General features: G+C 71.0%; 390 protein-coding genes, 1 tRNA gene and 23 pseudogenes (2 of these 414 running past the window's edge). 218 read left to right on the top strand and 196 right to left on the bottom strand.

Annotation, left to right across the window (positions count from 1 at the left end):
• Positions 1–141 carry the 5' portion of an ATP-dependent Clp protease ATP-binding subunit gene (locus AB5L52_RS09520; RefSeq protein ID WP_351570840.1) on the bottom strand. 2,445 nt of this gene lie to the left of the window's left edge, so 141 of the gene's 2,586 nt are visible here — the first part of the coding sequence; its start codon is at positions 139–141; its stop codon lies off the left edge, out of view.
• Between the two features lie 192 nt (positions 142–333).
• Positions 334–1,104: a type I methionyl aminopeptidase gene (map, locus tag AB5L52_RS09515; protein ID WP_351026266.1), complete on the bottom strand. Its 771-nt coding sequence runs from the start codon at positions 1,102–1,104 to the stop codon at positions 334–336.
• Positions 1,105–1,167: 63 nt separating this feature from the next.
• On the opposite strand from map, the gene AB5L52_RS09510 reads away from it, so the two are divergent.
• The 9 genes from AB5L52_RS09510 (at position 1,168) to AB5L52_RS09470 (ending at position 12,858) form a co-directional block, all read left to right on the top strand.
• A complete protein-coding gene (locus AB5L52_RS09510; protein ID WP_369363350.1) occupies positions 1,168–1,419 on the top strand; it encodes a helix-turn-helix domain-containing protein in 252 nt (83 codons plus the stop codon).
• A 138-nt stretch (positions 1,420–1,557) separates the two neighbouring features.
• Complete coding sequence (locus AB5L52_RS09505; protein ID WP_369363348.1) at positions 1,558–3,834, top strand: hypothetical protein; 2,277 nt, start codon at positions 1,558–1,560, stop codon at positions 3,832–3,834.
• Positions 3,835–4,039: 205 nt separating this feature from the next.
• Positions 4,040–4,882, top strand: coding sequence for a nitrilase-related carbon-nitrogen hydrolase (locus AB5L52_RS09500; RefSeq protein WP_351026270.1), 843 nt, complete (start codon positions 4,040–4,042; stop codon positions 4,880–4,882).
• Entirely contained in the window at positions 4,879–6,162 is a 1,284-nt protein-coding gene (locus AB5L52_RS09495; RefSeq protein ID WP_351026272.1) for an aspartate aminotransferase family protein, read from the top strand. The genes AB5L52_RS09500 and AB5L52_RS09495 overlap by 4 nt, the downstream gene beginning before the upstream one ends.
• Positions 6,163–6,180: 18 nt before the next feature.
• Positions 6,181–7,743, top strand: coding sequence for a PucR family transcriptional regulator ligand-binding domain-containing protein (locus AB5L52_RS09490; protein WP_351026273.1), 1,563 nt, complete (start codon positions 6,181–6,183; stop codon positions 7,741–7,743).
• A gap of 155 nt (positions 7,744–7,898) precedes the next feature.
• Entirely contained in the window at positions 7,899–8,741 is an 843-nt protein-coding gene (locus AB5L52_RS09485; protein ID WP_351026275.1) for a nitrilase-related carbon-nitrogen hydrolase, read from the top strand.
• A gap of 28 nt (positions 8,742–8,769) precedes the next feature.
• Positions 8,770–10,173, top strand: a complete 1,404-nt coding sequence (gene hydA / locus AB5L52_RS09480) for a dihydropyrimidinase (RefSeq protein ID WP_351026276.1) — start codon at positions 8,770–8,772, stop codon at positions 10,171–10,173.
• Between the two features lie 19 nt (positions 10,174–10,192).
• On the top strand, positions 10,193–11,212 hold the full coding sequence (locus AB5L52_RS09475; protein WP_351026494.1) for a TIGR03842 family LLM class F420-dependent oxidoreductase: 1,020 nt from the start codon (positions 10,193–10,195) through the stop codon (positions 11,210–11,212).
• A 119-nt stretch (positions 11,213–11,331) separates the two neighbouring features.
• Positions 11,332–12,858 carry an NCS1 family nucleobase:cation symporter-1 gene (locus AB5L52_RS09470; protein ID WP_351026278.1) on the top strand — a complete coding sequence of 509 codons (1,527 nt, stop codon included), beginning with the start codon at positions 11,332–11,334 and terminating at the stop codon, positions 12,856–12,858.
• An 18-nt stretch (positions 12,859–12,876) separates the two neighbouring features.
• Here AB5L52_RS09470 and AB5L52_RS09465 read toward each other — a convergent pair whose 3' ends face one another.
• The 5 genes from AB5L52_RS09465 to AB5L52_RS09445 form a co-directional block, all read right to left on the bottom strand.
• A complete protein-coding gene (locus tag AB5L52_RS09465) occupies positions 12,877–13,572 on the bottom strand; it encodes a hypothetical protein (RefSeq protein WP_369363344.1) in 696 nt (231 codons plus the stop codon).
• Between the two features lie 201 nt (positions 13,573–13,773).
• Entirely contained in the window at positions 13,774–14,838 is a 1,065-nt protein-coding gene (locus AB5L52_RS09460; protein WP_369363342.1) for a biotin/lipoate A/B protein ligase family protein, read from the bottom strand.
• A gap of 198 nt (positions 14,839–15,036) precedes the next feature.
• The gene (locus AB5L52_RS09455) at positions 15,037–18,672 is read right to left on the bottom strand and encodes a CHAT domain-containing protein (protein ID WP_369363340.1); all 3,636 of its coding nucleotides are present in this window, start codon (positions 18,670–18,672) and stop codon (positions 15,037–15,039) included.
• Positions 18,673–18,741: 69 nt separating this feature from the next.
• Positions 18,742–19,620: a hypothetical protein gene (locus AB5L52_RS09450; protein ID WP_369363338.1), complete on the bottom strand. Its 879-nt coding sequence runs from the start codon at positions 19,618–19,620 to the stop codon at positions 18,742–18,744.
• 10 nt (positions 19,621–19,630) lie between these two features.
• Positions 19,631–20,020 carry a hypothetical protein gene (locus AB5L52_RS09445; RefSeq protein ID WP_369363336.1) on the bottom strand — a complete coding sequence of 130 codons (390 nt, stop codon included), beginning with the start codon at positions 20,018–20,020 and terminating at the stop codon, positions 19,631–19,633.
• A gap of 248 nt (positions 20,021–20,268) precedes the next feature.
• On the opposite strand from AB5L52_RS09445, the gene AB5L52_RS09440 reads away from it, so the two are divergent.
• The 4 genes from AB5L52_RS09440 (at position 20,269) to AB5L52_RS09425 (ending at position 25,231) form a co-directional block, all read left to right on the top strand.
• Complete coding sequence (locus AB5L52_RS09440) at positions 20,269–22,086, top strand: gamma-glutamyltransferase family protein (RefSeq protein ID WP_369363334.1); 1,818 nt, start codon at positions 20,269–20,271, stop codon at positions 22,084–22,086.
• A gap of 206 nt (positions 22,087–22,292) precedes the next feature.
• On the top strand, positions 22,293–23,138 hold the full coding sequence (locus AB5L52_RS09435; protein WP_351026289.1) for an inositol monophosphatase family protein: 846 nt from the start codon (positions 22,293–22,295) through the stop codon (positions 23,136–23,138).
• A gap of 168 nt (positions 23,139–23,306) precedes the next feature.
• Positions 23,307–24,725, top strand: a complete 1,419-nt coding sequence (locus AB5L52_RS09430) for an NAD(P)/FAD-dependent oxidoreductase (RefSeq protein WP_351026290.1) — start codon at positions 23,307–23,309, stop codon at positions 24,723–24,725.
• On the top strand, positions 24,722–25,231 hold the full coding sequence (locus tag AB5L52_RS09425) for an O-acetyl-ADP-ribose deacetylase (protein ID WP_351026292.1): 510 nt from the start codon (positions 24,722–24,724) through the stop codon (positions 25,229–25,231). Before AB5L52_RS09430 ends, AB5L52_RS09425 begins: the two co-directional genes overlap by 4 nt.
• A gap of 2 nt (positions 25,232–25,233) precedes the next feature.
• Here the strand turns inward: AB5L52_RS09425 and AB5L52_RS09420 are convergent, their stop codons facing one another.
• The 5 genes and pseudogenes from AB5L52_RS09420 to AB5L52_RS09400 all read right to left on the bottom strand — a co-directional run.
• Positions 25,234–26,727, bottom strand: a complete 1,494-nt coding sequence (locus AB5L52_RS09420) for an alpha/beta fold hydrolase (RefSeq protein ID WP_369368841.1) — start codon at positions 26,725–26,727, stop codon at positions 25,234–25,236.
• A 128-nt stretch (positions 26,728–26,855) separates the two neighbouring features.
• Entirely contained in the window at positions 26,856–27,908 is a 1,053-nt protein-coding gene (locus AB5L52_RS09415) for a serine hydrolase domain-containing protein (protein WP_369363332.1), read from the bottom strand.
• Positions 27,909–28,311: 403 nt separating this feature from the next.
• Positions 28,312–30,189 carry a PLP-dependent aminotransferase family protein gene (locus AB5L52_RS09410; protein WP_369368840.1) on the bottom strand — a complete coding sequence of 626 codons (1,878 nt, stop codon included), beginning with the start codon at positions 30,187–30,189 and terminating at the stop codon, positions 28,312–28,314.
• 119 nt (positions 30,190–30,308) lie between these two features.
• Entirely contained in the window at positions 30,309–31,010 is a 702-nt protein-coding gene (locus AB5L52_RS09405; protein WP_369363330.1) for a B3/4 domain-containing protein, read from the bottom strand.
• A 539-nt stretch (positions 31,011–31,549) separates the two neighbouring features.
• Positions 31,550–31,729, bottom strand: a pseudogene (locus AB5L52_RS09400) (hypothetical protein); the annotation flags it as partial.
• Positions 31,730–31,972: 243 nt separating this feature from the next.
• Between AB5L52_RS09400 and AB5L52_RS09395 the strand changes: the two are divergent.
• From AB5L52_RS09395 to AB5L52_RS09385, 3 genes are all read left to right on the top strand, one after another.
• The gene (locus AB5L52_RS09395; protein WP_369363329.1) at positions 31,973–32,863 is read left to right on the top strand and encodes a methylenetetrahydrofolate reductase; all 891 of its coding nucleotides are present in this window, start codon (positions 31,973–31,975) and stop codon (positions 32,861–32,863) included.
• Between the two features lie 536 nt (positions 32,864–33,399).
• Positions 33,400–34,881: a DNA-3-methyladenine glycosylase 2 family protein gene (locus AB5L52_RS09390; protein WP_369363327.1), complete on the top strand. Its 1,482-nt coding sequence runs from the start codon at positions 33,400–33,402 to the stop codon at positions 34,879–34,881.
• A gap of 13 nt (positions 34,882–34,894) precedes the next feature.
• Positions 34,895–35,428, top strand: coding sequence for a methylated-DNA--[protein]-cysteine S-methyltransferase (locus AB5L52_RS09385; RefSeq protein WP_369363325.1), 534 nt, complete (start codon positions 34,895–34,897; stop codon positions 35,426–35,428).
• Here AB5L52_RS09385 and AB5L52_RS09380 read toward each other — a convergent pair.
• Positions 35,420–36,559, bottom strand: coding sequence for a molybdopterin-dependent oxidoreductase (locus AB5L52_RS09380; RefSeq protein ID WP_369363323.1), 1,140 nt, complete (start codon positions 36,557–36,559; stop codon positions 35,420–35,422). The genes AB5L52_RS09385 and AB5L52_RS09380 overlap by 9 nt on opposite strands.
• A gap of 191 nt (positions 36,560–36,750) precedes the next feature.
• Between AB5L52_RS09380 and AB5L52_RS09375 the strand changes: the two genes are divergently transcribed.
• The gene (locus AB5L52_RS09375) at positions 36,751–37,602 is read left to right on the top strand and encodes a LysR family transcriptional regulator (protein ID WP_369363321.1); all 852 of its coding nucleotides are present in this window, start codon (positions 36,751–36,753) and stop codon (positions 37,600–37,602) included.
• An 18-nt stretch (positions 37,603–37,620) separates the two neighbouring features.
• On the opposite strand, the gene AB5L52_RS09370 is transcribed toward AB5L52_RS09375, so the two are convergent.
• The 3 genes from AB5L52_RS09370 to AB5L52_RS09360 form a co-directional block, all read right to left on the bottom strand.
• On the bottom strand, positions 37,621–38,355 hold the full coding sequence (locus AB5L52_RS09370) for an NAD-dependent deacetylase (RefSeq protein ID WP_369363319.1): 735 nt from the start codon (positions 38,353–38,355) through the stop codon (positions 37,621–37,623).
• Positions 38,356–38,445: 90 nt separating this feature from the next.
• Positions 38,446–38,940, bottom strand: a complete 495-nt coding sequence (locus AB5L52_RS09365) for an NUDIX hydrolase (RefSeq protein ID WP_351026305.1) — start codon at positions 38,938–38,940, stop codon at positions 38,446–38,448.
• A 28-nt stretch (positions 38,941–38,968) separates the two neighbouring features.
• A complete protein-coding gene (locus AB5L52_RS09360) occupies positions 38,969–40,045 on the bottom strand; it encodes an ADP-ribosylglycohydrolase family protein (protein WP_369363317.1) in 1,077 nt (358 codons plus the stop codon).
• A gap of 183 nt (positions 40,046–40,228) precedes the next feature.
• Between AB5L52_RS09360 and AB5L52_RS09355 the strand changes: the two genes are divergently transcribed.
• The gene (locus AB5L52_RS09355) at positions 40,229–41,347 is read left to right on the top strand and encodes a glycerate kinase (protein WP_369368839.1); all 1,119 of its coding nucleotides are present in this window, start codon (positions 40,229–40,231) and stop codon (positions 41,345–41,347) included.
• A gap of 61 nt (positions 41,348–41,408) precedes the next feature.
• On the opposite strand, the gene AB5L52_RS09350 is transcribed toward AB5L52_RS09355, so the two are convergent.
• The 10 genes from AB5L52_RS09350 to AB5L52_RS09305 all read right to left on the bottom strand — a co-directional run bounded on the left by AB5L52_RS09350 (position 41,409) and on the right by AB5L52_RS09305 (position 53,850).
• Positions 41,409–42,650, bottom strand: coding sequence for an alpha/beta fold hydrolase (locus tag AB5L52_RS09350; protein ID WP_351570743.1), 1,242 nt, complete (start codon positions 42,648–42,650; stop codon positions 41,409–41,411).
• Between the two features lie 227 nt (positions 42,651–42,877).
• On the bottom strand, positions 42,878–43,699 hold the full coding sequence (gene pssA, locus AB5L52_RS09345) for a CDP-diacylglycerol--serine O-phosphatidyltransferase (protein ID WP_351026501.1): 822 nt from the start codon (positions 43,697–43,699) through the stop codon (positions 42,878–42,880).
• A 22-nt stretch (positions 43,700–43,721) separates the two neighbouring features.
• Positions 43,722–44,378 carry a phosphatidylserine decarboxylase gene (locus AB5L52_RS09340; RefSeq protein WP_351570740.1) on the bottom strand — a complete coding sequence of 219 codons (657 nt, stop codon included), beginning with the start codon at positions 44,376–44,378 and terminating at the stop codon, positions 43,722–43,724.
• Between the two features lie 170 nt (positions 44,379–44,548).
• The gene (locus tag AB5L52_RS09335; protein ID WP_351026312.1) at positions 44,549–45,754 is read right to left on the bottom strand and encodes an acyl-CoA dehydrogenase family protein; all 1,206 of its coding nucleotides are present in this window, start codon (positions 45,752–45,754) and stop codon (positions 44,549–44,551) included.
• Between the two features lie 2 nt (positions 45,755–45,756).
• Positions 45,757–46,269 (bottom strand): MaoC family dehydratase, encoded by a 513-nt coding sequence (locus AB5L52_RS09330; protein WP_019757884.1) that lies wholly within the window; start codon positions 46,267–46,269, stop codon positions 45,757–45,759.
• 15 nt (positions 46,270–46,284) lie between these two features.
• Positions 46,285–47,250 (bottom strand): CoA ester lyase, encoded by a 966-nt coding sequence (locus AB5L52_RS09325; protein WP_351570736.1) that lies wholly within the window; start codon positions 47,248–47,250, stop codon positions 46,285–46,287.
• Positions 47,247–49,274: a protein meaA gene (locus AB5L52_RS09320; RefSeq protein ID WP_369363314.1), complete on the bottom strand. Its 2,028-nt coding sequence runs from the start codon at positions 49,272–49,274 to the stop codon at positions 47,247–47,249. Before AB5L52_RS09320 ends, AB5L52_RS09325 begins: the two co-directional genes overlap by 4 nt.
• 9 nt (positions 49,275–49,283) lie before the next feature.
• Positions 49,284–50,627: a crotonyl-CoA carboxylase/reductase gene (gene ccrA, locus AB5L52_RS09315; protein WP_351026318.1), complete on the bottom strand. Its 1,344-nt coding sequence runs from the start codon at positions 50,625–50,627 to the stop codon at positions 49,284–49,286.
• Between the two features lie 426 nt (positions 50,628–51,053).
• Positions 51,054–51,875, bottom strand: a complete 822-nt coding sequence (locus AB5L52_RS09310; RefSeq protein WP_351570733.1) for a TetR family transcriptional regulator — start codon at positions 51,873–51,875, stop codon at positions 51,054–51,056.
• A 160-nt stretch (positions 51,876–52,035) separates the two neighbouring features.
• Positions 52,036–53,850: a 3-hydroxyacyl-CoA dehydrogenase family protein gene (locus AB5L52_RS09305; RefSeq protein ID WP_369363312.1), complete on the bottom strand. Its 1,815-nt coding sequence runs from the start codon at positions 53,848–53,850 to the stop codon at positions 52,036–52,038.
• 428 nt (positions 53,851–54,278) lie between these two features.
• Here AB5L52_RS09305 and AB5L52_RS09300 point away from each other — a divergent pair, with 428 nt between their 5' ends.
• Both AB5L52_RS09300 and AB5L52_RS09295 read left to right on the top strand, forming a co-directional pair.
• On the top strand, positions 54,279–54,863 hold the full coding sequence (locus tag AB5L52_RS09300; RefSeq protein ID WP_351026323.1) for an adenylosuccinate lyase: 585 nt from the start codon (positions 54,279–54,281) through the stop codon (positions 54,861–54,863).
• A 168-nt stretch (positions 54,864–55,031) separates the two neighbouring features.
• Positions 55,032–55,748 carry a hypothetical protein gene (locus AB5L52_RS09295; RefSeq protein WP_369363310.1) on the top strand — a complete coding sequence of 239 codons (717 nt, stop codon included), beginning with the start codon at positions 55,032–55,034 and terminating at the stop codon, positions 55,746–55,748.
• 58 nt (positions 55,749–55,806) lie between these two features.
• On the opposite strand, the gene AB5L52_RS09290 is transcribed toward AB5L52_RS09295, so the two are convergent.
• From AB5L52_RS09290 to AB5L52_RS09280, 3 genes are all read right to left on the bottom strand, one after another.
• Positions 55,807–56,214: a RidA family protein gene (locus AB5L52_RS09290; RefSeq protein WP_369363308.1), complete on the bottom strand. Its 408-nt coding sequence runs from the start codon at positions 56,212–56,214 to the stop codon at positions 55,807–55,809.
• 84 nt (positions 56,215–56,298) lie between these two features.
• Positions 56,299–57,861 (bottom strand): alpha/beta hydrolase, encoded by a 1,563-nt coding sequence (locus AB5L52_RS09285; protein ID WP_351570721.1) that lies wholly within the window; start codon positions 57,859–57,861, stop codon positions 56,299–56,301.
• A gap of 176 nt (positions 57,862–58,037) precedes the next feature.
• Positions 58,038–59,120, bottom strand: coding sequence for an Rv2578c family radical SAM protein (locus AB5L52_RS09280; RefSeq protein WP_351026329.1), 1,083 nt, complete (start codon positions 59,118–59,120; stop codon positions 58,038–58,040).
• 150 nt (positions 59,121–59,270) lie between these two features.
• Between AB5L52_RS09280 and AB5L52_RS09275 the strand changes: the two genes are divergently transcribed.
• The 7 genes and pseudogenes from AB5L52_RS09275 (at position 59,271) to AB5L52_RS09245 (ending at position 69,959) form a co-directional block, all read left to right on the top strand.
• Positions 59,271–59,714: an SRPBCC family protein gene (locus AB5L52_RS09275; protein WP_351026330.1), complete on the top strand. Its 444-nt coding sequence runs from the start codon at positions 59,271–59,273 to the stop codon at positions 59,712–59,714.
• Positions 59,715–59,866: 152 nt separating this feature from the next.
• A complete protein-coding gene (locus AB5L52_RS09270; protein WP_369363305.1) occupies positions 59,867–62,305 on the top strand; it encodes an MFS transporter in 2,439 nt (812 codons plus the stop codon).
• A 154-nt stretch (positions 62,306–62,459) separates the two neighbouring features.
• Positions 62,460–64,916 carry a SpoIIE family protein phosphatase gene (locus tag AB5L52_RS09265; protein WP_369363303.1) on the top strand — a complete coding sequence of 819 codons (2,457 nt, stop codon included), beginning with the start codon at positions 62,460–62,462 and terminating at the stop codon, positions 64,914–64,916.
• 142 nt (positions 64,917–65,058) lie between these two features.
• Positions 65,059–65,778, top strand: a complete 720-nt coding sequence (locus AB5L52_RS09260) for a class I SAM-dependent methyltransferase (protein ID WP_369363301.1) — start codon at positions 65,059–65,061, stop codon at positions 65,776–65,778.
• Between the two features lie 401 nt (positions 65,779–66,179).
• Positions 66,180–69,062, top strand: a complete 2,883-nt coding sequence (locus AB5L52_RS09255; protein WP_369363299.1) for a helix-turn-helix domain-containing protein — start codon at positions 66,180–66,182, stop codon at positions 69,060–69,062.
• 3 nt (positions 69,063–69,065) lie between these two features.
• Positions 69,066–69,161, top strand: a pseudogene (locus AB5L52_RS09250) (WD40 repeat domain-containing protein); the annotation flags it as partial.
• A gap of 207 nt (positions 69,162–69,368) precedes the next feature.
• Entirely contained in the window at positions 69,369–69,959 is a 591-nt protein-coding gene (locus AB5L52_RS09245) for a WD40 repeat domain-containing protein (protein ID WP_369368838.1), read from the top strand.
• Between the two features lie 92 nt (positions 69,960–70,051).
• Here the strand turns inward: AB5L52_RS09245 and AB5L52_RS09240 are convergent, their stop codons facing one another.
• From AB5L52_RS09240 to AB5L52_RS09230, 3 genes are all read right to left on the bottom strand, one after another.
• The gene (locus AB5L52_RS09240; protein ID WP_369363297.1) at positions 70,052–70,789 is read right to left on the bottom strand and encodes a polyprenol monophosphomannose synthase; all 738 of its coding nucleotides are present in this window, start codon (positions 70,787–70,789) and stop codon (positions 70,052–70,054) included.
• Positions 70,790–70,862: 73 nt separating this feature from the next.
• Positions 70,863–71,627, bottom strand: a complete 765-nt coding sequence (locus tag AB5L52_RS09235; RefSeq protein ID WP_351570697.1) for a hypothetical protein — start codon at positions 71,625–71,627, stop codon at positions 70,863–70,865.
• Positions 71,624–71,935 carry a helix-turn-helix transcriptional regulator gene (locus AB5L52_RS09230; RefSeq protein ID WP_351026343.1) on the bottom strand — a complete coding sequence of 104 codons (312 nt, stop codon included), beginning with the start codon at positions 71,933–71,935 and terminating at the stop codon, positions 71,624–71,626. The genes AB5L52_RS09235 and AB5L52_RS09230 overlap by 4 nt, the downstream gene beginning before the upstream one ends.
• 82 nt (positions 71,936–72,017) lie before the next feature.
• On the opposite strand from AB5L52_RS09230, the gene AB5L52_RS09225 reads away from it, so the two are divergent.
• Complete coding sequence (locus tag AB5L52_RS09225; protein ID WP_369363295.1) at positions 72,018–73,043, top strand: hypothetical protein; 1,026 nt, start codon at positions 72,018–72,020, stop codon at positions 73,041–73,043.
• Here AB5L52_RS09225 and AB5L52_RS09220 read toward each other — a convergent pair.
• Positions 72,952–73,341 (bottom strand): hypothetical protein, encoded by a 390-nt coding sequence (locus AB5L52_RS09220; protein WP_369363293.1) that lies wholly within the window; start codon positions 73,339–73,341, stop codon positions 72,952–72,954. The two genes, AB5L52_RS09225 and AB5L52_RS09220, sit on opposite strands and share 92 nt — an antisense overlap.
• Positions 73,342–73,452: 111 nt before the next feature.
• On the opposite strand from AB5L52_RS09220, the pseudogene AB5L52_RS09215 reads away from it, so the two are divergent.
• Positions 73,453–73,605: pseudogene (locus AB5L52_RS09215) on the top strand (4-hydroxy-2-oxovalerate aldolase); the annotation flags it as partial.
• 2 nt (positions 73,606–73,607) lie between these two features.
• Here AB5L52_RS09215 and AB5L52_RS09210 read toward each other — a convergent pair.
• From AB5L52_RS09210 to AB5L52_RS09185, 6 genes are all read right to left on the bottom strand, one after another.
• On the bottom strand, positions 73,608–74,312 hold the full coding sequence (locus tag AB5L52_RS09210) for a hypothetical protein (RefSeq protein WP_351026346.1): 705 nt from the start codon (positions 74,310–74,312) through the stop codon (positions 73,608–73,610).
• A gap of 72 nt (positions 74,313–74,384) precedes the next feature.
• Positions 74,385–74,732: a DoxX family protein gene (locus tag AB5L52_RS09205; RefSeq protein ID WP_369363291.1), complete on the bottom strand. Its 348-nt coding sequence runs from the start codon at positions 74,730–74,732 to the stop codon at positions 74,385–74,387.
• The gene (locus tag AB5L52_RS09200) at positions 74,729–76,762 is read right to left on the bottom strand and encodes an acetoacetate--CoA ligase (RefSeq protein ID WP_369363290.1); all 2,034 of its coding nucleotides are present in this window, start codon (positions 76,760–76,762) and stop codon (positions 74,729–74,731) included. Before AB5L52_RS09200 ends, AB5L52_RS09205 begins: the two co-directional genes overlap by 4 nt.
• A 16-nt stretch (positions 76,763–76,778) precedes the next feature.
• Positions 76,779–78,383 (bottom strand): bifunctional 3-(3-hydroxy-phenyl)propionate/3-hydroxycinnamic acid hydroxylase, encoded by a 1,605-nt coding sequence (locus tag AB5L52_RS09195; RefSeq protein ID WP_369363288.1) that lies wholly within the window; start codon positions 78,381–78,383, stop codon positions 76,779–76,781.
• Positions 78,380–79,318 carry a fumarylacetoacetate hydrolase family protein gene (locus AB5L52_RS09190; RefSeq protein WP_369363286.1) on the bottom strand — a complete coding sequence of 313 codons (939 nt, stop codon included), beginning with the start codon at positions 79,316–79,318 and terminating at the stop codon, positions 78,380–78,382. Before AB5L52_RS09190 ends, AB5L52_RS09195 begins: the two co-directional genes overlap by 4 nt.
• Positions 79,315–80,460 (bottom strand): VOC family protein, encoded by a 1,146-nt coding sequence (locus AB5L52_RS09185; protein ID WP_369363284.1) that lies wholly within the window; start codon positions 80,458–80,460, stop codon positions 79,315–79,317. The genes AB5L52_RS09190 and AB5L52_RS09185 overlap by 4 nt, the downstream gene beginning before the upstream one ends.
• Before the next feature lie 138 nt (positions 80,461–80,598).
• Between AB5L52_RS09185 and AB5L52_RS09180 the strand changes: the two genes are divergently transcribed.
• Positions 80,599–81,237: a TetR/AcrR family transcriptional regulator gene (locus tag AB5L52_RS09180; RefSeq protein WP_351766318.1), complete on the top strand. Its 639-nt coding sequence runs from the start codon at positions 80,599–80,601 to the stop codon at positions 81,235–81,237.
• On the opposite strand, the gene AB5L52_RS09175 is transcribed toward AB5L52_RS09180, so the two are convergent.
• The 3 genes from AB5L52_RS09175 to AB5L52_RS09165 form a co-directional block, all read right to left on the bottom strand.
• A complete protein-coding gene (locus AB5L52_RS09175) occupies positions 81,203–81,853 on the bottom strand; it encodes a TetR/AcrR family transcriptional regulator (RefSeq protein WP_369363282.1) in 651 nt (216 codons plus the stop codon). The two genes, AB5L52_RS09180 and AB5L52_RS09175, sit on opposite strands and share 35 nt — an antisense overlap.
• A gap of 108 nt (positions 81,854–81,961) precedes the next feature.
• Positions 81,962–83,008, bottom strand: coding sequence for a zinc-binding dehydrogenase (locus AB5L52_RS09170; protein ID WP_369363280.1), 1,047 nt, complete (start codon positions 83,006–83,008; stop codon positions 81,962–81,964).
• 161 nt (positions 83,009–83,169) lie between these two features.
• Positions 83,170–86,391, bottom strand: coding sequence for a bifunctional cytochrome P450/NADPH--P450 reductase (locus AB5L52_RS09165; RefSeq protein WP_369363278.1), 3,222 nt, complete (start codon positions 86,389–86,391; stop codon positions 83,170–83,172).
• 251 nt (positions 86,392–86,642) lie between these two features.
• Here AB5L52_RS09165 and AB5L52_RS09160 point away from each other — a divergent pair, with 251 nt between their 5' ends.
• The 3 genes from AB5L52_RS09160 to AB5L52_RS09150 all read left to right on the top strand — a co-directional run bounded on the left by AB5L52_RS09160 (position 86,643) and on the right by AB5L52_RS09150 (position 89,218).
• Positions 86,643–87,296: a TetR/AcrR family transcriptional regulator gene (locus AB5L52_RS09160; protein WP_369363277.1), complete on the top strand. Its 654-nt coding sequence runs from the start codon at positions 86,643–86,645 to the stop codon at positions 87,294–87,296.
• A 157-nt stretch (positions 87,297–87,453) separates the two neighbouring features.
• Complete coding sequence (locus AB5L52_RS09155; protein ID WP_351570661.1) at positions 87,454–87,630, top strand: hypothetical protein; 177 nt, start codon at positions 87,454–87,456, stop codon at positions 87,628–87,630.
• A 424-nt stretch (positions 87,631–88,054) separates the two neighbouring features.
• A complete protein-coding gene (locus AB5L52_RS09150) occupies positions 88,055–89,218 on the top strand; it encodes a PP2C family protein-serine/threonine phosphatase (RefSeq protein WP_369363275.1) in 1,164 nt (387 codons plus the stop codon).
• A gap of 55 nt (positions 89,219–89,273) precedes the next feature.
• Here the strand turns inward: AB5L52_RS09150 and AB5L52_RS09145 are convergent, their stop codons facing one another.
• The 3 genes from AB5L52_RS09145 to AB5L52_RS09135 all read right to left on the bottom strand — a co-directional run bounded on the left by AB5L52_RS09145 (position 89,274) and on the right by AB5L52_RS09135 (position 90,840).
• Positions 89,274–89,603: an NIPSNAP family protein gene (locus AB5L52_RS09145; protein WP_351570655.1), complete on the bottom strand. Its 330-nt coding sequence runs from the start codon at positions 89,601–89,603 to the stop codon at positions 89,274–89,276.
• Between the two features lie 42 nt (positions 89,604–89,645).
• Positions 89,646–90,047: an SsgA family sporulation/cell division regulator gene (locus tag AB5L52_RS09140; RefSeq protein WP_351766328.1), complete on the bottom strand. Its 402-nt coding sequence runs from the start codon at positions 90,045–90,047 to the stop codon at positions 89,646–89,648.
• A gap of 352 nt (positions 90,048–90,399) precedes the next feature.
• On the bottom strand, positions 90,400–90,840 hold the full coding sequence (locus AB5L52_RS09135) for a hypothetical protein (RefSeq protein ID WP_369363274.1): 441 nt from the start codon (positions 90,838–90,840) through the stop codon (positions 90,400–90,402).
• 384 nt (positions 90,841–91,224) lie between these two features.
• Here AB5L52_RS09135 and AB5L52_RS09130 point away from each other — a divergent pair, with 384 nt between their 5' ends.
• Genes AB5L52_RS09130 through AB5L52_RS09120 form a run of 3 tightly spaced genes read left to right on the top strand, consistent with a single transcriptional unit; the run spans position 91,225 to position 93,994 of the window.
• Positions 91,225–91,434 (top strand): ferredoxin, encoded by a 210-nt coding sequence (locus tag AB5L52_RS09130; RefSeq protein ID WP_030176846.1) that lies wholly within the window; start codon positions 91,225–91,227, stop codon positions 91,432–91,434.
• A complete protein-coding gene (locus AB5L52_RS09125; RefSeq protein ID WP_369363273.1) occupies positions 91,424–92,779 on the top strand; it encodes an NAD(P)/FAD-dependent oxidoreductase in 1,356 nt (451 codons plus the stop codon). Before AB5L52_RS09130 ends, AB5L52_RS09125 begins: the two co-directional genes overlap by 11 nt.
• A 30-nt stretch (positions 92,780–92,809) precedes the next feature.
• Positions 92,810–93,994, top strand: coding sequence for a cytochrome P450 (locus tag AB5L52_RS09120; protein ID WP_351570643.1), 1,185 nt, complete (start codon positions 92,810–92,812; stop codon positions 93,992–93,994).
• Positions 93,995–94,229: 235 nt separating this feature from the next.
• Here AB5L52_RS09120 and AB5L52_RS09115 read toward each other — a convergent pair whose 3' ends face one another.
• On the bottom strand, positions 94,230–95,471 hold the full coding sequence (locus tag AB5L52_RS09115; RefSeq protein WP_369363271.1) for an MFS transporter: 1,242 nt from the start codon (positions 95,469–95,471) through the stop codon (positions 94,230–94,232).
• Between the two features lie 139 nt (positions 95,472–95,610).
• On the opposite strand from AB5L52_RS09115, the gene AB5L52_RS09110 reads away from it, so the two are divergent.
• From AB5L52_RS09110 to AB5L52_RS09065, 10 genes are all read left to right on the top strand, one after another.
• A complete protein-coding gene (locus AB5L52_RS09110) occupies positions 95,611–96,570 on the top strand; it encodes a LysR family transcriptional regulator (RefSeq protein WP_369363269.1) in 960 nt (319 codons plus the stop codon).
• 192 nt (positions 96,571–96,762) lie between these two features.
• Positions 96,763–97,506: a polysaccharide deacetylase family protein gene (locus AB5L52_RS09105; RefSeq protein WP_351026374.1), complete on the top strand. Its 744-nt coding sequence runs from the start codon at positions 96,763–96,765 to the stop codon at positions 97,504–97,506.
• An 88-nt stretch (positions 97,507–97,594) separates the two neighbouring features.
• The gene (locus tag AB5L52_RS09100) at positions 97,595–98,428 is read left to right on the top strand and encodes a M55 family metallopeptidase (RefSeq protein WP_351570631.1); all 834 of its coding nucleotides are present in this window, start codon (positions 97,595–97,597) and stop codon (positions 98,426–98,428) included.
• The gene (locus AB5L52_RS09095; protein ID WP_369363266.1) at positions 98,421–99,737 is read left to right on the top strand and encodes a M20/M25/M40 family metallo-hydrolase; all 1,317 of its coding nucleotides are present in this window, start codon (positions 98,421–98,423) and stop codon (positions 99,735–99,737) included. The genes AB5L52_RS09100 and AB5L52_RS09095 overlap by 8 nt, the downstream gene beginning before the upstream one ends.
• A gap of 3 nt (positions 99,738–99,740) precedes the next feature.
• Positions 99,741–101,705, top strand: a complete 1,965-nt coding sequence (locus AB5L52_RS09090) for a prolyl oligopeptidase family serine peptidase (RefSeq protein WP_369363265.1) — start codon at positions 99,741–99,743, stop codon at positions 101,703–101,705.
• Positions 101,702–102,625 (top strand): LD-carboxypeptidase, encoded by a 924-nt coding sequence (locus AB5L52_RS09085; protein ID WP_369363263.1) that lies wholly within the window; start codon positions 101,702–101,704, stop codon positions 102,623–102,625. Before AB5L52_RS09090 ends, AB5L52_RS09085 begins: the two co-directional genes overlap by 4 nt.
• Positions 102,626–102,927: 302 nt before the next feature.
• The gene (locus AB5L52_RS09080; RefSeq protein ID WP_369363261.1) at positions 102,928–104,700 is read left to right on the top strand and encodes a CocE/NonD family hydrolase; all 1,773 of its coding nucleotides are present in this window, start codon (positions 102,928–102,930) and stop codon (positions 104,698–104,700) included.
• A gap of 121 nt (positions 104,701–104,821) precedes the next feature.
• Positions 104,822–105,373 carry a GNAT family N-acetyltransferase gene (locus AB5L52_RS09075; RefSeq protein WP_369363259.1) on the top strand — a complete coding sequence of 184 codons (552 nt, stop codon included), beginning with the start codon at positions 104,822–104,824 and terminating at the stop codon, positions 105,371–105,373.
• Between the two features lie 52 nt (positions 105,374–105,425).
• Complete coding sequence (locus tag AB5L52_RS09070) at positions 105,426–106,325, top strand: arginase family protein (RefSeq protein ID WP_369363258.1); 900 nt, start codon at positions 105,426–105,428, stop codon at positions 106,323–106,325.
• Positions 106,326–106,365: 40 nt separating this feature from the next.
• Positions 106,366–108,327 carry a DUF5107 domain-containing protein gene (locus AB5L52_RS09065; protein WP_369363256.1) on the top strand — a complete coding sequence of 654 codons (1,962 nt, stop codon included), beginning with the start codon at positions 106,366–106,368 and terminating at the stop codon, positions 108,325–108,327.
• A gap of 8 nt (positions 108,328–108,335) precedes the next feature.
• Here the strand turns inward: AB5L52_RS09065 and AB5L52_RS09060 are convergent, their stop codons facing one another.
• The gene (locus AB5L52_RS09060; protein ID WP_351026387.1) at positions 108,336–108,686 is read right to left on the bottom strand and encodes a VOC family protein; all 351 of its coding nucleotides are present in this window, start codon (positions 108,684–108,686) and stop codon (positions 108,336–108,338) included.
• Between the two features lie 245 nt (positions 108,687–108,931).
• Between AB5L52_RS09060 and AB5L52_RS09055 the strand changes: the two genes are divergently transcribed.
• From AB5L52_RS09055 to AB5L52_RS09045, 3 genes are all read left to right on the top strand, one after another.
• A complete protein-coding gene (locus AB5L52_RS09055; protein ID WP_369363254.1) occupies positions 108,932–110,251 on the top strand; it encodes an NAD(P)/FAD-dependent oxidoreductase in 1,320 nt (439 codons plus the stop codon).
• Between the two features lie 64 nt (positions 110,252–110,315).
• Positions 110,316–112,163 carry a transketolase gene (locus AB5L52_RS09050; protein WP_369363252.1) on the top strand — a complete coding sequence of 616 codons (1,848 nt, stop codon included), beginning with the start codon at positions 110,316–110,318 and terminating at the stop codon, positions 112,161–112,163.
• 147 nt (positions 112,164–112,310) lie between these two features.
• Complete coding sequence (locus AB5L52_RS09045) at positions 112,311–112,991, top strand: GvpL/GvpF family gas vesicle protein (RefSeq protein ID WP_351026391.1); 681 nt, start codon at positions 112,311–112,313, stop codon at positions 112,989–112,991.
• 49 nt (positions 112,992–113,040) lie between these two features.
• Here the strand turns inward: AB5L52_RS09045 and AB5L52_RS09040 are convergent, their stop codons facing one another.
• Positions 113,041–113,862: a class I SAM-dependent methyltransferase gene (locus AB5L52_RS09040; RefSeq protein ID WP_369363250.1), complete on the bottom strand. Its 822-nt coding sequence runs from the start codon at positions 113,860–113,862 to the stop codon at positions 113,041–113,043.
• A gap of 182 nt (positions 113,863–114,044) precedes the next feature.
• On the opposite strand from AB5L52_RS09040, the gene AB5L52_RS09035 reads away from it, so the two are divergent.
• The 3 genes from AB5L52_RS09035 to AB5L52_RS09025 all read left to right on the top strand — a co-directional run bounded on the left by AB5L52_RS09035 (position 114,045) and on the right by AB5L52_RS09025 (position 116,826).
• The gene (locus AB5L52_RS09035) at positions 114,045–114,701 is read left to right on the top strand and encodes a histidine phosphatase family protein (RefSeq protein WP_351026393.1); all 657 of its coding nucleotides are present in this window, start codon (positions 114,045–114,047) and stop codon (positions 114,699–114,701) included.
• A 72-nt stretch (positions 114,702–114,773) separates the two neighbouring features.
• Positions 114,774–116,393 carry an ABC-F family ATP-binding cassette domain-containing protein gene (locus AB5L52_RS09030; protein WP_369363248.1) on the top strand — a complete coding sequence of 540 codons (1,620 nt, stop codon included), beginning with the start codon at positions 114,774–114,776 and terminating at the stop codon, positions 116,391–116,393.
• Positions 116,394–116,568: 175 nt separating this feature from the next.
• Positions 116,569–116,826, top strand: a complete 258-nt coding sequence (locus AB5L52_RS09025) for a DUF6158 family protein (RefSeq protein ID WP_023545566.1) — start codon at positions 116,569–116,571, stop codon at positions 116,824–116,826.
• Positions 116,827–117,002: 176 nt separating this feature from the next.
• On the opposite strand, the gene AB5L52_RS09020 is transcribed toward AB5L52_RS09025, so the two are convergent.
• Positions 117,003–117,380: a DUF2795 domain-containing protein gene (locus AB5L52_RS09020; RefSeq protein ID WP_351026397.1), complete on the bottom strand. Its 378-nt coding sequence runs from the start codon at positions 117,378–117,380 to the stop codon at positions 117,003–117,005.
• 1,678 nt (positions 117,381–119,058) lie between these two features.
• On the opposite strand from AB5L52_RS09020, the gene AB5L52_RS09015 reads away from it, so the two are divergent.
• Positions 119,059–120,315 (top strand): aminotransferase class I/II-fold pyridoxal phosphate-dependent enzyme, encoded by a 1,257-nt coding sequence (locus tag AB5L52_RS09015; RefSeq protein ID WP_351570596.1) that lies wholly within the window; start codon positions 119,059–119,061, stop codon positions 120,313–120,315.
• Positions 120,312–121,547, top strand: coding sequence for an MBL fold metallo-hydrolase (locus tag AB5L52_RS09010; RefSeq protein WP_369363245.1), 1,236 nt, complete (start codon positions 120,312–120,314; stop codon positions 121,545–121,547). The genes AB5L52_RS09015 and AB5L52_RS09010 overlap by 4 nt, the downstream gene beginning before the upstream one ends.
• On the opposite strand, the gene AB5L52_RS09005 is transcribed toward AB5L52_RS09010, so the two are convergent.
• Positions 121,516–122,127: a DedA family protein gene (locus tag AB5L52_RS09005; RefSeq protein ID WP_369363243.1), complete on the bottom strand. Its 612-nt coding sequence runs from the start codon at positions 122,125–122,127 to the stop codon at positions 121,516–121,518. The genes AB5L52_RS09010 and AB5L52_RS09005 overlap by 32 nt on opposite strands.
• A 14-nt stretch (positions 122,128–122,141) precedes the next feature.
• Positions 122,142–122,915: an MBL fold metallo-hydrolase gene (locus AB5L52_RS09000; protein ID WP_369368837.1), complete on the bottom strand. Its 774-nt coding sequence runs from the start codon at positions 122,913–122,915 to the stop codon at positions 122,142–122,144.
• Between the two features lie 84 nt (positions 122,916–122,999).
• On the opposite strand from AB5L52_RS09000, the gene AB5L52_RS08995 reads away from it, so the two are divergent.
• From AB5L52_RS08995 to dnaK, 6 genes are all read left to right on the top strand, one after another.
• Entirely contained in the window at positions 123,000–123,446 is a 447-nt protein-coding gene (locus AB5L52_RS08995) for a hypothetical protein (protein ID WP_351026406.1), read from the top strand.
• 128 nt (positions 123,447–123,574) lie between these two features.
• The gene (locus AB5L52_RS08990; RefSeq protein ID WP_369363241.1) at positions 123,575–125,764 is read left to right on the top strand and encodes a phage holin family protein; all 2,190 of its coding nucleotides are present in this window, start codon (positions 123,575–123,577) and stop codon (positions 125,762–125,764) included.
• A gap of 113 nt (positions 125,765–125,877) precedes the next feature.
• Positions 125,878–126,939, top strand: coding sequence for a MoxR family ATPase (locus tag AB5L52_RS08985; protein WP_351026409.1), 1,062 nt, complete (start codon positions 125,878–125,880; stop codon positions 126,937–126,939).
• Positions 126,936–128,744: a hypothetical protein gene (locus AB5L52_RS08980; protein WP_369363239.1), complete on the top strand. Its 1,809-nt coding sequence runs from the start codon at positions 126,936–126,938 to the stop codon at positions 128,742–128,744. The genes AB5L52_RS08985 and AB5L52_RS08980 overlap by 4 nt, the downstream gene beginning before the upstream one ends.
• A 66-nt stretch (positions 128,745–128,810) precedes the next feature.
• Positions 128,811–129,236 (top strand): OsmC family peroxiredoxin, encoded by a 426-nt coding sequence (locus tag AB5L52_RS08975; protein ID WP_351026411.1) that lies wholly within the window; start codon positions 128,811–128,813, stop codon positions 129,234–129,236.
• A gap of 128 nt (positions 129,237–129,364) precedes the next feature.
• Positions 129,365–131,233: a molecular chaperone DnaK gene (gene dnaK, locus AB5L52_RS08970; RefSeq protein ID WP_351026413.1), complete on the top strand. Its 1,869-nt coding sequence runs from the start codon at positions 129,365–129,367 to the stop codon at positions 131,231–131,233.
• Positions 131,234–131,269: 36 nt separating this feature from the next.
• On the opposite strand, the gene narJ is transcribed toward dnaK, so the two are convergent.
• The 4 genes and pseudogenes from narJ to AB5L52_RS08950 form a co-directional block, all read right to left on the bottom strand.
• Complete coding sequence (gene narJ, locus AB5L52_RS08965) at positions 131,270–131,764, bottom strand: nitrate reductase molybdenum cofactor assembly chaperone (protein WP_369363236.1); 495 nt, start codon at positions 131,762–131,764, stop codon at positions 131,270–131,272.
• Between the two features lie 131 nt (positions 131,765–131,895).
• Positions 131,896–132,384, bottom strand: a pseudogene (locus AB5L52_RS08960) (SAM-dependent methyltransferase); the annotation flags it as partial.
• A 30-nt stretch (positions 132,385–132,414) separates the two neighbouring features.
• Entirely contained in the window at positions 132,415–133,278 is an 864-nt protein-coding gene (locus tag AB5L52_RS08955; RefSeq protein ID WP_351026417.1) for a helix-turn-helix transcriptional regulator, read from the bottom strand.
• Between the two features lie 97 nt (positions 133,279–133,375).
• On the bottom strand, positions 133,376–134,212 hold the full coding sequence (locus tag AB5L52_RS08950) for a helix-turn-helix domain-containing protein (protein WP_369363233.1): 837 nt from the start codon (positions 134,210–134,212) through the stop codon (positions 133,376–133,378).
• 36 nt (positions 134,213–134,248) lie between these two features.
• On the opposite strand from AB5L52_RS08950, the gene AB5L52_RS08945 reads away from it, so the two are divergent.
• From AB5L52_RS08945 to AB5L52_RS08915, 7 genes and pseudogenes are all read left to right on the top strand, one after another.
• The gene (locus tag AB5L52_RS08945; RefSeq protein WP_369363231.1) at positions 134,249–135,394 is read left to right on the top strand and encodes an ADP-ribosylglycohydrolase family protein; all 1,146 of its coding nucleotides are present in this window, start codon (positions 134,249–134,251) and stop codon (positions 135,392–135,394) included.
• 160 nt (positions 135,395–135,554) lie between these two features.
• A complete protein-coding gene (locus AB5L52_RS08940) occupies positions 135,555–135,860 on the top strand; it encodes a 4a-hydroxytetrahydrobiopterin dehydratase (RefSeq protein WP_369363229.1) in 306 nt (101 codons plus the stop codon).
• A gap of 5 nt (positions 135,861–135,865) precedes the next feature.
• Positions 135,866–136,636 (top strand): class I SAM-dependent methyltransferase, encoded by a 771-nt coding sequence (locus AB5L52_RS08935; RefSeq protein WP_351570568.1) that lies wholly within the window; start codon positions 135,866–135,868, stop codon positions 136,634–136,636.
• A gap of 142 nt (positions 136,637–136,778) precedes the next feature.
• A complete protein-coding gene (locus AB5L52_RS08930) occupies positions 136,779–138,368 on the top strand; it encodes a glycoside hydrolase family 6 protein (RefSeq protein ID WP_369363226.1) in 1,590 nt (529 codons plus the stop codon).
• 99 nt (positions 138,369–138,467) lie between these two features.
• Positions 138,468–140,210: pseudogene (locus tag AB5L52_RS08925) on the top strand (IS1182 family transposase).
• Between the two features lie 141 nt (positions 140,211–140,351).
• The gene (locus tag AB5L52_RS08920) at positions 140,352–141,293 is read left to right on the top strand and encodes a trans-aconitate 2-methyltransferase (RefSeq protein WP_369363225.1); all 942 of its coding nucleotides are present in this window, start codon (positions 140,352–140,354) and stop codon (positions 141,291–141,293) included.
• A 123-nt stretch (positions 141,294–141,416) separates the two neighbouring features.
• The gene (locus AB5L52_RS08915; protein ID WP_369363224.1) at positions 141,417–142,118 is read left to right on the top strand and encodes an SDR family oxidoreductase; all 702 of its coding nucleotides are present in this window, start codon (positions 141,417–141,419) and stop codon (positions 142,116–142,118) included.
• 13 nt (positions 142,119–142,131) lie between these two features.
• Here the strand turns inward: AB5L52_RS08915 and AB5L52_RS08910 are convergent, their stop codons facing one another.
• On the bottom strand, positions 142,132–142,839 hold the full coding sequence (locus tag AB5L52_RS08910) for a glycoside hydrolase family 75 protein (protein ID WP_351575296.1): 708 nt from the start codon (positions 142,837–142,839) through the stop codon (positions 142,132–142,134).
• Between the two features lie 210 nt (positions 142,840–143,049).
• Here AB5L52_RS08910 and AB5L52_RS08905 point away from each other — a divergent pair, with 210 nt between their 5' ends.
• Positions 143,050–143,661: a hypothetical protein gene (locus AB5L52_RS08905; RefSeq protein WP_369363223.1), complete on the top strand. Its 612-nt coding sequence runs from the start codon at positions 143,050–143,052 to the stop codon at positions 143,659–143,661.
• Positions 143,662–143,791: 130 nt separating this feature from the next.
• On the opposite strand, the gene AB5L52_RS08900 is transcribed toward AB5L52_RS08905, so the two are convergent.
• On the bottom strand, positions 143,792–144,628 hold the full coding sequence (locus AB5L52_RS08900) for an aldo/keto reductase (protein ID WP_369363222.1): 837 nt from the start codon (positions 144,626–144,628) through the stop codon (positions 143,792–143,794).
• A 328-nt stretch (positions 144,629–144,956) separates the two neighbouring features.
• Between AB5L52_RS08900 and pqqA the strand changes: the two genes are divergently transcribed.
• From pqqA to AB5L52_RS08860, 8 genes and pseudogenes are all read left to right on the top strand, one after another.
• Positions 144,957–145,124: a pyrroloquinoline quinone precursor peptide PqqA gene (gene pqqA, locus AB5L52_RS08895; protein WP_351026435.1), complete on the top strand. Its 168-nt coding sequence runs from the start codon at positions 144,957–144,959 to the stop codon at positions 145,122–145,124.
• Positions 145,121–145,838 (top strand): annotated as a pseudogene (gene pqqC, locus AB5L52_RS08890) (pyrroloquinoline-quinone synthase PqqC). Before pqqA ends, pqqC begins: the two are co-directional and overlap by 4 nt.
• The gene (gene pqqD / locus AB5L52_RS08885) at positions 145,835–146,116 is read left to right on the top strand and encodes a pyrroloquinoline quinone biosynthesis peptide chaperone PqqD (protein ID WP_351575310.1); all 282 of its coding nucleotides are present in this window, start codon (positions 145,835–145,837) and stop codon (positions 146,114–146,116) included. The pseudogene pqqC and the gene pqqD overlap by 4 nt, the downstream one beginning before the upstream one ends.
• A 52-nt stretch (positions 146,117–146,168) precedes the next feature.
• Positions 146,169–147,248, top strand: a pseudogene (gene pqqE, locus AB5L52_RS08880) (pyrroloquinoline quinone biosynthesis protein PqqE); the annotation flags it as partial.
• Entirely contained in the window at positions 147,245–148,534 is a 1,290-nt protein-coding gene (locus tag AB5L52_RS08875) for a glycoside hydrolase family 105 protein (RefSeq protein ID WP_369363221.1), read from the top strand. The pseudogene pqqE and the gene AB5L52_RS08875, both read left to right, overlap by 4 nt.
• Entirely contained in the window at positions 148,531–149,370 is an 840-nt protein-coding gene (locus AB5L52_RS08870; protein ID WP_369363220.1) for a heparin lyase I family protein, read from the top strand. Before AB5L52_RS08875 ends, AB5L52_RS08870 begins: the two co-directional genes overlap by 4 nt.
• Before the next feature lie 12 nt (positions 149,371–149,382).
• On the top strand, positions 149,383–152,673 hold the full coding sequence (locus tag AB5L52_RS08865; RefSeq protein WP_369363219.1) for a glycosyl hydrolase family 28 protein: 3,291 nt from the start codon (positions 149,383–149,385) through the stop codon (positions 152,671–152,673).
• Positions 152,674–152,687: 14 nt separating this feature from the next.
• On the top strand, positions 152,688–154,718 hold the full coding sequence (locus tag AB5L52_RS08860; protein ID WP_369363218.1) for a PQQ-dependent sugar dehydrogenase: 2,031 nt from the start codon (positions 152,688–152,690) through the stop codon (positions 154,716–154,718).
• Positions 154,719–154,743: 25 nt separating this feature from the next.
• On the opposite strand, the gene AB5L52_RS08855 is transcribed toward AB5L52_RS08860, so the two are convergent.
• Both AB5L52_RS08855 and AB5L52_RS08850 read right to left on the bottom strand, forming a co-directional pair.
• The gene (locus AB5L52_RS08855) at positions 154,744–156,570 is read right to left on the bottom strand and encodes a long-chain fatty acid--CoA ligase (RefSeq protein WP_351026449.1); all 1,827 of its coding nucleotides are present in this window, start codon (positions 156,568–156,570) and stop codon (positions 154,744–154,746) included.
• Between the two features lie 336 nt (positions 156,571–156,906).
• Complete coding sequence (locus AB5L52_RS08850; protein WP_369363217.1) at positions 156,907–158,394, bottom strand: MFS transporter; 1,488 nt, start codon at positions 158,392–158,394, stop codon at positions 156,907–156,909.
• 116 nt (positions 158,395–158,510) lie between these two features.
• Between AB5L52_RS08850 and AB5L52_RS08845 the strand changes: the two genes are divergently transcribed.
• Positions 158,511–159,491 (top strand): Lrp/AsnC family transcriptional regulator, encoded by a 981-nt coding sequence (locus tag AB5L52_RS08845; protein ID WP_369363216.1) that lies wholly within the window; start codon positions 158,511–158,513, stop codon positions 159,489–159,491.
• 20 nt (positions 159,492–159,511) lie between these two features.
• Here AB5L52_RS08845 and AB5L52_RS08840 read toward each other — a convergent pair whose 3' ends face one another.
• Positions 159,512–160,381: a LysR substrate-binding domain-containing protein gene (locus AB5L52_RS08840; RefSeq protein WP_369363215.1), complete on the bottom strand. Its 870-nt coding sequence runs from the start codon at positions 160,379–160,381 to the stop codon at positions 159,512–159,514.
• A 163-nt stretch (positions 160,382–160,544) separates the two neighbouring features.
• Here AB5L52_RS08840 and AB5L52_RS08835 point away from each other — a divergent pair, with 163 nt between their 5' ends.
• Complete coding sequence (locus AB5L52_RS08835) at positions 160,545–161,588, top strand: bile acid:sodium symporter family protein (protein WP_369363214.1); 1,044 nt, start codon at positions 160,545–160,547, stop codon at positions 161,586–161,588.
• On the opposite strand, the gene AB5L52_RS08830 is transcribed toward AB5L52_RS08835, so the two are convergent.
• Positions 161,538–163,415, bottom strand: coding sequence for an exo-alpha-sialidase (locus AB5L52_RS08830; protein ID WP_369363213.1), 1,878 nt, complete (start codon positions 163,413–163,415; stop codon positions 161,538–161,540). The two genes, AB5L52_RS08835 and AB5L52_RS08830, sit on opposite strands and share 51 nt — an antisense overlap.
• Before the next feature lie 132 nt (positions 163,416–163,547).
• Positions 163,548–164,465: a zinc-binding alcohol dehydrogenase family protein gene (locus AB5L52_RS08825; RefSeq protein ID WP_369363212.1), complete on the bottom strand. Its 918-nt coding sequence runs from the start codon at positions 164,463–164,465 to the stop codon at positions 163,548–163,550.
• A 127-nt stretch (positions 164,466–164,592) separates the two neighbouring features.
• On the opposite strand from AB5L52_RS08825, the gene AB5L52_RS08820 reads away from it, so the two are divergent.
• Complete coding sequence (locus AB5L52_RS08820) at positions 164,593–165,030, top strand: MarR family transcriptional regulator (protein ID WP_351026462.1); 438 nt, start codon at positions 164,593–164,595, stop codon at positions 165,028–165,030.
• Between the two features lie 19 nt (positions 165,031–165,049).
• On the top strand, positions 165,050–165,577 hold the full coding sequence (locus AB5L52_RS08815) for an isochorismatase family protein (RefSeq protein ID WP_369363211.1): 528 nt from the start codon (positions 165,050–165,052) through the stop codon (positions 165,575–165,577).
• 562 nt (positions 165,578–166,139) lie between these two features.
• Here AB5L52_RS08815 and fdhD read toward each other — a convergent pair.
• The gene (gene fdhD / locus AB5L52_RS08810; RefSeq protein WP_351026465.1) at positions 166,140–166,988 is read right to left on the bottom strand and encodes a formate dehydrogenase accessory sulfurtransferase FdhD; all 849 of its coding nucleotides are present in this window, start codon (positions 166,986–166,988) and stop codon (positions 166,140–166,142) included.
• A 7-nt stretch (positions 166,989–166,995) separates the two neighbouring features.
• Positions 166,996–167,253 (bottom strand): annotated as a pseudogene (locus AB5L52_RS08805) (Fe-S-binding domain-containing protein); the annotation flags it as partial.
• Between the two features lie 133 nt (positions 167,254–167,386).
• Here AB5L52_RS08805 and AB5L52_RS08800 point away from each other — a divergent pair.
• The 4 genes from AB5L52_RS08800 to AB5L52_RS08785 all read left to right on the top strand — a co-directional run bounded on the left by AB5L52_RS08800 (position 167,387) and on the right by AB5L52_RS08785 (position 170,820).
• Positions 167,387–168,715: an OFA family MFS transporter gene (locus AB5L52_RS08800; protein WP_369363210.1), complete on the top strand. Its 1,329-nt coding sequence runs from the start codon at positions 167,387–167,389 to the stop codon at positions 168,713–168,715.
• Positions 168,690–168,824, top strand: coding sequence for a hypothetical protein (locus tag AB5L52_RS08795; RefSeq protein ID WP_351026469.1), 135 nt, complete (start codon positions 168,690–168,692; stop codon positions 168,822–168,824). Before AB5L52_RS08800 ends, AB5L52_RS08795 begins: the two co-directional genes overlap by 26 nt.
• Before the next feature lie 223 nt (positions 168,825–169,047).
• Positions 169,048–169,995: a beta-ketoacyl-ACP synthase III gene (locus AB5L52_RS08790; protein WP_351026471.1), complete on the top strand. Its 948-nt coding sequence runs from the start codon at positions 169,048–169,050 to the stop codon at positions 169,993–169,995.
• Positions 169,996–170,142: 147 nt separating this feature from the next.
• The gene (locus tag AB5L52_RS08785) at positions 170,143–170,820 is read left to right on the top strand and encodes a GntR family transcriptional regulator (RefSeq protein ID WP_351026473.1); all 678 of its coding nucleotides are present in this window, start codon (positions 170,143–170,145) and stop codon (positions 170,818–170,820) included.
• 184 nt (positions 170,821–171,004) lie between these two features.
• Here the strand turns inward: AB5L52_RS08785 and AB5L52_RS08780 are convergent, their stop codons facing one another.
• The 5 genes from AB5L52_RS08780 to AB5L52_RS08760 all read right to left on the bottom strand — a co-directional run bounded on the left by AB5L52_RS08780 (position 171,005) and on the right by AB5L52_RS08760 (position 178,392).
• Positions 171,005–172,414, bottom strand: coding sequence for an OFA family MFS transporter (locus AB5L52_RS08780; RefSeq protein ID WP_369363209.1), 1,410 nt, complete (start codon positions 172,412–172,414; stop codon positions 171,005–171,007).
• Between the two features lies 1 nt (position 172,415).
• Positions 172,416–173,084 carry an MFS transporter gene (locus AB5L52_RS08775; protein WP_369363208.1) on the bottom strand — a complete coding sequence of 223 codons (669 nt, stop codon included), beginning with the start codon at positions 173,082–173,084 and terminating at the stop codon, positions 172,416–172,418.
• 243 nt (positions 173,085–173,327) lie between these two features.
• Positions 173,328–175,460 carry an acetate--CoA ligase family protein gene (locus AB5L52_RS08770; RefSeq protein ID WP_369363207.1) on the bottom strand — a complete coding sequence of 711 codons (2,133 nt, stop codon included), beginning with the start codon at positions 175,458–175,460 and terminating at the stop codon, positions 173,328–173,330.
• Between the two features lie 4 nt (positions 175,461–175,464).
• Positions 175,465–176,697, bottom strand: coding sequence for a formyl-CoA transferase (gene frc, locus AB5L52_RS08765; RefSeq protein ID WP_369363206.1), 1,233 nt, complete (start codon positions 176,695–176,697; stop codon positions 175,465–175,467).
• A 12-nt stretch (positions 176,698–176,709) separates the two neighbouring features.
• On the bottom strand, positions 176,710–178,392 hold the full coding sequence (locus AB5L52_RS08760; RefSeq protein ID WP_369363205.1) for a thiamine pyrophosphate-binding protein: 1,683 nt from the start codon (positions 178,390–178,392) through the stop codon (positions 176,710–176,712).
• A 229-nt stretch (positions 178,393–178,621) separates the two neighbouring features.
• Here AB5L52_RS08760 and AB5L52_RS08755 point away from each other — a divergent pair.
• The 5 genes and pseudogenes from AB5L52_RS08755 to AB5L52_RS08735 all read left to right on the top strand — a co-directional run.
• Positions 178,622–178,840, top strand: a pseudogene (locus tag AB5L52_RS08755) (ATP-grasp domain-containing protein); the annotation flags it as partial.
• Between the two features lie 58 nt (positions 178,841–178,898).
• A pseudogene (locus AB5L52_RS08750) lies at positions 178,899–179,021 on the top strand (ATP-grasp domain-containing protein); the annotation flags it as partial.
• A gap of 59 nt (positions 179,022–179,080) precedes the next feature.
• Positions 179,081–179,320, top strand: coding sequence for a hypothetical protein (locus tag AB5L52_RS08745; RefSeq protein ID WP_369369088.1), 240 nt, complete (start codon positions 179,081–179,083; stop codon positions 179,318–179,320).
• Positions 179,230–179,691: pseudogene (locus tag AB5L52_RS08740) on the top strand (aldehyde dehydrogenase family protein); the annotation flags it as partial. The gene AB5L52_RS08745 and the pseudogene AB5L52_RS08740, both read left to right, overlap by 91 nt.
• Before the next feature lie 176 nt (positions 179,692–179,867).
• Positions 179,868–179,952: transfer RNA gene (locus AB5L52_RS08735), tRNA-Leu, on the top strand.
• A 507-nt stretch (positions 179,953–180,459) separates the two neighbouring features.
• Here AB5L52_RS08735 and AB5L52_RS08730 read toward each other — a convergent pair.
• Together AB5L52_RS08730 and AB5L52_RS08725 are read right to left on the bottom strand one after the other, a co-directional pair.
• A complete protein-coding gene (locus AB5L52_RS08730) occupies positions 180,460–181,224 on the bottom strand; it encodes a hypothetical protein (protein ID WP_369363204.1) in 765 nt (254 codons plus the stop codon).
• A gap of 65 nt (positions 181,225–181,289) precedes the next feature.
• Complete coding sequence (locus tag AB5L52_RS08725) at positions 181,290–182,183, bottom strand: nuclease (protein WP_351575409.1); 894 nt, start codon at positions 182,181–182,183, stop codon at positions 181,290–181,292.
• A 90-nt stretch (positions 182,184–182,273) separates the two neighbouring features.
• Between AB5L52_RS08725 and AB5L52_RS08720 the strand changes: the two genes are divergently transcribed.
• Positions 182,274–183,617: an endonuclease domain-containing protein gene (locus tag AB5L52_RS08720; RefSeq protein WP_369363203.1), complete on the top strand. Its 1,344-nt coding sequence runs from the start codon at positions 182,274–182,276 to the stop codon at positions 183,615–183,617.
• A 160-nt stretch (positions 183,618–183,777) separates the two neighbouring features.
• Here AB5L52_RS08720 and AB5L52_RS08715 read toward each other — a convergent pair.
• Both AB5L52_RS08715 and AB5L52_RS08710 read right to left on the bottom strand, forming a co-directional pair.
• A pseudogene (locus AB5L52_RS08715) lies at positions 183,778–184,669 on the bottom strand (integrase); the annotation flags it as partial.
• 342 nt (positions 184,670–185,011) lie between these two features.
• The gene (locus tag AB5L52_RS08710; protein ID WP_351575415.1) at positions 185,012–186,142 is read right to left on the bottom strand and encodes a hypothetical protein; all 1,131 of its coding nucleotides are present in this window, start codon (positions 186,140–186,142) and stop codon (positions 185,012–185,014) included.
• Between the two features lie 185 nt (positions 186,143–186,327).
• Here AB5L52_RS08710 and AB5L52_RS08705 point away from each other — a divergent pair, with 185 nt between their 5' ends.
• On the top strand, positions 186,328–187,584 hold the full coding sequence (locus AB5L52_RS08705) for a helicase-associated domain-containing protein (protein ID WP_369363202.1): 1,257 nt from the start codon (positions 186,328–186,330) through the stop codon (positions 187,582–187,584).
• A 9-nt stretch (positions 187,585–187,593) separates the two neighbouring features.
• Here the strand turns inward: AB5L52_RS08705 and AB5L52_RS08700 are convergent, their stop codons facing one another.
• From AB5L52_RS08700 to AB5L52_RS08685, 4 genes are all read right to left on the bottom strand, one after another.
• Complete coding sequence (locus AB5L52_RS08700; protein ID WP_351575421.1) at positions 187,594–187,803, bottom strand: hypothetical protein; 210 nt, start codon at positions 187,801–187,803, stop codon at positions 187,594–187,596.
• Between the two features lie 228 nt (positions 187,804–188,031).
• Positions 188,032–188,856: a hypothetical protein gene (locus tag AB5L52_RS08695; protein WP_369363201.1), complete on the bottom strand. Its 825-nt coding sequence runs from the start codon at positions 188,854–188,856 to the stop codon at positions 188,032–188,034.
• Entirely contained in the window at positions 188,853–189,437 is a 585-nt protein-coding gene (locus tag AB5L52_RS08690; protein WP_369363200.1) for a hypothetical protein, read from the bottom strand. Before AB5L52_RS08690 ends, AB5L52_RS08695 begins: the two co-directional genes overlap by 4 nt.
• A gap of 365 nt (positions 189,438–189,802) precedes the next feature.
• Complete coding sequence (locus AB5L52_RS08685; protein ID WP_369363199.1) at positions 189,803–190,021, bottom strand: hypothetical protein; 219 nt, start codon at positions 190,019–190,021, stop codon at positions 189,803–189,805.
• A gap of 99 nt (positions 190,022–190,120) precedes the next feature.
• On the opposite strand from AB5L52_RS08685, the gene AB5L52_RS08680 reads away from it, so the two are divergent.
• Positions 190,121–190,825 carry a hypothetical protein gene (locus AB5L52_RS08680; protein WP_369363198.1) on the top strand — a complete coding sequence of 235 codons (705 nt, stop codon included), beginning with the start codon at positions 190,121–190,123 and terminating at the stop codon, positions 190,823–190,825.
• A gap of 11 nt (positions 190,826–190,836) precedes the next feature.
• Here the strand turns inward: AB5L52_RS08680 and AB5L52_RS08675 are convergent, their stop codons facing one another.
• Positions 190,837–191,151, bottom strand: a complete 315-nt coding sequence (locus tag AB5L52_RS08675) for a hypothetical protein (protein ID WP_369363197.1) — start codon at positions 191,149–191,151, stop codon at positions 190,837–190,839.
• A 258-nt stretch (positions 191,152–191,409) separates the two neighbouring features.
• On the opposite strand from AB5L52_RS08675, the gene AB5L52_RS08670 reads away from it, so the two are divergent.
• Positions 191,410–191,685, top strand: coding sequence for a hypothetical protein (locus AB5L52_RS08670; RefSeq protein WP_351575436.1), 276 nt, complete (start codon positions 191,410–191,412; stop codon positions 191,683–191,685).
• Between the two features lie 509 nt (positions 191,686–192,194).
• Here the strand turns inward: AB5L52_RS08670 and AB5L52_RS08665 are convergent.
• Positions 192,195–192,428, bottom strand: coding sequence for a hypothetical protein (locus AB5L52_RS08665; RefSeq protein WP_351575439.1), 234 nt, complete (start codon positions 192,426–192,428; stop codon positions 192,195–192,197).
• A 36-nt stretch (positions 192,429–192,464) separates the two neighbouring features.
• Positions 192,465–192,899 carry a phage tail protein gene (locus AB5L52_RS08660; protein ID WP_351575442.1) on the bottom strand — a complete coding sequence of 145 codons (435 nt, stop codon included), beginning with the start codon at positions 192,897–192,899 and terminating at the stop codon, positions 192,465–192,467.
• Positions 192,900–193,196: 297 nt separating this feature from the next.
• Between AB5L52_RS08660 and AB5L52_RS08655 the strand changes: the two genes are divergently transcribed.
• Entirely contained in the window at positions 193,197–194,339 is a 1,143-nt protein-coding gene (locus AB5L52_RS08655; protein ID WP_369363196.1) for an IS630 family transposase, read from the top strand.
• A gap of 21 nt (positions 194,340–194,360) precedes the next feature.
• Here AB5L52_RS08655 and AB5L52_RS08650 read toward each other — a convergent pair whose 3' ends face one another.
• From AB5L52_RS08650 to AB5L52_RS08610, 9 genes and pseudogenes are all read right to left on the bottom strand, one after another.
• The gene (locus AB5L52_RS08650) at positions 194,361–194,693 is read right to left on the bottom strand and encodes a hypothetical protein (protein ID WP_351575444.1); all 333 of its coding nucleotides are present in this window, start codon (positions 194,691–194,693) and stop codon (positions 194,361–194,363) included.
• Positions 194,683–196,554, bottom strand: a complete 1,872-nt coding sequence (locus AB5L52_RS08645; RefSeq protein WP_369363195.1) for a polymorphic toxin-type HINT domain-containing protein — start codon at positions 196,552–196,554, stop codon at positions 194,683–194,685. Before AB5L52_RS08645 ends, AB5L52_RS08650 begins: the two co-directional genes overlap by 11 nt.
• Positions 196,555–196,860: 306 nt before the next feature.
• Positions 196,861–198,960, bottom strand: a complete 2,100-nt coding sequence (locus tag AB5L52_RS08640; RefSeq protein WP_369363194.1) for a serine protease — start codon at positions 198,958–198,960, stop codon at positions 196,861–196,863.
• Positions 198,961–199,380: 420 nt separating this feature from the next.
• Positions 199,381–199,860, bottom strand: a complete 480-nt coding sequence (locus AB5L52_RS08635) for a hypothetical protein (RefSeq protein WP_369368836.1) — start codon at positions 199,858–199,860, stop codon at positions 199,381–199,383.
• A gap of 75 nt (positions 199,861–199,935) precedes the next feature.
• Positions 199,936–200,120, bottom strand: a pseudogene (locus AB5L52_RS08630) (magnesium transporter); the annotation flags it as partial.
• A gap of 42 nt (positions 200,121–200,162) precedes the next feature.
• Positions 200,163–200,807, bottom strand: a complete 645-nt coding sequence (locus tag AB5L52_RS08625) for a LysE family translocator (RefSeq protein ID WP_369363193.1) — start codon at positions 200,805–200,807, stop codon at positions 200,163–200,165.
• Between the two features lie 604 nt (positions 200,808–201,411).
• Complete coding sequence (locus AB5L52_RS08620) at positions 201,412–202,242, bottom strand: polyphosphate polymerase domain-containing protein (protein WP_369363192.1); 831 nt, start codon at positions 202,240–202,242, stop codon at positions 201,412–201,414.
• The gene (locus AB5L52_RS08615; RefSeq protein WP_369363191.1) at positions 202,239–202,874 is read right to left on the bottom strand and encodes a DUF4956 domain-containing protein; all 636 of its coding nucleotides are present in this window, start codon (positions 202,872–202,874) and stop codon (positions 202,239–202,241) included. The genes AB5L52_RS08620 and AB5L52_RS08615 overlap by 4 nt, the downstream gene beginning before the upstream one ends.
• 262 nt (positions 202,875–203,136) lie before the next feature.
• Positions 203,137–203,430, bottom strand: coding sequence for a hypothetical protein (locus AB5L52_RS08610; protein WP_369363190.1), 294 nt, complete (start codon positions 203,428–203,430; stop codon positions 203,137–203,139).
• Between the two features lie 656 nt (positions 203,431–204,086).
• On the opposite strand from AB5L52_RS08610, the gene AB5L52_RS08605 reads away from it, so the two are divergent.
• On the top strand, positions 204,087–205,781 hold the full coding sequence (locus tag AB5L52_RS08605) for an ATP-binding cassette domain-containing protein (RefSeq protein ID WP_351563311.1): 1,695 nt from the start codon (positions 204,087–204,089) through the stop codon (positions 205,779–205,781).
• 351 nt (positions 205,782–206,132) lie between these two features.
• Here AB5L52_RS08605 and AB5L52_RS08600 read toward each other — a convergent pair whose 3' ends face one another.
• From AB5L52_RS08600 to AB5L52_RS08590, 3 genes and pseudogenes are all read right to left on the bottom strand, one after another.
• Positions 206,133–207,107 carry a magnesium transporter CorA family protein gene (locus AB5L52_RS08600; RefSeq protein WP_369363189.1) on the bottom strand — a complete coding sequence of 325 codons (975 nt, stop codon included), beginning with the start codon at positions 207,105–207,107 and terminating at the stop codon, positions 206,133–206,135.
• Between the two features lie 263 nt (positions 207,108–207,370).
• Positions 207,371–207,490 (bottom strand): annotated as a pseudogene (locus AB5L52_RS08595) (integrase); the annotation flags it as partial.
• 123 nt (positions 207,491–207,613) lie between these two features.
• Complete coding sequence (locus AB5L52_RS08590; RefSeq protein WP_369368835.1) at positions 207,614–208,279, bottom strand: TetR/AcrR family transcriptional regulator; 666 nt, start codon at positions 208,277–208,279, stop codon at positions 207,614–207,616.
• Positions 208,280–209,041: 762 nt separating this feature from the next.
• Between AB5L52_RS08590 and AB5L52_RS08585 the strand changes: the two genes are divergently transcribed.
• Together AB5L52_RS08585 and AB5L52_RS08580 are read left to right on the top strand one after the other, a co-directional pair.
• Positions 209,042–210,250 (top strand): ricin-type beta-trefoil lectin domain protein, encoded by a 1,209-nt coding sequence (locus AB5L52_RS08585; RefSeq protein ID WP_369363188.1) that lies wholly within the window; start codon positions 209,042–209,044, stop codon positions 210,248–210,250.
• Positions 210,251–211,471: 1,221 nt separating this feature from the next.
• On the top strand, positions 211,472–212,305 hold the full coding sequence (locus AB5L52_RS08580; RefSeq protein WP_351024752.1) for a PIG-L family deacetylase: 834 nt from the start codon (positions 211,472–211,474) through the stop codon (positions 212,303–212,305).
• 207 nt (positions 212,306–212,512) lie between these two features.
• On the opposite strand, the gene AB5L52_RS08575 is transcribed toward AB5L52_RS08580, so the two are convergent.
• Positions 212,513–213,688, bottom strand: coding sequence for a copper resistance D family protein (locus tag AB5L52_RS08575; RefSeq protein WP_369363187.1), 1,176 nt, complete (start codon positions 213,686–213,688; stop codon positions 212,513–212,515).
• Between the two features lie 238 nt (positions 213,689–213,926).
• Here AB5L52_RS08575 and AB5L52_RS08570 point away from each other — a divergent pair, with 238 nt between their 5' ends.
• Entirely contained in the window at positions 213,927–214,709 is a 783-nt protein-coding gene (locus AB5L52_RS08570) for an Fpg/Nei family DNA glycosylase (protein WP_369363186.1), read from the top strand.
• Between the two features lie 106 nt (positions 214,710–214,815).
• Here the strand turns inward: AB5L52_RS08570 and AB5L52_RS08565 are convergent, their stop codons facing one another.
• Complete coding sequence (locus AB5L52_RS08565; protein ID WP_351563322.1) at positions 214,816–215,646, bottom strand: hypothetical protein; 831 nt, start codon at positions 215,644–215,646, stop codon at positions 214,816–214,818.
• 239 nt (positions 215,647–215,885) lie between these two features.
• On the opposite strand from AB5L52_RS08565, the gene AB5L52_RS08560 reads away from it, so the two are divergent.
• From AB5L52_RS08560 to AB5L52_RS08550, 3 genes are all read left to right on the top strand, one after another.
• Positions 215,886–216,197: a hypothetical protein gene (locus AB5L52_RS08560; RefSeq protein ID WP_369363185.1), complete on the top strand. Its 312-nt coding sequence runs from the start codon at positions 215,886–215,888 to the stop codon at positions 216,195–216,197.
• Positions 216,198–216,339: 142 nt separating this feature from the next.
• Positions 216,340–216,555 carry a hypothetical protein gene (locus AB5L52_RS08555; RefSeq protein WP_351563326.1) on the top strand — a complete coding sequence of 72 codons (216 nt, stop codon included), beginning with the start codon at positions 216,340–216,342 and terminating at the stop codon, positions 216,553–216,555.
• A gap of 271 nt (positions 216,556–216,826) precedes the next feature.
• Positions 216,827–217,138, top strand: coding sequence for a CBS domain-containing protein (locus AB5L52_RS08550; protein ID WP_351563328.1), 312 nt, complete (start codon positions 216,827–216,829; stop codon positions 217,136–217,138).
• A 208-nt stretch (positions 217,139–217,346) separates the two neighbouring features.
• On the opposite strand, the gene AB5L52_RS08545 is transcribed toward AB5L52_RS08550, so the two are convergent.
• The 4 genes from AB5L52_RS08545 to AB5L52_RS08530 all read right to left on the bottom strand — a co-directional run bounded on the left by AB5L52_RS08545 (position 217,347) and on the right by AB5L52_RS08530 (position 227,317).
• The gene (locus AB5L52_RS08545) at positions 217,347–221,867 is read right to left on the bottom strand and encodes a cation-translocating P-type ATPase (RefSeq protein ID WP_369363184.1); all 4,521 of its coding nucleotides are present in this window, start codon (positions 221,865–221,867) and stop codon (positions 217,347–217,349) included.
• 47 nt (positions 221,868–221,914) lie between these two features.
• The gene (locus AB5L52_RS08540) at positions 221,915–222,334 is read right to left on the bottom strand and encodes a hypothetical protein (protein WP_369363183.1); all 420 of its coding nucleotides are present in this window, start codon (positions 222,332–222,334) and stop codon (positions 221,915–221,917) included.
• A 172-nt stretch (positions 222,335–222,506) separates the two neighbouring features.
• Positions 222,507–222,908, bottom strand: a complete 402-nt coding sequence (locus AB5L52_RS08535; protein ID WP_369363182.1) for a hypothetical protein — start codon at positions 222,906–222,908, stop codon at positions 222,507–222,509.
• A 236-nt stretch (positions 222,909–223,144) separates the two neighbouring features.
• On the bottom strand, positions 223,145–227,317 hold the full coding sequence (locus AB5L52_RS08530; RefSeq protein WP_369363181.1) for a beta-galactosidase: 4,173 nt from the start codon (positions 227,315–227,317) through the stop codon (positions 223,145–223,147).
• A gap of 394 nt (positions 227,318–227,711) precedes the next feature.
• Here AB5L52_RS08530 and AB5L52_RS08525 point away from each other — a divergent pair, with 394 nt between their 5' ends.
• Genes AB5L52_RS08525 through AB5L52_RS08515 form a run of 3 tightly spaced genes read left to right on the top strand, consistent with a single transcriptional unit; the run spans position 227,712 to position 231,194 of the window.
• Positions 227,712–229,274, top strand: coding sequence for a Re/Si-specific NAD(P)(+) transhydrogenase subunit alpha (locus AB5L52_RS08525; RefSeq protein WP_351024777.1), 1,563 nt, complete (start codon positions 227,712–227,714; stop codon positions 229,272–229,274).
• 6 nt (positions 229,275–229,280) lie between these two features.
• Entirely contained in the window at positions 229,281–230,747 is a 1,467-nt protein-coding gene (gene pntB / locus AB5L52_RS08520) for a Re/Si-specific NAD(P)(+) transhydrogenase subunit beta (protein WP_351024780.1), read from the top strand.
• A 9-nt stretch (positions 230,748–230,756) separates the two neighbouring features.
• The gene (locus AB5L52_RS08515) at positions 230,757–231,194 is read left to right on the top strand and encodes a hypothetical protein (protein WP_351024782.1); all 438 of its coding nucleotides are present in this window, start codon (positions 230,757–230,759) and stop codon (positions 231,192–231,194) included.
• A 137-nt stretch (positions 231,195–231,331) separates the two neighbouring features.
• On the opposite strand, the gene AB5L52_RS08510 is transcribed toward AB5L52_RS08515, so the two are convergent.
• Positions 231,332–231,829, bottom strand: a complete 498-nt coding sequence (locus AB5L52_RS08510) for a hypothetical protein (RefSeq protein ID WP_351024785.1) — start codon at positions 231,827–231,829, stop codon at positions 231,332–231,334.
• Between the two features lie 923 nt (positions 231,830–232,752).
• On the opposite strand from AB5L52_RS08510, the gene AB5L52_RS08505 reads away from it, so the two are divergent.
• From AB5L52_RS08505 to AB5L52_RS08490, 4 genes are all read left to right on the top strand, one after another.
• A complete protein-coding gene (locus tag AB5L52_RS08505) occupies positions 232,753–233,544 on the top strand; it encodes a hypothetical protein (protein ID WP_351024787.1) in 792 nt (263 codons plus the stop codon).
• A 39-nt stretch (positions 233,545–233,583) separates the two neighbouring features.
• On the top strand, positions 233,584–234,351 hold the full coding sequence (locus tag AB5L52_RS08500) for a PIG-L deacetylase family protein (protein ID WP_369363180.1): 768 nt from the start codon (positions 233,584–233,586) through the stop codon (positions 234,349–234,351).
• A gap of 83 nt (positions 234,352–234,434) precedes the next feature.
• Positions 234,435–235,298, top strand: a complete 864-nt coding sequence (locus AB5L52_RS08495) for a hypothetical protein (RefSeq protein WP_369363179.1) — start codon at positions 234,435–234,437, stop codon at positions 235,296–235,298.
• 514 nt (positions 235,299–235,812) lie between these two features.
• Positions 235,813–237,258: a helix-turn-helix domain-containing protein gene (locus tag AB5L52_RS08490; RefSeq protein WP_369363178.1), complete on the top strand. Its 1,446-nt coding sequence runs from the start codon at positions 235,813–235,815 to the stop codon at positions 237,256–237,258.
• A 154-nt stretch (positions 237,259–237,412) separates the two neighbouring features.
• Here the strand turns inward: AB5L52_RS08490 and AB5L52_RS08485 are convergent, their stop codons facing one another.
• On the bottom strand, positions 237,413–238,237 hold the full coding sequence (locus tag AB5L52_RS08485) for an SDR family NAD(P)-dependent oxidoreductase (RefSeq protein WP_369363177.1): 825 nt from the start codon (positions 238,235–238,237) through the stop codon (positions 237,413–237,415).
• Positions 238,238–238,462: 225 nt separating this feature from the next.
• Between AB5L52_RS08485 and AB5L52_RS08480 the strand changes: the two genes are divergently transcribed.
• From AB5L52_RS08480 to AB5L52_RS08410, 15 genes are all read left to right on the top strand, one after another.
• Positions 238,463–239,878 (top strand): NAD(P)/FAD-dependent oxidoreductase, encoded by a 1,416-nt coding sequence (locus tag AB5L52_RS08480; RefSeq protein WP_369363176.1) that lies wholly within the window; start codon positions 238,463–238,465, stop codon positions 239,876–239,878.
• Between the two features lie 88 nt (positions 239,879–239,966).
• On the top strand, positions 239,967–240,752 hold the full coding sequence (locus tag AB5L52_RS08475) for a thioesterase II family protein (RefSeq protein ID WP_369363175.1): 786 nt from the start codon (positions 239,967–239,969) through the stop codon (positions 240,750–240,752).
• 15 nt (positions 240,753–240,767) lie between these two features.
• Positions 240,768–241,634 carry a diiron oxygenase gene (locus AB5L52_RS08470; protein WP_351563358.1) on the top strand — a complete coding sequence of 289 codons (867 nt, stop codon included), beginning with the start codon at positions 240,768–240,770 and terminating at the stop codon, positions 241,632–241,634.
• The gene (locus AB5L52_RS08465; protein WP_369363174.1) at positions 241,634–242,497 is read left to right on the top strand and encodes a hypothetical protein; all 864 of its coding nucleotides are present in this window, start codon (positions 241,634–241,636) and stop codon (positions 242,495–242,497) included. Before AB5L52_RS08470 ends, AB5L52_RS08465 begins: the two co-directional genes overlap by 1 nt.
• Before the next feature lies 1 nt (position 242,498).
• Positions 242,499–242,942 (top strand): holo-ACP synthase, encoded by a 444-nt coding sequence (locus AB5L52_RS08460; RefSeq protein ID WP_369363173.1) that lies wholly within the window; start codon positions 242,499–242,501, stop codon positions 242,940–242,942.
• A 9-nt stretch (positions 242,943–242,951) separates the two neighbouring features.
• Positions 242,952–243,191: a phosphopantetheine-binding protein gene (locus tag AB5L52_RS08455; RefSeq protein ID WP_351024810.1), complete on the top strand. Its 240-nt coding sequence runs from the start codon at positions 242,952–242,954 to the stop codon at positions 243,189–243,191.
• A gap of 53 nt (positions 243,192–243,244) precedes the next feature.
• The gene (locus AB5L52_RS08450) at positions 243,245–244,075 is read left to right on the top strand and encodes a class I SAM-dependent methyltransferase (protein WP_369363172.1); all 831 of its coding nucleotides are present in this window, start codon (positions 243,245–243,247) and stop codon (positions 244,073–244,075) included.
• Positions 244,076–244,088: 13 nt separating this feature from the next.
• A complete protein-coding gene (locus tag AB5L52_RS08445; RefSeq protein ID WP_369363171.1) occupies positions 244,089–245,039 on the top strand; it encodes a 3-oxoacyl-[acyl-carrier-protein] synthase III C-terminal domain-containing protein in 951 nt (316 codons plus the stop codon).
• Between the two features lie 2 nt (positions 245,040–245,041).
• Entirely contained in the window at positions 245,042–246,412 is a 1,371-nt protein-coding gene (locus tag AB5L52_RS08440) for an ATP-grasp domain-containing protein (RefSeq protein ID WP_369363170.1), read from the top strand.
• 5 nt (positions 246,413–246,417) lie between these two features.
• On the top strand, positions 246,418–247,680 hold the full coding sequence (locus AB5L52_RS08435; RefSeq protein WP_369363169.1) for a diaminopimelate decarboxylase: 1,263 nt from the start codon (positions 246,418–246,420) through the stop codon (positions 247,678–247,680).
• 37 nt (positions 247,681–247,717) lie between these two features.
• Positions 247,718–247,978 carry a phosphopantetheine-binding protein gene (locus tag AB5L52_RS08430; protein ID WP_351024822.1) on the top strand — a complete coding sequence of 87 codons (261 nt, stop codon included), beginning with the start codon at positions 247,718–247,720 and terminating at the stop codon, positions 247,976–247,978.
• 4 nt (positions 247,979–247,982) lie between these two features.
• On the top strand, positions 247,983–248,813 hold the full coding sequence (locus AB5L52_RS08425) for a hypothetical protein (protein ID WP_369363168.1): 831 nt from the start codon (positions 247,983–247,985) through the stop codon (positions 248,811–248,813).
• Positions 248,810–249,397: a hypothetical protein gene (locus tag AB5L52_RS08420; protein WP_369363167.1), complete on the top strand. Its 588-nt coding sequence runs from the start codon at positions 248,810–248,812 to the stop codon at positions 249,395–249,397. Before AB5L52_RS08425 ends, AB5L52_RS08420 begins: the two co-directional genes overlap by 4 nt.
• A complete protein-coding gene (locus AB5L52_RS08415) occupies positions 249,390–250,571 on the top strand; it encodes an acyl-CoA dehydrogenase family protein (protein WP_369363166.1) in 1,182 nt (393 codons plus the stop codon). Before AB5L52_RS08420 ends, AB5L52_RS08415 begins: the two co-directional genes overlap by 8 nt.
• 15 nt (positions 250,572–250,586) lie before the next feature.
• Entirely contained in the window at positions 250,587–250,961 is a 375-nt protein-coding gene (locus tag AB5L52_RS08410; RefSeq protein ID WP_369363165.1) for a holo-ACP synthase, read from the top strand.
• 167 nt (positions 250,962–251,128) lie between these two features.
• Here AB5L52_RS08410 and AB5L52_RS08405 read toward each other — a convergent pair whose 3' ends face one another.
• Positions 251,129–252,349 (bottom strand): MFS transporter, encoded by a 1,221-nt coding sequence (locus tag AB5L52_RS08405; protein WP_351024835.1) that lies wholly within the window; start codon positions 252,347–252,349, stop codon positions 251,129–251,131.
• 305 nt (positions 252,350–252,654) lie between these two features.
• Here AB5L52_RS08405 and AB5L52_RS08400 point away from each other — a divergent pair, with 305 nt between their 5' ends.
• Positions 252,655–254,241 (top strand): Na+/H+ antiporter, encoded by a 1,587-nt coding sequence (locus tag AB5L52_RS08400; protein WP_351563373.1) that lies wholly within the window; start codon positions 252,655–252,657, stop codon positions 254,239–254,241.
• A 76-nt stretch (positions 254,242–254,317) separates the two neighbouring features.
• Here AB5L52_RS08400 and AB5L52_RS08395 read toward each other — a convergent pair whose 3' ends face one another.
• The 13 genes from AB5L52_RS08395 to AB5L52_RS08335 form a co-directional block, all read right to left on the bottom strand.
• On the bottom strand, positions 254,318–255,067 hold the full coding sequence (locus AB5L52_RS08395) for a hypothetical protein (protein WP_369363164.1): 750 nt from the start codon (positions 255,065–255,067) through the stop codon (positions 254,318–254,320).
• A gap of 34 nt (positions 255,068–255,101) precedes the next feature.
• On the bottom strand, positions 255,102–255,614 hold the full coding sequence (locus tag AB5L52_RS08390) for a hypothetical protein (RefSeq protein WP_351024842.1): 513 nt from the start codon (positions 255,612–255,614) through the stop codon (positions 255,102–255,104).
• Positions 255,587–256,861: an MCE family protein gene (locus tag AB5L52_RS08385; protein ID WP_369363163.1), complete on the bottom strand. Its 1,275-nt coding sequence runs from the start codon at positions 256,859–256,861 to the stop codon at positions 255,587–255,589. Before AB5L52_RS08385 ends, AB5L52_RS08390 begins: the two co-directional genes overlap by 28 nt.
• The gene (locus AB5L52_RS08380; protein ID WP_369363162.1) at positions 256,858–258,159 is read right to left on the bottom strand and encodes an MCE family protein; all 1,302 of its coding nucleotides are present in this window, start codon (positions 258,157–258,159) and stop codon (positions 256,858–256,860) included. Before AB5L52_RS08380 ends, AB5L52_RS08385 begins: the two co-directional genes overlap by 4 nt.
• On the bottom strand, positions 258,156–259,265 hold the full coding sequence (locus tag AB5L52_RS08375; RefSeq protein ID WP_369363161.1) for an MCE family protein: 1,110 nt from the start codon (positions 259,263–259,265) through the stop codon (positions 258,156–258,158). The genes AB5L52_RS08380 and AB5L52_RS08375 overlap by 4 nt, the downstream gene beginning before the upstream one ends.
• Complete coding sequence (locus tag AB5L52_RS08370) at positions 259,262–260,425, bottom strand: MCE family protein (RefSeq protein WP_351024851.1); 1,164 nt, start codon at positions 260,423–260,425, stop codon at positions 259,262–259,264. Before AB5L52_RS08370 ends, AB5L52_RS08375 begins: the two co-directional genes overlap by 4 nt.
• Positions 260,422–261,462 carry an MCE family protein gene (locus AB5L52_RS08365; RefSeq protein ID WP_369363160.1) on the bottom strand — a complete coding sequence of 347 codons (1,041 nt, stop codon included), beginning with the start codon at positions 261,460–261,462 and terminating at the stop codon, positions 260,422–260,424. Before AB5L52_RS08365 ends, AB5L52_RS08370 begins: the two co-directional genes overlap by 4 nt.
• Entirely contained in the window at positions 261,459–262,706 is a 1,248-nt protein-coding gene (locus AB5L52_RS08360) for an MCE family protein (protein WP_369363159.1), read from the bottom strand. The genes AB5L52_RS08365 and AB5L52_RS08360 overlap by 4 nt, the downstream gene beginning before the upstream one ends.
• Before the next feature lie 11 nt (positions 262,707–262,717).
• Complete coding sequence (locus AB5L52_RS08355; protein ID WP_351024860.1) at positions 262,718–263,542, bottom strand: ABC transporter permease; 825 nt, start codon at positions 263,540–263,542, stop codon at positions 262,718–262,720.
• Between the two features lie 3 nt (positions 263,543–263,545).
• Positions 263,546–264,316: an ABC transporter permease gene (locus AB5L52_RS08350; protein ID WP_351024863.1), complete on the bottom strand. Its 771-nt coding sequence runs from the start codon at positions 264,314–264,316 to the stop codon at positions 263,546–263,548.
• A complete protein-coding gene (locus tag AB5L52_RS08345) occupies positions 264,313–265,242 on the bottom strand; it encodes an ABC transporter ATP-binding protein (RefSeq protein WP_351024866.1) in 930 nt (309 codons plus the stop codon). Before AB5L52_RS08345 ends, AB5L52_RS08350 begins: the two co-directional genes overlap by 4 nt.
• Positions 265,243–265,350: 108 nt before the next feature.
• The gene (locus tag AB5L52_RS08340) at positions 265,351–266,424 is read right to left on the bottom strand and encodes a sigma-70 family RNA polymerase sigma factor (RefSeq protein ID WP_369363158.1); all 1,074 of its coding nucleotides are present in this window, start codon (positions 266,422–266,424) and stop codon (positions 265,351–265,353) included.
• A gap of 118 nt (positions 266,425–266,542) precedes the next feature.
• On the bottom strand, positions 266,543–267,565 hold the full coding sequence (locus AB5L52_RS08335; protein WP_369363157.1) for a lytic transglycosylase domain-containing protein: 1,023 nt from the start codon (positions 267,563–267,565) through the stop codon (positions 266,543–266,545).
• 181 nt (positions 267,566–267,746) lie between these two features.
• Here AB5L52_RS08335 and AB5L52_RS08330 point away from each other — a divergent pair, with 181 nt between their 5' ends.
• On the top strand, positions 267,747–268,376 hold the full coding sequence (locus AB5L52_RS08330) for a hypothetical protein (protein ID WP_369363156.1): 630 nt from the start codon (positions 267,747–267,749) through the stop codon (positions 268,374–268,376).
• A gap of 41 nt (positions 268,377–268,417) precedes the next feature.
• Here the strand turns inward: AB5L52_RS08330 and cynR are convergent, their stop codons facing one another.
• A complete protein-coding gene (gene cynR / locus AB5L52_RS08325; protein WP_369363155.1) occupies positions 268,418–269,326 on the bottom strand; it encodes a transcriptional regulator CynR in 909 nt (302 codons plus the stop codon).
• Positions 269,327–269,450: 124 nt separating this feature from the next.
• On the opposite strand from cynR, the gene AB5L52_RS08320 reads away from it, so the two are divergent.
• A complete protein-coding gene (locus AB5L52_RS08320; RefSeq protein WP_369363154.1) occupies positions 269,451–270,059 on the top strand; it encodes a carbonic anhydrase in 609 nt (202 codons plus the stop codon).
• Positions 270,060–270,085: 26 nt separating this feature from the next.
• The gene (cynS, locus tag AB5L52_RS08315) at positions 270,086–270,556 is read left to right on the top strand and encodes a cyanase (RefSeq protein WP_369363153.1); all 471 of its coding nucleotides are present in this window, start codon (positions 270,086–270,088) and stop codon (positions 270,554–270,556) included.
• Between the two features lie 134 nt (positions 270,557–270,690).
• Here cynS and AB5L52_RS08310 read toward each other — a convergent pair whose 3' ends face one another.
• The 3 genes from AB5L52_RS08310 to AB5L52_RS08300 all read right to left on the bottom strand — a co-directional run bounded on the left by AB5L52_RS08310 (position 270,691) and on the right by AB5L52_RS08300 (position 272,298).
• Positions 270,691–271,302 (bottom strand): TetR/AcrR family transcriptional regulator, encoded by a 612-nt coding sequence (locus tag AB5L52_RS08310; protein ID WP_369363152.1) that lies wholly within the window; start codon positions 271,300–271,302, stop codon positions 270,691–270,693.
• Between the two features lie 112 nt (positions 271,303–271,414).
• Complete coding sequence (locus AB5L52_RS08305) at positions 271,415–271,768, bottom strand: ATP-binding protein (RefSeq protein ID WP_369363151.1); 354 nt, start codon at positions 271,766–271,768, stop codon at positions 271,415–271,417.
• A 56-nt stretch (positions 271,769–271,824) separates the two neighbouring features.
• On the bottom strand, positions 271,825–272,298 hold the full coding sequence (locus AB5L52_RS08300; protein WP_369363150.1) for a DUF1348 family protein: 474 nt from the start codon (positions 272,296–272,298) through the stop codon (positions 271,825–271,827).
• Between the two features lie 135 nt (positions 272,299–272,433).
• Here AB5L52_RS08300 and AB5L52_RS08295 point away from each other — a divergent pair, with 135 nt between their 5' ends.
• Positions 272,434–272,934, top strand: coding sequence for a heme-binding protein (locus tag AB5L52_RS08295; RefSeq protein ID WP_369363149.1), 501 nt, complete (start codon positions 272,434–272,436; stop codon positions 272,932–272,934).
• An 85-nt stretch (positions 272,935–273,019) separates the two neighbouring features.
• Here the strand turns inward: AB5L52_RS08295 and AB5L52_RS08290 are convergent, their stop codons facing one another.
• The gene (locus tag AB5L52_RS08290; RefSeq protein ID WP_369363148.1) at positions 273,020–273,496 is read right to left on the bottom strand and encodes a MarR family winged helix-turn-helix transcriptional regulator; all 477 of its coding nucleotides are present in this window, start codon (positions 273,494–273,496) and stop codon (positions 273,020–273,022) included.
• 166 nt (positions 273,497–273,662) lie between these two features.
• On the opposite strand from AB5L52_RS08290, the pseudogene AB5L52_RS08285 reads away from it, so the two are divergent.
• A pseudogene (locus tag AB5L52_RS08285) lies at positions 273,663–274,334 on the top strand (LysR family transcriptional regulator); the annotation flags it as partial.
• 81 nt (positions 274,335–274,415) lie between these two features.
• Here AB5L52_RS08285 and AB5L52_RS08280 read toward each other — a convergent pair.
• The 6 genes and pseudogenes from AB5L52_RS08280 to AB5L52_RS08255 all read right to left on the bottom strand — a co-directional run bounded on the left by AB5L52_RS08280 (position 274,416) and on the right by AB5L52_RS08255 (position 281,434).
• Complete coding sequence (locus tag AB5L52_RS08280) at positions 274,416–274,967, bottom strand: GMC family oxidoreductase N-terminal domain-containing protein (protein ID WP_351024899.1); 552 nt, start codon at positions 274,965–274,967, stop codon at positions 274,416–274,418.
• A 45-nt stretch (positions 274,968–275,012) separates the two neighbouring features.
• Positions 275,013–276,520, bottom strand: a pseudogene (locus AB5L52_RS08275) (aldehyde dehydrogenase family protein).
• A 503-nt stretch (positions 276,521–277,023) separates the two neighbouring features.
• Entirely contained in the window at positions 277,024–277,644 is a 621-nt protein-coding gene (locus tag AB5L52_RS08270; protein ID WP_369363147.1) for a hypothetical protein, read from the bottom strand.
• A 367-nt stretch (positions 277,645–278,011) separates the two neighbouring features.
• On the bottom strand, positions 278,012–279,646 hold the full coding sequence (locus AB5L52_RS08265) for an IclR family transcriptional regulator C-terminal domain-containing protein (protein ID WP_369363146.1): 1,635 nt from the start codon (positions 279,644–279,646) through the stop codon (positions 278,012–278,014).
• A gap of 179 nt (positions 279,647–279,825) precedes the next feature.
• Positions 279,826–280,668: a LysR family transcriptional regulator gene (locus AB5L52_RS08260; protein WP_369363145.1), complete on the bottom strand. Its 843-nt coding sequence runs from the start codon at positions 280,666–280,668 to the stop codon at positions 279,826–279,828.
• 472 nt (positions 280,669–281,140) lie between these two features.
• Positions 281,141–281,434 carry a hypothetical protein gene (locus tag AB5L52_RS08255; protein ID WP_369363144.1) on the bottom strand — a complete coding sequence of 98 codons (294 nt, stop codon included), beginning with the start codon at positions 281,432–281,434 and terminating at the stop codon, positions 281,141–281,143.
• A gap of 551 nt (positions 281,435–281,985) precedes the next feature.
• On the opposite strand from AB5L52_RS08255, the gene AB5L52_RS08250 reads away from it, so the two are divergent.
• The 3 genes from AB5L52_RS08250 to AB5L52_RS08240 all read left to right on the top strand — a co-directional run bounded on the left by AB5L52_RS08250 (position 281,986) and on the right by AB5L52_RS08240 (position 283,920).
• Positions 281,986–282,474: a hypothetical protein gene (locus tag AB5L52_RS08250; RefSeq protein WP_369363143.1), complete on the top strand. Its 489-nt coding sequence runs from the start codon at positions 281,986–281,988 to the stop codon at positions 282,472–282,474.
• 242 nt (positions 282,475–282,716) lie between these two features.
• The gene (locus tag AB5L52_RS08245; protein WP_369363142.1) at positions 282,717–283,331 is read left to right on the top strand and encodes a LuxR C-terminal-related transcriptional regulator; all 615 of its coding nucleotides are present in this window, start codon (positions 282,717–282,719) and stop codon (positions 283,329–283,331) included.
• Between the two features lie 154 nt (positions 283,332–283,485).
• Positions 283,486–283,920 (top strand): hypothetical protein, encoded by a 435-nt coding sequence (locus AB5L52_RS08240; protein WP_369363141.1) that lies wholly within the window; start codon positions 283,486–283,488, stop codon positions 283,918–283,920.
• A 472-nt stretch (positions 283,921–284,392) separates the two neighbouring features.
• Here AB5L52_RS08240 and AB5L52_RS08235 read toward each other — a convergent pair whose 3' ends face one another.
• The gene (locus tag AB5L52_RS08235; protein ID WP_369363140.1) at positions 284,393–284,896 is read right to left on the bottom strand and encodes a hypothetical protein; all 504 of its coding nucleotides are present in this window, start codon (positions 284,894–284,896) and stop codon (positions 284,393–284,395) included.
• Between the two features lie 127 nt (positions 284,897–285,023).
• Here AB5L52_RS08235 and AB5L52_RS08230 point away from each other — a divergent pair.
• A pseudogene (locus AB5L52_RS08230) lies at positions 285,024–285,152 on the top strand (TetR family transcriptional regulator); the annotation flags it as partial.
• A 366-nt stretch (positions 285,153–285,518) separates the two neighbouring features.
• Here AB5L52_RS08230 and AB5L52_RS08225 read toward each other — a convergent pair.
• Positions 285,519–286,559, bottom strand: a complete 1,041-nt coding sequence (locus AB5L52_RS08225) for a pyroglutamyl peptidase (RefSeq protein ID WP_369363139.1) — start codon at positions 286,557–286,559, stop codon at positions 285,519–285,521.
• A gap of 505 nt (positions 286,560–287,064) precedes the next feature.
• On the opposite strand from AB5L52_RS08225, the gene AB5L52_RS08220 reads away from it, so the two are divergent.
• Positions 287,065–287,187, top strand: a complete 123-nt coding sequence (locus AB5L52_RS08220) for a hypothetical protein (protein ID WP_351024922.1) — start codon at positions 287,065–287,067, stop codon at positions 287,185–287,187.
• 46 nt (positions 287,188–287,233) lie between these two features.
• On the opposite strand, the gene AB5L52_RS08215 is transcribed toward AB5L52_RS08220, so the two are convergent.
• The gene (locus AB5L52_RS08215) at positions 287,234–288,913 is read right to left on the bottom strand and encodes an IclR family transcriptional regulator C-terminal domain-containing protein (protein WP_369363138.1); all 1,680 of its coding nucleotides are present in this window, start codon (positions 288,911–288,913) and stop codon (positions 287,234–287,236) included.
• Between the two features lie 188 nt (positions 288,914–289,101).
• Between AB5L52_RS08215 and AB5L52_RS08210 the strand changes: the two genes are divergently transcribed.
• The 4 genes from AB5L52_RS08210 (at position 289,102) to AB5L52_RS08195 (ending at position 294,313) form a co-directional block, all read left to right on the top strand.
• Positions 289,102–289,842 (top strand): aquaporin, encoded by a 741-nt coding sequence (locus AB5L52_RS08210; protein ID WP_351024928.1) that lies wholly within the window; start codon positions 289,102–289,104, stop codon positions 289,840–289,842.
• A gap of 491 nt (positions 289,843–290,333) precedes the next feature.
• Positions 290,334–291,803, top strand: a complete 1,470-nt coding sequence (locus AB5L52_RS08205; RefSeq protein WP_369363137.1) for an aldehyde dehydrogenase family protein — start codon at positions 290,334–290,336, stop codon at positions 291,801–291,803.
• 237 nt (positions 291,804–292,040) lie between these two features.
• The gene (locus tag AB5L52_RS08200; protein ID WP_369363136.1) at positions 292,041–293,519 is read left to right on the top strand and encodes a protein kinase; all 1,479 of its coding nucleotides are present in this window, start codon (positions 292,041–292,043) and stop codon (positions 293,517–293,519) included.
• A gap of 527 nt (positions 293,520–294,046) precedes the next feature.
• Positions 294,047–294,313 carry a hypothetical protein gene (locus tag AB5L52_RS08195; RefSeq protein WP_369368834.1) on the top strand — a complete coding sequence of 89 codons (267 nt, stop codon included), beginning with the start codon at positions 294,047–294,049 and terminating at the stop codon, positions 294,311–294,313.
• Between the two features lie 105 nt (positions 294,314–294,418).
• Here the strand turns inward: AB5L52_RS08195 and AB5L52_RS08190 are convergent, their stop codons facing one another.
• Positions 294,419–294,838: a ribonuclease domain-containing protein gene (locus AB5L52_RS08190; protein ID WP_351563431.1), complete on the bottom strand. Its 420-nt coding sequence runs from the start codon at positions 294,836–294,838 to the stop codon at positions 294,419–294,421.
• Positions 294,839–295,156: 318 nt separating this feature from the next.
• On the opposite strand from AB5L52_RS08190, the gene AB5L52_RS08185 reads away from it, so the two are divergent.
• Positions 295,157–297,541, top strand: a complete 2,385-nt coding sequence (locus tag AB5L52_RS08185; RefSeq protein ID WP_351024938.1) for a phosphoketolase family protein — start codon at positions 295,157–295,159, stop codon at positions 297,539–297,541.
• Between the two features lie 132 nt (positions 297,542–297,673).
• Here AB5L52_RS08185 and leuD read toward each other — a convergent pair whose 3' ends face one another.
• From leuD to AB5L52_RS08165, 4 genes are read right to left on the bottom strand one after another with little or no spacing between them, the layout of a single operon-like run.
• Complete coding sequence (gene leuD, locus AB5L52_RS08180) at positions 297,674–298,270, bottom strand: 3-isopropylmalate dehydratase small subunit (protein WP_369363135.1); 597 nt, start codon at positions 298,268–298,270, stop codon at positions 297,674–297,676.
• Between the two features lie 12 nt (positions 298,271–298,282).
• Complete coding sequence (gene leuC, locus AB5L52_RS08175; RefSeq protein ID WP_369363134.1) at positions 298,283–299,674, bottom strand: 3-isopropylmalate dehydratase large subunit; 1,392 nt, start codon at positions 299,672–299,674, stop codon at positions 298,283–298,285.
• Between the two features lie 41 nt (positions 299,675–299,715).
• Positions 299,716–301,254, bottom strand: coding sequence for a class I adenylate-forming enzyme family protein (locus tag AB5L52_RS08170; protein WP_369363133.1), 1,539 nt, complete (start codon positions 301,252–301,254; stop codon positions 299,716–299,718).
• Positions 301,251–301,940, bottom strand: coding sequence for a class I SAM-dependent methyltransferase (locus AB5L52_RS08165; RefSeq protein WP_351024947.1), 690 nt, complete (start codon positions 301,938–301,940; stop codon positions 301,251–301,253). The genes AB5L52_RS08170 and AB5L52_RS08165 overlap by 4 nt, the downstream gene beginning before the upstream one ends.
• A 197-nt stretch (positions 301,941–302,137) precedes the next feature.
• Here AB5L52_RS08165 and leuA point away from each other — a divergent pair, with 197 nt between their 5' ends.
• From leuA to AB5L52_RS08135, 6 genes are all read left to right on the top strand, one after another.
• Entirely contained in the window at positions 302,138–303,835 is a 1,698-nt protein-coding gene (gene leuA / locus AB5L52_RS08160; protein WP_369363132.1) for a 2-isopropylmalate synthase, read from the top strand.
• A 147-nt stretch (positions 303,836–303,982) separates the two neighbouring features.
• Entirely contained in the window at positions 303,983–305,035 is a 1,053-nt protein-coding gene (locus tag AB5L52_RS08155; RefSeq protein WP_351024953.1) for an iron-containing redox enzyme family protein, read from the top strand.
• Positions 305,036–305,072: 37 nt separating this feature from the next.
• Positions 305,073–305,762: a 2OG-Fe dioxygenase family protein gene (locus tag AB5L52_RS08150; protein ID WP_351024955.1), complete on the top strand. Its 690-nt coding sequence runs from the start codon at positions 305,073–305,075 to the stop codon at positions 305,760–305,762.
• Positions 305,759–306,637, top strand: a complete 879-nt coding sequence (dapF, locus tag AB5L52_RS08145) for a diaminopimelate epimerase (RefSeq protein WP_369363131.1) — start codon at positions 305,759–305,761, stop codon at positions 306,635–306,637. The genes AB5L52_RS08150 and dapF overlap by 4 nt, the downstream gene beginning before the upstream one ends.
• Complete coding sequence (locus AB5L52_RS08140; RefSeq protein ID WP_369363130.1) at positions 306,634–308,760, top strand: molybdopterin-dependent oxidoreductase; 2,127 nt, start codon at positions 306,634–306,636, stop codon at positions 308,758–308,760. Before dapF ends, AB5L52_RS08140 begins: the two co-directional genes overlap by 4 nt.
• Positions 308,761–308,763: 3 nt before the next feature.
• The gene (locus tag AB5L52_RS08135) at positions 308,764–309,459 is read left to right on the top strand and encodes a M24 family metallopeptidase (protein ID WP_369363129.1); all 696 of its coding nucleotides are present in this window, start codon (positions 308,764–308,766) and stop codon (positions 309,457–309,459) included.
• A gap of 93 nt (positions 309,460–309,552) precedes the next feature.
• Here AB5L52_RS08135 and AB5L52_RS08130 read toward each other — a convergent pair whose 3' ends face one another.
• The 3 genes from AB5L52_RS08130 to AB5L52_RS08120 form a co-directional block, all read right to left on the bottom strand.
• A complete protein-coding gene (locus AB5L52_RS08130) occupies positions 309,553–310,488 on the bottom strand; it encodes a LysR family transcriptional regulator (RefSeq protein ID WP_351766439.1) in 936 nt (311 codons plus the stop codon).
• Positions 310,489–310,606: 118 nt separating this feature from the next.
• Positions 310,607–310,990, bottom strand: a complete 384-nt coding sequence (locus AB5L52_RS08125; protein ID WP_351024968.1) for a helix-turn-helix domain-containing protein — start codon at positions 310,988–310,990, stop codon at positions 310,607–310,609.
• Positions 310,991–311,201: 211 nt separating this feature from the next.
• The gene (locus tag AB5L52_RS08120) at positions 311,202–312,083 is read right to left on the bottom strand and encodes a helix-turn-helix transcriptional regulator (protein ID WP_351024971.1); all 882 of its coding nucleotides are present in this window, start codon (positions 312,081–312,083) and stop codon (positions 311,202–311,204) included.
• 628 nt (positions 312,084–312,711) lie between these two features.
• Between AB5L52_RS08120 and AB5L52_RS08115 the strand changes: the two genes are divergently transcribed.
• Complete coding sequence (locus AB5L52_RS08115; protein WP_369363128.1) at positions 312,712–313,521, top strand: alpha/beta fold hydrolase; 810 nt, start codon at positions 312,712–312,714, stop codon at positions 313,519–313,521.
• Positions 313,518–314,939 (top strand): DHA2 family efflux MFS transporter permease subunit, encoded by a 1,422-nt coding sequence (locus AB5L52_RS08110; RefSeq protein WP_351024975.1) that lies wholly within the window; start codon positions 313,518–313,520, stop codon positions 314,937–314,939. The genes AB5L52_RS08115 and AB5L52_RS08110 overlap by 4 nt, the downstream gene beginning before the upstream one ends.
• Positions 314,940–314,981: 42 nt before the next feature.
• Here the strand turns inward: AB5L52_RS08110 and AB5L52_RS08105 are convergent, their stop codons facing one another.
• On the bottom strand, positions 314,982–316,244 hold the full coding sequence (locus tag AB5L52_RS08105) for an ATP-grasp domain-containing protein (RefSeq protein WP_351024978.1): 1,263 nt from the start codon (positions 316,242–316,244) through the stop codon (positions 314,982–314,984).
• A gap of 211 nt (positions 316,245–316,455) precedes the next feature.
• Between AB5L52_RS08105 and AB5L52_RS08100 the strand changes: the two genes are divergently transcribed.
• The gene (locus AB5L52_RS08100) at positions 316,456–317,625 is read left to right on the top strand and encodes an AMP-binding protein (RefSeq protein WP_351024980.1); all 1,170 of its coding nucleotides are present in this window, start codon (positions 316,456–316,458) and stop codon (positions 317,623–317,625) included.
• A gap of 303 nt (positions 317,626–317,928) precedes the next feature.
• Here the strand turns inward: AB5L52_RS08100 and AB5L52_RS08095 are convergent, their stop codons facing one another.
• The 3 genes from AB5L52_RS08095 to AB5L52_RS08085 all read right to left on the bottom strand — a co-directional run bounded on the left by AB5L52_RS08095 (position 317,929) and on the right by AB5L52_RS08085 (position 319,969).
• On the bottom strand, positions 317,929–319,137 hold the full coding sequence (locus tag AB5L52_RS08095) for an Ig-like domain-containing protein (protein WP_369363127.1): 1,209 nt from the start codon (positions 319,135–319,137) through the stop codon (positions 317,929–317,931).
• A 320-nt stretch (positions 319,138–319,457) separates the two neighbouring features.
• On the bottom strand, positions 319,458–319,673 hold the full coding sequence (locus tag AB5L52_RS08090) for a hypothetical protein (protein ID WP_351024985.1): 216 nt from the start codon (positions 319,671–319,673) through the stop codon (positions 319,458–319,460).
• Entirely contained in the window at positions 319,643–319,969 is a 327-nt protein-coding gene (locus AB5L52_RS08085; protein ID WP_369363126.1) for a hypothetical protein, read from the bottom strand. The genes AB5L52_RS08090 and AB5L52_RS08085 overlap by 31 nt, the downstream gene beginning before the upstream one ends.
• On the opposite strand from AB5L52_RS08085, the gene AB5L52_RS08080 reads away from it, so the two are divergent.
• From AB5L52_RS08080 to AB5L52_RS08030, 11 genes are all read left to right on the top strand, one after another.
• A complete protein-coding gene (locus tag AB5L52_RS08080; RefSeq protein WP_369363125.1) occupies positions 319,968–320,186 on the top strand; it encodes a hypothetical protein in 219 nt (72 codons plus the stop codon). The genes AB5L52_RS08085 and AB5L52_RS08080 overlap by 2 nt on opposite strands.
• Positions 320,187–320,281: 95 nt before the next feature.
• The gene (locus AB5L52_RS08075; RefSeq protein ID WP_369363124.1) at positions 320,282–320,767 is read left to right on the top strand and encodes an EF-hand domain-containing protein; all 486 of its coding nucleotides are present in this window, start codon (positions 320,282–320,284) and stop codon (positions 320,765–320,767) included.
• A gap of 182 nt (positions 320,768–320,949) precedes the next feature.
• The gene (locus AB5L52_RS08070; protein ID WP_369363123.1) at positions 320,950–321,168 is read left to right on the top strand and encodes a hypothetical protein; all 219 of its coding nucleotides are present in this window, start codon (positions 320,950–320,952) and stop codon (positions 321,166–321,168) included.
• 156 nt (positions 321,169–321,324) lie between these two features.
• A complete protein-coding gene (locus AB5L52_RS08065; RefSeq protein WP_351024996.1) occupies positions 321,325–321,666 on the top strand; it encodes a metalloregulator ArsR/SmtB family transcription factor in 342 nt (113 codons plus the stop codon).
• On the top strand, positions 321,663–323,399 hold the full coding sequence (locus AB5L52_RS08060) for a SulP family inorganic anion transporter (RefSeq protein WP_369363122.1): 1,737 nt from the start codon (positions 321,663–321,665) through the stop codon (positions 323,397–323,399). The genes AB5L52_RS08065 and AB5L52_RS08060 overlap by 4 nt, the downstream gene beginning before the upstream one ends.
• Entirely contained in the window at positions 323,396–323,809 is a 414-nt protein-coding gene (locus AB5L52_RS08055) for a pyridoxamine 5'-phosphate oxidase family protein (RefSeq protein WP_351563476.1), read from the top strand. The genes AB5L52_RS08060 and AB5L52_RS08055 overlap by 4 nt, the downstream gene beginning before the upstream one ends.
• The gene (locus AB5L52_RS08050; protein WP_369363121.1) at positions 323,806–324,231 is read left to right on the top strand and encodes an ATP-binding protein; all 426 of its coding nucleotides are present in this window, start codon (positions 323,806–323,808) and stop codon (positions 324,229–324,231) included. Before AB5L52_RS08055 ends, AB5L52_RS08050 begins: the two co-directional genes overlap by 4 nt.
• Positions 324,232–324,278: 47 nt before the next feature.
• Positions 324,279–324,674 carry an anti-sigma factor antagonist gene (locus tag AB5L52_RS08045; protein WP_369363120.1) on the top strand — a complete coding sequence of 132 codons (396 nt, stop codon included), beginning with the start codon at positions 324,279–324,281 and terminating at the stop codon, positions 324,672–324,674.
• 77 nt (positions 324,675–324,751) lie between these two features.
• A complete protein-coding gene (locus AB5L52_RS08040; RefSeq protein WP_351025009.1) occupies positions 324,752–325,102 on the top strand; it encodes a zinc ribbon domain-containing protein YjdM in 351 nt (116 codons plus the stop codon).
• Between the two features lie 164 nt (positions 325,103–325,266).
• Positions 325,267–325,617: an ArsR/SmtB family transcription factor gene (locus AB5L52_RS08035; protein ID WP_369363119.1), complete on the top strand. Its 351-nt coding sequence runs from the start codon at positions 325,267–325,269 to the stop codon at positions 325,615–325,617.
• Positions 325,618–325,866: 249 nt separating this feature from the next.
• Entirely contained in the window at positions 325,867–329,502 is a 3,636-nt protein-coding gene (locus tag AB5L52_RS08030) for a hydantoinase B/oxoprolinase family protein (protein WP_369363118.1), read from the top strand.
• A gap of 41 nt (positions 329,503–329,543) precedes the next feature.
• Here AB5L52_RS08030 and AB5L52_RS08025 read toward each other — a convergent pair whose 3' ends face one another.
• Both AB5L52_RS08025 and AB5L52_RS08020 read right to left on the bottom strand, forming a co-directional pair.
• A complete protein-coding gene (locus tag AB5L52_RS08025; RefSeq protein WP_369363117.1) occupies positions 329,544–329,930 on the bottom strand; it encodes a MarR family winged helix-turn-helix transcriptional regulator in 387 nt (128 codons plus the stop codon).
• Complete coding sequence (locus AB5L52_RS08020) at positions 329,924–330,643, bottom strand: rhomboid-like protein (protein WP_369363116.1); 720 nt, start codon at positions 330,641–330,643, stop codon at positions 329,924–329,926. Before AB5L52_RS08020 ends, AB5L52_RS08025 begins: the two co-directional genes overlap by 7 nt.
• A gap of 274 nt (positions 330,644–330,917) precedes the next feature.
• Between AB5L52_RS08020 and AB5L52_RS08015 the strand changes: the two genes are divergently transcribed.
• The gene (locus tag AB5L52_RS08015; protein ID WP_369363115.1) at positions 330,918–331,583 is read left to right on the top strand and encodes a hypothetical protein; all 666 of its coding nucleotides are present in this window, start codon (positions 330,918–330,920) and stop codon (positions 331,581–331,583) included.
• Between the two features lie 80 nt (positions 331,584–331,663).
• Here the strand turns inward: AB5L52_RS08015 and AB5L52_RS08010 are convergent, their stop codons facing one another.
• From AB5L52_RS08010 to AB5L52_RS07995, 4 genes are all read right to left on the bottom strand, one after another.
• The gene (locus AB5L52_RS08010; RefSeq protein WP_351025022.1) at positions 331,664–332,707 is read right to left on the bottom strand and encodes a PP2C family protein-serine/threonine phosphatase; all 1,044 of its coding nucleotides are present in this window, start codon (positions 332,705–332,707) and stop codon (positions 331,664–331,666) included.
• Positions 332,708–332,912: 205 nt separating this feature from the next.
• Positions 332,913–335,852 (bottom strand): SpoIIE family protein phosphatase, encoded by a 2,940-nt coding sequence (locus tag AB5L52_RS08005; protein WP_369363114.1) that lies wholly within the window; start codon positions 335,850–335,852, stop codon positions 332,913–332,915.
• A 508-nt stretch (positions 335,853–336,360) separates the two neighbouring features.
• Complete coding sequence (locus AB5L52_RS08000; protein ID WP_351025027.1) at positions 336,361–337,800, bottom strand: M14 family zinc carboxypeptidase; 1,440 nt, start codon at positions 337,798–337,800, stop codon at positions 336,361–336,363.
• Between the two features lie 811 nt (positions 337,801–338,611).
• Positions 338,612–339,010, bottom strand: coding sequence for a hypothetical protein (locus AB5L52_RS07995; RefSeq protein ID WP_351025029.1), 399 nt, complete (start codon positions 339,008–339,010; stop codon positions 338,612–338,614).
• A 110-nt stretch (positions 339,011–339,120) separates the two neighbouring features.
• Here AB5L52_RS07995 and AB5L52_RS07990 point away from each other — a divergent pair, with 110 nt between their 5' ends.
• The 8 genes from AB5L52_RS07990 to AB5L52_RS07955 all read left to right on the top strand — a co-directional run bounded on the left by AB5L52_RS07990 (position 339,121) and on the right by AB5L52_RS07955 (position 345,598).
• A complete protein-coding gene (locus tag AB5L52_RS07990; protein ID WP_351025033.1) occupies positions 339,121–339,624 on the top strand; it encodes an LURP-one-related family protein in 504 nt (167 codons plus the stop codon).
• A gap of 180 nt (positions 339,625–339,804) precedes the next feature.
• Positions 339,805–340,503: a metal-dependent hydrolase gene (locus tag AB5L52_RS07985; protein ID WP_351025036.1), complete on the top strand. Its 699-nt coding sequence runs from the start codon at positions 339,805–339,807 to the stop codon at positions 340,501–340,503.
• Between the two features lie 196 nt (positions 340,504–340,699).
• The gene (locus AB5L52_RS07980; RefSeq protein WP_369363113.1) at positions 340,700–341,641 is read left to right on the top strand and encodes a heavy metal-binding domain-containing protein; all 942 of its coding nucleotides are present in this window, start codon (positions 340,700–340,702) and stop codon (positions 341,639–341,641) included.
• A 13-nt stretch (positions 341,642–341,654) separates the two neighbouring features.
• Positions 341,655–342,515: a heavy metal-binding domain-containing protein gene (locus tag AB5L52_RS07975; protein WP_351025041.1), complete on the top strand. Its 861-nt coding sequence runs from the start codon at positions 341,655–341,657 to the stop codon at positions 342,513–342,515.
• 51 nt (positions 342,516–342,566) lie between these two features.
• Entirely contained in the window at positions 342,567–343,004 is a 438-nt protein-coding gene (locus AB5L52_RS07970) for a hypothetical protein (RefSeq protein ID WP_369363112.1), read from the top strand.
• Positions 343,005–343,338: 334 nt separating this feature from the next.
• The gene (locus AB5L52_RS07965; protein ID WP_351025047.1) at positions 343,339–343,815 is read left to right on the top strand and encodes a hypothetical protein; all 477 of its coding nucleotides are present in this window, start codon (positions 343,339–343,341) and stop codon (positions 343,813–343,815) included.
• 11 nt (positions 343,816–343,826) lie between these two features.
• The gene (locus AB5L52_RS07960) at positions 343,827–345,113 is read left to right on the top strand and encodes an MAB_1171c family putative transporter (RefSeq protein ID WP_369363111.1); all 1,287 of its coding nucleotides are present in this window, start codon (positions 343,827–343,829) and stop codon (positions 345,111–345,113) included.
• Between the two features lie 32 nt (positions 345,114–345,145).
• Positions 345,146–345,598: an NUDIX hydrolase gene (locus AB5L52_RS07955; RefSeq protein ID WP_351025052.1), complete on the top strand. Its 453-nt coding sequence runs from the start codon at positions 345,146–345,148 to the stop codon at positions 345,596–345,598.
• Positions 345,599–345,625: 27 nt separating this feature from the next.
• On the opposite strand, the gene AB5L52_RS07950 is transcribed toward AB5L52_RS07955, so the two are convergent.
• From AB5L52_RS07950 to AB5L52_RS07935, 4 genes are all read right to left on the bottom strand, one after another.
• Entirely contained in the window at positions 345,626–346,483 is an 858-nt protein-coding gene (locus AB5L52_RS07950; protein ID WP_351025055.1) for a helix-turn-helix transcriptional regulator, read from the bottom strand.
• A gap of 189 nt (positions 346,484–346,672) precedes the next feature.
• Positions 346,673–347,770 (bottom strand): alpha/beta hydrolase family protein, encoded by a 1,098-nt coding sequence (locus AB5L52_RS07945; protein ID WP_369363110.1) that lies wholly within the window; start codon positions 347,768–347,770, stop codon positions 346,673–346,675.
• Between the two features lie 54 nt (positions 347,771–347,824).
• On the bottom strand, positions 347,825–348,928 hold the full coding sequence (locus AB5L52_RS07940; RefSeq protein WP_369363109.1) for a DUF1648 domain-containing protein: 1,104 nt from the start codon (positions 348,926–348,928) through the stop codon (positions 347,825–347,827).
• The gene (locus AB5L52_RS07935) at positions 348,925–349,365 is read right to left on the bottom strand and encodes a GntR family transcriptional regulator (protein ID WP_351025063.1); all 441 of its coding nucleotides are present in this window, start codon (positions 349,363–349,365) and stop codon (positions 348,925–348,927) included. The genes AB5L52_RS07940 and AB5L52_RS07935 overlap by 4 nt, the downstream gene beginning before the upstream one ends.
• A gap of 219 nt (positions 349,366–349,584) precedes the next feature.
• On the opposite strand from AB5L52_RS07935, the gene AB5L52_RS07930 reads away from it, so the two are divergent.
• Positions 349,585–350,541, top strand: a complete 957-nt coding sequence (locus AB5L52_RS07930; protein WP_351025066.1) for a GNAT family N-acetyltransferase — start codon at positions 349,585–349,587, stop codon at positions 350,539–350,541.
• 169 nt (positions 350,542–350,710) lie between these two features.
• Here AB5L52_RS07930 and AB5L52_RS07925 read toward each other — a convergent pair whose 3' ends face one another.
• The 3 genes from AB5L52_RS07925 to AB5L52_RS07915 all read right to left on the bottom strand — a co-directional run bounded on the left by AB5L52_RS07925 (position 350,711) and on the right by AB5L52_RS07915 (position 354,536).
• Positions 350,711–351,829 (bottom strand): hypothetical protein, encoded by a 1,119-nt coding sequence (locus AB5L52_RS07925; protein WP_369363108.1) that lies wholly within the window; start codon positions 351,827–351,829, stop codon positions 350,711–350,713.
• Positions 351,830–351,967: 138 nt separating this feature from the next.
• A complete protein-coding gene (locus tag AB5L52_RS07920) occupies positions 351,968–353,044 on the bottom strand; it encodes a hypothetical protein (RefSeq protein ID WP_369363107.1) in 1,077 nt (358 codons plus the stop codon).
• Between the two features lie 853 nt (positions 353,045–353,897).
• Complete coding sequence (locus AB5L52_RS07915; protein WP_351025074.1) at positions 353,898–354,536, bottom strand: transglycosylase family protein; 639 nt, start codon at positions 354,534–354,536, stop codon at positions 353,898–353,900.
• Between the two features lie 593 nt (positions 354,537–355,129).
• Here AB5L52_RS07915 and AB5L52_RS07910 point away from each other — a divergent pair.
• Together AB5L52_RS07910 and AB5L52_RS07905 are read left to right on the top strand one after the other, a co-directional pair.
• On the top strand, positions 355,130–355,252 hold the full coding sequence (locus tag AB5L52_RS07910; RefSeq protein ID WP_351025077.1) for a hypothetical protein: 123 nt from the start codon (positions 355,130–355,132) through the stop codon (positions 355,250–355,252).
• A 118-nt stretch (positions 355,253–355,370) separates the two neighbouring features.
• Positions 355,371–357,251, top strand: a complete 1,881-nt coding sequence (locus AB5L52_RS07905; protein WP_369363106.1) for an ABC transporter ATP-binding protein — start codon at positions 355,371–355,373, stop codon at positions 357,249–357,251.
• A 146-nt stretch (positions 357,252–357,397) separates the two neighbouring features.
• Here the strand turns inward: AB5L52_RS07905 and AB5L52_RS07900 are convergent, their stop codons facing one another.
• Complete coding sequence (locus AB5L52_RS07900; RefSeq protein WP_369363105.1) at positions 357,398–358,360, bottom strand: hypothetical protein; 963 nt, start codon at positions 358,358–358,360, stop codon at positions 357,398–357,400.
• Positions 358,361–358,364: 4 nt separating this feature from the next.
• Positions 358,365–359,027, bottom strand: a complete 663-nt coding sequence (locus AB5L52_RS07895; RefSeq protein WP_369363104.1) for a papain-like cysteine protease family protein — start codon at positions 359,025–359,027, stop codon at positions 358,365–358,367.
• 253 nt (positions 359,028–359,280) lie between these two features.
• Between AB5L52_RS07895 and AB5L52_RS07890 the strand changes: the two genes are divergently transcribed.
• A complete protein-coding gene (locus AB5L52_RS07890) occupies positions 359,281–360,264 on the top strand; it encodes a hypothetical protein (RefSeq protein ID WP_351563523.1) in 984 nt (327 codons plus the stop codon).
• Positions 360,265–360,425: 161 nt separating this feature from the next.
• On the opposite strand, the gene AB5L52_RS07885 is transcribed toward AB5L52_RS07890, so the two are convergent.
• Positions 360,426–361,631 (bottom strand): FAD-dependent oxidoreductase, encoded by a 1,206-nt coding sequence (locus AB5L52_RS07885; protein ID WP_369363103.1) that lies wholly within the window; start codon positions 361,629–361,631, stop codon positions 360,426–360,428.
• A gap of 78 nt (positions 361,632–361,709) precedes the next feature.
• Between AB5L52_RS07885 and AB5L52_RS07880 the strand changes: the two genes are divergently transcribed.
• The 15 genes from AB5L52_RS07880 to AB5L52_RS07810 all read left to right on the top strand — a co-directional run bounded on the left by AB5L52_RS07880 (position 361,710) and on the right by AB5L52_RS07810 (position 378,868).
• Positions 361,710–362,549, top strand: coding sequence for a GntR family transcriptional regulator (locus AB5L52_RS07880; RefSeq protein ID WP_369363102.1), 840 nt, complete (start codon positions 361,710–361,712; stop codon positions 362,547–362,549).
• Positions 362,550–362,657: 108 nt separating this feature from the next.
• Positions 362,658–364,019, top strand: coding sequence for a rhodanese-like domain-containing protein (locus AB5L52_RS07875; RefSeq protein ID WP_369363101.1), 1,362 nt, complete (start codon positions 362,658–362,660; stop codon positions 364,017–364,019).
• Positions 364,020–364,069: 50 nt separating this feature from the next.
• Positions 364,070–364,459 carry a rhodanese-like domain-containing protein gene (locus tag AB5L52_RS07870; RefSeq protein WP_369363100.1) on the top strand — a complete coding sequence of 130 codons (390 nt, stop codon included), beginning with the start codon at positions 364,070–364,072 and terminating at the stop codon, positions 364,457–364,459.
• The gene (locus AB5L52_RS07865; RefSeq protein ID WP_351025099.1) at positions 364,456–365,202 is read left to right on the top strand and encodes a sulfite exporter TauE/SafE family protein; all 747 of its coding nucleotides are present in this window, start codon (positions 364,456–364,458) and stop codon (positions 365,200–365,202) included. Before AB5L52_RS07870 ends, AB5L52_RS07865 begins: the two co-directional genes overlap by 4 nt.
• A 290-nt stretch (positions 365,203–365,492) precedes the next feature.
• On the top strand, positions 365,493–367,550 hold the full coding sequence (gene fusA, locus AB5L52_RS07860) for an elongation factor G (RefSeq protein ID WP_369363099.1): 2,058 nt from the start codon (positions 365,493–365,495) through the stop codon (positions 367,548–367,550).
• Between the two features lie 162 nt (positions 367,551–367,712).
• Positions 367,713–369,029 carry an ABC transporter substrate-binding protein gene (locus AB5L52_RS07855; protein ID WP_369363098.1) on the top strand — a complete coding sequence of 439 codons (1,317 nt, stop codon included), beginning with the start codon at positions 367,713–367,715 and terminating at the stop codon, positions 369,027–369,029.
• Between the two features lie 8 nt (positions 369,030–369,037).
• Positions 369,038–370,027: a carbohydrate ABC transporter permease gene (locus AB5L52_RS07850; RefSeq protein ID WP_369363097.1), complete on the top strand. Its 990-nt coding sequence runs from the start codon at positions 369,038–369,040 to the stop codon at positions 370,025–370,027.
• On the top strand, positions 370,020–370,889 hold the full coding sequence (locus AB5L52_RS07845; protein ID WP_369363096.1) for a carbohydrate ABC transporter permease: 870 nt from the start codon (positions 370,020–370,022) through the stop codon (positions 370,887–370,889). Before AB5L52_RS07850 ends, AB5L52_RS07845 begins: the two co-directional genes overlap by 8 nt.
• A 38-nt stretch (positions 370,890–370,927) precedes the next feature.
• The gene (locus tag AB5L52_RS07840) at positions 370,928–372,292 is read left to right on the top strand and encodes a GH1 family beta-glucosidase (protein ID WP_369363095.1); all 1,365 of its coding nucleotides are present in this window, start codon (positions 370,928–370,930) and stop codon (positions 372,290–372,292) included.
• 80 nt (positions 372,293–372,372) lie between these two features.
• Positions 372,373–372,906, top strand: coding sequence for a GNAT family N-acetyltransferase (locus AB5L52_RS07835; protein ID WP_369363094.1), 534 nt, complete (start codon positions 372,373–372,375; stop codon positions 372,904–372,906).
• A gap of 3 nt (positions 372,907–372,909) precedes the next feature.
• Complete coding sequence (locus AB5L52_RS07830; protein WP_369363093.1) at positions 372,910–374,418, top strand: ABC transporter substrate-binding protein; 1,509 nt, start codon at positions 372,910–372,912, stop codon at positions 374,416–374,418.
• 3 nt (positions 374,419–374,421) lie between these two features.
• A complete protein-coding gene (locus AB5L52_RS07825) occupies positions 374,422–376,131 on the top strand; it encodes an ABC transporter permease subunit (protein WP_369363092.1) in 1,710 nt (569 codons plus the stop codon).
• 131 nt (positions 376,132–376,262) lie between these two features.
• Positions 376,263–377,414, top strand: a complete 1,152-nt coding sequence (gene pstS, locus AB5L52_RS07820) for a phosphate ABC transporter substrate-binding protein PstS (RefSeq protein ID WP_351025125.1) — start codon at positions 376,263–376,265, stop codon at positions 377,412–377,414.
• Between the two features lie 91 nt (positions 377,415–377,505).
• Positions 377,506–378,111 (top strand): hypothetical protein, encoded by a 606-nt coding sequence (locus AB5L52_RS07815; RefSeq protein ID WP_351025128.1) that lies wholly within the window; start codon positions 377,506–377,508, stop codon positions 378,109–378,111.
• A 40-nt stretch (positions 378,112–378,151) separates the two neighbouring features.
• Positions 378,152–378,868, top strand: coding sequence for a YcnI family protein (locus AB5L52_RS07810; RefSeq protein WP_369363091.1), 717 nt, complete (start codon positions 378,152–378,154; stop codon positions 378,866–378,868).
• A gap of 83 nt (positions 378,869–378,951) precedes the next feature.
• On the opposite strand, the gene AB5L52_RS07805 is transcribed toward AB5L52_RS07810, so the two are convergent.
• The gene (locus tag AB5L52_RS07805) at positions 378,952–379,713 is read right to left on the bottom strand and encodes a CDP-alcohol phosphatidyltransferase family protein (protein WP_369363090.1); all 762 of its coding nucleotides are present in this window, start codon (positions 379,711–379,713) and stop codon (positions 378,952–378,954) included.
• A gap of 106 nt (positions 379,714–379,819) precedes the next feature.
• Here AB5L52_RS07805 and AB5L52_RS07800 point away from each other — a divergent pair, with 106 nt between their 5' ends.
• The 5 genes and pseudogenes from AB5L52_RS07800 to AB5L52_RS07780 form a co-directional block, all read left to right on the top strand.
• Entirely contained in the window at positions 379,820–380,809 is a 990-nt protein-coding gene (locus AB5L52_RS07800) for a zinc-binding alcohol dehydrogenase (protein ID WP_369363089.1), read from the top strand.
• A 112-nt stretch (positions 380,810–380,921) separates the two neighbouring features.
• Entirely contained in the window at positions 380,922–381,320 is a 399-nt protein-coding gene (locus tag AB5L52_RS07795) for a 6-carboxytetrahydropterin synthase (protein ID WP_351025139.1), read from the top strand.
• Complete coding sequence (locus AB5L52_RS07790) at positions 381,317–382,534, top strand: glycosyltransferase family 4 protein (protein ID WP_369363088.1); 1,218 nt, start codon at positions 381,317–381,319, stop codon at positions 382,532–382,534. The genes AB5L52_RS07795 and AB5L52_RS07790 overlap by 4 nt, the downstream gene beginning before the upstream one ends.
• Complete coding sequence (locus AB5L52_RS07785; protein WP_369363087.1) at positions 382,531–383,685, top strand: class I SAM-dependent methyltransferase; 1,155 nt, start codon at positions 382,531–382,533, stop codon at positions 383,683–383,685. Before AB5L52_RS07790 ends, AB5L52_RS07785 begins: the two co-directional genes overlap by 4 nt.
• Positions 383,682–384,734, top strand: a pseudogene (locus tag AB5L52_RS07780) (lysylphosphatidylglycerol synthase transmembrane domain-containing protein); the annotation flags it as partial. The gene AB5L52_RS07785 and the pseudogene AB5L52_RS07780, both read left to right, overlap by 4 nt.
• 158 nt (positions 384,735–384,892) lie before the next feature.
• Here AB5L52_RS07780 and AB5L52_RS07775 read toward each other — a convergent pair.
• Positions 384,893–385,669 carry a creatininase family protein gene (locus AB5L52_RS07775; RefSeq protein WP_351563559.1) on the bottom strand — a complete coding sequence of 259 codons (777 nt, stop codon included), beginning with the start codon at positions 385,667–385,669 and terminating at the stop codon, positions 384,893–384,895.
• A 38-nt stretch (positions 385,670–385,707) separates the two neighbouring features.
• On the opposite strand from AB5L52_RS07775, the gene ribA reads away from it, so the two are divergent.
• Positions 385,708–386,379 (top strand): GTP cyclohydrolase II, encoded by a 672-nt coding sequence (gene ribA, locus AB5L52_RS07770; RefSeq protein ID WP_351025148.1) that lies wholly within the window; start codon positions 385,708–385,710, stop codon positions 386,377–386,379.
• Between the two features lie 61 nt (positions 386,380–386,440).
• Here ribA and AB5L52_RS07765 read toward each other — a convergent pair whose 3' ends face one another.
• The 3 genes from AB5L52_RS07765 to AB5L52_RS07755 form a co-directional block, all read right to left on the bottom strand.
• Positions 386,441–387,664: a serine hydrolase domain-containing protein gene (locus AB5L52_RS07765; RefSeq protein WP_369363086.1), complete on the bottom strand. Its 1,224-nt coding sequence runs from the start codon at positions 387,662–387,664 to the stop codon at positions 386,441–386,443.
• Positions 387,665–387,905: 241 nt separating this feature from the next.
• On the bottom strand, positions 387,906–389,300 hold the full coding sequence (locus tag AB5L52_RS07760) for an MFS transporter (protein WP_369363085.1): 1,395 nt from the start codon (positions 389,298–389,300) through the stop codon (positions 387,906–387,908).
• Positions 389,297–389,878 (bottom strand): TetR/AcrR family transcriptional regulator, encoded by a 582-nt coding sequence (locus tag AB5L52_RS07755; protein ID WP_351025157.1) that lies wholly within the window; start codon positions 389,876–389,878, stop codon positions 389,297–389,299. Before AB5L52_RS07755 ends, AB5L52_RS07760 begins: the two co-directional genes overlap by 4 nt.
• A 111-nt stretch (positions 389,879–389,989) precedes the next feature.
• On the opposite strand from AB5L52_RS07755, the gene AB5L52_RS07750 reads away from it, so the two are divergent.
• Complete coding sequence (locus tag AB5L52_RS07750) at positions 389,990–390,427, top strand: PPOX class F420-dependent oxidoreductase (RefSeq protein ID WP_351563567.1); 438 nt, start codon at positions 389,990–389,992, stop codon at positions 390,425–390,427.
• 33 nt (positions 390,428–390,460) lie between these two features.
• Here AB5L52_RS07750 and AB5L52_RS07745 read toward each other — a convergent pair.
• Positions 390,461–391,393: pseudogene (locus AB5L52_RS07745) on the bottom strand (NAD(P)-dependent oxidoreductase); the annotation flags it as partial.
• Positions 391,394–391,494: 101 nt separating this feature from the next.
• On the opposite strand from AB5L52_RS07745, the gene AB5L52_RS07740 reads away from it, so the two are divergent.
• Positions 391,495–392,091, top strand: a complete 597-nt coding sequence (locus AB5L52_RS07740; protein WP_369363084.1) for a TetR/AcrR family transcriptional regulator — start codon at positions 391,495–391,497, stop codon at positions 392,089–392,091.
• 105 nt (positions 392,092–392,196) lie between these two features.
• Here AB5L52_RS07740 and AB5L52_RS07735 read toward each other — a convergent pair whose 3' ends face one another.
• Positions 392,197–392,787, bottom strand: coding sequence for a snapalysin family zinc-dependent metalloprotease (locus AB5L52_RS07735; protein ID WP_369363083.1), 591 nt, complete (start codon positions 392,785–392,787; stop codon positions 392,197–392,199).
• A gap of 353 nt (positions 392,788–393,140) precedes the next feature.
• Here AB5L52_RS07735 and AB5L52_RS07730 point away from each other — a divergent pair, with 353 nt between their 5' ends.
• Positions 393,141–393,482: a VOC family protein gene (locus AB5L52_RS07730; protein ID WP_351025166.1), complete on the top strand. Its 342-nt coding sequence runs from the start codon at positions 393,141–393,143 to the stop codon at positions 393,480–393,482.
• A gap of 116 nt (positions 393,483–393,598) precedes the next feature.
• Here the strand turns inward: AB5L52_RS07730 and AB5L52_RS07725 are convergent, their stop codons facing one another.
• Together AB5L52_RS07725 and AB5L52_RS07720 are read right to left on the bottom strand one after the other, a co-directional pair.
• Positions 393,599–394,957: an MFS transporter gene (locus tag AB5L52_RS07725; RefSeq protein ID WP_351563571.1), complete on the bottom strand. Its 1,359-nt coding sequence runs from the start codon at positions 394,955–394,957 to the stop codon at positions 393,599–393,601.
• Between the two features lie 207 nt (positions 394,958–395,164).
• Positions 395,165–395,830, bottom strand: coding sequence for a TetR/AcrR family transcriptional regulator (locus tag AB5L52_RS07720; RefSeq protein WP_351563573.1), 666 nt, complete (start codon positions 395,828–395,830; stop codon positions 395,165–395,167).
• Between the two features lie 154 nt (positions 395,831–395,984).
• On the opposite strand from AB5L52_RS07720, the gene AB5L52_RS07715 reads away from it, so the two are divergent.
• The 3 genes from AB5L52_RS07715 (at position 395,985) to AB5L52_RS07705 (ending at position 400,974) form a co-directional block, all read left to right on the top strand.
• A complete protein-coding gene (locus AB5L52_RS07715; protein WP_369363082.1) occupies positions 395,985–396,878 on the top strand; it encodes a shikimate dehydrogenase in 894 nt (297 codons plus the stop codon).
• A 127-nt stretch (positions 396,879–397,005) separates the two neighbouring features.
• On the top strand, positions 397,006–398,934 hold the full coding sequence (locus tag AB5L52_RS07710) for a TIM barrel protein (protein WP_369363081.1): 1,929 nt from the start codon (positions 397,006–397,008) through the stop codon (positions 398,932–398,934).
• Between the two features lie 165 nt (positions 398,935–399,099).
• The gene (locus tag AB5L52_RS07705; protein ID WP_369363080.1) at positions 399,100–400,974 is read left to right on the top strand and encodes an ArnT family glycosyltransferase; all 1,875 of its coding nucleotides are present in this window, start codon (positions 399,100–399,102) and stop codon (positions 400,972–400,974) included.
• 22 nt (positions 400,975–400,996) lie between these two features.
• On the opposite strand, the gene AB5L52_RS07700 is transcribed toward AB5L52_RS07705, so the two are convergent.
• Genes AB5L52_RS07700 through tkt form a run of 7 tightly spaced genes read right to left on the bottom strand, consistent with a single transcriptional unit; the run spans position 400,997 to position 409,926 of the window.
• The gene (locus AB5L52_RS07700; protein ID WP_351025182.1) at positions 400,997–401,584 is read right to left on the bottom strand and encodes a histidine phosphatase family protein; all 588 of its coding nucleotides are present in this window, start codon (positions 401,582–401,584) and stop codon (positions 400,997–400,999) included.
• A 6-nt stretch (positions 401,585–401,590) separates the two neighbouring features.
• The gene (gnd, locus tag AB5L52_RS07695) at positions 401,591–402,469 is read right to left on the bottom strand and encodes a phosphogluconate dehydrogenase (NAD(+)-dependent, decarboxylating) (protein ID WP_351025185.1); all 879 of its coding nucleotides are present in this window, start codon (positions 402,467–402,469) and stop codon (positions 401,591–401,593) included.
• A gap of 2 nt (positions 402,470–402,471) precedes the next feature.
• Positions 402,472–404,139, bottom strand: a complete 1,668-nt coding sequence (gene pgi, locus AB5L52_RS07690; protein WP_369363079.1) for a glucose-6-phosphate isomerase — start codon at positions 404,137–404,139, stop codon at positions 402,472–402,474.
• Between the two features lies 1 nt (position 404,140).
• Positions 404,141–405,067, bottom strand: coding sequence for a glucose-6-phosphate dehydrogenase assembly protein OpcA (opcA, locus tag AB5L52_RS07685; protein WP_351025190.1), 927 nt, complete (start codon positions 405,065–405,067; stop codon positions 404,141–404,143).
• Positions 405,064–406,677 carry a glucose-6-phosphate dehydrogenase gene (gene zwf / locus AB5L52_RS07680; RefSeq protein WP_351025193.1) on the bottom strand — a complete coding sequence of 538 codons (1,614 nt, stop codon included), beginning with the start codon at positions 406,675–406,677 and terminating at the stop codon, positions 405,064–405,066. The genes opcA and zwf overlap by 4 nt, the downstream gene beginning before the upstream one ends.
• On the bottom strand, positions 406,674–407,819 hold the full coding sequence (gene tal / locus AB5L52_RS07675; RefSeq protein WP_351025195.1) for a transaldolase: 1,146 nt from the start codon (positions 407,817–407,819) through the stop codon (positions 406,674–406,676). The genes zwf and tal overlap by 4 nt, the downstream gene beginning before the upstream one ends.
• Before the next feature lie 31 nt (positions 407,820–407,850).
• On the bottom strand, positions 407,851–409,926 hold the full coding sequence (tkt, locus tag AB5L52_RS07670) for a transketolase (RefSeq protein ID WP_369363078.1): 2,076 nt from the start codon (positions 409,924–409,926) through the stop codon (positions 407,851–407,853).
• A 145-nt stretch (positions 409,927–410,071) separates the two neighbouring features.
• Here tkt and AB5L52_RS07665 point away from each other — a divergent pair, with 145 nt between their 5' ends.
• Complete coding sequence (locus AB5L52_RS07665; RefSeq protein WP_351025199.1) at positions 410,072–410,977, top strand: AraC family transcriptional regulator; 906 nt, start codon at positions 410,072–410,074, stop codon at positions 410,975–410,977.
• A gap of 88 nt (positions 410,978–411,065) precedes the next feature.
• Here the strand turns inward: AB5L52_RS07665 and AB5L52_RS07660 are convergent, their stop codons facing one another.
• The 3 genes and pseudogenes from AB5L52_RS07660 to AB5L52_RS07650 form a co-directional block, all read right to left on the bottom strand.
• Positions 411,066–412,478 carry a glycoside hydrolase family 16 protein gene (locus AB5L52_RS07660; protein WP_369363077.1) on the bottom strand — a complete coding sequence of 471 codons (1,413 nt, stop codon included), beginning with the start codon at positions 412,476–412,478 and terminating at the stop codon, positions 411,066–411,068.
• Positions 412,479–412,768: 290 nt separating this feature from the next.
• Positions 412,769–414,613, bottom strand: a complete 1,845-nt coding sequence (locus tag AB5L52_RS07655) for a LamG-like jellyroll fold domain-containing protein (RefSeq protein ID WP_369363076.1) — start codon at positions 414,611–414,613, stop codon at positions 412,769–412,771.
• Between the two features lie 312 nt (positions 414,614–414,925).
• A pseudogene (locus AB5L52_RS07650) lies at positions 414,926–415,402 on the bottom strand (DUF4981 domain-containing protein); the annotation flags it as partial.
• Positions 415,403–415,521: 119 nt separating this feature from the next.
• On the opposite strand from AB5L52_RS07650, the gene AB5L52_RS07645 reads away from it, so the two are divergent.
• The gene (locus AB5L52_RS07645) at positions 415,522–416,859 is read left to right on the top strand and encodes a 6-phospho-beta-glucosidase (protein ID WP_369363075.1); all 1,338 of its coding nucleotides are present in this window, start codon (positions 415,522–415,524) and stop codon (positions 416,857–416,859) included.
• 58 nt (positions 416,860–416,917) lie between these two features.
• Positions 416,918–419,962, top strand: coding sequence for an alpha-mannosidase (locus AB5L52_RS07640; protein ID WP_369363074.1), 3,045 nt, complete (start codon positions 416,918–416,920; stop codon positions 419,960–419,962).
• Positions 419,963–420,240: 278 nt separating this feature from the next.
• Here AB5L52_RS07640 and AB5L52_RS07635 read toward each other — a convergent pair whose 3' ends face one another.
• Positions 420,241–421,350: an ATP-grasp domain-containing protein gene (locus AB5L52_RS07635; RefSeq protein ID WP_351025210.1), complete on the bottom strand. Its 1,110-nt coding sequence runs from the start codon at positions 421,348–421,350 to the stop codon at positions 420,241–420,243.
• Positions 421,351–421,669: 319 nt separating this feature from the next.
• Here AB5L52_RS07635 and AB5L52_RS07630 point away from each other — a divergent pair, with 319 nt between their 5' ends.
• Together AB5L52_RS07630 and AB5L52_RS07625 are read left to right on the top strand one after the other, a co-directional pair.
• Positions 421,670–422,575, top strand: coding sequence for a metallophosphoesterase (locus AB5L52_RS07630; protein ID WP_351025213.1), 906 nt, complete (start codon positions 421,670–421,672; stop codon positions 422,573–422,575).
• Complete coding sequence (locus AB5L52_RS07625) at positions 422,523–423,203, top strand: 4'-phosphopantetheinyl transferase superfamily protein (RefSeq protein WP_351025215.1); 681 nt, start codon at positions 422,523–422,525, stop codon at positions 423,201–423,203. Before AB5L52_RS07630 ends, AB5L52_RS07625 begins: the two co-directional genes overlap by 53 nt.
• A 93-nt stretch (positions 423,204–423,296) precedes the next feature.
• Here the strand turns inward: AB5L52_RS07625 and AB5L52_RS07620 are convergent, their stop codons facing one another.
• The 3 genes from AB5L52_RS07620 to AB5L52_RS07610 form a co-directional block, all read right to left on the bottom strand.
• Positions 423,297–423,524 (bottom strand): hypothetical protein, encoded by a 228-nt coding sequence (locus AB5L52_RS07620; protein WP_351025218.1) that lies wholly within the window; start codon positions 423,522–423,524, stop codon positions 423,297–423,299.
• Between the two features lie 278 nt (positions 423,525–423,802).
• A complete protein-coding gene (locus tag AB5L52_RS07615; protein ID WP_351025259.1) occupies positions 423,803–424,342 on the bottom strand; it encodes a toxin-antitoxin system, toxin component in 540 nt (179 codons plus the stop codon).
• A 32-nt stretch (positions 424,343–424,374) separates the two neighbouring features.
• On the bottom strand, positions 424,375–425,031 hold the full coding sequence (locus tag AB5L52_RS07610) for a helix-turn-helix transcriptional regulator (RefSeq protein ID WP_351025221.1): 657 nt from the start codon (positions 425,029–425,031) through the stop codon (positions 424,375–424,377).
• Positions 425,032–425,277: 246 nt separating this feature from the next.
• On the opposite strand from AB5L52_RS07610, the gene AB5L52_RS07605 reads away from it, so the two are divergent.
• From AB5L52_RS07605 to AB5L52_RS07575, 7 genes are all read left to right on the top strand, one after another.
• The gene (locus AB5L52_RS07605; RefSeq protein ID WP_351025223.1) at positions 425,278–425,958 is read left to right on the top strand and encodes a hypothetical protein; all 681 of its coding nucleotides are present in this window, start codon (positions 425,278–425,280) and stop codon (positions 425,956–425,958) included.
• A gap of 131 nt (positions 425,959–426,089) precedes the next feature.
• Complete coding sequence (locus AB5L52_RS07600; protein ID WP_369363073.1) at positions 426,090–427,097, top strand: LacI family DNA-binding transcriptional regulator; 1,008 nt, start codon at positions 426,090–426,092, stop codon at positions 427,095–427,097.
• Positions 427,098–427,241: 144 nt separating this feature from the next.
• On the top strand, positions 427,242–428,594 hold the full coding sequence (locus AB5L52_RS07595) for an ABC transporter substrate-binding protein (RefSeq protein WP_369363072.1): 1,353 nt from the start codon (positions 427,242–427,244) through the stop codon (positions 428,592–428,594).
• Between the two features lie 5 nt (positions 428,595–428,599).
• Positions 428,600–429,556: a carbohydrate ABC transporter permease gene (locus tag AB5L52_RS07590; protein ID WP_369363071.1), complete on the top strand. Its 957-nt coding sequence runs from the start codon at positions 428,600–428,602 to the stop codon at positions 429,554–429,556.
• Entirely contained in the window at positions 429,553–430,428 is an 876-nt protein-coding gene (locus AB5L52_RS07585; RefSeq protein WP_369363070.1) for a carbohydrate ABC transporter permease, read from the top strand. The genes AB5L52_RS07590 and AB5L52_RS07585 overlap by 4 nt, the downstream gene beginning before the upstream one ends.
• Positions 430,429–430,461: 33 nt before the next feature.
• Positions 430,462–432,069 (top strand): glycoside hydrolase family 13 protein, encoded by a 1,608-nt coding sequence (locus AB5L52_RS07580; RefSeq protein WP_369363069.1) that lies wholly within the window; start codon positions 430,462–430,464, stop codon positions 432,067–432,069.
• A 112-nt stretch (positions 432,070–432,181) separates the two neighbouring features.
• Positions 432,182–434,317 (top strand): glycosyl hydrolase family 28-related protein, encoded by a 2,136-nt coding sequence (locus AB5L52_RS07575; protein WP_369363068.1) that lies wholly within the window; start codon positions 432,182–432,184, stop codon positions 434,315–434,317.
• 16 nt (positions 434,318–434,333) lie between these two features.
• Here AB5L52_RS07575 and AB5L52_RS07570 read toward each other — a convergent pair.
• A pseudogene (locus AB5L52_RS07570) lies at positions 434,334–434,438 on the bottom strand (oxidoreductase); the annotation flags it as partial.
• A gap of 387 nt (positions 434,439–434,825) precedes the next feature.
• Between AB5L52_RS07570 and AB5L52_RS07565 the strand changes: the two are divergent.
• Both AB5L52_RS07565 and AB5L52_RS07560 read left to right on the top strand, forming a co-directional pair.
• Complete coding sequence (locus tag AB5L52_RS07565; RefSeq protein ID WP_369363067.1) at positions 434,826–436,874, top strand: phosphocholine-specific phospholipase C; 2,049 nt, start codon at positions 434,826–434,828, stop codon at positions 436,872–436,874.
• A 66-nt stretch (positions 436,875–436,940) separates the two neighbouring features.
• On the top strand, positions 436,941–437,807 hold the full coding sequence (locus AB5L52_RS07560) for a phospholipid scramblase-related protein (RefSeq protein ID WP_369363066.1): 867 nt from the start codon (positions 436,941–436,943) through the stop codon (positions 437,805–437,807).
• A 96-nt stretch (positions 437,808–437,903) separates the two neighbouring features.
• Here the strand turns inward: AB5L52_RS07560 and AB5L52_RS07555 are convergent, their stop codons facing one another.
• Together AB5L52_RS07555 and AB5L52_RS07550 are read right to left on the bottom strand one after the other, a co-directional pair.
• On the bottom strand, positions 437,904–438,917 hold the full coding sequence (locus AB5L52_RS07555; RefSeq protein ID WP_369363065.1) for a hypothetical protein: 1,014 nt from the start codon (positions 438,915–438,917) through the stop codon (positions 437,904–437,906).
• Entirely contained in the window at positions 438,914–439,717 is an 804-nt protein-coding gene (locus tag AB5L52_RS07550; protein WP_369363064.1) for a phosphatase PAP2 family protein, read from the bottom strand. The genes AB5L52_RS07555 and AB5L52_RS07550 overlap by 4 nt, the downstream gene beginning before the upstream one ends.
• A 242-nt stretch (positions 439,718–439,959) precedes the next feature.
• Between AB5L52_RS07550 and AB5L52_RS07545 the strand changes: the two genes are divergently transcribed.
• Entirely contained in the window at positions 439,960–440,574 is a 615-nt protein-coding gene (locus tag AB5L52_RS07545; RefSeq protein WP_351029881.1) for a TetR/AcrR family transcriptional regulator C-terminal ligand-binding domain-containing protein, read from the top strand.
• 239 nt (positions 440,575–440,813) lie between these two features.
• On the opposite strand, the gene AB5L52_RS07540 is transcribed toward AB5L52_RS07545, so the two are convergent.
• Positions 440,814–441,911, bottom strand: a complete 1,098-nt coding sequence (locus AB5L52_RS07540) for a DUF2510 domain-containing protein (protein ID WP_369363063.1) — start codon at positions 441,909–441,911, stop codon at positions 440,814–440,816.
• 104 nt (positions 441,912–442,015) lie between these two features.
• Here AB5L52_RS07540 and AB5L52_RS07535 point away from each other — a divergent pair, with 104 nt between their 5' ends.
• A complete protein-coding gene (locus AB5L52_RS07535) occupies positions 442,016–442,162 on the top strand; it encodes a hypothetical protein (protein ID WP_369369087.1) in 147 nt (48 codons plus the stop codon).
• 70 nt (positions 442,163–442,232) lie between these two features.
• Here the strand turns inward: AB5L52_RS07535 and AB5L52_RS07530 are convergent.
• Positions 442,233–442,562 (bottom strand): annotated as a pseudogene (locus AB5L52_RS07530) (anhydro-N-acetylmuramic acid kinase); the annotation flags it as partial.
• A 67-nt stretch (positions 442,563–442,629) separates the two neighbouring features.
• A pseudogene (locus AB5L52_RS07525) lies at positions 442,630–443,093 on the bottom strand (MFS transporter); the annotation flags it as partial.
• A 246-nt stretch (positions 443,094–443,339) separates the two neighbouring features.
• Between AB5L52_RS07525 and AB5L52_RS07520 the strand changes: the two are divergent.
• A complete protein-coding gene (locus AB5L52_RS07520) occupies positions 443,340–446,024 on the top strand; it encodes an AAA family ATPase (RefSeq protein WP_369363062.1) in 2,685 nt (894 codons plus the stop codon).
• A gap of 7 nt (positions 446,025–446,031) precedes the next feature.
• On the opposite strand, the gene AB5L52_RS07515 is transcribed toward AB5L52_RS07520, so the two are convergent.
• The 8 genes from AB5L52_RS07515 to AB5L52_RS07480 all read right to left on the bottom strand — a co-directional run bounded on the left by AB5L52_RS07515 (position 446,032) and on the right by AB5L52_RS07480 (position 453,495).
• Positions 446,032–446,823 carry an SDR family NAD(P)-dependent oxidoreductase gene (locus tag AB5L52_RS07515; RefSeq protein WP_369363061.1) on the bottom strand — a complete coding sequence of 264 codons (792 nt, stop codon included), beginning with the start codon at positions 446,821–446,823 and terminating at the stop codon, positions 446,032–446,034.
• A 64-nt stretch (positions 446,824–446,887) separates the two neighbouring features.
• The gene (gene pcaD, locus AB5L52_RS07510; RefSeq protein ID WP_369363060.1) at positions 446,888–448,033 is read right to left on the bottom strand and encodes a 3-oxoadipate enol-lactonase; all 1,146 of its coding nucleotides are present in this window, start codon (positions 448,031–448,033) and stop codon (positions 446,888–446,890) included.
• A complete protein-coding gene (gene pcaB / locus AB5L52_RS07505; RefSeq protein ID WP_369363059.1) occupies positions 448,030–449,385 on the bottom strand; it encodes a 3-carboxy-cis,cis-muconate cycloisomerase in 1,356 nt (451 codons plus the stop codon). Before pcaB ends, pcaD begins: the two co-directional genes overlap by 4 nt.
• Positions 449,386–449,393: 8 nt before the next feature.
• Positions 449,394–449,996: a protocatechuate 3,4-dioxygenase subunit alpha gene (gene pcaG, locus AB5L52_RS07500; RefSeq protein WP_369363058.1), complete on the bottom strand. Its 603-nt coding sequence runs from the start codon at positions 449,994–449,996 to the stop codon at positions 449,394–449,396.
• Positions 449,997–450,001: 5 nt separating this feature from the next.
• Entirely contained in the window at positions 450,002–450,775 is a 774-nt protein-coding gene (gene pcaH / locus AB5L52_RS07495; RefSeq protein WP_369363057.1) for a protocatechuate 3,4-dioxygenase subunit beta, read from the bottom strand.
• Positions 450,776–450,887: 112 nt separating this feature from the next.
• Entirely contained in the window at positions 450,888–452,099 is a 1,212-nt protein-coding gene (locus AB5L52_RS07490; RefSeq protein ID WP_369363056.1) for an acetyl-CoA C-acyltransferase, read from the bottom strand.
• Positions 452,096–452,740 carry a CoA transferase subunit B gene (locus AB5L52_RS07485; protein WP_351563647.1) on the bottom strand — a complete coding sequence of 215 codons (645 nt, stop codon included), beginning with the start codon at positions 452,738–452,740 and terminating at the stop codon, positions 452,096–452,098. The genes AB5L52_RS07490 and AB5L52_RS07485 overlap by 4 nt, the downstream gene beginning before the upstream one ends.
• The gene (locus tag AB5L52_RS07480; protein WP_369368833.1) at positions 452,740–453,495 is read right to left on the bottom strand and encodes a CoA transferase subunit A; all 756 of its coding nucleotides are present in this window, start codon (positions 453,493–453,495) and stop codon (positions 452,740–452,742) included. Before AB5L52_RS07480 ends, AB5L52_RS07485 begins: the two co-directional genes overlap by 1 nt.
• Before the next feature lie 183 nt (positions 453,496–453,678).
• Here AB5L52_RS07480 and AB5L52_RS07475 point away from each other — a divergent pair, with 183 nt between their 5' ends.
• A complete protein-coding gene (locus AB5L52_RS07475) occupies positions 453,679–454,143 on the top strand; it encodes a MarR family winged helix-turn-helix transcriptional regulator (RefSeq protein ID WP_369363055.1) in 465 nt (154 codons plus the stop codon).
• A 9-nt stretch (positions 454,144–454,152) separates the two neighbouring features.
• Here AB5L52_RS07475 and AB5L52_RS07470 read toward each other — a convergent pair whose 3' ends face one another.
• Together AB5L52_RS07470 and AB5L52_RS07465 are read right to left on the bottom strand one after the other, a co-directional pair.
• A complete protein-coding gene (locus tag AB5L52_RS07470) occupies positions 454,153–455,127 on the bottom strand; it encodes a DUF3048 domain-containing protein (RefSeq protein WP_369363054.1) in 975 nt (324 codons plus the stop codon).
• A gap of 368 nt (positions 455,128–455,495) precedes the next feature.
• Positions 455,496–456,572: an ATP-dependent DNA ligase gene (locus tag AB5L52_RS07465; protein ID WP_369363053.1), complete on the bottom strand. Its 1,077-nt coding sequence runs from the start codon at positions 456,570–456,572 to the stop codon at positions 455,496–455,498.
• Between the two features lie 73 nt (positions 456,573–456,645).
• On the opposite strand from AB5L52_RS07465, the gene ligD reads away from it, so the two are divergent.
• The gene (gene ligD / locus AB5L52_RS07460) at positions 456,646–457,665 is read left to right on the top strand and encodes a non-homologous end-joining DNA ligase (RefSeq protein WP_351029858.1); all 1,020 of its coding nucleotides are present in this window, start codon (positions 456,646–456,648) and stop codon (positions 457,663–457,665) included.
• Between the two features lie 85 nt (positions 457,666–457,750).
• On the opposite strand, the gene AB5L52_RS07455 is transcribed toward ligD, so the two are convergent.
• On the bottom strand, positions 457,751–459,823 hold the 3' portion of the coding sequence (locus AB5L52_RS07455; protein WP_369363052.1) for a HEAT repeat domain-containing protein. Its footprint extends 42 nt past the window's final position; the window shows 2,073 of its 2,115 coding nt (coding positions 43–2,115); its start codon lies off the right edge, out of view; the stop codon is at positions 457,751–457,753.

Here is a 459,823-nt window from a genome sequence, read left to right as displayed (position 1 = left end):
CAGCTCCCGGGCCGGCTGGCTGAGCAGTCGGCCGATGTCGATGTGGCGGGGCGCGGGGGCTCCGCCGGTTCCGCCGGCAGCTCCGCTGAAGAAGCGGGCCAGGAATTCACCGAAGGCGTCGGGAGGGTAGCCGTTGGTCATGGCGTTCCGTCCCTTCGTTGGCTTTCATGCCCACGATGACACGATCCGTTGGGGTGGGCATGTTCGCCCACGGGGGAGGGGCCCGCTGCCCGTCCGCGGCGGCCGGGCAGGCCGCCGGGCATCCGTGGTTGCTCGCGCCCACGCGGCGGAGCCGCATGTCGATACAGCCCGGCGCCCCTGGGCCGGCTGCCTCTAACGCCGCTCGGTCAGCACCCTTGGACCGGTCTCGGTGATCGCCACTGTGTGTTCCGCGTGGGCCGCGCGGGAGCCGTCCGTCGTGCGGAGGGTCCAGCCGTCGGACGCCGTGCAGTAGATGTCCTTGCCACTCGCGATCACCATGGGCTCGATGGCGAGGACCATGCCGGGACGGAGGGGAAGCCCCCGGCCGGGGCGGCCCTCGTTGGGAACCTCGGGGTCCTCGTGCATACGGCGGCCGATGCCGTGGCCGCCGAAGCCGTGGGGGATGCCGTAGCCGGCCGTACGGCAGACCCGGCCGACGGCGTGGGCGATGTCGCCGATGCGGTTGCCTACGACGGCCGCCTCGATGCCGGCCGCCAGGGCCCGCTCGGCCGTCTCGATCAGGCGCTGGTCGGCCGGGCGCGGGCGGCCCACCGTGAAGCTGAGCGCCGAGTCGCCGACCCAGCCGTCCAGCTCGGCACCGCAGTCGACGGAGAGCAGGTCGCCGTCGCGGAGCCGGTACCGGGTGGGGATGCCGTGCACGATCGCGTCGTTCACGGAGGCGCAGATCACCGCGGGGAAGGGGGTTGGCGCGAAGGAGGGGCGGTAGCCGAGGAAGGGGGAGGTCGCCCCGGCCTCGCGCAGCACCTCCCGGGCCACCTCGTCCAGCTCCAGCAGCGAGACGCCGACGTCCGCGGCCTGTCGTGCGGCCGTCAGAGCCCGCGCGACGACCTGGCCCGCCGCGTGCATAGCGTCGATCGATGTGTCCGTCTTCAGTTCCACCATGCCAATTACTATACCGGTATTTAAATGGGGTGCGCGACGGGGGCCGGTATTAGAATGGGTGGCATGGTACGCACCCCCCTCACCCCTGAAGAGCGTGAACGCGGCGAGCGGCTCGGGCAGTTGCTGCGCGAGGCGCGCGGTGGCCGGAGCATGGCCGAGGTCGCCGCGCAGGCGGGCGTGTCCGCCGAGACGCTCCGCAAGATCGAGACGGGCCGGGCGCCGACCCCCGCGTTCTTCACCGTGGCCGCGCTGGCCAGGGTCCTCGGGCTGTCGATGGACGAGTTGATCACCCGGTGTGCGCTCGTGCCCGTGTGAGACGCCGGGTCCGCGCAGCGGCCGTGACCCCGGACTGAGCTGTCCGCGCCCCGCCGGAAAACTCTGTGTAGCAAGGCCGTAACACGACTGGTGTTGCGTGGCCGGTGAAAGTGCCGGCGGCCGGGCGGGAGCTGAGCGATGGCGGTGGACCAACTCCCTCGTGGGGTGCGGGAGTTCGTGGGCTATCTGGAGGGGCTGCTGGCGCGCCTGGATCAGGGCGGCGGCTGGAGCGGGGTCTTCTGGCAGCGCGACCCCGACGGTATGCGGGCCTGCCTGGACGGGCGCGAGGTGCCGCCGTGGGATGTGATGGAGGCACTGCTGGAGGATTTCGCGGGAGTGTACGGCCCGGCGGCCGCCACGGCCGAGCGGGAACGGGCCCGCGCCCTGCACCAGGCCGCCCTCACCGCGTACGACGCCCGCCCCGGCGCGCGGGACACCCTGGCCGACCGCCTCGACGTGATGCTGCGCGAACAGCGCTACGCCGCCGAACGCCAGGCCGAACTCACCCGCCGACTCTCCACACCGGCCTCCCCTGAAGACACCGAGTCCCTCCGCCTCGACCTGGCCTGGGCCCGGGACGACCACACCCGCGCCACCGCGAGGTGCGCGGAACTCCGCGCTCGCTTGACGGAACTGGACCGACGGGAAGTGGGCAACGTGCTCGGCGTGCGGCGCGCGGGCGGGTCGGGGTCGGTGTGGGGCGAGGACGGGGAAGCGGGGGCGGCGGGACGGGGGGTGACTGCCGGGGCGCCGGCGCGCTTCGAGGGTGCCGATGGCGGTGCCGGCGGCGCGGGGGAATGGGGGGCGTCCGGAGGGGTGCGTGCGCGTTTCGGTGGCGCCAGTGGTGAGGGCGGCGTGGGGGGATCGGAGGCGTCCGGCGGGGCGCGTTCGCGTTTCGGGGGTGCCGATGGCGATGGCCGTGAGGCGGAATGGGGAACATCCGCCGGGGTGTCGTCGCGCTTCCAGGGCGCCGACCACGATCGCGCCCAACGGCCGGGCTCGCCCGCCTCCGGCCACGCCTCCCCGAGCGCCGAGTCCGCCGCCCGCCCGGGGGCTGGTCCGGAATCGTGGCCTGCTGGAGGTGTCTCCTCCCACACGCCCCATGCCCCTGCTTCCGATGCCAGGTCGGTCCCGCACGTAGAGTCCGCCGTCCGCCCGGGGGCTGGTCCGGAATCGTGGCCCGCTGGAGGTGTCTCCTCCCGTACGCTGCACGCCCCCGCCTCCGATGCCGTGTCGGCCCCGCGCGCCGAGTCCGCCGTCCCCCCGGAAGCTGGTCCGCAATCGTGGCCCGCCGCAGGCGTCCCCGCCGGCCCGCTCCCCGCCCCCGGCGCCAGGTCGGCCCCGCAGGCCGCCCCGTCCCCTCACCGTCCCGTCCCTGCCGTCGCAACCCATGCCCAGTCGTCCGTTCCAGCGGTCGCCCCCCACGCCGAGCCGTCCGTCCCGGCGGCAGCTCCCCACGCCGAGCCGTCCACCCCGGCGGCGGCTCCCCACGCGGACCCGTCCACCCGGGCGGCCGCCCCCCACGTCGAGTCATCCGTCCCGGCAGTCGCCTCCCAAGCCGCGTCGCCCTCCCCACGCGCCGCTTCCCAGGCAGTCGCTTCGCCCTCCGCGCACGCCGCTTCCCAGGCACCCGCGTCGCCCTCCCCGGCGCCCGGAGTCGGTGATGCCGAGGCGGTGGCGGTGTCCTCCGCCGGCGCCAAGCCCCGTAAGCGGCGGCGGGGTAGTGCACGGTTCGCAGGGATGGCGGAGGACACGGAGGGTGCCGGCGTTGCGCCGGCTCAGGGGCCTGCGCCGGTCGTGGCCGAGGTGACGCCGCGTGGGGCCCGGTTCGCCGGGGGAGCGCAGTCGGCTGAGCCCGTGGCGGTGCCGGTCGAGGTCGTCGACGTCGAGGCGGGGGCCGCGGTGGCCGGCGTCGTGGAGCGGCTGGCGTGGTTGCGGAGGGAGGGGCGCAGCGGCGAGGCGCATGTGCTGTTGGTCGAGGTCGCGCAGTGGGCGCCCGGCCGGTTCCCGTTGCTCGCGGACGCGCTGCACCGCGCCGGGCTCGGAGCCGACTGGGCGACGTTGTTGTGGGAGGCCGCCTCGCTGTCCGCCGAGCGGCTGGTCGGTGTGGCCGACGCGCTCGCCGCCGCCGGCCGGGACACCGATGGGGCGCAGTTGCTGCGTCAGGGCGTGGCCCGCCCGGCCGAGCAGATCGGCGCGGCCGTGCTGCGGCTGGAGGAGGAGGGACGGGGGCGGGAGGCCGGGGCGCTGCTGGATGCCTGTGTCCGGGTGCGTACGGCGGAAGAGGCCGCCCGGAGCGTCGTAGCCGATCCGCGTCGGCTCGTGCCGCCGCTGCTCCGGGCCGCCCAGGCCGTCTCCGACGAGCGGTACTGGGATCTCGTGCACGCGCTGCGGGTGGCCGGACACGCGACGTGAGCGGAGGCCGTGACATCGTCCCGGTATGCTCCGGTTCACCCCTTCGAGCGGTCCCTTCGCTCGCCCACGGAGGTGCGCCACGTGATCGACTCCGCGGGTTGACGACGATGGTCTTGGCAAGGGCCTCCCGGAGGCTTACGTTCGTCCCTCTACCGCCTGCTCTACGGGCGTAGAGGCTTTGACGGTCCCGTCGAAGGAGCAGCTCATGGCCAACGTCGTACGAGCCGCACTGGTCCAGGCCACCTGGACCGGCGACACCGAGTCCATGGTGGCGAAGCACGAGGAGCACGCCCGTGCGGCGGCCCGGCAGGGTGCGCAGGTCATCGGATTCCAGGAAGTCTTCAACTCGCCCTACTTCTGCCAGGTCCAGGAGCCCGAGCACTACCGCTGGGCCGAGCCCGTGCCCGACGGGCCGACGGTGCGGCGGATGCGGGACCTCGCCCGTGAGACCGGCATGGTCGTCGTCGTGCCCGTCTTCGAGGTCGAGCAGTCCGGCTTCTACTACAACACCGCCGCCGTGATCGACGCCGACGGGACCTACCTCGGCAAGTACCGCAAGCACCACATCCCGCAGGTCAAGGGCTTCTGGGAGAAGTACTACTTCAAGCCCGGAAATCTGGGCTGGCCCGTCTTCGACACGGCGGTGGGCAAGGTCGGCGTCTACATCTGCTACGACCGGCACTTCCCCGAGGGCTGGCGGCAACTCGGGCTCAACGGCGCCCAGTTGGTCTACAACCCGTCGGCCACGCACCGCGGGCTGTCCGCCCATCTGTGGCAGCTGGAACAGCCCGCTGCCGCCGTCGCCAACGAGTACTTCATCGCCGCCATCAACCGGGTGGGGCAGGAGGAGTACGGCGACAACGACTTCTACGGGACCAGTTACTTCGTCGATCCGCGTGGGCAGTTCGTCGGCGAGGTCGCGAGCGACAAGTCCGAGGAGCTCCTCGTCCGTGACCTCGATCTCGACCTGATCGAGCAGGTGCGGCAGCAGTGGGCCTTCTACCGCGACCGCCGCCCCGACGCCTACGAAGGGCTGGTGCAGCCGTGAACGACCTCTACTCCCGCCACCGCCAGGTGCTGCCCGACTGGCTCGCCCTCTACTACGACGAGCCGATCGAGATCACCCACGGCGAGGGCCGCCATGTCTGGGACTCCGCCGGCAACAAGTACCTGGACTTCTTCGGCGGCATCCTCACCACGATGACCGCCCACGCGCTGCCCGAGGTGGCCAAGGCGGTCGGCGAGCAGGCCGGGCGGATCATCCACTCGTCCACGCTGTATCTCAACCGGCCGATGGTCGAACTCGCCGAGCGCATCGCCCAGGTGAGCGGCATCCCGGACGCCCGGGTCTTCTTCACCACCTCCGGCACCGAGGCCAATGACACCGCGCTGCTGCTCGCCACCGCCCACCGGCGCAGCAACACCGTCCTGGCCATGCGCAACAGCTATCACGGCCGCTCCTTCAGCACCGTCGGCATCACCGGCAACCGCAGCTGGTCGCCGACCTCGCTGTCCCCGCTGCAGACCTTGTACGTGCACGGCGGTGTGCGCACCCGTGGCCCGTTCGCCGAGCTGGACGACCGAGCCTTCATCGATGCGTGCGTCGCCGATCTGAAGGACATCCTCGGGCACACCCGCCCGCCCGCCGCGCTGATCGCCGAACCCGTCCAGGGCGTCGGCGGCTTCACCTCCCCGCCCGACGGGCTCTACGCCGCCTTCCGTGACGTGCTGAGCGAGCACGGCATCCTGTGGATCGCCGACGAGGTGCAGACCGGCTGGGGCCGTACCGGCGACCATTTCTGGGGCTGGCAGGCGCACGCCCGCAGCGGCCCGCCGGACCTCGTCACCTTCGCCAAGGGCATCGGCAACGGCTCCTCGATCGGCGGGGTGATCGCCCGCGCCGAGATCATGAACTGCCTGGACGCCAACAGCATTTCGACGTTCGGCGGCACCCAGCTGACCATGGCCGCCGGTCTCGCCAACCTCAACTACCTGCTGGAGCACGACCTGCAGGGCAACGCCCGCCGGGTCGGCGGCCTGCTCATCGAGCGGCTGCGGGCCGTCGCCGCCCAGCTGCCCGGCGTACGGGAGGTGCGCGGGCGCGGGCTGATGATCGGCATCGAACTGGTCGAACCGGGGACCGACGAGGCCGATCCGCAGGCGGCCTCCGCCGTCCTGGAGGCGGCCCGCGCGGGCGGCCTGCTGATCGGCAAGGGCGGCGGCCACAACACCAGCGTCCTGCGCATCGCCCCGCCGCTGTCGCTCACCGTCGCGGAGGCGGAAGAGGGCGCGGCGATCCTCGAACAGGCGCTGCGGAGCGCGTACTAGAGAAACAGGTGCACGGCCATGACCACCACCTCGGAGACCCGGTACGGCTGGGAACCCGCCCTCTCCGTCCGCCAGGTGCTCACCCTGGAGCGGGTGCAGGCCGGGGAGCCCGAGGTGGTGGCCGGTGCCGGCCAGTTGGACCGGCCGGTGCGCTGGGTGCATGTCGCCGAGGCCGCCGATGTCGGGGTGATGCTCAGCGGCGGCGAGATGGTCCTCACCACCGGCGTGCTCCTCGCCGGGGACGAGGCCAAGCAGGCCGAGTACATCCAGTCGCTGCACCGGGCCGAGGCCGCCGCCGTGGTCCTCGGGCTCGGCCGTGCCTTTCCCGCACCCCCGGAGGCGATGCGCCGCGCGGCCGACCGCTGCGGGCTGCCCATGGTGGTGCTGCACCGCCCCTTCCCCTTCGCCGAGCTGACCGAGGAGGTCCAATCCCGGCTGGTGCGGCGGAAGTTCGCCGCCGTCAGCCTTTCGGAGGCGGTGCGCAGCGCCCTCACCGGGCTGATCACGGCCGGCGCCCCCCTCCCACGGCTCCTCGACGAGGTCGCCGTGCACAGCGGCTGCCCGGTCGTGCTCACCAACCTCGCCCACCGCGTCCTCGCCACGGCGGGGGAGCGGTCCGCCGTGGACGACGTGCTGCGCGACTGGGAGCGGATCGCCCGGCAGGCCGGCGCGGGCGCGGCCGGCGGCTGGATCAGCGCCGAACTCGGCGGCCGCGGGGAACGCTGGGGCCGGCTGCTGCTGTGCGGCTACCGGGGCGATACGGCCACGGGGCGGCTGCTCGCCGACCGGGCCGCCGAGGCGCTGGTCCTGCACCGCATGCTCGGCGGCGGCCCCGGGCACTCCTGGGAGGAGGAGTCCGCGCAGAGCCTGCTCACCGACCTGGTCTCCGGTGTCGTACCGGCCCGGCAGCTGCTGCCCCGGGCGCGCGCGGCCGGGCTGCCGGTCAACCGGCGTACCTTCGTCCCGCTCGTCGTCCTCGACCGCACCGCTGAGGAACTCGACCGGGTGCTGCGCCTGTTGGGGATGTCCGGGCTGGTCGCCGAATTCGCCGACGGCGCCGCCGTGCTGCTCAGCCTCGCCCGTGACCAGGACGCCGAGGCCCTCACCGCGCACTTCGCGGCCCGGCTGCGGGCCGGGTCACCGGCCGTGGTCGCCGCCGCCGATCCCCGTACCGCCTGGGACGACGTGCCCGCCGGACTGCGCGAGGCCCGGCATGTCGCGGACGCCGTCACCGACTCCTCGGCCGTCCTCGACCTACCGGTCGTCGTCCGCCTGAAGGACGTCCATCTGCGCGGGCTGATCCGGCTGCTGCGCGACGACCCGCATGTGCAGGCCTTCGCGGAGCGGGAGCTCGACGGGCTGCTGTGCGCCGCCGAACCGGAGCTGCTGAACGTCCTGCGCACCTATCTCGCGACCGGCCGCAACAAGTCCCGCACCGCCCAGCTCCACCATGTCTCCCGGCCCGCCCTCTATCGCCGCCTGGAGGCCATACAGGCCCGCCTCGGCGTCGACCTGGACGACTTCGAACAGGCGGCCTCCGTCCACATCGCGCTCCTCGCGCACGATGCGCAACAGGGGTGAAACATGCGTCGACCTGGGAAAACGGCGGTGAAACATGGGATCGCGAACGCGTGACACGGTGGCACGCAGCACGTGTGCAGACGTGACACGCTGCCACTCAAACGGCGTTTCCCGGCTTCCTAGGCTCACGGAACACCGAGCTACCGGAGGTCCCGATGAGCCGAGTGATCCGTGCCGCCCTGTTCCAGACCGCGTGGACCGGCGACAAGGAATCCATGATCCAGGTCCACGAGCAGGCGGCCCGCGACGCGGCCGCGCAGGGCGCCCAAGTCCTGTGCTTCCAGGAGCTGTTCTACGGCCCCTACTTCTGCCAGGTGCAGGACAAGGCCTTCTACGAGTACGCCGAACGGATCCCCGACGGCCCGACCGTCCGGCGCTTCCAGTCCCTCGCCCGCGAACTGGGCATCGTCCTGGTCCTGCCGATGTACGAGGAGGAGCAGCCGGGCGTCCTGTACAACACCGCAGCCGTGATCGACGCGGACGGCTCCTACCTCGGCAAGTACCGCAAGACCCACATCCCCCAAGTCCAGGGATTCTGGGAGAAGTTCTACTTCCGCCCGGGGAACAGCGGCTGGCCCGTCTTCGAGACGGCCGTAGGCAGGATCGGCGTCTACATCTGCTACGACCGCCACTTCCCGGAGGGCTGGCGGGCGCTGGGCCTCGCCGGAGCCGAGATCGTCTTCAACCCCTCGGCCACCTCGCGCGGCCTGTCCCGCTATCTGTGGCAGCTGGAGCAGCCGGCGGCGGCCGTCGCCAACGAGTACTTCGTCGGTGCGATCAACCGGGTCGGCGTGGAGGACCTGGGCGACAACGACTTCTACGGCACGACCTACTTCGTGGACCCCGAGGCACAGTTCGTCGGCGAGGTCGCCAGCGACAAGGAGACCGAACTGGTGGTCCGCGACCTGGACTTGGCCAAGCTGAGGGAGGTCCGCGACCGCTGGCAGTTCTACCGGGACCGGGCGCCGGGGGCGTACACACCGCTGACCGCGCCCTGACCGCAGCCGAGTTGACCGAGGGAGCAGCATGAGCAGCCGTACCGTCATCCGGGGTGGTCTCGTCATCACCGCGTCGGACGAGATCCATGCCGACGTCCTGATCGAGGACGGCCGCGTCGCCGCCCTCGCCGCTTCCGGGACGCCCGCCGCCGGGGCGTTCACTGCGGAGAAGGTCATCGACGCCACCGGGAAGTACGTCATCCCGGGCGGCGTCGACGCGCACACCCATATGGAGCTGCCGTTCGGCGGCACCTTCGCCTCCGACACCTTCGAGACCGGCACCCGCGCCGCCGCCTGGGGCGGTACGACGACGATCGTCGACTTCGCCGTGCAGAGCGTCGGCCACACCCTGCGCGAGGGCCTCGACACCTGGCACGCCAAGGCCGAGGGGAACTGCGCGATCGACTACGCCTTCCACATGATCGTCTCCGATGTGAACCAGGAGACGCTCAAGGAGATGGACCTCCTGATCGAAGAGGGCGTAACGTCGTTCAAGCAGTTCATGGCATATCCGGGTGTCTTCTACTCGGACGACGGGCAGATCCTCCGCGCCATGCAGCGCTCCGCCGAGAACGGCGGGCTGATCATGATGCACGCCGAGAACGGCATCGCCATCGACGTCCTGGTCGAGCAGGCGCTCGCCCGGGGCGAGACCGACCCGCGCTACCACGGAGAGGTCCGCAAGGCCCTGCTGGAGGCCGAGGCCACCCACCGCGCCATCCGGCTCGCCCAGGTCGCGGGCGCCCCGCTGTACGTCGTCCACGTCTCGGCCATGGAAGCGGTGGCCGAGCTGGCGCGGGCGCGGGACGAGGGGCTCCCCGTCTTCGGCGAGACCTGCCCGCAGTATCTGTTCCTGTCCACCGACAACCTCGCCGAGCCGGACTTCGAGGGCGCGAAGTACGTGTGCAGCACCCCGCTGCGGCCGCGCGAACACCAGGCCAAGCTGTGGCAGGGCCTCAGGACGAACGACCTGCAGGTGGTCTCCACCGACCACTGCCCGTTCTGCTTCGCGGGCCAGAAGGAACTGGGCCGCGGCGACTTCTCCAAGATCCCCAACGGCCTGCCGGGCGTGGAGAACCGCATGGACCTGCTGCACCAGGCCGTCCTCGACGGGCACCTCTCCCGCCGCCGCTGGATCGAGATCGCCTGCGCCACCCCGGCCCGCATGTTCGGCCTGTACCCGAAGAAGGGCACCATCGCGCCGGGCGCCGACGCCGACATCGTCGTCTACGACCCGCACGCCGAGCAGGTCATGTCCGCAGGGACACACCACATGAACGTCGACTACTCGGCGTACGAGGGCAAACGCACCACCGGCCGTGTCGAGACCGTCCTCTCGCGCGGCGAGGTGATCATCGACCAGCGGGAGTACACCGGGCACGCCGGCCACGGCGTCTTCACCCCGCGCTCCACCTGTCAGTACCTCAACTAGGAAGGGCGCCATGGACGCCATGGATTTTGGACTCGTCCTGCAGACCGACCCGCCGGCCTCCCGTGTCGTCAGCCTGATGAAACGGGCCGAGCGCAACGGCTTCACGTACGGCTGGACCTTCGACTCCTCCGTGCTCTGGCAGGAGCCGTTCGTCATCTACAGCCAGATCCTGGCGAACACGTCCCATCTGAAGGTCGGCCCGATGGTCACCAACCCGGGCACCCGCACCTGGGAGGTCACCGCCTCCACCTTCGCCACCCTCAACGACATGTTCGGCAACCGCACCGTCTGCGGCATCGGCCGCGGCGACTCCGCGATGCGGGTCGCGGGCCGCAAACCCAACACCCTCGCGCGCATCAGCGAGGCCATGAAGGTCATCCGGGCGCTCGCCCGGGGCCAGGAGGCCGACCTCGGCGGCACCAAGATCCGGTTCCCGTGGATCAAGGAGGGCGCCGAACTCCCCGTCTGGATGGCCGCGTACGGCCCGAAGGCGCTGAAGATGACCGGCGAGGAGGCCGACGGCTTCATCCTCCAGCTGTCCGACCTGTATCTGACCGAGTACATGGTGAAGGCCGTCAAGGACGCGGCGGCCGCCGCCGGGCGCGACCCGTCGGAGGTGACGATCTGCGTGGCGGCGCCCGCGTACGTCACCGAGGACGACTCGCCCGAGGCCCTCGCCCACGCCCGCGAGCAGTGCCGCTGGTTCGGCGGCATGGTCGGCAACCACGTCGCCGACCTGGTCGCCAGGTACGGCGAGCACTCCGCCCAGGTCCCCGAGGAACTCACCGAGTACATCAGGGCACGGCAGGGCTACGACTACGCCCACCACGGCCGCAGCGGCAACCCGGACACCGAGTTCGTGCCCGACGAGATCGTGGACCGGTTCTGTGTGATCGGCCCCGCGGAGAAGCACATCGAGAAACTGAACGCACTCCGCGCCCTGGGCGTCGACCAGTTCGCGGTGTACGACATGCACGACGCGCAGGAGGCCACCATCGACGCCTACGGCACGACGGTGATCCCGGCCGTCAACGCCTGACCCGAACGCGGTAGTTCAACCCCCCACGCCCCTCCTGGTCTCCCCTCCCCGCTCCCCCGGGGAGGGGGCTGGTGCCCGCACGGCCAACTCCCCTCCCACCTCACCCGATTGGCCAGCCCATGACCGACACCGCTCCCCCGGCCATACCCCTCTCCGGCCAGGTCACCCTCCCCGACGGGCGCGTGGAACTCGCTCCTGGCACCCCGCCGCCCAGCGGTCCCTACGCCAACGAGGACCTGCTCCCGGTCCCCGCCGAGAAGCGCACCTGGACCACGTACAACTTCTCCGCGCTCTGGGTCGGCATGGCCCACAACACGGCCTCCTGGACGCTGGCGTCCGGCCTGATCGCCGTCGGCATGGACTGGAAGCAGGCGGTGTTCACCATCGCTCTCGCCAACCTGGTCGTGCTGGTGCCGATGCTGCTCACCGGGCACGCCGGCCCCAAGTACGGCATCCCGTTCCCGGTGTTCGCCCGCGCATCCTTCGGCGTGCGCGGCGCCAACCTGCCCGCCGTCGTACGGGCGTTGGTGGCCTGCGGCTGGTTCGGCATCCAGACCTGGATCGGCGGCGAGGCCATCTACTTCCTCGCCGGGAAGCTGATCGGCGGCAGCTGGTCCAACGCGGCGCACTTCGGCGGCTACGCCTGGACCATGTGGCTGTCGTTCGCGATCTTCTGGGCGATCCAGGTCGCGATCATCCACCGGGGCATGGAGACCATCCGCCGCTTCGAGAACTGGGCGGCGCCCTTCGTGCTCGTCGGCGCGTTCGTGATGCTGTGGTGGATGAGCAGCAAGGCGGGCGGCGTCGGCCCGCTCTTCGACCAGCCCTCGAAGCTCGGCTGGGGCGGGAGCTTCTGGAAGCTGTTCTGGCCCTCATTGATGGGCATGATCGGCTTTTGGTCCACTTTGAGTCTGAATATTCCGGACTTCACCCGCTATGGGCGCAGCCAGAAGGCCCAGACCTGGGGCCAGGCCCTCGGCCTGCCGACCACGATGACCCTCTTCGCGTTCCTGTCCGTCCTCGTCACCTCGGGCTCCCAGGCGGTGTACGGCAAGCCGGTCTGGGACCCGGTGCAGCTGGCGGCGAAGACGGACAACGTGGTCGGCCTGCTCTACGCGCTGGTGACGGTCCTGGTCGCGACCCTGTCCGTGAACATCGCGGCGAACCTCGTCTCGCCCGCCTTCGACTTCTCCAACGTGGCGCCCAGGAAGGTGAGTTTCCGCACCGGGGCGCTGATCACCGCCGTCCTCGCGGTCCTCATCTTCCCCTGGAAGCTGTACTCCGACCCGCAGGGCTACATCTTCACCTGGCTCGGCCTGGTCGGCGGTCTGCTCGGCACGGTTGCGGGCATCCTCGTGGCCGACTACTGGTTCCTGCGCCGCACCCGCCTCGACCTCGCCGACCTCTACCGCACCGGAGGCCGCTACTGGTACACCGCCGGCTGGAACTGGCGCGCTGTCGTGTCCTTCCTGGCGGGCGGTGTCCTCGCGATCGGCGGCGCCAGCTTCAAGCCCCTGATCGACGGCCGCCCCATCCCCGCCCTGGCGTCCTTGGCGGACTACGGCTGGGCGGTGGGCCTGGGCACGTCCCTGGTGCTGTATCTGGCGCTCACGCTGCTGACGGGGCGCAGAGAGGCCACGCCGTAAGGACACGGGGGCGGGCGGTCAGCCGGACTGGGACTGTCCGCCCCCGAGGGCGCCGACCGCGGCCCGTGCCGCCTGGATGGCGCCCTTGTTGATCTCGTCCGTGTCCGGCGCCTTCTTCGTCTCGAAGTTGCTGCCGTTGTAGGTGACGATCACCAGGGCGTTGGACGCCCGGACCATCACCACGCCCTCCCGGGTCTGCTGCTTGTCCTCGGTGGCCAGATTCACCACGGAATAGGCACTGTCCCCGAGCCCCGGCACGGCCCCGCCGCCGCTCTTCTCCTTCACCCGCTGCTCATACTCCTGCTGCGCCACCTGCGCCGACTCGCTGACCTCGAACGACACATCGAGCCAGCGGTAGTCGTAGCCCTGCAGGGCGTTCCAGGAACAGGTGCGGCGCAGCTTGGTGTCCGTCGACGGGATCTCCTTGCCCTGTGTCTTCGCCCCGGGCACCAGGGACTTGACGGTCGCCACCGGCACGCTGGTGCAGGGCGAGGGCGCGGCGGAGTACGCCTTCGCGGACGCGCCGCCGGACGACGGGCCGGAGGATCCGGCGGAGCCGGAGGAGGACTGGCTGGGCGTCGTCCGGTCCGCCTGATGCCCGGCCGCCGTCGACGGCGCGGCCGGTCCGGACGTCAGCGCCCAGCCGGCACAGGCGAGCACCGCGACCGGCGAGATCCGCGCGGTGAGGGCGAGCGGCAGAGGAAGAGAACGCACGGCGCACTTCTCGTGGGGGAGGGGGTACGGAAGGGGTCCGCAGCAAGGACGGGGACGACAGTCTCACACGACTCCCTGCGGGGCGGAAGTGGGGAATGCGCTGTGTACTCGTACGGTCACGACGCCCCGTTCACGACGTACCGATCTGCCCGTTTTGCACGCCAAGCCGGCGGGCGGGCACCGACTCGCACCGACTTCGGGTCACGGCACGCGCGCGGTCCACTCCTCGGTGGCGAACTTCGTCCGCACCAGTTCCTCCGCGCGGGCCATCTCTTCCGCCGTGATCTCGCCGGTGGTCAGCCCGTAGCGGTTGCGGAAGGAGGTGATCATGTTCTCGATGACCTGTTCCCGCGCGAGGCCCGTCTGCCGGCGGAGCGGGTCGACGCGCTTCCTGGCGCTCCTGGTCCCCTTGTCGGACATCTTCTCCTTGCCGATGCGGAGCACCTCAAGCATCTTGTCGGCGTCGATGTCGTAGGACATCGTCACGTGATGGAGGACGGCTCCAGGGCCGCCATCAGGGCCGACCATGCGCTTCTGGGCGGCGCCGGCGATCTTGCCGGCCTCGGTGGCGATGTCGTTCAGGGGCTGGTACCAGGCCTTGATGCCCATGTCGCCGAGTGCGCCCAGCACCCAGTCGTCGAGGTAGGCGTAGCTGTCCGCGAAGGAGAGGCCCGAGACCAGGGACTCCGGCACGGACAGGGAGTACGTGATCGTGCTCATGGGCTCCACGAACATGGCCCCGCCGCCGGAGACGCGGCGGACCACGGTCATCCCGTGCTTCGCGGCTCCTGCGGGGTCCACCTCGTTCCGCAGGGACTGGAAGCTGCCGATCACCACGGAAGGCGAGGCCCACTCCCATACCCGCAGTGTCGGGGCTCGCCGCCCGGCGGCCACCTCGGCGGTGAGCACCTCGTCCAGCGCCATGTGCAGGGCCGGTGCCTGCGGGCCCATGTGCACCAGCTGCCAGTCGTAGTCGCTCCACTCGGTCGCGTGGGCCAGAGCACGCCGGACGGCGATGGCGACGCCCTCCGCCGTCAGCCCGAGCATCACGGTCGACTCCGGCAGCGCCGCCGTGATCCGGGCGGCGAGCCCTGCGGCGTCCATCGATGAGGGTGCCCCCTCAAGCGCCGTGTCGATCGAGAGGATCGCTTCGTCCGGCTCCAGGAAGAAGTCCCCGGCGACTCGCACGTTGCGCAGGACACCTTCCTCGACGTCCAGATCCACGACGACCAGCTTGCCGCCGGGCACCTTGTACTCACCATGCACGGCTTCGCTTCCTTCCCGTGCGCGGTGTGTGTCCTGAGCCTGTTGCTCCGACATTCGGGCAGATGCGCACATCTTTTGTATTTCATCTTAATGGTGGCCCGGATCGAGGAGACCAGACCCGCTGAGCCGACGGCGACGGAAGGCCGGCCCCAGGCGCCGCGCGGCTTCACGTTCGCTGATCGTGTGGCCCCCGTTCGGTCAGGTGCCCGCGTGTACCAACGCGCCCCAGGTCCACGGCTGTTCGGGGTCCGCCGTGCGCAGGGCGTGGACCGTGTCGTGCAGGGCGTGGGCCGCGGGCAGTGGGCCGGGCTCCGGCAGGGACGGGGACAGGAGGCGGTGGAAGGTGGCGGCCGCCTCGGCGGCGAAGGCGTCCTCGACCTCCCACAGCGTGGCCACCGATTGGCTGTAGCCCGCCAGTTGGAACGCGGAGGCGAGGTGGACGGCCTCCTCGGCGAGGGCGGCCGAGCCGCCACGTGCCGTTCCGCACGCCGAAAGATACGCCAACTCGGCCGATTCCAGGTGCAGTTCGCTGATCTCGCCGAGGCTCAGGGCGCCGTCGGCGAGCAGCAGCCGGCCGGCCGCCGGGGCATCGGGACCGCTGTCGGCGTGGCAGGCGAAGTGCACCACGGCCGCGTCGAGCACTGCCGTACGCACCGCCTCCCGGGTGGCGTCCGCGCCGATCAGCGGGACGCCCCCGCCCGCCGCGGCGGCCGCCGTGGCCTCCGCGACGGTCCGCTTCAGCGGCGGCTGCCCGGGCGTCTTGGGCATGGCTACGGCGAGGACACCGCGCCGGCCCGGTTCCGCACGGCGGTGGGCCCGGCCGGCCAGCAGAGCGCGCACGGTCGGCGTGTAGGAGGAGACCACCCGGTCCAGGACGGACGCGCCCGCCGGCGCGTCCGGGCCGTGGTGTCCGGCGGCGTGCAGCGGAAAGGAGTTGAGCACACCGGACGGCGACCACCACAGCCGGGGCCGTGGCGCCCCCTTCACGAGCGGGTCGGTGAACCCGAGTTCCTTCAGGACGGGTTCGGCCAGGACGTCCCACAGCCAGGCCAGGGTGCCGGTGAAGACGGTCCTCGCCTCCTCGTACAGCGGGTCGCGCGGCCCCGCCGTGAGTACGTCGACGGCCAGCCGGAAGGCCTCCGCCTGGGCGGCGAGATCGGCGGCGTGCAGCCGGGGGAGCGGCACATGGCGCAGTCCGTCGGGGCACAGCGCGAGCGCGTCGCAGCGGCGCGGATGGACGTTGACGGACACCACGGGGCCCTCGGCGGCGGCCGGGAGCAGGTCGTCCAGATGCAGCGTCAGCGGGGTCAGGAACCGCTGGAATCCCGGACGTCGCTGCAGTTCGGTGATGATCCGGGCCGCCTCCTGCTGGGTGGCGTACTGCCTGGCGATCTCCTCCCGGTTGGCCCACAGGGCGATGTCCAGGTGCCGTAACGCGTCCCGCACCTTGGCGAGTTGATCGCGCAGCCGGGCGTGCAGCGCGGCGTCGGTGTCGCTCAGGGCGGCCAGGTCGCGGCGGGTGTCGAGCGCCAGGGACAACAGGCGGGTACGGCCGTCCTCCAGGGCTTCCAGGGCGGACGCCGGGTCCAGGGCGTCCAGCGCCCCGGCCGCCTGCTCGGCGGTCAGCCGGGTGAACCGGCTGGACGAGAGCCCCTCCCGGTGCTGCTCGGCACCGAGCAGCACCGGGTGCAGGGCGCGTGACTGCGCGGCCGGGACCCAGCGCAGCACCAGCATCGCGATGCGCAGGTCCGGCTCGGCCCGGTCGGCCAGCTCCCGGGCGATGGCCTCGGCGTCGGTGTAGTCCTCTTCCTCCGACCACATCAGGTACCGGACGAACAGCAGGTTGGCCAGGGCCACGAGAGCGTCGTCGTACTCATCGCTGTCAGGAGGGAGTTCGCCGAGCTTGTCGCGAGCGCCGCGGATTCCCTCTTCCAGCATCTGGAGCTGGAGGAACGGTGAGCCGTACGCGATCTTCAGCGCCGCGTGCCCCGCGAAGTGTTCGGGATCGATGCCGAGGTCCTCGAGCTGCTGCGGGAATGCCCGGAACAGTTCGAGCTCCAGGGGCAGCACGGCGTACAGCGCCCGCAGCCGGTTCTCGTCGCGGGGGGCACCAACCCAGTCGAGCCTCGCCTTCTGGACGACCGCCATGGACCGGGCGGCGCTGAACAGGCGGTACTCGCCGGTGTCCGGCGGCACGCGGGTGAGCAGCCGGTCGCAGGCGGCGCATATCCGGTCCAGAACGCCGGTGTCCAGCGGTGCCGGTACCGCGGCCTCCGCCGGTGCCTGCCCCTGCTGCCCGGCCCGGCGCAGCGTCATCTGGTACGCGGTGGCGGATATGGCGTCCCGTACGGACCGTCCGAAGGCACCGCCGGCGAGCAGCTTGCCGAAGTCGACCTGCGGCCGGCCGACCCCGTCCCCCGGGCCCGCACCGAAGATGCCGGCCACGGCTGCGAGCGGGTGGCCGCGGTTCTCTGCGGACGACATGGACGCCCAGAGGTCAACGATCGCGTCCGCGGCGGCCTGCTGCTCGGGAGTGAGCCCCGGCAGAGGGCTCCACTCGGCCATCATGCGGGTCGCTTCCTCGGTCAGCCACTCGGCGCACAGGCTGCGGTCGGCGTCCCCGGCGAACAGCGGGCCGGCGGCGGCGAGCAGATCGAGGGCGTTCTGCGGCCACTGGGCGGCGAGCAGGTGCATGGCCAGCCACAGGTGCAGATCCGCGTGTTCCGGGTGGCGCACCGGGGTCAGGTCCAGCAGTCGGCGCAGCGCCCACGCGGCCTCCCCGGCCTGCGCGGCGACCTGCCCGGGGTCGGCGTGCCGGATGCCGATCAGTGTGGCCTCGGCCAGCCGTTTCAGCCGGATGCGCAGCGCCGCCCAGTCCCAGGGCGGGGTGAGGTCCACGGAACGCCGGAGCACGGCGAGCGCTTCCTCCCGCAGTTCCGGGCCCGCCTGGTCGTCCTGGTCCGCGGCGTACAGGGTGAGAGCGTGGCCGAGGTCGGCGTACGCGTGCGCAAGGCTGCCGTCGGCGGCCGGGGCGACGCCGCGAGCCGCCGTCCGCAGCAGTTCGATCGCCTCGGGCAGCGGCGAGTGGTCCTCGGTCAGGCCCGCCCGGGTCAGCAGCGCCAGGCCGAGGCCGTAGGCGCAGCGGGCGTGGTGCGGGTGGTCCGGGGGAATGGCGGCGAACGCGTCGCGCAGGGCGTCGGCCGCCTCGGCGATCTCCTCGGGCCCGCCCAGACCGTGCATGGTGTGGAGCCACAGCAGCGCATAGCCGAGGTTGCAGCCGGTCAGCGCCCGCTCGAATCCGCCGGACGGCAGGTGCGGCAGGGCCGTGCGGCTCACCTCGGCGGACGCCTCCAGGGCTCTGGGCCAGGCCTGCATGACCGCGAGCTGGAACAGCTGCGTTCCCAGGGCGGCGAGGGCGGTGGCATGCGCCCGGACGGCCGCCCCGTCCGCGCCGTCCGCCGGGGCGAGCAGGGCGTCGATCGCGGCGCGCAGCTCCTTCGGCAGGGGGTCCGCGTCGACGGGCGGACGGCAGTGGAACGGGGCGAGCAGCAGCACACCCTGGCGGCCGTCCAGCGCGGCGGTCGGCGCCTCGGGCCGGCTGACGGCCCGGGTCAGCAGGGCCAGACCGAGGGCGAGGGCCACCTCCTCGTCGACGCGGTGCCCTCCCGTGTACGGGTCGGGCCCCACCAGGTGCCACAGCAGCGCGTCGGTCTCGGCACGGGCCTCGTCGTCGTGCGACCCGGAGGCACCGCCCGGCCCGTCGAGCCGCTTACGGACCGCTCGCAGCAGCAACTCCCGCTCCGTGCCGGGAAGGCCGTCCGCCGGTGTCGTCATGGTCCGTTCCCCCCGTTCACGGCAGGCCGACCGTCCCGGTCCGCCGTCCTCGCACGCCTGTGTACCCCGTCATCCATGGCGTGGGCCCGCGCCCTTGCGGAAGCGCTCGGTCAGGGCGGGGCCCGGACTCGCCCGTACCGGGTGGGCCTCCTCGTCGAACCGGTCGATCAGGTCGGGCAGATGGACGTCCACCGCCGACTCCACCAACTCCGCGTACGCATCGGCCCGTTCCCGCCCGCGCCGCCAGGCGACCAGGCCCGCGCCCGCGCCCACCGCCGCGGCCGGCCACCACACCACCCCCAGCAGCACGTACAGCACCGCCCAGCCGCCGAGCCGCATCGCCTCGTCCAGCCGTTGCCGGGACTCGGCCAGCGGCAGCCGCGTGGAGTCCGGCAGCAGCAGCCACAACCGGGGCCAGGCGTCGACGAGTTCGAGCCGGTAGTGCAGCCGGATACGGGCTGCCGGAGCGCGCAGCCGGTCGCCGGTCCAGGTCGGGCACTCCGGCCGCACCAGGGACACCGCGTTCCGCGCGGACTCCAGCCCGCCCAGAGCGTCGCTCCCTCGTGCCGCGGCGCAGGCCGCGTCGCGGGAGTCCCAGTCTCGGCGCCGCCGTTCGGTCAGCGCACGCGCCATGCCTGCCAGCGGCCTCGGCCAACTCCCCTGCAGCGCACGCTCGTACGGCCCGGCCAGCGCGTCGGCCAACAGCGCGGCAGCGAAGGACGCGGCCAGTACCCCGAGCAGCAGCACCGCCGTACACGTCGACCCCGACCCGCCGGCCGTCAGCGCCCGAAGCCGGTGCCGCAGCACGTCCAGGTCCGCCCAGTGCCGCTGGCCCAGAGTCAGGCCAGCGGCCGCCAGGACGGTGAACACCAGCCCGGGCAGCACCAGCGTCGACCCCCAGCGCTCGGCCAGCTTCTTGCCGACGTCCGAGACGAGCCCCGTGAGCATGCCGGGCCGCTCAGCTCTCGGGGGCGAAGCGCAGGGCGAGGTCGAACACCTCGCACACCGGCAGCGCCTGGTCGACATGCCGCCGCTCTCGCCGGGCACAGACCCCGCGCGGGCAGACATGCTCGCCGGGCACCGCGTGCGCCCCGCCGGCGGTGACCGCGGTCGGCAACGTCGAGCGCACCACGTCCGGTCCCGCCGGGCTCGGCATGGCAGGGCTCACGGGCAGTCCCAGAGCCGCCAGGTGCTCCGCCAGCGGCTCGCCGTCCCGGGCCGCCCGCACGGCCCGGTCGAGCACGAGCCGCCGCGCCGCACCCACCGGTCCCTGGTGCATACGGCGCAGCCGCGGCAACTGGCTGCAGAGAAGGGCTAGTTGATCGTCACGGTCGTCAAGTGGCGGCACAGGGGGCATCGTAGTCGCGGTACCCGCGGTTCCGGGGTCGGCAGCCGTGGCTTGCGGGGCCGGCCGTCGTGGCTTCCGGGGCCGACCGTCAGACCGGCAGCCGTGGCCGGTGGGTGTCGTCCTCCGTCTCCGTCGCGAGCAAGCTCTCGTCCGTTGAGATCAACGGCGCGGGCCGGCGTCATGTTCCCCGGACGGCGATCACGCTCGTACGATCACCCGCAAGACGTACCCGAGCCAAGGAGACGCCCGTGTTCACCACTCGGCCCACTCTGCAAGGCACCTTCGGGATGGTGTCCTCCACCCACTGGCTGGCCTCGCAGTCGGCGATGGCGGTTCTGGAGGACGGGGGCAACGCCTTCGACGCCGCCGTGGCGGGCGCGTTTGTGCTGCATGTGGTGGAGCCACATCTCAACGGGCCCGCCGGTGAGGTGCCCATCCTGCTCGCCCCGGCGGGCGGAGCGGTGCGGGTGCTCTGCGGGCAGGGCGTGACCCCGGCCGGCGCCTCCGTCGCGCACTACCGGGGGCTCGGGCTGGACCTCGTACCCGGCACCGGGCCGCTCGCGGCCGCCGTGCCCGGCGCCTTCGACGCCTGGCTGCTGCTCCTGCGCGACCACGGCACGAAGTCCCTGGACGGCGTTCTGAGGTACGCCATCGGATACGCCGAGCATGGGCACGCGCCCGTGGAGAAGGTCGGCGCGACCGTGGAGACCGTACGGGAGCTGTTCGAGACGGAGTGGACCTCTTCGGCGGAGGTCTATCTGCCCGGTGGCCGGGCACCGCGGCCCGGTGAGCGCTTCCGCAATCCCGCCCTCGCCGCCACCTGGCAGCGGCTGCTCGCCGAGACCGCCCGGGCCGGGGACCGGGAGGCCCGGATCGACGCCGCACGCGAGGTGTGGCGCTCCGGCTTCATCGCCGAGGCGCTGGTACGGCAGTCCCGGCGGCCCACGATGGACACCAGCGGGACACGCCACACCGGCACGCTCACCGAGGCCGACCTCGCCGGCTGGTCGGCGACCTACGAGACCCCGGTGACCTACGACTGGAACGGCTGGACCGTGTGCAAGGCCGGCCCCTGGAGCCAGGGCCCCGCCCTCCTGCAGCAGCTCGCCCTGCTCCCGCCGGAACTGCCCGCCTACGGCTCCGCCGACTACGTCCACCTGCTGATCGAGGGCTGCAAGCTCGCCATGGCCGACCGCGAGGCCTGGTACGGCGACGCCGCCGAGGTTCCGGTGGCCGAGCTGCTCTCGGCGGACTACAACGCCGGCCGGCGGGCCCTGGTCGGCGCCAAGGCCTCCTGGGAGCTGCGGCCCGGCAGCCCCGGCGGACGCCCCCCGCGGCTGCCTGCGCAGGTGTACGCGCGCGTGCAGAGCGCCGACCTGCCCGGCTTCGACCCGATGGGCGCCGGCGAGCCGACCGTCGCGGAGCTGCCCGGCGAGCCGCAGGTGGCCGGCGACGGCACCACCCGTGGTGACACCTGCCACCTGGACGTCGTCGACCGCTGGGGCAACATGATCGCGGCCACGCCCAGCGGCGGCTGGCTGCAGTCCAACCCGGTCGTGCCCGAGCTGGGCTTCCCGCTCGGCACGCGGCTGCAGATGGCCTGGCTGGAGGAGGGCCTGCCGAACTCCCTCACCCCGGGCCGCCGCCCGCGCACCACCCTCACCCCGTCCCTCGCGCTCCGCGACGGCGTGCCGGTCCTGGCCTTCGGCACGCCCGGCGGCGACCAGCAGGACCAGTGGCAGCTGCACTTCCTCCTCGCCGCCACCCTGCGCGCACCGGTCCGTGGCGCCCTCGACCTGCAGGGCGCGATCGACGCCCCGAACTGGCACAACGAGAGCTTCCCCAGCTCCTTCTACCCGCGTGGCCACCGCCCCGGCAGCGTCACCGTGGAGTCCCGCATGGACGCGGACGTGATCGAGGAGCTGCGGCGGCGCGGCCACGACGTCCGGGTCGGCCCCGCCTGGTCCGAAGGGCGCCTGTGCGCGGTGGCCCGGGACCCGGAGACCGGCGTGCTGTCGGCGGCGGCGAACCCGCGCGGAATGCAGGGATACGCGGTGGGCCGCTGACGGCACGCCCAGGGGATGGGAGCCACGCCTGGGAGCCACCGCCCGGGGACGGGCGCCACCACCCAGGGGAGGGGGCCCGCCGCGCCCCCTGCTCTTCCGGCAGGGCCGGGAGCGGGGCCGGGAGCGGCTCCTGTTCTTCATCGCGATTCCACCCGGAGTGCACCGGGGAGGCGGGGATTGTCAGTGGGGCATGCTCTCATGGAGACATGATCGAAGACACGGAAACCATCGACGAGTTTCTCGCACGCTGCTCGGCCGACGTGGAGGAAGCGGTCCGCAAGGCGGCCGCGGCCGAGATCCTGCCCCGCTTCCGCCGCCTCGCCGAGCACGAGGTGGACCAGAAGAGCGGCCCGCACGACCTGGTGACGGACGCCGACCGGCTGGCCGAGCTGCGGCTCACCCAGGACCTGGGCGCGCTGCTGCCCGGCTCGGTGGTGGTCGGCGAGGAGGCGGTGCACGCCGACCCGTCGACCTATGCGGCGCTCCAGGGCGACGCGCCGGTGTGGATCGTCGACCCGGTCGACGGCACCCGCCAGTTCGTCCACGGCGACGACGGGTTCTGCACCCTGGTCGCGCTCGCCCACCGCGGCGTCGTCCTCGCCTCCTGGACCTACGCCGCGGCGCGCGACCAGCTCGCCACCGCAGTCCGCGGCCAGGGCGCCTTCCTCGACGGCGAGCGGCTGTTCGCGGGCCCGCCCGCGCCCGGCCGGGACCTCGTCGTCGCCACGTCCCACCCGGACTACACCACCGACGCGGAGAAGCGCGCGCTGCACGCCCTGCGGACCGACGGCTTCGCCCCGCGCGCCTGCGGTTCGGCGGGCCTGGAGTATCTCGCCGTCGCCCGGGGCGAGTTGGACGCGGTCGCGTTCTCCTGGGAGGCGGCCTGGGACCACGCGGCGGGTCTCCTCCTGGTCGAGGAGGCGGGCGGCGCGCACCTCACCCGCGCCGGCGAGCCGTTCCGCGTGACCGGCGGCAACGCCCTGCCGTTCACCGCGGCCCGGGACGCCGCGACGGCCCACCGGGTGGCCGAGCTGCTGCGCGCGGGGGCCTGAACCTCCGGGCCGGCCGCCGCCGGCGGAAGGGTCCCTTCCGCCCGCGCCGGCCGGTCCACCCGGTCACCCGCCCCGGGGGAGTGTCAGTCCTCCGGCATATCCTGAACGCAGAGTGGCCATCGGCTGACGCAACTCCGAGTGGTCATCGGCTGACGAAGGGGTCCGAAGGTGCCGTCGATGCTCGATGCGGTCGTGGTGGGTGCGGGACCGAACGGACTGACCGCGGCCGTGGAGCTGGCCCGCCGCGGCTTCTCCGTCGCGCTGTTCGAGGCGAAGTCCACCGTGGGCGGCGGCGCCCGCACCGAGGAACTGACCCTGCCCGGCTTCCGGCACGACCCGTGCTCGGCCGCCCACCCCCTCGGCATCAACTCGCCGGCGTTCCGCGCCCTCCCCCTCGACCGCTACGGCCTCGAATGGCTGCACGCCGACCTGCCGATGGCGCACCCGTTCCTCGACGGCACCGCGGCCGTGCTGTCCCGCTCGGTGGCCGAGACGGCCGCCTCCTTCGGACCGCGCGACGCGGGCGCGTACCGCAGGCTGGTCGAGCCGTTCCTCGCCGACTGGGACACCCTCGTCCGGGACTTCATGTCCCTGCCGCTGACCGCGCTCCCGCGCGACCCGGTCGCCCTGGCCCGCTTCGGACTGGCCGGGCTGCCGCCGGCCACCTGGCTGCTGCGCCGCTTCAGGGACGAGCGGGCCAAGGCCCTCTTCGCCGGTCTGGTCGCGCATGTGATCGCGCCGCTGGACGGCCTGGCCACCGGCGCCGTGGGCCTGGTCTTCGCGCTGGCCGCGCACGCCCGCGGCTGGCCGGTGCCCCGCGGCGGCTCCCAGGCGATCTCCGACGCCCTCGCCGGCTATCTGAAGGACCTCGGCGGCGCCGTCCACACCGACTACGAGATCAAGCGCCTGGACGATCTGCCGCCCGCGCGGGCGTACGTCTTCGACACCTCGCCCACCGCGCTCGCCCGCATCGCCGGCTTCGGCGACCACTACGCGCACTACCGCTACGGCCCGAGCGTCTTCAAGATCGACTATGCCCTGGACGGCCCGGTGCCCTGGACCGCGCCCGAGGCCCGCACCGCCGGCACCGTCCAGATCGGCGCGAGCCAGGCCGAGATCTCCACCGCCCTGCGCGCCGCCTCCCGCGAGGGCCGCGCTCCGCAGCGGCCGTTCCTGATCACCGTGCAGCCCAGCGTCGCCGACCCGACCCGCGCCCCCGAGGGCAAGCACGTCTTCTGGGCGTACGGCCATGTCCCGAACGGCTGGTCCGGCGACCTCACCGACGCCATGGAACGCCAACTGGAGCGCTTCGCCCCCGGTTTCCGCGACCGTGTGCTCGCCCGCGCCGTCGCCGGCCCCGCCGAGCTGGCCGCCCACAACGCCAACTACGTCGGCGGCGACATCGCCTGCGGCGCGGCGTCCGGACTCCAGCTGCTGCTGCGCCCCAGACTTTCCCTGTTCCCCTACCACACCCCGCATCCGGCGGTCTTCATCTGCTCCTCGGCCACTCCGCCGGGACCCGGCGTGCACGGCATGTCGGGGCACAACGCGGCCAAGGCCGTCTGGCGAAGACTGAGGCAGACATGACCACCATCACCCTCGTCCAGGGAGACATCACCCGGCAGAGCGCGGACGCGATCGTCAACGCGGCCAACTCCTCCCTCCTCGGCGGCGGAGGAGTCGACGGCGCGATCCACCGGCGCGGCGGCCCCGCCATCCTGGAGGAGTGCCGCGCGCTGCGCGCCTCCCGGTACGGCAAGGGCCTGCCCGCCGGCCAGGCGGTCGCCACGACGGCGGGAGCACTCGACGCCCGCTGGGTCATTCACACGGTGGGTCCGGTGTACAGCCAGAGCGAGGACCGCTCGGAGCTGCTCGCCTCCTGCTACCGCGCGTCCCTGAAGGTCGCCGACGAACTCGGCGCCCGCACCGTCGCGTTCCCGGCCGTCTCCACGGGCGTGTACCGGTGGCCGCTGGACGATGCGGCACGGATCGCCGTGGAGGCGGTGCGGGACACGGCGACGGCGGTCGAGGAGGTGCGCTTCGTCCTCTTCGACGAGCGGGCCTACGACGCCTTCGCCCGGCAGGTCGGCTGACGTCAGGCGGCCGGCCTGGCGCAGCCGACGTCCTCGGCCGGCAGGCGCCCGGTGCCGAGATAGGCGTTGACCGTGGCATCCACGCAGGAGCTGCCGAAGACGCCGTACACCGCGTGCTGGTCCGCGCCGAGCAGGGTGACCAGACGGGAGCCGGGCCAGTTGCGGTGGACCGTCTCGGCGCCGCGGAAGGTGGTGCGCGGGTCACCGGTGGCGTTCACGAGCAGGGCCGGCAGGTCGCCGCGGATCGGCGTGGGGCGTTCGCGCGGCGGATCCCAGAAGGCGCACGGGTTGATGTCGTTCGCGACGGGAGCGAACAGCTTGTCCCGCGACCCGGCACGCCGCAGATCGCGCCAGTAGGTCTCCGGGTCGCGCGGAGCGGCCACGTCGCCGCAGAGGATCGCCGTCTGAGCGCTGCCGTAGGTGGAGTCGTGCCCGGTCAGCAGGAAGTCCAGTGTGCCGGCCAGCCAGGATGACGGGGCGACGGTCCGGCCCTCGGCGGCGCGCCGCAGGTCGCGCACGGCCCGGGCGAGATCGCCGTAGGCCGTGGGATTGTCCTGGGAGAGGCCGTTGAAGACGACGACGGGCAGGATGTGCCCGTCCACCCGGTGGGCGCCGAGCCGCAGGGGGGTGCGTGCGGCGGCCGACCGCACGGCGTCCACGGTCGCCAGCACCGCACTGCGGGTCCGCCCCAGACCGTAGGCCGCGTCGTGCGCGGCGGCCCAGCCGGCCCAGTCCCGCAGGGCGTTCCGGTTGGCCTCCTCCGTGCCGCGCAGCAGCCTCGGACCGTAGCGGCCGGGATCGATCACGCCGTCCAGGACGACCCGGTCGGTCCGGTCCGGGAACATCGTCGCGTACACCTGGCCGAGGTAACTGCCGTACGAGTACCCGAGATAGGAGATCCGGCGTTCCCCCAGGGCGGCGCGGATCACGTCCATGTCGCGGGCGGTGTTCCGGGTGGTGGCGTACGGCACCAGGGCGCCCGCGTGTGTACGGCACCGGCGGGCGAGGTCCGCGGACAAGGCCACCATGCGGTCGAAGCCGGCGCGGCCGCCACCCGCCCCGCGGAACATGCTGCCGGTGGGCCACTGGCAGTCCAGCGGGGTGCTCCGGCCGACGAAGCGCGGATCCACCCCCACCACGTCGTAGCGCGCGCCGACGTCCTTCATCGCCTTGCGCACCCACGGCGGATCACCGATCGTCTGCCCGCCGGGGCCACCGCTGTTGAGCAGCAGCGCGCCGACGCGATGGGCGGTGTCGGTGGCCCGGATCCGGGAGAGGGCGACGGTGATCGTGCGGCCGGCGGGGCGCGCGTAGTCCAACGGCACGGTGACGTCGGCGCATTGGGCACCGGCCTGCTCCAGTTCCTTGCCCGTGGTGTCGTCGGGGCCGAGCCGGCAGCTCTTCCAGTGGAGGTGCTGGTGGTGGTAGCGGGCGAGGGGGTCGCCGGCCGCGGCGGGCACGGCGGGCGTGGTGGGTACGGCGGGCGTGGTGGGCATGGCGGGCGCGGCGCCCAGGGTGAGCGTGCCCGCGAGGCACAGAGCGGCTGCTACGGCGATTCGCGCGGCCGGACGGCGAGAGCGGCCGGTGCGCGGGCGCTGCCCGGGGCCGCGGGAGAAGGAGGCGGTCATGCGATGTCCTGCCTTTCGGACGTGCGCCCCTCGCAGAGGGCCTTGTCGACGACGTCGAGGAAGTCCTGTTCGGCCTGGAGCGTGGCCGGTATCTCGTTCAGGGCCACGGCGACACCGCGACCGCCGGGGCCGACGGCGACCAGCGCCCGGTGGCCGCCGGGCACCGTTCCCGCGTGGCCCCACCAGGTGCCGCCGCAGGACAGGGGCGAGGAGATCAGCCCGAGGCCGTAGCGGGCGCCGGGCCAGAGCCGGTCGGGGTCGGCCGCCACGGTCCGCCGCATCTGGGCGAGTTGGGCCGCGGGCAGCAGCCGGCCGCCGAACAGAGCGGCGGCGAACCGGTTCAGGTCGGCCGGCGTGGACACCAGGGCCCCACCGGTGCCGCCGAAGGTCATGTTCCAGCTGGTGCCGTCGGTACGGCGCCCGTCGTCGGCGACGAAGTAGCTGTGGGAGTACGGCCCTTGGACGCGCGGATCGTCTCCGGGCCAGTACGTGTCGTGCAGCCCGAGCGGCGTAATGATCCGCCGGGTGATCTCCGTCTCCGGGGTGTGTCCGGTGACCGCCTGCACGATCAGCCCGGCTATGAGGTAGTTGGTGGTCGCGTAGTGCCAGGTCCGCTTGGGGTGCGGCAACCGCAGGGCCCGGGCGACGAGTTCGCGCGGCTCGAAGTGCCGGTACCGCAGCCGCTCGGGATGATCCCATACGGGCGTGTCGAGGTAGTCGGGGAGCCCGCTGGTGTGCTGCAGGATCTGCCGTACGGTGATCCGGCGGCCGTCGTACCCGGAGCCGCGGATCAGGCCGGGCAGGTAACGCTCGACGGGCGCGTCCAGGGACAGGCGCCGCTCGGCGGCGAGTTGCAGGACGACCGTCGCGGTGAAGGTCTTGGTGACACTGCCGATGCGCAGCCGGTCGGTGGTGTTCATCGGGCGGTCCGTGCGCAGATCGGCCACTCCGTCGGTCACGGACCAGCTGGTGCAGGCCGCGTCCCGGCCGGCGCCGTCGACGAGGACGGCGGCACCGGCGATCCGGTCGTGCGTGACCAAGTGGTGCACGGACCGGCGTAACGCGTCATGTGTGCGGCACGGGTGGGGCGTCTGCGGCGCCGCCTGCGATGGCGCCCGTGGTGGTGCCTGCGCCGGCGTCCGTGGTGGTGCCTGTGAGGGCGTCAGCGATGACGTCTGTGTGGATGCGGGGGATGCGGCGGAGGCGGGGGATGCGGTGGATTCGGCGGATGCCGCGGGGGCGGTGACCAGCACGACGGCTGTTGCCATGGCCGCAAGGCTGGTTTGCCTGCGGAGCAGGGAATACAGAAGGGGGATGGTCATGGTTCAGCACGCTAGGCACCGCCCGGGCCGCGATCACTCCGGCAGGCAGGCGGCTCGGTGCGGGGGACAGCACCAGCGCGCCAGGGGGGAGAAACCCCCGTGGCGCGCCGGGCAGGGTCCGACGAGCGGTTCAGGAGGGCGGCAGCGCTGGGCGGCCCTGGCGGTCGCGCCGCTGCCGGGTCAATTCGCGCAGGGTGGCGCCGAGCAGCGCCACGCCCTCGGCGATGGCTCCCGGTGCGGTGGCCGCATAGCCGAGGACGAGACCGGGCGGGCCGGGCAACTGCCGGTGCCAGGATAGCGGTTGGCACTTGACGCCCCGGGTCAGCGCGGCAGCCGCGAACTCGGTGTCGGGCACGTCCGCGGTGTAGGTGACGGTCAGATGCAGGCCCGCCGCGGCGCCGTGCACGGTCCCGCCGGGCAACTGCTCGGCCAGCGCGGCGATCATCGCGTCCCGGCGGTCGCGGTGCCGGCGCCGCAACAGCCGTAGGTGACGCTCCAGTGCGCCGGACTCCATCAGCCGGGCGAGCACCAGCTGCGGCAGCACCGCGTTGCCCAGGTCGTTGAAACGCTTGGCGTCGACCAGGTCCGTGCGATAACGGGGCGGGGCCACCAGCCAGCCGATGCGCAGGGCCGGGGCGAGCAGCTTCGACACGCTGCCCATGTAGCACACCCGGTCGGCCAGCAGGGCCCGCAGCGCGGGGACCGGGGGCCGGTCGTAACGGTGCTCGGCGTCGTAGTCGTCCTCCAGGATCAGCCCGCCGTCGCGCGCCCAGCCCAGCAGCTCACGCCGGCGCTCGCCGCTGGTCACCACGCCGGTCGGGAACTGGTGGGCCGGGGTGAGCAGCACCGCGCGGGCTCCGGTCGCCCGCAACGCAGCCACCCGCACCCCCTCCTCGTCGACCGGCACCGGCGGGGTGTCCAGGCCCCCGTTCCGCAGATGCTGGCGTCCCCCGAGCGAGCCCGGGTCCTCCACCGCCACGGCGTCGATACCGTCCGCCCGCAGCACCTGGTGCAGCAGCGTGAGCGCCTGGGCGGTGCCCGCGACGATCAGCACCTCGTCCGGCGTCACCCGCACACCCCGCATCCGCGCCAGCCAGTCGGCCACGGCCCGCCGCAACGCGGGAGCGCCACGGGGGTCGCCGTAGCCGAGGTGCTCCGCGGACAGCCCCGCGAGCACGGCGCGCTCGGCCCGCAGCCAGGCGGTACGCGGGAAGGTGGCGAGGTCCGGCCGCCCGGGAGTGAAGTCGACGGCGGCCGGGGCGTTGCGCAACGCGTCGAAGACGTCGGCGCCGGGGGCGTGGGAGAAGGGCGATGTGGGCGGGGCGGGGGAGAGGCGACCGGGTGCGCGCAGGGGCGGGGGCGGGGGTGCGGGCGCGGGACGGGGTGGGGGCAGCGGGCTGGGAGCGTTGGAGGGCAGCGTGCCGGAGGTGGGGTCAGGGGCGCGGTCGGAGGAGGCGTGGCCGGTTCCGCGGCCGGAGGTACGAGAGCCCATCGTGCCCGTGATGCCCAGCGAGTCCGGCGTCTCCGGCGACGCGGTCCCGCGCAGGGTGGCGCGGGCCGTTCCCGACGCAGCCGGCGCACGCCTGCCGCGCGCGCCACACGCGGGTCCGCTCCGCGCCTCACCGCGCTCCCGGCCCCCACTCCGGGGTGCGGCGTTCGGTGAGTTGGTCGGTGGTGTTGCGAGGATGTCTGCGTGCCGGGGGGCGGTGTCTGGGGAGTTGATCGGTGGTGCCGTGGCCGTGGCCGTGGCCGTGCCCCCGCCCAGAACCCCGGTGCCCGGCGAATCGAACGGTGCCGCCACCACCACCGTGCCCCCGCGGCGGCGCCCCTCCAGATGACCGTCCTCGGCGAGTCGGCGGTAGGCCTCGGTGATCACGCCGCGGGAGACGCGCAGTTCGGCGGCGAGCACCCGAGTGGGCGGGAGTCTGCTGCCCACCGCCAGTCGGCCGTCCGCTATCGCCTGCCGCAGCCGGCCGGCCAGCCACTCCGACTTACCGCCCGCGGGCAGATCGCCGACCGCCAGCTGCAGGAAGTCCGAGCCACGGCCGGGGAGTTCGCTCGCGGCGGCCGACGCCTCTCGCTCTCGCTCCTCGTCGTTCACCTTGCTGATGCTGTCATGTGCCGGGCTCAGCCGCCGAAGACGAAGTCCGGCGCGGCCGCGGTGAGCACGGCCGTCTCCGTGCCGGCCCCCCAGTGCGCCGCCACCTCCGCCTCCACCGCCTTCAGCAGCTCGGGCACCATCGCCGCGCCACCCTCGTGCATGGCCTCCGCCACCACCAGCACACGGCGGGTGTGCTCGCCGACCGCCGAGTGGCCGCTCTGCCGATGGGTCCAGCGCCGGGCGTGCGCCCGGCCCGACGAGTCGACGAAGGTCACCTCGCCGGGCGCGGGATGCTCGACGCCCCCGCCGAACGCCGTGTACGTCTCGTCGCCGTCGGCCGGCCGCACCTCCAGCAGCGGCCAGGCGACCCGGTCGACGTCGAGGACGGCCACCGGGATCGCGTACGCCACCGACAGCGCGTTGCACAGGTCGACCAGCGGATGGATGCGCGGCAGCGTGCCCTCTTTCCGCAGCCGCCGCAGCAGCGACTCCGAGGCACACCGGTACTGCGTCGGCTTCACTCCGAGCTGGCTGAACGTCCGCCGCCAGGCCAGCACTTCGGGAAACTCACCCTCGGTGGTTCCGGCCAGCCGGTCCAGGGCGCGGGCGGTGTACTCGGCGGCGCGCGGCCCGGTGTCGACGCGGGCGTCCACGCCGGTGGCGTACAGCGCGCCTGAAGCCAGTTCGGGGAACGTGGCCCAGATGGTGTCCGCGTGCCGGAATCGCATGGTCGGTAGCCTCCTCGGGTTCGGGGTCACCACCTTGCCGGGGCGATGGTCCGGTCACCAGGGCCAAAGCCGATGCGTCTCATCGGTCCATAATGTGCCGTCACCTGTCCATGACCGCGTCACGGGCGCCCGCCCCGCCCCGCCCCGCGATCGGTAGACGACGTACGGGCGGACGACGTAACCCAGTGGGACGGCGACGCGTGCACCAGGCGGTTGAACGGCCACAGGGCGAACAGGGCGAACAGGGCGAACAGGGCCAGGGCGAGCAGGGCGTGCAGCCGGTGGACGAGCGGCGCGTGGGCCGTCGCGCCGCGGTGGCGGTCAGGCCGGCGAGCAGCAAGAGCGCCAGCGGGGGCGGGGGCAGGTCAGCCGGTCGCTACGGCCGCTCGTCCGGCGTATGGCGACCACCCGCAGCCGTCGGTACGGCAGGAGGCCGAGACCCAGGACTGCCGCCAGGCCCGCCGCCCGCCCATGGACAGGGCGACCGCGTGGTCCTGAGTCTCGCCGATCCGTAGCCGGCGGGTCAGCGACTACTAGCGTCGCCGCCGCTTCACCGGATCGGAGGTGCCCTCGGCCCACGCGGCCACCGGGTCGCCGTCGCAGTACAACTCCAGGAGCACGCCTCGCACATGGGGATACCGGACCCGCGTGGGCGACTAGGTGTACCAGGAGAACGAGGCCCCGCGCGGGCAGCCTCGCGGCTTGTACCCGGGACGGTCGGCGACAGCGTGGCGCTCCGGAGTCGGTGACTACATGCTGTTGATGGTGCTTGGGCGGGGGGGCGAGGAGGCATGACCCGGCAGCGCGGCGGCCCGGAGCCGGCTCGGCCCGGGGCTCCGGTGCCCCTGCGGAGCCCGGCTGCCCCCCGGCCTCGACCCCCGGCCTCGACCCCCGGACGAGGTCCCCGCCGCCCGCGTGGCATCATCGGCCGGGGTCAGGAACGCCGTCGTACGAGGAGCACGATGAACCCCGCTCTCACCGTCCCCCCGGCCGTCGGTGCCGATGTCGCTCTGCTGGACGACTTCTCCCTGGAGATGACCGGCAAGGACGTGCCCCGGCTGGAGGAGGCGCAGGGCAGCATCCCGCGCGGCACCCGGATCAACATCACGTTCCTCGCCGGTGAGGATCTCGGCATGCGGCTGGCGGCCGCCCGCGCGGTCAAGCGGCTCGGCTTCGTCCCCGTACCGCACATCTCCGCACGCCGTCTGCCTTCTCGCGCCGCCCTGGAGGAGTTCCTGTCCGGGCTGGCCGCGGACGGCACCGCCGAGAACGTCTTCGTCGTCGGCGGCGACCCCGCGCGGCCCGAGGGCCCGTACGGGGACGCCCTCGCCGTGCTGCGCACCGGGCTGCTCCAGTGCCACGGCGTCCGCCACATCGGCATCAGCGGTTACCCGGAGGGCCACCCCGCGATAGCCGACCGCACGCTGTGGTCGGCGCTCACCGACAAGGCGGCGGCCATCGGCACGCACCGGTTCGGCGGCGACGTGATCACCCAGTTCGGCTTCGACGTCGACCCGGTCCTGAGCTGGCTGGAGGCCGCCCGCGCGCGGGGTGTGCACCTGCCCGTGCGCATCGGCGTGCCCGGACCCGCGGGCGTACGCCGGCTGCTCGGCTACGCCACCCGGTTCGGCGTCGCGACCAGCGCCTCCGTCGCCCGCAAGTACGGCTTCTCGCTGACCAACCTCATGGGCACGACCGGCCCGGACCGCTTCCTGCGCACCCTCGCCCAGCGCTACGACCCCGAGCGGCACGGCGCGGTGAAGGTGCACTTCTACACCTTCGGCGGCCTGCGCCACACCGCCGAGTGGATCACCAGCTTCCGGCAGACCGCCCCGAGCACCCGCACACCGTAGTCCCCGGCAGTCCTTCGCCCCCTCGGCCGCGCCTTGCGCCCGGCCGTCTCTCGCCCTCTCGGCCGAGCTTTGCGCCCGGGGCCAGCCCTCGCCCTCTCAGCCGTCCGTCGCCCCCTCGGGCCGTGCCTCGGCCCCCTGGGTCACCCCCTCGCTCCCTCGGCCGTCTCTCGCCTCCTCGGCCGCGCCTTGTGCCCGGGGCCAGCCCCCGCCCTCTCGGCCGAGCTTTGCGCCTGGGGCCGTGCATCGCCCCCTTGAGCCACCCCCCTCGCCTCCTTAGGTCGCCCCCTCGCCCCCTCGGCCTCGCCTCGCCCCTTTGGGTCACCCCCTCGCTCCCTCGGCCGTCCCACGCCCCCTGGGCCACCCCCTCGCCCTCTGACCCCTGGGGCGCCGCCCCCTCGCCCCCTGGGTCGCTCTCCTCGCCCCCGCCCCCTGGGCCGCCCCTCGCCCTCGCCCGGATCGGCATCCCGGCAGGCCCGTAGACGCTGGTGTCGGATTTCCGCCAGCGGTCGTCGTCCCGGGTGGTCGATGCTGGACGCATGCAGACAGCGACGACGCACCTCGACCGCGAGCATTGCGTACGCGCCGTGCAGTCCAAGGACGCCCGGTTCGACGGGTGGTTCTTCACGGCCGTCCTGACCACCCGGATCTACTGCCGGCCCAGCTGTCCCGTCGTCCCGCCCAAGCCGGAGAACATGACGTTCTACCCGAGCGCGGCCGCCTGTCAGCAGGCCGGCTTCCGGGCCTGCAAACGCTGCCGCCCGGACACGAGCCCCGGCTCCCCGGAGTGGAACCAGCGCGCCGACCTGGTGGCCCGCGCGATGCGGCTGATCGCCGACGGTGTCGTGGACCGTGCGGGCGTGCCCGGACTCGCCGCCCGGCTCGGGTACAGCACCCGCCAGGTCGAGCGGCAGCTGCTCGCCGAACTGGGAGCGGGACCGCTCGCGCTCGCCCGGGCCCAGCGCGCGCAGACCGCGCGGCTGCTCATCGAGACCAGCGCACTGCCCATGGCGGAGATCGCCTTCGCGGCCGGTTTCGCCTCCATCCGCACCTTCAACGACACCGTCCGCGAGGTCTTCGCCCTCACCCCGAGCGAACTGCGCGCCCGCGCACCGAAGTCCGGGGCCGGCACACCCGGCGGGCTCAGCCTGCGGCTGCCGTTCCGCGCCCCGCTCAACCCCTCCAATCTCTTCGGCCACCTCGCCGCCACCGCCGTACCCGGCGTCGAGGAATGGCGGGAGGGCGCCTACCGGCGCACGCTGCGCCTGCCGTACGGCCAGGGGATCGTCTCCCTCGCCCCGCGGCCGGACCACATCGCCTGCCGGCTCACGCTCAGCGATCTGCGTGATCTGACCGTGGCGATCAGCCGCTGCCGCCGGATGCTCGACCTGGACGCCGATCCGGTCGCCGTCGACGACCATCTGCGCACGGATCCGTTCCTCGCGCCCCTGGTCGACAAGGCCCCGGGGCGCCGGGTGCCGCGCACGGTCGACGAGGCCGAGTTCGCCGTCCGTGCCGTCCTCGGGCAGCAGGTCTCCACGGCGGCCGCCCGCACCCACGCGGCCCGCCTGGTCATGGCGCACGGCAAGCCCCTGGACGACCCCGAAGGCGGCCTCACTCATCTCTTTCCCTCGCCCGAGGCGCTGGCCGCCGTCGACCCCGAGAGCCTGGCGATGCCCCGCACCCGGCGCACCACCTTCACCACGCTCGTCCGCGAACTCGCCGACGGCACCCTCCCGTTGGGCGTCGAAGCCGACTGGGCCGAGGCGCGCACCCGGCTGCTGGCCCTGCCCGGCTTCGGGCCCTGGACGGTCGACGTCATCGCCATGCGCGCCCTCGGCGACCCCGACGCCTTCCTCGCCACCGACCTCGGCATCCGGCGCGCGGCCAAGGAGCTGGGCCTGCCCTCCACCCCGGCCGCGCTCACCGCCCGCGCCGAGGCCTGGCGACCCTGGCGGGCGTACGCCGTCCAGTACCTGTGGGCGACCGACAGCCACCCCATCAACTTCCTGCCCGTGTAAGAAGGTTCCTGCCGTGACGTCCACGTTCCACACCGTGCTCGACAGCCCTTACGGCCCGCTCACCCTGGTCGCCGACACCGACACCGACACCGACACCCGTGGTGATACCGAGGGTGTCCTCTGCGGCCTTTACATGGCCGGCCAGCGGCACCGCCCGCCCGAGGAGACCTTCGGCCCCCGCGACGACGACCTGCCCTGCTTCGCGACGGCGAAGAAGCAGCTGTCGGCCTACTTCGCCGGTGAGTTGAAGGAGTTCACCCTCCAACTCGCCTTGCAGGGAACGCCGTTCCAGCACAGCGTCTGGCAGCAGCTCTCCCGCATCCCCTACGGCGAGACCCGCACCTACGGCCAACTCGCCGACGCCCTCGGCAATCCCCAGGCATCCCGCGCGGTCGGCCTCGCCAACGGCCGCAACCCCGTCGGCATCATCGTCCCCTGCCATCGCGTGGTCGGCTCCGACGGCAGCCTCACCGGCTACGGCGGCGGCCTGGACCGCAAGCGCCGTCTGCTGGACTTCGAACGGGGAGCGGCGCTGTTCTCAGCGTGAGCGACGCGGCGCACGCCCCGGCGCGCCGGGGCCCTGGCTGCCTCGGATTCCCTGGTCTCCCCGGCCCTGGTCTCCCTGGTCTCCGCGGCCCTGGTGTGTCTGGTCTCCCCGGCTCCCCTCGTTCCCTTGGTCCACGAAGACCACGCGCTGATGTACGCGGTTGCGGCGTGGCGTGGCGGGCTGGGTCGCTCCCGAGTCCGTCGTGGCGCGGCAGGCGAGGACATGTTCGCCTACCGTGCCCGGCGTCCAGGGGCAGCTGAACCGCTGCCATCCGTACGCCGTTCGCGGGGTGACCCGGGCGGGGGTCCAGTGCCGGCCGCCGTCGGTCGTGACCTCGACGGAGCGCACCGGCTCGTTCGCCCAGGCCCATCCCCAGATCTCCACCGGTTCGCCGACGTGCGCGTCTCCGTCCACGGGGGCGACGAGGCACGAGTTGGGCGCCAGCTCCCACACCGGAACGGCGCGGTCGGAGCCGTCGCCGGGTGGGTCCATGTAGTACCTGGTGGTGAACGGACCGGTGCTGCGCCGGTCCGCAACGGTCAGGGAGTCAAGCCACTTCGTCGAGTTGGTGCCGTAGTAGCCCGGCACCACCAGGCGAACGGGGCCGCCGCGCCGTACGGGCAGCGGGGCGCCGTTGACCGAGAGGGCCACGAGGACACTGCCGTCCAGTGCCTTCGTGAGCGGGAGGTCCTTCTCGTAGCGCTCGTGGTGGGTGCCGTCGTAGACACCGTGATCGATGCCGGTGGAGATGACATGGGTGGCGCCCTCTTCGATTCCGGCCATGCCGAGGAGTTCGCCGAGCCGGACACCGGACCAGCGGACATTGCCCGCCCGCCGCTGCGGAACGGTCGGGGCCAGCGGGCTGCCCGCGCACTCGTGCACGGAAGTGATCTCCGTCTGCTCCATTCCCCTCAAGTCGCCGAGCGACAGGGTCAGTTCATGGGAGACCAGCCCGCCGACCCGCAGGGTCCAGGAGTCCGGGGAGACGTCGGGGATGCCCAGGTGCCAGACCGAGAACAGGTCCGCCTCCGGAGTGATGAAGGACGTTAGGTGCTCGGGCCGCACCTTCTGCACCAGACCGAAACCCTCATGGAGCATCGCGGGTGGGCCCATGACGGAACCCTCGATCATGATCGTCTCCCTCCGCGGACGTGTCGGGACGTGTCGCAAGGCGTGTCGCAAGGCGTGCCGCAAGGCGTGTCGCGAGATGTGTCGCATACGTTCCTCCCGTCACGCTAGACACCGTTCGAAGCCGGGTGAAATGCCGGTTAGGCTGCATCCATGCGGCACAGGCATGGATGCCGGGGGAGGTCCTGGGCGGCATGGATGTAGAACTTCGTCACCTGCGGGCGTTCGTCGCCGTCGCCCGCCGGCGGTCGTTCACCCGCGCCGCCGAGCAACTACTGATCACCCAGCCCGCGTTGAGCCGCACGGTGGCACAGCTGGAGAGCGCGCTGGGCGTCCGGCTGCTCGACCGCTCGTCGCGGCACGTGGAACTGACCAGCAGCGGAACGGAGTTCCTCGGCCACGCCGAGCGCGTCCTCGACACCCTGGACCAGGCGATCGCCTCCGCACGCCACGACGCCACCCTCCGACTCGGCTTCAGCTGGCTGCTGCCCGACCCCTGGGCCCAGCAGGCGGTCAGGCGGTTCGAGGAGAGCACGGGCGCCTCGGTCGCCCTCGCCCGCGTCGACGATCCGCTTCTGGCCCTGCGCCGGGACACCATCGACATCGCCGTCGTACGCGGCGACGCGGCACTCCCGCGCCAGGTCCGCACGGTGCACCTCTACGACGAGCCACGCATCGCGGTGTGCTCCCAGGACAGCGACCTGGCCCGGCGCGCCAGTCTGGACTGGGCGGAGGTACGACGGTGGCCGCTGGTGGTCAACACCGTCAGTGGCAGCACCGGCCCCTGGTCATGGCCCGAGGACTGGCGGCCGGGGCACATCCTGGAGACGGCCAACTACGACGAATGGCTGGAGACGGTGGCCGCGGGCCGTGGCATCGGCGTCGTCCCCGACGTCGTACGGCGCCGCGCCCCGCACTCCGCCCTGCGTTTCGTCCCGCTGACCGGCGCACCGCCCAGCCCGGTCGGACTGGTCTTCCTGAACGGCGCCCAGCCGGCCCTCATCCGCCGCTTCCTGGACGCCGCACTGCCCGCAGCACAGGAATGACCTGGTCGAATGACCTGGTCACCGGCCGGTGCGGCGCAGTCGGTCCAGCAGCGCGGGCAGCGCGGTGCCGATCGGCTCGCGCACGACCTCGGCGGCGAGTTCGTCGTACGGCGTCGGCTCGGCGTTGACGATGATCAGCTGCGCGCCGTTGTCGGCGGCGACGCCGACCAGCCCGGCGGCGGGCTGCACCTGCAGACTGCTGCCGACGGCGACGAACACGGTGCACGCCTTGCTGATGGCCAGGGCCTCGCCGAGCACCACCGGATCCAGCCGTTCGCCGAACATGACCGTCGCCGACTTCAGGATGCCCCCGCACTCCCGGCACGCCGGATCCTCCTCACCGGCCTCGACCCGGGCGAGGGCGTCCGCCATCGGCCCGCGCGCATGGCATCGGGTGCACACGACACTCCGTGCGCTGCCGTGCAGTTCGAGCACCTTCCGGTCGGGCATTCCGGCCAGCTGGTGCAGCCCGTCCACGTTCTGCGTGAGGACCCGCACCGGGAGCCCGGACCGCGCCAGCTCGGCGACGGCCCGGTGCGCGGCGTTCGGCTCGGCCTGCAGCGCCCGGTTCTTCCGCCGCATCTGCCAGGACCGCCGCCGGATCTCCGAATCCGCCATGTAGTACTCGTACGTGACGAGCTTCTCGGCCTCGGGATCCCGCCGCCACAGCCCGTTCGGACCCCGGTAGTCGGGGATGCCGGAATCGGTGGAGATACCTGCACCGCTGAGAATGGCTACGAGGGGCCTGTCCATGGGCCGAGACTAGGCTGCCGCCCCGCTCGGTGCGAGCGGGTATGGCGAGCGGGTATCGGGGGCGGTCGGCGTCCGCGGAGACGGGGGCGGTCAGGCCACCCGGTGGCCGTTCTCCAGTTCCGCGGGGCCGGAGCCGTCCGCGAGGACGTCCAGGGCGGTCAGGACGCGGCGGCCGAGGGCCCCGGACAGATGGGCGGTGATCTGCTCGCGCGGAACCAGCCGCCACGACAGCAGCTCCTCCTCCTGCAGCCGGATCGCCTTCAGGTCGGCCTCCGCGAGGACACCGCCGTCGTACAGGTACGACACCAGCGGCGGCCGGGCCTCGCCGCGGACCCAGTCCACGGCCAGCAGCCGGCCCGGCTCCCGGTCCAGCCCGATCTCCTCCAGCGTCTCGCGACGGGCACCCTGGCGCGGGGTCTCCCCGTCGTCCGACTCGATCGTGCCGCCCGGCAGCGCCCAGCCCTCCCGGTAGTTGGGTTCGACCAGCAGCACGCGCCCCTCGGCGTCCCGGAAGAGCGCTGCGGCACCGGCGAGGACACGGGGCAGGCTCGCGATGTACATGGCGAAGTCAGGAGTCGTGGTCATTGAGGAAGGGTATCCAGCCATCGGGCCGCTAAGGCGGAACCGTCGCCAGGCGCAGGGTGCGTTCCGCCAGCGCACTGATCCGTACGCCGTCGAAGCCGAACACCGCACTCCGGACCGTGTCCTCCAGCGGATCCCGCCACTGGGCCGGGATCGCGGCCGCGCCGGTGAGGACCCCGGCCACCGAGCCGGCCGTGGCTCCATTGGAGTCGGTGTCCAGGCCGCCGCGCACGGTCAGCACGATGGTCCGGGTGAAGTCGCCGTCGCCGTAGAGCAGTCCGGCGGTCAGAACGGCGGCGTTCGGCACGGTGTGGATCCAGCCGAGTCCGGCGGTCCGAGCGGTCAGCGTGGCCAGGGTCTCCGCCCAGGGCAGCCGCGCCTCGTGCAGGGTCATGACCCGCCGTACGGTACGGGCGAGCCGGCTGCCGGCCGGGATCACCCCGAGCGCGCTCTCCAGCGCGTCGCGCACGGTCGGCGCGGTGAACGCCGCCGCGATCAGCGCGGCCGCCCACATGGCGCCGTAGACGCCGTTCCCGGTGTGCGACAGCACCGCGTCCCGGCGGGCGAGGCCGGCGGCGGCCACCGGGTCGCCGGGGCGGGTCCAGCCGTAGACGTCGGCCCGGATCAGGGCGCCGATCCACTCCTGGTACGGATTGTCGTACGTCGCCGTCAGCGGCGGTTTCAGCCCGTTCGCGAGATTGCGGTACGCCGCCCGCTCCGCGGTGAAGGTCTGCAGATACGGCAGCCGCAGCAGCCACAGCTCGCCGACCTGCTCGGTGCTGAAGCCGAAGCCGTACGTCTCCAGCAGGTGCAGCCCGAGGATCGCGTAGTCGACGTCGTCGTCGCGCACACTGCCGTGGATCCGGCCGCGCACGCACCGGCGCCACTCCGGGCGCAGTACGGCGCCGTCGGCCGGGTCGGCGGGCTCGGGCAGATAGTCGGTGAGCGGCAGGGCCGCGGCCTTGCGCAGATAGCGGTCGATGCGCTCGCGGGTCCACACCTCGCCCTGCTCGACCGGCTTGCCGAGCATGTTGCCCGCGATCCGGCCGAGCCAGCCGCCGTGGACACGGTCGGCCAGATCGGCGGATCCGGGGCGCCCGCTGGTCATGGCTGGGGTCTACCCGTTTTCCCCAGGATGCTCCCAGCCGCTTCCCAGCCTGCGGTCGGTGCATGACGACGGGGGCCTGCTGAGGTTAAGGTCGCAGCGGCGCGACTGGCCCTGACGTGCGCGGGGCCCGGAGAGCAAGGGGTAAGCAAGGTGGCGGACGCTGCAGTGAACGAGAACCGTCGGGTGCTCATCGCCGCGGACAAGTTCAAGGGCTCGCTGACGGCCGTGCAGGTCGCCGAGCGGGTGACGGCCGGGCTGCGCCGGGTCGTGCCGGACCTGACGGTCGAGGCGCTGCCGGTGGCCGACGGCGGCGACGGGACCGTGGACGCGGCGGTCGCGGCCGGTTTCGAGCGGCGCGAGGTGCGGGTCGCCGGGCCGCTGGGCCAGGAGGTGCCGGCCGCGTTCGCGCTGCGCGGCTCGACCGCGGTCGTGGAGATGGCGGAGGCCAGCGGCCTGCAGCGCCTCCCCGCCGGAGTCTTCGCGCCCCTGACGGCCTCCACGTACGGCTCCGGCGAGCTGCTGCGGGCCGCGCTGGACGCGGGCGCGCGGACCATCGTGTTCGGCGTCGGCGGCAGCGCCACGACGGACGGCGGCGCGGGCATGCTGTCGGCGCTGGGCGCGCTGTTCCTGAACGAGGACGGCGACCCGGTGTCCGCGGGCGGCGGTGGCCTCGCCGACCTGGCACGCGCCGACCTGTCGGGCCTGGACCCCCGCCTGTCGTCCGTGGAACTGGTGCTGGCCAGCGACGTCGACAATCCGCTGACCGGGCCGAAGGGCGCCCCCGCCGTCTACGGCCCGCAGAAGGGCGCCTCACCGGACGACGTGGCGGCCCTGGACGCGGCCCTCGCGCACTTCGCCAAGGTGCTGGAGGCGGCCGTGGGACCGCGTGCCGCCGAGCACGCGGCGGCACCGGGCGCCGGCGCGGCCGGTGGCATCGGCTACGGCGCGCTCCTCCTGGGCGCCCGCTTCCGGCCCGGCATCGAGGTCATGCTGGACGTCCTCGGCTTCGCCCCCGCGCTGGAGCGGGCCTCGCTGGTGATCACGGGTGAGGGCTCGCTGGACGAGCAGACGCTGCACGGGAAGGCGCCGGCGGGTGTCGCCGCTGCGGCTCGGGCGGCGGGCAAGCAGGTCGTGGCGGTGTGCGGGCGGCTGGCTCTGCCCGAGGAGGCGCTGGAGCGGGCAGGGATCCGGCAGGCGTACCCGCTCACCTCGGTCGAGCCGGATGTGGCGCGGTGCATCGCGGAGGGCGGGCCGATCCTGGAGGCCGTGGCGCAGAGGATCGCGCGGGACTGGCTGGTCTGAGCGGTCCGGACGACGGGCGGGCCCGGACAACGGGCGGGCATGGCGCCCGCCCGTCCCGCTGCTACTGCAGGGGTGTGAGTTCGCCGTCCGGGTCACGGAAGTAGCTGCCGGCCGTGAGGCCCAGCACCTTGCCGTCCTTGAGCCACTGCTGCGAGATGTCGTGCAGGGCCTTGGCCTCGCGTTCCCAGACCATGGAGTGCCCGGCGTCGGCGAAGCAGAACATGAGCTTCTCCGGTCCGGCGATGGCCTGGAACAGATCCGGGACGGAGAAGTGCGCCACCGGGGGCAGCGAGGGCGGATTGTTGGCCTGCCTGTCCAGCGCTCCGTAGACGATGAGCACCGGCACCCGGCCGCCGAGCACGGGCGTGCCCGAGTCGTCCTTGATGGGCACGGTCTGGTTGTTCCAGCCCCACCAGTAGGTGTTCCGGTAGCGCAGCACGCCCTCGGCGCTGCCGTCGGACTGCAGAGGCCCCCATTTGGCGCCGAGGTCGTCGTTGGCCATCATGGCCTGCCACACCTCGTCCACCATGCCGGGCTCCCGCTGCGCCGGGCTGCCCTGCTCGAGGTCCCACCCGGTCTGGAAGCCGGTCTTGCTGCCCACGTTCATCGGGAAGCCGAACAGAACGGCCGGCTTGGACACGGGCAGGGTCTGGGCCTCGGGCGGGCGTCCGAAGGGGTCCTCCGGGTGTGTGGACCAGCGGCCGCCGGGCGGGAAGACGGGGGCCAGCAGAACCAGGCGGTCGACGTTCTCCGGGTGCTGGATGGTGTAGGGGCCCATCACGAACGCAGCCGCGGACCAGCCGACGAAGTCGATCGGCTTGTTCCGGTCGGGGGACAGATTCCTGATGAAGCGGACCACGGTGTCCAGCTCCGCCCACTCGCTCTCGGAGTTGCCGAGCTGGTACGGGTAGGGAGGCGGTGGCGGGCACACGTCCTGGAGCGGGTTGGGCACCAGGATGGGCTGCTGGGCCGGGTTGGCGTTGCACGGCTCGTCCATCCTCGGCCGCGGGGAGAGCCCGTTGCCCTGCAGGTCCATGAGGAACACGTCGAAGCCCTGCTGAGCGAGGTCCTGTGCCCAGCTGTAGCGGGTCTCGGGGCCGCCGAGGCCGAAGCCGTGGGGCAGCACGAGGTCGAATCCCGCGACCGCCGGGGCGCTTCGCCCGTGGAGCATCAGCAGGGGCTTGGTGTCGGGGACGTTGTTCTTCCGGTACTCCCGTACGAACAGAGTGACCGATTCACCCTTGTTTGCCGGAATCGTGGATGTGTGCGGAACGTGGTAGTCCGCGGTGACGAGTGCGGACATGGCGGTTCTCCGATCCGGAAAGAATGCGAGATACCCCCTGCCGTGTGGCACATGCCACTGGCAACACCCCCTTCTTCACCGTCCTCCCCCTCATTGCCTTCCGCAACTCGGCGCAGGCAAAGGCTAGTTGACTGATCAACGGGAGACGGGTGGCCTGTTGAACACAGAACAGGTGTGGCCCGAGCCTCGGAGGCTCGGGCCACACCCGTCAGTGCCGGTACGGAGGGTCAGGGCAGCTGTGCCGTCCGCGCCTCGCGCCGATTGTCGCGGAAGTTGTTCACCCGCCGGGCCGTGGCGAACAGCGGAATCACCGCACCCATGACCAGCTGCAGCGCACAGCCGGTCTGGAGCAGCAGCTGACCGCTCGGGGCGTCGAAGGCCCAGGCGGCCAGCAGGCCCATGGACAGCACGATCCACGAGAGCATCGCGCCGGCGAGGCGCCCCCGCGGCTTCGGGTACTCGACCCGGCTCACCATCAGCCACGCCGTGCCCAGGATCGCCAGCAGTGTCGCCACGAAGGGCAGCTCCAGAAGGACGATGGAGACCACCGTCAGCGCGCCGAACGGCGAGGGCATGCCCTGGAACATGCCGTCCTTCATCGTCACGCACGAGAAGCGGGCGAGTCTGAGCACGACCGCCAGCAGCACCACGATCGCGCCCAGCGCCGCCATCCGCTGGTGTGCGTCGTCCGCGACCATGCCGTAGACGAGCACGAAGTACGCGGGGGCGAGACCGAAGCTGATCAGGTCGGAGAGGTTGTCCAGCTCGGCGCCCATGGGCGAGGAGCGCAGCTTCCGCGCGACCAGCCCGTCGAACAGGTCGAAGACGGCCGCGCAGAGCATCAGGATGACGGCCGTGGCGGCGCTGTGCCGCGCCATGCCCGCGGACGCGTCATTGCCTGTCAGGTGCGGGATCAGGATGCCGGTGGTGGTGAAGTACACCGCCATGAAGCCGCACGTCGCATTGCCCAGAGTGAGGGTGTCCGCTATCGACAGGCGGAGCGAGAGGGGCATCTCCTCCTCGTCGTCCACCTCGTCGGCCTCGGGCACCCAGCCCGCCTGGGTCTCCGGATCAATCACGGTCAATGCGAGTCACCCCAGCCACGGTCTTCTGTCCGACCTCGACCGCGACCTCCACGCCCTCGGGCAGGTAGAGGTCGACACGCGAGCCGAAGCGGATCAGACCGATTCGGTCGCCCTGCTCGACCTTCGTGCCCTCGGGGATGTAGGGCACGATGCGGCGGGCCACCGCGCCGGCGATCTGGATCATCTCGATGTCGCCGAGTTCGGTGTCGAAATGCCAGACTACGCGCTCGTTGTTCTCGCTCTCCTTGTTGAAAGCCGGAACAAAGCCGCCGGGGACGTGCTCGACGGACGTCACCGTGCCCGCGAGGGGCGCGCGGTTGACGTGGACGTTCAGCGGGCTCATGAAGATCGCGACGCGGGTGCGTCCGTCCTTCCACGGCATGATGCTCTGCACCACGCCGTCGGCGGGTGAGATCACCCGGCCGGAGCCGATCTCGCGCTCGGGGTCGCGGAAGAACCACAGCATGCCCGCCGCGAGCGCGGTGGCGGGCACGGCCACGGCCTTCGCCGCGCCGGAGCGGCGGGCGCGGGCCAGGCTGAGGGCTGCGGTGGCGACGGTCGGGAGAAGCCACGGCGATGCTCCGCGCGCGAGGCGTACGCCGGCTCGGCTGTCGCGAGGTGCAGAGGTTTGGCTGTGGGGCATGGATGACCTTCGTAGCGGATGATGCCGCGCAAGACGGGGGACGGCGGCTTTCCGTGGGATCGTACCGGTCGCGGGCTGCAACTGGGCAAGCCAGGCAGTCGAGTCGGCGGCCGAAGACCGTCTACAGGGTGTGATCTTCTTCTCGAAGAAAACACCCCGTACCCGGACATTCAGCCCTGGAATCGATACTCTTCGAGCAGCCTGCGCCCGATGATCATTTTCTGGATCTCGGCGGTACCTTCACCGATGAGCAGCATCGGGGCCTCGCGGTAGAGGCGCTCGATCTCGTACTCCTTGGAGAAGCCGTAGCCGCCGTGGATCCGGAAGGCGTCCTCCACGACCTCCTTGCAGTATTCGGAGGCGAGGTACTTCGCCATCCCGGCTTCGAGGTCGTTACGCTCTCCGGAGTCCTTTTTGCGTGCCGCGTTGACCATCATCGCATGCGCGGCCTCGACCTTGGTGCCCATCTCCGCCAGCTTGAACTGAATGGCCTGGTGCTGGGCGATCGGCTTGCCGAAGGTGTGCCGCTGCTGGGCGTACTGCACGCCCAGCTCGAAGGCACGCTGGGCGACGCCGCAGCCGCGCGCCGCCACGTTGACGCGGCCGACCTCGACACCGTCCATCATTTGGTAAAAACCTCGGCCGGTGACACCGCCGAGCACCCGATCGGCCGGAAGCCGCAGACCGTCCATGATCAGCTCGGTCGTGTCGACGCCCTTGTAGCCCATCTTCTCGATCTTGCCGGGGATCGTGAGGCCGGGGCGGACCTCGCCGAAGCCGGGCTCCTTCTCGATCAGGAAGGTCGTCATCGACTTGTGGGGAGCCGTGCCCTCGGGGTGGCCTTCGTCACTGCGGACGAGCACGGCCACCAGGGACGACGTGCCGCCGTTCGTCAGCCACATCTTCTGGCCGTTCAGGACGTACTCGTCGCCGTCCCTGACCGCCTTCGAGGTGATCGCCGAGACGTCGGAGCCGAGGGCCGGCTCGGACATCGAGAAGGCGCCCCGGATGTCGCCGGCCGCCATGCGCGGCAGGAAGTGGTCCTTCTGCTCCTGCGTGCCGTGCTGCTTGAGCATGTACGCGACGATGAAGTGGGTGTTGATGATGCCGGACACCGACATCCAGCCACGGGCGATCTCCTCCACGCACAGCGCGTAGGTGAGCAGCGACTCGCCCAGGCCCCCGTACTCCTCGGGGATCATCAGACCGAACAGGCCGAGTTCCTTCAGGCCGTCCACGATCTGCTGCGGGTACTCGTCGCGGTGCTCCAGCTCGGTCGCGACCGGAATGATCTCCTTGTCGACAAAGTCCCGGACGGTGGAGAGGATCTCCTGCTGGACATCGGTAAGACCGGCGGTCTGGGCGAGGCGCGCCATGGCTACTTCTCCTGCTGCTTCAGTTCGGGACGGCCGGGCTGCTCGCCGCCGCGCTCCTTGATGTACGTCTCGGTCGGCACCATGACCTTGCGGCGGAAGACGCACACCAGCGTGCCGTCCTGCTTGTAGCCCTTGGTCTCGACGTAGACGATCCCGCGGTCGTTCTTCGACTTCGACGGCCACTTGTCGAGCACGGTCGTCTCGCCGTAGATCGTGTCGCCGTGGAAGGTCGGCGCCACGTGCTTGAGCGACTCGATCTCCAGGTTGGCGATCGCCTTGCCGGAGATGTCCGGCACGCTCATGCCGAGCAGCAGGGAGTAGATGTAGTTCCCGACGACGACGTTCTTGCCGAAGTCCGTCGTCTTCTCCGCATAGTTGGTGTCCATGTGGAGCGGGTGGTGGTTCATGGTGAGGAGACAGAACAGGTGGTCGTCGTACTCCGTGACCGTCTTGCCGGGCCAGTGCTTGTACGTCGCCCCGACCTCGAACTCCTCGTAGGTGCGTCCGAACTGCATCGCGCTCAGGGCTCCTTAGTTGTCGGGGGTCTCGAACTTCGACGTGCGCTGCATGCCGGCGGCCCGGCCCTTGCCCGAGATGACCAGGGCCATCTTGCGGCTGGCCTCGTCGATCATCTCGTCGCCGAGCATCGCGGAGCCCTTCTTGCCGCCCGCCTCGGACGTGTAGTAGTCGTACGCGTCCAGGATCAGCTCGGCGTGGTCGTAGTCCTCCTGGGAGGGCGAGAAGATCTCGTTGGACGCCTCGACCTGGCCCGGGTGCAGCACCCACTTGCCGTCGAAGCCGAGGGCTGCGGCGCGCTGGGCGACCGCGCGGTAGCCGTCGATGTTGCGGATCTGCAGGTAGGGGCCGTCGATCGCCTGGAGGTTGTTGGCGCGGGCGGCCATCAGGATCTTCATCAGGATGTAGTGGTAGGCGTCCGCCGGGTAGCCGGGCGGCTGCTCGCCCACGACCAGCGACTTCATGTTGATGGAGGCCATGAAGTCGGCCGGGCCGAAGATGATCGTCTCGACGCGCGGGGAGGCCTGCGCGATCGCGTTGACGTTGTTCAAGCCCTGCGCGTTCTCGATCTGCGCCTCGATGCCGATCTTGCCGACCTCGAAGCCCATGGTCTTCTCGATCTGCGTCAGCAGCAGGTCCAGGGCGACGACCTGCTCGGCCGTCTGCACCTTCGGCAGCATGATGCAGTCGAGGTTCTGGCCCGCGCCCTCGACCACCGTCACGACGTCACGGTACGTCCACTCGGTCGTCCAGTCGTTGACGCGCACGACGCGCGTCTTGCCCGTCCAGTCGCCCTCGTTGAGGAACTTGACGATGGTGTGCCGCGCCTCGGGCTTGGCGAGCGGCGCGCACGCGTCCTCCAGGTCCAGGAAGACCTGGTCCGCCGGGAGACCCTGCGCCTTCTCCAGGAAGCGCGGGTTGCTGCCCGGTACGGCCAGGCAGGAGCGCCGCGGGCGAAGGCGGTTGACAGGGGTGGTCATGCGGGGACCTCCAGGGGGTCGAGCTTGTTCGCTTTCCGGATCTCGTCGACGATGGCGCCGATGATTCCGGTGATGTCGAAGTCCTTCGGGGTGAAGACGGCGGCCACTCCGGCGGCCCTGAGCTGCTCCGCATCACCATTCGGGATGATGCCACCGGCGATCACCGGTATATCTGTGGCACCGGCCACACGCAGCCGCTGGAGCACGTCCGGCACCAGCTGGGCGTGCGAGCCGGACAGGATCGACAGGCCGACCGCGTGCACGTCCTCCGCGAGGGCGGCGTCCACGATCTGCTCGGGGGTGAGCCGGATGCCCTGGTAGACCACCTCGAATCCGGCGTCACGCGCGCGTACGGCGATCTGCTCGGCGCCGTTGGAGTGCCCGTCCAGGCCCGGCTTGCCGACCAGGAAGCGCAGCTTGCCGACGCCCAGGTCACGCGCGGTGGCGTCCACCTTGGCGCGGACCTCGGCGAGCGCGGAGCCCGCCTCGACGGGGACGGCCACCGGAGCCGAGGAGACCCCGGTCGGCGCCCGGAACTCGCCGAACACCTCGCGCAGCGCCCCCGCCCACTCGCCGGTCGTGACCCCGGCGCGGGCGCACTCCAGGGTGGCCTCCATCAGGTTGCCGGTGCCCTTGGCGGCCTCCTTCAGCCGCTCCAGCGCCTTGCAGGGGCGCGGGTGGTTGAAGGGCGGCTGGTACCGCGTGTCGCGCCAGTTCTGCAGCGAGTCGATGACCCGGGCCTCGACCGCCGGGTCGACCGTCATGATCGCGGTGTCCAGGTCGGCCGTGAGCGGGTTGGGCTCGGTGCCCTCGAACGCGTTGACACCGATGATCTTCTCCTGGCCGGACTCGATCCGCGCCCGGCGCTCGGCGTGCGAGGCGACCAGCTGCGACTTCAGGTAGCCGGACTCCACGGCGGCCATCGCGCCGCCCATCTCCTGGATGCGGTCGATCTCCGCGAGGGAGTCGGTGACCAGCTGGTCCACCTTCGCCTCGATCACCTTCGAGCCCTCGAAGATGTCCTCGTACTCCAGCAGGTCGCTCTCGTAGGCGAGCACCTGCTGGATGCGCAGCGACCACTGCTGGTCCCACGGCCGGGGCAGGCCGAGGGCCTCGTTCCAGGCCGGCAGCTGCACGGCACGCGCGCGTGCGTCCTTCGACAGCGTCACGGCCAGCATCTCCAGCACGATCCGCTGGACGTTGTTCTCCGGCTGCGCCTCGGTCAGACCCAGAGAGTTGACCTGGACGCCGTAGCGGAACCGGCGCTGCTTGGCGTTCTCGATGCCGTAGCGCTCGCGGGTGACCTTGTCCCAGATGCGGCCGAACGCGCGCATCTTGCACATCTCCTCGACGAAGCGGACGCCCGCGTTCACGAAGAAGGAGATACGGGCCACCACGTCGCCCATGCGCTCCTGCGGCACCTGGCCGGAGTCGCGCACGGCGTCGAGGACGGCGATCGCGGTGGACATCGCGTACGCGATCTCCTGCACCGGCGTGGCCCCGGCCTCCTGCAGGTGGTAGCTGCAGATGTTGATCGGGTTCCACTTCGGGATGTGGGAGACCGTGTACGCGATCATGTCCGTCGTCAGGCGGAGCGAGGGCCCCGGCGGGAACACATGGGTGCCCCGGGACAGGTACTCCTTGACGATGTCGTTCTGAGTCGTGCCCTGGAGCTTGGTGATGTCCGCGCCCTGCTCCTCGGCGACGACCTGATAGAGCGCCAGCAGCCACATGGCGGTGGCATTGATCGTCATCGAGGTGTTCATCTGCTCCAGGGGAATGTCCTGGAACAGCCGGCGCATGTCACCGAGGTGCGCGACGGGCACGCCGACCCGGCCGACCTCGCCGCGGGCGAGGATGTGGTCGGGGTCGTAGCCGGTCTGCGTCGGCAGGTCGAAGGCCACCGACAGACCGGTCTGGCCCTTCGCGAGGTTGCGCCGGTACAGCTCGTTGGACGCCTCGGCCGTCGAGTGGCCCGCGTACGTCCGCATGAGCCACGGACGGTCCTTCTGACGCTCTGTCATCTATGGCTCTCAGACGTTGCGGAAACGGTTGATGGCGTCGATGTGCTTGGCGCGCATCTCCTCGTCGCGCACACCGAGGCCTTCCTCGGGCGCGAGACACAGCACGCCGACCTTGCCCTGGTGCAGGTTGCGGTGGACGTCGTACGCCGCCTGGCCGGTCTCTTCCAGCGAGTACACCTTCGACAGGGTCGGGTGGATCCTGCCCTTGGCGACGAGGCGGTTGGCCTCCCAGGCCTCGCGGTAGTTGGCGAAGTGGGAGCCGATGATCCGCTTCAGGGACATCCACAGGTAGCGGTTGTCGTACTCGTGCTGGTAGCCCGAGGTGGAGGCGCAGGTGACGATCGTGCCGCCCTTGCGGGTGACGTAGACCGAGGCACCGAAGGTCTCGCGGCCGGGGTGCTCGAAGACGATGTCGACGTCCTCGCCGCCGGTCAGTTCGCGGATGCGCTTGCCGAAGCGCTTCCACTCCTTCGGGTCCTGGGTGTGCTCGTCCTTCCAGAACTTGTAGCCCTCGGCGTTGCGGTCGATGATCAGCTCGGCGCCCATCTTCCGCGCGATCTCGGCCTTCTGCTCGCTGGAGACCACACAGATCGGGGTGGCGCCGCCGGCCAGCGCGAACTGGGTGGCGTACGAGCCGAGTCCTCCGCTCGCGCCCCAGATCAGGACGTTGTCGCCCTGCTTCATCTGGGCGCCGTTGCGGGAGACCAGCTGGCGGTAGGCGGTGGAGTTCACCAGGCCGGGGGCCGCGGCCTCCTCCCACGACAGGTGGGCCGGCTTCGGCATCAGCTGGTTGGACTTGACGAGCGCGACCTCGGCGAGGCCGCCGAAGTTGGTCTCGAAGCCCCAGATGCGCTGCTCGGGGTCGAGCATGGTGTCGTTGTGGCCGTCGGAGGACTCCAGCTCGACGGACAGACAGTGGGCGACGACCTCGTCACCGGGCTTCCAGGCGTTGACGCCCGGACCGGTGCGCAGGACGACGCCCGCGAGGTCGGAGCCGATGATGTGGTACGGCAGGTCGTGCCGGCGGGTCAGCTCGCTGACCTTGCCGTAGCGCTCCAGGAAGCCGAACGTCGGCAGCGGCTCGAAGATCGAGGTCCACACCGAGTTGTAGTTGACTGAGGAAGCCATGACGGCCACCAGGGCTTCGCCCGGGCCGAGTTCGGGCACGGGCACCTCGTCGAGGTGGATCGACTTGCGCGGGTCCTTGTCGCGGGTGTCCAGGCCCGCGAACATCTCCGTCTCGTCCTTGTGCACGGTGATCGCGCGGTACGACTCGGGGAGCGGCAGGGCGGCGAAGTCGGCCGGCGTCGATTCCGGCGACTGGATCGCGTCCAGGATGTCCTTCACGGTCACGGTGTTGCCTCCGGCGGTTCGCGCCCCTGAGGGAGGGGGCGCTGAGGGTTCGTCGGTGCTGCGATGAGTGCTGCTGAGGGTGTTGAGGTGTGCCGTCGGTTCGGCTCGGTGGTGCTTCGGCAGCGCTTTGTGGCGCGGGAGGTTGCCTGTGACGCAGGCGTCCGGGCGCGCGGGCCGTGGGGCCCTTGGGGACAGCCGGCGAGCGATCGGTCTCTGCTCGCCGGCCGCCCGGACACTCTCAACGTATGACACCGCGTGTCAGGTGGCAAGGCACTGAGTGCCAGGAGTTGGGCTCAGGTGAAATCTTTACGTAACAAATGAGCGATGATCGATCGAACGGCCTCTGAAATCTGCTCGAAAACGGGCCCTGACATGGCAAAACGGCCACCCGGGCGGGTGGCCGTCGTCACACGTGGGGGAGCGGTCTCAGCGCTCCTTCAGCGCCTCCTCGATGGTCCGCATGACCTCGTCCAGCGGAGCGTCGGTACGGGCGACCGTGACGAGCACCTCGCCGTGCGCGGACGCCGTCGCCGGGACGGTGCCGGCGGCCGGGCCCGGCGCCGGACCGCGCCCGGCCCCGATCCCGGTGCCGAAGGTCTTCCGCACGATCGCGAAGGCGTGGTCCAGCTGCGCCTCGACGTCGCCCTGGCCGCCCGCCCGCAGCCAGCGCCGCAGGACGTGGTTGTGGGCGGTGACGACGGCGGAGGCGGCCACCTCGGCCAGCAATGGGTCGTCGTTGGCGTCGTCGGCGTGCGCGTGCTCGTCGAAGTGGCCGAGGAGGTAGCGGGTGAAGAGGCGTTCGTAGCGGGCCACCGAGGCGATCTCGGCCTCCCGGAGGGTGGGCACCTCGCGGGTCAGCTTGTAGCGGGCCACCGAGATCTCCGGCGCGGCCGCGTACATCTTCATGACTTCCTTGATGCCGCGGCACACGGTGTCGAGCGGGTGCTCGTGCGCGGGGGCGGCGTTGAGGACCGCCTCCGCGCGGATCAGCGTGTCGTCGTGGTCGGGGAAGATCGCCTCTTCCTTGGAACGGAAGTGGCGGAAAAAGGTGCGGCGGGCGACCCCGGCGGCGGCCGCGATCTCGTCGACGGTGGTCGCCTCGTACCCCTTGGTCGCGAACAGCTCCATGGCTGCGGCCGCCAGTTCTCGGCGCATCTTGAGCCGCTGGGCGGCGGCGCGACTGCCTGCGGCACTTTCCGGCGCGTCGGGCGTAGCTGGTGTACGTGAGGACTTGGCGGGCTGGGACATGACCTGAACGTACTGCATGTGCGCAGCTCGATGCGCAGGTGTGCCATATCCCCCGCCCGCCGGGGGCGGGGGAGGGCCCGGCCGGCCGGGCGGGGCGAGCGCGCCCGGATCGAGCAGCCCGCCCCAGTCCGCCTCCGTGCGGGACCAGTCGCCGACGCCGTCAGCGGCGGGCATACTCGCGGAAGCCGCGGCCGGTCTTGCGGCCGAGGCAGCCCGCGGCCACCAGGTGCTCCAGCAGCGGGGCCGGGGCGAGGCCGGGGTCGCGGAACTCGCGGTGCAGGACCTTCTCGATCGCCAGCGAGACGTCCAGGCCGACCACGTCCAGCAGCTCGAAGGGGCCCATCGGGTAGCCGCCGCCGAGCTTCATCGCGGCGTCGATGTCGTCCAGGGACGCGTAGTGCTCCTGGACCATCTTGATCGCGTTGTTCAGGTACGGGAACAGCAGCGCGTTCACGATGAAGCCCGCCCGGTCGCCGCAGTCCACCGCGTGCTTCTTGATCTTCGTGCAGACCTCGCGGACGGTCGCGTGGACGTCGTCGGCCGTCAGCACGGTCCGCACGACCTCGACCAGCTTCATCGCCGGCGCCGGGTTGAAGAAGTGCATGCCGATCACGTCCTGCGGGCGCGAGGTGGCGCGGGCGCAGGCGACGACGGGCAGCGAGGAGGTGGTGGTGGCGAGGACCGCGCCGGGCTTGCAGACCTTGTCCAGCGTGGCGAACAGCTGCTGCTTGATCTCCAGGTCCTCGGCGATCGCCTCGACGGCCAGGTCGACCTCGGCGAAGGCGTCGTAGGACCCGGCCGGGGCGATCCGGTCCAGGATCTGCGCGGCGGCCTCGGCGGTCAGCCGGCCCTTGTCGACAGAGCGCGAAAGCGACTTGCCGATACGGGCCTTGGCGGCCTGTGCCTTCTCCTCGCTGCGCGCGGCCAGGACGACGTCGTAGCCCGCCTTGGCGAACACCTCGGCGATGCCCGAGGCCATGGTGCCGGAACCGGCGACGCCCACCGAGCGGACGGTGCGGCCGGTGGCCTTGGTGTCTCCCTCCGCCGGGGTCAGCGCGTCCGGCACGACCGTGGCGCTGCCCGGCGCCGCGTAGCTGTAGAAGCCGCGCCCGGACTTGCGGCCGGTCAGGCCCGCCTCGCTGAGCTGCTTCAGGATCGGCGCCGGGGCGTGCAGCCGGTCGCGGGACTCGGCGTACATGGCCTCCAGGACCGTCCGCGCGGTGTCGATGCCGATCAGGTCCAGCAGGGCGAGCGGACCCATCGGCAGACCGCAGCCGAGCCGCATCGCCGCGTCGATGTCCTCGCGGGAGGCGTAGCGCGCCTCGTACATCGCGGCGGCCTGGTTGAGATAGCCGAACAGCAGGCCGTCGGCGACGAACCCCGGGCGGTCGCCGACCGCGACCGGCTCCTTGCCCAGCTCGATCGCGAGGTCCGTGACCGCGGCGACGGCCTGCGGCGCGGTCAGCACCGAGGAGACCACCTCGACCAGCTTCATCGCCGGCGCCGGGTTGAAGAAGTGCAGGCCGAGCACCCGCTCGGGGCGGGCCGAGTCGGCCGCGAGCCGGGTGACGGACAGGGCGTTGGTGCCGGTCGCGAGGATCGTCTCCGGGCGGACGATGCCGTCCAGCTCGCGGAAGATCTGCTGCTTGATCTCGTACGACTCCGGGGCCACCTCGATGACGAGGTCGGCGTCGGCCGCCGCGGTGAGGTCGGTGGTGGTGCGGATCCGGGCCAGTGCCTCGGTGCGCTCCTGCTCGGTGAGCCGGCCGCGCTCCACGCAGTGGGCGGTACGGGCCTCCAGAGCGGCGACGCACTTCGCGGCCTGGGCCTCGCTGACGTCGATGCCGATCACCTCGCGACCGGCCTTCGCGAGGACCTCGGTGATGCCGGTGCCCATGGTGCCGAGGCCGACGACGGCGATCGTCTTGAACGGGGACAGCGGGGTGCCGGACTGGGGGGACAGGGGAGTGGCCATCGCGGGACTCCAGGAATGAGGGTGACGACGAGGGGCGCGCCGGGTGCGCCGAGGGGCGCACCGCAGTGCGGGGAAGGAGTGCGGGTGTTGCCGGGCTGCGAGCGCACACGCCCGGTGCTGCCGGGTGCCACGGGCGATGCACACGCCCGCGAGCGGCAAACGGCAGGGAATCCGACCGGCCCTGTCCCGGAGCCGGGTCGTACTGCGGTACACGTACACGTACCGAACCGACATCGCCCCACTGCCCCAAGGGCGTGGGAGCTGTCCCCGGCGGCGGCCGCGTCACCAAACCGTCGCCAGTGGAAGTGCGAGTGGGTAACTCGCTCGTCTGAGCTTAACCGGCGAGTAACGAGCGCGCCAGACCTGAGTCGCACCGGACTTTGTGATGTACCTCCCCCGTCCCCCGCGACGCGCCTACGCTGGACTTCGTGGACGAAGAGTTGCGATCGCTCACGGAGCGCTTACGGCAGGAGTCGCGCGGCACGGCGGCGTTCGACCGGCTGCTGGCGACCGAGGACCACGACGAACTCGCGGAGGTGCTCACCGCGCCCGGACAGCCGCTCTGGGCCAGGGAGCTGGCCGCCTTCCGGCTCGGCGTCGCCGGCGACCGGCGTGCCTTCGAGTCCCTGGTACTCCTCCTCAATCACCGCGACCCCCCGCGCTGTGCCTCCGCCGCCCACGCCCTCGCCCGGCTCGGCGACCCGCGTACGGCCCGGGCCGCGGCGGCGCTGGCGACGAACGAGCTGCGGGTGGCCTACGCCCTGCACCCGGTACGGCTCCTGGCCGAACTCCGCGCTCCCGAGTCCGTCCCGGCGCTCATCACCACGCTGGAGCGCCGACTGCGCCCCCATGACCCCTACCGGCGTGTCGCCCTCGCCTGCGTCGAGGGCCTGGGCACCCTCGCCGACCCCCGCGCCCGCCGTGTCCTGAAGGAGGCCCTCGCCCACCCGGCGCTGGCGAGGGCGGCGGTGCACGCGCTGGCGAGCATCCCGGAGGCGGAACAGGCCAGATGACTGTCCGTCAGCCATGCGGCCTCGTGGCGCCCGGGGCGCTGCCGCGCGGCGGGGCGGACCGGTGCGCTACGGCGCGCGGGGTGGAGCGGGTGGTGTGTCGGGTGCGGCCGGGACGTACTGGTGAGGTGCTGGTGAGGCGCTGTTAGGGTGCCCTGCCGTGAGTGGGATATGAGCGGGCGGGAACCGGACCGGCCGAAGGACCGCGACCCTTCGGGGGACGAGCACTTCCGCCGTCTGAGTGCGGAGTGGGACTGGTCTCCCCTGGGGGAGCGCGAGGTGCCGCTGGGGCTCGTCGTGCGGCGGTGGTCGCTTCTGCTCACCTTCGACCTCCTCATGGTGGCGGCCGGCTCGCTCGTCGCCGTGACCGTGGGACGCCGGCCCGCGGTCGCCACCTCGGTCGCCTTCACCCTCCTGTACGTCTTCTGGCTCCGCCGGCGGATGCCGCGCTCGCCGGGGCACAGGCTCGCGGGCATCCTCGCCGGGCTCGGCTACGTGATCCTGGTCTTCGGCGCGGGCTACGCCACCCCCCGGATCTACCTCGACACCTGGGGCAAGGAGGGCACGGCGACCGTCGTCGGCCAGAACACCACGCGGACGCGCGGCGGCGGCAAGGACTACACCTGCACCGTCGTCCTGCCCAACGGCGACGCACGGGAGTTGCAGGCATCGAGCGACACCTGCAAGCACCTGGAGCCGCTCGACGACGACCAGGTGCCGGTGGTCTACGACCCGGGGCATGTGGTCCTGCCGGCAGCCGGGACGAAGGACCGGCTGGGGACGGCGAAGAGCCTACTGCCGTGCGGGATCGGGCTGTTGCTGGTGGTCACCGGCGCCGCCTACGCTGTCGGGCGCACGGCGGGGGTCCGGCGCGAAAGCCTTCGCTAGTGCCTCAACAGGGGCACTGGACGCGAGCGCCTTCGCCGGAGGGACCCCCAGGGCCGCTTCAGGCGCCCTGTTCGCCCACCACCGCCAGTGCCTCGATCTCCATCAGGAACTCCGGAGCCACCAGCGCCGCGACCTGGACCGCGGAGGACGCCGGGAGACGGTCGTCGGGTATGTGGGCGGCGCGGGCCGCGCGGATCGCCGGCAGATGGGCCGTGTCCGTGACGAAGTAGGTCAGCTTCACCACGTGCTCGAAGCCGGCGCCGACCGCGGCCAGGCAGCGCCCGAGGTTCTCGAACACCTGGCGGGCCTGGGCCGCGGGGTCGCCCGCGCCGACCAGCTTGCCGTCCTCGTCCAGCGCGAGCTGGCCGGAGACGGCGACGAGACGGCCGGTCGCCGAGACGACATGGCTGTACTGGGCGGCGGGGGCCACACCGTCGGGGGCGGGGATCCGGGTCGGTTCACTCACGGCTGCGTGGACTCCATGCTGATCGCTCATGGCTCCATGGTGGACCACCCCACTGACAACGCCCCCGACAGGCCGGGCGGTTGCTCAGTGACGGTAACCCAGCAGGTCGTGCAGGGTCGCGCCGCGGGGGACGGTCGTCCCGGCCTTCGTGGCCAGCGGCTTCGGGTCCGGCGACTTCTTGCAGACCGCGTCCGCGGCACCCGAGCCGTGCGGCACCGTACCGTCGTTGAGATACGCGGCCAGGTACGTGTCCAGGCAGGTGTTGTCGCTCAGCGTGATGCCATGGTTGCCGCCGCCGTCCTCGACAACCAGGCTGGAGCGGGCGAGCAGCCGGTGGACCGTGACACCGCCGGGGTACGGCGTGGCCGCGTCGTCGGTCGCCTGGAAGAGCAGCGCCGGCGGCAGCTGGGTGTTGGCGATGCCCACCGCCTTGTGCTTCGGGGCCGGCCAGAACGCGCACGGCGCGTTGTACCAGGCGTTGCTCCAGGCCATGAAGGGTGCCTTGCGGTACACCGCCCAGGTGTCGGCACGCCAGCGCTTCCAGTCGGTGGGCCAGGAGGAGTCTTGGCACTGCACCGCCGCGTAGACGCTGTAGCCGTTGTCGCCCGAGGCGTCCACGGCACCGAACTTCTCGTACACCGCCACCAGCGGCTTGGTGTTCTTGTCGCGCACGTACGCCGCGAACGCCTCGGCGAGATACGGCCAGTAGCCGTCGTAGTAGCCGCCGGGGATGAAGGTGTCCTCCAGCTCGGAGGCGCCCACCGTGCCGTCGGCCGGCTCCTTCGCCAGGGCCGCCCGCATCGCGTACCACGCGGCCTCGACCTTCGCGGGGTCCTTGCCGAGGTGGTACGTGGAGTCGTACCGGGCGATCCACGCCATCAGCGCGCGGTGACGGTTGTTGAAGGCGTAGTCCTGGCTGAGGTTGTCCTTGTACCAGACGCCGGTCGGGTCGACGACCGAGTCCAGCACCAGGCGCCGGACCCGCTGCGGGTAGAGCTTCGCGTAGACCGCGCCGAGGTAGGTGCCGTAGGAGTAGCCGAAGTAGCTGATGCTCGGCGCGCCGAGCGCCTGGCGGATGGCGTCCATGTCGCGCACGGTGCTGACGGTGTCCATGTACGGCAGCACGTCGGCGTACTTGCGGCCGCAGTCGGTGGCGAAGGAGGTCGCGCGCTCCAGGTTGGTCCGCTCCAGCACGGCCGAGGCGGGCACGGTGTCCGGGCGCACCGTCTTGAAGTGGCCGGGGGCGCAGTCCAGGGCCGGGCTGCTGTGGCCGACTCCGCGCGGGTCGAAGCCGATGACGTCGTACTGCGCGGCGACGCTCTTCGGCAGGGCCGAGGCGACGTATCCGGCGAGCAGCAGGCCGCTGCCGCCGGGCCCGCCGGGGTTGACCAGGAGGGGGCCCTGGGAGGTCTCCGCGGTGTGCGGGACGCGGGTCAGGGCGAGGGTGAGCTGCCGGCCCGTCGGCTGGGAGTGGTCCAGCGGCACCTTCAGGGACGCGCATTGGAGCGTCGGATAGACCACGGTGCCGCAGGTCTTCCAGGTGAGCGGGGCGGCGGGAGCGGCCGGGGCCGCCTGGGCGGGCGGGGCCGTGACCGAGCCCGCCAGCACGGCGGCGGATGCGCACAGCACGGCTGCGCGTGTTCTCATGCGTTCTCCCGGGACGGAGGTTTCGGCGGATCGTGAAGGTCATGTCTTTCGCCGCATCGTCCCGGAATCGGCGTCCTGAAGAACGTTTTATAGGCATAGTTGACCCGATTGGTCCGTCCGAAGCCCTCGAACGCCGCTCGGTCGAGGGCGGCCGGCGCTCTCGGGGGCCGGTGCTCTCACATGAGGGTGAGCTGGGTCGGTTCGGTCACGGGCCCGGGTCCGGCCGGCCGTGGCGGGCCGATCCGGCGGGCCAGTCCCGCGCGCGTGGGCCCGATGCCGTACTCCTCGGCCAGCTCGTGCACCTGACGGGTGATCCGGCGCTGGTACCACTTGGGCGCGTAGGCGCCCTCCACGTACAGCCGCTCGTAGCGCCGCACCAGATACGGATGGTGCCGGCCGAGCCAGGCCATGAACCACTCCCGCGCGCCGGGGCGCAGATGCAGCGTGAGCGGGGTCACCGACGTGGCCCCGGCCGCCGCGATCGCCCGTACCGCGGCCCGCAGTTGGGCCGGGTGGTCGCTCAGGAACGGGATCACCGGTGCCATCAGCACCCCGCAGCCGATGCCGTGCTCGCCCAGGGTGCGTACGACGTCCAGGCGGCGCTCGGGCGCGGGCGTGCCCGGCTCCACCGTGCGCCACAGCTCGGTGTCGAGGAAGCCGACGGAGACCGAGATGCCCACGTCCGTCACCTGGGCCGCACGGACCAGCAGGTCCAGATCGCGCAGGATCAGGGTGCCCTTGGTGAGGATCGAGAACGGGTTGGCGTGCTCGGTGAGGGCGGAGATGATGCCCGGCATCAGCCGGTAGCGGCCCTCGGCGCGCTGATAGCAGTCGACATTCGTGCCCATCGCCACGTGATCGCCCTGCCAGCGGCGGGAGGCGAGCTGACGGCGCAGCACTTCGGGCGCGTTCACCTTGACCACGATCTGGGAGTCGAAGCCGAGGCCCGTGTCGAGGTCCAGATAGCTGTGCGTCTTGCGGGCGAAGCAGTACACGCACGCGTGCGTGCAGCCCCGATAGGGGTTGACCGTCCACTCGAAGGGCATGCGCGAGGCGCCAGGCACCCGGTTCAGCACCGAGCGCGCCCGGACCTCGTGGAAGGTGATCCCGCGGAACTCGGGCGTGTCGAAGGTGCGCGTGGTCACGGCGTCCGCGCCGAACAACGCGGCCTCGGCGGCCCGGCCGTGCTCGGCGCGCTCCCCGGACGCCCCGGACTCGCCGGCCGCCCCGGACTCGACGGTGAGGTTCTCCCAGCGCATGACCCCTCCTCGGTAGCACTGCCGCACACAATAGAACAACTGTTCCCATGATCGTGCGGCCCGCGTTGGCGCCCCCCGATTTGGGCGGCCGGGTACCGGGGTGGTTGGCTTTGCCCCAACCCCGAGAAACGCAGGTCCTGGAGGAACGCAATGGCGCAGGTCGAGGCCACTACGGAGCGGGTCGTCGCGGCGGACGCGGAGAAGGCGTTCGACGCCCTCGCCGACTACCGCGGTACACGGCAGAAGCTGCTGCCCGAGCACTTCAGCGAGTACGAGGTCCGCGAGGGCGGCGACGGCGAGGGCACCCTCGTCCACTGGAAGCTCCAGGCCACCAGCAAGCGCGTGCGCGACTGCCTGCTGGAGGTCAGCGAGCCCACCGACGGCGAGCTGGTCGAGAAGGACCGCAACTCCTCCATGGTCACCACCTGGCGGGTCACCCCCGCCGGCGAGGGGCAGTCCCGGGTCGTCGTCACCACCACCTGGAACGGCGCCGGCGGCATCGGCGGCTTCTTCGAGAAGACCTTCGCCCCCAAGGGCCTCGGCCGGATCTACGACGCCGTGCTCGCCAACCTCGCCGCCGAGGTCGAGAAGTAGGCTCAAACACCCGCCGGTGAAGGGGCGTTGTGCCCCTTCACCGGTTCGGGTGGACCTCCCCGTCCACCCCAACCCCACCGTAACTCGCGGCAGTTGTTCGCAGTTGTCGCCTTGTGCGCGACATGTGACAGGTGCGACGAGGGGAGCGGTACGTGGGCGGGACGAGTCCGGTGACGTACGAGCCGGTCGCGACACCGGAGGCGGGGGAGGAGAACGCCCCGCGCGAGCGGACCGCCGCGGCACCACCCCCGTCCGCACCGGCCGCCCGGCTCGGCGCGCGCCGCGTGCGATGGGTGTTCTTCGGGCTGGTGCTCGCCCTGCTGCTCGCGGCCCTCGACCAGATGATCGTCGCGACCGCGCTGCCGAAGATCGTCGGCGAACTGCACGGCCTGGACCGGATGTCCTGGGCGATCACCGCCTATCTGCTCACCTCCACCATCGGCCTGCCCCTGTACGGCAAGCTCGGCGACCTCTTCGGCCGCAAGGGTGTCTTCCAGTTCGCCATCGCCGCCTTCGTCGTCGGCTCCGCGCTCGCCGGCCGGGCCCATTCCATGGACCAGCTGATCGCCTTCCGCGCGTTCCAGGGCGTCGGCGCCGGCGGCCTCATGATCGGTGTGCAGGCGATCATCGCCGACATCGTGCCGCCCCGCGAACGCGGCCGCTACATGGGCCTGATCGGCGCCGCCTTCGGTCTCGCCTCCGTCGCCGGGCCGCTGCTCGGCGGCTACTTCACCGACCACCTCTCCTGGCGCTGGTGCTTCTACGTCAACGTCCCCTTCGGCCTGGTCACCCTCGCCGTCGTCACCCTCGTCCTGAAGCTCCCCAAGCCCGCCACCCGCGGCCGCCGCGGGGGCTTCGACGTTCTCGGCGCGCTGCTGCTCGCCGCCGCCTCCACCTGTCTGGTGCTGCTGACCAGCTGGGGCGGCACCGAGTACGCCTGGGGCTCGCGGCAGATCACCGGCCTCGGCGCCGGTGCGTTCGCCGCCGTCGTCCTCTTCCTCGTCGCCGAGCGCTTCGCCGCCGAACCCCTCATCCCGCTCCGGCTGTTCCGCGACTCCGTCTTCAACGTCAGCGGCCTGGTGGGCCTCGTGATCGGCGTCGCCCTGTTCGGCGCCGCCAGCTATCTGCCGACCTTCCTGCAGATGGTCGACGGGGCCAGCGCCACCGAGTCCGGGCTGCTGATGCTGCCCATGATGGCCGGGATCGTCGGCGCCTCCATCGTCGGCGGGCAGCTCATCAGTCACACCGGCCGGTACAAGATCTACCCCGTGCTGGGCAGTGCCGTCTCCGCCGTCGGCATGTGGCTGCTGTCCCGCCTCGAAGCCGGCACGCCCCGGCTGCACTACAGCATCTGGATGGCCGTCCTCGGCGCCGGCATCGGCATGGTGATGCCCGTCCTCGTCCTCGCCGTGCAGAACTCCGTACGGCCCGCCGACCTCGGCACCGCCACCAGCGCCAACAACTACTTCCGGCAGATCGGCGGCAGCGTCGGGGCCGCGGTCTTCGGCACCCTCTTCGCGAACCGGCTCACCCATGCCCTGAGCAGGGAACTGCCGCCGCGCACCGGCGTCCGGCCGCCCGACCCCGAGTCCATCACCCCGCAGCTGGTCCACGCACTGCCCCCGGCCCTGCGCGACGCCTACATCCGCGCCTACGCCGACGCGATGCCCCGGATCTTCCTCTACCTCGTCCCGGTGCTCGTCCTCGGCCTGCTCCTCGCCTTCTTCCTCAAGGAGAAACCCCTGGTGTCCCACCACACCGCCGAAACCGGGTCCGGGGACGAGCCCGGGACCGTGAACGCGCCGGTTCCGCAGGCGCGTTCGCCGTACGCCGCCGGAATCCCCGTCTGCGGCACGGTGCAGCACCCCGACGGCACCGTGGTACCCCGCGCCGCACTCACCCTCATCGACATTTCCGGGCAGCAGATCGGGCGGGGCGCGAGCGGCGAGGACGGCCGGTACGCGCTCAGCACGCCCGGCTCCGGGGCGTACGTGCTGATCGCCGCCGCCGGCGGGCACCAGCCGCAGGCCGTCTCCGTCACCGTCGGCGAACGGCCCGTCGAACTCGACGTCGTCCTCGGCGGCGCCGGACACCTCGCCGGCAGCGTGCTGACCGCCGACGGCAGCCCCGTGCGCGACGCCACCGTCACCCTCACCAACGTGCACGGCGAGGTCGTCGCCACCACCCGCAGCGGCCGCGAGGGCGGCTACGTCATCACCGCACTGGTCGCCGGCGAGTACACCCTGGCCGCCAGCGCCCCCGCCTTCCGCCCCGCCGCGCTCCCGGTCACCGTGCAGGCCTCCCGGGAGACCCGGCAGAACGTGGAACTCGCGGGCGGCGCCGTGCTGCGGGGCACCGTCCGGGCGAACGGCGGACGGCCCGTGCAGGACGCGCGCGTGACGCTCCTGGACGCCGCGGGCAATGTCGTCGACACCCTCACCACGGGAGCGGACGGAGTCTTCCGGTTCGTCGACCTGTCCTCCGGCGAGTACACCGTCATCGCCGCGGGCTACCCGCCGGTCGCCACCGTGCTGCAGGTCGCGGGCGGCGGCCGTACCGAACGGGACCTGCAACTGGGCCACGAGGACTAGGGCCTTGGCGCCCGCGGGGCGCTGAGCTGCGGCTCGGTGCGATCCGGTGCAACCAATTCCAGGATTGCCACACATCGCGACCGGCCGCCGCCGTACCGTAGTTACGGGCGGCACAGATCGTTTGCGTAAAGCCGTGGGGAGAGAGGGCCTGGCCATGGACCGTGGCAGCGAGCGGGACACATCTCCCGGGCGCGACGACGGCGGTGCGGCGGCCGGCCGGATTCCACTGGCCGTGGTCGTCGTCGACCGCGACGGCCGGGTGTCCCACTGGAGCAGCGGCGCATGCCGGCTGTTCGGCGCGAGCAGGGAGGACGCCATCGGGCGTGCCGCGGCCGATCTGCTGCCGGTTTCCGGCGCCCTCCCCGAGGATCTGCAGGGCGACCGGATGCCGGACGCCTACGAGGTGCACGACGGACTCGGGCCCGACCTGGAGGCCTCGCTCGGCGGCCACACGGCCTACGCTGGCGCCGGCCGCGCCCGCCTCGTCCCGCACGGACAGGAGCCCGACGGCGAGCGCCTCGACGTGCTCTGGTGGGCCTACCCGCTGGTCGGTCCCGGCCCGTCCCGGCTGCTCGTGCTCGCCGCCGATGCCACCCGGCTGCGCGACGAACGCGGCTACGACGACGAGACCGCCGAACGCATCTCGCCCGGCTTCGCCCGCCACACCGAACTGCCCGCCTCCGGCGAACTGGCACGCCGGCTGCCCGAGATCCTGCCCAACATGGGCCCCGGCCCGAGCGGCCGCATCGTCTCCCAGGTGCTCGAACTGGGCTATCCCGTCCTGGAGTTCAGCCAGTTCGACCGGGTGCCCGTCACCCCGTACTGGGGCGTGCCCCGCCGCCCGGGCCGCAGGCCGGCCGAGCCCGTCGTCGTACCGCAGCAGCGCTCCGCTCCGCCCCTCGTCCCGGTCGGTGCCGAGCAGGACCTGGAGTACGCCGCGGTGCGCGAGCGGCTGGAGTTCCTCAACGAGGTCAGCTCCGGCATCGGCTCCTCCCTCGACCTCGGCGCGACCATCCGCGAGGTCACCAGTGCCGCCGTACCCCGGTTCGCGGACTTCGCCGGCACCCATCTGCGCGCCGCCGTCCTCGCCGGCGAGGGCTTCCCGGACGGACCGCCGGACGCCAGCACCGTGATGTTCCGGGTGTGGGTCGAGCACAACGACGAACCGGGCCGCTGGGACGACACCGTGCCCGTCGGCGAGGCCTTCGCCTTCCCCGAACACACCCCGTTCTACAAGTGCATGGTCACCGGTGAACCGGTCCTCGTCCCGCGGGTCACCGAGGAGCTGAGCGAGCGCATCTCCGGCGAGTTCGAGAAGCGCGACCTCAGGCCGCTCATCGGCGGCCGCTCCCTGCTGATCGTCCCGCTCAAGGCGCGCAACGTCGTCCTCGGCTTCATGGTGCTGATGCGCCGGCCCGACCGGCCGCAGTTCGACGACATGGACCGCACCACCGGCGCCGAACTCGCCGCCCGCGCGGGCCTCGTGCTCGACAACGCCCGTATGTACACCTACCAGGAGAACGTCGCCGACACCCTGCAGGACAGCATGCTCCCGCAGGTCACCCCGCGGATGGCCGGCTGCGACGTCGCCACCCGCTATCTGCCGGGCACCCGGCTCGGCCGGATCGGCGGCGACTGGTTCGACACCGTCAAACTGCCCGGCTCGCGCACCGCCCTCGTGGTCGGTGACGTCATGGGCCACGGCCTCAACTCGGCCGCCATGATGGGCCAGTTGCGCACGGCCGTACAGACCATGGCCGCCATGGAGACTCCGCCCGCCCAGCTGCTGCGCAACCTCGACGACCTGGCCCGCCGGCTCGGCGACACCTACCTCGCCACCTGTCTGTACGCGGTCTACGACCCGATCCGCGGCGAACTGCACCTCGCCAACGCCGGACACATCCCGCCCGTGCTGGTCCGCGCCGAGGACGGCAGCAGCGAGCTCCTGGAGCTGCCCACCGGCGCCCCCATCGGAGTCGGCGGCGTCCCGTTCGAGACCACCCGGCTCAAGGTCGCGCCCGGCGACCGGCTGGTGCTGTGCACCGACGGCCTGGTCGAGGTGCGCGGCTCCGACATCGGCGAGGGCCTCGCCGCGCTCTGCGAATCCGCCGCACACCCCGCCGCCTCCATGGACGACGCCTGCGACACCATCATCCGCGCCCTGAACACCCACGGCGGCCGCAAGGACGACGTCGCCCTGCTCATGGCCCGCCTCAACGGCATCCCCGACGACCATGTCGCCGAATGGCGGCTCGACGCCGACCCGCGCGAGGTCGCCCGAGCCCGCCGCCTGGTCCGCGCACGGCTGCGGCAATGGGGTCTGCCGCAGGCCGTGGAGACCGCCGAACTGCTGGTCAGCGAGGTCGTCACCAACGCCGTACGGCACGCCGTGAGTGAGCCGGTCGGGCTGCGCGTGGTCCGCACCGACGCGCTGCTGTTCGAGGTCACCGACGACGAACCCGGACTGCCCGCCATGCTGAGCGCCGGCCCCTACGACGAGTCGGGCCGCGGGCTGCGCGTGGTCAGCCGGCTGGCCCGGGAATGGGGCGCCAGCGCCACCGGCCACCGTAAGACCGTCTGGTTCGAACAGGCCGTCGCCGGACGGGGATGACCAAGGGGGCGTGCGGGCTGCCGGTGTACGCCCCCTGAGTTGACCGCCGTCCGTACATCCAGTGAAGGTGGCCGCCCGCCCCTTGCCTCGCCCGAGGCCCCCGCGATATCCCGATCACGGAACCGAACCGTGGGGAGAGCGCATGAACGTCTCGGACAAGTACCGCAGCAACTGGGAGAGTTACTGGAGAGAGACCTCCGACAGCGAGGGCGAGGCGATCTGGGACTGCGATCCCGCTCTCTCCGCCGAGCCGCACAGCGCCCTGCTCCTGCCCCACGCGGACCCCGCGCGCACCATCGTCGACCTCGGCTGCGGCAACGGTACCCAGACCCGCTACCTCGCCACCCGGTTCGCCCGCGCCGTCGGCGTCGACCTCTCGCACGCCGCCGTCGAGCACGCCCGCCGTGCCACGCCGGACGACTCGGTGGAGTACCAGCAGCTCGACCTCACGGACAGGGACGCCGTACGCGCCCTGCACGAGCGGCTCGGTGACACCAACGTCTATATGCGCGCCGTCATTCACCAGAGTGAACCCGAGGCGCGGCCCGCGGTCGCCGCCGCCGTCGCCGAGCTCATCGGCAGCGCGGGCCGCGCATTCGTCGTCGAACTCACCTCCGGCTCCCGGGAGGTGCTGCGGCGCGCCGCGTCCCAGCCGAGCGGCCCGGGACCCAAGCTGCAGCGCGTCTTCCACCACGGGCTCAAGCCCGCCGACGCCGACGACACGGAGATCCCGCGCGCGCTCGCCGAGGCCGGTCTGAAGGTCCTCGCCGACGGCGAAACGACCCTGCCGCAGACCGAGTTTCTCACCGACGGCACCCGAATCGACCTGCCGGCCCGGTGGTTCGTGCTAGCCGGCGCATAGGCCGACCCGAGAGGTCACCCGGGGTGGCACCGCTTCCCGGTGAGTACAAGCACCGCGCGGGCGTCGTCGGGGCGCTCACCGGGAAGCGGCGGAGTCCCCCCGATACCTCGCCTACCTCGTCCGAGTGACTGCGGGGCGTTCTGACCCCACCTCGTCCGTGGTGCGCGATTCTCGTCCCTGGCGGGGTTCCTTCTGTGTGTGGGGGAGTCATGGAGGCATGCCTGCGCAGCAGGTCGGCGCGGGTGCGGATCTCGTTGCCGTTGCGGAACCACTCCTGGTTGATGCCGCCGTCGCAGTCCCGCATGCTGACCGAGCCCAGGTCACCCTGACGGAAGGTGTAGTTGGACCTGAGCAGCGGTGCTGCGGCGTGTGCCGGTGAACCCGTCAACGTAAGGAAGGCCATGCCACGCGCCGAACGCCCGCTCGACCCGGACGCCGGTCCGCTGACGAGGTTCGCTGCCGACCTGCGGAGGCTGCGCGAGGCGGCGGGACGGCCGTCCTGTCGGGCACTGGCCAAGAGGGCACACTATTCGTCCACGACGCTGTCGGACGCCGCGGGCGGGCGCACGTTCCCGAGCCTGAGCGTCACGCTGGCGTACGTCGAGGCATGTCAGGGCGACTGCCGTGCATGGGAAGCCCGATGGCACGCGGTCGCCGCCGAGATGGCCGCCGGCGCACCTGCCGACGAGCCCGGGGAAGCCGGGCCGCAGGGCGCACCGTACGCCGGGCTGTCGGCGTTCCAGCCGGAGGACGCCGACCGCTTCTTCGGGCGCGAGAGGCTGACCGGCGAGGTGTTGGCGAAGGTGCGTGACCGTCGGTTCCTGGCGGTCTTCGGGCCGTCCGGATCGGGGAAGTCCTCGCTGCTGCGGGCGGGGCTCGTCGCGCGCGTACGGGCAGCGGGGTGGCCGGTGTTGCTCTTCACACCGGGGCCCCACCCCGTGGAGGAGTGCGCGATCCGCCTGGCCGCGGCGACGGGAGAGGCCCCCGGCGCGCTGATGACCGAGCTGCGCGACGATCCCGCGACGCTGCACCTGCGGATCCGGCAGGCCGTGATCGACCGCCCGCCGGACAACGACACGCTGATCGTGGCCGACCAGTTCGAGGAGGTCTTCACCCTCTGCCGGGACCGGGACGAACGGGACGCGTTCCTCTCCCTGCTGATCGCCGCCACCACCGCGACGACCAGCCGGACCCGGGTGGTACTCGGTGTGCGCGCCGACTTCTACGGCCACTGCGTCCAGGAGCCCCTGCTGGTCGAGGCGATGCGCGACGCGCAGCTCGCGGTCGGTCCGATGAGCAGCCAGGAGCTGCGCGAGGCCATCACCCGGCCGGCCCTGCTCGCCGGCTGCACGGTGACCGGCCCGCTGCTGGCGGCCGTGGTCGCGGACACGACCGGTCAGCCGGGCGCGTTGCCCCTGGTCTCCCACGCGATGGTCGAGACCTGGCGCCGCCGCAGCGGCAGCCGCCTCACCCTGGACGGGTACCTGGCGGCCGGCGGGATCCAGCACGCTCTCGCGCAGACCGCCGAGGCCGCCCACCGGGCGTTGTCGCCGGGGCAGCAGGACCTCGCCCGCTCGCTGTTCCTCCGGCTGACCGCGCTGGGCGTCGGCACCGAGGACACCAGACGCCGGATCACCAGGGACGAGCTGGACCCGGGCCCCGACACGGCCTTCGTGCTCGAATCCCTCGCCCGGCAACGGCTGGTGACGCTGGACGAGGAGTGCGTCGAGATCACCCACGAGGCGGTCATCCGGTGCTGGCCGAGGCTGCGCGGCCGGCTGACCGAGGACCGGGACCGGCTGCTCCTGCACCGGCAGCTCACCGAGGCGACCGCAGGCTGGGAGGCGCAGGACCGCGACCCGCACGCCCTGTACCGGGGTGCCCGCCTCGCCGCGGCACTGGACCTCGCCGCCGCGGACGCCGGCCGGCTGACGTCCGGGGAGCGGTGCTTCCTCGACGCGAGCAGAGAGGCACAGGACGCCGAGACGGCGGCGGTCAGACGGCGGACGGTCCGCCTGCGGCAGCTGGTCACGCTGCTCACCGTGCTGGTGGTCATCGCGGCCACCGCGGGCGTGCTGGCCGTCGGCTCGCGCAGCTCCGCCATCCGGCAGCGCAACGTGGCCATCGCGCGGAAGGCCGCCGCGGACGCGGCGGAGGTGCGGCAGGAGAACCCCGCGCTCGCCGCGCAGCTGAACCTGGCCGCGTACCGGCTGGCGGGCACCGACGACGTCCGCGCTCAGCTGATGAGCACGTTCGCGACGCCGTACACGAGCCGGCTCACCGGCCACACCTCCGACGTGGTCTCGATCTCCTTCGCTCCGCAGAACACCGTGCTGGCCACCGCGAGTTGGGACCGCACGGTCCGGCTGTGGGACGTCGAGGACGCCCACCACCCCGTCCAGCTGGCGGTCCTGTACCAGCCCTGGCGGATGCTGGCGGTCGCGTTCGGGCAGCGCGGCCGTGTCCTGGCGGCGGTGAGCGAACGATCGGTGCGGCTGTGGGACGTGGCGAACCGGCGAGCGCCGATCGAGCTGAGCACCCTGCCGGATCAGCCGGCCGCGCCGACGTGGGTGGCGTTCCGGCCCGCCGGCGACGTCATGGCCACCGGCCACACCGACGGCACGACGCGGCTGTGGGATGTGCGCGATTCCCGGCAGCCGTCGCTGCTGGCCACCCTGCCCGGACACAGCGACGCGGTCACGTCGGTGGCGTTCAGCCCGGACGGCCACACGCTGGCGACCACCGGCGACACCACCGCCGGGCTGTGGGACGCCACCGACCCCGCGCGTCCGCGCCACCTCGACGTGCTGCGCGGCCACACCGACACGGTGACCTCGGTGGCGTTCAGCCCGGACGGCCGGACCGTGGCGACCGGCAGCTGGGATCACACCGCACGGATCTGGGACATCGGCAGCGGCCCGCGGACGCGGCCGGCGGCCGTCCTGCTCGGCCATCCCACGATCGTCTGGTCGGTGGCGTTCGCCCCTGACAGCCGGACGCTCGTCTCGGTCGGCGGGTCCACTCTGCTCTGGGACGTCACCGACCCGGCACACCCGAAGCGCGTCAGCGCGATTCCGGGTGGGGCCTACCAGGCCGCGTTCAGCCCGGACAGCCGCGTGCTCGCCGACTCCGACCGGCTGCTGGACCTGCGGGACCTGTCGCTCGGGACCCACGACGACGTGGTCACGTCCGTGGCGTTCGCCCCTGGCGGCCACCTGCTCGCCAGCGCCAGCTGGGACGGCACCGCACGGCTGTGGCAGGTCACCGGCGGCCGGGCCCTGTGACCGCTGGCGGTCCTGCGCGGGCACACCAGGTTCGTCCGGTCCGTGGCGTTCGGCCCGGACGGCCGTACCCTCGTCACGGCCGGCGAGGACACCACCGTCCGCGTCTGGGACGTGACCGATCCACGAAGACCGCGGCTCACCTCGCTCCTTGCCCACCACGCCGGCGAAGTCGCCGGGGCCGGCTTCGGCCCGGACGGCCACCTGCTGGCCGTGTGGGCGCAGCACGCGGCCGGACTGTGGGACCTGACCGATCCCGCCCGTCCCCGGCCGCTGAGCCGGATCGCCGAGGGCGGGCCGGCCATCACGATGGCGTCGTTCCCGCCGGACGGCCGCACGCTGGTGACGAGCACCGGCGAGTCCGGCTCGCTGCGATTCTGGGACATCGGCGATCCGCGCAGCCCCCGGGAACTGCCGTCCCCGTTCCGGTCCGACCCGCTGACCAACGGCATGTTCAGCCCCGACGACCGGAGCCTGGCCGCCGTCCACCGGACGGACCGGACGGTCTGGCTGATCGACGTCGGCGACCTGCGTCGCCCGGCGAAGGTGATGCGGCTACGGGCGTCCGGCTCCTGGCTCTACGCGCTGGCCTTCTCCACGGACGGCCGCCGGCTGGCAGCCGGCGCCGCCGACGGCAAGATCCTGCTGTGGGACGTGAGCGGCCCGGCTGCTCCCGCTGTCCTCACCGGCCCTGCGAATCCGGTACCGGCGGTGGCGTTCGGCCCGCACGGCAACACCCTGGCCACCGGCGGCAACGACTACACGATCCGGCTGTGGGACACCGGCCTGGACAGGGTCGCCGCCCGCATCTGCGACAGCGCGTACCCGCTGATCACCAGAGCCGAATGGGCACGGTACTTCCCGGCGGTCGACTTCACTCCGCCGTGCCCCGCCACCTGACATCGGTCGCCCCCCACCCGAGCGCGACTCCCGGAGTCATGTGTGCCGCATCCGCAGCCATGTGTGCCGAATCCGCGGCGCACCACGAGGTCTCAGCTCGGCGTCCTGCCGAAGCGCAGCTTCCACGGGGTGAGCGCGGATTCGAGCTGTACCGCCAGGCTCATCTTCGATGCTCCTCGCGTGCGTTCCTCGAACCTGATGGGCACTTCGAGGATGGTCAGCCCCCGCTTGACGGTGCGGTGGTTCATCTCGACCTGGAAGGAGTACCCGTTGCTGCGGATCGACGGCAGGTCGATCGCGCGGAGCGTCTCGGCTCGCCATGCCTTGAATCCGGCGGTGGCGTCCTTCACCCGCAGCCGCAGGATCGCGTTGACGTAGATGTTGGCCCAGGCGGACAGGGCCTTGCGGTGCCACGGCCAATCGGTGGCGGTCGAACCACCTGCCACATAGCGGGAGCCGAGTACGACGGCGGCGTTCGTCAGCAGCAGAGTGTCGACCATGGCCGGGATCGCCGAGGGCGGGTGCGAGAGATCGGCGTCCATCTGGATCACCACGTCGGCGCCTTCGTCCAGCGCGCGGGTCATTCCGGCGAGATAGGCGCGGCCGAGCCCGTCCTTGGTGCCGCGGTGCAGCACGCCGACGGTGTCCGGTGCCTCGCCGGCGAGACGGTCGGCGACCTCGCCCGTGCCGTCGGGTGAGTTGTCGTCGACCACGAGGAGGCGCAGGTTCGGCACCGGCAGGTCCGCGAGCAGGCCGGCCAGAACGGGTAGGTTGTCGCGCTCGTTGTAGGTCGGCACGACGACAACGACCTGCGGGGATGAGACGGTCATCGAAAGTTCCCTCTGCGATGCCTCGGATGATGGTGATGGACGGCGACGCCCGACCATGCGCTTCTGCTGGGGGCTATGCCCGCTTGCGCCGCAGGTCGTGGCCGGCGCTGATCGCCGCGGCGGCCAGGATGCTCAGTGCCAGGGTCTCGGCGAGGGAGCCGGGGCGGGGGACGGTCCGGACGACGGCGAGGAGGTTCTGGCTCGCGGCGAGGGCCAGTCCCGCCCCGATGAACTGGAGAGCCGTGGACAGGCGACGCGTCGTCGGCAGGGCGGCGGTCCGGGCCACGCGGGCGACGAGGGCGCACAGACGGAACGCGGCGAATCCGAGCGTGAGCCAGTAGGCGAGGACCATGGCGGCGTCGGCGGCACCTGTGACGTGTTCGGCAGTGCCGCTCCATGCCATCAGGCACATGGCCAGGAACGCGGCGGCCGGGGCCGCCAGGGCGCGGACCGCGGCAGAGGCCAGGCGGCGGAGTGCGTCGCCGCGTAGCGGGGGAAGCGGTGCGGCGAGGCCGATGCCGAGCAGGAGCGGGGCAAGCCACAGGCTGGTGGCCGGGTGGTGGACGTCGGCCGTCAGCGTGGTGGAGGGTTCGGCCGAGCGCAGCAGCAGCCCGGTGGCCGCGGTGAGCGCGAACAGGGCGACGGTCAGGACGCGGCGGGTCTGGCCGGTGAAGGACTCGGGCCAGTCGCCGGGGTGGAGCCAGAGCCGTGCGGCACCGGCGAGGGTGTCGGGCCAGGAGCGGATGCCCGATGCGGACACCTCGTGGCTGATGTCCTCGCCCCAGCGCTCGCGTACCGCCGGCGGGTAGAGCCGGGTCAGGAGCGTGGCCGCGTTCACGCCGGGGTGATTCCGAGCGCGCGCAGACCGGCGGCGGAGATGCGGGCCATCTGCTGGAGTTCGGTGCGCAGTTGGTCGCGGCCGGTGTCGGTGATCCGCATCGTGCGGTGGCGTTCCTGGGCGTCGGCCGCCTCGTCCGCGGGCCGGATCAGCTCGCGCGCCTCCAGCCGGGACAGCGCTCCGTAGAGGCTGCCGGGGCCGAGCCGGCGGCCGGTGAGTTCCTCGATCGCGGTGTTGATGGCGTATCCGTGCAGCGGGCCGTCGGCGAGGACGGTGAGCACGAGCATCTGGGCGTCGTTGCTGTGCATGAGTCTCTTTGCCTCCTGCCCCGCATACTACGAGCCGCGATACTACTTGTCACGTAGTACGAGGTGCGTACTATTGCCCCTCATGGAACCTACGGAGGAGAACGGCCGGGCGTCCTCGGCCGTGGTCCGAGTGAACCTTGGTGTCGCCGCCGTGTTCGAGGCGTGGACGGTGCTGGCGACCCAGGACAAGACGGTCAGGGCGGCGAGCCCGTGGCAGGACGACCCCTACGACGTGGTGGTGTCCCTGACGCAGTTCACGGCGCCGATGCTCGCGCTGGTGATCGGGTTACGACTGCTCGCCTGGCAGGCGCCGGGCGGCGCGGACCGGGCGCGGCAGACGGTGCGTGCGGCGGGGGTGATGACCGCGCTGGTCGGGCTCACGCTGACGTCCGAATGGGCCGCGGTCGTCGCCCGTACGCCTTCCTCGTTCTCGGGATGGACATCGGTGCTGATCAGCGGGCTGGTCGTCAACTCCGTACTCACCGTGGCGGCAGCGGTGCCGCTCGTGCGCCGCCGTCGGTGGCCCGGCGCGTCCCGCGTCCCGCGGCACGACTGGCTGGACGACGCCGTCTTCGTCTGCCGGCGGATTCCAGTGGTACGGCGCTGGGCCGGTGCGGACGCCGTGGAGTGGGTGCGTCGCCGGGCGATGACGGTGTTCGTCGCGCTGAGCGCGCTGGCGGCGGCGGGCATCACCGGCGCCCAGGCCATCGGCGAACACTGGACGGATCCACTGCTCATCGCCTGGATGCTGATCGTCGTGGGGACCTGCAAACTCGCGTTCTGCGTGATCAGCAACGCGGTCGCCGGGTTCGTCGCCCGGTCGCCGCGCACCCGGCTCCGCCGCATCGCCGAGGCGTCGGTGGTCGCCGGCTGCGTCGCGATCAGTGTCGCGACGGCGTTCCGCGACGCCCTGTGGCCGGTGTTCGGGACGGGACCACTGACGTCCGTTCCGGCCCTGGCCGCCCTCACGCTCGGCGCCGGTCCGGCCACTTCCGTGATCACGGCGGCTCTCCTGTTCACGCGCCTCCCTCAGGGCCCTTCCGGACCGCGCCGCCACCCCTTCGGCGCGACCGGCATCCACCTTCGACGACCGGGTACGCACCGGTGAAAGGCGTGACGAGGGGAACGTCCACAGTGCGGGAACAGGCAGCGCCGAGGCCCGGCGAGGTGCCGCCGTACTGGTCTCCAGCCACCGGCTCGCCGAGGACGATGACGGCGCTGGTCGGGGTGACCGCCTCGGCGAGCGTCTCCAGGTCGGTGCCGGGTCCGCAGCCGAGGTCGAGCACCCGGTGCCCGGCTCGTACCGCGAGTGCGCCGAGCATGCGCTGTTTGTAGGAGCGGCCGAGATCGCTCGTGGCGAGCCGGTCGAGGTGGGCGACGGAATCGGGTGCGGCCGTCTCGAACACGGATGACGTTCGGATTGATCGTTTTGGGTGTCAGGGAGATGTCGTGTTGAAGCGGGTGTTCGTCGCGCCGGATCCGGGGCGGCTGAGGTTGCGCAGTGCTGCGCGGGCGGTTTCCTCCGGCACGCCGTTGCCACGGCGCGCCGTCACGGCCTGGACACCCGGGCGATCCCTGTCGAAGCCGGCCGGCGCAGGATGGTCGGCGGCCGGGCGGACATGATCACGGACATTGCGCTCGACCTCGCGGCGGCCGGTTGCGTCGACTGATATCAGCGGCTCGTGTCGGCGTCACCTTCGTCATTCGGAGGGTCTTCCTGTCTCCTGCCGCCCGGAGGGGAGTCGTCCCCGTGCTCTTCCAGCAGCTCGAGAAGCGCGGCGTCCGCTCTCCTCTGGTCTTCCTTCGTCAGCTCGACCGGTGCGTTGTTGTAAACGGTGTAGTGACCTGGATCGATGATGTTGGCGGCCCTCAAGATGAACGTCAGCAGGGGGCGCCACCCCTTGCGGTGGCCGACCCGCACCTGTATCTGGGCCTTGTAGTCACGGGCCTCCGGGAGGAATCCGGAAAACGGTGCCTCGAACTCGAGGAAAAGCTGTTGCGCTTCTCTGCCGGGGACGACGAATCCGGCGGGCAGCTTCGCCTCCTCGTCCGGCCCCGGTTGGAGCCGGGACGGCGAGGACACCCACAGGAGTGGCAGATGAGAGGCGGGCTCATCGGGGAAGGTCAGGATGAGGTCCTGCACGACGATCGGTTGGGGACCGGTGTTGTGCAGGACGAGCGGCAGTCGTAGGCGTGCCGTGGAACCGTGGACGATCGCCGCGAAGGAATGAGGTTCCCACGCCTGCAGGCGTCCCTGTCGGGCGTTGAGCCACCAGAACGACGCGACGGTGAAGAGCAGTGCGCAGGCTGATACCACACTGGCGCCGGTAAGCGATGAGGACGCGATCTGATCCGCCGCGACCATCAGCGGAACCACAGATTCAGTCTGCCAGCCCCGCCGTGGGCTCGCTAACAGGACGAGTGGAGGCCGACAATCCCCCGGAACGGGTCAGAGGCCGGCGAGGAGTACGAGATACCAGGCGACCAAAGCAGCGCATGTCACCGCGGGGAGGAGTTTGGTCAGCCCGTCGCCCTTGCGTACGTGCGTGGTCACGGCACCGGCGAGCAGCATCAGCAGCGCGATACCGGCCAGGCCGCCGCACAGCGGTACGACCGGGCCGAGGGCCACGCCGATGGCGCCCGCCAGCTCCGGCGTGCCGATGACCCGGTAGGCCGCGGTGGTGAAGCCGGCGTGGGCGGCCGGCTCGGGCATCGGACCCAGGGCCAGGATCTTGGCCGCGCCCAGCAGGGCGAAGATCAACGCGATGAGACAGGTCAGCGAGGCGGAGAGGATCACGAGACGCCTTCGGGGGTGTGCGGGCGGCGGGCCTGGCGGCGTTCGGCGCCCAGGCCGGCGAAGTAGGCGATCAGGTCGGGGTTGTCGACCGCGGAGGGGTTGAGGACTTGGTCGGCGGGGGTGCCTTGGAGGAGGCGCTTGACCGGGACCTCGAGCTTCTTGCCGGTCTTCGTGTGCGGGATGGCCGGCACGGCGAGGATCTCGTCGGGGACGTGGCGGGGTGAGGCGCCGGTGCGGATCGCGTCGCGGATCTTCTCGCACAGGGACTCGTCCAGACCGACCCCGTCGGCGAGGACCACGAAGAGCGGCATCCAGTAGCCGCCGTCGGGTTCCTCCGCACCGATGACGAGGGCCTCGGCGATCTCAGGGAGGCGTTCGACGATGTCGTGGATGTCGGCGCTGCCCAGGCGGACGCCGTTGCGGTTGAGCGTGGCGTCGGAGCGGCCGTGCACGATCACCGAGCCGTGGGAGGTGAGAGTGATCCAGTCCCCGTGCCGCCACACGCCCGGGTAGGCGGTGAAGTAGGTGTCGCGGTAGCGGCTGCCGTCGGGGTCGTTCCAGAAGTACAGCGGCATCGACGGCATGGGCCGGGTGACGACCAGTTCGCCGACCTGGTCGACGACCGGCCGTCCCGCGCCGTCGTACGCCGCGAGCGCCACCCCGAGGTTGGGAGCCGACAGTTCACCCGCCCACACCGGGGTGGTGGGGGCGCTGCCGGCGAAGCCGGAGACGACGTCCGTGCCGCCGCTGGTGGAGGCCAGCTGGATGCCGGCGCCGACGTGGTCGCGGACCCAGGGGTAGGCGGAGGCGGGCAGGGCGGAGCCGGTGCAGCCGATGACGCGGACGGCCGAAAGGTCGTGCGCGGCGGGGTCGACGCCGAGCTTGGCCATGGCCAGCAGGTACTGGGGGCTGGTGCCGAAGACGGTGACCTTGTGGCGGGCCGCCAGCTCCCACAGGACGTCCGGGTGCGCCACCGGCGCGGGGCTGCCGTCGTAGGTGCAGGTGGTGGCGCCGGTCAGCAGGGTGGAGACGACGAGGTTCCACATCATCCAGTGGGTGGTGGTGTACCACAGCAGGCGGTCGCCGGGACCGAGGTCGGAGTGCAGGCCGAGGGTCTTGAGGTGTTCGAGCAGGACGCCTCCGTGGCCGTGGACGATGCCCTTGGGTAGGCCGGTGGTGCCGGAGGAGAAGACGATCCACAGCGGGTGGTCGAACGGAACCGGGGCGATGGCGAGGTCCTCGGTGCGGGTGGCCGCGTCCTCCCAGGGAACCGTCAGTCGCGCGGCCCGGGTCGGGGGCCACGCATGGCCCAGGTGATCCACGAGGACCGTGGCCTTGAGCGTGGGAAGGGCGGCGGCGAGGTCGAGGGAGGCGGCGCGGCGGTCGTGGCGGGTGCCGTTGAAGAGGTAGCCGTCCGCGGTGATGAGCACCGTGGGTTCGAGCTGGGCGAAGCGGTCGGCTGCGGCCTCGGGCGCGTAGTCCTGGCCGCACACCGACCACACCGCGCCCAGGGTGGCGGTGGCGAGGAAGGCGATGACGGCGTGGGGCGTGTTGGGCAGGTAGCCGACCACCCGGTCGCCCTGTCCGACGCCCAGGTCGCGCAGGGTGGCGGCGACGGAGGCGACCTGGGCGCGCAGCTCCCGGCCCGTGATCTCGTAGGCGGCTCCGGTCTCGTCCAGCGCGGTGATCGCGAGCGCCTCCGGGTCCAGGTTGCGCAGCGCGTGGTGGGCGTAGTTGAGGGAGGCGCCCGGGAACCAGCGCGCACCCGGCATGGTCTCATCGGCCAGCACCCGCTCGTACGGAGTGGTGGCGTCGATGTCGAAGTACTCCCACACCGCGGCCCAGAATCCTTCCAGGTCCGTGACGGACCAGTGGTGCAGGGCCTGGTAGTCGGTGGGGTCCTGGATCGTTTCGGCGCCCTGGTGCCGGGCGGTCCAGCGGGCAAAGTCCGCGATGCGGCTGCCGGCGGCCGCTTGGGGGTCGGGCGGCAGGAAGGGCTCCGGACACGGCGTGGAGTGCGGGGTGGTCATGGTGTGGTGTTCCTCGTCAGGGTGCGGGCCGGGCTTCGGCGCGGCGGGCCGTGTGTAGCAGGGGAGCCCAGGCGGCGGCGTCGGTGAAGTCGCCGGTGCCGGTGGGGACGGTGTCCATCACGACGCGGTCGGGTCGCAACAGGACCGCGTCCGCCCGGCCGCGCGCCAGCCAGGCCGCCAGCGTGCCGTCGTCGTCCAGGTCGCCGACATGGATCACGGATGCGCCCAGGGCCGTGGCCACGCCCGTCATCCGTGCCGTGGGCGGCAGGGCGGTCAGCACGGCGAAGGAGTCCCCGAGTATGTCGTCGAGGCGCTCTCGCCTGCCGTCGACGATCACCCAGGGTTGCGGGCAGAAGGTGCCGGCCAGTGAGCGGCCGGTCAGTCGGGGGCGGCGTCGTACCAGCGGATTGGCGGTCAGTGCGGGGCTGAGGTCGCGGCTCACCGCCGCGGTCACACCGGGGATGCGGCAGGCCGCGCCCACCACGGCCCGGCGGATGGCCGCACCGCGGTCCTGTCCACCGGTCATGGCCCAGCCGACGGCGACCGCGACACGGATCACGTGGCGGGCGTGCGGCTTGCGCTCCTGCTGGTAGGTGTCCAGCAGTCGGTCGTCTGCGCCCTGCTGAAGGACGCGGGCGAGTTTCCAGGTGAGGTTGCGGGCGTCGCGCAGGCCCGCGCACAGGCCCTGCCCGATGAAGGGCGGGGTGAGGTGGGCCGCGTCACCCATCAGGAAGACGCGTCCACGGCGCCACCGGTTGGCGAGGCGGGCCCGGAAGGTGTAGTGCGCCTGCCGGATCACCTTGAAGTCGTCGCCTCCGCCCCCGTGGGCAGCGGACGGCAGGTCGACCCAGGGGGCGACCAGCTCGTGCAGCTGCTCCAGCCCTTCCGGGCCGTCCAAGGACTCGCCCTCGGCCAGCCGGAACTCCCAGCGGTAGCGGTCCTCGCCGACGCGCATGAAGGTGGCCGGGCGGGTGGGACAGCAGATCTGCTCGGCGCCGTCCCAGGTGCGCACCGGGAGGCTGGTGCGCACGTCGATGACCCGCCAGCTCTCCTCGAAATGCAGGTCCTCCCACACGGCGCCGATGGCATCGCGGGTGATGCTGCCCGCGCCGTCGCAGCCGAGGACGGCGTCGGCCCACACGTGCTCGTCCTCGACGCTGCCGTCGCGGCGGAAGGTGACCCGGACCGGAGCCGTTCCGTCGGTGTCCTGGCTGACGGACACGACCTCCACCCCGCCCCGCAGCTCGCACTCGGGGCGACGGGCCAGGGCGTCGCGCAGCAGCCGTTCCAGCTCTGGCTGGTCGAACATGCTGGTCTGCGGGAAGCCGTGGTGGCCGTGCAGGGACCGTGGGAACTCGGCGATCACGCGGCGCCGGGCGTCCAGCAGCCGCAACCCGGGCGCCGGCCTGGCGAGGGTGGCGAACTCCTCGTGGACGCCGATACTCTGCAGGATCCGGCGAACCTCGTCGTCCACGACGACGGCGCGCGGCAGGGGGTAAACGTCCCGGTGGCGTTCGAGGAGCAGGCTGGGCACTCCGTGCCGGGCGAGCAGGAGCGCGGCCGTGACCCCGACGGGGCCCGCGCCGATGATCACTACCGGTCTCCGGGATGCGGCGCTCACGTCGCGTCCGCCACAGCGGTCCGCTGCTCGCCCAGGTCGATCCGCCCGTCGGGGGTGGCGATCGAGGCGGTGACGAGGTCACCGTCGCGCAGATACCGGGGGTTCTTGGCCTGGCCGTTGAAGAACGCCTTCCACTTCAGCGCGGGCGGCAGCAGCGCGGCGATCTTCTCGACCGGCTTGGGCGGGGCCTTCAGAGCCGTGCCGCCGGGCGTACCGGTCAGCAGCAGGTCGCCCGGGTCGAGGGTCTGGAAGCGGGCGAGCAGGGTGAGCGCCTGCGCGGGCCGCACGATCATGTCGGCCAGGGTGCGGTCCTGACGCGTTACACCGTTCACCGACAGCCGCAGTCGCAGGTCGATCAGACGGTCGAAGTCCTCCGGCTCCAGCAGGGCCAGGTACGGACCCGTCGGCGTGAAGGTCGGGTAGGACTTGCTCTCGTAGAACTGGGTCTTGGTCAGCTGGACGTCGCGGGCGCTGACGTCGTTGGTGAGGACGAGCCCGGCGACGTACGAAGGAAGGTCCTGCTCCTCCACCACCGTGCCCACCGGGAGCGTCGCGCCCATGACGAGGCCGAGTTCGACTTCGTAGTCGAGGAAGTTCACGTGCGTGGGACGGACGATCGTGTCGTGCGGGCCGCTGACCGAGCCGGACGCCTTGCGGAAGAAGGTGGGCGGGATGTCGCCCGTGAAGCCCGAATCCTTGGCGTGGCTGCGGTAGTTGACCATTTGGGCGACCACCCGGCAGGGGGTGGTGACCGGGGGCAGCGCCACCAGGTCGGCGACGGGTGTGCCGCGCTCGCCGGAGGCGGCGGCCTCCTGCACGGCGGCCCGGTCGGCGAGCAGTTCGGCGGTGGTGACCGCCTTGGTCTCGATGCGGACGGCGCGCTCGTTTCGGACGGCCCACCAGCCGTCGGGGGTGCGCAGCACGTTGGTGCTCATGAGCTCATCGCTTTCATCAGGCCCAGCAGGCGTGCGGGGTCGAGTTCGTTGTCGTCGCGCAGGGCCGTCATGACCTCGCGGAGCTTGGCGGGGGAGGGGCTGGTGCCCAGGAAGTCGCGGGTGACGGGCGGCCCCCACTGGGCCAGGCCGCTCGCCGACATCGGTGCCCATCCGGGTTCGAGGTCGCAGGAGAACAGGTCGCCGTCGGCGAAGTGCTCCAGCATGAAGCGGTCGGGGTCGCGCCAGTAGTCGAAGAGCTGGCTGCCCTGGATGTGCCGGCCGATCCCCCAGCTGCGCTGGTAGCCGCGCTCGGCCAGGTACTCCCCGCCGGCGGCGATCGCGTCGAGGTCGGTGACCTGGTAGGCGGAGTGGACGTAGCCGGTGCCCGGCCCGAGGTGCAGGGCGAGGGTGTGGTGGTCCACGGGCAGGCTGCCCTGGTCGCAGCGGATGAACGCCATGGTCGGTCCGCGCCGGCGCTGCCCGTCCAGGAACAGGAAGTCGGACACGATCATGCCGAGGGTGTCCAGGTACCAGTCCAGGGTGCGGGTGAACGTCCGCGTCTCCAGGACCACATGGCCCAGGCGCTGGATGCGGGACGGCTCGCGGGGCGGGCGCTGGGTGGTGTTCGTACGACGGCCTTCGATGCCGGTGTTGAGGGGCAGCGGCTGCTGCCCGGGAAGCGCGGGAAGCGGTTCGGCGCAGTGCACCACCCGGACCGGGAGTCCCGAGGGATCGAACAGGGCGACCGACCGGCCGCCGCCGGGGACGTCGATGTCCCGGACGGTGTGGCCGACGGCGGCGGCCAGCCGGTCCACATCGGCCCGCTCGGCCGCGCGGAACGCCGGTCCGAGGAAGCGGGAGGCGCTCCCGCGCCGGATGACCATGCAGGGTGAGCCCGCGAACGTGCCGCGCAGCCACAGTTCGTGCTGGGTGCGGGCGGCGATCGCGAAGCCGAAGTCGCGGGCGAACACCTCGGCCCGGTCCAGGTCGGGCTTCTCGAACTCCAGCCAGGCCAGATCCGCCACTTTGATCACGGGATTCCGGGCTCGTCCGGGGTGTTCACCGCGTAGGGCGCCCTGCTCACTGTGGAGGTCTTGGTGGGGCGTCAGAGGACCGCCCTTGTCAACGGGGATGTGGGACATGGTGTCCTCCAAGCAACACTGCCGTAATGAGGAAATCATCAACTCTGCCGTTTCTCGTCGTCAATAGGTGCAGCCCAAATAATTGAGGATCTCATCAGTAATGGCAGTGTCATCGTTGCGGCGGCTACACTGGACCGTATGCCGACGTCAGCCCCGCCCAAGAACCGCTTCGAGCGACGCCGTGCCGAGACCCGCCAGGCGCTCGTCCGCGCGGCCCGGCAGATCCTCGCGGAAACCGGGGACACGAGCGCAAGCATCCAGGCCATCGCCGAGCGCGCCGATGTCGGCTTCGGGTCCTTCTACAACCACTTCGAGTCGAAGACGGAGCTGTTCGACGCGGCGGTGACGGACGCCCTGGAGGAGTTCGGGCAGGTCATCGACGAGCGCGTGGAAGGCATCGACGACCCGGCCGAGCTGGTCGCGGCCGGCTTCCGGCTCACCGCCCGGATGGCCGACTCCCACCCGGAACTCATGCGCATCCTGCGCGACCGCGGCCTGGCCCACATCCACTCCGACAGCGGCCTCGCCCCACGCGCCCTGCGCGACCTGGAGATCGGCATCGCCTCGGGCCGTTTCACCTGCGGCAACGCGACCACTGCCCTGTCGGCCCTGGGCGGCACCCTGCTGTCCCTGGTGGCTCTCCGGCTGGACCGCCCGGACCTCGACGGCGACGAGGCCGCCTCCGACCTGGCCGAGATGGTCCTGCGCATGCTCGGCCTCGCTGCGGACGACGCCCACGAGGTCACCCGTCGCCCGCTGCCCGATCTCGCCCGATGACCTCCTGCACCTGAAGCGCGGCCCTCTGTGGTGCTACGCCGGCGGCGACGAGGAACGCGGTTGCTGCGGCCTCACCAGTGGGGTCCGCCCACGGGCATGCGGCGTTCTCCTCGGCGAGGGCCAGCATGAGTGCCTCCAGTGCCTGGGCGAGCACGGGTGCTGGAAGGTGGTCCGCGAAGACGCCTTCGCGCTGACCGCGCCGTAGGGTTGCGACGGCTTCTGCGCGGGCCGGTGCCAGGGTGGTGCGGATCTCGTCCTCTTCCAGATGGCGTCGTCCCACGGTGATGAGCACGCGGTAGTGGTCGCCCACCGTCCATGCCGCCAGCACCATCCGTGTCATCGCCTCGACCGGGTCGGCATCCGCGGTACGGGCTCTGGCGAACGCCTGCCGGAGTTCATGGCCTGCTTCCTGCGTCAGGTCGGCGATCAGCGCATGCCGGCTGGGGAAGTGTCCGTAGAGGGTGCGCCGGGCGACGCCGGCCGCCTGAGAGATGCTGTCGAGACTCGCGTCCGGGTTTTCCCGCAGTTTCTGCCGGGCGGTCGCGAGGATGCGTCGGCGGTTGGAGTGCGCATCCTTGCGCCGCACAGTACGGCCCGGGGTGTCGGTCGTCTGCATGGTTCTTTCTCTCCACGGTTGCCGGAAAGCCGTGGGCGCCGCTGCTCCCTCACGCACCGGCGCCCACTCACCCCTGCCCAGGGTGGCTTGTCGTCCTGCTGACGGGCGTCAGGGGACGAGGATGAGGCGGATCGGGTCGCCGATCTTGTTCTCCAGTCGGTGGACGGCGTCGGCGGCCTCGACGAGCGGGATGTGGTCGGTGATGGAGGGGGCCAGGTCGAGGCGGCCGGCCGCGGTCAGCTGCACCAGCTCGGAGACGGACTCGGGGAAGCCGCCGTAGTGGCCGCGCACCTGCTTCTGCAGGTAGTTGAAGGTCAGGCCCTCGGTGATGGTCAGCGGCCGGGGTGTGATGCCCACCAGGATCAGGGAGCCGCCCAGGCCGAGCACGGAGGCGGCCTGGTCGCGGACGGCGGGGACGCCGGCGCAGTCGAAGGCGAAGTCGAGGCCGCGTCCGCCGGTGGCTGCGCGGACCTGGTCGGCGAAGTCGGGGGCTGCCGGGTCGAGCGCGAGGTCCGCGCCGAAGGCCAGGGCGCGCTCGCGGGCGCTGGGCAGCGGGTCGACGGCGATGATCGGGGCGGCGCCGACCAGGCGGGCGAGGCGTACGTTGTGCGCGCCGACTCCGCCGACTCCCCAGACGCCGACGGACTGGGCGGCACGGACGCCCGCGGTGGCGACGACGGCGGCGTAGGGGGTGGAGACCGCGTCGGGGATGATCGCGGCCTGGTCGAAGGGGAGGCTGTCGGGGATGGGGATGAGGGTGTCCTCGCGGGCGATGACGTACTCGGCCCAGCCGCCGTCGTAGTCGATGCCGGCAGTGAGCATCTGGGTGCAGGGGCGGTGGCGCACGCAGCCGGCGCACGTGCCGCAGGTCTTGCCGGCCTCCAGGGTGACGCGGGCGCCGACGGGCAGGCCGCGCTTGAGGTCGGGGCCGAGCGTGTGGATCACCCCGGAGACCTCGTGGCCGACGGTGACCGTGTCGGAGGTGGCGAACAGCGGGACCAGGGAGCCGTCGAGCAGGTGGACGTCGGAGAGGCAGACGCCTGCGGCCTTGACCTCGATGAGGACCTCGCCCGGGCCCGGCACGGGGATCGGGACCTCTTCCACGGCGAACTTCTTGCTGTCCAGGTGGAAGCGTCCGGCGAGCATGGTGTCCATGGTGATCTGCTTTCTGTGAGCGGCACGGCCCGGTGGTTCGGGCCATGGGTGCCATGGGGTGTCTGAATGGCTGGTGGGGCCGGGAGGCGTGCGGGGGAGGCAGGACGTCCGCACGCCTCCCGGCGGCTGGGGGTCAGCGCGCCCTTGACGGCGTGCGACGGTCAGGCGAAGACGTCCTGCTGGTAGCGCTCGTCCGCTTCGAGCTGGGCGAGCCACTGCTGGGCGGTCTCCTCGTCGCTGCCGGTCTTCTGGCGGTGGAGGGCGGCGAGTGCCTCGCGGACGGCGGGGGCCATGCGGCGGCCGTCACCGCAGACGTAGATGTACGCGCCGTCCTCGATGGCCTGCCACACCGTGTCGGCGGCATGGGCGATGGCGTTCTGCACGAAGCGGGCCGGGTGGCCGGTCACCGCGGAGAAGGCGGTGTGGATCTGCGCGATCCCGGCCTGCTCCCAGTCCTGCATCTCCTGCTTGTAGAAGTAGTCGTGTTCCGGGTGGCGGCAGCCGACGAAGACCTGCGACGCGCCCACCTGGGTGCCCTTCGCGTGCTGTGTCGCCCGCTCCTCCAGGAAGCCGCGCAGCGGCGCGATGCCGGTGCCGGGGCCGATGAGGATCAGCGGCGTGGCGGGGTCGGCGGGCGGGGCGAAGGTGGGGGAGGGCACGCGGACGTAGCCGTAGACGACGTCTCCGGGCTCGAGGCCGGCGATGTAGGAGGAGCAGGTGCCGCGGTACTGGCCGTCGCCGGACAGGGCCGGGCCTTCCAGCAGGCCGACGGTCAGGCGCACGTGGCGCGGGTTGGCGGACGGGGCGGAGGAGATGGAGTAGAAGCGCGGGCGGATGGGGCCCATCATCTCCAGGAACACGGCCAGCGGCAGCTCGACGGCCGGGAAGCGCTCCAGCAGGCCCAGCACCGAGATGCGCTTGCCGAGGACCTCCTTCTGGTAGCGCTCCTCGGCCTCCTGGGTGTCGGCGGTGTACGCCTGGAGCTGCGGCCGGGTCCACGGGCACTCGGTGTACTCGGCGAGCGTCTGGATCTGGGACCGGGTGGCCACGTCCTGCAGCTCCAGGAACTCGGTGAGCAGGATGCCGGCGGTGACCGGCGTGCCGACCGGCAGGTGGGTGCGGCCACCGGCCGGCTGGTCGAGCCGGAGCACCTGGTCGTACTCGACACCGAGCCGCCTCAAAGCGCGCTCCGCCAGGGCGAGTTCGTTCTTGGCGAAGACGGCCAGGTGGTTGCCGGTGTCGTAGGTGACGCCGTCGGGCAGCTCGAAGGTGATGGACTTCGCGGACGGGCGCGGCGGCTCGATCTGGAAGTCCCACAGTCCGGTCGCGTCGGCCACGAGTTCCTCGTTGGCGACCACGGTGAGCGGGTAAGCCTGCTCGGAGACGATGGCGGGGCGCACGTCGGACTCGGTGAGCAGCTGGACCTGGTAACGGGGGCCGCTCGCCTGAGAGGTGTCGGCGGCGTACTCCTCGGCCAGGGTGGCCCACAGGGTGTCCATCCACCGCGTGGCCATGCCGTCGAAGTCCCCGGCGGCGTCCGCGATGCCGCGTTCGACGACCGGGGTGGCGCCGGCGGCCAGCAGACCTTCCTCGATCCGCTTGGGGAATGCCTGGTAGGTGGCCACCCACTGGGTGTTGCCGGCGCCCAGCAGCGCGTACCGCACATTCGTCAGCGAGCCCTCGGGCAGCCCGGCGCCGAGCAGGTCGTCGAAGCGCTGGGCGTTGTCGGGAGCCTTGCCGTTGTAGCTGGCCGCCACCACGGCGAGCAGGCCCTCGGAGGGCAGGTTGTCACCCAGCTCGTCCAGGCTCACCAGCGTGGTGCCGAAGCCGGAGCGCTCACCTCGGTCGGCGATGGTGCGCGCCAGGTCCTCGCACGAACCCAGGCTGGAGCCGTAGGCGACGGTCAGGTTCACCCCGACACCGCTGACCGCTGCCTGCGCCTGCGTGTCGCCGGTCTGCAGGTCCGCGGCGCCGAAAACGGTCCGCTCGTGCTCCTGACGACGGCGGACGATCAGCTCGAAGTTGCCGGGCTTGCGCGTCAACGCCTCCCGCACGTCCATCTTGTAGTCGCTGGTGTCCGAGAGCTTGAACTTCTGCAGCACCAACGCCAGGGCCAGGCGGGCCTCGGTCAGCGCGAACTGCCGGCCGATGCAGGCACGCACACCGTTGCCGAACGGCTTGTAGGCGTGCGGGTGCTGCTGAGCCCGGTTCTCCGGCAGCCACCGGTCGATGTCGAACTCATCGGGACGGTCCCACGCCTTGGGGTGGGTGTGCAGGGGACCCTCGAGGATGTTGACCCGCGTGCCCTTCTTGAGAAGGTAGCGGCCACCGATGACGGTGTCCTCCAGCGGAGCCTTGCCGAACGCCGGGATCGGAGCCCACAGACGCAGGGTCTCGTCCAGGATCCGCGGGATGACGTCCAGCTGCATGATCGTGTCGTAGTCCGGGACGGTGTCGCCGGGCAGCAGGCGGTCCACCTCGGCATACGCCTGGGCCAGGACGTGCGGGTTGCGCATCAGCGAGTACGTGGCGAACGACAGCAGACCACTGGTGGTCTCGTGACCGGCGATCAGAAACGTCAGCACCTGGTCGCGGACGTTGTCGTCGGCCAGCAGCTTGCCGGTCTCCGGGTCGGTGGCCTCCAGCATCAGACCCAGCAGGTCCTCCTCACCGGTGCCCTTCTCCTCGCGGCGCTCCTTGATCACACTCTCGACCAGGTCCTGCATCAGCCGGATGTTGTCGCGGTACTTGCGGTCGTCCGCCTTGCGCAGCTTGGTCATCATCGGCAGCTCCTGCGAGCGCCGCAGCGACTCGATCAGCGCCTCCAGCAGCGCGTTGAGGAAGGGGTGCAGCTCCTCCTTGTCGAAGGACTTGAACCGGTAGCCGAACCCCGACAGGGCGATGGTGTCCAGCGTCAGGCGGGTGTAGTCGTCGGTGATGTTGACCGACTGACCCTCCCGGCGCTCCCACTTGCCCGCCAGGTTCTGGGCGATCTCCAGCATCTGCCCGAAGTACGCCTTCATGGCCCGCTGGCTGAACGCCGGCAGCAGGACACGGTGTGCCATGCCCCATTCCTCTTCGTACTGGTGGGCCGTGAACAGGCCCGCCCCCGCGAAGTCCCGGACGTGGTGCAGCGGCGTCTTGTCGATCTGCTTGAAGAACCGCGTCTCGTCGCAGACCTCGGCCACCAGGTCCGGGTCGTAGACGAAGACCTGCTCGATGCCGGCGATGTCCATGCCGTAGATGCCCTCGGGGAACTGCTTGGACAGCTCACCGAAGTACTCCACCGGATTGGTGTCGGGGATCTGCGGCGTGTTGCCGAGGAGGGGGATCCCGCGCGGGGACCGGATGGGGCGAAGGCCGTTCGCGGAGTGCGTGGTCATGTCTTGCTCCTCTGCGGAGGGGTGGAGGGGGATGGGCAAGGGCGCGCTGCGTAGGTCGATGCCGTGGCGCCGTACGGAAACATACGCCGTATGGAATTTGAACCATACGAGGTATGGAAAGTGGGGCGCAACCCCGGGAGCCCAGGTGAGGCTGTGGTGAAGCTCATTTCCGTACCGTGTACGGAACTGGTACCATACGAGGTATGGAAAAGCAGGTGAGACGTCCCCCGCGGGGAACGAGGAAGAGAGACGTGCCTCTGACGGAGGCCGGGATCTATGCCGCCGCCCTGCGGCTCATCGACGAGGACGGGGTCGAGGCGCTCACCATGCGCAAACTCGCCACCGCGCTCGACGCGAACCCGATGTCGCTGTACCACCACGTGCCGAACAAGGAAGCCGTGCTGCGCGGCGTGACGAGAATGGTCGGAGCGCAGTTCCGCACCGTGACCCTGGAGGACGCTCCCTGGCAGGAGCGGATCCGTCTGCTCGCCACGGACTTCCGGACCCTGGCGCACCGTCACCCCAAGCTGCTGGCGTACTCGTTCAGCCACCAGCCGGACTTCATCCAGCCCGACGACCCGTTCTGGACCGCCCTCACCGCCATCGTGGCCGCTGCCGGTGTGCCGCAGTCAGAGGTCTCGGAGATCGCCGCGCTGATGGTCGCCGTCGTCATCGGTGTCCTCACCGCGGAACTCAACGGCGCTCTCCAGCAGTGGTCGACCCTCAAGCCCCACGGCCCTGAAGCCGTCGAAGACGAGGCCGCGGACGCAGACCCTGGCTCTACCAGTGCGGCCCCTGAAGGCCCTGACCAGGACCGCATGTTCCGCCTCGTGATGGACACGCTGATCACGGGCCTGGAAAGCCGCCTCACCACCGGTCGTGACGGCCGGCGCGCCGGCCATTGAGCCAGTCAGCCTGAGACACTGCGCCCCAAGCGCTGGCGCCTGCGGCGCGCCTGCCGTCGGGCGATCTCAGACTGCGACACACGGGAGCCACCCCGTCACATCGGGTGAGACCGCCCGGGCGGGGTGGTTCCACATCCAGCCTCTACACGGCAGCCGTATGCCGACGCTGAACCGCGCAATGACCATGGTCGTTGGCTTGTTCCTGGTCTCCCTCCTGAAGCAGGAGACCGTCGGCCTCGTCGAGCTGAATCACCGGCGTTGTCCGTTCACCGAGGCGGCTACGCCGCCGAGTGCTCCCGCCCGTGAGCGCGAAGTGTCGCCCCGTACCGGATGAGACCTACCCGATCTCTCGATCCGTTCTTTTCTCTCTTCCTCCATCCCTCATTTGCTGTCCGGAGGGCTGCCTCCATGTCCCAGAACGCCACCGTCGCTGCTTGCGGCGCCGAGACCGACCGGCAGTGGGTGGTCACCGCCTATGCGCTGGCTTTCGGCAGTCTGCTGCTGCTCGGCGGCCCCGTCGGCCCTGTCGGTCCTGATGACCACCTTCACCGATCCGCCCGAGCGGGCGAAAGCTTTCACTGTCGCTCGGACCTCGGCGGCACCGCCTGGAACCAGTTGCTCCGCCGACCTGGGCTAGCAACCAGCGGTAATGGGTGAGTGCTCCCGTCCGCGCTCACATGCAACACCGCAAGCCGTACCGACCTCGACAGGAACCGACGCAGGGGCATGTACGGCCGGAGAGGGCGTAAAAAGGGCGTATGGGTGCGAGAGGTCTATCGGGAGACCGCCTCCTGGAGCAGCGCGCGGGGGGCGGGCTGCTGGTGATCGCGCTCGCACTGATCGTTGCCATCACGGTGACCGACATCGGCATCGGCACCAGTGTTCATCTGGGCCCGTTGCTGGTCATCGCGCCGACTCTGACCGCCTCCTTCGCCGGTCCACGGCTGACCGCCCTGGTCGGGGCTCTGGCGCAGGCAGCCCTGGTGATCATCTCGGTCTTCCACGGCGGGCTGACCACGACCAACCACGTGGCGCAGCTCATCGCCCTGGCCGTGCTGTCGGCTCTGGTGGTCTTCATCACCTACGTGCGGGAGCGGCGTGCCCGGGAGCTGAGCCGGGTGCGGTCGGTGGCCGAGACGGCCCAGTGGATTCTGCTGCGGCCTCCACCCCGCCGCATCGGACCATTGCGGGTGGCCTGGCTGTATCTGGCCGCTGAGGAGGAGGCCCAGATCGGGGGCGACCTGTTGGCGGTGGCCCGCGCCGATCACCCCTGCACCCGGGTACTCATCGGCGACGTACGAGGCCATGGGCTGGCCTCCATCGGCGAGGCGTCGGTGGTGATGGGCGCGTTCCGTGAGGGCGCTCACCGGTACGCCTCCCTGCCCGAACTCGTCACCGCAGTCGAAGACAGCGTCTGCCGGAATCTGGAGGAGGTCGCCGATACCGCGCATGACGTCGACGAGCACTTCATCACCGCCATCATGGTCGACATCCCCGATCAGGGCCCGCAGGCCGAGATGCTCAACTGCGGCCATCCGCCGCCGCTGCTGGTCCGTGGAGACCAGGTGACCGTCCTGTACTCCCGCCGGCCCGCGCCCCCCTTGGGCCTGTGCGCCCTCTGCATCCGCAAGGACAGCACCGACCCCTTCACCTTGGAACCGGGTGACATGCTGCTGCTCTACACCGACGGCGTGATCGAAGCACGCTCACCGGCTGGAGCCTTCTATCCGCTTGCCGAGCGAGTCGCCGCCTTCCCCCCTTCAAACCCCGACGCGCTGCTGCACCACATTCACCGTGACCTGCTCGCGCACACCGGAGGGCGACTCACCGACGACGCCGCCTTCCTGATCATCGAACGCACCCCCTCGCGTCATCTGCACCGGCCGCACCTCATGTCCCGCGCCGGGGAATCCTCCCCGTGACAAGAGCTGTTCGACCATGGCCCCTATGGCCGAAGCGCCGGTCGCGCCGGAACCGTCAGCGCAAGGGTGAGTCGGAGGTGGGCATCAGCGCGGTCTCGGTGACACCGACGATCTGGCCGAGGTCGAAGCCCTCCATGTCGGCGCTGAACTCCGGGCCGGCCAGGTACGCCAGCAGCCGTTCCTGCACGTCGTCGCCGTCCCTGTAGGAGACGAGGGCGTACAGCTTGGGCGGCTCACTTCCGAAAGCCGCGGGCACCGTCCAGATGCCGTGCGTGGTGATCCGGTACTTCGCCATACCGGGGATGTGCTTGGACCAGATGTTCTCGTAGGCGACGAGCGCCTCAGGGCTGCACAGCGTGTAGACACGGAGCTGGTACTGGGACATGGACACTCGTTCCTTTTCTGCATGAGCATGGATAGCCAGTGGTCAGCTTTGCGAGAGCAGGTGCGCCAGTTCGACATCCCAGTCGATGCGTCCGGCCTCGGTGCCCCGTGGCACCAGAGCCTCCGTGCGCTCCAGGAATGCCTTGACGTCCTGCACGGGAACCTCGAGCAGGGCGGTGCCCGCGCGAGACCCGAGAGCGATGTACATCGCCTGGTCGCCACGGCCGACGGCCGACCAGATCCGGACGTCCCCATGACCTGCGGAACCTTTCAGGCCATCGGTCAGAAGATCACGCCCCAGGACCCATTCGACCGGCTCGTCGCTGTGGGGGAAGAAGGCGGCACGGACGATATAGGGATCGTCGGGCTCGTACCGCAGACGCATACACAGGGGGAGCGAGTAGGTGCGCGAGACGACGAGCTGCGCGGTCAGTCCTTGAACCACGGCCCTCAAAGACTCCATCGGTATGCACTCCAAGGCATCCCCTGCCTCGGCTGCGTCCTGCCGCTTGCGGCAGCGAAAAGGCATCGGAGGAAGAGGCGTTGTAGCAGGGCTCGGGCGCCGGTCGGCATCGGCGGACCGTGCGATTCGTGGCGGCGCGGCAGCGTGGCGGCGCGTGCCTGCGACCCGGGGTGTCCGCAGGCAGGTTCAAGAGGAGCAGGCCCTCACTCAATCGCCCGCCCGGGCGGCGGCCAGGGGACCGCTGATCCTTGACCAGCGGTCGCATCCCTGCCGCCGGCAGGCATCAGAGCGAGGGGTACGGCTTCGGCCCATGTGGGCACAAGCAGTACCTGTCTCACCGTTCGCCGTGGTTCCGGTCGTAGTGGTCCCAGCCGAGGTAGTCCCGGTCGCCGTGGTACTGGTCGTGGTGGTCCCGGTCCCGGCCGTCGCGCTCGTAGCGGTTCCAGTTGTGCCGGTACGACCTGTCGGACTTCCACCCGCGCCCCTCGTCGTCCCAGCGGTAGCAGCGACCGTCGCGGCTGTGCCAGGACGAGTCGGTGACACGGTCGTCGTGGTGCCAGCCACGATTTGCGTCCCAGCAATAGCCCTGCTCGATCAGGTAGCCGACGCCGTGGTCCCAACGGTAGTCGGCGGCGTTGACGCCGACGGCCGGCCGCTGGACGTGCACGGGGGAGGTGGTCGCGGCCGAAGCGGTGCCCCCGGCACCGACAACGGCGACACCCGCGACCGCCACGGAGGAAACAGCGACAGCAATCCGCCTCGTGAGCTTCTTCATGATCTTTCCTTCCGGTTGGTGCGATCTGCAGCAACGGCTGCTTTTGCAGGCGATGTGATGCGCCTGGCGTTGTCCGGTCAGCAGTTCCATGCGATGTATGGAATCGCCCTGCCAGGATAACCATACGTCGTATGGAAATGGTGGGGCGGTGACAGTGACTCGGGTCACCCGGACGAGCTGACCGCAGGGTGCACCACTGCTTCGGTGAGGTGTCACCGCTGAACGCTGACGAGCAACTGGAAGGTGGTTCCCGGGAGTTCGTCCATTTCTCTCTCATCGTGCTGGCCCGAATCCCAGCTCTCGATCACAAGGCATGCAGGCACCCGGGTCTGGCCCCATGCTGGAGATGAGGGGGGTGTGGCAACGGAGGAAGAAGTGGTGGAGATGCGGACCGTTGTCGACCTCACACGCTGCCAGGGCTATGCACAGTGCGTGTTCCTCGCCCCGGAGGTGTTCGAGCTGCACGGGGAGGAGGGGCTGCTGTACGCCACTGCCGTCCCGGACGACCAGGTGGAGCGGGTACGCCAGGCCGCGGCGGCGTGCCCGGTGCAGGCGATCCTCCTCGGGGAAGAGGTGAGCACCGGTGCCCGGTGACCTGAAAGACGGCCGTATCGTCATCGTCGGCGCGTCGCTGGTCGGGCTGAGAGCCGCGGAGGTGCTGCGCGAGGAGGGCTTCACCGGCTCACTGACCGTGGTCGGCGACGAGCCCCATGCGCCCTACGACCGGCCGCCGCTGTCCAAGCAGGTACTGCTTGGGCAGGCGACGCCGGACACCCTTGAGCTGCCGATGCGCCGGGACCCGCACGCCGAGTGGCGCCTCGGCGTGCGTGCCACCGGCGTGGACCTGCTGGCGAAACGGGTACTGCTGGCCGACGGCGAGTCGCTGCCCTACGACCGGCTGCTGATCGCCACCGGAACCCGCGCACGGCCCTGGCCCAACCCGGAGGAAGGCGCCCTGGACGGGGTGTTCACCCTGCGCACGCGCGAGGACGGCGCGGGACTGGCCGATCGGCTGGCCGCGAGACCAGAGCGAGTCCTGGTGATCGGCGGCGGTTTCACCGGCTCCGAGATCGCCTCCGCCTGCCGGGAACTGGGCCTTGAGGTGACCGTCGCCGAACGCGGCCCCGCACCCCTGGTAGGTGCGCTCGGCGGCACCCTGTCCAAGCTCGCCGCCGTCATGCAGCGCAACCACGGCGTGGACCTGCGCACCGGAGTGACAGTCACCGCCCTGAACGGCAACGGCGCCTTCACCGGCGCGCAGCTGTCCGACGGCAGCCGCGTCGAGGCGGACGTGTGCGTCGTGGCACTGGGCGCGATCCGCAACGTGGAGTGGCTGGCGGAGTCCGGGCTGGCGGCGGGCCCACGCGGCATCGCCTGCGACGCAGGCTGCCGGGCCTTCAACATGTACGGGATCGTCACCGACGACGTCTTCGTGGCCGGCGACGTCTCCCGCTTCCCCCACCCGCTGTTCGGCTACCAGATGCTGTCCCTGGAACACTGGGGCAACGCGGTCGAGCAGGCCGCGGTTGCGGCCCACAACATGGTCAACCCGGGGCCGCTGCAGCGCCCGCACCTGGCCATCCCGGTCTTCTGGTCGACCCAGTTCGGACTCAACATCAAGTCGGTGGGCGTCCCCACCTACTCCGACCACGTGGTCATCGCCCAGGGCTCCCTGGAGGCGCGCCGGCTCGCGATGGTCTACGGCTACCAGGGCCGGGTTACCGCCGCCGTCACCGTCGACATGGCCAAGGCGCTCGACTACTACCGACACCTGATCGAGACCGCCGCTCCCTTCCCGCCCCCGCCCGGCGCACAGGACTGTGCGATCGCCGCCGACATCACGATCCCCTCCGCCGTACCGGACCCCTCCGTGCTGTCCCACGGCCCGACCGTCGCACTCACCGGTCACCTTCCCGACCGCCGGCTGACGGTGGTGTAGCCCACATCCCGCCCCCTACGAGGAGCCACCATGGACTCCGCGACCTTGCTGGCACGGATCACCGACTACGCCAGCCGCCCCAACCCCTATCCGCTGTACGCGGAACTCCGCGAGGCCGGTCCTGTGGTCCAGCAGGCCGACGGCAGCTACCTGATCGGCACCTACCACCACATCGCCGCTCTGCTCCACGACCCACGGATGAGTGCCGATCCCCGCACCCGCGGCGAGGTGACCCACAAGCCGCCGTTCCTGCGGCTCGACGACCCCGAGCACCACAGGCTGCGCACACTCGCCATGCGGCCTTTCGGGCCTCCGCACAGCCCTGGCCGGGTCGACGGCATGCGCGGCGAGATCGACCGGATCACCAAGGAACTGCTGGAGGCCTTCGAGGCGGGCCGGCAGATCGACGTCGTCGACGACTTCGCCTACCCGCTGCCCGTCACCGTGATCTGCCGCCTGCTCGGCGTGCCGCACGAGGACGAGCCGCTCTTCCGGGCCTGGTCCGACGCGATCGTCGCAGCCGCCGACGTCAGGCCCGACGACGACTCCACCGAGCCGGACAAGGCCGGCGACCAGGCGCGGATGGAGATGGGCGGCTACCTGTTGAACCTGGCCGAGCAGCGCCGTGGCAAGCCGGGCGACGACATGCTCTCCGCCTTCGTCAACGAGCCGGACCCGGCCCTGCGGCTCACCCAGGAGGAACTCGCGGAAACCGCCGTACTGCTCCTCATCGCCGGACACGAGACCACGGTCAACCTGATCGCCAACGGCGCCCTCACCTTCCTGCGCCAGCCCGAGCAAGGGGACCGGCTGCGCCGGGAACCGGAGCTGCTGCCGCGTGCTGTGGAGGAACTGCTGCGCTACGAGCCCCCGGTCCACATGCGCGAGCGCATCCCGCACGCCGACGTGGACGTCGCCGGTACGCCCATACCCCAAGGCGCGTCCGTGATCCTGGCCCTCGCCTCCGGCAACCGCGACCCCCAGCGGTTCCCCGACCCCGATCGGTTCGACCCCGCCCGCCCGGACAACCAGCACCTCGGCTTCGGCAGTGGCATCCATGCCTGCTACGGCGGCCCCTTGGCCCGTGTCGAGGCTTACGCCGCGCTCGGCGCGCTGCTTCCCTGTCTCGCGACGGCAAGCCTGGCCCAGGACCCGCCCCCCTACCGGCAGAACGCCATGCTTCGCGGACCCCGCCACCTGCCCATCCACCTATGAAGCCGAGGGGCACGGCGCCCTCGTCAGGCTGCAGCGGCAAGAGGGCGCCCGACGCCGCAGCGGCCTCATCCGTGGACAGGTCGAGCATGTGCAGGAGCATCTCAGCCATGCTGTCCGAGGACCAGAGAGGTCTTCAACCTGGTGCTGGTGCCTGGCTGGTGTGTGACTGGTCGACGCGGACGCGTGTCGGCGGGGCGGCTGCGGCCCGCGGGCTGCAATGGCGAGTCGGGGCAGGTCATGAGCGGCTACCGGCCGGTTCCGGCTCGGCTGCTACGTGGTCGTGTCGGGGAAGCAGGAGTGGTGTGGTCAGGATGAGCAGGCCCGCGACCGTGAGCGCGGTGCGTGGGCCGGTGACGTCGGCGAGCAGTCCGCCGAGCGCGGTGAGGAGGGCGATGGACGTCTGCTGGCCGATCGACCAGGCCGACAGGGTGCGGGCGACGAGCTGCTTGGGGGTGTGTTCGAGCCGGTAGGTGGCGAGTACCGGGGTGTACAGGCTCATGTTGAAGATGATCGCCAGCTCTACGGCTATCACGATGACGAGGCCGACGACGCCGGGGCGGACGAAGGCCAGGCCGATCAGCCAGATGGCGCGCAGGGTGCCGACGGTCCGGAAGACCCCGTGCCGGCCGTAGCGGGCCACGACGCGAGGGGCCAGCCGGGAGCCGATGAGCCCGCCGACACAGGGGGCGGCGAAGGCGAGGCCGTACTGCCAGGGCGGGAACCCGAGCTGGCGAAGCAGGAGCACGGCCAGCAGCGGCTCGGTGGCCATGATCAGACCGCCGACGAGTATCTGGTTGAGATAGAGCGCCCGCAGACCGGGGTGGCCCATGATGTGGCGCCAGCCGTCGAGCAATGCGCCCGCCCGCACCGGACTTTGGCCGGTTCCACGGGGCGCTTCTTCTCGGCCGCGGATCGCGGTGATGCCCAGCGCGGAGAGCAGGTAGCTGAGCGCGTCGGCCACCACGGTGGTGACCGGACCGAACAGGCCGATCGCCGCCCCGCCCAGCGGTGGCCCGACCGCGATGGAGCTCCAGTTCGTGGACTCGAACCGCGCGTTGGCCACGAGCAGGTCATCCGGCCGGACGAGGGCCTTGAGGTAGGCGCCGGCGGCCGCGTTGAAGGCGATCTTGGCCGCGGCGACCATGGCCGAGACCACGAGCAACTGGACGAAACCGAGCCGGCCGAAGGCGTAGGCGACCGGGATCGTCGCCATGAGCGCGAACCGGGCCAGGTCCATCGCGATCATGACCGGGCGCTTGCGCCGGAACTCCACCCACGGCGCGAGCGGCACCGCGATCAACGCGCCCACCGCAGGTCCCACCGCGGACAGCGCGGACACCTCGGCCGGGGGCGCATGCAACGCCAGCACGGCGATCAGCGGGAACGCCCCGAATCCCAGCCCGGACCCGTAGGCACTCACCGCATATGCCGCCCACAGCCAGCCGAACTGCCGGCCCAGCCGTCTCCTGCCCCTCATGCGCACAGCGCCCCCTTGATGCCCCGCTCGAACAAACCGACATTGACCAGTGAGAGCTAAGCGAGCAGCACAACAGCAGGTCAAACAACCGACCGGCCAGCGAGGCACAACCTTCCGTTGTTCACTAAGGTGGACAGGCGTGGATCTCGAAGCCGTACGTACCTTCGTCGCCGTCGCGGAAGCGGGCCAGTTCCAGAAGGCCGCCGCCGACCTGTCGATCACCCAGCAGGCCGTCTCCAAGCGCATCGCCGGGCTGGAGAAGGAACTGGATGTACGCCTGTTCACCCGCACCGCCCGCGGCTCCCAGCTCACCGTCGACGGCCAGGCATTCCTGCCCCACGCCCGTGAACCTCTCCGGGTGGCAGAGCGGGCTGACGCGTCCGTCCGCCCTGGCCGGCGCGCTCTGCGCGTCGATGTCGTCAACCGGCGGATCGTGACGGCGGGGCTGGTCCAGGACTTCTACCGCGTGCATCCCGAGATCGAACTGGATGTCGTGACCCTGGACACCGACGTCGACGGCGCGATCGCCGCTGTCGAAGCCGGGACGGTCGACGCCACGTTCCACGCGGTTCCGCCGCAGCAGCACCTACCGGACGTGATCAGGACCGCTCGAGTGGTCGACGAGCCGCACCAGTTGCTCGTCGGACCGCGCCACCCGCTCGCCAACGCCCGTGCCGTCACGCCAGGGCGACTCGCCGGACACCGCATCTGGATGCCCGGCCTGGACGCCCGAGGTGAGGTGGCCGCCTACTACGACGAACTCGCCACCGTCTTCGGTGTCACGATCGACGTGGTGGGACCCGTCTTCGGGAACGAGGCGCTGCTGGCTGAGATCGCCGACTCCTCAGATCTCGCGACTCTGGTCGGCGAAGGCTCGCGGTATCTGTGGCCGGACAGCTACGACCTGCGGCGCATCCCGGTACGCGACCCGTCGCCGGTCTACCCGATGTCGCTGATCTGGCGCGACGACAACCTCCATCCCGCGCTCAGGGAACTTCGCAACTACCTCGACTCCAGACGGACGGACTCACCCGATGTCAACGTCTGGCTACCGAAATGGGAACAGCGGGCAGCCCCGAGCCCGACCCGCGAAGTCTGAGCCGACGGTCCACGCTCCGCCCCGTGTTGACGAAAAGTAGCCACCCTGAAGCGCAGGGTCACCATGCCCCGATAGTGACAAAAGCCGCAAATATCGGTGGATGCTTCGCTTTAGTCCGACTTTAGGTCATCGTCGTGGGGTCTCGTTCGTTGCCATCTCGCCATGGCCAGCATTGCCAGGAGCAAGTACAGAATGCCGAACCCGAACTCCGTCCGCCTGCTGCGCCGTGTGGCTCTCGGCTGCGCGGTCACCGTCTCGTTCGCCCTGGCCGGTATCGGTACGAGCGCGAGTGCCGCTTCCGACCCCGGCGCGCGGACCGCCCCTGCCGGCGCCCCGAGCACGTCGATCGCCTACAGCACGGCGACGGGAGGCCGGAGCGTGGCACTCACCTTCGACGACGGCCCGGGGCCGGCCACCGGTGAAATCCTGGACCTGCTCGCGCAGTACCACGCGCAGGCGACCTTCTGCCAGATCGGCAAGGAGGCCGCCGCGAACCCCGACATGGTCAAGCGCATCATCGCCGACGGCCACCGGCTGTGCGACCACACCGTGGACCACCCCCAGCCGATGCACACCCTCCCGCACGACCAGCAGGTCCACGAGATCACCGACGCCAAGGACATGATCGGCAAGGCGGGTGGGCCCGGCACCCAGATCGGGTGGTTCCGTGCCCCCGGCGGCGACTTCAGCCCCGAAAACCGCCAGATAGCCGAGCAGGCCGGCCTGCGCCCGCTGGGCTGGACCGTCGACACCCGTGACTGGTCGCGCCCCGGTGCCGCCTCGATCCTTGCCACCGCGAAACGGGAACTGCGTCCCGGCGGCATCATCCTCATGCACGACGGCGGCGGCGACCGCAGCGAAACCGTGGCAGCCCTGCGCGAACTGCTCCCCTGGCTGACCCAGCAGGGCTACCGGTTCAGCCTGCCCGCAAGCTGACGCGGCTCTGCCACCCGTGGTGGGAGTGCGCTCAACCTCCTCCCCGCCTCGTAGGAAGTTCCCTCGCCGGGGCGTAACGTGAAGCGGCATGAAGATCCTCATCAGTGCCGACATGGAGGGGGCCACGGGCGTCACCTGGCCGGCCGACGTGCTGCCGGGGACGCCGCAGTGGGAGCGGTGCCGGGCGATGTTCACCTCGGACGTGAACGCCGCCGCGGAGGGCTTCTTCGACGGCGGCGCCGACCAGGTGCTCGTCAACGAGGCCCACTGGTCCATGCGCAACCTGCTGCTGGAGCATCTCGACGAGCGGGTCGAGATGCTCACCGGACGGCACAAGGCGCTGTCCATGGTGGAGGGCGTGCAGCACGGAGACGTCGACGGCATCGCGTTCGTCGGCTACCACGCGGGCGCCGGCATGGAGGGCGTCCTCGCCCACACCTACCTCGCCAACCAGATCACCGGGGTCTGGCTGAACGACGTCCGGGCCAGCGAGGGCCTGCTCAACGCGCACGTCGTCGCCGAGTACGGCGTCCCCGTCGTCCTCGTCACCGGCGACGACGTGGCCTGCGAGGACGCGCTCGGCTATGCGCCCGAGGCGCTGAAGGTCGCCGTCAAGGACCATGTGTCACGGTACGCGGCGGTGTGCCGGACCCCGGCTCGCACCGCCGCCGACATCCGCGCGGCCGCGAAGGAGGCGGCGCGGCTGGCGGTGCGTCACGCACCAGTCGAGGCCGGGCCGTTCACCGTCGCGGTCGAGTTCGACGCGGAGCACCTGGCGATGGCCGCCACCGTCGTGCCCGGGGTCGCGCGGATCGGGGAGCGGAAGGTGGCGTACACCAGTGCCGGCATGTACGAGGGGATCAGGACGTTCAAGGCGGTCACCACGATCGCCTCCGCCGCCGTGGAGGAGCAGTATGGCTGACCTGCAGGCCGACGAGCTGTCCCTGGCCGAGGTCGTGGAGTTCACCTCCGGCCTGATCCGGATCGACACCACCAACCGGGGCGGCGGGGACTGCCGGGAGCGGCCCGCGGCCGAGTACGCGGCCGAGCGGCTGGCCGGCGCGGGCCTGGAACCGCTGCTGCTGGAGCGCACCCCGGGCCGTACCAATGTCGTCGCCCGGATCGAGGGCACCGACCCGTCCGCCGACGCGCTGCTGGTCCACGGTCACCTCGACGTGGTGCCCGCCGAGGCCGCCGACTGGAGCGTGCACCCCTTCTCCGGCGAGATCCGCGACGGGGTGGTGTGGGGACGGGGCGCCGTCGACATGAAGAACATGGACGCGATGATCCTCGCGGTCGTCCGCGGCTGGGCCCGGCAGGGCGTACGGCCCCGCCGGGACCTCGTCATCGCGTTCACCGCCGACGAGGAGGCCAGCGCCGAGGACGGCTCCGGATTCCTCGCCGACAGCCACCCGGAGCTGTTCGAGGGCTGCACCGAGGGCGTCAGCGAGTGCGGTGGCTTCACCTTCCACGACGGCGCCGGGCGGCAGCTCTATCCCATCGCGGCGGGGGAGCGGGGCACCGGCTGGCTGAAGCTCACCGCGCGCGGCCGGGCCGGGCACGGCTCCACGGTGAACAAGGAGAACGCGGTGACCCGGCTCGCCGCCGCCGTCACCCGTATCGGCGCGCACGAGTGGCCGCTCCGGCTGACGCCGACCGTCCGGGCCGCGCTCGCCGAACTCGCCGCCGTGTACGGCATCGAACCCGACTTCAGGGACGTGGACCGGCTGCTGGAGAAGCTCGGCCCGGCGGCCAAGCTGGTGGAGGCGACCGTCCGCAACAGCGCCAACCCGACCATGATGAACGCCGGTTACAAGGTGAACGTGATCCCCGGCGAGGCGGTCGCCTTCGTCGACGGGCGGTATCTGCCGGGCGCCGAGAGGGAGTTCACCAGCGCCCTCGACCGGCTGACGGGCCCGGAGGTGAGCTGGGAGTTCGCACACCGGGAGGTGGCCCTGCAGGCGCCGGTGGACGCCCCGGTCTTCGCGAGGATGCGGGCCGCCGTCGAGGAGTTCGCGCCCGAAGGGCACGTCGTGCCGTACTGCATGTCGGGCGGCACGGACGCCAAGCAGTTCTCCCGGCTCGGTATCACCGGGTATGGTTTCGCCCCGCTGAAGCTGCCCGAAGGCCTCGACTACCAGGCGCTGTTCCACGGCGTGGACGAGCGCGTGCCCGTCGAGGCGCTGCACTTCGGCGTCCGGGTGCTCGACCGCTTCCTGCGGACGGCCTAGGGGATGGGGGACGGGGTGCGGACGGCGCCGTACGGATCGTGGCCGTCGCCGGTCGACGCGGCACTGGCCGCCGCGCACGACGGGCAGCCGGAGTGGGTGGGCTTCGTCGGGGACGAGGTGTGGTGGACCGAGCCGCGCCCGGCCGAGGGCGGCCGCCGGGCGCTGGTGCGGCGGACGGCCGAGGGCACCGAGGAGGTCGTCCTGCCCGCGCCGTGGAACGTGCGCAACCGCGTGGTGGAGTACGGCGGCCGGCCCTGGACCGGGGCGGTGCACGGCGGCGCGCCGCTCGTCGTGTTCACGCACTTCGCCGACCAGCGGCTGTACCGGTACGAGCCCGGCGGCGCGCCGCGCCCGCTGACCCCGCTCTCCGCGCTGGGCGCGGGCCTGCGCTGGGCGGACCCGCGGCTGAACCTCGTGCGCGGCGAGGTGTGGTGCGTGCTGGAGGAGTTCACCGGGGACCACCCCTCGGACGTACGACGGGTCCTGGCGGCCGTACCGCTGGACGGGTCCGCCGCCGAGGACCGGTCCGCCGTACGCGAACTCACCAACGGGCGGCACCGGTTCGTCACCGGGCCCCGCGTCTCGCCCGACGGCCGCCGGGCGGCCTGGCTCGCCTGGGACCATCCGGGGATGCCGTGGGACGGGACCGAACTGCTCGTCGGCGACATCGGTGTCGACGGGACACTGCAGACAGTCCACACGGCCGCCGGCGGGCCGCGGGAGGCGATCGCACAGGCCGAATGGTCGGCGGACAACCGTCTTCTGTACGCGAGCGACCGCAGCGGCTGGTGGAACCTGTACCGGGACGGCACCCCGCTGTGTCCGCGCGAGGAGGAGTTCGCGGGCCCGCTGTGGAAGCCGGGCCTGCGCTGGTTCGCGCCGCTGGACAACGGCCTGCTCGCGGTCGTCCACGGTCGCGGGTCGGCCGTACTCGGGATCATGGACACGGAATCCGGGGAGATCGTCGACGTCGCCGGACCGTGGACCGAGTTCGGTGCCACCCTCGCCGTGCACGGCGGGCGCGTCGTCGGTGTCGGCGCCAGCCCGCGCACCGGGTACGAAGTGGTCGAGCTGGACACCACCACCGGCCGGGCCCGCGCCATCGGCGCCCGGCACCGGGACGCGGTCGACCCCGCTTACTACCCCGAGCCGCGGATCCGCACCTTCACCGGCCCGGACGGCCGCGAGGTGCACGCTCACGTCTATCCGCCGCACCACCCCGAACGGGCCGCGCCCGACGGCCAGGCCGCGCCGTACGTCATCTGGGCGCACGGCGGCCCGACCGGCCGGGCGCCGCTCGTCCTGGACCTGGCCATCGCCTACTTCACCTCCCGGGGCATCGGCGTCGCCGAGGTGAACTACGGCGGCTCCACCGGATACGGCCGCGCCTACCGTGAGCGACTGCGCGAGCAGTGGGGCGTGGTCGACGTCGAGGACTGCGCGGCGGTCGCCCGCGCCCTCGCCGAGGAGGGCACCGCCGACCCGGACCGGCTCGCGATCCGCGGCGGCAGCGCGGGCGGCTGGACCGCGGCCGCCTCCCTGACCACGACCGACGTCTACGCCTGCGGCACCATCGTCTACCCCGTCCTGGACCTGGCCACCTGGGGCCCGGAAGAGACCCACGACTTCGAGTCCCGCTATCTGGAGTCGCTGATCGGGCCGTTCGCCGAGGTGCCCGCCCGGTACGCCGAGCGCTCGCCGACCACCCACGCCGACCGGCTCACCGTGCCGTTCCTGCTGCTCCAGGGCCTGGACGACGTCATCTGCCCGCCCGCCCAGTGCGAACGCTTCCTCGCCCGGATCGAGGGCCGGAGCCTGCCGCACGCCTATCTGACCTTCGAGGGCGAGGGGCACGGGTTCCGGCGGGCCGACACCATGGTCCGCGCCCTGGAGGCCGAACTCTCCCTTTATGCTCAGGTGTTCGGGCTGGACGTGCCCGAGGTGCCGAGACTGGAGCTGCACACGTGAAGGAACTGACCCGGCCGGAACGGCTGGCCCCGGGCGCCCGGGTGGCCGTCGTCGCCCCCAGCGGGCCCGTGCCCGAGGAACGTGTCCAGGCGGGGCTCGATGTGCTGCGGGGCTGGGATCTCGATCCCGTGCTGGGACCCCATGTGCTCGATGCGCACGGCGAGTTGGGCTATCTCGCGGGCAGCGACGCCGACCGCGCGGCCGACCTGCAGCGGGCCTGGTGCGACCCGTCCGTGGCCGCGGTGCTGTGCGCCCGTGGCGGCTACGGCGCCCAGCGCATGGTCGACCTGCTCGACTGGGAGGCGATGCGCGCGGCCGGACCCAAGGTGTTCGTCGGATTCAGCGACGCCACCGTCCTGCACCAGGCGTTCGCCACCCGGCTCGGCCTGGTCAGCCTGTACGGACCGGACGCCGCCGGAGCCGACTTCATCAAGAGCGCCCGTGCCCAGGAGCATCTGCGGGCCACCCTGTTCGCTCCGGAGACGGTGCGGACGCTCGCCTCGGCCGGGGCGGCACTGGCGCCGGGGCGGGCCAGAGGGGTGACGCTCGGCGGCTGTCCGAGCCTGCTGGCCACCGACCTCGGCACCCCGTCCGGCGCGCCCGGCGCCCGGGGCGGGCTGCTGCTCCTGGAGGACGTCGGCGAAGCGCCGTACCGCATGGACCGGTTCCTGACCCAGCTGCTGCGCTCCGGCTGGCTCGACGGGGTCGCCGGGATCGGGCTCGGATCCTGGCGCGACTGCGGCCCGTACGAGCGGCTGCGCCCGGTCCTCGCCGACCGGCTCGGCGGACTCGGTGTGCCGGTCGTCGAGGAGCTGGGATTCGGGCACTGTGACGGCGCGCTGACGGTCCCCTTCGGGACGGTCGCCGAACTCGATGCCGATTCCGGCACGCTGACGCTGGACGAGCCGGCGCTGCGCTGAGCCGATGCTCGCCGACATCGCCGGGTGAGCGCCGTCGATGCGCTGGGTGACCGCCGCTGATGCGCCGGGCGGCGCCACCTGTTCGCTGAGTGACCGTAACTTAATCACTGCGCACGGCGTTCACCGGGTGCCTGGCCCACCCGTCCACTGAATCTTCGTCAAGAAACCACGTGCAGCGGGATAGCCCCACGCCTGACACGTGTCACAGCATGCTCCTCGGCCAGACCTACTGGTCGGAATTCGTGTGCCTCAGTGTGGAGGTCCCCGTGCCCCGACGTCTGCCCCGACCGGCACCCCGCCGGGTGTCCCGATCCCGAGCCGTCCTCGCCGCCCTCCTCGGCGCGGCCCTCATCACACCCCTCGCGCTCGCCGGCGGCCCGGCCCACGCGGTCGGCCGGTACACCGTCACCCCGCTGAAGTTCACCGTGCGGGCCGGCGGCCGCAGTTGCGCGGTCGACGCCGACCTGTACCGTCCCGCCGGAGTGGACCGCGCCCACCCCGCGCCCGCCGTGCTCGCCACCAACGGCTTCGGCGGCAGCAAGTCGGACGGCTCCACCGACGCCATCGCCAGGGCCTTCGCCGGGCGCGGCTACGTCTCCCTCGTCTACTCCGGCCTCGGCTTCGGCCACAGCGGCTGCCTGATCTCCCTCGACGACCCCGACAGCGACGGCAGGGCCGCCGCCCAACTGGTCGACTTCCTCGGCGGGAAGCGCTCCGCCGACGACGGCACCCGCGCCGACTTCGTCACCCTCGACGCCCCCGGCGACCCGCGCGTCGGCATGATCGGCGGCTCCTACGGCGGCGCGATCCAGCTGGCCACCGCCTCCGTCGACCACCGCGTCGACGCCCTCGTCCCGCTCCTCACCTGGAACGACCTCGTCTACTCCCTGGACCCGAACAACGCCGTCGGCACCCGCGACGTGCCCGGCGCCTTCAAGTGGCAGTGGACCAACGGCTTCTACCTGAGCGGCGAGACCCAGCCGCTCACCGTCCCGAGCCTCGACCCGACCCGGATCAACTCGGCGGCCTGTCTGCACTTCGTCTCGGACGTCTGCACCACCGTGCACACGCTCAACACCGGCAGCTACCCGGCCGATCGCACCGCCCGGCTGCTCGCCTTCGCCCGCCGCGTCTCCCCGGCGACGTACCTCTCCCGCGTCCAGGCGCCCACCCTGCTCGTGCAGGGGCAGGCCGACTCCCTGTTCAACCTCAATGAGGCGACGGCCAGCTACCGCACCCTCAGGACCCAGGGCACCCCGACCGCCCTGATCTGGCAGTCCTGGGGCCACAGCGGCGGCATCGCCGACCCCGCCGCCGGTGAACTCAACCTGGTCCAGGGCAACTTGGAGACCAGTTACGTCGGCCGCCGCATCCTCGCCTGGTTCGACCGCTACCTGAGGCAGGACAAGAACACCGACACCGGCCCCGCCTTCGCCTACTACCGCGACTGGATCACCGACCCCGGACGGACCTACGCCACCGCCGACCGGGTCCCCGCCCTCAGCCGGACCCTCTACCTCTCCGGGGACGGCAAACTGGTCGACAACCGCGCCAAGGTGGCCCGTGGCAGCCGCAGTTACACCAACTGGACCGTCCCGACGAGCCATTCGGAAAGCTCCCTGGCCGGAAGCCTCAACCTGCCCGACCCGGCGCCGTACGACACCCAGGGCACCTACCTCGCCTGGACCGGCGCCCCCCTCGCCGGGAACGTCGACGTCGTCGGCGCACCGCAGGTCACCCTGAAGGTCGTCTCGCCCAGGGCCGAGCGCGTCCAGAACTCCGCAGACGCCGCCGACAGACTGGTGCTGTTCGCCAAGCTGTACGACGTCGCGCCCGACGGCACCCAGACCCTCGTCCACCGGCTGGTCGCACCGGTCCGGGTACCCGACGTGACCAGGAACTTCACCGTCACCCTGCCGGGCATCGTGCACCGGTACGCGGCCGGGCACCGACTCCGCTTCGTGGTCGCGGCCAGTGACGACGCCTACTTCGGCAACCGGGGGATCAAGCCGGTGACCGTGGTCAGCGCACCCGGGGACACGGGGGTGCTGCGGCTGCCGGTCGCCGGCGGCTGAGAGCCGTACCGGGCGCCGCCGCGCGCCGCACCGGAGGCGCCGGCGCCGTGCCCCGAACCGCGCCCCCGGCCGGGCCGTATTACCCGAGACGGCACCGGCGGGGGCGCCGTAAGCTGGGCGGATGCCGCACACCACGCCCCACTACCTCGCCGAGGGCCCCCGCGTGGCCATCCGTCACTTCACCCTCGACGACGGCCCCGAGTTCACCGCGCGGACCCGCGAGAGCAAGGATCTGCACCGGCCCTGGCTGTTCCCGCCGGACACCGACGAGGCCTACGTCGCCTACGCCGGCGCGCTGATCGAGGACCCGGCCAAGGCCGGCTTCCTGGTGTGTGAGAGGGACGGCGGGGACATCGCCGGATACATCAACATCAACAACATCGTGCGCGGCGCCTTCCAGTGCGGTGCCCTCGGCTACGGGGCCTTCGCGCACGCCGCCGGGCGCGGTCTGATGCGCGAGGGACTCGACCTGGTCATCGGCTACGCCTTCGGTCCGCTGGGGCTGCACCGGCTGGAGATCAACGTACAGCCGGAGAACGCCGCCTCCGTCGCGATGGCGCGGGGCGGCGGCTTCCGGCTGGAGGGGTTCTCCCCGAACATGCTCTACATCGACGGCGCCTGGCGCGACCACGAACGCTGGGCGCTCACCGCCGAGATGCGCCCCGGCACCTGACCCGTCCCGTCTCGCCCCGTCTCGCCCCTTCGCTTCGATGAGGAGAGTCGTCATGCGGACGCTCGTCGTCCTCGACGCCCCGTCCAACCTGGGTCTGCGTCCGCCCGCCCCCGGCACGGTGCCCGGCTGCCACAAGCTCGCCGGCGCTCTCCGGGACCGGGGGATCGTGCGGAGGCTCGGGGCACGCGAGGGCGGCGTGGTGGTGCCGCCGCGCTACGACCGCGGTGACTGGCAGGAAGGCGACGGCGTGTTCAACGCCGCCGCGCTCGCCGCCTACACGGTCGAACTGGCCGACCGCATCGAACGGCATGTGCGCGCCGGGGAGTTCCCGGTCGTCCTCGGCGGTGACTGCTCCATCCAGCTCGGCGCGTCCCTCGCCCTGCGCCGCCTCGGCCGGTACGGGCTCGCGGCCGTCGATGCCTCGCCCGACTTCCGGCACACCGGCAACTCCGACCGGATCGGCGCGGCGGGCGGCGAGGAGGTGGCCCTCGCCACCGGACGCGGCCAGCGCGACCTCACCGACCTGGAGGGCCTGCGACCGTACCTGCGCGACGAGGACGTGCGCTTCCTCGGCATCCGCGACTGCTTCGAGGAGGACCGCGCCGAACTCGCGGCCCTGAAGATCCCCGTCGGCACCGTCGGGGACATCCGCGAACGGGGCGCCGCGGACCTCGCCCACGCCACCGCCGAGGTCTTCGGGATCCCGCAGCTGGACGGATTCTGGCTGCACCTGGACGCCGACGTCCTCGACCCGTCGGTCATGCCCGCCGTCGACAGCCCCGACCCCGACGGCCTGCGGCCCGAAGAACTCCTCGCACTGCTGCGCCCCTTGCTCGCCGCCCCGCACTGCGTGGGCCTCAACGTCACCATCTACGACCCCGACCTCGACCCGGACGGCACGGCAGGCACGCTCCTCACCGACCTGGTCGTGGACGCCTTTGCGCAATCCTGACCGGTAGCTCCCCTGGCCGACTCCCCGTACGCCGGGTTCCATGGTGATCGTGACGAGGATCCGACGTGAGGTACTGACGCTGCCCGCCGTGCAGTTGGGCCCGGACAACCCCCTGCCCCCGCTGCGCCCCCTGGACGAGGTCCACCGCATAGAGGACCGCGACCGGGAGGGCATGCCCGCCGACATGGCCCGCCAACTCAGCCAGGACCCGCTGCGCAGCCTGCTCCCGGTCCGCGTCCGCGACGGCTACGACAGAGCCCGCGAGCCCCGCGCCCTCGACGCCCTCGTGATCGAGAACGACCGGCTGCGCGCCACCGTCCTGCCCGGCCTCGGCGGCCGCGTCGCCTCCCTGCTCCACCTGCCCACCGGACGCGAACTCCTCTACCGCAACCCGGTGTTCCAGCCCGCCAACTTCGCCCTCAACGGCGCCTGGTACTCCGGCGGCATCGAATGGAACATCGGCGCCACCGGCCACACCACCCTCTCCTGCGCACCCCTGCACGCCGCCCGCGTCCCCGCCCCCGACGGCGGGCAGATGCTGCGCCTGTGGGAGTGGGAGCGGCTGCGTGACCTGCCCTTCCAGGTCGACCTGTGGCTCCCCGACGGCTCCGACTTCCTCTACGTCGGCGTCCGCGTCCGCAACCCGCACGAGCGCCCGGTGCCGACGTACTGGTGGTCCAACATCGCGGTGCCGGAGGAGCGCCGAATCCTCGCCCCCGCCGACGAGGCCTATCACTTCGGCTACGAACGCCGCCTGCGCCGGGTGCCGGTCCCGTCGTACGACGGCATCGACCGCACCCGCCCCCTCAACAGCCCCTACGCCGCCGACTACTTCTACGAGGTACCCGACGGCCGGCGCCGCTGGATCGCCGCGCTGGACGCCGAGGGCCACGGGCTGGTGCAGACCTCCACCGACACCCTGCGCGGCCGCAAACTCTTCGTGTGGGGCCACCGGCCCGGCGGCCGCCGCTGGCAGGACTGGCTCACCGCGCCCGGCACCGGCGGCTACTGCGAGATCCAGGCCGGCCTCGCCCGCACCCAGCTGGAACACGTCCGCCTGGACGCGGCGAGCGAGGTGTCCTGGCTGGAGGCGTACGGCCCGCTGGACGCATCGCCCGAGGGGGACTGGACCGGGGCCGTCCAAGGGGCCGAATCACGCCTGGAGTCGGCCCTGCCCCGCGCCCGCGTCGACGCGGCGTACGCGGCATGGCGGGAGTCTGCCGACACCGAACCCGCCGAGATCCTGGCCGCCGGATCCGGCTGGGGCGCGCTCGAAGTGCTGCGAGCCGACTGGAAGCTGCCCGGCACCCCGTTCCCCGAGGCCACCCTCGGCGAGGCCCAGGCGCCCTGGCGCGAGCTGCTGCGCACCGGGTCCCTGCCGGAACCGCGCCGGGTACGGCCGCCCGCCGAGACCCTCGTCGCCCCGCACTGGCGGGACATGCTGGAGACCGCCCCCGCCACCCCGCACACCGAGTACCACCTCGGTGTCGCCCAGTGGCACGCAGGCGACCGCGCCCAGGCCGTCCGCAGCTGGGAGCGCGCCCTCCCGCTCGCCCCCTCCCTCTGGCCGCTGCTGCGCTGTCTGGCCGTCGCCGACCAGGAGTCGGGTCACCACGAGCGGGCCGCCGAACGGTACGCGGACGCCTTCGACGACCTGTGCCGCGAACGGCGCGACGACGGCGCGGCCTGGACCGCCGCCGTGGCCGCGCTCGGCCGGGAAACCCTCCAGGCGCTGCTCCGGGTACGGCGGACGGCTGACGCCCGGACCGTCTGGGACCGGCTGCTGCCCGCCGTCCGCAGCCGCGGCCGGTTCCGGCTTCTCGAGGCCGAACTGCTGCTCGCCGAGGGACACCTCATCGAGGCACGGGCCGTCCTCGACGCGGGGCTGGAGGTCGCCGACCTGCGGGAGGGCGAGGAGGTGCTCGGCCGGCTGTGGTCCCGCCTCACCGACGAGCCCCTGCCCGCCCACCACGACTTCCGGATGCGGCCCGACCAGGTCTGAGCCGGGGCTCAGGTCCGCTGCTGGTCCACGTACTCGAAGATCGTCCCGTCCGGATGCATCGCCAGCAGATTCCGCCCGGCCGGTGTCGGCACCGGCCCGGCGAGGACCCGGGCGCCGAGGCCGGTCAGGACCTGGTGGGCCTCCTCCACGTCCTTCACCGCGATGGTCGCCGTCACCTTCCGCAGAATCTCCAGCTCCTCCTCCGGCCCGCTCATCAGCAGAAAGGAGCCGATCGCCGCCACCTGTACCCCGCCACGCTCGAACCGCATGGCTCTGCCACCGGCCAGCCGCTCGTAGAACGGGACCGCGGTTTCGAGGTCATCGACGCAGATACGCAGCGAGGCGCCCAGAATTTCCATGGACCTGAGCCTAGTTGGGGCGAGGGGAACCTTGCAGCCCACGCGGGGGCGGCACACCCGGGGGCGCGGGGCCGCATCATCCTGCGGCCCCGCCGCGCGGGCGCGCCAAGCCCCCGCCGGCCCGCATCCGGCAACGCGGCGACACCACACCCCCGGAGCCATACGGGTGGCCGGCGGAGAGTTTGCGTGCCCCCGGAGGGGTTACGCGGAATGCCTCGAACGAGCCGTACCGCCGGAGGCGCCCCGTGAGCCGACCTCACGTCGTGATCGTCGGCGCCGGTTTCGCCGGGTACCGGGCTGCCCGCACGCTGGCCCGGCTGACCCGGAACCGGGCCGACGTCACGCTGCTGAACCCGACCGACCACTTCCTGTACCTGCCGCTGCTGCCCCAGGTCGCCGCCGGCATCCTGGAGCCCCGCAGGGCCACCGTGTCGCTGCCGGGCACCCTGCGCGGGGTGCGGCTGGTGCTCGGCGAGGCAGACCACGTCGACCTCGACGCGGGCACCGTGCACTACACCGACCCCGAGGGCGGCCTCGGCACTCTCGGTTACGACCGGCTGGTGCTCTGCGTCGGCAGCGTCAACAAGCTGCTGCCCGTCCCCGGCGTCGCCGAGCACGCGCACGGCTTCCGCGGGCTGCCCGAGGCGCTGTATCTGCGCGACCACGTGACCCGGCAGCTGGAGCTCGCCGCCGCGGACCACGACCCGCAGAGCCGCACCGCACGGTGCACCTTCGTCGTGGTCGGCGCCGGCTACACCGGCACCGAGGTCGCCGCACACATGCAGCTGCTCACCGACCGGCTGGCCCGCCGCACCCCGCTGCCCGGCGGCGTCCGGCCCCGCTGGCTGCTGCTGGACGTCGCCGACCGCGTGCTGCCGGAGCTGGACGAACGGCTCTCCCGCACCGCCGACCGGGTGCTGCGGGCGCGGGGTGTGGACGTGCGGACGGGCACCTCGGTGCGCGAGGCCACCCATGACGGGGCACTGCTGACCGACGGGGAGTTCGTCCCCTCCCGGACCCTGGTGTGGTGCGTGGGCGTACGCCCGGATCCGCTGATGGCGGCCGTCGGGCAGCCGCTGCAGCGGGGCCGGCTGATCGTCGACCCCCAGCTGCGGGTGCCGGGCCGGCCCGAGGTGTTCGGCTGCGGCGACGCGGCCGCCGTACCGGATCCGGAGCGTCCGGGGGAGGTCACACCGATGACCGCCCAGCACGCGTGGCGGCAGGGCAAGGTCGCCGGGGAGAACGTGGCCGCCTCGCTCGGCCTCGGGCGGCGCCGGCGGGCGTACCGCCATCGCGACCTGGGTTTCGCGGTAGACCTGGGCGGGGTCCGGGCCGCCGCGAACCCGTTCGGCATCCCGCTGTCCGGCCCGGCGGCCGGCGTGGTCACCCGCGGCTACCACCTGGCCGCGCTGCCCGCGGGCCGCGTCCGGGTGGCCGTCGACTGGCTCCTGGACGCCGTACTGCCGCGCCAGGGCGTCCAGTTGGGCCTCGTCCGGTCCTGGTCGGTCCCCCTGGACACAGCCTCCCCGGAACTGCCCCGGGTGCCGGGCCCGGCCGCGGAGTGACCCCGCCGGCCGTGCCCCCGCCCGACCCTCGACCCTGTGCAAGGAACTCTGTGCAAGGAGACTCATGAACACCGCCGAACTCGCCGAACTGGGACAGCAGTTGCGCGTGGACAGTGTGCGGGCGTCCGATGCCGCGGGGTCCGGGCACCCCACGTCCTCGATGTCCGCCGCCGATCTGCTGGCCGTCCTGCTCGCCCACCATCTGCGCTACGACTTCGAGCGCCCCGAACACCCCGCCAACGACCGCTTCGTACTGTCCAAGGGGCACGCCTCGCCCCTGCTGTACGCCGCGTACAAGGCCGCCGGTGTCATCGAGGACGGCGAACTGCTCACCTTCCGCAGGATCGGCAGCCGGCTCGAAGGGCATCCGACACCGCGGCGGCTGCCCTGGGTGGAGACCGCCACCGGATCCCTCGGCCAGGGCCTGCCGGTCGGCGTCGGCATCGCCCTCGCCGGCAAGCACCTCGACCGCACCGGCTACCGGGTGTGGGTGCTGTGCGGCGACAGCGAGCTGGCCGAGGGCTCGGTGTGGGAGGCCGCCGAACACGCCGGGTACGAGCGCCTGAACAACCTGATCGCGATCGTGGACGTCAACCGGCTCGGCCAGCGCGGCCCCACCCGGCACGGCCACGACCTGGACGCCTACGCCCGCCGCTTCGAGGCCTTCGGCTGGCGCACCGTCGAGGTCGACGGCCACGACGTCGACGCGATCGACCGGGCCTACGGCGAGGCGCTCGCCACGGACGGACAGCCCGTCGCGATCCTCGCCCGCACCCTCAAGGGCAAGGGCGTCGCCGCCGTCGAGGACCGCGAGGGACACCACGGAAAGCCGCTGGCGGACGCCGCGGCGGCCATCGCCGAACTCGGCGGACCGCGCAATGCGCACGTCCGGGTCAACGAACCGCCGGCCGCCGCCACGCTGCGCGACCTGACCACCGAGGTGCTCCGGCTCCCGCGCTACGACAAGGGCGACGAGGTCGCCACCCGGGACGCCTTCGGCGCGGCCCTCGCCGCGCTCGGCACCGCCCGCGGCGACGTGGTCGCCCTGGACGGCGAGGTGGGCGACTCCACCCGCACCGGGGAGTTCGCCAAGGCCCACCCCGACCGGTTCTTCGAGTGCTACATCGCCGAGCAGCAGCTGGTCGCCGCGGCCGTCGGCATGGCCGTACGGGGCTGGCTGCCGTACGCCTCGACGTTCGCCGCGTTCTTCAGCCGCGCCTACGACTTCGTGCGCATGGCGTCCATCAGCGGCTCCGGGATCAACCTGGTCGGCTCGCACGCCGGTGTCGCGATCGGGCAGGACGGGCCCTCGCAGATGGGCCTGGAGGATCTGGCGATGTTCCGGGCCGTGTACGGCTCGACCGTGCTGTATCCGTGCGACGCCAACCAGACCGCCCGGCTGGTCGCGGCCATGGCCGGCCTGGACGGGATCCGCTATCTGCGCACCTCGCGCGGGAAGACACCGGTGATCTACGGCCCCGAGGAGGAGTTCCCGGTGGGCGGCAGCAAGACGCTGCGGTCGAGCGAGGAGGACCGGCTGACGGTCGTCGCGGCCGGGGTCACCGTGCCCGAGGCGCTGGCCGCGGCCGACCGGCTCGCCGAGGACGGCATCCGGGTGCGGGTGATCGACCTGTACTCCGTCAAGCCCGTCGACGAGGACACGCTGTACCGGGCCGCCGAGGAGACCGGCTGTCTGCTCACCGCGGAGGACCACCACGCCGAGGGCGGCCTCGGCGACGCCGTCGCGGAGGCCTTCGCCGACGGCCGGCCCGTGCCCCGGCTGGTCCGGCTCGCGGTGCGCACCATGCCGGGCTCGGCCGCGCCCGACGAGCAGCTGCACGCGGCCGGTATCGACGCCGTGGGCATCGCGGCGGCCGCCAAACTGCTGGTGGAGGAGGCCATCGTGCGCTGACCGCCGGCACTGCCACGGGGGCCGAAAGTCCGGCGACCTGTGGCGTGCCCCGGTCCGCAGGGCCAGGCTGGAGCTGAAGAACTCATCCCCGTTCTTCACTCCGAGGGGAGCCGGCATGGAACCGGACCGCGCGCCGAAGGAGACATCATGACCGGACCGCGCTACGTCTATGCCGTCTGCCGCCCCTTCGGGACGCCCCTGCAGGCCGACCTCAAGGGGGTCGGGGGCGCCTCGCCGGCCCTGCTGCGCCACCACGACCTGGCCGCGGTCGTCAGTACGCTCCCGGCGGCGGACTGCTCCGAGGAGGCGCTGAAGGGGCGACTGGACGACGAGGACTGGCTGGCCGCGACCGCCCTCGCGCACCAGGGCGTGATCGACGCGCTCACCACGGTCACCACCCCGCTGCCGCTCCGGCCCGGGATCGTCTTCCAGGACGACTGGTCGGTGCGCATGATGATCGAGGCCCGGGAGGACGAATTCCGGCGCACCCTCGACCGGCTGGAGGGCCGGGTGGAGTGGGGTGTGCGGCTGTACCTGCAGCCCGAGCGAGCAGAGCAGGCCCCCGCGCAGGCCGAGGCGTTCGCCCTGTCGCTGCACGAGCTTCTCTCCCGGCACGCCGAGGACTCCCGGCTGCACACACCGCAGACGCCCGCGCTGTCCCCGGTGCCCGGCCGGCGCGTCTTCGACGCGGCCTATCTGGTGCCCCGCGCGCATTCCGAGGAGTTCGTGGAACTGGTGGATCGTACGAGGCACGAGGCGCCCGGCATTCGCGTGGAACTCACCGGCCCCTGGGCCGCCTACTCCTTCACGGGAGAGGTGGTGTCCTGACGGCCTGCGCGGGGTGCACGGGGCGCGCGGGGCGCGCAGGGTGCGCGCGTCAGGCTTCCTTGCGGCACAGAATCTCGCCGTGCAGGACCGCGAACCAGCCGTCCTCCTGCCGGCCCCACTCCCGCCACGCCTCCGACACGGCTCGCAGCCGTTCCCCGGTCGCGTGACCGCCCTGCGTGGCCCGTTCCGCGTAGGCGGAGGCCACGGTGCGGTCCGCCCACAGGCCGCTCCACCAGGCCCGCTCCTCGGGCGTGGCGAACGTCCAGGTGGCAGAGGTGGCGGTGATGTCGGTCAGCCCGGCGGCCAGCGCCCACGCCGTCAGCCGGCGCCCGGCGTCGGGCTCGCCGCCGCCTGCCCGGGCCACCCGCTCGTACAGGTCCAGCCAGTCGTCAAGGCCCGGCACCGCCGGATACCAGGTCATCGCCGCGTAGTCCGCGTCTCGTACGGCGATGAACCCGCCCGGCCTGGTCACCCGGCGCATCTCGCGCAGCGCCTGCACCGGGTCGCCGACGTGCTGCAGCACCTGGTGGGCGTGGACCACGCAGAACGTGTCGTCCGGGTAGTCCAGCGAGTGCACGTCGGCGACCGCGAAGTCCACGTTGGCCAGACCGCGCCCGGCGGCGGTGGCCCGGGCCTGGTCCAGGATGCCCGGCGCGTGGTCGACGCCGGTGGCGTGGCCGTCCGGGACCAGTTTCGCCAGGTCGGCGGTGATGGTGCCCGGCCCGCAGCCGATGTCCAGGATCTTCATGTGCGGCTTCAGGGAGCCGAGCAGATAGGCGGCGGAGTTGGCGGCGGTCCGCCAGGTGTGCGACCGCAGCACCGACTCGTGGTGCCCGTGCGTGTAGACGGCGGTCTCCCGCGCTTTCGACATGGCTGTTCCCCTTCACCCTCGTCTCGGCTGGTACGTATCACCGTACGCGCGCGTGCCGAATGATGAGATCGCTGTCTTGCATGCTGGACAAGTGAGGCTGTTCGGTGGCCGGTTACTCTGAGGTGCCCGTTTCTTGTGCCTGTATGCGCCGGGCGCCCGACCGGTGCGTAAGGAGACCCCGGATGCGCCTCCTCCTCGTCCGTCACGGTGAGACCCCGTCCAACCTGGACCACCTGCTGGACACCGCCGTGCCCGGTCCCGGGCTGACCCCGCTCGGCGCGGCACAGGCCGCCGCACTGCCCGAGGCGCTCGCCGGCGAGGACATCGAGGCTGTCTACGTCTCCACGATGCTGCGCACCCGGCTCACCGCCGCCCCGCTGGCGGCCGCCCGGGGCCTGGAGGTGATCGTCCGCGACGGCATCCGCGAGGTGTCCGCCGGCGACCTGGAGATGCTGCCCGGGGAGTCCCCCGAGGGCCGCGAGTACATGCGCACAGTGTTCGCGTGGGCCGCCGGCGACACCGCGCAGCGCATCCCCGGCGGGGAGAGCGGCGAAGAGGCCCTCGCCCGGTACGACGCCGTGATCGCGGAGGCCGCCGCGAGCGGCGCCGCCGCCGTCGCCCTGTTCAGCCACGGCGCCGCGATCCGCCTGTGGACCGCCGCCCGCGCCGACAACGTCGACGTCGCCTACGCCGCCGCCCACCCCCTGCGGAACACCGGCGTGGTCGTCCTGGAGGGCTCCCCGGCCGACGGCTGGAAGGTCCTGTCCTGGGACAGCACCGTGGTGGAACCGGCGGGCGAGACCGGCCCGACGGGGGAGCCGGTGGAGACGGCGCAGTAGCAGCCGGTTGCTCACGGAGCCGGCACATAAGCGTTTGCCCCGGTACCGGCCGTCCCCGCAGAATGCCTGCCCATGGGACATCTGGAAGCCGCGCACCTCGAGTACCACCTCCCCGACGGGAGGACCCTGCTCGGGGACGTGTCCTTCCGGGTCGGCGAAGGCGCCGCAGTCGCCCTGGTCGGCCCGAACGGCGCCGGCAAGACGACCCTGCTGCGGCTGATCTCCGGCGAGCTGAAGCCGCACGGCGGCACCGTCACCGTCAGTGGCGGCCTCGGCGTCATGCGCCAGTTCGTGGGCTCCGTACGCGACGAGACGACCGTACGGGACCTGCTCGTGTCCGTCGCCCCGCCCCGCATCCGTGAGGCCGCACAGGCGGTCGACAAGGCCGAGCACGCCATCATGACCGTCGACGACGAGGCCGCCCAGCTGGCGTACGCGCAGGCCCTCGCCGACTGGGCCGAGGCGCGCGGCTACGAGGCCGAGACCCTGTGGGACATGTGCACCACCGCCGCCCTCGGCATGCCCTACGAGCGTGCCCAGTGGCGCCAGGTGCGCACCCTCTCCGGCGGCGAGCAGAAGCGCCTGGTGCTGGAGGCGCTGCTGCGCGGCACCGACGAGGTGCTGCTGCTGGACGAGCCGGACAACTACCTGGACGTGCCCGGTAAACGCTGGCTGGAGGAGCAGCTGCGGGGGACCCGCAAGACGGTCCTGTTCGTCTCCCACGACCGTGAACTCCTCGCCCGCGCCGCCGAGAAGATCGTCTCCGTGGAACCGGGCCCGGCCGGCGCCGACGCCTGGGTGCACGGCGGCGGCTTCGCCACCTACCACGAGGCCCGCCGCGAACGCTTCGCCCGCTTCGAGGAGTTGCGCCGCCGCTGGGACGAGAAGCACGCCCAGCTGAAGAAGCTGGTGCTGAGCCTCCGCCAGGCGGCTTCCATCTCCCACGAACTGGCGTCCCGATACGCCGCCGCACAGACCCGGCTGCGCAAGTTCGAGGAGGCCGGGCCGCCCCCGGAGCCGCCGCGCGAGCAGGACATCAGCATGCGCCTGAAGGGCGGCCGTACCGGTGTAAGGGCCGTCACCTGCAAGGGACTTGAGCTGACCGGCCTGATGCAGCCGTTCGACCTGGAGGTCTTCTACGGTGAACGGGTCGCCGTCCTCGGCTCCAACGGCTCCGGCAAGTCGCACTTCCTGCGGCTGCTCGCGGGCGAGGACGTCGCGCACACGGGGGAGTGGAAGCTGGGCGCACGCGTCGTACCCGGCCACTTCGCGCAGACCCACGCACACCCCGAACTGCAGGGCCGCACCCTGCTCGACATCCTGTGGAAGGAGCACTCCCAGGACCGCGGCGCGGCCATGTCGAGACTGCGCCGCTACGAGCTGACCCAGCAGGCCGAGCAGTCCTTCGACCGGCTCTCCGGCGGCCAGCAGGCCCGCTTCCAGATCCTGCTGCTGGAACTGGAGGGCGTCACCGCGCTCCTGCTGGACGAGCCCACCGACAACCTCGACCTGGAGTCCGCCGAGGCCCTCCAGGAGGGCCTGGAGGCCTTCGACGGCACGGTCCTCGCGGTCACCCACGACCGCTGGTTCGCCCGCTCCTTCGACCGCTACCTGGTCTTCGGCAGCGACGGCCGCGTCCGCGAGACCCCGGAACCCGTCTGGGACGAACGCCGCGTGGCACGGGCCCGCTAGCACCCGTGCCGGGCGGGGCCGGTGCATGCGGAGGCCCGGGAACCCGGATGTTCGTACAGTGGACTCAGGAACGCGAGCTCCATGGATTCCTCCCGGAAACCGCTCGGGGCAGTGCACGCCGGGCGGGTACCCGGACCAGGACCCACGGATACGGACACGACGAGCGGGGCACCACATGACCGGAGTCGACCCCAGCCGACTGGACGACCAGCAGCTCATGAAGGAGCTGGAGACGATCCACCGCACGCGCCACGACACCCTCCTGTACGGCTCCAACGACGCGCTGCGGACCCACAACGAGCGCATGGCGCAGCTGGAGGGCGAGTATCTGCGCCGCAACCCGCGCCGCCTGGTCAGCGCGGGCCGCACCCGCGAGGGCGCCCGGGAACGGCGCTGCGGCGAGGCGGCGACTCCGGAGGCGTCCGGCACCTGACGGGCACACCGGGCGCTCGTACGCGAACCGCGCGGTCATACGGCGGTCACACGAAAGGGCCGGCCCGAGCGGGCCGGCCCTCGGCCGACTGCGGTGGTGGCGGTGGCGGTGGCCGTGCGAATGCCGACACCGCGGCACGCCGGTCACCCCGCGTGATTTCGGGCGCCTGGTCTTGGCTATCGGCCACCGGCCAGTGCCTCGGCCAGCTGCTGTACGTTCTCGTAGCGCGCCGAGTGCGGCAGCCGGGCCACCGTGTCGACCAGCGCGGTCGGCGCGTTCCGCCGGCGCAGCATACGGGCCAGGTCACGCGCGGTCGCCGGGAAGGAGCTGCGGCTCAGGATCCGGGCCAGCTCCGCCCGCACCCGCTCCAGCGACGCCGGCGACCCCAGGCCGCCCACGGGCCCGCTCCACACCTCCGGATCGTCGTCGGCGGCCGGTTCCGGATCGTGCCACTCCTCCACGCGCGTCGGATGCCCGGACCGCAGCAGGTCCCTGAGCTCGTGCTTCATCTCGTCGTCCCGGTGAACGCTCAGCCGGTCACTGCCTCGCTGCATGTCTGCCTCCAAGGGGACTCGCCCTCGTCCTTGCCCGGCAGGAACTCCTGCGCCTTCTGCACCCTCCGAGTCACCCGCTCGGCGCACGGAAAACCTCGGAAACCGCTCTGCGACGCGCCGCGAGGCCGTACGACGCGGTGCGAGCCGGTGCGGCTCGGCACGCGATCGGCTCGGCCCGTGTGTGTCACCCGGCCGGGCGCCCGTGTCCCGCGAATGGGGCCCGGCCGCGCGCGCCGCGGCCTCGCACGGGCTGTGATGGCAACGAGGGCACGCCCCGTGCCTCCGTACCCGTGACGCCGTCCGGCAGTGCCGCCGCACCGCCGTACCGGTGCCCGACGCACTGCCGTAGCGGCGTCCGGCGTACCACCACCGCCGACCGTCCCGCCGCGCCCGCCGAGGAGCCCATCCCATGCGTCGCACCGTCCGCGCCCTGTCCGTCGCCTTCGCCGCCGGTGCCGCGCTCGCCCTGGCCGGGCCCGCCGCGTCCGCCGCCGAGGCCGGCCCGGGCACCGTGTCCCCGCCCCATGCCCTCGTCGCCGACGGCGTCCCCGGCCCGTGCGCGGCACCGCAGCAGTGCGGCGCGGCCCGGGACGGCGGCGCCCTGTGCCGGGACAGCGAGCCCTGCGAGGACGGCACCGGCTGCCGCCGCGGGGAGTCCTGCCCGAGCCGGGACGGCGCGGGTCCGTATGGCGTGAGCCCGAACGGTGCGGGTTCGTCTAGCGCGGGGCCGAACGGTGCGGGTTCGTACGGCACGGGTTCGTCTGGCGTGGGCCCGGACAGTGCGGGTTCGTACGGCACGGGGCCGAACAGTGCGGGTCCCTACGGCACTGGGCCGAACGTTGCGGGTTCGTCTAGCGCGGGGCCGAACGTTGCGGGTTCGTCTGGCACGGGTTCGTCTGGCACGGGTTCGTCTGGCACGGGTTCGTACGGCGTGGGTCCGGACGGTACGGCCTGCAAGGCGGGTGAGTCGTGTCAGGGCGGCGCGGGCTGCCAGGGAGGTGGGCCGTGCCTCGGTGGCGCGGGCTGTCAGGCGGGCCAGCAGTGCCAGGGCGGCGGCCATGAGTGCTCCGGCGCTGCCTGTGCCGGTGACGGTCACGCGTGCAGCGGCGGTGGAGTCTGCCCCGGCGACGGCGGTCACGCGTGCTCCGGTGGTGGAACCTGCCCCGGCGACGGCCACGAATGCACCGGCAGCAAGGCGTGCTCCGGCGACGGCCACACCTGTGGGAAGCCCGGCGACCGGCAGGACCACGGCGGCGACGGGTGCGACCCGGCCACCTCGGAACACCCGCCCCCCTCGCAACACGGAGTCCAGGCCGGCGCCGGAGGCAGTTTCACCGACTCGGTCCCCGCCCTCGCCGCCGGAGCCGCCTTCATCGCCGCGGCCTGCGGCGGAGCCGGTTACCGGCTCTACGGCAGCCGACGCACCGCGGGAGGCCGGCCCACGGACGTGTGACCGGGGCAACGCCGGTCACTCCCATGGCGAGCCGCCCGGCGGGTACACACCCTCACGAGAACACCGCCGGCCCGACCCCACACCCACCGACCCACACCCCGCACCCCACAGGCCACGACTCCCAGCCAGGGACACACACCACACAGCAGCCCACGACGACACAGCCCGCCCCGGCCGATCCGGCCCGGACCGGCGGCACCCGGCACCAGGACTGCGGAGGCGGACATGCGGCGGACGGACCCCGAAGGCCACGGCCCGGTCCGCTACGGCCCGCCCCTGCCCGGCGACGGCCTCCCCGTGCTCCCCGACCTCACCGCCGTACTGGCCGCCGCGGCCGGCCGCGCCGACGCCCAGCCCGTCGGCGGCGCCCCCGCCCTCCTCGAAGCCGCCTGCGGCTACTGGACCCGGCGCGGACTGCCCACCGTCCCCGACCACGTGGCCGCCGGCCCCGGCGCCCCCGCGCTGCTGCTCGCCGTCACCGCCGCGCTCGCCGGAGACGGCGCCGACGTCCTCGTCCCCCGCCCCTGCGCAGCCTGGTGGGCGCCCTACGCCCGGCTGCTCGGCCGGCCCGTCTACCACGTGCCCACCCCCGCCGAGAGCGGCGGCGTCCCCGACCCCTACGCCCTGCTGGAGACCGTCCGCCGGGTCCGCGCCGAGGGCGGCGAACCCCGGCTGCTCGTGCTCTCCGTCGCCGACGACCCCACCGCCACCGTCGCGCCGCCCGAACTGCTGCACGAGACCGTCGAGGCCGCCACCGCCGAAGGACTGCACCTGGTCAGCGACGAGACCTGGCGCGACACCCTGCACGACCCCCACGACACCGTCCTGCTCAGCCCCGCCGAGATGCTCCCCGACCAGGTCACCGTCGTCACCGACCTCGCCGGATCGCTGCTGCCGCCCGGCTGGCCCGCCGCCGTCGCCCGCTTCCCGGCCAGCGAGCCCGGAGGGCACCTCCACGCGCGCGTGCTCGACATCCTCACCGCGCTCGGAGCCCGCATCGCCGCACCCGTCGCCGCGGCCGCCGGCTACGCCCTCGACGAACCCCCGCCCGTCGTCGAGCGCCGCGAGGCCGCCGTACGACTGCACGCGCGCGTGGCCGTCGCCGCGCACGCCGCCGTCGTCGCGGCCGGTGCGCTCGCCCGCCCCCCGCAGGCCGGCCGCCACCTGTACGCCGACCTCGGCCCGCTGCGCGAACCCCTGGCCGCACAAGGCGTCGGTGACGCACAGGAGTTGGAGGACCTCCTCACCGCCCGGCTCGGCATGCCCGCGCCGGGCGGCCACCGCTTCGGCGACGACCTCCAGGCGCTGCGCGTACGACTCGCCACGGGCCCCCTGCTCGGCGGCACCGACGAAGAACGCACGGAATGCCTCACCTCACCCGCTCCGTTGGAACTGCCACACGTGCAACGCGCGTTGACCTCTTTGACGTCGGTCCTAGACGCCCTCCGCGACGACGCTCAGCGATGGGAGCCTCCTCGATGACGCAACAGACGCATGAGCCCGAGGCGCACGAACCAGAGACGTACGAGACGTACGAGCCAGAGACGTACGAGTCCGGATCAGCCACGACGACCAGGACGACGACCGCGACCACCGCACCGACCCGCACCACCCGCACACCGGCCCCCCTGCCAGCCCCTTTTCCCCCGCTGGCCGAGCCCCGTCCCCTCGGTGAACACCGCGTGTGGCCACGGACGTTCCACGACCGGCTCACCGCCCCGCTGCCGGGCCTCAAGGCCCTCGCCCGCTTCGCCCGCGAAGGCGCCGTGCGCCCCGGCGCCGAAGGTCTCGCCGGCGTCCCGGGGCTCCCCTGCGCACCCGCCCCGCTGCCCCGCGTCGACGCCCGCACCCTCGCCGTCACCTGGGCCGGACACGCCAGTTGGGTCGTCCGGATAGGCGGCCTGACCGTCCTCACCGACCCCGTCTGGTCCCGCCGCATCCTCGGCACCCCGGCCCGCATCACCCCCGTCGGCGTCCCCTGGGACACCCTGCCGCGCATCGACGCCGTCGTCATCAGCCACAACCACTACGACCACCTCGACGCCCCCACCCTCAGCCGACTCCCGCGGGACACCCCGGTGTTCGCGCCGGCCGGCCTCGGCCGCTGGTTCCGCCGTCGCCGCTTCACCAACGTCACCGAGCTGGACTGGTGGGAAGGTGCCGAACTGGCAGGTGTCCGCTTCGACTTCGTCCCCGCTCACCACTGGTCCAAGCGCACCCTCACCGACACATGTCACAGCCTCTGGGGCGGCTGGGTCCTCACCGACGCCGACGGACAGCGCCTGTACTTCGCGGGCGACACCGGCTACGGCCACTGGTTCTCCCGGATCGGGCGCCGCTACCCCGGCATCGACCTCGCCCTCATGCCCATCGGCGCGTACGACCCCCGCTGGTGGCTCAGCGACGTCCACTGCGACCCCGAGGAAGCGGTTCAGGCCACCCGCGACGTGGGCGCCCGCCGCATGGCCCCCATGCACTGGGGCACCTTCATCCTCTCGGCGGAGCCGGTCATGGAACCGCTCACGAGAGTGCGGGCGGCCTGGGAGAGGGCGGGACTGGAGCGCGAAGACCTGTGGGATCTTCCGATCGGCGCTTCAAGGGTGCTGGAGTGGAGCGCCCCGTCAGGGGCGCGAGAAACCACGACGGACCGTCAGTCCGAAGAATACGCAAACTCCAGCGGTGCTACCGAAATCGCCGCACCACACTCGGCATGACACTGAGCACCACGGTCAGCCCCACCGCCACCACAACCCCCTCCCAGGGTTCCTTGAACAACGATCCCCCCAATATCCCGATCACTTGATACGTGGCCGCCCAGGCCAGACACGCGGGCAGATTCCCCCGCGCGAACCTCGGCAACGGCCAGTCGGCCATCAGGCAGGCCAGCATCACCGGTATACGGCCGGCGGGCACCAGCCGGGACAACACCAGTACCGCGACCCCATGCCCGGCCAACGTCTCCCGCGCCGACGCCAGCCGCGCGTCCGGCGCTCTGGCCCGTAGCGCCTCCAGCCACCGCGACCCGTTCCGCGACCGCATCCCGCGCCGCCCCAGCCAGTACAGCGCCGCGTCCCCCAGGAACGCCGCCAGTGACGCCGTCACGAACACCAGAGCTAGCGAGAACGGCGCCGTCTGATGGAACGCCACCACCGCCGCCGAGCTCACCAGCGCCCCGGTCGGCACCACCGGCACCAGCGCCCCGATCAGCACCAGCAGAAACAACGACGGATAACCGATCGCCCGCTGCGTCGACTCCGGCGGCACGGTCGACGTGGTGGCGGCGAGCGCCGCCACGGAGGCCGGCCATCTCACCGCGCGGCCTCCAGCCGCACAGTCTCGCCGTGCCCCAGCCGGTGCACGGCGACCTCCGGCGCCGCCACGGCCGCCAGCCGCACGAACTCCTCGCCCGGCGCATGGAATTCGTGCGGACGCACCGCGTTCAGCCCGATCGGCCAGTACGTGCCGTAGTGCACCGGCACCGCGGCCCGCGGCGCCAGCCGTGCCAGCGCCCGTGCCGCCCGCCCCGCGTCCAGATGTCCCGCACCGAGACACGGCCCCCAGCCGCCCACCGGCAGCAGCGCCACGTCCACCGGCCCGACCCACTCGGCCATCGCGTCGAACAGCCCGGTGTCCCCGGCGAAGTAGGTCCGCGCCTCGCCCTCCACGACGTAGCCGAGCGCGGGTGAACGGTGCGGCCCCACCGGCAGCCGCCGCCCGTCGTGCAACGCCGGGACCGCCCGCACCAGCAGCTCACCGATCCGCACCTCGTCCCCGGGCGCCACCTCCGTCACCCGCAGCTGTCGCACCCGGCGCAGTCCCGGCACCGCCCGTGGTGCGCCCCGGGGTACGAGCAGGCGCGTGCCCGGGGCGAGACCGGCCAGCGAGGGCAGATGGAGATGGTCGGCGTGCAGATGCGAGACGAGCACCACGTCCGCGAGGCGGGCCCCGGCCGGCGGCAGGGCACCCCGGCGGCGCCGCAGATGTGCCAGCCGGCGGGCGAACAGGGGATCGGTGAGCACCCGTGTGTGCGCATCCTGCACCGTGCAGGTGGCGTGACCCCACCAGGTGATCTCCACCGGCACCCTCTTCGCCTCCTTCACGCGGCTCCCCGAAGCCTACGGGCAGGAGTAGGGTCGGCGACGAAACCCGGAGGTGAGGGGGACGCCATGGGACAGCTGCGGGGTTCCTCAGGCAGGTCCACGACCGAAACGCCCATGACGGTGCGGGTCACCGCCATCGCGAGCCTGACGCCGCTCGAGGAGCTGGAAGCGGACCCGTTCCTCGTCGACTCCCGCAGTCAGCACGCCATGTGCGCCCGCTGGGCCGCCGAACGCGGCTACGTCATCGCCCGGGAACTCCTCGTCGGCGGACTCCGCTTCGACCACTGCGCGTTGTGGGACGGTGTCCGGCCCGGCGTGGACGTCTTCGTCGCCCCGAGCATGCGCGTGCTCCGGCGGGCCCTGTCCTCGGTCGAGGCATTCACCGCCGAGTGCGCGCGCCGCGGCGTACGGGTCGAGACCGTCGGCCGGGCCGAGCCGTCGTACGACGCCCAGATGAAGGCCCGCGTCCACCGTCGCCTGTCCATGCCGACGGCCGGGTACGACGGCCGCTGACACCCCGGCCGAACCGACCCGACCTCGCCGGTATGACAAGGTGGAGGACGGCCTGCCGGGCCGACGAGGCGAGACGGGGTCCCTCCTGGCAGAGGCGGGGGAGAGCCGGGACGTGAGGTGTGCGGGGCGTGCGGGGTGTGCGGTGGCGGCGGGTCGTCAGTCAGCTCGGGCGGAGCATCGCCGTATGGGCGGTCTCCACCCTCACCATGCTGGTCCTCGCCGTGGTCCTGCCCGACTTCCAGCTCCAGTCCGCCGACGGTGACAGCGCCACCCGTATCGCGATCACCGCGGCCTGCGGCGCCGGCGCCTTCGGTGTGCTGTCGGCCGTGGTCTGGCCGCTCCTGGTCCGGCTCCTGCTGCTTGTCCCCGCCTTCGTGCTCGGCCTGCTGGTCTTCTTCCTCAACGGCTCCCTGCTGCTGCTCGCCCTGCGCATCAACCCCTCCGGCCGCGGCGCGGCCGCCCCCGAGACCGCCGTGATCGTGGCCGCGGTGATGTCCGCCGTCGCCTCGGCCACCGGTGCGGCCCTCGCCGTACGCGACGACGAGACCTACCGGCGCCGGCTGCACCGTCTCGCCGCCCGCCGCCGCAGATCCGACCCGCCCTGCCCCGTCACCCCCGGCCTGGTCTTCGTCCAGCTCGACGGCGTCGGCCACGACGTACTGCGGGACGCGGTCCGCAGGGGCCTGATGCCGACGGTCGCGCGGTGGCTGGGCGAGGACGGCGTACGGCAGTCGGCCGACCGTACACAGCCGCAGGCGGACGGCATGCCATCGGCTGTGGACGGCATGCCGTCGCCCGGCCACCGCCCACAGCCGACCCACCGCCTCACTCCCTGGCGTACCGACTGGTCCAGCCAGACCGGCGCCAGCCAGCTCGGCATCCTGCACGGCAGCACCTTCGACGTGCCGGCCTTCCGCTGGTACGAGAAGGACCGCGGGGAGGTGATGGTGTGCAACCGGCCGACGAGCGCCGCCGAACTGCAGCGGCGCGCCATGGTGCGTACGGGCGACGGTGGACTGCTCACCGTGGACGGCGCCAGCCGCGGCAACCTCTTCAGCGGCGGTGCCGGGGAACAGGCCCTCGTGCTGTCCATCGCGACCCGCCGCCGCGCCAGGCAGAACCGTTCCCGGGCCGGCTACTTCGCCTACTTCTCCGACCCCGCGGGCGCCGTCCGCACCGCCCTCTCCTTCGTCGCCGAGGTGGTCCGCGAGATCGGCGAGTCCACCCGGGCCCGGCTGCGCCGGCAGCGCCCGCGGGTGGGCCGGGGCGGTCTGTATCCGTTCGTGCGTGCCTTTGCCACCGTCGTGGAACGGGACGTCGTCGTCGCCGCGGTGATGGGCGACATGCTCGCCGGCCGCACCGCCGTCTACGCCGACCTCGTCGCCTACGACGAGGTCGCCCACCACTCCGGCCCGTGCAGCCGGGACGCCGAGAAGGTCCTGCGGCGCCTCGACCGGTCCCTCGCACTGCTGCACCGGGTCGCCGAACACGCCCCCCGTCCCTACCACGTCGTCGTCCTCTCCGACCACGGACAGAGCCCCGGCGAGACCTTCCACGCCCGCTACGGCCTCACCCTCGGCGACCTCGTCCGGGCCGGCTGCGGGCTGCGTGTGCCGCGCCGGGCGATGGGGGTTCCCCCACGCGTTCAGCAGTGGGGGAGCACGCGCAGTGGTGCCGAGGCCCGTGCCGCGGTCCGGGCCGCACTGCGCAGGCCCGTGGAGGAGAAGGGCGGGCGGCGCCGCCCGGTCCGCGGCGCCGAACCGATCGTGCTGGCCTCCGGCAACCTCGGCCTGGTCTCCTTCCCGGACGTGCCCCACCGCATGACCAAGGAGGAGATCGACGCCCGCCACCCCGCCCTGCTCAGCACCCTCGCCAACCACCCCGGCATAGGTTTCCTGCTGGTGCGCAGCGCGGAGCACGACGGCGTGGTGCTGGGCGCGCACGGCGCCGAGATCCCGCTCGCCGGCCTCGACGCCGAGCCGGGCCCGCTGGCCCGGTTCGGTGCCGGTGCCGCCGACGCGGTCCGCCGCACGCACTCCTTCCCGCACACCGCCGACATCATGGTGAACTCGGCCCACGACCCGGCCGACGGCGCGGTCCTCGCCTTCGAGGAGCAGATCGGCTCCCACGGCGGTCTCGGCGGCGCCCAGTCCCACCCGTTCCTGCTCTCGCCGCTGGAGCTGTCCGCCCCGGCCGGCGGCGGGGCGGAACTGACCGGCGCCGAGCACGTCCACCGCGTACTGCGCCGCTGGCTGCGCGAGCTGAACGGACCCCAGGTCCCGCTCACCGACGCAACCGAGGAGGAGCGGGTCGCCTGAGAGCGGAAGAGCGGGGCCGCCTGAAATTCGGCTGCGCCCGCCCCGTCGGACACCGACACTGATCGAGTCGTACACCACGTACACCACTCGAAACCCCCCAAGGATGCTCCGCGTTGCAGGCCGCCGTCACCGTCACTCCCGCCCGCGTCCCCGAACTCCTCCTCGGCCTCGCCACCGTCCGGCCCGTCTTCCTCTGGGGCGCCCCCGGCATCGGAAAGTCGTCCCTGGTAAGGGAGTTCGCCGACTCGCTGGGCCTGGAATGCGTGAGTCTGCTCGGTACCCAGCTCGCCCCCGAGGACCTGATCGGCGTCCCGCAGATCCGCGACGGGCGGTCGGTGTTCTGCCCGCCGGAGGCCATCGCCCGTAACGAGCCGTACTGCCTGTTCCTGGACGAGCTGAACGCGGCCACCCCGGATGTGCAGAAGGCGTTCTACTCGCTGATCCTCGACCGCCGTATCGGGAACTACGAGCTGCCCAGCGGGTCCATCGTCATCGGCGCCGGGAACCGGGCCACCGACAACGCCCTCGCCCGGCCGCTGGCGTCCGCCCTGGTCAACCGGCTCGCCCATGTCCATCTGGAGGTCTCCGCCACGGACTGGCTCGCCTGGGCGGCCGAGAACGGCATCCACCCCTGGATCCTGGACCACCTCACCGACCGGCCCGACCATCTGTGGTCCAAGCCGCCGAAGACCGAGGAACCCTTCTCCACGCCCCGCTCCTGGCACATGCTCTCCGACGCCCTGCACTCCTTCGGTCCCGACCTCGACGAGCCGACCCTGACCGTCCTCGCGCACGGCACGCTCACCCCCGCGCACGCGACCGCGTTCTGCGGCTACGTCAAGGTCGTCCGCAGCCGGTTCGGGATCGAGGCGATCCTCAAGGGCGACGCCCGCTGGCCGCACCGCCCGCAGGACCGCGACCTGCTGTACTACCTCGCCGAGTCGTTCCGCGGGCGGCTCGTCAAGGAGCTGCCCGTGAGCAAGGAGCACATGTCGGCGAACGGCCGGCAGACCGCCTACCGCGCCAAGTCGCTGCTGGTGCAGCTCGCCGAGATCTCCGTGGAGGTCGCGCAGACCGTCATCGCGCCGGATGCCGACGGCAACCCCGTGCTGCCCTCGTGGTTCCTGGTCGAGGCCGCCCGCGACATGCCCCGCCTGGTGGAGGCCCGGCGGTGAGCCGCACCGGGCCGAAGAAGACGGAACCGAAGAAGAAGCGCGACCTCGCCGGCGAGGCGTTCGCCGAGGGGATGCGGCTGCTGCGGGCCAACCCCGCGCTCGCCGCCGTCGACTTCGGCGTCTGCCGCCGCGAGAGATGCGCCTTCGCCCCGCAGGGCGGTCTGCTGGCCGTCGACTCCGACGGCACCGTGCACGCCCGCCCCGAGCGGCTCGCCGAGCCCGGCGCCTGGGCCTGGGCCCTCGCACACGCCGCCCTCCACCTCGGTTTCGGGCACGTCCCGGCGGCCAAGGGGCGGCGCGAGCAGCCCGACCGGTACGACCTCGCCGCCCGCTGTGTCGTCGTCAACCGTTTCCTGCTCGGCTTCCCCGTCGGCACCACCCCCGACGACCTGCCCACGAGCTATCCCGACGGGGACGAGGAGCGGCTCGCCGCGCGCTGGCGGGCCCACGGCCTGCCGCCCGCCTACGAGCACTGCGGCACCGCCGGCGGCACACCCGACCAGGTGCTCACCGAGTGGCTGCCCTGGCAGGGCCCGGTCCCGGACCGGCAGCTGGCCTTCGCCACCGCGCTGACCCGGACCGTGTCCGCCGCGATGGACATGGCCGGCGGCCGCCGGGACTCCCTGGACGGCGAGAGGCTCCCGCGACGCCCCTGGGAGCGCGCCCTCGGCTGGTTCGTCTCCTCCTATCCGCTGCTCGGCGGCATCGCCGCCGGCATCAGACTGGTCGCCGACGCCGAACTCGCCCGCGCCCACGGCATCGCGATCGCCGCCGTGAACCCCGAGGCCGGCGAGATCTACATCAACCCGCTGCGCACGTTCGACGACGAGGAATGGCGGTTCGTCCTCGCCCACGAGATGCTGCACGCGGCCCTGCGCCACGGCGACCGCTGCGGCCCCCGCGACCCCTTTCTGTTCAACGTCGCCTGCGACTACGTCGTCAACGGCTGGCTGATCGAGATGGGCGTCGGCACCATGCCGGAGGGCCTGCTGCACGATCCGCAGCTCACCGGGCTGTCCGGCGAGGAGGTCTACGACCGCCTCGCCGGCGACCTGCGCCGCATCCGCCGCCTGGCCACCCTGCGCGGCAAGGGCACCGGCGACGTCCTCGGCGCCCCGCTCGGCCCGCCCGGCGACTACGTCGACCTGGACGAGTTCTACCGGCGCGGCCTCGGCCGCGGCCTGGACCTGCACCAGGCGCAGGATCGCGGCTTCCTGCCCGGCGGCCTTGTCGAGGAGATCCGCGCGCTCAGCCATCCGCCGCTGCCCTGGGACGCCCAACTCGCCCGCTGGTTCGACGAGTTCGTGCCGCGCCCGGAGTCCGTACGGTCCTACGCCCGCCCCGCCCGCCGTCAGGCGTCCACCCCCGAAATCCCGCGCGCGGGCCGCTGGTTCCCGCCCGAGGAGGTCGCGCGCTGCACCTTCGGGGTGGTCCTGGACACCTCCGGCTCGATGGACCGCACCCTCCTCGGCAAGGCCCTCGGCGCGATCGCCTCCTACGCCGAGGCCCGGGACGTACCGGCCGCCCGCGTGGTCTTCTGCGACGCCGCCCCGCACGACGCCGGCTACCTCCCGGTCACCGAGATCGCGGGCCGGGTACGGGTGCACGGGCGCGGCGGCACCGTCCTGCAGCCCGGCATCGACCTGCTGCACCGGGCCGAGGACTTCCCGCCCGCCGCACCGGTGCTGGTGATCACCGACGGCTGGTGCGACGTGCTGCGGCTGCGCCGCGAGCACGCCTATCTGATCCCGCAGGGAAGTCACCTTCCGTTCACGCCGCGTGGGCCGGTCTTCAGAGTGCGATGAGCCCGGATGTGATCGGATAGGGACACGGAAAACCCCGTAACGGGATCCCACGTGAAAGGAACCATCGTGGCCACCACGCGCACCGCACACACCGTCTGGGAAGGCAACCTGCTCGAGGGCGACGGCGTCGTCACCTTCGACTCCTCCGGCATCGCCCAGCAGCCGGTCACGTGGGCCTCGCGCTCCCAGGAGGCGAACGGGAAGACCAGCCCCGAGGAGCTGATCGCCGGCGCCCACTCCAGCTGCTTCTCCATGGCCCTCTCGCACGCCCTGGCCGGTGCGGGCAACCCGCCCACCCGGCTGGAGACCAAGGCCGACGTCACCTTCCAGCCCGGCGAGGGCATCACCGGCATCCACCTCACCGTGCGCGGCGAGGTGCCCGGCCTGGACGCGGAGGGCTTCGCCGCGGCCGCCGAGGAAGCCAAGAAGAACTGCCCGGTCAGCCAGGCCCTGGCCGGTACGACGATCACCCTGACGGCCGAGCTGGCCTGACGCTCCTGCGCCGATGCCGCGTCCCAGGTCAGGGGGCGCGGCATCGCCGTTCCCGGCCGCTGGGGCATTGACAGCGCCGTACGCGCGTTTTCTGCTGATAGTGACGCCCTGGCGGAAGGGGACGAACCATGGCACGTGCGGTCGGGATCGATCTCGGGACGACGAACTCGGTGGTCGCCCTCCTGGAGGGCGGCGAGCCCACCGTCGTCACCAACGCGGAGGGTGCGCGGACCACACCGTCGGTGGTGGCGTTCGCGAAGAATGGCGAGGTACTGGTCGGCGAGGTCGCCAAACGGCAGGCCGTGACGAACGTGGAGCGCACGGCCCGCTCGGTGAAGCGGCACATGGGCGACGCCCACTGGCGCTTCCCCGAGCAGGGCACCGTCGACGGCACCCGGCTGCGCGCCCAGGAGCTGTCCGCGCGGGTGCTGCAGAAACTGAAGCGGGACGCGGAGGCCTACCTCGGCGAGGACGTCGCGGACGCGGTGATCACCGTACCCGCGTACTTCGACGACGCCCAGCGGCAGGCCACCAAGGAGGCCGGGGAGATCGCGGGCCTGAAGGTGCTCAGGATCATCAACGAGCCGACCGCCGCCGCCCTCGCCTACGGCCTGGACCGCGGCGAGGAGCAGACCGTGCTGGTCTTCGACCTCGGCGGCGGCACCTTCGACGTGTCCCTGCTGGAGATCGGCGACGGCGTCATCGAGGTGAAGGCCACCAACGGCGACACCCACCTGGGCGGCGACGACTGGGACCAGCGGGTCGTCGAGCACCTGGTGAAGCGGTTCAAGGGCGGTTACGGCATCGATCTGGGCGCCGACAAGATGGCCGTGCAGCGGCTGCGGGAGGCCGCCGAGAAGGCCAAGATCGAGCTGTCGTCGTCCTCGGAGACCACGATCAACCTGCCCTACATCACCGCCTCCGCCGAGGGCCCGCTGCACCTGGAGGAGAAACTGACGCGGGCTCAGTTCCAGGAGCTGACCGCGGACCTGCTCGACCGCTGCAAGAAGCCCTTCCACCAGGCCGTGCAGGACGCCGGGATCCAGCTGTCCGCGATCGACCACGTCATCCTCGTCGGCGGCTCCACCCGGATGCCCGCCGTCACCGGCCTGGTGCGCGACCTCACCGGCAAGGACCCGCACAAGGGCGTCAACCCCGACGAGGTGGTCGCCGTGGGCGCCGCCCTCCAGGCAGGTGTCCTGCGCGGCGACGTCAAGGACGTGCTGCTGCTCGACGTCACCCCGCTGTCCCTCGGCATCGAGACCAAGGGCGGCATCATGACCAAGCTGATCGAGCGCAACACCACGATCCCCACCCGCCGTTCGGAGATCTTCACCACCGCCGCCGACAACCAGCCCTCCGTCGGCATCCAGGTCTACCAGGGCGAACGCGAGATCGCCGCCTACAACAAGAAGCTCGGCGTCTTCGACCTCACCGGGCTGCCGCCCGCCCCGCGCGGCGTCCCGCAGATCGAGGTCGCCTTCGACATCGACGCGAACGGGATCATGCACGTCTCGGCGAAGGACCTGGCGACGGGACGCGAGCAGAAGATGACGGTGACCGGCGGTTCGGCACTGCCCAAGGAGGACATCGACCGCATGATGCGGGAGGCGGAGCAGTATGCCGAGGAGGACCGCAACCGCCGCGAGGCCGCCGAGACCCGCAACCAGGCCGAGCAACTCGTCTATCAGACGGAGAAGTTCCTCCGCGACAACGAGGACCGCATCCCCGCCGACACCAGGACGGAGGTCCAGGAAGCGGCCACGGAACTGAAAGGGCTCCTGGAACGGAACGCGGAGACCGGCGAACTCCGCGCCGGCGTCGAGAAACTCGCCACCGTCAGCCAGAAGATGGGCCAGGCCATGTATGCGAACGCCTCCGCCACCGGCGGCGAACCGGGCCCGGCCACGGAACAGGGCACCCCCGCTGACGAGGAGGGCGTGGTGGACGCGGAGATCGTGGACGAGGACAAGGACACCAAGGGCGGCGCGGCCTGACACCGGGCGCCACCGCCGTGTCGTTGCGGAGGGTCCTCATGAGCGCATCCCGGTCCATACGGTCGGCAGTGTGGCGCATACCGCGTCCAGGACGGCCGCATACGGAGTGCCGTAGTCGGTCAGCCGGGTGCGCAGCTGCTCCAGGCCGTCGCGGTATTCGGTCAGCAGGCCGGTGTCGCCGGTCCGTGCGGTGAACTCCAGCACCGCCGGCAGGAAGTCCGGCAGCTCCTCCTCGCTGAACTCCAGGCCGTGCGCGCGGTAGACGTCCTTGAAGCGGACCAGGCACATGTCGCGCCGGCGGGAGTCGCCGTCGTGCCACCAGCGCAGATACAGGCTGTGCCGGTTCTTGAAGCCGAAGACCTGCACATAGTGCGCGGCCAGTTCCCGCGGCGGGGTGACCGCGGCGTGGTCGGCGAACGTCCGCAGCTGCGGGGCGGCTTCGCGCAGCAGCGGCAGCCGGGCGATCAGATCGTCGTCCGGGTAGGTCAGGCAGAGCGCGGCCGCCTGGTACAGCACCGAGTCCGAGGGCATCAGGTCTCCTCCGCGTCGGCCGGGTCGCCGGAGGTCTGCCGTCTGCGCAGACCACGTGCGCTCCCTCGGCTCCCCCGTGGTCAAACCTAGGGGCGGGCGCGGAAGCGCACCTGTTCACAGACCCGTACGGGTCACGGCTTGACCGCCACCCCCGCGTACACCGGTACGGCCCCCTCCGCCTGGGCCGTCACGTCCTCCGGGTCCGGGCGCCAGCCGTACACCGGGATGACACCCGGGCCGAGCAGCTCCAGGCCGCCGAAGGAGCGGCAGAACTCGGGCAGCGTGCGCGGGTGGAACGGCGTGCCGCTCCTGCGGAACAGCTCGGCGGCCGTGGCCACACACTCGGGGCTCGGATCCTGTGTGACCTGGGAGAGGATCAGGAAACTGTCCGTGCGGCCCTCGGCGGAACTCTGCAGCAGGGCCTCGGCGTGCCGGAGCACGATCGGGTCGTTGTCCGCGTAGACCACCTTCGACTCCGGTGCCACCCGCTGCGCCACCTGGTGCAGATTGGGCTCGGTGGGGATGCCGGTGCCGATGTCGAGGAACTGGCGTACACCGGCCTCGGCGGCCGTGCGGACGACCCGGTGCATGAACCGGCGGTTGGCCCGCGCCCCGCGTACCGCTGTGCTGTTCCCCCTAGGTCTGTCGTGTCACAAGGTCTTGCGGAACTCCCGCAGCAGGGTTCGCGTGCGCTGTGTCGACGCGGCCCGCGCCGTCATGTGGTCCAGCACCTCCAGGTGCGCCGCGACCTCATGGCGGGAGTCCAGATACAGCGCGCCGGTCAGATACTCGGTGAACACCATGTCCGGCAGCTCCGGCTCGGCGAACCGGAACAGCGTGAACGGCGCGTACGTCCCCGGGTGCGGGCCCGCCGCGAACTCGGCGACCTGCAGCGTGACCCGGTCCCGCTCGGCGTACTCGAGCAGCTTGTCCAGCTGGACCCGCAGCACTTCGGGCCGCGCGCTCACCGGGCGCCTCAGCACCGTCTCGTCCATGATCACCCACAGATGGGGCGGGTCGTCCCGCTCCAGCAGCCGCTGGCGTTCCATGCGCAGCGACACATGCCGTTCCACGATCCCGGGCGAGGTCTGCCCGATCGTCCCGGCCTCCAGCACCGCTCGCGCGTAGTCCTCGGTCTGCAGCAGGCCGGGTATGAAGTGCGGCTCGTAGGAGCGGATGATCCGGGCGGCGCCCTCCAGGCTGACGTACAGGCTGAACCAGTCCGGGAGGACGTCGTGGAACCGCTGCCACCAGCCCGGCTGGTTCGCCTCCTCGGCCAGCCGCACGAACGCGGCCGCCTCCTCCTCGGCCACCCCGTAGGTGTCCAGCAGCACCTGCACGTAGGGGATCTTCAGCGCGACCTCGGCCATCTCCATCCGGCGTACGGTCGCCGACGCCACCCTGAGGACGCGGGCGGCCTCCTCCCGGCTCAGGCCGGACGCCTCGCGCAGCTCCTGCAGCCGTTTGCCGAGCACCACCTGGCCCACGGTGGGCGCAGCCCGCCGCTCACTCACGCCACGCCCTCCCCTGTGCGCAGAGACACCCCGGCAGTCTGCCACGTGATCCCCTTTCGCACACGGTTCCGAGGGGATCGGGGACGGCGGAGCGCGGTCAACCGGCCAAGGTGTGCAGGTACTTGGCGGTCGCCGGGTCGGCCGGCAGGAACGTCTCGATGGCGAGCTCGGCGACGGTGACGTCCATCGGGGTGTTGAACGTGGAGATCGAGGACACGAACGACAGGATCCGGCCCTCGTGCTCGATGCGCAGCGGCAGCGCGAAGTACGCGACGGGCTCGGCCGGTGCGTCGTCCTGCGCGTCCTCGGGCACCGGGTAGGCGGCCACCTCCTCGTACAGGGCGCGCAGCTGGTCCGAGCGCTGCAGGGCGATCTGCCGGTCCATCTGCGCCAGCAGATGCCCGCGCCACTCGCGCAGATTGCGGATGCGCGGCGCCATCCCCTCGGGGTGCAGGGTCAGCCGCATCGCGTTCGGCGCCGGCGCCATCAGCTTCTCCGGCACGCCGTCCAGCAGCATCGTGATGCCCCGGTTCGCGGCGACGACCGTGTAGCCGGCGTCGACCACCAGCGCCGGGTAGGGCTCGTAGCCCTGGATGAGGCGCTCCATGCCGTCGCGCAGCGCGTCCAGCGCCGGGTCGTCCAGCGGGGTCTCCGGGTAGTGCGGGGCGTAACCGGCCGCCAGCAGCAGGGAGTTGCGCTCCCGCACCGGCACCTCGAGATGCTCGGCGAGCCGCAGCACCATCTCCTCGCTCGGCCGGGACCGGCCGGTCTCGATGAAGCTGATGTGCCGGGCCGAGGAGTCGGCGCGCAGCGCCAGCTCCAGCTGGGAGACCCGGCGCCGCTCCCGCCAGGCGCGCAGCAGCGGGCCGACACCCTTGCCGGCGGCGGCTGGGGCGGTGGCGGACGCGGAAGGGACGGCGGTGACAATGGTCATACGTCCGACCGTAGTCCAGGAGTTGTGGAGAATCCCATGCACCAGCCGTTGGCGCAGCCATGGCCGACGTCGTCCCCTCAGGTGTCCCTGCAGGCCGCGGCCGTGTACCGGGCCAGGGTCCGCGGCTGTCTGCTCGGCGGCGCGCTCGGTGACGCCCTCGGCTACGCAGTGGAGTTCTCCTCCCTGGACCGGATCCGCGCCACGCACGGCGCACGTGGCGTCACCGGTCTCGTCCCCGGCGCGCACGGATCGGTCGGCCTGATCAGCGACGACACCCAGATGACCCTGTTCACCGTCGAGGCCCTGATCCAGGCGCACGCACGGGAGCGCGAGAAGGGCATCGGCGGCGCCTGGTCCCGGCTGCTGAGCCAGGCCTACGAGCGCTGGCTGCAGACCCAGGAGCTGAAGGCACCGGCCCAGCCCGGCCCCCAGCAGCCGGTCCCCTCGTACGGTGCACCGGCCCAGCCCGGCGAACCGGCCGGCGGTCTGGTCACCGAGGCTTGGCTGTACTCCCGCCGCGCCCCCGGCAACGCCTGCCTGTCGGGTGTCGCCCAGGGGTACACGCCCGACCCCGCGCTCCCCCTCGACGGCACGCCCGGCCGGGTCAACCCCGACTCCAAGGGCTGCGGCACGGTCATGCGCTCGGCCCCCTTCGGCCTCACGGGCCACGCCGACACGGCCTTCGCCATGGCCGCGCGCGGCGCCCAGATCACCCACGGCCACCCCACCGGCTACTACGCGGCGGGCGCGTTCGCCGCGATCGTCGCGCACCTGGTCGCCGGGGACTCCCTGGAGGGCGCGGTGCTGCGCACCCTGCGGCTGCTGGAACGGCACCGCGGCCACACGGAGACCACGGCCGCCCTGCGCGCCGCGCTGGACCTCGCCGCCGACGGGGCGCCGACGGCGGAGAAGGTGGAGTCCCTCGGCGCGGGCTGGGTCGCCGAGGAGGCCCTCGCCATCGGCGTCTACTGCGCGCTCGCCGAGCCCCGCCCGGAACTGGCGCTGCTGCTGGCCGTCAACCACTCGGGCGACAGCGACTCCACCGGCTCCGTCTGCGGCAACCTGCTGGGCACGCTGCACGGCGACACCGGTCTGCCGCACAGCTGGGTGGCCCAGGTGGAGGGCCGGGCCCGCATCGCCGCACTCGCCGACGACCTCGCGGCGGAGTTCGCGCGGCGCTGAGGACGGCCGAGTGGCGGAGCGGGCGCAGGGCCGAGGACGGCCGAGCGGCGGAGTACGCGCAGGTTCGACGTGGCAGGCTGACCTCATGGCGGTACCCACACCCGTGCGCCTCCCCGTACCCCGCCGTCCGCCGTCCGCCGTCCCGAAGGGAGATCCGGCCATGGCCGTAGAACCGCTGTCGCAGAAGGAGATCGAGGACCGGCTGGCGGAGCTGCCCGGCTGGTCGGTGGCGGGGGACCGGCTCACCCGCTCCTACCGCCTCGGCTCACATGTCGCGGCGGCGGCGCTGGTCATGCACATCGCCGCAGTCCAGGACGAACTGGACCACCACTCCGACCTCACCCTCGGCTACCACACCGTCTCCCTCAGCGTCCACACACACAGCGCGGGCGGCGCACTCACCGCGAAGGACTTCGCGCTCGCCCGCAGGGTGGAGGACATCGCCCCAGGTCACGGCGCACACTGAGGCGCGTGCTCGATTACGACAAGGAAGCCGACGTCTATGACGCGTCCCGGGGCGGCGAGGCCCGTGCCGAGGCGGCCACCCGAGCGGTGCTCGGCCTCATCCCCGGGGGACGAGGCCATCTCCCCCAGGGGCGGGGGCATCTCCTCGACGTGGCGTGCGGCACCGGCATCGTCACCCGCCGCCTGGCCACCGCCCGCCCCGAGCTGCGGGTGACGGGCGTCGACCTCACCGCCGCCATGATCCGCCGGGCGCGGGCCCGGCTGCCCGGCGCGATCGTACGGGCCGACAGCCGCCGGCTGCCCTTCCGCACCGGCACCTTCCACGCGGTCACCAGCATCTGGCTGCTGCATCTGCTGGACAACCCCGAGGACGTCCGCGCGATCGTCGCCGAGTGCGCCCGGGTGCTGCGGCCCGGCGGCGTCTACGTCACCACCGTCGACAAGGCCTCGGCGCACGACGTCGGCAGCGACATCGACGCCGTCCTCGCCCCGCGCCCGCGCCGCATCGCCCAGGACGCCGCCGCCACCGTCACCGGACACGCCGCCCGGCACGGGCTCCGGCCGGCCGGCGACACCGTGTTCCCCGGTGTCGGCCAGGGCCGCAGCCCGCGCGCCACCATCGCCGACCTGCGCCGCGGCTGGTTCACCCTGCTGCCGCCGGGAGAGCAGCGCACCGAGGAGTTCGCCGCCCGCCTGTCCTGTCTCCCGGACCAGGACCGCCCGCGCCCCGACCCGGTGTTCGCGGTGCGCGCGTTCCGGAAGCCAGCGGCGGACTGAGGGCGCGGCAGGACGACCCTCAGGGGCGCCGGTCCAGGACGGCGCCCCTGAGCCGCCCGCCGTACTCGCTCCGCGACGCGTCGGCTGTTCGAGCAGCTCCGCGTACGCCGCGCCCGCCCTGCACGTCTCTGGCAACCGGCTCGTGGACGCCGCGGGCACGACCCGCCGACTGCACGGCGTCGACCGCTCCGGCGGCGAGTTCATGTGTGTCCAGGGGCACGGCATCTGGGACGGCCCGGTCGACGACACCGCGATCAAGGCGATCGCCCGCTGGAAGGCGAACGGCGTACGCATCCCGCTCAACGAGGAGTGCCGGCTGGGCGTTTCCGGCATCAAGCCCGAGTACGGCGGCACGCACGACATCGACGCCGTCAAGGATCTGGTCGCCCGGGTCGAGGCGCACGGCATGACCCCGATCCTCGACCTGCACTGGTCCTACGGCCAGTACACCGGCAACTCGGCCGGCTGCTCCGACGCCCACGCCACCTGCCAGAAGCCGATGCCGGACCGGCAGTACAGTCCGTCGTTCTGGGCGTCGGTGGCGAGCACCTTCAAGGACGACCCGGCGCCGGTGTTCGACCTGTTCAATGGGCCGTATCCGGACCGGGCGAGCCCGAGCACGGCCGACGCCTGGAACTGCTGGCGGGAGGGCGGGACCTGCCCCGGGATCCCGTACGAGGTCGCCGGTATGCAGGACCTCGTCGACAGCATCCGTGGCGCGGGCGCGAGGAACGTCATCATGGCCGGCGGTCTGGCGTACGCGAACGACCTCGGTCAGTGGACCGCGTACAGACCCGCCGACCCGGCCGGCAATCTCGTCGCCGCTTACCACGGCTACAACTACAACACCTGCGCCACCGAGAGCTGCTGGAACTCCACCCTCGCCCCGGTCGCCGACCAAGTGCCGCTGGTCGCAGGGGAGATCGGTGAGAACACCTGCGCGCACGGGTTCGTCGACCAGGCCATGAAGTGGTTCGGCGACCGGGGCCTGTCCTATCTGGGCTGGACCTGGAACAAACACCTGGCACTGCTCCTCCGGGCCGTCCCTGATCTCCGCCTACGACGGCACACCCACCGCCTACGGCACCGGGCTGCGCGATCACCTGCGCGCCCTGAACTCATGACCCCCCGATCCGGAGAAGGAACCCGCACTCATGACTCGTACCAGAACCTCGCTGCTCGCCGGGGCGTCCGGGACGGCACCTCCGTCCGCCAGTCGAAGTGGGTCGACTGGAACCGGTACGTCGACGAGCAGTCCTTCGCTCAGGCTTTCCGCAACGAGCGGGTCCCGGTCGGCTTCAACTCCGGTATCGGCATGCTGATCGACACCTCCCGCAACGGCTGGGGCGGTACCGCCCGCCCCGCCGGACCGGGCCCGAAGACCAGCGTGGACACCTATGTCGACGGCGGCCGCTACGACCGCCGCATCCACGTCGGCAACGGGTGCAACCAGGCCGGCGCCGGCCTCGGCGAACGCCCGCAGACCAATCCGGCCCCCGGCATCGACGCCTATGTGTGCATGAAGCCGCCGGGGGAGTCCGACGGCTCCAGCACCGCCATCCCCAACAACGAGGGCAAGGGCTTCGACCGGATGTGCGACCCGACGTACACGGGCAACGCCCGCAACAACTTCCCCATGTCCGGTGCCCTGCCGAACGCGCCGCTGTCCGGGCACTGGTTCTCCGCCCAGTTCCAGCAGTTGATGCAGAACGCCTACCCGCCGCTGTCGTGACACCGGCGTGGTGACGTCCGCCGGGGCCCCGGAGGGTATCGGACGCTGACTCTGTCGGGGATCTTGAGGATCCCCGGCGGGGCAGCGTGATCAACGGGCATGCTCGGCTCTGTTCAAGGACCGATGCAGTTGTCGAGGTGCTCGTTGTCGCTCCATGCCCGTTCTGGTGAGCAAGTCCCGTCTCTGACCGCGCAGATGGCGCGGGCGAGCAATCCGGGCGGTACAACGGCGATGTGGGTGAGAGACCACCTGGGCGGGCTGTGGGGTGACGAGGGCTTCGCCGACTGGTACCCGCGTGACGGCCGCCCCAGCCTCTCGCCCGCCCAGCTGGCCACCGTCTGCGTGCTCCAGTTCCTCCTCGGTCTGTCGGACCGGCAGGCGGCCGAAGCGGTTCGCTGCCGCATCGATTTCAAGTACGCGCTGGCCATGGACCTGGACGATCCCGGCTTCCACCACAGCGTGCTGGCCGACTTCCGCGACCGTCTCACCGAGGACGGCCGAGCCGACCGTCTCCTCGACCTCGCGCTCGCGCGCCTGAAGGAGGCCGGTCTCGTCCGCGAGCGCACCACCCAGCGCACGGACTCCACCCACGTCCTGGCCGCGGTCCGCGACCTGACCCGGCTGGAACTGGTCACCGAGGCCGTCCGCGCCGCGCTGGAAGAACTGGCCGGCACAGCTTCGCACCTGCTGGCCGGCCTGGTCGACGAGGAGTGGGGGCGCCGCTACGGCCGCCCGGTCCGTCTGGGCAAGAACCCCACCCGCCCCAAGACCAGAATCCTCGCCACCGGAGGCGACGCCGTCCGGCTGATCGAGCACCTCGGGCAGCACGGGCCGGAACGCCTGTCCGGTCCCCGCGTCCAAGCCCTGCGGCAGATCATGGTGCAGAACTACTACCGCGACGGGGCCGGCCGCCTGCGCTGGCGCACCGCCGAGGACGGCGGGCTGCCGCCCTCTGCCGTCGCAGTCGTCTCGCCCTACGACCCGACGGCCCGCTACGCGCGCCGCGGACACATCACCCGCTGGAAGGGGTTCGTCGCACACCTCACCGAAACCTGTGATCCCGACGGCGTCAACGTGATCACAGATGTGGCCACCACCGACGCCACCGGGTACGACGCGAAGGCTCTGCCCGGCATCCACACCCGGCTCAAGCATCGCGGGCTGCTGCCCGCCGAGCATCTGGTCGACGGCGGCTACACCTCCCTGGTCCATCTGGAACAGGCAGCCCGCGAACACCAGGTCAGGGTCACCGGACCACTGCCGGTCAACACCACCCGCCAGAACCGCAGGAACAACGGCTTCGGCCGCGACGACTTCCACATCGACTTCGACCGCCGCCAGGTCACCTGCCCGCAGGGCGAGACCAGCGCGGGATGGCACGGCCCCTACCCGACCTCCTCACCCACCGCGGCACCTCTGATCGTGGCACGGTTCACCAAGAGCCAGTGCCGTCCCTGCCCGGTCCGCACCCGCTGCACGACCACCACCGACAACGCCCGGAGCGTGGGCTTTCCCCCGCGAGAACTCCGTGACCTGCAACTCCGCGTCCGCGCCGAGCAGCAGACACCCGAATGGCAGGCCCGCTAAGCGGTCCGCTCCGGAGTGGAAGGCACCATCAACGAACTCGCCCACGGACACGGCATGCGCCGCTGCCGCTACCGGGGACAGCACAAAGCCCACTTACAGCACGTGTTCACAGCCATCGCCGCAAACATCGAGCGCCTCAGCCGACGGCCGCCGACCGGAGAAACACCCCCGTCACGGCCGCCGACCGCCTTCCAGAACTACCTGGACCAGCACGGGATCCCCCGGCCGAGGTCTTGGCGGTCCGCCAGAGACTGAGCAGACCGCCAAGAACCCCGACAGAGTCAGCGTCGGGTATCGGCCGAGGCCCCGGCGATTTTTTGCGGCACCGGCAACGAAAGTGGCGTCCGCCCGAGCCGCGTCGCACGCTGGCCGCACCCGAGCGAGAGGCTGAACACCATGACGCACGACCATCACGGGCACGAGGGGCATGCGGCACACCACGGTCACGGCGGCCAAGGCCAAGGCCAAGGCCAAGGCCATGGTCATGGCCACGGCGACGACGTCGACTGGGCGGCCATGGTGGCGCTGCTGGAGGCGGAGGCCGAGGTGCACAGCCCGGCGTACGCGCGCGCCCTGGCCTGGCTGGGCAAGGAGGTGACCGAGCCCGCTCTGATCGTGGACGCGGGCAGCGGACCGGGGGTGATCGCGTGTCTGATGGCGGAGACGTTCCCCGGCGCCCGGGTGGTCGCCGCCGACGGCTCCGCACCGCTGCTGGAGCATGCCCGAGCGCGGGCCGCCCGGCAGGGCGTCGCCGACCGCTTCGACACCCTTGTCGGTGAACTGCCCGAATCCCTGCGGGAGTTGGAGTACCCGGCGGACCTGCTGTGGGCCAGCCGCAGCCTGCACCACCTCGGCGACCAGAAGGCCGCGCTCAGCGCGTTCGCGGCCCGGCTCGCCCCCGGCGGCACGCTGGCCATCCTGGAGGGCGGCCTGCCCAACCGCTATCTGCCGCGCGACATCGGCTTCGGCCGTCCCGGACTGCAGGCCCGCCTCGACGCGGCCCAGGAGGAGCGTTTCGCGCGGATGCGCGCCGAACTCCCCGGCGCGGTCGCCGAGACCGAGGACTGGCCCGCCCTGCTGGCCGCGGCCGGTCTGAAGCACACGGGCACCCGCAGCTTCCTCCTCGATGTGCCCGCGCCCGTCCCGGACCGGGTCCGCGCCTTCGTCGTCGCCGCGCTGACCCGTGCCCGGGAGGTCCACGCCGACGTCCTGGACGCGGAGGACCGGGCCGCCCTCGACCGTCTCGTCGACCCCGCCGACCCCGGCAGCCTCCATCGGCGCCCCGATGCCTTCGTCCTGACGGCACACACGGTGCACCGGGCCGTACGGCCGGTCTGACCGAGGGCGGCCGCATGCCGGGGCGGAGGGCATGCACAACGCCGCACCCGCGGCCGCACTTGACTTCGAGAGCTCTCCAAGTGGTGGACTCCCGCTCTCACCGTCATCCAGGGGGGATCTCACGTGAACGACTCTCCGGTCGCACTCATCACCGGCGGCGCCACCGGCATCGGCGCCGCCGTCGCCCGGCAGTTGCTGGCCGCCGGGCACCGGGTCACCGTCACCGGCCGTACGGAGACCCGGCTGCGGGACTTCGCCGACGGGCTCGGCAATCCCGGCGAACTGCTGACCGTCCCCGGCGACGCCTCGGCGTTCGACGACGTACAGATCGCTGTCGACCGTACGCTCAAGACACATGGCCGACTGGACACGGTCGTCGCCAACGCCGGCTTCGCCACCCATGACACCGTCGCGGAGGGCGACCCGGCCGGCTGGACCGAGATGGTGCTCACCAATGTCCTCGGTCCGGCCCTGCTCGTCCGGGCCTCCGTCGAGGCCCTGAGGGAGACCCGCGGCCGGATCGTCCTGATCGGCAGCGTCGCCGGGTTCGTGAACACCCCGGGCAACCTCTACGGCGCGACCAAATGGGCGGTCACCGGGCTCGCCGAGAACACCCGGCGCCAGGTCACGGAGTTCGGGATCGGGGTGACGCTGGTCGCCCCCGGCCGGGTGGAGACCCCGTTCTGGGACGGCCCCGGCGGCCTGCCCCCGGGGCGGCTGCTGACCGCGGACCAGATCGCCGAATCGGTGGTCTGGGCGATCCGGCAGCCGGCCGGGGTCGACGTCAACACCGTGGTCGTACGCCCGCTGGGACAGCCCAACTGACGTAGGAAACAGGTCAGTTGCCGGCCAGGAACTGCTTGGCCAGCTGGTCCCCGAGGGAGACGGCCGCGCTGTGGCTCTCGATGGGGGAGACCTTGGAGTTCTTGAACAGGATGTAGGTCACGCCGGAGTCGGCCCCGCCGGTCTTCGGGTCGGGGTCGATGCCGAGCGCCTTGGCGGTGGCGTACGACGCCTCACCGATGATCTTCGTGGGGCCGGTGTCGCCGACGACGGCGTACTCCACCTTGTTGTTGTAGATGACCGCGACCACGCCGCCGCCCTTGATGCCGGCGCCGGCGTAGTTCCAGATGCTGCTGGCGCTGGGCACCACGACATACGGCAGCGACTCCGCCTTCAGCGGCTTGCCGTCGGACTGGTGGAAGGCGGTGTCGTTCTGGTACCAGGGGTCGCGGCTGCTGTTGCAGTTGGCGGTGGTCTGGCCGTCGCAGTCGATGTCCATGTCGGCTTTCCAGAACACCGCGCCGTTCTTGCCGCACACGGGGACCGTGGCCGATGTCTCCTCGTCGGTCTTGTACTTGCCGTTCGATATCTGCGAACAGGTCGTCACCTTGGCGAGCAGGTCGGCCGCGCTGACCGAGCCCTCCTGGGCGGAGGCCGGGGCGGTCCGCGCCGCCGCGCCGGCGGAGGCGTGCGCGGGCAGCACTCCGGCGGCGAGCAGCGCGGCACCGGAGGCGGCGGCAAGGGTCAGGGTTCGAAGGCGCACGGTGGGGGCCCTTCTATTAGGAAAGTTTCCTTACCAGTGCCGTACACCGTGGGCCCGTGCGCATGTCCCTGTCAATACTCCGATTGCGAACTCCCGAATCCTGTGCGTATTGCGGTGATTTGTGGCGATGGCAAGACTGAAGAAAGCCACTTTTCTGGATGTATCAGCCGCCGTTGGCCGGAACGGTCACGGCTCCGGGAGGTGAGGCGCATGTTCGTACGAACGGTGTACGCGACCGGCGATCCGGCGCAGCTGGGCACGGCGATCCGGGCCCTGAACACGCAGGGGCACGCCCTGCTGGAGGAGCGGCCCGGCTACCGGGGCGCCGGGGTCTTCGTCGACCGCGAGCTCGGCAAACTGCTCACGGTCAGCTGGTGGGAGTCCGCGGAGGCGCGCCACAACAGCGACGAGGTGATGAGCGTACGGCGGCCGGAACTGCTGCAGCCCTTCGCCGGGACCGTCGCGGTCGAGAACTACGAGGCCGTCGTCTTCCACGCGGGACAGCGCACCCTCGCGGGCGGCGGGCTGCGCGTGACCCGGCTGGAGCTCGCGCCGCAGGACGCGGACCTGGCGGCCGACACCTTCCACGCCGGTGTGCTGCCGCGGCTGGAGGTCCTGCCCGGATTCGCCGGAGCGGCCCTCTTCCTGGACCGCGAACGGGGGCGTGGCATGGTCGGTGTCCTCTTCGCCGACCGTGGCTCACTCGCGGCGTCCCGGGCCGGCCAGGCCTCGGTCCGGCGTGAGAGCGCGGCCAAGGCGCATGTCACGGTGGTCGCCCTGGAGGAGTTCGAGATCGTCCACGCGGACGTACCGGGTGACTGAGCGGCTGGGCGGCTGGGCGGCTGAGGGTGCCGGGCCGCGAGGCGGTTCCGGAACGCGGTTCCCGGAAACGGCACACGGCCGTCCGCCCCGCTGTGCGTTCGGGGCGGACGGCCGTGTGGCCCGGCGGGTGTCAGCCCATGTCGAAGGTGGCCGGGTCGGGGCCGAGGCGCCGGTCCTCGTTGAGCGCGCTGATCGCCGCGAGGTCCTCGTCGTCCAGGCTGAAGTCGAAGACCGCGATGTTCTCCTTGATCCGCGACGGCGTCACGGACTTCGGGATCACGATGTTGCCGAGTTGGATGTGCCAGCGCAGCACGACCTGGGCCGGCGTACAGCCGTGCTTCTGCGCGATGGCGACGATCGCCGGCACCTCCAGCAGGCCCTTGCCCTGGCCGAGCGGCGACCAGGCCTCGGTCGCGATGCCCTGTTCGGCGTGGATCTCGCGGGCGGCGCGCTGCTGCAGATGCGGGTGCAGCTCGATCTGGTTGACCGCCGGGACGATCGAGGTCTCGGTGATCAGCCGCTCGACGTGCTCCGGAAGGAAGTTGGACACGCCGATCGCACGGACCCGGCCGTCGGCGAGCAGCTTCTCGAACGCCTTGTAGGTGTCGATGTAGCGGCCGCGCGCCGGCAGCGGCCAGTGGATCAGGTACAGGTCGACGTAGCCGAGACCCAGCTTCTCCAACGACACGTCGAAGGCGCGCAGCGTGGAGTCGTAGCCCTGGTCGCTGTTCCAGAGCTTGGTGGTGACGAAGACGTCCTCGCGGGGCAGGCCGGAGGCGGCGATGGCCTTGCCGGTGCCCTCTTCGTTGCCGTAGATCGCCGCCGTGTCGATGCTGCGGTATCCGGCTTCCAGCGCCGTGGCGACGGCCCGCTCGGCCTCGTCGTCCGGCACCTGCCAGACGCCGTAGCCCAGCTGGGGCATCTCGACGCCGTTGTTGAGGATGATCGGGGGGACCTTGCTGCTCACGAGCCTCTTGATCCTTCGGTTGTCGACAGGTGTTACTCCATCGTGAACGATCACGCGGCGCGCCGCATTCCTGACCGCGCGATCCTTTTCAACTGACCGGTCAGTCAGTTCCGTGAGCGGAGATTGGCCGGAAACGCATCCGACGTTTTCGGTCCGGACCATTGACCCGGAGCCCGCCGTCCCGCAACTCTGTATCGCGCCACCGGACGTGTCGATGAACCCGGTGCATACATGTGAACGGCCCTTGACCAGGCCGCTGCATCCCTCCCTCCCTGCCCGCTGGCTTCCTGCCGAGACTCCTCACCCTCGGGAAAGCGAGTACGCACCCATGAACGAAAGCCCTGTGCTGTCCGCTGTGACGCACCGATCCGACCCCCAGACATCGGATGAAAACGTCTGGCGAAGCCCTGGTTACCACATCGTGGAGACCGCGCTGGAGGTGACCGCGTACGCGCTCGCCGACCGCCGGCCGCCCGAGCCGCCCCCGGCCGCATGACCGCCGCACCACCGGAACTCGACGGCCGCGCCGCCTGGCCGGCCGCCGAGTTCACCGGGCGGCTGCGCGCGGTCACCGCGACGCGCTACCACGACCGGCACCCCTTCAACCAGCGGATGCACCGCGGCGAACTGACCCCCGCCGAACTGCGCCGCTGGATCGCCGCCCGCTTCCACTACCAGCGGCACATCCCCGTCAAGGACGCGCTGATCGCCGCGGGCCTCGACCGGCCCGAGGAGCGCCGCGCCTGGCTGCGCCGCATCCACGACCAGGACGGTACCGACGACGCGGGGGGGAGGTATCGAGCGCTGGCTGCGGCTCGGCGAGGCGGCGGGCCTCGCCCGCGAGGAACTTCTGGACGCCTCCCGGGTGCCGCCCGGGGTGCGGTTCGCGGTGGAGGCGTACGTCACCTTCTGCCGGCGGCGTCCGGTGCTGGAGGCCGTCGCGGCCTCCCTGACCGAGCTGTCCGCCCCGGATCTGATGCGCACCCGCATCGCCGCCTTCGAACGCCACTACCCGTGGATCGACCCGGCGGGCCTCGCCTACTTCCGCACCCGCGTCACCCAGGGCGCCCGCGACGCCGAGCAGGCCCTCGCCCTGGTCCTCGCCCGCGCCCGCACCCTGGAGGAGCAGCAACGGGCCGTTGCGGCACTGGAGTTCAAGTGCGAGGTGCTGTGGGCCCTGCTGGACGCGGTGGACCGGAGCGGGCCATGACACCGGCGCCGACCCTGCGGGGCAGGCCCTGGCGTCCGGTGCTCGCCCGGGGCGTGGTGCTGCGGCACGACCCGGTCCGGGGCGCCGACCTGTTGCTGCTGCCGGAGCGGGTGGTGGTGCTCGACGGCAGCGCCGGGTGTGTGCTGCGGCTGTGCGACGGCGTCCGGGACGTCCCCGCCGTCGTCGCCGAGCTGGCCGCACACCACCCCGGCGCGCCGGTCGCCGCCGAAGTCCCGGAATTTCTCCACCGGTTACGGAAGGAGGGCTGGCTGAGATGACCGCACCTCCCGCACCTCCCGCACCTTCAGCGCCTCCCGACCCTCCCGCTGCCCCGACCCTCCCTGGGCGCTGCTCGCCGAAGTCACCCACGCCTGCCCGCTGCGCTGCGGGTACTGCTCCAATCCGCTCGAACTGGTCGGCCGGTCAGCGGAGTTGACCACCGCGCAGTGGTCGGAGGTCTTCCGGCAGGCGGGCGCCCTCGGTGTCGTACACACCCATCTGTCCGGCGGCGAACCGCTGCTGCGGCGCGATCTGCCCGACCTGGTGGCCGCCGCCGGCACCGCGGGCCTGTACACCCAGCTCGTCACCAGTGGGATCGGGCTCGGCGAGCGGCGGCTGGCCGGGCTGGCCGCGGCCGGGCTGCGCAGTGTGCAGCTGTCGGTGCAGCACGCGGACCCGGCGGCCGCCGAACGCATCGCGGGGGCCCGGTCGTTCGCCGCGAAGGAACGCGCCGCCCGGCTGATCCGCGCGGCGGGACTGCCCCTCGGGCTGAACGCCGTCCTGCACCGGGGCAACCTGGACGACCTCGACGGCCTGGTCCGGCTCGCCCTCGACTGGGGCGCCGACCGGATCGAGCTGGCCAACACCCAGTACCACGGCTGGGCCGCCCGCAACCGGGCCGCCCTGCTGCCCACGCCCGCCCAGGTCGAGCGGGCCCGCGCCCGGGTGGCCCGTTGGCGGGAACGGCTCGGTGACGCGCTGGAGCTGGTGTGGGTGGCTCCCGATCTCGTGGACGCCACCGCGAAACCCTGCATGGGCGGCTGGGGCGCCGTCTCGCTCACCGTGGCCCCGGACGGCACGGTGCTGCCCTGCCCGGCCGCCGCCACTCTGCCCGGCCTGGACCCGCCGAACGTGAAAGAGCGTCAACTCTCTTGGATCTGGCGGGAGTCGAAGGCGTTCACCGCATTCCGGGGTGAGGCCTGGATGCCCGAGCCGTGCCGCGGCTGCGCCCTGCGCACGGTCGACCACGGCGGCTGCCGCTGCCAGGCGTACGCCCTGACCGGCGACGCCACCCGCACCGACCCCGCCTGCCGGTACGCCCCGGAGCGCCACCTCGTCGATGCCCTGGTGTACGACGCGGGCCGTGCTCCGCGCCCATCCGCGTACGTCTACCGAGAGGGAGGGTCATGAGACGCCGAGGCCTGCGTGCGGCGCTGACCGCCGCCGTGGTCACCACCGTCACCCTGGCCGCGCTGCCCGCCGCGGTACGGCCGGCGAGCGCCGCCCCCACACCGGCCGTCGTGTCCCCGGCGAGCGCCGCCCCCGCGCCAGTCGCCGTGTCCCGGGGGAGCGCCGCCCCCGTACCCGCTTCCGTCCCGCCGGGCGTCCCGGCCCGCACGGCCGCCGCCCGCGACTGGTCCACGGCCGTCGTCGACTCCACCATGGCCCGCTACACACCGGCCTCCATCGGCGGCTGGTCGTACCCGGTGGGCCTGTACCTCTACGGCCAGTACCTCGTCTACCGGCGCACCCACGACCCGCGTCTGCTGTCGTACATCACGTCCTACGTCGACCGGTTCGTGAGCGCGGACGGCGGCATCAACCAGCCCTTCAACAGCCTCGACAGCATGCAGGCGGGCCGGCTGCTGGTGATCCTGCACCACGAGACCGGCCAGGACCGCTACCGCAAGGCCGCGCAGAAGATCCGCGACCGGCTCGGCAGCTATCCGCGCACCTCCGACGGCGGCTTCTGGCACGCCGACACCAGCAGCCGGGCCCACCAGCTCTGGGCGGACGGCACGTACATGGTGAACCCGTTCCTGGTCGAGTACGGCGCGGAGTTCCACGACAGCGCGTACACGGGCGAGGAGGCCGCCCGGCAGCTGTCCGTCTACGGCCGTCATCTCCAGGTCGCGAACGGTCTGCTGCGGCACGCCTACGACGAGTCGAAGTCGGCGAGCTGGGCCGATCCGGGCACCGGGCTCGCCCCCGAGCACTGGTGCCGGGCCGTCGGCTGGTACGCCATGGCCCTCACCGACGTCCTGGACGCGATCCCCGCGAACCAGCCGCGACGGCCGCAACTGCTCGGCATCTTCCGCACGTTGGCCTCGGCACTGGAGAAGTACCAGGACCCGGCGTCCGGGCGCTGGTTCCAGGTGATGGACAAGGGCGCCCGGCCCGACAACTGGACCGAGACCTCCTGCTCCAGCATGTTCGCCTACGCCCTCGACCGCGGCGCCCAACAGGGTTATCTGGACCCGCGCTTCAGGGCCGTGGCCCGACACGGCTACCAGGGCGTGCTGGCCCGGCTGTCGGTCGGTTCCGACGGCCGTACGAACCTGGCCGACATCTCCGTCGGCACCAACGTGGGCGACTACGCGTACTACGTCGGCCGCACCCGGGCCGTGAACGACTTCCACGGGCTCGGCGCCTTCCTGATCATGAACGAACAGCTGCGAGGAGATTCTGTGTCATGAGCACGTCTAGAAGGGCGGTGCTGGGTGCCGCGCTCGGCGGTGCCGTGGCAGCCACGGCCGGCTTGCCGGCCGCCGGGGCCCAGGCCGCGTCCCCGGTGCTGAACCTGCCGGCCGCCGCGGCATCCGCCGCCTCCACCGCCGCGTGGCGGTTGAAGTGGTCGCCGTCCGCGCGGACCGACGGGCTCGGTGCCTTCGAGACCGTCGAGGACGACCGCGCCCACTCCCACCCGGCGGGCCACCCGCACATCTTCGCCACCGGCGACGACTGGCGCTTCACCATCCACACCGTCGACCGAGACACCTCCACCGACCGCCAGCGCCAAGAGGTCACCGGGCTGCGCACCGGAGCGAACAGCTATCTGAAGTGGACCGAGGGCCAGACCTGGCGGATCACGTACTCGATGTACATCCCGAGCACGCTCAAGGCGACGACCACCTTCACCCACATCATGCAGATGAAGCAGCCCGGCGCCGGCAGCTCGCCGATCGTCGTGCAGTCACTGCGCCGGGACGGGGGAGGCAAGCAGACCATCGAACTCCGGCTCGCCACCGACGACATCCTCGTCGGCAGCGCCGACCTCGACCCGCTGCACGACCGGTGGACGGACGTCGACTTCCAGATCAAGGTCGGCAACGGCTCGGCCGGTTCCGTCCGCTGGATCCTCAAGAGCGGTTCCACCACCGTCGTCGACCGGTCGAGGTCCGGTGTCGACACCTTCCTCGCCGACCGGGTGCGCCCCAAGTGGGGCATCTACCGCTCCCTCGGCGACACCTCCGGTTCCCTGCAGGACACCTACCTGCTGCTCACCAACCTCCGCGGCTACCAACTCGCCTAGAGGAGCGGTCCCGTGAAACCCCGCATCGCCGGCCCGAGACGGGCGGCGGCGACCGTCCTGTGCGCCCTCGCTGTCGTCCTCGGCCTCTGCCACCCCGCCGCCCTCGCGGCCCCGCATCCCACCACGCCCCGCCCGGCCGCCGTGTACGACGTACGCGCCTTCGGCGCCAAGGGCGACGGCTCCGCCAACGACTCCCCGGCCATCGACAAGGCCATCACCGCGGCCAACGCGGCCGGCGGCGGCACCGTCTGCTTCCCGGCCGGCACCTACCAGTCCCGGAACACCATCCACATGAAGAGCCATGTGACGCTCCAGGTCGACCAGGGCGCCACGATCCAGGGCTCCTCCGCGAACACCTACGACCCGCCCGAGTCCAACCCGAACGACAAGTACCAGGACTACGGGCACAGCCACTTCCACAACGCGATGATCTACGGCGACAAACTGACCGACATCGGCTTCACCGGCGACGGGGTCATCGACGGCGCGGGCAGTCTGATCACCGGCAACCCCAGGTCCGGCCAGGCCGACAAGATCCTGTCGCTGACCCGCTGCGACGGACTCCGGCTCGGCGACGGCCTCACCCTGCGCCGCGGCGGCCACTTCGCCGCCCTGGTCAACGGCTGCACGCACGTCGTCTCCGACCGCCTGACCATCGACACCGCGAGCGACCGCGACGGCTGGAACGTCATCTCCACCACCGACGTCACGATCACGAACGCGCACATCGCCGCCAACGACGACGCCCTGGTCTTCAAGAGTGACTACGCCCTCGGCACCAAACTCCCGAACGGCCATGTGCGGGTGAGTGATGCGGTGCTGTCGGCGCGCTGCTGCAACGCCCTGATGTTCGGCTCCGAGACCTGCGGCGACTTCTCGGACTACCAGTTCGAGAAGATCCGCATCGAGGGCGCCGACAAGTCCGGCCTCGGCATGGTCTCCATGGACGGCGCGAAGATCTCCGACGTCCATTACCGCGACATCACCATGACGAACGTGCACTCGCCGATCATGGAGAAGATCGGCACGCGCGGACGGTGCGGCAACAGTCCCGGTGTCGGGTCGATCAGTGATGTCACGTACGACAACGTCACCGCCACCGGCAGCAGCCCCTCCTTCAGTCCGACCCTGTGGGGCGAGAACGGCCACCGCATCAGCGGGGTCACCTTCACCCATGTCGACATCACCGTCCCGGGCGGCAACGGCACCATGTCCACCGGTGTGCCGGGCAACGACCCGAAGGACTACAACCCGAAGAGCATCGGGACCCGCCCGGCGTACGGCTGGTACCTGCACAATGCCGACGGTATTCAGTTCACCGACAGCGGGGTCCGGTATGCCGCCGACGACGGCCGGCCCGCCGTCATCGCCGACACGGCGAGCGATGTCCGGCTGACCCGGTTCACCGCGCAGAAGGGCACCAGGTCACCCCACGACATCGGCTTCCGGAACGTCACGGGCTACTGCCTGGCCGACAGCCACACCACCACCGGCGGCACGCTGCGGGTGTCGGCGAGCGGATCCAGCGAGCACTGCGGCACACCGGCCCGCCCACTAGACCTGGAGAATCCCCGCCAGGCCTTCCTGCGCGCCTCGGTCGGCGGCCTCTTCCTGCACTGGGGGCTGCGCACCGCCCCCGCCCACACCAGTTGCGGCGCCTGGGAGAAGGACGTCACGAGCGGCGGCTGGACACCGGACTACTGGGTGAACGAAGCCAGAAAACTGCATACGCAATACCTCGTCCTTGCCACCTTCCACAGCCGGCTCGGCTACGCCCGCCCCTGGCCCTCGAAGATCCCCGGTTCCTGCTCCACCCAGCGGGACTTCCTCGGTGAACTCATCAACGCCGCCAAGGCCAAGGGCATGAAGGTCATCCTCTACATGACCGACGACCCCCAGTGGCACGACGAGGGCGGCCACGAGTGGCTCGACTCGGCCGCCTACTCCGCCTACAAGGGCAACAACGTCGACCTGACCACCCGCGACGGCTTCGGCCGGTTCTCGTACGACAACTTCTTCGAGGTCATGGACCGCTACCCGGACCTCGGCGGCTTCTGGATCGACAACGACAACGACTACTGGCTGAGCCACAACCTCTACCAGCAGATCTACCAGAAGCGCCCCCACTACACGCTCAGCAACAACAACGAAGACACGCCAATCATGGACATGATCAGCAATGAGCAGAAGACGGGGATGACGCCCGCCTACGACTACCCGCAGGCGCTCTACACCGCCCAACCCCGGCTCACCGAGGCCGACTTCAAGCTCCCGTCGACCGGCGCCTGGTGGTACGACGGCTCCGACCCCACCGTCGACCGGAGGCTCACCCTCGGCCGTCTCATCACCAACGCGGGCTCCTCGGTGAAGGCCCTGATGGCCGAGACCGCCCAGGTCAACGGCAAATTCCCGGCGAACCAGGCCGCGTTCAACACCTTCGCCGACAGCTACCTCACCCCCATCTGGGAGTCCCTGCACGGCACCGAGGGCGGCGGCTACATGTACGGCGGCCTCACACCCGGGTTCTGGAACGACGGCGCCCACGGCGTCACCACCGTCGCCAAGGACGATCCCGACCGGCAGTACATCCACGTCCTGACCCCGCCGAACAGCGGCACCCTGCGCATCCGCGACAACGGCTACCGCATCGCCGCCGTCACCAACCTCCGCACCGGAGCGCCGGTTTCCTGGTCGCAGTCCGGCGGCGTGCTCACGCTCACCGGCCTCGGGAACTGGGACCCGTACGACACCGTCCTCAAGGTGCTCACCGCCGGCCGCCAGGGCATCGCGACCGGCGTCACGGTGACCGCGAGCGCCTCCGCGAGCGGCCACCCGGGCTCCGCCGCCACAGACGGCGACTACCTGACCTACTGGGACAACGACAAGACCCTGCCCGTCACCCTCACCTTCGACCTCGGCACGGCCAAGCAGGTGCAGTACCTCGGGCTCAACCAGCGCGAGGACTCGGTCGCCTACGCCCGCTCGGCCACCGAACAGTCCGCCCGGATCAAGGCCTACAAGGTCTACCTCAGCGACGACAGCAGGAACTGGGGCAGCCCGGTCAGGACCGGCCAACTCCCCAGCGCCCGCGGCGTCCAGGGCGTCGACCTGCCCGCCGCCACCGCCCGCTACGTCCGTCTGGAGGTCGACAGCACCTGGGCGGCCGCCACCGACACCACCCACTATCAGCGGCTGCGGATCGACGAGGCCTGGATCGGCACGTCGTACGCCACACCGGCGGCCGGCGTGACGCTGCGGCCGGGCGAGACCCGGCTGATCCGTGTGAACCCGGTCAACAGCTAGCCGAGGGGACCGTCATGAAACAGCGAAGAGCAGTCGTCTGCACTCTGTCCCTGGCCCTCGCCGTGCCCCTCGTCGCGCTGAGCCAGGGCACCGCGAGTGCGGCCACCGACTACCAGGCCGAGGACGCCCTGATCTCCCAGGGCACCGTCGCCACCAACCACACCGGCTACACGGGCAGCGGTTTCGTCGACTACACCAACGTCAAGGGCTCCTCGGTGGAGTTCACGGTCGACGCGGCCGCCGCCGGGCCCGCATCGGTCACCGTGCGCTACGCCAACGGCACCAGCACCGACCGGCCGATGGACCTCTCCGTCAACGGCACCGTCGTCGCGCCCGCCGTCTCCTTCCCGGCGACCGCCGACTGGAACACCTGGGCGTCCAAGACCGTCACCGTCACCCTCAAGGCGGGCAGCGACAAGATCCGGGCGACCGCCACCACGGCCGCCGGCGGCCCCAACCTCGACCGCATCAGCCTCGGCGCCCCGGCCGACACCCAGGCCCCCACCCGCCCCGGGCAGCCCTCCTGCCCGGACAGCGGCGAGGACCGCCTGACCCTGACCTGGGGCGCGTCGACGGACGACACGGGGGTCGCGGCGTACGACCTGTACGAGCACGGCAACAAGCTGGGCGAGGCGCCGGGCGACACCACCACCAAGACACTCACCGGGCTCGCCCCGAACACCACCTACGACCTCACGGTCATCGCCCGCGACGCGGCCGGCAACACCTCGCCCGCCAGCCCAGTCGTCGACTGCACCACCAAGCCCAGCTCCGACACCACCCCGCCGACCGCGCCCGGCACAGTGCACACGGCCGACATCACAGCGAACACAGCCGGCCTCGCCTGGGGCGCCGCCACCGACGACCGCGGCGTCATCGCCTACGACATCCGCAGCGGCACCACCGTCTACCAGACGGTCACCAGCGGCACGTCCACCACGCTCACCGGGCTCGCCTGCAACAGCCCCTACAGCCTGAACGTCGTCGCCCGCGACGCCGCCGGCAATGTCTCCCCGCCGAGCAACACGGTCTCCTTCACCACCAAGGCCTGCGCCACCGACGGCGGTGTCCCGTCCTCCATCGCCACGCTCTCCACGGGCTGGACCATCCCGTGGGGCACCTACTGGATGCCCGACGGCAGGACGGCCCTCGTCACCGAGCGGGACGCCTTCCGGGTCTGGAAGGTCGCCAAGGACGGTACGAGGACCCAGGTCGGCACGGTTCCCGACGCCGTCACCACCAATGGCGAGGGCGGTCTGCTCGTTTTCGCGGTCGACCCCGGGTGGGAGACGAACCACTTCGTCTACTTCATGCACACCGCCGCCGAGGGCAACCGGGTCGTCCGCATGACCTACGACGGCACGAAGCTCGGCGACTACAAGATCCTGCTGCAGGGCATCAGGAAGAACCGCTACCACAACGGCGGCCGCCTGGCCTTCGGCCCCGACGGCTACCTCTACGTCTCCACCGGCGAGGCCCAGCAGCCCGACCTCGCGCAGGACAAGAACTCCCTCAACGGCAAGATCCTGCGCATGACCACCGACGGCAGGCCGGCCCCCGGCAACCCGTTCGGCACCTACGTCTATTCCCTGGGCCACCGCAACCCGCAGGGCCTCGCCTTCGACCGCAACGGCCGGCTGTGGGAGGCGGAGTTCGGCAACAGCGCCAAGGACGAGCTGAACCTCATCAAGCCCGGTGCCAACTACGGCTGGCCCACCTGCGAGGGCACCTGCAACGTCGCCGGGATGACCAACCCCAAGGCCACCTGGAACGTGAACGAGGCCTCGCCGAGCGGCATCGCCATCGTCCGCAACGTCGTCTACATGGCCTCGTTGCGCGGCGAACGCCTGTGGCGCATCCCCATCAACGGCGACACCGAGAGCGTCGGCACCCCGACCGCGTACTACGTCGGCACCTACGGCCGGCTGCGTACCGTGACCAAGGTGCCCGGCGCCGACCAGCTGTGGCTGTCCACCACCAACTGCGACAACAACGGAGGTGCCGCGGACGGATCCGACAAGATCTTCCGGGTGACCATCAACTGAGGTCGGGGCCGGAGTTGACGTTTCGTCAGGTGTGGTAGAGGGCCTCGACCTCGGTGTCGTACGCCTTCTCGATCGCCTTCCGCTTCAGCTTCAACGACGGTGTGAGCAGGCCGTGTTCCTCGGTGAACGGCTGCGCGAGGATACGGAAAGTACGGATCGACTCGGCCTGCGAGACGAGGGTGTTGGCGGCGACCACCGCCCGCCGCACCTCCGTCTCCAGGTCCGGGTCGCGCACCAGCTGGGCCGGGGTCATCCTCGGCTTGTTGCGCATCTGCAGCCAGTGCTCGACGGCCTCCTGGTCGAGAGTGACCAGGGCGGCGATGTAGGGGCGGTCGTTGCCCACGACGATGCACTGGTTGACCAGCGGATGGTCACGGACCCGCTCCTCCAGCACACCGGGGGAGACGCTCTTGCCGCCGGAGGTCACCAGGATCTCCTTCTTGCGGCCGGTGATGGTCAGATAGCCGTCCTCGTCGAGCGAGCCCAGGTCACCGGTGGCCAGCCAGCCGTCGTGCAGGGTCTCGTCGGTGGCCTTCGGGTTGTTGAGATAGCCCTGGAAGACATTGCCGCCGTGCAGCCAGATCTCCCCGTCGTCGGCGATGTGCACGGTCACACCCGGAATGGCCTGGCCGACGGTGCCGTAGCGGGTGCGCTCGGGCGGGTTGGCCGTCGCGGCGGCCGTCGACTCGGTCAGGCCGTAGCCCTCGTAGATCTGCACGCCGGCGCCCGCGAAGAACAGCCCGAGCCGGCGGTCCATGCCCGAGCCGCCGGACATCGCGTTGCGGATCCGGCCGCCCATCGCCGTGCGGACCTTGGAGTAGACGAGCTTGTCGAACAGCTGGTGCTGCATCCGCAGCCCCGCCGACGGGCCGGGCCCGGTGCCCCACGCCTTGGCCTCCACGGCCTCCGCGTACTTCACCGCGATGTCGACGGCCTTCTCGAACGGCCCCGACTTGCCGTCCTTCTCGGCCTTCCGGCGGGACGCGTTGAAGACCTTCTCGAAGATGTACGGCACCGCGAGGATGAACGTCGGCTTGAACGCGGCCAGATCGGGCAGCAGGGCGGCGGCGTGCAGCTGCGGCTGGTGCCCGAAGCGGACCTTGCCGCGGATCGCGGCGACCTCCACCATCCGCCCGAAGACGTGCGCGAGCGGCAGGAACAGCAGCGTGGAGGCCTCGTCGCCCTTCTTGGAGTGGAACACCGGCTCCCAGCGCCGGACCATGGTGTCCGCCTCGAACATGAAGTTCGCGTGGGAGATGACACAGCCCTTGGGCCGGCCGGTGGTGCCCGAGGTGTAGATGATGGTGGCGATCGAGTCCGGGGTGACCGCCTGCCGGTGCCGGTGCACCAGCTCGTCGTCGAGGTGCGCCCCGGCGTCGTACAGCTCCTGCACACAGCCCGCGTCCAGCTGCCAGAGCTGGCGCAGCTGCGGGAGGCGGTCGATGACCGTGGCGATGGTCATCGCGTGATCCTCGTGCTCCACGATCGCCGCGGACACCTCGGCGTCGTAGAGCATCCAGAAGCATTGTTCGGCCGAGGACGTGGGGTAGATGGGCACCACCTGGGCGCCGATCGCCCACAGCGCGAAGTCGAACAGGGTCCACTCGTACCGGGTGCGGGACATGATCGCGACGCGGTCGCCGAAGCGTACGCCGCGCGCGAGGAGCCCCTTGGCGAGGGCCAGGACCTCGTCGCGGAACTCGGTGGAGGCCACGTCCCGCCACTGGCCGGAGGCGTCCTTGCGGCCGAGGGCGATGTGTGTGGGGTCCGTCTGGGCATGCTCGAAGACCACATCGGCCAGACCGCCCACGGGCGGTGCCGATGTGAGCGGCGGGTTGGTGAACTCGCGCAAACCTCGCTCCCCGATCCTCGCTGCATGGTCACGCCCGTGATGCTCGGCACAGCGCGGTGAAAGCTACCCCACGCCGTCATCCGGCGGGAGGGGGTAGGAAACCTAGCAAACCTCACGTTTCTCCCGGGCGGTGGCCGGAAAATGCCCGCACATGGGGAAGGGCCGGACACAATACTGACGGGTCAGTAAGTTTCGGTGCCGTAATCTCCACCGAATCTGTACGCGGCGATTACGGAGCATATCGCCCCGTTCTCCGTATACGGGGCACGGTCCGGCATGCGTACGGGGGCGGTCCCGGGACTGTCCCGGGACCGCCCCCGCCGTGGCGCGCCGTGGTCAGCGGCGGGCCGGCACCGCCGGCTCCGCCTGTGCGCCGGACACCACCGGCGGCGCGGGCCGGTCCGTGCGCACGAGCAGCAGCACCAGCGCCCCCGCGACCAGGCCCGCCAGTCCCGCCGCCACCAGTGCGCCGTTCAGGCCCGAGGCGAACGCGGAGCGCAGGGTGTGCTCCGGGAAGCCGTCGCGCAGCGCCCCGGCGCCGCCGCCGGCCAGCGCGTGGGCCGCGCCGCCCGGCAGCGTGCCGGTCATCCGGGAGGTGAGCACGGTGCCCGAGACGGCCACGCCGAGCGCGTACCCGAGCTGGCGCACCGTGTTCACCGCGCCGCCCGCCATCCCGGCCCGCTCCGCCGGCACCGCCGCGAGCGCCGCCCCGGCCGCCGTCGGCGAGATGAGCCCGGTGCCGATGCCGACGAGCACGAACCCCGGCACCAGCGCCGTCCAGGAGGCACCCGCGTCCAGTACGGCCTGGCACAGGCTTCCGGTGGCGATCAGCAGCAGACCGCCGCCGATGGTGAGCCGCGCCGGCACCCCGTGCAGCAGCCGGCCCACCAGCACGGCGACGATCATCGCCGCCACCGTCATCGGCAGCAGTGCGAGGCCTCCGCGCACCGGAGACATCCCGAGCAGCGTCTGCATCCAGATCGACTGGTACGGCGTCACCCCGAACGCCACCCCGTTGAAGGCGAACGCCCCCAGCATCACCCCGACGAACGTGGGCCGCCGCAGCAGCGACAGATCCAGCAGCGGATGCGCCGCCCGCCGCTCCACCAGCACGAACACCACCAGCGCCAGCGCCGCGCACCCGAACGCCACGAGCGTCGCCGACGCCGTCCAGCCGTCCTCGCCGGCCCGCACCACCGCATACGTCACCGCGCCGCCGAAGCCGGCGAACGCGGCCATGCCCGCCCAGTCCACCCGCATTCCGCGCGGCCCCCGCGACTCCGGCACCACCCGCAGGGTCAACCACACCTCGACGACGCTCACCGGCAGATTCACGAAGAAGATCCACCGCCAGCCCGGTCCATCGGTGAGCAGACCGCCCACCACCGGGCCGACCGCCGCGGCGCCGCCGCTCACCGCACCCCACACACCGAGCGCCGTCGACCGCTGCCTGCCCTGGTAGACCGAGCCCAGCAGCGGCAGCGTCGTAGCGAACATCGCCGCGGCGCCCACACCCTGCAGCGCCCGCGCGGCCACCAGCACCGCCGGTCCCGTCGAGAGCGCGCACAGCAGCGAGGCCGCCGCGAACAGCACGACGCCCGCCACATGCACCCTGCGGCGCCCGAGAAGGTCGGCGGCGGCCCCCGCCCCGAGCAACAGCGCGGCCAGCGCCAGCGCATAGCCGTCCACCACCCACTGCAGATCACCCAGCGACGCGTGCAGCGACGCCGCCATGTCCGGCAGCGCCACCACCACGATCGTCACGTCCAGCAGCAACATGAACGTGCCCACGCTCACGGCCGTGAGCGTCCCCCAGCTGCGCATGCCCTCTCTCCCTGCGTTGTCGTACCCCGGCTGTCGGTCGCTCCGTACGATGGCCGTGGCGCGGCCGATCGGACGGCTGGACCGTGCAACACCGCTGGAATCCGACAGGAGAGCGCATGCTGACGATGGAATCCGACACCCTCGATCATCTTGACCTGTTGCTGCTCTCCGCACTGGAGGTCGATGGCCGGGCCTCGTTCAGCCGGATCGCCGCGGTGCTCGGTGTCTCCGACCAGACCATCGCGCGCCGCTACCGGCGCCTGTGCGAACACGGCGGCGTGCGCGTCATCGCCCTGCGGGACGCCTCCCGGCTCGGCCAGGACCAGTGGATGCTGCGGATCCGGTGTGCGCCGGACAGCGCCCTGGCCATCGCGGAGGCCCTCGCCCGGCGCCCCGACACCTCCTGGATCGGGCTCGCCTCAGGTGGTACCGAGGTGCTGTGCCTGACCCGGCCGCGCACCCCCGGCGACCACGACGAGCTCTTGCTCGGCAAGCTGCCGCGCACGCCGAACGTGGTCGAGATCCGCGCCCACCAGCTCCTGCACCGGTTCTACGGCGCTGCGGCGGGCTGGATCCGCAAGTTCGGCGCGCTCACCGAGGACCAGATCACCGCCCTGCGCCCGGCCGGCGAACCCGTCCCCGGAGCGGCCCGCGTCGAACCCGAGGACGAACCCCTGCTGGCCGTCCTGGAGCGCGACGGCAGGGCCACCTATCCCGAGCTGCAGCGCGCGACGGGCCGTTCGGAGTCCTGGGTCAAGCGCAGGCTGGCCGCCCTGCGCGCTTCGGGGGCGGTGTACATCGACGTCGAGTACCAGTCCGAGACGCTCGGCTACCCCACCGTCGCGACCCTGTGGATCACCGCCGCGCCCGCCGCGCTGCACTCCGTCGGCGAGGCCCTGGCCGGGCACGAGGAGACCGCCTGGGTCTCCGCGACGGCCGGACCGTCCAACCTCGTCGTCACCGTACTGGCCCGCAGCACGGCCGGCCTCTACGGCTACCTGAGCGGACCCCTCGGCAGCCTCGACGGCGTCCAGCACGTGGAGACCACGCCCTTCCTGCGCCAGGTCAAGAAGCTCACCTACCCGATGCCCCGCTGACGTGTCTCGGACGGCCCCCCTCAGCCGCCCCGCCTGCGCAGCCGCTCGCCGCCCGCCAGGATCGCCGTCGCCAGCGCGTTCGCGGCCTCCTCGGCGGCGCCCCGGCGGCGGCCGTGGACGAGCACGAAGTCGATCTTCCCGAGGTCGGGCAGGCCGGCCCGGTCCGGGAGCCGGAAGAGGCCGGGCGGGATGAGGCGCCGGGCGTGGGCCATCACGCCGAGCCCGGCGCGGGCCGCCGCCATCAGCCCGTTGAGGCTGCCGCTGGTGCACACGATCCGCCAGTCGCGGCCGTCGTGCTCCAGCGCCTGGAGCGCCCGGGCCCGGGTGATGCCGGGCGGGGGATACACGATCAGTGGCACCGGCCGGTCGGCGTCCAGGCGCAGCCGCTCGGCGCCGATCCACACCAGGTCGTCGCGCCAGACCAGTGCGCCCCGCGGATCCTCCGGGCGCCGCTTGGCCAGCACCAGGTCCAGCTTCCCGGCGGCCAGCTGCTCGTGCAGGGTGCCGGACAGCTCCACCGTCAGCTCCAGATCGACCTCCGGATGGTCGTAGCGGAAGCCCTCCAGGATCTCCGGCAGCCGGGTGAGCACGAAGTCCTCCGACGCCCCGAACCGCAGCCGGCCGCGCACCCGGGTCCCGGTGAAGAACGCCGTCGCCTGCTCGTGGACCTGCAGGATCCGCCGGGCGAAGCCCAGCATCGCCTCGCCGTCCTCGGTCAGCTCCACCGCATGGGTGTCCCGGGTGAACAGCTGCCGCCCGGTCGCGTCCTCCAGCCGGCGCACATGCTGGCTCACCGTGGACTGGCGCAGCCCCAGCCGGCGCGCGGCCTGCGTGAAACTGAGCGTCTGGGCCACGGCGAGGAAGGTGCGCAGCTGCGTCGGGTCGTACACGGCAGGCAGCCTACCCGGCTATCACAGATCATGATGACAGTCAGCGTGGCATGCGGGATTCCCGATCAGCCGTCCGTGGAGGACGATGAAGAGGGGGCCTGGGCCTGCCGAGGAAGCCTTGTCAACGGACGCGCACAGATGCGCGCACAGTAATCGGAGCACCGTGAATCGCCTGCGTCGGCCGAGTTGGATACCGATCGACCCGTACATCGTCCTGCTGCTCGGCACCGTGGGCCTCGCCGCTCTCCTGCCGGCCCGCGGCACCGCCGCCGACGTGGCCTCGGGCGCGTCGACGGCCGCGATCGCCCTCCTCTTCTTCCTCTACGGCGCCCGCCTGTCCACCCGCGAGGCGCTGGACGGACTGCGCCACTGGCGGCTCCATGTCACGGTGCTCGCCTGCACCTTCGTCCTCTTCCCGGTGTTCGGCCTCGCGGCCCGCGCACTGGTGCCGGTGCTGCTGACCCAACCGCTCTACCAGGGACTGCTGTTCCTGACGCTGGTGCCGTCCACGATCCAGTCGTCCATCGCCTTCACCTCGATCGCCCGGGGAAACGTGCCGGCGGCGATCTGCGCGGGCTCCTTCTCCTCCCTCATCGGCATCGTCGTCACCCCGCTGCTGGCGGCCGGACTGCTCGGCAACAGCGGGGGCGGGTTCTCCGCGGACTCACTCGTCAAGATCGTGCTTCAGCTGCTGGTGCCGTTCCTCGCCGGGCAATTGCTACGCCGCTGGATCGGTGGCTTCGTCGCCCGGCACAAGAAGGTCCTCGGGCTGGTCGACCGCGGCTCGATCCTGCTGGTCGTCTACGCCGCCTTCAGCGAGGGCATGATCCGGGGCATATGGCACCAGGTCAGCCCCGCGCGGCTCGGCGCCCTGCTCGTCGTCGAGGCCGCCCTGCTCGCCGCGATGCTCCTGCTGACCTGGTACGGCGGCAGGGCACTGGGCTTCGGCCGGGCGGACCGGATCGCCATCCAGTTCGCCGGCTCGAAGAAGTCCCTCGCCTCCGGGCTGCCCATGGCCGGCGTCCTGTTCGGCGCCCACGCCTCCCTTGCCGTGCTGCCGCTGATGCTGTTCCACCAGATGCAGCTGATGGTGTGCGCGGTCATCGCCAGGCGCCGGGCCCGGGACCCGGAGCAGGTCCCGGGGGTGGTCGCCGGTTCAGCCGCGCACGTGGTCGAGGGGCAGCCACAGGACCGTGTCCTTCGCTGACCGCAGCGCCCTCGGATCCGACACCTCCTCGTCGGTGAGGGCCCGGTCCCACACGTGCACCTCGTCGATCGCGCCGGTGTAGAAGGCCCTGCTGTCCATGCGCTGGCCGATGTGCACGCCGAAGGGCGAGTCGCGGCTGACCGAACCCGGTACGCCGGCGACGGAAGACTGCATGCCGTCGACGAACAACGACAGTCTGCTGTCGCCGCGGCGCAGCACGAGGTGGTGCCACTGGCCGTCGTTGTACGCGGAATCCGTCCGCACGTACGCGGTCCGCGGCGCCGACGCCCCGTCCCGCACCGTGATCAGCCCCTGGACGCGGTGGTTCGCCGGCTCCCCGCGCACCCACACCTGCGGCTGACCGGTGCCGGCCCCGCCCATCCACAGCATCGGCTGCTCACCGCTCGTGGCCGTGTACCGGAACCACAGGGACACCGTGAAGTCCTTGGTGCCCAGCGGCAGGCTGTCGCGGTACGGCAGGCGTACGGCGTCGTCGATGCCGTCGAATTGCAGCCCGCCGCCGAAGACCCCGGCCGTCTCCGTCGCGCCGCCGAGCACCGCGGCCGGGCGGGCGTGCCGGGCCAGGTCGGGGGTGACCGGGTCGGGGCCGCGGCGCGGGACGAGCCAGTCCTCGGTGAAGCGGGCGAAGCGGATCTCGTCGCGGGCGTCCACCGTGCCGCCCTCGTAGACCAGGCCCACCGTGCCGCCGTCGACGCGTGCCATGTCCGAGTAGCCGGACCAGTCCGTGGTGACGACGGTGCCGCGGTCCACGCTGTCCCAGGTGCGGCCGCCGTCGTAGGAGGAGCGGATCATCATCGTCCGCCGGTGGTCGGGGTCGGCGGGGCAGGCCAGCAGCAGGCGGTTGCCGAGGCGCAGCAGCGAACCTTCCACCATCGGGGCGTACAGGTCCGGCAGATCGTGGAAGGGCGCGGTGAAGCTGGAGCCGCCGTCCCGGCTGACGGCCTGGGTGCGGTGGCCCAGATCGGTGCCGTCCTGCTCCCGGCCGCTGACCAGGATCGAGCCGTCCGCGCGCTCGGCCATGGCCGGCTCGGACGGCTTCTGCCGGAAGGTGCCGTCGTCGGCGATCGGCCAGGTGTCCTGGGCGCCGATCCGCCAGTGGCCGCCGTGGTCGTCGCTCACGATCAGCGCCGCGTGGTTGGCGGTGACCCGGCTGCCGTCCCAGGTCTCGGTGTTGACCCCGAAGACCAGCCGGCCCGCGTAGCGGCCCCGGGTGAGCTGGATGCCGTGCACCGGCCCGGTCGCGTACCAGGAGTTCCAGTCGGCGGGCAGGATCTCCGGGCTCAGATCGCGCGGTGCCGACCAGGTCCGGCCGTCGTCGTCGCTGTACTGGATGTGCGGGGTGCGGTCACACGGTATCGGGCAACTGGCGGTGTCGGTGCGGCCCGTGTTGTAGGTCTCCGCGAGCCAGACCCGGCCCGTCGCGCGGTCCACGACCGGCGCCGGGTTGCCGTGGGTGTCGCCGCCGCCGTCGATGACCACCTGCAGCGGGCCCCAGGTGCGGCCGCCGTCGGTGGAGCGCTTGAGCACGATGTCTATGTCGGCGGCGTCCCCGCAGTTGAGGACCCGGCCCTCGGCGAACGCCAGCAGGGTGCCGTCGGCGGTCCTCACGATCGCCGGGATGCGGAAGCACGCGTAGCCGGGATCCTGGGAAGCCTTGAACAGGACCTGCTGCTCGAACCCGGGGGTGGTTGCGTGGGGTTGGGCATGCGCCGGGTGGGGGGTGGTGAGCGGAAGTGCGAACAGCGCCGCCGCCGTGCAGACGGCGGCGAGCGCGGTTCTCGGACGGGCGCGAAGACCTGACGGCATGGAGGGACCTGCCCTTCGTCGGCCGGACCTCTGGACATCCGGACATCCCATGTCCAACGTGCGTCCCAACGACGGTAGTTGGGGGCCGTTCTCCTCACAAGAAGCGTGCGGCACAAGGCGGGTGTGAACCCCCTACGGGCGCAGGACCACCTTGCCGAGGTTGGTCCGCGACTCGATCGCCTCGTGCGCCTTCGCCGCGTCCTCCAGTGCGAACTCGGCGTGGACGGCGGGCTTCAGGACACCCTCGGCGAAGAGCCGCCACAGCTCCTGGCGCCACTGCTCGTACAGGTCCGGCCGGCCGCGGGCGATCAGGGCCATCTGGAAACCGATCACCGACTTTGCACCCACCAGCAGGTCGTACGCCTGGAGGGTGCCGCCACCCGAGCTGTAGGCGACTAGCCGGCCGTGCGGGGCCAGCGCGGCGAGGGCCGGGGTGAGCAGGTCACCGCCCACCGCGTCCAGGACACAGTCGACCGGATCCCCCCAGCTGCCGTCGGTGTACCGCACGCAGTCGTCCGCGCCCAGTGAGCGCACGAAGTCCGCCTTCGCCGGGCCGGACACGGCTCCCACCACCCGCCCGGCGCCCCGCACCCGCGCCAGCTGCACGGCGAGATGACCGACCCCGCTCGCCGCCGCCGTCACGAGGACCGCCTCGCCCGGTGCCGGCCGCGCCGCCTCCAGCGCCCCGTACGCCACCAGGCCGCTGCGCACCAGCGCGACCGCGTCCACCGCGTCGGCGCCGTCCGGTATCGGGGAGGTCATGGTCTCGTGCAGCAGGGCGAAGTCGGCGTACCCGTGTCCGAAGCACAACCCCGTCACCCGGTCACCCGGCCGGAACCGGGTCATGCCCGCGCCGGCCGCCACCACCTCCCCGGCGACCTCTCCGCCGAGCGCGACCGGCTCCGCGGCCTCGGTGACCTTGCGCACGACGGGCAGGGTGACACCGACCGCCGCGCAGCGCACCAGCAGCTCGCCGGGGCCGGGCGCGGGGACCGGAGCCTCCTCGACGAACAGCGGGCCGCCGGTCGACTCGTATCGGACGCGACGCATCGCAGGCACCTCCAGGGCCGGGTGTGCCCGGCGCATCGAGCGTCGGGACACCCATGTATTCGTTGGGAGACCCAACGATAACCAAGATTCGTTGGGAGGTCCAACGAGTGTCGGATAGTCTGCCGATATGGCCGAAGCACCCCTGACCGCGATCCGCTCCCTGCCCAGCTGGCTCCTCGGCCGCGCAGCCGCCCGGGGGCGCGGCCTCGTCTCCGGCGCCCTCGCGGCCGAGGGGCAGAAGATGTGGCACCACGTCGTCCTCTCCGCCGTCCGCGACCTTCAGCCCGTCGCCCAGGCCGACCTCGGCCGCAGTGTCGGACTCGACCCCAAGGATCTGGTCGGCGTGCTCAACGACCTGCAGTCCGCGGGCCACGTCCTGCGCGCCCCCGACCCCAGGGACCGACGCAAGAACGCCGTGACCCTCACCGACGACGGCACTCGCCTCCTCGCGCGCTGCGAGCGGGCGGCTCGCGAGGCCAACGACGAGCTGCTGGCCCCGCTGTCGGCCGCCGAACGCGATCAGTTCATGGGCCTGTTGATCCGGATTTCCGGCACGGACGGCTGACGGCGGCTAACGTTCCGTCATGACCGCAGCTCCCGTGCTCGATCCGCAGCGCACCGCCCTGATCCTCGTCGATCTGATGGAACGCATCGTCGCGCTGCCGCTGGAACCCCGCAAAGGCACCGAAGTGCTCACCACCGCCGAGGAGTTGGCGCGCGCATTCCGCGCCGTCGGCGCGCCCGTCGTGCTCGTCCGGGTCGAACGCCCCTCGGCCGCCGAACAGCCGCCCGGCAGCGGACTCGTGCCCGGCCTCGCCGCGGCCGGCGACGTCGAGGTGGTCAAGCGGACCCTCGGCGCCTTCCAGGGCACCGGCCTGGACGAGCGGCTGCGCGAACGCGGCGTCAGCACGCTGGTGTTCGGCGGCATCGCCACCAACCTCGGCGTCGAGTCCACCGCCCGCGCCGCCGCGGACCTCGGCTACGACCTCGTCTTCGTCGAGGACGCCATGGCCGCCTTCACCGCCGCCGAGCACGAGGCCTCCGTGCGGCTCGACTTCCCCCGGCTCGGCACGGTCGTGACCGCCGCCGCCGTACGCCTCGCCGCCACCTGACCGCTCCGACCGGCGTGCCGCCCCCGTCCACGACCACCACCGAACCGGTGCCGTCACCCCCACGCCTCGGATACGGGTACGCCTCCGGCGGCTCCCACCACAGCTCGGTGCGCAAACATCGGGCGAGACCCCATTGACCTGCGGCGGCGGCTCCACAGCCGGCGCCCGAGTCTGCGACACCAACTTCTCGATGACGCAGGGCAGTTGCTCCACCTCGCCGACGGGACACGGTGCCGTGTGCTGCAGGCCCCGGCGGCTCGTCGTCGGCTTCCACGCCGGCGCCGTTGTCACCCCAGGCCCTGCGCGCCTTCGCGGCGGCGCACCCGGACGTCGAGGGCACCGCCCGCCGGGTCGTGGGGGAGGGACGACGGAACGGCTGCTCCTCGACGGCAGCGACGTACCGGTCACCGACGCCGAACCCGACCAGGTGCTGCCGGCCGCCGCTCACCCCTGGTCAGGGCATCCGTCGAAGCGGCGCAGCCCCTCGGCCGAGGCGGGGCCCGGTGGCGCAGGGGGCGCTCCCCGCCGGCCGGGCCCCGCCGCCGTGCCGCGGGGGGCCGCCTCAGCCCTGGGCGGCCGTCTCTCGCAGGGCGATGCGGTCCTCGCCCGCGTACACGTTCATCGAGCTGCCCCGCAGGAAACCCACCAGGGTCAGACCCGTCTCCGCGGCCAGGTCCACCGCCAGCGACGACGGCGCCGACACGGCCGCCAGCACCGGGATGCCCGCCATCACCGCCTTCTGCGCCAGCTCGAACGAGGCCCGCCCGGAGACCAGGAGGATCGTCCGCGACAGCGGCAGCTCGCCGTTCTGCAGCGCCCGCCCGACCAGTTTGTCGACCGCGTTGTGCCGGCCGACGTCCTCCCGTACGTCCAGCAGCTCCCCGTCCTCGGTGAACAGAGCCGCCGCGTGCAGGCCCCCGGTCCGGTCGAACACCCGCTGAGCCGCGCGCAGCCGGTCGGGGAGGCTCGCCAGCAGCTCCGGGGTGACCCGGACCGGGGGAGTGTCGGCGATCGGGAAGCGCGCGGTCGTCCGTACGGCGTCCAGGCTGGCCTTGCCGCACAGACCGCACGAGGAGGACGTGTAGACGTTCCGCTCCAGGGTGAAGTCCGGGAGGGCGACGCCGGGCGCGGTCTTCACGTCGACCACGTTGTAGGTGTTCGAGCCGTCCGCCGTCGCCCCCGCGCAGTAGACGATGTTCTGCAGATCGTCCGCGGTCGCCAGTACGCCCTCGCTGACCAGGAACCCGGCCGCCAGCGCGAAGTCGTCGCCCGGGGTGCGCATGGTGATCGCGAGCGGCTTGCCGTTCAGCCGGATCTCCAGGGGTTCCTCGGCGACGAGTGTGTCCGGCCGGGTGGAGAGCGCCCCGTCGCGGATGCGGAGGACCTTGCGTCGTTCCGTGACTCGTCCCATGTCCTGATCAGCCCCGGTTCTGTACGTGCTGGTAGCCGAAACGGCTCTTGCTGCAGAGATTGCCGTGGGTCACCGGGTCGTCGTGCGGAGAGGTGACCTTCACGATGTCATTGTCCTGCACATGGAGCGTGAGGGTGCAGCCCACTCCGCAGTACGCGCACACCGTGGCCGTCTCCGTCTGCCGCGACCCGTCCCAGGTGCCGGCCGACCGCATGTCGAACTCCGTCTTCGGTGACAGCGCCCCGGTCGGGCACACCTCGACACAGAGCGCGCGGTACTCCTCGACTCTCGACAAGGGTTCGGACGCCGACCGTTCGGCACACTGCGGATACCGCTTTGGCATACGATCGAGCCCTTGGGTTCTCAACTACCTTGTCCCGACGTACCGTTCGGGATTCATGAGCAGTCCCCCTGTCGCCCCCGCGGGCTGGAGCCGTTGGCTCGTCCCGCCCGCCGCCCTCTCCGTCCATCTCTCGATCGGCCAGGCCTACGCCTGGAGCGTGTTCAAGCCGCCCCTCGAATCCGCGCTGGGCCTCGACGGCACCCAGAGCGCGCTGCCCTTCCAGCTCGCGATCGTGATGCTGGGTCTGTCGGCCGCGTTCGGCGGCACCCTCGTCGAGCGCAACGGACCACGCTGGGCCATGACCGTGGCCCTGGTCTGCTTCTCCTCCGGCTTCCTGGTCTCCGCGCTCGGCGCCGAGACCAAGCAGTACTGGCTGATCGTCCTCGGCTACGGCTTCGTCGGCGGCATCGGCCTCGGCATCGGCTACATCTCGCCGGTCTCCACGCTGATCAAGTGGTTCCCGGACCGGCCCGGCATGGCCACCGGCATCGCCATCATGGGCTTCGGCGGCGGCGCGCTGATCGCCTCGCCCTGGTCCGCGCAGATGCTCTCGTCCTTCGGCAGTGACAACGATGGCATCGCCCTCGCCTTCCTGGTGCACGGGCTGTCGTACGCCGTCTTCATGACCCTCGGTGTGCTGCTGATCCGGGTGCCGCGCACGGAGAAACCGGTCGAGAGCGCGCCCAGCGCCTACGAGGGCGTGCAGGTCTCCGCGCGCAACGCGGTGCGCACCCCGCAGTTCTGGTGCCTGTGGGTCGTGCTCTGCATGAACGTGACCGCCGGCATCGGCATCCTGGAGAAGGCCGCCCCGATGATCACGGACTTCTTCGCCGACAGCTCCACTCCGGTGTCGGCGTCCGCGGCCGCCGGGTTCGTCGCCCTGCTGTCCGCCGCCAACATGGCGGGCCGGATCGGCTGGTCGTCCACCTCCGACCTGATCGGCCGCAAGAACATCTACCGCGTCTACCTCGGCGTCGGCGCGCTGATGTACCTGGTCATCGCGCTGTTCGGCGACTCCTCCAAGCCGCTGTTCATCCTCTGCGCGCTGGTGATCCTCTCCTTCTACGGCGGCGGCTTCGCCACGGTCCCGGCGTATCTGAAGGACCTGTTCGGCACCTACGAGGTCGGCGCGATCCACGGCCGGCTGCTCACCGCCTGGTCCTTGGCCGGTGTGCTCGGGCCGCTGATCGTCAACTGGATCGCCGACCACCAGAAGGGCGCCGGCAAGCACGGTCCGGCCCTGTACACCGTGTCCTTCGGCATCATGATCGGGCTGCTCGTCATCGGCTTCGCAGCCAACGAACTGGTCCGCCCCGTCCACGCCCGCCATCACGTCCCCGCCCCGAGGGAGGCCGTCGATGCCGAACGACAGCAGTCCGCCTAGCCCCCACCGCCGCGGGCTGATCGTGCTCGCCTGGCTCTGGGTGGGCACGCCCTTCGCCTACGGCGTGTACGAACTCGTACAGAAGGCGACACAGCTGTTCAACGGGTGAGTCCCGAGGTTCGGGGGTGAGTCCCGAGGTTCGCCTGGTGAGCCCTGAGGAAGGCCGGGCGTCCGAGGGGCCGGTGGGATTCCGGCCGCTCGGACGCCCGAGGGTCTGAGGGGAGCCGACAATCCCTGCGGCCGTTTCCTGTGGCTTTACCTGCCGTCGTACCCGTGGGTCACTGATCAGACTGGGGGATCCCGCTACCCACGGCCCACGAGGGGACCCCGCCATGAACGGCTCGCGCATCGCCGCCATCGGTCACTATCAGCCCGCCCGGGTGCTCACCAACGAGGACCTGGCCGGCCTGGTCGACACGAGCGACGAGTGGATCAGCAGCCGGGTCGGCATCCGGACCCGGCACATCGCCGGACCCGACGAGCCGGTCGACGAGCTGGCCGCGCACGCCGCCGCCAAGGCCCTCGCCGCCGCCGGTCTGGCCCCCGGCGACATCGACCTGGTCCTGGTCGCCACCTCCACGGCGATCGACCGTTCCCCGAACATGGCCGCCCGGGTCGCGGCCCGGCTCGGCATCCCGCGGCCGGCCGCGATGGACGTCAACGTGGTGTGCGCCGGGTTCACGCACGCGCTGGCCACCGCCGACCACACCGTCCGGGCCGGCGCGGCCACCCGGGCGCTGGTCATCGGCGCCGACAAGATGTCCGACGTCACCGACTGGAGCGACCGCACCACCTGTGTCCTGGTCGGCGACGGAGCCGGAGCCGCCGTCGTCGAGGCGTGCCCGCCGGGGGAGGAACCGGGGATCGGGCCGGTGCTGTGGGGGTCGCTGCCGGAGATGGGGCACGCCGTGCGGATCGAGGGCACCCCGCCGCGGTTCGCACAGGAGGGGCAGAGCGTCTACCGCTGGGCCACCACCCAGCTGCCGGCCATCGCCCGCAGCGCCTGCGAACGGGCCGGCGTGGCCCCCGAGGACCTCGCCGGGGTCGTCCTGCACCAGGCCAACCTGCGCATCATCGAGCCGCTGGCCGAGAAGCTCGGCGCCGTCAACGCGGTGGTCGCCCGCGATGTCACCGAATCCGGCAACACCTCGGCGGCCAGCGTCCCGATGGCCTTCTCCAAGCTGCTCGAACAGGGAGCGATCAACACCGGCGATCAGGTCCTGCTGTTCGGCTTCGGCGGCAATCTCTCGTACGCGGGGCAGGTCGTACGCTGCCCGTGAGTGGTGTTCCGCTGCCCGTGAGGCGAAGGAAAACAGGTGCCACAGCCCTGGATTTTGGGCACCGTAGACTGTAGACAAAAGACAATCGATACTGAGTGTCCAGCGTCCAAGCGTCTATACGTCACACCTGGCCAGGAGGGGACCTCGATGTTGTCGACCGGACTGCCGCAAGGGGCGGTGCCCAAGCTCGAACGGCCCGGACCGCTGCGCGAGCGCGTCTACGAGGCGCTGCTGGAGCTCATCACCACGCGCGCGCTGGCGCCCGGCCAGCACCTGGTCGAGAGCGAGCTCGCCGGGCACCTCGGCGTCTCCCGGCAGCCGGTGCGCGAGGCGTTGCAGCGGCTCAACACCGAGGGCTGGGTCGATCTGCGGCCCGCGCAGGGCGCGTTCGTGCACGAGCCGACCGAGGAGGAGGCCGACCAGCTGCTCACCGTGCGCACCCTGCTGGAGGCGGAGGCGGCCCGGCTGGCCGCGATCCACGCCGGCGCCCCCGGAGTGCACGCGCTGGAGGAGCTGTGCGCCGAGGGCGAGAAGGCCGTCGCCGCCGACCAGGTGGACCGCGCCGTCGCCCTCAACGCGGCGTTCCACGCCAAGATCATGGAACTGGCCGGCAACGCGGTCCTCGCCGAACTCGCCGCCCAGGTGGACCGCCGGGTCCGCTGGTACTACACCCCGGTCGCCCGGCAGCGCGGGCGTCAGTCGTGGATCGAACACCGGGAACTGATCCTCGCGATCGCCCACAACGACCAGGACCGGGCCGCCCAGCTGATGCGCGCCCACACCGAACACACCCGCCGCTCCTACCACGAGCGCCACGGATCCTGATCCCACGCTCCGCCCCACCGCGGCAGGACCGCAGCGCACGACCGGGCGTGCACGGCCGGCACGCCCACCAACACGACCGCCGGCAGCGGGGGTTCACCATGGACCGGCGTACGGTCGCAGCGCCGTACGCCCCGGCGCCCGGCTGCGGCCGCGAGGTTCAGGCCGGCGGTGGCGTCCGTGGTGCTCAGCGCGCCGGTCGTGTCCGCGGTGCCGGTGTGGGCGTCCTGCGGCCGTCACGGCCCGGCCGGCGCAGCAGCAGGGCGATCGCCGCCGCCACCATCGAGACGCCGCCGGCCAGCGCGTAGGCGCCGTTGTAGCCCCAGGCGTCGACCACCATGGATCCGAGGCCGCCGCCGAACAGGCCGCTGACCAGCTTGCCGCTGTAGACGAGGCCGTAGTTGGTGGCGTTGTAGTTCTCGCCGAAGTAGTCCGGGGTCAGCGCGGCGAACATCGGATAGAACGCGCCGCCGCCGAAGCCGGAGAGGAAGGCGAAGAAGAGGAACAGCCACTCGCTCCTGATGTCACCGGCCCAGATGACCCCGAACTGGGCGAGCCCCAGGGCCACGATGACGAACACCAGTGACGTCTTGCGGCCCCACAGGTCCGACAACCAGCCGACGACGGCCCGCCCGACGCCGTTGACGACCGCCATGACACCCATCGAGGACGCCGCGACCAGCGAGCCGAAGCCGATCTGCTTGGCGTAGTCGACCTGGAAGGAGATCCCGAAGATCGATACACCGGCGGTCATGACGATACTGACCCACATCAGCGGCAGCATGCCGGTCCTGAAGGCCTCCTTCGGGGTGTACTGCCGTACCGCGGGCGGGTTCTTCGCCAGGCTCGCCGCGCTCCTGCCGCCGGTGGAGTGCGACAGCGGGTCGATGTCGGCCGGCCACCAGTTCTTCGGCGGGTCCTTGAAGAACCAGGCGCAGACGGCGACCACGATCAGTACATAGACGCCGGTCAGGTCCAGCACCTCGTCGTAATTCCGGGTGTTGAAGGCGTAGTTGAAGATGAAGATGAAAGGCAGCGAGCCGTAGGCGAAGCCGCCGTTGACGAAACCGGTTCTCGCGCCGCGCCGTTCCGGGAACCACTTGCCGACCATGTTGATACAGGTCGCGTACACCAGCCCGGAGCCCACACCGCCCACGACACCGAAGCCGAGGACGGCCGGCATCACCTGGTCGAGGTGGGACAGGGCCAGGAAGCCGAGCAGACACATCGCGGCGCCGGTGCACATCGCGCGGCGCGCGGTGAGGATGCCCCTCTCACGCAGCCAGCCCGCCGGGAAGGCGATGCCGGCCTGGAAGAACACCCAGACGCTGAGGATCCAGAAGGTGTTGCTCCGGGTCCAGCCGTGCGCGTCGGACAGGGTGTCCTCGGCGGAGCCGTAGGCGTACTCCGAGACGCTGATGGCCATCATCGCGATCCACGGCAGATACACCATGAGCTTGCGGGAGTGGCCGAGGATGTCGCGGTCCGTCTCGCCGATGCGGTAGACCCGCCCCCGGGAGTCGGTGACTTCGCGGTACGAGCGGTTCGCCGAACCGGGGTCGGCCGGCGTGTCCTTTGTCATGGGATCAGCCGTCATGTCAGGCCATCTCCTCGCCGAGGGGGTGGGGACTGGGGTCGATGCGCCGGACGCTGAGCCTGCCCGGCGCTCTGAGGAACAGCGCCACCACGGCGCAGACGAGCCCGGTGCAGCCCGCCAGAAGGAACGCGGAGTGGGGGTCCCGCGCGGCGTACGAGGCGGCGCGCGTTCTGCCGGCGGCGACCGGCAGCAGCCAGGCGCCGGTGAGCAGTCCGTGGACGCTCGCGCTGTGGTTCTCCCCGAAGTGGTCCGCGGCCGGCGCGGTGACCAGCGCCGGCACCGCCGCGCCGGCGGCCGCGGCACAGCCGAGGAGGAGCACCCCGCTGCCCGTCCGGGCCGCGACGAGCACCCCGAACTGGGCGGCGGCCGGCACCAGACAGGCCGTGATCAGGGCGGTGCGCCGCCCCGAGCGGTCCGACAGCACCCCGGCGACGGCCGCCGTGGCACCGCCCGCGACGGTCACGGACCACACCGTCGGACCGCCGAGCCCGAGCCGCCTGCCGTACGCCGTCAGCAGGCAGATGCCGAGCACGGTGACGCCGGCCGCACCCAGCAGGCACAGCCACATCAGCCACAACACCGGGTTGCGGGCGGCCTCGTGGAGGGTGTGGTGGCGTACGGCGGGCGGGTTCTTCTCCCGTGCGCGCCGGGCGCCGGCAGTCGCCGGCACGGACCGCGGATCGGGATGCGGGGGGCCACCAGTTCCGCGGCGGATCCCTGAGCAGCCGGCCGGCGCCCGCCACGACCAGGGACGCTCCGGCCCCCGCGGCCGCGAGCAGGACCTGCGGGTCGGCCCCGCGCACCGGGGCCAGGAGGAACGGTACGGCCCCGAGGGCGAGCCCGCTCGCCACCAGCCCCGTGGGGCCGCCCCGGCGCTCCGGACTCCCGGCCGGTGCCGGGCGCGCCCCCGACGTCACAGGAGCCCCGCGGCCCGCGCCCACCGATACTTCGCGCCCAGCGCGGCCACCGGCTTCTCCGTCGTGTACGGGTACGCCACGACCCCCCGCTCGAACAGGTACTGACAGGCCTCCTCGCCCTCGACGTCCCCCGCGAGGGACGCCACGACCGGCTTCTCGACGCCCCGCTCGCGGAACTCCGCGACGACCCGCGCCGTCAGCTCCGCGAACACCATCGGCGGGGTGACGATGGTGTGCCAGTAGCCGAGCACCAGCGCGTGGATCCGCGGATCCTCCGGACCCAGCCGGATCGTCGCCTCGTACGTCGACGGCGGCTCGCCCCCGGTGATGTCGACCGGGTTGCCGGCCGCGCCGAACGGCGGGATGAACCGGCGGAACGCCTCGTCCAGGTCGGGCGGGATCTCCATCAGGGACAGCCCGTGGTCGGTCACCGCGTCGGACAGCAGCACACCGCTGCCGCCCGCGCCCGTGATGATCACGACGTTGCCGCCCCGGGGAGTGGGCAGGACGGGCAGGGCACGGGCGTACTCCAGCATGTCGTTCAGCCCCGGCGCCCGGATGACCCCCGCCTGCCTCAGGATGTCGTCGTACACCGCGTCGTCGCCCGCCAGCGCCCCGGTGTGCGAGCCGGCCGCCTTCGCGCCCGCCGCCGTACGGCCCGCCTTCAGCACCACGACCGGCTTCTTCGGCACGGTCGCCCGGGCCGCCTCCACGAACGCCCGCCCGTCCTTGAGGTCTTCGAGATGCATGGCGATGCACTCGGTGTGCGGATCCTCGCCGAACCAGGTCAGCAGGTCGTCCTCGTCCAGGTCCGACTTGTTGCCGAGTCCCACGATCGCCGACACACCCGTCTTCGTGGTGCGGGCGAAGCCGAGGATCGCCATGCCGATGCCGCCCGACTGCGAGGTCAGCGCCACCCCGCCCTTGACGTCGTAGGGCGTGCAGAACGTGGCGCACAGGTCCTGCCAGGTGGAGTAGTAGCCGTAGATGTTCGGGCCGAGCAGACGGATGCCGTGCCGCTCGGCGATCTCCACGATCCGTGCCTGGAGTTCGTGCTCGCCCGTCTCGGCGGAACCGGACGGGATCAGCACAGCGTTGGGGATGTTCTTGCGTCCCGCCTCTCCCAGGGCCGCGGCCACGAACCTGGCGGGAATGGCGAAGACCGCCACATCCACCTCACCGGGAACGTCCGTGACACTCTTGTACGCCTTGCGGCCCAGAATGTCGTCGGCCTTGGGGTTCACCGGATGGATCTCTCCGGAGAATCCGCCCTCGACGAGATTGCGCATGACCGAATTACCGATCTTGCCCTGTTCGTTGGACGCGCCGATGACGGCGACGGAGGCCGGCTGCATCAGCCGGCGCATCGTTGACAGGATCGCGTCGCGTGGATACCGCCGCCGAGACGGTGTCGGCGACTCGGCGAGGATCACCCGGATGTCGGCGGCCATCGCTCCGCCGGGTGTGGCGATCACCGGATTGAGATCCACCTCGGCGATCTCCGGGAAGTCCGCGACCAGTTGGGAGACCCGCCGGATCTGCTCGGCGACCGCCCACCGGTCCACCCCGGCCCGCCCGCGCACCCCGCGCAGGATCTCCGCCGGCCGGATGGAGTCCAGCATCGACATCGCCTCGTCGGCGGTGACCGGCGCCAGCCGGAATGTCACATCCTTCAGCACCCCGCCGAGCACCCCGCCGAGCCCGAACGCCACCACCTTCCCGAACGTCGGGTCGGTGACCGCGTCGACGATGACCTCCTGCCCCTGGGGCAGCAACTCCTGCACCTGCACGCCCTCGATACGGGCCGCGGAGTGGTACGCACGGGCGTTTTCGGTGATCCGGCAGAACGCGGCCCGTACGTCCGCCGCGCCCTCGACGCCCACCACGACCCCGCCGGCCTCGGTCTTGTGCAGGATGTCCGGGGAGACGATCTTCATGACCACGGGCCCGGCGAAACGCGCCGCGGCGGCCACCGCCTCGTCCACGTCCGTCGCCAGTTCCTCGTCCGGTACGGCGATCCCGTACGCGTCGGCGAGCACCTTGCCCTCGTGCGCGGTCAGCGCGGTACGGCCCTCGGCGCGCACCCTGTCGAGGAGGGCGCGCACCGTGAGTACCCGGTCTCCGGTCATCACGTCAGATCACTCCGTTCGACTTCAGCAGGCGCAACTCCTTGTCTCCTAGGCCCAGTTCGCCGACAAAGACCTCTTCGTTGTGCTCGCCGAGCAGCGGTGAACCGGTCACCTCGACGGGGGAGTCGGACAGCTTCAGCGGGCTGCCGACGGTGATGAACTCGCCGCGTTCGGGGTGCGGGACGCGGACCACCATCTCGTTGGCGGCCAGCGAGGGGTCCTCGATGATCTCCTTGGTGGACAGGATCGGCCCGCACGGGATGTCGTGGGCGTTCAGCCTCTCCAGCACGTCCCACTTGGGCAGGGTGGAGGACCATTCCTCGATCAGCTGGAACATCTTGTTCAGCTTCGGCAGCCGGGCCTCGGGGGTGGCCCACTCGGGGTCCTCGGCCAGCTCGGGCCGGCCGATCAGCTCGGTGATCGGCTTCCAGCCGACCGGCTGGACGATGACATAGACGTAGTCGTTGGGGCCGCAGGGGGCGCACTTGACGGCCCAGCCGGGCTGGCCGCCACCGGAGGCGTTGCCGGAGCGGGGGATCTCGTCGCCGAAGTCGTCGTTCGGGTACTCGGCCAACGGCCCCTGGGCGAGGCGTTGCTGGTCGCGGAGTTTGACCCGGCACAGGTTGAGCACGGCGTGCTGCATGGCGACGTTGACGCGCTGGCCGCGCCCGGTGCGTTCCCGCTGGAAGAGCGCCGCCAGTATCCCGGCCACCGCATGCACTCCGGTGCCGGAGTCACCGATCTGCGCGCCGGTGGCGAGCGGCGGGCCGTCCTCGAAGCCCGTGGTGGCCATCGAGCCGCCCATGGCCTGTGCGACGACCTCGTAGGCCTTGAAGCCGGTGTAGGGGCCGTCGCCGAAGCCCTTGATGGAGGCGTAGACGATCCGGGGGTTGATCTCCTGGATGCGTTCCCAGGTGAACCCCATCCGGTCCACCGCACCGGGCCCGAAGTTCTCCACCATGACGTCCGAGCGGCGGATCAGCTCGGTGAGGAGCTCCTTGCCGCGTTCGGTCTTGGTGTTCAGGGTGATGCTGCGCTTGTTGCAGTTCAGCATCGTGAAATACAGCGAGTCGACATCGGGCAGGTCGCGCAGCTGGGTGCGGGTGATGTCGCCGGCGGGGGATTCGAGCTTGATGACGTCGGCGCCGAGCCAGGCCAGCAGCTGGGTGGCGGAGGGCCCGGACTGGACGTGGGTCATGTCGAGGACGCGGATGCCCTCAAGAGCCTTGGCGGTCATGGGCGTTCGACCTCACTTGTACATGGTCTGGTTCATGGTTCCGGGGGCGTAGGCGTCCGGGTCGACCCAGACGTTGATCAGCGACGGCTTGCCCGACTCCCGTGCCCGGCGCAGCGCCGGCCCGATGTCCGCGGGGTCGCGGACCTCCTCGCCGTAACCGCCCAGCATCTGAGCGAACTTGTCGTAGTGGACGTCACCGAGGGTGTTGCCGACCCGCTCGCGGTCCTTGCCGTACTTGGCGGCCTGGCCGTAACGGATCTGGTTCATCGAGGAGTTGTTGCCGACGATGCCGACGAAGGGCAGGTCGTAGCGGACGAGGGTCTCGAAGTCCCAGCCGGTGAGCGAGAAGGCGCCGTCCCCGAAGAGTGCGACGACCTCCTTGTCGGGGCGGGCCTGCTTGGCGGCCAGCACGAAGGGGATGCCGATGCCGAGGGTGCCCAGCGGCCCGGGGTCCATCCAGTGACCGGGCGACCTGGGCTGGACCACCTGCCCGGAGAAGGTGACGATGTCGCCGCCGTCGCCGATGTAGAGGGAGTCCTCGGTGAGGAAGTCGTTGATCTCGCTGACCAGGCGGTACGGATGGATCGGCGAGGCGTCGGACTGCAGGCTCGGCAGGCGCTTCTCGATGGCCGTCTGCTCCGCGGCGCGCAGCTCGTCCAGCCACTCCTTGCGCCGGTGGTTGCCGCCGTTGACCCGCCCCGAGGCGGCCTCGGTGACCGACCTCAGGACCAGGCCCGCGTCGCCGACGATGCCCAGGTCGATGTCGCGGTTCTTGCCGACGGTGCGGTAGTCGAGGTCGATCTGGACGACCGCGGCGTCGGGGGAGAGGCGCTTGCCGTAGCCCATACGGAAGTCGAAGGGGGTGCCGACGATCACGATCACGTCGGCGTGGGAGAAGGCGTGGCGGCGGGAGAGCTGGAAGTGGTGCGGGTCGCCGGGCGGGAGTGTGCCGCGGCCGGCGCCGTTCATGTACGCGGGGATGTCGAGGGTGCGCACCAGCTCGATGGCGGCCGCGGTGCCTCGGGTGGTCCAGACCTGGCTGCCCAGCAGGATCGCGGGCTTCTCCGCGTGCACCAGCAGGTCGGCGAGCTTCTCGACCGCCTCGGGATCGCCGGCCGAGCGGGTGGAGGCGCGATAGGCGCCTGCCTTGGGTACGCGTGCCCTGTCCGCGGGCACCTTGGCATCCAGGACGTCCCGGGGGATCTCCAGGAACGACGGCCCCGGGGCGCCGTGATAGCACTCGCGGAACGCCATCGACACCATGTCCGCCACCCGGGCCGTGTCCGGCACGGTCGCCGCGAACTTCGTGATCGGCGCCATCATGTCCACGTGCGGCAGATCCTGCAGGGACCCCATCTTGTGCTGGGTCAACGCACCCTGACCACCGATGAGCAGCATCGGCGACTCCGCCCGGAAGGCGTTGGCGACCCCGGTGACGGCGTCGGTCGTACCGGGACCCGCGGTGACGACGGCGCAGCCGGGCTTGCCGGTGATCCGGGCGTAGCCGTCGGCGGCGTGCGCGGCCACCTGCTCGTGACGGACGTCGACGACTTCGATGCCCTCGTCGACGCAGCCGTCGTAGATGTCGATGATGTGGCCACCGCACAACGTGTAGATGCGGTCGACCCCCTCGGCCCTGAGTGCCTTGGCGACCAAGTGCCCACCGGAGATCACGTCTTGGGTGTCGTCGGGCATGGCGAAGTCCTGTCCCTTTCATAGGGGTTTAGGTGGCTCGCGGCTGTCCTGTGTTGTCCTGTATGTGTACTACGATACGCCGTATGCGGTAGATTGCATACAGTCGACGAATGCTGTATGAAGCTTGTTCCCGCACCCCAGTGGGCGATGTTCAGGGATGCATACTTTCCGGTCACCGAATTCCGGCCACCCTCCGTCACCGGGTCGACTCAGACGGTGACCCGCCGGCATGTGCGCAGGCGTCGCGCCATCGCGACGGTCCGGCAGACAGGAGCCGCAGATGGACCTGTGCGAACACCAGGCACGGCAACTCTTCGAGGATCACGGCATCCCCGTGCCACGGGCCGAGGTCGCCGACTCGCCCAAGGCGGCCCGCGAGATCGCCCGCCGGCTCGGCGGTCGGGTCGTGGTCAAGGCCCAGGTGAAGACGGGCGGGCGGGCGCGGCAAGGCGGGCGGAGTCAGGCTCGCCGCCGATCCGGCCGCCGCGGAATTGACGACACGTCAGATGCTGGGTACGGACATCAAGGGTCACCGAGTCGGCACGGTGATGCTCGCCGAACCGGTCGACATCGCCGACGAGTTCTACGTCTCCTACGTCCTCGACCGCGCGGCGGGCGGCTTCCTCGCCGTCGCCTCCGCGCAGGGCGGCGCGGAGATCGAGGAAGTGGCCGCGACCCGGCCGCAGGCTTGGCGCGGATCCCGGTCGACCGGACCGAGGGCGTCACCTCGGCCAAGGCCGTGGAGATCGCGAGCGCGGCCGGCCTGCCGCAGCAGACCGTCGACGTCCTGCTGCGGCTCTGGCAGGTCCCGGTCCGCGAGGACGCCCTGCTGGTCGAGACCGGGGCGCCGTACCGCTGTACCGCGGCCGTCCCGACGGCAGGCGTTTCCTACCGGGCCAGGACACCAGCGCGTACGTCCACCCGGTGACCCTCCTCAACCCGCCCCCGTCCTCCCCGCTGCACCATGCGGAACCCTTCGGCCCCGTCGACACGATCGTCCTGGTCGACACCGAGGTCGAGCTGCTGGCGGCGATGAGCGCGTCCAGTGGCGCGCTGGTCGCCACGCTGGCCATGGACGGGCAGGCAACCTACGGCCGGCTGGCCCCGCAGATCCGCGTCCTCAAGACCGGGCACGGCGTCCCCCGCTCCCGCGGCGACCGAGCCGAACTGTTCGGCGGCTTCGGCGCCTCCTGGCGCGGCGCCTTCGTCGGTGGCGACCTTCAGGTACGCGCCGTGACCCGGGGACCGGCAGGGGAGCGACTCCCCGGTAACTTCCCGGACTACCAGCTCATGCCCTGATCCTCAGGGTACGTACACAGAATCTCGCATTCTGCATACCGTAGCCAATCCTGGTGGCCTCGGCTCCCCCGGCCACCGCCCACCACACGGATATGCAGGTGAAACGCACTCCGAAACCTTGGTATTGTTGTCCATGTCGCCGCGGGGAACACCCCCAGCAAGGCGACAGACACCTGGTCCGGGTGGCGGAATGGCAGACGCGCTAGCTTGAGGTGCTAGTGCCCTTTATCGGGCGTGGGGGTTCAAGTCCCCCCTCGGACACTCGCTTATAGCGATACGGAATCGAGGGCCTCGACCTGACGGTCGCGGTCCTCGTTGCGTTGTCGTAGGTGATTGTGATGCCGAGGGCTTCGTAGAGGGGCTCTTTCTTCTCGGCGTCGGCGGCTTGGATACGTTGAGCGATGTCTCCGAGTCTGTCAGTGATCTCCCGGATCTGATCTGCGGTGAGGGGTGGTTCCTTCTTCCGAGTGACGGTGGGCAGTGCGTCGAGCTTCTTCTGTGCCGCTTCCCTGTCACGTTGCGCGTCGTTGATCCACTGGGTGACGACGGCCGGGTCGGCTCCGGAGTCGAGGGCGGCCTGGTAGCGGGCAAGGCGCCGCTCGCACTCCTTGATCGCCTGGCGGGCTTGAGCCTGCTCGGGGGTCTGGGGCTGCGCGGCGCTTGCCGCGATGCTGGCCTGGCTGAGTGCGGTGATGGTGGCGGTGAGCCGCTCTGGGGTGAAGGCGCGGGCGATCCATGCGTCCAGTGCCCGGCCGCCCCGCTGCCGGATCAGGCCGGTGTCTGGCCTGGGGCGCCGGCCCGGTCAGAAGTCGTCCGACGCGCTCCCGCGCGAGACCAGATGCTGTGGCGCGGGTCGCCGCGCAGGATCTGGCGAATCGCGTCGATTTCCGAGCCTTCCACGGCCGCGTTCGCGGCGGCATCGGCCAGGGCCCGCCGCACGCGGAAGTCGGGGTCGCGGGCGAGGTGCAGGGCGGTCTTGTGATGGCGGACGGGGAACTGCATGCACAGGACGGCACTGGCCTGGCAGACGCCGAAGTGGTGGTGGGTGGCGAGCAGTCCGGGGTCGACGATGCCGGCGATGTCGTTCGGGAGCCTGCCCAGCGCAGCGGCCGCCTCGTGGACATCGTGCTCGTCGCGGCTGCCTAGCAACTCGCTCGCCTGGTCGCGGACCCACGCGTGCTCATCAGAACTGGAGGCCGCTGCAGCAGCGAACATGAGCGCCGGGCCGCGCAGCGACGCCGACCCGATGTTGACCTGGAACGCGCTCAGAGGGTGCGGGCCGTCCGTGAGTACTTCGCCCAGGTAGCTGTCGGACTCGTCGCCCACCACCAGGCTCGTGACGGCCTGGAAGGCGTAGCGCCGGTCCGGTTGCGGTCGGCCCACGACCAGGTTCCCCCCCGCAGTCAGAGCCTGTTGCCGCGTAAGGACGACCTCCCGCCCATCGCTGGCGATCGCCAGGAGTTGCTCCAGGCAGGCCTTGCGGTCGTCATCGTTCAGGCCGCGCGAACGGGCCACCTGGTAGGAATCGGGCACGAGGGCGGAGCCGATCTGGGCGATGCCAGGTGTGGGTGCGGGTCGGGTGCGGCTCGTTCTGCGGTCTACTTCTCGACGAACACGAGGTCTTCGATCGGTCGGGACATCCGGAACGTGTTGCCGTTGGTGACCTCGACCACGCGCTGGAGGCCGACGGTGCCGTCGCGTTGTCCGGGGACATAGAACTCGTCGGCGCCGCCGGCCAGATAGGCGGGGAGACAGGCGAGAGACGGGCCGAAGAGCCGGATGTAGTCGGCGAGGTGGCGGAACAGCGTGGGCACGCTCACCAACTCGTCGGTGAGCGAGGCAAGACTGTCGATCTTCGCACCGCTGGTCGTCACGTCGTACGACCAGACACCGCCCGGCACCTGGGCTGCCCTGGCCTCCTGCGTGGTCGTGGTCATGTTCGCCCGCAGCTCCCGGGGGAGGCTGCTGTAGAAGGTTGGGTACACCAGGCCGCGGGACAGCAGGTGGTGATTGGCGGTCCGGTGCAGCATGTCCACGGTGACGTCGACCCGTTCGCCGCTCTTCGCGGGCTTCGGAGGGTTGCCGGTCTCCGGAGGGTCGCCGCGACCGATCAACGCGACGCAGCGGCCGTAGACGTCGGCGCCGGAGGTGAGGATGTAGCCGCGCACGGTCTCCGGGGTCGAAGCCCCGGCCTTCTCCTCGGAGTCCTGTACGACGTCGTCGAAGCCCAGCCAGCTCAGCAGCTCGTCACGGGCGGCGTGCGCGCCCGGGCGCAGCGGCTGGTGGACGAAATCGGGCCCGACACCCTTGTAGTGGGTCTCGGTGGCGTCGATCCCGTCCACCCGGATCGAGGCACCACCGTTCTCGTCCCGCTTGACCCGGTGCTGGCCGGGGACCTCGCACCAGAACCCCGGGTCGCGCGGGGTGAAGTGGACCGTGTCGCCGTCGGGCCGGTCGCCGATGATCCGGTACGAGCCTATGATGAGCAGCATTCAGGAACAAGGAGTTGCGGGCGGCGGCGGCCCGGCTGACCGAGGCGCTTGGAGACCCGTTGCCGAGTTGCAGGCCGTTAGCCTGTCGGTATGTCGGAGCGTGTCATGCCCGGTCGCACGGACGGCCTGATCACCCTGGGTGCCGCGGACGCTCTGTGGGTCGATTTGACGGCCGACAGTGCTGTGTCGACGGCTTCTGGGGCATTCACCTGCTCTCCTGCCCGTGCCCGGGCGGGGTACGTCCTGCTTGGCAGCCATGTGGTGGCGACGGTCAGAGCGAGCGGCGGTCAGTGGAGTGTTCCGGAGGTCGAGGTGCGCCGGGCGGCCGCGGAACTGAACGCGGTGGGGATGGACCGGCGGGACCTGGTCCGCATCGGTCCGTTCCGTGGGACGCCGAGGCAAGAATGCAACGAGGAAACGCCGCTGCGTTGGCGTCGGCGCATCACGGCTGAACTACAGGAGCTGGGCGGCCCCGAGCGGGCAGCACGACGTGAAGACGACCGGCCGTACCTCCTGGCGGGGATCGACTGGCGACAGATGCTCGTGGAGCAGACCCGCGACGGGACGCAGCGGACGTGGTGGCTGCCGCGCGCTGTGGTCAGGCTCCTGGATGGGGCCGAGCACGCCGAAACGCAGTGGGTGCAAGCCGCGCGGACCCGCCAGGCGAGCGCAGCCGTCACCGAGCCGCCCTCCCACCTCCGGAAGGCCCGAGACACCGACGGTCGGCAGACGATGAGCCCCGAGGGCCGCACCGTCTCACTGCGCCCGTACAACAAAGAGCTGGAAGGCCAGCTGTACTCGGCGCTCAGCAGGAAGCCCGGTACCTCCCGCAAGGTGGCCGGGTGGGCGTGCGCCGTCTGCCGCACTGCGCCCGCTACCGTGCTCGACCACTGCCATGAACACGGCTACGTCCGCGCCCCCGTCTGCCAGTCCTGCAACACACTGGAACGCCCCGACCACCTGTACAGCAACGACATCCGCGTGGCGAACCGCTACACACGCCTCTTCGACACCGACGCCGACGACTGGCTTCGCCACTGGCACCGTTGCCCCGGCTGCCGTGCACGCACCACCCTGCCCCTGCCGCACCTCGCCGCATGGACCGCCCACATAGCCTGCCGGTCGCTGCGTCCGACCCACCGCGCCCCCCGCGGGCGCAAGCCCTGCGGTGTGCTGCGCGTGTCCTGGACGGGCAGTCAGAACGCGCCCCGCTCCTGCCTGCTCACGGTCGCCGTCGACTTCTGCCCCTCCGGCGAGCACCGTGTCCTGGCGCAAGTCCCCTACCGCGAAGCCGCCGAGCGGTTTCGCATCTGGTTGTCCGAGACAGCCCCTGCCGTGGCCGCCGCGGCCGGTCCTGACCGCTTGGACGGACTCCCCGCCCAGATCCGGCCAGTCATCGCGGACACCAGCGGCGAGGGCCCAGCACTGTTCTGAGCGGGCACCGGGAGACCTGACACCCCAACGACACCTCGCAGCTGCCGACCCCCGACACGGTCACCCCGCAGGCCCAGCGAAATGCGCAGCAGAGTTTCGACTGAGATCAAAACTGAGACCACGAAACGACGAAGGCCCGTACCGCTGAGCGGTCCGGGTCGACGGTGCGGTCCAGGAGTTCGTGGCAGCAGGTCTGGACCCAGCGCTCCATGATTGAGTTCATGCGCGGCATCCGGACGCCGGTGAACACGGTCCTGGACGCCGGCGGCTGCCAGGATCTGGTCGAAGAGCGCAGGGAACTTCGAGTCCCGGTCCCGGATCACATATTTGACGGTGGTCCCGGCGTCCTCCAGGTCCATCACCAGGTTTCGTGCCGCCTGGCTCACTCATTGCGTGGTGGGGTGCGCCGTGGTGCCGAGGATCCGGACGCGCCGGGTGGTGTGCTCGATGACCGCGAGGATGTACTGGCGCCGGCCGGTCAGGGTGACGGTCTCGATGAAGTCGCATGCCAGGGGGGCGTCGGCCTGGGAGCGCAGGAAGTCGGCCCAGGGGGTGGTGGCTCGGACGGGCGCGGGGTCGATGCCCTCGTTCTTGAGGATCTCCCAGACGGTATCGGCGGCGACCTTGATGCCGAGGGTGGCGAGTTAGCCGTGCACTCGGCGGTAGCCCCACGACGGGTTCTCCCGGACCAGGCGCAGGATCAGGATGCGGATCGAGCGAACGGTGGGCGGGCGGCCCGGCCTCTTCGGTCGGCAGGTGCGGACGTGGCGCTGCTTGATCGGGTCGCGGTGCCATCGCAGCACGGTGTCGGGTTGGACCAGCAACCGGAGCCGACGCAGAACCTGGCGCGGCAGCGGCACCGGCAGAGCGGCGAGGAGGGCTCGGTCTTCCGAGGCGAACTTCACCCGGTCCGCCCCGATCTGTCGTTCGAGGACCATGATCTGGTGGCGCAGGGCGAGAATCTCCGCGTCCTTGTCGCGGTCGCTCATCGGTAGCAGCCGCAGCGCGGCGAACGCGTTGGTGATGGTCAGGTAGGCGAGACGAAGCAACACGAGTGCTCATCCTGCCGCAGCACCGAACAAGACCCTGACCTGCATGGATGACATTCTCGGCAGGCGCAATGTTGATTCTCTGCGAGCCCTTACCACCGGGGCAGTACCGCAGAACGGTGCGTCAGCAAATGGAAGCAGTACCGGGCAGTGCCCAGCTGGTACGGCAGCCGCGACTTCCACAGCACCCTCACTCCTTCGCGGCCGGGGCTCTGCGAACCGGAGGAAGGAGATCATCGTGGAGTCTCAGCGCTCCATGGGGCCGTGCACGTTCAGGCGCTCATGTTGCCTCACTGAGGTGGGGAGAGCGCAACGCGGCTCGATCGGTGCCGGGGACGAGGCGGCCTATCGGAGGCCGTGGTGGTCGAGGCGGTGGATGAGGCCGGGGCGGCGCTGGTAGTCCTCGCGCAGGCGGGCCAGGCGCTGGTGGAAGTCGGTGTGCTGTCGGGCGTGGGCGTAGGCGTCGCGCAGTTCCGCGAGGAGGCTGACGGCCTGGTCGTAGCAGCTGGTCTTCTTGGTGGCGATGTGCGCCTCGATCTGCTGCCAGACGGATTCGGCCTCGCCTGCGAGAGCGGTCAGATGCCGGGCGCGGGCGGTGGCCCGTTCGTGTTCGGCGCGCTGTCGGCGTTCGCTGCGCAGGGTGTGGGCGGCGTCCAGGAGGTGGGCGGCGGACCGGCGCCCGGGGACCGTCGTGGGGGCGTCGGCGCCGCGCAGGCGGTGCAGGAGTTCGGTGTGCAGCCCAGGTTCCGGGCCGAGGGCGAGCCGCAGCAGCAGAGCGTCCTTCTCCTTCTGGGGCATTGTGGCGATCAGCGGGGCGAGTTCCTTCTTCGCAGGCCTGGTCAGCTTCTTGGATGCGGCGGGACTGGCCTGGGCCGCGACTGCCAGCAGGTCGTCGTCCACGCGCAGGAAATCCGCGAGCGCCCGCTGCGGGGCGGTCAGTTCGCCGAGCCCGGCCGGGACGGGCGGTTCGGGGCAGGTCCGGTACTCCTCTTCGTCGTCGTCTTCGAGTTCCCAGGAGGCGAGCGCTGAGAGCCAGGCCAGATAGAGGGGGCGCAGGTCGCCGGTGGTGAGTTCGTCGCGTACGCCGATGAGGGCGGACAGCGAGTCGTCGGCGCCCTCGATCCAGTCGCCGCCCTCGTCCTCGCTGGTCAGGTCGAGCAGGAGGTGGGTGCGGGTGGTCCAGGCCTCGATGTGGTGGTCGAGACAGTACGGCCGCACCGCCGGCAGGGCCAAGGTCTGCTTGGGCAGGCGGAGCATCAGCCGGTGGGTGCCCCAATTGGTCACGTACAGGTGGGCGTCGAAATAGCGCTCGACCATTTTGCGCGGATTGGCGCTCAGGTCGCCCCAGTTGTAGGTGTTGGTGAAGCTGGTGGCGGTGATCCGGGCCCGGGTGGAGATGGCCCTCAGCTGCTCCTGTTCCTCGCGGCTGAGCGGCCGGTCGAGGGCCTGGAACTCGTAGTACTGGTACTCGCTCACACGGCGGACCCTATCGCCGCCGAGGGTGGGCTCGGACGCGGATGGGCCACGGCAGCGGAGCCGACCGGAGGCAGCAATCAAACGTCATAGGGTGAGCCGAGGCGAGCCGTGGCGGGAAGGAGCGGGCTGTGGCGGTGTGGACCGAGCGGGCGATGGAGCATGATGCAAGAACGGAGCTCGCGGCCGTGCTGCAGCTGGTTGCCGCGGGCAGGCTGCGGTGCGGCGACAAGACGAAGCGCCCCTCCGCGGCCACCCTCCGCGCACTGGGCGAGGTCCTCACCGGCAATGACTTCTACGAGGGCGAGGCGGTCAGGGCATTCGCCTGGCCGCTGCTGCTCCAGGCTGGTGGCCTTGCCGAACTATCGGGCGGCCGACTGGAGTTGACCGCGCGGGGCAGCAAGGCGCTGGCCGCGCCCGCCCACGAGACGATCCGGCACCTGTGGCGGCGCTGGCTGAGCCACGGGGTACTGGACGAGTTCAGCCGCATCGAGGCAGTCAAGGGGCAGCGCGCGGCGAACGTCCTCAGCGCGGCCGGCCCGCGCCGCAAGGCGGTGGGCGCGGCGCTCGCCGAGTGCTGCCCGCAAGGGGAATGGATGGCGGTGGACGAACTGTTCAAGGCGATGCGTACCGCAGGGCATGACCCGTACCTGGTCCGTTCCGAGCGGGCGCTGTGGACGCTGTACCTGGAGGACGCGCAGTACGGCAGCCTCGGCTACGACGGACACCACGACTGGCCGGTGCTGCAGGGTCGCTACACCCTGTGTGTGCTGTTCGAGTACGCGGCCACCCTCGGCCTCGTTGACGTCCAGTACATCGACCCGGACGGCGCCCGGGACGACTTCCGCCACATGTGGGGTGCTGACTGGCTTCAGCGGCTCAGCCGCTACGACGGGCTGCTCGCCATCCGGTTGAACCCGCTCGGGGCGTACGCGACGGGGCGCACCGACGCCTACCGACCGGGCCCGGAGCCCGCCGCCGGGGCGCGGAGCCCGGTCAGGGTTCTGCCGAACTTTGACATCGTGGCACTCGACGGCCTGGCCCCCGCCGAGGCGCTGCTGCTCGACGCGTTCGCAACCCGGTCCACCGACCGTGTCTGGACGCTGTCCACCGCCTCCCTGCTGAAGGCCCTCCACGCGGGCCGAGGTCTGGAGGAGCTGCGCCGCTTCCTCGCCGAGACCAGCACAGGAGAGGAACTGCCGCAGACCGTCACGGCTTTGCTGGCCGACGCCTCCTCCCGCGCCGAGAAGGTACGGGATCTGGGTACGTGCCACCTGCTGGAGTGCGTGGACGAGGCGCAGGCCGTGATGATCGCGAAGGACCGCAGGGCGGGCGCGCTGTGCTCCCGGATCGGCCCAAGGCATCTCATGGTGGCCCCCGGCGACCTGCCGGCCGTCCGCGCCGCGCTGCTGAAACTCGGTTGCGTACTGCCCGCCCGAACCTGAACGGGAGGTTCACGTCCAGGGTGCGGTCCGCGGGGCTTGGGCACGTTCTCGGAGCGCGGTGCGGGCGGCGACTCGGCCGGTGGGGGTGAGGGAGATCGTGGCGCGGCGGCGGTCACGGTACGCCAGGAAGCCGAGGGCCTCGCCGGGACGCAGCCACTGCCACAGGAAGTGGCGGGTGTCGTCGCGTCGTGGCGCGGAGCCGTCGGGGAGGGTGAACACCTCGGCGGCCAGGGTGTCAACGGCGGCGGTGAGGTCGTCGAGCGTGAGTTTCCCGCGAGCAGGGCCGCTGCGGCGGCTTCGGCGAGTTCGGCTCGGACACCGTCGCCGAACCACGCGCGGGCGGCCGTGGCCTGCAGCAGGGCCGGGTCGGCGAGGTGTTGTCGGCCGCGGGTGGTCAGGGCGAGCTTTCGGTGCCGCTTGGCGAGCAGCTGAGCCGCGCGGGCCAGTTCATGCAGTTCGGCGAGGCGAACGACGTCGTACTCGGTGCGCGGCACCATGCCCGGCAGATACCAGTCGTAGCGCTCGGCGGCCTCGATGACCAGAGTCCGCGGCAGGTAGCCGGCTTGGGTCAGGGTCACCCCGTCGCCTACCGCCTCCAGTAGCCAGCGCAGGGGGTTCGGCGTGTCGGCGGCCGTCTCGGGCGCCACGCTCAGCAGGTCCATCACGGTGCCGCGCAGACGACGCCGGGCGTCGGGTGGGGCCTCGGCCCAGGTGCGGCGGCGCTCGCTGTGGACGGCATCGAGCGCGGTGCGTCCATCGTGCGCGGGGATGCGGGGTGGTGAGCCAGCGCTCCACGTGCTCGATGCGTGCGGCGGCGTAGCCGCGGGTGCCGGGCACCAGTGCGCCGTCGTCCAGCGCCTGCTCCAGCAGCCGGGAGGCGTTGCTGCGGGCGACGGCCTCGTCGATGCCCATCACCGGCCCCCAGGTGAGCAGGTCGGTGTCCGGCGGGGTCACAGGGGAGGCGTCCACCGCCCGCCGGTAGGCGGCCCGCCCCTGATCAGGCGAGTGTTGCCATGCGGCGAGGATCTCGCGGGTGGTTTCCGAGGTGCAGACGGCCGCGGACCGGGGCCGGCCGGCGTCCTGGAGAAGTTCGGCGAGGGCGGTGAAGATGTGCGGGTACTCGGCGGGCTCTGCCACCCACTTGGCCGGCAGCCCGTACCAGCAGAACCGCTCCACGTCCTCCTGGGCGAGCGAGTCGGCTGGGCCGCCGTCCGGCAGGAGCCAGCCGAGCAGCCGGTCCCACACTTTCCTTGTGCCGTCTGCCCGCGTCATGTGAGCCCTTCCCCGTCGAGTTCCTGGGCCAGTTCGATGGACCGGCGCCGTGCCCAGTCCCGATGGAACCCCGGCCGGTCCGCAGCCCGGAGCACGGCACGGGCGCTCGCGGCGTCACCACGTTGCAGGGCGTAGGAGACCATGGCCTCCAGCGGTTGCCAGTCCGCGGAGCCCAGCACGGTCGCGGTGGCGGCGAATCCGTCCACCGCCCCGGCCGCGACCTGGGCGTAGGCGCGAAGGCCCAGGATCTCGCGAGCGCGGAAGTCGAGGCGGGCCGAGACGTACTCGCTGTGAAGCGCACGGGCCAGAGTCTCCACCAGGTCCACATCGCTGCCGACCCCGGCGTGCAGGAACAGCTCGGCCTCCTGCCGGTACGTCCCGCCGAAATCACCGACCTCAACGAGGAGCTCAAGGAAGTCCTGCCAGAACACGTCGGCGGGCATCGCCGTCCGCCGCCAGAGGACGGCGGCGTACTCGGCCACCGCCCGGCGCAGCCACTCGCCCAGTCTGCCGCACGAGGCGTCGCACACCCGCAGCGCCCGCAGCCCGCACGCCAACGCGACCCGGCGGACAGCCAGCAACCTTGCCGCCCCGACTGCTTCCCCACCTGGGCGACGGTGGCTTCGGCCAGAACCTCTGCCACCGCCATCGTCGCCCACTGGCCATGATGCCGATCCAGATCCACAACCCCGGCGAATGCTTCGTAAGGCCCCTGCGGCGACAACGGGAAAGCGCGGCCACGCCCCTGTCACAGCCCGCTCGGACAGCCGCCGACTCGGAGTCCAGCGCATGGGCGCCGTCTTCGCCCGCCCCTCCAGCGCCTGCTTCACACCTTGGAACAAGCCCGGGCGACGACCTTCGGATCACGTACCGCGCCTCCGGCCAGCTCGCCCGCGCCGAGCCCGTCCGCCGCAAGGCGCTCCCGTAGATCCACCAGATGACTTCACTACGGTTCCAGATACGCCCCGCGCATCACCCCACCCGACCGCTCCCGCGTCAGGCGAACATCGAAGGCCTCCCAGTCGCCGCCGCAGTCCACCACGTACGCCACGGCGAACCACACGTCCCAGTACGACCACTCGCCAGACGGTGCTGGATGAGGCCACTGTTCCGGGCCGAACGTCGGCCACCTGCGCCTGCTTGCGGCCCCGTCCGCTGTGCTCACCAGCGCATTGTCGCACCGGAGACGGCGGCGCTCGCAGCGCACGGCGGAGGTCCCCCTGTTCGAGCGCATCCGAGAACTCGGGGGAGTAGCCTCGCGGGCGTGACCGAGGCATGGACCGACCACGCGCTGAAGGCGCTCCGCGCCGCCCGCCACAACGCGGACTGCCCGTCCCTGCTCGCCCTGCTGCGTGCGCATGACCCCGTCGGAGTGCTGCAGCAGTGTGGAGAGGCACTCACCGCAGCAGTTTCCCGGGGCCTGCCCGGCGCCCGGGAGGCAGGGACCGCGTGCTCGTCCGCACTGCGCGAACGGGGCTGGCCCGGAGACGAGGTCCTCGCCGAACAGCTCGACACGGCGGCCGGCCGTGCCCTCTGCCTGCTGCGGCCGCTGCCGGTCGACCTGGAGGAACTCTCCAGTCTGCTCGAAGGGGACCCGGCCTGGGGTGGTGGCCGTATCGACCTGGACACCGGTGAGTGCCGGCCTGCCCTCGCGGACACCGAGGAGTCATGGGACGAGGAGGAACCGGAAGGCACTGAGCGGTGGCTCGGCGTCCCGTGCGAGGGATCGCGGGACGCCTACCGCGACATGGAGGACTTCATCACCACCCTCGACGACCCGGACCTCGCCCGGTTCCTCGGCATCGCGATCCAGGGTCCAGGAGCGTTCCGCCGCTTCAAGGACATGCTGGCGACCTCGCCGGCGCAGCTGCAGCGGTACTGGTTGCTCTCCGCGGAGCGGCAGCAGGGCCGGGCCCGGGCCTGGCTCGCCGATCAGGGCTACCGGCCGACGCTGTCGGGCGGCCACTGACCTGGGTGCCTTCAGGGGCTCCAGTGCCGGTAGGCTTCGATCCACTCGGCCCCCTCGGGCGCCGGATCCGGCAACGGAAGGTCGAGAATGCCGATCGCCTGCCGGTGCCTGCCGCGCGTGCAGACCGCCACGATCTGGCTGCCGGGCAGCAGGTCCACCTTCTTCACGGTGACCTCGACCCCGAGAACGACCGACTTGAACGGAACAGCCAGCTGCTCTGCGAGCATCGTGAAAAGGCCTGTGAGCTGCTCCTCGCCGTCGTAGGCGTCAACGGTGGCCTGCTCGACCAGCTCATCGAGTTCCGCATCGCTCAGCTGTCCGTCCACAGGGAACAAGGTACCGGCGGTGCCCGCAGGTGTCCCCCTCGGTCAACCGCCAGCCACCTCACTCTGAGCCACGGCGGTCGTTCCTCTCGCCGCGAGGGTCGGCGTGCTGCCTGGTGGCGCGTACCGACTCCGCAGCACCCACCGCGAGTTGGCGCCGAGAGGGCCGCTGACTGTGCGGAGCAGGTCAGGTGCGGGTTCCTCGTTCGCGAGATCGGCCGATGGCCGCTGGTCCCCTGCCCTTTGACAGGGGGACCAGCCATGCAGAGCGCAAAAGTGCAGGCGCTCGCGAACGCAACTGCCCGCCACCTACCTCAAGGGCACGACGTCGCCACAGGCATCGCCATGGCCAACGCCCTGGGCAACATCTCAAGCATCATCGCCCTCTCCAACACCGGCGCATTCCGCACCACCACAGGCAGCTACACCGCCGGAACCGCCGTGATGGCCGTCTTCCTTGTCCTGTCCGCCGTCGGCGCCAGGAGCGCGCAGCCGGCAACCCGGGGCCCCGAGCAGAATCTCCCGGTGACCTCGTAACCGACGGGCCGATTGCGGCCATGCACGGCAACCACTGTCCAGTTCCACCACCAGATTGCTCTGCACACGCCCAGGCATCGATGGGGCGATACCCAAGTCGTGCCTCCCGCATCAGACCCCGCTCGGTAAGAAGCGCCTTTGCCCGAGCGGTACAACCCCCGGTCGCGTCACCCCTTTGCGGCCGCGTTCTGTGTGCCGTCAAGTGACGGGGGGAGGAAAAGGATCGCGGGTATAATGAGTCAGAAATTGGGGATAAAGCCTGAAGTCGTATGGCTCACGCCGCGCTCTGTGCATGGAACCGCCCTTGCGTCACCAAGACCGTATCGTCAGCCGTCAACTCGCCCCTCGGACACCAGTTGAGACCCCTGTTCATCAGGGGTTTTCTGCGATCCTGGACGTGATGCCGGCCCTGGACGGCAGCGACATCCCGGCAGGCCGTTACACAGTCGTCTCGTCTCGCGTGAAGCGCTACCTGATCGAGCATCCGGCCGTTGGCAACGCTGAGGGAATCACCCGCGCAGGAAACCGTCTCCGTGCGTCGCGATGTGGGCCTCCAAGGAGCTGAGAGCGTCCTGAGTCGCCTGCGGAGTTCCTGATCCGCGGCGTTCCGCATAGTAGGCTGCGCCGAGCTTCTTTAGTAGATCATTTCCTGTGCGCTGCTGCTGGACCTCATCCACCTTCTCCTTGCCCTGCTGAAGGGCTTGCTGAGCCTGCTCCTTGGCCCGGTCGAGAAAACCAGCCATTTTCCACCTCCGAAGATCGACTGTGTGGGGCTTGCACTACTCGACGGTGATGCCCTCGTAGGTGATGGTTACGGTCTCGGTGGCGGCCTCTGAGCTGCTCGCGTCGAGGTCGGGGCCCGACCACTGGGAAGCCCATGCGTTGGTGAGGTTGTAGCGGACGGTTGGCTTCTTGTTGTTGTCCAACGCAGTGATAGTGATGTCCTGGCGTGCGGAATCCATATCATCCCCCTTTGTGCACTGCTGGACCCAATCCACCCACTGCCTGGATGCGTCCATGGGGCGACTGAGTTTGATCTCGTGAGGCTGGGGAGCGCCCGGCTGCTTGCGGGTCGACAGTTCACCTGAGTTGGTGACTGCGCGGACCTCAGTAGCATCCTGACCGAATGTGAGGCCCGAGACCTGCTGATACGTCGCGACCCGGAACTTGCCCAGGTCGACGGCGAAGATGTCGGTGCGAAGAGCGTCACCCATAGCCAAGGCTTTGACTCCCGTAGCGAACGACACTGTTGGCGAGATCAGCGCCAGCCCTACCCTGGAGCGGGGGCACTCCACACCTCCGGTCACCCATGAGAGGTAGGAAGTCCCTCTACATTCATTCGCATCCCCTGGCGGCGAGATGCAGCTGTTCCATCAGCCCAGCTCATCTCGGGCGCAATCTTCCGGAGCAGGCGTCGCGGTTGAGGATGGCCCCGTGGTCGGCCTACCGCGCCACCCTGTGAGTGCGAGTGGCGCGATAGGCGGACGTCAGGGATCCCGTTCTAGTGTCTCGTGATCCTGTTCATGGAACCTGAGGCTACTGTGATCGTTGAGTCTGGTGTGGATCTCACCTCTGAACAGATGGCAGAACTGCGGGAGTTGGCCGGGTCGCGGGATGTTCCGGCCGATGTGGCGCTTCGCGCACGGATCGTGTTGTGGTCCGGCGAAGGACGCCGGCGCAAGGACATTGCCGAGCTCGCCGGTGTGGCGCCGCTGACGGTGGACCGCTGCAAGGCCCGTTATGCCGCGCGGGGCCTTGCGGGTTTGGAGGAGAAGCGCCGCGGCGGGCCGCGTACCCAGGTGCCGCCGCAGGTGCGGGCTCGGGTGATCGCTTTGACGAGGATGTCCCCGCCGGCGGAATCCGGTCTGTCGCACTGGTCGACGCGGACACTCGCCGACCACCTGAAGCGGCGGGAGGGCATCTCGGTGTCGTGGCATTACGTCGCCCGCATCTGGCGTGAGGAGAATCTGAAGCCGCACCGCTCGGGCACCTTCAAGATCTCGAAAGACCCGGCGTTCGCGGACAAGGTCGCCGATGTCGTCGGTTTGTACCTGGCCCCGCCCGGCGGCGCCGTGGTGCTGTCGATTGACGAGAAGACGCAGGTGCAGGCCCTGGACCGGACCCAGCCAGTGCTGCCGGTGACCTTCGCGGCCACCGAGAAGCGCACCCACGACTATGCGCGGCACGGCACCACGAACCTGTTCGCCGCGCTGAACGTCACGACCGGTGAAGTGCTGGGCGAGTGCAGGCCGAACCGGAACGGCGCGACCTTCCTGGCGTTCCTGAAGAGGGCCGTCAAGCCACATACAGGGAAGGAAATCCATATCGTCCTGGACAACCTCTCCACGCACACCACCCCGGACGTGAAGGCGTGGCTGGCGAAGAACCCGCACGTCCACTTCCATTTCACCCCCGTCGGGTCCTCATGGTTGAACCAGATCGAGATCTGGTTCGGGATCATCGCCCGGCAGTCCATCCGCCGCGGCACGTTCGCGAGCGTCAACGTCCTGGTCAAACAGATCCGCGACTACATCGACTCCTGGAACGAGAACGCGAAACCCTTCATCTGGACCGCCACCACCGACGAGATCCTCGTCAAGGTCCGACTCGTCCAGACCAGCGTGAAGAAACTCGTCAATAACAACGCGAAGTAACGCAATCAGGATCACGCGATACTAGTGGGGCGCTTGGCTGTTGCCGTGTGGGGTGTTGGCGAGCCAGCAGGCGCCGCCCTGGGGGAGCCAGTCGAATTCTTCGAGTGTGGAGACGACTCGCTTCACGATGGCGTCAGGAGTGCCACTCCACGCTTCGAAGCCGGTGTCGCCGAGATCTCCGACTTCCATCAGCCCGCCGCTCACCAGTTGGGTGAGTGTTTCCGTGGCGACGTCCCGGAAGTCGCGGTCGGACTGCTCGACTGTCTCTTGTGCGAGCCCGACCAGACGGTCGACAGGTACCCAGTCGTCCAGTCCTTCTTCCAGGAGTTCGAGAATGATGTACTCAGTGCTCACTTGGCAGGTGCACCTTCCGTCCCTTGCCTGTTACGGGGAAGATGTCGATGGTCTCTCCACCCGAGGCGGATGATGCACGCCACTGCATGATTGTGCCGTCGGGGAGCTTGTAGACGTCCGGGATCTTTGGTCCGCGGGCCGGTAGCCGCTGGGCATCCTTGGTCCACCGCTCGAAGGTCTTTCGTAGCTCTGCGGCGGTCGGAATCTCTTTGACGTGCTTTTGTTTGCCATTGGAGAGGGCGTCGTACTCAGCCTTCCACTTGCCGCAGCCGTTGGCGTTGTGAACCAGCAGTGGTGTGCTGCCGGCCATGACGTAGAAGGTGTGCAGGTCACCGACGGTGAGGTTGCGAACAGTCTGGTCGGGAGCAGTCCAGGTCCTGACTGCGCTGACCTGTACCCGTGTGCCCGCGCCGGTCCGGAGCCAGGCTCCCGGCTGCAGTTGGTCGGCTGCCGCCCAGGCTTCGAGGTCGTCGACCCAGAACGGGTGCTCGTCCGTGGCGGTGACCTTGAAGGAGCTGTGGTCACTCTGCACGGTGATGTCGACGAGGTGTTTCTCGCCCTGCCCCGTGATCAGGGCGGTGACCGGCTCCTGCTGCTGGCGGCCGGTTGCCGGGTCGGCGGCCAGGACGCGGTCTCCCTCCCGGACCTGCTCGCTGGGTAGGTGTGATCCGTCCGCCATCAGCACTTCGGTGCCGTCGGGGAAGCTGTTGCAGGTGAGGGCCTGTTCGCCCTTGCGCGCCTTGCGAACCTCGTCCGCCGTGAGCAGTCGGTCGCCGGTCCGCAGCCAGCCCAGAACGGACAGCCCGCCCAGCATGCGCTCCTCGGTGGTCAGCTTCTGGCCGGTGACCAGGTCCTTACCGACGAGCGCTTCGACTACGCCCTTGCCGTCGCCGACACCGGGAAGCAGGTCCAGAAGCAGTGACATCCTGCGCTGTTGCTCGGCATCGTCCAGGAGGGATTCGCCAGAGGCCCAGGTGTCCCCGATGCGGGAGAAGTCGAAGTCGAGCCCCGACATGTCGCGGAGCTTCTCCGCACCCTTCTTGATGCCGGGTACGTGCTTGTTCGCCTCCGCTACTCCCTTGTTGGCCTGGCGGATGCCGTCGTTGAGCTCCTTCATGCCCTTGTTGGCCTTGTTGATGCCTTTGTTGGCTTCAGACAGGCCCTTGTTGACATCGCGGGCGCCCGAGTTCATCGTGTCCAGGCCGCGGTTCATCTTGTCAAAACCCGCGTTGATCTCGTCGAGCGTGTCGTTGAGCTCGTGCAGCTCCTTCTCGAAGTCGAAGACGGGCTTGGCCTCTGGGTACTTCTTCGGCTCGGGAAAGTACTCACCCAGTGCGACGGTCAGGAAGGTCAGAGCGAGCAGGGAGTCGTTCTGGTCCCCGAGCAGAGAGTCCGCCTTGGCCAGGTTCTTACCCAGTTTGTCGAGGTGCGGCTTGGCGCTCTTGAAGGTCTTGACAGCCTGTTCCAGCAGCTTCACCTGCTGGGCGGGGTCCGGCGACTTGTTGGGATCCACGAGGTCCAGCGGCTTGAGGGCCTCAAGGTCCTGGATGTTTTTGTCGAGGTCCTTGAAGCTCGCTCCGTGATCCTTCATGGCGGCCTGTCCGGTGTAGAGGAACACCCCCACTCCGACGCCGAGCGCGATGGCCTTGCCCGCAAACTGCTTCAGGCACGCGGGTCTCTCAAGCAGCGGCAGACGGTCGCAGTTTGCGTACTGGGCCACCTTGCGGACGATGTTCGCAAGCCGCTCCACGCGGCTCTGCTCCGCAGCGGAAGCGGTGGCTGCGGATCCGACGCAGCCGGTGAACACGATGGCCAGGGCGACGAACAACGCCGCGATTCTGGATCTGAAATTGTGGTGCATGCATTCCTTGACCGGCGCTCACCGGTCGACACCGGGGCGCCGGGCCTGATTCCCCGTGCCAGGTTGGCAGTCTCTTTACTGGCTCATGGTCAAATGATCGGGAACACCATAACTTACACACGGGTGTGCACTTCCCCGAGACCGTGCGGCGCGCACCGCCGGTGGCACCGGAGCCGACTACGCCCAGCTCGGAGCCTCCTGGGACATCACCAAGCAGGCGGCGAGGCTGCGCCGGCCCGGCGCCGTACGCCAGGAAAATCGGCCGCAATACCAGTCCCCTGGGCCGAGGCCCAGGGGACTTCGTGGTCAGCGCCGGGAGTACGGCAGCGACGAGCCGGACGCGGTCGCGAGTACGACTTCCGTGCCGAGGCTGTTGCCGCTGTCCTGGTACATGGACAGTTGGCCGTCGGACCAGCGCACGAGGTAGTCGTTGAGCCGGTTGTCGGTGCTGGTGAAGTTGCCCGCCGTGGTGAGCGTGGCGTGGGTCCACAGCGTGCTCGGGGCCCGCATTCGCACTTCTCCGTGGAAGCCGTACTGATTGATGTCCGGGTACAGGGTCAGTTCGCCGTCGGACCAGCGGACCACGAGGTCTGACTCGTTGGTCCCGGCGAGGTCGCCGGACGTGAGGGATGCGGCGTGCGTCCAGGTGGAGTTGGCAGGGTTGAGCCGGACCTCGCCGTGGAAGCCGGTGGAGCTGATGTTCTTGTAGAGAGTGGTCTCGCCGTCGGACCAGCGCACGATCAGGTCGTCGGGCCAGTTGTTGTCGGTGGTGTAGCGGCCCGCGGTCATGGAGACCGCGTGCTGCCACAGCGTGCCCGGCTTGACGAGTGTGATCTGGCTGTGCAGGCCGCGCGCGTCGACGTCGGGGAAGAGGGTGAGGCTGCCGTCGCTCCAGCGCACCAGCAGGTCGTAGGTGTTGGCGCCCGTGAAGTCGCCGGCGGTGATGGAGACGGCCTTCGTCCAGGTGGTGTTGGCCGCGACGAGTTGTATCTCCTTGTCGAACCGTCCGTTGCCACCACCCCGGTACAGCGTCAGCTCGCCGTCCGACCAGCGCACGATCAGGTCGCTCTTGTCCGGATCGGGCGAAGGCGAGGACGTGAAGGAGCCGGAGGCGACGAGGGTGGCATGGGTGAGGGTGGAGGCGCCGGGCAGCACATTGGGACGTGCGGGGGCGCTGCCGGCGACCGCCGCCTTGTACAGGTTCTGTACGTCGGAGCCGTAGGAGGAGCTGTAGGAGACGTCGTCGGTCGGTCCGCCGGTGTCCCAGCCGCCGATGCTGCCGACCACGTCGCCGGTGCCGGTGGTCGGGTCGAAGTTCTCCAGGAACGGGCTGCCGCTGGTGCCGGATGCGAAGCCGTTGCAGGCGATCCGGAGGTACGAGCCGGGGGTGCCGTCGGTCGGGGTGTACTGCGTGGTGCTGTTGTCACAGGTCAGAGGCTGCGTGGCGGTGCCGGGGTAGCCGACCAGCCGAATGCTGGGGAAGGCGTAGCCGCGGCCGGTGGCCAGGTTGTTGCCGCCCACCACGTCCTGCACCTGCTTGCCGTCGCTGCGCGCGCTGACCTGGGCGAACGCCATGTCCCACGGGGCGCCCTGGACGTGTCCGCGGTCGTAGTAGCGGGGATCGACCCAGACCCGGCTGCGGCCTTCGGAGTCGGTGGCGACGGGGAAGATGCCGTACGGCTGGGGATTGGCCGCGGTCCACTGGGGGACGAACGCGAGTGAGCCGCCGCCTGCCCGCCCGTCCATGCAGTGCCCGGCGGTGAGCACGATGTTGTGGTGCGGGCTGTTGATGACGCTCGCGGTGCAGAAGTAGGAGCCGCTGCTGGTCTGCATGTACATCCGGCCGACCATCGGCAGCCCGCCGAAGTAGGAGCTGACGGGACCTGTCCCGCCCGTGCTCGTGGTGGACGGGCTGGGCGAGGCGGTGGGGCTCGCCGAGGCCGACGCGCTGGGGGAGGTGCTCGGGGAGGCGGACGAGGTGTCCGTCGGTGCGGCGGTCGGGGTGTCCGTAACGGTGGCGGAGGGATCCGGGGTTGAGGTGCCGGTGGGTGTGCCCGTCGGGCCGGCGGTGTCGGTCGGCGTGGCGTCCGTCGGGACCTCGCGCAGGTCCTGGGCGTTCAGGCCACCGGTCACCGACGGCTTGACGAGGCCCTGGAGCGTGGGGTGGACGCCCTTGCCCGCGGTCCGCGGTCTGGCGTCCGGAAGCGGCTTTGCCTCCGCCATGCGCTGCGCGGTCCAGAACCGCTTGGCCGCCAGGGCTGTCCAGTGCGGCGCGGAGGCTGGGAGACGCGGGGCGGTGTCCGGTATCGCGGACATGTACGCCGGAGGGGCATTCGTGGCGCCTGCCGTATCGACCGAGACGACGAGAGTTCCGGCCAGCGCGGTGATCGCGCCGACAGCGGCCACGAGAAGGGCACCGCGCCGACTCGCGCGGTGCCCGGCAGTTCTGCTCACTTTGGGCTGAATTCCCCCCACTTGGCGTGACCCTCCGTCACGCAGGCGATAGGACTAGCAGAGAGTACGGCACTGCTGCTCGGCGATCGAACCATAGGCCGAATTCGCCTCGCTGATGAACTGGGCGGCCGGTGCCGGCTCCCGGGCGCACAGCGGGATCGGGGTGAGCCGTCGCGCGCGAAGGCGTGCTGGTGAAGGCCGAGGAGTGTCGCGATCGCCGGTGGATTCCAGGCCTTGTGGTCTTCTCGTGGGATCCCGGGCAGGCGTGAGGCGAGCCCGGACGAGAGCTTGGCTGGCATCGCTGAGATCGCGGAGTCGGTCTGCGACTTCACCGATGCCCGAGGCTGCTCCCCGGTGCCCTCGCCAGCCAGGTCAGGAGTAGGTCCAGCGCCAACGACCACCGCTGGGTGAACAGGTGATGGACGTACCGCTCGCGTCGGTCGTCGTGGCACCGTGGTCGCCGTTGCGGCAGAACTCGCCCGCCGAGTAGCAGTTGCCCGCGTTGGAGACGATCGAGCACGTCCCGCTGTTGCTGCTGCCGGTGTCGAGGCTGGAGTTGCTCGTATCGGCCGTCTCCGTCTTGGTGACGGTCACCGCCGGTGCGGGCGCGGGCCTGGCGGTCTTGGTGACCGTGACAGCCGGCTTGGGCGTGGCCGTCACCGTCGCCGTGGCAGTGACGGTTGGCCTGGCCTCTGCGGCGGCCTTGACGGCGTCGTCGTGGGCGTCCGACTGGCCGATGGCCGAGCCGATCGCCATGAGGACGAAGCCGCCGATCCAGACGCGCTTGCGCTTGTGCAGCGGGCGGGTGTTCCTCGGGTGCGGAGCAGGCGGAACTATGTGCGGGTTGTTCATGTCGGCCCCCCCATGGGTGTTTCTGGAGGAATCGTCCGCGGTGATGGCGTAGGCGTTGGGGAAGGCATGGGTGCGGTAGCGATTCAGTTTGGCCGCTGATGCTCGTGACGTGCGTCGTCCACCGCGAGCTCATGCAGGCCGAACTCCTCGCTGATCATCGCGAAGTCGGCGGAGCACGGATCACACAGGCCGAGCCAGACCGCCACGTCCGGATCGTTCACGTATTCCGAGATGTCAGCGGTCGGAAAGTCCTCCAGGATCAGGGAGCATTTCACGGGCAGCCCATCCGGCAATGGCGCGGGCTAGTCGGCGCGGCCCGTCGCTGCCACGGTCACGCCCAGCCCGATCATCGCGAAGCCGCCCGCCCCGCCAACCATCGACAGGCGGCGGTCCGAGCGGGCGAACCAGGAACGGGCCGCCGAGGCGCCCAGCCCCCACAGGGTGTCCGTGATCATGCCGATGGCGACCGGGACCAGCCCCAAGACCATCATCTGGAGGGGGACACGGCCCGCCGAGTGGTCCACGAACTGCGGCAGCACCGCCGCGAAGAAGATGAGGCCCTTCGGGTTGGTGAAGCCCACGAAAACACCGTCCAGGACCGTGCGCAGATCACCGCGCCGCTCACCTGCCGGTGCCTCCATGTCCGCAGCGCGCATCTCCTTGCGGTGTCGGAATGCTTGCACGCCGAGGTAGACGAGATACGCCGCACCAGCCAGCTTCACGCCCGTGAATACCGCCGTAGACGTTTCCACCAGTGTGCCCAGGCCCCACGCCACAGCGGTCACCAGGAGGTACGAACCGATCAGGTTGCCCAGGACGGTCGCGAGCGCCGTGCGGCGGCCGTGCGCCAGCGCTCTGCCGATCACAAACAGCACGCTCGGCCCTGGAATCACAATCACCAGTAGTGACATCGCCGCGAACGCGAGCATGCTCTCCGTGGACACCATGTGTCTGTCACCTCCTGGATTGCCTCTTCAGGTCATACAAACAGATGGCGAACCGTCCGCTCTAGGCTCATCCGCCTGCCGAGACACTGCCCCGGTCTGGGGCACCACGACCCGGCCGCTGCCCTCGACACGGAGGCACGCATACGGCCGGATGCGTTTCTTCACCTGAGGAGCGCAGCTTTCCCGACGGCGTACAGGACCCTGGCCTCGGCATTTCGTGACGACTCGCCAGTTGCGCTGGTGGGCGGATGCCGTAGGGGAACGGCTACGGCCGTGCCTGCCAGGGGGAAACGGGCGGTGCCGGCATCTGGGAATGCCGGGCTTCGCCCCAGCGCCCTGGGGCCGTCAGTCAGCTGCACGCCTATGGGCGCTGGTCGCAGCCACGGCGGAGCCGCATATCGAAACGGCCCCGCGCCACTCACCGGAGCCTGCCATGCCGCACGGGGCGCACCGGCGAGCGACGATCCGCTCGGCAGGGCCCGAGTCTCCAGCCGTGCGTGCCCAGGTCTGCGGCCGGGAGGGTACACATCGCCTCCCGGCGGCAGGGCCGTTCCCGGCGGCAGGCGGTGTCCTGCCGCCGGGCCGCCGGGCCTTTACCGGCCGTTCAGCACGTCGGCTCCGGGGCCGTCTCACCGAATGCGTGGCGGGCGGTGCGGCGCCATCGGTTGGCGGGGAGTGCGGGTCGTAGTGCGGCGTAGGCGCTGCAGTACTTGGTGAAGACGGCGGGGCGTATCCCGTGGGTGTGCAACAGGCGGTCCGCCTCGGTGAGATGCCCGGTGGTTTTGGTCTCGACGAGCACGAGGTCGTCCGTGCACCGCACGGTGCGTCCGGTGCGCAGGTCGTCGCAGAGCAGTGCCGCGTCGCAGGTGATGCGTTCGCCGTCGGCCACGAAGGTGGCGCGCGTGTAGTCGGTGCTCAGGGATGGTTCGAGGGCGGGCGGGGCGCCGATGCGGTAGGCGGTGCGCAGGGTGTGGGCGAGGAAGCTCCGGCTGTCGGGGTCGAGGGGGGTGGCGGCTGCGGTCAGTGGGCGGCGGTGTTTGACGGTGTTGCCGCGCGGGCCTTTGAGTTTGATCTCGAACTGCCGCTCGCCGGTGTCCTCGTAGAGCCGTTCGCGGATCTTGAAGCGGAGCCGGCGGCCCTGGTGGTGGTCGTGGAAGGAGCGGAGGTCGGGGGTGTCGTAGTAGACGGAGTGGTAGCGGAAGGCGCGGCGGCCGTTGATGGTGAGGGCGCGGTAGGGGCCGCCGGGCCGGTGCGGGTCGGTGAGCAGGCCGATGACGTGCAGGAAGGTGGGTGCGGGTACGAGGTAGCTGTGGTCGAAGCGGGCGAGGAGGGAGGCGCGTTCGTTGAGCTCGTCGAGTGAGATGGGGGCGGCACTGTGGGCGGCGTCGGCGATGGCGCGGACCGCGGTGGCGCAGCGGGCCGGTGCGGTGGTCATGCGGCCTCCCAGGCGGGTGTGGTCCGGGGGCCGGGTGCGGCGGCGGGCGCCGCGCCCCGGCCGGCCGGGGCCGCTGCGTTTTCGCGGTAGCGGACGTCGACGACGGTGAGGTCCCGGACGAAGTCGACTTCCATGACCGTCCAGTGGAGGGGCTGGCCCAGGCGCCGTACGAGATCGGCGCGGAGCGCGGCGGGGTTCTGGTGGACGGTGTCGAGGGTGACGACGGCGCGTCGGGTGCCGGCCAGGAGGCGGGGGTTGTCGGCCGCCCAGACGACGAGGAGCAGGGCGGTGCACAGGCCGGCGGTGAGTGCGAACGGCAGCCTCGGCAGTCCGCAGAGCAGGCCCATGACCAGGGTCGTGAAGTAGTAGGCGACCTCCTCGTGCTGCACGGCGTCGGAGCGGAGTCTGACGATCGAGAGCACGCCGAACAGGCCGAAGCCCAGGGCCGCGCCCCCGCTGCCGCGTACCTCGGCGAGGGCGGTGACGACGGTGAAGAGGCCGGTGTTCAGGGCGAGATAGGCCGGCACGAGGTCGCGCCGGCGGTGGCGTGGGTAGTAGATGGCGAAGGTCAGCAGGCCGACGGCGGCGAGGTCGAGCCCGAGGTGGGCGGCGAGATGCCGTAACGACTCCATGACTGCACTCCCTGTGGGAACGGAGGCCGGGAGGCCCCGAAGAACCGGAACGAGAGACAGACGATAGGTAAACGCATGGCGAACATGCATTCGCTTGTGGAGAAACGATGCGCCTCCTTGATGGCCCTCGGCCTTAACTGACCGGAAGCACGTACCTCCTGTCGTATTAGCCCCTCTTGCCAGCCGCCTCCGACGCTCCATCGCCGGGCAGGAGAAGCCACCAGCTCGATCCCGTGGGCCGGCGCAGCCCTGGCCGCTCTCTTCATGGCCCGCTGCGGCAGCGGTGCCGGGTCCTCGCCGGCACCCACCACGGCGTCCAGCGTGGCCGTGACCCCCACTGCGCTCCCCGCGCCGCCGCTCGTCCGGGGCAGATCAGCCCGTCGAACGGCAGCCGCTCGTTCTCCGGCATGGTCAGCTCATGGCGGTCGACGTTCAGGTACACGGCGTGGGCGCCGAGGCGTCGGGTGAAGCCCAGCTCGGTGTAGGTGGCAAGGGTCAGGTCGGGGCTGACGGTCGTGGGTGAGTAGGTGCTTGGGCAGTGGGTTACGGTCGGCATGTGGCTGGTCGAAGTGCCGTTGGAGGCGGCTGGCAACGACCCTCCAGGCATGGACGCGGTCGTCGCCACCGTCGTGGCCGTCCCGCCACGAGCGTCTGCGAGCGGCGCCGTCGGACACCGGATCGCGCCAAAGCTGCCCAGGCACTCATCCTGCCCAGGGCACTCATCGCGCCGTCCCCGCAAGGGTGTCGGAGGCGATCCGGCCGTCGGTGAATCGTCCGCCACCGTGAGGTCACTGGTCCTTGCCTGCGTGGCGGCTGCCGCGTCACCGCACCGCACCGCACGACCCGCTTCCTCGCCAAGCTCAGGCTCCCCGACCGCGCACGGGCGGTCATCGTTGTCTACGAGACAGGGCTGGTCAGTGTTGGGCAGGGCCCGGTGTCGCGTCACCGGTCGACGGTGCGGTCGGAGAACGGAAGCCATCCCCACTGAATTCTTGCATTCGGCAGCTAGCCTCCGCCGTGATGAAAGAGAACAGATTGACGAGTGCCGAACGGCCGTCAGATTCATCCCTGCAGGGCGAAGAGCAGTCCGAGGAGTGGGCTCGACGGTCGCCGGGGCTCCCTGGGCTGCCCGAGGGCGGCGGGTCGTTTCTGGCACGGGATCTGACGGTCCGGGTTCGCCATCGACGCGAGCGCAAGAGGCTGCTCGACAAGGTGAGCCTCACCATCCCTGAGAAATCCTTGGTCGCGGTGGTCGGCCCGTCCGGTTCCGGCAAGTCGACCCTCTTGCGTGCCCTGACGGGTTATCAGCCGGCGCAGGAGGGCGAGGTCCGATACGACGGCAGGGACCTGTACACGCATTTCGCCGAGTTCCGTCAGCGGATCGGGCTGGTTCCGCAGGACGACATCCTGCACCCCCAGCTGACCGTCCGCACCGCGCTGCGCTACGCAGCCAGGCTGCGCTTCCCATCGGGGACCAGCGCCGAGGAACGGGAGCGCCGCGTCCAGGAGGTGCTGGAGGAACTCGGCCTGGAGGACCGCGCCGACACCCGCATCACCGCCCTGTCGGGCGGCCAGCGCAAACGCGTGTCCGTGGCCCTGGAACTGTTGACCAAGCCGTCCCTGCTGCTGCTCGACGAGCCGACCTCCGGGCTCGATCCGGGACTGGACCGGCAGGTCATGCAGATGCTGCGCGGGCTCGCCGATGGCGGGCGCCGGGTGCTGGTGGTCACCCACAGTGTGGCCAACCTGCACCTTTGCGACCGAGTGCTGGTATTGGCCCCCGGCGGTCGGACGGCGTACTTCGGGCCTCCCGAGGAGGCGCTGTCCTTCTTCGGGCACGAGGACTGGGCGGACGTCTTCTCCGACTTCGACCAGTACCCGGAGCGCGACTGGCCCGGCCGCTACCAGGAGTCGGAGCAGAGCAGGACGTACCTGGCCGCCGATGAAGCGGCCGCCGCGCGGCAGCCCCGCCCGACGAGGCTCCAGAGCCGCCAGCAGCGGTCAGGGCACTCTTCGAGCTCGCCGAGGCCCCCACGCTGGACCTCCCAGTTCATCACGCTCATGAGACGGAACTGGGCCGTGCTCGCCGCCGACCGGGGCCACATAGGGCTGCTCGTCGTCCTGCCCGTGATCATGGGCGTGCTGAGTATGGCGGTGCCCGCGGAGTTCGGTTTCATGCGCGCCACCGGAACCTGCGCCAGGGCGGCGCTGTGCGCCCCGGTCTACAACGTGGACGCACAGCCGGTCCTGCTGGTGCTGGCGATCGGGGCGTGCCTGACCGGCGCGGCGAACTCGGTGCGCGAACTGGTCCAGGAGCGGGTGATCTACCAGCGGGAACGCGCCACCGGGCTGTCGCGGTCGGCGTATGTGCTGGCCAAGGTCATGGTGCTGGGATGCATCACCGCGCTGCAGGGGCTGGTGGTGGTCGCGCTCGGGCTGGCGGGCCGGCGGCTGCCGACCTCCGGGTTGGTGGGCAGCCCCTCCGAGCTCGAGTTGGTGCTCGTAGTGGTGTTGCTCTCCACCACGTCCATGATGCTGGGTCTGATCATCTCGGCGGTGGTCCGCACGGCTGAGAAGACCATGCCGCTGTTGGTGCTGTCCACGCTGGCGCAGGTGATGTTCAGTGGCGCGGTGTTCCCGCTCTTCAACCACCCGGGAATGGCCCAGCTCTCCTGGCTGGCGCCGTCACGCTGGGCGGTCGCGGCGCAGGCCGCCACTATCAACCTCAGCCGGATCGGCCCGCCCGCCGACGACCGGCACTCCACCCTGGTCGACCCGTTGTGGGTGCACAGCGCCTCCCAGTGGTGGCTGGACACCGGCGTGCTGGAGGGCTTGGGGCTCGTGGGGATCGTCCTGGTGGGGGCGCTGCTGCGACGACACGAGCCACTGGTGATGCGACGCCGATAGCGCCGATAGCACTGACAGCGGCTCGTGCGACGGCACGAGCCCGGGACGGTCCTCCCGGGCGCTTGGGCCGTGATCGGGCGGCGTGGCGGTCTGCGGCCGGCTCGCGACGCCGCGGCAGACCGGGTCCGGACGGGGCGGCAATCGCACGGTGCGCAGCCCCTCCGGCGGCGGGCGGGTGCCGCAACGCCGCTAAGACACTGTTCCGGCTGAGCAAGGCACGGCTGGATACCGGGCCGCAGACGCAGCTCCGCGACCTCGTGGCGTAGCGCGAGCAGCCCGCTGTTGTGGTGGTCGACAGCACGTTGGTGAGGAACTCCATGGCTTCAGCGGGTAACAAATGGAGGTCTGTGGTCAGATCCAGTCCTTGCGCTTGAAGACGAGGTAGAGCACGACAGTTCCGACGGCCATGACACCGGTGGACGTGAGAAAGCCGACATTTGTATTGAAACCCGGATATGGAACGTTCTGTCCGTAAAAGCCCGTGACGGCGGTGGGTACGGCGATGATCGACGCCCAGCTGGTGACCTTCTTCATGATCAGGTTCATGCGGTTGCCCTGAACGGTGAGATTGGTCTCCATGATGGAGGTGATCATGTCCCGCAGTGACTCGGTCCACTCGGTGGCTCTGAGGACGTGGTCGTAGACGTCCTGGTAGTAGGGGAGCAGCGGCTCGGCGACGATGTGCAGGTCGCGCCGGAGGAGACTGTTGACGACTTCCCGCATCGGCAGTACCACGCGACGCAGCCTGGTGAGGTTCTTGCGCAGTGCGTAGGAGTCACGCTGGACGGAGTCCATCTGCTGGCGTCCCTCGTCGAAGAGCAGGTCTTCGACCGCTTCGATGCGGTCGTCCAGGTCCTGGACGGCGGCGAAATGACCGTCGACTATATGGTCCAGCAGCCCGTGCAGGAGGAACCCCACCCCGTACTTGGCGAGATCGCTGTTGTTGTCCCAGCGCTCGACGACCTTCTCGATGTCGAAGTCCTCGTTCGGCCGGATAGTGATCAATGCCGTGGGTGTGATGAAGACTGACAACTCGCTTGCCGTCAGGCGCCCGCTGCTCTCGTCCGTGCTTACGGCGTAGGCGCTGAGGAAGGCGTGGGTGCGGTAACGGTCCAGCTTGGGCCGCTGGTGCTCCTGACGTGCGTCCTCGACCGCGAGTTCGTGCAGACCGAACTCTTCGCTGATCATGGCGAAGTCGGCGGAACACGGGTCGCACAGGTCGAGCCAGACCGCCACGTCGGGATCATTGACGTATTCGGATATGTCGGCGGTCGGGAAGTCTTCCAGGACCAGGTTTCCGCTGCGGTAGAGCCGTGTTCGAGTCATGGCGCGGCACCCTAAGGCTCCCTGGTAAGAAGTCCACACTGGTTCATGTGGTCCAGTCCATCCTGGGCGTGCGCCCCGACACGCGGCCGTCTGTCCAGGTCAAGCTCCCCGGATACTCGCTCTTCTGCGCAAGTTGGTAAATGTGAGATGTGAGGAGACGGCTGTTTGGACATGAGGTGTCGGCGGGACCGGTGTTGGGGCGCTAGGTGAGTGAGCAGAGGCGCCCGAGCCGGCCCCTGCCGTGCCGCCCACCGGCCCAGCGGGAGAGAGTCGACCCGGACACCCAACTCGGGGGCGAGGTATCTCGCCTGCTGCACCGTCCACGGCCCGGTCGGATGCGCAGTAACCCTTGCAATGTGCCGTCGGCGCGTGCCGTGCTTGAGCCCGGTGGGCGCGGAGGCGTTCGTGGCGGCCTGGCACCACCCACAGCGATGGAAGGGCGCGGGGGCATGACGCGGTTGCGGTTCTGCAGAGGGCTGCTTCGGTCCCCGCGCGTGCGGCGCCCGTCAATCGCTCCGCTTCTTCGTACGCGCGTCGCCCTCCCGTCCACCGAACAGCACCTCGGCGGCGGACTCCCATTCCCGGACCAGGTCGACCGTCTCCGGCGCTCGCAGCCACTGGATCTGCAGGCCGTCCATCATCGCCACGATGTGCCGGGCGAGCGATTCGGGATGGTCGCTGATGTCCCTGGCCAAGGACGCGAAGGCGGCTATCGCTTGCTCTTGCCGCTTCACGAAGTAGGCGTGCGCGGGATGGCTTGGTGTCAGTGACTCGGCTTCGAGCACCGTGAAGAGCCGGACGAATTCCGGTTGCTCCGAGTTGCGCTGCACCGTCGCCGAGCACAACTGCCGCAGGCCGACTCCGTGGGGGCCGCCGGCGGACCACTCGTCCGGGACCTCGTCCTCACCGACGCCGAGGTGTGCGCGAAGCGATCGGGCATCCTCGACGTCCCGGTGTTCCAGCACGGCGATGAGCAAGCCGGTCTTGGAACCGACATGGCGCAGCACACCCGGAACGGTGAGCCCGCACCGATCGGCCACGTCCTGCATCGACAGTCCCCAGAAACCGCGATCTGCGATAACTGCGGAGGTTACGTGGATGATCTGGCGCCGTCGCTCGGCGGCCGGCAGTCGTGGCCGGTCACGGCGGTAGGAGGGCGCCCCCTCAGCCATGTTCGCCAAGACCTCTCCGTCGGGCGTCACCGTCGGTCCGGGACAACGCTGTGGGACAGTCCAGTTGCCGACCGATCTCGGACATCACCCGCTTCCACTCCCGGGCCGAAGGTCCGCCAGTGGCTACCAGGGCGAAGTGGTTAGTAGCTACTAGCCAGTGACTTGACTGAGACGGCACCTTAGCCCCGCCCGGACGCGGCGGCAAGGGGTGCGTCCGCGCCGCATGGGAAGCGGTGCGGCGACCATGACGATCCGGCAGAGGGCATGCGTGACACGTGAGTTCAAGGGGCTCCCGAGGTCGGACGCGTCGCAGTGCACGGGCGACGCAACGCCCGTGCACCACCAAAGGGACTAGGGACGTCGACTCGAAAGCGCAGAACGTTCCGGTGAGGATGTGCCGTTGACAAGTGCCGCTCCGGCAGACGCTGTTCGAGACCGGCTCATCCGGGCTCGTCAGGAGCGTTCTGCGTTGGCTTCACAAGGTGAACGGATGCAGACCGCTTGACAGTCAGTCAACCTCGCTGGCTTCATGTGTCGCGGCGTGAGTGAGCTGGGCGAGCTCGCCCGCCGCGTACTGGTCCCGCCTCACGGCGGCGCCGATCCGCCATTTCGGCGTCATCCCCACTCATTTCACTTCCGGAAGGTTCCGGCGTCGGCGCTCCGCGACATGGGAGCGCTCCCAAATCGACGCTCTTCACTCTCCGGGAACATCCCCCACGGTCGGGTGCCGCACAAGCCGCTCCGGCCATCGAAAGGATTCCCATGACCAGATCGAGCCCGAAGCCGCGCAAGGGAGCCGAGGCGGTCGCGGCAGCCGTGGCTGCCCTGTTCCTGCTTGCCCTCTCCCTGGCCGGCGCCTCGCCGGCGTCCGCGAACACGACCCTCTGCGGCAAGACCGACAGCATGAAGGTCTCGGGCGGCAAGTACGTCGTCCAGAACAACGAGTGGGGTGACTCGATCCCCCAGTGCATCGATGTGTCGGACGACGGCTTCAAGGTCACCACCGGCTGGCACGACGTGGGCACCAGCGGCGCGCCGGCGGCCTATCCGTCGATCTACGCCGGTTGCCACTACGGCAACTGCTCCAGCGGCAACGGCCTGCCGCTGCAGGTGTCGGCGTTCGGCAACCCGCAGTCCAGCGTCGACTTCTCGACCGCCGACGGCCAGTGGGACGCCTCGTACGACATCTGGTTCGACACCAACTCCAACCCGTCGGGCCAGAACAACGGCGAGGAGATGATGATCTGGGCCAACCACTCCGGCTCGCCCACACCGTTCGGCACCAAGGTCGGAACGGTGTCGATCGAGGGCGCCAACTGGGACGTCTGGTACGGCCGTCAGGGCAGCGGCATCGCCTGGAACACCGTCTCCTACGTCCGCCAGCAGCCAACCAACACGATCACGGTGAACATCAAGGACTTCACCAACGACTCGATCAGCCGCGGCTACCTGTCGTCGGCGTGGTACATGACCAGCGTGCAGTTCGGCTTCGAGCCCTGGGTCGGTGGCCCCGGCCTGGCCGTGAACTCCTTCTCCTACGACTCCAACGGCTCCGGCGGTGGCGGAGGAGGAGGCGGCGGTACGACCGGCACGGTCGCCGGTCAGCAGAGCAGCCGCTGCCTGGACCTGAAGGACTGGGGCACGGCCGACGGCACCCCCGTCCAGCTGTGGGACTGCGGAACCGGATGGAACCAGAAGTGGACGTGGACCGGCGGCACCCTCGTCAACCCGCAGACCGGTAAATGCCTCGACGTGGCCGCCGGTTCCACGGCCAACGGCGCCAAAGTGCAGCTCTGGTCGTGCAACGGCACCGGCGCCCAGCAGTGGCAGTTCAACGCCAACGGCACCGTCACCAACCCCCGATCCGGGAAATGCCTGGACGCCGACGGCTCCGGCAACGGCGCGCTGCTGCAGATATGGGACTGCTACGGCGGCGGCACACAGCCCAACCAGGTCTGGACACAGAAGTAGCGCCATCCCGGCGTACCAGGGCTCGGTGCCTGGCACGCAGGACCAGGCTGCCGCCTGGGGTCCCGCACCAACACGTGGTGCACCGCAGGCGGCAGCTGCCGCAGCCGGAGGCATTTCAGAAGGAGTCGTACTGCAGGAGCGCCGGGGCAGATGTCCCAGCGGCGGCCTGCCGCCTCAGGGCACCCTCCCGGTCGCACGGTTTCAGTGAGCCCGAGGGCGACGGCCGGCGCCCCGCAGAGGCACGCGGCTGCGGGGCGCCGTCCCGGACACCACTTCGGCACCATCCCCGTGGCCGTGGCCGTGGCCGTGGCCGTGGCCGTGGCCGTTGCCAGCGGGGCGGCTGCGTCCAAGGAGCATCGACGTGAGACATCAGCCTGTACGCGGCGCCCTGCCGCTAGGACACACCATCAGCCCGAAGATCCGGTCGTAGGTGTCCAACGGTCGCTGTTCGATGTCGAGTTGGTCGGCTGGGACGGGACGCTGCCCACACGCGTTTGACCAGCGAAAGCGAGTGACCGACGAACGGGGGTCACCCGCATCGCGCTGCCTTGGGCCGGTGCTTGTCGTGCCGGTGTTTCCCCAGTAGTTCCGGAGTAGTTCCTGGATGGAACGCAGCTGGTGGGCGGAATCGCCACGGTTCGCGATCCTCCCGCCCGCGCTCCTGTTGGCGCCGATTCTCCTCAACGCCGCTCAGACGACGGTCGGCTGGTGGGCCGCCACGATCAGGGGCGCAGCGTGGACACCCCTTTTCGCGCTCTCGCGCTCTCGCGCTCACCGCGTGGAACCGCCCCGGAATCCTGGGACTCTCCGTCGCAGCCTCACTCCTCCTCGCATCGCTTGCCGTCCTGTACTGCCGGCCCGTCCCCAGCGCCGCACTCGGCGGAACCGGCCAGGTCCTCCGCTCGCGGGGGAGTAGGGGGCCTCCGTGATGTGACCGTTCACCTCCGGCAGGCGCGGGGACCGAGTGACGTACAGGGGTGACCGGCGCTGTGACGAGGGCATCCCGTGCGGGGCGGGAACAGCCGGTCCGGTCGGCACTGTTGCACCGGCTGGGGGACCGGCGCCGCAGGGGCAGGGAACAGAGAGGTCAAGAGATTGTCCGCCCCGACGCGATCCGGGGCTCCCGGGTCCGGGGTACGCCGGTCACCCGATATCCGGGCGAGCGCTGATACGCCTGCCGCAGACTCGGACCGAGGCTTTTTCACACAGGAGGACTGTTTCATGAATGACCGGCCCTTGACGCTCATGGCCGTGCACGCCCACCCCGACGATGAGGCCACCGGAACGGGAGGTGTCCTCGCGCGGTACGCGGCGGAGGGTATTCGCACGGTCCTCGTGACGTGTACCGACGGCCGTTGTGGTGATGGACCGGGGGGTGTCAAGCCGGGCGATCCCGGGCACGATCCGGCAGCCGTCGCCTTGATGCGGCGTCAAGAACTTGAGTCGAGCTGCGCCATCCTGAAGGTCAGTCATCTGGAGATGCTGGACTATGCCGACTCCGGGATGATGGGCTGGCCGAGCAACGACGCCCCCGGATCCTTCTGGCAGACACCCGTGGAGGAGGGGGCTGCCCGACTCGCGGAACTCTTGCGCCGCTACCAACCCGATGTGATCGTGACCTACGACGAGAACGGCTTCTACGGCCACCCCGACCATATCCAGGCAAACCGCATCACGATGGCGGCGCTGGCGATGACGGTGCCGACACCGAAGGTGTACTGGACGACGGCGCCCCGCTCGATGATGCAGCGGTTCGGGGAGACCATGCGCGAGTTCGGTGCGGACTGGCAGGAGCCGGATCCCGCCGAGACCGCCGCGATGGCCGAGATCGGACTCCCCGACGAGGAGATCACCACCTGGGTGGATACCACCGCGTTCGGCGGTCAGAAGTTCGATGCGCTGGCCGCGCACGCCAGCCAGGGCGAGAACATCTTCTTCCTCAAGATGGGCCAGAAAAGGTTCACCGAGTTGATGGGCGTCGAGACCTTCGTACGTGTCCAGGACACCACCGGCGCGGCCGTGCCCGAGAACGACCTCTTCGCCGGACTGCGCTGATCCGCCAGCCAGCGCACGATGCCGGCGGTGTGTGTGCTGCGGTGCGAATCTTCGCCGCGTACGCGCGGACGGACGCGCGGACGGACGCGCGGAATTGGCAGCTCCGTCCGCCTTCTGGAGGGCCACGGAGCTGCCTTTGTCGGAGCCGGAAAGGAGGGGTGGGGGGAAGCCGGGCCGGCCTGGCCACGCCGCCTGCTGTCTCGCCGGTCAGGCGGGATCGGTCGCGGCCGCGGGTCGGCGGGAGAGGGCGTCGGATGCCTTGGCGGTGGCGTAGAGGGACGCGGCGAGGGCGAGGGCGAGTGCTGCGCCTGCGGCGAAGATTCCGGTTGACGATTCTGCCTGGGGACTGCCGGCTTCGGTGCGGGCGGAGCCGGTGAGGAAGGGGACCACCACGAGGACGGCCAGGCCCAGGGCGACCTCGCCCCAGACGACCTTGGGGAAGTGCCGGAGCGTCAGGTGGAAGAGTGAGGCGGTCTCGCCTGCGCGGCGGGCCTGGGTCATGCGGGGCATCAGCCAGAGCTGGTTGAAGGCGCCGGCGGTGACCAGCCCGAGGACGAGGACGATCTTGATCAGCAGGGCGAGGCCGTAGCCGGTGGTCCACAACTGGCTGATTCCGCCGACGTGTTCCCAGCTCATCCACAGGCCCGAGAGGACGACGGCGGCGACGCAGATCATCGCGACGAGGCTGAAGCGGCGCCACATGTCGGCCCAGAGCAGACCGGCGTTCGGGCTCAGGTGGCGGCGGGCTCCGGTGAGGACGCTCAGCAGGACCAGGCCTCCGAGCCATACCGTGCCGCTGACGATGTGGATCTGGGTGAAGACCAGGTCCAGGAGGTCGTCTGTCGCCTGCGGGACGGTGGCCGGGACGGCGGTGATCAGCGTCACCGCCAGCGCGAGAGGCAGAGCGGCGAGGGCGATCGGCTCCAGCCGGCGCCGCGCGCCGCGCGTGAACAGGCCGATGAGGGTGGCCGCGGTCACCAGGAGCACGAGGTTCTGCACCAGGAAGACGGTGCTTTGCGCGATCCAGGCGCCCTTGGCGGCGGGTGCCCGCAGGAAGTGCCATATGTGTCCGGGGGCGAGTGCGTCGCTGAACGGCATGCCCGTGCCTGCCCGGGCCACGCGCGCGGCGAGCTGGAAGTATCCGGTCACCAGCAGCACCACGCCGGACCAGGCGAGGCAGATCGCCGAGCGGTGGCGTAGTACGGCGATGTCGTCGGCTGCGCCCGTTGACCCCCTGAGGGCGGGGCGGACGGTGGCGGCGTGTGTGACGAGACCGCCGATGGAGCCGGTCAGGCCGATGAAGTAGCCCGTCTTGGTCAGGGCCCGCCAGGTTGTGGGCAGGGTGTATCCGGCCGTGTCCGCGGCCAGTAGCAGTGAGCTCATGAGGTGAGGCTAACCTAAGTTTGACGTAAGATCGGCAACGCGAACCGGCCGCCCGTGAGTCAAATTTCTTCGCAGGGGTGACTTGCTTTCGGCGTCTACGTCTACTTCGTAAGGCCGGCGACGTGGACCGCCCGCGGGTCTGCGACGGCCTCGTCGACGATCTGCGCATCGTGGCCCGCCTCCTGGCCGAGGGTGACGGTCCCGACCGGCGAGCCGAGGGCCGTTCCAGGAGGTGGCCATGCCGGAGTTGCCCGACGTCGAGGGTTTCCGTCGCGTGCTGGACGGCTGTGGCCCCGGCCGGTGCGTCCGGCGCGTCGACGTGCGCGACACGGGTGTACTGCGCGGGGTCGGCGTGCGACGCCTGCGACGGGAAGTGGAAGGGCGGCGGCTCGGCCGGCCCTGGCGGCACGGGAAGCTGCTGATCGTCCCGGTCGGTGACGGCCCGGCCCTCGTCTGGCACTTCGGTATGACCGGTGAGCTGGTGTGCGCCCGCGCCGACGATCCGCCTGCCGCCCATGACCGGGTCGTCCTGACCCTCGACGACGATCGGCAGGTCCGCTACCGCGACCAGCGCAAACTCCAGGGCATACGGCTGGCCCCGAACCAGCGGGCGCTGCAGCGGATGCTGGAACGGCTCGGCCCCGACGCCCTCGACATGACCCGCGCCGACTTCCTGAATCTGCTCGCCGCGCGACGGGGCGCCGTCAAAGCCGTACTCATGGACCAGTCCCTCGTCGCCGGCCTCGGCAACCTGCTCAGCGACGAGATCCTGTGGCGCGCCCGCGTGGCCCCTCGGCGCCCGGCGCGGGCACTCGACTCCGCCGAGGCGCGCCATGTGTTCACGGCGATGCGCGGCGTACTCGCCACCGCCACCCGTGCCGGTCGCGTACCACCGCGCCGAACCTGGCTCACCGGCCATCGCGACGACGGTGAACCGGTGTGCCCCCGCTGCGGAGAACGGCTGCGCTCACACCGTGTCGCCGGCCGGCGCAGCGTCTGGTGCGCGCACTGCCAGCACTGATCGGGCCGTCGCACGGGCCGGAGGGCTCCTCCTCGGGCACGGGGACGGTCTGGATGGACCCCGGCGTGGTCTGGAGGTCTGCTGGGATTCCTCCCAGGCCCCGTTGTCACGGTGTATCGGGTCGGGACTCGTAGCGCAGGGTGTGGAAACGGCCCTTCTCCTCACGTCCGGCAGGGTCGGCGCCCAGTGCCTGTACCGCCGCGATCGCATACCGCTGTTCGCGCTCGTCGGTGAAGAGTCGCTGCGGATAGGTGCGGGCGACATCGACGGTGGTACTCAGACCGTGTGCGGCCAACGCCCGGATGATGGGGCGGTACGACACCGTCCGCAGCACGAATGCGCTGACCCATACCGGTCTTCGGACGCCGTCCAGCAGGGCTGTGAACGTCCGGGCGGTGATGTAGCTGCCACCGCCCGTCAGCGTGATGAGACCGACCTCGGTGAGCGCGCGGCTCAGCCCGGGACCGGGCGAGCCCTGTTCCAGGTCGTCGGTGAACGCGTCGTCCAGGAGCCCCACCTCGACTGCGTAGTGCACGGCCGGGGCCGAGACGTCCAGGCCGAACACCGGCACCGCGTCCGGGCGGCGCCGCTTCGTGTAGAACTCCTTGTCCTGTGCCGTCAGTTCCGCCGTCGACATCGTCCGGTGAGCCGGGGAGGTGTACCGCTCGTACAGCTCCGCCAGCGTCACGTCATGGTTGAGCAGCGCGGCATTGATCCCGTACGAGCAGCACAGGTCCAGCACCGCCGGTCCGTCGCCGAGCGCGGTCCGTTCGGCGGCGGCCTGCCGGAAGACCGGCTGGGCGTGGTGCGGGATCTCGTACTCCAGCGGGGCCAGCCGGCCGAAGTACGCGCGCGGGTCCGGCCGGTCGTAGATGTCGTCGAACCGAGACTTGCCGCCCGGCACGCCCTCCGTACCGCCAGAGCCCGACGCGGCCATGCCGTACTCCTCCTCACAGAACGCAGAACACACCTGTACCACCATCATGGACACGAACCGCACGTTCCGACCGCTGAAGGGCTCGCCATCCTGGCCCGCGGCTCGCGCGGCAGGCTGCGTATGGGCCAGATCGACACGCCGGGGCCTCGGCCTTTCCCGCGCAGGCGTGATCCGTGCTGTGGACCTACGGTGGTCGAAGTGGCGCCGACGACCGGACCGCCGTAGCGGAGGAGACCGCGATGGAGGAGCAATTTGTCTGGGTGACGACTCGCCGCATCCGGCCGGGCACTCTGGAGGACTTCGAGAAGGCATGGCGGCCGGCCGGCCATCCGCAAGGTATGCGACGCGCCTTCGCGTACTGGTCCGAGGACGGACAGGAGATCACCGGGGTGTCGTTCTGGGACTCCAAGGAGGCATGTGACTCCTGGCGGGCCTCCGAGTCCGAGGCGCAGCGGCGTACCGCCATGGCTCCGTACGTTGTGGAGGAGGGGGAAGGCTTCTATCGCGGCCGCGAACTCGCCATCCCCACTGGTACCAGTACCCCCGGGTGAGCGGGGCCTTCGCAGGCCGGCCGGGTCCGTCTCCGGAACCGCGATGTCATGTCCGTGCCGGCGATCTTCCGCCCACGGCCGCCGACGGCTTTCGCTGGGCGTGAGCCGGCATGAGCTGCTCAGCAAGGGGCACCCAGAAGCTATGGAAGGCGCGCCCGTGAATGTGCAGCCGCCGGGCCCTGATGGCGGCAGGCGGGTCACGATCCGCGGTCAGTTCGTCGGCACCGCGTATCACCTGCTCGATGTGGTCGAGTTTCTGCGCCGCGCGGGCCTGCCCGAGGCCGATACGACGGTCGACGACCCCGGTCTGATCGAGTGGCTCGGCGGAGGGCCGCAGGATTGGCGGACGGACGAGTGACCTGAGCACGCGGAAGCCTCGTGCTCGGCTGACCCATCGGGGAAGACCGCCGGGTTCGGTCCGGTCCCCAGCGGACTGGCGAGGCCGTCGGCGTGTTCCTCTTCCTCCTCCAGGCCATGGGTGCGGTCGCGGCATACCGCCACTGCGGCTGGCCGCCGGCGCGCCGCTGGCCCGGCGTGGCCGCTTCCGGCGTTGCGCGCCGGATGCCGCGGGTACTCGGGCAGCGGGATGCCAGACCGACTCGCGTCCTCGGATGTCGAGGGAGGAACCCATGACCCAGCAGGTTCGCGAGATCATGACGACGGACCTTGTCACGGTGGCCCCGCTGACCTCGGTGATCGACGTCGCCCAGCTCATGCGTCGTGAGGACGTCGGCGATGTGCTGGTGGTCAACGACGGACGGCTGCGTGGCGTGGTGACCGACCGGGATCTGGTCATCCGCGTCATGGCGGAAGGCGGCAACGTCGGCGACCACACGGCTGTGAGCGCGTGCAGTGAAGACCTGGTCACCGTCGCTCCCGACGACGACGTCGACGAGGTCATCGGGCTGATGCGGGAGCGGGCGGTGTGCCGGGTGCGGTGAGGCGGGAACTGCCGGAGTGAGTCTTCATGCAACACATGACCCTGGTGTGTGTGCACGGCGCCGGGGTCGCCAGCCGGGCGTTCCGGCCATTCCCGGAGGCTCCGGCCATTCTCGGAGACACAGCCGAAGGTACGCACCGTACGCACCGGCCGAGCGCACCGTCCCGTCACCGAGCTGTCCGGACAGCACATCTCTCCGGACAGCACCTCTAGAGGCGCTGGACGAGTTCCTCGATCCCCGGCACCAGCCGCGGGCCCAGAACGGCGACGCCCATCGCGGCGGCCACTCCGGCCCAGGCCACCGGACCGAGCGGCGTGCACCCGAAGAACTGGCTGACCAGCGGCGTCTCGATCAGGCCGACCAGTACCGCTGCCGAGCCGAGAACTGTCGCCAGGACGAGCGGGCTGTGCCGCCGTCCGATCATGGTCTGGGTGAGCTGGGCTCCGACCACCCCGCACAGTGCCATCGTGCTGGTCCGCCGCGCGGAGCCGGGCGTGATGGTGCCGATCAGCCAGGCGGTGCTCGCTCCGAGCGTGGTGACGATGCCACGTTCACGGATCTGGCGGGTCAGCGGATCGCCGAGCGCCGCGACGCCGACGGGGATGCTGTCCGCCAGCGCCGATTCGTCATCCGGGTTGTCCTCGGTGGTCTCGTCCCGTGGGGTGACCGAGACCGCCATCGCCGGGAACATGTCGGTGAGCAGATTGACCAGCAGGATCTGCCGGGTGGACAACGGCGAGGCACCGGACAGCAGGGTCCCGAGCACCGAGAAGCCGATCTCACCGGCGTTGCCGCCGATCAGCACGCTGATCGCATCCGCCACGCTGCGCCACAGCGCTCGGCCTTCGGCGACGGCGGCTGCGAGCACCGACAGGTCGTCGCTGGTGATCACCAGGTCCGCCGCGTTGCGGGCAGCTGTCGAGCCGTGGACCGCGATGCCGATTCCGATGTCGGAGGCGCGAATGGCGGCGGCGTCGTTGGCTCCATCGCCGACCATGGCGACCACTCGCCCGGCCGCCTGCAACGCCTCGATCACATGCAGCTTCTGCTCCGGCGCGACGCGAGCCACCACGTCGCAGTCGCCCAGCAGGTGGGCCCGGCCGGCGCGGTCCTGGGCGGCGAGCTCGTCGCCCGTGACCACGGACACGTCCTCGGGCCAGCCGAGCTGGACGGCGACCGCGCGAGCCGTCTGCGGGTGATCGCCGGTGAGCATGACAGGTCGTACGCCGGCCCGGCGGAGATCGCAGACCAGCGGCGCGGAGGTGGGGCGAGGAGCGTCGGCCAGGGCGACGTAGCCGAGGAGGTCCAGGTCTCCGAGAGAACGGCCGAGTGCCTCGGCGGGCTCTTCGGTGTCCCCCAGCGGGCGCCCGGCGACCGCGAGCACCCGCAGGCCGTCGGCGGCCAGCGACTGCGCAAGCTCGTCGGTGGCTCCCTCGCAACCGGGCAGCACGATCTCGGGTGCACCCTTCACCAGCAGCGAGCGAACGTCGTCCGCGTCGGCTCCGACGGCTGCGGCATACCCTCGGCTGGCCTCGAACGGCTGGACCTCGACGGGCGCCCACGGCGACCCGGTCGGCGCCGCGGCGAGGATGGCCTCATCGGTGGAGTGGGCGTGGATTCCCGCCTCGTGGTCGGGAGTGCGGCAGGTCAGTCCGGCGGCTTGCAACAGGGGTGCCGCCTCGGTGGCGTCAGCCGGGTGTTCGGTGCCGTCCGCGGTGGCGACGCGGACCACGTGCAGGCGGTTCTCGGTCAGGGTGCCGGTCTTGTCGAAGCAGATGGTGTCCATGCGGCCGAGCGCTTCAAGGGCGCGCGGGGTACGGACCAGGATCCCGATCCGGCCGAGCCGACGGGTCGCCGCCAGCTGCGCGACGGTCGCCACGAGCGGCAGGCCCTCTGGAACGGCGGCCACCGCGACGGCCAGCCCGCCCCGGACCGCCTCACGTACCGGCCGGCCGCGCAGCAGCGACAGACCGGTCACGGTGGCGCCACCCACCAGCGTGAACGGAAGCATCTTGCCTGTCAGTTGTTGCAGCCGGGCCTGGACACCGGGCGCCGGCTGAGCATGTGAGGCAAGGTGCGCCGCTCGGCCGGCCTCGGTCTGGTCTCCGGTGCCCACCACGACGGCCCGGCCATGCCCGGCGACCACGGTGGTGCCTTCGAAGACCATGCAATGGCGGTCCGCCACCGGCGCCTGCGGTGTGGCGTCCACCTGCTTGCCGGTCGGCAAGGATTCGCCGGTGAGCGAGGACTCGTCCACCTCCAGGTCCTCGGCCTCGACGAGCCGGCCGTCGGCCGGTACGACGTCGCCGGTGTAGATCTCGATCATCTCGCCCGGTGTCAGCCGCCGCGCCTCCATGAACCGGGTCTTTCCCGTGTCTGTGTCGACGACTTGACGGGCCTTCTGCCGCTGGCCCACCTTGAGGCCGGCAAGCGCATGCTCCGCGCGTAGCCTTTGGACCCCTCCCACCAAGGCGTTCACGCTCATCGCGCCGACCACCAGCAGCCCGTCGACCATCGCCCCCAGGAGGGCGGACGCGGTCGCGCCGACGAGCAGCAGGGGCGTGAGCGGGTCGTGCAACTCGGCGCGTACAGCGCCGATCAGACGGACCGTCAGGCGGGCTGGGGCGAGAACCGGGAGCCGAGCGACCTTGTCCACGGACTCCCGGAGGTTCACAAGAGCGCTCGGCTCCGCGACCCGGGCGCCGGCCCGCAGTCGCGCCAGCGCCTCTTGCGGCTGGAGTGCGTGCCACGGCACCCGGGGCGCCGGGTGCGGCGCACGGCCGGCGCTCACCTGTAGCGCGGCGCGCCAGCCCGATACCAGAGAGGCGGCAGCGGCGGCGTTCACCGGACTGAGCCGGAAGCCCAACGGGAGAGTGATGCGTTTCGAGCGAGCGCCCCGGGTCACCACCAGCAGACCGGCGAGCGCGGCGCCCGCCTCGGCGAAGAGCTTGGAGTGCTCGCCGACGGTCCGCGCGGCGGGGATGGCCCCGAGCAGCCGCCATGCTCCCTCCAGCCCGTGCAGCAGCAACACATCGGCCCCCCACACCACCGCACTGCGGTCATCGGTGAGCGAGACGGCGACATCGCTGCGCAGCAGGCCCGCCAGCACGTCCCGGCTCTCCGGATTCAGCTGCTGCTCCGTCGCGGCCTGAGCGCACGGCACATGGGCCACCGTCAGTACCACCCGGCCGTCGCGCTGAAGCTCTGTGACCACATCGGCCAACGGAACATCCACGCCGACGAGTTGGTCCGCGAGCGCCCCGAAGTCGCCGAGCGACCCGTCGTCCCGCACCACCACGTGCAGACCGGCCCGGCGAGCCGCGTCCAACGCGGCCTCGGCCAGCGGGTCGATCTCCCAGCCGACCAGGACGGTACCGATGTCCCGGCCCTGCTCCGAGGCGATCAGCAACCCCGTCTCCGACTCGCCCTCGTCGGGTACCGGGCGCAGTTCGAGCGCAGGCTCCTCGTCGGGCCGCAAGGCGGCCGCCGCAGCCTGCCACAGGCGGTCGTGGTCCCATTCGGGCACGTTCGAGTGGGCGTCCAGGACCGTGCGCCGGGTGCTCCGGAGCGCTTCGGGATGGAGGACCACCGTGTCGACGAGCTCCAGCTGCCTGAGCCGGTCCGGCTTGCGGACGAGTACGCCCTCGCAGGCCAGCTCGGTGCACAAGGTCGCGGCGAAAGCCGCCGGGCCGTAGCGGACGGCTCTCGGATTCCCGGCCAGCAGGGCCTCGGCGGCCTCGTGGGCATCACGAGTGAACAGGAGGGCTCCGGCCGCGCCGAGCAGGGCCCCGGTGACCGCCTGGTCCCGGTACGCCTCGCCCGGGTAGCGGTGGAGCGCAGGGCGGGCGACCTCGCGGCCGGCCAGGCTCAGCCGCTCCGGCGCGCAGACACTGTCATGCGCGGCGTCGAACGCGGCGGCCCGGGCCACCGCCTCCGCCAGCTGGCCGGCCCGCAGCGCGGCGTCCAGCACCAGGGCGGTCGGCGACTGCCCGATCGCATGGGCGGCCGCGTTGGCGGCGGCCAGTACCAGATCGGTGGCCGAGCGGCCCAGACGGCGCCGCAGCACCGCCCGTACCCGCGGGTCCTCACGCAACAGCGTGACCCCGGCGGTCACCAGATGCGGTGCGTGCTTCAGGCGCACGGTCCGCGCGGCGACCGCGGTGCTGATCCCGACCGCGTCGCACGCCAAAGCGAGCGCACCGGACCGTATACCCCCGGTGTGCCCGGGGTGCGCGGGCTCCAGCACCTCCTCCTCCGGCCGCTCCAGCCTCTGTTGACCGGCCAGCTCCGTCGCCCGGTCCACCACCCGGTCGGCGACGGCGTCCTCACTCATCTGCACCACCAGCCGGGCCAGCCCGCCGTCCCAGTAGGCGGCCAGCACATCCGGACGCTTGGCCAAGCCGGAAGCCACCCGTCTGGCGGCCGCCTCCACACTGCGCACGGTGGCACCCGGTCTCGGACGCAACGGGAGCTGCACCCGGGATCCGGCACGCCAGTACCCCTGGCCAGGAGCCATCGCATTCAGACCGACCCGCCCCACCCGCACCGCGCTCTCCGACACCGCCACCGCGCCACGAGCAGTGGCACGCACGCTCGCGTCTGCCGCCCCGGCCGCCAGCCGGACAACGGCATCAGCGGCCGGAATTCCCCTGAGAGCCATCTGCACGGAAGTACCCAGCACAAGGCCCAACCCCGCGCCGGGAAGCCGACTCAAAGAGCGCAGGAGCATCTCTCACCCTCGCGGAACGGTCGCCTCACTCAACCAGCCGTCGAAACTCAACCAGCCGTCGAAGCCGACGAGGCCTTGGTCTTCTTCGTCCTGGTCGTCTTGGCCGCCGCGGCCTTCTTCGCCGTTCGCGGCTTGGCTGCCGCACCACCCTTGGCCGAAGACCTCGACGCGGCCCGACGCGTCGCACCAGCCGTACGCGCCCCGGTCTTCGACGCACCGGTCTTCGGCGCACCGGTCTCGGCGGCACGCGTGGGGCGCGACTGCGTCAGCCAGATCGCCGCGGCGCTCGCAGCCGCCACCGGCCACTCGACCACACCCGCCGCGCCCAGCAGCCCGACACCCGCGTACGCGGCAACGCGCCGTGAGCGCGGGGAGACGACACCGACCGTGTCCAGGACGGTGTCGAACGCGTCTTTGACCATGGTCGCGCCCGGGACATGGCTCACCGTCGCCGTTACCGTCCCCACGGGATGGAGCAGCTTCTCCGTCGCTGAGGGTGATGCGGAGGACGCTCGCGCTTTCTCGGTCATGTCCGTCTCATCTCCTACTGACCTGCGTACCCGAGATCGTCGTACACAATCAGCATGGCGAAACAGAACTGTATGTAGCCGCCCGGTCACCGCCGAGCAGGAGAGGAGATCACGAGCCTTGGTGTCGCGACGCCCTCGCTCGGGTTCGCCGCTCTGCGGCGTCGGCCTCTCGCATGTGGACGCACCACGGACAGGTGTCCACCGCGTCACCGTCGAAGACCGCCTGAACCGGCCACGCCAGCCGTTCATGGTCGCCCTGGTCTGCTTCCGGGCTCTCGGCCGGCTCGCCGCATCCCGGTCCCGGACGCTCGGTGGTCTCGGCCCGGTCGCCCGCGGTGTCCCTGGCGTCGAAGCTCACGCGCTCGCCGGCGGCGCGTTCCCGTTCCGCGTCGTCGCGGACGGCAGAGCTCCGGGCGGCGGCATCACCGCCGCCGACCCGGGCGATGCCACTCCAACGTCGCTCGCGGGCAAGCCACTTCACCACACCGCTGGGCACAGGCAACCTCCACATCGGAACGACTCCTGGTGAAGTCACCCAGCGTCGGCCCGGGAGCTGGTGGCGGCAACCGGCGCGCACCCGGGCGCGCGAGGCGAGCCCACCGCGCGCCGTTTCGGCGGCAAGCTGTAGCTGGTCAGCGGCCCCGACGGTCCGCCCTCCGCCTCGGAGAAGCGGTGAACGGCTCCGGAGCGTACGCCTGCGACAGAAGATCCAGGACCCACTGCCACAGGCGTCCGCCAGTCGTACATCTAGCCACACGTCAGCGTCGGCATCGCCCAGTCGCCGTGGTCGTTGCCGTTGCCGTCGCCGGCGTCACCGACCTTCAGGTCGACCACCTGGGCGCCGCTGACGTCGACGTCGATCGGCAGCGCAGCCTGCTTGCCGCGGATCGTCGGCGTGGTCACCAAGGTCCTGCCATCGGCGATCACGGAGAACGTCACCGTTCCCGCACCACCTGTCTCGTCGTCGACACCGACGTTTGCCGTCAACCGCGAGCACGTTCCGGCGAGGTAGAGCTCGACGTCACTGACCGAGTTGGTGCCCAGGCCCTTGGCGTAACCGACGTCGGCGATACGGATCGGACGGCCGTCCCCGGCCGCCTGTTCGCCGACGCTGCTGTCGCGCTCGACCGGACCCCACCCGTTGGTGGACGACAAGAACGGCAGGTCGCTCACAACGCTCTTCCCGGTCGGCGGAGCCGGCGGGATCCCGGCGACGATGCGCTCGTCACTGCCGGCAGCCTGCCGTCCGCTCTGCAGGTAGTGCACCGTGGCGGTGAGCGCCGAGGCGGAAGGCAGCTTCCCGGCCGGCGGCTGGACCTTCCAGGTGAAGGTGGCCGATCCGCCGGGTGCCAGGCGCCTGACCGACACGGGGCCCATGGCGCTCACGCTCCAGCCGTCGGGCGCGGAGAGCGAGGCCCTCAACTGGTAGGCGGAGGGCCGGTCCTGCGGCAGCCGCATCGTCGTCTCGGCAGTGAAGGCATGCGCTGACTGAGCGGTGTTCGGCACGTCCAGGGTGACATCCGCTCCGGGACGCTGCGGCATCGCGTACTTGCCGTGGTCGTAGCGGGGGCTGTCGTTCTGCGTCACGTGCAGGGACGAGGCGTAGCTGCCGTAGTTGGTGAGCGAGACCTTGCCGAGTCCGCCGGTGCTGCCGTCCAGGTTCCACACGGCGATGGCGATGCTGTTGTGACCGTTCGGGTTCAGGATCCCGCCCGGGACCGGGAAACTGCGCTGCGGGCCGAGGTAGTTGACGTAGTCGCCGACCTGCCAGCCGTTCACGAAGATCGTGGCACGGTACTTGCGTGCCGGGTCGTCGGCGAACGTCAGCCCGAGCGAGGTGTCCTGGCCGTGCGGCAGGTCGAGGTTGACGTCGGTGCGGTACCAGGACACTCCGGGACGGGAGTCGGTCGTCGGCAGGGACACCTGGTTCCAGTTGCCGTCCGGGTAGCCCGGCAGGGACCAGCCGGCCCGCTCGCCGTACAGGCCGCCCGTCGAGAGCGGGCCGCGCACCGTGTCCTGCAGGTCCTCGCCGCCCCGTACGCCCTGCAGCCGCCAGGTGACGGGGGTCAGCGGGGCCCCGACGAGGGAGGCGCTGGTCAGGCCGCGCGCGGACTTGTTGCCGTTGGTCGAGTCGTAGTCCTCCTCGTGCCCCATGTTCACGGTGAGCACGGAGATGACGTTGTCACCCTTCGACTTCACCGAACCGGCCGGGAAGGTGAAGTCCGCGCTGCCGGTGGTGGAGCTGCCCAGGAAGGTGCCGTTCAGCCAGGCGGAGAACGCCTGCGCCTTGCCGCCGGAGTCCGAGACCAGGTGGATGCCGGTCTCCGTGCCGGTGGCGCGGAAGCGGCCGCGGTACCACGTGTTGCCGGTGTGGAAGCCGTAGTCGTCCGCGTAGAGCACGGGCAGCGCGTTGATGCCGGAGACGCTGTTGGTGGTCGTCTTGTCGGCCACCTGCCAGCTGGAGTCGTCGAAACCGGGGGCCGCTTCGGGGGACTCCTCGGCATGCTTCCAGTTCGTCAGCGTCGGCAGGTGTACCGGGGCGGCCACCGGGATGTTCCCGGTGAGGCTTCCCGTGCCGTCGGCCCGGGTGTCCGACGTCCTGCCGTTCCAGGTGAGGTGGTCGGCGGAGGTGAACACCTCGATGTTCTTGTCGTCGGCGTTGTCGCCGGTGAGCGCCATGGTGTGGCCGCCGTCCAGGCTGGTCGCCGTCCGCAGCAGGTGGGTGCCGCGCACGAGTACCGGGCCGGTCGCCGTGTCCTGGCGCCAGAAGGTCTCCGCCGTGGCCTTGTCGCCGACGAGCAGCTGCAGCGGGCGCTTGCCGCCGCCGCTGATGCCGATGCGGATCAGGCCCTTGTGCGTGTAGTTCAGTCGCAGGTCACCGGTGGTCGCGTCCCAGGTGGTCGTGACCGTGCCGCCGCTGGTGGTCACGGTGGGCTTGGAGGAGTAGCGAAGAACGGTCTCGCCGTCGCTGCCCGGGTCGCCGTAGAGCACGGCGACGTCCCGGTTGCCGATGGCCGCGTGGGTCATGATCTCCGACGTCGAGTACTGCAGCTGGGCGTCCCCGAGCCGGTAGTTCGCCACGATCACGTGGGAGTCGCGCCCGTCGAGGGTGATCGCGGTGCCCGGCTGCTGCGGCACGACCGGGTAGGCCGGCGTCGCGGTGGCGGCCGTCGGAACGTCGACGGCGTCGATGGACACGTAGTTGTCCGTGGACCCGGAGCTGTGGTTCCCGTTGACGACGATCTTCAGTGTGTGCGCCCCGGGCGTGAGACCGGTCTTCTGGAAGATCACCGCCTGGTTCTCGCCGCCGGAGTCGTCGACCGTCGCCGCCTTGGTGCCGTCGAGGTAGACGTCGGCGTAGCCGTGGTTGTCGGTCTTCGAGCCGATCCAGCGGACCGCGGTGCCGTCGAAGGGAACGGTGACCGAGTCACCCGCCTTGTGGGAGAACGACTCGGTGTGCTTGTAGTCGCCGCCGGTGTAGCTCTGGTCGGCCGTGTGCGACCACGTACCGGTGTACTGCAGCGCGGAGTCGGGGTCGTCCCAGGTGTAGGTGGTGTCCGCGGACGGCTGGGCGTTGAAGTCCAGCGAGATATGGGTCTTGTCGACCGCCGTGGACGTGGAGTTCCCGTGTCGCAGGACGTGGAACTGCGTCTTGGTGTCGGGGTTCATCCGGGCGGTGTCGACGACCGATGAGTCGTCCGGCGGCGTGGCCCTGATCGCCTCGGTCTTGGTCAGCGGGGCGACCGACTGCGTGAAGTACCCGATCAGCTTGTCCTCGTAGTACTTCGGATCGAGCCGGCGGTTCTCGCGGATCGCGGCCCCGTAGTCGTAGGACGTGTAGTTCTCCGGCATGCCCAGCCAGCCCCAGTTGGTGCCGCCGTAGGTCATGTAGAAGCTCTGCGCGGTGGCGCCGACGGCTATGTTCTGCTTGTAGAACACGTTGGCGAACCGGTCGTTGATCAGCTGGGCGCACTTGTCGTAGCCCGGCCCGCCCCACGGGTCGAAGGCGCCGCCCTGGAACTCCGGTGCGTACAGCGGCCTGCCGGCCGGGTGGTCATAGCTGATGTCGGGTACGCCGTTCCACTTCGAGGGGTTCGAGCAGTTGAAGCCCTGCGGGTAGGCGTCCGGTCCGTCGACGTCCAGGGCGCCGGTACCGGAGTTGAAGGTGCCGTTGTTGTTACCGGTCAGCGGTACCGTGATGCCGTCGGCGCGGGCCTTGTCCTCCAGGTGCTTCATGTAGGAGCGGCCGGCGGCCGAGCCGTTGTAGTACTCGTTCTCGACCTGGTAGGCGATGACGGACCCGGTGCCGTTCGTCAGCTGGTGGCGGGCGAGGATCCGGTCGATCTGGGTCAGCCACTCATCGGCGTACTTCAGGAACTGCGGGTCGTCACTGCGGTTGTGCCCGGCCTTGGTCGTCAGCCAGCCGGGCAGGCCGCCGCTGTCGACCTCCGCGTTGATGTACGGCGCCGGGCGCGCGATGACGTAGAGCCCGGCCTCCTGGGCCATGTCGAGAAGCTTGTCGACGTCACGCACCCCGCCGAAGTCGTACACACCCGGCTTCGGCGAGTGGTATCCCCAGTCGAAGTACAGCGAGGTGGAGTTGAACCCGGCGGCCTTCATCTTCTGGAAGATGTCGCGCCACAGATCCGGACTCGGGAGCCGGAAGTAGTGGAACTCGCCGGACCACAGGTAGGTGCGCTTGCCGTCGACGAGGAACGAGTAGCCGTCGAGACTCACCGTGTGCGCCCGCGGACTGGCGGCAGACGCGGCGGCGGGTGCCTGCCCGCCGGCGTCCTGCGCCACGGCGGGCGCGGTCATGCCCGCGGCCAGGGCGATGGTCGCGGCCGTCGCGAGGGCTGCCCTCCACCACCGACGGCGACCGGGTCTCGCAGCTTCTGAACCGATCCGATTACTCCGCACTGCGGCCTCCATACCGCCTGAGCGATCAGTATCAAACAGACTCAGGCAAAGTCGAACAGTAAAGGCGCGCAAGGCGCAACACAATGGGGCGGGAGGGGGTAGTGATGCGCTGACCCGAACATGGCCCGGACATGGCCCGGATATGGCCCGGACCTTGAGCCGCGACAGTGCCAGGACGGGCGAACTCCCCTGCGCGGCGCCCCTCCCGGCCCAGGATCGCCCGGACGGCGGTGCAGCGACCGCGGAGTGAAACACACCACGGCCACGCCCGTAGGCACGGACGGCCCTGACGGGTAGGTTCCCACGGCCGGTGTCCACGAGGACGAGCCCTGTGGACGCCGCCTTTGATCGCGGATAGCCCGTCAAACCCTCCTCCCAGGAGAGAACACGAGATATGTCTGCACAAGAACCTGTGCACCACCCCCCTCAGCGCATCGGCGTGGTGGCCGAATCCGTCTCCGGCGAGACACGCGTCGCGGCGACGCCGGCGACGGTACGTCAGCTGTTGGGTCTCGGTTACAAGGTCGTGGTGGAGTCCGAGGCCGGCGCGGTGTCCGGCTTCAGTGACCAGGCCTACCTCGACACCGGCGCCGAGATCGGCGAGGCCTGGGACGCGGATGTCGTCCTGAAGGTGAACTCGCCCTCCGACGCGGAGATCACCCGGCTCCGACAGGGTGCGACCGTGGTCGCCCTGCTCGCGCCGGGACAAAGGCCCGAGCTGATTCAGTCACTCGCCGATGCCGGGATGACCGCTCTGGCGCTGGACGCGGTGCCGCGCATCTCGCGCGCACAGTCGATGGACGTGCTGTCGTCCATGGCGAACATCGCCGGCTACCGGGCGGTCATCGAGGCCGCGCACGTCTTCGGCCGGTTCTTCACCGGCCAGGTCACAGCGGCGGGCAAGGTGCCGCCGGCCAAGGTGCTGGTCGCCGGCGCGGGCGTGGCCGGTCTGGCGGCGATCGGCGCCGCCTCCAGCCTCGGTGCGATCGTGCGGGCCACCGACCCGCGGCCCGAGGTCGCGGATCAGGTGAAGTCGCTGGGCGCCGAATACCTCCCGGTGAACGCCGCCCAGGAGACGAGCACCGACGGCTATGCCAAGGCGACCTCGGCCGACTACGACCGTGCCGCCGCCGAGCTCTACCACGAGCAGGCCGCGGACGTGGACATCGTGATCACCACCGCGCTGATCCCGGGCCGGCCGGCGCCGCGTCTGCTGTCCGCCGAGGACGTGGCCGTCATGAAGCCGGGCAGCGTCATCGTCGACATGGCCGCCGCCCAGGGGGGCAACGTCGAGGGCACCGTGCCGGGACGTGCGGTGGTCACCGACAACGGGGTCACCATCATCGGCTACACCGACTTGGCCTCCCGGCTGCCCGCCCAGGCCTCGCAGCTGTTCGGCACCAACCTGGTGAACCTGCTGAAACTGCTCACCCCCGGCAAGGACGGGCGGCTGGCGATCGACTTCGACGATGTCGTGCAGCGGGCCGTGACGGTGGTGCGGGACGGCGACGTCACCTGGCCGCCCCCGCCCGTGGCCGTCTCGGCCGCGCCCGCCGCGCAACCCGAGACCACGGTTGTCGAGCCCGAGCCCGAGCCGAAGCGACGGAAGCTGACGCCGGTGCGACGCTTCGGCCTGATCGGGCTCGGCATGCTCGCCATGTTCCTGCTGGTTGCCTTCGCACCCACTCAACTCGCGGGAAACTTCACCGTGTTCTCCCTGGCGGTGGTGATCGGCTACTACGTCATCGGCAAGGTGCACCACGCGCTGCACACCCCGCTGATGTCGGTGACCAACGCGATCTCCGGGATCGTCGTGATCGGCGCCCTGCTGCAGATCGGGCACGAGAGCCGGATCGTCACCGCGCTGTCCTTCGTGGCGATCCTGCTGACGAGCGTCAACATCTTCGGAGGTTTCTCCGTCACCCGCCGCATGCTGTCCATGTTCTCGAAAGGCTGAGCCCAGATGACCTCCCTGACGGCCTCTCACGCTGCCGACCTGGTCGCCGCCCTGTTGTTCATCCTCAGCCTGGCCGGCCTGTCCCAGCACCGCACCGCCCGCGCCGGTGTCGTCTACGGCATCGCGGGCATGGCCCTCGCACTGGTCGCCACCATCGTCGTGGCGGCGCAGAGCATCACCGCCGGGGCGGTGGCCCTGATCGTGCTGGCCATGGCGCTCGGCGCGGCGATCGGCCTGTGGCGGGCCCGCCGCGTCGAGATGACGCAGATGCCGGAACTGATCGCGGTGCTGCACAGCTTCGTCGGCCTTGCCGCGGTGCTGGTGGGCTGGAGCAGCTACCTGGAGGTGGAGGCGCACGGCGCGGCGCAGACCCGGATCGGCGCCGACCTGCTGGGCATCCACCATGCCGAGGAGTTCATCGGCATCTTCATCGGAGCGGTCACCTTCACGGGCTCGATCGTCGCGTTCCTGAAGCTCTCGGCGCGCATCAAGTCCCGTCCGCTGACGCTGCCGGGCAAGAACGCGCTGAACCTCGGCGCGCTCGGCGCCTTCGTCGCGCTGACCGTCTGGTTCACGATGAGCCCGAACCTGCCGCTGATGATCGCGGTCACCGCGCTGGCACTGGCCCTCGGCTGGCACCTGGTCGCATCGATCGGCGGCGGCGACATGCCGGTCGTCGTCTCCATGCTGAACAGCTACTCGGGCTGGGCAGCGGCCGCGGCCGGATTCCTGCTCGACAACAACCTGCTCATCGTCACGGGCGCGCTGGTGGGCTCCTCCGGCGCCTACCTGTCCTACATCATGTGCAAGGCGATGAACCGCTCCTTCATCTCCGTCATCGCGGGCGGTTTCGGTATCGAGGCGCCGTCCGGCCGCGAGGAGGAGCAGGGCGAGCACCGCGAGGTGCGGGCCGCGGAGGCGGCCGAGATGCTCGCGCAGGCCCGCTCGGTGATCATCACCCCCGGTTACGGCATGGCCGTCGCCCAGGCCCAGCATCCCGTCGCCGAGTTGACGCGCCGGCTGCGCGACCGGGGCGTCGAGGTCCGCTTCGGCGTCCATCCCGTCGCCGGGCGCCTGCCCGGGCACATGAACGTGCTGCTGGCCGAGGCGAAGGTGCCGTACGACATCGTCCTGGAGATGGACGAGATCAACGACGACTTCGCCGACACCTCCGTCGTGCTGGTCATCGGCGCGAACGACACCGTCAACCCGGCCGCGACCGAGGACCCGACCAGCCCGATCGCCGGCATGCCGGTGCTGCGTGTCTGGGAGGCGGAGCAGGTCATCGTCTTCAAACGCTCCATGGCCTCCGGCTACGCGGGTGTCCAGAACCCACTCTTCTTCCGCGAGAACAGCAGCATGCTCTTCGGTGACGCCAAACACAGCCTCGAGGAGATCCTGGCCGTGCTCGGCATCGATGGCAGTCCGGGGGCGGCCCCGGCCGCGCGTCAGACGACGGTGGCCGGCCGGTGAGCTGGTTCCATGCGACCTGAATTGAAGGTCCTCGGCTTCTACAGCGAGCTTTGGCCGTCGAGCCCGGAGGCCACCGGCAGCATCCGCTCGTTCGTGGCGGGTGCGCCGCAGCCGGACGAGAGTGAAATCGCCGCTTACCTCCGCAGTGGGCAGATGCTCTTCGCCTCCATGGGCGTCGTCGACGACCTGCTCGGGTCGGGCGAAAACATCGTGGGCGGTGCGTCGTTGTTCACAGACGGGGAGTGGGTCTGGCGCGGTGATCTCTGGTTCTACGTTTCCAGGCACCATGCCGTACTCCCGGATGATTTCCGGGCCAAGGCCGAGTCTTTGGGCTACGTGGTTCCCTATGTCGACCAGGACCGTCTCATGGCCCTTACGGACGAGCTCCAGGCCCTCCGATCCGGCGAGCGGAACCATGGGAGCTCAATGTTCCGGGGCACTGGGTGACCTCCGACATCCAGCTCTACCAGACTGAGTATGCGGAGGAGCACCTGCCGGCTGTCGGCGACGACGAGGTACGCGGCCACATGCTGTGCGCGCTCATGGGCGCCGTGGACGACCTGCTTCCTTGCGCGGTGGTGTCGTCACTCCCGTGCCGTGCAGAACACGCACCCCTCCCAGTGCGGCAGGGCACTGAGGACGCGGTGGCGTGCGCACGAGGCCGTCGCTGCTTCCTCGGGGCCGGGGAAGGCCACGGGCGACTCGTCGTCGCGGGAGGGCAGGTTGTACGCGGCCACGATGGCGCGGAAGCGACGTAGGTAGTCCGCGGCGAAAGCCGGGACGTAGTCCAGCTCGTCCCACCGGTGCCGGTTCAGGGCCAGGTCGGTGACGCGGAGGACGAAGTCCTTGTTCCGCGCCCGCTCTTCGGGTGACCCGCCCCAGTCGATGTCCTCCAAGTCGAAGCCGACCGCTCCCCGCCCCATGACGTTCTGGTCCTGTAGCGCGAGGAGGGCGGCGAAGCGGTAGTCCCATGGTTCCTCCACGAGATCGGTCACTGCCAGCATCAGGACCTCCACGAATGCCGCCGTGCCGCCGTTGGTCAAGTAGAGGCCGTCGCCACCGCCGTAGAAGGTGTTGCCCACCGCGTCACTCTACGGTCTCCGCCGTCAGGCGATGGCAACTCTCCCCCTTCGGCCGCCGCCTTGCGGGCAGACCGGCGCCGGCATCCCGCAAGATTCAGCCAATTGAAATGGCCGGTAATCGGGGGTGGTTTGCTGCTACCTACATGTGGCGATCGAGCCGCAAGCTATGGCAACCTGTGCCTGAGTCGTTCGGCGGCCAATCAGCGAGCCGCAGGAAGCCGAACGGACCAGGCGACTGGGAGCCCTCCATGGGGAAGTCGGTACTCGGAGACCTCGGGAGAGCACAAATCCACCGGATCACTCATCGGACCTGCCCATCGGCGGGCGGCCCCCCCATGGGAATCATGGGAGTCGGTGGAGCCCGATGGTCTTGTCCATGAAACCGGGGAAGGAGCACGGAGACTTGCTTGTATCTCTGGGGCACCATTCCCAGCCACGTGAATGCGAAGGAATTGAATGGGCGGCCGGCGGCGCCCGTTGGCGGGCCAACGGGGTATCCACTGACGTACTCTGTTGTCCGACATTCTCTTGCTTTGCGGGCCGGTCGCGGGTGACGCGACCGGCCCGCAGTGTTGTACCGCGACCGCTTGCCGGTATCGCGTGTGCCGCCGCGCCATCGCCGTCGCGCAACCGCGAGGACATGCGGACTCCGGCGGCCATAACTCCCTTGACCAGGACTCACAAAGAAGAGGACACGGGGGCGTCCGATGCAGAGTGCTCGAAGTGCTTCAGTGGAGTGGTGCGTTAGGGAAAGCCGTGGCTCACTGGACGGTGACGATCGGTCTGTCGCAGAGGTCGTCGAGCTGCGAGATCTCACGTTTGACCTCTCGCCGCGCTTTTCCGGGGAAAACGTGGAGCATACGAGGTCGCTTGCCGAAATCCCGGCTTCCCTGCTTCCGCCGATCACGATCCACCGGCAGACGATGACGGTCATCGACGGTCTGCACCGGGCACGGGCGGCATGCCTCCGCGGGGAGCGGACGATCCGCGCTCACTTCTTCAGCGGCAGCGACGAAGCCGCATTCCTGTTGGCGGTCGAAGCCAACAAGGCACACGGTCTGCCACTGTCACTCGCGGAGCGCAAGGAAGCCGCGGCAAGGCTGATCGGGATGTTCCCCGAGCGATCCGATCGTTCGATCGCCGCGTCGACCGGCCTCTCCGACAAGACGGTGGCCAAGGTCCGGCGTTCAACCTCGGAACATCCGCAGTTGAACGCCCGCGTCGGCGCGGACCGGCGCAGCCGTCCCGCTGACGGCGCGGACCGCCGCAGGCGCGCGGCGCAACTTCTGGCGCGTGAGCCTTGTGCGCCGTTACGGGACATAGCGAACGAGGTGGGAATCTCTCCGGCAACCGTGCTCGATGTCCGCCGACGGGTCGCGCGGGGAGAGGATCCGGTACCGCTCGGGTCGGGCAGGACCAGCAGCTTGGGCAAGTTGGCGCGTACGCAGGCGCTGGACCGGCAGCAGCCGGCGCACGACCTGCACGCCGTGCTGCAGAAGCTCAGAAACGATCCGGCCTTCAAGTCCTCCGAGGTGGGTCGGGATGTGCTGCGGTGGTTACATACGCATGCGATCCAACGAGAGCAGTGCGAGGCGTTGCTGGAGAATTCTCCGCAGCACTGCCTTGAACTCATAGCCGATCTCGCGGAGATGTACAGCGAGACCTGGCACACGGTGGCCAAACGACTGCGGAATCACGTCGAGCACCGCGCGTGACCGTCGCGATCTCATCGCATGAGACGAGAGGAAGCGAACATGACGGAGTCGGTCAACAAGCTCCTACCGCTCACCGAGGAATGGCAGACCGGCATGGCGATCGTCGCGCATCCCGACGATCTGGAATACGGGGCGTCCTCCGCGATAGCCCGGTGGACCGGCCAGGGAAAGAATTTCACCTACTGTCTGCTGACCAGCGGGGAGGCGGGCATCGACGGTATGAACCCCGATGACGCGCGAAAAGTCCGGCAGGACGAACAGCGCGCGTCTGCCGCAGCCGTCGGCGTGGACACGGTCGAGTTCCTGGACTTCCCGGACGGCGTCATTGAATACGGCCTACCGCTGCGGCGGGCCGTTGCGCGGGCCATTCGTCGCCGGCGTCCGCACATCGTGGTGACCAACAACCTTCGGGACACGTTTGACGCCGAGCAGCTTGGTCTGGACGAGCCGCCGCTCAACCACGCCGACCACATAGCCGCGGGGCGGGCGATCCTGGACGGGGTTCGCGACGCCGCCAACCGCTGGGTCTTCACCGAGCTGCTGGAAGAGGGTTTGCAGCCATGGGGTGGAGTACGGCAGGTGTGGGTCGCCAACTCGCCGCTGTCCGGGCACGGCGTCGACGTCACGGACTCACTCCCGCAAGGCGTCGCTTCGCTGCGCGCTCACGAGGCCTATATCAAGGGACTTGGCCGGGAGAACTTCGACCCGGAGGAATACCTGGAATTCCTTGCGCGGCGATCGGGCACGCATCTTGGTTGTAAGTTCGCGGTGTGCTTCGAGGTCTTCCGTTTCGGCACCGGAGACTGATTGCCCGAGCCATTGCTCGGCGTTCACCGGAGAAGTCCGAATTCGGACCTGTGTCCGTGTCGGTGCAGAGTAATATTCGACTCATGGATAAAACCCAGATCGGCAATGTGGCACGTGTGCTCCAGACGATCCCGGCAATGGCGTATTTTGCGCCGGAGACCGAGGAAGAGCTGACGGCGGCCGGGCTCGAGGCCGGTGTTATGTGCTACCTGGGGGGCCGGGCTGCACCCATGGGCGCGGTGTCGGCCTCCGTGGTCCATGCGGTGTTCTACACCTTCAATCCGGAGCGGGTACGCCGGCACATCCCCAAGGCCTGGTCGCTGGCGACCCCGGCGACGCTGGTCGAGGCCCGCTTCGTCGCGGCGGACCGAGCGCTGAACCGGATGCTCGGCGCCGAGGTGATCACCTCACCGGAGGTCGCCGAGGCTGCGGAGTTGGCACGGCGGGCCGCGTCGTCCGCCGCCACCGAGGGCCGCCCCCTGGCCGGATCCCATCAGGAGCTCGACTGGCCTACGGCACCCCACCTGGTGCTCTGGCACGGGTTGAACATCCTGCGCGAACACCGCGGTGACGGTCACATGGCCACGCTGCTCAACGCCGGCTTGAGCGGATTGCAGGCGTTGGTCAGCAATGCCGCGACCGGACGCGGCTTCCTGCCCTCCTTCGCGCAGTCCCATCGCGGCTGGTCGGAAGAGCAGTGGGACACCGCGGTCGACGAGCTACGTGAACGCGGTGTACTGGACGCAGCCGGCGGGCTCACCAAGGAAGGCAGCGCGCTTCGGGCCCAGTTGGAGGAAGGCACCGATCGGTCGGGCGCCGCGCCGTGGCGCACGCTGGGAGCCGATGGCATTCAGCGGCTGGCCGACGTCGGTGGCCGGTTGACGAACCTGCTGCTCGCGGCAGGGTGCCTCCCGAGTGAGGGTGTCTTCTTCCCCGTGGCCCGCTGATCTCCCCGGACACACCCGCCGCGACGGCTCGCTCGCTCTGCGGCGGTACCTTCGGCATCACCAGGGGGTGCTCACCGAGCACCCCCTTCCGCCTTGTCGGCGCTTCTCGCGTTTCGGGGTCGGGCGCCCACCACATCAACGGCAGGCAACGCGCCGCCACCTTGTCGAACAGTGTGTTCGGCTTGCATCGTAGAGAGGCCGGCCGGTGGGGAAGCACGGGGACGATGTGGTGGCCGCCCTGCCGACGGTCAGCCGAGGACACGCCATGACCACCGGTCGTCCGCCGTGTCCTCCGCTCGACGCGGGCGGTGACTGGTGGAGCATCGACGACCGGCCCTCGCGTCGCGCTGAGACCCAACCGCAGGCGACCGGTGTCCCGCTGCGGCGGTCCAACCATCCCGTCAGGCCCGGCGACACCGGCGCAACTCCGATTCGACCGGGGACGCAGCCGTTCCTGGCCCGGTGACCCATGACTTCCTGACCAGGAGCCACGAACAACGCGAGGGGGATCGACGTGACATCCGAAACGAGCTGTCTCGTTGCCGATGACCCACGGCTGTACACCTGGGACCGGCGCGACCCAGGGGTGGCGGCGGACGGCCCCGGCCGCGTCAGACAGGGCGACGGGCAGACATTCGGGTCGGCGCTGCGTGCCGCCCGAGTCGCCCGCCAGGTATCGGTACGGGAGCTCGGCCGCCGAGTGCACTACTGCCACAGCTACGTGTCCAAGGTGGAAAACGGTGTCAAGCCGCCCACCGTGCAGTTCGCCCGGCAGTGCGATGAAGCGTTGGGACTGGGCGGCACGCTGGTCGCATCCGTGGAGCTGTCCGTGGAGCCTTCCGTGCCGACCAGATCGGCATGGCCAAGGCCGATCCAACTTCCTCCAGGGCCCGCGCAGTTGCTCGGGCGTCAGGCGGAGTCGGAGCGGATCGGCGCGGTGCTGACAGCGAGCGGCGGCCAGCCCGGCACGGTTCCCCTGGTCGTCCTGGACGGCCCCCCGGGAGTGGGCAAGACCGCGCTCGCGCTGCGCTGGGCGCATGAGAACCTCGCGCGGTTCCCGGACGGGGTGCTCTTCGCCGACCTGCGTGGTTACGCCCCCGACGCGACGCCGGCGCGACCGGGCGACATCCTGGCGGAGTTCTGTCGAGCGCTGGGTGTCTTCGACCGGATTCCCGCCGGTGAAGAGCAGCGTGCCGCGCTGCTGCGGTCGCTGCTGACCGGTCGCCGAGTGCTGCTGGTGCTGGACAACGCCCTGGACACCCCACAGGTGCGTCCGCTGCTGCCTGCCTCGCCGAACTGCGCGGTGCTGGTCACCAGCCGCCGCCAGTTGTGCGGGCTGTCCGTGCGGGACGGTGCGCGGTCGGTGGCGGTGCGGCCGCTCGCTCCGGCGACGTCGGTCGCCTTGTTGCGCGAGATCATCGGCGAGCGGTGGGCGAACGCCGAACCGGAGGCCGTGTGGAGGTTGGCCACCCGGTGCGGTGGGCTCCCGTTGGCTCTGCGACTGGCCGGGCAGCGGGCCACGAGACGGTCCGGCACCTCACTCACCGAGTTCGCCGACGAGATGTTCGCAGCCGGATCACTGTTGGACGAGCTGACCGCCGACGACGATCCGCACGGCGATCTGCGGGAGGTGTTCTTCTGGTCGTGCCGCTGGCTCGATCAGGAGGCGGTCCTGGCATTCCGAGTACTGGGCGGCCACCCCGGCTCGGAGTTCGACGAGTCCACCGTCGCCGCGCTGCTCCGATCCTCGACCGCGGAAGCCGCCGTGACGGTAAGGCAGTTGGCGGTGGCCCATCTGATCGAACCGACCGGCGCCGGCCGCTACCGGATGCACGAACTCCTTCGGCTGTACGCCAACGAACTCGCCGCCGAGCACGCCCCGACCGGAGTGCGCGATCGGCTCACCCGCCGCCTGAGGGCGCAGCCAGGGCCATGGGCGGATCCGGCACCGGCGCCGTGACCCCGCGAGCCTCCTGGTAGTGCTTGGCCCGGAGCCCGGTTGAGCGATGTCACGCACGCTCACCGCCTCCTTCGGGCCGAGGGGGCACGGCCATGAGCCCTGCCCCCTCGGCGCGAAGGAACCCCGGCCGGGCCGGCCCGGCATCCGCCGTCCGTCACTGAAACGGATCGTCAGGCCCGGTGGTGTGCACGGTGAGGACACGGGCCCGCGGGTTCTCCACCACGTGCTTGGCCAGTTGATCCAGATCGTCGTGGACGTGAACGAGCCGGCCGTGCAGCACGTCGTAGCGTCCGGACGCCAGCGCGGCGATCTTCTGCGCCGGCACCCGTGCCGGAGTGAAGATCTTGTCCGGTAGCGCGTCGTAGTCCGGCCGTTGCTCGGTCATCGCGGTGCGAACCATGCCGGGGCTGAAGTCCAGCACCACAACACCGCTGCCGGCGAGCTCGTGGGCGAGGGCGCTGGTCAAGCGCGACAGCGCGGCCTTGGAGACGGCATAGGCACTGCACGCGGCGGCCGTGTCATCCCGGACCGCTATCCGGCTGTTGACGTTGATGACGAAGCCGCGCCCTTGGGCGAGCATCGCCGGGAGAACCCGGTGGCAGAAGAGCATGGGCCCGCTCACGTTGGTCATCTGCACCTGCCACCACACCGCCGGATCCGTCTCCACGAAGGCGCTGAACTGACCGGGTTCACCGGCGTTGTTGACCAGTACGTCAATGGTTCCGAAGCGCTGTGTTGTGGCGTCACAGGAGCGTTCGACAGCCGAGGGGTCCGACACGTCCGCGGTCACCGCGACGACTTCGCCGCCGGAGCGCTCGATGAGTTCCGCCGTGGCTGCCAACCCGGTCGGCGACTTGTCCACCAGGCCGACCCGGTAACCACTCTCGGCGAGCACGATCGCGGTCTCCCGGCCGATTCCGTGGCCCGCCCCCGTCACCAATGCGACTTTGCCCGCCTCGGTGTTGTTGATTCCCGACAACTCGTCTTCCTTCCATAGCGGGAAGTGACTTCCCGACAGTTTCCGGTTCCGTGCCCTCGTTTTGTCAACAGGTCACGGGTTGCCAGAGCCGCCGGTGGCTCCGCCCTTCTCCGCCCGAGAAGTGGTTACCGGCGAAGTCACCAGTCACCACTGGACAGCCCATTTGCCCGTCGCGGAGTATTGCTTCGCTGATATCGAACTGCCCCCGGAGAAGAGGAATCGCTTATGCGTGAGCACACCCGGGTATTGGTGATCGGCGGAGGTCCGGCAGGCAGCACGACCGCCGGGCTTCTGGCGCGACAGGGCGTTCAGGTGACCCTGCTGGAAAACGCGACATTCCCGCGCTATCACATCGGGGAATCGATTCTGCCGTCCGTGCTGCCCGTACTCGATCTGCTCGGCGCCCGCGCGAAGGTCGAACAGCACGGATTCGTGCGGAAGGACGGCGCCTACTTCGAATGGGGCCCGGAGAACTGGGACCTCAATTTCGACCATCTCACCGGGGCCGGCGGATACAGCTACCAGGTGATCCGGTCCGAGTTCGACAAGATCCTGCTGGACCACGCCGCGGAACTCGGGGTGGATGTGCGGCAGGGGACCAAGGTCACCGACATCGAGTTCGACCAGGGCCGGCCCGTCGCGGCCGGCTGGGTCGCCGCCGGCGACCGCTCGGTCACCGGGAAGATCGGCTTCGACTTCCTTGTCGACGCATCCGGCCGAGGCGGTCTCATGGCCACGAAGTACCTCAAGAACCGCCACTATCAAGAGGCGTTCAAGAACATCGCGGTGTGGTCCTACTGGCGCGGGGTCACCCCGCTGGACCGGGGGCCGGCCGGCGCGATCGCGGTCTGCTCGGTGCCCTACGGATGGTTCTGGGGCATCCCCCTGCACGACGGCACCTACTCCATCGGCCTGGTGGCCAAGCGCACGACGTTCACCAGTGAACGCGAGCGGCTCGGCGGCATCGACGCGGTCTACTTCGACGCGCTCGCCCAGTGCCCGCGGATCGCGGCCATGGTCGAGGGCGCGGAGCGGACCGGCGACTTCAAGGTCGAGCAGGACTACTCCTACACCGCCGAGAGCTTCACCGGCCCCGGCTACCTGATGGTCGGTGACGCGGCCTGCTTCCTGGACCCGCTGCTCTCCACCGGCGTGCACCTGGCCACGTTCAGCGGCCTGCTGGCCGCCGCGGCGATCTCCGCCGTCGTGGAGGGAGAGCTGTCCGAGGACGAGGCGACCGGGTTCTTCGCCAAGGCGTACCGCCAGGCGTACGAGCGGCTGCTGGTGGTGGTGTCGTTCTTCTACAAGAGCTACAACCGGCAGTCGCAGTTCTTCGAGGCGGACAAGCTGACCCGGCGGGAACGCCACATGCTCAACTTGTACGAGTCGTTCCTGCACATCGTGACCGGGATCGAGGACCTGGACGACACCCGGGACGGGACCGGCGCACTGGACAAGGTGGCCAACCGTATGCGCGCCCAAGGGGACATCGACACCCAGGGCGGCATCGTGGCCGGGCACAACGAGGCGATGAACTCGATGCCCAACTCACCCCAGAGGTCCGTCGCCGGGCTCTATCTCGAACTGGAGCCGAGGCTGCGGATCCGCCGGCTGGGCACGCCGGTGGTCGAAGCCGAATGACCCGGGCGTGCAGTGTGCCGCTGCCACCGGCCGCCGTGACGCCCGGCCAGCGCCCCGGCCGGTGGCGCGAAGGGGACAGGAGATGGTGATGGAGGACCCGTCCGGCCGGGAATCCGGTGAATTCGTCCGGATATTGCGGTCGGCCCCCGAGGCGCGGCTGCGCCTGGTCTGCTGCCCGCACGCCGGGGCATCGGCGAGCGCCTACGCGGCGCTCGCCCGGGAGCTGCCCGAGGACATCGAGGTGTTGGCCGTCGAGTACCCGAAGCGGCGCGCGCAGAGCGACCGAGGCGGGTTCACCACGATCGAGGAGCTGGCCGACCTGGTGGGCGCGGCACTGGCCCCCTGGTCGGGCCGACCGCTGGCGGTCTACGGCCACAGCATGGGATCGGTGGTCGCCTTCGAGGTGACCAGGCGGCTGGAGGCCGGCGGGTCCAACGTGGCGCGGCTGTTCGTCTCGGGGCGGCGCTCACCCTCCGACGGCCTGGGCGACGGCCTGCCGGCCAACGACGAAGAGATCATCGCGGAGTTGACCACACTGGGCGGCCTGCCGCCGAAGCTCCTGGAAAAGCCCAAGTTCCTCAGGCCCATCCTCACCGTGATCCGCCACGACTACCGGTCGAACTCCAGTTATCTGGCGCCGCCGGACGCGGTGGTGCGTACGCCGGTCACCTTCCAGCTGGCCGATTCGGACTACTACGTCGACCCGGCCGCCGCCGAGGGGTGGCGGCGGCACACCACCGGCGATTTCCGCGTCGTGCACGTCCACGGCGGACATTTCTTCCTCAACGAGCGGTTGCCCCAGGTCGTGGAGGTCATCACCGCGGATCTGCGCGAGGCACCGACGACCACCGCCGAACGCCAAGCCTCAGCCTGAGAAGGGAGGCCGAACATGGTGAGCAATCTGATCGACTCCAACGAGCGTTTCCTGGAGATCCTGGACCGCCTGACCACCAAGTCGATCGACGACTACTACAACCCGTACAAGCTTTTCGACTGGCCGGACACCTTGCCGGACGACATGTGGTGGATGAGCCCGGAACTGACCACCACACACGGCACCGCGGCCGCCGGGCGACTGAGCCCGAAGCAACTGCACGCCCTCTCCAAGTTCGAGAGCATCAACTTCTACAGCCTGAACGTGCACGGCATCCGGGAACTGCTCATCGAGGTGACCCGGCGGATACACACCAAGGGATTCGAAACACCATCGGAGTTCTTCCACCACTTCATCGGTGAGGAGAACGAGCACATGTGGTTCTTCGCCGAGTTCTGCCTGCGCTACGGCCGGAAGATCTACCGGCAGCCGGCGGGGGCGAGTGCGGAGATACCGCGGTCGAGCGTGGAGAGCCTGCTGGTCTTCGTCCGCATCCTCATATTCGAGGAGCTGGTCGACCACTTCAACTCCCGGATGGCCGCTGACGACCGGCTGCACGAGACCATCCGGGCCATCAACCGGATCCACCACCAGGACGAGTCGCGGCACATCGCGTTCGGCCGCGAGCTGGTGACCGCGCTCTTCGCCGACGTCCAACGCACCTCGAACGAACAAGAGCTGGCCGACATCGCCGCCTACCTGCGGCGCTACCTCACCTACAGCTTCGAATCGCTGTACAACCCGCATGTCTACCGGGATGCCGGAATCCCCGAGCCGTTGGCCCTGCGGCAGGAACTGCTGGCCTCGCCCGCCCGGGCGGAGTTCGAGCAGAACGTCTTCCGCAAGACCTCGAAGTTCCTCGAGAAGATCGGGATCATCTGATGGCCGCCGACTCCGCACCGGCACGCCGGGCCGACGTGGCCATCCTCGACCCGGACCAGACCGACCTCCTTCGCGAACTCGACGGCGTCTTCACCGGCTGGGGGCGGGCCGCGGGGGCGCGGGAGATCCTGCCGCCGCCCGTGTATCCGGTCGCCGACCTGGAGAAGTTCGACGTCTACACGAACTTTCCGCATCTCGCGCTTGTCGCGGCTCCGCTCGAACTGGCCGACGGCCCGGCCAAACCCGCCGACGGCGGGTTCACCCCGGCCGATCTGAAGCAAGCCCGCCTGGGCCTGCCGCACGCCACCTGCTTCGGTGCCTACCTGTTCTACGAGGACACCGAACTCGCCGCGGACACCCTGGTGACCCTGGTGAACCGATGCTTCCGCAACGAGGACCACTACACGCCGTTGCGCCGGCTGGTCAGCTTCCAGATGCGGGAGATCGTCGCGCTGGGCTCCTTCGAACACACCCAACAGGTGCTGGCCGCGTTCACCGAGCGCATCACCGCGTTCGGCGACGCGCTGGGGCTGCGGCTGAACCGGGTGGCCGCCGCCGATCCGTTCTTCGAAAGCACCGGAGCCCGTGCCTTGCTCTCCCGGCTCAGCCCGGTCAAGTACGAGTTCCAGGTGGAAGACCTGGCCATCGCGTCGGTCAACACGCACCGCAACTTCTTCGGCGAGCGCTGCCAGATCCGGCTGGCCGCCGGTCAGGAGACCGACGCCGGGACCGGCGAGCGCTATGCCTACACCAGCTGCGTGGCGTTCGGACTCGAGCGGTGGCTCGCAGTCCTGCTCGACGTGCACGGCACGGCGACGGCGGCGCTGGCGGCCGTGCGGGATGCCGCAGCAGGGGTGAAGTGACGTGGGCCACGGGCGGGTTGGTATCGACCTGGTCCCGTTCAGCCGGGTGCGGGACCTGGTGCGGCCGGGCAGCGAGCCCGTACTGGCCCGGATGCTCTCGGCGGACGAGGCACGGCTGTCGTTCGGCGACGCCGGACCCGACATCCCCGGCATCGCCGGCCGGCTCGCAGCGAAGGAAGCGGTGTTCAAGTTGTTCCACGCGCCCGGCCAGACGCTGCCGTGGCGCGGAATCGAGATCCTGACCGCCGACGGCGGATGGCCCGTGGTGCGCCTCGGCGGCCAGGCCGCGGCGCTGGCGCGGCGCGCCGGCATCGACCACATCGCCGTGAGCATCAGCCACGACGATCCGTGTGCCGTGGCGGTCGCGTTCAGCGCCGGCCCGGCGGTCCCGCACACCGGGCCGGAGACAACCGTCCAAAGCAGCCAACTGCCCGACCAGCACTGAGGAGTGGACATGCTTGCAGCAGGTATCGACGAGGTCCGCAGCTGGATCCTGGGTCGGCACCCGGAACGGCAGACCATCGAGGCCGAGGAAAACCTCATCGAGAGCCGCCTCGTCGACTCGCTGAGCTTCGTGGAACTCGTCTACGTGATCGAGAACGCCACCGGTGTCGAGATCGACTTCGACAGCATCGACATCCAGGACTTCCAGACCCTGTCCGCGATCGAGAAGGCGTTCTTCGTCGCAGCCTGACCCCTTCAGCAGCCTGACCCCTTCAAGGGACCTGACGAGTTCAAGGGAGACACATGATGGAAGCCGTCTCATATACGGCGCAGTGGACGGCGGCGGCACGGGCGGTCGAGACCGAACGCGGCGACCGGGCGACCTTCCGGGACAGCTACGCCCGCGCGCTCGCCGCTCCACGCGGGTTCGAGCTGCTGGAGAAGAACCGCGGTGGCGGCCTGACCACGTTCATCGCGATACGCACCAAGTACCTGGACGAGAGCATCAACGCGATCCTGCGGGAGAGCGACATCCGGCAGATCGTGTTCATCGCCGCCGGCATGGACACCCGCCCGTTCCGGCTGGACTGGCCGGAAGGCGCCACGGTGTACGAGGCCGACTTCCCGGCGCTGCTGGCGGAGAAGCGCCGGCGCCTGGCAGGCATGGACGCCCGGCCTCGGGTCGAACGCCGCGAGGTGGCGGTGGACCTGCGGCGCGACTGGCTGCCCCGACTGGCGGCGGCCGGGTTCGACCGTGCCCGGCCGACCCTGTGGATCGCCGAAGGGCTGATGTTCTTCCTCACCCCCGATCAGGCGACCGGCCTGCTGCGCACGCTCGGGTCGGCCTCTGCCACGGGAAGCTGGCTGTGCGTCGACTTCGTCAGCCAGGCACTCCTGCGCAGCCCGTTCTCCGAGGAGTTCCGCCGCAAGCTGGAAGAGGACGGCACACCCTGGCTGTTCGGCACCGACGAGCCGGAGGAGTTCCTGGCCTCCATCGGCTGGAAGGTGCGCGACCTGAAGGAGCCCGGCGAGCCCTCCACCACCCATGACGACTGGCCGTTCGAGGTGCAGCCCCGGGAGCGCAAGGGTCCTTCGCGCAGCTGGCTGGTGCGCGCCGAGTTCGCCGGACAGTGAGGCGGAGTTGACGATGAGCGGAGCGACAACGCTGGAGCGGATCGAGTCGTTTCTGCCGGAGCGCAGCGTGCGCATCGACGACCTGGCCGAGCAACTCGGGCTGCGGCGGGCCGAGATCGGTGTGTTCCGCAAGATCTACGGACTCGACCGGCTGCGGTTCGAACCGGAGGGCGGCCTGTTCGAGCTGGTGCTGCCCGCGGCGCGGCAGGCGGTGCGGGCGCTGCCGGAAGGGCAACGCATCAGCCATGTCATCTACGCGCACACCATGCAGACGCTGACCCCACCGGACGTCGATGCTGCCCGGGTGATCCGCGACGAACTCGGCCTGGCCCGGGCCGAGGCGTTCGCCCTCACCCAACAGGCGTGCGTGAGCAGCCTGGGCGCGGTGGACCTGGCCGGTGAGCTGTTGCGCTCCGAGGCACCGGGGGGCGCGTATGCCCTGATCGTCACCGGGGAGCGTGCCTACTCGCCCAAGGTCCAGTTGATCCCGAACAGCTCCATCATGGCCGAGGCCGCGGCCGCCTGCCTGGTCACCGTCGACGGCGCCGGTGACCAGGTGCGCTCCCACGTGACCCGTACGCTGGGCAAGTACGCGGCCGGGCTGGAGATGAGCACGCCGGACGCCCAGGAGTTCGGCAAGGCCTACGGCGCGGTACTGGGCGAGGTCATCCTGGACGCCGTAGCACGGGCCGGGCTGGAGTTCGACGACATCGACCTGGTCATTCCGCACAACGTGAACACGGTCTCCTGGCGGCAGACGATCAAGGAGATGGGGGCCGACCCGGAGCGGTTCTTCCTGGAGAACATCCCTGTCTACAGCCATCTGTTCTCCTCGGACGTGTTCGTCAACTACGTCACCCTGCGCGAACAGGGCCGGCTGGTCCACGGCCACCACTACGTGCTGGTCTCCGTCGGCCTCGGCGCCACCTTCGGGGCCATGGTGATCACCCACCGGAAGCGGTGAGCATGCTGCCGACCACCTACACCGCGGATCTCAAGGAAGCGCTCACCGGCGACCGGGACGCGCGCTTCGTGTGGCTGTGCAACTTCGAGGTGGAGCGTCAATGGGCCCGCGACCGGGTGGGCCTGCCGGCGGCCCGGGTGTCCGCCACCACGGCGACGGTGCAGCGCATGGAGGAACTGGGCGCGCTGCTCGCCGAACCGGGCGACTGCCTCCTGCTGGACCGCCCGCTGGACCGGGAGTACCGCGACTACCTGGAGAAGACCGGCCTCGGCGCACCGGCCGAGCTGGTCACCGAAGCGCCCGCCGGTCCGGAGGGCACCAGCGGCGCCGTACTGGAATCCCCGGAACTCCTGGCCGAACTACGGCAGTTGGCCGAACGCGGAGCCTGGCTGCTGCCCATGGGGCACTCCCCGCTGGAGCAGCGCATCACCGAGCTGACCGGGCTGCCCGCCGCGGCGCCCCGGGCCGACGTCTGCGAACGGGTCAACAGCAAGATCTACAGTCGGCACCTGGTCAGGGACCTGGGCTTGCGGGAGATCCCCGGGTCGTCGGTTAACACGGTCGCGGAGCTGCGCCGCGCCCTGGAGGCCGGGCTGTCCGACGGCGGGCCGGTCATCGTCAAGGACGCCTACGGTGTCTCCGGCCGCGGCCTGCTCGTCCTGGACAACCCGCGCAGGGCCGATCAGCTGCTGCGCATGGTCGACCGGAGGGCCGCGCGGGGCGGCGACGACCGCCTGCACGTCGTGGTGGAAGCCTTCCTGGCCAAGCGGTTCGACCTCAACTACCAGTTCACCATCGATCGGGCCGGCCGGGTGCGGTTCGACTTCGTCAAGCAGGCGCTCACCGCCGACGGCGTCCACCTGGGCCACCTGATGCCGCCGGAGCTGACCACCGACCAGCACGACGAGCTGGAGCGGGCCACGGAGGCTCTCGGCGCGAGGCTGTACCGGGACGGCTTCTTCGGCGTGGTCGGCGTGGACGCGCTGCTCGGTGCCGACGAGCGGATCTACCCCGTGGTGGAGATCAACGCCAGGCTGAACATGTCCACCTATCAGGGCCGGGTCACCGAACGGTTCCTCCCGCCGGACGGCGTCGCCATGGCCAAGCACTACCCGCTGCGCCTGGAGGAGCCGGTGTCCTTCGGTGAGCTGGCCGACGCGATCGGCGTACGTACCGATCCGGCGGTCGGCGAGCCCCACGCGGTGATCACCTGCTTCGGCACGGTCAACGCACAGGACAACGGGGACCGCACACCGTTCGACGGCCGGCTCTACGTCGTGCTGTTCGCCCGTGACCGCGCCGAACTCGACCTGCTCGACCGCCGGGTGACCAGAGCCCTCGAACCGTTTCAGGCCACCGGAAGGACGTCGTGAACGGCATGGAGTTCCAGGTACAGGGAGTGGGGATATCGCGGATCGCCGAGGAATTCGGCACCCCGCTCTTCGTCTATGACGCGCAGGTGCTGCGCACGGTCTACCAGTCGGTGCGCGACCGGCTGCACCCGGCGGTGGACGTGTTCTTCTCGCTGAAGGCGAACCCCAACATCAGCGTCTGCGGCTACCTCGGCTCGCTGGGCGCCGGTGCGGAGATCTCCTCCATGGCCGAGCTGAAGACGGTACGTGCGGCCGGCATCGACCCGGCCGACACCATCTTCCTCGGCCCGGGCAAGACCCGCGCCGAACTGGAGGCGTGTGTGGCCGCCGGCCTGCACGCCGTGGTCTGTGAGTCACTCGACGAGGTGGCGGAAGTCGACGCCGTCGCCGCGGCAGCCGGTCGCGACGAGGTCGGGGTGCTGCTGCGGGTCAACCCGGACTTCCACACCAAGGGGTCCGGGTTGGCCATGGGCGGCAAGCCGCGTCAGTTCGGTATCGACGCGGACCTGGTGCGCCGCGCTCGCGGCTTCCTTGACGGGCTGCGCCGGGTGCGCGTGCTCGGCTTCCACATGTACCTGGGCACCCGTTTCCTGGGCGCCGAGGACCTGGTGCACAACACCCGGGAGATCCTCGCCCTGGCCGAGAGACTCGCGACCGAACTCGCGGTGCCGCTGCGGACCGTCGACTTCGGCGGCGGGTTCGGCGTCGCCTACTTCGACAACGAGAAGGATCTCGACCTGGCGGCCGCCGTCGCCGGCATCAACGAGGTGGTCGAGCCCTTCGTCGCGGCCCACCCGGAATGCCGGCTCATCAACGAGCTGGGCCGGTACCTCACCGCGCTGTGCGGCACGTACGTGGTGCGGGCCCGATACGTGAAGGAGTCGATGGGAGAGCGGTTCGTGGTCGCTGACGGCGGCACCAACCACCACATGGCCGCCGTCGGCATCGGCAGCTTCGTCAAACGAAACTTCCCCATCCGCTCGCTGACCCGGTACACCGCGGAGCCGACCGACGTCTACACCGTCACCGGACCGCTGTGCACGCCGAACGACGTCATCGGCAAGAAGGTCGCGCTGCCCCCGGTACACGCCGGCGACCTGCTCGGCGTCGAGCGCTCCGGCGCGTACGGGCCGACCGCCTCCCCCGGGCTCTTCCTCAGCCACGGCTTCCCCGCGGAAGTACTGGTGCTGGAGGGAACCGCCCACCTGGTCCGGGAGCGCGACCGGGCCGAGGAACTCCTCGCCAAACAGCGCCTTGTCCAATTCTGACCCAGGAACACCACACCTACTCAGGAGAGAACCGGCAATGGAACGTCGCAATGTGATCTCCGCGGTCGAGCAGGCCCTCAGCGAGATCCTGGAACGCCCCGTCACCGAACTCGCCGAGGACGCACGGCTCTTCGAGGACCTCCACCTGGACTCGACCTCCGTCCTCGAACTACTGATGGCGCTGGAGGACTCGGTGGACATCTCGGTCGATCCGGAGGAGCTGGACATGGACAACCTCAAGTCGGTGGGTTCGCTCACCGATTACGTGCTGGCCCAACGGGCCACCAGCGACGTGTGAGGCGATGGTGCCCAGTCTGCGCTCCGCGTACGCGGTGGTCTCCCCACCTCGCAAGCCGTACGCCGAGGACCCCGCCGTCCTTTCCTTCTACCGCGACCTGCTGAAGCCGTTCGACCGTGAGGTGGACGAGGAGCTGCTGCGCGCCGCCCCCCACGTCGACCACTGCGAGTTGGTCGACCGGCTCGTCGCCGCCGCGGACCTCGGCGGTGCCGCGCCCGATCTGGTGATCATCGCGCAGGCGCTGCCGGACATCACGCCCTTCGTGGCGATCGGGCCGTACCTGGACCACCGGCTCGGCGGCCGGGCCACCACGTTCGGCATCCACCAGCAGGGGCTCGCCGCGCCGTTCACCGCGTTGCGGGCGGTGTCCGCCTTCCACCGGGCGGGGCGCAGCCGACTCGCGGTGGTGGCGGTGCTGGAGCAGACCACCCTGCCCACCCGCTTCCCGCTGGTCCACGACAACCAACTCGTCGACTCCGGGGCGCTGCTGGTGTTCGGCGAGGGCGCCGGATTCCGGGTGGGCGAGGTCGTGGCGATCCCCGCCGGTACGCCACCGGCGGGCCGGATCGCCGAGGTGCTGGCCAAGGAGCCGGACAGCACGCTGCTGGTCACCGGGCCGTGGGCGGACCCCGACGAGCTCGGTGAACCGGTGCGTCACCATCACCGGACCGGCGCCGGCAGCTACTGCACCAGCGTCTGGCTGGACCTGGCCCGGAACTGGCCGTCCTGGCAGCGGGAGTACACCGCCGTGGTGCTGTGCGACACCGACCCACGCACCGGCGACAGCCAGTTGGCCGTGCTCCGGTCGGAATCCGGATCGGGGGTGCGACCATGACCACCGTTGACGTCCCGCTGGAGAAGACCACGCACGAGCTGGCCGCCGCGCTGGACGACTGTCACGACCAGGCGGCGCCGGGGGACGTGGTGGTCTCGCCGCGCGGCTGGGTGATCGCCTCCGCGGCGCGCGTGGCCGACGGGGCCGTGGTGCCGGGCGGCTGGGCGGAGCTGCACGCGGCGCGGCGGGAGACCCCGTCGCCCGCGCGGCAGCAGGCGCTCTTCGCCGACGGGCTGCTCCGGTTGCAGCGGCAGACCCTCCACCGGCTGCTGGACGCCGTCGTACGACGGCTGGAGGAGCGCACCGCCGACGGCGCCAACCTGCTCAACCGCCAGCTGGTGCGCGGCGCGGTGGCCGACGTGGCGCTCGCCCTGTCCGAGGCGGACGACCTGAGTGACCAACCGGGGGAGACCCGCCGGCGATGGCTGATCCACCAGGTTCTGGTGGCCGCCGGCCGGACCCTGATCAAGCTGTACGGCGCGAGCGGGTTCACCGCCGAGGGCCCGGGCCACCTGGTCCACCTCCTTGAGCTGCTCGGCAACACCTATCTGCATCCAGGGGAGGGCGGTGTCGGCGATGGCTGAGCCGGATACGCCACGCGTGGCGGCGCTGCGCGGTCACGTCCGCCAGGCCGCGGTCGGACTGCGGGAGATCGGCCTGGAGATCGACCGCGACCCGACCGCGATCGACCGGTGGCTCGACCTGCCGGCGGTGCACATCATGAGTGGTTGCACCATTCCACCGGAGTACCTGGAATCGCCGCTGCGGGTCGACGGGCACACGTACGACATGAGTTCCTGCCTGGAGCACACGGTCACCATCGAGGAACTCAGCTACGGCGACGCTAGCTTCATGCTCGCCTGCCCCGGTCCGATCATGTCCGGGGTGACCGTGGGTGCCCTAGGCGACGACCGGCAACGCGACGCCTACTACCGGCGTATGGCGGCCCCCGAACCGGTGTGGACGTTCTTCGGGCTCACCGAACCGGGCAAGGGGTCGGCCGCCACCGAACTGGAGACCGTGCTGGAGCCCGATGGCGACGGATTCCGGTTGACCGGTGAGAAGCGCTATGTGGGCAACGCGGCCTTCGCCGAACTCGGTGTGGTGTTCTGCCGAAGGGCGCCGGGACCGCTGGGTATCGAGGCGGTCCTCCTGGACACCGATACCCCCGGCTTCCACGCCGAGGTGATCCCCACCGTGGGCATGCGTGGCGTGCGCATCTCGGCGATCACCTTGGACCACGTACGGGTGGAGCGCGAGCAGATCCTGGGGTTCGAGACCCGCAAACCCAGTCGGCGCGGCCTGATCGGCGCCATCCAGACGCTCCAGCGGTTCCGGCCGGTGCTCACCGGCACCGCCGTCGGCCTGTGCCGAGCGGTACTGGACCATGTGCGCGCCCAGCGGCCGGCGCTCCACGGTGCGGCCCGCCGGCGGCTGGCCGAGGCGCAGGACCGGGTCGAGGCGGTCCGGCAGCACAACTACGCGGTCGCCTCGGCCGTCGACGCCGGCCGGATCCGTGCCGACCGGATCGCCGGAGTGAAGACCCGGGCCGCGGAGCTGGCCGAGCGGTGCACCCTGCTCGCCGCCGAACTCCTCGGACCGGCCGCGCTGTTGGAGGATCCGTTACTGGACAAGTGGTACCGGGACGCGCGGGCCATCGAGTTCATGGAAGGCACCGGCCACATCCAGCGGCTGGCCGTCTTCCAGGGCGTGCTCAAGGGAACCTTCCTGGACCGGGCCGCGGCCGCGGGCGCGTAACGAGAGGCCCGGACGATGTGGATCGGTATCGACCTGATGCGCGAGGGTGAACTCGACGCGCTGCTGGAACGGGCGTGGTTTCGTGCCTACGCCTATGCCCCGGAGGAGCTGGCGGTCGCCGCGTCCTTCGGCACGCGGCGGGCGGTCGAGTTCCTGACCGGCCGCTTCGCCGGCAAGGAGGCGGTGCTGAAGGTGATCGGCACCGGCATGGGAGGCGGGGTGACGCCACGGCAGGTGGCGATCGTGCGCACCGAGGGCGGCGCCCCGCTCGTCCGGCTCTCCGGGCTCGCCGCACAGCGTGCCGAGGAGCGGGGCGTCGTCGGCATCTCCGTCTCCATCAGCCACAAGAAGGGCATGGTGATCGCCGCCGCGATCGGCGCCTCGGGATGAGGCACCGATCGCGGCGGCGATCACCTGCGCGGACAGAACAGCTAAGCAGGGTTGGCGAAGTCCGCTCCGGTTCCGCAGCGCCCTGAAGGGGCGCGGGGAACTGCGCGACCAGCCACGACGGTGCCGCAGGCGAACGACGGCACATCGCGGCAATTCCAGCGGAGCGCTTAGGCCTTCACGGGTTCCTCGGCCTTCGCGGTCAGCGCTCGCTGCTCGGCCCCGGCGGACAGCCAGGTGACCACCGCCGCCGCCAGGACGAAGACGGCCGCCAACACCGGCAGCGCCGCCGCGGAGCCGAACACGTTGAGGCCCATCGCGCCGAGCACACCGGAGATCGAGATCGCCAGGTACAGCACCGCCGCGTTGAGCGAGACGGCCAGGGGACCTGCCCCGGCGGGAGAGAGCGCGATGACCCGGTGCTGCTGGGGAGCGGTGACCGACCAGGAGGCGATGCCGGAGAGCGCCACCACCGGGAGCGCCGCCGCGAACGAGCTCCGGATGGGCAGCATGGCGAGGAAGATCACGGTCAGCGCCAGGGTGGCGGCGATGACCACGCGCTGTGGCCCGTACCGGTCGGCCAGCTTGCCGGCGATGAGGTTGCCCGCCGTACCGGCCAACCCGTAGGCCAGCAGCAGCAGCGCCACCCGGTTGTTGTCACCGCCCAGCGAGGGGCCGAAGACGGCACTGATGTAGGTGAGTGGCACGTAGATGCCGATGAAGGCCAGCAGCGTGCCGAGCAGTACCCGGACCACCCGGGCGTCGGCGAGCGGCGCGAGCCGCTGCCGCAGGCTGGTGGCGTTGCCGAGCTGGATGCTCGGCAGGCCGAGCATGATGATCGGCACGATCAGCACGGCCATGGCGGCGATGACCCACATGGTCGCCCGCCAGCCCCAGGCGTTGCCGATGGCGGTGCCCAGCGGGGCGCCCAACACCAGCGAGGACGTCAGGCCCACGGTCACCACGGCGATGGCCTGGCCGCGCCGTTGGTCTCCGGCGATGGCGGCGGCGGTGGCACCGGCGTTGGGGGTGAACAGCGCCGCGCCCGCGGCCGCGAGGATCCGGGCGGCCATGACCAAGGGGTAGTTGGGCATGAGCGCGGTGGCCACGTTGCCGACCGCGAAGACCAGCAGCGCGGTGATCAGCACGGTGCGTCGTGACCAGCGTCCGGTCAGTACGGTGAGCACGGGTGAGAGCACCGCATAGGCGAATGAGAAGACACTGACCAGCTGCCCGGCCGCCGCGACGCTGACGGAGAACGAGTGGCTGATGTCGGGCAGCAGGCCCGCGATGACAAAGGCGTCGGTGCCGACGGCGAAGGTGCCGAAGGCGAGCACGGCTACCTTGGGCAGCCAGCGGCTGTCCGTTAAGACAGGGGCGGAGTCCGCCATGAAGCTTCCCTTCCGGGTAATCGCATGATCATTGTGATACCTCGTAGCCATGACCGCATGCCTCGGCTGATCACGACGGTAGCCATTCGACAAAGCCCGTCAAAGCCGACCGCGATCACGGCGTCGGGTATCAGCCAGTGGCCGCCGAGCGTCGTCGGGCCGTGCGTGCCGCGGGGTGCGGAGACCTGCCGGGGCACCGGACGGTCGCTGCTCCCTGTCGGCTGCGTCACCGCCCGAGGTCGGTTACGTTGGTAAAGCAGCTGGCCAGAGGGGGGTAGCAAGCCGTAACCCGCCGAGGACACTCCATGACCGGCCTGATCGTCGTCCTGCTGTTGGTGGTCCTGGCCACCGCCGTGGCGACCGGTGCCCGGCGCTGGAGCCTGCCCGCCCCCTCGCTCCTCGTGGTCGCGGGTCTGCTCGTGGGACTGATGCCCTGGGTTCCCGAGGTCCGCCTGCCGCCTCATGTGATCAACGTGCTGGTGCTGCCACCGCTGCTCTACGCCTCGGCCGGGGAGATCTCCGTCCGCGACCTGCGCACCGTGTGGCGGCCCGTGACCGGCCTGGTCTTCGGCCTGGTCCTCGCCTCGGCCGTCACCGTCGGGTACGTGGCCCACGCGATCACCCCGCTCACCGCCGCGACCGCGTTCATCCTCGGCTCCGTCCTGGCCAGCACCGACCCCGTGGCCGTGACCGCGCTCGGCCGGCGGCTGTCTCTCCCACCGCGCGTGCAGGCCATGGTGCAGGCGGAAAGCCTGTTCAACGATGCCACCTCACTGGTCCTGTACAAGGTGGCCGTGGCCACCGCGGTCTCCGGCAGCACCATCAGCGTGCCCGGAACCGCCCTGCAGTTCCTGATCCTGGCGGGCGGAGGAGCCCTCATCGGGGCGGCGCTCGCCGCAGTGGTGACCCTGATCCGCAGACGGACCGACGACCCCATGCTGGAGACCGTCATGGCGTTGGTCACTCCCTACGCCTCCTACGTCATCGCGGAGCAGTCGCACACCTCCGGCGTGACCGCCGTCATCGTGTCCGGCGTCGTCCTCGGCAGCACCCGCCACAAGCTCGGCAACGCCTCCGTCCGCCTCCAGGTCCACGCCGTCTACGACACCGTGACCTTCCTGCTGGAGAGCGTCGTCTTCGCCCTGATCGGGCTGGAGCTTCCCTCGGCCGTCCGCCATCTCGCGCGCGACGAGCACGGCTGGCCGCTGTGGGTGCCGGTGATCGCCTTCACTCTGCTGGCGATCCGCCTGCTGTGGATCTTCCCGCTGTCCGCCCTGATCCACCACCGGCACGGGGAGGGCGACAACCGTCTGTCCTGGCGCGTTCCGGCCGTTCTGTCCTGGGCGGGCACCCGAGGCGTCATGCCGCTGGCAGCCGCGCTCTCCATCCCCCTGGTCACCCACACGGGGGCGCCGCTGCCGCACCGGGCGCTCATTCTCACGCTCACCACCGGGACCGTCGCACTCACTCTCGTCTTCCAGGGCTTCACCCTGGCCCCCGTCGTCCGCCGCTCCGGCATCGCGCTGGAACCGGAGCACACCGCCCGCGAAGAGGCCAGGACCCGCCGGCACATCGCCCACGCCGCTCTCGACGAGCTCACGGCGCTGGGCGATCCGGATCAGCTCGCCGAACTGGGCACCGCCGCCGAGGCCGCCCTGAAGCAGGCCCGTCGTCATCTGGAAGCGCGCATCCACCAGGTCGAAGACGCCCACTACAGCGACCCGGACGCCCGCCCCGCCGACGCCTACCGCGAGATACGCCGGACACTCATCGCCATCGAGGCGGCCGAGCTCCAGCGCCTCTACGAAGCGAACAGGATCAGCAATGCCACCCGGCGCCGGATCCAGTACGAACTCGACCTCGAAGAAGCCAGCCTCCGCCCCCGCGACTGACGGCCGGTTTCAGCGCCCCTGCGCCGGCCGGACCCCACCCTGTCCAGACTGTGCGAGGGCACGTACGGAGGCCCGGTCAGAGGGCGTCGACGCCGTTCACCTGCCAGCCGGATGAGGTGCGGGTGAGCGTCATGCGCACCCGGTTCAGGTCCAGCCGGGGCTCCGGGACCTGGGTGCTCTCGGTGACCTGGTTGACGAAGAGCAGCACGACGGCCTTGTCCGGGGTGGCCGACACGACGGAGACGGCCGGGGCGCTGCCGTCGGCGGGTGTGGCCACGGTCGCCTTCACCACGCCGTGGTACGTCGTCGCGGTCGGCGCGACCACCGTCTTCGTGGTCTTGTCGTACTGGTCGCGGAAGTGCCCGGTGAGCAGGGCGCGGGCCCGGGTGAAGTCCCGGTCCAGATGCCGGTAGTCGTACGACAGCACGACCGGCGCCGCCTTCCGTGCGGCCGCGAGGGCCTCACCGCGGGCCTGCTCCGCCTGCCGCCCCTGCCGGCACTGCCACCCGAGGACGGCGGCCACGACCAGGGCCGCCACGAGAACCAGGCCCAGCACCGCGATGAGCACGCCCCGCCCGGCCTTGCGCGAGGGCGCGCTCTTTGCCGGCTCGTCCTCGAAGGGCCCGGGCTCCGGCGGGTCCTCCCAGCCGTTCGCCGGGGGCTCGATGAGCAGGGTGCGCCCGGGGGCGGTTTCCTCTTCCTGGCAGGCAGCGCGCTCGGGGCGCGCCGGCCGCCCGGCGCGCTTGGCCGCCGCGCGGGCGGCCGCCGTCATGGTGCGGCGGGCCGGGGAGCCGGTGCCGCGGGTGCGGGAGGTCGGGTTCGCCACGGTGTCTCTCCTCATTGATGGCCTCACGGGTGGGTCAGCCCACGAACGCGACGTCGGAGGTCAGCCAGCGGCCGGCCTCGCGCACCAGGTCGAGCTGGAGCCGGTAGGTGCGCGCCTGCCCCTCGGGCGCGGCGGTGTTGGTCACCTTGCTGTCGGCCACGACCAGGACTCGGGCCGAGCGCGCGTCGGACCGCACGATGCCCGCTTCCAGGACCTGCCCCTCGGACACCGACTTGTTCTGTGCGACGAGCTTGGTCAACTGCTCGGTCTGCGCGGCGAACTGCTTCTTGAAGTCGCCGGTGGCGCCCTGCAGCACGGTGCGGCTGTCCTGGTCGTAGTGCCGGTAGTCGAGCGAGGTGAAGTTCAGCGCCGACTGGCGGGCCGCCGCCAGGATGTCCTGACGGCGCTGCTGCGCCGCGCGCTGGTCGGACAGCTTCAGCCCGAGCCAGACACACAGCACGGTCGTCAACACGGTCGCGGCGACGAGCCCCGCCGACAGCAGCCTCGCCCGGCCCCCTGTCATGCCATCGGTCCCACGAGCAGCCATTGCCACGACTCCTTTCCGAACACGGTCTGTTCGCCACCCGTCGAGCCGATCTCGACGGGTGTTCCGTCCGGGCCGGTCACGGTGCCGGTCTCCGGGTCGTACGGGGCCACGAACGCGGCCTGGTCCGCGCTGGACCGGCCGGTCGTCGCGCCGGGCGCGTTCTGCGCGCCGCGCACCGAGGTCTTGCTGCCGCGCGGTGCCGTGCAGCGCGCGTCGGTGTTCGCCGGGCGTGCGCCGGTGTCGGCGGGGTCGCGCCGCCGGGTGCCGTAGCCCTGGGTGCACGCGGGCGGGTCACCGGCGTTCACGGTCAGTCCGAAGTGGGTGGTGCCGTCGCCGGGGATGACCGTGTAGCTGCCCGCGACATTGAGCGGGAGTGTGACGAGGGCCTGTTCGACGCCGGGCAGCCGGGCCACGGTGATCTGGGCACCGCTGATGAGGTTGGCCAGCAGGACCGGCACCTGCGGCTGCGTGGACTTCAGCAGGGAGTCGACCTCCTGCGCGGCGGGCGCAGTGGTGCCGATCAGCCGGCGGAGATCGCCGTCGCTCGACTTCAGCTGCTCGGTGAGCGTGGCCAGGTCGCGGGAGAACGACTTGATGGCCGAGCCCTGGTCGGCCTGTGTCCTGAGCACCTTCCGCGAGTCCTCGATCAGCGAGACCGTCTGGGGGAGCGACGCGGACGCCGACTCCACCAGCGCGTTGCCGGAGTCCACCAGTCGGCTCAGGTTCGGTCCGGTGCCGGCGAACGCCTTGCCCAACTCGTCGACGGTGACCCGCAGATCGTCCTTGCCGACCGAGTTGACCAGCCGGTCGAGGCTGAGGACCAGGTCGGTGACCGGCAACGGGGTCCGGGTGCGGCTGCGCGGGATCGGGCTGCCGTCCATGAGGTACGGCCCGCCCGAACGGCGCGGCTGGAGGTCGACGTACTGCTCGCCCACCGCCGAACGGTCGGCAACGACGGCGAGCGTGTCGGCCGGGATCCTCGGGGCGCCGTCCTCGATCTTCAGCGCCACCGAGACTCCGGAGCCGGTCAGCCGCAGATCGCCCACGCGGCCCACCGGCACACCCCGGTAGGTGACCTCGGCGCCGGGGAAGACGCCCCCGGACTCGGCGAAGTCTGCGCGCACGGTGTACCCGCGGTGCAGGACGTCGTCCACGAGGCCCGTGTACCGGGCGCCGACGTACGACACCCCGAGGGCGGTGACGGTCGCGAAGGCGAGCAACTGGGCCCTGACCGTACGTGTGATCACGGCAGTATCCCCTTCAGCATCAGCTCGGCGAGGCCGAGGTCGACCCCGGCCGGGAGGCGACGCGAGCCGTCCCCGGTGCCGTAGGCGGCGGTGCACACCGGCGGGCACAGCAGGGTGCTGCCGTCGGAGGGTGCCGAGGGCACGGCGGGTGCGGAGGGCACGGGGGGCACGGGGGGCACGGGGGGCACGGACGGGGTGCCCGGCAGGGACGGGACGGACGGGAGAGGGGTGGGAGTGGGAAGGCCGGGAAGGTGCGGGGTCCCGGGGGCCGGGGACTTCCCGCCCTTGCCCGGCGTGCCGGTGACGTTGCCGTAGAGGCCCGCCAGGTCGAGGTCGGCGGTGATCTTCAGGTTGACGTAGTCGCCCTTGACGGCGTCCGTCGCATTGCGCGGGAACGGGTAAGTGGTGAGGATCTCAAGGGAGTTGGGCAGGTCGTCGCCCGCCTTGTTCAGCTCCTGCAGGATGGGCTGGAGCTGCTTCAGGTCGGCGACGGTGTCGTCGTGGGAGGCGTTCACCACTCTGGTGCCGGTCTTGCCGAGGCCGGCCAGAGCGGTGAGCATCTTCGTCAGGTCCTTGCGCTGGTCGGCGAGGGCCTTCAGGGCGGGTGGCATGGTGTCGACAGCCAGGGCGATCGTCTTCTTCTCCTTCTCCAGCCGCTTTGCCAGCCGGTCGACGCCCTTCAGCGCGCGCACGATCTCCGCCCGCTGCCCATCGAGGCCGCCGAGGAACGTGTCGAGCTGCTTCAGCAGGGACCTGACCCGGTCCTCGCGGCCGTTCAGGGCCTTGTTCAGCTCGACGGTGATCGTCTTCAGCTGGGCCACCCCGCCGCCGTTCAGCAGCGCGGACAGTGCCGACAGCACCTCCTCGACCTCCGGGTCGCGGCCGCTGCGGGAGAGCGGGATGCGGTCGCCGTCGCGGAGCCGTCCGACGGGCCGCGCGCCGGCCGGCGCGGACAGGGCCACGTACTTCTCGCCGAGCATGCTGCTCTGCCTCAGGTCGGCGACCGCGTTGCCGGGCAGCTTCACCGAGTCGGCGATCCTGAGCCGCACGCGGGCGTGCCAGCCGTCCAGCTGCACCTTCTCGACCGTGCCCACGGTGACGTCGTCGACCTTGACCGCCGACTGCGGTACCAGGTCCAGTACGTCCCGGAACTCGACGGTGACGTGGTAGGCATGGCCGTCCGAGGCGGCGCCGCCGGGGAGGGGGACGTCGTACCAGCCGTTGAACTCGCAGCCGGTCAGCAGCACCGAGCCGACCGCCGTCCATGCGGCCACCTGCCCCTTGCGCAGCATGCTCATGCCGGTGCCCCCAGGATTCCGCCGAGGGTCTTGTCGACCGTGCCCGTCGACGCCGGAGCCGACGGGACCTTGGGCAGGGAGCCGAAGATCTTGTTCAGCCCGGCGCAGTTGTCGTGGTCGTCGCCGGTCGTCTTCAGGATCGAGCAGAGCAGGGACGACGGATCCTGCGGGAGTTGTGGGTTGTTGCGGGTGTCGAGGGTGCCGGCTGCGGGGTTGTAGGCGTTCTGCAGGTTCGACAGGCCCGTGGGGGCGACGGTCAACAGCTCCTCCAGTGCGGCCCGTTGGGTGACGAGGACCTTGGTGACCTTGGCCAGGCCCTGCACGTCCGAGGTCAGCGCCTTCTTGTTGCCCCGCACGAAGCCGGCCACGTCACCGAGCGCGGCGGCCAGGTACTTCAGCGCGGCCGCGAGATCCTTGCGCTCCCCGGCGAGCTGTCCGGCCACATCGGCGAGGTCGGTGTTGAACGACCGCACGCCGGTGTCGTCCGCTGCCAGCGCGGCCGTGAACACCTGAAGGTTCCGCACGGTCCCGAACAGGTCGCCGCGCCCGTCGGACAGCGTGGTGACCGCCTGGGACAGATCGTCCACCGTCCGGTGGAGGTTCTCGCCCTGCCCGTGGAGGTTGTCCGCGCTCACCCCGAGCAGTCGGGACAGCGAGCCCCGCTTGTTGGCGCCGTTCGGGCCGAGCGCCTCGGCGGTGGTGTGCAGGCTGTCGAAGATCCGGTCCAGCTCGACGGGGACGGCCGTACGGGACTCGGGGATGACGCCGCCGTCCCGCAGCACCGCGCCCTGGCGGTACACCGGCAGCAGCTGGACGTAACGGTCGCTGACCACCGAGGAGTTGACGATGGCGGCCTGCGCGTCCGCGGGGACCTTGCGGCCCCGGTCGTATTCCAGCTCGACCCGCACCCGGCCGCCCTCCGGCGTGATCTCCCTGACCTCGCCGATGCGGACGCCGAGGACGCGGACGTCGGAGCCGGGGTAGATACCGACGGTGCGCGGGAAATAAGCCGTGACGCGGACGGGGCGGGGGCCGGGCCAGAGGACGACGGCGACGCCGGCGACGACCGCGAGCGCGGTGAACAGGGCCAGGAGTCTGCGGGTCATCGGGTGCCTCCCGTCCGTGGGGCGACCGGGGCGGCGACCAGGTTCTGGACGTAGGAGTCGAACCAGCGGCCGTTGCCGAGGGTGTTGGTGAAGAGCCGCACGTAGGGGGCGAGCAGCTGGACGCTGCGGTCGAGGCTCGCCTGGTTGCGTCCGAGCATCTTCACGAAGGTGTCGAGGTTCTTCAGTGCGGGCCCGATCTCCTTGCTGTTGTCGTCGACCAGGCCGGACAGCTCGATGCCCAGCAGCGCGGAACTCCTGAGCAGCGTGTGGATCGCCGCGCGCCGCCTGTCGATCTCCTTGAACAGCGCGTCACCGTCCTTCACCAGCGCGGAGAAATCCTTCGTGTGCCCGGCCAGCACCGCGCTGACTCCGTGCGCATGGCCGAGGAGCCCGCGCAGCGCCTTGTCACGGGCGGCGACGGTCCGGGAGATCCGCGACAGTCCCTCGATCGACGCCCGCACCTCCGTCGGGGAGTCCTGGAAGGTGACGGAGATCGTGTCCAGCGCCTTCGCGAGCCGGTCCGTGTCGACCGCCTCGGTGGTGGTCGTCAGGTCGCTGAAAGCCTGGACGACGTCGTACGCCGACACGGTCCGCCGGAGCGGGATCTCGCTGCCCGGCTTCAACTGGCCGGGCCCCTTCGGGTACAGGGCCAGGTACTTCGCGCCGAGGATCGTCTTGACGCGGACCGAGGCGCCCGTGTCGGTACCGAACCCCGGGTGGCCCTTCACCTTGAAGGTGACCTTGACGTGGTCGCCGTCCAGGTCGACGCCCTCGACCTTGCCGACCTTGACCCCTGCGATCCGTACCTCGTCGCCCGGCTTGAGCCCGCCCGCCTCCGAGAAGGCCGCGCTGTACGTGTCGCCGCCGCCGATCAGCGGCAGGCTGTCGGCGTTGAAGGCGGCAACGGTGAGCAGCGCGAGGACGGTGAGGCCGACGGCGCCCACGACGACCGGATTCCGCTCGCGGAAGGGCTTCGGGCGTGGGCGCCGCAGCCGGATCCTGGGCAGCTGCGGCGGCAGGACGCGCACCTTGACCAACGGCTGGGGGCGGGGCTCGCGCTTCGGCAGCAGCCGGGGGAGCGCCGGCAGCTTCGGGGGAAGGACCCGTACCTTCACCAGCGGCTCGGGGCGGCGCCGCCGCCTGGGGACACGCAGTCTCATCCGCCACACCTCGCCCGTGCCACATGCAGCTCCGGGGTGATCACCTGCTTGGTCTTCGGCAGCACGATCCGGCCGTCGAAGTCGCAGAGGTAGAAGTTGAACCAGGAGCCGTAGGACGCCGTCCCGGTCAGCTTGTCGAGCTTGTTCGGCAGCCGCTTCAGGACGCCCTCCACGGTGTTCTCGTTCTTGTTCAGCGTTCCGGTGAGATCGCCGAGTCCGGCGATGTCGTCCTTCAGCGGTGGACGCACGTCCTTCAGCAGCCCCGATGTGGCGTCCGTGAGGTCGCCGATGCTCACCAGCGACTCCCCGATGGGGGTGCGGTCGGCGGCCAGCCCCGAGACCACCCGGCGCAACTGCGTGAGCAGCCCGGAGAAGCGGGAGCCGCGCTTGTCGAGCGTCTCCAGGACAGTGTTGAGGTTGCCGATCACCGAGCCGATCAGCCGGTCGCGGTCGGCGAGGGTGCTGGTGAGCGAGGCCGTGTGCGCGAGCAGGCTGTTCACCGTGCCGCCCTCGCCCTGGAGGGTCTGGATGATCTCGGTGGCGAGCTGGTTGACGTCGCTCGGGCTGAGCGCGGCGAACAGCGGCTTGAAACCGTTCAGCAGGGCGTTGAGGTCCAGGGCCGGCTGGGTCCGGGACAGCGGGATGGTGCCGCCCGGCCGCAGCCGGGTGGTGCCGTCGCCGGTGCCCTCGGTCAGCGCGATGTACCGCTGCCCGACCAGGTTGCGGTAGCGGACGACCGCGTGGGTGCTCGCGAGCAGCGGCCGCTGCGCGGTCACGGTGAAGGTGACCTCGGCCAGGGTGCGGTCCTTGATCCGGATGTCCTCGACCTCCCCGACCCGCACACCGGCCACTCTGATGTCGTCGCCGGTCTCCAATCCGGTCACGTCGGTGAACACCGCGTGGTAGCTGTCCTTCGGGGCGAAGGAGACGTTGACGATGGTGGCGGCGAGCAGCGCCGTCGCCGCGATCGTGACCAGCGCGAAGAGGCTGAACTTGATCAGTGGGGCGGCGGTCTGCCGGGCTCCTGGCCTGCTCATGCGACACTCACCGCCGTTCCGCGCGCGAGCGGCCCGAACAGCAGGGTCGCCACCGGCGGCACCTCGTCCGCGGGGACGCCCATGGCGGGGGCCACGAGCGAGCCGACGGCCCGCTGCTCGGCCCGGGTGGCGGACACGTTGACACCTCCGGGGAGTGGGCCGCCGGAACCTCCGGCCGACGTACCGTCGTCGAGACGGGGTTTCGGCCCGGGCACCTGCGGATGCGGCAGGCCGCGGCAGTTCGGGCCGGACCGCTCGCCGTACACCGGCTCCTCACCGGGCTGGTACGCGCCCTGCGGCCGGACGACTTCGAGGGTGATGCGCATCTCGCCGCCCCGGAACGCGTCCTCCGACGCCTTCTCCTGCCGGGCGAGCCCCTGGAACAGGCACGGGTACTCGGGGGAGTAGCGGGCGAAGAGCTCCAGCGTGGGGCGGGAGACCCGGCCCAGGGTAATCAGCCGGTCACCGTTCTCGGACAGGAAGCCGTGCGCCGTGTCCGCCACGGCAGCGGTCGAGCGCAGCGCGGCGGCCAGCTGGTCCTTCTTCTCGACGATCGTGCGGCTGGTGGTGACCGTGTTGCGCAGGATCCGCATCAGGTCGGGCGCGGCATCGCCGTACACCTCGGCGACGTCCGCGAACCGCGAGATGTCCTCCTTGAGGGAGGGCAGGTGCGGGTTCAGCCGGCGCAGATAACCCTCGACCCGGGTGAGGTTGTCGCCGATCCGGTCGCCGCGGCCCTCCAGCGCGGTGGCGAACGCCGAGAGCGTGGCGTTGAGTTGGCCGGGCCGGACCGCGCGCAGCAGGGGCAGCAGGTCGTTCAGCAGCTGCTGCACCTCGATGCCGGCCTTCGTACGGTCCTGGGTGATGACGTCTCCTGCGTGGACGGGCCGGGCCGAGGAATGCGGGGGCGGGACCAGGTCGACGTACTTCTCGCCGAACAGCGTCTTGGGCAGCAGGCGGGCGTGCACATCCGAGGGGATGTACGGCACATACCGGGGCTTGAGCGCGATGTCGAGCGTGGCCTTCGTGCCGTCCGCGTGCACCTCGCGTACCTCGCCGACCAGCAACCCGCGCAGCTTGACGTCGGCGCGTGGATCGAGCTGGTTGCCGAGGGCGTCGGCCTCCAGGGTGATGGGCACGACGGTCGTGAACGCCTGCTGGTAGACGGCCACCGCGAGCGACAGCAGCAGCGCGAGCACGGCGAGGAACACGATGCCGTACAGCCTCAGTCTCCATCTGTGCATGTGCACCGCTCTCACCCCGCTATGCGTACGGTCGTGTTGGCGCCCCAGATCGCGAGGCTCAGGAAGAAGTCCAGGACGTTGATGGCGACGATCGACGTCCGCACGGCCCGGCCCACCGCGACGCCGACACCGGCCGGGCCGCCGCTCGCGTGGTAGCCGTAGTAGCAGTGCACCAGGATGATCAGCACGGCGAAGACGATCACCTTGCCGAAGGACCAGAACACGTCGACGGGCGGCAGATACTGGTGGAAGTAGTGGTCGTACGTGCCCGTCGACTGCCCGTAGTAGCCGGTGGTGATGGTGCGGGCGGCCAGGTACGAGGACAGCAGCCCGATCACGTACAGCGGGATCACCGCGACGAAGCCGGCGATCATCCGCGTCGTCACCAGGAACGGCAGCGACGGGACGCCCATCACCTCCAGCGCGTCGGTCTCCTCGCTGATCCGCATCGCACCGAGCTGCGCGGTGAACCCGGCGCCGACCGTCGCGGACAGGGCGAGTCCGGCCACCAGCGGCGCGATCTCCCGGGTGTTGAAGTACGCCGACAGGAACGCCACGAAGTTGGAGGTGCCGAGCTGGTTGAGGGCCGCGTAGCCCTGGAGGCCGACCTCGGTGCCGGTGAAGAAGGACAGGAACGCGATCACGCCGACCGTGCCGCCGACCACGGCGAGCGCGCCCCGGCCGAAGCTCACCTCGGCGAGCAGCCGCAGGATCTCCTTCTTGTAGCGGCGCAGGGTGCGACCCGTCCACATCAACGAGCGGCCGTAAAAGGAGAGTTGACTGCCCAGCTCTTCGAGTGAGCGCAAGGGGCGATCGAGGACTTTGTGAGGTCTCATCGGCTAACCCCTCTGCGGGACGACCTGGAAGTACACCGCGGTCATCACGAAGTTGGTCACGAACAGCAACATGAAGGTGATCACCACGGACTGGTTGACGGCGTCGCCCACGCCCTTCGGACCGCCCTTCGCCGTCAGTCCCTTGTACGAGGCGACGATCGCCGCGATGGCCCCGAACACCAGCGCCTTGATCTCCGCCGCCCACAGGTCGGACAGCTGGGCGAGGGTGGTGAAGGACGCCAGGTAGGCGCCGGGCGTGCCGTGCTGGAGGACGACGTTGAAGAAGTAGCCGCCCGCGACACCGACCACCGAGACGAGGCCGTTGAGGAGGACGGCCACGACCATCGAGGCCAGCACCCGCGGTACGACGAGCCGGTGGATCGGGTCGATGCCGAGCACCTGCATCGCGTCGATCTCGTCCCGGATCCTGCGCGCCCCGAGGTCCGCGCAGATCGCCGTGCCGCCCGCGCCCGCGATCAGCAGCGCCGTGACGATCGGCGAGGCCTCGCGCAGCACGGCGAGCACGGACGCGGCACCGGAGAAGGACTGCGCGCCGAGCTGCCGGGTCAGGCTGCCGATCTGCAGCGCGATGACCGCCCCGAAGGGGATCGAGACCAGCGCCGTCGGCAGGATCGTGACACTCGCGACGAACCACGCCTGCTGGATGAACTCCCTTGCCTGGAAAGGCCGTCGGGGCAGGGTCCGGAGGACGTCCAGCGCCATCGCGAACAGGTTGCCCGAGTGCCGCAGTGCACCAGTGGGGGAGAGACTCATGCGCTGTTCACCGCCTTCCCGTGCAGTTCGGCCTCCCGTCTCGCGATCGCCTCCCAGCGGGGCGGGCGGCAGATGCCCGCACTCGGCAGCAGGCGGGGAGTCATGTCCCGCACTCCGCCGCCCTCGTCGATCCCGGCCAGTTCCTGCTCGACCTGGGCAGCGTCCTTCTCCTCCGCCATGCCGATCGGCCCCTGCATCCGGCCGTTCAGGAACTGCCGTACGACGGGCTCGTCACTGGTCAGCAGCCGCTCGCGGGGACCGAACATCACCAGCTCGCGCCGGAACAGCAGCCCGATGTTGTCCGGCACCTGGCGGGCCGAGGCGATGTCGTGGGTGACGATCAGGAAGGTCGCGTCGATCTGCGCGTTGAGGTCGACGATGAGCTGGTTGAGGTAGGCCACGCGCACCGGGTCCAGGCCCGAGTCCGGCTCGTCGAACAGGATGATCTCCGGGTCGAGGACCAGGGCGCGGGCCAGCCCGGCCCGCTTGCGCATCCCGCCGGAGATCTCGCCGGGCAGCTTCCCCTCGGCGCCTATCAGCCCGACCATCTCCATCTTCTCCAGCACGATGCGCCGGATCTCGCTCTCGGACCTACGGGTGTGCTCACGCAGCGGGAAGGCGATGTTGTCGTACAGGTTCATCGAGCCGAACAGCGCGCCGTCCTGGAACAGCACGCCGAAGAGCTTCCGCACCTCGTACAGGTCGTGCTCACGGAGCCTCGTGATGTCCCGGCCCTGGATCGTGATGGAGCCGCGCTCCGGCTTCAGCAGCCCGACGAGCGTCTTCAGGAACACCGACTTGCCCGTCCCCGAGGGACCGAGCAGCACCGAGACCTCCCCCGCGGGCAGCGTCAGTGAGACGTCCTGCCAGATGACCTGGGAACCGAAGGACTTGGTCAGCCCTTCCACACAGATCTCCGCACCCATCCGGTCCCGCCCTTCGCCCGTGAAGCAGCTTCGACATCTGCTCTACGGGGAGGGGCGGGGCGTCCGTCGCGGCGGACGGAGATTTTTTTGCGGCGCGGGTGCGGGTCGCTAAGGCAGCTTCGGCGCCGGCGTCCTCGCAGGCGTCCCCGAAGGCGTCCTCGCAGGCGTCCTCGGGGTGGGAACGGGGGCGGGGAGTGGAGCGGCCGGTACGGCCGAGGCCGGGGGAAGAGACGGGACCGACGAGGCGGCCGACCTCGTCGGCAGGCCCGGCACCTTCGGCACGTCGGGCACCTGCGGGACCTGCGGTGCCGACAACTCCGGGAGCGGGGGCGAGGACACGTCCGGCAGGGACGGCAAGGGCGCCGGCAACGGCAGGGATGTGCCCCTGCTGGGCGAGGGCGTCCGGCCCCGGGCCCCGGGCGCCGGAGGCGAGGAGGGGCGCGTCATGGGGGTGAGCCCCTGGCCCGTGGCCGCGCTGCGCCGGACCCGCGCGTCGCTGGAGACGGCCGACCGCGGCGCCGGATCGTTCCGGTTTCCGCTCGCGTGGAGCGCGTGCGGCAGCACGAGTCCCGCCACTGCCAGGGTCGCCGCCGTCGAGGTGACCGCGACCGCCTGGGCCTTGCCGCCCCCGCGCAGCCGCCCGCGCCCGACCAGGAACAGCACCAGTCCGAGCGTCCCGGCCAGCGAGGCGCGCAGCGTCCGCCGGGCCCGGGCGAGCAGCGACTCGACGGTCCGGTAGCTGAGCCCCATCCGCACCGCGACCTGGCTCACGTCCAGGTCCTCGGACTTCAGCCGCAGCGCCTCCGCCTGCCGGGCGGGCAACTCCCCGCTGCGCACGGCGAGCCACCTCGCCTCGGCCCGGTCGCACACCGCCTCCTCGACGGGGACCGGGCCCGGCGCGACGAGCGTGGGGCGGCTGCCCACCTCGGCCTCGCGGTTGACCTGCCGGTGCCGGTCGACGCACAGCCGCATCGTCACCGTCGTCAGCCAGGCGCCGAGCCGCTCGTCATCGAGGTCCGGGCGCTCCGCGGCCCGCAGCATCGCCTCGTGCACGGCGTCCTCGGCGTCCTCCTGGCTCATGGAGCGCCGCCGGGCCACCTTGAGCAGCTGCTCGCGATGGCTCCACATACGCTGCCAACGCTCGTCGGCGGCCGCTGTGTCCGCAGGCATGTCCGTCGCCATGAGAGCCCCTTTGCACTCACCCGCCGGTCCTGTGCTTCCGGCGGGTGGCGACATTACCGCCGAGTAGTCGCGGTTGTGGAGGGGGAGGCGCTCATCGTGTTCCAGCTGTTGCCCGTGGTCAGCTGCCTGCGTCGGGCAGCACACCGCCGGGCAGCATGACGGTCGGCTCGGGGACGGGGACCAGCGGCGTTCCGGACGCCTTCGGCACGCCGGCCGTCCGGGACGGGCTGGGGGAGGGTGAGGCGGGCGGCGTCGACGACGTGGGCGAAGGAGCAGGGACCGGCTTCCGGTCGTGCGACGGCTTCGGAGGCGAGGGCTTCGGCCTCATCGGGCGGGACGGCTTCGGCCGGTCCGACCGGGATCCGGCGGACGCGTCCGGCACTACGCGGTGTCCGGTCAGGTAGTACGCGTACCAGGCTTTGACGGTGCGCCGATAGGCGTCCGAGTGGTTGTAGCCCAGGATCGCCCGGTCCAGGTCGGCGGGGTTCGACAGGTCGCGGCCGCCCGCGCACAGGTAGCGGCCGGCGGCGAGCGCCGCGTCGTAGACGTTGTTCGGGTCCTTCCGCCCGTCGCCGTTGCCGTCCGCGCCCCAACGGGCCCAGGTGGACGGGATGAACTGCATCGGGCCGACCGCCCGGTCGTACACCGCGTCCCCGTCGTACGCGCCGCCGTCGGTGTCCGCCACGACGGCGAAGGCGCCGCCGGACAGCCGCGGGCCGAGGATGGGCGTCACGGTCGTACCGTCCGGGGTCACCCGGCCGCCCCCTGCCTGCCCGGACTCCACCTGCCCGATAGCGGCCAGCAGTTGCCAGCGCAGCCGGCAGCCGGGGGCGCTGCGCGCCAGCTCCTCCTCGGCACGCCGGTACGCCGCGAACACGCTCGCGGGCAGGGCGCCGCCGCCCGTCACTTCCGGTGCCGAGCCGTTCTTCCGTGTCCGCAGCGGGGGAAGGCCGGTGCGGTACGGAGTGTCGCCGGTGACGCTGGGGTCGTGCTCGGCGGGTGCCGCCTTCCGCGCGGGCTCCGCGGCCTCGGCCGAGACCGCCCCCGGTGCCTGCGACGCGGTCAGCACAGCCATCGCCGCCGCCGCGATCGCCGTACCCCTGACACCCCGCACCGCCCCCTTGAGTGCACGTGCTGTCACTGAGCAGTCCCCTCCGTGAGTGAATCCGTCGTCTGCTCTACGCGGCCGCAGGGCAGGTCCGTCGCACGGAACGGGCGGAAGGGACAGCGGGCGGCATGCGCACCAACCCCGTCGATCTCATGACGAGGTTGTTCGCCGATCAGTCTGGATGCCCATGAGTCATACGGTCGGTCCACCGTGGATGGCGTCGAACCAGCAGACGACTCCGTACACGGGAAGCCTGTCGGAGGACGGATCCTCGCTGGTCTTCTCGAACGTGGACCTGAAGCTGCCCGGGACAACGGTGATGTGGGTCGCCGTGAGCGCCGGCCACGACGCCCCGCTCGGTGCCACGAGCCTGTCCTTCACTGTCGGAGGAAAGACGTCCCCCTCCACAACGGTCGTCGTCACACCGGCGTTGACCGTGTCCCCCGGCGGCGCTCCGGTGACCTTGGAACGCGGCGGATCGCCCAGGTACCCGGGCGTTGAGGTGCGGAACAACGGATCGCAACACATCCCCCTGCAAACGGTCACCACGGTTCTTCCGGCCGACGCCGGCATGCGGTTCGGTGTGCCGGGCAACCCCGGTCATCAACTGACCGTCATGGACGACCGCGGGAGAACCACCGCCTACATGGGGACTATTTCCGATGACGGACAGTCGCTGAGTTTCTCCGATGTCGACCTGGGTGTTCCCGACGCCGGCGCCGGATCACAGTCGGTCATGTGGGTCTGCGTGAGTGCCGACGACGACGCGCCGACGGGCACCACCAGCCTGGAGTTCGCGGTCGGCGACCGGGTCTCGACGTCGACGACCGTCACCATCATCTGAAGTGAAGACAGCGGGAAGCGGCGGTACAGCCACGCCGCGCTTCACGGGGAGGCGGGGTACCCGCTGGAGGCAACCCATTGTCGGGTGAGGCGGGCGAACGCCCGGGCGGCGGCGCTCTGGTAGGAGCCCGAGCGACGGAGCAAAGCAACGGTGCGCTCGGGCAGGGGCGGGTCGAGGGGGACGGTGTGCAGATGTGGGTGATCGTGGGCGACGGCCTCGGGCAGGACGGAGGCCAGAGGGGTGCGCCGGACTATTTCGGTGACCGCATTGATCGAGTTGGCCTCCACCGCGATGTGCGGTGTGGTGTGGTGCCGGCCGAAGTAGGTGTCAATGTGCCCGCGGGTGGCGAAGTCACTGCTGAGCAGGGCCAGAGGGCATCCCTCCAGTTCTCGCACGGGTAGCGGTCCGGTGCGGTCGGCGTAGGGGTGGTGGGTGCCGACGACGAGGCTGAGGGCTTCGGTGAACAAGTCGCCTGTGGTGATGCCGGGCAGGTGGGAACCGTGAAATGCGATGCCGAGGTCGAGGTCGTCGGCGAGGAGGGCGGACTCGATGCGATCCTGAGTCAATTCCCTGATGCTCAGGCCGATATGGGGATGGCGGGAGTGGAACTGTCCGGCGAGGGGGCCGATGAGGTAGGCGGTGAAGGTGGGGGTGACCGCCAGGCGCAGGCTACCGCGGGAGAGGTCGGCGACGTCGTGGACGGCACGTTCGGCAGTGGCGAGTTCCTGCAGGGCGCGACGGGCGTAGTGGACGTAGGTCTCACCGGCGTCGGTGAGTCGTACGGCACGACCGGTACGGTCCAGCAGCTGCGTGCCCATCACGCGTTCCATCTGTTTGATCTGCTGAGACAGGGTTGGCTGGGAGATGTGCAGGGCTTCGGCGGCGCGGGTGAAGCTGCCGTGTTCAGCGACGGCGATGAGATAACGCAGATGACGCAGTTCGAAGCCCATGGCACCCACTATAGACACAACCAATAGATCCTATTCCCCATGCGCCTTGGACGCTATAAGCACAGCTCATGCATGGTGGATCTTGCCAACCCGCACACGTTCGCCACCCCCGAAAGGAGTGACCGTGCAAGACCTCGCAGCGGGAATCGCACATTTTCAGCGGGGCGTCTTCCCTGCCAAGGCGGCGCGCTTTCAGCACCTTGCCGCCACGCACCAGCCCAGCACCTTGTTCATCAGCTGCTCCGACGCCCGCGTCATACCGGAGTTGATCACGCAGAGCGAGCCGGGCGAGCTGTTCGTCATCCGCACGGCCGGAAACCTGGTGCCCGCGTACGCCCCCAGCGCCGAAGGGGTCACGGCGAGCATCGAGTACGCCGTCGCCGTCCTGGGCGTGTCCGACATCGTCGTCTGCGGGCATTCCGCCTGTGGTGCGATGACCGCCCTGGCCGACGGCCACGACCTCGCCGCCCTGCCGGCCATGGCCCACTGGCTGCGGCACGCGGACGCCTCCCGGGCCCGTGCGGCCTGTGCCGAGCCCGGGACGGACAAGGTAAGTGCTCTGGTATGGCACAACGTGATCGCTCAACTGGCCAACCTTGCCACGCACCCCTGCGTCATCCGGGCGCTGGCAGCCAAAACCGTCACACTGCGCGGCTGGGTCTACGACATCCCCACCGGCGCGGTCGACCAACTCGACCCCGTCACAGGCCGCTCCGCCGCCCTCGCGGCCTGATCCGCCCGTTGGAAAGGAACACCCTCATGGTGCAAGCTCAGTTCGACCCCGCCGCCCGCCATGCTCTGGCCGCTGTGATTGTTGAGGCCAAGACGCGCAAGGACCTGTCCTGGCAGCAGATCGCCGACGTCACCGGCCTGTCGGTCGCGTTCACCACCGCCGCCCTGCTGGGTCAGCATCCGTTGCCGGTGGACGCCGCGAGGGCAGTCGCCGAGTTGCTGGACCTGGACGAGGAGGCGGCAGTGCTGCTGCAGAGCATCCCGACCCGCGGCTCCATTCCTGGCGGCATCCCGACCGACCCGACGATCTACCGTTTCTACGAGATCATCCAGGTCTACGGCACCACGCTCAAGGCCCTGATCCACGAACAATTCGGCGACGGCATCATCAGCGCAATCAACTTCAAGCTCGACGTCAAGAAGGTGGCCGACCCCGAAGGCGGTGAGCGCGCGGTCATCACCCTGGACGGCAAGTACCTGCCCACCAAGCCGTTCTGATCCGACGTCACCGGCCTGTCGTGCCGCGTGCCCGCCGGGCGCCCCATTGCCGATGAGGCGCCCGGCGGGCACGCCGATCAGCTTCGAGCGATCAGGGCTGTTGCTCCCGGTCCCTGCCGCTTGCCATCGCGTGCTCAGACAGCGGCGACGATGGCTGAGTGAGCGGTCCGCAGCAAGATGCGTGCGGCGTCCTTGGCGTGACGGGCGGGCTCTGGAGACCCGGAGATGGCCGCTGTGGTCATCGCGCCCTCGGCGAGGAGAACGAGCTGGTCGGTCAGCCACGTGGGTACGTCGGCGGCGGCCACGAGGTCGGCGAGATACCGCCGGAAGGCATTCTTGTGGGCTTTCGCGATATCGGCCACAGCCTGGGAGGTCGCTCCCAGCTCCCCGAAGGAGTTGATGAAGCCGCAGCCGCGGAAGCCCGGCTCGTTGAACCAGAGGAACAGCCAGTCGAAGACTGCCAGAATCCGCTGCGTGGGTGAGTCGTGGGTATCCACGTACTGAGCCAGATCGCGAAGCCATCTCGCGTCCCGCCGCCTCAGGTACGCCTCGACCAGGGAGTTCTTGGAAGGGAAGATCTGGTACAGGCGTTTGAGGGGCACTGCGGAGGCGCTGCGGATCGCGTCCATTCCCACCGACTGTATGCCCTGGCCGTAGAACAGTTCCTCTGCAGCGTCGAGGATCCGCTGCTCAGTCGCTTCGAGTTCCACCTCGATCACCTCATTCTCGAAAACGAACGTTCTCATACCGTATAGCGCGCCAGGCCCCAAGTACATTCCGCTGCCCGCTGCCCGCTGCCCGCTGCCCGCTGCCCGCTGCCCGCTGCCCGCTGCCCGCTGCCCGCTGCCCGCTGCCCGCTCAGGCGAGCGCAAGGCCTGCCTGGGGCGACGGCGAGGGCCCCGAGGCGCCGGAGTCCGCAACTTCGATGCACACGGCCCGGCCTTCGAACGTGAGGCTCACGATCATGTCGGCCCGTCCGCGCTGGGCCGCGTTCCCCACAAGCTCGCCGATGATCAGCAGGACGGAATCCTGATCCTCGGGGGCGACGTCCCGTCGGGCCGGCAGAGACGCGGCGAAGTGGCGAGCTGTGCCTACCCAGCGTTCCTCGGTAGCGGTTTCCGAGAGGGTCATGAGGAACACACCATCGAACTTTCCGGGCCCCGCATCGGGGGGCTCGCATCCTGCTTTTGCTGAAGAATGATCGTTCTCCATTCGACCCGCCGTAGATCCAGTGTCGAGCCCCGGATCTACGGCGCGGGGCCGGACGGTCAGAGGCCGAGGTCGCTCAGGCCGGGGTGGTCGTCGGGGCGGCGTCCGAGCGGCCAGTGGTACTTGCGCTCCGACTCCTTGATGGGGAGGTCGTTGATGCAGGCGTAGCGCCGTCGCATCAGGCCGTTGTCGTCGAACTCCCAGTTCTCGTTGCCGTAGGAGCGGAACCAGTTGCGTGAGTCGTCACGCCATTCGTAGGCGAAGCGCACGGCGATGCGCTTGCCGCCGAAGGCCCACAGCTCCTTGATGAGCCGGTACTCCAGCTCTCGGTCCCACTTGCGGGTGAGGAAGGCGATGATCTCATCGCGGCCGGTGGCGAACTCCGCGCGGTTCCTCCAGCGCGAGTCCACGGTGTACGCCAGGGCGACCTTCTCCGGGTCGCGGGAATTCCAGCCGTCTTCCGCCAGGCGGACCTTCTCGACGGCGGTCTCCCGGATGAATGGCGGGAGTGGAGGGCGTGGGTGCTCAGTCATGTTGTTTCCCTGGGCTTGCATGGAGAACGATCGTTCTCACTGTCGCGTCCGACTGTATGAGAACGGCGGTTCTCCCGCAAGGGGGATGATGCACCCCTGCCCCGGTCGCGGTGACGCAGGTCACGCCAGTCAAGGTTGTTCGAGTTTGAACTTCCGGACTGCTGTTCCGTCCTGCCCGGCGCGTCCGCCGCCCCGAACGGGGCCGCATCCCAGTCCGCCGCCACCAGTACGCGTCTCGGCAACGCCCCTTACCTGCCGCTGGCGGTGACCAAGAAGGTCTCGGACATCGCGATGCAGAAGGGCATCGAGAAGGGCTACCCCGTCTCCGTGACCGTCGTGGACCGTGACGGTGTGGTCATCAACCAGCAGCGCGCGGACACCGCGACCGGAGCCACCGTCCAGGTCAGCTTCGAGAAGGCCTACGCCGCCGCCGGCTTCCAGACCCCCACGGCCGACCTGCAGAACGCCGCCAAGACCTCGCCCGGCTTCACCTACATCCCCGGCTTCAGCGTCCTACCCGGCGGCATCCCCATCAAGGTCGACGGCAAGATCGTCGGAGGTATCGGCGTCTCCGGCGCCCCCACGGGTGAACTCGACGCCGACTTCGCCAACGCCGCCCTGAAGACCCTCTCCTGACCGCTCTCACCCCACACATGTGCCGCCCCGCCACCGGCCGGGCGGCACATGTGTGTTCCTGGGCGCTAACCCGTTCAATGCCCTTTCAGGAGGAATGAGTTCCCGAGTCGGTCAGGCGGTCGACAAGGGCGCCGAGCCCCTTGCTGAGCCCTTCGAACTCCTCACTCGACAGGCCGTCGACGAACAATGCGCGGACGAGGCCGGCATGCCCGGGCGCGGCGGCGACGACCTTCTCAAGTCCTGCGTCGGTCAAGGAGGCGACGACTCCGCGGTCGTCGCCGGCGCAAGAGCGGCGCCGGACCAGCCCGGCCTTCTCCAGTTGTGTCACCTGGTACGTCAACCCGCTCTTCGAAGTGAGGGCTATGTCTGCGAGGACGGTCATGCGCAGCTCACGGCCTGGGGCGTCAGCGAGGCGGCTGAGCACTTCGTACTGCTGATGAGACAGTTGCGCGTCGTCTCTCAGCTGCTGCTCGACCTGTCGCTCGATAAGTGAGCTGACCAGCAGAAACGCTCTCCATGCAGCCAGCTGGCGTTCATTGAGCCACACCACCGCGTCGCCCACCGTGCCCTCCCACCTCGCCGTTCCGTACTCCCGATCCGTGGTTCCAATTTTAACTACCCCGGCGAGCAGAGAGCGCCTGGGCCGGTCGGGATAGCCCGGTGTCGTCGCGGAGCCGATTCCCGGGCTGCCAGGAGACTGAGCCGCCCGGCCTGGCATTGTCGGTGGGGTGGAGCTGCGTCACCTTTCCGGATTCGTCGCCGTTGCCGAGGAACTGCACTTCGGGCGGGCCGCCGAGCGGCTGCACATCGCCCAGTCGCCGCTCAGCCAGCAGATCAGGCTGCTGGAGCGGGATCTCGGGGTCACGCTCTTCGAGCGCACCACCCGTTCCGTGCGGCTCACCGCCGCAGGCCAGGCGTTGCTGGAGCCGGCCAGGCACCTCCTGGCCGAGGCGTCGGCGGTGCGCCGTACCGTGCAGGCAGCTCATCTGGGAGAGGTCGGCCGGGTCACGATCGGCTTCGCGGGCGCCGGCAGCTACTCGGTGCTGCCCGTGCTGACCCGCGCCGTCACCTCCGAACTGCCCGGCATCGAGCTGGTCCTGGAGGGCGAGACGTACGCCGGTGAGGCGCTCGGCCGGATCGCGGAGGGCTCACTGGACGTCGGCTTCGTGGCCCTGCCCGTGCGGCGCGGGATCAGCACCCGGGTCGTCCGGATGGAGGAGCTGATGATCGCCCTCCCGGACAGTCATCCGCTCGCGCAGCGAGTGGACGTCTCTTTCGCCGACCTGGCGCACGAGCCCTTCGTGACCTTCCCGGTCGCGCGCGGCTCCGCGGTGCGCGACGCCCGGGTGCAGGCCTGTCACGAGGCAGGATTCGCACCCAGGATCGTGCAGGAGGCCCCCGCTCAGCGAGCGCTACCCGCGCTTGGTCGTGCTGCACATCTCCGCCTTCGGCGAGCGGGGTCCGCGCCGCGACGAACCCGGCTACGACATGCTCATGCGCACGCCGTCGATGCGGTTGGTGGGGAAGGGACCGTAGCCGAGGGCTCCGGGGGCGTTGTGGTCCGCCAGCGGGTGAAAGCCCTGGCGATGGCAGGCGTCCTGGAACGCGAGGTCGAATGCGCTCTGTTCGTACCGGGTGATGCCGATGGGGCCATCGGACCCGTGGTAGTCCTGCTGTCCGAACTGCTGGTCGGCTTCCAGCGCGCGGAAGGCCGGCAGACAGGCGTCGTAGGTCCACACGGGAGAATCCCAGGCGTCGAAGCACCAGGGGTGACCGCGCGTGGCCGCCGCGGCGTTGACCGCCGAACTGCCGCCGAAGACCTTGCCGCGCGGCAGGAAGCTGCCCGTGTCCTCGTCGGTGTACTGCCAGTAGTAGTGCGCGGGCAGGAGTATCTCGGTGGCGAGTTCGGGCGGTACCTCGGGGCCCGGGTCGAGGCCCGCGTCGACGAGGACGACCTCGTGACCGGGGTCCTCGCTGAGCTTCCACGCACACACCAGGCCGGCGGAGCCGGCTCCTACGATCACTGTTCGCACGGCACGATCCGTTCGTTGGCAACGTTGTCGAGAGGGGGGAGGTGGTCAGAGCGGAAAGCCGGGGCGGCCGGAGACGCCCGCGGTGATCCAGCGGGTCTCGGTGAAGTACTCGATGCCCATGAGGCCCGCCTGGGGGCCGTAGCCCGAGTCGGTCAGGTGCCCGAACGGGGCCTGCACGGGTTCGGTGGCACGGTCGTTGACGTGGACGGCGCGTGCCGGGAGCCTTCGGGCGACGTCGAGACCGGCCGCCCAGTCGCGGGTGATGACACCGGCCGCCGGCCCGCAAGGCGGGGTGCCGGCAAGGGCGACAGCTTCGTCGGTACTGTCCACCGCGTGCACCGTGACGACGGGACCGGCCACTTCCTGCGACCAGATGTCCATGTCCGCGCTCTCATCGGTGAGGACCACGGGTCCGAGGGAAGCGGTGTCCTCCTCGATGCGGCCAGTGCCTGTCACGGCGGTGGCGCCCTTGGCGAGGGCGTCGGCGACCAGGGCCGCCACGCGGCGCGCGGCACGCGGGTCGGACATGGCGCCGGTGACTTCGGCGGGCCAGGTGGGCCCGGTCTTGTCGGCCCGCGTGAGCTTTTCGGCGAGGCGGGCGAGGAAGTCGTCGGCCAGGGCGCGATCGACGAAAATCCGCTCGGTGCTCAGACACCCCTGGCCCGCGTCGAGGAAGGAGCTGACGACCGCCGCGTCGGCGGCGTACTCGACATCGGCATCGCCCAGGACGAGCAGGGAGTTCTTCCCGCCGACCTCGATCAGGGCCGGCTTCAGGTGCCGGGCCGCTGCCACGGCGACCTGGCGGCCGGCCGTGGCAGAGCCGGTGAAGGTGACGGCACGGACCCGCCGGTCGTCGACCAGGGCACGGGCCAGCTCGGCGGCCTCGGTGTCGTCGGCGTCGTCCGTGACGACAGTGAGGACACCGTCCGGCAGTCCCGCCTCGATCAGCACCTCCCGCAGCAGCAGCCCGCCCGTGGCAGGGGCCGCTTCGCTGGGCTTGAGGACCACGGCGTTGCCCAGAGCCAACGGCAACGCCACGGCACGGGCCGCCATGAGGAGCGGGGCATGGCGGGGAGTAAAGGCGGCGGTCACCCCAGCGGTACGCGAACCTGTAGGGAGCAGGACCCCCCGGAGGATGTGGGCATGACCTGCCCGCCGAGCCGGACGGCCGCGGCCGCCGCGTCGAGCAGGAACTGCGCCGCCAGCTTGGCATTGAACGCCGACCAGGGCCCGGCCGCGCCGGATTCGGCGGCCATCGTCTGGACGATGCGACCGGTCCGCAGCATCAGCAGGTGAGCGGCGTGCATCAAGACCGCGCTGCGTTCCGAGGGGGCTGACGTCGACCAGGACGGGAAGGCCTCATGTGCGGCGGCCCCCCTTTCGCCACCGCCTTCCTGGCGGGCGGTGGACCGTCGCCGGTGAAGTGTGCGGCGTGGCCGCGGTCGGCCGGCGCTTGCTGCGCGTCGGTGAGCCGGCCTCGCAAGCTGGACATGTGTGTCTCCTGTGCAGTGAGATTCACGGCCGCGTGCGGGTGACGCGGCCTGCGCGCGCACTCACCGACACCACGGTCCGGCCGCAGAGTTCCCTTTCTCGCACCACGCGACGGCAGGCGTCGGGGCGCCGACTGCGGCCTTGTCCAGCTAAACCCATCCCTCACCGGACGAGCCATGACGCAGACGATCACTAAGTATCAGCAAATGGATGGTGCTTGAACTCACTTGAGTGACTGCACGCACCCGTGCCCGGCGTCCCTGATTCAGCGGGTACGCTGCGTGGGTGACTCAAACGGCATCCTGACGGCCGCGGTGGCCGCCGTCCTCGCCTCCCGCGTGCATTGCGTGCGCAGTGAGGCTCCCGACCCCCCGTGGGCCCCGCCGTTGTTCGTCCATCCGCTCATGTCCGGGTCGGTCGGTCCTGCGGACGCGAGTCGGTCAACGGCTCTCGTCGCCGTGAGAGTTACGGAGTTATGTCAGGGATGCCGCTCTGTCCGGGGTTGTTCGTGCCCGGTCCGGTGCCCGCTGCCAGGTGCCTGCGGCGCACCGTGTGGGCCGCGGGTTCAGGCGGTGACGGGCTGGCTCGTGCTCGCGGACCGGACGGCATCGGCCGTGTAGAACACGGACTTGCCGCGCTTGCTGCGCCGGACATGTCCCTTGGCGACCATGGCCTCCAGGGTGCTGCGTACGACGGTGATCTTGATGCCGCGCTCCGGGTGCTCCTTGCTCAGGGCGCCGGCGACGTCGATGGCCGACCGGGGTTCGCCTTCGCGGCTGAGGTGAGTGACCACGAGGTCGCGCAGCGTCGGGCCCTGATCCTTGCCCTGCTTGGTAGGCTGAGTGGAGTGGGCGGCGGGCGCGGTCTTCGCGACGGCTGTCGACTTCTTGGCACGGCCCGTCTGCACCTTGCCGGCCTGCGTCGTCGGCGTCGCCTGCCGGGGAACCGAGGCGGTCTCGGCACCGCCCGCGGTGGCCGACTCGTCTGACTGTTCGGTATGTCCCAGTGCCTGCTGCATGTTGACCAGCAGAGCCTGGTTGTGGCGCAGTGTCGCCATTTTCTCCTGGAGGGCCGCCACCTCACTGGCGAGGCGCTCCTGTTCCTCGGCGTTGCGCTTCAGGTCTTCGGCCAGCCGGGCGGCGTAGACCGGCCCGAGGCTGGCGGTTTCGTCAAGGTTCTCGGCCACAGTGGCTCTCTTCCCGAGGTGATGTGCCGTTGCGTTACCGCATAGTACTCACAACGTTTGTGGATACCTCCTCACATGTACCCGATACTCTGGCTGTAGGTGTGTTCGCACCGGTGGAATCCTGTGCACCTCGGGTGGGTACATGTGTGCTGCCGCACCTTCTTCGAGTGAATGGCCGGGCGCGGCGGCCGGCTTCAGGCGGGCAGGTTGGCGCAGGAGGCATGCTGCGGCGCGCACACGGCAGCGCCCCCGCGCCTGACGGTGAGGCGCAGGGGCCGCGGGTCGGTCCGCGGCGTGGGGTATCAGGGACGGTGCGGACAGGTGCTTGAGGTGCTGCGGACCTCAATGCCCCTCCGGCTGGCCGGGGTCAGGGGATGTGCAGGGTGCCGAAGCGGGTGACGGTGTGCAGGTCGCTCTCGATGGCCAGTGCCGTCTCCCGAAGTGCGGGCAGGAGCCGCTCACTGGCTTCGCTCAAAGAGGTGCCGCCGGAGTGCTGGGCGACGTTGACTGCCGCGACGACGTTGCCGTCGCTGTCCCGGATCGGTACCGCCACCGAACGCACGCCCTCCTCCAGTTCCTCGTCGACGGCGGCATAACCCTGGTCGGCGGCCGCCGTGAAAAGGGCGCGCAGCCGAGCCGGGGAGGTGACGGTGTGCCCGGTGTATGCCCGCAGTTCGGAGGCGGCGAGGACACGCTCCTGCCCGGCGGGGTCAAGACCGGACACCAGAACACGCCCCATGGCGGTGGCGTAGGCGGGGAACCGGGTGCCCAGGGCGATGTGGACGGTCATGATACGCACGGTCGAGACCCGTGCCACGTACAGGATGTCGCTGCCCTCCAGAACGGCGACGGAGGCCGACTCCTGGACGCGGTCGACCAGGGCGCGGAGATGCGGAGTCACCAGGTCGGTGAACGAGCCCGCGGCGACGCGGGGATGGCCGAGCTCGAAGATGCGGGGCAGAGGACGGAAGAGCCCCTCGTCGTGTTCGGCGTATCCCAGGTGTTCCAGGGTGAGCAGGCTGCGCCGGACGGTGGTGCGGGGCAGACCGGTCAGCTGTGCGAGGGCCGCGACGGGCAGACCGTCGCCGGATGCGCCGTCGAGGGCTTCCAGAACGGCCAGGCCCCGGGCAAGGGACTGAAGGAACTCGGCGCCCAGTTCGCTCTTGGTCTGCCCGAGCGCATCGCCCGTCCTGCCCTGCGTGCGCTGCCGCGGCGGCTGCGTCGTAGCGGGGGCGAGCAGGCGGGCCAGGGCGGTGCTTTCCCGGCGCAGTCGGGGTACGGCGATCCGGGCGAGCTCCTTCGCGGAGCGCCTGGAGACATGGCTGACCATGCTGAGGGCATACCGGGTGCGGCCGCCGGTGTCGACGGGTACCGCGGCCGCCACCAGCCCCGGCTCGACCAGCTGGTCGTCCACGGCCCATCCCTGGCTGCGGGCTTGGTCGGCCCTGTGGGTGAAGTCCGTCTCCTCGATGCGCCGGGGCCGCAGCAGGGGGGAGGACATCCCCTCGGGATCGGCTGCCGTGCGCTGTCGCCAGGCCGCCCACTGCCGCTCGTCCCAGTCGGCGGCGAAGACGGCGCCCGCGGCGCAGCGCTCCGCCGGCAGCAGGTCACCGACCTGGAAGGCCACCGACATCGCGCGGCGGCGCGGTGACTGGGCGACGAAGCGCACCCCGTCACCGTCGGGCACTGCCAGCGAGACCGACTCCTGCACCTCGTCGGCGAGCGCGGCCACGCGATCGGTGACCTCCCGGGTCAGACCGCGGGCCGCCAGATAGGCATTGCCCAGTGTCATCAGCCGCGGTGCAAGATGGAGTTCGGCTCCGTGCTGACGGAGGTAACCGAGGTGAGTCAAGGTCGCCACGACCCGGTCGACGGTGGAACGGGCCAGGCCCGTCGCGTGCACCAGGTCGCTCGCCCGCATCGGCTGGTCCTGGCGAGGCGAGGCCAGACAGCGCAGCACGGTGAGACCTCGCTCCAGGGGCCGCACGGAATCTTCGGGCATGCCATTTACCTCACGCGACAGTCAAGGGCGCTTCACTCGCACCCGTTGACAAGGACGAGACCCGGTCGGAGACTCACATGTCGCCAATTATGAATCATAATTCACTGAGCGGACAATCCCCTGTCCGCGTCCGGCCGACTCCCGGCTCTGTCCGTAAAACGCCTACGGCCGTGTCGTGGTCACGCTGCCTGGCAGAGGAGCTCGAACGTCGCCTTGATCTGGGGCAGGCGCTCCCGGCCCCGGCGAGTGGCCAGATAGATCGAGTTGCTGACCGGGGTGAGCGGCGTGTGCAGCAGGCTGAGTCTGCCGGCGTCCAGGTCCTCCTGGGCGAGGTAGCGCGGTACGACACTCAGTCCGGCTCCCGCCGCGACGGCGGCCACCACGGTCCGAAGGTCGGCGACCGTCAACGCGGGCGCAGGCGGCTGAATGCCCCAGCACATGCGGAAGTAGCGCCGGGCCATGGGCATGGTGGGGGAGTAGCCGATGAAGCGACGTGTGTCGTCCTCGGGGTCGTACGGCGCCTCTCCCGCGCGGCCCACCAGGACGAACTCCTCCTCGCACAGATGCCGCAGATGAAGCTGCCGGGTGGGGGCGTGTTCGATCTTGGTCACCACGACGAGGTCCAGCTCGTCGTGGAGGAGCGTCTGGGCCAGCTCGGGGGAGAGGACGATGCGGCAGTGGACGTCGACACCCTGTGCCAGCAAAGGGGCCAATTTGGGCAGGACATGGACGGAGAGCAGATCACCCGGCGCTCCCAGCAGTACCGGAGCCGTGGTGCTGGAGGGGACGAGCGTGTCGACCGCGTCCTCCAGGGCGTCCAGGTGCGTGGCTATCTGAGCGGCCAGCAGGTCACCCGCCTGGGTCGGGGCGACCCCGCCCCCCAGGCGGTTGAAGAGCGCCCGGCCTGTAGCGCCTTCCAGCGTTTTCAGGTGGCGCGAGGCGGCGGGCTGGGACAGCCCGAGCAGGCCTGCGGCTTTGGCGACGCCTCCACATCGGTAGACGCACAGGAAGGTGCGGAGCATGCCGAGATCTGCTCCATGTTTCATGGCCGGAACCCTTCAGCGAGAACCAACGTTCTCCTAACCTAGCGCATCCAGGGATCCGCCCAGGGTGGGGCTCCGGGACCGGCAGTTGTGGATCAATGTCAATGCGCCACTTCAGGACCGCAGCACGGGTGTTGGGCGCAGGGGAACGCCGGTGTCCCCCGATCGGTGGGCACCGGCCGGTATGCCACACGCGGCCGGGTGAGCGCCTCGCTCGCGCTCACCGGCATCCCACCGCCACAGGAGGAGGAGAACCCCGTCCCTCCGCGCGGCCGGCCGCCAACGTGCTGGTGGTATTCAACTTTCCACATGGATGGGTCAGTTGCCAAGAGGAACCGCAGGCCTCGGGTGTGACACGCGTCCCGGGTAGCCTGGATGCCGGGGTGGTGCGCACCCGCCGACCGGTCACCCCGGCCACGGCAGCCCGGCGAACTCGGCTCAACCGGCCTGGCTAAACCGGATCTCGGTCGGCGGTTGCGGCCGCAGCCATGGCCAGGCCGTCCGCCATCCGACGGGCCCAGTCCCGGCGCGCTCGCCGTATGTCGTCGCCCACGGCCCCCGGCCCCCGCAGGCACGCACGGTAGACCGCCGCCAGCTCGGCCGGGTCGTCCAGCGCTGTCAACGTCTCGGCCACCGCCCGGCGCAGCTCGGCCTCGGAGTGCGAGGACGTGTGGTCAAGGCCGCTCAGATACAGCAGGGCGGCGTACTCCGAGTCGTGCTCAGGGCCTTGGACGTGCGCGTTCATGCAGGCTCTCCAGGGGCACGGAGAAGGGGAATCGCCCGCACGGCGGGCGGGAGCGGACGGTGAGGCACCGCCGGGCCGCGCGGCGCCAGGAATGGCCGCCCGGCCGGGCCGGGATGGTGCAGCCGGGGCCGGTCGGCGGAGCCGCGCTTGCGTCCCATGTCGCGCACAGTGCCACAGTCCCGCCGCCTTGGCCAGCCTGTGCGTGCTTTGTGGTCATAGTGTGCACGGCCGTGCACGGGGCGGAGTTGAGTTCCCGGCCTGCATGGTTGCGCGTTCACCGACCCAGCTGCCCGGCGGACGTGTCCCGAGGCTTGGCACGGCTACAGGATGACTGGAGACTTCCGTCCGCAGATCGAAGATAAGTTCACTTTGCGGACTGGGTGAGTGCGCCTCACTTCTCCGGCTCATCCGAGAGTGAATCTCCGGGTCCGCGCAGGTCGGGTACATCACTTCCAATGGAGTCGCCATGTCCAACGCAATGGAGCAACTTTCATGGTGGCGGCGCTGGGCCCACCCAGCACCGCGTCGCGGCGGCCCTGCTCGCGGGTCTGGTGTCGACCCATCTCGCCACGGTCTTCGGCTTCTGGCTCGGCGGCGTGGGGATGATGAGGCTCGACTGGAACACCTCCCAGGGGTGGGTCTTCGTCCCGTTCGCCACCCCCTTGCAGAAGTTCCTGGTGGGAGGGCTGTCGCATTACGTCGACGGCATGGTCTTCGCCGTCCTGTTCGCCTGCGCGCTCCAGCCCGCCCTGCGGTGGCGCAGCACGGTGCGCGGCAACCTTGCCAAGGGCCTGATCTTCGGCACGCTGCTGGCCTGCATCAGCGTCAGCTTCATGACTCCCTTCGTCTTCGCGCCCGCCCGCGGCCTGCACCCCGGCTTCCTCAGCCTGGACTTCGGCTGGAAGTACGTCCTCGGAGTCTTTCTCTGGCACTGGGTCTACGGGCTGCACTTGGGTCTCATCTACAGTCCCGCGGAGCAGCGCGCCGACGTGAGCGAAGAGCGCGCCGCCGACAGCGAGAAGGCTGCCGTGGCGGCCTGAGTACGCCATCCCGCACCATCACGAGCCCAGGCCGCACCGGTCTTGACAGTCGCGTGTCGCGGGGACAGGATCACACTCAACCAATATTGAAGGAAACTTCAGCAGGCGGACATCTGGGCATCCTTCGTGTGCCGTCCGCAGGCACGCGGGCGGCCCGGCCGCAGGGCCTCCCGGTTCCGGACTCGGGTGATGACAGGCCCCGAGAGTGCGAAGTTGTGCCGCTGAGAGTGGAGTTGACACCCATGGAACCTTTGCTCGTCTCGATCCTTGCGCGTGATCCCTTAGCGGACGAAGGCATTGCCTCCTACCTGCGCAACAGCCCCGTGATGCGCGTGTTGCCCTCGGCGGCGCGCGGCACATCGGATGTCTGCGTCGTGATAGACAACGATGTCAACGCCGCTACGTGGCGCCGTGTCGAGTACGCCGCCAAGCAGGCCGCCAACCCCGCCATGCGGATGGTGCTCATCGCCGACGCCGTTCCCGCACACCAGCTTCAGCGCGCCAGACGCTGGGGGGTCGTGAGCGTGCTCCCATGGAGCACCGCGGTACGTGAACAGGTCCTCGCTGCGGTCTTCGCCGCCCGGATCCGCGGCCTGCAACGCCAGGCCGGCAGCACGCCGGCCCACCTCGTGCAGCCGGCACCACGGCAGGACTCCGCGCCGCGCACTGCCCTGACCACGCGCGAAATCCACGTGGTCCGGTTGCTGGCGGACGGACTCAGCACGGCCGAGGTCGCGCAGCAACTCAACTTCTCCGAACGCACCATCAGGAACACCATCTCCGCGCTGCTGAACCGGCTGCACCTGCGCAACCGCACGCATGCGGTGGGCTACGCCCTGCGGCAGGGAGTTCTGTGATCCATGGCGACGGCCGACGCGCCCAGAAGGCGTGTTGAGGGTCCGAACTTCTCGGCCGCCACGGTCATCGCAGGAGTCGTCAAGCGTGTTCACCGGTGGGGACGCCGGGCAGACTGCCGCTCCCGCACCGGGCTGGATGAGTGCGGGAGTGCGTGTGGAGCTCGTTCGTGTCCTGGTCACCACCTCGGACCCTGTCACGGGCGCAGGTCTGGCTTCGTATCTGGAGGACCACCCCTCAACAACCCTGCTGCCGAAGGAGAAGAGCACCGAGGCGGACGTGTGTGTGGTGGTCGACGACCACGTCGGCACGGCGACCCTGACCCGGATGGAGAACCTCGCGCGCAGGTCCACCACAGCGGGCATGCGCATGGTGCTCATCACCGACCTCATCCAGGAACAGCAGTTTCTCAGAGCGGTGCACTGGGGTCTGTCCAGCGTGCTGCTGCGCAAAGAGGCGGAACGCGAGCGAGTCGTGAAGGCGGTGATCGGCGCCCACACCGCCCGAGCCGAGATGCCCCCGGTCATGATCGCTGGCTGGCAGAGCACCTGCGCTCCATCCAGCGGGACATCCTCGCTCCCCGAGAGCTGACCTCCTGTCTCGAACCCCGGCACCAGTGCCGGTTCACTCCATGCCGGGGGTGGCGTTCGGCTCGGCGACTGGCATGGCAGCGAGATGCACCGGCTCGCAGTGGGAAGTGCCCCGACCGGTATCTCGGCCTGTCAGTGACTCCGCTGGGCGCGGTGGGCAGTGTGGTGGAGCCGTACCGGCAGCGGCAGTGATGCGGACGCCGCCTGCCGGGCATTCTGGCGGAGGCCGGTCGGTTGGTTCCCCCACAGCCGGCCGTTCCATGGCCGGGGCCGGTCGCGCGGCGGGTTGGGTACGCAACCTGGGCCGGCCCCTGGCCACTGAGGCGGCGCGGGCAGCCGGAACGGCTTGAGCCGCCGGCTGCCCGCGCCGCCCGTGTGTGTCCGGGTGAACTGCTTCGCACCATCACAGGTGGGAGCCCGGAACGGCTGGACGTGCGCATCAACGGGGAGTGACAGCAGCGGAGAAGTCACAGTCAGTTCTCGGGTGCGCCGATGCCGCAGCGGAAGTCACTGACCGAGAACGCGGTCAGCGGCCGCCGCCCGTCCAGGAAATCCAGCAGGCCGTCGGGCGCCGATCTCAACCGTGCCTGGCCCAACCGCACCTGGCCGTCGAGCCGTACGGGGATCCGTTTCGGCGCCGTGCGGCCCTCGACGGGCTGTTGCAGCAGGCGGGTGCGCAGGCTACAGCGCCCGGGCAGACGCAGTCGGTCACGGTGGAATACGAAGACCCCTTCACTTTCGGTGCTGGTGGTCGGAGTTCCGAGCCACAACCGCGCGCGAACACCGGCTCTTGCCCTGCCACGGCCGCCCCGGGAATCGACCCAGCACGTCAGCACACGGCACCACTGTCCCGACCGCAGCGGCTGTCCCCCGGTGGGCACGGACCACGCCGGCAGTGCGGCTGAACTCACCGTCCACTCGGCGATGAGCATGTCACCTTCCAGATGCCACGGCTGCGGCGGGAACTGCTTGCCCACGTGCTGTCCTTTCTCAACGGTGACGGCATCGCCGTGCTGGGGGTTGAGTCGGATATCGCTGCCGTCACCGGTGCTTGAGTCACCGTGACATTGTCTTCATGTGAGTGAGTCAACGCCCGGGGATACGATGTCAATCATGCCTTCCCGACGTTCCTACCATCATGGTGACCTGCGCGCCGCTCTGCTCGAACGCGCCGAGTTCACGTTGCGCGAAGGAGGTGCCGGGCTGTCTTTGCGTGAACTCGCCCGTGAGATCACGCGGGTCATCTCGGAGGCGCAGGACGGCAGCGAGGTCATCGGTGGCGACGCCGGGGGCCTGGCCCTGTTCGCGGTCAGCGGTGCGTCTGGCGGTGCTCGCTGCCACCGGGAATCTCACCGTCAGCGCAGCGGAGACCCAGCTGGATGACCACATCCGCCTGCTGTTGCACGGGACCAAACCCCGCTGACCAAGGCCGTTCCCTTGTCGAGGGAGCATGGACGAGCCGTGAGTCAACGCGTCCACAGCTGACATGAGGGCGGAATGCCGGCTTGCGGCCGGCCGCCGGAGCGAACTCGACGTCGTAGCCCGCGTGGTGTCCCAGGTGCGCCGGGCTCAGCGCACCTGGAACACCGGTCGCGCTCGCTACCGGCGGGTGCCGAGAGTGGCCGCCGCCGCGGTCACGATGGCCCGTGTCTGGGCCACGATGTCCCCTCGGTTGCGCAGGAACGTCGGGTCGTTCAGGTCTGTGCTGTTGCCGGCGCCGAACTCCAGCACGGGGGTGTGGATGTGGCCGCCGGGGATGTGCGGGTCGAGCGCGTCGCGCAGGAGGGTGGCGCGGTAGGCGATCTCGTTCGACAGGTAGTCACCGCCACCGCCCCCGCGTGCCACCGAACCGGGCGTCGGTCCGTTCGGGCGTACCACCGGTTTGGTGCCGCCCGCCGGGATCTCGGTGACCTGGGTGTGGTCGTACACGGGGAACCGGCCCGTCGCGGCCTGCACGATGGCCTGGTAGGGCAGCGTGGTGTGTGTCCACTGGGGCTGGGGGTGCACCGTGGGAAGGCCCGCCGGGATGGGGATCGTGCCCGTGCTGGAGAGGTTGTCGTTGTCCTGGTACCCGCCGCGCCACGCGCCGTTCCAGCGCTCGATGTCGAAGCGGTCCGGCTGACCTTGGCTCACGGTGGCGAACATGTCCACCTGCTGCGGACCGGGCCGGAAGTGAGAGGCCAGCGTGTGCTCCACGGTTCCGTCGGCGAAGTCCTGCCAGCGGACCGGGAAGACGGCCGTCTCGATACGGGCCGGCCCGGACGGGGTCTGCACCGTGACGCCGTCCAGTGCCAGGGCGACGGCACCCGAGGGATTGGAGGTGCGGCTGTCCCAGTCGAGGTCGAAGGGGTCGAACCCGGTGAGCAGGATCCGTTTGACGCCGGTGTCCTTGCCGAAGGTGATGGTGTCCTGGCCGCGTGAGGTGCTCTCCAACAGCTCTAGCAGGGCCCCGCGTTGTGCCGAGGACACGGTGAAGGCGGGGTTCCACTGCCGCAGAGCCAGGGTCATGCTCAGGCGGGCCCAGTACAGGGGCCTGTCATCGTCGTTGCCGAGCGTGCCCGCGGCCGGCTTGTCCGTGGTGGGCTGCTGAGCGCGCCGGACGGCCGCCTTCCACAGCCGGTGTCCGTGATCCCTCGTCACGGTCCTGGCCTGACCCACCGAGCGCGTGGCACACAGACTCCGGGAGAAGTCCGCCACCGCCTTCTGCAACCCGCTGTCGCGCAGGAGCTGCTGCGGTATGGGATGCGAGAGCCGCTGTTCTTCGGTGGTGCCGTGGACGCTTGGTGAAAAGGTGCATCCGGGGCGGTCCGAAGCGGACGCCGGGGAGGTGGCCGCAAGCGGGGTGCTGGCGAGCAGGATGGCTGTTCCGACACCAAGAAGACGATTCACTGTGGACCTTTCGGGCAGAGACTCCGGATGGTCGGCCTCACGAACGCCACGAGCGTGCCAGCCGCCCCTGCCTGCTGTCACCGGCTCGGGCACCCTGTGCCGGTTCGGCCAGGACGGTGTGCCTTCCGCGGCCGCGGCGACCCCGGGCCGGCCTCCGTGGACGAGCCGTAGACCTTGTGCGAGTTGCTCACATCTGGCCTTCCTGCGCGCCGGCGGCGACCTCGTGCTGAGCGTGAACTCCGGCCACATCCCCGCCATGACCTCTGCGGTCCTTGCCGCCCTGGGCGACGAGCCGGCCCTGCGGGCACACGTCGAGCAGAGCGGACGGCGCGTCCTTGCGGCCAAGCAGGCGGCCGGACTTCTCCGTTGTGCCGGCTGAGACCGGGGCAGCGGTCGTACCGCCTGTACCGCCTGGGCGAGGTGTCTCAGTCGCTGCGGACCGGCGAGAAGGCGAAGACCGCGGCCAGATCCGCCTCGATCGCTCCTGCGGCGGACAACAGAGGAGGCAGCAGACGTGCACGAGACTGCTCGGGGGTCTCCGGGCCCGCGTGCAGGGCGAGGTTGACGGCGCCGACGGCTCTGCCTCGCACATCGTGCAGCGGGACCGCCATGGAGCGAAGGCCCGTCTCCAGTTCCTGCTCGACCAGCGCGCAGCCGTCCTGCCGCACCTGATCGAAGACGCCGAGGAGTTCGCGGTGCGAGGTCCGGGTGAAGGGGGTCAGCGGGCGCGGAGGCAGCAGGGCGAGCAGCCGCTCCTGCTCCGCGCGGGGCAGGTCCGCCAGCAGGACACGCCCCATGGAGGTGGCGTAGGCGGGCAGCCGGACACCCGGGTGGATGGCGACGCTCGTGACCTGCTGGGTCGCGGAGCGGGCCAGATAGCGCACCTCCGCCTCGTCGAGTACGGCGACGGACGCGGACTCCTGGACCCGGCCGGCGAGCGCGGCCAGATGCGGACGCGCGATGTCCGCCAGGCTCAGCCCGGACAGCGGGGCGTAGCCGAGACCGAGCGTGCGCGGGGCGGGGAGGTAATGCCGCCCGCACTGTTCGGCGTAGCCCAGACGCAGCAGGGTGAGCAGGTTGCGGCGGGTGCTCTGGTACGACAGCCCGGCGGCCCGCGCCGCATCGTTGAGGGTGAGGCCGCCGCGTGCGCCGCCGAGCGCGGTCAGCACGGCGAGCCCGCGGGCCAGAGCCTGCAGGAACAGGGGACCGAGTTCCGTCTTGGCATCGGTGTACGCCGACGGCACCGGCCCCTGCGCCGCGGGCCGCTCGGCAGCGAGCGCGTCGCCCAACTCCCGTGCCGTGCAGGTCAGATGAGCCAGACCGTGGTCACGTAGCGCCTGCGCACTCCACCGGCTCGTGTGGGCGAGCACGCTCAGCGCGTACCGGGGGCTGCCGTCGGGGCCGGGGACGGGAACGGACAGGGCGACCAGACCCGGGGCGGCGATCTGGTCGTCCAGGGCCCAGCCCTGCCCGTGCGCCTCGCTGATCCAGGCGGCGAACTCCGCCTCAGCCGCCTGGCCGGGGCGTGCGGCGCGTGGGGGAAGGGCCGGGTAGCCCTCATCCAGCGGATCGGCGGCGCGGTGCGCCCGCCAGGCCGCGTGCTGCTCGGGTGCCCAGACGCCGGCGAGGACGGCGCCGGCGGCGCAGCGGTCCGCGGGCAGCAGGTCTCCGACCCGGAACCCTAGCGGAATCACCCGCTCCGGGGGGATCGCGCGGGCCACGATGCGCATGTCGCAGCCGTCCGTCGCGATCAGCGACACGGATTCGTCCAGCGTGCGGGCCAGGGCGTCCAGATGGGGCTGGGCGGCGTCGGGCAGGCCCGCGGCGCGCAGATAGGCGTTGCCGAACTCCATCAGCCGCGGAGCCGCTTCCAGCTCACGGCCCGCGGTGCGCAGGTAACCGAGGTGAACCGCCGTCGCGGCCAGCCGGTCCACCGCGGAGCGTGCCAAGCCCGTCGTCCTGGCCAGGTCGGCCGCCCGCACCGCCTCGGTGGAGCGGGTGACCGCCTCCAACACGGCCAGACCGCGCGTCAGCGGGCCCTCCGCCTCCCCACCCGACCCGGCCTCCCCGGTGTCGCTGCTGGTGGCCCTTGCCCGTCCTGCCATCGCCGGCGCCGCTCCCGTTTCTCGTACTGATCGTTCTCGCAGGAGAACGCTACCGAGCGTTGACAGGGCCGCACAGACATCGCAGACTCAAGCCTCACGCTCAACGAACGAAAGTTCATTCAGAGAAAAAACCGGACGCCTGGTCGTGAGCGCATCCGCCGGCTCGGCCCCAACTCCCGAGGACAGCCATGAGTTCTTCCTCCCGTAGCCGGGTGGACCTCGCCCGCCACTCCGGCTACGAGTTCCTGTCGACCACCGTGCTCTTCTTCGGCGTGGTCAGCCTGGCCCGCGTGCTCGCCCTGCCGGACTCGCGCCTGGCGATCAAAGACCCCCACCTCATGCTCGGCACGGCCGGAGCCGTGGTGGCCGTGCTGCTCGCCGCACTCATGTACGCCCCGACCGGCCGCGCCTCCGGCGGCCACTTCAACCCCGCCGTCACCGTCTTCCTCTGGGCGGACGGCCTCTTCCCGGCCCGCGCCGTCGTGCCCTACATCGCCGCCCAACTGGCCGGCTCCGTCAGCGGTCCCGCCCTCGCCCGTCTGGTGTGGGGAGCCCCCGTCGGCCGGATGCACTACGCCGCGGTCGCTCCAGCCCCCGGACTCGGTACGACGGCGCTGTTCCTCATCGAGACCGCCGCACTCACGGCCGTCCTCGCGGCCGTCGCCGTGGTGATGGGCAGCCCCCGGCTGCACGCACTGATCCCCGCCGTCATCGCGCTGGGAGTGGGCCTCGTCATCGCCTCGCTCGGCACGGTCACCGGCGCGAACATCAACCCGGCCCGCGCCTTCGGCCCCGCACTGCTGTCCGGCCAGTACGCGCACCTGTGGATCTACCTGCTCTCGCCCCTCCTCGCCGGTCTCCTCGCGGGCCTGTCCCACCGCGCCCTGCGGACCAGCGGCCCGGCCACCGCCCGCCCGGCCACGACCTGACACCCTCCGCCCACCCGGCCCCGACCCGCCCGACCAGCCAACTGATCAACCGTCTGACCGGCCCCGACCTGACCGATTTCTTTTACGTCCGGCAGCTCGGCTCTCGCCCAGTCGACTCGTCAGACCAGCCGACCGGCCGACCGCCTGTCCGGCTCCGATCCGACTGACCTCTTTCGCGTCCGGCGGCCTGGCTCTCGCCCAGCCGACCGGCCAGACCAGCCAGCCGACCGACCGTCTGATCGGCCCCGACCCGACCGACCTCTTTCGCATGCGGCGGCTTGGCTCTCGCTCAGCCGACCCGCAAGACCAGCCGACCGCCCGACCGCCCGACCGCCCGACCGCCCGACCGGCCCCGACCCGACCGACCTCTTTCACATCCGGCGGCCCGGCTCTCGCCCAGCCGACCCACCAGACCACCCAACCGATCAACCACCCAACCGATCAGCCACCCGACCGCTCGACCGTCCGACCTACCCGAACCGGAGCAGCCCGTGTCCGTCACCCGAGGCCTGATCATCAATGGCCGCGAGGTTCCCGCCTCTTCCGCCCGCACCACCCCCGACACCAATCCCTGGACCGGAGCGGTCTACGCCGAGGTCGCCGCCGCAACCGTCCAGGACGTGACCCGGGCGGTGGACGCCGCCGACGCCGCCTACGCGCAGTGGGCGGCCACCAAGCCCGCCACCCGTCGGCAGATCTTCCTCGAGGCGGCCCGGCTGATGGCCGACCGCAGTGACGACATCGTGCAGATCATGGCCGGTGAAGTCGGCGGCACCGCCCCATGGGCGGCCTTCAACGCCCGGCTCGCCGCCGACATCCTGCTGGAAGCGGCCGCCGCCGTCAGCCGGCCCACCGGCCAGTTGCTCGCGACCGACGCCGACGGAGTCATCTCCGCCCAGACACGTGTCCCCAAGGGCGTCGTCGCCGCCATCTCACCGTGGAACGCACCCGTGATCCTCGGCGTGCGCGCGGTCGCGCTGCCGCTCGCCGTCGGCAACACCGTCGTGATGAAGCCCAGCGAGGACGCCCCGATCGCCTGCGGCCTGCTCATCGCCGACGTCCTGCACGAGGCCGGACTGCCCGCGGGCGTGCTCAACGTCGTCACCAACGACCGGGCGGACGCCGCCGACGTAGTCGGCGCGCTCATCGCGGACCCGCGGGTGCGCATAGTCAACTTCACCGGCTCGACCGAGGTGGGCCGGGCCATCGGAGTCCAGGCCGCCCAGCACCTCAAGCCCGCAGTCCTCGAACTCGGCGGCAAGAACGCCCTGGTGGTCCTGGAGGATGCGGACGTCGACTACGCCGTGGACGCGGCCGTCTTCGGCTCCTTCATGAACTCCGGCCAGATCTGCATGTGTCTGGACCGGGTCATCGTCCATCGCTCGCTCGCCGAGGAGTTCACCGCGAAGTTCGCCGCCCGGGCGACGCGGCTGAACTGCGGCGACCCTTCCCGTTCCGCCACCGCCGTCGGGCCCGTCGTCAACTCCCGTGCGGCGCGGCGCATCACCGCACTTGTCGAGGACGCCCTCGCCGGGGGAGCGACCCTCGCCGCGGGCACCGGCCGGCCCGAGGGGCCGGACACTCTGATCCGCCCGGTGGTGCTCACCGGCGTCACCAAGGACATGAAGATCTACTACGACGAGACCTTCGGCCCGGTGATCGTGGTGCACGTGGTCGACAGCGCCGACGAAGCGGTTGCCCTCGCCAACGACACCCCTTACGGGCTGACCGCCGGTGTCATCACCGAGGACCTCCGCGCAGGTCTTGAGGTCGCCTCCCGGCTGCGCACCGGGATCGTCCACATCAACGACCAGTCGATCGCCGACGAGCCCCAGGCCCCGTTCGGCGGGGTGAAGGACTCCGGCTACGGCCGCTTCGGCGGCCAGGCCGGCGTCGAGGCGTTCACCGACATCCGCTGGGTCACGGCCCAGGCCCGCGGGCACGCCCACTTCCCGATCTGAGCGGGGGCGCCCCCGTACGGGAGGCGCTCGAACGCCTGGCCGACCGGCGGTCCGTGCTCATCGTGCCCGCCATCGGAACCGAGGTACCGGGTGCCTGGATCAGGACACGTGCTGGGACGAGGACCAGCATCTGCTTCGGGTCGCCGTTGCCCTCGGACGCCTCCGCCACCACCCCACTGCCCTCGGATCGCGGAAGCCGTAAGCTTCGTCGGGTTTCTGGTGAACGGGGAGGCGTGAGTGGGGCGGGACAAGGTCCTCGGTGGCCGGTACGAGCTGGTGGAGAGGCTCGGGCAGGGCGGTATGGGAACGGTCCATCGAGGGGTGGACCGGCAGCTGCGTCGCCCTGTCGCAGTCAAGCTGCTCTCCTCGGCATTGGCCCACGATCCACAGTCACGAGCCCGCTTCCGGCGTGAGGCACATGCGGCGGCCGCGCTCAACCACCCCGCCGTGGCCACCATTCATGATGTCGGGGAGGAGCCCGACGCCGACGGCCCCCGGCCCTACCTGGTGATGGAATACGTGCCGGGCTCGACCCTCGCCGAGGCCCTGCGCGATGGCCCACTGCCCGTCGCCGACGCGATCACGACGGCATGTGCCGTGCTGGACGCGCTGCAGCACAGTCACGAACGCGGAATCGTGCACAGGGACGTCAAGCCCTCGAACATCATGCGCACCGGCCTCGGCACCGTGAAGGTCCTCGACTTCGGCATCGCCAAAGCCTTCACCGAGACGGCCACCCGCATCACCGGCAGCGGCGCCGCCATAGGCACCCCCGCCTACCTCTCGCCCGAGCAGATCAGCGGGGCGGAGATCGACCACCGGGCCGATCTGTACGCCATGGGGTGTCTGCTGCACGAACTTCTGACCGGACAGCCGCCGTTCCGCGGTGAATCACCGTTCGCCGTCATGCATCAGCACCTGTTCGCCGAACCGGAGCCGGTCTCCCGGCTCCGCCCGCAAGTGCCGCAGGCGGTGGAGGCGGTGATTCAGTGTGCTCTGAGCAAGGATCCGAAGGAACGGTTTGCTGACGCGCGGCAGATGGGCGCTGCCCTCGCCGATGCCCTGACCCAGTCCGCCATGCCGACGGCCCAGGCTCCCGCCCCCCTCCCTCCGGCGACGCGCTCCGGCATGCGAACGGCGCTTCAGCACAGGTTCGTGTTGCGCCCCACGGTCGACAGCGTCCTGGCCCTGCTGGGGTGTCTGCTGTCGCTGCTGTGCGCACGTGGTCACGTTGTGGACACAGCCCACTTCGGCCGGGTTGCCACCGCGGCAGGCCTGTTGGGGCTGGTGACACTGCCGTGGTCGAGACGCCTGTCGTGCGTAGTGGGCTGGGGGCCGGTGGCGGAGGCCGTGGCGGTCAACTCGGAACTGCGGCGCGCCAATGACGGGTGGGCGCATTCGTACGTCGGGATAGCCGCGCTGCTGGCGCTGACGGCCGCCTGCTGCCTTGTCGGCGCGGCACGCAGCAAGGAGGGCGGCGCCGGCTCACTGGTCGCCTTCTGGTTCTGTGCCACCGCGTCGGTCTGGTACGTCCTCGACGACCTGCGCAAGCTTTTCGTCTTCTACCTGCTGCTGTCCCTGATGACCGTCGCCACCCTGTTGTGGGAGACCCCGGCACTTGTACGGCGCCGGGGTGGCACGAGGCGGGCGGCACCGGCGGGACAGCCCGTCAGCGCGGCGCCCCAGGCACGGCCGCCTGCGCGTCGGCTCGACTGAACTGCCACCAGGGGCACCGGTTCGGCCCGCAGCGTGTCTTCGGCGCAGGCCGGCACCATCCGCGGCACCCCGCCCGGTGGGCACCCGCTCACCTCACTGCCCGACGAGCCGTGGCGGGGGCCGAAGAGACACGGGACGCGCCGCTCGGGAAGCGGCGCACTGGTGCGCCGGGCGGCGAGGACGGCCAGCACGACCCTCCCCTATGCCGGCGATGAACCGCCTCGGACTCAGCATGGTCTCCGCTCGGGGCCTGTGTCTTCCGTGGCCCCTGGCATGGAGTGCGGCGGTTCCACCGGGGTGCGGACCTGGCGCCGGGCGTGGCTTGTGGGTCCCAGGCGGTCCAGCGCCTGGCCCACCTCCCGGCGGACCCGGCCGTCGGCTGTCGTGTCGAGCACCGTGATCGTGGCGGCGTCGATGTCTTCCGGGCGCAGGCAGTGCAGTGCCGGGACGTCACGGACCCCTACTTCCGTGACGTTGGCCCCGAAGCCGTGGGTGGCGGCGACGCAGCACCCTGAGGATGCGTCCGGCTGTTCGGCGGCCGGCCCCTGATCACCGCGGCCAAGGGCGTACTGGGCCACACCACGGGGGCGGCCGGTGCGATCGAAGCGGCGCTGACGGTCCTGGCCATCACCCAGGGAACGGTTCCTCCCATCGCCAACTTCCGCCGCGCTGAGCACGATTGGGGTCTCCAGTTGGTCTCCGGCCGCCCCCGACCGCACCGCACCCGGCTGGCGCTGAGCAACTCGGTCGGCTTCGGACGACAGAACGCCGTCCTTGTCTTCCGCCCCTTCTGACCGAACAGGACGACGCCCCGTGGCCGGCGACGAGGGCTTCTCCTCCGATCGAGGGGCGGTCTCTCAGGAAGACCGCCCCTGATGGGACATCAGCCCGCTGGAGCGTCAGAGCTGGTAGAAGTCGGTGTAGTGGTTGGGCGAGTACCAGACCGCGCCGGTGTTGGAGTCGACGACGATCCGGTAGGCGTCCCGATGGGCGCCGCAGGCGCGCGGGTAGACGTCGTACTCGTAGAAGGTGTCACCGGAAGGCAACTCGCCGTCGTTGTTGTAGAACTCGCCGCCCGCGTAGCTGCACTGGCCGTCGGGCCAGTCGACCCAGCCCCGTGTGGTCGGGTAGCCGAGGTCGGACCAGGTCGAGTTGGCCGAGGCCGCGTCGGAACATCCGTCGATGTTGCAGGAGCTGTAGACCGCCGCATTCGCGGCAGGACTGTTGACGGCGGACACACTGAGCACGGACGCGATGGCGGCGAACAGCACCGCGAACCGCTTGGCCCAGGACAGCTGGGGACGTCGCAGAGTCAGCAAGGAACCCTCCAAGATGTGTACATGGACATGTCACCCTGCTGGCCTTGTGTGACGACCGGGTGTATCGCCGGTTGCCGGAGAGGGGCAATTGCCTTGTGATGCGGGCACATCATGCTCCGCTGCTCCGCTGTTCCGAGAGCGGACGGCCGGGCGGTCGCGGTCCCCCTGCGACGGGGCCACCACCGTCCACCTCGCCGCCGTCTTGAGAAGCGTGACCCGAACGGCCCTGTCGGGGGACCGCCGGGGCGGTGGAGGGTGGGGCGTGCGAACCGGCACGTACGCCACCGGACCACCGCCCCGGCATCGAAAGGAATCCCGATGTCCGTCGACACGCGGCAGGCACCTGCCCAGCCGACCGAGGACGAGCTGAGGGCGCTGGACGCCCACTGGCGCGCCGCGAACTACCTCTCCGTCGGCCAGATCTACCTCATGGCCAACCCCCTGCTGACCGAGCCACTGCGCCCGGAGCACATCAAACCGCGTCTGCTGGGCCACTGGGGCACTTCACCGGGCCTCAACCTCGTGTACACCCATTTCAACCGGGTGGTGAAGGCCCGTGGCCTGGACGCGTTGTGCGTCTGGGGGCCCGGCCACGGCGGGCCGGCGGTGCTCGCCAACTCCTGGCTGGAGGGCTCGTACACGCAGGTGTACCCCGACATCACCCGGGACGCGGCGGGTATGGCTCGGCTCTTCAAGCAGTTCTCCTTCCCCGGCGGGGTGCCGAGCCACGTCGCGCCCGAGACCCCCGGCTCGATCCACGAAGGCGGCGAGCTCGGCTACTCCCTCTCCCACGCCTACGGCGCCGCGCTGGACAACCCCGGCCTGCTGGTGGCTTGTGTGATCGGCGACGGCGAGGCGGAGACCGGACCGCTGGCCGCTTCCTGGCATGCGAACAAGTTCCTCGACCCGGTCGAGGACGGAGCGGTGCTGCCGATCCTGCACCTCAACGGGTACAAGATCGCCAACCCGACGGTGCTGTCCCGGCTCCCCGAGGCAGAGCTGGACGCGTTGCTGCGCGGCTACGGCCACGATCCGATCCACGTCACCGGCGACGACCCCGCCGAAGTGCACCGCGCGATGGCGCGGGCCATGGACACCGCCGTGGACCGCATCGCCGGAATTCAGCGTGCCGTGCGCCGGAACGGTGTCACCGATCGGCCCCGCTGGCCCGTCATCGTGTTGCGCACTCCGAAGGGCTGGACCGGCCCCGCGGAGGTCGACGGCCTGCCCGTGGAGGGCACCTGGCGCTCCCACCAGGTGCCGCTGGCCGCCGTGCGGGACAACCCCGAGCACCTGCGGCAACTGGAGCAGTGGCTTCGCTCGTACCGTCCCGAGGAGCTGTTCGACGAGCACGGCGCGCCGCGCGACGAGGTGCTGGCCTGCATTCCCGAAGGGGCCCGTCGGCTGGGCGCGACACCGCACGCCAACGGCGGCCTGCTGCTGCGTGAACTGCCCCTGCCGCCGCTGGAGCGGTACGCCGTCGCCGTCGACAAGCCCGGCGCCACCCTGCACGAACCCACTCGTGTCCTCGGCGACCTGCTCCAGGACGTCATGGCCGCCACCGCCGACCGCCGTGACTTCCGCCTGGTCGGCCCCGACGAGACCGCCTCCAACCGGCTCCAGGCGGTCTACGCGGCCAGCGGCAAGGCCTGGCAGGCGGAAACCCTCGAGGTGGACGAACATCTCGACCGGCACGGCCGGGTGATGGAGATCCTGTCCGAACACACCTGTCAGGGCTGGCTGGAGGGCTACCTCCTCACCGGACGGCACGGGCTGTTCTCCTGCTACGAGGCCTTCGCGCACATCGTCGACTCGATGGTCAACCAGCACATCAAGTGGCTGCGCACCACGCGCCGGCTGCCCTGGCGTGCCCCCATCGCCTCCCTCAACTACCTGCTGACCTCGCACGTGTGGCGTCAGGACCACAACGGCTTCTCCCACCAGGACCCCGGCTTCGTCGACCACATCCTCAACAAGAGCCCCGAGGCCGTCCGGGTCTACTTCCCGCCCGACGCCAACACGCTGCTCTCGGTGGCCGACCATGCGCTGCGCAGCCGCGATTACGTCAACGTGATCGTGGCGGGCAAACAGCCCTGCTTCGACTGGCTGTCGATGGCGGAGGCGAACGTGCACTGTGCGCGTGGCGCCGGGATCTGGGAGTGGGCCGGCACCGAGGACGGCTCGCGGGAGCCCGACGTCGTCCTCGCCTGCGCGGGGGACGTACCGACCCAGGAGGTGCTGGCCGCAGCCCAGTTGCTGCGCCGGCACCTGCCGGAGCTGGCGGTGCGCGTGGTGAACGTCGTGGACATCGCCCGGATGCTGCCGAGCGAGGAACACCCGCACGGGTTGAGCGACTTCGAGTACGACGGACTCTTCACCGCCGACCAGCCGGTGATCTTCGCGTACCACGGATACCCGTGGCTGATCCACCGCCTGGCCTACCGGCGTACCGGTCACCACCACCTGCACGTGCGCGGCTACAAGGAGATCGGCACCACGACCACCCCCTTCGACATGGTCGTCCGCAATGACCTCGACCGCTACCGCCTGGTCATGGACGTCATCGACCGCGTGCCCGGCCTCGCGGTCCGCGCGGCGGCCCTACGCCAGAACATGGCGGACGTACGACAGCGCCACCACGGCTGGATCCGCGCACACGGCGTGGACCTGCCCGAGGTGACCGACTGGACGTGGGACGGCTGAGGAACGGAACGACCGCTGCCCGGCGGCGCCTCGCGGTGCCGGGCAGCGGTCGCTGACGAGGTTCACGGCGGCAGGCCGGGCCGCCCAGGAGGCCGTCGGGCGGGCGGTGGCGCCAGGATCCGCAGCCGTGCCTCAGGCGGAAACGTCCAGCCAGGGGGCGCGAGCCCGCTCGTACGCCGCGATCCGGTCAGCGGCGCGCAACGTCACCTCCAGCTGGGTCAGCCCGGAGACGAGCCTGTCGCGGGCGTCGTCGTCGAGTCGGAACGGCGCCGCCCGGACCCCGGCTGCCGCGCAGGTGACCGTTCGCTCAGCCACGTCGACGCTGATCTCGGCGGTGGCGTCGGCAGTGGTGGCGGCCATCAGGGCAGCGGCCACCGCCGGCTCGCACCAGACGGGGACCAGCCCGGCGTTCGGCATGTTGTTGCGGAAGATGTCCGCGAACCCCGGTGCGATCACCGCCCGGAAACCCCACTCGTGCAGCGCCCACGGCGCGTGCTCACGCGACGAACCGCAGCCGAAGTTCGGGCCGCTGACCAGGATCGCCGCCCCGGCACGCTCGGGCCGGTTGAGGACGAAGCCCGGGTCGCGGCGCCACTGCTCGAAGAGGCCGTCGGCGTAACCGGTGCGGGTGGTGTTCTTCAGCCATGCGGCGGGGATGATCTGGTCGGTGTCGACGTTGGGCCGGTCCAGGGGCACCCCACAGCCGGTGACACGGATGATCGGTTCCATACGGCTTCTCCCTCACAGGTCGGCCGGCGTGGCGAAACGCCCGGCAACGGCGGTGGCGGCGGCCGTGGCGGGGGACACGAGATGCGTCCGGGCGCCGGCCCCCTGCCGGCCTTCGAAGTTGCGGTTGGAGGTCGACGCACAGCGCTGACCCGGCGCGACGGTGTCGCCGTTGATGCCGACGCACATCGAGCAGCCCGGCATGCGCCATTCGAAGCCCGCCGCGGCGAAGACCCGGTCCAGCCCTTCCTGCTCGGCCAGCTGACGCACGAGCATCGAGCCGGGGACGACCAGGCCGCGTACGCCGTCGGCCACGCGCCGCCCGCGCAACACGTCGGCCGCGGCGCGCAGATCCTCGATCCGGCTGTTGGTGCAGGAACCGATGAACACCACATCGATGCCGACGTCGCGCATCTTGGTGCCGGGGCGCAGGTCCATGTAGGCGAGGGCGCGCTCGGCGGCGGCCCGCTCGCCGGGATCGGTGCTGTCGGCGGGGTCGGGGACCACGCCGTCGACCGGCACGCTCTGCCCGGGGTTCGTGCCCCAGGTCACCCGCGGCGCCAACGACCCTGCGTCGAAGACCAGTTCACGGCCGAAGACCGCGTCCGGGTCGCTGCACAACGTCCGCCATTCGGCGACGGCCTGCTCCCACAGCTCGCCGCGCGGGGCCCGGGGGCGACCCTTCAGGTACGTGAACGTGGTGTCGTCGGGAGCGACCAGACCACTGCGCGCGCCCATCTCGACGGCCATGTTGCACAGCGTCATCCGCCCCTCCATGGACAGCGCGCGCACGGCGGGGCCCCGGAACTCGATGAGCGTTCCCGTGCCCGCGTCGGTGCCGCCGGCAGCGAGGATGCCCAGCGCGAGGTCCTTGGCGGTGACACCCGGCGGGAGTTCCCCGGTGACCGTGACGGCCATGGACTCCGGCCGGCGGGCCCGCAGGGTCTGCGTGGCAAGGACGTGCTCGATCTCGCTGGTGCCGATGCCGAACGCGATGGCGCCGAACGCGCCGTGGGTGGCGGTGTGGCTGTCGCCGCAGACGATGGTCGTACCGGGCCGGGTGAGCCCCATCTGCGGGCCGATCACGTGCACGATGCCCTGCCCCGGGCTTCCCACCGGGTGCAGCTCGATGTCGTTGTCGCGGCAGTTGTCGGCGAGCACCTGCAACTGCTTGGCGGCGCCCGCGTCCGGCGGCAGCTCGCGCCCGTCGGTCGGGACGTCATGGTCGGAGGTGGCGACCGCGAGGGCGGGGCGGCGTACCGCGCGGCCGGCCTCGCGCAACCCGGCGAACGCCTGGGGCGAACTGACCTCGTGCAGCAGGTGCAGGTCGATGTAGATGAGGTCGGCTGCCCCGGACTCGACGACGTGCAGGTCCCAGATCTTGTCTACCAGGGTTTTCCGGGTCATGAGACTCGCCCTTTCAGAGCATGTCGCTGACGGCTGGTGCGTCAGGAGGAACTCGACGCCGGGAAGTGGCGGCGGCGGATCAGCGCGCGGTCGGCTTTGCCGACGACGGTGCGCGGGATCCGGTCGAATGCCAGGACCGCACCGGTCAGTCCGTGCGCGGCGAGGAGCTTGTCGACCGCGGTGACGGCGTCGTCGTCGGGGGTTCCCGGTGCCGCGCGCAGCACCACGAGCACGCGGTTGCTCAACGTGTCCGTGTCGGCGGCGAGGCTGACGGACTCGGCGACCGGGCATTGCTTCGCGATGAGTTCGTCGAGGAGGGGAACGGCCAGGGGGCCGTCCGTGGCCAGCACGAGGTCGGTGACGCGCCCGAGCAGGCGGAGGCTGCCGTCGTCCAGGCGCTGGGCGACGTCGCCGGTCCAGAAGTCGGGGCCACGGAAGGTGGCCGCGTTGGCCTCGGCGTCGTCCAGGTAGCCGTCGCTGGTGCAGTCGGAGGTGAGCACCAGATGGCCGAGGTCGTCCCGGTCGTACCCGGCAAGCGCCTCCAGACGGGCGCGAACGCCCGCGACCTCCCGCATACCGCCGACGCTCTGCACCTCGTCCGCCATGTTGCCCAGGGCGAGGCCGAACTCGGTCGAGCCGTAGATGTGGCGGATGCGGATGCCGAGTACATCGGCAGCCCCGGCGATGAGGGCCGGGCTCGCGTACGCGCCGCCGCACATCGGGCGGCGCAGCCGGGAGAGATCGGTGCCGGGCCGTTGCCCGGCGGCCGCCATCATGTCCGCGTAGTGATTGGGCAGCATGCTGGTGTAGGTGGCACCGGTCGCGGCCAGCTGCGACAGCAGCGTCGCGGGCTCCGCGCCCGGGTCGGCGAGGATCAGACGGGCGCCGGCGAGCAGCGCCGCGAAGGCGTGCAGGTCGGTCGCGTGCGCCACGTCAAGGGTGTGCCTGCAGAAGAACGCGTCGCGCTCGGTCGCTTCGATGTGGGCGATCCAGCGCCGGCGCTCGCGTACGAAGGGCTCCTGGCGCCAGGTGACGAGCTTGGGCGCCTTCGTCGAGCCGGAGGTCCACAGCATCCGGAAGGTCCCCGGCGCAATCGCCCGCCCCTCCGGCGCAATCGCGCGTCCCTCCGGTGCGATCGCCCGTCCGCCCGGTGCAATGGCCCGTGCGCCCGGCGCCGGGCCGGCCGCGGCGCCGGAGGTCTGCAACTCGGCGAGTTCCACGCGGGGCGTCGTGACGCCTGCGCGGTGGTGGTTCTCGGGGCCGACCCAGAGCACGGGTTCCGTCATCCGCAAGGCACGGGCCACGGCGGCGGCGTCGAAGTCGGCGAGCAGCGGGACATAGGCGGCACCGGCCGCGCAGACCCCGAGCAGGAAGGCGACGTAGGAGGCGTCGTTGGCCAAGCCCGAGCAGACGACCACACGGCCCTCGGTGACGCCGCGGGCGCGCAGGCCGACCGCGATCCGGTCGGCCTGCGCGAGGAGTTCGGCGTACGTGGTGCGCTCGCCGGCCGTCGTCTCGACTGCAATCGCTTTCGGCCGGCGCCGCGCGATTTCGTGGATTGCTTCGTAGAGTGCCGTCATGCGGAGACCCAGCCGGCGTAGGTGGCGAAGCGGAAGTCCTTGGCGAGGCAATCGACGCTGCGGAAACCGGCGTCGCGCAGCCACTGCAATTGGGTTTCCAGGTCGATGCAGACGTCGAATTTCATGCGCTCGCGGCCAGCCGCCCATTCGTGGGCCGGCGCCTGCTCACGGGCCACGTGCAGTTCGTGCTGACTGTCGTAGAGGGATTCCAGGTGCGGCAGCGGGCCTTGCACCTGTTCGACGTTGACGAAGACGCCGCCGGGGCGCAGCGCGTCGTGGATGCGCCGGAACAGGTGGCGCTTGTCGGTGTGGCTCAGGTGGTGGATCGCGAGACCGGAGACGACCGCGTCGAACTCCCCCTCCGGCAGCGGGTCGGTCAGGTCCCCGGTCTGCACCGTGACCCCTTCCTGGCTGGCGAAGCGGCTTCGGGCCTGCGTCAGCATCAGTTCCGAGCGGTCGACGAGCACCACGTTCGCCTCGGGGAGTTCACGCAGGATGGCCGCGCTCAGCAGACCGGTGCCGGCGCCGAGATCGAGTACCCGCGGCACGGCCGGCACGGTCGCCGCGACGGTACGCACCGCGGCCTCGTAGATCAGGTCGAACGACGGAATGAGCTGACGGCGCAGCGCGTCGAACGTTGTCGGGTCCCAGAGGTCGTTTCCCTTGATCTCAAACGCTTGCGTCATGTCTTCTCTCCGTTCGTCACCATGCCGCCGATGCGGAAGCGTGGTGAGTCTTGCGGCGCGAAAGAAGTGGTGTCAACGCCGTTGCCGTAAAGCGCAATGGCGCCTCCTTTTCTGCTGTCTTCGCTTCTGCGCAGTTTCCTGGATGGCCACTCCTTCGCTGGCTAGCCTGGTTTGCAATTTATGCGCGAGGAGTGTCCATGACGAACGAATTCGCGGCCCGCCCGGTCTGGAATGAGCAGCGCCCGAGCCCCATGCCGGCACACCGCTACCGCTCGTACGCCGAGGAGGTCGAACCAGTTCTGCTGCCGGACCGGACCTGGCCGGACCGGACGATCACCCGTGCCCCGCTGTGGTGCTCGGTCGATCTGCGCGACGGTAACCAGGCCCTCGCCGAGCCGATGGACCCGGCCCGTAAGCACCGCTTCTTCCAACTGCTCGTGCGGATGGGCTACAAGGAGATCGAGGTCGGCTTCCCCGCGGCCAGCGCGGCGGATCTCACGTTCATCCGGGAGATCATCGAGAGCGAGGCCATCCCGGACGACGTCCGCATCCAGGTCCTCTCGCCGTGCCGGCCCGAGCTCATCGACCGCACGGTCGAGGCCGTCGCCGGGGTGCGCAAGGTGACCTTGCACATCTACAACCCGACCTCCGAGCTGCAGCGCCGGGTGGTCTTCCGTCAGGAGCGGGCGCAGATACGCGAGCTCGCCGTCGCGGCGGCCCGCCGTCTCGCCACGGCCGCCGAGTCGCTGACCGGTGCCGACGTGCGCCTGCAGTATTCGCCGGAGTCGTTCACCGGCACCGAGCCGGGCTTCGCGGCCGAGGTCTGCAACGCGGTCCTCGACGTCTGGCAGCCCACCCCGCAGCGCCCGGCCACGATATGCCTGCCGGCCACGGTGGAGATGACCACCCCGAACACGTACGCCGACTCGATCGAGTGGATGAGCCGCAACCTGGAGCGACGCGACTCGGTCATTCTCTCGCTGCACCCGCACAACGACCGCGGCACCGCCGTCGCCGCCGCCGAACTCGGCCTCGCCGCCGGCGCGGACCGTATCGAGGGCTGTCTGTTCGGCAACGGCGAACGCACCGGAAACGTCTGCCTCGTCACGCTGGGCATGAACCTGTTCAGCCGCGGCGTCGACCCCGAGATCGACTTCTCCGACCTGGGCGAGGTCCGCCGGGTCGTGGAGGAATGCACGGCACTGCCTGTGCACGAACGCCACCCATGGGGCGGCGAACTCGTCTTCACCGCCTTCTCGGGCGGCCACCAGGACGCCATCAGCAAGGGGATCTCGGCACTCGCCGACGAGGCCCACTCAAGCGGCTACGACTTGCGCGACGAACACTGGCAGGTTCCCTACCTGCCGATCGACCCCAGCGATGTCGGCCGAGAGTACGAACCGGTCGTGCGGGTCAACTCGCAGTCCGGCAAGGGCGGCGTGGCGTTCGTGCTCAACGACTCCTACGGACTGCACCTGCCCCAGCAACTCCGCGCGGACTTCGCCGTCCTGGTCCAGCAGGTCACGGACCGCGAAGGCGGCGAACTGAGCCCGCAAGAACTGCGCGAGCTTTTCGACACCGCGTACACACCCGGCCCCGGCCGGCTGCAACTCCTCGACCACACGCCGTCCTCCGTCACGGTCGGCCTCGACGGCATCGACAAAGAAATACCGCTGACCGGGACCGCGTCGCTGCCCGCATTCGCCGACGCACTCGCCCAACTCGGCCTGGAACTCACCATCACCGCGGCCACGGCTCACGAACTGCCCGACGGCGGGGCAATCGCCTATCTGAACAGCGGCGGCACCTGGGCCATCGGGACCGGCAAAGACACCACCACGGCAGAACTCACCGCCGCCGTCGGCATCATCAACCAGACGCAGAAACGTCTATAGCTGCGTGATCGCGCGATGAGTAAATCTATTTATGAGCGCGATAAAAAGCTGAACTTGGACCGTGTGCAGCACCTCTGGTTAAGCTGACACGAAACGAAGCTGAAAGCTTTTTCGGCGTTTCACTGAAGGGAATAGAGGAATCCCGACATGCCTGATCCGCAGCAGTACGACTTCCCGCGCCTGGCCGATTTCACGGCGGCGCTCACCTCGGAGACCTTCGGGAAATGGCAGGAGCTCGTCGACGACTACGCCCACCGCGCCGAGCTGGCCGGGGAGTGCCGGCGCCTTGCCGACCTGGCCTTCCACGGCCGCGACGCCGCGGCCCGCGAGCACCTGCACGAAGTACTCGCGGTCATCTACGCCTACGAGTTCAGCCAGTCCGCGTCACGCAACCCCGACCAGGACCCCCAGCCGATCCTGCGGGACGTCACGAGCATCCTCGAGAACGCCATGCTGGACCATGAGTTCCGGCAGGTGCCCGAGGAGTTGCTGAGCGGCTATCCCAGCGGTGAGAAGGAGTACGTACGCTGGCTCAAGGCCCTCATACAGGACCACCCGGCGAGCGCCCACCCGCTGTACTCCGAGCACCTGACGAACTCGGCGACGGTCGAGGACATACGCTTCCTGCTGGCCCAGGAGACCTCCCTGGACCCGCGCTTCGACGACATCCTCGCCGTCATGCAGTTCGGCGCGACCGGCGTCGAGAAGATGGAGATCGCGGCCAACTACTGGGACGAGATGGGCAACGGCGAGTTCGCCGACGTCCATACGACACTCTTCTCCCAGTGCCTCACCTCGATCGGCGTCGACCAGGGCTACGTCGAGTCGAATCTGCTGCTCGCCGCCAAGGAATGCGGCAACATCTCGGCCGGCCTCGCGCTCAGCCGCCGGCACTACCTGCGCGCCATCGGCTACTACGGCGTCACCGAGTTCCTGGCCCCCCGGCGTTTCCGCCAGTTGGTCACCGCATGGGACCGCCTCGGGCTCCCGCCGGAGGGCAAGGTCTACCACGACATCCACATCAGCGTCGACGCCCACCACGCGGCCGGCTGGTACAAGAACGTCATCGGGCCGGTCGTCGAGCGCGATCCCGCCGCCGGCCGCGAGATCGCGCTCGGCACCCTTGTGCGGCTCAACACCTCGGCGCACTACCTCGACCAAGTCCTCGAAGTGTGCCTGAAGCAGCCCCTGCCCGCCTGAACCACCGTTGCCCCGCCTCTCCCGAAAGGCATCGACCGTGACTCTCAACGCGCAGCACTTTCAGGTCTTCGACCTCCCCGAGACGGGTGAGGACATTCTGAAGAGTTTCGAGGACCTCGCCTTCGACGAGTACATCGGCAACGGCAACCGCTGGCGCCGCTTCTCCCAGTACCGGCTCGAACACCGGGACGGCGCCTGGCACTTCGAGCGGCTCCCGCACCGCCCGTACGTCACCTACTCCAAGTTCAACCCGATCGCGGGCGGCATCCGGCGGCACTACCAGCCGATCCAGATCGACCTGGTCGAGCACATCCGGGAGGCCTGCGCCCAGATCCCGCTGCCCGAGGACGACATCTGGCAGATCAACGTCCACCAGTACCGGGTCATCGCCAACAAGGAGCTGCAGGGCGTCGTCGTCCCGGAAGGCGTGCACCAGGACGGCCACGAGTTCGTGGTGATCTCCGTCTACAACCGTGTCGGCATCACCGGCGCCGAGCTGACCCTGCGCAGCGCGGACGACAAGGAGAAGCCCATCTTCACCGCGACCCTGCCGGCGGGGCAGGCCATCGCGTTCGACGACCGTGCGCTGTGGCACTACGTGACCGACATCGTGCCGATCGAGGAGGAGGGCCACCGCGACATCACGGTGGTGTCGTTCTCGCGCTGGAGCGAACGCTGGTACGGCGAGGCCTTCGAGGAAGGTGCCATCAGCGAGGGCCGCGGATGACCACGCTCATGAAGTACCACACCCTCGGCAATGACTACCTCGTTGCCGACCCGGAGCTCGGCGCGCCCGCGCCGGGCGCCACGGCCACCCGGGTCCTGTGCGACCGACGTACCGGCGTCGGGGCGGACGGGGTGCTCTACGGCCCCCTCCCCGCCGCGGACCCGGCGGCCGACCCCCAGGACACGTTCGAGGTACGGGTCTTCAACTCCGACGGTTCCGAGTGCGCGCGCAACGCGAACGGCTTGCGCATCTTCGCCCGGTACCTGCGCGAGCACGGCCGCACGCGCCGCGACGAGGTCACGCTGCGGACACCCGGCGGAGACGTGAGGGTGCGGCTCGGCAGCCCGGTCACCGCCGCCAGCACCATCGACCTGGGCTCGTGGACCCACCACAGTCCCGCGGTGGCCGGCGGTGCGGAGCTGGTCGGCGTGCCACTCGAGATCGAGCCGGGCACCCAGGTGAACGCGACGGCGGTCCACAACGGCGTGCCGCATCTGGTCGCGCTGGTCGACGATGCGACCGCCGAGCTCGCCGCCCGGCTCGGCCCGGCGATCGTCGGGTACGCCGGCTTCGCGGAGCGGCCCAACGCCGAGCTGCTCACCGTCGAGGACCGGCGCACCCTGCGGATCCAGATCTGGGAACGGGGTGTCGGTTACGCCCTGGCTTCCGGCAGCGGTGCCTGCGCCGCCGCCTGCGCCGCCTACCGGCTGGGGCTCACCGATCCCTCGGTGACCGTGGTCATGCCCGGCGGCACCGTGGCCGTGGAGATCACGGGGGACGAGCGGGTGCTGCTCTCCGGACCCAGTTCCTGCGTCGGCCAGGTGACCTTGGCCGACGAGTTCGTGCCGCACCTGCACGGGGAGCGGCCACAGTGAACCGGGACACCCGCGACCCGGCGCAGACGGCGCAGGGTGCCTCCGCGCCGGCAAGACGTGCCCTGAAGATCCTCCCCGGAGGCTGCCCGCTGGACTGCCCGGACGCATGTTCCTGGCAGGTCGAGGTCGAGGACGGCGTCGCGGTGCGGCTGCGCGGAAACCCGGACCATCCTTACACCCGCGGAACGCTGTGCGTGAAGGTGAACCAGTACCTGGAGCACACACGGGCACCCGACCGTCTGACACATCCCCTGCGCCGGACCGGGCGCAAGGGCGAGGGCCGGTTCGAGCGCATCGGCTGGGACGAGGCGCTCGGCGAGATCGCCGACCGTCTCACGGAGGTGATCGACCGGTACGGCGGCCAGGCCATCTGGCCTTACCAGGGAACCGGGAACCTGGGCTATCTGCAGGGCCTGCAGGGGCGCGCCGGCAGCCGGCTGTGGAACACCTTGGGCGCGTCCCGCCACGACATGACGATCTGCTCGATCGCAGGCCTGGTGGGCACCGGTTACACGCTCGGCACCAGTCGAGGCATCGACCCCGAGGATCTGCGCCACGCCCGGCTCATCCTGCTGTGGGGCTGCAACACGCTCACCACGAGCCACCACCTCTGGAAGGTGCTGTCGCAGGCACAGCGGTCCGGGGCGTACGTCGTGGCCATCGATCCGGTCCTGACCAAGACGGCTCGGCTCGCCGACGAGCATGTGCCGCTCAACCCCGGCACGGATGCGGCGTTCGCCCTCGGGCTGCTCAACGTGGTGATATCGCTCGGCGCCGAGGACCGCGCGTACCTGGCGGAACACACGGTGGGCTGGCCCGAGTTCCGCGCACGCATCGAGCAGTTCACGCCGGAACGTACGGCGGAGATCTGCGGGCTGCCGGTGGAGACGGTCGAGCGACTCGGGCGGCGCCTGGCCGTCACCCGGCCCACCGGGATGAAGGCGGCGCAGGGGATCCAGCGGCACGCCGGGGGCGGCATGGCACTCCGTACGCTGGCGGCGCTGCCCGGGGTGACGGGTGACTGGAAGCTCCCGGGCGGCGGTCTGGCCTACTCGACGGACGGTTACTTCGGCGGCGACCGTGAGGCACTCTTCCGTGACGACCTGCTGCCCGGGCCGGTACGAAGCCTCTCGATGACCCGCCTCGGCGAGGCGCTCACCACGGTCGACGATCCACCGGTCAAGGCGTTGTTCGTCTACGGGGCCAACCCGGCCACGGCGGTGGGCGGCCAGGGCCAGGTGCACACGGGCCTGCTGCGCGAAGACCTGTTCACCGTGGTCATGGAGCATTTCCGCACCGACACGGTGGACTACGCCGACATCGTGCTGCCGGCCACGATGCAGACCGAGCACACCGATCTGCTCGACGGGTACGGGCACATGTACATCACGTGGAACGAGCCCGCGGTCGCCCCGCCCGGCGAGTGCCTGTCGACCACGGAGACATTCCGCCGGCTCGCGGCGCGGCTGGGCCTGACGGATCCGAGCCTCTTCGACTCCGACGAAGACCTCGCCCGGCAGCTGCTGTCCAGTGGCCACCCCTCGCTGGACGGCGTCGACCTGGACCGGCTGCGCAGGGAGGGCTTCGTCCGGCTCAACTACCCCAGTCCCTTCGTGCCGTTCGCGGACGGCTTTCCCACGCCGTCGGGGAAGCTGGAGTTCGTGTCCGAGACGGCGGCCGCCGACGGGTACGACCCGCTGACCGGATACACGCCCCCCAAGGAGGCCGCGGATCCGGAGCTGGCACGCAGGCTGCCGCTGGTGCTCATCTCCTCGGCCCAGCACTTTTTCCTCAACACGACGTTCGCGAACAAGGAGTCACTGGTGCGCCGGGCCGGGGCACCCTTCGTGGAACTGCATCCCGACGACGCGGCGGCCCGGGGACTGGTCGAGGGTCAGCAGGTGCGGATCTTCAACGACCGGGGCGCCTTCACCGCGCAGCTGCAGGTGAGCGACTCGGTGCGGCCGGGGGTGGCCCGCACCACCAAGGGCTGGTGGTCGAAGCTCACCGGGAACCAGGCGGGCGTCAACGCCACCGTGGCCGAGCGGGACTCGGACATGGGCGGCGGCGCCGTCTACCACGACAACCGCGTCGAGGTCTCCGCGACCGAGCAGCGAGGGTGAGACATGGACGACAACGAGGCAAGGCGCGCGGCGCTCCTCCTGGACGCACAGGCCAAGGCGGAGGAGCTGTTCGAGGAGATCGGGCGCCGACACCTGATCGTCGCCGGGAAGGGTGAGCGGGAACTCAGCGATCAGATCCGGGACTTGGCGCACGAGATGTTCGGCATCGCACGCTTCTGGCACAAGCGCATCGTGCGCGCGGGCCCGAACACCCTGCACCCCTACCGCGTGAACCCCCCGGACCGGCCGATCGCCGAGGACGACATCGTGTTCTGCGACTTCGGGCCGCTCCTCGAACAGTGGGAGGCTGATTTCGGCCGCACGTACGTGCTCGGTGACGATCCGGTCAAGCATCGTCTCCGCGACGACCTGCCGGTCATCTTCGACGCCGGCCGCCGCTACTTCCGCGACCGTCCCGACGTCACCGGCGCGCAGCTGTTCGCCGAGATACGACGGCTGGCCGGCGAGGCGGGCTGGGAGATCGGCGCCAGCCACGCCGGACACTTGGTCGGGGAGTTCCCGCACGAGCGCATCAACGGCGACGACATCGAGTACTACATCACCACCGGCAGCGACGAACCGATGCGCCGCCCCGACCGTGCCGGGCGGCTCTGCCACTGGATTCTGGAGATCCACCTCGTCGACCGGTCCCGGGGGTTCGGCGGCTTCTACGAGCAGTTGCTCGACCTCGGCCGATGACGCCCGTCGAGCGTCAGCGGCGAAGGAAGCAGCCAACTGCCCAGTTGCTCCGTACGGCCGCCGCGAGGTCCGCGGCGGCCGATGACTCGAACGTTACGGTGAGCTGGTCAGGCTGGGCATCAGGGGGACCTGTCCGGGTTCGTCGACCAACGGGAACTGGCGGAGGGCCGCTTGGGCGACGGAGAACGCGGCCTCGACCACGTCAGCCGGTGTGCCCGGCGCGTGGACGAAGGAGACCGGCACGGACCCGGGATGAAACGGGAGCATGCCTTGGGGGACGGGTGTCAGATTCCACTTCTCGCCGCTGTTGGCGAGCAGGCCGATGACGCCGAGCCCGGCCCGGGTGGCCGCGCGCAGCCCGGCCAGGTCGGGGCCCTCGTAGGCAACGTGCCACGGAACCCCCTGGCGGTCGAGGGCGCTGACGATGTGGGTGCGCGTATTGCACGGCTCGGCGGGCAGCACCATCGGAAGGGAACGGCCGGCGGCCAGACTTGCGGCGTCGTGTGCGTACCAGGCCAACTGCAGCGAGCCGAGCGAGCGGCTCCGTTCACCGCGGGAACGGCTGATGATGACGGCGATGTCGGTCTGCTGCTCGGCCGTCCGCGCGGCGATGTGCTCACTCGCCCCGATCCGCGCGGTCAGCGTGACCCGAGGCAGCGCGCGGGTGAGGCCGGCGAGCAGGTCCTGGAGGACGTCTTCCAACTGCTCCGAGACGCCTATGGTGAGCCGGAGGCCGTCCCTCGGGGCAGTCAGCCGGGCCATCGCCTCGTCATTGACGGTGAGGATTTTGCGAGCATAGAAAAGCAGTTCCTCGCCGGCGTCGCTGAGTTCGAGTCGGCCCCTGGTCCGCACGAAGACCGGTCCGTGCAGGACCGCTTCGAGGCGGCGAATATGATAGCTTACTGCGGGCTGGGTCAGTGCGAGCACATCCGCCGCCCGTCGGAAACTCCCCGTTTCCACTATCGTGCTCAGCGTTCGCAGCTGATTCACGTCGAGGTTACGAGACGTGATTGTTCGTTCTGGACTCATACGTCGTCACTTTCGCATTCGGCAAGCAGCCTCGAACATCCCCCGAAATACCCGAACTAACTCTCACGAAGAACGGGTTCGCGCACATCCTCAGGCGGGACGCTCATCGAGCGTGTTCTCAGTAACGACCGTGGTCATGTGCGATGTTGGTGATGGCGGGTTGGCGCGGCGTCGGACACGTGGCGCAGATACGGCTGCGGGCGCCGACGGCGATGCCGAGCTGGAAGCGGTTGTTGATGCCCAACCCGTCCATCATGGAGCGGAGCATGTAGGTCACGGTGCGACGGCTGACACCGAGCCGCCGGGCCGCGCTGGCATCGGTATGGCCGGCGGCCAGTAAGGCGATCAGCCTTTCGTGGCGGTTCTCGACCGTCTCACTCGGACTGTACGGAGGTGCGGTGATGGTGCGCGGAAGTATCTGCTCACATTTGTTGCACATTACTCGAACCAATCTGAGATTGTCATACTGGTCGAATGATGAAGAACACCCCGGTCTGCCCATTGGGGCAGGACAGCGGGAGGATCCACTTTCTCGATTGCCCGGGATCGCCCCGGTATGAGACAACGATGTCAAGTGGGATCCTTGCAAATGGCCGAATCTGAACCCGGCTGCGAGCACGACTGGGAGAACAAATTCCACAGTTCCCCTTCGATCCCGACCGGTCCAGGTGCCATGCGAAACGCTACGTTCGATCGCGCGACTGAGCCACGCACTATCGATACGTGGATACGGCACCGCCCGGCACGTTTGAAAGCCTGGTCAACCGCTGTTGGGTGGGTGTGCCCGGAACCGCGTGAAGTGAGAACAGACGCTGCCGTGACCGCGAACTCATCATCAGCGCGTGGTCGAAGTCCAGGCGGCCGACGCCGTCGACCAGCACACTCACGGCCGGAGAAGGCTCCCGGGAGACCTGGTGCTCGTCCCACATCCGCGAGAATTCAGCGCTCGCCATGTACAGATCGGCCACCAGCGCTGCCGCGGCCGCGTCGTGGCCGCGCTCAGCCACGATGACGCGCAGGTAGGCGACGTAATTACGGCCGATGGCCTCCTGGTGCTCCGGCGAGTTCAGCATCGAGCGCCGCCAGCGGCCCGAACCGAACCAGCACCAGAACATGTTTCCTTCCCAGCCGGGCAGGCCGACGGCGGCGCCGAACAGCGTTGCGTGCAAACCGTTCTGCGCCACGATGGTGGCGAGGTCGTCCACGACGAACGCCGGGGACGTCGCCGCCATCGCCCGCATGACCGACAGCAGTTCGGGATCGACGACGCCGTCCGGTTTCGCCACTGCCACTGCGGGCTCGGCGCGCCCGGCCAGCAGGTACAGGTAGGCACGCTCGTCCGGGTCCAGCCGCAACGCGCGGGCCAGCCCGGCGAGTATGGCGGCCGACGGCTGTGGTGCACGGCCCTGTTCCAGCCGTTCGTAGTAGGTCGTCGATATGTTCGCCAGGCGCGCCACCTCGTCCCGGCGCAGTCCCGGTGTCCGGCGCCGTTGACCGGTCTGCAGCCCGACCACCTCTGGTGACAACGCGTCACGTCTCCGGCGCAGGAAATCGGCCAGGGCCTCCCGCGTGGTCGACTCGGTGTTCTCCCGCATCGACTAGACCCCCCTGCGCAGGTCACAAGACACCCACCCTGATACCGTTTTGGCGATCATCACCTCGCGGGCGAGTCCTAAGCCCAGGGAGGCTCTGATGCCAAGGGCTTGCCGGTTGCGCGTGACGGCCACATTCACTCCTTTGGAGTAGGGGTGACTGAGCCTAGTAGGACTACGTCAGGTCTGACGTGATCTTGGCGTGGCTCGCGTGTCGTGCTGGGCAGGGGCCGATGGCAGGTGGTGGAGGGAGCCGAGCGCCTGGCAGCGGGCGACTCTGGCACGGGGGCGGGGCGCGCATCGTCGGTCACCCGGGCCGTGACCCTGCCTGTCCAGCCCCACGGAATCCACCTGGCAAATCCAGGCTCAGCCGGTAATCCCCGCCCGTTAATGATTCTCGCGGCAGAAACTCTCCGATTCTTGTCATCTTGGGCAAGGTCTTCTGGTGTCTTCGCGCGGTGCGCATTGTGCGGTGACCTGCGTCTATAAAATTCGTTTATCGGCGCTTCGGGACATGCGATTGCGTGGCGGTCGCATATAAGAAAGTTTGATCATCTGCCGGAGTGTAATTTCGCGGACTGGCCGTATATTTTGATCATCGTACCCGGGGGGATCGATTGGAGCTCTCACCATGCTCGAAGTGATTCATCATGTCCGGCGTCCCGGTGCCGGTCCGACCGTGTTGTTCGTCCCGGGCCTGGGAATGACCTCGCACTGTTTCGCGCCGGTGGCGGCCGGCCTCGGTCCCGACTACGACGTTGTCACCGTGGACCTGCGCGGGCATGGGGCCAGCCCGGAACCTCCGCTCGGCTGGACCATCGAGGACGCCGCGGCCGACCTGGCGCAGGTCATCGAGCACCTCGACCTGCACGATGTCACGCTCGTCGGCTGGTCGCTCGGCGCGACCGTCACCTACAACTACCTCGACCGGTATGGGACCGACCGGGTCTCCCGGCTGGTCTCGGTGGAGATGTCGCCACACTTGCTGCGGGAGGAGGGCTGGGAGCACGCGGCGTTCGGTGGTCTGGACGCGGTCGGCGCCCTGCAGGCGACCCAACAGCAGTGGACCGACCCGGACACCTACCTCACCGCCTTGATCGAGAACTGCTTCGCCTCCGGGAGCGAGCCCGAACCCGGCGCACTGCAGCCGTTGTTGGCCGAATCGCTGAAGACGTCGCGGCTGGCGCTGCTGGCCCTGTGGAGCGGGGTCCTCGCCCAGGACTGGCGCGAGCGGATCGGTGCGCTGACGCTGCCGACGTTGCTGCTGCACGGGGCGAAAAGCCGCATCTTTCCCACCGAGGTCGGCAAATGGCTGCTGGGTGCGTTCCCCGATGCCCGGCTGGAGATGTTCGCGCGGAGTGGCCACGCTCCCTTCCTCGAGGAACCGGACCGCTTCGTCCACGTGCTCCGCGACTTCGTGGACGGGACGGCGGGCGCGTGAGTCGGCTGCGCGGCAACCCTTGGGCAACGCTGGTCGTGTTGTCCCTGGGCTACTTCATGACCTTGCTGGACTCGACGATGGTCACCATCGCGATCCCCAGCATCATCGACTCGATGCACGCCACGCTCCCTCAGGTGCTGTGGTCGCTGAACAGCTACATCATCACCATCACCGTACTGTTGATCACCGCGGGCCGCTTGGGCGACCGCTACGGCCCGCGTCAGGTATTCGTCGTGGGCATCCTGCTCTTCACCGTCGCGAGCCTGCTGTGCGGGCTCGCGACGGTACCCGGCATCCTGGTCGGCGCCCGGGTGCTGCAGGGTGCCGGTGCCGCGCTGCTCATGCCGCAGAGCCTGACCCTGATCGTGGCCGCCTTCCCGCGCGAGCGGCGCGGTACGGCACTGGGGGTGTGGGGCGCCATCGGCGGGGTGGCCTCGGTGCTCGGCCCTTCTCTCGGCGGTCTGTTGATCAACGCGGCCGGCTGGCGGTGGATCTTCCTCATCAACCTGCCGATCGGCGTGCTCGTCGTGGTGGCGGGCCTGACGATCGTCCCGGACCTGCGGACGGGCCGGCAGCACACCCTGGACCTGCTCGGCGTCGGTATCGCCTCGGTGGCCCTCGCCTGCTTCGCCTACGCCGTGACCAACGGCGCGGATCACCACTGGGGCCCCCTCGTCTGGGCACTGCTGGTGGCAGCCGCGCTCTTCGGCACAGGCTTCACCGTCCGCCAGCGACATCGCCAGGACAGTGATCCGCTGGTGCCCTTTGCCCTCTTGCGGATCCGCAGCTACACCGTGACGCTCGGGATCGCCGCCTCGATCACCGGAGCCACCTTCGCCATCACGGTGGTGGCCGCGCTGTACTTCCAGTCGGAACTGGGCCTGAGCGCCTTCCGGGCAGGGCTGCTCCTGGCACCGGCCTCGGCGATGTCCATGCTGATCGCCCTCTTCGCCGGCCGGCTGGCCGACCGGATCGAGGGCCGGTACATCCTGCTGACCGGCATGGTCGTACAGGGTGTCGGCATCCTGTGGACCGCGTTGCTGATGACGGGCTCGGTGCACTGGACGGCCTTCCTGGCCCCGATGGCTGTCGTCGGCATGGGCAACGGCTGCTCGATCGCGCCGAGGACGACGGTCGCCATGCGCGACGTCCCCCAGGCATTGACGGGTGCGGCCTCCGGGATCCTGGAAACGACGCGACAGCTGGGGGCGATGGTCTTCACCGCGGGCGTCGTGGCGCTGATGCAGGATCTGCGGTCGGTGGCGGGTGGCAGCGGTGCGGCGATGCGCGCGGCCACGGTCCTGCCGATCGCGGCGCTCGCGCTCGGCGCCGTAGCCTGCCTGGCGCTGCCGCGCGAGGCGGCCGAGCCGGCCGTGCACGCACGGCCGGTACCGTCGGACTCGCGGCGACCGACCTGAGGACTCCTCTCGCATGGGGTCGGGCCAGTGCCTGTTGGGGCACTAGCTTCCGGAACCGTTCTGTCCGGGCGTGTTGTGGAGGAGGAAGCTGATGTTCTCGTGGACGGAGGCGTGTTCTTCGGCCGCGAACAGGGCATGGCCCGCTCGCCAGTACCGGATGCGCAGACCTTCGTACTCGAAGACCTTCGGAGCCCGGCGACGGTCCAGGTCGATCGAGACGACGGCCTCGGGGTGCGGGAAGGCGTACGACGGCCAGGTGAAGGGAGCGTCCGTCGGGCCGTTGAAGAAGCCCACGCCGTAGTGGTGGCCGGTCGGCCGGGGCCGGCGCGGCGCCCGGCCGTTGAGCATCGCGTCGAAGTACGCCTCGTACGGACGTATCTCGTACGCCGACTGGAGCAGCTCGACGACGCGGTCGCCGGGGTAGCGGGTGTGGATCTCGACGAGCTCGATCCGGTCGTCGAGCAGCTTGATCTCGGCGTGCATCGGCGAGGTGACGAAGCCCAGCGCCGACACGACGGCCTGCAGATACTCCTCGACCTGCGCGCCCCGCTCCTGCGTGTGCTTGCTGGGCACCATGTGGCCGACTTCTTCGAAGTGCGGCATGCCGGTGTTGACCTTGTCGGTCAGGCTGAACAGCGTGAGCCGACCGTCGACGACGAGTCCCTCGGCGCTGATCTCGGTGCCCGGCACGTACTCCTCGACGATGACCTCGTGCGTACGGTGGTCCCCGGCCAGGTGAGCCACCCGGGCGTCACGCTCGTCACGATTGCTCTCGGCCAGGTCGTACGGGTCGAAGACGCGGGCCAGCTCGGAATGGTCGGCGACGAATGTCACGCCGTGGCTGCCGCTGAACGATCGCGGCTTGACCACCACCGGCGGCTCCAGGCCGCCGAGCAGGTCCTCGGGGAAGAGCAGCGAACTCCGGTGAAAACCAACCTGGGTGAGCCCGTGCTCGCGCAGTACTTCGCGGGTCTCCGCCTTGTCCAGGACGCGGGCCTCGACGGCGGACGGCGTGCCGGGGATGCCGAGTTGCTCGCGCACGGCCGCGGCCAGCTCCATGGAGAACTCGGTGATGGCAAGGACGGTCGCCGGCTCGGTGTCGCGCACGCAGTCGGCGATGAGCAACGGGTCGAGGGCTTTGACGGTCCGGGTCTGCACGGCGGTCTGTTCGCCGATCTGCGCGAGGGACTCGGGCGTGTCGACGACGAGGAGCGAGGCGCCGAGGGTGGCCGCGTCACGGACGGCGTCGTCCAGTTCGTGGACGCTCCACGGGACTCCCACGAGCACGACGGTCTTAGTATTCATCCCGCTATTTTCCATACACAACAGTACGTCGACAATGGCGATTACTTGCAGGAGTTGTTATCGACCGATCAAAAATCATTATTGGACCGCTCCGTCGCAGGTTGCATAGGATCAATTTGACCCAGTGCCACACGGTGTGCGAATTATTCGAGTGAATCAACAGCGTATTTCGCGCGTGACCGTGTCCCTTCATCGATTTGCCAGGAGAATCATGATCGGAACCATCGACCGGGAGATTCTGCTCGCGCACGCCCGGATGATCGCTTCGTCCGGCGGGAAGGCAGTCCCCGACGGGGCAAAAGAGCTTTCCGACCTGGAGATCTGCGGTCCTGCCGAGATAACGGCGACGACCAGGGCGGCGGCCGAACGTGACGGCAGCGTGCTCGTCTCCAGCGGCGGCACCACGGGCACCCCGAAGCTGACATACCTGCCCCACCACATGGCCTTTGACCGACTCCTGCCGGTCTGGAGCCCGTTGGGCATCGGCGATGTCGTGCTCAACCTCTACGACGCGGGCCGCATGTGGGGTACCCACTATTTCGTCCAGAAGCTCGCCGAGCGTACCGAATCCACGGTGATTCCCTCGGGGCCGATGACGGCCGAGGAACTCGAGCTCCGGCTTCCGATGCTCCGCGAGGTCGGCGTCAGCGCGCTGGCCAGCGTTCCGTCCGTTCTCGCCGACTTCGCCGAGACCGTGCTCAAGACTGGCGTGAAGCCGCCGGTCAAGACCATCATCTGGATGGGCGAGGCATGGACGGAGGCCAAGCGGGAGCTGGTTCGGCAAGCCTTTCCCGATGTGCGGCTGTGGGGCATCTATGGCTCGGTCGAGACCTGGGCGATGGGGTCCAACCGGCCGGAGTGCGACGAGACGACGCTCCATCTGCTCGCGGACCAGATCTTCGAGTTGGAAGACGCGGGTGCCTTGCTGACCCGGGCCGGCGATGGATGGACCGTGCCCGTCGTTCGTTATCGCCTCGGTGACCGCATCGAGGCAGCGGAGTGCCGCTGCGGACGCGGGGACGCGTTTCGGGTCCTGGGGCGTGCTGACGACGGTTTCAGCCTGCTCGGCAACTATGTCAACATCGCCGACATCGTCGACCGCGCCCGGCACTGCCCGGACGTCGTGGACGCCCAGCTCGTGTTGGTTCGCGACACCGACATGGCCGACTCGGCGCGTTCGATGACCGTCGAATACACCGGCACGGCTGCCCCGGAAGCCGTCCGGAGCTGGCTGACGGGGAGTCACGTGCGACTCGGCACCGTCGACAGCCAGCACCCCGAGGCGATCTCCGCCCGCCGGGTCGACCGGTTGCGCCGCATCACGAGGACGAACAAGACGCCGACCGCGGTGTGGCAGGACGCACTGGGAAGCGGTTCCTAGCACGCGGGGCAGGAGTGTGTCCCCGAGTCGTCGGATCTCCGCCATGGTGAGCCGGGGGATTACGTCGGCACCAGCCGACATGGCGGCGGACCTCCTCGGCGGGCGGTTCGGCCGCGGCCCAGCCGTAGGCCCGCGGGCCTTTCGTACCGTCGCCGCAGGACAGCCGCTGCCAGGCATCGGCGGGGGAGACTCCCCGGGGCGAGGGCTGTTCGAGTGCTCTGACGCCGCAGGCGGCGACCGGCATGGAGTCGGCCGCCGCCTGGCGGAAGGGATTCAGGTTCGTATGCGCGGAGTGACGCGGTGTCAGCTGGTCGCGCTGCCCGCGGTCCACTCGGTCCACGGCATGTTCCAGTCGCTGAGGCCGTTGTCCGGGGCCAACATGGTCTTGTCCGCGGAGTTCTTGACCATCACGACGTCACCGATCATCGAGTTGTCGAAGAACCACGCGGCGGGCTGCTTGCCGTCGCCGCCGCCCTTGACGTCCGGCAGGCCCACGCAGCCGTGGCTGGTGTTGACCTTGCCGAAGATCGAGTCGCCACCCCAGTAGTTGCCGTGGATGAACGTGCCCGAGTCGGTCAGGCGCATGGCGTGCGGTACGTCATTGATGTCGTACGCGGGCTTGCCGTCCTGCTTCGTGAGGCCGACGCTCGCACCGTTCATATGGATCTGCCGGAACTTCTCGGAGATGACCATCCGACCGTTGTACGTCGGGTGCTCGGGGCTGCCGGACGAGATCGGAATGGTCCTGATCGTCTTGCCGTCCCGTACGACGGTCATCTGCTTCGTCCTGACGTCGACCGTGCTGATCTGGCTCCGGCCGATCTTGAACGTGACCGTCTTCTGGATGCCGTTGCGGGTGAGCTTGACGGTGACGGTGGAGCCGGGCTTCCAGTAGCTCTCGGGGCGGAAGTCCAGACGGTCGTCGTTGAACCAGTGACCGACGACCCGCTGCCCGCTGCTGGAGCTGACCTGGATCTCCGACTCCACTGCGGCCTTGTCGCTGATCGCTCTGTCGAAGGAGACCGTCACCGGCATGCCCACGCCGACGATCGAGCCGTCCTCGGGGGAGAGGTGCCCGATGAAGTCGTTGGCCGGGGAGACCGTGGTGATCGTGGCGTTCCCGGTGGCGGAGCGGCCCTTGGCGTCCTCGCCCTCCGCGGCGACCTGATATCGGGTGGCTCGCTCCAGTCGGCCGTTCGACTGCCAGGACGTGCCGTCTGCGGACAGGGTGCCCGGAATCTCGGCGCCGGTCGCGACGGCCGTCATGGTCACCTTGGTGAGCTTGCCGTTGCTGACGGTGACCTTCACGGGGCGGTTGATCCCGACGTCGTAGGCACCTTGCCCAGGCGTGATCCTTATTCGGGCGTCGGAAGCGTCCTGGGCGCCCACCTGGCCTCCCCGCGCCTGCGGCTTCGAGTGATCCCCGGCGCCGTTTCCGCTGGTGGCGGCGTTGCTGGTGCCGCCAAGGGCAGTGAGCGTGAGGACGCCGCCGAGTACGCCGGCCGTAGCCATCAGCCTGGTATGTCGCTTACCTACCGTGATCAAACGCTGCTCCCATGCCGCTGGTCATTGAATCCCTGGAGCTGGTCACCGCAGCAGCGGCAACCAGCAGCAAAGAACCACTTTTACGCATTCATCCCTCCTGAAGGGAGTGAATTGTGGCGAATTCCACGCATCGCGAGAGCGACACCGAGGCTGTGCTCGAGGGCCGGGCGGCGCGTTGTCGATCTGCTTTTGCTGCTCAGTGCAGGCCATGGCGGGGTCTCCGGGCGGCGTCCTGGCCCCGGCGCTGCGCCCACACGGTCGCAGCACCGGAGCCGGTACCCGCGGCGTCAGTCGCAGGTGCTGAGCATCTTGACGAGCTTCGTCTTCTCATCGGTCGTGATGCCCGGCCCGTACACGTACTTGATGTCGGTCCAGGCCCGTGAGTAGGTGCACCAGTAGTCCTCGTTCGACGGCGCCCATTCGTCCGGGGATTGGTCGCCCTTCGAGCGGTTCGATCCAGCGGAGACGGCGATCAGCTGCGAGTGATCGAGATCATTGGCCACATGGAGTCCTGGGTGACGTCTTGTCCGTCACGCGAGAGCACGACTTCACGGGTGTCGCCTTGCCCGTACACCTTGGCCCAGTGGGGGAACTTGGCCCGCGTGTAGCCGGGCGCCTCGTAGGGGGCCTCGACCTTGAGCTCGCCAAGCTCCTTGAGGGCGACGTCGGCAGTCGGTGGCTCCGGCAGATCTCGATGCAGCGCCGGTGCACTGCGGTGGGACAGAGGGGCCGCGGAGGCAGGGGTGGCGACGGCCGGGAGGAAGCCGGCCAGGCACACCGCTGGACCTGGCGGTGCCATGACTGAAGAAGTCGGCGTCATCACGGGCGAACTGACCGTCGCCACCAAGGCCCTCGCAGACGGGCGTGCCCACGTCGCCATCCAGTACGCGCAAGCCGACGAGTGGTACACCCTCACCGGCAGCCTCTCCCCGATTCCGCCCGCCGGGCTCGCCGCCCTCCACCAGGAGGTCCTTGAACGTGTCCGCAGCGGCGGCGGAGCCGAAGCCTCGCGCTGAAGTCCTCGCCACGGGCCGCCCAGCACCGCGGGCGGGTAACGCCCGAACGGGGCATCTCCCGTAATCCTGCGGCGTGCGACGCGGTCCAGAGAGGAATGAAGGAGGGAGAATTCCAGACCCTCGCGGAAAAAATCAACGACAGCCTCTTGGCGCCGGGTTCACAGGGCGCGGCCGCTGTCACCGCCGTCTTCCAGGAGGTGTGGGAGGACATGGCCGCGCGCATGGGCGTCGACGGCGACCAGCGCATCTCCCTCGATGAATTCATCACGGACAAGCTCGAAGCGGCCCGGGCCGGCGCCGTCGCCGCGCACACCCGGAAACGGGAGGAGCTGCGAAGGCGCCTGTTCGAGGCGATGGACCGTGACGGAGACGGCAAGGTGAGCATGGCCGAACACCGGGGCATCTTCCGGGCTTTCGGCGTCTCGGCAACCGATGCCGAGAGGGCGTTCGCCAGGCTTGACGTGGACCAGGACGGCTCCTTGACCATCGACGAGATGATCGAAGCGACCCTTGAGTACAACACCAGCACCGATCCGCAGGCCGGCAGCAGCGAGCTGCTCGGTCCCCTTGGGCCCCGATAGCCGTAGACAGCGTGCCGTGGGCCGCTCGAAGGCATCGTCCGCCGCCGAGCCCCCGCCGACACCCGTGACCCGGCGGTCACCGCGGTCCACGACTGGGTGGACGGCAGGCCCGACTCGTCTGCTGCTCTGTATTCCATGGTGCGGAGCTGCCTGCCGGCCCGTTTGCGGGGCATGCTGGTGTCATGGACGGGCGGCCTCCGGTGGTGGTGTTCCCGCCCGCGCAGGACGGCGGACGGCGGGTGACGATCCGCGGTGAGTCCGTGGGCACTGCCTACAACCTTTTCGACGTGCTCGAATTCCTGCACCAGGAGGGCCTGCCTGCCGCTGACACCACCATCGACGACCCCGAGCTGATCGACTGGCGCGGTGGCGGACCGTACGACTGGCCCAACAGCGGGTAGCTCCCCGATCATGACAAATCGGCCTAATTAGGATAGTGGAATTGCTAAATTTCGCAATTGGTTAGATGCTGAGTCCGCTGTGCTCGCATGTGGCCACGAGTGCAGCTTCTGTGTGTCTCGCCCTGGGCGGGGCTGTGCGAAGGAAGCTGAGGGGTCGTGTCGGTTCCGCTGTACCAGGCGAAGGCGGAGTTCTTCCGGATGCTGGGGCATCCCGTACGGATACGGGTGCTGGAGCTGTTGCAGGACGGGCCGATGCCGGTGCGGGAGCTGCTGGCCGCGATCGAGGTGGAGCCGTCGAGCCTGTCGCAGCAGCTGGCGGTGCTGCGCCGCTCGGGGATCGTCACGTCTGCTCGTGAGGGCTCGACCGTCGTCTACGAGCTGGCCGGCGGTGACGTCGCGGACCTGATGAGGGCCGCGCGGCGGATCCTGACCGAGATGCTCGCCGGGCGGAACGAGCTGCTGGCCGAGCTGCGGGAAGCCGAGGTCGCCGCCCGATGAGCAGCATTGTCGTCCAGACGGTTCGGGCCCGGATCACCTCGATGCTGCCCTCCCGCTCCGATCTGGCGCAGGTACGGCGTGATCCGCGCCGGGATCTGCTCGCGGGGCTTACCGTGGCGATCGTGGCGCTGCCGCTCGCCCTCGGCTTCGGCGTCTCCTCGGGCCTGGGCGCGGAGGCGGGCCTGGCGACCGCGGTGGTGGCCGGTGCGCTGGCGGCGGTCTTCGGCGGCTCGAATCTGCAGGTCTCGGGGCCGACCGGCGCAATGACGGTGGTGCTGGTGCCGATCGTCGCCCAGTACGGTGCGACCGCCGTTCTCACGGTGGGTCTGATGGCGGGGGCGATGCTCGTCGTCCTCGCCGCGCTCAGGGCCGGGCGCTACATGCAGTACGTGCCGGCACCGGTGATCGAGGGCTTCACCCTCGGCATCGCCGGTGTGATCGGGCTCCAGCAGGTGCCGAACGCTCTGGGCGTGCCCAGGCCCGAGGGCGACAAGGTGCTCGTCGTCACCTGGCACGCGGTCGAGGAGTTCGTGAAGTCCCCGCACTGGACCGCCTTCGGGCTCGCGGGCGCCGTGGTCGTGCTGATGCTGGCCGGGGCGCGGTGGCGGCCGACCGTGCCGTTCTCCATCGTCGCCGTGATCGCCGCCACGGCCGTGGTCCAGGCCGCCCACCTGGACGTGAAGCCGATCGGTGATCTGCCCGCGGGACTTCCCGCGCCCTCCCTGTCCTTCCTCCACCTCGGCTCGCTCGGTTCGCTGCTCGCCCCGGCGGTGGCGGTGGCCGCGCTGGCCGCGCTGGAGTCGCTGATGTCCGCGGCCGCCGCCGACGCGATGACCGTGGGGCAGCGGCACGACCCGGACCGGGAGCTGCTCGGCCAGGGCCTGGCCAACATCGCCGCCCCGCTGTTCGGCGGCGTCCCGGCCACCGGCGCGATCGCCCGCACGGCCGTCAACGTCCGCACGGGCGCCGGCTCCCGGCTGGCCGCCCTCACCCACGCCGCCGTTCTCGCCGTGATCGTCTTCGCGGCGGCACCCCTGGTGTCGAAGATCCCGCTCGCTGCACTGGCCGGCGTCCTGCTGGCCACCGCGATCCGCATGGTCGAGGTCGGCTCGCTGAGGGCGATGGCGAAGGCCACGCGGTCCGACGCCGCGATACTTGTCCTCACCGCGGTCGCGACCCTCGCCCTTGATCTCGTCTACGCGGTGATCATCGGGCTGGTCGTCGCGGGCGCCCTCGCGCTGCGTGCGGTGGCCAAGCAGGCCCGCCTGGACCAGATGCCGCTCGACCACGGCGACCACACGGCCGAGGAGCACGCACTGCTCGCCGAGCACATCGTCGCCTACCGCATCGACGGGCCGCTGTTCTTCGCCGCCGCGCACCGCTTCCTGCTGGAGCTGACCGAGGTCGCGGACGTACGGGTGGTCGTGTTGCGGATGTCGCGGGTGTCCACGATGGACGCCACCGGTGCCCTCGTCCTGAAGGACGCCGTGGAGAAGCTGAACCGTCGCGGCACCGTCGTCCTGGCCTCGGGGATACGTCCCGGTCAGCGGCAGGTCCTCGACTCCGTCGGCGCGCTGGAGCTGCTGCGGCACGGGGGCCGGGAGTATGCGACGACACCGGAGGCGATCAGCGCCGCCCGCGCTCACCTGGAGCTGGCCGGAGTCCTGTCCGCCGTTCCCGCGCAGAAGACGAGCCCGAAGCACACCGACACCAGCGAGGAATCAGTCCGATGAGCACGTCCTCCAGCACCCTGCGCATGGTCGAGGTCTCCGGTGCGGAAGCACTGTGGCTGCTGGAAGGGGCGGAGCTGGGGCGGCTGGTGTTCGTGCAGCGTGAGGCGACCGTCGTACGGCCCGCTCGGCATGTGTGGGAGTACGGCCGGCTGGTCGTGCGCACGCCGGTTCAGCCGGCTGTCGTTCCGCTGACCGCGGCCTATCACGCCGACGCGGTCCAGGCCGCGACCGGCACCGGCTGGACGGTGACCGCTTCCGGACCGGCCGAGGTGATCAGTGATCCGGACGAGGCCGCCCACTACCGGCGCACACTCGCCGGCTGGGCCCACGGCCCGCACGACACCGTCGTCCGCATCCACCCGCAGACGGTCACCGGATTCCGCCTCATCCGGGGAACGGACAAGCGATGACCACACAACTGGAAGCACTGCCACACCACCACATGCTCACCCTGCCCACCATCCCGGCCGCGGTCCGAGTGGCCCGGGAGACCGCCGAGCAGACCCTGGTGGAATGGGGCATCGGGCTGCGGCACTCCACCGTTGATCCGGCGCTGCTGATCCTGAGCGAGCTGGTCGCCAACAGCGTCCGGCACGCCGCCGTCCTTTCCCCCAAGATCACGGTCTTCTACGCGGCCGGCCCGGACTGCTTCGTCTTCGCCGTCCACGACCGCCACCCCTACCAGCCGCCCTTGTACGGCGCGGTCGCCGGAACGGGCAGCGGCGGCCTGGGCACCGTGATGGAGCTCGTACTCGGCCTGGGCGGCACCGCGGTCGTCCGCGCGGACCCCGACGGCAAGGGCAAAAGCATCTGGATCACCCTGCCCCTGTGATCAGGCCCCGGCCTCACCCCGCCATTGCACAAGGAAGTTCCCCCCGTATGACCATCGACTGGCGCTACACCATCGAGCAGGATCTCGGCATCCTCTCCGTCGCCGGATATCTCGGCCCGGAGGCGGTCCGCCGTTTCAGCGGTGCGATCGGCTGGGTCGTCGCCCGCGGCACCGGGCCGGTCGTCCTCGACCTGACCGAGCTGCGCAGCTGGTCCGCCGAAGGCCAGCTGGCCATCACCGAGGCCGCGCGCCGCCTCGCCGAATCCGGCCGTAGCCTGGAGCTGGCCGCCATCCCCGCCGACGGCTCACTGGTCCCGGCCGGCGACTGCCCGGACATCCCCGTCCACTGCGACCTGACCGCCGCCCTCGCCGCCCACGGCCGAGGCCCGTCGGCTCCTGCAGAGAGCCAGCAGGAGTGGCGCACCGACGGCTGGCCCGCCTGACACATGCTCCCCTTGTGAAGCGCGGATCGGCTCGCTTGACGTACGTATCGGCTCACTGAGAGAAAGACACTGAACCCATGAGTGACAAGCTTCCCCCCTGCCCCGAGTGCTCCAGTGCGTACACGTACGAGATGGGCGCACTCCTCGTCTGTCCCGAATGCGGCCACGAGTGGTCGTCCACCGACGCATCCGCCGACGCCGGCGCAGACAAGGCCGTCAGGGATGCGGTCGGCAATGTGCTCGCCGACGGTGACACCGTGACGGTGGTCAAGACGCTCAAGGTCAAGGGCAGCCCGACCGGCATCAAGGCGGGCACCAAGGTGCGCAACATCCGTCTCGTCGACGGCGTGGACGGCCACGACATCGACTGCAAGATCGACGGCTTCGGTGCCATGCAGCTGAAGTCCAGCGTGGTGAAGAAGGTCTGAATCGGCTCTTCATCACTGAATTCGGCGACCGTGCTCCTTGGTGCGGGTTCGGTTCTGCCGGTGCCACGCGCGAGGATGGGGCGCATGTTCGTGACGAGTGGGTGGATGCGATGCCGAGTGGTCCGGCCGGACAGGTCGTGCCGTGCCGGTGAGGGGACGGCACGGTGAGTGCGCCGCTGTACCAGCTGAAGGCCGAGTTCTTCAAGACGCTCGGCCACCCGGCCCGCATCCGCGTTCTGGAGTTGTTGAGCGAGCGCGAGCACGCGGTCGCCGAAATGCTGCCCGAGGTGGGAATCGAGCCCGCGCACCTGTCCCAGCAGCTGGCCGTGCTGCGGCGGGCGAACCTGGTGCGCACCCGCAAGGAGGGGTCGAACGTCTATTACTCGTTGGCCAGCCCCGAGGTGGCGGAACTGCTGCGGGTGGCTCGCTCGATCCTGTCCGGCGTGCTGGCGGGGCAGGCGGAACTCCTCGCCGACCTCAGAGCGGCCCAGTCCGAGGGGAAGCCGCCGTCGTAGGCGGCCGGGCGCGAGCGGCGGCTCGTGATCGGCGGCCGTCTTCCGGCGAGTTGGACAGCACCCACTGCACGGGGCTGAGCTCTCGCGCATCCACCTCCACGCCCGGCCTGGAGACGTCGTGGGAACGGAGGGGCTCGCCGTCATCGGCGGCGCGAGCCGCCGGCGGTCCCCGTCGTACGGCCCCTGTGTCGTCTGTGGCGGCTGTGTCGTCGGCCTTTGTGCGGCGGTGGCCGGGAGCACAATGAGTTCATGACGGGTCGCTGGCAGTTCTGGATCGACCGAGGCGGTACCTTCACCGATGTCGTGGCGGTGACGCCGAAGGCCGGGGTGGTCAGCCGCAAGCTGCTGTCCGAGCGCCCGGAGGCGTACCGGGACGCGGCGGTCGCCGGGATCCGGCAGGTGCTGGAACTGGCGGCGGACGAGCCGATCCCGGCCGACCGGATCGAGGTGGTGAAGATGGGCACCACCGTCGCCACCAACGCGCTGCTGACCCACACCGGTGAGCCGACCGTCCTGGTCACCACCCGGGGTTTCGGGGACGCCCTGCGCATCGCGTACCAGAACCGGCCGCACATCTTCGACCGCCGGATCCTGGTCCCGCGGGCCCTGTACGACCGGGTGATCGAGGTGGGGGAGAGGATCGGTGCACACGGCGAGCCGGTCCGCCCGCTCGACCTGGACGCCGCCCGCGAGGCGCTGCGGGATGCGTACGAGGAAGGCTTCCGTAGCGCCGCGGTCGTCTTTCTGCACGGCTATCGTCACCCCGGCCATGAGGACGCCGTCGCCGAGGCCGCCCGCGCGATCGGCTTTTCGCAGGTCAGCTGCTCACACGAGGTGAGCCCGCTGATCAAGCTGGTGCCGCGCGGTGACACCACGGTGGTGGACGCCTACCTCTCGCCCATCCTGCGCCGCTACGTCGACCAGGTGGCGGGCGAACTGCACGGCGTGCGGCTGATGTTCATGCAGTCCGGGGGCGGTCTGCGCGAGGCCGGGCACTTCCGGGGCAAGGACGCCGTGCTGTCCGGTCCGGCCGGCGGTGTCGTCGGCATGGCGCGGGCCGCGACCCGGGCCGGCTGCGACCGGGCGATCGGGTTCGACATGGGCGGCACCTCGACCGACGTGTCGCACTTCGCGGGCGAGATCGAGCGGGTGCTGGGCACGCAGGTGGCCGGGGTGCGGATGACCGCGCCGATGACCGACATCCACACCGTCGCCGCGGGCGGCGGCTCGGTCCTGCACTTCGACGGCATGCGCTACCGCGTCGGGCCCGACTCGGCCGGCGCGGACCCCGGCCCGGTCTGCTACCGGCGGGGCGGGCCGCTGACCGTCACCGACGCCAACGTCATGCTCGGCCGCATCCAACCCGCCTTCTTCCCCCGGGTGTTCGGCAAGGCGGGTGACCAGACCCTGGACGACGAAACGGTCCGCGCCCGCTTCACCGAACTGGCCGGGCAGACCGCCACCGCCACCGGCGAGCGCCGCAGCCCGGAGGAGGTCGCGGCGGGCTTCCTCGACATCGCCGTCCTCAACATCGCGGGCGCCGTCAAGAAGATCTCCGTCCAGCGCGGCCGGGACATCACCCGCTACGCGCTGGTCGGCTTCGGCGGCGCGGGCGGCCAGGTGGCGTGCCCGGTCGCCGACCGGCTCGGCATCGACACCGTCCTCGTCCCGCCGCTGGCAGGGGTGCTGTCCGCGTACGGCTCCGGCATGGCCGACGCCGTCGCGCTGCGCGAACGCTCCGTCGAGGCCCCGCTCGACGCGGCGGAGACGGCCGCGCGCCTCACGGCCGTACGCACCGGACTGGAGGAACAGGCCCGCGCACAACTACGCGAGGACGGAGTGCCGCAGGAGACCGTGCGCACCACCGCTCGTGCGCTGCTGCGCTACGAGGGCACCGATTTCTCCCTGCCCGTCGCGTTGGATACGGCGGACCGCATGCGGGCCGCGTTCGAGCGCGACCACCGGGACCGCTACGGCTTCACCATGACCAAGCCCCTGGTCGTCGAGGCCGTCGCCATCGAGGCAACCGGCTCCTCCGGCCCCACCACCGCCGACACGGTGACCGCCTTGCCGCCGCGGCACGGCCCGCTGCGCCCGGCCGCCACGGTGGAGATGTTCACACAGGGCCGCCGGCAGCCCACCTGCTTGTTCCGCCGCGAGGACCTCCGCCCCGGCGACACCGTCGACGGCCCGGCGATCATCGCCGAACCGGACGCGACCACCGTCGTCGACCCCGACTGGCAAGCCACCGCCGACACCCACGGCGACCTCCTCCTGGCCCGCTCCCGGCCCCGCCCGTCCCGCGTCGCGGTCGGCACCAGCGTCGACCCGGTGATGCTGGAGGTCTTCAACAACCTCTTCATGTCCGTCGCCGAGCAGATGGGCGTCCGGCTGCAGAGCACCGCCCACTCGGTCAACATCAAGGAACGCCTGGACTTCTCCTGCGCCCTGTTCGACCCGGACGGCAACCTCATCGCCAACGCGCCCCACATCCCCGTCCACCTGGGCTCGATGGGCGAGTCCATCAAGGAGGTGCTGCGCCGCAACACCGGCTCGCTGCGGCCCGGCGACGTCTACGCCATCAACGACCCGTACCACGGCGGCACCCACCTGCCCGACATCACCGTCGTCACCCCGGTCTTCGACGAACCGGGCGAACATCTCCTCTTCCTCGTCGCCTCGCGCGGCCACCACGCCGAGATCGGCGGCATCAGCCCCGGATCCATGCCCGCCTTCAGCACCACCATCGACGAGGAAGGCGTCCTGTTCGACAACTGGCTGCTGGTGCGCGAGGGCCGGTTCCGCGAGACCGAGACCCGCGACCTGCTGACGACCGCCCGCTACCCGTCGCGCGACCCGGACACCAACCTCGCCGACCTGCGCGCCCAGATCGCCGCCAACAACAAGGGGATCCACGAACTGCGCGCAATGATCGACCAGTTCGGGCTCGATGTCGTCCACGCCTACATGCGGCACGTCCAGGACAACGCCGAGGAATCCGTGCGCCGCATCATCGCCACCCTGCACGACGGCGACCACCGCTACGAGACGGACAACGGCGCCATCCTCCAGGTCGCCCTGCGCGTCGACCACGAAACCCGCAGCGCCGTACTGGACTTCACCGGTACCTCACCCCAACAGCCCGGCAACACCAACGCCCCCACATCCGTCGTGATGGCCGCCGTGCTGTACGTCTTCCGCACCCTGGTCGCCGACGACATCCCCCTCAACAGCGGCTGCCTGAAGCCCCTGGACGTCCGCATCCCCGACGGCTGCATGCTCGCCCCCGTCCACCCGGCCGCCACCGTCGCCGGGAACGTCGAGACCTCCCAGGCCGTCACCGGCGCCCTGTACGCCGTGCTGGGCGCCCAGGCCGAGGGCTCCGGCACCATGAACAACCTCTCCTTCGGCAACGACCACGTGCAGTACTACGAGACCATCGCCTCCGGCTCCGGCGCGGGCGACGGCTTCGACGGCGCGGACGCCGTACAGACGCACATGACCAACTCCCGCCTCACCGACCCCGAGATCCTGGAGTGGCGCTACCCGGTACGGGTGGAGGACTTCCGTATCCGCGAGGGCAGCGGGGGCGCGGGCCGCTGGCACGGCGGGTGCGGTGTGGAGCGCAGGATCCGTTTCCTGGAACCGATGACCGTCGCGGTCGTCTCCGGCCACCGCCGTGTCCCGCCCTACGGCATGGCCGGCGGCCGCCCCGGCGCCCTCGGCGAGAACCTCGTAGAACACACCGACGGCACCACCACGCCCCTGCGCGGATACGACACGGCAGACGTCGCCCCCGAAGACGTCCTCGTCATTCGCACCCCCGGCGGCGGCGGATACGGCCGAACCGAGGAGACGGCGCGGCGGCACAGCACCCCCGGCTGATCGGCGCACCGGGCACAGGCCCGCGCGCTGGAGCGTGGACTTCAGCCCAGGTCGGTGCCGTACCCCGGCGCGCCGAGGTGCTCGGCGAGCCGGAAGAGCGCGGGCAGCGCGTCCGCGATCGCCGCGCGATCACTGTCGTCGAGGGCTTCGAGGGCGTCGAGGGCGGTGTCCATGCGGCGTTCGTGGGCCCTGGTCCAGGCGGCGAGCTTCTCGCGGCCGGTATCGGTGAGCGTGACGACACAGGCCCGGTGATCGAGGGGGCTGACGTCACGTGCGACCAGCCCGGCCGCGATTATCCGGCCGATCAGTCCGCTGACCGTGCTGGGTGCCAGGCGCCGATGGGCGGTCAGATCGCTGATGTGGGCGGGAGAGTGCTCACCCAGTACCTGCAACAGCTCGACCTGGGCCATGGGAAGGGCTGTCAGCACCCGCCGATGGGAGTTGCTCCGCGCCGTTCCGGCGCACCGATGCCGTCATTCCCCGCAGAGTGACTCCCGCTGGGCGATGCGCCGGCGCCGACGGGATCCGGCGCGACGGGCTTCGTGCGTGCCGGGCCGGACGGGGTGCGCAGCCACACCGTGCGCGCGGCGAGGGAGCCCAGCGCGAGGGAGACCAGGTGGCCGACGTCGGCCAGTTCCTGGTCGTACAGCAGGGCGGCCGTCAGCACCGTGGCGAGCAGCGGCAGGCCGTAGCGGCGCAGCCGGCCGGCGGCGAGGGCGAGCAGGCAGGCGGCGGTCGTCACCAGGCCGTAGCTGATGCCCACGTCACGGGTCCGGGTGGGCACGCCGGGCAGATGGACGACGTGCATCAGCCACAGGACGCCCTCGGTGAGGAGCGTCGCGGTGAGGTGGCCGAAGACGAACACTCCGCACGCGCGCAGCGTGCCCCAGCGCCATTCGGCACATCCCAGGACCCCGGCCACTGCGGTGATACCGACCAGGGCGGGGACACCGTCGACCACCAGACCGCTGGTGAACAGGGTCCACCACTTGCCGACATCCAGGTGATGGACGTTGCTGCTGTTGTGGCGCACGAAACGGGCGCGCTCTGCCACCGGTTGCCCCTTGAGCCACCATGCCGTGAGCAGCAGGGCCGTCACGTACACGGCGGTGCCCGGCAGCCGCCGCCTCAACGTCTCCACAGCCCTCATTCTCATCCGTTTCCTGCATATTCGATCAGTTCTCGTCGCCCATGCTCGGGCGCGCACGGGCGATGTGCCCGGCCTTCCCGGGAAGAGACCGTCCGCCGCCTTGCCCGGTTCCGAAGGCGGCCAACATGAGAGGAGTTCTCACCAAGCGATGCTGTACTTCCCTCGTCACGACCAGTGGTTCGACGCACGGGAAGGATTTCGCCTGGTGGAACGCCGGATGGAGGAACCTGCGCGGGTGTCGGGCGGTAGCGGCGCCGGTCGCGTCATGATCAGTCGGCGTGGGGCGTTGGCCGCGATGGCGGCGGCCGCACCCGCGGTCCTTGCGGGCTGCGGGGGCAAGCACGCGCGCAAAGCCGCGTCCGACCCCGCCGGCGCGCCGGTTTCCGGAGTCTCGATCGCAGACAACACCACCATCATGGTCATCCGGCACGGGGAGAAGCCCGGCACCCACGCATCCGGCAGCGACGAGAGCGGCCGTCCGGACGCCAAGTCCCTCACCCGACGCGGCTGGGAACGGGCCGGGGCACTGCCGGCGCTGTTCGCCCCGCCGAAGGGCCAGGCCCTGAAACCCGGCATCGTGCGCCCGCGTACGATCTACGCCGCCGCCGACCAGGGCCCGCTCGCCGGCGCCCACCGGATGCGGGAGACCGTGACACCGCTCGCCTGGCACCTGGGCATCACACCGGACACCACCTTTGCCGAGTCCCAGGAAGCCGCACTGGCCAAGGCCGCGCTTTCTGCTCCCCAACCGGTCCTGATCTGCTGGGAGCATTCGCGCATCCCGGCCATCGTCAACGCCCTTGGCGCCTCGAACAGCGGCGTGCCCGCGGCGTGGCCGAACCGCTTCGACCTCGTGTGGGTTTTCACCCGCACCCACGGCTCCTGGGCCTTCCGCCAAGTCGGTCAGCACCTGCTCTCCGGCGACGCCTGAGACGCCCACGCCGCAGCCGCCCCGGCCAGGCTGACCGGCCTGCAGGGCCGTCCAAGGAGACCCAGCATGCTGGGCGGGGCCTACTCCGAGGGTTCACGCAGGCGCACGGCGAGGGCCGCGATGTCGTCGTCAAGGCGTCCTCTGCTGTAGCGGAGGAGGTCGCGGTGGAGAGCGCTGAGCAGCTCGCGGGGCGGCGTCGGGGGCTGTCGGCGCATCCAGGCCGCCAGCGGAAAGAACTCGCCGTCGTGGGCGCGGGCCTCGGCGACCCCGTCGGTATAGAGAAGCAGCAGGTCGCCGGGGGCGAAGTCGAAGGTGTCGACGCTGTAGTGATCGCCGATCAGCTCCGCGAGGTTGAGCAGGGGAGAGGGGGTGGTGGGCTCGAGGGCACGGAGTTTCCCGCGGTTCAGGAGCAGCGGCGGGGGGTGTCCGCAGTTGAGGATGCCGATACGCCTCCCCCCGTGCGGGATCTCGACGAGAAGGGCGGTGGCGAAGCGCTCCATCGGTCCCTCGGGGGGAAACGCGGCGTTGTAGCGGGTGCTGCTGGCGTCCAGCCGGCGCGCGACGCTGACCATGTCGGCCTCGCCGTAGGCCGCCTCCCGGAAGGCGTTGACGATCGCCGCGGCCGCCCCCACTGCCGGCAGGCCCTTGCCCCGCACGTCACCGATGAGCAGCCTGACCCCGTATCGCGTGTCGACCACCTCGTAGAAGTCCCCGCCGATACGGGCCTCCGCCGCGGCGGCGAGATACAGCGACTCGATCTCGACGCTCCCGAAGCGGCGCGGCATGGGACTCAGCACCACCTGCTGTGCCGCATCGGCGACGAGCCGCACCTGAAAGAGGGTCCGCTCCCGCTGGAGCCGGACATGACTTCCGTACGCGGCCGCCACGGTGACCGCGATGATCCCCGCAGCCGTCCACCACGTCCCCAGACCGGGGAACACGATGCTGAGGCCGATCATCAGGAAGAGGCAGACCGTCCCCAGCAGGACGGTGGGGAGCACCGGCCACATGGCGGCGGCGAGGGCCGGTGCCGCGGGCAGGAGGCGGCTGAAGGCCATTTCTGGGGGAGTGGAGTACGCCAGGCTGGCGATGACGCCGGTCAGGATGACCGGCGACAGCCGCACAAGTCTCCCCTGGCCGTGGCGACGACGGAGCCGCGGCCGTCCAGAATCGATCACACTTCACAGAATATCTACGCAATGAGGGCATAGCGCTCTGGCGGGTCGGAGTCGGCCGTCTGCCCGGACCGACCGGCCGGCTTTGGCTTCCAACGGCGTATCGAGAAGCTGGAAGGTCACCCGGCCGGAGCGCCGGAGGATTGGTGCGCCGTCACCGGGCCTGGCTGAGCGCGGGGAGGGGCTGTTCGGTCCAGATGGACTTGCCGGTGCGGGTGTGGCGGGTGCCCCAGCGCTCGCAGAGTGCGGAGATGAGCTGCAGGCCGCGGCCGCCCTCGTCGGTGGCGCAGGTGTGGCGAATGTGCGGCGTGGTCGGGCTGGCGTCGGAGACCTCGCAGATCAGTGCGCGGCTGCGGAGCATGCGCAGCCGGATGGGGCCGCAGGCGTGCCGGACGACGTTGCCGACCAGCTCGCTGACCAGGAGTTCGGTGGTCGTGATCAGGTCCTCGTCGGCCAGGCCCCAGTCGCTGAGCTGGGCGCGGACCAGTTCGCGGGCCTGGCCCGCCGCCACCGGGTCCTCGGGCAACGGCCACTCGGCGACGTTCTCCGCGTCCAGCGGGTGGGTGCGGGCCAGCAGCAGGGCGGCGTCATCGCTCAGCGCGCCATGGGCGGGGAGGAGGGCGGAGGTGAGGGAGGCGCAGAGGGCGTCCAGGTCGGACGCGTCCGCCGGGGAGGACGGGGAGGCCGGGGAGGCCGGGGAGGCCGGGGTCGGCATGGCGGTCACGGACTGGGAGAGGAACTCGGCGAGGCGGTTCATGCCGGTGGTGACATCCCTGTCCTTGCTCTCGACCAGGCCGTCGCTGTAGAGGGCGAGCAGGCTGTCGGCGGGCAGTACGGTCTCAAGGGTTTCGAAGGGGGGAGCGGCCACCCCCAGCGGCGGGTCCGGGGTCATGGGCAGGAAGGTGACGGTGCCGTCGGGGTGGGCCACCGCCGGGGGCGGCTGACCGGCGCTGGCGTACGACAGACGCCGGCTCACCGGGTCGTAGACGCCGTACAGGCAGGTTGCGAAGGCATCGGTGCCCAGCTCGCCGACGATGTCGTTGAGGTGGCCGAGGATTTCGTCCGGCGGCAGCTCCAGTTCCGAGAGGGTGCGGACGGCCGTGCGGAGCCCGCCCATGGTGGCCGCCTCGGCCATGCCGTGGCCCATGACGTCGCCGATCACGAGCGCCACCCGCGCCGCGGAGAGCGGGATCACGTCGTACCAGTCGCCGCCGACGTCGGCTCCCTGCTTGGCCGGATGGTAGCGCGCCGCCGTCGTCACCTCGGGCAGCTTGGGCAGTGCCTGCGGCAGCAGGCTGTGCTGGAGCGTACGGGCCCGGGTCGTCGCCTCGTCGTAGAGCCCGGCCCGCTCCAGAGCCTGCGCGATCAGTCCGCTGAGCGCGGTCAGCAGTGTCCGTTCGACATCGTCCAGCACCCGCGGCCGGCCGAAGGAGAGCACCGCCGCGCCGATCTCGCGCCCCGACACCGCCAGCGGCAGAAAGGCCCACGCCTGCTTGCCGCCCTCCCGGATCAGGGTCTCGGTCCCCGGGTAGCTCTTCACGAACTCCTCCGGGGAGGAGATGCAGAGGGGGGCGCGGGCGCGCAGGGCGCCCCCCACCGGGTTCGCGGTGTCCCCCACGGCCCACTGCCCGTCCAGCAGCCGGGTGAAGCGCTCCGAATACCCCCGGGAGCCGACCACGGTCAGCCGGTCGCCGACCGCGCCGAGCATGATGAGTCCGGTGGCCCCCAGGGGTGTCATCACGCCGTCGGCCACCGCCGCCATCACGTCCTGGGCCGTGACAGTCTCGGCCAGCTCCCGCGTGATCCGCTGCACCAGGGCCGCCCGCTCCGCGGCCGCCCGCTCCGCCGCGGCCCGCTCGGCCTCGCGCAGATGCCGCTCGGTGGTGTCCGTGATGTAGAGCGTGAGGCCTTCCGGCACCGGCACCAGCCGCAGGTGGTACCAGGACGTCCCGTCCGGCCCCGGTACGTCGAATCCGGCCGGCCGGCCCTCGGCCGCCGTGGCCCGGCACCGTTGCTCCAGCCCCGGCACGGCACGCACTGCCGGAACGTTCCAGAGCAGCTCTCCGGCCACATCGCCCGCGGCGCCGAAGAGCTGCTCGGCGGCCTGATTGAGAAACCCTATGCGCCAGTCCGGGTCCAGGGAGACGAAGCCGTCGCTCATGTGGCGCAGCGCCCGCCCCACCGACTCGGCGGCGGCGTGCGTCTCGCTGCTGTCCCGGAGGGTGCCGATCACCTTGACCGGCGCGCCCTCCTCGTCCGTGATCGTCCGGGCACAGGCCTCGATCCAGAGGTATGTGCCGTCCAGGCGCCGGATCCGGTACTCGTTCTGGAAGCCGCCGCGCAGCTGGATGCCCGTGTCGAAGCCGGCTACCGCCGCCGGCAGGTCGTCCGGGTGGATCAGCGCTGCCCACGCCTCGATACCGCCGTACATCACGTCCGGATCGACGCCGGCCAGCACCTCCTCGACGGGTCCGTCGGCGGTCAGCTCGCCGGTGCGCAGGTCCCAGGTGTACGTGATGGAGGGCACCCCCTCTACGTCCCACGGGGAGGTTTCCCGCGATCCTGGCCCGTTTTCCAGGGCGCGCAGCAGGGTGGGGGACGGATTGAGGATCCCGGACGACCTGAGCCTTCCGGACATCCACGCCGCCACCTCGTTCAGAAACGCGTGCTCCGCCGGGCCGGGCTCGGCGCCCGGGGCGAAGAGGACGGAGAGCGCGCCGCGTCGCCGGCCACGGCCCGGAATGGGGACAGCCAGGTGACCGATGCCGGCGGGGAGTCCGGAAGGCCACAGGGCGGCGGGGTCCCGGCCGGGTACCGGGTCGGGTGGGGCCAGGTCGGGCCGCCAGGTGACGGTGTTGTTGCGGGCGGCCCTGCCGGGCGGCGCCGTGCCCCGGACCGGGATGATCAGCCAGGGCCGGGTCATCGACTCCGGCAGGCCGCTGTCGGCGACCAGATAGAGGACGCCGCTCATGCCGCCGCCCGGAAGATGCACCATGCCGCCCAGGCCGTTCACCTCGGCCACCGCCTGCTGGAGCGCGGTCAGCAGCACTTCGACATCGCGCCGGTCCTCGTGCACGGCGTCGAGCAGCCGCATCCGTATGCGGTGTCGCCCCGAGGGCGGCACGGTCGGTATGGTCCGCAGTCCCTGAGCCTGGTGCGGCGGGCGGGGAGCACGGGGCGTGGCCGAGTCGATGTCGTGCGCATCGCTGCCTCTGGTATCCACCACGGCCGACTGTCGCCTCCGCTCATCGCTCGGCTACTCGCTGGGCTGGATGCGATCGGATGCGGACCGTAGTGATCTACATCCGTCGTACCCATCCTCATCCGAATGAATTTAGGCGATTTAACCTGCCCTGGCAGATTTTCGCAATGAATCAACTGTATGTGGCGTTAGCTCACTCTCTGTTGCCCTGTTGCCGCCGATGGAATGGCCACAGGTGCGGCGCGGGTGCCAGGGGCCGGACGCAGACCCGTTCGCTACCTGACCGTCAACTCTCCTGCGGTGGCGGACGGTTCGCCCTGTCAGTGAATGCGGGTGTGTCCCACCCGCCGTGAGGGGGGGAAGGGACACACCCGGTGTGTGCTGTCGCGGGAACGGGACGTCAGTGGCGTGTGGCGGACTTGGCGGTGTAGGGGGCCGCGGCGTGCTGGGCGGCGTACAGGAGGGCGGGTTCGATCTTCGGCCAGAAGTAGCTGTCCTGGCAGGAGTACGCGGGTGTGAAGCCGTCGCAGCCCGCGCCGTCGCTGTCGCCGATCTCGATGGTGAAGCTGGCCAGGCCGAGCTTGTCGTAGGCCCAGTCGTCGGTTCCGCCGGAGGCGTTGTAGAGGATCTCGCCCGCCTGGCCGTACTGGTAGCCGGTCTGTGAGGCCATGTGGGCGGCCAGCGCGCGCAGGGCGGCGTCGTTACCGGTGTGCACGGTGGCGTCGTACTCCCAGGGGAAGAGCACCATACTGGCGTCGCTGTGCAGGGTGATCATCATGCCCTTGGCGGTCGACGGCGCGGGGTCGGTGTTGCCGGTGCCGGTGCGCACCGCGGGGAACAGCTCGCGGAAGAGGTTCTCCAGAGCGGTGTTCTCCACCTCGGAGTCGCTCGCGGGACCGCCGTACGTCTGGTCGCAGGACGCGTGGGAGGTGCCGGCGGCACCCCAGTGGGTGCCGGCGTTGCGGTTGAGGTCGACGCCGATCTGGCTGTAGGCGCTCACCCCGCACTGGGAGCCGTGCGCGTCGTCGGCGTTCTTGCGCTGCAGGACGGGATTGTCGCCGCCTGCCGCAACCATGTCGACGCCGTCGGGGTTGGCGTCGGGCACCACCCACATCTCGGTGGTGTCCATCAGCTTGGTGATCGCCGAGTCCTTGCCGTAGCCGCTGGTCAGCGCGTCGATCCAGCGCCACGACATCTCACCCGTCGTCAGTTCGCGGGCATGGATCTGACTCATCAGGAAGAACCGCGGCTTGGCCGAGTTCGGGCTGAGTGCGCAGTCGCCCGCCCGGATCTTCGTGATGCATATCGCCTTGAGGTCGCGGCCGCCCTTCCCTTTCTGCTTGAGCCATGACTGGCCGTACGTCACGACCTTCGCGAGGTCGGGGTGTTGGGACGCAGCGTCGTTCATGTGGGAGTACTGAGCGGTGACCGTGTGGTAGCCGCCGTCGTAGGTGTCGCCCACGGCGTGGGGCGCCACGGCGGGGGAGGGGACTGCCTCGGTCAGTGTGGTGACGACGGCGGGGCTGAAGCCGAGCCGTCGCAGTCCGGTCGCGGTCGACGTGTCGCCGGAGACGAACAGACTGTTGCCCTGCCGTTTCTCCAGCAGGTCGTATCCGGAGTCGACGAGCCGCTCGGCGTCCGTGCGCGGATTGCGCGTGGGCACGCGGTAGATGACGACCGTACGGTACCCACCGTGGGCGCGGCCGTGGCCGTGGCCGGGGGCGGTGGCGCGGCCCGCTGCGGCGTCCATGCCGGTGCTGGCATGCGCCAGTTGTGGCAGCAGGGCGGCGGCGAGTATGACGGTACCGGCGGTCAGGCCCGCCAGGCGTTTGTGTGCCATGGAGGTGACCTTTCGTGGGGGATGGTCCTCCTCAATATGGCATGTCCATGATGTAAGTGGTATGGGTCGTACGGTACGAGCGGGTCCTCCTGACCGCCGGCTCGGACCGCGGCGATGCTGTTTCGGCAGACCGGGTCGGTTCGGCTCGTCACGTGCGACCGGGGGCAGGCCGTGCGGGCCGAGCCGGAAGGCCTGCGGGTGCTGAAGTCGGGCACCGGCGCGGGCGCGACGAAGAGCCGAAGCGATCCTGGTGGACGGAGGGCAGCGTGCCCAGGCCGCGGATGTCGGGCTCGCGGTGCCGGGGGATCACCGGAAGGATCCCGTGCCCGCGTATGCTCTCGCCGGTCGACGTCGCTGTCGTGGGCGTCGTCGCCGAGCAGGGCCTCGGGCGCGTCTTCCCGTGCCGTCCGGCGCAGTTCGCCGAAGGCGGGCGTCGGGTTCTGGACGGCGGGGTCGTCCCACCCGGTCGGCCATGGGCGGGACACCGTCCGCGCCGACCTGCTGCGCGCCCGCCGGTTCGGCCGTCGACGGTGGCCTGTGGGACGGTCCGCGCTCTGTGCGACGGACTCCCAGGGTGCTCCCCGAGGGCGGCTCCTGACTCTCCCGGGATGAGCTCCAACTCCTGGCGATGGCACCGCTGTTGCCTGCTCGCCGACAGGCCGTCAGCCCCGACGAGGCCATCGCCCTCTCGACGACGCCCGACGTCCAACGTCCGATGCCCAACGCACGATGCGCGACGCACGACGAACGCCTGGCGGTCGGCGGACGCTGCGCGCAGCGCGGTCCGCGCCGGTGGCGCGGCGCGGACGGCTCAGTGTCGGCGGCCGTGGCCGAAGGCCCGGCGGATGAGGCGGACCACGAACCAGACCACCAGGGCGATGAAGAGGATGACGAGGATGACGAGGACCAGCAGGAAGATGCCGAGCTTCTTGAAGAAGCCGCTCTTCTTCTTGGTCCTCGTGGTGTGGAGCCGAGCCGATGAGGCGTGATGCCGGGACGTGTGGTGACGGAGGCTGACGTCGGAGGCGGTGCCCGGTGACGCGTGCCCGGTGCGTACGGTGGTGACGGCTGCCGTCGTCGTCCCGTGCTGCGCGTCGGTCGCGGCGGCCGCCGGGGTCACCGTCAGGCCCAGTCCGAGCAGGAGTGTCAGGAGCGTCAGGAGCAGCGCGGACAAGCGGCTCTTCGGGTTGTGGCGGTTTGTGGTGGTCATGTGCAACTCCCCGTTTCGGGTGTGGATGCCGTTGCTGCCTTGCGCAAGGGCGCAACTATTATTGCGGACAGAGGTTTCTTGCCATCTCCGGATCTGGACGGGGTCTTTCCATGCGTTACCTGGTACGCGATCGCATGCTGGCCTTCCACGAGGAGGCCTGGGTCGAGACGGAGCACCGGCAGAAGCTGTTCAAGGTCGACCGCAAACTGATGCGGCTGCGCACGACGTTCCACTTCGTGGACACCCGGGGCGACCACGTCGCGAGCATCGTGAAGAAGGCACTGACCCTTCATCACACGATCCTGATCAAGCAGAACGGCGAGAACGTCGGCCGTATCAGCAAGCGGAGGTTCCGCCTCTTCGGCGACCGTTTCAAGGTGACGCTGCGGGACGGGCGCCGGCTGCGCATAGCCGGCAACCTCTGGGACCGCGAGTTCGACATCGCGGACAACGGCGCCACCCTGGCACACATTTCGCGCCGCTGGTTCAGCATCCGCGACGCCTACGCCGTGGACGTGATGTACGAACCCGACTGGCTGCTGCTGATCGTCCTCGCGGTGTGTGTGGACCACATCATCGAGGACCAGAGGAGCGAACAACTCACCAATCTCTGACACAGCCACAGCCACAGGCACAGGCACGGACGCGGCCGAGGGCCTTGCCGGCCGCACACACCGGTTCGGTGCACGTACCCCACTGACACATGTGCGCCTCGGACCCGGTACACCTGTGATGCTCGGACATCGACGCGCCGTTGGGACGGCGCCTGATCGGGGGAGAACCACCTCATCGTGATGGGTCATTCGCATGCCGTGAGCGGCGCGCTGCTGTTCGCCGGCACCTCTCCGTACCTTCCACCCGTGCTGTTGCACACGCATCTGCAGCCCCAGGAGATCCTGATGGGCACAGTGCTGTGCGCGGGCGCCGCGCTGCTGCCCGACCTCGACCACCACGACGGCACGATCGCGAACTTCCTCGGTCCGGTCTCCCGGACGCTGTGCCGGTTCGTCGCCTGGATCTCCGGTGGTCACCGTCATGCCACGCACTCCCTGTTCTTCATCGCCCTCATGACCGTGGGCACCTGGGCCGGAATCGCCTATCTGGGCAGGCCGTTCACGCTCGGGATGTGCTTCTTCCTGTTGGCGATGGCGGTTCGCGCCCTCAATGTCTGCCCGCCCGGCCACGGTTTCCATGCCTGGGGCACCATCGTGGCCATGGCAGCGCTGGGCACCGCGGCGATCGCCAAGTTCATCCCCTCCGCGCCGGGTTGGCTGCCCTACGCGGTCGGTCTGGGCTGCCTGGCCCACCTGCTGGGTGACTCCATCACCAAGCAGGGCGCCCCCTGGCTGTGGCCGCTGAAGACCCGCTACGAGATCGTGCTGATCAAGAGCAGTGGCAACAAGCTGGAGACCGAGATACTGACGCCGCTGATGGGCGCCGGGACCATCGTCCTGCTCTGGCTGACGGTCCTGTCGCCGCATCCCTTGCATTGACGTGGAGGAGCGAGGCCGTGCCGTCGTGACGGCCCGAGAAAGGCTCTCTCTCGTGCACCACCGTAATGCGCCCCCTTCGTCCGCTTCACCAACTGCTCGTGTGCGTCGCCCACCTACCCCTGGTGCCCCGGGCAGCCGGGCATAGACTCGAGACGCCAGACTCTTGCGCGGGGTACGAGGCGGGAAGTTGGTGTCCATGAGCGGGGAATGGACGGGGGCTGGACTGCCCCCGGGGGCAGCCGCGCGGATCGCGGAGGTGCGGAGCAGCGGGACGTGGTCATCGGCCCTGTCCACCGGTGAGTTCGCCGCACTGCGTGCCGTGGGGTTCGAGCCGGTGGGCCAGGTCATGGGCTCGGCCGTCTACCACGTGGGCCGCAGCGGACGGTACTGGGGCTATCACGACTGTCTTTACGGGGGGATGCGGTACGCCTTCAGCAGCGCCCCGGCGCCCATAGCCCTCTCCGGACGCGGCGCCCCGTCCGCCGGGCTCGTCGAGGTGCTCGACCGGGCGCGTCGCTCGGCCCTCGACCGGATGACCGCCGAGTGCTCGGCTCTCGGCGGCGACGGCGTCGTCGCGGCACAGCTGACCGTGGCGCCCTTCGTGGCACAGCCCAACTGCCTGGAGTTCAAGGTGATCGGGACCGCGGTGCGCGCGGCCGGGACGGTACGGGCGCCGCAGCCGTTCACCTGCCACCTCGACGGCCAGGGGTTCGCGAAGCTGGTGACCGCGGGATGGGTCCCGGTGGAGCTGCTGTACGGGATGTCCATCGGCGTACGCCACGACGACTACACCACCCGCGCGCAGACGCGCTCGTGGAGCAACACCGAGGTCAGCGGCTGGACCGAATTCGTTCAGGCAGTGCGCTCCGACGCCCGTGCGCACTTGCGGGCACAGAGCGGGCGGCGGGGCGGCGACGGCGTGATCCTCTCCGCGGGCCGCGTGCGCATCTGGGGCGAGTCGTGCACGCGCAGGAGCAACGACGACCAGAAGGACCACGTGGCTGAGGCGACGCTGCTGGGCACCACCGTCGCCCGTTTCACGGCACGCGAGCAGCCGCCCCGCACACTCACCGTGATGCCGCTGGACCCGGAACGACGCCGGCGAACCATGCGCCGCACCGCCACCGACATACGATGAGGGGAACCCGTTCATGACCGTCTTCAACCCCGCCGACGGCACTCCCGACGGCAGGTCGGCACAGGGTGTCCCGGCCGACGCGATGCGGCGGCTCGCCGAACTGCAGCCGGGCAAGCCGGGTTCGATCTTCACCAGCGACCTGTCGGTCAACGAGTTCCTGCTGGTGCGCGAGGCGGGATTCCGGCCCATCGGGCTCGTCCTGGGCAGCTCGATCTACCACGTGGGCATTCAGCTGGGCCGCTGGGGCAAGAACCAGGAGCTGACCACGCTCAGCCAGGCGATGTACCACGCCCGTGAGCTGGCCATGACCCGCATGGAGGCGGAGGCGGCCCAACTCGGCGCGGACGGCGTCGTCGGCGTACGGCTCAGCGTCGAAGCCCGTGAATTCGGCAACGACATCGCGGAGTTCATCGCGATCGGCACCGCTGTCAAGGCTGATCATCCGGCGCCGGGCGGCAACGGCGGCAGCTGGCGCAACCTCAAGGGCCAGCCGTTCACGTCGGACCTCAACGGTCAGGACTTCTGGACACTCATCCGTGCCGGCTACGCCCCGCTGGGCATGGTGATGGGCACCTGCGTCTACCACATCGCGCACCAGCGGATGGGGCAGATGTTCTCCAACATCGGCAAGAACGTGGAGATCGAGCAGTTCACGCAGGCGCTGTACGACGCGCGGGAGCTGGCGATGGCGCGGATGCAGCACGAGGCGGAGGAGCTGCGGGCGGAGGGCATCGTCGGCGTGCAGCTCAATGCGCACAACCACCGCTGGGGCGGTCACACCACCGAGTTCTTCGCGATCGGCACGGCCGTGCGGCCGCTGCGCGACGACCACGTCATCGAGCGCCCGACGATGGTGCTCGGCCTGGACGGCTGAGCACCCGGCCCAGCAGACCCGGATCAACCGCACACCACGAGAGGCCCCGCGATGACCTCGCCCCACGATCCCGTCCCGTTCGAGCCCGACGGGGAACAGGACTCCATCGACCTGCTGACGGCCGCGCTGCGCAGGGACGCCGCCGACCTGGAGGTCTACGCCCAGGTGCTCACCGGGACGCTCGCGGAGGCGCTGCCGCCGGGTTCCGTCGCCGTCGAGCGCAAGCGGGGCCTGGCCGACCGGCTCGCGGGGCGCGACGGCCGTGTCGAGCGGGTCGAGGTCTTCCTCGGCGAGCAGCGTCTCGTGCTCGACCTGGCGGGGTCGCGTCCCCAGGGCGAGGTGTGCAAGGAGGTCCGCGGCGTGGTGCTCTCGCGGCGCCCGGTGGCGCTGGACGAGTGGACAAGGGAGCTCGCGGTCGCGGTCGCGGCCCGTGCCCAGTCCGACGCACGGGCGCGGGCGGCGCTGGAGCGGCTGGTGCTCGGGGAGTGACGCCGCCGCCTCGGCGCCAACCGGCCCGCCACGGGCAGAGCCTGGCGCATGTACCCGGCCGCGGCGACTAGGCGGCCCGGCTGGTTCCCGGGGGTCCGTGGGATACTTACGAAAGCGGCCGTTCCTGTGGTTCTGCGTGGTGGGAACTTCAGGACGTCGCCGGAGGCGTGAGAGCGGAACCTGCGTGTGGATGATCGGTCATGGTCGAAGAAAGCAGAAAACGGGCACGGGAGCAGACCCCACCCGTAATGCCGCATACGCTCTCCTGACGCCCGCTCGCGGCCGGCGATCGCGGCGTGCGCTCCGTCGCGAGACGCAACTGCTGGTCTCTTCGATGCCGTTGCCGGAGCCTTTCGACCTGGACCAGCTGGTCCGGAACATGGAACAGGCCCGGGGCCGGCGGATCGTCATGAAACCACTGCCGGACCGCATCGCCGGCGTCACCGGTATCTGCGGTCTGTACGTCCGGCACGACACCCGACCCCTCGACTTGATCTTTTACGTCAACAGCGGTTCCCCGTGGCACGAGAGACAGGTCAAGCTGCACGAGCTGGTCCACTTGTGGGCCGAGGACTCCACCGGTGTCATCGGCACCGACGAGTTGCTGACCAACTTCTCGCCCGAGCGCGCCGAGCAACTGGTGGCCGAGGGGCGGGCCGCCGCCCGTCGGCGATACGAGACCCGGGTCGAACAGCGTGCGGAGGACGCGGCCGCGCTCATCAACCGGATGGCGCAGACCCAGCACGCCATCGACGACCCGACCACGCGAAGCCTCGCCCAGGACTTCACCTACGGCAGGCCCAAGACTTGAAGGACCCGAACATGTCCGACCTCCTGGCCTACCTCATCGCGGGCCTGCTCCTCATACAAGCCGGCCTGAGAGCCAGATCGGCGGCCAGGGGCCATATGCGAGATCGGTCGCTGTGGGGGGCCTTCGTGGCCTTCGCCGCCGCATGGCTGAGTCGCTCGACCGCAGGACGCACCGTGCTGGACAGCCTCGGCCTGCCCGACCTGGCCTACTTCGTGAAGCACGTACTGTCCATCATGGGCATCTGCGTCATCCTCCGCTACGTCACGGCCGTCTACCGCACTGCCGGCCCGGACGGCGAGCGGTCCCGTGCCGTACGGCTGTCCGCCGTCGTCCACCGCGTCGCCACCCGGGCTTCGCTGGCCACCCTCCTGGCGATGGCGGTCATCTTCTTCTTCCTCCTGGGCAAACCCGACACCTCCACCCCCTTCTTCATCCAGCGGTACCGCGGCGAGGCGGCCCTCGCCGTGTACATGGGTCTGTTCTATCTGTACGCCGGTGTCTCGGCCGCCGTGTGCGCGGTCCAGTGGGGAGGCGCCGTCAGGGACGCACCGTTCCGTTCCCTGCGCAACGGCCTGCGGATGATGTCGGCCGCCATGGTGATCACGACGGTCTACTCGGTGCTCCGCATAGCCTTCCTCCTGGTGGTCACGTTCTCCAGGGTTTCGGACGGCACGGAACACACCCAGGAGACGGTGACCGACACCCTCCTGTACCTGTGCTTTCTGCTCTGGGGCCTCGGCGCCATCGCCCCGGCGACGCACGCCGCACGCGAGCGGTACGACGCCCTGCGCAGCCTCGTCGGCCTCTCTCCTCTCTGGCGGCAGCTCGCACTGCGCTTCCCGGATGCCGTCCGGCACCGCCCCAGTACGTTCTTCTCCCGCATCACAGAGAAGGCGGCACGCCTCGATGCCGCCCGCGATGTGCTCTTCAGCCCGGACCCGTCGCTGCCGGCCCGCCTGGACCGATTCGCCATGGACATCCGCGACGTGGTCTTCCTGCTGCGGCGTCATGCGCCCCACGACCTTGCCGAGCGCGCCTTGGCGCGCGCCGAGACCGACCTCAGGCCACAGCACGCCACCGAGGTGCAGGCCGAAGCGCTCTGGATCCGCGCCGCGCTGTCCACGGTCGACGCCCCCGTGCACGAGCCGGCCGGCCCGAGCGCGCCGTATCCCTTCGACTCCGGTGCCACTCCGCGCGAGGAGGTCACCCACCTGCGGAACCTGGCATCCGCCTACAGACTCACCACACCCGCCGACGCCCAGAATCTTCTCGCCCGCCGGCCCACCGGCCGCAGTTGAGCAACCGATACCGAGAACTCCGAGGTTTGCACATGACTTCCCCCAACCCCGCCCGCCCCACGATGTCCGCCGCGGCGGTCCTGCGAGACGGCGAGGGCCGGTTCCTGATCGTCAAGCCCGGCTACAAGCCGGGCTGGAACCTTCCGGGCGGCGGCGTCGACGAGGGCGAGACGCCGGCCCAGGCGGCGCGCCGTGAGCTGCTGGAAGAACTCGGCATCGACCAGGCGATCGGGCAGCTCCTGGTGAGCGCCTTCGTCCGGACGCCGGCCGGCAGCCATATCTACTTCGTCTTCGACGGCGGAGTCCTCAGCGAAGAGCAGCGGGCCTCGATCGTCCTGCAGGAGAGCGAGCTGACCGACTACCGGTTCAGCGCACCCGACGAGATCGGTCCGGACGAGATCCCGCCCGCCGTGCGGCCGGTCTGGGAGGCGGCGCTGGCATGTCTCGCGGCGGGAAGCACCACGTACCGCGAGTTCGCACGCTAGCCGGGAGCGGAGGCCGGGCGGCGAAGCTCACTCGGACAAACCGGAATCCGGGCCGAGGATCTCGGCCATCGTGCTGCTGATGAAGTCCAGAAGTTCGGCCCGCGCGGCGGCGGGAATCTCGTTCTCGCCGCCGCGCGCCGCCTCCACCGTGAAACTGTTCCGAACGGCGCGCGTCGACACCACCAGACGTTCGATCTGCGGATCCGGGCTCTGGAAAAACACTGACGGCACATCAAGGGCCAGCGCCAGGGCATGGAGGATCTCGTCCGAGACACCGGCGTACGTGCCCAGCCGCAGCGCCTCGACCAGAGCCGCCGTGAGCACGGGCTTGCCGGCTTTGCGGTTTCCCTCGTCGGCGATCTCGGTGTCCGACGGCAGCGCGCCCTGGAACACGTCGTCCCGCAGGTGCGCGAGCTTGTGCGCCACCGAGGCCGCCGACACCCCCGCGCAGGCTCGCACGGGCACGATGTGACCGAAGCTGCGCTTCTGGGCGGCGAGCAGCTCCGGCACGCTGATGCCGTAGGCACCCGCGAGCCCTTCGTGAAACGCCTCCGGCAGCGGCCGCTTGCCGCGTTCGGCGGCGCGGACCGACATCGGTGACCGGGTCTTCGTGACCGCCATGGTGTCGGCCTGCGTCATGCCGGCGTCGCATCGCAGGTCGGCGAGGTTGGGCGGCTCCCGACGCGGAAACAGCTCATCGAGGTCCGCGTCGAGTGCTGCGGCGATGCCCGGAAGCCGCTCGGGCGGGGGAGTGGCCTGACCGGTCTCCCAGCGCGACACGGCGTTGGTCCCCACACCCAGGACCGCACCCAGCTCGGACTGGGACCGGCGCAGGAGCACGCGGCGGTTGCGCAGTTCACGGCCGTCGAAGGTGCGCTCGGGCATGCGGGTACTCCATCAGATGGGTGGACGAAGCCACTCTAGCCACTTGATCAGATCACTAAAAGGGGATAGTTTCCCCTTCCGGTGATCGAGGTGTGGTCGTTGCCGCCCACGGGGGTGGTGGCAACGACCACACCCACGATCCCCTTCACCTGAACAGTCGCCGAGCCGCCCGGGTGCTGGAAGAGAGCCTCAGCCCTGTGTGAACCGTCGCCAGGGACGGACGAAGTCGTGCAGGGCCTGCTGCGCGGCCGGCGCCATCACCGGATCGTTGACCGGGGTGCCGGCGGTGTGGAGGAGATGGTCGAGCCCGGGGAGGACCCGTAGCCCTGGGCCGGTGGTGCGGGCGGCGGTGAGGGCCGACAGCAGAGAAGGCAGCGTCCGGCAGGGCACATTGGTGTCCTCGGTGCCGCAGGTGACGAGCGTACGCGTGCCGGGCGCGACGCCCCGGGCGACGGACGGCGGGTAGAGGGCGTCGTCACTGCGGACGAAATCCGCGTTGACCGGTCCGAACATGCCCTTGAGGAGGGCGGAGAGGGACGGCAGCAGCCCCGAGGTGTCAACCGGGCGCCCGGCACGGAAGTCCGCGACGGCCCTCGCCACGCCCCGGTTGTTCAACGCCGCCTGGAGCGCGGTGAGTTGGCCTGTGGCGACCGCCCGGTTCAAGTCCGCCGCCAGCTGGCCGCGGATCAGGTCCAGCAGCCGCATGTCCTGCGGGGCGAAGAGCGCGAGCCCGGCGGGCTTCGGCTGTACGGCGCGGTCGACGAGCAGCGCCTGCAGGCCGCCCTCACTGTGACCGACCACCAGCAGCGCCTGCGGGTCGGCTTCAGGCTGGGCGCGCAGGGTGGTGTACGCGGCCACGGCCTGCCGGGTGTAGCCGGCCATGTCGGGAGCGCTGGTGCGTCCGCCCAGGCCCGTCCGCCCGGTGCCGTATTTGTCGAACCGCAGGCTCATCACGCCGTCACCGCTGAGGACGCCGGCCATGAGGGCCAGGGTGTGGGGAGTGAAGTCGGGCGGCTCGTCGCCGTTGCGGTCGGTCGGGCCGCTGCCGGGAAGCAGCAGCGCCGCGGCGAGCCTGCGGCCCGCGCGATGGGCGGGTATGTGCAGCGTGCCGTACGCGATCGTGCCGTCCGCGGTGAACCGGACCTCCCGGTCCACGGCGGGTACGAGGGCGGCCCGGGATGCCGCGGACGCCCGGGGCGCGCCTGATACCGGCCCGGCCGTGCTGACGGTGACCGCCGCCGTGAGCACGGCGATCATCCCGCTGCGCCAGAGGGTGCGTAAACGCATGTGTTCTCCTGATGAGTCGAAGTGATGAGAGAGAATCAGCGGACTCGGAACGGCTCAGTGCACGAGGAGCGGCACGATGAGCGCGGGGGCCAGCACGAGCCCGAGCAGCAGCACGACGCCTCGCGGGTTGCCGAAGTTGACGGTCCAGCCGATGCCGAACCGCTTTTGAACAAGCAGCGCGGGATCGGCCCGGTTGACGTACACCGAGCCGAGTAGACGCCAGTACCGGTCGTCGTCGCGCCGCACCACGCCGGTGCTCTCCTCCGTCACCGCACCCTCCTGTGCGGGCAGTCGGCTGCCGCCCTGCCCGGTGCGGACGGCGATGCCGATCACGACGACCAGCCCGGCCAGGACGGGCAGCAGGACCAGGGCCGCGGACACCCGCTGGTCCGGGTGCCACATCGCCCAGGCCCCGGCGAGCAGGGACAGGTTGGCGAACGCCGACAGCAGCAGAAGGGAGATGGCGATACGAATCGAGAAGCGGCGGTGCCTGCGGGCGGAGTCGGCCGGCCGCGCCGGGTCGAGATCCGCACGGGCCCGGAAGGACAGCCAGGTCAGCACCAAGATCAGCGCGGTGAGCGCGGCCTGCGCGAACACCGGGAAGAACGCGGTGCCGATCGACCTGGCGCCGAACCGGTCAGCGCTGCCGGAGCCGGTGAAGTGCAGTGGTATGCGGTCCGGCAGTGACGGATAGCGCAGGACGCCCGCCACCGTCGTACCGACGCAGACGAGCAACGCGGGGACGGCCCACAGCCAGGGAAAGCGCTCCGGATCGGTACGCAGCGACGTGTCCGTCGCCACGCCCTGCCGCAGCCCGCCGTACCAGTCCTCACGGCGTTTGACCGCCATGATCGCCACCCGTGCCCGGTGGTAGGCCGCCAGGCAGGCGGCCAGGGCCAGCAGGGGAATGACGCCAGGCATGCCGAAGCGGAACACGGAGCTCACCAGGATTCCGGCCGTGATCAGCACCACACCGGACGCGGCGACGCGCCGGCGGTACTGCCTTCGTTGCTCGGCGATCACCGGGGCGTCCGCCCGCGCATCAGGACTCCGTACCCCGAAGGGCAAGGTCGGACCGGTCAGCGACGGCATCCACCACGCCGCTGCCGCAAGCACGGCGGGCATGCATACGTTGACCACCACGTCCGCACTGTTCATGACGCTGAATCTCCTTGCTCTGCACCGGGGTTCGCGCGCCGTGAAGCGGGCGCGGGTGACGTGAACGAGGTGAGGACGGAACGGCAGCTGTCCAGTACTGCCGGGTCGCCGGTCCCGTGGGCGACCGCTTCGGCGAGCAGGGTCCGCAGCCGGGTCTCCCACTCGGCGGTGAAGGCCGGCTCGGGCGGACCGCTGCGGGTGTCGCGCTGGACCAGGGCGCCGCTCTTGCGGTTGACCCGCAGCAGCCCTTCCCGTCGCAGTAGGTCGTACGCCTTGTTCACGGTATGGAAGTTGATGCCGAGATCGACGGCGAGCTGCCGCGTCGAGGGCAGCGAGCTGCCTTCGACGAGCTGACCGGAGGCGATGGCCTCGACGATACGGTCCCGGATCTGCTGGTAGATCGGCACCTCGCTGTCCATGTCGAGGCTGAGGATCATGTCGCGCTCCGGCTCCCGCTGTCGCTCTGTTATAGCTTTTATAGAACACAGGGCAGTGTGGTGGCCACGGGGTGAGCGTCAAGAACGTGACAAGGAGGGCGCCTCGGAACATCCACCGTCGTGAGCCTGCCGGCATCGCTCGCAGGTGTTCCTCGAAGAACGAACTCGAAGAACAAAATGGTTCGATGGCTTCGCGGGACCCTGGCACAGTGGCGGACCATGGATGACTCCGAGCTCGTGACCGCTGCGGACGTGCGGCTCATGCAGGGCCTGGCGCAGCGGGTTACGGCCGTCCGCCCCGAGTTGGTGAACAGCGACGCGTCGTACGGAGAGCTGGCCTGGAACTGGGGCAAAGGGCACGCATCCGAAGGCGGGAGCTGGCTGCGGCAGTTGTGGTTCTCCGGCGCGGATCTGGTCGCGTGGGGCTGGGCCCGCCTGCCACACCGGGTGAGGCGGAGCGACGGGTCGGTGAAGGACGTCACCGGCGCCTATCTGGGATATCAGGTCCATCCCGACCACAGCGCGCTGGTGGACGAGGTGATCGACTGGTACGACCGTGTGGCGGTCGGCGTCGAGCGCACCGTGATGCCGAGCGCCGCCGATGAGTGCGCCCTGACGCGATGGGCGGCGCACGGCTATGAGACCGATCCGGCCTCGCTCGGCGACACCGGCTCCTGGACTCAACTCAATGAGCGGGACCTCAGTGACCTGGAACAGCCGGTGCTGCCGGACGGATTCCGCTTCCGCACCGCCGACGAGGCCGGGCCGCAGGCCGCGGTCCAGGCCCATGCGGACGCCTGGGCTCCGACCACATACACGGCCGAGGCCTACGAGGACGTCCGGCGGACACCGCCGTACCGCGGCGACCTGCACGTCCTGGTGGAGGCGCCGGACGGAACGATGGCCGCATCGACCGTCATGTGGCTCGACGAGGCCAACAGCACCGCCGAGTTCGAGCCGGTCGGAACGCATCCGGACTACCGGCGGCTCGGGCTGGGCAGGGCGATGCTGCTGCACGGGATGCACCTGGCGCGGGAGGCCGGGGCCCGTCACATGACGGTCGCCTGTCTGGGCGCGCCCGGGCATCCCGCGGCGCGCGGTCTGTACTACGGCGTAGGGTTCCGGGAGCTCAGCCGAGACGCGCCGCTCATCAAGGCCGCGGGTCAGGGCGGATGAGCCTTCGCCTTCAGTGTTCGCTGCGGTGCCACGGCAGGAGGCCCTGGCCGGTCACATCCAGGCAGGGCCTCCGGTGCGGCACTTCCGTCAGTCCAGGAGCCGTGTCCGTGTTCCGGGACGGCCTGCACGGGGGTTGCAGGCTGCGTTCCTCAGCGCATGGCCGCCGTGATCATTCCGCGTGGTCGTGATCGAGGTTCAGGCAGAGCGCCCAGACGTCGGAGTAGGTGTCCGGTGAGGGCGATCCCCCGACGTGGATGTCCGCTGTCCACGATGCGGCCGTGCTGGTCCCGTCACTGACCGGCCGGCCGGCGGAGTCGCTGGGGAAGCTTCCGATGAGGTGGGTTCCGCCCGACCCCGCCTTGGTGAAATCGGTCGTCGTCACGTTGCCTCCGCTGGCGGCGGCACCTCCGCTGACCAGCACGCGATGCTCCCTGCCGTTGTCGCGTTCCCCGGCCTGGTCGGCGCAGCCGACTGTCGCCGTCTGGCTCGTGCCCGCCGTGGTCGGGCCGCTCAGCTCGCGGAAGTGGACTGTCGTGGTGATGCCCCTGACGTTGACGTCGTCTCCGCTGCAGATCGCGTAGGCGTACGTCGTGTTGTCGCTGTCGCGTCCGCCGCCGATTCCCCCGACGGCGGTCCAGGAGTCGGGGTTGGTCTCCCCGTCCGCAGCGGCTTTCTGACCGAAGTCGTGTGCGGCGTCGTCGAAGGTGGGGAAGCTGGCGATCGGCTTGAGGCTGCCGACGATTGCGGGGGTGGTCCGGGCGCCGCCACCGAGCAGGACCGTGCCGGTCGGACAGGTTGCCACGACGGTTTTCGCTGTCTGTCCGACGGACGGTCCGGCGGTCTTGTTCATGACCACCTGGGTGTGCTTGACCCGGTTGCTGGAAAGGCACACCGCGTAGGGAGTGGTGGAGAATTCGGGGCTGGAGTTGCTCCCGCTTCCGCCGAATGCGAGCCAGTGCTTCACGTCGGTGCCGACGACCCCGGTCGAGCCGGTGTATTCCGTGACGCCGTCGGGGCTGGGCGCGATGCCCATCACATGGTTGCCGTTGCCTGCTCTGTCGCTGCCGGTGTTCTGGTCGATTCCGCCTCCGGAGACGAGACCTTGGCCGCAGTCCGCATGGGACGAGACACCGGTGAAGGGGGTTGCGGGACCCATGGTGGGCCCGGGGGTCGTCACGGTGACGTCCGCGGTGTCGGCGTACGCGATCTCGGGCACCGCCACGGCGAGCAGGGCACCCGGGACGAGTATCTTCGCCAGGGCGGACTTCCGCGAAAGCCTCTTCCTCATTGAATTCTGCCTTCCTGGTGTCAACGCGGTGAATGCGGCGGGACGGGTGCGCTGCGGGCGGGCTGCCGTGGTGTCGGGCTCCGGGCTACCGGGGTGCCCGGGTGTCGTGCCCGCCCGCAGGTCAGTGGTGCCGGTGACTCAGATGCCGTCGTTGGCGCAGAGCGCCCAGACGTCGGAGTGGTTGGCCGTCGACGCCATCCCGCCGGTGTGAGTGAACGCCGTCCAGGACGCCGCCGTCGTGGTCCCGTCACTGACGGGGTTGCCGCTGGAGTCGCTGGGGAAGCTTCCGTTGAGGTGGTCGCCGGCCGAGCCCGGTCCGGTGAAGTCGGTGGTGGTCACATTGCCCCCGCTGATGGCGGCGCCCCCGCTCACCAGGTTCCCGTCCCCGACACCGCAGCCGACGGTTGTCTTCTGGCCGGTGCTCCCGGTGTTCGGACCGTTCGCCTCGCTGTAGCGGACCTTCACGGTGACGCCGCTGACGTTGATGCCGCTACCGCTGCAGATCGCGTAGGCATAGGTCTCGTTGCTCGTGTTGGCGCTGTTGTCCCATCCGACGGCGCTCCAGGAGTCGGGGTTGGTCTCGCCGTCCGCAGCAGCCTTCTTTCCGAAGTCGTGTGCGGAGTTGTTGAAGGTGGGGAAGCTTGCGATCGCCTTGAAGTTCCCGGTATTGCCCGGTGTGACCAGAGCACCGCCACCGAGCAGGGCCGTGTTGGCCGGACAGGTCGCCGTCACGAGACCCGGTGTCGACGCGGTGGTGGGTGCGTTCACCTTGTTCATGACCACCTGGGTGTGGTTGATGAGGCTGCTGGTGAAGCACACCGCGTAAGGGGTGGTGGAGAAAGAGGAGTTGACCTGCCCTCCGCTTCCGCCCTTCGCGATCCAGTACGCCACGTCGGTGCCGACGACCCCGGTTGAGCCGGTGTATTCGGTGGCACCGTCCGAGCTGGGCTCGGTACCCAGCGCGTGGTTGCCGTTCACGCCCGCACCGGTGCCGATGGCCTGGTCGATCCCGCCGCCGGATATGAGACCACTGGAGCAGTGCGCACTGGTGGAGATCGAAGAGTCGATGGCGGTGGGTCCGAGCGTGGCGCCGGGGGATCTCACCGTGACGCTCACGGTGTTGGCGTACGCGCCCCCTGGCGCCGCCAGGACCAACAGGGCCCCTGCGACCAGCGCCTTTCCTACGGTGAGGCGCCGCAGAGATGTCTTTGTCATCGAGTTCTCCCTTTCGGGGATTCCATGTGGAGCGCACGGGCATGGCGGCATCGTTCGCTGCGCAGCTGTCGGCCCGTGGCGCAGTCGTGTGCGTCGACGTGGAAGGCCGCCTGGCGGGAGGCGGCTTGGCAGAAGTCGGCCTGGTGGAAGGCCAGTTGGTGGGAGGCCGGCTGGTGCGAGGCCGCTGGGTGGGAGGCCGGCTGATACGAGGCCGCTGGGTGGAAGGCCGCTTGGTGGGATGCCGAACGGTGGGTCGGCCGGGGGGGCGGGCGGAGGCGGTTTACCTGCCGGCCGCCACCATCTGCACTGCGGAAAGGCCCTTTCGGCGGGAGTAAGGTGGCCGGCAATGCAAGGTCCAGGGGTGCCGGGAGCCGTACGATCAGCCCAGTTGAGGGATTACCGGCCGCCACAGAGCCGGCCGTCGCCGGGCTGTCGGGGGGATCACCGCCACACCCGCTGCCGGACGCGACCATGTGCGCAGATCCATGCCAGATCCTCTGTGTTCGGGGGCTTGCGGGCGGAGCCGATTGAAGCAGCGACCCGAGAGCGCGCACTACTGGAGCCACATACAAAAAAACGACAGCTCTTGGCTGAGTCACTGGATGGGGGCACAGGGAATCGCGGGGTGCCCGCCGAGCGCGAGCCATGGAAGCCGACGGCGGCATGGACGAGGGCGGAATCCACCGCCACCACCCGGTCCAGGTCGGCTTCGGCGTCGGCCTGGGCGAGCAGGGCGGTGAAGACCTTCTTCCAGGTGCCGTCGACGGGCCCGGTAGCAGCGGCCCGACCCGGGCCCATGAGCCATCACTCAACGACACACTGGACCGACGTCCGGCGATCTGGCAGAGGCGCCCTAGCCGGCTGAGGGCAGGGCGAGCCGCTGCCCGGGCCGGATGACATCCGGGTCCGGGCCGATGACGTTCCGGTTGGCCTCGTACAGCCGCTGCCAGCCACCGCCCACGGCGAGCTGCCGCGCGACGCCGGACAGGGTGTCGCCCTCGCGCACGGTGTACGACGCGTGGGAGCGTTGGCCGGCGCCGCCACGCGAGTGGGACTCGGCCGCGATGTGGACGGGAATGCCGGGGCGTCGGGCCGGGGCGCTCCGCCCGCCGCCTCGCGTGAGGTGTGCCCGTACCGAGCAGACCGGCCATGCTCCCGGCCCTTGCCGGGCGAGCACCGCTTCGGCCACGTTGATCTGGGCCGCCCGGCCGGCCAGATCGGCCCGCGGCGCGTACGCGGTTCCGCCGTACGCCACCCAGGTGGGCTGGCTGAACTGCAGCCCTCCGTAGTTGCCGTTGCCCGTGTTGATGCTCCAGTTGCCGCCGCTTTCGCAGGCGGCGACCCGGTCCCATGTGGTCGCGGAGGCCGCGTGGCTGACAGCCGGCGCGAGGAGCGGCAGGACGATGCCGAAACTGGTGACGGTGAGGACGGTGCGGAGCGACGGCAGGAGCCGTGCGGGCGTGGTGTGGCGGTGCCGCGGTCGTGCGGTCATAGGCCTTGGCCTTCCTCTCCACTGCGGTTCCGGCCCACCGGTGGTCCCGGCGGGCTTGTAGGCAGTACGGCAGTGGCGCCCGGCCCGTCACAGGGCGCGAAGAGCTCACGGATCGTCGTGCGCCGTCCGATGCCACCGCCCGATCCGCTGACAACCCGTCAGGTCCAAGGGGGCCCGCGCACACAAGTGGGCGCGGATGCACGGACGTTGGATCGCGTGCTCGGGATCCCGATGCCTCGCCGGAAGACCGGCCCACAGGGGCGGCGCACGCCTACGGCGGGGTGGGGGAGCGCTCCGCCCGGATGCGGCGACCGCGATGGCACCGTCGCAGTACGGGGCACTGCGGCGAACGGGCGAGGAGGCGCACACGATCACCGGGCCGCGCCATGATCCGCGTCTTGGACAACACAAGGGAGCGGGAGGAGAGCAAGGCTTCCGTGGCCCGGTACGAGGATTCGGTAAGGGAATATAGGTCAACGCTCACCTTCCTTCTTGAATGCGGCATCGGCCGCCCCCGTACTCACGGGTGCAACACAAGACGAAATCAGCCGCGATCAGCGCCGGCTGACGTCCCCTCAGGAAGGAATCTCGTCATGTCCTTCGCCAAGATCACGTTGGCCAAGAAGGCCAAGAAGAAGGAATGCGGCGGCGCCGCCAAGGCCAAGCACCACAAGAAGCAGCACCACCGCAAGCACAAGAAGGCTGCCGCCAAGTAGTACGGCGTCGCGGAACACCACCACACAGGCAGACCGCGCCGGGGTCCGTCGCGCAGCACAGGCGCGCGACGGACCCCGGCACGTCGTCGGATCGGGCACTGCCCAGGAAGCGCCGGTCATGCACACCGCAGCACCCCTCACCCTGTCCGCGGCCGGATCCGGCGCGGAAGCCCCGGCCGGATCCGGAGCGGAAGCCCCGGCTGGATCCGGAGCGGAAACCCAGGCCGGTGCCCCATCCCCGGCCGGTGCCTCGTCCCGGATGCGCCACGCGCGTATCTCGCCGCTGGCCGCGTTCCGCACGTTCTGGCCGCTCGTCAGCGTCAACCGCGCGGCCGTGCTGGTCTCCGCCGCGCTCCTCGTGGTCTCCGCTGGCTGCGACGCGGGCGCGATCGGGATCGTCGGCGTCCTCACCGACGATGTGCTCACCCCCGGCCGCCTCGACGCCTTCTGGGGACCCGCCGCCCTCTGGCTGGGGCTTGCCGCGGCCGGCGCGGTCGCCTCCGCGGCGGGCGGCTGCCTCGCCGGCTGGACCAGCGAACACTTCCTGCTCGGCCTGCGCGACCGCGTCTTCCAGCACCTGCAGCAGGTGCCCCCGGACGCCCTGGACCTCTTCGGCACCGGCGACCTTGTCTCCCGGCTGACCGGCGACATCGAGACCGTCGAGTCGCTGGTGGCGTCCGCGCCCGTCGAACTGATCACCTCCGCGGTCGGGGCGGTGGTGTTTGCCGTGGCGGCCCTCTGGACCAGCTGGCAACTGGCCCTGATCACACTGGCCGCCGGCCCGCTGATCTGGTTCGGCGCCCGATGGTTCGGCACCCTCATGCGCTCCGCCACCCGCGCCGAACGCGACAGCAACGGCCGGCTCGCCTCTCTGCTGGAGGAGAGCCTGGCCAACATGCCCCTGGTGCAGGCCTACGGCCGGCAGCAGGCCGAGAGCAGCAAACTGCACCGCGAAGGACGCAGTTGGATGCGCGCAGGACTACGGCAGATCCGCCTGTCCTCGGTCTACGGCCCGATGGGCGAACTGGTCGAGACCCTCAGCGTGCTGGCCGTGATCGGCGCCGGGGCCTGGCAGATCTCCGAACACCACCTCAGCGTCGGCGGCCTGCTCTCCTTCGCCGCCTTCCTCGGCTATCTCCACCCCAAGCTCCAGGAACTCGGCGAACTCGTCGTCAGCGCCTCCTCCGCAACCGCCGCCTGCGAACGCCTCATCGAGGTGCTGCGCACCGGCACGGTCCAGCAGACGGCTCCGCGGCCGGACGTCCCGCCGCTCGCCGAGCCGGTCCGGGGCGCCGTCACCTTCGAGGACGTCGGCTTCTCCTACCCCGGCAACGGCGATCCTGTGCTGAACCGGGTGCGTCTGGACATCGCCCCCGGCCTCCTCGTCGCGGTCACCGGACCCAGCGGCACCGGCAAGTCCACCCTCGGCAAACTGCTGCTGCGGTTCCACGAGCCGTCCCGGGGCCGCATCCTGCTCGACGGCCGGGACATCGCCGAACTCCCCGTGGACGAGGTGCGCCGGCACATCACCCTGCTCCCGCAGGACAGCATGCTCTTCGACGGCACGGTCCGCGAGAACATCACCTACGGCCGCCCCGACGCCACCGAGGCGGAGGTCCTCGCCGCCGCCGTCGCGGCCGACGCCCACGGATTCGTCGGCACGCTCCCCGGGGGCTACGACAGCCCCGTCGGCAAACGGGGCAACCACCTCTCCGGCGGTCAGCGCCGCAGGATCGCCCTCGCACGGGCCATGCTCCGCACCGCGCCCGTACTCATCCTCGACGAGCCCACGGCCGGACTCGACGACGACTCCACGGCCCGCATCATGGCGCCGCTGCGCCACCTCACCGCCGGGCGCACGACCTTCCTCATCACCCACGACCTGCGCCTGACGGCCCAGGCCGACCTCGTCCTGCACCTGTCCGACGGCATGGCGGTCATCACGGCCCCCGGCCAGACACCGGAAACCGGCGCAAGACCGGGGCACGAGGCGGCCTGAGCGCCGACGGCACCGAGCCGGCGGCCTTGGACGCACACTCGGTGAGGAGCGGCATTCCCCGCGCGGGCCGGGCGGACAAGCCCCGTGCCCCAGACCGGGTAGGCCTGGGGCACGGGGGTATGGGGGCACGGGGCCGGCGAGGCGGCTCAGCTGACGCGGCGCGAGCGCCGCAGACGGCGCACGCCGAACCAGGCGCCGAGCAAGGCGGCGACGGCCGTGGCCGCGGCGCCCGCGGTGACGGCCGCCCCGGTGGTCGCCGTGGGTACGGCGGATGCGTGCGGGGGCGCGGCCGTACCGCCGTAACCGCCGCCCTTGCCCGCCCGGTCGTAGGCGGACCCCGGGAGCTTGTCGCCGTACTTCGCGTGTACCAGACGCTGGTAGGCGGCCAAGGTCACGCCGCCCTTCCCCACGGCTCGCCGCGCGTCGGGATCGAGCGGCAGCACACGACCGCCGCGCACCACGTACCAGGCGTCGATCTGCGGCTCCCGGAAGACGGTTCCGGAGCCGTGCGCCTCGCTGACGTAGTCGGTCTCGTCACCGCCGGTGGCGATGTTGACGACCTTCCACCCCTTCGCCGTCCGTACGGTCCACACCGAGGCGACCTGGCCGTCCGCGGAGACCGCCTTGCTCGCGACGAACTGCGGGTCGGCGACGGGGGCGCCCGGGCGTCCCGCGACGAACCCCGGGTCGAGGAAGGAGACGGTCACCGACGGCCCGACCAGGTGCGGCCGGGCCGCGCTCTGCGCGATCGCGCCATCGCGGGCGAAGAAGCGCGAGAGGGTGAGGAGAGTGGCCGGGGCCGACGCCGCCTCGCGTGCCTGAGCGGTGTCGGCGGCGGTGAAGGGCGGGGGGAAGCTCCCGGCCGTCGCCGCGTGGGCGGTGGTGGGGGCGAGTGCGCCGAGGGCGGCGGTGGCGGCGAACACCACGACTGCCGCGCCCGTGCGGACGGGGGTGCGGCCGGCGGGTGCGTGCCGGTTCGGGGTGGTGCGGTGCTTCGGTGACGTCGGGAGGGGTGCCGTGCCGCCCGATGACGTCTGGGGCGGTGTGGTCCGGATGGGTGTGGTCCGGGTCGATGTGGTCTGGTTCTGTGACGTGCGGATCGGGGTCATGGGGTCACGCTCCGATCCCGTAGAGCGAGTGGGTCCACGTGAACGAGTTGTTGTTCACGTAGTAGTCGTAATCCCCCCAGTTGTAGCGGTAGTTGGACGGCCACGGGTCACCCCAGTAGACCTGGTTGGCGGAGGTGTCGTAGCCGTACAGCACATGCATGTGCCCGCCCCCGGAGTTCCACTCGATGCGCGTCTCGACGGGGCGGTCGGCGTTGATCTCCTTCTGCACGGTGGCGTAGCGCAGATAACCGCTCACGTACGTACCGGGGTTGATGCCCATCCAGTCGAGGGCGTTCTGTACGTCGTCCAACGCCGCCTGCCAGTTGCCGCAGGTGCTGCCCTGGGGCCGGTTGAAGGCGGCGTCGCAGAACTGGTTCTGGGTGTAGTTGCGCCCGAACCACGACGCGATGGTGTTGCCGCTCGCCGCCCAGCACCAGTTGCTGTTCTGCTGCGCCTGCATGGTGATGTTGAGACGCTTGGCGGCGGAAACGGCGGGGTGAACGGCCGCCCGAGGAGCGGCGTACGGGGCGGACTGCGGAGCGGGGTACGGGGCGGAGTGCGGGGCGGCGTGAGCACTGGCCGCCGGCAGGAAGGCGGGCGTCAGGAAGGCGACGGCCGCGAGGACCGCTGGCGCCAGCCGTCTACGGCCCCGGGTGGTGATGGACATGGCGTTCCTCCCAGTCAGGGTGGGGGTGGAGGAGCGCGTCCGGACGCTGCGACAGCAGCATCGATCTCTTGTCGGGGCCCGGTCAATGAAGTTATCCACAGGGCTGGCGGCGAAGTGAACTCCACCCGTACGGTTGTGAACGCCACAGCAGGTACCAGCAGGTGGCCGGACAAGTAACGCCCCGTTCCGGGACGGGGAAGTGAACGTCCACAGTTGAACAATCAGAGGGGGTGGGGGGAGGGGAGGGGGCCCAATGGCACCACACAGCACCGAGCGCCGCCCCACCCCACGCCCCGGCACCCCCGCCCTCGGCTCGTCCCGCCGCCCGACCCCCGAGGCCGAACTCGCCGAAGCCCTGCGCACCGGCCCGTTCTCCGTCGCGCTCCGGGCCGCGCTGGCCGCACGCGGGCTGGCGCTGCATCGCGTGCAGCACCGGCTCGCCCAGCGCGGCATACGCGTCGGTGTGACCAGCCTCAGTTACTGGCAGCGCGGTGTGCGGCGGCCCGAGCGGCCCGAATCGCTTCGTGCCGTCACCGCGCTCGAGGAGGTACTTGAGCTTCCGCCGCACGCCCTGACCCGTCTGATCGGCCCACGTGCCACCAGCGACCACCCCCCGGCCCGCCCGTATCGCACCCTCCTCGAACCGGCCGCCGCGCTCGAATCGCTGCTGGCGAGTCTGGCGGCACCGGCAGACGGCGGGCTGCACACCGTGATCCACTACGAGCACGTTCACATCGGTGCCCAGCGAGAGCTCGCCGCCCGCGACTCGCACCATGTCGTACGGGCTCACCGCGATGGCGTCGACCGCTATCTCGCCATCCATCACGGCGACCCGGGCTGCGACACGGAACGGGTACGGGTACTTGGTCTCGACAACTGCCGGGTCGGGCGGATCCGACGCCACGGCGCTTCGGGGGTGATCGTCGTCGAGCTGCTCTTCGACGGGCGGCTGAGAGTCGGGGAGACCGCCGTCCTCGGATACCGCTTCGAGGACGGAACCGGCGCGCCCAGCGATGAGTACGTTCGTGGCTTCACCTACGGCGGCGGCCAGTACGTCCTCCAGGTCGGCTTCGACCGCGCCGCCCTGCCCGTGCACTGCCGCCGCTTCGCCCGTCCCTCGGCGACCGCCCCTCGGGAGGCGGTCGCCGATCTGACACTGAACGCGTATGGCTCGGTTCACCTCGTGGAGCAGCAGATACGGCCGGGTGTCCTCGGCATCACATGGGAGTGGGACTAGGTCTGCTGTCCCGCTGTCGGCGGCGGATGCCGGTCGTGCACCCTGCTCAGCCCCGCCGACGCGCCCCTGGCTCACCGGGCCCTCGAAAAGGGCGGAGTCCGCGGCCGCCAAGTCGTCGTCTTCTGACCCGCCGACGAGGTGGGCCACGGCGCCGGTCGGTCTCAGGCGCGGCCGCGGAGCATCAAGTTCCAGTAGAGGAACGGCAGTCCGTAGCGCTTGAGGTACCACATGTCCCGGCGTTCATGGGTCGTGTCGATGAGCGGGAGGCTGGGCCGGTGCCGCAGGGAGTAGTCGAACTCGGCCAGCAGCATGCTGTGCCGTGAGGTGGTGATCGGGCAGGAGGAGTATCCGTCGTACGCGGCGGGCAGCGGCTCGGTGCCCGCCAGGCTCGCGGCGATGTTCCGGGCGACGACCGGCGCCTGTTTCCGGATCGCCGCCCCCGTCTTGGAGTTGGGCGACGAGCCGGCGTCGCCGAGGGCGAAGACGTCGGGATGGCGCACATGCCGCAGGGTGTGCTTGTCGATCTGCACATAGCCCGCGGGATCCGCCGGATCGGCCAGCGGAGTCTCCTTCAGCCAGTCGGGTGCCGACTGGGGCGGCACCACATGCATCATGTCGAAGCGCAGGGAGTCCCTGGCCCCGGACGTGTGGTCGACGACCACGGCGTCGCGGCCGTCCGGGTCCACTTCCACCAGTTCGCTGTTCCTGCGCACCTCGATGCCGTAGCGGGCCACGACCCGTTCGAGTTCCTCGGCGAACACGGGCACCCCGAACATGCCGGGCGTGGGCAGGACGAGGACCACCCGTATGTCCTTCAGAACGCCCTGTTCGCGCCAGTGGTCGGCGGCGAGATAGGCGATCTTCTGGGGTGCGCCGCCACACTTGATCGGGCCTGACGGCATGGTGAACACCGCGGTGCCCGAGCGCATGGAGCGGATCAAGTCCCAGGTCTTGGGCGCCAGTTCATAGGTGTAGTTGCTGGAGGTGTGCGGTGCGGTGACGGCCTGCGCCATGCCGGGCACCCGGTTCCAGTCGAGCTGGATGCCGGGGCAGACGACGAGCCTGTCGTAGCCGAGGGTGCGTCCGTCGGCGGTCGTGACGGTGTGCTCCCCGGGATCCACGGTCTCCACCCGGTCGCGTATCCAGGAGACGCCCTTCGGCAGGACGGACCGCTGGGGGCGGGCGCTCGTCGCGGCGGTGGCCCGGCCGCCACCGACCAGTGTCCACAGCGGTTGGTAGTAGTGCGTGGTCGAGGGCTCGACGAGCCCGATGCCGTGGATGCCGAGGCGCCGCAGACGGGCCGCGACGCTGATGCCGGCCGTTCCTCCGCCGACGATGAGGACCTTGTGGTGAGCCTCGATGGTCATGTGCGGCTTCCCCTTCGCGTCCGTCCAAGCTAATGTACGTACATTAGCTTTTTAAATGTACGTACACAAGGATGGATCATGAGCGAGGAACCGACCGCCTCAGCCGGCCGGGGCGCGCCTTCCCGGGCGGGCCGGGGCGGGACTCCGTTGTGGCGTCATGTGCGCGACGACCTCAGGTCCCGGCTGGTGCAGGGCGAGTTCGGCGACTCCTTCCCCGGCGAGAACGAGCTGGCCGCGCGGTACGGGGTGAGCCGGCACACCATTCGCGAGGCGCTGCGCGAGCTGCGGGAGGAAGGGCTGGTCACCGCGGCGAAAGGGCGGCGACCGCGACCGGTGGGCGAGGCGGTCATAGAGCAGCCCGTCGGCGCCCTCTACAGCCTGTTCTCCTCCGTCGAGGCGGCCGGTCTGGAACAGCGCAGCGTCGTCCGCACGCTCGACATCCGGGCCGACGCGCATGTGGCGGTGCGCCTGGGCATGGAGGAGTCGACGCCGCTGCTGTACCTGGAGCGCATCCGCCTGGCCGACGGGGAACCCCTGGCCCACGACAAGGTGTGGCTGCTGGCGTCGGACGCCCGGGCACTGCTCGACGTCGACTTCAGCCACACGGCGCTCTACGACGAGCTGGCCGACCGCTGCGGCATCCGTCTCGTCGGGGGTGAGGAGCGGATCAAGGCGGTCGTGCCCACCGCCGCCGAACAGCGGCTGCTCGGCCTCCCCGAGGGCGTCGCCGCGTTCTCCATCGAGCGGCTCGGCCGTACGCGCGGCCGCACGGTCGAGTGGCGCACGACCCTCATCCGCGGCGACCGGTTCAGTGTCGTCGCGCAGTTCGACGCCCGTGCCGGGTACCGCCTCGATCCCGCCGGAACCCCCTTCACCCACGCGGTGCGGAAGGTGCGGCGGCTCGATCCGGCGCGGTGAGAGGGACCGGAACGAGCCATCTGCCCACGAATTGGCCGCACGTCAACGTTCACGCCCTGTGCCCACGGGGCCAGGTGGCGCCGCACGGCGCCGGAGGGAATGCCTGACATGTTCTTCGTCGACACCACCGAGGTCACGGGGCTCGGCAACCGCAGCTATCTGGCGGGCGGTGAGCGCACGGCCGTGGCCGTCGACCCGCCACGAGACGTCGACCGGGTGCTGGCAGCCGCGGCGCGCAGAGGTGTGCGGATCTCCCATGTGGTCGAGACCCACATCCACAACGACTACGTCACCGGCGGCCTGGAACTCGCCCGGCTCACCGGCGCCGCCTACCTCGTACCCGCCGGGGCCACCGTGTCGTTCGAGCGCATACCCGTGCACGACGGAGACCGCACGGTCATCGACGCGGGACTCACCCTGCGGGCGCTGGCGACACCCGGGCACACCCCGCACCACACCGCCTACGCCCTGGAGGAGTCCGGGACGGTGGTCGCGGTGTTCACCGGCGGCTCGCTGCTGATCGGCACGGTCGGCCGCCCCGATCTCGTCGAGCCGCGCCTGACCGAGCGCCTCGCCCGCGCCCAGCACGCGTCCGCGCACCGTCTCGCCGCCGAACTGCCCGACACCGCCGCCGTGTTGCCCACGCACGGATTCGGCAGCTTCTGCTCCGCCGGCCGGGCCGAGGGGAGCGAGACCACCATCGGGAAGGAGAAGGCGTCGAACGAAGCCCTCACCCAGGACGCCGACACCTTCGTCACCCGCCTGCTCGCGGGACTGGACGACATTCCCGCCTACTACGCCCACATGGGACCCGCCAACTCCGCCGGGCCCGCACCGGTCGACCTCACCCCGCCCGCGCTCGCCGACGCCGAGGAGATCGCGGCGCGACTGGCCGCCGGGGAGTGGGTGGTCGACTTGCGCAACCGGATCGCGTTCGCCGAAGGGCATGTGGCCGGCACCTACAACTTCGAAGCGGACGGTCAACTCGCCACCTACCTCGCCTGGTTGATCCCCTGGGGCAAGCCGGTGACCCTGCTCGCCGCATCGGCCGAGCAACTGGCGCACGCACAGCGCGAGTTGGTGCGCGTCGGCATCGACCGCCCGGCCGCCGCGGCCACCGGCGGACCGTCCGACTGGACGACCGAGGGCGAAGCCCTGGCCACCTTCCCGCGCGCCGGCTTCGCGGACCTGGCCGCGCGGCTCCCGGCCGGGGACGTGGTCGTGCTGGACGTCCGGCGCGCCTCCGAGCGGGCCGCCGCCTTCATCGAGGGCTCGGTCCACATCCCGCTGCACACCCTGCACCGACGCCTCGACGAGGTGCCGCCCGGCGAGGTGTGGGTGCACTGCGCGGGTGGCATGCGCGCCGCCATCGCCGCCTCACTGCTGGACGCGGCGGGCCGAGACGTCGTCGCGGTGGACGACTCCTTCACCGCCGCCGGCCCGGCCGGACTCACCCTCCGTACCGCCTGAGCCCCACCACGCCGGATCAACCCACCCTGCACACAAGGCGAGGACCGCCCATGGACACATCCCCCTCCGGCACAGGCCGGATCACCGTAGCGGAAGCGGCCGTACGCACCGGGCACGGACGTGCGGACGAGGCAACCGGCGTCGGCGGCGCATCCGTCCTGCTGGACGTCCGGGAACCCGACGAATGGAGCGCCGGGCACGCACCCGGAGCCCTGCACCATCCCCTCACCGCACTCATGGCGGGCGCGCCCCTGCCCCCCGAAGCCCGAGGGCGGTGCCTGGTCGTGGTCTGCCGCTCCGGCAACCGGTCCCAGCGGGCCGCCGACCTGCTGACGGGCCTGGGTTTCGAGGCCGTCGACGTGATCGGCGGCATGCGCGGCTGGGCCGAGGCCGGGCTGCCCGTGGTGGACGCGCGGGGCCTGCGCGGTACGGTCGCGTGAGTGCCCTGATCCTGGCCCTCGCGTCCGGCGCGGTGATCGGGCTGGCGCTCGGCGCGCTCGGCGGCGGTGGCAGCGTCCTGGCCGTACCCGCCCTGATCTACCTGCTCGGCTTCACCCCCGTGGCGGCCACCACCGCCGCACTGGTGATCGTGGCCCTCACCTCGGCGACCGCGCTGACCGCGCACGCCCGGGACGGCCATGTCCGCTGGGGTGCGGGACTGCTCTTCGCCGCGGCCGGCATCGGCCCGGCGATGCTGGGCTCCGCGCTCGCCGCGCATCTTCCCGCGGGCGCCCTGCAGGCGGCCTTCGCGACGGTCGCGGCCGTCGCGGCGGTCCGCATGCTGCACCGCAGGGGAGAGGACGGAGCCACCGGGCGGATCAGGCCCGGGCACGCGGCGGCGGCCGGCGCGGGACTCGGCGCGGTCACGGGTGTCCTCGGCGTCGGCGGTGGCTTCCTCGCCGTACCGGCTCTCGTGGCAGTGCTCGGAGTCCGTATGCGCGAGGCCGTGGGCACCAGCCTGCTGGTCATCACCGTCAACTCGCTCGCGGCGCTCGGACTGCGCGGCGGCACCGTGGACCGGCTCGACTGGGCGGTCGTCGCCCCCTTCGCGGGCGCCGCGGTCCTGGGGGCGTGGGACGGCAGACGCCTGGCCGCCAGGGCGAAGGCGAAGACCCTGCAACAGGTCTTCGCGCTGGCGCTGCTGGCCGTGGCCGCGTTCATGTTCGCCGACGCCGTGGTCTGACATGAACCGACCCGAAAATCACGTGCCCGGCCGCGCCCCCTCCCGTACCGTCATGCCGTACCGAGCGCCGCGACGACCGTACGGCGGCGCCTGTCGTCCGATGCAGAGGGGAGCCCGGCCGTGCGCGCACGCACCGCTGTCGTCACTCCCCGTTCCCGGTACGAGGTGATCCTCGTGTCCCGGTGGTGCCGGTGCCCGCTGCGCGGCCGGCACCGGACGCCCGTGCCGCCCCGCTGACGCACGGGTCATCGCGCTGCCCTTTTCCCTGATCCTGAGAAAGGCCCCGGGCTGTGCGCACGAACATCACCACCCTGGCAGCCGTCCGCAACCTCGGCATCCTCGCCCACGTCGACGCGGGCAAGACCACCGTCACCGAGCGGATCCTGTATGCGACGGGCACCACCCACAAGCGGGGCGAGGTGCACGACGGCACCACCGTCACCGACTTCGACCCGCAGGAACGCGACCGCGGCATCACCATCTTCGCCGCCGCCGTCAGCTGCTCCTGGGACGACCACCGCATCAACCTCATCGACACCCCCGGCCACATCGACTTCGCCGACGAGGTCGAGCGCTCGCTGCGCGTCCTCGACGGGGCGGTCGCCGTGTTCGACGCCGTGGCCGGGGTCGAGCCGCAGAGCGAGTCGGTGTGGCGGCAGGCCGACCGGCACGGCGTACCGAGAATCGCGTTCGTCAACAAGATGGACCGCGCGGGCGCCGACCTCGACCGGGCCGTCGAGTCCATTCGGCGGCGGCTGCACCCGGCACCGCTCGTCGTCCAGCTGCCGATCGGCACCGAGGAGGGATTCACCGGTGTGGTCGACCTGGTGCGGATGCGCGCGCTGGTCTGGGCCGACGGCGCGGCCACGGCCGTGGAGGGGCCGGTGCCCGAGGAGTTGGGGGAGGAGGCGGTACGGCGGCGCCGGGCGCTGGAGGAGACGGTGGCCGAGCTGCACCCGGCCGCCCTGGAGGAGTTCTGCGACCGCGAGACCCTCTCCGCCGGCACCCTCGCCACCACCCTGCGCGAGCTCACCCGCACCGGGGACGGTGTGGTCGTCCTGTGCGGCTCCGCCTACCGCAACCGCGGTATCGAACCGCTGCTGGACGCGGTCGTGGCCTATCTGCCCTCGCCGCTGGACGTCCCCGCCGTGCGCGGCGTCCACGACGGCACCGAGCAGCAGCGGGCCGCCGACCCCGAAGTGCCGTTCGCGGGGCTCGTGTTCAAGGTGAACGCGAACGCCGCCGGGCGGCTGGCCTATGTGCGCGTCTACGCGGGCACCGTCGAGAAGGGAGACACCGTGTGGGACCCGGGCACCGGGCGCACCGAGCGCGTCGCGCGCATCCTGCGGGTCATGGCGGACCGGCACGCCCAGCTCGACCGGGCGGTCGCCGGTGACATCGTCGCGCTCGCCGGTGTGAAGTCGGCGCGGGCCGGCTCCACGCTGTGCGACCCCGGCGCCCCGCTGCTCCTGGAGCCGCCGCAGGCCGCCGAACCCGTGGTGTCCGTGGCCGTTGAGGCCCGGCGCGCCGCGGACACCGGCCGGCTGGCGACGGCGCTGGCGCGGCTGGCTGAGGAGGACCCCTCGCTGGTGGTGCGCACCGATGCCGAGACCGGGCAGACCGTGCTGTCCGGGATGGGGGAACTCCATCTGGAGGTCGCGGTGGAGAAGATCCGCCGCGAGGGCGGTCCGGAGGTCGGTGTGGGCCGGCCGCGGGTCGCCTACCGGGAGACGGTCGCCCGGGGGGTGAGCGGGTTCGTGTTCCGGCATGTCAAACAGGACGGCGGGGCGGGGCAGTTCGCCCATGTGGTGCTCGACGTGGAACCCCTCGGCCCCGAAGCCGGCGCCACCGGCTTCGAGTTCCACTCCGCCGTGGTCGGCGGCCGGGTGCCGCAGGAGTACGTGCGCGCGGTGGCGGCCGGGTGCCGGGACGCGCTCGCCGAGGGCCCGCTGCACGGGCACCCGGTGACCGGACTCCGGGTCACGCTCACCGACGGCTCCACCCATGTGAAGGACTCCTCCGACACGGCCTTCCGCACCGCCGGCCGGCTCGGGCTCCGCGAGGCCCTGCGCGCCTGCGCGACGGCTCTGCTGGAACCGGTCGCCGAGGTCACGGTCACCGTGCCGGAGGACGCCGTCGGCTCGGTCCTCGGCGACCTGGCCGCCCGGCGCGGCCGGGTCGGCGGCTCCGAGACCCGGGGCGGCGCGGCCGTACTGACCGCGACCGTGCCGCTGGCCGAACTCTTCGGCTACGCCACCCGGTTGCGCAGCCGCACCCAGGGCCGGGGCACCTTCACGACCCGGCCCGCCGGCTACGCCCTCGCCCCGCGGCCGGTCCCGGTCCGGTAGCGGGGGCGGGGCCCGCACCATCCACCGACCCGGTGGGTGGTGCGGGCCCCTGCGCACGTCCGTCGTTGCCGGATCCCTTGACGTGCTTCTCTCCTGAGGATTAACTCACGTCCTAAATTAAGACATGAGGAACCCGCCTCCCGGAAAGGGACACCAGGAGCCATGCGCAGATTCCGAGCCGCGGCCACCGGCGCCGTCACCCTGTCTCTCGCCCTCGCGGCCACGGCCTGCGGCGGGGGCTCCGCGACCGGGGGCGGGTCGAACGACTCCCCGAAGACGCTGACGTACTGGGCCTCCAACCAGGGCGCCGGCGTCGCCGTCGACAAGCAGGTCCTCCAGCCCGAACTCGACAAGTTCGAGAAACAGACCGGGATCAAGGTGAAGCTGGAGGTCGTGCCCTGGTCGGATCTGCTGAACCGGATCCTCACCGCGACCACCTCGGGTCAGGGCCCGGACGTGCTGAACATCGGCAACACCTGGAGTGCCTCGCTGCAGGCGACCGGCGCCCTGCTGCCGTGGGACGCGAAGAACTTCGCCAGGATCGGCGGCAGGGACCGGTTCGCCGACACCGCGCTCGGCTCGACCGGCGCGGCGGGCAAGGACCCGGCCGCGGTCCCGCTGTACTCGATGGCGTACGCCCTCTACTACAACAAGAAGATCTTCGCCGACGCGGGCCTCTACAAGCCTCCCGCCACCTGGGCCGAGTTGACGGCCGACAGCAAGAAGATCCAGGCCGAGGGCAAGTCCGCGCTCGGCGCCGAGGGCTCGAACCTGGCGGAGAACATCCACCACGTCTTCGTCTTCGCCCAGCAGCACGGCGCCGGCTTCTTCACCGCCGACGGCAAGCCCGACTTCACCGGCCCCAAGGTGGTCGAGGCGGTCAAGAGCTACGTCGACCTGATGGCCACGGACAAGGTCATCCCGCCCGGCGACGCCGAGTACGCGCAGAACCAGTCCGTCAGCGACTTCGCCAAGGGCAGGCAGGCGATGCTGCTGTGGCAGTCCGCCGCCGCCAACCTCAAGTCCCAGGGCATGAGCGAGGACGCCTACGGCATCGCGCCGGTACCGGTGATCTCCGGCACGCCCGGCTCCGGCACCCAGGTCGACTCGGCGGTCATGGGCATCAACCTGGCCGTCTTCAAGAACACCCACAACCTCGACGGCGCCACGCAGTTCGTGAAGTTCATGACCTCCGACGCCGAGCAGAGGATCCTCAACAAGGCCTACAGCTCCATCCCGCCGGTCAAGTCGGCCCAGGCGGACCCGGTGTTCGGCACGCCCGGCACCGCCGTCCTGAAGAACACCCTCGCCACCAGCGCGGCCGCCCTGCCGCAGGTCGCGTCCGAGTCGCAGTTCGAGACGACGGTCGGCACGGCCGTCAAGGACCTGTTCGCCGACGCCGCCGCCGGGCGCGCGGTGACCACCGACTCGGTCAAGGCCGAACTGCAGAAGGCCCAGCAGCAGATGCCGGCGGCATGAGAGCGACGATGACGACCACCGCCTTCCAGGAGCCGGTGCGACAGGAGACCCCCGGGGCCGCGGTGCGCGAACCCCGCCGCCGTACCGGTCGGCTCCGTCGCGTCTCCCTGCCGTATCTGCTGCTCCTGCCCGCCCTGCTGCTCGAACTCCTCGTCCATCTGCTGCCGATGGTCATCGGCATCGTGATGAGCTTCAAGGAGCTCACCCAGTTCTACATCCGCGACTGGGGCACCGCCCCCTGGTCCGGCCTCGGCAACTACAAGGTGTCGGTGGACTTCGACGCCCCCGTCGGCAAGGCCCTGTTGCACTCCTTCTTCGTCACCGTCGGCTTCACGCTGCTGTCGGTCGGCCTGTGCTGGCTGATCGGCACCGCGGCCGCGATCTTCATGCAGGACACCTTCCGCGGCCGCGGACTGCTGCGCGCCCTGTTCCTGGTGCCGTACGCGCTGCCCGTCTACGCGGCCGTCATCACCTGGGTGTTCATGTTCCAGCACGACAACGGCCTGGTGAACCACGTCCTGTACGACCAGCTGCACCTCACGGACAAGCGCGCGTTCTGGCTGCTCGGCGACAACAGCTTCTACGCCCTGCTGACCGTGTCGGTGTGGAAGGGCTGGCCGTTCGCCTTCCTCATCGTGATGGCCGGACTGCAGAACATCCCGAAGGAACTGTACGAGGCGGCCGCCCTGGACGGCGCCGGAATGTGGCAGCAGATCCGCCGCATCACCCTGCCGTCCCTGCGCCCGGTCAACCAGGTACTGATCCTGATCCTGTTCCTGTGGACCTTCAACGACTTCAACACGCCGTACGTCCTGTTCGGCAAGTCCGCCCCCGAGGCCGCCGACCTCCTCTCCGTCCACATCTACCAGGCCTCCTTCGTCACCTGGAACTTCGGCACCGGCTCCGCGATGTCCGTACTCCTGCTGCTGTTCCTGCTGGTCGTGACGGGCGGGTATCTGGCGCTCACCTCGCGCGGACGGAGGACGGCCGATGCCTGAATCCCGGACGGCCAAGTCGCCGATGGTGCCGCCGCGTTCGTTCCTGTGGTCCCGGCGGATCTTCCTCACCCTGCTCACCGGGTTCGTACTGATCCCGGTGTACGTGATGGTCTCCAGCTCGCTGAAGCCGCTCGCGGACGTCACCGGCACGTTCCGCTGGCTGCCCAGCGGCCTGACCGTCCGGCCGTACATCGACATCTGGTCGACGGTCCCGCTCGCGAGGTACTTCGTGAACTCGCTGATCGTGGCGGGCTCGGCGACGATCTGCTCGGTGGTCGTCGCCGTCTTCGCCGCGTACGCCGTGAGCCGTTACACCTTCCGCGGCAAGCGGGTCTTCACGGTGACCGTGCTGTCGACGCAGATGTTCCCGGGCATCCTCTTCCTGCTCCCGCTGTTCCTGATCTACGTCAACATCGGCAACGCCACCGGCATCGCCCTGTTCGGCTCCCGCGGCGGCCTGATCCTGACGTACCTCACCTTCTCCCTCCCGTTCTCGATCTGGATGCTGATCGGGTACTTCGACTCGGTGCCGCGCGACCTGGACGAGGCGGCGCTGGTGGACGGCTGCGGCCCGCTCGGCGCGCTGCTGCGGATCGTCGTACCGGCCGCGATCCCCGGCATCGTCGCGGTCGCCGTCTACGCCTTCATGACCGCGTGGGGCGAGGTGCTCTTCGCGTCCGTCATGACCGACGACGCCACCCGCACCCTCGCCGTCGGACTCCAGGGCTACTCCACCCTCTACGACGTCTACTGGAACCAGATCATGGCCGCCTCGCTGGTCGTCAGCGTGCCCGTGGTGGCCGGCTTCCTGCTGCTGCAGCGCTATCTCGTCGCCGGTCTGACGGCAGGTGCCGTCAAGTGACCCGAGCGACCCACACCTCGCATTCCGAAGGGACTTCCGTGTCCGAACGCATCGACCTCGCCGCCCTCCCGCACGACTTCCTGTGGGGCACGGCCACCGCGGCGTACCAGATCGAGGGAGCCGTCGCCGAGGACGGCCGTACGCCCTCGATCTGGGACACCTTCTCGCACACCCCGGGGAAGACCGCGAACGGCGACACCGGCGACGTCGCCTGCGACCACTACCACCGCTGGCGCGAGGACATCGGCCTGATGCGGCAACTCGGCGTCAACGCCTACCGGTTGTCGGTCGCCTGGCCGCGGGTGCTGCCCGGCGGCACCGGCCCGGTCAACGCCAGGGGCCTGGCCTTCTACGACGAGTTGGTGGACGCCCTGCTGGAGGCCGGCATCACCCCGTCCGTCACCCTCTACCACTGGGACCTGCCGCAGGTGCTCCAGGACCGCGGCGGCTGGCCCGAGCGGGACACCGCCTTCGCGCTCGCCGAGTACGCCGCGGCCGTCGCCGCCCGCCTGGGCGACCGCGTCAAACTATGGGCCACCCTCAACGAGCCCAGCTGCTCCGCGTGGATCGGCCACCTGGAGGGCAAGATGGCCCCCGGCGAGGCGGACCTCACCGCCGCCGTACGCGCCTCCTGTCATCTGCTGCTCGGCCACGGCCTCGCCGCCCGGGCGATCCGCGCCGCCGTCCCCGACGCCCAGGTCGGCATCGTCAACAACCTCTCCACCGTGCACCCGGCCACCGACCGGCCGGAGGACCACGCGGCCGCCCGCCGCCACGACGGCCATGTCAACCGCTGGTGGCTCGACCCGGTCCACGGCCGCGGCTTCCCGGCCGACATGATCGACACATACGGCGTGGAACTCCCGCTCCAGGACGGCGACTTGGGGGCGATCGCCACGCCGCTGGACTGGCTGGGACTGAACTACTACTTCCCGGCCTACGTCGCCGCCGCCCCCGACGGCCCGGCGCCGTACGCGCGGTCGGTGCGCCGCGAGGGCGTGCCGCGCACCGGCATGGACTGGGAGATCGACGCGCACGGCATCGAGAGCCTGCTGCTGCGGCTCACCGAGGAGTACGGCGCCCGGAAGATCTACGTCACCGAGAACGGCTCCGCCTTCCCCGACGTGGTCCGCCCCGACGGCAGCGTCGACGACCCCGAGCGCCAGGACTACCTGGAGACCCATCTCGCCGCCTGCGCCTCGGCCGCCCGCAGGGGAGCCCCGCTGACCGGCTACTTCGCCTGGTCCCTGCTGGACAACTTCGAGTGGGCGTACGGCTACGACAAGCGCTTCGGCCTGGTCCACGTCGACTACCGCACCCAGGTGCGCACGATCAAGGGCAGCGGACACCGGTACGCGGACCTCGTCCGCGGCCACCGCGCCCAGGCGCGCCGGGCCGCCTGAGCCGGGCCCGGCCGGCCGGTGGGCGGGGGCCGAGGCACCGAGCGGAACGTTCCCTCCCAGTTGATGCATATGATGTGCAAGTGCGTAAGTACTGCATCAGGCCAGCGACCCTCACCGATCTGGACGGCGCCCGGGCCGTCATGCTCGATACCGTCCACCGGGATTTCGGGACCGGTTACGTGCCCCGGTGGCACGGGGACATCGTGGATCCGGGCGGCGCGTATCTCGGGTCCCGGCGGCACACCTTGCTCGTCGCGGTCGACGGGGCCGGAGAGGTCGTCGGGACCGGGGCGCTGGACTCGCGCGGGCCGGAGTGTCCGCCGAATCCGCGCCGGCTGGCCGAGCGGTATCCGCCGGGGGAGACGGCGCAGCTGCGCCGGGTGTACGTGCGGCCCGAGCACCGGCGCCGGGGGATCGCGCGGGAACTGGTCCAGCGGCTCGTGGAGTTCGCCGTCGCCGACGGCGGATACCGGTCCGTCTATCTGCACACCGATCCGGCCGTACCCGGAGCTGAGGCGTTCTGGCGGTCGCTCGGCACGGTCGTCCACGATGAGCGCACCGACGCCGAACACCCCCAGAGCCTCGTCCACTTCGAGCTTCCGATGGGGCGGTAGCCGATGCGTACGTCCTCCGTCCTTCGTGTGCTGCGTCGCTCCCGTGTGCTCGCCGCGCTCGCGGTCGCGCCGCTGCTGGCCGGCTGTTTCAGCTCCGGCGGCGGCGAACAGGGCGCCGGCGGCGGAGCCCGGTTGCGGGTCGCGCTCGCCTTTCCGCCCGCCGAGCGGCTCTCCCCGTACGGCGCCGACGGCACCATCCTCAGCCGGCTCGGCATCACCGAGTCGCTGACCGCCCTCGACGGCAACGGCGCCGCCGCCCCCGCCCTCGCCTCCTCCTGGCGGCAGGAGGGCGCCCGCAGCTGGCTGTTCACGCTGCGCGAGGCCGCCTTCCACGACGGAACCGCCGTCACCGCGCAGGCCGTCGCCGCCTCGCTCGCGCAGGCCGCCCGGGCCAGGCCCGCCCCGGCCGCCGTGTCCGGCGTCGAGCTGACCGCCGAGGCGGTGGACCGGCACCGGCTGCGCATCACCACCGGGCGGCCCGATCCCATCCTGCCGCTCCGGCTGTCCAGCCCCGGCCTCGCCGTGCTGTCCGCCAAGGCGTACGCGCACCGGGGCACCGTCGATCCGGCCGGCAGCGGCACCGGGCCGTTCGTGCTGAAGAAGGTGAACGGCACCGCGTCCGCGACCCTCCAGCGGTACGACGGCTACTGGGGCGGCCGGGCCCGGACCGCCGGCATCGACGTCCGCTTCGTCGCCGACGGCACCGCCCGCACCAACGCCCTGCGCAGCGGCGACGTCGACATCGCCGAGGCCGTGCCCGTGGCCCAGGCCGCCACGCTCGACGCGGGCGCACGCCGGGAGACCGCCACCGCGCGGACCACCAGTCTGCTGCTCAACTCCCGCTCCGGGCCGTTCCGGGACGCCGGGCTGCGGGCCGCCGCCCGCGCCGCCGTCGACACCTCCGGCCTCGCCCGGGGCGTGTACGAGGGGCACGCGGACCGCGGAGCCGGGATCTACGGGCCCGCCGTCACCTGGGCCGAGGGCAAGCACCTCCGGCCCGGGGGCAGGGCAGCCGCCAAGCCGGCCGACGGGACCGCCGTCACCCTCGCCACCTACGACAACCGGCCCGAACTCCCCGAAGTGGCCCAGGTGCTGAAGCAGCAGCTGGAGAAGGCCGGCTTCCGGGTGCGGCTCGTCGTGCGCGAGTACTCCCGGCTGGAGAGCGACGCGCTCGCCGGGAAGTTCGACGCCTTCGTGCTCGCCCGCAACAGCCTCGTCGACACCGGCGACCCGGTCGCCGTCCTCGCCGGCGACTACACCTGCGACGGCGGCTACAACCTGGCCCTGCTGTGCGACCGCGGCGTCGACCGGGCCGTGGCCGCCGCCGAGCGCACCGCCGACCCCGCCGAACGGCGGACCGCGGCGCTGCGCGCCGAAGCGGCGATCCTCGGCACCGACACCGTCGTACCGCTGGTCCACCAGCGCGTCATCACCGGCGTCGGCAGCGCGGTCAAGGGCGTGCTCCTCGACCCGTACGAGCGCGCCCTCGTCGGCACCGGCACCCGGCGCTGAGCGATGCGCACCCTGCTGTGGCGAGGCTCGCTCGCCGGTGCCCTGGTGTGCGGGATCGGGCTGCTGCCGTGGCTCGCGCACACCGATCCCGCGCTCACCGTCCTCAAGGCCCGCGCCCAGGACCGCGACCCCGACCCCGAGGTCCTCGCCGCCATCCGCGGTCAACTCAGCCTGGACGACGGGCCGTTGATGCTGCTGGGGCGCTGGCTCGGCGGACTGCCGCGCGGGGATGCCGGGCGGTCCTGGATCTCCGGCGCCGAGGTCGGGCCGACCGTGCTCCAGGCGCTCGGCGCCTCCCTGCTGCTCATGGCGGTCGCGTCTCTCGTCGCTGGCTGCACGGCCGCCGCGGTGTGCGCCCCGACCCTGTACCGGGGCGGGCGCACCCGGCCCGGCGGCACCGGCTCCGCCGTGCTCGCCGCACTGCCGGAGTTCCTCACCGCCTCCGTGCTCGCCACCGTCGTCGGCGTACAGCTCGGCTGGCTGCCCGCCCTCGGCTGGTACGGGCCGCGGTACACCCTGCTGCCCGCCCTCGCCCTCGGCCTGCCCGCCGGCGCCGTCCTCGGCCGGCTCCTCGACGACCAGCTGCCCGGCGCCCTCGCCGAACCCTGGGTGCGGGCGGCCGCCGCCCGCGGACTGCCCGCGCGGGCCATCGCCCGGCAGGCGGTACGGCGCTGTCTGCCCGGACTGCTGCCCAACACCGCGCTGTTCGTCGTCGGCATGACCGGCGGCGCCGTCGCCGTCGAGCAGATCTTCGACATCCCCGGCCTCGGCCGCACCACCCTCCAGGCCGCCCTCGCCCAGGACCTGCCCGTCCTCCAGGCCGGCACCCTCGCCCTGGTGCTCCTCGCGTCCCTCGCCGCGGGCGCCGCCCGGCTCGGCGTACGCCTGCTCATCGGCCCCGCACTCAGGGACGGCGCCGTCCCCGCCCTGCACCGGCCCGCCGCGCCCGCCCGGCGTACGACGCCCCTCGTCCTCGCCGCCGCCCTGATGGCCGTCCTCGCCGCCGGACTGCCCCGCGACCCGCTCGCCGTGGACACCCGGGCCCGCCTCCAACCCCCTTCCCGGGAGCACCCGTTCGGCACCGACGCGCTCGGCCGCGACCTGCTCGCCCGCATCGCCCACGGCGCCCTCGACACGCTCTCGCTCGCTCTTGCCATCAGTGCGGGCACACTGCTGGCCGGGCTGCTGCTCGGGTTGCTGCCCCGGCTGTCCGGGCCGCTCGTCGACACCGTCAACGCCGTACCGCCGGTGCTCGCCGCGCTCCTCGTCAGCGCCGTCGCGGGCGGCGGCCCGGCCACCCCCGCGCTGGCCGTCGCCGCGGTCGCCTGGGCGCCGCTCGCCGCGCACACCTCCGCCCTGCTGCGGCAGGAACGCGCCGCGCTCCACCTCACCGCCACCCGTGCGCTCGGCGCCGGCCGCTGGTATCTGCTGCGCCACGTACTGCTGCCGGCCGTCGTCCCGCCGGTCACCCGGCACGCCCTGCTGCGGCTGCCCGGCACCGCCCTCGCGCTCGCCTCACTCGGCTTCCTCGGCCTCGGTGCCCAGCCGCCGTCGCCCGAATGGGGCCACCTCCTCGCGGAGAACCAGCCGTACGCCGAGCGCGCGCCGTGGACCGTCCTCGCGCCCGCCGCCGTCCTCGCCGTCCTGGGCGTGCTCGCCGTGACAGCGGCGACGCTGCCACGAAGCCGACGGCGACGGCGCAGCCTTCACTGAATGTGATCATTTGATTGCTTATGGTTACCGTGCGCAGTCGTCGCTGTGCAGTGGGCCGCGAGGATCCTGCGGCACCACACCGGTGTACGGGGCCGTCTTCGGCGGTCGACAGTGAGGAGAGGCGAAGAGTGATGCGTCAGCCAGTGATGCTTCAGCCAAAGAGCGGGCTGCGCGGCCCGGCGGTCGGTGCGGCGCTGGTCTGCGGTGCCCTCCTTCTGACGGCCTGCGGCTCGGGCGGCGGCTCCCGGCCCGCCGGCCCCTCCTCCGCGGCCGCCTCGCCCGCCGTCACCGGGACCGGTGTCGCCTGCGGCAGGGCGGCCGGCGTGGCGGGCTCCGGCTCGACCGCGCAGGAGTTCGCGATGAAGGTGTGGATCAAGAACTACACGCGGGCCTGTCCCGGTGACCGGATCAGCTACGAGGGCAACGGCTCCGGAGCCGGCCAGGCCGACTTCCTGAAGGGCAGGACCGCCTTCGCGGGTTCCGACTCCGCACTGAGCGCCGCCCAGATCACCCAGTCCAAGAGCGTCTGCTCCCACGGCGGCCGGGCCGTCCACCTGCCGATGGTCGGCGGCCCGATCGCCCTCGCCTTCCACCTGCCCGGAGTCAGCAGACTCGTCCTGGACGCCCCCACCCTGGCCAGGATCTTCGACTCACGGATCACGAAGTGGAACGATCCGGCGATCGCCAAGCTCAACCCCGGCGCCACGCTGCCCTCGACGCCGATCCGGACGGCACACCGCTCCGACTCCTCCGGCACGACGGACAACTTCACCTCCTACCTGAGCGCCGCCGCGCCGAGCGTCTGGACGTACGGGCACGACAAGGTCTGGATGGCCAAGGGCGGCGAGTCAGCGAAGGGTTCCTCGGGCGTCGTCGACCAGGTGAAGAAGACGGTGGGTGCGATCGGCTACGTCGAGCTGACGTATGCGCTCGCGCGCGAAGTTCCCACGGTCGCGATCGACAGCGGGTCCACCGCTCCGGTCGACGCCAACGTCCTCACGGCCTCCAAGGCGATCGCCGCCGCCACCCTCGCGGGCGGCGACGACCTCGTGCTGAAACTCGACTACGCGACCAAGGCCGCGGGCGCCTACCCGATCGACATGGTCACGTACGAGATCGTCTGCGACCAGGGCAACAAGCCCGCGACCTGGCCCGCCACCAAGGCCTTCCTGACCTACATCGCCGGCACGACGGGCCAGCAGGACCTGAGCTTCGAGGGCTACGCGACGCTCCCGGCCAAGATCGTGGACAAGGTCCGCAGCAGGATCGGCACCCTGTCCTAGCCACGCCCCGGCCACGCCTCGGCCGTGCCCCGGTGGCTGAACACGACGTCCCTGGCGCACGTATCACCCGGACGTGGCAGGATCCCTCACCATGAGTGCGTCCCCGGCGGTGAGAGGTCTGCGTGCCGCGGTGTTCGCCGCGGTGTGCGTGCTGCTCGCCGCCGCCGGGCACGGGCTCGCCATGGGGGACATGCCGCCGCTGTGGGCCGACGCGGCCGGGTTCCTGGGCGTGTTCGCGCTCGGCTGGAGCCTCGGCGAGCGGGAGCGGTCGCTGGCCGGCATCGGTGCCGCCATGCTGCTCACCCAGGTCGCGCTGCACATCGGCTTCGACGCCGCCCACCGCACCCCGCGCACGGCGGCCCCGCCGGGCCACTCCATGGCCCACTCCATGGCCGCGATGCACTCCCACGCGACGGCCCACCCGCACAGCACCGCGCACGCCACCGCCGCCCACCTCCTCGCCGCGCTGGTCGCGTCGTGGTGGCTGCGGCGGGGCGAGGCCGCGCTGTGGTCGGTGCTGCGCCGTACCGTCACGCTCGTCCCCGGCCTCGCTGCCTGGTGGCGCGACGCCCCGCTGCCCGCCCCCGCCCCGCACGCCCCGCGCGTCCCGGCCGGCCCCGAACCGCGCCGCCGAACCCCGCTGCGGCACGCGGTCAGCCGGCGCGGACCCCCGGTCCCGGTCCCGTACTCGCTCTGACCCTTTCCCGCACGTCACTCGTACGGAGACCGACTCACCCATGTCCGTAACCCGCATGACCCCGCGCCGCGCCGGAACCGTCGCCGCGGTCGCCGGCGCCGCCGTCCTCCTCGCCGCCGGTGCCGCCTCCGCGCATGTCACCGTCCACCCCGACAGCTACGCCAAGGACGCCACCGACGGTGTGCTGACCTTCCGCGTCCCCAACGAGGAGGACAGCGCCTCCACCACGAAGGTGCAGGTCTTCCTGCCCACCGACCACCCCGTCCTCGGCGTGCTCGTCCATCCGCAGGACGGCTGGACCGCCAAGGTCACCACCACCAAGCTCAGGACACCGGTCAAGACCGACGACGGCACCATCACCGAGGCCGCCTCCGAGATCACCTTCAGCGGCGGGAAGATCGACGCCGGGCAGTACGAGGACTTCAACGTCGCCTTCGGCCAACTTCCGCACGACGTCGGCCAGTTGGTGTTCAAGACCCTGCAGACCTACTCCGACGGCAAGGTCGCGCGCTGGATCGAGGAGCCGACCGGCGGCGGCGAGCCGGAGAACCCGGCCCCGGTGCTGAAGCTCACGGCCGGTACCGCCGGTGACGCCGGTTCCCGGCCCGCCGGGACCGCGCCCGCCGCCACCGCCAAGGCGGCCGACACCGGTGACTCCACCGCCCGTGGGCTCGGCATCGCCGGCCTGGTCGTCGGCGTCCTCGGCCTCGCGGCCGCCGCGTTCGCGCTCGTACGAAGCCGGGCCGCACGGTCGTAACCGCCGAAACCATGGCGCAGGGCCCGGACCGGCACCCCGGTCCGGGCCCTGCCTCTTTGGGTTTCGTGCCCCGGCCTGGTCCCTCAGCGCACCGCCAGCTCCAGCAGCTCCGCCCCGGCCGGCGCCTCCGCGGGCACCCGGGACGTCCGCCACAGCCACAGCACATCCCGGCCGAAGGACCACAGCAGCGAGCCCAGGGCCAGCCCCACGATCGCGAGGTTGGCCGGCCGGGGGAGCAGTTCGGCGCCCGCCAGGAGCAGGGCGATGCCCTGGACCGCGGCGACGGTCTTGCGGGCGAAGCACGGCGGCAGCGGGGCGTTCAGCCAGGGAGCCAGGCGGGCCGCGGCGACGAAGGCGTACCGCATCCCGCCGATCAGCAGCACCCACGGGCCGAGTTGCGTGGCCACGTACACGCTCAGCACCAGGATCAGAAACGCGTCGACCTCCATGTCGAAGCGGGCGCCGAGTGCCGTCGACGTACCGGTGCGGCGGGCCACCTTGCCGTCGACTCCGTCCAGGAGCAGGGCCATCGCGGTCAGGCCGACCAGCACGGTCACCGGCGGCGCGCTCTCGAAGGAGTCCGCGACCAGCGCGGTCACGCCGCCCACCAGGGTCGCCCGGCCGAGCGTGACCCGGTTCGCGGGGCCGAAGGAGCGCAGGCAGGAGCGGTGCAGCGCACGGGCCAGCACCGCCCAGGTGGCGAACGCGAACGCAAGCCCCGTCAGCCAGCCGGCCGGCCCCATGCCTATCGCCGTGCCGAGCAACGCGAGCAGCAGGACCTGTAGGCCCGCGCCCACAGCGGTTTCCTGCTGGGGCCTCGCGTCATATGTGTTGTTCAGGGCCACCGCACACCCTCCGGCCGAGTGACAGAGTCGATCACGCCGCGTACTGTGCGCGGCCTGTGCACTTCTCGGTACGTGAACAACTTGCCTACTGTTCAGGAGGATGCCGATGAACCGCTCGGCCCGCGCGTTCTGGCTGCGCTCACCCGGCCACGGCGAGCTGCGCGACATCACCCTCACGGCGCCCGCCGAGGGCGAGGTCCTGGTGCGCGCCCTGTACTCCGGGGTGAGCCGCGGCACGGAGACGCTCGTCTTCCGCGGCGGGGTCCCTCAGAGCCAACACGCCGTGATGCGGGCGCCGTTCCAGGAGGGCGACTTCCCGGGCCCGGTGAAGTACGGCTACCTCAGCGTCGGCACGGTGGAGGAGGGCCCGGCTGAGCTGATCGGGCGTACGGTCTTCTGCCTGTATCCGCATCAGAGCCGTTACGTCGTTCCGGTGAGCGCCGTGACCGTCGTGCCCGAACGGGTGCCCGCCGCGCGGGCCGTGCTCGCCGGGACCGTGGAGACCGCCGTGAACGCCCTGTGGGACGCCGCGCCGCTGATCGGCGACCGGATCGCGGTGGTCGGCGGCGGCATGGTCGGCTGCTCGGTGGCCGCGCTGCTCGCCCGCTTCCCCGGGGTACGGCTGCAGCTCGTGGACGCCGACCCGGACCGCGCCAAGACCGCCGAGGCGCTCGGCGTGGACTTCGCGACGCCCGCCGACGCGCTCGGCGACTGCGACCTGGTCGTGCACGCCAGCGCCACCGAGGCCGGCCTCACCGGCGCCCTGCGGCTCCTCGCGCCCGAGGGAACAGTTGTGGAACTGAGCTGGTACGGCGACCGGCGCGTCGCCGTGCCGCTCGGCGAGGCCTTCCACTCCCGCCGGCTCACCCTGCGCAGCAGCCAGGTCGGCACCGTCTCCCCGGCCGCGCGCGCCGGGCGCGGCTACGCCGACCGGATGGCGCTCGCCCTCGACCTGCTCGCCGACCCGGCTCTGGACGCCCTCATCACCGGGGAGAGCGCTTTCGAGCACCTCCCGGACATCATGCCGAAGCTCGCCGCCGGCGAGATCCCCGCCCTGTGCCACCGGATTCGGTACGCCGAGACGGGCCTGACCTGAGAAAAGAGTGAGACAGGACTGAACGCGGGAAAGCGAAGAGCCGTATTACACGGCATCCCCCGCCGGGTAAGGACACGGGGGACCAGACGCGTCGTACCTGGAGGGTCGTCCGTTGTTCAGCATCACCGTCCGCGATCACATCATGATCGCCCACAGCTTCCGCGGCGAGGTGTTCGGGCCCGCGCAGCGACTGCACGGCGCCACGTTCCTGGTGGACGCCACCTTCCGCCGCGAACAGCTGGACGAGGACAACATCGTGGTCGACATCGGCCTGGCCACGCAGGAACTGCGCCTCATCACCGCGGAGCTGAACTACCGCAACCTCGACGACGAACCCGAGTTCGCGGGCATCAACACCTCGACCGAGTTCCTCGCCAAGGTGGTCGCCGACCGGCTCGCCGAACGCATCCACAAGGGCGCTCTCGGCGAGGGCGCCAAGGGCCTCGCGGGCCTCACGGTCACCCTGCACGAGTCGCACATCGCCTGGGCCAGTTACGAGCGTGGCCTGTGACCGGGGCGACCGCGCGGCGGACGCACCTGTCGTACGTACCGACGCAGCCCGACGCCGGCGAGAGAGCCACCGATGTCGAGAAGGCCGTCGCCGTCGAGAAGGCCGGAATCAGCTCCATGTCCCTGCGCACCGTGCACTTCGTGCTGCCGGGCGGCGTCGACGACCCGGCCGCGCCCAGCGGCGGCAACGCCTACGACCGCCGGGTCTGCCTGGACCTGCCCGGCTTCGGCTGGCAGGTCACCCGGCACGCCGCGCCCGGCAGTTGGCCGTGCCCCGACCAGGCCGCCCGCGACCGTCTCGCCCGCCTGCTGAGGGACCTGCCGGACGACGCGGTGGTCCTGCTGGACGGGCTCGTGGCCTGCGGGATCCCGGAGACCGTCGCTCCGGAGGCCGACCGGCTGCGCCTGGCCGTACTCGTCCATCTGCCGCTCGGCGACGAGACCGGCCTCGCCCCGGCCGTCGCCGCCGACCTGGACGCCCGCGAACGCGCCGTGCTGCGCGCCGTGCCCGCGGTCGTCGCGACCAGCGACTGGGCGGTGCGCCGGCTCGTCTCCCACCACGGACTCGCCCCGGAACGGGTGCATGTCGCCGCGCCCGGCGCCGACATCGCGCCGCTCGCGCCCGGCACCGACGGCGTCTCCCGGCTGCTGTGCGTGGCCGCCGTCACCCCGCGCAAGGGCCAGCACCGGCTCGTGGAGGCGCTCGCGGCGGTGCGGGACCTGCCGTGGACCTGCGAGCTGGTCGGCGGACTGGGCCACGACCCCGGCTACGTCGCCCGGCTCCACACGCTCATCGACCGGCACGGCCTCGCCGACCGGCTGCACCTGACCGGCCCGCGCGCCGGGGCGGACCTCGACGCCACGTACGCCGCCGCCGACCTGATGGTCCTGGCCTCCTACGCCGAGACCTACGGCATGGCGGTCACCGAAGCCCTGGCCCGCGGCATCCCGGTCCTCGCCACCGACGTGGGCGGAGTGCCGGAGGCGGTGGGCCGCGCCCCCGACGGCGGGGTGCCCGGCATCCTCGTCCCGCCGGAGGACCCCGGCGCGCTCGCCGCCGAACTGCGCGGCTGGTTCGGCGAACCCGACGTACGCCGCAGGCTCAAGGCCGCGGCCCGCGGCCGCCGCGCCGCGCTCGACGGCTGGGCCGCCACCGCCCGCAGCCTGGCCGCAGTCCTGGCCCGGCTCCCCGAAGCACCGAGGAGGGCGGCGTGACCAGGCCGGAGACGAGGACGAAGGGCACGGCGAACGGCATGACGAACGGCATGACGAACGGCGCGGCGAATGTCGCCCTGGCGCGCGGGAAGGCGTCCGGCCCGGAGGCCGGGCCCGAAGCCGGAAGCGGCCCGGTGAACGCCGCGGAGGCCGACGGCGTCGGGAGTGGTCGCGTGAGCCCTGCGGAGGCGGACCGCGGCGTCGGCGTCGATGATGGCGGGGTGCGTGGTGTGGACTCCTCGGTCGTTGCCGGGGCCGGGCCGGTCGGGCGCCCGGGTGAGCGGGCCACCGTGCGACTGCGCGGCGACGAGCCCGACGAACCGGCCCGGTACGCGCCCGAGTGGCTGCGGTTGCGGGAAACCGCCGACGCGGCCGCCCGTGCGCAGGACCTGCTGGATCCGCTGCGGATCCGGTTCGCGAACCTGCCGGGCGGCACCGGCGGACTGGCCGTGCACGACCTGGGCTGCGGCACCGGCTCGATGGGCCGCTGGCTCGCGCCCCGCCTGGACGGACCCCAGCACTGGGTCCTGCACGACCGCGACCCCTACCTGCTGCACTTCGCCGCCGTGGCCTCCCCGCGCGCCGCCGCCGACGGCAGTGGCGTCACCGTCGAGACACGGCGCGGCGACGTGGCCCGGCTGACCCCGGACGCCCTCGCCGGTGCCTCGCTGGTCACCGCCTCCGCGCTGCTCGACGTCCTCACCCGCGAGGACGTCGTCACCCTCGCCGACGCCTGCGCCGGGGCCGGTTGCCCCGCGCTGCTCACCCTGTCCGTCGCCGGGCGCGTCGAACTCACCCCGGCCGACCCGCTGGACGCGGAGATCACCGAGGCCTTCAACGCCCATCAGCGCCGCGGAGGGCTGCTCGGCCCGGACGCGGTCACCGTGGCCGGCGAGGCGTTCGCCGCGTGCGGGGCCACCGTACGGGTGCACCCGAGCCCTTGGCGGCTCGGGCCCGCCGAGTCGGCGCTGACCGAGCAGTGGCTGCGCGGCTGGGTGGGCGCGGCCGTGGAACACCGGCCCGAGCTGAGCGAACGCGCCGAGCGCTATCTGCGGGACCGGCTCGCCGCCTGCGCCGCCGGCGAACTGCGGGTCGTGGTCCACCACGACGACCTGCTGGCCCTGCCCCGGCCGACGGGCGGGGCGTCATGACCGCACGGTCGGCCGCGACGGAGCAGGAGCACCGGGCCATCGGCACGGGCACCCACGCTCGCGCGACGACCACCGGGACGGTACACGCGCGCGTGCCCGAGGCCGGCCCGGCGGGCGCGTGCGTGTACGGCGCCGGCACGGTCCAGACTGTGCCATGGACCCCGGAACGCCCGCCCGCCGAAACCGCACCCGCACCCGAGACCGCACAGCCGACCCCCACCCCCCGGCGCCCCGGTCTGCGTGCGCTCCGTACGCACTTCGGCAGCCTCGTCGGTGTGGTCATCCTCGGCGTGCTGCTGTGGCGGCTCGGCACCGGCGTACTCGTGGACGGGCTGCGGCGGATCGACACGGTGACGGTGCTGGCCGCGCTGGGCATCGGCGGGGTCACCACCGTGCTCAGCGCCTGGCGCTGGCAGTTGGTGGCCCGCGGCCTGCGCATCCGGCTGCCGTTCGGGCCCGCTGTCGCCGACTACTACCGGGCGCTGTTCCTGAACGCGGCGCTGCCCGGCGGGATCCTGGGCGACGTACATCGCGCGGTCCGGCACGGACAGAGCGCCGGTGACCTGCGGCGTGGGGTCAAGGCGGTCGTCCTGGAACGCGTCGCCGGACAGATCGCGCTGGCCGTGTTCGCGGCGGCGGTGCTGCCGACCCTGCCGTCCCCGGTCCGCGCCGAGGCCCGTGAGCTCGCCGCGCCGGTGGCGTTCGCCGTGGCCGGGGCGTTCGCCATAGGCCTCGCCGTCCGGATGAACCGCGCGCCCGCGCGCCGGGCCGGCGGCCTCGGCACCGCCCTCGGCGAGGCCCGCCAGGGTCTGCTCTCCCGCCGGGGCGGACCGGGCATCGCCCTGTCCTCCGCCGTCGTCCTGGCTGGGCACCTGGCGATGTTCGTCGTGGCCGCCCGGGTCGCCGGCTCCGCCGCCCCGGTCGCGGACCTGATCCCGCTCGCCGTCCTCGCCCTGGTCGCCATGGGGCTGCCGCTGAACGTCGGCGGCTTCGGACCGCGCGAGGGTGTGACCGCCTGGGCGTTCGGCGCGGCGGGGCTCGACGCGAGCACGGGGATCGCCGTCGCCGTCGTGTACGGCGTGCTCAGCTTCGTGGCGAGCCTGCCCGGCGCCGTCGTCCTCGCTGTGCGCTGGTACGGCGGTCTGCGCGGCACGACCGGCACGGCGGACGCCGCCGCAGCCGCCGTGACCGGTGGCCGCGCGGCGGACTACCCGCGTTCCCGCGCGGAGGTGAGCAACGCGAAGTACGACTCGAAGGAATCCGCCAGGCTCGCCAGCAGTTCCTTCCCCTTTTCCGCCGAACCCAGGGAAGGACGGCCGATGACGCCCGATTCGGTATAGGCGGACATTCCCACGGTGAGGAGATGACGACGGTCGTCAGCGGTGAAATCGGCGGACTCGTAACCAGGGCGGACGAATTCGGGATGAGCGTGCAGCAGAATCGAGGTCTCGATTTCCCCCGCGTGCATGTCGGTGAGCAACGAGGTCCGCACCCCCGCCCGCTCCCGCGCCGCCTCCCAGTCCTCGGCGGCCGGGAACAGCGCCATCCGCTCACCGCGCGCGGAGGCCTCCTGGACGACGTTGCCCAGCACGTAGTTGCCGCCGTGCCCGTTGACCACGACGAGCGCGTCGACACCCGAACGGCGCAACGACGCCGCGATGTCCGAGACCACCGCATGGAGGGTCACGGCGGAGATGCTGACGGTCCCCGGCCACCGGGCATGCTCGTGCGAGCAGGAGACCGTCACCGGAGGAAGGAGGTGCACCGGGTACGCGGCGGCGATCTCCCGCGCCACGGCACAGGCGACGAGCGTGTCCGTCGCCAGCGGCAGGAACGCACCGTGCTGTTCGAAACTGCCCACGGGAAGGACGGCGACCTGTGCTGAAACGCCCGCCCCCCGCGCCGTCACGTCTTCCGTGGTGTCCGCCGGCAACACGCCGTACAACCCTCGGTCTGCCGCCGCACGCGCACCCGAACCACTCATCTTTTCATGGCCTTTCGTCTCTGCTTAGGAATAAGATCATGACAGAAAACACCGGCGTCAACCTCGGCGTACTCGGTACAAAGTCCTCGCGGCGTTCGGGTGCGGAACGCGTGGTGAATGCACCGCTGCCGACCGTGTACGGGAAATTCCAGGCGATCGGTTACCTGGACCACGACCGCGGTGACGAGCAAGTGGCCCTGGTGTACGGCGAGATCGGCACCGAGAACGTGCTGACCCGGCTGCACTCGGAGTGCCTGACCGGGGACGCGTTCGGCTCCCGGCACTGCGAGTGCGGCGACCAGCTGGCGTCGGCGCTGCGCGCCGTCGTCGCCGAAGGCAGCGGCATCGTCGTCTACTTGAGGGGCCACGAGGGCCGCGGCATCGGACTGCTCGCCAAGCTGCGCGCCATGGCCCTGCAGGCGGAGGGCCTGGACACGGTGGAGGCGAACCTCGCGCTGGGCCTGCCCGTCGACGCCCGCGACTACCGCGTCGCGGCCGAGATCCTGCGCGACCTCGGCGTGCGCTCGGTGCGCCTGATGTCCAACAACCCGCGCAAGCGGGAGGCGCTGGTGCGGCACGGCATCCAGGTCACCGAGCGGGTGCCGCTGCTGATCGAGCCATGCGAGAGCAACATCACCTATCTGCGCACCAAGCGGGAGCGACTGGACCACATCCTGCCCCACCTGGACGCCGTGGCCCACGGCTCCTGAAGGCCGGACGGCCGCTCCGGCGCCCGCCGCCTCCCCCCACGGGCGGCGGGCGCCGGGCCGGTCAGTCCACCAGCGCCTCGTGCACCAGCCGGCGCAGCTGCGGGAAGATCTTCAGCGTCTTCGGGCGTACCTGCGTCATGAACTGCACCGTCAGCTCGTGCGCCGGATCGACCCAGAACGCGGTCGTGGCCGCGCCCGTCCAGCCGTACGTGCCGAGGCTGGAGGGGGCCAGGGTGCGGGACGGGTCGGTCACCACCGACACGTTGAAGCCGAAGCCGAGCCCGTCGTTGCCGCGCTCCTGATGGACCGGGGCGCCGAAGACGCGCAGAACGGCGTCGCCGGGCAGCTGGTTGCGGGTCATCAGCGCGACCATGTCCGCGGACAGCAGGCGTACGCCGTCCAGTTCGCCGCCCCGGCGCAGCATCTCCATGAACCGGTGGAAGTCGTACGCCGAGGAGACCAGGCCGCCACTGCCGGACAGGAACCGCGGCCGACCGCGCACCGGCAGCCCCGGTACCGGCGCGATCCCGCCCCCGTCCGTCTCCCCGTACAACTCGGCCAGCCGGTCCGCCTGTTCGGGCTCGATGTGGAAGCCGGTGTCGGACATGCCGAGCGGCCGCAGGATCCGCTCGGTGAAGAACGCGTCCAGTGGCTGCCCCGACGCCACCTCGATCAGCCGGCCCAGCAGGTTCGAGGCGACCGAGTAGTTCCACTGTGTGCCCGGTTCGAACTGCAACGGCATCCGCGCGTACACCTCGACGGTCTCGGCCAGATCCGCGCCCGGCGGGACCGAGTACTCCAGACCGGACGCGCGATAGAGGGCGTCGACCGGGTGCCGGTGGTAGTAACCGAAGGTCAGGCCCGCGGTGTGGGTGAGCAGATGCCGGATCAGGATCGGGCCGTCGGCCGGGTGCGTGCGCATCTCCGCACCCGAACCACCCTCGTACACCACCGGTTTGGCGAATGCCGGCAGGTAGCGGTCGAGCGGATCGTCCAGCGCCAGCCGGCCCTCCTCCGCCAACTGCAGCACGGCGACCGCGGTGACCGGCTTGGTCATCGAGTAGATCCGCCACAGCGTGTCCGTCTCGACCGGCAGCCCGGCCGCGACATCACGCCGGCCGTAGGTGGTGAGATGGGCGACCCGGCCGCCGCGGGACACGGCCACGAGAAAGCCGGGCAGCCGGCCCCGGTCGACGTGGTCGGCAACCTGCTGGTCCAGGCGGTCCAGCGCCTTGCCGTCCAGCCCCGCCTCATCCGGGTCGACTTCCTGCCGCAGCTCTGCCATCGCTCTCCTCCGGTCGCCTGGTCCGCAATGCTTCCCCGACCGACCGCCGCGGAAGCACCCGCCCGTCATCGTCCCGCAGGACCACCCCCACGGACCGGCCCATCAGCGGCGCGTGTGATCGACACGACGCTTCCGGCGCTGGGTGGGGTGGCTCGCTCGCCGTGGGCTTCGGACGTGGTGTGTTTCTCCTCCGGTCTCGGACGTGGTGGGCTCGCCACGAGCCCCGGACGGGGTGCGCTTCTCATCCCGCCCCGGACGCGGTGCGTTTGCCTCCGGCGCCGGGGGCGGTGTGCTCGTCCTCGGGGTCGGGGAGTGCGTGTGCGTCGCCGGTGCCGGGCGGCGGGGCGGCGGTGTCGGTCCTGGGCAGCGCCCGCGCCAGGGGTACGCCGAGTGCCGCTACGGCCGCCAGCGTAAGCAGCGCGGTTCCGGTTCCGGTGCTCATCAGCGCGCTCGCGGTGGCCACCCCGACGGCCGGGCCGACGTTCAGCGCCGTCTGCTGCAGTCCGCCCGCCACTCCGGCCACGGCCACCTCCGCCCGCCGTACGACCACCTGGGTGGCGGCCACCATCACCGTCCCGAACCCCGCGCCGAGCAGCGCGAACGCGCAGCCGAACGCCGGTGCGGACGTGGCCCCGGAGAGCACGAGGACACCGAGCGCGAGCAGCACCGTCGCCGTCGTCGTCGTACCGCGTGCCCCGAAGCGGCGCAGCAGTACGGGGCACAGTGCGGCGGACGCCACCATCAGCACCGCCAGCGGCAGGCTGCGCAGCGCGCTGTGCAACGGGTTGAGGCCGAGGCGGCGTTGCAGGACGTAGGTGGCGACGAAGAGCGCGCCGAACAGGGCCGCAGAGACGACGACCAGGACGCCGAGCGCCGCGCCGATCGCGCGCGAGCCGACGACCGCGGGTGACAACAACGGGCTCGTCGTGCGCCGTTCGTGCCGCACGAGGACGGCGGCGGTGACCGCGGCGACGGCGAGCCCGGCCCCGGAGACCGGCCGCGCGGTCACCGCGTGTACGAGACAGGACAGGGTGACGGCGAGCAGCACGGCACCCGGCACATCCAGTGGGGTGCGGGGGCCCGCAGGGGTGCGCTGCGGCCGCAGCAAGGCCGGCAGGCCGAAGCCGAGCGCGGGCAGCACGTTGACGAAGAACACCGCCCGCCAGCCCAGCGCCGTCACCAGCGCCCCGCCCACCAGGGGACCCGCGGCCGCCGCCAGTCCGATCGCGGCGGTCCGCACGGCGAGCGGCGTGGCCAGCCGGTCCGGCGGGAACGCGGCCCGCAGCATGCCCAGCGTGGCCGGCTGCAACAGCGCCCCGAACACCCCCTGGAGCGCCCGCAGTCCGATCACCCAGCTCACCCCGGGCGCGATCCCGATCCCCGCCGACGCCGCCCCGAACCCGAGCAGGCCGAGCGCGAACACCCGCCGCTGCCCGTACCGGTCACCGAGCCGCCCCGCGAACACCAGCAGGCTCGCCACCGCGACGAGATACGCCGTACTGGTCCACTGCACCTCGGCGAGCGACGCGCCCAACTCCCTCTGCAGACGCGGCTGCGCGACCGTGAGGACCGTACCGTCCAGCGCGACGACCACCGCGCCCGCCACACTGCTCGCCAGTGTCCAGCGCCGGTTCACCGGCCGCCCTCCGTACCCAGGTGCGCCACCAGCACCGCATCGAGCAGTGCCCCCAAGTTCTCGTCTCCAACGGCGAGTTGGAGGCTCCGCCAGCGCCACAGCTGAGCGAGCCCGTGCAGATTCGCCCACAACGCGCCCGCCACCCGTCGTGCGTCGGCCTCGGGCCGCGCCTCGCCGACCAGCCCCGCGAGCACCTCGAACAAGGGAAGACTCGTCTCCCGCAACCCCAGATGCCCGCTCTCCAAGAGATCATGACGGAACATCAGCTCATACATACCGGGGTCGCCCAGCGCGAACTCCAGATACGCCCGCGCCAGCACCGCCACCCGCGCCCGGGGCTCGGCCGGTGCCTGCGCGAGCGCCGTCCGTGCTCGCTCGGCCAGGTCGGCGAAGCCGCGCCCCGCGATGGCCGACAGCAGCTCCAGATGGGTGGGGAAGTAGCGGCGCGGCGCCCCATGTGAGACGCCGGCGCGCCGGGCGATCTCCCGCAGGGTCAGCGCCCGCAGCCCCTCGGCGGCCAGCAGCTCCACGCCCACGTCGACCAGACGCTCCCGCAACCCGATGTCGGACTCAGTCATAGACACTGTCTACCAGCTGTCAGTAGACACTGTCTACTCATGCCTGGCGTGGGGGAATCGCGTGCCTGGCACGGGGGAATGCGGCGCCCACTCCGGCGAGTTGACGGTGGTATGACTCACGACACCACGCAGGACGCACTGCTCGACCTGCTCTCGGCGGGCCACGGCGGCGTCCTGGTCACCCTCAAGCAGGACGGCCGCCCCCAGCTGTCCAACGTCAGCCACGCCTACGACCCCGACGAGCGCATCATCCGGATCTCCGTCACCGACGACCGCGCCAAGACCCGCAACTTGCGCCGCGACCCCCGCGCCTCGTACCACGTGACCAGCGCCGACCGCTGGGCGTACACCGTCGCCGAGGGGACCGCCGAACTGTCCCCGGTCGCCGCGGACCCGCACGACGACACCGTCGAGGAACTGATCCGCCTCTACCGGGACGTCCTCGGCGAACACCCGGACTGGGACGACTACCGGGCGGCGATGGTCCGCGACCGCCGCCTGGTGGTGCGGCTGCACGTCGACCGGGCGTACGGCGTCCCGCCGCGCTGACCCGCGCTCTCGGCTCCCCTCTGCCTCACTGTCCTACTGCCCGGCGGTCCGCGCCTCGATCGCGCGCAGTACGGCGACCATGTCCTCGCCGCCGTGCCCCTGCGCCACCGTCTCCTCGAACAAGGTGTGGCACACGTCGAGGAGCGGCGAGGCCAGCCGCGCCTTGCGGGCCGCCTCGGCGATGAGCCGGTTGTTCTTCAGGACGTCCAGCGCGGCCGCCTGCACCGCGAAGTCCCGCTCGCGCAGCTTCGGCGCCTTCATCCGGGAGACACCGCTGGCCATGGGGCCCGCCTCCAGCACCTCCAGGAACAGCCGCCCGTCCAGGCCCTGCCGCTCGGCGAAGTGGAACGCCTCGGTCAGTCCGGTGACCAGGGTGATCAGGAACAGGTTCACGGACAGCTTCATCAGCAGCGCGCCGGGCGCCGGCCCGCACACGAACGTCTCCCGGCACATCGGCCTGAGCAACGGTCGAACGGCGGCCACGGCATCCTTCTCGCCGGCGAGCATCGCCACCAGCCGGCCCTCCTCCGCAGGGACCCGTGATCCGGAGACGGGCGCCTCGACGTACCGGCCGCCGGCGGCGCGGATGTCGGTCTCCAGGGCGTGGGAGTACTCGGGGGAGGTCGTGCCCATGTGGACGACGATGCGGCCCGCGACGCGGGCGGCGAAGGCAGGGGTGCCGCGGCCGAGGACCACGTCGACCGCGGCCTCGTCGGCGAGCATCAGCAGCACTACGCCTGCCCGCGCGAACACCTCGTCCGTGTCCGCGGCGACCGTGGCCCCGGCCGCGCGCAGCGGCGCGGCGCGCTCCGGGGTCCGGTTCCAGACCACCAGGGGAGTACCGGTGGACAGCAGACGCTGCGCCATGGGCCGGCCCATCACTCCCAGACCGATGAAACCGACGTGCACGGGGGCCGCCCTTCGCACCGACAACCGACTATGACCGCCGTCATAGTAGCCGTGCTTATGACGCCGGTCATAGAGTGCCGGTCATGGGGCGCCGGTCATGAGATGCGGGTTATGAGGTGTCGGTCATGGAGTGCGGCGGCGAGGAACGGAGGCCGGTGATGGGTGAGGTGCGACGAGGGCCGCGGGAGCGGATGGTCTTCAGCGCGGCCCAGCTCATCCGGCGCGACGGCGTCGCCGCCACCGGTATGCGTGAGGTCGCCGCGCACGCCGGCGCGCCGCGCGGCTCCCTCCAGCACTACTTCCCGGGCGGGAAGGAACAGCTGGTCAACGAGGCGGTCGGGTGGGCCGGCCGGTATGCGGGCCGGCGGATCGCGCGCTTTCTCGAAGGGCTCGACGAGCCGACGCCGGGCGCGCTGTTCGCGGCGATGGTCGCACAGTGGACCGACGAGTACACGGCGGGGGGCTTCGCGACGGGCTGCCCCGTCGCCGCCGCCACCGTCGACTGCGCCTCCGCCGGCGGCTCAACCCGGGAGGCCGTCGCCGTCGCGTTCACTACCTGGCGCACCCCGCTGGCCGAGGCCCTGACCGGCCTGGGCGTCCCCGCGGACCGGGCCGACTCGCTGGCCACGCTGATGATCAGCACCCTGGAGGGCGCGATCCTGATGTCCCGCGCCGAGCAGGACGTACGCCCCCTGACCACGGCCGTCCGGGAACTGGGGCCACTCCTCGACGCGGCGGTCACCCCGGCCCCCTGACAACCGTCTCGGGACCTCGGCTGAGCGAGTGCGCGTCAACGCCGTTGCTGAGAGGTTGGGCTTCTTTCCGCGGTCGGCCCGTGCGGCAGGCGTGCTGCCGGCCGGTCAGCGCGAGCCGGTGAGGACCCGGCCGGACCAGATGTCGATCACCACCTGGTGGTGGTCCGGGCGCACCGCCCGCGTGCCGCCGGCGTAGTTCTTGTCGACCTGCGCCGCTTCGGCCGCGTCCGGCTTGGCGTTCGTGCAGGACGTGCCGGGGCCGTGGCCGGACATGAGCTCCGAGCACGGGCCGCTGTAGTGGTCGGGCAGCCCAAGGATGTGCCCGGTTTCGTGCGCCGTGATCCGGGTCGCGTCGTAGCCCTCGTCCACCGCTTGCCGGCCCAACTGCACGTCACCGTTGCCGCCGGGGAAGATCGGCCCCAAGGTGGTCTGCGGCCAGCCGCTGGTCGCCTCGTAGACGTAGTCGGCCGAGCCGGGGGTGCTCGTCGGCTCCAGGCGCACGTTGTGCACCGCGGCGTTCCAGTTCTGCACGGCCTGCTCGATCGGGCCCGCCCACTGACCCGCAGCGCTGGCGTCGTAGGTCAGGGTGACCACCGCCGGGGTCGCGTGCGGCGCGGAGTGCGCCGAAGCGGCACCGACCGTAGTGCTCAGCATGACCGGGATGAGTGCCGTCAGGGCGGCCATTCGTTTGATCATCGGACCGGTGCGCCTCCTTGGGTCTCAGCTGCTGCCCGCAGTAAACGAGTAAACGAGTTTGTTGCGAACACGACAACCTCTCTGTCGGTAATCGGGACTCGGTTGCCGCCAAGTTGGCTTAAAGTACACAGGAGTTGACTACGGCCTCCGCCTGACCCGCCGCGCGACGGTCAAGTCGACGTCGCGGCGGCCGCGCCGCGGTCCTGGATGCCGGCTCCGGGCACCGCGACCGCGCTCGCGCGGCTCCTGAGCGTGGCCCCGCCGTAGCCCGGCCCCGCTGAATCGCTGCCGTGCGGCGGGTCGTCGGTCGTCGGTGCTTGTCCGGGCCCGTCCCGCCGCACTAGCCTCCGCGCGTGATCAACGGTGCACATGTGGTGCTCTACAGCCGGGACCCGGAGGCCGACCGGGCCTTTCTGCGCGGCACCCTCTGCTGGAACTACGTCGACGCGGGCAGCGGATGGCTCATCTTCAAGGCGCCGCCCGCCGAGGTGGCCTGTCACCCCACGGACGGCGAGCCCTCGCACGAGCTGATGCTGATGTGCGACGACCTCGACGAGACCCGGCGTCAACTTGCCGAGCGCGGCGTGGAGTTCACCCGTCCGGTGGAGGAGGCCCGCTGGGGCCGGGTGACCGCCCTGCGACTCCCGGGCGGCGGCGAACTCGCCCTGTACGAGCCGCGCCACCCGAGACCCTAGTCAGGCAGGCTCCTCAGCAATCCCCGCTCAGGTCCCGGGTCGCAGGTCCCCGGCGTCCCGGGTGACAGGCCCATCGCCGGCCCATCGCCCGTGCCCGGCGCCCCGGGCCACCCGGCTCAGGCCGTGACCCGTTCCGCCCGTTTCGCCTGCCGGCCGGCCCGCTCCCCGAGCAGTTCCGTCGGGACCGTGTGCGTCTCGCGGGCGGTGAGCGCGGCCAGGGCCGGCGGAACGCACAGCACGGCCGTGAACAGGGCCACCGCCGCCCAGTCGTCACCGCCCGGACCGGCGATCTCGGCGGCGAAGGTGACCGCGAACCCTGCCACCGCGAAGCCGGTCTGCGTGCCGACGGCCAGGCCCGACAACCGGACCCGGGTCGCGAACATCTCGCCGTAGAAGGCGGGCCACACCCCGTTCGCGGCGCTGTAGACGAGCCCGAAGGCGACGATCCCGAGGACCAGGGTCAGCGGGTGGGAACCGGTGGAGATCGCCCACAGATACCCGGCCATCGCGACCGCGCTGCCCACCGCGCCGATCAGGAACACCGGCCGGCGCCCGATCCGGTCCGACAGCGTGGCCCACAGCGGGATCGCGCCCAGCGCGGCGAGGTTGGCCAGCGCGCCCACCCACAGCATGAACGTACGCGACATGCCGACCGCGTCGCTGGTGGCGTACGACAGCGCCCACACCGTGAAGACCGTGCTGACCGAGGCGATGAGCGCGCCCGCGACCACCCGCAGCACATCCGCCCAGTGCTCCCGCACCAGCACCACCAGCGGCAGCCGGACCACGCCCTCGGTCGCCGCCTGCCGGGTGAAGGCCGGGGTCTCCCGGAGCCGGCGCCGGATGACGTAACCGGCGACGGCCACCGCGATGCTCAGCCAGAACGGGACCCGCCAGCCCCAGGACAGCAGTTGGGGCTCGGGGAGTCCGGCCACCGGGATGAAGACGAGGGTGGCGATGAGCTGGCCGCCCTGGGTGCCGCTGAGCGTGAAGCTGGTGAAGAAGCCGCGCCGGTCCGGCGGCGCGTGCTCCAGACTCATGGAACTCGCGCTCGCCTGCTCGCCCGCCGCCGATATGCCCTGCAGCACCCGGCAGAGCACCAGCAGCACCGGGGCGAGCGAGCCGGCCTGGGCGCGGGTGGGCAGACAGCCGATCAGGAAGGTCGACAGACCCATCAGGACCAGCGTGAACACCATGATCTTCTTGCGGCCGAGGCGGTCGCCGAGGTGCCCGAGGACCAGTGCCCCGAGCGGCCGGGCGGCGTAGGCGACGCCGAAGGTGGCGAGCGACAGCAGGGTCGCGGTGGCCGGGTCGGAGGAGTCGAAGAACACCTTCGGGAAGATCAGCGCGGCGGCACTGCCGTAGACGAAGAAATCGTAGTATTCCAGCGCACTGCCGATCCAGGCGGCCGTCGCCGCCTTCCAGGGCTGGCCGGGAGGGGCGTCGGAGGCGGGCGCGGGGGAGGGGACGGACACGGCGGCTCCTTCGGGGGAACTCCACCCTACGAAAAGGGGCGGGGCGAGCGACGAGGGGAGGGAGCGGGCGAAGGCCGGATCTCGGCCGCGCAATTAACCCACTGGATAGTTAGTCGGGGTGGGTGGGATGTTGCGCCCGTGTTGCGCCGGTGTCAAGAGTCCGCGCGAAACCCGGCGGAGCCCAGCGGGACTCCGTGCGCGCGGCCGTCAGCCGGCCGCCCGCTCCGCCGTCAGATAGGCGATCACCATGTCGCCGAGCATGGTCCGGTAGTGCTGCCGCTGGGCGGGGTCCACCAGGTCCCGACCGAACAGGGCGCCGAAGGTGTGCCGGTTGGCGACCCGGAAGAAGCAGAACGAGCTGATCATCGCGTGCAGGTCTACGGCGTCCACGTCGGCCGTGAACAGCCCCGACTCCTGGCCGGCGGCGAGGATCCGGCGGATCACCTCCAGGGCCGGCGAGCCGATCCTGCCGAGCTCCTCGGAGGCCGCGATGTGCTCGGCGTCGTGGATGTTCTCGATGCTGACCAGGCGGATGAAGTCCGGGTGCTGCTCATGGTGGTCGAAAGTCAGCTCGGCCAGCCGCCGGATCGCCGCGACCGGGTCCAGATGCTCGACGTCCAGCTGCTGCTCGGCCTCGCGGATCACCCCGTACGCCCGCTCCAGCACGGCCGTGAACAGCTGCTCCTTGCCGCCGAAGTAGTAGTAGATCATCCGCTTGGTGGTGCGGGTACGGGCCGCGATCTCGTCCACCCGGGCGCCGTCGTAGCCGGCCCGGGCGAACTCCTGCGTGGCCACGTCGAGGATCTCGGCCTTGGTGCGGGCTGCGTCGCGCACCCGTCCCCCGGGTCGTACCGGTTCTTCGACGCTGGTCATCGCTTTCCTTCGGGCCGGGAGACGCGCGCTCGTGCGCGTGCCGGTGATTGTAGAAGCAGGGTGCCCCGGGACCGCCGGGGTCTTCCGTGCGGCTCGGACGGCTGATATAGCTAACGTACTAGTTCGTACATTAGTGCCGTCTCGGGAGGGCCACGTGGCCAAGGACTCGTATCTCGTCGGGCTGATCGGGTCCGGCATCGGCCCCTCGCTCAGCCCCGCCCTGCACCAGCGGGAGGCGGACCGGCAGGGCCTGCGGTACCTGTACCGGCTCCTCGACCTCGACGTCCTCGGACGGGCACCGCAGGCGGTCGGCGACCTGGTCCGCGCCGCCCGCGACCTCGGCTACGACGGGCTGAACATCACGCACCCCTGCAAGCAGCTGGTCGTCGATCACCTCGACGCCCTCTCCCCGCAGGCCGAGGCGCTCGGCGCGGTCAACACCGTGGTGTTCGAGGGCGGCCGGGCCGTCGGACACAACACCGACGTGACGGGATTCGCCGCCTCCTTCGCCCGCGGTCTGCCGGACGCCCCGCTGGAGCGGGTCGTCCAGCTCGGCGCGGGGGGTGCGGGGGCGGCGGTCGCCCATGCCGTGCTCACCTTGGGCGCGGGGCGCGTCACCGTCGTCGACGCGATGCCCTCGCGCGCGGCTGACCTGGCCGACTCCCTCGTCCGGCACTTCGGTCCCGGCCGGGCGGACGCGGCGACGGCTGATCGGCTGACGGTGCTGCTCGGCGAGGTCGACGGCAAGGGCGGGCTCGTCCACGCCACGCCCACCGGTATGGCCGCGCATCCCGGACTGCCCCTGTCCGCCGAGTTGCTGCATCCCGGTCTCTGGGTGGCGGAGGTCGTCTATCGGCCCTTGGAGACGGAGTTGCTGCGGGCTGCCCGCGCGGCTGGCTGCGCCGCATTGGGCGGGGGCGGGATGGCTGTGTTTCAGGCTGCCGACGCCTTTCGGCTGTTCACCGGCAGGGAGCCGGACAGCGTGCGGATGCTGGCTGACTTCGAGGAGCTGGTGGGCGTCGAGCGGTGGGGGACTTCTGTTCGATGACGATGACGATGACGGTCGCGGGGCGTCTGTGGCTGGTCGCGCCCACGCCCACGCGGCGGAGCCGCACACCGATACCGCCCCGCGCCCCTTGGGGGGTTGCAGCACAGGATCTTTGAGGAGCGCAGGTATGCACACATCCATCGCCACGGTCTCCCTCAGTGGTTCCCTCACCGAGAAGCTCGCCGCCGCCGCTCGTGCCGGGTTCGGGGGTGTGGAGATCTTCGAGAACGACCTTCTCGCCAGCCCGCTCACTCCCGAGGAGGTGCGGGCCCGCTGTGCAGACCTCGGGCTGAGCATCGACCTGTATCAGCCGTTGCGTGACGTCGAGGCCGTCCGGGACGACGTGTTCGCCCGTAATCTGCGGCGCGCCCGGCACAAGTTCGCGCTGATGAGACGACTCGGAGCCGACACCGTCCTCGTGTGCTCCAGCGTCTCGCCCGACGCCGTGGACGACGACTCCCTGGCGATCCGGCAACTGGCCCAACTCGCCGACACCGCCCAGGAGTTCGGGATCAAGGTGGCGTACGAGGCACTCGCCTGGGGACGGCACGTCAACACCTACGACCACGCCTGGCGGATCGTCGAGGCCGCCGGCCATCCCGCGCTCGGTGTCTGTCTGGACAGCTTCCACATCCTCTCCCGCGGCTCCGCACCCGAGGATCTCGCAGGAATTGCGGACATACCCGGCGAGAAGATCTTCTTCCTGCAGCTCGCGGACGCCCCGCTGCTCGCCATGGACGTGCTGCAGTGGAGCCGTCACTATCGTTGCTTCCCTGGTCAGGGCGGGTTCGACCTCGTCGGGCTGCTGCGGCGTGTGCTCGCCGCCGGGTATCGCGGGCCGCTGTCCCTTGAGGTGTTCAACGACGTCTTCCGGCAGGCCGACGCCGGGTCCACCGCGGTCGACGCCCACCGGTCCCTGCTGCTCCTGCGGGAGGCGGCCGGCGCCGGTGTGCTGCCGCCGGCCGTCGTGCCGACCGGGATCGCCTTCGCGGAACTCCTCACTCCGGACGCCGAACCCGTCACCGCGCTGCTGACCGCCCTCGGTTTCACCCGCGCCGCCCGGCACCGTGGCAAGCCCGTCGATCTGTGGCAGCGGGGCGAAGCCCGGATCCTGGTCAACACCGCCGCCACCGCCCGCCGCGACGGCATCCGGCTCGCCGCGATCGGTCTCGAATCCCCGGATCCGGCCGGTGCCGCCCGCCGCGCGGAGGCCTTGCTCGCCCCCGTGCTGCCCCGTCGGCGCGGTCCCGAGGACGTCCCGCTGGACGCCGTCGCGGCGCCCGACGGCACGGAGCTGTTCTTCTGCGCCACAGACTCCGCCTCAACTGTCGCCACAGCCTCCGCCTCAGCTGCCGCTTTCGCCCCCGCCGGTACCGACTCCGCCTCCGGCACCGCCTCAACTGCCGCCTCCGCCACAGCTACCGCTTCCGGCACCGTCCCCGCCCCCGCCTCCGACGTCCCCGAACTCCCCGACTGGCGGGCAGACTTCGCCGAGTTGCCCGACGCCCCGGCAACCTCCGCCACCCGTATCGATCACCTCGCCCTGACCCAGCCCTGGCACCACTTCGACGAGGCCACGCTCTTCCATCGTGGCGTCCTCGGTCTGACCGCCGAGGAGAGTGTCGACCTCGCCGACCCCTACGGCCTGCTGCGCAGCCGCGCGGTCGCCGACGCCGACGGGAGCGTCCGGATCGCGCTGTCCGTGGGCGCGGCGCCGAGTGACGACACGGTGCACGCGCAGCACATCGCCCTCGCCACGGACGACGTGGTGGCGGCGGCCCGGCGCTTCCGGGAGGCGGGCGGACGCCTGCTGCCGGTGCCCGCGAACTACTACGACGACCTGGCCGCCCGGTACGAGTTCGCCGACGGTGAGCTGGAGACGTATCGCGAACTCGGCATCCTCTACGACCGCGACGCCCACGGCGCGTTCCGGCACTGGTACACCGAGACCGTCGGCCGGGTCTTCTTCGAACTCGTCCAGCGCGATCCGGGCTACCAGGGTTACGGCGCGGTGAACGCGCCGGTACGCCTGGCGGTCCAGCACGCACGGCGGTGAGGAGCTCGGAAGGAAGTGGTGAGTGCGGGGTGAGACCTCGGTGAGACGGGGCCCGGCCGCGCGTCACCCCACGGCATAGCGGCCGATACTCGCACGGTCCGGGACATGCGCGTCGCCCCGGACCCGAGGGTCCCGGACCGGACCCGTGCGCCTGGAAGGCCGTTCATGCCCCGCCCCGTCGGCCAGCTGCTGCTGGGCCACGCCCCGCCACCGACCGCACCCGCCCCGCCGATACCGGCCCGCGCCGACCGCTACGAGCCCCCGGTGCTCGCTGCCATCGCCGTGCTCGCCGCCGTGCTGTGCCTGTGGGGCCTCGGCGACAGCACCTACCACGCGTTCTACGCGAGCGCGGTGCGCAGCATGACGGACAGCCCGGCCGACTTCTTCTACGGCTCCTTCGACCCGGCGGGCTCCATAACCCTGGACAAGCTGCCCGGCTTCCTGTGGCCGCAGGCCCTGTCCGCGATGGTCTTCGGCTTCCACCCGTGGGCGCTGGTGCTGCCCCAGGCCCTGGAGATGGTGGGCTGTGTCCTGCTGCTGCATCTGCTGGTGCGGCGCTGGGCCGGGGTGACCGCCGGGCTGCTGGCCGCCGCCTTCTTCACGCTGACGCCGGTGACGGTGGGCCTCGGCCGCTCGGTCACCGAGGACGCCCCGTTCGTGCTGCTTCTGCTGCTGGCCGCCGAGGCCACCTGGCGGGCCACCGAGCGGGCCCGCCTCCGCACCCTGCTGCTCGCGGGCGTCTGGGTGGGCCTCGCCTTCCAGTGCAAGATGCTGGAGGCCTGGGCGGTCGTGCCCGCGCTGGCCGCGACCTACCTGGTCGCCGCGCCCGTCGCCCGGCGCCGCCGGATCGGCCAGGTGGCCCTGGCCGGTGCGGTGACCGTGGCGGTGTCGCTGTCGTGGATGCTGGTGGCGGCCCTCACTCCGACCGGCGCCCGTCCGTACCTCGACGGGACGACCAACGACTCGCCGTTCGCGCTGGTCGTCGGCTACAACTTCCTCACCCGTTTCCACGCCGTCGGCATAGACGCGGCCGGCAGCGGCAGCATCGTGGCGGACCGGGCGGCCCACGCGGGTCAACGTCTCGGACCGGGGATGGGCGACGGGCTGGGGAAGATGTTCAGCCCGGGGCTGGCCACCCAGACCGGCTGGCTGTATCCGCTGGCCGCGCTCGGTCTCGCCGGCGGGCTGCTGGCGCTGTGGCGGCGCGGCGTGCCGCGCACCGACCGGCTGATCGCCGGGTATGTGCTCTGGGGCGTGTGGGGCGTGACGTTCTTCGCCGTGTTCAGTTTCGGCAGCGTCACCGGCCACACCTACTACATGGGCGTCGTCGCGGTGGCCGTGGCCGCGCTCGCCGCCGTGGGGGTCGTCCGGGCCCGCGGCTCCCGCGTGCTCCCCGTCGTCCTCGCCGTCGATGTCGTCTGGTGTGCGGCCCTGGGGCTGTGGTACCCGAACTTCCAGCCCTGGTCGGCGCCGTTCGCGGTCGCCCTCGGGCTGATCGCCCTGCTGCTCGCCGGCCTGCGCCGCCCGGGCGCGCTGGCCACCGCCCTCGCCGCCGTCCTGCTGATCCCTGCCGTGTGGACGGCCTCCGCGCTGTCCCTGCGCTACAACCAGCCCGGCGCCTTCGGCCGGGTCGGCCCCACCAGCACCCGCGCCGGCACCGCGCCGGCCCCCCTCGGGCCCCAGCACCGGCGGCTGCTCGCCTACCTGACCGCGCACCGCGACGGCGCCCGCTATCTGGCCGCCGTCCCCGGCTGGCAGAGTGCCGCGCCGTACATCCTCGCCGCCGACGCCCCCGTGCTGCCGATGGGCGGCTTCACCGGCCAGGTCCCGTACCCGGCGCCGGCCGCCTTCCGCCACCTCATCGACACCGGACAGCTGCGGTACGTCGTCCTGACGGCCGGCACCTTCCGGGCCCGCACCCCGGCCGGGGACCTGGCCCGCTGGACCGCCGCCCACTGCCCGCTCGTCCCGTCGGCCGCCTACGACCCCCTCGACCGGACCCGGCTGCTGTACCACTGCGGCCCGGCCCACCAGGGGTGAACCGGGCCGTATGAAGGGGCCGTTACGGCCGTCTGTTCCACTCCGCGATCACGGGTCGGCCGTGTTCGGTGGACAGCCGGCTGACCGTGCCCGTGGCCAGCTGGAACAGCCGGCCCTCGGCGGGCGGCAGGCCCAGCCGGCGGGCGGTGAGCACCCGCAGCACATGGGCGTGGGCGACGAGGACCACGTCGCCCTCCGCCAGCGCCGGGGCCAGGCGGGCCAGCACCCGGTCGGCGCGGGCGCCGATCTGCTCCGGTGACTCGCCGGGATGGCCCTCGGGGCCGGGCGGTACGCCGTCGGTCCACAGGTCCCAGCCGGGGCGGGCCCGGTGGATGTCGACCGTGGTGATGCCCTCGTAGCCGCCGTAGTCCCACTCGTGCAGATCGGGGTCGGGCACGACCCCGCTCAGGCCCGCCAGTTCGGCGGTGCGTATCGCGCGGTGCAGTGGGCTGGCCAGCGCGCGGGCGTAGGTCCGGTCGGTGAGCAGCGGGGCGAGGGACTTGGCCTGTTCCTCGCCGTGCTGGGTCAGGGGCAGGTCGGTCCAGCTGGTGTGCTGGCCCGACCGGCTCCACTCCGTCTCACCGTGGCGGACCAGCAGGAGGTCCCCCACGGCGGGTCAGCCCTTCGTCTCGACCGCGTGGCCGCCGAACTGGTTGCGCAGCGCCGCGATCATCTTCATCTGCGGGGAGTCGTCCTGCCGGGAGGCGAACCGGGCGAACAGGGACGCCGTGATCGCCGGGAGCGGCACGGCGTTGTCGATGGCGGCCTCGACCGTCCAGCGGCCCTCACCGGAGTCCTCCGCGTAGCCGCGCAGCTTCTCCAGGTGCTCGTCCTCGTCCAGGGCGTTGACCGCGAGGTCGAGGAGCCAGGAGCGGATGACGGTGCCCTCCTGCCAGGAGCGGAACACCTCGCGGACGTTCTCCACCGAGTGCACCTTCTCCAGGAGCTCCCAGCCCTCGGCGTACGCCTGCATCATGGCGTACTCGATGCCGTTGTGGACCATCTTGGAGAAGTGCCCGGCACCGACCCGACCCGCGTGGACATAGCCGTACGGGCCCTCCGGCTTGAGCGCCTCGAAGATCGGGTGCAGCCGCTCCACGTGCTCCTTGTCGCCGCCGACCATGAGCGCGTAGCCGTTCTGCAGGCCCCACACACCGCCGGAGACACCGGCGTCGACGAAGCCGATGCCCTTGATGGCGAGGGCGGCGGCGTGCTTCTCGTCGTCCGTCCAGCGGGAGTTGCCGCCGTCGATCACCGTGTCGCCGGGCTGCAGCAGGTCGCCCAGTTCGTCGACGACGGTCTGGGTGGCGGTGCCGGCCGGGACCATCACCCACACGTTGCGGGGCGCGTCCAGCTTCTCGACCAGTTCGGCGAGGGACTTGACGTCGGAGACCTCGGGGTTGCGGTCGTAGCCGATGACGGTGTGGCCGGCGCGGCGGATCCGCTCGCGCATGTTGCCGCCCATCTTGCCGAGACCGATGAGACCGAGTTGCATGATCAGTTCTCCTGAGCGTTCTTGAGGGTGCGGTAGGCGGCGACGAGGGCCGTGGTGGACGGGTCGAGACCGGGGACGTCCGCGCCGTGGGTGAGGGCGGGCTCGACCCGCTTGGCGAGGACCTTGCCCAGCTCCACGCCCCATTGGTCGAAGGAGTCGATGTTCCACACCGCGCCCTGCACGAACACCTTGTGCTCGTAGAGGGCGATCAGCTGGCCGAGCACGGACGGGGTCGGCTCGCCGGCGAGGATCGTGGTGGTGGGGTGGCCGCCGCGGAAGGTGCGGTGCGTCACCTGCTCCTCGGCCACGCCCTCCGCGCGGACCTCCTCGGCGGTCTTGCCGAAGGCGAGGGCCTGGGTCTGGGCGAAGAAGTTGGCCATCAACAGGTCGTGCTGGGCCTTGAGTTCACCGCTCAGCTCGTCGACGGGCCGGGCGAAGCCGATGAAGTCGGCCGGGATCAGCTTGGTGCCCTGGTGGATCAACTGGTAGTAGGCGTGCTGCCCGTTGGTGCCCGGGGTGCCCCAGACGACCGGTCCGGTCTGCCACTCCACCCGCTCGCCGTCGCGCTGCACCGACTTGCCGTTGGACTCCATGTCCAGCTGCTGCAGGTAGGCGGTGAACTTCGACAGGTAGTGGCTGTACGGCAGCACCGCGTGCGACTGGGCGTCGTGGAAGTTGCCGTACCAGATGCCCAGCAGGCCGAGCAGCACAGGCACGTTGGCCTCGGCGGGCGCGGTGCGGAAGTGCTCGTCCATCAGCCGGAAGCCGTCGAGCATCTCCCGGAAGCGGTCGGGCCCGATCGCGATCATCAGGGACAGGCCGATCGCCGAGTCGTACGAGTACCGGCCGCCGACCCAGTCCCAGAACTCGAACATGTTGTCCGGGTCGATGCCGAAGTCGGTGACCTTCTCGCCGTTCGTGGACAGGGCGACGAAGTGCCTGGCGACCGCCTTGTCGTCGCCGTCGAAGGCCTTCAGCAGCCACGAGCGCGCCGAGGTCGCGTTGGTGATCGTCTCGATCGTGGTGAACGTCTTGGACGCCACGATGAACAGGGTCTCCGCCGGATCCAGGTCCCGGGTCGCCTCGTGCAGGTCGGCGCCGTCCACGTTCGACACGAAGCGGAACGTCAACTCCCGTGCGGTGTACGGGCGCAGCACCTCGTACGCCATCGCCGGGCCGAGGTCGGAGCCGCCGATGCCGATGTTGACGACGTTCCTGATGCGCCTGCCGGTGTGGCCGGTCCACTCGCCGGAGCGGATCCGGTCGGCGAAGCGGGCCATCTTGTCGAGAACGGCGTGCACCTTCGGCACCACGTTCTCGCCGTCGACCTCGATCACCGCGTCCCGCGAGGCGCGCAGCGCGGTGTGCAGCACGGCCCGCCGCTCGGTGACGTTGATCTTCTCGCCGCGGAACATGGCGTCCCGCAGCGCGAACACGCCAGTGGCGGCGGCGAGTTCCTGGAGCAGGGCCAGGGTCTCGTCGGTGATCAGGTGCTTGCTGTAGTCGACGTACAGGTCGCCGACCCGTACGGCATACCGCTCGGCGCGGCCGGGGTCCGCCGCGAACAGCTCGCGCAGATGCGGCTGTCCCTGGGCGCGGTGGTCGGCGAGGGCCGTCCACTCGGGCCGGTTGCTGAGATTCGGAAACCTCGGAAATTCGGACTGAGCCATCTCAGGCGTTCTCCTTGGCGGCCTCGCCCTTGAGGGCGATGGCGTACATCTCGTCGGCGTCGAGGCGGCGCAGCTCCTCGGCGATGAGCTCGGAGGTGGGGCGGACCTTCAGGGCCAGGGTGCGCGGCGGCTGGCCCGGCAGGGTCAGGGTCGCGAGCGGACCCTCGGGGCGGTCGATGACGATCTCGCCGTTCGCGGTGCCGAGGCGTACGGCCGTGACGACCGGGCCGGCGGTGACGACGCGGTCCACGGGTACGTTCAGGCGGGCCTCCAGCCAGCGCGAGAGCAGCTCGGCGCTGGGGTTGTCGGCCTCGGCCTCGACGGCCGCCGAGGTCACCTTCGTACGGGCCTGGTCCAGGGCGGCGGCCAGCATGGACCGCCACAGCGTGAGCCGGGTCCAGGCGAGGTCGGTGTCGCCGGGGGCGTAGTTGCGGGCGCGGGTCTGCAGGACCTCCATCGGCCGTTCGACCGCGTACAGGTCGGTGATCCGCCGCTGGGCCAGCGCGCCCAGCGGGTCCTTCGACGGGGTGTCGGGCGCCTCCACCGGCCACCACACGACGACCGGCGCGTCCGGCAGCAGCAGCGGCAGGACGACCGAGTCGGCGTGGTCGGACACCTCGCCGTAGGTGCGCAGCACGACCGTCTCGCCGGTGCCGGCCTCGGAGCCCACCCGGACCTCGGCGTCGAGCCGGGAGTGGGTGCGGTCGCGCAGGGTGCGGGCATGCCGCTTGATGACGACCAGGGTCCGTGAGGGGTGCTCGTGCGAGGCCTCCTCGGCGGCCTTGATCGAGTCGTAGGCGTTCTCCTCGTCCGTGACGATGACCATCGTCAGGACCATGCCCACGGCCGGCGTACCGATGGCGCGGCGGCCTTGCACCAGCGCCTTGTTGATCTTGCTTGCCGTGGTGTCGGTCAGGTCGATCTTCATGGCCTGCGCCAGCTCCGTCCGTCTCGTGCGAGCATCTCGTCCGCTTCCCTCGGTCCCCAGCCGCCCGACGCGTACTGCGCCGGCCTGCCGTGCGCCGCCCAGTACTCCTCGATCGGGTCGAGGATCTTCCAGGACTCTTCCACTTCCTGGTGACGGGGGAACAAATTCGCGTCGCCGAGCAGCACGTCCAGGATGAGCCGCTCGTACGCCTCCGGGCTCGACTCGGTGAACGACTCGCCGTAGGCGAAGTCCATCGACACGTCCCGGATCTCCATCGACGTGCCGGGCACCTTGGAGCCGAACCGCACGGTCATGCCCTCGTCGGGCTGGACGCGGATGACGATCGCGTTCTGGCCCAGTTCCTCGGTGGCGGTGGAGTCGAACGGGGAGTGCGGGGCCCGCTTGAAGACCACCGCGATCTCGGTGACCCGGCGGCCGAGCCGCTTGCCGGTGCGCAGATAGAAGGGGACGCCCGCCCAGCGGCGGTTGTCGATGCCCAGCTTGACGGCCGCGTAGGTGTCGGTCTTCGACTTGGGGTCGATGCCGTCCTCCTGGAGGTAACCGATCACCTTCTCGCCGCCCTGCCAGTCCTCGGCGTACTGGCCGCGCACGGTGTGCTTGCCCAGGTCCTCCGGCAGCCGCACCGACTTCAGCACCTTCAGCTTCTCGGTGAGCAGCGCGTCCGCGTCGAAGGCGATCGGCTCCTCCATCGCCGTGAGAGCCATCAGTTGCAGCAGGTGGTTCTGGATGACGTCACGGGCGGCGCCGATACCGTCGTAGTAGCCGGCGCGGCCGCCGATGCCGATGTCCTCGGCCATGGTGATCTGCACATGGTCGACGTACGACCGGTTCCAGATCGGCTCGTACATCTGGTTGGCGAAGCGCAGCGCCAGGATGTTCTGGACGGTCTCCTTGCCCAGATAGTGGTCGATACGGAACACCTGGTCCGGCTCGAACACGTCGTGCACGATCGCGTTCAGCTCGATGGCGCTGGCCAGGTCGTGGCCGAACGGCTTCTCGATGACCGCGCGCCGCCAGGAACCCTCGGGCGGGGAGGCCAGGCCGTGCTTCTTCAGCTGCTGCACGACCTTCGGGAAGAACTTCGGCGGCACGGAGAGGTAGAACGCGAAGTTGCCGCCGGTGCCGCGGGAGGCGTCCAGCTCCTCGACGGCGTCCTTCAGCTGCTTGAACGCGGTGTCGTCGTCGAAGTCGCCGGGGATGAACCGCATGCCCTCGGCGAGCTGCTGCCACACCTCCTCGCGGAACGGGGTGCGGGCGTGCTCGCGCACGGAGTCGTGCACGACCTGCGCGAAGTCCTGGTCCTCCCACTCCCGCCGGGCGAAGCCGACGAGGGAGAAGCCCGGCGGCAGCAGACCGCGGTTGGCGAGGTCGTACACCGCGGGCATCAGCTTCTTGCGGGACAGGTCACCGGTCACACCGAAGATGACCAGCCCGGACGGGCCCGCGATCCGGGGCAGCCGACGGTCGCGGGCGTCCCGCAGCGGGTTCGCCCAGTCGGCGGCCGGGGCCACGGGCACCCGCACCTTCTCGGGCGCCGGGGTGCCGGGCACCTCCTCGGGTGCCGGCGCGGCGGGTGCGTTGTCGGTCATCGGGCGTCAACTCCCTTGCTGTTCAGGGACTTCGCTACGGCGTCCAGCAGCTCCTGCCAGGCCGCCTCGAACTTGGCGACGCCCTCGTCCTCCAGCTGCTGGACGACCTCGTCGTAGGAGATGCCGAGCCGCTCGACGGCGGCCAGGTCCGCGCGGGCCTGGGCGTAGCCACCGGTCACCGTGTCGCCGGTGATCTCTCCGTGGTCGGCGACGGCGTTCAGGGTGGCCTCGGGCATGGTGTTGACGGTGCCCGGCGCGACCAGCTCGTCCACGTACAGGGTGTCCTTGTACGCGGGGTCCTTCACTCCGGTGGACGCCCACAGCGGACGCTGCTTGTTCGCCTTGTCCCCGCCGAGCGCCAGCCAGCGGTCGGACGCGAAGACCTCCTCGTAAGCCTCGTAGGCGAGCCGGGCGTTGGCGAGGGCCGCGCGGCCCTTGAGACCGAGGGCCTCCTGGGTGCCGAGGGCGGTGAGGCGCTTGTCGATCTCGGAGTCGACGCGGGAGACGAAGAAGGACGCCACCGAGTGGATCGTGGAGAGGTCGATGCCGCGCTCACGGGCCTTCTCCAGGCCGGCCAGGTAGGCGGCCATGACCTCGCGGTAGCGCTCCAGGGAGAAGATCAGCGTGACGTTGACGCTGATGCCGAGGCCGATGACCTCGGTGATCGCCGGCAGACCCGCCTCGGTCGCCGGGATCTTGATCATCACGTTGGGGCGGTCGACCAGCCAGGCGAGCTGCTTGGCCTCGGCGACGGTGGCCGCGGTGTCGTGGGCGAGGCGCGGGTCGACCTCGATGGAGACCCGGCCGTCCCGGCCGTTCGTGGCGTCGTACACGTCACGCAGGATGTCGGCGGCGTCGCGCACATCGGCGGTCGTCATCATCCGTACGGCCTCGTCCACCGTCACACCCCGTACGGCGAGGTCGGTGAGCTGCTCCTCGTATCCCTCGCCGGAGCCGATGGCGGCCTGGAAGATCGACGGGTTGGTCGTGACACCGACGGCGCTGCCGCTCGCCACCAGGTCGGCGAGGCTGCCCGAGGTGATCCGCTTCCGCGACAGGTCGTCGAGCCAGATCGACACGCCCTCGTCGGCGAGGCGCTTGAGGGCTCCCGGGGTCGCGATTGCTTCGGTCACAGTGATCATCTTTCTTTCGGGAAGGTAGCGGGTGTCGGTGTCAGGCGCGCGTGGCGGCGAGCGAGTCGCGGGCCGCCGCGGCGACGTTCTCAGGGGTGAAGCCGAACTCGGCGAAGAGCGTCGCCGCGTCCGCGGAGGCGCCGAAGTGTTCGAGGGAGACGATGCGGCCGGCGTCGCCGACGTACCGGTACCAGGTCAGACCGATCCCGGCCTCGACGGCGACCCGCGCCTTCACGGCCGGCGGCAGCACCCGCTCGCGGTATTCGCGCGGCTGCTCCTCGAACCACTCCACGGACGGCATCGACACCACGCGCGTGCCGATCCCCTCGGCCTCCAGCCGCTCCCGCGCGGCCACGGCCAACTGCACCTCGGAGCCCGTCGCGATGATGATCACCTCCGGGACCTCGGTCGAGGACTCGCGCAGCACATAGCCGCCCTTGGCCGCGTCCTCGTTCGGCGCGTACACCGGCACGCCCTGGCGGGTGAGCGCGAGCCCGTGCGGGGCGGGGTTCGTGGCGTGCCTCTTCAGGATCTCGGCCCAGGCCACCGTGGTCTCGTTGGCGTCGGCCGGGCGGACGACGTTCAGGCCCGGGATCGCGCGCAGTGAGGCCAGGTGCTCGACGGGCTGGTGGGTGGGTCCGTCCTCGCCGAGGCCGATGGAGTCGTGCGTCCACACGTACGTCACCGGCAGCTGCATCAGGGCCGACATCCGCACGGCGTTGCGCATGTAGTCGGAGAAGACCAGGAAGGTGCCGCCGTAGATCCGGGTGTTGCCGTGCAGGGCGATGCCGTTCATCTCCGCGGCCATGGAGAACTCGCGGATCCCGAAGTGCACGGTGCGGCCGTAGGGGTCGGCCTCGGGCAGCGGGTTGCCCTTCGGCAGGAAGGAGCTGGTCTTGTCGATGGTGGTGTTGTTCGAGCCGGCGAGGTCGGCGGAGCCGCCCCACAGCTCGGGCAGGACCGGGCCGAGCGCCTGCAGCACCTTGCCGGAGGCGGCGCGGGTCGCGACCGACTTGCCCTCCTCGAACACCGGGAGCGCGTCCTGCCAGCCCTCGGGCAGCTCGCCCCTGCCGATCCGGTCGAAGAGGGCGGCCCGCCCGGGGTTCGCGGTGCGCCATTCGGCGATCCGCTTGTCCCAGGCCGCGTGCGCCTCGGCGCCCCGGTCCAGGGCCCGCCGGGCGTGCTTCAGAACCTCGTCCTCGACCTGGAAGGTCTGCTCCGGGTCGAAGCCGAGGACGCGCTTGGTGGCGGCGATCTCCGCCGCGCCGAGCGCGGAGCCGTGGGAGGCCTCGGTGTTCCGCGCGTTCGGGGCGGGCCAGGCGATGATCGTACGCATCGCGATGATCGAGGGCCGCTCGGTCTCGGCCTGCGCCGCCTTCAGGGCCGTGTACAGGGCCGGGGCGTCGATGTCGCCGTCGGCGGTGGGCGCGATCCGCTGGGTGTGCCAGCCGTAGGCCTCGTACCGCTTCAGCACGTCCTCGGAGAAGGCGGTCGCGGTGTCGCCCTCGATGGAGATGTGGTTGTCGTCGTAGAGGAAGACCAGGTTGCCGAGCTTCTGGTGGCCGGCCAGCGAGGAGGCCTCGGCGGAGACGCCCTCCTCCAGGTCGCCGTCGGAGACGATCGCCCAGACGGTGTGGTCGAAGGGGGAGGTGCCCTCGGGGGCGTCCGGGTCGAAGAGGCCGCGCTCGAAGCGGGCGGCCATCGCCATGCCGACGGCGTTGGCGACACCCTGGCCGAGGGGCCCTGTGGTGGTCTCGACACCGGCGGTGTGCCCGTACTCGGGGTGGCCGGGGGTCTTCGAACCCTGGGTACGGAACGCCTTCAGGTCGTCCAGCTCCAGCTCGTAGCCGGAGAGGAACAGCTGGGTGTAGAGGGTCAGCGAGGTGTGCCCGGGGGAGAGGACGAAGCGGTCGCGGCCGGTCCACTCGGGGTCGGCCGGGTCATGACGCATCACCTTCTGAAAGATCGTGTACGCCGCAGGCGCCAGGCTCATCGCCGTGCCCGGGTGGCCGTTGCCCACCTTCTGCACGGCGTCGGCCGCCAGCAGACGGGCGGTGTCCACGGCACGTCGGTCGAGGTCGGTCCACTCGAAGCCATCGGATGTCTGCGTGGTCATCTTCAAGAAGTCCTCGTTCAGTGCGGGTGTGCTGACCTGACGCGTTCAAACTTAAAAGTCTGACTTTTTCGAGGAAAGGTCGGGGTGTGTCAGCCTGTGGTGAATCTGGGACAGTGATCGCGCGACGGGACGGCACGAAAAGGACATGGCTGACACAACGCCTCAAGCTGATGGATCCGGTGCGGGCGGCGAGGGCATCAGGACCTTCCCCTTCCCGACGGAACTGTCCGTCGGCGGCGTCGGCATACAGATCGGCCCCATGGGAACCGACCGCACCTGGCACGCCGACGCCCCACTGCACCGCGTCCATCGCATCGACTTCCACGTCGTCATGCTCTTCACCGGCGACCCCGTACGCCACATGATCGACTTTGCCGAGTACGAAGCCGGCGCCGGCGACCTGCTGTGGATCCGCCCCGGGCAGGTCCACCGGTTCTCCCGGACGAGCGAGTACCGCGGAACCGTCCTGACCATGCAGCCCGGCTTTCTGCCGCGCGCCACCGTCGAGGCCACCGGCCTGTACCGCTACGACCTCCCGCCCCTGCTGCACCCCGACCCGGCCCGGCTCGCCGCCCTCCAGGCGGCCCTCGACCAGCTGCGCCGCGAGTACGAGGACACCGCCACGCTCCCGCTCAGTCTGCACACCGCCGTCCTCCGGCACACCCTGACCGCGTTCCTGCTGCGCCTCGCCCATCTCGCGGCCAGCTCCGCGGAGGCCACCCGGCAGCAGACGGACAGCACCTTCACCCGCTTCCGGGACGCCGTCGAGCACGACTTCGCCACCAACCACAGCGTCAGCGCCTACGCCGACGCCCTCGGCTACTCCCGCCGCACCCTGGTCCGCGCGGTCCGCGCCGCCACCGGTGAGACGCCCAAGGGATTCATCGACAAACGCGTCGTCCTGGAAGCCAAGCGCCTCCTCGCCCACACGGACATGCCGATCGGCCGCGTGGGCGTGGCCGTCGGCTTCCCCGACGCGGCGAACTTCTCGAAGTTCTTCCAGCTGCACACCGGGCAGACGCCGGTGGGATTCCGGGCGGAACTGCGGTAGGGCCGGCACGATGCCGGCGTGGCCGGCGTGGAGGGCTGACCCGCGGGTGCGGGCCAACCCCCGCTGTTTCCAGCACTGTGACGACCGCTCAGTGCCCGAAATCGAACCAGTTCACGTTCACGAAGTCCGCCGGCTGGCCACTGGAGAAGGTCAGATACACGTCGTGGGTGCCCGTCACGGAGCTGATGTTGGCCGGGACGGTCTGCCAGGACTGCCAGCCGCCTGTGCTGCCCACCGCGAAACTGCCGATCGGTGTGCTGGTGGAACTGTCCAGACGTACCTGGACGAGACCGCTGACACCGCTCGCGGCGCCGCCGGCGACCCGGCCGTAGAACTGTGTCGCCGGTGTCGAGCCGAAGTTCACGCCCTTGTACAGCGCCCAGTCGCCGTTCGCGATCCAGCCCATGTCCTGGCCGCCGCCGCTGTCGGTGGTCGTCTCGGTGCTGATCCCGGACTGGCTGTCGTAGGACTCGGCCTGGATGGGGCTGTAGGCGTCGCGGTTGCCGGACGGCGGGGGAGTGGTGCCGCCGCTGCCCGAGGACTGCAGGACCTGGACGTAGTCGACGACCATCGGGTGGCCGGGCTCCGTGGCACTGGTCGGGCCGCCGCCGAACGCCGCCGGGAAGCCGCCGCCCATCGCCACGTTCAGGATGACGAAGAAGCCGTGATTCGTGGCGTTGGCCCAGGTCGTGGCGTCCACCTGGTTCGCCGTCACCGTCTGGTAGTTCACGCCGTCGACGGAGAAGCGGATCGCCTCCGGGCTCACCGAGCGGTCCCACTCCATCGTGTAGGTGTGGAAGCCCGACTGGCAGGTGGTGTTCGGGCAGGCGGTGGAATTGCCCAGGCCCGTGGTCTCGTTGCAGGGGCCGCCGGGGCTGGTGCCGCAGTGCATGGTGGCCCACGTCTTGTTCAGGCCGTTGACGTTCTCCATGACGTCCAGCTCGCCGACGCCCGGCCAGTTCTGGTAGTTGCCGCGGTACGGAGCGCCCAGCATCCAGAAGGCCGGCCAGTAGCCCGCGGCCGCGTCCCCGGTCACGTTCGGCATCTGGATCCGGGCCTCCACGCGCAGCTTGCCGCCCACCGGGGGCTGGAAGTCGGTGCGGGTGGTCTCGATCCGCCCGGACGTCCAGTTGCCGGAGGCGTCACGGCGCGGGGTGATGAGCAGATTGCCGTTGCCGTCGAGTGCGACGTTGTTCGTGCTGGACGACATCGACTCGACCTCACCGGTGCCCCAGTTCGCGGCGCCGCCCGAATAGGAAGTCCCGGTGTCGTACTGCCAGTTGGAGGTGTTGACGCCGGAACCGGCCGCGCCGTTGAAGTCGTCCAGGAAGACCTGGGTCCAGCCGGACGGCACGCCGGGCGCGGAGGCGCTGGCGGGGAGGGTGGCGGTCGTGGCGGCCGCGGCCGCCAGGCCGAGGGTGGTGAGTACGGCGATGAGGGCGCGACGGAATGAGCGCCGCCGTCTGTGATCCGCAGGGGGTATGCCGGAGGTGTCACTCATGGGGGTGCCTCTCGGGTACGGAGTGGGGTGCACGGGTGTGCCTGCGAGAGCGCCGGGACTGGCTGAGAGCGCTCTCAAAGTGGGCCCAATGTGCTCTGCGTGCCTGCGGCCGTCAAGAGTTAAAACAAAGAATCTCCTTGCCTCTCAGTGGAGTTCACGCCGTGAAGCCGACCGCGTACTGGACCGCGCCGCCCGCCTTCCAGCCGGCTCCGGCCCGGCCGGCAAGGGAGACGGCCGGGGCGGCCCAGACGGGCGGCTGCTGCTCGGGCATGGTGCTTCTCGTCAGGAGGTCAGTGGGTCATGAAGGAGGTGACGGGCAGCGCCCGGGAGGCGATCCGGACGTCGCCGAGCCGCCCGTGGAGAATCTGGTCGATCTTCCCGCCGTACTGGTAGCCGCCGATCAGCCACGGCTGCCCGGCCGACGCGAGACCGACCGCGGAGGCGTGCGGATTGCGGACCACCGGGCAGCCCTGGACGTACATCGTCGTATGCCGCCCGTCGTTGACCACGGCGACGTGCCACCAGGTCTGCCGCGCCGTCTCGTCCCCCCAGTTGGTGAGGAGAGCCCGCTGGTCGAGCGGCCGGGCCGCCCACTGCGGGCCCGGCCCGTCGGTGATCGACAGGGTGGCGGGCGGCTCGTCCGGATCGTCCGTCGGCCGCCCGACATCGCCGTTGCGGCCGGCCCGGCCCACCAGCCCGGACCAGGAGTGGTGGGCGGCGTCCCAGTCGGCGGGCAGCCAGTAGAACGCCTCGATGGTGTAACCGTCCTTGAAAACCGCCGAGTTGAGAGGTGCGCCGTCGACCGTGCGCAGATACGCGCCCCGCAGCGGCGACTTGTAGCCCTGGAACTCCAGGCTGCCGTGGGCCGGCTGGTCGGGGTGGTGGTCCGCCGACCAGCCGAGCGTGCCGCCGCCCACCGAGACCATGGTGAGATCGTTGCCCTGGCCGGACAGGTCGCGGACCGTGCCGGAGACGGGCGACTCGAAGCGCCAGTAGGCGACCGTGCCCGGGACCAGCATCCGTGACGCCGGCCGCGCCGGGCGGGTCGGCACCGGGTCGAAGCCGGAGAAACGGGCGGCGAAGTCGATGCCGACCGAGAAGCGGTCCGCATCGCCGCTCAGCTCGATCTCCTGCCGCTCCAGCTCGTTCAGCCCCTTCCCCGCCCGGCCGAGGATCCACGGCGAGACCGTCTCCACGTCGATGACGTCCCGGTCCAGGTCGAAGTGGTAGAGGCGGATCATGGCCGCGCCGCCGAAGTAGCGGTTCTGGTAGTTCGTCAGATGCAGATGGACGTCGTGGCCCGCCGCGTTCTTGCGGACCGCCCGGCCGGCGGGCCAGAAGTGGCCGTTGAGAGTGAGGAAGATCTGGTCGTGGTCGGCGATCAGCCGGTCCCACAGCTGCTGCCCGTAGTCCGACAACGCGTCGTCCCCGGCGACCAGTTCGTGCGTGGTGAGGACGACCGGCGTCTTCGGATGCCGAGCCAGGACGTCCTTCGCCCAGGCGTACCCCTGCGCCGACAGCCGCCAGTCCAGCGCGAGCACCATCCACTCCCGGCCGGCGGCCTTGAACAGGTGGTACGTGTGGTAGCCGTCGGCGGAGGCGCCGCCGAACGTCGGCTTGTTCCGGAACCGCTGCGGCCCGAACGTGTCCAGGTACGGCGTCGAGCCCCGCTGGTCGTCCGTCGACGACCTGATGTCGTGGTTGCCGGCCAGCACGCTGTAGCCGACGCCGCGCCGGTCGAGGATTCCGAACGCCTCGCCGATCGCGGCGAATTCCTCCTCGGCGCCGTTCTGGGTGAGGTCGCCCAGATGGGTCAGGAAGACGATGTTGTCGTCCTTGCCGTGCTCCAGGAGATAGCGCAACGACGCCTTGAGCGGCGCCGGGTGGATGCTGGGGCCGTCGAACAGGTACTGCGTGTCGGGCATCACCGCGAGCGTGAACCGGCGGCTGTCCGCATCCGGCCGCCAACCGCTCCGCTCGGCCGCCTCCCCGACGGCCGCCTCCGCGACCGACGGCAGCACGGCACCCGCCGTGGCGGCGGCGCCCAGCAGCGCGGTGGCCCTGAGGAAACCGCGTCTCCCGGCACCGGCCTGCGCGGCCTCGGCCTGGGGGTGCTCATGCGACGACGTACACACGTGTGCTCCATGAAGGTGACGTGACGGGAGGGGAAGGGAGGAGAGGGAGCGGCGGGGCGCTGAGGGGGCTTACGGGACTACGGGATGTACGGGGCTCACGGGGCTCACGGGGCTCACGGGGCCGCAGGGTTACAGAGCGCGCAGATTCCGGCTCCAGCAGCGGGCATCCAGTGGCACGTGGTGCTCGGGGAAGGCGTCAGGGTCGTACGACTCCGCGCCCGGCTCCGCGTGTGCCGCGTCGGTGCGTCGGCGGAGGACCGAGACCCGTCGGGGCCCGTCCGGTGCGACGGCGGACCGGGCAGGGACGGTCCTGCGCAGCCGGATCCGCGGTGCGCACAGCTCCGTACCGCGCGGTGCCCACGGCTCGGACTCCGCCGTCACCACCCGCAGCGTCAGCCACATCGCACCGCCGGCCTCCGGCAGCGCGAAGGGCAGGGGCACGGCCGCCGTCTCGCCCGGCCGCAGATCGGGCAGCGCGGCCGGAGCGGTAACGGTACGGCCGTGGGCCGGTGCCAGCTCCCAGGTCGCCGCCAGCCAGGCGAGGCCCCGGGCACGCTGCTGGTTGGTGACGACGATGCCCTCGTGCCGGTGGCACCGGATCCGGACCAGGTCGTCACCGCCGTACGCCCGGCGGCAGTCGGCCGCGCTGACACCGTTGTCGTACCACTCGGCGCCCGTGCGCCAGGCCGGTCTTCCGTCGCTCACGCGCTGCAGGATCGCCTCCTCCCAGGACTCCCGGGTGAAGCCGTTCTGAAGGCGCGGGGTGGACTCGATGTCCGCCCCGTGGTCGACGGGCGTGGGGACGGCGGCCGCCCGCTCCGGCACCATGAAGATCGACGGCAGTCGTAGAACCCCACGAAATCCGGTGTCGAGGTGGTCGTGGCGGGAGTTCCGGGAAGGGTGCAGACGTGAAGCTGACGATTCTGGGCGGCGGCGGATTCCGCGTGCCGCTGGTGTACGGTGCACTGCTGACCGACCGGGCGGAAGGGCGGGTCACCGAGGTCGTCCTCCATGACCTGGACGACCGTCGGCTGTTCGCAGTGGGTCGTGTACTGGATGAACAGGCCGCCGGCATCCCCGACGCGCCCCGCGTGACCGCGACCACCGACCTCGACGAGGCCCTCACCGGCGCAGACTTCGTCTTCTCCGCGATCCGCGTCGGCGGTCTGGAGGGCCGGGCGGACGACGAACGGGTCGCGCTCGCCGAGGGCGTGCTCGGCCAGGAGACCGTCGGCGCGGGCGGCATCGCCTACGGTCTGCGCACCGTCCCCGTCGCCGTCGACATCGCCCGGCGCGTGGCCCGCCTCGCCCCCGATGCCTGGGTCATCAACTTCACCAACCCGGCCGGCCTGGTCACCGAGGCCATGTCCCGGCACCTCGGCGACCGCGTCCTCGGCATCTGCGACTCGCCCGTCGGCCTCGGCCGCCGTATCGCCCGCGTCCTCGGCGCCGACCCCCAGCGGGCCTTCGTCGACTATGTCGGCCTCAACCACCTCGGCTGGGTGCGCGGCCTGCGCGTCGCCGGACGCGACGAACTCCCGCGCCTGCTCGCCGACCCCGCCCTGCTGGGCTCCTTCGAGGAGGGCAGGCTGTTCGGCGTCGACTGGCTGCAGTCGCTCGGCGCGATCCCCAACGAGTATCTGCACTACTACTACTTCAACCGGGAGGCCGTACGCGCCTACCGGCGGGCCGAGCGGACCCGCGGTGCCTTCCTGCGCGACCAGCAGGCCGGGTTCTACGCGGAGGCCCAGCGTACGGACTGCTCCGCGCTCAAGGCGTGGGACCGCACCCGGGCCGAGCGCGAGGCCACGTACATGGCCGAGAACCGGGAGAGCGCCGGCGCGGGCGAGCGCGAGGCCGACGACCTGTCCGGCGGCTACGAGAAGGTCGCGCTCGCCCTGATGCGGGCCATCGCCCGCGACGAGCGGACCACGCTGATCCTCAACGTGCGCAACGGGAACACGCTCTCCGTGCTTGACGGCGACGCGGTGATCGAGGTCCCCTGCCTGGTCGACGCGGGTGGCGCCCACCCGCTGGCCGCCGCCCCGCTGCCCGGTCACGCCACCGGGCTGGTCTGCTCGGTCAAGGCCGTGGAGCGGGAGGTGCTCGCCGCCGCCGAGTCCCGCTCCCGGCGGACGGCCGTGAAGGCCTTCGCCCTGCATCCGCTGGTCGACTCGGTCACCGTGGCCCGCAGGCTGGTCGAGGGCTACACCGAGGTCCATCCTGGCCTCGCGTATCTTGAGTGAGCCGTTCGGCAAGCGCTTTCCATCACCCCTTGCTCGCCTCTCCCTTCAGGAGACCGCCATGCACGACGAACGCCGCCGGATCGAGGAGCGCGTCGCGCGCCTCCACACCGAGCGCATCAAGCCCGCGATCTACGCGGCACGGGTCCCCCTAGAGGTGACGGCCTGGCAGGCACCGGGGGAGCCGGTGCCCTTCGCACAGGCCGCAGCCGCCCCGTACACACCGTTCGCCACGGACACCCCGTGGGGCCCGCCCTGGGGCACGACCTGGTTCCGGATGCGCGGCCGGGTGCCCGCCGACTGGGCCGGCGCGCGCGTCGAGTCGGTCATCGACCTAGGCTTCGTCGGCGACTGGCCCGGCAACCAGGCCGAGGCGCTCGTCCACCGTACCGACGGCACCCCGCTGAAGGCGGTCAACCCGCTCAACCAGTATGTGCCGGTCGCCCACCCGGCGGCGGGCGGCGAAGAGGTCGAGTACCTGGTGGAGGCGGCATCCAACCCGGACATCCTCGCGAACGGCTTCGCCCGCCCGACCCCGCTCGGCGATGTACGGACGGCGGGCGACCGTCCGCTGTACACATTCCGCCGCGCCGACCTCGCCGTCCTCGACGAGCAGCTCTGGCACCTCGACCTCGACCTCCAGGTGCTGCGCGAACTCATGGCGGAACTCGGCGAGCACGAGCCGCGCCGGCACGAGATCACGCACGCCCTCGACCGGGCCATGGACCTGCTCGACCTGGACGACATCGCCGGCTCGGCCCGCGCCGTGCGCGACGCCCTGCGCCCGGTGCTCGCCAAGCCCGCCCACGCCAGCGCACACCTCCTCTCCGGCGTCGGCCACGCGCACATCGACACCGCCTGGCTGTGGCCGGTCCGCGAGACCAAGCGCAAGACGTCCCGGACCTTCTCCAACGTCACCGCGCTCACGGACGAGTACCAGGAGTTCGTCTTCGCCTGCTCCCAGGCCCAGCAGTACGAGTGGGTCCGGGACGACTACCCCCGCGTCTGGGAGCGGATCAAGAAGTCGGTGGCGAAGGGCCAGTGGGCGCCCGTCGGCGGCATGTGGGTGGAGGCCGACGGCAATCTGCCCGGCGGCGAGGCCCTCGCCCGTCAGCTGGTGCACGGCAAGCGGTTCTTCATGGACCACTTCGGCATCGAGACCAAGGGCGTCTGGCTGCCGGACTCCTTCGGCTACACCGCGGCCTACCCGCAGCTGGCGAAGCTCGCCGGCAACGAGTGGTTCCTCACCCAGAAGATCTCCTGGAACCAGACCAACGCCTTCCCCCACCACACCTTCTGGTGGGAGGGCATCGACGGCACCCGCATCTTCACCCACTTCCCGCCCATCGACACCTACAACGCCCGCTTCAGCGGCGAGGAGATGGCCCGCGCGGTCCGCAACTACGCCGAGAAGGGCGGCGCCACCCGCTCCCTCGCCCCCTTCGGCTGGGGCGACGGCGGAGGCGGCCCCACCCGCGAGATCATGGAACGCGCCCGCCGGCTGCGGGACCTGGAGGGCTCGGCGAAGGTCGAGATCGAACACCCCGATGCCTTCTTCGCCAAGGCCCGCGCCGAGTACCCGGACGCCCCGGTCTGGGCCGGCGAGCTGTATCTGGAGCTGCACCGCGCCACCTACACCACCCAGGCCCGCACCAAACAGGGCAACCGGCGCTCGGAACACCTGCTGCGCGAGGCCGAGTTGTGGGCCACCACGGCCGCCCTGCACGCGCCGGACTACAGCTACCCGTACGAGCGGCTGGACCGCCTGTGGAAGACGGTCCTGCTGCACCAGTTCCACGACATCCTGCCGGGCTCCTCCATCGCCTGGGTGCACCGCGAGGCCGAGGCCGAATACGCCCGGGTGGCAGGGGAGTTGACCGCGCTCACCGGCGAGGCGATCGCCGCGCTGGGTGCGGGCGCACCCCGCGTGTTCAACACCAGCCCCCGGGACCGCGCCGAGGTGGTCCGCACCCCCGAGGGCGCACCGGTGTACGTACAGGTGCCGGCAAACGGCTCCGCGCCCCTCGCACCGGCCGCGCCCCCGCACCCGGTGACCGTGCGCGGCCGCACCCTGGAGAACGGAATCGTCCGTGTACAGGTGGCGGAAGACGGCACACTGTCGTCTGTCTTCGATCTACGTGCCGGCCGTGAAGTCCTCGCGGGCCAGGGCAATCTGCTCCGCCTCCACACGGACCTGCCCAACTACTGGGACGCCTGGGACATCGACAAGCACTACCGCAATCGCTACACCGACCTGCTGCGACCCGACGCGGTCACCGTGGTCGAGGAGGACCCGCTCGTCGGCGCGATCCGTGTGGAACGCTCCTTCGGCAAGGGCTCCCGGATCACCCAGATGATCACCGTCCGCGCCGGCAGCGCCCGGATCGACGTCGAGACGGACCTCGACTGGCACGAGACGGAGAAGATCCTCAAGGCGGGCTTCCCCGTCGACCTGCGTGCCGCGCACTCCTCCGCCGAGATCCAGTTCGGCCACGTCCAGCGGCCCACGCACACCAACACCAGCTGGGAGGCGGCCCGTTTCGAGGTCGCCGGGCACCGCTGGGTGCACATCGCCGAACCCGGCTACGGCGTCGCCGTCATCAACGACTCCACCTACGGCCACGACGTCACCCGCACCGTCCGCGACGACGGCGGTACGACCACCACGGTCCGCCTCAGCCTGGTCCGCGCCCCGCGCGTCCCCGACCCCGAGGCCGACCAGGGCCGGCACCGCTTCACCTACGCCCTGCTGCCCGGCGCGAGCATCGAGGACGCCGTGGCCGAGGGCTATGCCCTCAACCTCCCGCTCCGCGTGGCGGATTCGGCGGGCGAACCCGAGCCGGTCGTCTCCGTCGACGGGGAGGGCGTGACCGCGGAGGCCGTCAAGCTCGCCGACGACGGCTCCGGGGACGTGGTGGTCCGGCTCTACGAGTCCCGGGGCGGCCGGGCCGCCGGGGTGCTGCGCACCGGGTTCCCACTGGCCGGCGCCGAGGTCACCGACCTCCTGGAGCGACCACTGACCGAGGCGCGGACCGACGCGGACGGCGGCGTCCCGGTCACGCTGCGGCCCTTCCAGATCCTGACCCTGCGGCTGCGGCGGGCCTAGCCGCCGAGCCTTCACACAAGGAGTCCCGCCGGGTCGGCCGGTCGCCCCCCGTGACCGCGACCGACCGACCCGCTCCCCCGTGGCATCCCCCGTGGATTCCCCCGTTGGTCCCCCGTGGGTTCTGCCGCCCTGTCATGGAGAGCACCGAGGTCGCGCTCTGATACACCCCCGCAGAAAAAAATGTCCCCCCGGATCCAGAAACCCAGGACCGGGGAGACATCGAGGGTGGGCTCAGCCGGTGAACCCGGCCGTGATCGAGCCTGCACCCGGCGTATGGCCTAGAGCGGCAGAGCCTCCACCGCCGAAGCCGTCTGTACAGGCAACGACGGAAGGGCGATCTCCGCCTCCCGCTGCCGAGGAAGTGCCGTGGGGAGAAGGGATCGCGGCCCCGAGACCACCGTGTAGTCCTGCCCCAGGAACGGCGGCTCGATCGCCCCCGGATCCTCGCCCAGCGCCAACTGCACCGCCGCCCAGGGCACGTTCACCCCGCACAGGGAAAGCTGGTGCAAGCCCCCGGAGGGCCGCGTGTTGACGTCGAGCAGCACCGGACGGTCCCCCAACATGCGGAACTGGATGTTGGACAGATGGTGCAGTCCGAAGCCCTCCGCGATCAGCCGGGCCGGCTCCAGCCACCGCTCGTCCAGGGTGAAGCCGCGCCGCCGGCCGTTCTTGGTGCGGCCCACCGCGAGCCGCAGCCGGTTGTCCGGGCCGGTCAGGCAGTCGACCGACACCTCGGGCTGCTCCAGGCGCGGCATCACCAGCCAGTCCACCGGTTCCCCGGCCCGCCGCAGCGCCTCGACCACCAGGTCCAGCTGGACGTACGGGCTCGGGAACCCGGCGAGGCCGGCCAGCGAGAACGGGGAGCGGGTGATCACCCGGAAGCCGACTCCGCCGGCACCGGCGGCCGGCTTGAAGCACGCCTTGTGCCCCGCCGCCTCCAACTCCTCGACGGCGGCGAGGAGTTCGTCCGCCGTACGCACCCGCCACCACGGCGGCACCGGGACCCCGACCGAGCGGACCGCCTCGTACGCGGTCGCCTTGTCCTCGAACACGGCCACCGCCTCGGCGGTCGGCGCCAGCAGCGCCGTACCGGCCGCCGCGAACTCCGCGCGGTGCGCCACGACGGCCGCCTGGTGCAGCCGGGGTACGAACACGTCGATGCCGCGCCGGGCGCACTGGTCGAGGGCGTACTCGACGTACGCGGCCGGGGACAGGCCCTCCGGCTCCAGATCGGCGGTGTCGGCGGCGGCCAGCACGGGGGAGTCGGGGTCCCCGTGCGTGGCATGGATCTCCACGGCGCGATCGCTGGGGTTTCTGCGCAGCTGATCCATGAAGAACACGTTCTCCGCGTACGTGCGGTTGAGCCAGACGCGTACGCGAGAGAGCATGCAGGCCGCCTTTCAGGGTTTCCGGGCAGGGCTCAGCGGCCCGTGCCCGGGCAGAAGGAAGGAAGGGACGCCGAACAACCCTTGCGGAAGGGAGGTTGGGGTGTCGGTGTCGGGGCGATCATACGGCTTTCAAGAGGCCGCGAGTGCAACGCGGATGTTACGGATTCCGGGCGGCTGTCCAGACGGCTCCTGAAGCCTTCGGCCGACCGCGCCCGACCTGTGCCCGGCCGGAACATGACGCGCCGCCAGACGCCTCTTGTCCGGTGTCCGGGAATGTGTTCTTGTGGTCCCGGAAGAGGATCACCGGAAGGGGCGCGGGGTGGAGTCTGGGGCCGGGTTGGGGCAGCTGCTGGCCATCAGCGACCTGCACATCAGCTATGCGGAGAACCGCGCCCTCGTCGAGGAGATGCGGCCCGGGAGCGACGAGGACTGGCTGCTCGTGGCCGGTGACATCGCCGAGACGGTCGCCGACATCCGCTGGACCCTCGAAAAGCTCGCGAACCGTTTCCACAAGGTGGTGTGGGCCCCGGGCAACCACGAGCTGTGGACCCACCCGAAGGATCCGGTCACCCTGCGCGGCGTCGCCCGCTACGAGCACCTGGTCGGGCTCTGCCGCGAGCTGGGCGTCGTCACCCCCGAGGATCCCTACCCGGTGTGGCAGGGCCCGGGCGGCCCGGTCGCCGTCGCCCCGCTGTTCCTGCTGTACGACTACTCGTACCTGCCGCCCGGCTGCGCCACCAAGGCCGAGGGCCTGGCCTACGCGGAGGGCACGGGCATCGTCTGCAACGACGAGTACCTGCTGCACCCCGACCCGTATCCGAGCCGCGACGCCTGGTGCCGGGCGCGGGTCGCCGAGACCGAGCGCAGGCTCGCCGAGCTGCCCGCGGACCTGCCCGTCGTACCGGTCAACCACTATCCACTGCACCGGCACCCGACCGAGGTGCTGTGGTACCCCGAGTTCGCCATGTGGTGCGGCACCCTGCTGACCGCCGACTGGCACCGGCGCTTCCCGGTCGCCACGATGGTCTACGGCCATCTGCACATCCCCCGCACCACCTGGCACGACGGAGTCCGCTTCGAAGAGGTCTCCGTAGGCTATCCCCGTGAATGGCGCAAGCGTCCGGACCCGCCGGGCAGGCTGCGCCGCATCCTGCCGATGGAGGTCGAAGCCGGTGATCGAGGAGCTGCTCCCGGATTCGGTCGTGGTCGTGGAGGCACACGCTGACGACCCGCTGTGGGACGCCCCGCTCTACCCCGAGGAGGCGGCGCTCGTCGAACGGGCGGTGGCCAAACGCCGCCGCGAGTTCGCCGCCGTACGCGGCTGCGCCCGGCGCGCCATGGAGAAGCTCGGCGTGCCCGCGCAGCCGGTCGTCACCGGCGAGCGGGGCGCACCGCGCTGGCCGGACGCCCTGATCGGCAGCATGACCCACTGCGACGGCTTCTGCGCCGCCGCCCTGGCCCGGGCCGGCGAGCCGGTCTCCCTCGGCATCGACGCCGAACCGCACGGCCCGCTCCCGGAAGGCGTCGGCCCCTCGGTCTTCCTGCCCGCCGAGGCCGAGCGGCTCGCCCGGCTCGCCCGGCAGCGGCCCGCGGTGCACTGGGACCGGATCCTGTTCAGCGCCAAGGAGTCCGTCTACAAGGCGTGGTTCCCCCTCACCCGTGCATGGCTGGACTTCTCCGAGGCCGACATCACCCTCCACCCGAGCCCCGGCGACGAGCCGCACGGCACCCTGCGCGCCGAACTCCTCGTCCCCGGGCCCCGGGTCGGCGACCGTCGGCTCCAGGCCTTCGACGGCCGGTGGATCGTACGCGACGGGCTGGTGGCCACCGCCGTGGTCGTCCCGCATCCCTGACGCCCGCGGCCGTGGCCCCCGGCCCCGGCCGCCGCGGCTCCCGTCCCCCGGCCCGGTCGGGTCGGCTCGCTCGCGGTGCCCGGCCCGGTCAGGTCAGGACGACGGACACCAGTCGCGCAGCAGCCGGAAGAACTCCGCCTCGTTGCCCGCGAGACCCGCCCGCGCCAGGGCCTGCTCCGCCTCGGCCAGCACGACGGGCGGCACCAGGACGGGCCGGCCGCCGTCCGGTGGTCCGTCGAAGGCGGCGCGCACGGTATGCAGCAGCCGCAGGTAGGCCTGTACGGCGGTGCGCTCACGGTCGGTCAGTACGGCGGTGGGCATCGGTCGGCTCTCCCCGAGTAGGCGTCACGGTCACGCGCGCTGCGGCGCACCCTCCAGCTTGCCGCCCACCACTGACAACGCCCTTCGAGTGCGCACCGGATCGCCCGCTCAGCGGAGGCGAAATCTCCTGCTGAGGGCCATCGGGGTGGCGGAGACGAACGCGGCATCCGCCGTGTGGGCGCGAGTCCCTGAAGGCGAACGCCGAAAGAAACCAGACAATCACGGGCGACCGTGGGCCGACCCGCGGCACCGGCCGCCCGCGCCCGCAGACCCCCGGCTCAGCCCTGTGCCCCCGGATACCCCAGGGACGCCTCGATGCGCCCGGCCACGTCGTCGCGCAGCACCGGGCCCCGCAGGGCCGAACCGGCCAGCCAGGTACGGCACTTGCTGGCCAGCAGCAGGCCGAAGGTCTCGGCCGCGCGCTCCTCGGCGAGGTCGAAGCGGGTCCGGGCGGCGACCCGCTGCACCGTGGCCTGCAGCGCGTCCTGGTCGGCGTCGTCCCGCAGCAGCCGCGTGGCGACCCCGATGCCGGCGACATGGTGGCCGCGGTGGTCGGCCTGCATGTGCCACAGCTCGTGGCCGAGGATCACCAACTGGTGGTCGGGCGCGGTGCGTTCCTCCACGACGACGAGGTCCCGGTCGCTCAGATCCAGCCACAGCCCGCTCGCCGTGCCCGGCGGGAAGGCGGCCGCACGGAACTGCACCGGGCGGCCGCGGCGGCGGCTCATCGTGTCGCACAGCGCGCGATACAGCTCCCGCGGTGGCGCCGGCGCGGCCAGCTTCAGCCCGCCCACCAGCTCGCTGCACAGCCGGCGCATGTCCCTGCCGATGCCCACAGTCCTCCCCCGGCTCACGACTCGGGCCGCTTGACGCTCTCCAGCAGCATGTCGAGCCACTCGGCGACCTTGTCCCGGTGCTGGTCGGTGGGCAACTGCGCGGCGCGCCACGCTATGCCGCGCACCCCGTGGTCCTGCAGCAGCCGCTCCAGCGGATCCTGGTCGGCCCCGGCGGCGGCCCGCTCCCGGTCGGCGAGCTGCTGCAGCAGTTCCTGCTCGGTGCGCTGCAGCGCGCCCGCCAGCGCCTCGGGGTCCTCCGCGGTCAGGAAGCCGGCGTGCACCCGGAAGAAGCGCTGCAGCGCGTCGCAGTGCTCCATGGTGGGCCGCCGGTCGCCGTTGATGAGCGCGCCGGCCTGCTGCCGGGACATGCCCGCGCCGTCGGCGATCTCCTGCTGGGTGTACTTGCGGCCGTTGGGTTTCAGCCGGGTGCGCCGCAGCAGCCCCAGGCGCTGCAGAAAGCGCGCCTGGACGTCCGGTTCGCCCGCGGGCCGCCCGGCGAGCAGGGCCTTGACCACCGCCTCCGGGACACCGCAGGCCACGGAGAGCCGCCCGACGTCGAAGGCCTCGGCCTGCGGCACACCGAGCCGGTCGGCGAGCGCGGCGACGCGGGCGACGACGGCCGGCAGCTGGGCGGTCGCCGTGGCGCCCGGATCCTTGTAGCCATCCGTCACCGACAGAACTCCTACGTCTCTCAAGGGCTTCAGATGCGTCCGTGTTTCACATTCTCACGGGCGATCGCCGTGAACTTCCCGGAGAGTAGCGGGTGCCTCGAACTCACATCCAGGTGTCGCCACAACTGTGGCGAATTTCAGCCGTCAACCGGCATGAAATGCCACGATAGTTGACACGGACTTGTCGTGAGCCGCAGGATCGCAGAGCCGCGTGAAGGCCGCAGAGGCAAGAGGGGTGACCTCCCGATGGCACATCAGGCAGGAGGGCAGCGGCCGGCACCGCGGCCCGTCCCCGAGACCCGCGAGAGCCAGGCGTACCTGCAGGACTACGCCGTCCTGCTGGACGCCCTCGCCTGCCCGTCCCTGGTCGTCGACCACCGCTGGGACGTGGTCATGGCCAACGGCGCGTTCGAGACACTTTTCCGTGGCGTGCGCCCGCAGGCGACGGCCATGCCCGGGGACAACTTCCTGCGGTTCGTCCTGTTCCACCCGGACGCGGGCGCCGTCCTCGCCGAGCACGAGCAGGGCTGGTGCCTGCCGATGCTCGCCCACCTCAGGTCCGCCCTGGAGACGTACGGCCACGATCACGAACTCCAGGCGATCCGCCGCGACATCGCCCAGGACCCGCTCATGGAGGCCGCCTACCGGCAGGGTCTGCCGCACTGGATCCGGGCCGTGGGCGAGAGCGCGACCCGGCTCGACGGGGCCGTCCGGCTGCTGTTCCACCCCGACCCGCGCCGTGGCCCCACCGAGTGCCGCATCGTGGAGGAGACGCCGGAGATCCTGCGGGAGCTGGGCTACCGGCGCCTGTCGCTGGTCCTGCGCGAGAACCGCAGGCCCGCCGCGCCCGTACGCCGCCGGCGCCGGCCTCGGCTGCCGCGCGGCACGGCAGGACACCTCACGGTCGTCCCGTCCCCCCAGGACTGACCCGGCACCGCCGGCGTTCAGGTCGCCGGCGGCGCCGGGTCGGAAGAGCACCCCCACCCCCTCCGGAACCGCAGGCTCACGCCCGCATCTTTACGCAAGCCGCTTGCATTACTTGCGCTACGCTTGCGCACATGACACGACGGCTTGCGGAAGTGGCGAAGAAGGTCGGCGTCAGCGAAGCGACCGTCAGCCGGGTGCTCAACGGCAAGCCCGGGGTCTCCGAAGCCACCCGGCAGGCGGTGCTGACGGCCCTCGACGTCCTCGGCTACGAGCGTCCCACCCAGCTGCGCGGGGAGCGCGCCCGGCTCGTCGGCCTGGTCCTGCCGGAGCTGCAGAACCCCATCTTCCCGGCGTTCGCCGAGGTCATCGGCGGCGCGCTCGCCCAGCTCGGACTCACCCCGGTGCTGTGCACACAGACCAAGGGCGGCGTCTCGGAGGCGGACTACGTCGACCTGCTGCTGCAGCAGCAGGTCTCGGGTGTCGTCTTCGCCGGCGGTCTGTACGCGCAGGCGGACGCCCCGCACGCCCACTACCGGCTGCTCGCCGAGCGCAACATCCCCGTCGTGCTGGTCAACGCGGCCATCGACGACTTCGGATTCCCGGGCGTGTCCTGCGACGACGCCGTCGCCGTCGAGCAGGCGTGGCGGCATCTGGCCTCCCTCGGCCACGAGCGCATCGGGCTGGTCCTCGGCCCCGGCGACCATGTCCCCTCGGCGCGCAAGCTGGCCGCCGCGCGGGAGATCGCCGGTGAGCTGCCGGAGGAGTTCGTCGCCCGGGCGATCTTCTCGATCGAGGGCGGTCACGCGGCCGCGTCCCGGCTGATCGAGCGGGGAGTCACCGGCATCATCTGCGCCAGCGACCCCCTGGCGCTGGGCGCGATCCGGGCCGCGCGCCGCAAGGGGTACGACGTCCCGGGCCGGATCTCCGTTGTCGGTTACGACGACTCGGCGTTCATGAACTGCACCGAACCCCCGCTGACCACCGTCCGCCAGCCCATCGAGGCCATGGGCCGCGCGGCCGTCGAGCTCCTGAACGCGCAGATCGGCGGCACCGCCGTACCCGCCGAGGAGCTGCTGTTCGAACCCGAGCTGGTGGTGCGCGGATCCACCGCGCAAGCCCCGCGCGACGGAGAGCGGTAGAGCCTGCGCGACTGAGCGCGAGCAGATCCGGCTTGCTGTCGAACAATTACAGAATCTGCGCGATATCTTGCAACCTGATGGCGGCGGTGCTTGAGTGTGCGGCGCCCACCGCTCCTGCCATGAGTGCCATCAGGGGGTCCACCGATGAGAAGCACCGGGTTCCGCCGTACCGTCGTCGCGATCGGCGTCTGTTCCTCGCTCGCTCTCGCCGTCACCGCGTGCGGCTCGGGTGACGGCGACTCGGCGAGCGGCAGGACACGCATCACCGTCAACTGCGAGCCGCCCAGGAGCGCCAAGGTCGACCGCACGTTCTTCGAGGAGGACATCGCCTCCTTCGTGCGGCAGCACCCGGACATCGACGTCGTCGCGCACGACGCCTTCCCCTGCCAGGACCCGAAGACCTTCGACGCCAAGCTCGGCGGCGGTCAGATGGAAGACGTCTTCTACACGTACTTCACCGACGCCAAACACGTCGTGGACATCCACCAGGCGGCCGATCTCACGCCGTACCTGAAAGAGCTGAAGTCCTACGGCACGCTGCAGAAGCAGCTGCGGGACATCTACACCGTGGACGGAAAGGTCTACGGCATACCGCGCACCGGATACAGCATGGGGCTGATCTACAACCGCAAGCTCTTCCGCAAGGCCGGCCTCGACCCCGACAAGCCCCCCACCACCTGGGACGAGGTCCGCGCCGACGCGAAGAAGATCGCCGCCCTCGGCGACGGCACCGTCGGCTATGCCGACTACAGCGCCCAGAACCAGGGCGGCTGGCACTTCACCGCCGAGCTGTACTCACAGGGCGGCGACGTCGTCGGCGCCGACGGCAAGAAGGCCACCATCGACACCCCCGAGGGCGACGCCGTCCTGCGGAACCTGCACGACATGCGGTGGACCGACGACTCCATGGGCAGCAAGCAGCTCCTCGTCATCAACGACGCGCAGCAGATGATGGGTTCGGGCAGGCTCGGCATGTATCTCGCCGCCCCCGACAACATCCCGATCCTGGTCAAGGAGAAGGGCGCGCACTACGACGACATCGCCATCGGCCCCATGCCCGGCGGCAGGGCCACCCTCATCGGCGGCGACGGCTACATGTTCAACAAGCACGACACACCCGCCCAGATCCGAGCCGGCCTGAAGTGGCTCGACCACATGTTCCTCACCCCCGGATCGGGCTTCCTCGGCGACTACGCCCGCGCCAAGAAGCACGACGCCCCCGTCGGCCTGCCCGAGCCGCGCCTGTTCACCGGCGCCGCCGACGCCAGGGACCAGCAGGTCAAGAAGGCCAACGCCAATGTCCCGGTGGAGAACTACCAAGCCTTCCTCGACGGCAACCAGCAGCTGACGATGAAGATCGAGCCGCCGGACGCCCAGCAGCTCTACTCCGTCCTCGACGGCGTCGTCTCCGCGGTCCTCACCAAGAAGGACGCCGACCCGGACCAGCTCCTCAAGGACGCGTCCGGCAAGATCGACAGCATTCTGGCCCGGAGCTGACCGCGATGACGAAGACGGCCGAGCGGCAGCTCGTGACGAAGGCCGCCGTCCCCCCGGTCCCGGCGCCGCCCCCGGTAGGGGGCCGGAGGCGGCGCCGCCTGCTCGACCAGGCCCGCGCCTACGCCTTCCTCCTCGGCGGCCTGGTCTGCTTCGCCCTGTTCTCCTGGTACCCGGCGATCCGCGCGGTCGTCATCGCCTTCCAGAAGTACACGCCAGGCTCGAAGCCCGAGTGGGTCGGCACCGCCAACTTCACCCGCGTCTGGCACGACCCGGAGTTCACCGCCGCCTGGCGCAACACCCTCACCTTCACCCTGCTGGCCCTGCTCATCGGCTTCGCGATCCCCTTCCTCCTCGCCCTCGTCCTGGGCGAACTGCGGCACGCCAAGGCGTTCTTCCGGGTGGTCGTCTATCTCCCGGTGATGATCCCGCCGGTGGTCAGCGCCCTGCTGTGGAAGTGGTTCTACGACCCCGGAGCCGGCCTCGCCAACGAGGTGCTGCGCTTCCTGCACCTGCCGACGTCCAACTGGTCCAACGGCACCGACACCGCGCTCATCTCCCTGGTGATCGTGGCGACCTGGGCCAACATGGGCGGCACCGTCCTGATCTACCTCGCCGCCCTGCAGTCCATCCCGGGCGAGCTGTACGAGGCCGCCGAACTGGACGGCGCGAACCTGCTTCAGCGCGTCAGGCACATCACGGTCCCGCAGACCCGGTTCGTGATCCTGATGCTGATGCTCCTTCAGATCATCGCCACCATGCAGGTGTTCACCGAACCGTTCGTCATCACCGGCGGCGGCCCGGAGAACGCCACGGTGACCGTCCTCTACCTCATCTACAAATACGCCTTCCTCTACAACGACTTCGGCGGCGCCTGCGCCCTCAGCGTCATGCTCCTGGCCCTGCTCGGCGCGTTCTCCGCCCTCTATCTGCGGCTGACCCGCACCGAGGGGGACACGGCATGAGCACGCGCACCTTGATCTCCCCGGCCGCCCTCGCCCGCCCGCGCGGCAAGGCGGTCTACTGGACGGTGTTCGCGGCCGTCGTCGTCCTCTTCGCGCTCGCCTTCCTCTTCCCGGTCTACTGGATGGTGACCGGCGCGATGAAGTCCCCCGACGAGGTGGCCCGGACCCCGCCGACGCTCGTCCCGCACCACTGGCACCTCGGCGGCTACCGCGACGCCTGGGACCTGATGCAGCTCCCGCAGCACCTGTGGAACACCGTCGTCCAGGCCGCCGGCGCCTGGGCGTTCCAGCTGGTGTTCTGCACGGCCGCCGCCTACGCCCTGTCCAAGCTGCGCCCGGCCTTCGGCAAGGTGATCCTCGGCGGCATCCTGGCCACCCTGATGGTCCCGGCACAGGCGCTGGTCGTACCCAAGTACCTGACGGCCGCCGACCTGCCACTGATCCACACCAGCCTGCTCAACGACCCCCTCGGCATCTGGCTGCCGGCGGTCGCCAACGCCTTCAACCTGTACCTGCTGAAGCGGTTCTTCGACCAGCTGCCGCGCGATGTGCTGGAGGCCGCCGAGATCGACGGGGCCGGCAAGCTGCGCATCCTGTGGTCGGTGGTGCTGCCCATGTCCCGGCCGGTCCTCGGTGTGGTGTCGATCTTCGCGCTGGTCGCCGTCTGGCAGGACTTCCTGTGGCCGCTGATGGTCTTCTCCGACACCGACAAGCAGCCGATCAGCGTGGCCCTGGTCCAGCTGTCGCAGAACATCCAGCTCACCGTGCTCATCGCCGCGATGGTGATCGCCAGCGTTCCGATGGTGGCGCTGTTCCTCGTCTTCCAGCGGCACATCATCGCCGGGATCAGCGCGGGCAGCACCAAGGGCTGATGCCGCCGCCACGTCCAGAGAAAGGGAAGCTCCGTGGGACAGCCCATCCCTGCGCGAACGGACCGCGACTGGTGGCGCTCGGCCGTCATCTACCAGGTCTACATCCGCAGCTTCGCGGACGGCGACGGCGACGGCACCGGCGACCTCGCGGGCCTCCGCGCCAAGCTGCCGTATCTCGCCGAACTCGGCGTGCACGCACTGTGGTTCACCCCCTGGTACGTGTCACCTCTGAAGGACGGCGGCTACGACGTCGCCGACTACCGCGCCATCGACCCGGCCTTCGGCACCCTCGCCGAGGCCGAGAAACTCATCGCCGAGGCACGCGAGCTGGGCATCCGGAGCATCGTCGACATCGTGCCCAACCACGTCTCCGACCGGCACTGGTGGTTCCGGGCCGCGCTCGCCGCCGGGCCCGGCAGCCCGGAGCGCGCGCTGTTCCACTTCCGGCCCGGGCGCGGCGCACACGGCGAACTCCCGCCCAACGACTGGCCGTCCCAGTTCGCCGGCTCCACCGAACCGGTCTGGACGCGCCTCGCCGACGGCGACTGGTACCTGCACCTGTTCACACCCGAGCAGCCGGACCTCAACTGGGCCCACCCGGCGGTACGCCAGGAGCACGAGGACATCCTGCGCTTCTGGTTCGAACGCGGCGTCGCCGGCGTCCGCATCGACTCCGCGGCCCTGCTCGCCAAGGACCCGGACCTGCCCGACCTCGCCACGCACCCCGAGCCGCACCCGTTCGTCGACCGCGACGAACTCCATGACATCTACCGCTCCTGGCGCGCCGTCGCCGACGCCTACGACGGCGTCTTCGTCGGCGAGGTCTGGCTGCCCGACGCCGAACGCTTCGCCCGCTATCTGCGCCCCGACGAACTCCACACCGCCTTCAACTTCTCCTTCCTGTCCTGCCCCTGGGACGCCGACCGGCTGCGCGCCGCCATCGACACCACCCTCGCCGAGCACGCCCCCGTCGGCACCCCGGCCACCTGGGTGCTCTGCAACCACGACGTCACCCGCACGGTCACCCGCTACGGCCGCGCGGACACCGGCTTCGACTTCGCCGCAAAGGCCTTCGGCACCCCGACCGACCTGGCGCTCGGCACCCGGCGGGCGCGGGCCGCCGCCCTGCTGTCGCTGGCGCTGCCCGGCGCGGTGTACCTGTACCAGGGGGAGGAGTTGGGGCTGCCGGAGGCCGAGATCCCGGTCGACCGGATCCAGGATCCGATGTACTTCCGCTCGCAGGGAGCCGACCCCGGCCGGGACGGCTGCCGGGTGCCGCTGCCCTGGGCGGCCGGTATGCCCTATGCGGGATTCGGTTCGCGCGAGGAGCCCTGGCTGCCGCAGCCGGTCGACTGGGCATCGTATGCAGTCGACCTTCAACAGGATGATCCGGACTCCATGCTCACCCTCTATCGCCGGGCGATCGCCGCTCGCCCCCTCTTCGGCGACGGCCCGCTGACCTGGCTGCCCGCACCGGAAGGTGTGCTCGCCTTCACGCGCGCCGAGGGCATGACCTGCATGGTCAACCTCGCGTCGGCCCCCGCCGAGCTCCCCGAATACTCCCAACTCCTCCTCGCCAGCGGCCCGTTGGACGACAAGGGCCGGCTGCCGCAGGACACGGCGGCCTGGCTGCGGAGCTGAGCCGCCGCCGCGCCGAGCTGTCCCCACACCCCCACCCCGAAGGGATCGGCACATGCAGAGCACCACGGTCAGATCTGTCAGGCACATGCCAGTCATGCCAGTCATGTCAGTCATGGCGGCCGCTGTGGCCCTCGCCGTCGGCATGCTCGTCGCCGTCGCGCCCGCCGCCCACGCGGCCGCCGGCGCCCGCCTCCCCTTCAGCTCGGTGGAGGCGGAGTCGGCGACCACCACCGGCACCAGGATCGGCCCCGACTACACCCAGGGCACCCTCGCCTCCGAGGCCTCCGGACGACAGGCCGTGCGCCTCGCCTCCGGGCAGCGCGTCGAGTTCACGGCGCCCCGGGCAGCCAACGCCGTCAACGTCTCCTACAGTGTCGCGGACGGCCAGTCCGGCACGCTCGACGTCTACGTCAACGGGGTCAGGCTCGCGCGGACCCTGACCGTCACCTCCAAGTACTCCTACATCGACACCGGTTGGATCCCCGGCGCGAAGCAGCATCACTTCTTCGACGACGCGCGCCTGCTGCTCGGGCAGGACATTCAGCCGGGCGACAAGGTCGCCTTCGAGTCGACCGGCACCCAGGTCACCGTCGACGTGGCCGACTTCGAGCAGGTGCCCGCGGCGGCCTCCCAGCCCGCCGGCTCGGTGTCCGTCGTGGCCAAGGGCGCCGACCCCACCGGCGCCGGCGACTCCACCCAGGCCTTCCGGGACGCCATCGCCGCCGCGCAGGGCGGAACGGTGTGGATCCCGCCGGGCGACTACCGCGTCACGTCCTCCCTGAACGGCGTGCAGAACGTGACCCTCCAGGGCGCCGGCAGCTGGTACTCGGTCGTGCACACCTCCCGCTTCATCGACCAGTCCAGCTCCTCCGGCAACGCCCACATCAAGGACTTCGCCGTCATCGGCGAGGTCACCGAGCGCGTCGACTCCAGCCCCGACAACTTCGTCAACGGCTCGCTCGGCCCGAACTCCTCCGTCTCCGGCATGTGGATCCAGCACATGAAGTGCGGCATGTGGCTGATGGGCAACGACGACAACCTGGTCGTGGAGAACAACCGCATCCTCGACACCACCGCCGACGGCATCAACCTCAACGGCACCGCCAGGGGCGTCGTCGTCCGCGACAACTTCCTGCGCAACCAGGGCGACGACGCCCTCGCCATGTGGTCGCTGTACTCCCCGGACACGAACTCCAGCTTCGAGAACAACACGATCTCGCAGCCCAACCTGGCCAACGGCATCGCGATCTACGGCGGCACGGACATCGCCGTGAAGAACAACCTGATCTCCGACACCAACGCCCTCGGCAGCGGTATCGCGATCTCCAACCAGAAGTTCCTCGACCCCTTCTCCCCGCTCTCCGGCACCATCACGGTCGACGGCAACACTCTGGTGCGCACCGGCGCGATGAACCCCAACTGGAACCATCCGATGGGTGCGCTGCGGGTCGACTCCTACGACAGCGCGATCAACGCGACCGTGCACATCACCAACACCACGATCACCGACAGCCCGTACAGCGCCTTCGAGTTCGTCTCCGGCGGCGGGCACGGGTACGCGGTGCGGAACGTCGACGTGACCGGCGCGACCGTGCGGAACACCGGTTCGGTCGTCGTCCAGGCCGAGGCGCAGGGCGCGGCCGCCTTCAAGAACGTCACCGCCACCCAGGTCGGAGCGGCCGGCATCTACAACTGTCCCTACCCGGCGAACTCCGGCTCCTTCACCCTCACCGACGGCGGCGGCAACTCCGGCTGGAACAGCACCTGGTCGGACTGCTCCACCTGGCCGCAGCCCGGCCAGGGCAACCCCGACCCCGACCCGAACCGCAACCTCGCCAAGGGCCGGCCGGCCGGCGCGACCGGCTCCCAGGACGTGTACACGCCCGGGAAGGCGGTCGACGGCGATGCCGGCTCCTACTGGGAGTCGACCAACAACGCCTTCCCGCAGTCCTGGACGGTCGACCTCGGCTCGTCCTACGCCGTGCGCCGCCTGGTGCTGAAGCTGCCGCCGTCCTCGGCCTGGGGCGCCCGCACCCAGACCATCACCGTGCTCGGCAGCACCGACGGCTCGAACTACTCCACGGTCGTCGGCGCCCAGGGCTACCGCTTCGACCCGGCCACCGGCAACACGGCCACCGTCGCCGTGCCGAGCGGCAGCGACCTGCGCTACCTCCGCCTCGCCGTCAGCGCCAACACGGGCTGGCCGGCCGGGCAGTTCAGCGAGGTGGAGGCGTATCAGACGTCCTGAGCCGGGCCCGTGCGCGTCAGAGATCCAGCACGAACCGGGCGCCCCGGCACCGGGACACGCAGACCATCATCGTGTCGCCCGCGGCCCGCTCCTCCTCGGGGAGGACCGAGTCCCGCTTCTCGACCGGGTAGGAGGCACAGGGCGACCGGGGCGCCGTCCTCCGCGCTGTAGGCGGCGACGTACCACTGATTCTTCGCGAAAGCGATGATATGCGGCATGGCTGCTGCTCCCCTCGGCGGTGGTGGTCACTGTGGTGATGGCCACATCGTCGGGAGGTGCCGCGCGGCGCACCATGCCGGCTTCCGCCTGATGGAAGGCTTCCTGGGGGAGCGGGGGCACCGCACGGACCGCCGAGTTTCACACAGACGCCACCAGACCCTTCCCTGACGTTTGTTGCTCTTGGAACACTCGCTCCGCGCAGATTCCGTCATTTGCACGGCAATACGACGGCAATGCGACGGCATCACGCCGGCATCACGTACGTCAGGACGAGAGGACCCTCACACTCATGCCCGAAGTCAACCGGCGCCGCTTCCTCCAACTCGCGGGCGCCACCACGGCGTTCACCGCGCTGAACGGCAGCATCCAGCGCGCCGCCGCGCTGCCCGCGCATCACCGCACCGGGACGGTCAAGGACGTCGAGCACATCGTCGTCCTCATGCAGGAGAACCGATCCTTCGACCACTACTTCGGCACGCTCCGCGGCGTCCGCGGCTTCGGCGACCCCCGCTCCGTGACGCAGAACGGCAAGTCCGTCTGGAAGCAGTCCGACGGCACGAAGGACATCCTGCCGTTCCACCCCGACGCCGACGACCTGGGCCTCGCCTTCATCCAGGACCTGCCGCACGGCTGGAACGACACGCACGCGGCCTTCAACGGCGGCAAGTACGACAAGTGGGTGCCGGCCAAGGGCACCACGAGCATGGCGTACCTGACCCGCAAGGACATACCGTTCCACTACGCGCTCGCGGACGCCTTCACCCTGTGCGACGCCTACCACTGCTCCTTCATGGGCTCGACCGACCCGAACCGCTACTACATGTGGACCGGTTACGTCGGCAACGACGGCAAGGGCGGCGGCCCGGTCCTCGGCAACGACGAGAAGGGCTACGGCTGGACGACGTTCCCCGAGCGCCTGGAGCAGGCCGGGGTCTCCTGGAAGATCTACCAGGACATCGGCGACGGCCTCGACGCGACCGGCTCCTGGGGCTGGATCCAGGACGCCTACCGCGGCAACTACGGCGACAACTCGCTGCTGTACTTCAACCAGTACCGCGACGCCAAGCCCGGCGACGCCCTGTACGACAAGGCTCGCACCGGCACCGACGCCAAGAAGGGCGAGGGCTTCTTCGACCAGCTGAAGGCCGACGTCAAGGCCGGCAAGCTGCCCCAGGTCTCCTGGGTCGTCGCCCCCGAGGCCTTCACCGAGCACCCCAACTGGCCAGCCAACTACGGCGCCTGGTACGTCTCCCAGGTCCTGGACGCGCTCACCGCCGACCCCGAGGTCTGGGGCAAGACCGCGCTGTTCATCACCTACGACGAGAACGACGGCTTCTTCGACCACGTCGTCCCGCCCTTCCCGCCGGCCTCCGCCGCTCAGGGCAAGTCGACCGTGGACGCCTCGCTCGACCTGTTCAAGGGCGACGCCGGTCATGTCGCCGGCGCCTACGGCCTCGGCCAGCGGGTGCCGATGCTCGTCGTCTCCCCGTGGAGCAAGGGCGGTTATGTCTGCTCCGAGACCTTCGACCACACCTCGATCATCCGGTTCATCGAGGGCCGCTTCGGTGTGCACGAGCCGAACGTCTCGCCCTGGCGTCGCGCCATCACCGGCGACCTGACCAGCGCCTTCGACTTCTCTCGGAAAGACATCAAGCCGGTCGCGCTGCCGTCCACGACCGCCTATGAGCCGCCGGACCACAACCGGCACCCCGACTATGTGCCGAAGCCGCCCGCCAACCCCGCCCTGCCCAAGCAGGAGCGCGGCCACCGGCCCACCCGCCCACTGAAGTACGCCCCGCTGGTGGACGCTTCCGCGGACACCGCGGCCGGCAAGCTCACGCTCACGTTCGCCTCGGGGGCGCACGCGGGCGCCGGCTTCCTCGTGACCTCCGGCAACCGCACCGACGGCCCCTGGACCTACACCACCGAGGCCGGCAAGTCCCTCTCGGACACCTGGAACTCGGTCTACTCCGCCGGCCTCCACGACCTCACCGTGCACGGCCCCAACGGCTTCCTGCGCGTCTTCAAGGGCAAGGGCAAGGCAGCGGGACCGGAGGCGACCGCCCGGCACGTCGGCGACCACCTGGAACTCACCTTCACCAACAAGGGTTCCGGTACCGTGAAGCTGAAGCTGGTCAACGGGTACGGCGGCAGCCCGGCCGCCGTGAGCGTGCGGCCCGGCGCGACCGTCAAGCACACCGTCGACCTCACCGCGAGCAAGCGCTGGTACGACGTGACGGTCACCTGCGACGCCGATCCGGCGTTCCTGCGGGGCTTCGCGGGGCACGTCGAGAACGGGCGTCCCGGGGTCAGCGATCCGGCGATCGCCACGGAGTGAACGAGCGATGAACACCGCTCCGTGCGGACTGGTCAGGTACCGGTCAGATCAGGGTAGTGTGCCCCGGTGACCACGCATTCGAACACTCCTGCAGGCTGGTACCCGGATCCGCACGGAGCGCCGCAGGCTCTCCGCTACTGGGACGGCGTGCAGTGGACCGAGCACACCCACCAGGACCAGGCGCCTGCCGGTCAGGTGCCGCAACAGCAGGCCGTTCCCCAGCAGCAGGCTGCCCCCCAGCAGTACGGCGCGCCGCAGGCGCAGACCGCCGACCCCAGGGTGCAGCGCCAGGTGCAGCGCCAGGCCGGGGTCGCGGCCGGCGGCCCTGGCGGCGGCACCCTCTTCACCGAGCCCGTCCTGGTCGTGAACCAGAAGGCCAAGCTGATCGAGGTGACCAACGAGTACAAGGTCATGGATCAGAACGGCCGCGACATCGGCTCGGTGACCGAGGTCGGGCAGGGCGCGCTGCGGAAGATCTTCCGATTCCTCTCCAGCTGGGACCAGTTCCTGACCCACAAGCTGGAGATCCGCGACGCCTACGGCCAGCCGCAGCTGCTGCTGACCCGGCCCGCGAAGATCTTCAAGTCCCGCGTGATCGTGACGCGTCCGGACGGCTCGCAGGTCGGCGAGATCGTCCAGCAGAACATGATCGGCAAGATCAACTTCGCGATGAACGCGAACGGCCAGCAGGTCGGCGCGATCAAGGCGGAGAACTGGCGGGCCTGGAACTTCGCGATCGTCGACCACGCGGACAACGAGGTCGCCCGGATCACCAAGACCTGGGAGGGCCTCGCCAAGACGCTCTTCACGACCGCGGACAACTACGTCCTGCAGATCCACTACCAGCTGCCCGAGCCGCTGCTGAGCCTCGTGGTGGCGACGGCCCTGACCGTCGACACCGCGCTCAAGCAGGACTCGCGAGGCTGGAACTGAGCAGGTCCCCACGGGGGAAACGGCAGGGGAGTACGACAACGGCGGCCGGTGCGCGAAGGGATGCGCACCGGCCGCCGTCCGTTCTCACAGTGACTCTCACAGCGACGTGAGGTGTCCCGGCTGTTCCGGCTGCCGCGGGACCGGTGGCCTCTGCGGCTGCCGTGGCACCAGCGGCTGTTCCGGCCGGCGTGGTACCAGTGCCGGTTCGGTGGCCGCCGTGCCCGGTTCCAGGGCCAGGACCACGGCCACGGGGTGCTCCTCGTCCTCGTCCACCGGCTCTGGTCCGGCCTCCGGTGCGACCCGGGTGAGCAGGACCACACCCCAGGAGGCGAGGCCCGCTCCGGCGAGGGCCAGCAGCACGCCGGCCGCGCCGCCCTGCAGTCCCTGGCCGAGCAGGGTGAGGCCGATGACCGCGGCGGCCACCGGATTGGCGAGGGTGACCACGGCCAGCGGGGCGCCGAGGCCGCCCCGGTAGGCGGTCTGCGACAGCAGCAGCCCGCCGACGGCGAACGCGGCGACGAGCACGGCGACCACGATCACCTCGGTGCTCAGCACCGGGCCCGTGCGCTCGGTCGCCGCCACGGTCACCGTCTGGGTCAGTGCAGAGGCGACACCGGAGGCGAAACCGGACGCCGTCGCATGCCGGAGGCCCGGCCGGGCGCCGGGCCGGGAGAGCATGCCGATCGCGGCCGCGGTCGTACCGGCGACCGCCAGCGCCTCGGTCAGGGACAGCACCCGCTCGGGCGCCGGACCGGAGGCGGTGACCAGCAGCGCGGCGAGCCCGAGCAGCGTCAGCGCCGTACCGCGCCACTCCACCGCGCTGACCCGGCGCCCGGCCGCCCGCGCGCCGAGCGGCACGGCGGCGACCAGGGTGAGCGCGCCCAGCGGCTGGACGAGAGTGAGCGGACCGTACCTGAGGGCGACGACGTGCAGCAGGGCCGCGCCCGCGTTCAGGCCGACCGCCGACCACCAGGCTCCGGTGCCGAGCAGCCGCAGCAGGCCAGTGCCGGCGGTGCGGGAGGCGAGGCGCTCCTGGGCGACGGCGGCCAGGGCGTAGGCGATCGCGGAGACGAGGGAGAGCACGACGGCGATCACGGCGGCGGCGCTCATCGGCCCGCTCCCGCGAGAACGCGCTCGCGCGGTGCGAGGCGGCCGGCGCCGTGTCCCGCCGTGGTGGCCGGCCGGAGCGGCGGATGGATCACGGCGAGGGCGATGCCGAGCATGGCCGTCGCGACGATCGCGTCGAGCCAGTAGTGGTTCGCCGTGCCCACGATCACCAGCAGGGTGATCAGCGGGTGCAGCAGCCACAGCCCGCGCCACCGGGACCGGGTGGCCACGATCAGGCCGATCGCCACCATCAGCGCCCAGCCGAAGTGCAGCGAGGGCATCGCCGCGAACTGGTTGGACAGCTGGTCGCTGGACGGCGGGCCGTACACCGACGGGCCGTAGACGCGGGCGGTGTCCACCAGGCCGGTGCCGGTCAGCATCCGGGGCGGCGCCAGCGGGAACGTGAACGGGAGCACGAGCGCGGCCGTGGTGACGACCGCGAGGACCCGGCGGGCCCACAGGTAGTGCGCGGGCCTGCGCAGATACAGCCAGACCAGGAAGGCGAGCGTCGCCGGGAAGTGGACGGTGGCGTAGTAGGTGTTCGCGAGGCGGACGAGGGTGTCGCCGTGCAGCAGTGCGGACTGCACGGCGTTCTCCTGCGGGAGGTGCAGCGTCCGTTCCAGGTCCCACACGCGGTGGGCGTTGCGGAAGGCGTTGCCGGTGTGGCCCGTGGCCAGCTGCCGGCCGACCTTGTAGACGAGGAAGAGCCCCGCGACCAGCAGAAGCTCACGTATGAGTGCCGGGCGCGCTATCGCGCCCGGCGGCTCCGCTGCTGCTTCTGCAGGCTCGGTTCGGGCATTCATCCCCCGGCCCCCTCGTTGACGGTGGTGCGTGTGGTGGTGCGTGCGAGCCCCGGACTGGGCCGAAGCTCATCGATACGCCATCGTACCGATACGTCAGTGTACCGATACGGTCGAGTACCGGTACACTGGCGTATCGATTGATGTGCGACACACTGGAGACAGGGTCGGGCGTGCCGCTACAGCGCCGCTTCAGCGGGACGTGCGGGAAGGGCCCACGGAACACGAGTGAGGGGAAGCACCGCATGACGTCGCAGGACGCGGACGGACCGGAGACGGTCGTCGCCTCGCGCCGCTCCAAGATCACGCCCGAGCGTGAGCGGGAGTTCTTCGACGCCGTGCTGGAACAGATCCGCGAGTGCGGCTACGAATCCGTGACCATGGAGGGCGTCGCCGCCAGCACCCGGTGCAGCAAGTCCACGCTCTACCGGCAGTGGAAGACCAAGCCGCAGTTCGTCGCGGCCGCGCTGCGCGCCAACCGCAAGGTGCGCTTCGCCGGCATCGACACCGGATCGCTCGCCGAGGACCTGCGCCGGGCCGCGCGGGCCGCGGGCGACTGGTCCGGCGAGGACACCAAGCTGCTGCAGGCACTGGGGCACGCGTGGACGGCCGACAAGGAGCTGGCCGAGGCGCTGCGCGAGGCACTGGTGCAACCGGAGATCGTCGCGCTGCAGGACATGCTGGCGCGGGGAGTGGCCCGGGGTGAGGTCCGTGCGGACCATCCGGCGCTGGAGTACATCCCCGCGATGATGTTCGGCGTGCTGCGCGTCCGGCCGGTGCTCAGTGGCCAGTACGCCGACGCCGACTATCTCACCCGGTTCGTGGAGGCCACCGTGCTGCCCACGCTCGGGCTGACCTGAGACCCAGGCCGCCGTTCACGGGATGACCGGACGGCGACCTGTCCGCGCCGCACCGTGGGGACGGGGGCGGCGCGCACCCCCCGGCCGGGTGGGGCTCCTCCTTGAGCGGAGAGGAGTCCCACCCGGCCGCATCATGTCCCGGGGAGCGTCGATCAGGCAGGCGCCGTGCCCCTGGGGTGCCGACCGGACGGCAGGCCGCCCGGGGCGCCGAGAGGACGTCGTTTCCCCTGGGGTGCCGATCAGACGTCCTGGCCGTTGCCGCTGCCGGACGAGACCTTGATCCCCTTCAGGATGTCGTCGATGACCGACGTCTTCTGACCGACGTCGATGCCGAAGCGCACCACCACGATCTGCTTGGCGTCATCGGGCGAGGGGAAGGCGACCGACTCGACACAGCCGTCGGCGCCCTTGCTGGTGACCGCCTTCCAGCGCACCATGTACCCCTTCTCCCCGGCCACCGTCACCGCCCCGGAGCCCAGCTCCTGGTGCGAGGTGATGCTGCCGTACATGGTGCCGCCGTAGGACTGCTTCGCGTTGGCCGCGATGTCCGCCCTGGCGACCGCCTCGGGAGTGTCGCCGTCGATGCCCAGCGCCTGGGCCGGAGCCGTGTAGGCGCCGCCCGAGGTACAGGTCTCGGCGGAGTTGCCCGGGCACTTGTAGGAATCGTCGGAGGTGATCTGCGCGCCGACGCTGATCGTCCGCCCGGTCCAGCCCTCGGGCACCAGCAGGCTGATGCCGTTGACCGGGTCCGCCACGGTGCCGCCGCCCTTCACCTTGGGCGCCTCGGACGGATCCGGCGACGGCGAGGCCCCGCCGGACCCGCCCGGCCCTCCTGAGCCCCCGGAACTCCCCTGCCCTCCCGAACCTCCCGAACCTCCGGTCCCGCCCGGACCGCCGAAGCCGCCGTCGGCCCCGCCGTTCTGTCCGCCGGTGACCCCTGGCCGCGCCCCGGCCCGGGCGTCGTCGCCGCCGTCGCCCTTGGACAGGAGGTACACGCCGACTCCGATGCTCGCCAGGACCGCGACCGCCGCCGTGACGGCGATACCGGTCCGCAGACCGCGCCGGGACCCGGTCGGCGCCGGGGCGGGGTAGCCCGGATACCGCGGATTCCCGGGCTGCGCGCCGTACGCGAAGGGCGCGGCGGGCGCCGTCGGATGCGCCGGCTGCTCCGGGCCGCCGGCCGTCGGCGGCTGCGACGGCGGTCCCCACGGGGCGGCCGTCCCGGCGGGGCGGGTCCGGTCCGTCCAGGCCTTGCCGTCCCACCAGCGCTCGGTGGGCGGACCGTCGTTCGTCTGCCCGGGGTCGGGGTACCACCCGGGGGGAGTCACCTGCGTCATGCCCCCACCGTATGAGGCGACCGTGAAAGGGGGATGAGAGGATCTGCCGCCGAACGGCCGGACCGGACATTTCGCCGCCGTGATTCTTCCCTCGTCACAGGACGGTGACCGGCCTCCCCGCACACGGCGGTGGACTCGGCCCCGACCGCTACCCCTTCACCACCAACCGCACCGGCGCGCGCGCCGCAGCGGGCGGCAGGCGGAAGCCGTCCCTGCCCGGGGTCGGCGACCCCAGCACGCTCGGCCGGTGAGTGCCCGTGCTGCGCGGATCGGTGCCGGGCAGGCGTGGACGGTCAGGAAGCCGAGGACCGCGAAGGCGTACGCCTCCTTCGCGGCGGCGGGCAGCCCCAGTTCGTCCGAGGCACGCGCCGGGACCGGTGCGAGCCGCTCCCGGAGCATCCCGGTCAGCACCGGGTTGCGGACGCCCCGCCGGACGCGACGACCTCGGTGGCCCCCACGAACCGCACCGCGTCCGCGATCGTCCGCGCCGTCAGCAGGGCGAGCGTGGCCGGCGCGTCCTGCGGGCGGACACCCGTCGAACAGCCCGGCCGCGCGCAGATATCCGGCGTGGAACACCCCCTTGCCGGTCGTCTTCGGCGGCGCCGGCGCGTAGTACGGCTCCGCGAGCAGCCGATCCAGCAGCCGCCGCACGGGCCGCCCGCGCCGGGCCGGGGCACCGTCCGCGTCGTACGCCGCACATCCGCCGCGTCAGCCCGGCCCGCAGCCACAGCGCGACCAGACCGAGCGGCAACGCCGGCGGGGACGGCAACCGCCGGCCGCAGGAGGCCAGTCGGGAAGCCGTGAGGAGGGTGGCCGTCAGAACCGCCACGCCCGCGCCGGAGAGCAGCCCCAGCGCCATCGTGAACGACTGCCACGCCCCGTACAGCCCCCGCCGCCCCGGAGGCGCGAACTCCGTCAGCACCGCCCGCGCACCACCGAACTCCCGGCCGGCCGAAAGGCCCTGACTCACTCTCAGGAAGGTCAGCAGCCACGGCGCGAGGGCGCCCGCGGTGGCGTACGTCGGCAGTGCGCCGATCAGCGTCGTCGCATCCGTCATCAGGCAGACCACCCCGATCAGCACCGGCCGCCGCTCGCCGGGGCGAAGAACCGCTCCGGCGGCACCGTGGCCAGAACGCCGTAGACGCCGAACTCGTACCACTCGACGAGGTTGCCCGCCGACCCCCGCCGTCACCGCGCGCACCACCCGCCCACGACCGGGCGCGCCGACACCCGGAACCGATGTCGTGCCGACCGAGGTTGACGCTCCGTCCGCTGCTGACCGGCTGCTCCGGGCGGGTGGGCGTCGCCCGGCCGCACCCACTTTCACCCACCAGGGCAACAGCTGCCCCGACCGGCCACCACACATCCCACCGGACGGCTAGGCTCATGGTCTGTACGTCATTCGGGCGACCTTGGGGAGGTAACGGGATGACGGAGGGAAGGCCGCCGGCGGCCGCCTCGGCTTCCCTGTGGGAGCGGGACGCGGAGATCGCCACCGTCGCGCAGGCACTCGACCTCCTGTGCGCCGATCAGCAGTCGGCAGGTGGTCTGCTGGTGCTCCGCGGCGAGGCGGGGCTCGGCAAGACCGCACTGCTGGCCGAGACCCGCCGTATCGCCGAACGCCGCGGCTGTGCGGTGTGGGCCGCGCGCGGCGCGGAGACGCTGAAATCCGTCCCGTTCAACGTGGTGCGGCAGCTGCTCCAGCCCGCCCTGCTGTCGTTGCTGCCGGAGGAGGCCCGGGAGTACCTCGGCGACTGGTACGACATCGCGGGCCCGGCCCTCGGCATAGTCGACCCGCAGGAGGGCAGCGCCGACCCGCAGTACGTGTGCGACGGACTCGTCGCGGCGGTACGCCGGCTGGCCCGCCGCGAGTGGCCGCTCGTGCTGCTGATCGACGACGCGCACTGGGCGGACCAGGAGACCCTGCGCTGGCTCGCCGCGTTCGCCGAACGCCTCGACGACGTCTCCGTCCTCGTCGTGGTCGCCCGCCGGCCCGGCGAGGTCAGCGGCGACAGCGCCCGCCACCTCGACGCGGTGGCCGCCGCCGCGGGCCGGCCCGTCAACAACCTCCGGGCCCTCACCCCCGACGCCTCCGCGGGACTCACCCGGGCCACCCTCGGCCGGCATGCCGACGACGCGTTCTGCCGCGAGGTCTGGGCCGTCACCGCGGGCAACCCCTACGAGACCGTCGAACTCCTCGCCAAGGTGCAGGACAGCGAACTCCCGCCGGTCGAGGGCCGGGCCGGGGAGCTGCGCGCCCTCAACCGCGCGGCCCGCGGCGGCGGGCTGGTCGACCGGCTCAAGGGACTCGGCCTGGAGGCCACCCAGTTCGCCTGGGCGGCCGCCATCCTCGGCGCCGGCATCACCGTCGACATGGTCGCCCGCCTCGCCACCATGGACGAGGCCATCGCCCGGCACTGCGCCGACCTGCTCTGCAACGCCCGCATCCTCACCGAGGCCGAGCCCGCGGCCGGCACCGAACGCGAGGAGGGCGAGCTGGAGTTCGTCCACCCGCTGATCGCCACCGCCGTCTACAACTCCATCCCGTCCGGCGTGTGCACCGCCATGCACGGCGTGGCCGCCCAGATCATCACCGAGCTGGGCCGCGGCGCCGCCCAGGCCGCCCGGCACCTGCTCAAGGTGCACCCGGACGGCGACGAGGAACTCGTCGACCAGCTGCGCGAGGCGGCCCGCGAACACCTCGCCGTCGGCGCGCCCGACGCGGCCCGCACCTGCCTCGAACGCGCCCTGCAGGAGCCCCCGCTCCCCGAGGTGCACGCCCACGTCCAGTACGAACTGGGCTGCGCCACCCTGCTCACGGCACCCGCCGTCACCATCGAGCACCTCCAGCAGGCCCTCGGCATGCCCGGCCTCGAGGGCGAGCGGCGGGTCGACGCGGTGGTCCGGCTCTCCCAGGCCCTGCTCCACAACGACCAGCTGGAGGAGGCCGTCCGCACCGTCGAGGTCGAGGCGGCCCGGCACGAACCGGGCTCCGTCCGGCTGCGGCTGCAGGCCGTGCAGTTCATGTGGGAGGGCATCCACGGCGAGACCGTCTCCGCGGCCCGCTCCAGGCGCCTGGCCGAACTCGCGAGCACCTGCACCGGCCGCGACAACGCCGAACGCGCCCTGCTCATACTGCGCGGCTTCGACGCCATGACCCACGGCGAGAGCGCCGAAGAGGTCCTCGAACTGTGCGACCGCGCGCTGGTCAACGGCCGCCTGGCGCCCGGCCTCGGCTGGACCGACCAGGAGTGGGGCATCGAGCTGCTGATGATGCTCGGCAGCGCGTACGCCTACGCCGACCGGCTCGACCGCGCCGAGAGTCTCTTCGCCGAGGCCCTGCGCGCCTACACCACCGCCGGCTGGCGCGGCGGCCACCTCTCCCTGGCCAACGCCTTCCTCGGGCTCGCCTACCGCAGACAGGGCCGGCTGCGCGACGCCGAGTCCACCCTGCGCGAGGCCCTGGTCCTCGCCGAACGCGTCGGCCGCCGACTGCCGCTGTACTGGTCGGCGACCTGCGGCCTCGTCGACACGCTGCTGGCCCGCGGCCGGATCGACGAGGCCTGGTCGATCGCCGAGCAGTACGGCTTCGCACCGCCCTACCCGTCCACCATCGTGCTGCCCGACATCCGCTGCGTACGCGGCCGGCTCCTGCTCGCCGTCGGCCGTAACGAGGAGGGCATCAACGAACTGGAGGCGGCCGAGAAGACGGCCACCTCGCGCGGCGGCCACAACCCGGTCCTCTCCTCGTGGTCCATCGACCTCGCCAAGGCCCTCGCCGGCCAGGACCCGGTCCGCGCCGCCCAGCTCGCCGCCGATGCCCGCAGGCAGGCCGAACGCTTCGGCACGGACACCGCCATCGGCGAGGCCCTGCGCTGTGCCGCCGCCCTGGAGACCGGCGGCCGCGCGGTCCAGCTCGCCGCCCAGGCCGTCACCTACCTCGAAGCCTCCCCCTGCCAGTACGAACACGCGGCGGCCCGCGTCGAGTACGGCATCGCCGCCCGCTCCGCCACGGAACTGGGCCGGGGCCTGGACCTCGCCCGGGCCTGCGGCGCGGACGGCCTCGTGGCCCAGGCGAGGGAGGTGCTGGAGACGGGGCGGGGGCTGCGGTAGGGCTTGCCTAGGCCGTGAGCAACTGCTCCGTCACCGCCGCCAGGCGCTTGCGTACGTCCGGGTCGTACGTCTCCTCGTGCGCCCGGGCCCGGCGTGTCCCGTCGAAGTACCCTCCGCTGCCGGTCTCCTCGGTGGCCAGGGCCAGCACCCCCGGGGCCCCGTCGGCGACCGAGTGCCACGGCGTGACGGCGCTCTCGCGGACCATCGCCGTATCCATGAAGGTGGCGGGGTGCAGGACGTTCACCGAGACCCCGCTGTCCGCGAGTTCCCCGGCGAGCGTGAAGGTGTGGGCGGCGAGGGCGAACTTGCTGCGGCAGTACGCCGACATGCCGGTGTAGCCGCGGGTCAGCTCGGGGTCGGTGAAGTCGAGGGGTTCCTGCCCGGCCGAGCCGACGTTCACGATCCGGGCCGGCGCGTTGGCCCGCAGCACCGGCAGCAGGGACCGGGTGAGGACGACGGGCGCCAAGTAGTTGACGGCGAGCCGCAGTTCGTGTCCGTCGGCGCTCAGCTCGCGCCCGGAGCCGGGCGTACCGCCGCCCACCCCCGCGTTGTTGATCAGCACATCGAGGCCGGGACGGGCCTCGGCGACCCGCGCGCCCAGCTCGCGCACCTCGGCGAGACGCGCCAGGTCGGCGACGAACCCCTCGGCCTCACCCTCGGTGCGCAACTCCGCGACCAGCCGCTCGGTGCGCGCCCGGTCCCGGCCGTGGGCGAGGACGACATGGCCGGAGCGGACCAGTTCGAACGCGACGTACCGGCCGAGTCCGGAGGTGGCGCCGGTGATCAGAATGGTGGACATGATCCCAGCGTAGGCGGGGTCGGACGCCATGAGGGGGGTGCTGTTGAGGCTACGACCAGCAGGGTCACCCTCGGTCAGGCGCCGTCCCCTCCTCCTCGGCGAACGCGTCGATGACCCGCTGGGCCGTCGCGAACGCGGCGTTGGCGGCCGGCACCCCGCAGTAGACGGCGGTCTGCAGCAGCACCGCGCCGATCTCCTCCGGCGTCAGCCCGCCCCGCCGCGCCGCCCGGACGTGCATCGCCAGCTCGTCGTGGTGGCCCTGGGCGACCAGCGCGGTCAGGGTGATCATGCTGCGCTCGCGGCGGGACAGCGTCGGGTCGGTCCAGATCTCCCCCCAGGCGTAGCGGGAGATGAAGTCCTGGAAGCGGGCGGTGAACGGGGTCTGCCGGGCCTGCGCCCGGTCCACATGCGCATCCCCCAGCACCTCCCGGCGCACCGCCATCCCGCTCGCCGGCGGGCCGTCGAACTGGGTACGCAGCGCGGCCAGCACGGCCCGCGGGCACTGCGCGGGCGCCAGATGCGAGGCGCCGGGCAGCTCCACCAGCGTCGAGCCGGGCACCGCGTCGGCGATCTCCCGCAGATGCGCGGGCGGCGTCGCGGGATCCTGCTTGCCCGCCACGAGGAGCGTCGGTACGGCGATGTCGCCGAGCCGGTCGCGCAGATCGAACGCGGCGAGCGCGTCACAGCAGGCGGCGTACGCCTCCGGATCGGCCTCCCGGTGGTCCCGCACCAGCCGGGGCACGGTGAACCCCGACGTGAACCAGCGGGCGTCGGCGCTCTCCACCAGCCACTCCATGCCCTCGCGCCGCACCCGCTCCGCCCGCTCCCGCCAGGGCGCCGCGTCGCCGAAGTGGGCGGAGGAGCACACGACCGCCAGCGAGGTCAGCCGCTCGGGGTGGTGCACGGCGAGATGGAGGCCGACGGCGCCGCCGAGGGAGACGCCCGCGTAGCCGAAGCGGTCGATGCCGAGCGCGTCGGCGAGGGCCAGCACGAGCGCGGCCAGATCGCCGACGGTCGCGCCCGGCCCGATGAGATCCGGCGCCGATCCGCCGTGCCCGGGCAGGTCCCAGCGCACCACGCGGTGGGCGGCCGACAGTTCGGGCGCGACCTCGTCCCACAGGGCGTACGAGGTGCCCAGCGAGGGCCCGAGCAGCAGCGGGGGAGCCGAATCCGGGCCTTCTGTACGGTGGTTGATGAGTTTCACGGTCAACGTCGCTCCAGGGCACGGTCGGTGAGAGCACCGGCGAAACCGGTGTAGCGGGCGGGGTCGGCGAGGGCGGTCAGGTCCAGGTCCTTCAACTCCGGCTCCTCGGCCAGGAGTTCGCCGAGCGGGCGGTCCTCGGCGTGGGTGCGGCGGGCCAGGTCGGTGAGCAGTTCCTTGGCCCGGGCGCGTCCGAGCCGGGGCGCCAGGGCGGCGGACAGCCGCTCGGAGACGATCAGCCCTCGGGTCAGGTCCAGGTTCCGGCGCATGGCGCCGGCGTTCACGCGCAGCCCCTCGGCGAGTTCGGCCGCGTCCCGTACGGCGCCTCCGGCCAGCCGGAGCAGCTCGCGCAGCGGCTCCCACTCGGCGTGCCAGGCCCCGGCCGGCCGTTCGTCCCCGGCGGCGACGCAGCCGTACAGCGTGGCCGCGAGCTGTGGTGCGCGCCGGGCCGCGGCCACGAGCAGGGTGGAGCGCACGGGGTTGGCCTTGTGCGGCATGGCGGACGAACCCCCGCCGCTGCCCTCGGCCACCTCGCCGACCTCGGTGCGCGACAGCGTCAGCACATCCTCGCCGATCTTGCCCAGGGCGCCCGTGGTGAAGGCCAGAGCACCGGCCAGGTCGGCGACGGGGGTGCGCAGTGTGTGCCAGGGCAACGGCGGTGCGACGAGGCCCACTTCACGGGCGTACGCCTCCGTCAGCGCCGTCGCGTCCTGGGCGCCGTACGCCTCGAAGGCGGCCATCGTCCCGGCGGCACCGCCGAGCTGGGCGGGCAGCGCCGCGCGCACCCGGGTCACGCGGTCCCGTGCGTCGAGGACCAGTGACCGCCAGCCGGCCGCCTTCAGGCCGAACGTCGTCGGCACCGCGTGCTGGGTGAGCGTGCGGCCGGGCATCGGGGTGTCCCGGTGGGCGGCGGCCAGCCGGGCGAGCGCGCGTTCGGTGCGCGCGAGGTCGGCGAGGACCGGCTCCAGGGCCCGCGCGGTGACCAGCATGGTCGCGGTGTCCAGGATGTCCTGACTGGTCGCGCCCCGATGGACGTACGGGCCGTACGACTCGCCCACCGCGGCGGTGAGGTCCGCGACGAGCGGGATCACCGGGTTGCCACCGGCGCGGGCGCGCTCCGCGAGTGACCGGACGTCGAAACGGGCCGGGTCGGCCGCCCGGGTCACCGCGTCGGCGGCCTCGGCCGGGGCGAGGTCCAGCCCGGCCTGGGCCCGGGTCAGCGCGGCCTCGGCGTCCAGCAGGGCCCGCAGATACGCGCTGTCGCCGGTCGCGTGCGCGACGGGGGAGCCGGCCCACCCCGGGCCGAGCAGACCGGTGTCGCTGTCCCTGTCCCTGTCCCTGTCGCGGTCGTCAGGTGTCACCGGTGGTGTCACTGGTACTCCAGGAAGACCGTCTCGCCTTCGCCCTGAAGGCGGATGTCGAAACGGTAGGTGCCCCGGCCCTCGGCGCCGGCGATCAGTGTGTCGCGCCGGTCGCCCACCCGGCTGAGCAACGGGTCGGCGGCGAGCGCGGCCTCGTCGCCCGGCAGATAGATCCGGGTGAACAGGTGATGGAGGAGGCCGCGCGCGAAGACACACACGCTGAGGTACGGGGCGCTCTGCCCCCGCGCGCCGGGCCGGAGCGTACGGGCGTACCAGTGGCCGTCGGCGTCGGTCTGGATCCGGCCCCAACCGGTGAACTCCACGCCGTTGCGGCCGAGACAGCCGCCCGTCGCGGGATCCCGGCGGATGGATCCGTCGGTCCGCGGCACCGTGCCGTCGGGGCGCGGAGCCCACAGCTCCACCAGCGCGTCCGGCAGCGGATTGCCCGCGCCGTCGGTGACGTACCCGTGCACGGTGATCGTGTCCGGGTGGCCGAGCGGTGCGATGTCCTCGCCGCCGCGGAAGGGCAGTGCGTAGCCGTAGAAGGGCCCGACGGTCTGGGAGGGGGTGGGCGGCACCTGCTCCGGGCTGCTCGTGTCGATCTTCGTCATGGCGGTCAGAGTCCTTCTTCGATCCAGGTGGCGGCCGGGCCGTCCAGCACGATGTCCCAGTGGTAGCCGAGCGAGAACTCCGGCACCGACAGGCTGTGGTCATAGGTGGCGATCAGCCGCTGCCGGGCTGCGTCGTCCGTCACCGACTGCAGGATCGGGTCGTAGGGGAAGAGCGGGTCGTTCGGGAAGTACATCTGCGTCACCAGCCGCTGGGTGAACGCCGCACCGAACACGGAGAAATGGATGTGTGCGGGCCGCCAGGCGTTGACGTGGTTGCGCCACGGGTAAGGGCCCGGCTGGATGGTGGTGAACTGGTAGCGGCCCTCGGCGTCGGTGAGGGTGCGGCCGACGCCGGTGAAGTTCGGGTCGAGCGGCGCGTCGTGCTGTTCGCGCTGATGGGCGTACCGGCCGGCCGCGTTGGCCTGCCAGATCTCGATCAGCTGGCCGCGCACGGGGCGCCCGGCGCGGTCCAGCAGCCGCCCGGAGACGGTGATCCGCTCACCGACCGGCTCGCCCCGGTGATGCCGGGTGAGGTCGTTGTCGGTCTCGGTGATGTCGCGCTCCCCGAAGGCGGGGGAGTGCAGCTCCACCAGCTCGGGGTCCTGGGCGGTGTCGATGGCCACCGGGGCCCGCTGGGGGTGGCGGAGCACGGAGGAACGGTAGGGCGCGTAGTCGCGGCGCGGATGGTGCTCGACGGGTGCGCCGTCGGCGACGCGCTTCTCGTACGCGGCGTGCCGGGCGGCGATCTCCTGGTCGATGTCCTGCTGGGTGAGAGTCATGGGGGTACCTGACGCTTTCTTGGCGTTCGGGGACGGCGACGCGTGGGCGTTCGAGGGCGGCGTTTCCTTGGCGTTCCGGGGTGGCGGCTTCGGTGTCCGCGGTTCAGGGCGGTCAGCGTTCCAGGACGAGGGCGAGGCCCTGACCGACGCCGATGCACAGGGTGGCGACGCCGGTGCCGGAGCCGCGGCGGGCCAGCTGGTGGGCCACGGTGCCGGCGAGCCGGGCACCGGAAGCACCCAGCGGGTGGCCGAGCGCGATCGCGCCGCCCCGGGGGTTGAGGATCGCCGGGTCGAACTCGGGCCACTCGGCGAGACAGCCCAGCACCTGGGCGGCGAAGGCCTCGTTCAGCTCCAGGACGGACAGATCGTCGAATCCCCTGCCTGCCTTGGCCAGTGCCCGGTTGACGGCTTCGACGGGGGCGAGTCCGAAGTAGTGCGGGTCGATCGCCGAGACACCGCCGGCACTGACGCGCGCCAGCGGTTCGCGGCCGGTCGCCTTCAGGCCTTCCTCGTCGGTGAGGAGGAGGGCGGCGGCGCCGTCGTTGAGCGGGGAGGCGTTGCCCGCGGTGACCGTGCCGTCCTCGGGGCGGAAGGACGGCTTGAGCCTGGCCATCGCTTCCCGCGAGGCGCCCGGGCGTACGCATTCGTCGGCGGCGAAGACGACGGGTTCGCCCCTGCGCTGCGGCACCGGCACGGACACCAACTCGGCGTCGAACAGACCCTGTTCACGAGCTGCGGCCGCCTTGCGGTGGGAGGCGAGGGCGAACTCGTCCTGCTGCTCCCGGCCGATCTTGTGCTGGTCGGCGATCAGCTCGGCCGACTCGCCCAGCGGGATGGTCCACTGCGGGTCCATCCTGGGGTTGACCATGCGCCAGCCCAGCGTGGTCGAGTACAGCTCGGCGTGCCCGGCCGGGAACGCCCGGTCCGGCTTCGGCAGGACGTACGGTGCCCGGGTCATCGACTCGACACCGCCGGCTACGGCGATGTGCGCGTCGCCGAGCGCGATGGCGCGGGCCGCCTGGATCACGGCCTCCAGGCCGGAGGCACACAGCCGGTTGACGCTCACCCCGGGGACGGAGGTGGGCAGACCGGCGAGGAGGGCGGCCATGCGGGCGACGTTGCGGTTCTCCTCGCCCGCGCCGTTGGCGTTGCCCACGTACACGTCCTCGATGCGGGACGGATCCAAGTCGGGGCTGCGGCCGAGGAGTTCGCGGATGGCGTGGGCGGCGAGGTCGTCCGGGCGGACGGAGGCCAGGGCGCCGTTGTAGCGGCCGATCGGGGTGCGGACCGCATCGACGATGTACACCGTGTTGACCGTGTTCACAGCAGGTTCTCCGCGATCGTCAGTTCGGCCTCGGTCTTGGCGACGACCTCGTCGAGGGTCGTTCCGGGCGCGGTCTCCACGAGCACGAGCCCGTCCTCGGTGACGTCCAGTACGGCGAGGTCGGTGACGACCCGGTTCACACACGCCGTGCCGGTGAGCGGCAGCGTGCACTCCTTGAGGATCTTCGCCGAGCCGTCCTTGGCGGTGTGGGTCATCACCACGATCACCCGTCGGGCACCGTGCACCAGGTCCATCGCGCCGCCGATCCCGGTGACCAGCTTGCCCGGCACCGCCCAGTTCGCCAGGTCACCACCCGCGGAGACCTGCATCGCGCCGAGCACCGCCACATCGATGTGCCCGCCGCGGATCATCGCGAACGACAGCGCCGAGTCGAAGAACGACGCCCCTGGCAGGACCGTGACGGTCTCCTTGCCCGCGTTGATCAGATCCGGATCGACCTGCTCCTCCGCCGGGTACGGGCCCGTGCCCAGGATCCCGTTCTCCGACTCCAGAACCACCTCCACCCCCTCGGGCAGATGGTTCGGGATCAGCGTGGGCAGGCCGATACCGAGATTGACGTACTGTCCGTCGCGCAGTTCCTGTGCCGCGCGGGCGGCGATCTCCTCACGTGTCCAGGCCATCAGCTGCTCACCGTCCGGTGCTCGATCCGCTTGTCCGCCGCCTGCTCCGGCGTCAGCGCGACCACGCGCTGCACGAAGATCCCCGGCAGGTGCACCGCGTCCGGGTCGATCTCGCCGGGCTCGACCAGTTCCTCCACCTCGGCGACGGTGACGCGGCCGGCCATCGCGGCGAGGGGGTTGAAGTTGCGGGAGGACTTGTTGAACACCAGATTCCCGTGCCGGTCACCCCTCGCCGCCCGTACCAGTGCGAAGTCGGTACGGATCCCGCGCTCCAGCACATACTCGGCACCGTCGAACTCCCGCACCTCCTTCGCCGGCGAGGCCACCGCCACCCCACCCCGACCGTCGTAGCGCCATGGCAGCCCGCCCTCGGCGACCTGCGTGCCCACCCCGGCCGGGGTGTAGAAGGCGGGGATCCCGGCGCCGCCCGCCCGCAGCCGCTCGGCCAGCGTGCCCTGCGGAATCAGCTCCACGTCCAGCTCACCGGCCAGATACTGGCGCGCGAACTCCTTGTTCCCCCCGATGTACGAGCCGGTCACCCGGGCGATCCGCCCCGCCGCCAGCAACACCGCCAAACCCGACTCCATCGCCCCGCAGTTGTTCGACACGACCGACAGGCCCGTGACACCTCGCTCGTACAACGCCTCGATCAGCACGTTCGGCACACCGCTCAGCCCGAACCCGCCCACCGCCAACGACGCGCCGTCCGGCACATCCGCCACCGCCTCCCGGGCCGTGGCCACCACCTTGTCCATCGTGAAGCCCCATCGTCTCGTCAATTAATCAGGGCACTGAGTATTTCAGCGAGGTACTTCTCACGCTGCCACCGGAGCGAAAGGCCGTCAAGACCCCAGTACATGGGCGCCCAGGTCGGGAGACAGTCGGGCATGTCGCCGGGTATCGTTCAGTGCACCGACCAATTGATCAGGGGAGTGCACATGGACGCCGTGGATCTCGGCACTCATCCCGGGCATCTGGCCCGGCGGCTCCAGCAGGCGCACTACCTGCTGTGGAACACGATGGTCTCCGAGGAGATCACCTCGCCGCAGTTCGCCGTCATGAACGCCCTCGTCGCCGAGCCGGGCCTGGACCAGCGGACCGTGGGGGAGCGGGTGGGCCTGGACCGCTCGACCATCGCCGAGGTCATCAGCCGGCTCGGCCGCCGGGGGCTGCTGACCAAGGTGCGCGACCCGGAGGACGGCCGGCGCTTCCTGCTCCGCCTCACCGGCGACGGTCTGCGCACCCACCGCAAGCTGACCGTGCGCACCGCCCGGATGAACCAGGTCTTCCTCGCGCCCCTGTCGCCCGAGGAGCAGACGGTCTTCCTCGACCTGATCCGGCGGGTGGCGGACGCGGCGGAGGGGCTGCGGAATCCCGCGGAGCCGGTGACGGCGCAACGCTGATCGCACGCTTCACCGCGCCGGTGCGAACACCACCCACACCTGGCCCTCGGCGAAGTTCATCGGGCCGCCGTCCGCCGCCTTGAACGTCGTACCGTCCGTCGCCGTCGGCCGCGACCAGGAGGCGGCGAAGGACCGGCCGTCGCGCAGCACCTCCGCCTTCCCCGAGCCGACCGTCCGGGTGTACGGCGTGGGGTTGCCGAGCGCATCGTGGAAGCGGGAGTCACGGATCCGCACGTGCTGGATGACGACCGTCGCCGGGGCCACCCGCTTGCCGCCGTCCGTCGTCGTCATGGGCGTGCCGTCCATGTCGATCAGCCAGCGGTGCTGCTCGGCGGACCAGGCGAAGGTGAAGCGCGCGGCCGGGTAGCGGACGGTGCGCGAGGCCGTGGGGGTGCCACCGGACGGGGCCGGGCCGTAGCTGAAGCCGGTGGTCAGCGCGGCCTTGCCGGGGGCGGACGGCAGCAGCTTGGCCGGGCGCAGATAGAGGTTGTGCGGGGCGGCCTTGCCGGCACCCCGGAAGTAGGCGCTCGGATCCTCGGCGGCGGGCTCCGGTCGCAGCGGTGCGTTGTCGATCAGAGGCAGCAGCTTGTGCTGGGCTCCGGAGAAGGCGAGCGTCGGCCGGTGGAACTGGCCCAGCAGCTCCAGATCGGACTCGCGGGCGCTGCGCACCGGTCCGACGGTCCGCGGAAGTCTGGTCGCGTACACCGCCATCAGCCGGCTCAGGCCGCCCTCCACCTGCTCGGCGTACACCACGTCCGCCGCGTCGAGGCCGGACTGCGGACGGGCCGCCGGTACGTTGTCGATCTTCACGGCGAGCGGTGCGCCGGCCGCCGCGGCCGACGGTGCCGGAGCCGGTGGCCCGGCCGGGGCGGTGGTGTGGTGCGGGGCGCGGTTGTCGTCCCGGTCGTGGTGGCCGCAGCCGGCTGTGAGGGAGACGGCCAGCGAGGCGGCCAGCACGGCCGCCGTTGGAGCCGCGTGTCTCATGCGTGCCGTGTGCCTCATGACCACCGGGGCCACTCCGTTCGTGTTGTCAGATTGTGCGTTCATAGGGTCAGCGCTGGCCCTACCCGGACGTCTACGGCCCTGCGCACTCCGTGGGCCGAACGGGCCCGAGACATGACCCGTGCGGGTGCGGGTGCCGGTGCGGCGTGCGGGCGCGGCGTGCGGGCGCGGGTCCGGGCGCGGGTCCGGGGGCCGCGCCCGGGTGCGGATGGCGGGCGTGCGTGGTGTCCGCGTGCGGTGCCCTGTGATTACGAGCCGTATGCCGTGCGCATGCGGAACGGCGCTGGCAGGGTCCTCATGCGGCCCTGGCGCACCTCACGCAGTCCCGGCCCGGTTTCGGTCCGCCCTGCTCAGCCGCGGTCGCGCTCGCCGAGGATCTCCGCGAGGTCGTAGCGCACCGGCTCCTCCAGCTGGGCGTAGGTGCAGCTGTCCGGTGTGCGGTCCGGGCGCCAGCGGCGGAAGCGGGCGGTGTGCCGGAAACGCTGCCCGTTCTCCATGTGGTCGTAAGCCACCTCGGCGACCCGCTCCGGCCGCAGCGGCACCCAGGAGAGGTCCTTCTTGCCCGACCAGCGGCTCGGCGCGCCGGGCAGCCGGGCCGTCTCATGGGCGGCCTCGTCCGACCAGGCCGCCCACGGGTGCCCTGCCACGTCGTCCATCCGCAGCGGTGCCAGCTCCTCGACCAGTTCGGCCCGCTTCGTCATGGCGAAGGCGGCCGACACACCCACATGCTGGAGTCTGCCCTGGTCGTCGTAGAGCCCGAGCAGCAGCGAGCCGACCACCGGGCCGCTCTTGTGGAATCGGTACCCGGCCACCACCACGTCCGCCGTCCGCTCGTGCTTGATCTTGAACATGGCCCGCTCGTCCTGCAGATAGCGCAGGGCGAGCGGTTTGGCGACGACCCCGTCGAGACCGGCGCCCTCATACTGCTCGAACCACTGCCGCGCCACGTCGAGATCCGTCGTCGCGGGCGCCAGATGCACCGGCGGCGTCGCCTCCGCGAGCGCCCTTTCCAGCAGCGCCCGACGGTCGGTCAGGGGTGTGTCGAGCAGCGAGTGGTCGTCCAGGGCGAGCAGGTCGAAGGCGACGAACGAGGCCGGTGTCCTCTCGGCGAGCATCCGCACCCGGGAGTCGGCCGGGTGGATCCGCTCGGTCAGCGCGTCGAAGTCCAGATGGCCTTCCCGCGCGATCACGATCTCCCCGTCCAGCACGCACCGCCCGGGCACCCGCTCCTTCAGCGCCGCCACCAGCTCGGGAAAGTACCTGGTCAACGGCTTTCCGGTACGACTGCCCAGCTCGACCTCGGCCCCGTCCCGGAACACGATCGCCCGGAACCCGTCCCACTTGGCCTCGTAGTGCATACCCGGCGGGATCTTCGCCACGGACTTGGCGAGCATGGGCTTCACAGGTGGCATCACCGGCAGATCCATGGCTCGATTCTGCTCGCATACGTCCCCTGCTGCCCGGTATGCGAGCTGTGCGGGGCGCGCCTACCGTGGCCGCATGGGTGACGCGGTGCAACTGGAGGCAGGCGGCCGGACCGTACGGCTGTCCAGCCCGGACAAGGTCTTCTTTCCGGAGCGGGGCTTCACCAAGCTGGACCTCGCCCAGTACTACGTCGCCGTCGGCCCCGGCATCCTGCGCGCGCTGCGCAACCGCCCCACCACCCTGGAGCGCTACCCCGACGGCGTGGGCGGCGAGTGGTTCTACCAGAAACGGGCCCCGAAGGGCATGCCCGACTGGATCCCGACCGCCCACATCACCTTCCCCAGCGGCCGCAGCGCCGACGAGATGTGCCCCACCGAGGAAGCCGCCGTGGTGTGGGCCGCCCAGTACGGCACCCTCACCTTCCACCCCTGGCCGGTGCGCGCCACCGACGTCGACCGCCCCGACGAACTCCGCATCGACCTCGACCCGCAGCCCGGCACCGACTTCGACGACGCCGTCCGCGCCGCTCACGAACTGCGCGCCGTGCTCGACGAGTTCGGCGGACTGCGCGGCTGGCCTAAGACCTCCGGCGGCCGGGGCCTGCATGTCTTCGTCCCCATCGAACCGCGCTGGACCTTCACCCAGGTACGCCGCGCCGCCATCGCCGTCGGCCGGGAACTGGAACGCCGGATGCCCGACCAGGTGACGATCAAGTGGTGGAAGGAGGAGCGGGGCCGCCGCATCTTCGTGGACTACAACCAGACGGCCCGTGACCGCACCATCGCCTCCGCCTACTCCGTGCGCCCCCGCCCGAACGCCCCCGTCTCGGCACCCTTGCGCTGGGAGGAGGTCGGTGAGGCCCACCCCGCCGACTTCGACCTCGCCACCATGCCCGCCCGCTTCGCCGAACTCGGCGACGTACACGCCGACATGGACGAGCACGCCTACTCCCTGGACGCCCTGCTGGAACTGGCCCGCCGCGACGAACACGACCATGGCCTGGGCGACCTGCCCTACCCGCCGGAGTACCCGAAGATGCCCGGCGAGCCCAAGCGCGTCCAGCCGAGCCGGGCGCGGCAGGAGAAGACATCCTGAGAGCCGCGTGCCACCGCCGGGCAGCCGCCGAGTCCACGGAGTCCACAGAGTCCGCAGAGACCGCGACCGGCTGGAGCGCTGCGGGCTACTGCTCGCCGCACGCCGCCAGGATGCGCCGGCAATCGCTGAGCAGTGCCTCGTCCGAGGTGACGTCGTAGCGGATGTTGCCCCGGCGGGGGCGGTCGTTGGAGTGGCGGCGGGGAGACGCCAGTTCTGTACGTATCAGAGAGAGGGCCGGGGAGGCCGCCGGGCCCATCTCGGCAAGGCAGGCGGCCATCGCGGGGCGCTGTGCCGGCGCGGTCGGCCACTGCGCGAGCAGGACGGGGAGCACCTGCTCCGGTGCGCCGGTGACCCCCCACAGGGCGAGGGCCGCGGGCAGCCGGGCGTGGTCTTCGGCGATCATCTCGCGCAGCTGTGGTGCGAGCGCGGCCCCGGACCGGCCGAGCGCCCCGGCCAGCTCCAGCGCTTGCCGTCGGGCCCAGTGGTCCACTCGCAGATGCTGCCGGATCACCGGCAGCACGCTCTCCGCGTCCCCGGTCAGGGACCACAGCGCTCCGGCGGCGAGGACCCGTTCCTGGTCCGGGAGACTGTCGTCCTCCGCTGCCCGGCGCACCGTCGGCAGCGCCTCCTCCGCCGCGGGACCGTAGGAGGACAGGGCCCGCAGCACCGCCATCCTCGTGCGTCCGTACTCCGCGTGCTCCAGAAGCCGGAGGAGCAGCGGCAGCGTCGGGGTGTGCCGCAGCAGGCCCAGCGCGTCGGCGAGTCGGTCCGCGTCCGGGTCCTGGGAGTCGTGGCCCAGCCTTGCGAGCCGGTCGTGGAGCACCGGCGCCAGCGGGGCCGCCGCCTCCGGACCGAGCGCTTCGATCCAGCGCACCAGCTGCTCGGGGATGAGCACGGCCGACAGCAGATGACCGAGCGCGGCCACGGTCCGTGCGTCACCCTGGAGGGCCAGGACCTCGAAGGCGGTGCCGACGGCCGTGTCCCGGAAGAGGGTGTCCTCTTCGACGGGACGGTCGTCCCAGCCCTGGATGTACTCCACGATCTCCTCGGCGGCGCAGCGGGCGGCCGGCCCGAGGTCGCGCAGCTCCGACAGCACGCTCTTCTGGATGCTCAGCTCGTCGTCGCCCAGCAACCGGGCCAACTCCATGACCGGTGCGTCGTCCGGCGCCCGCCAACCGGTCAGCAGTCGCCCGGCCATCGACACGGCGTGTGCGCGCCGGTTGCGGTCGGGGCTGCCCAGCATGCCGACGACGAGGGGGACACGGAGATCGACGCGGTCGCCCAACTGGAAGTGCAACGCCTCGAGGAGGTCGTCGGCCTCGTCCAGGCCGAGCGTCTGGCGGTGCCGCTCCTTCAGCTCACGCAGGTACGAGATCAGCGTGTCGGTGCGCGGGACCTCCGCGGGTTCGTCGTCCCCGGCCGTTTCGCTGGTCCCGGCCGTCTCGCGGGAGAGCCGCATCACCTCCAGCGCGATCCCTGCCGTGTCCTTCGGCAGTTCGCCGGGTGCGCATCGGGCCAGCTCGGCGAGGGCCGTCATCCGCAGTGCCGCGTCCGGGGTCCCGGAGACGATCGAGCGCAGCAACTCCGCAGCGGCGTCCTGGAGTTCGAGCCGCTCCCGCAGGGCCGTCGCCGCCAGCGCACCGGCCAGGGCGCAGGCGGCTGACGGGTCGGTCTCGGCGGGCACACGGTCGCGCAGGGCGGCGAACACGCGCACCGGATCCGGGTGGAGCCGGGCCAGCGCCTGCGCGGCCGCGCCGCGCACCTCGGGATCCGGATCACCGAGCAGGTCCAGGAACACCCCCGCACGCTCCCGGATCATGTCCCGGGCGAGGAAGAAGTGCTGCTGCCACTCCTCGTGCAGCTCTTCGTCGTACGCGACCCAGCGCTCCGCGTCTTCCGGGTCCTGTGGGTCCTCGTCCTCGAAGGGATCGGCGATGCCGCGCAGCAGCCCGACGACGGCGCCCCGGCCCGGCACCGCCCGGTCCGCCGCGAGCTCGAAGAGGAATGGCACACACGCGACCGTGCTGTCGTACACCGTCCCCTGATGGAGCACCGCGCCGTACATGCCGTCCAGCGCGATCTCCCGGCGCTCCGGGTCGTCCGACGCCAGCCCCCGCAACAGGTCGGGCACATCCGTCGCCGACTCCGTGTACGCATG

The sequence above is a fragment of the Streptomyces sp. CG4 genome (genome assembly GCF_041080655.1).
Taxonomy (GTDB): Bacteria; Actinomycetota; Actinomycetes; order Streptomycetales; family Streptomycetaceae; genus Streptomyces.
This window is presented reverse-complemented; position numbering and strand designations above follow the sequence as displayed.

Bases quoted from the DNA above. Each gene is read 5' to 3' on its own strand.
- AB5L52_RS08260 (WP_369363145.1), bottom strand. From the start codon at position 280,668: ATGCTCCGCACCTTCCTGTGCGTCTACCGATGTGGAGGCGTCGCCAAA.
- AB5L52_RS07640 (WP_369363074.1), top strand. From the start codon at position 416,918: ATGCACGACGAACGCCGCCGGATCGAGGAGCGCGTCGCGCGCCTCCAC.
- AB5L52_RS08380 (WP_369363162.1), bottom strand. From the start codon at position 258,159: ATGAGCATGCTGCGCAAGGGGCAGGTGGCCGCATGGACGGCGGTCGGC.
- AB5L52_RS08635 (WP_369368836.1), bottom strand. From the start codon at position 199,860: ATGAACAACCCGCACATAGTTCCGCCTGCTCCGCACCCGAGGAACACC.
- AB5L52_RS07620 (WP_351025218.1), bottom strand. From the start codon at position 423,524: ATGCCCACCGCCGTACTGACCGACCGTGAGCGCACCGCCGTACAGGCC.
- AB5L52_RS07550 (WP_369363064.1), bottom strand. From the start codon at position 439,717: ATGAATGCCCGAACCGAGCCTGCAGAAGCAGCAGCGGAGCCGCCGGGC.
- AB5L52_RS07885 (WP_369363103.1), bottom strand. From the start codon at position 361,631: ATGACCATCGAGGCTCACCACAAGGTCCTCATCGTCGGCGGAGGAACG.
- AB5L52_RS07925 (WP_369363108.1), bottom strand. From the start codon at position 351,829: ATGAGGAAGAGGCTTTCGCGGAAGTCCGCCCTGGCGAAGATACTCGTC.
- AB5L52_RS07975 (WP_351025041.1), top strand. From the start codon at position 341,655: ATGACCGTCTTCAACCCCGCCGACGGCACTCCCGACGGCAGGTCGGCA.
- leuC (WP_369363134.1), bottom strand. From the start codon at position 299,674: ATGACCCGGAAAACCCTGGTAGACAAGATCTGGGACCTGCACGTCGTC.
- AB5L52_RS07755 (WP_351025157.1), bottom strand. From the start codon at position 389,878: ATGACTGAGTCCGACATCGGGTTGCGGGAGCGTCTGGTCGACGTGGGC.
- AB5L52_RS07815 (WP_351025128.1), top strand. From the start codon at position 377,506: ATGAGTGCGTCCCCGGCGGTGAGAGGTCTGCGTGCCGCGGTGTTCGCC.
- AB5L52_RS07775 (WP_351563559.1), bottom strand. From the start codon at position 385,669: ATGAGTGGTTCGGGTGCGCGTGCGGCGGCAGACCGAGGGTTGTACGGC.
- AB5L52_RS08945 (WP_369363231.1), top strand. From the start codon at position 134,249: ATGCACCAGCCGTTGGCGCAGCCATGGCCGACGTCGTCCCCTCAGGTG.
- AB5L52_RS08515 (WP_351024782.1), top strand. From the start codon at position 230,757: ATGCGACCTGAATTGAAGGTCCTCGGCTTCTACAGCGAGCTTTGGCCG.
- AB5L52_RS08340 (WP_369363158.1), bottom strand. From the start codon at position 266,424: ATGGCGACGGACATGCCTGCGGACACAGCGGCCGCCGACGAGCGTTGG.
- AB5L52_RS08355 (WP_351024860.1), bottom strand. From the start codon at position 263,542: ATGAGACCTCACAAAGTCCTCGATCGCCCCTTGCGCTCACTCGAAGAG.
- AB5L52_RS09025 (WP_023545566.1), top strand. From the start codon at position 116,569: ATGACCGGAGTCGACCCCAGCCGACTGGACGACCAGCAGCTCATGAAG.
- AB5L52_RS09295 (WP_369363310.1), top strand. From the start codon at position 55,032: ATGAGCGGGCGGGAACCGGACCGGCCGAAGGACCGCGACCCTTCGGGG.
- AB5L52_RS09175 (WP_369363282.1), bottom strand. From the start codon at position 81,853: ATGCAGACGACCGACACCCCGGGCCGTACTGTGCGGCGCAAGGATGCG.
- AB5L52_RS07480 (WP_369368833.1), bottom strand. From the start codon at position 453,495: ATGGACAAGGTGGTGGCCACGGCCCGGGAGGCGGTGGCGGATGTGCCG.
- pgi (WP_369363079.1), bottom strand. From the start codon at position 404,139: ATGGCTCAGTCCGAATTTCCGAGGTTTCCGAATCTCAGCAACCGGCCC.
- AB5L52_RS07590 (WP_369363071.1), top strand. From the start codon at position 428,600: ATGACGAAGACGGCCGAGCGGCAGCTCGTGACGAAGGCCGCCGTCCCC.
- AB5L52_RS08580 (WP_351024752.1), top strand. From the start codon at position 211,472: ATGAATGACCGGCCCTTGACGCTCATGGCCGTGCACGCCCACCCCGAC.
- AB5L52_RS09285 (WP_351570721.1), bottom strand. From the start codon at position 57,861: ATGAGAACACGCGCAGCCGTGCTGTGCGCATCCGCCGCCGTGCTGGCG.
- AB5L52_RS08875 (WP_369363221.1), top strand. From the start codon at position 147,245: ATGAGACGCCGAGGCCTGCGTGCGGCGCTGACCGCCGCCGTGGTCACC.
- AB5L52_RS08665 (WP_351575439.1), bottom strand. From the start codon at position 192,428: ATGGCTGGTTTTCTCGACCGGGCCAAGGAGCAGGCTCAGCAAGCCCTT.
- AB5L52_RS09330 (WP_019757884.1), bottom strand. From the start codon at position 46,269: ATGCAGTTCGGACGCACCTACGAGGAGTTCGAGGTCGGGGCGACGTAC.
- AB5L52_RS07720 (WP_351563573.1), bottom strand. From the start codon at position 395,830: ATGACCAGCGTCGAAGAACCGGTACGACCCGGGGGACGGGTGCGCGAC.
- hydA (WP_351026276.1), top strand. From the start codon at position 8,770: ATGAGCAGCCGTACCGTCATCCGGGGTGGTCTCGTCATCACCGCGTCG.
- AB5L52_RS09060 (WP_351026387.1), bottom strand. From the start codon at position 108,686: ATGGAAATTCTGGGCGCCTCGCTGCGTATCTGCGTCGATGACCTCGAA.
- AB5L52_RS09010 (WP_369363245.1), top strand. From the start codon at position 120,312: ATGACGCAACAGACGCATGAGCCCGAGGCGCACGAACCAGAGACGTAC.
- AB5L52_RS07870 (WP_369363100.1), top strand. From the start codon at position 364,070: ATGGACACATCCCCCTCCGGCACAGGCCGGATCACCGTAGCGGAAGCG.
- AB5L52_RS08405 (WP_351024835.1), bottom strand. From the start codon at position 252,349: ATGGCGGACTCCGCCCCTGTCTTAACGGACAGCCGCTGGCTGCCCAAG.
- tal (WP_351025195.1), bottom strand. From the start codon at position 407,819: ATGATCACTGTGACCGAAGCAATCGCGACCCCGGGAGCCCTCAAGCGC.
- AB5L52_RS09425 (WP_351026292.1), top strand. From the start codon at position 24,722: ATGACCACCATCACCCTCGTCCAGGGAGACATCACCCGGCAGAGCGCG.
- AB5L52_RS09145 (WP_351570655.1), bottom strand. From the start codon at position 89,603: ATGTCCCAGTACCAGCTCCGTGTCTACACGCTGTGCAGCCCTGAGGCG.
- AB5L52_RS09260 (WP_369363301.1), top strand. From the start codon at position 65,059: ATGAACGTCTCGGACAAGTACCGCAGCAACTGGGAGAGTTACTGGAGA.
- AB5L52_RS08075 (WP_369363124.1), top strand. From the start codon at position 320,282: ATGAAGGAGGGAGAATTCCAGACCCTCGCGGAAAAAATCAACGACAGC.
- AB5L52_RS08420 (WP_369363167.1), top strand. From the start codon at position 248,810: ATGACCACCGTTGACGTCCCGCTGGAGAAGACCACGCACGAGCTGGCC.
- AB5L52_RS09130 (WP_030176846.1), top strand. From the start codon at position 91,225: ATGCGGACCGTTGTCGACCTCACACGCTGCCAGGGCTATGCACAGTGC.
- AB5L52_RS08410 (WP_369363165.1), top strand. From the start codon at position 250,587: ATGTGGATCGGTATCGACCTGATGCGCGAGGGTGAACTCGACGCGCTG.
- AB5L52_RS07545 (WP_351029881.1), top strand. From the start codon at position 439,960: ATGACGTCGCAGGACGCGGACGGACCGGAGACGGTCGTCGCCTCGCGC.
- AB5L52_RS07540 (WP_369363063.1), bottom strand. From the start codon at position 441,911: ATGACGCAGGTGACTCCCCCCGGGTGGTACCCCGACCCCGGGCAGACG.
- AB5L52_RS08565 (WP_351563322.1), bottom strand. From the start codon at position 215,646: ATGGCCGCGTCGGGCTCTGGCGGTACGGAGGGCGTGCCGGGCGGCAAG.
- AB5L52_RS07955 (WP_351025052.1), top strand. From the start codon at position 345,146: ATGACTTCCCCCAACCCCGCCCGCCCCACGATGTCCGCCGCGGCGGTC.
- AB5L52_RS08050 (WP_369363121.1), top strand. From the start codon at position 323,806: ATGACCACACAACTGGAAGCACTGCCACACCACCACATGCTCACCCTG.
- AB5L52_RS08055 (WP_351563476.1), top strand. From the start codon at position 323,396: ATGAGCACGTCCTCCAGCACCCTGCGCATGGTCGAGGTCTCCGGTGCG.
- AB5L52_RS08535 (WP_369363182.1), bottom strand. From the start codon at position 222,908: ATGTGGAGGTTGCCTGTGCCCAGCGGTGTGGTGAAGTGGCTTGCCCGC.
- AB5L52_RS08845 (WP_369363216.1), top strand. From the start codon at position 158,511: ATGCTGACGATGGAATCCGACACCCTCGATCATCTTGACCTGTTGCTG.
- ligD (WP_351029858.1), top strand. From the start codon at position 456,646: ATGGGTGACGCGGTGCAACTGGAGGCAGGCGGCCGGACCGTACGGCTG.
- AB5L52_RS08415 (WP_369363166.1), top strand. From the start codon at position 249,390: ATGGCTGAGCCGGATACGCCACGCGTGGCGGCGCTGCGCGGTCACGTC.
- AB5L52_RS09015 (WP_351570596.1), top strand. From the start codon at position 119,059: ATGCGGCGGACGGACCCCGAAGGCCACGGCCCGGTCCGCTACGGCCCG.
- dnaK (WP_351026413.1), top strand. From the start codon at position 129,365: ATGGCACGTGCGGTCGGGATCGATCTCGGGACGACGAACTCGGTGGTC.
- AB5L52_RS09485 (WP_351026275.1), top strand. From the start codon at position 7,899: ATGAGCCGAGTGATCCGTGCCGCCCTGTTCCAGACCGCGTGGACCGGC.
- opcA (WP_351025190.1), bottom strand. From the start codon at position 405,067: ATGAAGATCGACCTGACCGACACCACGGCAAGCAAGATCAACAAGGCG.
- AB5L52_RS07875 (WP_369363101.1), top strand. From the start codon at position 362,658: ATGTTCTTCGTCGACACCACCGAGGTCACGGGGCTCGGCAACCGCAGC.
- AB5L52_RS09040 (WP_369363250.1), bottom strand. From the start codon at position 113,862: ATGTCGAAAGCGCGGGAGACCGCCGTCTACACGCACGGGCACCACGAG.
- AB5L52_RS07575 (WP_369363068.1), top strand. From the start codon at position 432,182: ATGGCGGCCGCTGTGGCCCTCGCCGTCGGCATGCTCGTCGCCGTCGCG.
- AB5L52_RS08800 (WP_369363210.1), top strand. From the start codon at position 167,387: ATGAGCAGTCCCCCTGTCGCCCCCGCGGGCTGGAGCCGTTGGCTCGTC.
- AB5L52_RS09045 (WP_351026391.1), top strand. From the start codon at position 112,311: ATGACCGGACCGCGCTACGTCTATGCCGTCTGCCGCCCCTTCGGGACG.
- AB5L52_RS07920 (WP_369363107.1), bottom strand. From the start codon at position 353,044: ATGACAAAGACATCTCTGCGGCGCCTCACCGTAGGAAAGGCGCTGGTC.
- AB5L52_RS08660 (WP_351575442.1), bottom strand. From the start codon at position 192,899: ATGGGTGACGCTCTTCGCACCGACATCTTCGCCGTCGACCTGGGCAAG.
- pntB (WP_351024780.1), top strand. From the start codon at position 229,281: ATGACCTCCCTGACGGCCTCTCACGCTGCCGACCTGGTCGCCGCCCTG.
- AB5L52_RS08215 (WP_369363138.1), bottom strand. From the start codon at position 288,913: ATGGCAGGACGGGCAAGGGCCACCAGCAGCGACACCGGGGAGGCCGGG.
- gnd (WP_351025185.1), bottom strand. From the start codon at position 402,469: ATGCAACTCGGTCTCATCGGTCTCGGCAAGATGGGCGGCAACATGCGC.
- AB5L52_RS09305 (WP_369363312.1), bottom strand. From the start codon at position 53,850: ATGGCCACTCCCCTGTCCCCCCAGTCCGGCACCCCGCTGTCCCCGTTC.
- AB5L52_RS08100 (WP_351024980.1), top strand. From the start codon at position 316,456: ATGATCGGAACCATCGACCGGGAGATTCTGCTCGCGCACGCCCGGATG.
- dapF (WP_369363131.1), top strand. From the start codon at position 305,759: ATGACCACGCTCATGAAGTACCACACCCTCGGCAATGACTACCTCGTT.
- AB5L52_RS08000 (WP_351025027.1), bottom strand. From the start codon at position 337,800: ATGGCACACAAACGCCTGGCGGGCCTGACCGCCGGTACCGTCATACTC.
- AB5L52_RS07465 (WP_369363053.1), bottom strand. From the start codon at position 456,572: ATGGATCTGCCGGTGATGCCACCTGTGAAGCCCATGCTCGCCAAGTCC.
- AB5L52_RS09225 (WP_369363295.1), top strand. From the start codon at position 72,018: ATGGAACCTACGGAGGAGAACGGCCGGGCGTCCTCGGCCGTGGTCCGA.
- AB5L52_RS08370 (WP_351024851.1), bottom strand. From the start codon at position 260,425: ATGAGACTGCGTGTCCCCAGGCGGCGGCGCCGCCCCGAGCCGCTGGTG.
- AB5L52_RS08780 (WP_369363209.1), bottom strand. From the start codon at position 172,414: ATGACGGCTGATCCCATGACAAAGGACACGCCGGCCGACCCCGGTTCG.
- AB5L52_RS08015 (WP_369363115.1), top strand. From the start codon at position 330,918: ATGATCAGTCGGCGTGGGGCGTTGGCCGCGATGGCGGCGGCCGCACCC.
- AB5L52_RS08795 (WP_351026469.1), top strand. From the start codon at position 168,690: ATGCCGAACGACAGCAGTCCGCCTAGCCCCCACCGCCGCGGGCTGATC.
- AB5L52_RS09035 (WP_351026393.1), top strand. From the start codon at position 114,045: ATGCGCCTCCTCCTCGTCCGTCACGGTGAGACCCCGTCCAACCTGGAC.
- AB5L52_RS08170 (WP_369363133.1), bottom strand. From the start codon at position 301,254: ATGACGGCACTCTACGAAGCAATCCACGAAATCGCGCGGCGCCGGCCG.
- AB5L52_RS09170 (WP_369363280.1), bottom strand. From the start codon at position 83,008: ATGGACACCATGCTCGCCGGACGCTTCCACCTGGACAGCAAGAAGTTC.
- AB5L52_RS08720 (WP_369363203.1), top strand. From the start codon at position 182,274: ATGTCGGAGCGTGTCATGCCCGGTCGCACGGACGGCCTGATCACCCTG.
- AB5L52_RS08220 (WP_351024922.1), top strand. From the start codon at position 287,065: ATGACCTCTGCGGTCCTTGCCGCCCTGGGCGACGAGCCGGCCCTGCGG.
- AB5L52_RS08255 (WP_369363144.1), bottom strand. From the start codon at position 281,434: ATGAACGCGCACGTCCAAGGCCCTGAGCACGACTCGGAGTACGCCGCC.
- AB5L52_RS07735 (WP_369363083.1), bottom strand. From the start codon at position 392,787: ATGATCAAACGAATGGCCGCCCTGACGGCACTCATCCCGGTCATGCTG.
- AB5L52_RS08625 (WP_369363193.1), bottom strand. From the start codon at position 200,807: ATGGTGTCCACGGAGAGCATGCTCGCGTTCGCGGCGATGTCACTACTG.
- AB5L52_RS09090 (WP_369363265.1), top strand. From the start codon at position 99,741: ATGGGGGACGGGGTGCGGACGGCGCCGTACGGATCGTGGCCGTCGCCG.
- AB5L52_RS07615 (WP_351025259.1), bottom strand. From the start codon at position 424,342: ATGCGCCGGCTGTGCAGCGAGCTGGTGGGCGGGCTGAAGCTGGCCGCG.
- AB5L52_RS09180 (WP_351766318.1), top strand. From the start codon at position 80,599: ATGCCGACGTCAGCCCCGCCCAAGAACCGCTTCGAGCGACGCCGTGCC.
- AB5L52_RS08570 (WP_369363186.1), top strand. From the start codon at position 213,927: ATGCCGGAGTTGCCCGACGTCGAGGGTTTCCGTCGCGTGCTGGACGGC.
- AB5L52_RS09105 (WP_351026374.1), top strand. From the start codon at position 96,763: ATGCCGAACCCGAACTCCGTCCGCCTGCTGCGCCGTGTGGCTCTCGGC.
- AB5L52_RS07905 (WP_369363106.1), top strand. From the start codon at position 355,371: ATGCACACCGCAGCACCCCTCACCCTGTCCGCGGCCGGATCCGGCGCG.
- AB5L52_RS08390 (WP_351024842.1), bottom strand. From the start codon at position 255,614: ATGGCTGCTCGTGGGACCGATGGCATGACAGGGGGCCGGGCGAGGCTG.
- AB5L52_RS09325 (WP_351570736.1), bottom strand. From the start codon at position 47,250: ATGACCACCCCTGTCAACCGCCTTCGCCCGCGGCGCTCCTGCCTGGCC.
- AB5L52_RS09320 (WP_369363314.1), bottom strand. From the start codon at position 49,274: ATGACAGAGCGTCAGAAGGACCGTCCGTGGCTCATGCGGACGTACGCG.
- AB5L52_RS09365 (WP_351026305.1), bottom strand. From the start codon at position 38,940: ATGACCACGACTCCTGACTTCGCCATGTACATCGCGAGCCTGCCCCGT.
- AB5L52_RS08785 (WP_351026473.1), top strand. From the start codon at position 170,143: ATGTTGTCGACCGGACTGCCGCAAGGGGCGGTGCCCAAGCTCGAACGG.
- AB5L52_RS07850 (WP_369363097.1), top strand. From the start codon at position 369,038: ATGACGACCACCGCCTTCCAGGAGCCGGTGCGACAGGAGACCCCCGGG.
- AB5L52_RS08790 (WP_351026471.1), top strand. From the start codon at position 169,048: ATGAACGGCTCGCGCATCGCCGCCATCGGTCACTATCAGCCCGCCCGG.
- AB5L52_RS09375 (WP_369363321.1), top strand. From the start codon at position 36,751: ATGGATGTAGAACTTCGTCACCTGCGGGCGTTCGTCGCCGTCGCCCGC.
- AB5L52_RS09200 (WP_369363290.1), bottom strand. From the start codon at position 76,762: ATGACCACCCCGCACTCCACGCCGTGTCCGGAGCCCTTCCTGCCGCCC.
- AB5L52_RS07830 (WP_369363093.1), top strand. From the start codon at position 372,910: ATGCGTACGTCCTCCGTCCTTCGTGTGCTGCGTCGCTCCCGTGTGCTC.
- AB5L52_RS09405 (WP_369363330.1), bottom strand. From the start codon at position 31,010: ATGCGATTCCGGCACGCGGACACCATCTGGGCCACGTTCCCCGAACTG.
- AB5L52_RS07665 (WP_351025199.1), top strand. From the start codon at position 410,072: ATGGCTGACACAACGCCTCAAGCTGATGGATCCGGTGCGGGCGGCGAG.
- AB5L52_RS08725 (WP_351575409.1), bottom strand. From the start codon at position 182,183: ATGCTGCTCATCATAGGCTCGTACCGGATCATCGGCGACCGGCCCGAC.
- AB5L52_RS08815 (WP_369363211.1), top strand. From the start codon at position 165,050: ATGACCGCAGCTCCCGTGCTCGATCCGCAGCGCACCGCCCTGATCCTC.
- AB5L52_RS08995 (WP_351026406.1), top strand. From the start codon at position 123,000: ATGGGACAGCTGCGGGGTTCCTCAGGCAGGTCCACGACCGAAACGCCC.
- AB5L52_RS07970 (WP_369363112.1), top strand. From the start codon at position 342,567: ATGACCTCGCCCCACGATCCCGTCCCGTTCGAGCCCGACGGGGAACAG.
- AB5L52_RS08440 (WP_369363170.1), top strand. From the start codon at position 245,042: ATGCTGCCGACCACCTACACCGCGGATCTCAAGGAAGCGCTCACCGGC.
- AB5L52_RS07515 (WP_369363061.1), bottom strand. From the start codon at position 446,823: ATGTCCACCATTCTGATCACCGGCGCCACCTCCGGACTCGGCCGGTAC.
- AB5L52_RS07605 (WP_351025223.1), top strand. From the start codon at position 425,278: ATGGCACATCAGGCAGGAGGGCAGCGGCCGGCACCGCGGCCCGTCCCC.
- AB5L52_RS08480 (WP_369363176.1), top strand. From the start codon at position 238,463: ATGCGTGAGCACACCCGGGTATTGGTGATCGGCGGAGGTCCGGCAGGC.
- AB5L52_RS07845 (WP_369363096.1), top strand. From the start codon at position 370,020: ATGCCTGAATCCCGGACGGCCAAGTCGCCGATGGTGCCGCCGCGTTCG.
- leuA (WP_369363132.1), top strand. From the start codon at position 302,138: ATGACGAACGAATTCGCGGCCCGCCCGGTCTGGAATGAGCAGCGCCCG.
- AB5L52_RS09370 (WP_369363319.1), bottom strand. From the start codon at position 38,355: ATGGACAGGCCCCTCGTAGCCATTCTCAGCGGTGCAGGTATCTCCACC.
- AB5L52_RS07765 (WP_369363086.1), bottom strand. From the start codon at position 387,664: ATGGCAGAGCTGCGGCAGGAAGTCGACCCGGATGAGGCGGGGCTGGAC.
- AB5L52_RS08575 (WP_369363187.1), bottom strand. From the start codon at position 213,688: ATGAGCTCACTGCTACTGGCCGCGGACACGGCCGGATACACCCTGCCC.
- AB5L52_RS08040 (WP_351025009.1), top strand. From the start codon at position 324,752: ATGAGTGACAAGCTTCCCCCCTGCCCCGAGTGCTCCAGTGCGTACACG.
- AB5L52_RS08620 (WP_369363192.1), bottom strand. From the start codon at position 202,242: ATGACCACCGCACCGGCCCGCTGCGCCACCGCGGTCCGCGCCATCGCC.
- AB5L52_RS07915 (WP_351025074.1), bottom strand. From the start codon at position 354,536: ATGACCGCACGACCGCGGCACCGCCACACCACGCCCGCACGGCTCCTG.
- AB5L52_RS08920 (WP_369363225.1), top strand. From the start codon at position 140,352: ATGACGCACGACCATCACGGGCACGAGGGGCATGCGGCACACCACGGT.
- ribA (WP_351025148.1), top strand. From the start codon at position 385,708: ATGACAGAAAACACCGGCGTCAACCTCGGCGTACTCGGTACAAAGTCC.
- AB5L52_RS08940 (WP_369363229.1), top strand. From the start codon at position 135,555: ATGGCCGTAGAACCGCTGTCGCAGAAGGAGATCGAGGACCGGCTGGCG.
- AB5L52_RS07890 (WP_351563523.1), top strand. From the start codon at position 359,281: ATGGCACCACACAGCACCGAGCGCCGCCCCACCCCACGCCCCGGCACC.
- AB5L52_RS09050 (WP_369363252.1), top strand. From the start codon at position 110,316: ATGAACACCGCCGAACTCGCCGAACTGGGACAGCAGTTGCGCGTGGAC.
- leuD (WP_369363135.1), bottom strand. From the start codon at position 298,270: ATGGAACCGATCATCCGTGTCACCGGCTGTGGGGTGCCCCTGGACCGG.
- AB5L52_RS09310 (WP_351570733.1), bottom strand. From the start codon at position 51,875: ATGTCCCAGCCCGCCAAGTCCTCACGTACACCAGCTACGCCCGACGCG.
- AB5L52_RS09165 (WP_369363278.1), bottom strand. From the start codon at position 86,391: ATGACCACGCACTCCGCGAACGGCCTTCGCCCCATCCGGTCCCCGCGC.
- AB5L52_RS07940 (WP_369363109.1), bottom strand. From the start codon at position 348,928: ATGAACAGTGCGGACGTGGTGGTCAACGTATGCATGCCCGCCGTGCTT.
- AB5L52_RS09135 (WP_369363274.1), bottom strand. From the start codon at position 90,840: ATGAAGAAGCTCACGAGGCGGATTGCTGTCGCTGTTTCCTCCGTGGCG.
- AB5L52_RS08590 (WP_369368835.1), bottom strand. From the start codon at position 208,279: ATGGCTGAGGGGGCGCCCTCCTACCGCCGTGACCGGCCACGACTGCCG.
- AB5L52_RS08245 (WP_369363142.1), top strand. From the start codon at position 282,717: ATGGAACCTTTGCTCGTCTCGATCCTTGCGCGTGATCCCTTAGCGGAC.
- zwf (WP_351025193.1), bottom strand. From the start codon at position 406,677: ATGACCGACAACGCACCCGCCGCGCCGGCACCCGAGGAGGTGCCCGGC.
- AB5L52_RS07565 (WP_369363067.1), top strand. From the start codon at position 434,826: ATGCCCGAAGTCAACCGGCGCCGCTTCCTCCAACTCGCGGGCGCCACC.
- frc (WP_369363206.1), bottom strand. From the start codon at position 176,697: ATGACCGCCAAGGCTCTTGAGGGCATCCGCGTCCTCGACATGACCCAC.
- AB5L52_RS09450 (WP_369363338.1), bottom strand. From the start codon at position 19,620: ATGCTCACGGGGCTCGTCTCGGACGTCGGCAAGAAGCTGGCCGAGCGC.
- AB5L52_RS08310 (WP_369363152.1), bottom strand. From the start codon at position 271,302: ATGAGAACGTTCGTTTTCGAGAATGAGGTGATCGAGGTGGAACTCGAA.
- AB5L52_RS09455 (WP_369363340.1), bottom strand. From the start codon at position 18,672: ATGACGACACCGGCGGACGGCCTTCCCGGCACGGAGCGGGAGTTGCTG.
- AB5L52_RS08770 (WP_369363207.1), bottom strand. From the start codon at position 175,460: ATGACCGGAGACCGGGTACTCACGGTGCGCGCCCTCCTCGACAGGGTG.
- AB5L52_RS08465 (WP_369363174.1), top strand. From the start codon at position 241,634: ATGGCCGCCGACTCCGCACCGGCACGCCGGGCCGACGTGGCCATCCTC.
- AB5L52_RS08360 (WP_369363159.1), bottom strand. From the start codon at position 262,706: ATGCACAGATGGAGACTGAGGCTGTACGGCATCGTGTTCCTCGCCGTG.
- AB5L52_RS08375 (WP_369363161.1), bottom strand. From the start codon at position 259,265: ATGACCCGCAGACTCCTGGCCCTGTTCACCGCGCTCGCGGTCGTCGCC.
- AB5L52_RS09115 (WP_369363271.1), bottom strand. From the start codon at position 95,471: ATGAGGGGCAGGAGACGGCTGGGCCGGCAGTTCGGCTGGCTGTGGGCG.
- pcaH (WP_369363057.1), bottom strand. From the start codon at position 450,775: ATGACTCTCACCCAGCAGGACATCGACCAGGAGATCGCCGCCCGGCAC.
- AB5L52_RS09390 (WP_369363327.1), top strand. From the start codon at position 33,400: ATGCAGACAGCGACGACGCACCTCGACCGCGAGCATTGCGTACGCGCC.
- AB5L52_RS08645 (WP_369363195.1), bottom strand. From the start codon at position 196,554: ATGCACCACAATTTCAGATCCAGAATCGCGGCGTTGTTCGTCGCCCTG.
- AB5L52_RS07985 (WP_351025036.1), top strand. From the start codon at position 339,805: ATGGGTCATTCGCATGCCGTGAGCGGCGCGCTGCTGTTCGCCGGCACC.
- AB5L52_RS08850 (WP_369363217.1), bottom strand. From the start codon at position 158,394: ATGCGCAGCTGGGGGACGCTCACGGCCGTGAGCGTGGGCACGTTCATG.
- pqqD (WP_351575310.1), top strand. From the start codon at position 145,835: ATGACACCGGCGCCGACCCTGCGGGGCAGGCCCTGGCGTCCGGTGCTC.
- AB5L52_RS08300 (WP_369363150.1), bottom strand. From the start codon at position 272,298: ATGACTGAGCACCCACGCCCTCCACTCCCGCCATTCATCCGGGAGACC.
- AB5L52_RS08495 (WP_369363179.1), top strand. From the start codon at position 234,435: ATGGATAAAACCCAGATCGGCAATGTGGCACGTGTGCTCCAGACGATC.
- AB5L52_RS07880 (WP_369363102.1), top strand. From the start codon at position 361,710: ATGAGCGAGGAACCGACCGCCTCAGCCGGCCGGGGCGCGCCTTCCCGG.
- AB5L52_RS08305 (WP_369363151.1), bottom strand. From the start codon at position 271,768: ATGGAGAACGATCATTCTTCAGCAAAAGCAGGATGCGAGCCCCCCGAT.
- AB5L52_RS09335 (WP_351026312.1), bottom strand. From the start codon at position 45,754: ATGGCGCGCCTCGCCCAGACCGCCGGTCTTACCGATGTCCAGCAGGAG.
- AB5L52_RS07930 (WP_351025066.1), top strand. From the start codon at position 349,585: ATGGATGACTCCGAGCTCGTGACCGCTGCGGACGTGCGGCTCATGCAG.
- AB5L52_RS08165 (WP_351024947.1), bottom strand. From the start codon at position 301,940: ATGACGCAAGCGTTTGAGATCAAGGGAAACGACCTCTGGGACCCGACA.
- AB5L52_RS08820 (WP_351026462.1), top strand. From the start codon at position 164,593: ATGGCCGAAGCACCCCTGACCGCGATCCGCTCCCTGCCCAGCTGGCTC.
- AB5L52_RS07895 (WP_369363104.1), bottom strand. From the start codon at position 359,027: ATGTCCATCACCACCCGGGGCCGTAGACGGCTGGCGCCAGCGGTCCTC.
- AB5L52_RS08435 (WP_369363169.1), top strand. From the start codon at position 246,418: ATGGAGTTCCAGGTACAGGGAGTGGGGATATCGCGGATCGCCGAGGAA.
- AB5L52_RS08610 (WP_369363190.1), bottom strand. From the start codon at position 203,430: ATGCCGACCGTAACCCACTGCCCAAGCACCTACTCACCCACGACCGTC.
- AB5L52_RS07555 (WP_369363065.1), bottom strand. From the start codon at position 438,917: ATGAGCGCCGCCGCCGTGATCGCCGTCGTGCTCTCCCTCGTCTCCGCG.
- pcaG (WP_369363058.1), bottom strand. From the start codon at position 449,996: ATGACGAAGATCGACACGAGCAGCCCGGAGCAGGTGCCGCCCACCCCC.
- AB5L52_RS08085 (WP_369363126.1), bottom strand. From the start codon at position 319,969: ATGGCACCGCCAGGTCCAGCGGTGTGCCTGGCCGGCTTCCTCCCGGCC.
- AB5L52_RS07935 (WP_351025063.1), bottom strand. From the start codon at position 349,365: ATGATCCTCAGCCTCGACATGGACAGCGAGGTGCCGATCTACCAGCAG.
- AB5L52_RS08760 (WP_369363205.1), bottom strand. From the start codon at position 178,392: ATGCCCGACGACACCCAAGACGTGATCTCCGGTGGGCACTTGGTCGCC.
- AB5L52_RS08600 (WP_369363189.1), bottom strand. From the start codon at position 207,107: ATGACTCGAACACGGCTCTACCGCAGCGGAAACCTGGTCCTGGAAGAC.
- AB5L52_RS09100 (WP_351570631.1), top strand. From the start codon at position 97,595: ATGAAGATCCTCATCAGTGCCGACATGGAGGGGGCCACGGGCGTCACC.
- AB5L52_RS08120 (WP_351024971.1), bottom strand. From the start codon at position 312,083: ATGCGGGAGAACACCGAGTCGACCACGCGGGAGGCCCTGGCCGATTTC.
- AB5L52_RS09245 (WP_369368838.1), top strand. From the start codon at position 69,369: ATGGCGTCGTTCCCGCCGGACGGCCGCACGCTGGTGACGAGCACCGGC.
- AB5L52_RS07600 (WP_369363073.1), top strand. From the start codon at position 426,090: ATGACACGACGGCTTGCGGAAGTGGCGAAGAAGGTCGGCGTCAGCGAA.
- AB5L52_RS08585 (WP_369363188.1), top strand. From the start codon at position 209,042: ATGACCAGATCGAGCCCGAAGCCGCGCAAGGGAGCCGAGGCGGTCGCG.
- AB5L52_RS07810 (WP_369363091.1), top strand. From the start codon at position 378,152: ATGTCCGTAACCCGCATGACCCCGCGCCGCGCCGGAACCGTCGCCGCG.
- AB5L52_RS09020 (WP_351026397.1), bottom strand. From the start codon at position 117,380: ATGCAGCGAGGCAGTGACCGGCTGAGCGTTCACCGGGACGACGAGATG.
- AB5L52_RS08475 (WP_369363175.1), top strand. From the start codon at position 239,967: ATGGAGGACCCGTCCGGCCGGGAATCCGGTGAATTCGTCCGGATATTG.
- AB5L52_RS07800 (WP_369363089.1), top strand. From the start codon at position 379,820: ATGAACCGCTCGGCCCGCGCGTTCTGGCTGCGCTCACCCGGCCACGGC.
- AB5L52_RS08425 (WP_369363168.1), top strand. From the start codon at position 247,983: ATGGTGCCCAGTCTGCGCTCCGCGTACGCGGTGGTCTCCCCACCTCGC.
- AB5L52_RS09120 (WP_351570643.1), top strand. From the start codon at position 92,810: ATGGACTCCGCGACCTTGCTGGCACGGATCACCGACTACGCCAGCCGC.
- AB5L52_RS09095 (WP_369363266.1), top strand. From the start codon at position 98,421: ATGGCTGACCTGCAGGCCGACGAGCTGTCCCTGGCCGAGGTCGTGGAG.
- AB5L52_RS08505 (WP_351024787.1), top strand. From the start codon at position 232,753: ATGACGGTCATCGACGGTCTGCACCGGGCACGGGCGGCATGCCTCCGC.
- AB5L52_RS07595 (WP_369363072.1), top strand. From the start codon at position 427,242: ATGAGAAGCACCGGGTTCCGCCGTACCGTCGTCGCGATCGGCGTCTGT.
- AB5L52_RS09230 (WP_351026343.1), bottom strand. From the start codon at position 71,935: ATGCACAGCAACGACGCCCAGATGCTCGTGCTCACCGTCCTCGCCGAC.
- AB5L52_RS08115 (WP_369363128.1), top strand. From the start codon at position 312,712: ATGCTCGAAGTGATTCATCATGTCCGGCGTCCCGGTGCCGGTCCGACC.
- AB5L52_RS08450 (WP_369363172.1), top strand. From the start codon at position 243,245: ATGATGGAAGCCGTCTCATATACGGCGCAGTGGACGGCGGCGGCACGG.
- cynS (WP_369363153.1), top strand. From the start codon at position 270,086: ATGGTGCAAGCTCAGTTCGACCCCGCCGCCCGCCATGCTCTGGCCGCT.
- AB5L52_RS08470 (WP_351563358.1), top strand. From the start codon at position 240,768: ATGGTGAGCAATCTGATCGACTCCAACGAGCGTTTCCTGGAGATCCTG.
- AB5L52_RS08155 (WP_351024953.1), top strand. From the start codon at position 303,983: ATGCCTGATCCGCAGCAGTACGACTTCCCGCGCCTGGCCGATTTCACG.
- AB5L52_RS08430 (WP_351024822.1), top strand. From the start codon at position 247,718: ATGGAACGTCGCAATGTGATCTCCGCGGTCGAGCAGGCCCTCAGCGAG.
- AB5L52_RS09240 (WP_369363297.1), bottom strand. From the start codon at position 70,789: ATGACCGTCTCATCCCCGCAGGTCGTTGTCGTCGTGCCGACCTACAAC.
- AB5L52_RS08860 (WP_369363218.1), top strand. From the start codon at position 152,688: ATGAAACAGCGAAGAGCAGTCGTCTGCACTCTGTCCCTGGCCCTCGCC.
- AB5L52_RS09185 (WP_369363284.1), bottom strand. From the start codon at position 80,460: ATGTCCCACATCCCCGTTGACAAGGGCGGTCCTCTGACGCCCCACCAA.
- pqqA (WP_351026435.1), top strand. From the start codon at position 144,957: ATGAACGAAAGCCCTGTGCTGTCCGCTGTGACGCACCGATCCGACCCC.
- AB5L52_RS08670 (WP_351575436.1), top strand. From the start codon at position 191,410: ATGCAGAGCGCAAAAGTGCAGGCGCTCGCGAACGCAACTGCCCGCCAC.
- AB5L52_RS07520 (WP_369363062.1), top strand. From the start codon at position 443,340: ATGACGGAGGGAAGGCCGCCGGCGGCCGCCTCGGCTTCCCTGTGGGAG.
- AB5L52_RS08070 (WP_369363123.1), top strand. From the start codon at position 320,950: ATGGACGGGCGGCCTCCGGTGGTGGTGTTCCCGCCCGCGCAGGACGGC.
- AB5L52_RS07945 (WP_369363110.1), bottom strand. From the start codon at position 347,770: ATGCGTTTACGCACCCTCTGGCGCAGCGGGATGATCGCCGTGCTCACG.
- AB5L52_RS07950 (WP_351025055.1), bottom strand. From the start codon at position 346,483: ATGCCCGAGCGCACCTTCGACGGCCGTGAACTGCGCAACCGCCGCGTG.
- AB5L52_RS07635 (WP_351025210.1), bottom strand. From the start codon at position 421,350: ATGCTCTCTCGCGTACGCGTCTGGCTCAACCGCACGTACGCGGAGAAC.
- AB5L52_RS07710 (WP_369363081.1), top strand. From the start codon at position 397,006: ATGCACACATCCATCGCCACGGTCTCCCTCAGTGGTTCCCTCACCGAG.
- AB5L52_RS08095 (WP_369363127.1), bottom strand. From the start codon at position 319,137: ATGGCTACGGCCGGCGTACTCGGCGGCGTCCTCACGCTCACTGCCCTT.
- AB5L52_RS08350 (WP_351024863.1), bottom strand. From the start codon at position 264,316: ATGAGTCTCTCCCCCACTGGTGCACTGCGGCACTCGGGCAACCTGTTC.
- AB5L52_RS09030 (WP_369363248.1), top strand. From the start codon at position 114,774: ATGGGACATCTGGAAGCCGCGCACCTCGAGTACCACCTCCCCGACGGG.
- AB5L52_RS09070 (WP_369363258.1), top strand. From the start codon at position 105,426: ATGCGGACGCTCGTCGTCCTCGACGCCCCGTCCAACCTGGGTCTGCGT.
- AB5L52_RS08135 (WP_369363129.1), top strand. From the start codon at position 308,764: ATGGACGACAACGAGGCAAGGCGCGCGGCGCTCCTCCTGGACGCACAG.
- AB5L52_RS07475 (WP_369363055.1), top strand. From the start codon at position 453,679: ATGGACGCCGTGGATCTCGGCACTCATCCCGGGCATCTGGCCCGGCGG.
- AB5L52_RS08550 (WP_351563328.1), top strand. From the start codon at position 216,827: ATGACCCAGCAGGTTCGCGAGATCATGACGACGGACCTTGTCACGGTG.
- AB5L52_RS08400 (WP_351563373.1), top strand. From the start codon at position 252,655: ATGACCGGCCTGATCGTCGTCCTGCTGTTGGTGGTCCTGGCCACCGCC.
- AB5L52_RS09380 (WP_369363323.1), bottom strand. From the start codon at position 36,559: ATGATCGAGGGTTCCGTCATGGGCCCACCCGCGATGCTCCATGAGGGT.
- AB5L52_RS08950 (WP_369363233.1), bottom strand. From the start codon at position 134,212: ATGACCATTGTCACCGCCGTCCCTTCCGCGTCCGCCACCGCCCCAGCC.
- AB5L52_RS08130 (WP_351766439.1), bottom strand. From the start codon at position 310,488: ATGAGTCCAGAACGAACAATCACGTCTCGTAACCTCGACGTGAATCAG.
- AB5L52_RS08615 (WP_369363191.1), bottom strand. From the start codon at position 202,874: ATGGAGTCGTTACGGCATCTCGCCGCCCACCTCGGGCTCGACCTCGCC.
- AB5L52_RS09350 (WP_351570743.1), bottom strand. From the start codon at position 42,650: ATGTCCGCACTCGTCACCGCGGACTACCACGTTCCGCACACATCCACG.
- AB5L52_RS08555 (WP_351563326.1), top strand. From the start codon at position 216,340: ATGGAAGGCGCGCCCGTGAATGTGCAGCCGCCGGGCCCTGATGGCGGC.
- AB5L52_RS08265 (WP_369363146.1), bottom strand. From the start codon at position 279,646: ATGCCCGAAGATTCCGTGCGGCCCCTGGAGCGAGGTCTCACCGTGCTG.
- AB5L52_RS08080 (WP_369363125.1), top strand. From the start codon at position 319,968: ATGACTGAAGAAGTCGGCGTCATCACGGGCGAACTGACCGTCGCCACC.
- AB5L52_RS07960 (WP_369363111.1), top strand. From the start codon at position 343,827: ATGTCCGACCTCCTGGCCTACCTCATCGCGGGCCTGCTCCTCATACAA.
- AB5L52_RS08905 (WP_369363223.1), top strand. From the start codon at position 143,050: ATGTTCGTACGAACGGTGTACGCGACCGGCGATCCGGCGCAGCTGGGC.
- AB5L52_RS07585 (WP_369363070.1), top strand. From the start codon at position 429,553: ATGAGCACGCGCACCTTGATCTCCCCGGCCGCCCTCGCCCGCCCGCGC.
- AB5L52_RS09470 (WP_351026278.1), top strand. From the start codon at position 11,332: ATGACCGACACCGCTCCCCCGGCCATACCCCTCTCCGGCCAGGTCACC.
- AB5L52_RS09150 (WP_369363275.1), top strand. From the start codon at position 88,055: ATGGGTGCGAGAGGTCTATCGGGAGACCGCCTCCTGGAGCAGCGCGCG.
- AB5L52_RS08445 (WP_369363171.1), top strand. From the start codon at position 244,089: ATGAGCGGAGCGACAACGCTGGAGCGGATCGAGTCGTTTCTGCCGGAG.
- AB5L52_RS07900 (WP_369363105.1), bottom strand. From the start codon at position 358,360: ATGACCCCGATCCGCACGTCACAGAACCAGACCACATCGACCCGGACC.
- tkt (WP_369363078.1), bottom strand. From the start codon at position 409,926: ATGACCACGCAGACATCCGATGGCTTCGAGTGGACCGACCTCGACCGA.
- AB5L52_RS08695 (WP_369363201.1), bottom strand. From the start codon at position 188,856: ATGACGCGGGCAGACGGCACAAGGAAAGTGTGGGACCGGCTGCTCGGC.
- AB5L52_RS09360 (WP_369363317.1), bottom strand. From the start codon at position 40,045: ATGACCAGCGGGCGCCCCGGATCCGCCGATCTGGCCGACCGTGTCCAC.
- AB5L52_RS09510 (WP_369363350.1), top strand. From the start codon at position 1,168: ATGGTACGCACCCCCCTCACCCCTGAAGAGCGTGAACGCGGCGAGCGG.
- AB5L52_RS08825 (WP_369363212.1), bottom strand. From the start codon at position 164,465: ATGCGTCGCGTCCGATACGAGTCGACCGGCGGCCCGCTGTTCGTCGAG.
- AB5L52_RS09435 (WP_351026289.1), top strand. From the start codon at position 22,293: ATGATCGAAGACACGGAAACCATCGACGAGTTTCTCGCACGCTGCTCG.
- AB5L52_RS08060 (WP_369363122.1), top strand. From the start codon at position 321,663: ATGAGCAGCATTGTCGTCCAGACGGTTCGGGCCCGGATCACCTCGATG.
- AB5L52_RS09340 (WP_351570740.1), bottom strand. From the start codon at position 44,378: ATGCCCCACAGCCAAACCTCTGCACCTCGCGACAGCCGAGCCGGCGTA.
- AB5L52_RS07660 (WP_369363077.1), bottom strand. From the start codon at position 412,478: ATGAGTGACACCTCCGGCATACCCCCTGCGGATCACAGACGGCGGCGC.
- pstS (WP_351025125.1), top strand. From the start codon at position 376,263: ATGCGTCAGCCAGTGATGCTTCAGCCAAAGAGCGGGCTGCGCGGCCCG.
- AB5L52_RS07855 (WP_369363098.1), top strand. From the start codon at position 367,713: ATGCGCAGATTCCGAGCCGCGGCCACCGGCGCCGTCACCCTGTCTCTC.
- AB5L52_RS08830 (WP_369363213.1), bottom strand. From the start codon at position 163,415: ATGCCGTCAGGTCTTCGCGCCCGTCCGAGAACCGCGCTCGCCGCCGTC.
- narJ (WP_369363236.1), bottom strand. From the start codon at position 131,764: ATGCCCTCGGACTCGGTGCTGTACCAGGCGGCCGCGCTCTGCCTGACC.
- AB5L52_RS08045 (WP_369363120.1), top strand. From the start codon at position 324,279: ATGACCATCGACTGGCGCTACACCATCGAGCAGGATCTCGGCATCCTC.
- AB5L52_RS07470 (WP_369363054.1), bottom strand. From the start codon at position 455,127: ATGAGACACGCGGCTCCAACGGCGGCCGTGCTGGCCGCCTCGCTGGCC.
- AB5L52_RS08455 (WP_351024810.1), top strand. From the start codon at position 242,952: ATGCTTGCAGCAGGTATCGACGAGGTCCGCAGCTGGATCCTGGGTCGG.
- AB5L52_RS07485 (WP_351563647.1), bottom strand. From the start codon at position 452,740: ATGGCCTGGACACGTGAGGAGATCGCCGCCCGCGCGGCACAGGAACTG.
- AB5L52_RS08365 (WP_369363160.1), bottom strand. From the start codon at position 261,462: ATGAGCAGGCCAGGAGCCCGGCAGACCGCCGCCCCACTGATCAAGTTC.
- fdhD (WP_351026465.1), bottom strand. From the start codon at position 166,988: ATGGGACGAGTCACGGAACGACGCAAGGTCCTCCGCATCCGCGACGGG.
- AB5L52_RS09265 (WP_369363303.1), top strand. From the start codon at position 62,460: ATGGACCGTGGCAGCGAGCGGGACACATCTCCCGGGCGCGACGACGGC.
- AB5L52_RS09155 (WP_351570661.1), top strand. From the start codon at position 87,454: ATGCCGACGCTGAACCGCGCAATGACCATGGTCGTTGGCTTGTTCCTG.
- AB5L52_RS08500 (WP_369363180.1), top strand. From the start codon at position 233,584: ATGACGGAGTCGGTCAACAAGCTCCTACCGCTCACCGAGGAATGGCAG.
- AB5L52_RS09475 (WP_351026494.1), top strand. From the start codon at position 10,193: ATGGATTTTGGACTCGTCCTGCAGACCGACCCGCCGGCCTCCCGTGTC.
- AB5L52_RS09395 (WP_369363329.1), top strand. From the start codon at position 31,973: ATGAACCCCGCTCTCACCGTCCCCCCGGCCGTCGGTGCCGATGTCGCT.
- AB5L52_RS08030 (WP_369363118.1), top strand. From the start codon at position 325,867: ATGACGGGTCGCTGGCAGTTCTGGATCGACCGAGGCGGTACCTTCACC.
- AB5L52_RS09500 (WP_351026270.1), top strand. From the start codon at position 4,040: ATGGCCAACGTCGTACGAGCCGCACTGGTCCAGGCCACCTGGACCGGC.
- AB5L52_RS08330 (WP_369363156.1), top strand. From the start codon at position 267,747: ATGGCGTCGAACCAGCAGACGACTCCGTACACGGGAAGCCTGTCGGAG.
- AB5L52_RS07750 (WP_351563567.1), top strand. From the start codon at position 389,990: ATGACTCACGACACCACGCAGGACGCACTGCTCGACCTGCTCTCGGCG.
- AB5L52_RS09490 (WP_351026273.1), top strand. From the start codon at position 6,181: ATGACCACCACCTCGGAGACCCGGTACGGCTGGGAACCCGCCCTCTCC.
- AB5L52_RS08210 (WP_351024928.1), top strand. From the start codon at position 289,102: ATGAGTTCTTCCTCCCGTAGCCGGGTGGACCTCGCCCGCCACTCCGGC.
- AB5L52_RS07965 (WP_351025047.1), top strand. From the start codon at position 343,339: ATGCCGTTGCCGGAGCCTTTCGACCTGGACCAGCTGGTCCGGAACATG.
- AB5L52_RS08345 (WP_351024866.1), bottom strand. From the start codon at position 265,242: ATGGGTGCGGAGATCTGTGTGGAAGGGCTGACCAAGTCCTTCGGTTCC.
- map (WP_351026266.1), bottom strand. From the start codon at position 1,104: ATGGTGGAACTGAAGACGGACACATCGATCGACGCTATGCACGCGGCG.
- AB5L52_RS08560 (WP_369363185.1), top strand. From the start codon at position 215,886: ATGGAGGAGCAATTTGTCTGGGTGACGACTCGCCGCATCCGGCCGGGC.
- AB5L52_RS09275 (WP_351026330.1), top strand. From the start codon at position 59,271: ATGGCGCAGGTCGAGGCCACTACGGAGCGGGTCGTCGCGGCGGACGCG.
- AB5L52_RS07740 (WP_369363084.1), top strand. From the start codon at position 391,495: ATGGGTGAGGTGCGACGAGGGCCGCGGGAGCGGATGGTCTTCAGCGCG.
- AB5L52_RS08185 (WP_351024938.1), top strand. From the start codon at position 295,157: ATGTCCGTCGACACGCGGCAGGCACCTGCCCAGCCGACCGAGGACGAG.
- AB5L52_RS07995 (WP_351025029.1), bottom strand. From the start codon at position 339,010: ATGACCACCACAAACCGCCACAACCCGAAGAGCCGCTTGTCCGCGCTG.
- AB5L52_RS09065 (WP_369363256.1), top strand. From the start codon at position 106,366: ATGGTGATCGTGACGAGGATCCGACGTGAGGTACTGACGCTGCCCGCC.
- AB5L52_RS09420 (WP_369368841.1), bottom strand. From the start codon at position 26,727: ATGCCCACCACGCCCGCCGTACCCACCACGCCCGCCGTGCCCGCCGCG.
- AB5L52_RS09280 (WP_351026329.1), bottom strand. From the start codon at position 59,120: ATGCGCTGGGAGAACCTCACCGTCGAGTCCGGGGCGGCCGGCGAGTCC.
- cynR (WP_369363155.1), bottom strand. From the start codon at position 269,326: ATGGGCTTCGAACTGCGTCATCTGCGTTATCTCATCGCCGTCGCTGAA.
- AB5L52_RS09075 (WP_369363259.1), top strand. From the start codon at position 104,822: ATGCCGCACACCACGCCCCACTACCTCGCCGAGGGCCCCCGCGTGGCC.
- AB5L52_RS08125 (WP_351024968.1), bottom strand. From the start codon at position 310,990: ATGGGCAGACCGGGGTGTTCTTCATCATTCGACCAGTATGACAATCTC.
- AB5L52_RS07910 (WP_351025077.1), top strand. From the start codon at position 355,130: ATGTCCTTCGCCAAGATCACGTTGGCCAAGAAGGCCAAGAAGAAGGAA.
- AB5L52_RS07980 (WP_369363113.1), top strand. From the start codon at position 340,700: ATGAGCGGGGAATGGACGGGGGCTGGACTGCCCCCGGGGGCAGCCGCG.
- AB5L52_RS07825 (WP_369363092.1), top strand. From the start codon at position 374,422: ATGCGCACCCTGCTGTGGCGAGGCTCGCTCGCCGGTGCCCTGGTGTGC.
- AB5L52_RS09255 (WP_369363299.1), top strand. From the start codon at position 66,180: ATGCCACGCGCCGAACGCCCGCTCGACCCGGACGCCGGTCCGCTGACG.
- AB5L52_RS07990 (WP_351025033.1), top strand. From the start codon at position 339,121: ATGCGTTACCTGGTACGCGATCGCATGCTGGCCTTCCACGAGGAGGCC.
- AB5L52_RS07705 (WP_369363080.1), top strand. From the start codon at position 399,100: ATGCCCCGCCCCGTCGGCCAGCTGCTGCTGGGCCACGCCCCGCCACCG.
- AB5L52_RS08870 (WP_369363220.1), top strand. From the start codon at position 148,531: ATGAGCACGTCTAGAAGGGCGGTGCTGGGTGCCGCGCTCGGCGGTGCC.
- AB5L52_RS08105 (WP_351024978.1), bottom strand. From the start codon at position 316,244: ATGAATACTAAGACCGTCGTGCTCGTGGGAGTCCCGTGGAGCGTCCAC.
- AB5L52_RS08525 (WP_351024777.1), top strand. From the start codon at position 227,712: ATGTCTGCACAAGAACCTGTGCACCACCCCCCTCAGCGCATCGGCGTG.
- AB5L52_RS08545 (WP_369363184.1), bottom strand. From the start codon at position 221,867: ATGCTCCTGCGCTCTTTGAGTCGGCTTCCCGGCGCGGGGTTGGGCCTT.
- AB5L52_RS09190 (WP_369363286.1), bottom strand. From the start codon at position 79,318: ATGAGCACCAACGTGCTGCGCACCCCCGACGGCTGGTGGGCCGTCCGA.
- AB5L52_RS09505 (WP_369363348.1), top strand. From the start codon at position 1,558: ATGGCGGTGGACCAACTCCCTCGTGGGGTGCGGGAGTTCGTGGGCTAT.
- AB5L52_RS08005 (WP_369363114.1), bottom strand. From the start codon at position 335,852: ATGCGGCTGCTCGACGCCGTGCACGAGGACCGGCGCGATGTCGAAGTG.